Consider the following 362,127-nt stretch of genomic DNA (forward strand, 5'->3'; position numbering starts at 1 on the left):
TGTTATTAAGGCTATCCATGGCTAAATTTCACAATAATTCATCAATCTTAATTAGATCACATTTTTACTTTAATTGGTATTATCTCGCATCTGCTCTTAAACTGGGTTATCGATATCAATAAACTCAACATCCAAGCCATGTTCTTCCGCTAACCATTCACCTAACGCTTTTACACCGTATCGCTCAGTCGCGTGGTGGCCAGCAGCAAAATAATGAATGTCTTGCTCGCGTGCTGAGTAAGTAGTGCGCTCAGAAATTTCACCAGAAATAAAAGCATCAATGCCTTGAGAAGCCGCTAGCTCAATGTAGTCTTGACCACCACCAGTACACCAACCGACGGTCGTTATCATTTTGTCTTGGTTTTCTGGAGCGATATGCAGTGGTTTACGATTTAGAGCTTGATCGATTTTTTCTGCGAATTCAGTACCTGTCATTGGTGTTTTTAATCTACCAAACATAGCAACCGATTGTGGGTGCCCTTCCAAGCCACCTTCTACTTCAATATCAAGCAGTTCAGCGAGTTTGGCGTTGTTACCAAGTTCAGGGTGGATATCGAGAGGTAAGTGATAACCCAAAAGGTTAATGTCATTCTTTATCAGAGTGCGAATGCGTTTGCCCTTCATGCCACGAATTGCCTCTGACTCACCTTTCCAAAAGAAACCGTGATGAACCAACAAAGCGTCAGCCTCTAGCTCAACCGCTTTATTAATCAAAGCTTGCGAAGCTGTTACACCAGTAACGATTCGCTTCACTTCTGTCGCGCCTTCAACTTGAAGACCATTAGGACAGTAATCTTTAATCTGCTGTGGCTGCAGTTTTTCGTTAAGTAGCTTTTCTAATTGTAAGTTAATCATTTTTCTTTCCAGCTTACCTTTATAATAACGTCGTTATATCAATTTACGGGTAGAATGTCGAAAGCCCCACGATGAGTTTATGAGGAAGAGATGACAGCACTGCAACGTTTTTACCAATGGGTCATCGACTCACCGCCATTACTAGAAATCAAGCCACCGGTTTCGGATCTCAGTGCATTCTCTAGCAACCATGCCATCGACTCATCACATACTTATGAGGGTAATCCTAGATTAGGTTTCCTCTACCAATATCTATGCGAGCAAGTGATCGCTGCCTCACCGAATTACTCGATAAAGCACGACGAGATTCAGATCAATGTGGAAGGCAGAACTCTCGGTGCAATCGACTTTATTCTTAAAGAAGAGAGCAGCCAAAAGCTGGAACATTGGGAAGTGGCGATTAAGTTTTATCTGCTCCACGAACAAACATGGTTTGGACCCAACTCTCACGACCAATTGGATAAGAAACTCGACAGGATGCTCAGCCACCAACTCGAAATGTCCTCTTCTGCCGCCTTTGTTGAGCAATATCCAGAAATCGATGTCGACTCAAAACACTTACTGATGCAAGGTCGTCTATATACCAACCCTTTCTTAGAGCAAAACATACCGACAAAATGCTTGGGCTATGACATTAACCCAAGCCAAGTAAACGGCTTTTGGTGCTATCAAGATCAGGCTCATTTAATCAGTGAACCACTGTATCCACTCACCAAAGAGCAATGGGCAGCAGGGACGGATGATTTCAGCAGTCAGCCGATCACCGAGTTCGGTGATCGCTTCGTCCATGGGCAAACAAAGTCGGGGCAATTCTGGTTTGTGATGCCACAAAGTTGGCCACACGGTTAGTCATCTGAGCTAACTCAGTTACCTTTTCCCGCTTATACGTAACTAACACAAACAAAAAGGGTTGATGCTTTCACATCAACCCTTCTTCTATTTACTTAGCAACTCTAGTAATCGAGATTCGATTATAGGCCAGCGGCTGCAAATACTTGGTTAACAATCTCTTGAGCTTCTGCTTCGATTGCTTTCAGGTGCTCTTCACCCTTAAAGCTTTCACAGTAGATCTTGTAGATGTCTTCAGTGCCTGATGGACGCGCAGCAAACCAGCCGTTCTCAGTTGTCACTTTCAAGCCACCAATCGCAGCACCGTTACCTGGAGCGTGTGTTAAGCGTGCAGTAATTGCATCACCAGCCAACGTCTCAGCAGAAACCATCTCTGGAGATAGTTTCTTCAGCACGTCTTTCTGTGCACCATTTGCTACCGCTTGAATACGGTTGTACTTAGATTCACCGTGTTTAGCGGCAAGTTCTTCGTAGTATTCTTGTGGGTTATTACCTGTCACTGCTGTGATCTCAGCCGCAAGCAAGCAAAGAATCAGGCCGTCTTTATCTGTTGACCAAGGCGTACCGTCTTTACGTAGGAAAGAAGCACCTGCGCTCTCTTCGCCACCAAAACCAAACTGGCCGTTGTATAAGCCATCAACGAACCATTTGAAACCAACTGGCACTTCACAAAGTTCGCGACCTAAGTCAGAAACTACGCGATCGATTAATGCACTTGATACTAGTGTCTTACCAACAGCAACGTCTTTACCCCAACCTTCACGGTTACGGTATAGGTAATCAATACAAACCGCTAAGAAGTGGTTTGGATTCATCAAACCTTTAGGTGTCACGATACCGTGGCGATCGTAATCTGGGTCGTTACCAAATGCTAGAGCGTACTCGTCTTTAAGCGCCAGTAAGCCTGCCATTGCGTATGGAGAAGAACAGTCCATACGAACTACGCCATCTTTATCTAGAGACATGAATTGGAATGAAGGGTCAACCGCTTCACTTACCAGAGTAAGATCTAGATTGTACGCTTTACCAATTTGACGCCAGTAATCAATACCGCTGCCACCCAGTGGATCAACACCAATCTTGATGTTTGCTTTCTGGATCGCTTCCATATCCACGACGTTAACCAAATCAGCAACGTATGGCGCCACTAGGTCGACTTCTTTCACTAACTCAGACTGTTTAGCCTGTGCGATAGGAGTGCGTTTAACACCTTGCATTTGCTCAGCAATGATCACGTTCGCACGGTCTTCAATCGCTTGAGTCAATTCAGCTTCAGCTGGGCCACCGTGTGTCGGGTTGTATTTAATACCGCCGTCTTGAGGTGGGTTATGTGAAGGCGTGATAACAATGCCGTCGGCTTTTTTGTCATTCACTAGGTTGTGCGTAAGAATCGCGTGCGAGATACCAGGTGTTGGAGTAAAGCCGTTGTTTTCTTGAATAATAACTTCAACACCGTTCGCTACAAGCACTTCGATAACCGTAGAGAACGCAGGCTCAGATAGAGCGTGAGTATCTTTACCTAAGAAAAGAGGGCCAGTTGTACCTTGCTCGGCACGAACTTCAGCAACCGCTTGTGCAATTGCTAGAATGTGGTTTTCGTTAAATGTTGATTTGTCTGCTGTACCGCGGTGACCTGAAGTACCGAAAAGTACTTTATGATCTGGGTTCGTAGCATCCGGTTGCTGTAAGAAATAGTTAGCAACTAAAGCCGGGATATTATGAAGATCTTCCTGCTGAGCTTTCTGCCCAGCACGAGGGTGCATAGCCATTTTTCGACATCCTTATATATAAAATTTTAAAACAAAAAAACCTCATAATATCTTCTTATCCATGGATATTATGAGGTTTAAATCAGATTTCGTTAAATTGAACCTGTTACTTTTTCTATCAATTCTGCTTGGAAATTCATGCGGCTCATAAGCTGCTCAACCATCTGTCTTTTTCGGCTTGTATTGTTATTAGTAATAACCCAAAAAGGACTTTGTGGAATAGCTTTAGGCTTAGTCGTGTTGCCGTTTGCTAGCAACGTCGCTTCGTTATCTGCAAAGTAAACGCGCTTACGGCCTTTTACTTGAGTTGCTTCTGAAAAGCTTAAAGGGTCGATTTTATGCAGTGTTGATAACACAAGCATGAAACGATCAATGGCTTTCTTTAGTGATGCAAACTCATCTGATATTAGTAGTGAGCGCATTTCTTTAACGCCATCGAACTTCTCTGGAGTAAAGCCTACCTCTTTGCTAACAACGATACCTTTTGGCTCAACGATCTCTTCGATCGGAGCCATGCCTTGGCTATCAACCTGTAACAAGCGGCGCAGAATATCTGAAGCGCTTTCGCCAATACGTTCTGTCTGACCCGCAATAAAACGGTATAGGTCCTCATCAACCTCAATTGTTTTCATTCGCTTTTCACAATCTCAATGTTTAAACTCTGGGGGATTATAGCGAGATCCGCGCGGATACTCTACGTCAAACCCACCATGAATAAGATAAAAATGTCAGTACAGCTCAACTATAAAATTGAAGGTGAGGGTCACACCATTGTTTTGATCCATGGGTTATTCGGTAATCTGGACAACCTTGGCTTGCTCGCTAGGGATCTAAAAGCCGATCATCAGGTACTTAGTATCGATCTCCGCAACCACGGTCAATCCTTCCATAGTGACACTCATAACTATCAAGCGATGGCACAAGACGTGGCTCAACTGCTGCATGATCTTAAGTCAGAAGACGTCACTGTGATTGGTCACTCGATGGGTGGCAAAGTAGCGATGGCACTGACACAACATCTTGCGCTGCATAAATTGATTGTCTTGGATATGGCTCCGGTCGCGTACACTCAGAGTCGCCACGACAACGTATTCGCAGGCCTGCAAGCCGTGATAGAAGAAGAGCCGACTTCACGCTCAGATGCACTCAAGGTTCTCGCAAAACATATCGAGATCGATGGCGTTCGCCAGTTTTTAACCAAATCTTTGTTCAAAACAGAGCAAGGCATCATGGAATGGCGCTTCAATGTTGCTTCGTTATTGAGCAACTACCCACATATTATTGGTTGGGAACCGATCGAGAAAACCTCGGTCAAAACCTTGCTCATTAAAGGTGGGGATTCAGATTACCTCACCGCAGAACATCAAGCAGCCGTTCAGCAGCAATTTTCTAACGCAAAAGCGCATGTCATTGCCAACACAGGTCACTGGCTGCATGCTGAAAAACCAGCAGAAGTACTTAGAGCAATTAGAAAATTCATCGCTTAACTGCGCTTTTTCGTGCAGATAAATGAGAGCTGTGTAATTACTGCAGATTAACTTTATCTCACAACAGTGATATAGTGCGCCCAAGCAAAATTGGTATATAAGGTTCCCATGCTTTACGACTACATGAACATCATCGAATCTGTTGGTTTAGATCTCCTGTTTGCCGCGATTTTCTTTTTAATCGGTATGGCAATTAAGGACGTTCTCAAGCAGGGAAATGTTCCTCCATTTGGTCGTCGCATCGTATGGTTAGTACTTTTCCTTGGCTGTGCGGGTTTTATCGCCAAAGGGATAATCCAACTAAGCTGGGAAGGAACTGGGATCTAACGATTCTCTTCCGAACTTTATTACACCGACAACAGACAAAATGAAAGGTAATGATTCTATGGCAAGTGTAGGTCTCTTCTTTGGTAGCGATACAGGTAACACTGAAGCTGTTGCTAAGATGATTCAAAAGCAATTGAGCAAACAGCTCGTTCACGTTCAAGACATTGCAAAAAGCAGCAAAGAAGATATCGATAACTTCGATCTACTGCTGCTTGGTATCCCTACGTGGTACTACGGCGAAGCACAATGTGATTGGGATGACTTTTTCCCAGAGCTAGAAGCTATTGATTTCTCAACTAAGCTTGTTGCTATCTTTGGTTGTGGCGACCAAGAAGATTACGCAGAATACTTCTGTGATGCTATGGGTACTATCCGTGACATCGTTGAAGCGAAAGGCGGTACTATCCTAGGTCACACATCAACTGAAGGCTACGAATTCGAAGCATCGAAAGGTTTAGTTGAAGGCGATGACAGCCAATTCGTTGGTCTATGTATCGATGAAGACCGTCAACCTGAGCTAACTGATGAGCGCGTATCTAACTGGGTTAAACAAATCCACGAAGAGATGTGCCTAGCAGAGCTAGAAGACTAATTCTCTAGTGGTTGTTAATTGTTACAGTTAATAACCATTATGTAGATATGAAAAAACCTCCTTATAGGAGGTTTTTTGCTATTTAAAATCTATTAATTAGCACTCAGCCTCTAATGCTTCATCATCATCTCTAAATTGCGGCTTCTTTCTTACATAGAGGGTGCGTTGAATTTCTGAAACCACATTACCCTGCTTATCTTTCACGTGAATAATAAATTCGGGGAAACACTTTTCACCGAGTTGCGTCTGACGATAGATATCGTCAAGCTGCCCTTGCCTTATCTCAAAATCTGCATACAAGTCCGATTGCCCCGGCTTGATGAAGTTAATGCTCGCTTCTTTATCCCAAACATAATATCGTTCACCTAAAATTCCCATTAACATCAATGAGTAAACGGGATCGGTAAGAGAAAAGATACTGCCGCCATATTGAGTACGATTGGCGTTCTTATTCCACCAGCGTAGCTTAAGTACTGTCTTAACAACCCTAAAGTCAGTGCTAATGTGGGCTATTCGAATACCCGCTCCCCAAAAGGGAGGCCAAATATTAAGAGCAAATTTTACAATGTTGGGTTTATATATTTTTGCGAGTTGCTTATTCATAACAACATTCCATGTTCATATCAGAAACACCGTCACCTTGACTGGTCGTACCTCCACTATAAGTGAGATACTTCCAATTTACAAAACAGATTGTGATGTCAGTAAGTAACCCTTTGAAGTTCGTGGTTTATTGTTATGCCTGACTAAACTATAATGGTATTAATATTGAATTCTGTTAATTGCTGCAGATCATCAACAGGAAAGTATATGTCAGACAATAATCAAGCGCTAAAAGATGCAGGTCTTAAAGTGACCCTTCCACGGCTCAAAATTTTAGAAGTATTACAACAGCCAGACTGCCAACATATTAGTGCTGAAGATTTATATAAGAAGCTGATCGACCTAGGTGAAGAAATCGGTCTTGCAACCGTTTATCGAGTACTTAACCAATTCGATGACGCTGGCATTGTAACTCGTCACCACTTCGAAGGCGGCAAGTCTGTATTTGAACTTTCTACACAGCACCACCACGACCACCTTGTATGTTTAGATTGTGGCGAAGTGATCGAATTCTCTGATGACATCATCGAAGAAAGACAGAAAGAGATTGCTCAGCGTTACAACGTGCAACTAACAAACCACAGTTTGTACTTGTACGGCAAAAGCATTAACGGAGATTGCAAAGGCAATCCAGACGCGCATAAAGCGAAGTAGTAATACAGAACGCTGGCTTAGGCCGGCGTTTTTTATATAGGGCATCATAAAGTATCCATGAAAAGAATCCCGCTAGTTAAGGCTTTTACTTTAATTGAGATGTTGGTTGTTGTAGTGATTATTGCAGTGCTTGCTATTGTTGCCCTTCCCCGTTTTCTTAACATTCAAACCGATGGCCGTATCGCTCTGTTTGACGCTGCTCAATCTCAATTTCAAACTGCGATCACGTTTGCTCACAGTAAATGGCTGGTCAGCGGCGGCGGCAACGCTGAAATGAATGACATGCCAGGTTTTGGGGAAGACGGAGACGGCAATGCTCAATTGGACATAAATGACGTCGGCTACCCACTCGGCGTCGATAAAGGCAACCCTATGGGGCAGCCTTACAACATAGGTCAAGGTGACCAAGGGTGTGTGTCAATATGGAATGCCATTATGACAACCGACCTGACCGCTACTACAGACCCGAACCAGTCCAACAATTTTGATTTTATTACCCGCCGTCAAAACCATAGTTTTGTTGCCAAAGACGATACTCCTCAAAACAAACTCGCGCTTTGCTACTTCATCTACACTGGAGTCGATTTCGACAGCGATCCTGGTAATGCAGGTTATGTTTTCTGGTACAACTCACGCACGGGTGAAGTAACCCAACAAGACCCTAATAATCCCTAAAACTCTGGCTCTAGTGCTTAAAACGCTAGTTGGTCACTAGAAACACCTTGGTAATCAAATTTAAGACACAAAAAAACCGGCTCTAAGCCGGTTTTTTATTGGGTCGTTTTTAACAAACTAAATACTCAAGCATTAAGCTTCAGTTTTACCCCATGTGTCACGTAGACCAACCGTGCGGTTGAAGACTAGTGCATCTGCTTTAGAGTCTTTCGAATCCACACAGAAGTAACCTGTACGTTCAAACTGGTACGCTTGCTCTGCCACACCTTCTGCTAAGCTAGGTTCAACAAAACCATTTAGCGTAACAAGAGATTCAGGGTTTAGCGTTGCAGCGAAGTCATCAGCAGCGGCTGGGTTTGGCACTGTGAATAGACGATCGTACAAACGAATCTCAGCAGGCAGTGCTTTATCAGCAGATACCCAGTGGATAACGCCTTTCACTTTGCGGCCATCTGCAGGGTTCTTACCCAATGTTTCATTGTCGTAAGAACAGAAGATAGTCGTAATGTTGCCTTCTGCATCTTTTTCGATACGTTCAGCTTTGATCACGTAAGCACCACGCAGGCGAACTTCTTTACCTAGAACCAAACGCTTGTACTTTTTGTTTGCTTCTTCACGGAAGTCGTCACGTTCGATCCAAACTTCGCGTGTAAATGGAACTTCACGAGTACCCATTTCTGGCTTGTTCGGGTGGTTTGCAACCGTTAGCGTTTCTACTGTATCTGCTTCGTAGTTTTCGATAACGATCTTAACTGGATCCAGAACAGCCATTGCACGAGGTGCATTTTCGTTCAGATCATCACGGATGCAAGATTCAAGTGAACCGAACTCAATCATGTTCTCTTGCTTAGTTACACCAATACGCTTACAGAATTCACGAATCGAGCTTGAAGTAAAACCACGACGACGTAGGCCAGAAATAGTAGGCATGCGTGGGTCATCCCAACCTTGAACTAGGTTTTCAACCACAAGTTGGTTCAGCTTACGCTTAGACATCACTGTATATTCAAGATTCAGGCGGCTAAACTCGTACTGACGAGGTTGGCAGTCAATCGTGATGTTATCTAGAACCCAATCGTACAAACGACGGTTATCTTGGAATTCAAGCGTACAGATAGAGTGCGTAATACCTTCCAGCGCATCAGAGATACAGTGAGTAAAGTCGTACATTGGGTAAATGCACCACTTGTCAGCCGTTTGATGGTGGTGAGCAAAACGAACACGGTAGATAACAGGATCGCGCATAACCATGAACGAAGAGCTCATGTCGATCTTAGCACGTAGACACGCTTTACCTTCTTCAAAGCCACCGTCACGCATTTTTTCAAACAACGCTAGGTTCTCTTCAGGGCTGCGGTCACGGTATGGGCTCGCTTTACCAGGCTCTTTTAGCGTGCCACGGTACTCACGGATTTGATCAGGACTTAGCTCGTCAACATACGCTAAGCCTTTATTAATTAATTCCACAGCATAAGCGTAAAGCGTATCGAAGTAGTTTGATGAGTAACAAATATCACCAGACCATTCGAAGCCTAACCAGCTTACATCATTCTTAATTGACTCAACGTATTCAACGTCTTCTTTTTCAGGGTTTGTATCATCGAAACGAAGATTACATTGTCCCTGGTAGTCCTGAGCAATACCAAAGTTCAAGCAAATAGATTTAGCGTGACCAATGTGCAGGTAGCCATTTGGCTCCGGCGGGAAACGAGTATGCACGCTACTGTGTGTACCATCCGCTAAATCTTTATCAATAATTTGGCGAATGAAATTCGATGGACGAGCCTCAGCTTCACTCATCTATAGCACCTCTATGTATTTAGTATTGTCAGAGAAAGTTATCTTTCGTCCCCAAGAAAACGGTCGCTTATAGCGCCAGTCAAAGATAGAAAGATCATTGTTGCTAATCATCCACAATTCTTAGCCTTTGCACAATAAGAACCGTCCGTTAATTGCGATTATTTCTGCTATTCGATGAAGAATAGAACGAACCGTGTTCGCTGGTCTTAAACTGCAGGCACAAAAAAGCCTCCCATGTGGGAGGCTTTCAATTTGACACTTACTTAAGAGTAACTTTACGTCTTAACTAAGTACTTCCCTTACTGTGGAAGTTTTACATCAGATAGGTCTTCGCCTGCACCAATAGCTTTCATTTCGCCAGCTACGATTTCAGCTAGTGGGCCTAGGATAACCTGTAGGTTGTTTTCACCTAGTTTAACCACACCTTTAGCACCAAGTTTCTTAAGAACAACTTCATCTGCAACAGAGCGGTCTTTAAGAGTTAGACGTAGACGAGTGATACAAGCGTCGATTGAAGTTAGGTTGTCGTGACCACCTAGAGCTTTCAGGTATTGACGTGCAAGGTCGCCCTTTGGTGCGTCGCCAGCAGGAGCTGCAACAGCTTCGTCATCATCTTCACGACCTGGCGATTTCAAGTTGAAAGCGCGGATTGCGAAAGAGAAAGTGAAGAAGTATAGAGCACCGAAGCCAAGACCGATTAGTAGTAGTACGAATGGTTTAGTTGCTAGACCCCAGTTCAATACGAAGTCGATAAGACCAGCAGAGAAACCGAAACCGTGCAGAGTACCAAACATGTTAGCAACAACTAGAGACAGACCAGTAAATACAGCGTGCATTGCGTATAGAGCAGGAGCTAGGAATACGAACATGAATTCTAGCGGCTCTGTGATACCTGTTAGGAATGAACAGAATGCAACAGAGAACAGTGCGCCACCAACTTGACTACGTTTTTCAGCAGGAGCAGCTAGGTACATTGCAAGTGCAGCACCTGGTAGACCAAACATCATTACAGGGAAGAAACCGTTCATGAATACGCCAGCACCTTTATCACCACCGAAGAAACGGTGTAGGTCGCCAGATTTAACTGTTTCAGTCACTTCTTTCACAACAGTTGTGATTTCTGGAGTAACAGAGTTAGCGAATGTGAACGTGTGCTCTTGACCAACAACTAGTGTTTTAGCCAGTGCAGGGTCAACACAAAGTTGAGTGATACCAGCGAATGCGCCTTGACCAGCAACGATGATTTCTTGACAAGAGCCCATACCGAACCAGAAGTACGAGTTCAGTACATGGTGTAGACCTACTGGGATAAGTGCACGGTTAAGAGTACCGTAAACAAATTGACCGATAGCGCCAGACGTTGAAACTGCGTGAGCAAGTGCATCTAGACCAGATTGAACAGCAGGCCATACAACACCAAAGATTGCGCCAGCAACTAGAGCAAATAGACCAGCCATAATAGGAACTAGACGTTTGCCAGAGAAGAATGCTAGCCACTCTGGAAGACGAGTCGCGTGGAATGCATTGTAAGAGTGACCTGCGATGATACCTGCAAAGATACCGCCGAAGAATGACATATTTACACTAGCATCGATGTTTGTTGCGGTTGCTGTCAGAACAAAGTAAGCAACTGCACCAGCAAGACCTGCTGCGCCGTTACCGTCTTTAGAAAGACCAATAGCTATACCCAAACCAAACAATAATGGTAGTTGACTGAAGATTGCGTTACCAGCAGATGCCATGAATGCGATATCGAGTAAGTCTGGTTGACCCAGACGTAGCAGCAATGCCGCAATCGGAAGCGTTGCGATTGGTAGCATTAACGCCTTACCAAGCTTCTGCGCATATCCTAGAATATTCACCAGTTGTTTCCCCCTATAGGATTTTTTAGAATTCGTTTGAGAAACTTATTTTAGTCGCTCAATTTAGTCCTATTCAGTGTATTCAATTAATTTTGCTCCGCAAATTAAAACCTTACCATTTGTGATCCTAATCACCAGTTTTTACCAAATCCAGAGGTTTTTGCTAGCGAGATCATAAAACTTATTTTATCATTCAAAAAAATGAACATTTATGGATAAAATCCAAATCTAATCATTAGGCAAAAAGATGGTAACTCCGGGCTTATAGAGCACCGTGAATAATCATTGTTGATGGACCTAAATGTATAATAAAAATCAATTGTTCATATGTTTTTCAACAACTTAAATCGCTTCTCATTTTGAAGCCGTTTGCCCATAAAAGATAAATCGTTACGTAAATGATGCTCGCAAACTAAGTCCGCATTTAGGTAACGAACGAATTTAAAAGATCTCACGAAATAAGGATTAGCTGACTATGTACGCGCTAAGTAACTGTAAAATTTACACTGGTAGTGATGTTCTAACCGATCATGCTGTTGTAATCGAAAACGAACTGATCAAAAAAGTCTGTCCTATCTCTGAATTGCCAGAAGGAATCGAGCTTCGCGACCTAGACGGAGCAAACCTAAGCCCAGGTTTCATTGACCTACAACTGAATGGTTGTGGCGGTGTAATGCTTAACGATGAGATCACTGCAGAAACCATGCAGATCATGCACAAAGCAAACCTGAAATCTGGCTGTACTAGCTTCCTACCAACGCTTATCACCTCTTCAGACGAAGATATGCGTGCGGTTATTACGGCAGCTCGTGAATACCATAACCAGTACCAAAACCAATCTTTAGGTCTGCACCTTGAAGGCCCTTACCTAAACGTTGCGAAAAAAGGCATCCATAGCGTCGATCACATTCGTAAATCTGACAACGAAATGATTGAGCTTATCTGTGAGAACCGTGACCTTGTTGCAAAAGTAACATTGGCTCCAGAGCATAACGACCCTGAACACATCGAACGCCTGCACAAAGCTGGCGTTGTCGTTTCTATCGGCCACACCAACGCAACTTACGCAGAAGCGCGTCAAGGTTTCGAATCTGGTATCACGTTCGCCACTCACCTGTTCAATGCAATGACGCCGATGGTTGGTCGTGAGCCTGGCGTTGTTGGCGCGATTTACGATACTCCTGAGGTTTACGCTGGCATTATTGCCGACGGCTTCCACGTTGATTACGCAAACATCAGAATTGCGCATAAAATCAAGGGAGAAAAGTTGGTATTAGTGACGGATGCCACAGCTCCTGCAGGTGCTGACATGGAATACTTTATTTTTGTCGGTAAGAAAGTATATTACCGTGATGGTAAGTGTGTTGATGAAAACGGCACACTGGGCGGCTCAGCTCTGACTATGATTGAAGCAGTTCAGAATACAGTTGAGCACGCTGGTATCGCTTTAGACGAAGCTCTTCGCATGGCTACGCTATACCCAGCTACGGCTATCGGTGTAGAAAGCAAGCTAGGTCGAATCAAAAAAGGCATGGTTGCAAACCTAGCTGTATTTGACCGAGACTTTAACGTTAAAGCGACTGTTGTTAACGGACAATACGAGCACAATTAAGTATGAATGGCGGACAAATAGGTAACGTAGACTTAGTTAAACAACTAAACAGTGCGGCGGTATACCGACTTATAGACCAACAGGGACCTATCAGTCGTATACAAGTGGCTGATGTAAGCCAACTCGCACCGGCAAGTGTTACAAAAATTACCCGCCAACTTTTAGAGCGCGGCCTAATTAAAGAGGTTGCGCAGCAAGCGTCTACTGGCGGTAGACGCGCTATCTCCCTAACCACAGAAGTAGAGCCTTTTCATTCTGTTGCTGTGCGTTTGGGTCGAGACTACATTCAAATAAGCCTGCATGACCTTGGTGGTCGTGAATTGGCTTTCCAACAGCAAGACCTGAATTATTCAGACCAATCAGACCTTACCCAAGGCTTGGTCAATAACCTCAAAGCTTTCATTGCTGAGCATCAACCAAAGATCGATCAACTGATTGCTATTGGTGTCACGCTTCCAGGCTTGGTTAACCCAACGACCGGTGTTGTTGAGTACATGCCGAATACCGACATCGATAACCTCGCATTAAGCGACATTATTCGCGATACATTCCATGTTGCTTGTTTTGTTGGTAACGATGTTCGTGGAATGGCGCTTGCTGAGCACTACTTCGGTGCAAGTAAAGATAGCCAAGATTCTATTTTGGTCAGTGTTCACCGTGGTACAGGTGCAGGTATTATCGTTAATGGTCAGGTTTTCCTAGGTCATAACCGTAATGTGGGTGAAATTGGTCATATCCAAATTGATCCGCTAGGCGAGCAATGCCAATGTGGTAACTTCGGCTGTCTTGAAACAGTAGCGGCAAACCCAGCTATCGTTGAACGCGTGCAGAAGCTGATTAAACAAGGCTATGAGTCTTCTTTAACAGAGCTTGAGCATATTACGATTCAAGACGTTTGTGACCACGCGATTAATGGTGATGAGCTAGCCAAGCAAAGCTTAGTTCGAGTAGGAAACCAGTTAGGTAAGGCTATCGCGATGACGATTAACTTATTTAACCCTCAAAAAGTTATCATTGCTGGTGATATTACCAAGGCACAAGAGATTGTTTTTCCTGCAATTAAGCGCAATGTAGAGAATCAGTCGTTAACGACTTTCCATAGCGGCCTGCCTATTGTAGCATCACAGATCGATAAACATCCTACGATGGGAGCTTTTGCTATGATTAAGCGCGCCATGCTTAACGGCGTGTTACTGCAGAAGCTTCTCGAAGACTAGAGAAAACAATTCTGATTTTCCGCGGGCCGTGTTTGTATAAACACGGCCCGTTTTTTTAAGCTAGGGAACTACAACAACAAGTTATGGAACTTATATTAATATCCACTGCGTTTATCGCAGGATTTATTGCTTTAAAGTGTCACCTTCCCCCATTAGTTGGTTTTTTGGTTGCAGGCTTTGGGCTTTTTGCCTTTGGCTTTGAAACCAATGACACCATCATTACTTTAGCTGACCTTGGTGTCACGCTGCTTCTATTTACTATCGGCTTAAAGCTCGATATCAAAACCCTACTCTCTAAAGAGATCTGGGCTGGCGCGACAATCCACAACCTTTTGTCCACTCTGTTTTTCGCCGTCGCCCTGTTTGGCTTTAAGTTCTTAGGTATTTCATCGCTAGCTGCCATGTCGGTAGAACAGATCGTTCTGCTCGGTTTTGCTCTTTCATTCTCTAGTACTGTATTTGCGGTTAAGACTCTGCAAGAGAAAGGCGAAATGAATGCGACCTACGGAACGTTAGCGATTGGTATCTTGGTCATGCAGGATATCTTCGCCGTAGTATTCTTAACGGCTTCTACGGGCAAAATACCTGAGTGGTATGCAGTTGCTCTGTTTGCCCTACCCTTATTACGCCCACTGTTCTACAAAGTGCTCAATTGGGTTGGTCACGGTGAGATGCTGGTTCTTTCCGGCATCTTCTTCGCATTAGTCGTCGGTGCTGGTTTATTCCATTTGGTTGGTGTGAAACCAGATTTGGGGGCTCTTGTTCTAGGTATGTTACTTGCTGGTCACCCAAAAGCCTCAGAATTATCAAAGTCGCTGTTTAACCTTAAAGAACTTTTCCTTGTCTGTTTCTTCTTGAATATTGGTCTGTCAGAGCAACCAACCATTCAAGGCTTTATGCTCGCAATCTTGTTCTTGCTGATGCTGCCAGTGAAAGGTGTTCTCTACTTCTTGGTACTCAACCGCTTCAAGTTCCGTGTTCGAACGTCTCTACTTGCCTCGCTATCACTGTTTAACTATAGCGAGTTTGGCCTCATCGTTGGTGGTCTCGCCTTCAAGATGGGTTGGATGTCGGGTGATATCTTAGTTGCCGTTGCCATTGCAGTTTCACTGTCTTTTCTAATCGCTGCTCCTTTAAACCGAGCTGGTCATAAGCTTTATCAGCAGTCAGGTAAATGGCTAAAAGAGCATGCGTCAGAAAAGCTTCACCGACGTGATAAGCGAATTGACCCTGGTCGTGCCCAAGTGCTTATTCTAGGTATGGGCCGAATTGGTACCGGTGCTTATGACGAATTACGTACTCGCTATGGTAAGGTCAGCCTAGGTGTAGAAGTGCGTGAAGAAGCCGCGCACAACCACAGAAGCCAAGGCAGAAACGTGATTTCTGGCGACGCGACTGACCCAGATTTCTGGGAGCGAATTCTAGATACAGCAAACGTAAAGCTGGTGATTTTGGCAATGCCTCACCACCAAGGTAATCAAACCGCTTTAGAACAATTAAAGTCACGTAACTTTAAAGGCCAAATTGCGGCTATTGCTGAATATCCCGATCAACTCGAAACACTGAAAGAGAATGGCGTTGATGCGGCATTTAACATTTACAGCGAGGCTGGTAGTGGTTTTGCTCGCCACGTTTGCGAACAGTTAAATCCAAATATCAATAAAATCTAGTATTAGACAGTGTTCAACTAAACCTCTCAAAACTGCCTATTTTTCGCACTTTTGAGAGGTTTTTGTTTAAAAAACCAACCGCAATTAAACATCACACACCAAAAGCACATAAAAATTAGATAATTTCTAACAGAACACCCTTTATATTATTTTTTTGCTCACATCCGGTTGCTTTTTTTAGCCAGAATGGCAAATTGAATGCAGTTGATTTGGAAATTATTTAAAAGGAAGTTCTATGTGTTCAGTATTTGGCATTCTCGACATTAAAAGTGATGCCGCAGCACTTCGCCCTATTGCTTTAGAAATGTCTAAGAAGCTTCGTCACCGTGGTCCAGACTGGTCTGGTATCTATGCTGGTGAAAAAGCAATCCTTGCTCATGAACGTCTTGCTATTGTTGGCTTGAACAGTGGTGCTCAACCACTATACAGTCAAGACAAAAAGCACATTCTTGCAGTAAACGGTGAAATTTATAACCACAAAGAACTTCGTGCACGCTATGAAGATAAGTACCAGTTCCAGACTGATTCTGACTGTGAAGTTATCCTAGCGCTATACCAAGAGATGGGTGCAGACCTTCTAGAAGAGCTTAACGGTATTTTCGCATTCGTTTTATACGACGAAGAGAAAGACGAGTACCTAGTGGGCCGCGACCATATTGGTATCATCCCGCTTTACCAAGGTTACGATGAGCACGGCAACTACTACGTGGCTTCAGAGATGAAAGCATTGGTTGAAGTATGTAAGACGATCAGTGAATTCCCTCCAGGTAGCTTCTACTCTTCGAAAGATGCTGAACCTCAACGCTACTACATCCGCGATTGGAACGAGTACGCTGCGGTACAAGGCAACAGCACAAGCAAAGAAGAACTGACTGAAGCGCTAGAAGCAGCCGTTAAACGTCAACTAATGACTGACGTTCCTTACGGTGTACTTCTATCTGGTGGCCTGGATTCATCAATTACTTCAGCAGTTGCAAAACGCTTTGCGGCAATGCGTATCGAAGATGATGAGCAATCTGAAGCTTGGTGGCCACAACTGCACTCGTTCGCTGTTGGTCTTGAAGGCGCACCAGACCTTATCGCTGCTCGTGAAGTTGCGGACAAGATCGGAACTGTGCACCATGAGATGACTTACACTATTCAGGAAGGTCTAGACGCAATCCGTGACGTTATCTACCATATCGAAACTTACGATGTAACGACGATTCGTGCATCAACGCCAATGTACTTGCTGGCTCGTAAGATCAAAGCGATGGGCATCAAGATGGTACTTTCAGGTGAAGGTGCTGATGAAATCTTTGGTGGTTACCTGTACTTCCATAAAGCGCCAAACGCGAAAGAGTTCCACGAAGAGACAGTACGTAAACTGCTTGCTCTAAGCATGTTCGACTGTGCTCGTGCAAACAAATCGCTAGCGGCATGGGGTGTTGAAGGCCGTGTACCATTCTTGGATAAAGAGTTCATCGATGTCGCAATGCGTCTGAACCCTGAAGATAAGATGTGCGGTAACGGTAAGATGGAGAAACACATCCTGCGTGAGTGTTTTGAAGACTACCTACCAGATTCAATCGCATGGCGTCAAAAAGAGCAGTTCTCTGATGGTGTTGGCTACGATTGGATTGATACATTGAAAGCAACGGCTGAAGCAAAAGTAACGGATCAACAAATGGAAGCTGCTAAGTTCCGTTTCCCTTACAACACGCCAACAACCAAAGAAGGTTATGCTTACCGTGAAATCTTTGAGGAGCTATTCCCTCTAGAATCTGCGGCAGAGTGTGTACCTGGTGGTCCTTCAGTTGCTTGTTCATCAGCGAAAGCGATTGAGTGGGATGAGTCATTCAAAAACTGTGTCGACCCATCAGGCCGTGCAGTACAAGCCGTTCACAACGATGCTTACAACGCTTAGAGCGTTTTGAACAAATCCTAAAGACTAAAAAAGGCGCATTATGCGCCTTTTGTTTTAAGCCTATTTTTATTACTGCAGTTATGCGCGAGCTTGTAGTGCTTCGTTCTCAATACTGATTGGAACGACTTGGCTGATCATTTTCACCAGCATAATCGATCGAGCCTCACCGTCTTTCTGATCGAAAATAGCTTCAACCCCAGCAAATTGGCCACTTTGAATCTTAACTACCTGTCCAGATTCAAACTCAACACAACAATCTTCCACTTCGTTACTGCAGCACTTCTCAAACTCTTTAAGTTCAAACACCAAGTCTCCTTGGACCTCGTGCGGCAGTGAACCGAACTTAATAAAGTCCACAACGCCACGTGTTGAACGAACGGTCGTGAAGCTAGGACCTTGTTCATAATCGAAGCGAACAAAGATGTAAGACGGAAACAGCGGTTCTTTGACCAGCTTTTCTTTCCCTCTCACCACCTTTTTGACTTCTATTTGAGGGTAAAAGCACTCTACCCCCTGATTCTCTAAGTGCTGCTGAGCGCGTTTTTGATCACCACGCTTACAGTAAAGCAAATACCAACGTTTCATTTAACTAGCCATTTTATATTTTTAGATATTTTACCACATGCCTAAAACGGTTGAATCGCCATTAATAAAATGAATCGTTGCTAACGAAAAATAATGCGTAGCAGACCAATTTATCAACAAAAAGTTATAGGTGTCGGAGTGGTTAAGCATTGTACAGAGATCATTTAGAGATCAAAAGACTCATTGTTGTAAGCATATGTATACCCCACCTAATGAGCACACCACTCCCTTTAAACTCAAAATGATACACCAGAGCAATGCATCTAAAGATTTTTATTCAACACGACTTTAATAAAGGTTATTAACCAACCAGCTCAAATCTGGAAAATTAGTTTGCAGCACACTTAAAATGGGCAACATTAAAAGTAAAGATATTTAATATCAATACCTTAGCTAAACCAAGTTGTCGTAACCATAAAATACGTCTATTGCAGACTTTTATCCCACTGTGTATACATGAATAACGATAAAATCTTTTAATACCTAAAATTAGTAAAACTTATGCCAAGCAACCACAACATCTTTGGCCACCCTAGAGGCCTATTTCTACTTTTTAGCACAGAGCTATGGGAACGTTTCTCTTACTATGCGATGCGCGCCATCCTTGTCTTATTTTTGACTGACACTACCCTCAACGGTGGACTGGGTTGGTCAACGAAAGACGCACTCGATCTCTACGGTATTTACACCGGTTTAGTCTACATCACACCATTAATTGGTGGCTGGATTGCCGATAACTACCTAGGTCAGCGTAAATCAATTCTGATTGGCGGTGTATTAATGGCACTTGGCCAATTTACACTGGCTCTACCTAACGGCTTCATCGGTTTAGACCAAGTGAACGCTCTGTACCTTGGTTTAGCACTGCTAATCAGTGGTAACGGTATGTTTAAGCCGAACATCTCAACCATGGTTGGCGATCTGTACCAAGAAGGCGATAACCGCCGTGACGGTGCTTTCACCATTTTCTACATGGGCATCAACTTAGGTGCGCTGCTTGGTGGCTTAATTTCAGGTGCTGCTGTCGATTCATTCGGTTGGAAAGCAGGTTTCCTAGCCGCTGGTATTGGTATGGTTATTAGCTTGATCATGCAAGTGACAATGGCTCAGTCTTGGTTAGGCAACATCGGTTCTGTACCTGCTGCTGCAAGAGCGAAAGCACTGAACAAATCTAAAGAAAAAGCGCCACTGACCAAAGAAGAGTTCGACAGACTAAAAGTGATTCTTATCATGGGTCTGTTCGTGATTGTATTCTGGGCGGGCTTTGAACAAGCTGGCGGCCTAATGAACATCTACACTCAACAATATACTGACCGTATGATTGGTGGCTTTGAAGTTCCTGCTGCGTGGTTCCAATCTTTGAACCCATTCTTCATCATTACACTTGCTCCAATCATTGCTGCGTTCTGGGTGAAACTGGGTAAGCGTGAACCCAACTCTCCTGTGAAGTTTGCAATGGCATTGTTCTTCTTAGCACTGGGCTTTGTGTGCATGATGGGCGCGGTAATGGAGCAAGGCGGTGACCTAACAGTGAAAACATCAATGCTATGGCTAGTCGGCGCTTTCTTCTTCCATACCCTTGGTGAGCTTTGTCTATCTCCTATTGGCCTGTCGTTGGTCACTAAGTTAGCTCCGCTTCGCCTAGCATCATTGATGATGGGTGCATGGTTTGGCTTCAATGCGGTGGCAAACTACGTGGCAGGCCTGGTTGGTTCTCACGTTGGTGAGCTTGGTGCTATGTCAATCTTCAGTGGTATTGCTATCACAGCAACGGTGAGTGGCATATTACTGCTGCTTTGTGCTGGTAAGCTTGTGTCATGGATGCACGGCGTAGAAACCAACATGACGCTTGAAGCAGAGCCTAAAGCTAAGCAAGCAACAGAGACATCTGCGGCTTAACTCTCAAGCTGTTTCAAAACGAAATATCCTGATCAAAAAGGGCTGCTCAATGAGCAGCCCTTTTGTTATTTGTATTATGCGCCTTAATGCTAACGATAAGTCATAATCAAGGCTCAGCATCTGTTAGCGATACAGCGCCACTAACTCTGCCATCATATCGATGTGCGAATCTCTGTCGTTCAGACACATAATGTAGCTAAAGTCCGAACCACCAGCGTCAATGAAAGTCTCTTTACACTGGTCTGAAATCTCTTCCAACGTTTCCAAACAGTCAACCGAAAAGGCAGGTGCCATAATGTCGATCTTCTTGATGCCTTTACTCGGCAGTGATTCAAGTGTCTCGTCAGTGTATGGCTTCAACCACTCTTCTCGACCAAATCGCGATTGGTATGTCATTGTGATATCGTCCGCTGACAAACCTAACTCTGCCGCAAGCAGCTTTGTTGTCGCTTCACAATGCTGAGGGTAGATATCGCCTTCATCAGCCAGTCGCTTCGGAATACCGTGGAAAGAACACACTAAATGATCGGCTCTGCCATTTTTATCCCAATGACTGCGGACGCTTTCAGCCAATGCTTTGGCATAGCTTGGGTGCGCGTAGTAGTCGCGAATAAAGCGATAGCTCGGGATAACTGGCATCTGCTTAAAGGCTTTGGTTAAACCATCAGAAACCGCCGCTGTGGTTGTACCAGAGTACTGCGGATATAAAGGCAGTACGATGATGTCCTCAACGCCCTGCTCCATCAGTTGCTCAACACCAGTCTTTAGGCTTGGGTTGCCATAGGTCATACCCAGTGCAACAGGCATCTCTAGCTTCTTCTGGAGCTTTTCAGCTTGTCTTTGAGAGTACACAAGCAGTGGTGAGCCTTCATCCATCCAGACAGACTGATACAGCTTAGCAACTTTAGGCGAGCGAATCGGTAAAATCACCCCATGTAATATAGGACACCAAAGCCAACGCGTTAGGTTTACAACTCGCTTGTCGTGTAAGAATTCACTCAAAAATCGACGAACGCCAGCGGGGGTCGCCGAATCTGGAGTTCCTAAGTTCACCAGTAAAACACCCTGCTTTTTATTATTTTCCATAGATACCTGAGACCAATATGTGATTTTCTGGAAAGTAATATACTAATCTGCATAAGTTTAAGATCATTGCGCCTCAATGAAAGTCTGAATAATCACTCTTCATATGAGATACACAACATCCACTCTCAATTGCTAGCCACTGCCATCGGGTCTGAACCGTTCTGAATCATGTGCAATCAAATTATCTAGATTGGTATCGTACTAAAAATTGAAACAAAAAAAGCGACCCTTAAGGTCGCTTCCAATATATCAAATTCTAAAACTGGCTGTTAGCCAATTATGCTAGTGCTTTCTCAAGTTCTGCACTAACTTCAGCAACTTGCTTAGTACCATCAAACTTAAGGTACTGAGTGTTGCCTGCTTCAGCTTCTTTACCGTAGTAAGAGATTAGCGGAGCTGTTTGATCGTGGTATACACCTAGACGTGCACGAACTGTTTCTTCTTTGTCGTCATCACGTACCACTAGGTCTTCACCCGTTACGTCATCTTTACCTTCTTCTTTAGGCGGATTGTACACAGTGTGGTATGTACGACCAGAAGGAAGGTGAGCACGACGACCAGCCATACGCTCAACAATCACATCGTCAGCTACGTCAAATTCAACAACGTAATCAACAGCGATGCCCATTTCTTTTAGGCCATCAGCTTGTGGGATTGTGCGTGGGAAACCGTCTAGTAGGAAACCTTTCTCACAGTCATCTTGAGCGATACGCTCTTTGATAAGACCAAGGATAATTTCATCAGAAACTAGCTGACCAGCGTCGATTACTGATTTTGCTTGCTTACCAAGCTCAGTACCCGCTTTGATAGCAGCACGTAGCATGTCACCAGTTGAAATTTGAGGGATACCAAATTTGTTCATGATGAAGTTAGCTTGAGTACCTTTACCCGCGCCAGGAGCACCTAGAAGAATGATGCGCATGTTTAATCCTCTTATAAAATTATGATTTATACCGAAGCTCACTATCCCTCCATTCTTGCTCATTTTTAGGATGAACAGAAAGCGTTAAGTAACCATTGAGGCTAAGCAAAACTGTGAACAGAAGCAAAACGGTAAGTTTCGGTATAACGTTTAAAAATCATACAACTGGAGATAGTCGCTTCTTAGCCCCAGCTGATTAGGTCGAGCATTCTATCACATTAATATTCAATTTGGCTGAATTTACGACTAAAGAATGCATCGACAACATTTGTTGTGACGATAACGGTGACGTTGACCACGTTAGGTCAATTTTCAACGACGTTCATAAAAAAAGCCCGCATTTGCGAGCTTTTTATTGTAATTGTTGGCTTAACCTAAAGTCGAAAGACTAACGCTTTGTTAGTAGCTCGTTGATTGCACCCAAGAATTGTGACGGATCTTCCATTGAGCCCTTTTCAGCCAGCATCGCTTGACCAAGTAGCAACTCAACCCAACGACCAAACTCTTGCTCGTCTGCTTCGTCAGCCATCTGTTTAACCAGTGCGTGCTCAGGGTTAATCTCGAAGATGTACTTCACTTCCGGTGCCGCTTGACCCGCAGCTTCAAGAAGCTTCGCCATTTGCGTGCCCATTTCGAAGTCGTCAGTCACAACAACCGCAGGTGTTGTTGCTAGCTTGAAGGTCGTACGAACTTCTTTAACACGACCACCTAGGTAAGATTGAGTGCGCTCTACAACAGATTTGAACTCTTCTTCTGTCTCTTTTTGCTTCTCTTTCTCTTCTTCACCTTCAAACTTGCTTAGATCTAAGCCAGCCTTTGTGATCGATTGGAACTGTTTGCCGTCGAAATCGGTTAAGTAGTTCATTACGTACTCATCGATGCGATCGTACATCAGCACCACTTCAATACCTTTTGCTTTAAACTGCTCCAAGTGCGGGCTGTTTTTAGCTGCTGCGTAGCTATCTGCTGTTAGGTAGTAAATCTTATCTTGGCCTTCTTTCATACGCTCAACGTAAGATGCTAGGCTGATTGTCTGGTCTGCAGAATCAACTTCTGTAGACGCGAAACGAAGAAGACCTGCGATCTTCTCTTTGTTTGCCATGTCTTCCGCTGGGCCTTCTTTCATTACAAGGCCAAACTCTTTCCAGAATTCTAGGTACTTTTCGTTGTCATTTTTCGCCATGCGCTCAAGCATTGTAAGTACACGCTTAGTACATGCACCACGAAGAGACTGAGTAACCTTGTTATCTTGAAGGATTTCACGCGATACGTTCAGTGGTAGATCGTTTGAGTCAATCAGACCGCGTACGAAACGCATGTAAGATGGCATGAACTGCTCTGCGTCATCCATGATGAATACACGCTGTACATAAAGTTTCAAGCCGCTCTTGTGGTCACGGTTCATCATATCCCAAGGTGCTTTTGCTGGGATGTAAAGCAGGCTTGTGTAATCGTTCTTACCTTCAACCTTGTTGTGGCTCCACGTTAGTGGATCAGCAAAGTCGTGAGATACATGTTTGTAAAACTCTTGGTACTCTTCTTTCTCAATGTCTGACTTGTTACGAGTCCAAAGCGCTTGAGCTTTGTTAATCTGTTCCCAATGTTTCTCTTCGGTGTCTTTACCTTCGTCATCTTTAACCGCAGTTAAGATAGAAACAGGGATACCAATGTGATCAGAATATTTACCAATCACTTCGCGCAGACGCCATTCATTTAAGAACTCTTTACCGTCTTCACGCATATGAAGAATAATGTCAGTACCACGAGACTCTTTAGTGATGTCTTCGATTGTGTAATCGCCTTCACCTGCAGAGTGCCATTGCACGGCTTCATTGCTTGCAAGACCTGCGGCACGTGTGCGAACCGTTACCGCATCAGCAACGATGAATGCTGAGTAGAAACCAACACCAAATTGACCAATCAATTGAGAGTCTTTGCTTTGGTCTTCAGATAGCTTTGAGAAAAAGTCTGCTGTACCTGATTTAGCAATGGTACCTAAATGTTCAATAACGTTGTCGCGGCTCATACCGATACCGTTATCAGAAATGGTTAACGTGTTTGCTTCCGCGTTGAAAGAAAGTTTTACACCTAGATCTGCATCACCTTGGTAAAGGTCACCGTTCGATAGAGCTTGAAAACGAAGCTTATCAGCCGCGTCAGATGCGTTAGAGATCAGCTCACGTAGAAATATTTCTTTATTTGAATACAGTGAGTGAATCATTAGATGAAGTAGTTGTTTTACTTCAGATTGAAAGCCACGAGTCTCTTTATTTTGCGTTGCCGTTTCGCTCATTTTTACTCCAAAACATCTATACTTTATGTTGAATAATCATAGGGGCGTAACACTTGATGCCACTCTTCTGTACATTAACATGAGGATGACAAATGTAAATTCAAGGTCAAAAATCATAAAAACACTGTTTTTTTTATCTGTTTTTATTATCCTTGAGCCTGATAAATATAAAAGAACATAAAATAAGCCATGATTTGGTGAAGAATTAACGGAACTTCACCTGAGATTTGTCTATTTCGCCCCCCAAAACAATCCAAAATAGAAGAATTCAATGAGTAATATCGGCACAAAGTTTATTCTCGCACAACGGTTCGTATTCGACCCAAACAGCAATTCACTTGTCGATCAAATGAGCGACGGTGAAGTCGTACGTCTTGGTAGCAATGAAAGCCGCATTCTCTTGATGCTGTCAGAAAGGCCTAATGAAGTTATCACTCGTAATGAATTGCATGAGTATGTTTGGCGAGACCAAGGCTTTGAGGTGGATGACTCAAGCTTAACGCAAGCCGTATCGACTCTGAGAAAGATGCTCAAAGACTCGACTAAATCTCCTGAATTCGTAAAGACAGTACCGAAGCGCGGTTACCAATTTATTGCGACCGTTGAGCGCTCTGCGCCACTGTCATCAAATGATCAGCCAGTAGCCGCTGAAATTGCAGAAAATGACGTTGAACCTATCCTAACGTTTGCAACGCCTGCAGCGACTGAACAAGCAATCACTGACACATTTGAACCTGAGCCAATTACAAAAGTTCAACAAACTAAAGTGGCAGTAGAACCAGCAACCGCTCCTGTTGTTGCTCCGGCTAAAAGCACCAATAAATGGTTAACATTTTGGTTACTGCTTGCCGCTTTCATCATGCCGATTCTCGTTTTAACGTTTACTACCCCGGCGGAGTCCGAGTTCACGGTTTTGACTGAAGTGGATGGTGTAAAGGTTCAATCACCGGTTAACCACCCAGACCTCAGCAGTTGGCTGCCAGCAATAGAAAAGTGTGTATTAAGTTACAACACGAGTCACACTGGTGTGTTAAAGCCGGCTGAAGTGATCGCTACAGGAGGACAAACCAATAACCTTGCCCTCAATTACATTCACCCGCAAGATTACTCGAGCGAAAATGTAACCCTAAGAATTTACGCAAACCAGTCGGATGTAAACGACATTTGTAACGGTGGTAAGTAACATGAAATTAAAAGTATCGATTATCTTACTGGTTCTATCGGCATTTTTGAGTGGTTGGCTATATTGGAGCAGCAATGCAAAAGTAGAGCGCTTGCTCACTCAGCATGAATGGCAGTCGAGAATGGTGACGCTGATTAGCGATAACAAGCAAGCTGACTCAATCGGCCCACTTCGTAGAGTTGAACTATCATCGAATGCGAAATACCTACCAAATGGTACATATTTAAGAATGTCAGTGGTTAGACTTTACGGTAATCAAACTGAGCCTGCGAATGTCATCAACATCTCTGAAACGGGTCAGTGGGATATTAACGATAACTACTTACTGGTTTCGCCAACGGAGTTTAAAGATGTGACCTCGGCTCAGCGCCAAGACTTTTCAGAAGAACAGCTAGAGCTGATCACTCAAGTCATTAAGATGGACGCAGAGCAAAGCCGCCGCATAGATATTGTTAACCCGAAGGCACTGCTACTGACTAGCTTAAATCATGGTTCTACCGTATTGTTTTCAAACTAAGATTGGATCGCTATTTACTGTTTATGAATAGCTGAATACCATGAAACGGTAAACCAATAGAAAAAAGGGGCATGAAGCCCCTTTTTTGTTAGCCGTTGGTATCAAATTACGGATGTAGCATTTTAAGGATTAACCATGAAAACGGAACAACCTAATCTGGCGCCAGCGAAAGAGACAGCAACAAAAGCCACAATCGCGATACACTATTGCCGTCAATGCAATTGGATGCTTCGCTCTAGTTGGTTATGCCAAGAGCTACTGCATACCTTCTGCGAAGAAATTGAACAAGTGAGCTTACACCCAGACACAGGAGGCAGGTTCGAAATCTTTTGTAATGGTGTGCAGATTTGGGAAAGAAAAGCAGATGACGGTTTTCCAGAGGCGAAAGTTCTGAAGCAAAGAGTCCGAAACATCATTGCTCCAGACAGAGATCTCGGCCACGTGGACTCAAAATAAGCCCTTTTACGGCCGATCCAATGATTTAAAGCTGACCACTCACGAGAACATCACCTTCAAGGCTAATGACTTTGAAGGTATTGTTTTCATAGATGCCATAGCTCGCCGCGTGTCCCTCTCGTGGGAATGTCACCGAGCTAGGGTTAAAGATAAAGATGTCATCTTGGTATTCGGCGACAGGAATATGGGTATGACCGTGTGCAATGATATCGCCCGCCTTCAACGCTGGGCGTTTATTGGTGTTATACAAATGACCATGGGTTAGAAAGATACGCTGACCTGATTCCAATAACACCCATGAGTAATCCATCATCATTGGAAAAGACAACAGCATTTGATCCACTTCACTGTCGCAGTTACCACGAACGGCGATGATCTCTTGAGAAAACGCATTCAACTTCTCTGCAACCGCCGGTGGATTGTATCCTTCTGGAATCGGATTTCTTGGCCCATGATTCAGAATGTCACCCAATAGCACTAAATATTGCGCACCAGACGCTTGGTAGAGTTCTAATACCTTTTCTGTTGCTGGCAGCGAACCGTGTAGGTCTGAAGCAAAAAATAATTTCACACGTACTTCTCCATAAAATTTATGAGCCTATTGTACGTATCTAAATGCTACACGTCATCTCTCGCCATACCGTTGATCACGATATTATTGTAACTAACCATACCGACTATCTTGTGATCACGAACTACTGGCGCGCGACTGATACCAAAGCGTTCAAACAGGCGAGCGCAATACTTTACGTTCATCTCAGCAGACACGCTTAGCGCTGGCTTGGTCATGATTTCATAAACATTAGTTCGCTTCGGAGATCGATTTTTAGCCAACACTTTCTTTGCTATATCATTCATCAACACGATACCGTACTCGTCATCCTCGTGGCGTTTATCGACAATGATTGCTTTCACTTTGTGCTTCTTAGCCATCTCTATCGCTTCTAACACCGTAGTTAGCCCATCGATAATCACATACGTATTGGCCATGACATCGCCTACTCGGATCTTTTCACTGGTACTCATAGCTCATCCTCCACAACCTTTGTTAACGTCTCAACTTGATGCGCAACGCCGACTGCATCTTCCACATCTATCTGTACTGCAATACCCTGTCCCGATTCTTGGTCAAACTCCCCCACCTCACTAATTCTTTCAAGAATATGCCTTGCTAGATGCTCCTCAACGACAAACAGCAACACATCTTTTTGTACCTCTAGCGTTAGGCCAAAGAAGGTGGTTTTTTGGTTTAAGCCCTGCCCTCTGGCATTATTAATCACGGTTGCTCCGGTTGCGCCCGCATCACGCGCGGCATCGAGCACAATGTCGGTTTTGCTCTCTTCTACAAACGCTAGGATAAGTTTAAAGCGCATCTTTGCTCTCCTTAGAGGTGTGTAAACGGTTTAACCATTGGGTTATTTGGGCGTAGCTCATCACCGAAATGATGGGGAACAAACTCGCAAAGGCGATTAAGCCGAAACCGTCTATTACTGGATTTCGTCCCGGTACAGTTGAAGCAAGCCCTAATCCAAGAGCCGTCACTAAAGGTACAGTCACGGTAGATGTCGTAACCCCGCCTGAATCGTAGGCCAATGGAATGATCAATTTGGGGGCGTAAAAGGTTTGAATCACCACAATGACATAGCCACAAATAATGTAGTAATGGATAGGATCGCCCGCAACGATACGGTAGCTACCTAATGAGATACCGATGGCAACGCCTAATGCCACGGCGATTCTCAGTCCGTTAACACTGATACTGCCACCGGATACTTGGTTTGCCTTAATCGCTACAGCAATCAAAGAAGGCTCGGCTATCGTGGTACTAAAACCAATACAAAACGCAAACAGGTAAACCCAGTAATAATCAAACCAAGCCAATGAAAGACCAGAACTGATCTTAAACTCAGTCAAAAAGCTTGGTTCGGTGAGTTGCATTGCCATCGTCTCCCCTAGAGGGAATAACGCGAGCTCCAACCCCATCAAAAAGAGTGATAAGCCAAGAATGACGTAAAAGAAACCGATGAGCACTTTGGCAAGGTTATTGACAGGCTTACGCAGTACCACTAACTGAAAACCGAAGATGATCACCGCAATCGGAATCACATCCATCACAGTGCCTAGAAAGGTGTCGATAAATTGCTGCACACTGATCATGTCACCACCATCCCGTACACCATGACAAACATCATCGGCAGCAGTGAAGCAAAGGCGATCAATCCAAAGCCATCAATCATCGGGTTTCGTCCTTTAATCGCCGAGGCTAAACCCACCCCTAATGCGGTCACTAACGGAACGGTGATCGTCGATGTTGTGACACCGCCAGAGTCGTACGCAATCCCAATAATGTTTTCAGGGGCGAAAGCGGTGAGCACCACGACTCCAATATAACCACCGATGATCATGTACTGAATTGGCCAGCCTTTTAAGATCCGAAGTACTCCTAATAGAATGGCAATACCGACCGATAACGCCACGGTGAAGCGCAGGCCATCGGCATATTGTTCCCTTTCATCTAAAGAGTTGGGAATAACACCACCTTCAGCTGCAACTTCTGCTGCTTCAGCAGCCACTGCGGTTAACGCGGGTTCGGCAATGGTGGTACCAAAACCTAAACAGAAAGCGAAGGTCAATAACCAAAACACGCTCCCCTTGCGAGCAAAAGCTTGAGCCATCGACTCGCCGATTGGGAACAGACCCATTTCAAGGCCAAAGATAAAGAAAGTCAGCCCAAAGACCACCAACACTAAGCCAGTTAGAATAGACAAAAGATGAGGGAGTGGTTCTTGCAAAACAGCAAGCTGGAAGAAAGCAATCACCGCCACGATCGGCAAGAGATCCCTTAGGCTACCTAACATGGCTCGAAACAAAGCAAGCACTGCCGTCATCGCAACTCCTTGTGACTGAAATTGTGTCTGGTTATTAATTACTAATAATCATGGCAAATCCTTATCATTCCTTATGTGACAAATATTACGCAGTTGGTAACATATCCGAGTAAAGTGCATAAGTGTGATGACGGTACACATCCTGACTTGATGAATTTAATTTCACTCCTTTGTAAATTGGAAAAGGCGTAATTTGGGCATCACACGATTGAAACCTTATGATCGTTATAGTGATTTTTTCGTATTGATTGGCGACTAAAAACAAGCCATGTCTATAATTATGTTTAATAGGGAGATTGGTATGAAGATATTGTTAACGGGTGGTACTGGATTTATTGGCTCTGAATTGGTCAAGAGTTGGAACACTGACGACGTGACATTGCTGACGCGGAGTCCTGAAAATGCGAAGCAAAACCTAAATCACCTCAACCAGAACAACCTTCATTACATTCAATCCCTTGATGAGCTCAGTGATCTCAATGACTTTGATGTGGTGGTCAACCTCGCGGGTGAACCGATTGCCGATAAGCGTTGGAGTACAGAGCAAAAAGAGAGGATCTGTAACAGTCGCTGGCACATCACTGAAAAGCTGGTCGAACTAATTCATGCCAGTAGCAACCCGCCACACGCTTTTATTAGCGGTTCAGCCGTGGGTTACTATGGCGATCAACAGCAGCACCCGTTTGACGAGTCACTGCAAGTAGAAGATGAAAGCTTTCCTCATAAAGTCTGTGCCCACTGGGAAGAGATAGCCAAGAGAGCACAATCAGAAAGCACACGCGTGATACTACTGCGAACAGGGGTTGTACTTGGCGAGAATGGCGGCGCACTCAAGAAGATGCTATTGCCTTATAAACTCGGCGTCGGTGGTCCAATAGGTTCAGGTGAGCAGTACATGCCATGGATTCACATTCTCGATATGGTGAGAGCCATCAATCACTTGTTGTCTATCCCTCACGCTCAAGGGGAATTCAATATGTGTGCCCCTCACCCTGTGACCAACAAACTGTTCAGCAGCACGTTAGCGAAACAATTAGGCCGACCGCATTTCTTGTTCACGCCGAAATGGGCAATGTCGATTCTCATGGGGGAATCATCTTGTTTGCTATTTGACAGCATTCGCTCCAAGCCGAAGAAACTCACTGAGATGGGATTCATCTTTAGTTACTCAAGAATCGAGCCAGCACTAAAAAACTTGTTACAACATCAAGACTAATTCTTTACCCTAGAGCGATAGAGACTCTAATAAAGGATTAAGTGTGAACAAGTCGATTCTGATTACCGGTTGCTCAACAGGTATTGGCTATACATGTGCTCATGCACTTCAAAAGCGTGGTTTTCATGTCATTGCATCTTGTCGTGATCCACAAGATGTTCAACGCCTTCAAGATGAAGGCCTCACCTGTATTCAATTAGATCTTTCCAACCAAGAAAGTATTGAGCATGGCGCCAAGCTTGCTATTGATCTCGCACCTAATGGATTGTATGGATTATTCAATAACGGTGCTTACGGTCAAGCAGGGGCACTAGAAGACTTACCGACCCAAGGACTCAGAGAACAATTCGAAACTAACTTCTTTGGTTGGCATCATCTCGTCTGTCAGATCCTTCCGCACATGCGCGAGCGTGGCGAAGGTCGAATCGTACAAAACAGTTCCGTATTAGGTTTTGCAGCCATGAAGTATCGTGGTGCTTATAATGCTTCTAAATTCGCGATTGAGGGTTGGACAGATACCTTACGATTAGAACTGCATGGCAGCGGTATACAGATCTCATTACTGCAACCAGGGCCAATTGAGACTCAATTTAGAACCAATGCCTTGAAAGCGTTCAATAAATGGATCAACATTTCTGGCAGCGCCCACCAAGACGCTTACCAACAACAAAAAGATCGACTCGAAAAAGAATCATCGAATAACGCTTTTGTCCTGCCTCCAGAAAGTTGTATTGAGCCGGTATTCCATGCTCTCACCGCCGACAAACCCAAGCTAAGATACCGAGTTACGACCCCGACTAAAGTGTTCGCGGTATTGAAAAGGATTCTACCGAGTCGCTTGCTAGACCCTATTTTGAGAAAAGCTGCATAAATTACTAACTTTGAATGCAGAGTCGCAAACTTTAATGTAACGATGTAATTTTTCCGTAACAATAAGATGTCATGATTATCCTATCCCATCAGTTATTCCCAATTGATGGTTCTACTCTGGAAATCTCATGACTTTAAACCGCCTTAATTGGGTAGGTGTGGGTCTGGCGATTACGTTGTTTATTCTGTTTTGAGTATCTCACGCAACGCCTCACTGACTACCTCGATGATAACGCTATGCCTTCCATGTTGAGATAACAATTATATCAACATCGAAGCATAGCGTTTTTCTATTTTTGGTTCTTTTTATCCGAGATAACCGAGTTAGATCTTGAAGTTACCGACTAATCCCCCCATATTTGCAACGTATCCACAAAACAAACCTCAAGGAACGTAAATGCAATCTCCGCATATTGTTGAACTTAATGAGCAGAACTTTCGTCAAGTATTAGAAGGTTCGATGCAGACCCCTGTACTCATCCATTTTTGGGCACCAATGAGCCAAGAGAGCGCCCAAGTCATTCCTGAACTGCAAACTTTAACTCAGCAATACAACGGTGCCTTCACCTTAGCCCTGCTCAATTGCGAACAAGAGCAAGCTATTGCTAGCCAGTTTGGTGTTCAAGCACTGCCCACTATTGCACTGTTTGTTAATGGTCAGCCAGTCGATGGGCTCGGTGGCCCTCAAAGCATAGAAGCTATTGTCGATATGCTCAGCAAACACCTTCCTAGCCAAGATGAACTTGCTTTGCGTCAGGCTCTTGAGCAAATGCAAGCTGGCGAGCACACACAGGCACTAGCAGCGATGCAGCAACTTCCAGCAGAGCTGACGAATAAAGGTGAAGTAAAACTGGCGATCGCAGAGTGTTTGTTAGAAACGCAACAATTTGACCTTGCTGAAACTCAGCTAGCAACTATCCCTCTTGAGTACCAAGACAACTACTACAAAGGCTTAGTTGCAAAGCTTGAACTTCATAAACAAGCAGCAGACAGCCCTGAAATACAAGCATTAGAAGCAGCTCTTCAGCAAAATCCGAGCGACGCTAAAACAGCATCTGAATTAGCATTGCAATATCACCAAGTGAACCGCAGTGAAGAAGCTATGGATCTATTATGGTCTTTCCTAGCCAAAGATCTTAATGCTCTCGATGGTGACATGAAGAAAGAGTTCATGGACATCTTGAGTGCGCTTGGACAAGGTAACCCAGTTGCCAGTAAGTACCGTCGACAACTGTACTCTCTGCTTTACTAGTTAAACCTAAAAAGCCGTAGATTAAACATCGAAAATTGACAATTCAATCAATTAGTTTATCGCATAATAGAATGTAAAATGGGCCATAAAATCAATATTTTATGGCCCATTTCTCGTTTATAAATTTGCTCAGAATTTAAATATGAGCCAGTATCAATACTGAACTATCAAAAACTCAAACTTGCAAAGGATTTTGTATGCCTATTGATACCTTGATTACTATCGGCGTCTTTACTGCCGTCGCACTGTTATTTATCTTCGCTGGCGTAAAAACCGTTCCACAAGGCAACAACTGGACCGTTGAACGCTTCGGGCGATACACACACACCCTTAAACCGGGTCTTAACTTAATCATTCCATTTATTGATAAAGTTGGACAGCGCATCAGCATGATGGAGCGTGTTCTCGACATCCCAGCACAAGAAGTCATCTCCAAAGATAATGCAAATGTGGTTATCGATGCGGTTTGTTTTGTTCAAGTTATCGACGCGCCTAAGGCAGCTTATGAAGTGAATGACCTTGAACATGCGATCCGTAACTTAACCCTCACCAATATCCGTACTGTGCTTGGCTCGATGGAACTGGATGAGATGCTGAGTCAGCGTGACATGATCAATACCAAGCTACTGAACATCGTTGATGAAGCGACAAACCCTTGGGGCGTAAAAGTCACCCGTATCGAAATTAAAGACGTACAGCCACCAGCAGACCTTACTGCTGCGATGAATGCCCAGATGAAAGCCGAGCGTAATAAACGTGCTGATATCTTAGAAGCAGAAGGTGTACGACAAGCTGAGATCTTGAAAGCAGAAGGCCACAAGCAATCAGAGATCCTGAAAGCAGAAGGTGAGAAGCAAGCGGCAATATTGCAAGCAGAAGCCCGTGAGCGTGCCGCAGAAGCAGAAGCTAAAGCGACAGAAATGGTATCAACGGCAATTGCTCAAGGTGACATGCAAGCGGTCAATTACTTCATTGCACAAGGTTACACCGACGCATTGAAATCTATAGGCCAAGCTGAAAACGGCAAGATCATCATGCTACCACTCGAAGCAACTGGCCTTATGGGTTCTGTAGCGGGTATCGCGGAGATGTTTGCACATAAGAATGACAAAGGTAGTAAGGACTAACTTATGGTCGAATTACTAGAACAAGTAAACCACTGGCATTGGTTAGCGTTTGGTCTAGCATTGTTAGCGCTTGAGCTAATTGGAACCGCTGGTTACTTTTTATGGATAGGCATATCTGCCATGCTGGTCGGTGCCCTATTAGGAGCATTACCAATTGGTTGGCAGATGCAATGGCTGTCCTTTGCTAGCTTCTCTCTTATTACCACTTGGTTGTGGTGGAGAAGACAACTCTCGAATGACAAGCAATCGGATGCAGGGCGAGAGTTAAACCAAAGAGAAAAGCAATTGGTAGGTCAAACCGTTATTTTAAGTGAAGACGTAAAGAAAGGTAGCTGTCGAATTAAGTTCGGTGACTCTTCTTGGTCAGCAAAGGCCAGTCAAGATATTCCATCTGGAACCGAAATTAAGATTGTCGCTTTAGACGGAATCGTTCTAATAATAGAACCTTTATAAACAAGAGCTATATGAAGCCTGCATTTTCAATAAATGCAGGCTTTTTCTATTTTTGAACCTTAATAATATTCGAATTATCATTGCGATAGATTGAATTGAAAAAAAAATAAGTTCTTATTTCGTAAAGCTAAAAAGTTTGATTGAGCTAAAAAGGTATAAGAAAGCCAGATTTCTTACCCAATATATATATGAATAGTTAACCTTACTCTCGCTTATTTATAATTATTAAAAATGTTAAGTCCGTCCAATTTTTGAAATTTTCTTTTCCTTGTCCATACTTTCAATTATCTCAATTAGAGATAAACCTAATGGAGTTTGTATGAGACATTTTTTAATAATTCTAACGGCTATTTTCAGCTTGTCATTTGGAAGCGCTCTAGCGAGCAGTCAGTCTCCTGGTAACGGAAACATGGGGCCTATCGTTAAGTGTTCAGATGGTAACGCAGTCACTCATGTACCACTGTTGATCTGTAAACATTACGGCGGAAAGGTGCTGTGATAGGTGCTGTGATAGGTGATTAAAGTCAGGCTAGTAATGAAATTGCTGCCTGACGATTATTTAGAACTGGAATAACCTAACTGCGGCCAGATAGATTATTCAAGATAGGACATTCCGTTGAAGTATCTCCAGGGCAGTCATGTACCCAAGATTGTAGCTGCACCTTCATCTTGTTTAACTCCGCAAGCTTCAACTCTATTTCATCTAACTTCTGAGTAGCCTTCTTCTTTACTTCGTAGCTTTGTCTGTTGGGATTCATTGCCAACTCAACCAGTGACTTACACTCATCGAGAGTGAAACCAACCATTTTAGCTCTCAAAACGAACTCTAACTGTTCGATATGAATCTCGCCATATTGCCTGTAACCATTTTCTGATCGGTGCGGTGGGCTCATCATGCCTTTACTTTCGTAAAAACGAATGGATTTCGCTGTTGTACCAACACGCTTCGCTACTTCACCAATATTCACAATCTTACCTGTAAGCCTAAAATGAAAAACCGCAGTACTGCTGTTATACAATACTGCGGTTGAAAAACATAGCTAGAGACTTACGTTAGAAGCCTACTCTTGCTCTAATAGCCAAATCATAGTTTGAGATTTTTCTTCGCTGTTTAGCTTATTGAACCAATATGAAACCATTTCGATTTCTTTTGAGCCTTCTAGTGATGTTGGGGTAGCGTTTTTACGATTCTTGAATGCCCAATCAGTCACAGCAGCTTGCTCTTCTTTTGTCGCTTGACCATACCAGTAATTAACCATCTCTTGAGCTTGAGACGCTTTTGGTTCTTCAGCAACTACAGCCGCAACAGGTACCGCAACCGGAGCAACAGCGATAGCCGTATGATTATTTGCACCGTTATAAATTGTGTCGATATACGCTTTCGGCACAATGAAAGTTGTACTCATCACTGAGTTTTGTCCATCAAGTGTAAATTCTAAATTCTTTTTTCTTGCTTGCTGGATGTCAGCTTCGCTCAATGGAAATTTAATATACTGAGTCTTTGTGCAGTGTTCGCTGCAGCTCTCTCTTGGAAGTTGTCTCTCTTCAAGGTCTATCGTCTTACCAAAAAAGCTAACGGTTTCGTATTCTTTATAGCTCTGGAAATAGCTTACATCCATGGTAATGGAAGATTCTGGAGCCGAATTCTGCGTTATTTCTTTGTTGTATGTAAAGTAGAGTGACGATTTCAGGATGTCTGCCCCGACATTCGCTTTACTTTCCGCTACATAAGATTGCCCAGTCACTTGAATGTAGCCACCTTTTGGCTGTACATCTGCAACTGAGTCTACAAAATTACTTTGTGAATCGAGTGAACTACAAGCTCCCAAAAATAATGATAATACGACTACACTAACTTTATTCATTATGACTAATTCCTTATGTTCACTATGGAAAAACGCTGGCAAACAAAATTTACCAGCGTTTTGATTTTTATCTAACTGTTTAAGCTAAAGATTCTAGCTTAGAAACCGTATTCAAGACCAACGCGAGTTACGATATCTGTATCAGCGTCACCAACAGTACGACCCGCTACACGTAGGTAAGGTACGAAACCGTTATGAACAGCCATTAACTGACCAGAAATAGTGTTGCTGTCTGAGTTAGCGTCTTTCTTACCGTTTGTTTCAGACTCAAGGTTAGCTGCGTAGCCTAGTTTGAAACCGATTGGACCATTCCAGTATTGACCGATGATAGAGTAAGAATCTTGAGTTACTTTGCGGATGCTGTTATCTAGCTCTTCGCCTTTATATGCTGCAGCGAAACCGAAACCTGCTGGTAGGCTAGCTTCGAAACCAACAATGTATGCGAATGTATCATCATCGTAACCAGCTACTTCAGGAGCCTGTTCTGGGTTACCGTTTTCATCAAAAGACCAATCACCACCAGACGCGGCAACGACACGAGTACCAGATTCAACCGCACCCATTAATGTTACTTTCTCGAAGCTGTACTTAGCACTTGCGCCAACAAAGTTTGCGTCACGAGTTGCTGCACCACCACCGTTGTCGTTATCGTCACGACCAACAGAAGCTGCAAAAGAGAAACCGCCAAATTTAGCTGAATCGTAACGAACTTGGTTAGATTGACGATCGTAGTGACCGTTGATGCCGCCCCAATCGAATACAGAACCTAGACCAGGGTTAGAGAATGGCCAGTCGACGATTTCGTATAGTGGAGTAAGAACACGACCCACACGCAGGTTACCCCAAGAGCCAGAAGCACCAACGAACGTATCACGGAAACCAAGCACACCGCCTGAAACGCCGCCATGACCCCAGTCTGTGCTATCTACGTAGCCAGATTCAATCTGCATTGTGATTAATAGGTCATCAAACATCTCTTTATGAGCACGGAAGCCGATACGAGATTCATTCTCTACAGCGTAACCAGTACTAGAGTCGTTGTTGTCAGTTGTGTTGTAGTTAACTAGAGAGATAGCTGCAACACCGTATACGTCAACGTTGAAATCAGAGTTGATACCAACTTCTTTCGCCATTACGCCTGTCGATAAAAGTGCAACGGATGCACCTAGTAGAGTACGTTTGAAAATTTTGTTTTCCATGGAATAAAACTCCTAAAAATGGATATAGCTGTTTGAATATTCCCCGCCTAAAGTTGGCCGCCGTAGAGAGAAATACCTTTTCTTGTTTGAGAACCCTAAACTCTGAATTCTCTATTTCCTTTCTGGTTATACACATCATGTGCATCCATGGCATTAAGACTAACTTCGCCCTCAAAAAGATCAATGAGAACTTAATTTTCATCTAAAAAAATATGAGTTGGTGCAAATTTAATAGGTACTTAGTGATCCAGATCGATAAATAGAAAAATCCTCACCAAAACAAAATCAATACCAATAAATTCAACAACTTGAGGCAATTATCACTTTGTAAAAATAGATATGACTCGCATTTTTGATACAACTACAATGGTATTTCATTAATGTTGAGCAGCGTCACTGTCCTGATTTTAGAGTTCGTATAGGAACAAAATTCTCAACAATTAAAAAGCCCTCATTTTTATATCAGAAACAAAAAAGGCACTCCCTTGAAAGGAGTGCCTTTGAGCTTTTTTTATCTGTATTTACTTACGAAATAAGGGCTATTAGATCTTCTTCTGTTCTTATTTCGATACCTAAATCTTGTGCTTTAGTTAATTTAGAACCCGCAGCTTCACCGGCAAACAAGATGTCCGTTTTCTTCGATACGCTACCCGTCACTTTCGCACCTAATGCTTGTAACGCAGCTTTAGCTTCACTTCGACCTAATTGCGACAATGAGCCTGTTAACACAACGACTTTACCTTCTAATGGTAGCTCTTGGTCATCGGCAGCTTCTTTGATGATTGGCCAATTCACACCTAGCTCTATCAGCTGATCGACGACCGCTCTGTTTTTCTCTTGTGAGAAGAAGCTGGTGATATGGCTAGCAACGATGTCACCAATATCTGACACTTCAACTAATTGTTCATGAGTAGCTGCTTGAACCAGTTCCAACGTCTTAAAGTGTTGCGCTAAGTTCATCGCTGTCGCCTCACCGACTTCACGAATACCGAGTGAATAGAGGAAACGCGCTAACGTCGTGTCTTTAGCTTTATTCAACGCACTCACGACGTTCTGTGCCGATTTAGGCCCCATTCGGTCAAGAACAGTAATCACGCCAGCACTTAGCTTAAATAAATCAGCAGGTGTTTCGACCATTTCACGGTCCACAAGCTGCTCAATAACTTTCACGCCCAGTCCATCAACGTCTAGCGCCTTTCTAGAAACAAAGTGTTTAAGTGCTTCTTTACGCTGCGCCTGACAGACTAAACCGCCAGTACAACGCGCTACAGCTTCACCTTCTACACGCTCAACCGCAGAACTACATACTGGGCAAGCATCAGGGAAAACAATGTCTCTAGCCGTTTCAGGGCGACGATCTAGTACAACAGCCACTATTTGTGGAATAACGTCACCTGCACGGCGAATAATAACGCTGTCGCCTACCTTCACGCCTAAACGCGCAATCTCATCGGCATTGTGTAAAGTGGCATTGCTGACCGTCACGCCACCAACGAAGATAGGTTCAAGTTTAGCAACCGGCGTAATAGCGCCAGTACGGCCCACCTGAAATTCAACGTCATTGAGCAGTGTAATCTCTTCTTGAGCTGGGAACTTATAAGCAATTGCCCAACGTGGCGCTCGTGCAACAAAGCCAAGTACTTCTTGAGCCGCGATATCGTCGACTTTGATAACAACGCCATCAATCTCGTAAGCCAGAGCATCACGACGAGTCATAATATCTTGGTAATAGGCTTTCACGTCTTCGAGAGAGCTCAGTTGCTTAGTCTCGGGGCACATAGGTAAGCCCCAACCTTTAAGCTGTAAAAAGCGTTGGTAGTGACTATTTGATAGCTCAGCGCCTTGTACAACACCGACACTGTATGCGTAGAAAGCTAGCGGACGTTTCGCAGTAATACGAGAATCAAGCTGACGCAGGCTACCTGCGGCGGCATTACGTGGGTTAACAAATACTTTCTCGCCTTTCTTCAACGCCATCTCATTCAACTTATCGAAACCCGCTTTTGGCATAAACACTTCGCCACGAACTTCAATACGCTGCGGCCAGCCTTCACCTTGTAACTTAAGTGGGATAGAGCTGATCGTACGCACGTTTTCAGTGATGTTTTCACCCGTCGCACCGTCACCACGTGTCGCAGCCTGAACTAAAGTACCATTCACATAGAGTAGGCTAACGGCAAGGCCATCAAGCTTAGGTTCACAACAGAAAGTCTTGAGGTTAGCGGTTGGCGCTCTATCAGACATTCGCTTATTGAACGCATCCAAATCTTCATCAGAGAAAGCATTGTCCAGAGAAAGCATTGGGATCTCATGAGTCACTTGAGTGAAACCATCGAGAGGCTGACCACCAACACGTTGGCTCGGAGAATCTACCGTCACTAGTTCCGGGTTCTCTTCTTCGATCTTTAGCAATTGCTGCATTAATCGATCGTACTCGACATCAGGGATCTCAGGGCTATCTTCTACGTAATAACGAACGGCGTGATAATGCAGAGTTTCTCTTAACTGCTCTAAGGTAACTTGAATCGATTCTTTCATATCATTCTCTATCGTGATTGAAATATCAAAAAGGGCTCCCTTAGGAGCCCTTTTCTATAAATATAGATTATTTACAAGGCTAAACAATACGGCTAGGTATTCGATGCCGTCATAAAGTCTCTGATTTGCTTGCGGTAGTCAGATAAACGGTTTGGTGTCATTAAGTTGCGTGACTCATCCAACACGTTTCCGCCCATATCGTCGGCAATTTTCTGCGCCGCACTCAGCATCACATTGAAGTTTTGATCAGCTTGACCATAACAAGGCAACGTCATAAAGAACGAAATACCTTTAGTCGTGAAGTCAGCAGGATCATCATGTTCTAGCGTTCCTGGCTGCATCATGTTTGCAACGCTGAAAATAACCTTTGGTGTATCTGTAGATTGTGCAAAGCAGTGGTAGATAGACATCTCACCATAAGTTAAACCGTTGTTCTCCATACTGCGGAAAAGTTCAGTACCAACGAATGGGATCTCTCCAGCACAGTGAACATTAAGAACGATCACTTCTAAACCAAGTTCTTCATCTGGTTTTGCTTCTTCAACAGTCGCACTTTGCGGAGTCACGACTTCTTTCGCTACAACTGGCTCTCTTTGAGTAAGCGTTTCGTTTGGAACGACTGGCTCATCAACTGGCTCAGAAGGTTCTTCAAACGAACCGTACTGCTCTTTAAAGCCGGCATGGTTTTCTTTTTGCTCGTCAGTCAACTCAAAGCTTGGAACTTCAGGCTCAACGACCTTCTCTTCCTCAATCACTTCAGGTTCACTTTCAACCTTAATTGGGTCTTCTACGCTGAAAGAAGGAAGATCATTCAATTCGATGTCATCTTCGTAAGCTTCTTTCGCTTGTGGCGCTGTTAGCGGGTCTGAGTCGATCAGCGGATCAGTCTCAGAGGGTGAAACAGCAAAATCCGGCTCTTTACGTTCTTTTCGGATTATCTCAAAATCATCTTCTGGGGCGAATGAACGATTTGGAATAGTTTCGGCTTCATCTAAGCTGTCGTTATCAAGCTTACCGAGCGGCTTATCTCCAAACTTTGCTTTCCCTTCTTTTTTACTCGTCCATAGACCATGGAACAATAATGCGGCGATAGCTAATGCGCCAACAATAATGAGTACAAATCGCAATTCCTGCATTTTTCGCTCTCAGCTTTCTTAGTCAACTAGCTATAAACACGCTGTCACTAAGTTGGGTTAATTTGGCTAATCTCACTACTCTATCAAAAGTAGCCACTGTTTTAGAACAACTTAATACAATTAGTTCCTTACATGGTGTGATTTTCACCACGCTTTTTTTCTTAATTTCGGTCGAGTACACTAGACATGTTTGCTATTTAACCAAATTCACATGTGACCTAATTTAAATATGACTATTGAATCTGTTCCCCGCTCCGGCTTTGGCTATTTTATTTTCGGAATAAAAATCGCTTTATCACCGAGCATTCGTAAGTTTGTATTAATGCCACTTATCGCGAACGTGTTACTCGTAGGTGGTGCCTTGTTTTATATCTTCTCCAACCTAAACACTTGGATTGAAGGTTGGATTGGTGCATTGCCAAGTTTCTTGTCGTGGTTGTCATACATTTTATGGCCATTACTTGTGTTAACCGTCTTGGCCACATTCTCATATTTCTTTAGTACGCTCGCTAACTTCATTGCCGCACCGTTCAACGGTTTACTCGCGGTAAAAGTTGAAGAGTTGTTGAGCGGTAAAAAAGTTAATGACGATGGTTTACTTGATGTTCTCAAAGATACCCCACGTATATTAGCGAGAGAATGGCGCAAGCTTGTCTACATTCTGCCAAAAGCGATCGGTTTATTCCTACTTTTGTTAATTCCAGCACTAGGGCAAACCGTTGCTCCGTTTTTATGGTTCATTTTCACAGCATGGATGTTAGCGATTCAATACGCCGACTACCCGTTCGATAACCATAAAATCAAATTTGATGACATGAGAAACAATTTGAAACAAAAACAAGGCAAGAGCTACAGCTTTGGCGCGCTTGTTTCTGTGTTCACCACAATTCCAATTCTAAACCTGATCGTAATGCCCGTTGCCGTTTGCGGCGCGACGGCAATGTGGGTTGCTGAGTTTAAAGACCAAGCTCTGCGTTCTCGTCTATAATTCTCGTCTATAATTCTCGTCTATTACCCCGCCTATACTTCCTAGTTTCGCCTATCTTTTTGAAGTTCTGATTTCAATAAAGATAGGCGTGAATTCTGCTACATATCTATATGATATAACTTTTTAATCCTTTTACCTTTTTTTCAACTTGTTTAATCTAAATTCAAGCTGAATAAACATCGTAAGACACTAGACGGTAAAGTGATTGATATACTACGTTTAGTTCTGTCATTAAATGAAGGAATATCGCATGAGCAAGATCTACGAAGACAACACCCTAACGATTGGTAACACACCTCTAGTCCGCCTTAACAAAGTAAGCAAAGGTAACGTCCTAGCTAAGATCGAAGCTCGTAACCCAAGCTTCAGTGTTAAATGTCGTATCGGTTCAAACATGATCTGGGAAGCAGAAAAAGCGGGTACGCTTAAGCCAGGTATCGAGCTTGTTGAACCTACCAGTGGTAACACAGGTGTTGCACTTGCATTCGTAGCAGCAGCACGCGGTTACAAACTAACGCTAACTATGCCTGAATCAATGAGCCTAGAACGTCGTAAGCTGCTTAAAGCGCTTGGCGCAAACCTAGTGCTGACTGAAGCACCAAAAGGTATGAACGGTGCGATTGCTAAAGCAGAAGAGATTGTTGCTTCAGACCCAGACAAGTACCTACTACTTCAACAGTTCAACAACCCAGCCAACCCACAAATTCACGAGCAAACGACTGGTCCTGAAATTTGGGAAGCAACAGACGGCGAAATCGACGTGTTTGTAGCGGGTGTTGGTACGGGCGGTACTATCACAGGTACAAGTCGTTACATTAAAGGTGAAAAAGGCAAAGCGATCACTTCAGTAGCGGTTGAACCAGCAGAGTCTCCAGTGATTGCACAGGCACTTGCAGGTGAAGAAATCAAACCAGCTCCACACAAAATTCAAGGTATCGGTGCAGGTTTCATCCCTGGAAACCTAGATTTAGAGATTATTGACCGTGTTGAATCGGTAACTTCTGAAGAAGCGATCGAGATGGCTCAACGCCTAATGAAAGAAGAAGGTATTCTTGCTGGTATCTCATCTGGCGCGGCAGTAGTAGCAGCGAACAGAATCGCCGAACTACCTGAATTTGCAGGAAAAACTATCGTTACTGTACTACCAAGCTCTGGTGAGCGTTACCTAAGCACAGCCCTATTTGCTGGCATCTTTACGGAAAAAGAGAACCAACAATAATATGTGGTCAAATCAATTTTTCGTCCAAAAAAGCCCCGTTTAGGGGCTTTTTTGTTGATCCCTGCCCCACCTTTGGTAATATCGGGTCTGTTTTATTTTTCGCTTCAAAATAAAAGAAGCAATAAACAAATTCTGAAAGTCATGAGTACTCAGCAAAAGACGACCATGGCTGGATAAAAATTTATAACCAGTCTAAGTTCTAACACGAACATGGCGTACTAGCCTCTAGCGCATTTGGGCTAAAGCAGTTAAGCTAATCTGGTTACAAACTTACAAAAAATAAATTAATTGGGGTATATAAAATGTACGAGAAGCAAGTAGAAATCACAGCAGAAAACGGTCTTCACACTCGTCCAGCTGCACAGTTCGTTAAAGAAGCAAAATCTTTCGACGCTGACATCACAGTGACTTCTAACGGCAAAAGCGCTAGCGCGAAAAGCCTGTTCAAACTACAAACTTTAGGCCTAGTAAAAGGTACTAACGTTACTATTTCAGCTGAAGGTCCTCAAGCTCAGCAAGCAGTAGACCACCTAGTTGCTCTTATGGATCAACTACACTAATACGGTCTCCTTCTTTCAAAGCCATTTTGCATAGCAAAGTGGCTTTGTTCGAAATAGATAGGAATAAGCGCGACATTAGTCGACGACTTAAAGTCACACACTCTCCCGTTTACAGTTGAACAACTAAGGTAAGGCTATGATTTCAGGCATCCTAGCATCTCCTGGTATTGCTTTCGGTAAAGCACTACTACTTCAAGAAGATGAAATTGTCCTAAACACTCAATCTATCTCTGACGACCAAGTTGAAGCAGAAGTACAGCGTTTCTTTGACGCTCGTAACAAATCTTCTCAACAACTTGAAGTTGTTAAGCAAAAAGCACTTGAAACTTTTGGCGAAGAAAAAGAAGCAATCTTTGAAGGCCACATCATGCTGCTTGAAGATGAAGAGCTAGAAGAAGAGATTTTAGCACTCATCAAGAAAGACAAGATGCACGCAGACAACGCGATCCACACTGTGATCGAAGAGCAAGCTGTTGCACTAGAGTCTCTTGATGATGAGTACCTAAAAGAACGTGCAACTGATATCCGTGATATCGGTACTCGTTTCGTTAAAAATGCTCTAGGCATCAACATTGTATCTCTAGCAGATATCAATGAAGAAGTTATCCTAGTAGCTTACGACCTAACGCCATCTGAAACTGCACAAATCAACCTAGACTACGTTCTTGGTTTCGCTTGTGACATCGGCGGTCGTACATCTCATACTTCAATCATGGCACGTTCTCTTGAGCTTCCAGCTATCGTTGGTACTAACGATATCACTAAGCAAGTTAAGAACGGCGACATGCTTGTGCTAGACGCGATGAACAACAAGATCATCATCAACCCTTCTGAAGCTGAACTAGCAGAAGCTAAGAAAATCAAAGCAGATTTCGAAGCAGAAGCGGCTGAACTAGCAAAACTAAAAGATTTACACGCTGAAACTCTAGACGGTCACCGTGTAGAAGTTTGTGGCAACATCGGTACAGTAAAAGACTGTGACGGTATCCTGCGTAACGGCGGTGAAGGCGTTGGTCTGTACCGTACTGAATTCCTATTTATGGACCGTGACGCGCTTCCTACTGAAGAAGAGCAATACGTTGCTTACAAAGAAGTAGCAGAAGCAATGGAAGGCGAGTCAGTGATTATCCGTACTATGGATATCGGTGGCGACAAAGACCTACCATACATGGACCTTCCACAAGAGATGAACCCGTTCCTAGGCTGGCGTGCAGTACGTATCAGCTTGGATCGTCGTGAAATCCTACGTGACCAACTACGTGGCATCTTACGTGCATCTGCACACGGTAAACTACGTATCATGTTCCCAATGATCATTTCTGTTGAAGAGATCCGTGAACTGAAAAAAGCAATCGAAGAGTACAAAGTTGAACTTCGCGCTGAAGGCCTAGCTTTCGATGAAGAAATCGAAATCGGCGTAATGGTTGAGACTCCAGCAGCTGCTGCAATCGCACACCACCTAGCGAAAGAAGTATCTTTCTTCTCTATCGGTACTAACGACCTAACGCAATACACTCTTGCGGTAGACCGTGGTAACGAAATGATTTCTCACCTATACAACCCACTATCTCCTGCTGTTCTTACAGTAATCAAGCAAGTGATCGACGCATCACACGCTGAAGGTAAGTGGACTGGTATGTGTGGTGAGCTTGCTGGTGATGAGCGTGCAACGCTACTTCTTCTTGGTATGGGTCTAGATGAGTTCTCTATGAGCGGTATCTCTATCCCTAAAGTTAAGAAAGTAATCCGTAACTCTAACTTCGCTGAAGTTAAAGCTATGGCTGACGAAGCACTATCTCTACCAACAGCTGCTGAAATTGAAGCTTGCGTAGAAAAGTTCATCGCTGAGAAAACTCAGTAATCGCCAATCGCTTAATAACGTTAGACGGCTAAAAATAGTCGTCTAATTTGTTAGATTGGTATAGTATATTCTACAGAATAAAACTAAACGTTAGGAGCATGACACAATGGGTCTGTTTGACAAACTGAAAAAGCTTGTATCTGATGACAGCGCTGATGCTGGTGCAATCGAAATCATCGCACCTCTTTCTGGTGAAATCGTAAACATCGAAGATGTGCCAGATGTAGTTTTCGCTGAAAAAATCGTTGGTGACGGCATCGCGATCAAACCAGCTGGCGACAAAATGGTAGCTCCAGTTAACGGTACTATCGGTAAGATCTTCGAAACTAACCACGCATTCTCTATCGAGTCTGACGACGGTGTTGAGCTTTTCGTTCACTTCGGTATCGATACTGTTGAACTTAAAGGCGAAGGCTTCACTCGTGTAGCTGAAGAAGGTCAATCTGTTAAAGCTGGTGACACTATCATCACTTTCGACCTAGCGCTTCTAGAAGAGAAAGCAAAATCTACGCTTACTCCAGTTGTTATCTCTAACATGGACGAAATCAAAGAGCTGAACAAGCTTTCTGGTTCTGTAACTGTTGGCGAAACTCCAGTTCTTAAAGTAACTAAGTAATCTCGATTACTTATCTGCTTTAATTAAAACGCTACCTAAGGGTGGCGTTTTTTGTGCCTGCTATATAGTTCTAATGCCAGATTACCAGCCGCTTTGGCCTTATACCTAACAACTACAAATCCCCTTCTTCTTTGGGCCTCTCACGAACAGAGATCCCTGACATCTCGCTCGGTTCGATTCTGGGATGACGATTAAACACTATGGTTTAAGCCTGAGTGATTGTTACTCAAACCGACCTCTTCTATACAGTTAGCTATAGAGTCACCAATACCCAACTCCCGTCATTCCCTACAGTGAGGCACGAACGTGATAGGGAATCTCGCTTTCCAATCAACTACCAACACCACAACTCCCCTCTCTTCTCCAAATTTCAGGCAATAAAAAACCCAGCCGAAGCTGGGTCTGTTTAGCGCTCATCTCTCACCACGAGCTAATTTGTGGAAGCCTAACGTCAACACTATCGGTCAACGTGGCTTTTCAATCGATTAACCTAGTAGGCTAAGTGCCGAGTTCGGTGCTTGCTTCGCTTGAGCAAGAATCGAGCTTGAAGCTTGAGAAAGGATCTGAGACTTAGTCATCTGAGTCGTTTCTTTCGCGAAGTCGGTATCTTTAATACGGCTCTTAGATGCGTTAACGTTCTCGTTAATGTTGTCTAAGTTGCTGATAGCGTGGTCGAAACGGTTTTGGAAAGCACCTAGCTCAGCACGGTGACTGTCTACATACTTAAGGGCCGCATCGATTACTGCTACAGACTCTTGTGCGCCGCCAACAGATGTTACGTCGATAGTATCAACCGTTACGTCTTTAGCTGCTTGAATACCTAGCTCGCCCGCAAGACCGCCAGAGAAAGACACATCGCCGCTCACTTTGTTGTTGCCTGTGAACATTTGTAGCTTGCCGTCTTCAGTAACAGACGCTTTAACAGAATCTTGTTGACCGTTGATGTAAGTCGCTAGCTCTTCGATGTCATCACCCGCTTTTGCGCTGATGTCGATTTCTTGTGCTTGGCCGAAGTTGTCAGTGAACGACAGTTTTAGGTCGTTAGAGCCCGCTTGAACGTTCCAGTCTTTGTCTTTCGCGTTCTCAGTTTGGTAGCTCTTACCACCCATCTGAGCGTTATCAGAGCGCATGTCTTTCAGTTGAAGCATTACCGCTTCACCGTTATCCGCACCGATTTGGAATGATTTAGTACCGTGAGTACCGTTAAGCAGCTTGTTACCACCAAAAGACGTCGTTTCCGCGATACGGTTCAGTTCGTCGTTCAGTGCTGTTACTTCTTCTTGAATCGCTACACGCTCAGATTTTGAGTTTGAGCCGTTTGAAGATTGTAGAGACAAATCACGCATACGTTGCAGGATGTTAGTCGTCTCGTTCATTGCACCTTCAGCAGTTTGTGCAATTGAGATACCGTCGTTCGCGTTACGTACAGCAACATCAAGGCCACGACTTTGAACGTTCAAACGGTTCGAGATTTGTAGACCCGCAGCGTCATCTTTTGCGCTGTTGATTTTTGAGCCAGAAGCTAGACGCTCCATTGATGTTTGTTGTGCGCTGTTTGCATTGTTTAGGTAACGTTGCGCTGTCATCGCTGAAACGTTTGTATTTACATTCACTGCCATGGTGACTTCTCCAATTGATTTTCCGGTATAGCGGTTTCCGACGTCTCGGAAAACCAAGTAGTTATCTCTAAGTTACTTTTAATAACGGCGTGATTGGCGAAACCTTTAGGAAAAAAACAACAAATTTAAAGAAATAGCGGTAAAACAGAAGAAAGCGTGACTGGTCGTAAAATTATCGAAAAAAGATGAGAAAATCGCTAAAGTTGCCGGGAAGTCAGTCGAGTGAGAAATTGTATTTTTATTCGCCAAAAAGCACCGGCCAAGCTGAAATGCTTTTATAAGATTGTAGGTAATTCATTAACCTAATAACGTTAAAGCTAGATTCGGCGCTTGCTTGGCTTGAGCGAGTATCGTTGTGCTCACTTGCTGCAGTATTTGTTGCTTGAGCATTTGAGTGGTTTCTTTGGCGTAGTCGGTATCTTTGATTCGACTGTTTGATGTCGCCAAATTCTCATGAACGTTTTCAAGATTGTTAATGGCATGATCAAAGCGGTTTTGCATTGCCCCTAATTCAGAGCGATGGCTATCGACATACTTCATCGCCGTATCCAAAATAGAGACGGCGCGCTGAGCACCACCCACATCCGTTACATTGATGTCATTAACTGACTCGTAATAGCCCGCTGACATCGAAAGCTCACTGGCTAATGAACCTGAAAAAGAGATGGTACCCGCGGTATCTTCACCTGACATATAAATCTGAAGTTGTCCGTCATCATTAACAGAAGCCGATAAGAGATCCGTTTGACCATTAATGTAAGTCGCCAACTCTTCGATATCATCGCCCGCTTTCGCATTAATGGTGATCTCTTGAGGCTGACCAAAACGATCCGTAAACGACATCGTCATATCATTCTGGTTTGATTTCACTTCCCATGAATCACTGGCCATGCCATTAGCAACGTAGCTAAAGCCGCCCATGTTGATGTCATCAGTACGCATGCTTTTCAAACCAATCTGCACAGCTTCGCCCGAACTGCCGCCGATTTGAAACGAGGTGTGCCCAAAACTGCCGTTAAGGAGTTTTTTACCACCGAATGAAGTGGTTTCGGCAATTCGATTCAGCTCGTCATTTAACGCGGTGACTTCTTCTTGAATAGCGATTCGTTCCGATGAACTATTCGAGCCGTTACTCGCTTGTAGGGATAAGTCTCGCATGCGCTGCATGATATTAGTGGTTTCATTCATCGCCCCTTCTGCAGTCTGCATAATGGAGATACCGTCGTTAGCATTTCGAACAGCAACATCAATGCCACTCATCTGTGCTTCTAATCGATTTGAGATCTGTAAGCCAGCCGCATCGTCTTTTGCACTATTAATACGGCTCCCTGAAGCTAAGCGCTCCAAAGATTGGTTCAGCATGTTATTAGCGTTAGAGAGGTTTCTCTGAGCCACTAACGCCGAGACATTCGTATTGACAGTTATAGCCATAGACCTTCGCTTACAAAAAGAGGAATAAAACTCACGATTGCTCTTATATCGACCAATTCATATAAAGCTTTAATAAAAAAGGAGCCCTGAGGCTCCCTTTGTTTATTCTTTTTGAGACGACTTACTTAATCGTTAATGCACTCAACATCTCAGTTGAAGGAGCAAAGTAATACGCGCCAGTCACCGCTTTAGTAAAGCGAAGCAGTTGGTCTGTTTTGCCATCAGTTACGCCGTACATGCTCTCTAACATCGCATCGAAGTTATGACGAACGTTACAGTAAGCAATGAACAATAAGCCGTGGTCGCCCGTAGCAGTACCGTAAGGTAGACTGTGGCGAACAATCTTAAGCCCCTTGCCTTCTTCTTTGATATCCACACGGCCAACGTGAGACGCCGCAGGAACATCATCTAACTCAATTGAATCAGGTTTAGTTCGGCCAATCACTTTCTCTTGTGCCGACACATTCAAGCGATTCCAAGCTGGCAGATTGTGCACAAAACGCTGCACCATCACATAACTACCACCAGCGAATTCACCCTCAGGCACAATAGCAACTTCAGCACGTTGTGCGTCTTTCGGGTTTTCAGTGCCATCAACAAAGTCTGTCATGTCACGAGAGTCTAGGAAGCGGTAACCATAAGTTTCATCAACCACTTCAACATCAGCTGCTACTTCAGATAGCAATTTACGCAAGATAAAGAAGTGCAGATCATGTCGGTTTGAATGACAGTGAATCAGAACATCAGACAGTGTGCTCGGCGCGGTGATATCACCTTCACCCAGCACAGGGAAGTCGATCAAATCAGCGGGCGCTGCTTGCTCGAACTTATCCCAAAAAGCTTTTGAGAACGCAACCGATGCCGTTAAGTTCGCATCAGGCTGAGTTTGGTTTAGTTCGTCGATTAGAGTCGGAAGCTTTTGAATTTCTGCTAGTACATTAGCAGTATTAGCGTTCACTTTAAGTTGAACGTAAAGCGCGAAAGGCCCAGCTTCAGGCAAAATAGCACTTTGAACGTTAGGCTGCTCATTTGAAACATTAAGCATAGATTAATCCTTTCATTTTTTAGCTTCTAAGTATAATTGGGAATGGGACAAATGTTTTGATGAGAATCAGTCTTCGAGCTCAACCATTTTAAAGCAATCCCTTGCAGCATGGCTATTGGTTAGATAAAGCGCTAACCACAGCAGCAACAATAGGGTGATGCCATTTGACCAACGGAACCATCCGTTATCCAAATAGATTAAATAAATCGTATGGGAGCCCTGTGCCAAGATAGCCATCATGGTAACCCAACGTCCCCATGACACGACTTTGTTAAGGCGCTTTCTATCTGGCGATCTTAGCCCAAATAACCACATCAGCAGCAAACTAGGCACACTCAACGCGATCCCGACATAAAACATCTGATGGTCTGGGTAGATTATCTCAAGAATATCGGTTCCCGATTCTCGGCTTGCGCCTGCAACAATGAAAACGACCAAGGCTTTCGCAAGAAACAACCAACCTAGCCAGAGCAAGATTGGAGCTTTCAAAAAGCCGTGCTTGTCGTATTGTTCTATGGAGTACCGCACAAATCTCACTTTCACTTATTTTCAAACCAACACTTTAACGCAAATCATTCATACTTAACTAGCTTTGCGTTATCTTAGTAGCCAATCCGTTTTAATTGTCGAACTCAGTATGAAAAACAAAACTAATACGCCCTCTGTTGAATCTCAACAGGAAGCACTGAAGATAGCCAAAGCGACTCAAAAGCCAGCTCAAACCAAAGAACAAACTAAACTGATTGCTCAGGGTATCGAGAAAGGCATCGCACTGTACAAGAAACAGCAAAAAGAACGCAGCCGCCAAGCCGATAAAGCTAAAAAGCGCGTACAGAAAGAGAAGCAGACTCTACAAGCGAACCAAGACCAAGACCAAGACCAAGACCAAGACCAAGAACAGAATGTCGACTTGGATAATGAAACAACATCAAATCACGCCAGTAAATTGCCGTGGTTATTATTGTTCGCTAGCTGGATAGGCTTCGCGATTTATTTGATGAAATAACAGGATAAGCGTATGAAAAAGGAATTAATCGCTTTGGCTATGAGTAGCGTGTTACTCGGTTGCACGACACCGACATCAACGCCTCATAGCGAAGCTGCCAACGTGCAAATGGATTACCATGGCGTGATTAATATCGATAAATGTCAGTATAAAGGGGAAGTCACAGGCAGCGAAGGCCATTGGTACAACTACCTGTTTTACCCAAATGACACATTGATTCAAGGCGCCATGAATCAACTCAAGTCGAATACGATTGAGCTAGGCGCAGATACCGTGATATTCACACTTCCCCAAGATTTTTCCACATCCGTGACTATGCTGGGAACTGCCTATCTGTGTAAGTAAATAGAAACGTAATGGGGTAGCTCACAACTCATATTAGCGAGATGCTCCCTACTATTTCTATTCTAAAAAAAGAAAGCCAGCTTTCGCTGGCTTATGCACTAAATCCAAGGCTTGTTGCTATATCGCCTTTACGCTGGATAACCCATTGACTGTCAAATGGCCCCCAGTCGGATAACTGGTAATAGCCATCATTATGACGTCGCCCATCTTGAACAAACATAAGTTCGATACCGATCCCCGGTAACGCCTTGAGTACATCTTGAATAGTACGACGAGGCCACCCCGTTTTTTCGATGAGTTTAGGCACATTTGGCCTATCAAGGCTTTCCACTAACAATGCTAAATATAACCGCCTTGCAAAAACAGGACTCAACTCCATTGACACCTCCTATATATGTGCAGCTCAATTATTTCTTTTTTCGCTGACAACATGTTGAGGCTGATCAATAAGTCTCCAATAGTGACATTTTCTTACGCTTTTTTTTCACTCTATGAAATATTCATCACTCTATTTTGTCTGAGTTGCTGCTTCCTGATAGGATTCAACTCATAACAATGAAATAAAATCACTCAAAGGAAGAATAATGACTATCACCATGTTTGGTATCCCAAATTGCGACACCATTAAAAAAGCAAAGAAATGGCTCGAAGCTGAAGGTATCGAGTTCGAATTTCACGATTATCGCAAACAAGGCATCACAGAAGAGCTAGTAACAAGCTTCTGCTCTGAGCTAGGTTGGGAGCTTGTGCTAAACAAACGTGGTACGACTTATCGCCAACTTTCTCAAGAACAGAAAGACACCCTAACAGAAGAAAAAGCGGTGACTTTGCTAGTTGAACAACCTGCCATGATCAAGCGCCCAATCTTAAAAGTTGAAGGTAAGCTTCACATCGGATTTAAAGCCGACCAATACGCGGCTATTTTTGCTTAGATCGTTGTATTTACATAGACAGACAACTGGACGTTGATCATTGAATCAGCTTCTAAAAATTAATGACTAGACGTTTTATTTAAACAAGGAATTCAAGGATGACAGATAGCCCAACTTTGGCTCTGGCAAAAGACCTAATCAGCCGTCAATCGGTAACACCAGAAGATGCAGGCTGCCAAGACCTGATGATTGAACGCTTAAAAGCACTCGGTTTTGAAATCGAAGTGATGGTATTTGAAGATACGACCAACTTCTGGGCTCGTCGTGGTACTGAAGCGCCTCTGTTTGCTTTTGCTGGTCACACTGATGTGGTACCTGCAGGCCCAATCGAACAGTGGAACACTAAGCCATTCGAACCGACTATCGTAGACGGTTTCCTACATGGCCGTGGCGCTGCTGATATGAAAGGCTCTCTGGCTTCAATGATTGTTGCCGTCGAGCAGTTCATTGCCAAACACCCAGACCACACAGGCTCAATTGGTTTCCTGATCACTTCAGATGAGGAAGGTCCTTTCATCAACGGTACTGTACGTGTTGTTGAAGCATTAATGGCGCGCGGTGAAAACATCGATATGTGTATCGTTGGTGAACCATCGAGCACTGAGTTCGTGGGTGATGTCGTGAAGAACGGCCGTCGTGGCTCTATCACTGGCGACCTAACGATTAAAGGCACACAAGGTCATGTTGCCTACCCTCACCTAGCAAACAACCCAGTACACAGCTCTCTGCTTGCTATTAATGAGCTAGCAACAACTGAGTGGGATAAAGGTAATGATTACTTCCCGCCAACCAGTTTCCAAATTCCAAATGTGAGTGCGGGTACTGGTGCTTCAAACGTGATCCCTGGTGAGTTTAATGTTCAGTTTAACCTACGCTTTAGTACAGAGTTAAGCAACGACATCATCGTTGAGCGCATCACAACGACACTCGACAAGTATGATTTCGAATACGACCTAAGATGGACATTCAATGGCGACCCGTTCTTAACAGACGCAGGTTCACTGCTTGATGCTATTGTTGATGCAGTGGGTCACGTCAATGATGTGAAACCAGCACTGCTAACGACTGGCGGTACATCTGATGGTCGCTTTATTGCACGTATGGGCGGACAAGTGGTTGAACTAGGCCCTGTGAATGCAACGATTCACAAGGTTAACGAATGCGTGAAGGTAGCCGATTTAGAAAAGCTAACTGACATGTACGAAAGAACATTAGTGAACCTATTCGCTAAATAGTCTTTCATCAGCGATTCATAGCATCCAATTATTGAGAGACTCGTTATGACACCAGAGCAGCTTACCGGACAATCAGATTCTCATCTAGAGCCTAGCCTGATCGGCACCAAGACCTTCTTGGTCCACAGTGAGGTTAAGAATGACCTGAATAATTTGATTGAAGCTGCTCAGCTCGCTGGTTTTAAAATGGAGATTGCCAGTGGCTTTCGCGACTATGAAAGGCAATCTCTGATTTGGAACCGTAAGTTTTCTGGCGAAGCTCCGATATTAGATTCAGAAAGCCAACCTCTTGATGCTTCAAAACTGACCGAACAACAAAAGCTATCGGCTATCCTGAGATGGTCTGCGCTTCCCGGCGCGAGTCGTCATCATTGGGGTTGTGACTTCGATGTCTTTGCTCGTAACCACTTACCTGAAGGCATACATCTGCAATTAGAACCATGGGAATACCTTACTGGCCACCAGCAATCGTTTTACCAATGGCTATCAGTTCATGCTGCACAATTTGGTTTCTTCTTTCCTTACAGCCAAGATTTGGGTGGTGTGGCGATCGAACCATGGCATATCAGCCATCGCAAAGTATCGGAGTCGTGTTTATCACAGTTATCTCCGACTTTACTTGGCAAGCAACTCCAATCTAAGCCAGTATTAGGGTATGAGATTATTATGGAGCAGCTAGACGAGATCTATGCACGCTTCGTAGCGAATATCAGTCATTAGGAGCGCTTATGTTGGAGTGGCTTACAAACCCTTGGGTTATCATCATCATCGTAGTTAGCGTTGTTGTGGGTAACATCGCAGCGCTCAAACAGACAGCCAATATGGATCTGACGGGGCGTGGTAAAACTGAGCGAGATTTAGATAAGCTCAATCGCTCGGATAAACTTAACCAAGAGAAAGCTCAAAAAGAAGAATCCAAAGACAATAAAGACGCATAGCCTTTTGCTTTGGCTAATCAGCTTGATTGACCAATTTTGATTGACCAATGTAGCCTGATGACAACGAATACAATAAAAAAGAGGACACAGTGTGTCCTCTTTTTTATTTGCTTTTGCTAATCACAAGGCTGATTTAACTCAGCTTGTGACGGCTTGAATGACTACTCAGCTTTCGCTTCTTTGTCATCTTTGGTTTGGTCAGCAATATGCGCTAATACCGGAACCATAGACTTAAGCAGCTCTTCTTCTACTGGCTTACCTGATGCATCCGTTACGTTGATTGACGTACGGTTGCCAAGGTCACCAAATAGGAAGTTGTAAGTGCCTGGCGCTAAGTCGATAGGCTGTAGGCCAATTTCTTCCCAGAACTCATCATCTGGTGCTGCGTACTTCGCCTTCACCGTACCCTGAGATTGATTGCGTTCTTCAAGCTCAAAGCCCATTTCAGGCAACAAGTTAGGCAGACGCTGCCAGAATACATTGTATGGCGTACGAGCAATAATCACAGGGAAACCACTACGGTCAGCACCCATTGAAATTGGAATACGCTTCACCAACTCTTGCGCTTTCAGCGCCGCTTCAGCACGAAGGTTTTCATCGTACTTAGCCATAACTAGGTTGGTCAGGAACGCGTTGTAACGCTCTTTATTGGTTGCCGTTACTGTTTTCTCTTCAGTACCTTCACGCCAATCAATCAGATTAATCTTGAAGCCATGACGGTTGTTTGCTTGGAAGCGAGAGATAGAGTAACGACTACCAATCTCTACGTCTTCATCTTCAGAAACCCAAGTTACCCAATCGGTCTCAATCTCATTCTCTGATTGCTCACGAATACCAATACCACGTTGAGCCAGCATATCTACAGCCGTTTGCCACACGCGGTCTGCCTCTTCTGCGCGAAGAAGCCATAGTGTCACTTCACCGTTTTGACGCTCAGCACGAGCACCCGGGATCAGTTCAAGAACCTGTTGCGGTGGACGAATATCCACTTCACGACCAGTACCACCACTGAATTCACCGCTTGGGATGTCAAAATTTGGGTAGAACTGAGGCTGAGCATCTACAGGCAATTGCCATTGTGAAAACTCAGGTGTTTCTAAGTATTCGAAATCATCTTTGGCTTGGCGACGTTGAGTCGGGTTGCCAGAACATGCTGTAAGAACGAAAACAGCCAGTGACCCAATCACTAGCTGGTGAGAATACTTCATTTATACTCCTAAATGCCGAAGGTTCGCTTCGGCATCACTTCATACGTTTTAGTAAATGCACGCTTCAGTCATTGCTTGAGCAACAACAGGTTGAGCTGGCTCTGACAGTTCAGTCAGCGGTAGACGTAAGCCACCTTCAGCAATCAGACCCATTTTATGAACCGCCCATTTTACGGGAATAGGGTTAGACTCAACGAACAAATTCTTATGTAGAGGCATCAAACGCTCATTGATCGCTTCCGCTTCTTCAAACTTACCTTCTTTTGCTAGCTTGAACATGGTTGCCATATCAGCGGCTGCAACATTGTTCGTTACAGAGATCACGCCATCGCCACCACGCTTAACAAATTCTAGGCCTGTTAAGTCATCACCACTTAGTAAGATAAAGTCTTCGCCACAAAGTTCACGGTGAATTGCAATTCTGTCGAGATCACCCGTCGCATCTTTCAGTGCAACGATGTTTTCGATCTCAGCAAGACGAGCAACCGTTTCTGGCAACAAGTCTACCGCAGTACGACCTGGAACATTGTATAGAATTTGTGGAACGTCACTGACTTCAGCAATCGCTTTGTAGTGTTGGTACAAACCTTCTTGAGTCGGTTTGTTGTAGTAAGGCGTTACGCTCAGGCAACCAGCAATACCAGAACCATTCAACAAACGGCTGAATAGAACAGATTCATGAGTTGCATTTGCACCTGTACCAGCGATAACGGGAATACGACCATCAGCAAATTCAACGATCTTGTTGACGACTTTGACATGCTCTTCAATAGTGAGTGTTGAAGACTCACCTGTTGTGCCAACCGCAACCAGACCATCACTACCTGCAGCAATATGGTGCTCAACTAACTTTTTAAGGCTGTCGAAATCCACTTCACCATCTGTATTAAATGGCGTAACTAGCGCAACGATACTTCCTGAAAACATGTCTATCTCCCTTAATTTATTCTTTTTGCATGTTACTGTAAGCCAATCAATAAACACAAGACATTAAAGTGGCTTACCGGCAACATCTGCATTAAATATTGTCGTATGTTTGAGGTAAAACGACTTCTAACGGCGTTCTACCTAGAATTTGGGTAACCTGCACTCAATCTAGCGGATAGCACATCACTGGATGTCAGTAACAAGTAAGCTGTGCTCTCATCGCTCTATCTCATTTTTTAACGCGCTCGATATTCTTATCATTGGTTGCATGTTCGAAGCAAGGTCGCACATAAAAAGCCCCGCACGCACGCTTATTCCACGAGCTAACTGTGCTAACATGCATGAATCAATGGAATATAAAGAGACGTGATTTTATGACTCAACATCTAGTAATCACAGCTGTGGGCACTGATCGCCCAGGTGTATGCAACCAAGTGGTTCATTTAGTCACCCAATCAGGCTGTAACATTATTGATAGCCGTATCGCCCTGTTTGGCGAAGAATTTACGCTTATCATGCTGCTGTCTGGAAAGGCAAACAACATTACCCGCGTTGAAACCACCTTGCCCTTGCTTGGACAAGAGCACGACTTGATTACGATTATGAAGCGAACCTCAACTCATGATGTTATTGAGAACTCTTACACAGTAGAGGTGTTCGTTGAGTCAGACGATAAAATCGGACTTACTGAGCAGTTTACCCAGTTCTTCGCAGACCGAAACATCGGCCTCGATTCGTTAAGTGCACGAACCATCAATAAATCTAAGGTTCAACTCGACAACGACCAATTCCATATCTCTATTACCGCTTCTGTGCAATCAGAATGTAACTTGATGCAGCTACAAGAAGAATTCGATTCGCTGTGTCAGAGCCTATCAGTCCAAGGCTCGCTCAACTTTATCAAAAACAGTCTTTAAAAAGGAAATGTCATGAATACGCTAACGGCTGGTGTTCCAGCACCTGCTTTTTCTCTTCCAGATCAAGATGGCAATATCGTATCTCTTGGTGACTTCAAAGGTAAAAAAGTACTTTTCTATTTTTACCCTAAAGCAATGACTCCAGGTTGTATTGTGCAAGCGGAAGGCCTGCGTGATATCAAAACACAGCTTGATGACCTAAACGTGGTTGTTCTAGGTGTGAGTGTTGACCCAGTAAAACGTCTACCAAACTTCGTTGAGAAGAAATCTCTAAACTTCACCCTGCTATCTGATGAAGACCACAGCGTTGCTGAACAGTTTGGCGTTTGGGGCGAGAAAAAATTCATGGGTAAAATCTACGACGGTCTGCACCGTATTAGCTTCCTAATTGATGAAGAAGGTCAGATTGAACATGTCTTCAACAAGTTCAAGACTAAGACTCACCACGAAGTGGTTCTAGATTACTTCAATCAAGAAGCTTAAGGGCGATTTGAGTGAGTTAATGACTTAGATTCATCACTTTCTAAGGCAATAGCAACACTCATTAAGCTAATGATTAAGCTAAGAGCAAAAAGGCCGAACATCATGGATGTTCGGCCTTTTTCTATAACAAGATCAATTACTTTTGATGTTCAGGGTCATCGTCTAATGCGTGACTCGGTAAAGCATTCCAAACCGCCTTAACTAACGTTGCCAACGGGATAGCAAAGAACACGCCCCAGAATCCCCACAGTCCACCAAACACTAACACGGCAACAATAATGGCCACTGGGTGCAGGTTCACCGCTTCAGAGAAAAGAACAGGAACGAGCACGTTACCATCTAGCGCTTGGATAATACCGTAAGCGAGAAGCAACCAGTAAAACTGAGGCTCTAATCCCCACTGGAACAGGCCTACAATCGCCACAGGAACAGTCACAGCTGCCGCGCCGATATAAGGGATCAGTACCGAGAAGCCAACCGCGACAGCCAACAAGACTGAATAACGCAGATCCAGAATCGCAAAGGTTACGTAGCTGACACCACCAACAATTAAAATCTCTAAGACTTTACCGCGAATGTAGTTCGAGATTTGCTGGTTCATCTCTTCCCATACTTTGGTCGCTAAACGACGATTTCGAGGAAGTACACCGCTCGCCATTCTGATCATCTCTTCTTTGTCTTTTAACAAGAAGAAAATAAGCAGTGGTACAAGAATCAAGTAAACCGCTAAGGTCGCTAAGCTCACAAGAGAAGCAAGAGAACCTTTGACAACACTTTCACCAAAACCTAACGCTTTGTTCTTGGCGTTAGACATAATGGACTCAACGATCTGCAGGTTAGCTAATTCTGGATAGCGTTCAGGAATCGTCGCAATGAAGTTTTGCAAGCTGCCATACATGCTTGGGATATCATTAATTAGATTGCCCACTTGTTGCCAAATGGTTGGTACCAAGCCAAAGATCGCAAGTAGCATCACGCTAAAGAACATCATGATCACCAACATCACCGAAGGCGTTCTTGGAACACCGAGTCTTTGAAGTTGGGTAACAGGCCACTCAAGCAAATAAGCCAACACAATCGCAACCAAGAGTGGTGCAATTAGGTGACCAAAGAAGTAGATCGTAATAAAGCCGAAGAGAATGATGGCAACCAAACTGACAGCATGGGGATCAGAGAAACGTCGTTTATACCAACGATTGACCATTTCAAGCATCTGACTGCAATTCCTTTTTAGTGACGAGGAGATGATGGTAATTAGAGCAAACCTCAGTGATGACGTCATAGGCTTGCTTAGACAAATAAGTAACAATATCTTTCATCGAACTGTTATCAGACACATAAATTGACAATGACTGCCCTACTTCTAACTTTACACTGTGACGCTTGGCTAATAATAGCGCCATTGGACAGCGCTCTTGGCGTAAATCTAGAATATTAGGTGTCATTCTTGAGCTCGATGCTTATTATAAGGGTCGTATTGTAATCTGTTTTTGAAAACGCGCCATCATTCATTCATCCTCCTTCATGATAGCGCACGCACTTGGCAAAGGTTAAATCAGATAAAGAACCAATTTCCATTGCACTTGTCTTACTGTCAGAAGAAACGGAGTATTACTGACTAATATGTTTAAACGCGCTCGCTCAATTGCTTGCTTATGCATCGCAGCTACATTAAGCACCCCAACTATGGCGAATACCAATAGTTTGGAGCTACCAGATATCGGTACCGCTGCTGGCGGCACACTCACTATCGACCAAGAGCTTATCTATGGTGATGCCTACATGCGCATCATCAGAAGTAGCCAGCCTATCGTAAACGACCCAGTTCTAAATCTATATATTGATACTCTTGGCCATCGTCTGGTCGCGAACGCAAATGATGTAAAGACACCTTTCCAGTTCTTTATGATCCGTGACCGCAACATCAACGCCTTTGCTTTCTTTGGTGGTTATGTTGCTTTGCACTCAGGTCTATTCCTGCATGCACAATCTGAAAGTGAATTAGCTTCTGTATTAGCGCACGAAATCGCGCACGTAACCCAACGTCACTTAGCGCGTAGTATGGAAGACCAAGCGCGCCGCTCTCCAGCAACCATTGCAGCGCTAGCAGCCTCTGTATTACTGGCAATTGCAGCTCCTGAAGCCGGCATTGCAGCCCTAACGGCAACGACTGCGGGTAATATGCAAAGCCAAATCAACTACACCCGTAGTAATGAAAAAGAAGCCGACCGCTTTGGTATCAACACGCTAGCAAAAGCTGGGTTTGATGTGAATGCGATGCCACGTTTCTTTGGCCGTTTAGCTGATGAATATCGCTATGCGAGCACACCACCGCCAATGCTACTGACTCACCCATTACCAGAAGACCGAATTACCGATTCACGTGCTCGTGCTCGTAGTTACCCGCCACTGAAACTGGCTCCCTCTCTGGACTACCACCTAGCAAGAGCCCGCATTGTTGCGCGCTATGCTGGCATTAATAATGATGCTGCTCTTGATTGGTTTGAGCGTCAGCTAAAGAAAGCCCCTAAAGCTTTGGTTCCGTCATTAGAATATGGCCAAGCACTGGTTTACCTAGACTCTAAAAAATTAGACAAAGCAGAGCCCATCCTGAACAAGCTGATTAACAGCGATCCAACCAACCTGTTTTATCTAGATGCTATTTCGGATCTGCACATCGAGAAGAAGCAGCCTGAGATTGCGATTAAAGAACTTAAATCGGCACTGGTTCGTCAACCAAACAACCCGGTTCTGACCATTAACTACGCCAACGCACTGATTGAAAATGAAGATCTTCAAGAAGCGGTTCGCGTATTGCAGCGTTACACGCACGATAACCCGAATGACACCAATGGCTGGCACTTACTTTCAAAAGTAAATACGAGCCTTGGTAATAGCGACGAAGAACTGGCTGCTCGTGCAGAAATTTTGGCACTGCAAGCCAACTGGAACAAAGCGATTCAGTACTACACGCAAGCAAGCCAAATCGCAGAATTAGGAAGCCTAAAACAAGCACGCTACGACGCTCGAATTGATCAGCTAATGATTCAACGAGAGCGCTTCTTGTCGCTACAATAGAGTGTTTACTGGTAACGCTCGTTGCCAGTATAAAAAGAAAGCTCAACGTTACACAAAAAAAAGAAGTCACCTATGGTGGCTTCAGCTAAACAATTAAATCAAAAATAATAATGAGGAAGAACCATGTCTGTCGTGATTTATCATAACCCACGCTGCTCAAAGAGCCGTCAAACTCTAGAAGTGCTTCAGGAAAACGGCGTACAGCCAGAGGTAATCAAATACCTAGAGACTCCGTTAACAGTTGAACAGCTGAAAGTACTGTTCACTCAGCTTGGTTTTGACAGTGTTCGCGACATGATGCGCACCAAAGAAGCGGACTACAAAGAAGCAAACCTTGGTGATGCTTCAGTCACTGATGAAGATCTTTTCGCCGCGATGGCAACCAATCCAAAACTGTTTGAGCGCCCAGTCGTTGTCGCGAACAACAAAGCAAAAATTGGTCGTCCACCAGAGCAAGTGCTAGAGATTCTGTAATCCAATATGAGCATTAACATTCTTGTTCTTTACTACAGCCGCCACGGCAACACACAAGCTCTAGCAAGGCAGATTGCACGAGGGGTTGAGTCTATCCCAAACTGTGAAGCCATGTTAAGAACGGTGAACGACGTGTACACGGTAGAAGAGCAGCCTGATTCACGCTATCAACCAACCGATCCTATTGCCTCGTTACAAGAGCTTCGATCTTGTGATGGTTTGGCGCTAGGCAGTCCGGTTTGGTTTGGTAACATGGCCGGGCCAATGAAGCACTTTTGGGATAGCACGACATCAATGTGGATCAATGGTGATCTCATCGATAAGCCAGGTTGTGTATTTACCTCTTCTTCATCATTGCATGGTGGTCAAGAGACAACACAACAAAGCATGATGTTGCCCCTGCTTCATCACGGCATGTTAGTCGTGGGCATCCCCTACTCAGAACCGGCGCTGCACACCACTCAAACTGGTGGTACGCCTTATGGTGCAAGCAGTACTGGAGAGAGCGCTTCACTTAGCAAAGAAGAGATTGAGTTGGCGCAAAACCTAGGTAAACGCCTAGCGCGCATCGCAATAAATCAGAAGGGAATTTCTCAATGATGTATATGCCAGAGAAGGCTATGTCTCCCAAAACCAAGCTATTTCGCTACCTTGCTTTAGCGGGCAACTTGTCGCTTTTATTCTGGGTGGTGGCTTGGCAGATGACGCTTTCACCGCACCCTCATCTCAGTAATGTCACACTGGCGATTGCTTGGGCTATCCCGCTGTTATTGCCATTACCGGGCATTTTAGCAGGAAAACCTTATACGCACGCATGGGCAAATTTCGTCTTGATGCTCTATTTCCTACACGCATTAACTATCTTGTATGTAGCCGATGGTGAACGTTTATTAGCGGCTGTAGAACTGCTTCTGACGACTCTAGGTTTCGCGGGCAATATCTTATTTACTCGCTTTAGAGCCAAAGAGTTAGGCATCAAGTTGAAGCGTCTTTCTGAAGTAGAAAAGAGAGAGAAAGCTAAGTTCGAGCAATAATATTGAGCCCATGCTTTTAAACTGACCGCTTACAAACAAAAAGCCCTGCGAGATTGCTCTTGCAGGGCTTTTTTCAAGTTTTCATTTCAATCAGTCATGTCAGCTGACAATTATGAGCGAACCCACTCGTATACCAAGCTTGGCTTAGCATGTACTGGCGCAGTGATGGTTAGATCTTCTGTACTAGAATCCTCTAACGTTGCGTCAGGCGTATTCGTTAGCTCAGCATCCTCAGATATCTCGTTGCCCTTAATCACTTGTACGCCTGAGTCAGTTTCGTCACCAACGACTTCAGCAGCGTCTGTTGAATCATCACCTACAGACATTGTGTTGTCTTGAGTTTCAAATTCAGGGCTCACTTCAGGCTCAATGTAAGATTCTTCAACCTTCGCGACTTGTCGAATACTTGCTACTTCTTGCTCAAACTCTTGTTGAGTCGACAATAAGTGAATTCGGAAAGTGACTTCGTTGTTCTGAATCTTCAGAATATCTAGGCTTGCCACCGAGTTTAGACGCTTAAGTGCGTTCTCTAACTGGAAGAAGTCTTGAGCATTATTCAGGCTAATAAACTGCGTTAAAATCGATTCTGATGACTCACTCGCTACCGTCACAGCACTTTTTCCTGCGTAGTAGTTACTGATTTGGTCAACTAACTTCTTAGAAGTCGTGTCGCTGTTACCCGATAGTGAACCACTTACAGGCGATGTTGGTGCACTCGTCAATTGACTTGGCTTTTGATCGTATAGAGCCCAACGTAGGCCTGAAGATTGAGCCTTTATCACCAACACAGCATCAACAGGATAACGCTGACTCGCTTTACTGATTGGCGTAACAAAGCTACCCCACAAATCAGAAGTCGCAATACCCGTAATATCGTCAAAGTCACCCACAGGCAGCGTTAGAGGCAAGCCACGCTCTTTTGCGTTAGCTTGTAAGCTAGCTGCTAACTGTGAGTTAGAGTGTTCCCACACGATATTCTTGTCGTAGTTGTCCTCTTCCACCAGCCAAACAAGGATGTTTGAACGCGTGTCAGGCCAGTACGGTAACTGTGCTTGAGTCAATAGCGAACGGATTTGAGCACCGTTAAAACGCATACGCAATGTTGAGTGGTCATTGCTTTCACCAAAACTCATTTGAGACATGTACTGCGAACTCTTGCGCATCGCCTTTTGAATCGTCTCATTCGAAGCGACATCAGTTTGGCCGGTCGCACGTATCAATACCTGCTCCATACCTGTATTTCTTGCCACTTGTTCTGGCTGTTTGTCTTCAGCGTTAATCGCAACTTCAGCACTAAAAATATCTACTTGAGTTAAGGCATAACTCGGAGAGGCTGATAGTCCCATCAACAACAATGCTATGTAGCGCATACTGATCCTAATATTCAAATCTTGTGCCTAGATGATAAGCAACTATGGATTGAGGGGCAAGGTCGATAGCGCCCACTGTGTTTAATAACCACAAAATATCACCTGGCCATGATAAATCGCTCACTTATAAACTGAATTTCTAGGGCTTAGATGGATATAAAACATCATTAAGATAAATAAATTTGATCTATTTGGTGTGGCAATCGATTGCTAAGTGATAGAATCCCGCGAATTTTATTTTTCGCTTTTCATATAACGACCATTTTAAGGACATAACATGAAAAATGCTCTGCAAGGTGCGCAAATGCTGTTTGTAGCATTTGGTGCGCTTGTACTCGTGCCGCTACTAACAGGACTTGACCCCAACGTTGCACTCTTTGGCGCAGGTATCGGTACCCTTTTATTCCAACTTATTACACGCCGTTCAGTGCCAATCTTCTTAGCGTCTTCTTTCGCATTCATCGCGCCTATCATGTTTGGTATTCAAACATGGGGCGTTGGCGCAACCATGGGTGGCCTAATGGCGGCAGGTGTTGTGTATGTACTAATGGGCGCGTTAATTAAAGTTCGTGGCGTTGGCTTCATCCATAAACTGCTTCCACCCGTCGTTGTTGGCCCTGTGATCATGGTTATCGGTTTAGGTCTTGCACCTGTTGCAGTTAACATGGCGCTAGGTAAGACAGGCGATGGTGCGGTTCAGCTTGTTGATGCAGACGCAGCACTGTGGATCTCTTCAATTTCACTGTTAGTGACGATTGTCATCAGTGTATTCTCGAAAGGCTTCCTAAAACTGCTGCCTATCTTTGGTGGTATTGTTGCGGGTTACATCACTAGCTTGATATACGGCGCGGTAGACTTCACACCAGTGGCTCAAGCGTCTTGGTTGGCACTACCGAACTTCACTGCACCTGAGTTCAACATCAACGCTATCTTCTTCATGGTATTTGTTGCGATTGCACCTGCCGTTGAGCACGTTGGCGACATGCTTGCGATCTCTAACGTAACCGGCAAAGACTACCTTAAGAAGCCAGGCCTGCACCGCACAATCACAGGCGATGGCGTGGCAACAATCGCAGCTTCTATGCTGGGCGCGCCACCAAACACTACTTACAGTGAAGTAACAGGCGCAGTAATGCTGACGAAAGCATTCAATCCAGTAATCATGACTTGGGCTGCTGTTACTGCCATCGTTCTTGCATTAGTTGGTAAGCTAGGCGCACTACTTCAAACGATTCCGGTTCCAGTAATGGGCGGCATCATGATTCTACTGTTTGGCTCTATCGCAACCGTTGGTCTTAACACGCTAATCAAAAACAATGTTGACCTACACAAATCACGTAACCTTGTGATTGTGGGCATTACTTTAGTCTTTGGTATTGGCGGCATGGCCTTTGGTATCGGTGACTTTAGCCTACAGGGCGTAAGCTTGTGCGGTATCGTTGCGATTCTACTTAACCTAGTACTTCCAGAAGAGCTAGGTGACAACACTGTGGTAGATAAAGCTCAAATCGATTAATGAGTCGGTAAGGCTAGATTCCAAAGAATCACAACCTAACAAGATCAAAAAAGGGAGAGCATCGAATGCTCTCCCTTTTTATTAATACGGTTAATTCAGCGAGTTAAGGAACTGTTTAGAGTCACTTAAGCTGAAACCGAATTACTTAGTACCGAAGATCTTATCGCCAGCATCGCCAAGACCAGGAACAATGTAGCCCTTGTCGTTTAGCTTCTCATCGATTGCAGCCGTGTAAAGCTCAACATCTGGGTGCGCTTTTTCTAGAGCAGCGATACCTTCAGGAGCAGCAACAAGCACAAGAATCTTAAAGTGCTTACAACCTTTCTCTTTCATCAGGTCGATAGTCGCGATCATAGAACCACCTGTCGCAAGCATTGGGTCTACCACTAGAGCAATACGCTCATCGATGTTAGATGCAAGCTTGTTGAAGTATGGTACTGGCTCAAGTGTTTCTTCGTCACGGTAGATACCAACAACGCTGATACGTGCACTTGGGATGTGCTCAAGAACGCCGTCCATCATGCCTAGACCAGCACGTAGGATTGGCACTACCGTTACTTTTTTACCTTTAATTTGGTCAACTTCTACTGGACCGTTCCAACCGTTAATCGTCACACGCTCAGTTTCAAAGTCTGATGTCGCTTCGTATGTTAGAAGGCTACCCACTTCTGTCGCTAGCTCACGAAAACGCTTAGTGCTAATCTCACCTTCACGCATCAGGCCAATTTTATGTTTTACTAGCGGGTGTTTCACTTCAACAACTTTCATTTCCAACTCCGGCAATATTTAAACAAACCTGTAGATTATACACGAACTCTAGGGTTATTTCAGAATCTTTATTCTAATAAAAAAAACCGCGCAAACGTTTGCTCTTCATATTCAAGCCCTGTTAGAATAGCGCCGTTTTCACATCCAACTTAAGTTCGAGGACTATCCCGTGAGTGGTAATACTTCTTCTCTAAGCTACAAAGACGCTGGTGTTGATATCGACGCAGGTAATGCACTAGTAGACCGTATCAAAGGTGCTGTTAAACGCACTCGTCGCCCTGAAGTAATGGGCGGTATTGGTGGCTTTGGCGCCCTATGTGAACTTCCAACGAAATACAAAGAGCCGGTACTTGTTTCAGGTACTGATGGTGTTGGTACTAAACTTCGCCTTGCTTTGGATCTGAAAAAACACGACACCATTGGTATCGACCTAGTGGCAATGTGTGTGAACGACTTAATCGTTCAAGGTGGTGAACCGCTATTCTTCCTAGACTACTACGCAACAGGTAAGCTAGATGTAGATACAGCAGCAGACGTTGTTTCTGGTATTGCTGAAGGCTGTGTTCAAGCTGGCTGTGCACTAATCGGTGGTGAAACTGCTGAAATGCCAGGCATGTACGAAGGCGACGACTACGATGTAGCTGGCTTCTGTGTTGGTGTTGTAGAAAAAGCGGACATCATTGACGGCACTAAAGTAGCAGCAGGCGACGCACTTATCGCTGTTGGCTCAAGTGGTCCACACTCAAACGGTTACTCTTTAATTCGTAAAGTCCTAGAAGTTTCTGGTGCTGATAAGAGTGAAGAACTAGAAGGTCGCACTATCGGTGAGCACCTACTAGAACCAACTAAGATTTACATCAAATCGGCACTTAAGATGATTGCAGAGCATGACATTCATGCTATCTCACACATCACAGGTGGTGGTTTCTGGGAAAACATCCCACGCGTACTTCCTGAAGGTACTAAAGCAGTCATTGATGGCAAGAGCTGGGAATGGCCTGCTATCTTCAACTGGCTACAAGAGAAAGGTAACGTGGAGACATTCGAAATGTACCGCACTTTCAACTGTGGTGTAGGCCTAGTTGTTGCTCTACCTAAAGATCAAGCAGACGCTGCTGTTGAACTACTGAAAGCTGAAGGCGAAAACGCTTGGGTTATCGGTGAGATCGCAAACGCTGAAGCTGGCGAAGAGCAAGTTGAAATTAAATAAGTGATACGCTCACTTACTTAGTTAATCAATGAGGACCTAATGGTCCTCATTTTGCTATTTAGCCCGCAGAAAACCTTAGTTTATGTAGGTACATTGTAAACAATTCAGTTAATCAATCGTATGACCCACTCTATGAAAAACAATCACTCAAATAAAACCAGTCACTCTCAGAACAACATCGTTGTGTTAGTTTCAGGAAGCGGAAGTAACTTACAGGCTATTTTAGATGCCTGCGATAGCGATATGATTGATGCATCGGTTAAAGCTGTCTTCTCAAACAAAGCAGAGGCTTTTGGATTAGAACGAGCGAAAACCGCAGGTGTTGACGCTCATTCAGTTAATCCAAAAGACTTTGGTTCACGTGAAGAGTTTGACCATGAATTGATGGTTCAGATCGATGCTTACCAGCCAGATTTAATCGTACTCGCTGGCTACATGCGAATCCTGAGTTCAGAGTTTGTTCGTCACTATGCAGGGAAAATGGTCAACATCCACCCTTCTCTGTTGCCGAAATACCCAGGCCTACACACCCACCAGCGTGCCATTGATGCGCAAGACAAAGAACACGGTACTAGCGTCCACTTTGTTACCGAGGAGCTCGATGGCGGCCCTGTGATCTTGCAAGCTAAGGTGCCGGTATTTGAAGATGATGATGCTGATATGTTGGCAAGCCGAGTGCTGACTCAAGAACACTGCATTTACCCTATGGTCTGCAAGTGGTTCGCGGAAGACCGTTTATCAATGGTCAATGGACAGGCTGTGTTAGACGGTAAAGCATTAGGTAAACACGGTTACGCAGAAGAGTAATTCGTCAAACGACTCTCAGACAACAAATTGCTGAAAAACAAAAAGGCCGCTTACTGACTGGTTAGTGCAGTAAGCGGCCTTCGTTTGTTCGGGTTCAAGCAATACGATCTACAGCATTAGCTTAATGGCTCTGTCGGTGCTTGGCTCGCTACCTTTTTCGGCGCATAAGCAACATCTTCTAACGCTTGATGGTTGTTGCCAATCAGCTCACCAAAATGAAACAGTGCGTATTCGCCCGGCTTCATTCTAAACCACTGTTCATTGTCCGTAAGAGGTTGAGTTGCTACCACCGTCACCACATCATTTGGCGTAGTCTCTTCTTGGAAGTTTATCTCAACATCTTCATCAATCAGGCTCGCTTTACCAAAAGGTGCGCGCCTTGTTATCCAGTACAAATGGTTAGTACAGTAAGTCATCACGTACTCACCATCACTCAACAACATGTTGAAAACGCCTTTCTCTCGGAGCTGGTCACAACATTCCGCTACGAAGCGAAACATACCTTCCATATCTTGAGGTGGCTCAGGGAAACGCTCTTCAAGTTGTTTGAGTAGCCAACAGAAGGAGAGCTCACTGTCTGTCTCGCCAACCGGTCTGAAACGACCACTAATCAGATCGTCGTAATCCGTTAATTGACCATTGTGAGCAAAGGTCCAGTATCGCCCCCAAAGCTCACGAGTAAAAGGGTGTGTATTCTCTAGATTAACACCACCACGGTTCGCTTGACGGATATGACTGACAACGGCTTGGCTTTTAATTGGGTAGTTTTGAACCAACTCAGCAATCTTTGATTCACAGCTAGGGTTAGGATCTTTAAATGTACGAAAACCCTTTCCCTCATAGAAGGTAATACCCCAGCCATCACGATGCGGGCCAGTATTGCCTCCACGCTGCATAAGACCAGTAAAGCTAAAACAAATATCAGTTGGCACATTCGCGCTCATACCGAGCAATTCACACATGGTTTAATCTACTCCCTATTAAAACCAATGGAGCCACAAACATGGGTTCCAAATGTCTGTAAAACTATTATTCCATCTCTTTTTCAACAAGCTGAATCACAATATGAATGATCTTAATGTGAATCTCTTGGATACGATCTGCGTAACCAAAGTGTGGTACTCGGATTTCGATATCAGCACAACCCGCCATTTTGCCGCCATCTTTACCCGTCAATGCAATCGTCTTCATGCCTTTAGCTTGAGCAGCTTCAATCGCTTTTAGAATATTGGCAGAGTTACCTGAAGTCGACAGACCGAACAACACATCACCTTTACGACCCACCGCTTCTACATAGCGAGAAAACACGTGGTCGTAGCCAAAATCATTACTCACACAAGATAAGTGGCTAGGGTCTGAAATCGCAATGCCAGCGTAGCCCGGGCGATTTTCACGGTATCGGCCTGTTAGCTCTTCCGCGAAGTGCATCGCATCACAGTGTGAGCCACCGTTACCACAAGAAAGCACTTTGCCTTCTTGTTTGAATGAGTCAGCAATCAGTTTTGCAGCCGCTTCAATTTGAGCAATGTTGTGATCATCACTCAAGAACTTGTTAAGAACGTCAGCAGCTTCGTTCAATTCACTTTTGATTAGGTCTTGGTACATAAGGCTTATCTCTTATATTTTTTTTACGCAACTTAAGGTACGTGAAATGAGAGCTGAGGTTTTTTCCCTCTTTTACCTGAGTTTACCCACAAACATGAAATAGTGTCGACACTTAAGCCCAAAGATTGCCACCTTAATTAACTTGTCGTTGTAAATCCGTCCAAATATTCGCCACCAACCTCTCACAATTAGAATTTTAACTCTATTGAGATCACTTTTTACTCACCTTGGAGTTTTACAAATATTTAATATTTTGTTTACACTTGACTGGTTAGACCTCTTACCTAAAACTTAATAACAATAAGTGATCTCTGAAAAGGAAATCGATCATGAACATATTGCTCTCCCTACTCGGCATGACCGCCATCTTAGGCGTCTGTCTTTACCATAGAGTTAGTCTGGTACGTGCATTAGTTGTATTAACCGGCGCAATGGTAGCATTAACACTGCTTGGCGGCGTGGCTGTTACCGGCTGGCTTTGCTATCTATTAGCCGTTGCGATCTTTGCTGTACCGACCATTCGTCAGACACTGATCAGCCAAAAAGCACTCTCTTTATTTAAGAAAGTTCTACCGGCGATGTCTCAGACAGAAAAAGAAGCACTAGAAGCCGGCACAGTATGGTGGGAAGCAGAGCTGTTCAAAGGCAAACCTGAATGGAAGAAACTTCAGAACATTGCTGACCCGAAACTCTCTGAAGCTGAGCAAGCGTTTTTAGATGGTCCAGTAAATATCGTGTGTGAAATGGTCAATGATTACCAAGTCACTCATGAGCTTGCTGATTTGCCACCAGAAGTATGGCAATACCTGAAAGACCATAAATTCTTCGCCATGATCATCAAGAAAAAATACGGCGGCTTAGAGTTCTCAGCTTACGCTCAATCTTTGGTTCTACAGAAGCTAACAGGCGTTTCTAGTGTATTGTCATCGACGGTTGGCGTACCTAACTCATTAGGCCCTGGTGAGCTTTTACAACACTACGGTACAGAAGAACAAAGAAACCACTACCTGCCTCGCCTAGCGGAAGGTAAAGAGATCCCTTGTTTCGCACTAACTAGCCCAGAAGCTGGCTCAGACGCTGGCTCTATTCCAGATTACGGTGTGGTTTGTAAAGGCGACTGGCAAGGCGAAGAAGTACTCGGCATGCGCCTAACTTGGAACAAGCGTTACATCACTCTCGCGCCTGTCGCGACGGTATTAGGCTTAGCTTTTAAACTTCGTGACCCGGATGGCCTGCTTGGTGATCAAAAAGATCTTGGTATCACTTGTGCGCTTATCCCAACGGATTTAAAAGGCGTAGAGATTGGCAACCGCCACTTCCCACTAAACGTACCTTTCCAAAATGGCCCGACGCAAGGCGACGATATCTTCGTGCCTATCGATTTCATCATTGGCGGTCAGAAAATGGCCGGTCAAGGCTGGCGTATGCTGGTTGAGTGCCTGTCGGTTGGTCGTGGTATCACACTGCCTTCAAATTCAACTGGTGGCATCAAGTCTGCCGCGCTTGCAACTGGCGCTTACGCTCGTATCCGCCGTCAGTTCAAACAGCCTATTGGCCGCATGGAAGGGGTTGAAGAGCCACTTGCACGCCTTGCAGGTAACGCTTATGTAATGGACGCTGCAAGTAACCTAACCGTTGCGGGCATCGACCTTGGTGAAAAGCCTTCGGTTATCTCTGCAATCGTTAAGTACCACTGTACTCACCGTGGCCAGCGCAGCATCATTGATGCGATGGATATCGTCGGTGGTAAAGGCATTTGTTTAGGCCCATCGAACTTCCTAGCTCGTGGCTACCAAGGCTCGCCTATCGCGATTACGGTTGAAGGCGCAAACATCCTGACTCGTTCAATGATCATCTATGGTCAAGGTGCGATTCGCTGTCACCCTTACGTACTGAACGAAATGGAAGCGGCTTATTCTGAAAGCAGCGATGCGCTTGATAAGTTTGATTCAGCGTTAGCAGGGCACGTTAGCTTTACGATGAGCAACCTAGTCCGCAGCTTGTGGTTTGGTTTAACCGATGGTCGTGGTTCTGATGCGCCAACACCTTCAAATAAAACAGATAAACAGACACAGCGTTACTACCAACAGCTAAACCGCTACAGTGCAAACCTAGCGCTACTGTCTGATATTTCAATGGCAGTTCTAGGCGGATCACTGAAGCGTAGAGAACGTTTATCAGCAAGACTGGGTGATATCTTAAGTCAACTTTACCTCGGTTCAGCAACGTTGAAGCGCTTTGAAAGTGAAGGCAGCCACGCTGAAGATCTACCGTTAGTACATTGGGGGATGCAAGATAGCTTACGTCAGACTGAAGTGGCGATTGATGAATTCTTAGCGAACTTCCCTAACCCTGTGATTGGTCGTCTGCTTCGTGTTGTGCTAATGCCATTTGGTCGTATCCGTCGTGCTCCAAACGACAAGCTCGATAGCAAAGTTGCGCACATTCTACAAACACCAAGCGAAACACGCTCTCGTATAGGTCGCGGCCAATACCTAGAAGCGACGGAATACAACCCAGTAGGTAAGATTGAAAAAGCGCTAGAAGTGATTCTTCAAGCTGAACCTCTGTTCGACAAAGTCTGCAAAGAGACACATCAAAAACGTGCCTTCTTACGACTTGATCTTGTTGCTCAGTTGGGACTTGAGAAAGGTATCTTAACGCAAGACGAAGCAAATCTTCTGATTAGCGCTGAGGAACATAGACTGTACACGATTAACGTGGATGACTTCTCACCAGAGGAGCTTGCAGCAAAATCTCAGTACCCAGACCAATCGATTGATAACGTCGCTTAAGGCCAGAAAAAGAAACAAAAACGGGACTACTATGAGTCCCGTTTTTTTGTTCATGATTTCGTTGCCACAAATTCCAATGCTTTATCTAGCAGCTTATTCTCTCTAGACAATCTAATCATCTAAGCGAGTTACTTGGGCGCCTTGAGCTGCATCTCAGGTAACGCTTTTTTCTTCGCCTTGACCTTACGAACCACAAACCAAATCAATAAGCCCAATAGAATAGCGACCACATTACCCACCGCAATAATGATCATACTGCGCTGTCTGTCATCTTCACGTTTTTGAAGGATCATCAACTCTGTTGCGATACGCTTCTGTTCAGCAAGAGCTTCTTCTTGAAGACGTCGTGACTCTGCTAAGTCGATATCTTCAACAACGCTGTACGACTGCTCGGTAATTGGAAAAATCAGCGGGCGCTGACTTGAAGCATCAGTGGCATAAACCATCCCTGACCAATTATAAATTCCTAAATCGCCATTATAAGGCACCTCTAAAGCGACTTTCATTGCGTCGACTTCAGCTTGCCCCTGCTTGTACATCACATATTCATCAGAAGCCTTGTGCTCAACATGAACCGCTAACGAGCTCGGTGCAATCATCCCCTGTTCACCAGACACCACAATAGTATGAGGTAAACCCTCTTTTCGTGATTGAATGAAGGTGCTAGTGATCGGTGTTGGGTAAACCAAGACTTCTTGCTCTTGCGCTCGCAGGAACACGCCATTACCAGAGGTAATACGCGCTCGGTATTTACCGGGCTCGATATCAATTGGCAAAGAGACAGTGAACACACCATCTCCGGCCTTTTCATCAAGATCAGCGCCATCATCGGCAAACTCGCCCATCACAACCGGCACCGGGCGCGCTTCTCTCACCAAAGACTCTTCGTTTTCAACAAACTTAGTAAAGGTAACCTTAAGCTTCACGCGATCGAGAAAATCGCGCAGCACCAGCGGCTTGCCATCAGAAGTCAGTCGAGCGGTAAATTTGATGCGCTCTGTTTGATACAACTTATCTGGGAACTCATTAGCATCCAAAACAAGATGAGACAGCAGCTTGATATTGTTCTTAGGGGAAACTTTACCTATCGCTTGCCAAGGGCCGGGCATCGGATTGTCGATAGAGATAATGTCCATGGACGATTCTTCGTACCAACGGACATTATCAGCATTGCGCCAAGAGTAGTATTTCTTGCCATCAGGGCGAACCAAAACGACAGGTTTAGAGTTATCGGCTCGATAAATCACAAAGGTGACTTGTTCAATACTGGGATCAACTCTAAAACGGTTGTCCAATAAACTCATAACGGATTCTGTTGCTGCATGTAAGCCAAAACTTAACAGCAATAAGCAACCGGTAGCCAATACCCTTAACATACTTTCTCCCTACTGACGCCAGAGGCAGCTTCCGCTTTTCTCGACGAGATCTAAACGACTTTGATGCGCTTCTACTTCATCGGCCGTAGCTCGTAAAACCTTTAGGGATTTTCGACCACTTTCTACTCTTCGTATGCTTTCGGCTTCACCTTCCTGTTGACCAGCGTTAAATTGCAGCGAAGTTTGACCACCCGTCATCAATAAGTAGACGTCGGCTAGGATCTCCGCATCGAGCAATGCGCCGTGGAGAGTGCGGTGCGAGTTATCGATACCGTAACGGTCACATAAGATATCTAGGTTGTTTCTTTTACCTGGGAATATCTTCTTCGCCATTGCCAAGGTATCGGTAACTTTACAGTAGTCATCCGTTTTACCTATCGCTGGGTTGAGCTTCTCAAACTCATAGTCCATGAAGCCCGTATCGAAGGGCGCGTTATGAGCCACCAGCTCCGCACCTTTGATAAAGTCGAGAAACTCTTTATGAATGTCTTGGTATTCAGGCTTATCAATCAAGAATTCATCGGTAATACCGTGAACGCCAATCGCCTCTTCTTGAATCGCACGACCGGGCTTGATGTAGACGTGGAAATGACGCCCGGTCAGCCTACGGTTGATGATCTCTACTGCACCAATTTCAACGATGCGGTGACCCATATAGTGAGGGCCACCTTCTGTATTCATACCGGTGGTTTCGGTATCGAGTACAACAATGCGCTTATTTTCGTTCGAACTGTTTTTTTCGTTCGTGCTTTGTTCTGGAGTGCTACTGGTATTCATAAGGATAACTGTGTCAGACTATGCCGATAATGTGCTTGAGGTAATAGTATCAAATCATGACGAAACAAGTTGAAATTTTCACTGATGGTTCTTGTTTAGGCAACCCTGGTCCCGGCGGCTATGGCATCGTACTTCGCTACAAAAAAGTCGAGAAGACGCTAGCAGAAGGTTTCACGCTAACAACCAATAACCGTATGGAAATGCTCGCCGCTGTCGTTGCTCTCCAAGCCCTCAAAGAACCTTGCTCTGTGATTCTGACAACAGATAGCCAATACGTGCGTCAAGGCATCACACAGTGGATTCATAACTGGAAAAAGCGTGACTGGAAAACAGCCGACAAGAAACCGGTTAAAAATGCCGATCTGTGGCAAAGGCTCGATAAAGAAACCGCTCGCCATAGCGTTGATTGGCGCTGGGTAAAAGGACACGCGGGACACAGAGAAAACGAAATGTGTGATGATTTAGCGCGAAATGCAGCGGAGAATCCGACTCTAGAAGATACGGGCTATCAACCAAGCTAATCGTCTTTTTAATTAGACGCACATTTCAGAAAGCGATTTATAATTTCTTAAACTAATTGACAATTTCTCAATCGAATTGATAGATGAAAAGCCGACAACTAATCGGCTTTTTCTGTTTTTAGCGGATATGACGCTTTGGCTGAATCCATTGTACGGCGCGTATTGGTTCTAAAACTTGCCCCAACAGGCGAGAAACGTCGCTTGAGGTGCCAATGTGGTTTGATGGGTTTTAGCGGGTAAGTACGCTTACGAGCAACAATAAAGTATTGGCTTCCGGCGAAGGATGCACAACCACCTAAGCTGTTCTCCAACCACGTCCACATCGCTTGATACTTACTCATCGGAAACAGCGCGTAGGTGTCACAATGAATTACTTCATAGTTAAGTACACCTAACCAGTCTTTAATTCGACTTGGCGTGTACATACGCCCACTCCAAGGCAAGCTGTTCTTTCGCCAAGGCATCAAACTGGCAAGCCCAGTGACACTGATTGGGTTGAAGCCCGTGATAATGATATAGCCATCGTCCATCATCACTCGGTCGACTTCTCTCAATAAGCGATGCGGGTCATTGCTATAGTCTAGCTGATGACTCAGTACTACAACATCAAAGCTTTTCTCCAAAAAGGGTAAATTATAGCCATCCGCTATCACATTATGTAATGGGTTCTGGATATCTAGGTTTACTTGATGTTGAATGTTGCATGTGCAGCTAGAAATCTCACTACTGAGGCCACCGAGCTTGAGCATATGGTAACCAAATAGCTTTGGGCACCACTCATCGAGTCGAGTTTGAATAGATTCTCTCAACCAGTCCCCATTGTGCAATTGCGCCCAAGTGTAAGGACGTTCAAACTTCTTTCTGCTACGTGCTGGCTTCATCAATAATCTGTCTCACTTATTCTGTCGCACTAATAGTGACTGGAGAACCAATAATGTTACATATCAAAAGCATACCTGCATTTAACGACAATTACATCTGGCTGATTCAAAATAGCGATCGCCGTTGTGCTGTCGTCGACCCTGGTGATGCGGCTCCAGTATTAGAGTACTTGGCACACCATGAGCTAACTTTAGATGCAATCTTGATTACACACCACCACCACGATCACATTGGTGGTGTTCCAGAACTCGTTAGACAATTTCCCGGCGTGGATGTTGTCGGTCCAAGGAATGAACCTATCCCTACCTTAACTCATCCGGTCGATGATGGTGATCAATTAGAACTGTTTGGCGAAGTATTCCTCGTCCTAGGGCTCAGTGGCCATACTGCGGGTCATATTGGTTATGTGGGCGATGCCAAACTGTTTTGTGGTGATGTGTTGTTCTCTGCGGGCTGTGGCCGAATCATGGAAGGCACACCACAACAGATGTTCGATGCACTGAATAAGATCACGGCGCTTCCTCAAGAAACCGAAGTTTATTGTGCACATGAGTACACTGCAGCCAATATCGCTTTCGCATTAGCCGTAGAGCCTGATAACCAACATTTGCAGCAATATCGCGACCAAGTGAACCGACTTCGCGCTCAAAATAAGTCGACCATCCCCACAAATTTGAGACAAGAGAAGTTTGTGAACCCCTTCCTGCGCTATACCGAGCCAAGTGTAGTGAAATCAGTGTCTAATCGCACCGAGCAGACCGACCCTTTATCGGTATTCACCGCTTTACGTGCGTGGAAGAACGAATTTTAACAAATACAGACTTGTCACTCATAGGGGTGGCAAGTATTATCATCGGCCGTTAATTAAAAAGGCTGTAACATGCGAGTTAAGTACAGCTGGGCTTTGGTATTACTACTTTCTGGTTGCCAATTAACTCAGTCAGAGAATCCAGACCAAGCTTCCGAGCAAACCAACACATCTCCTACTAAAGAAGTTTCTCAAGCGAACGTTTCATCAGAAGCAACAGCCAAAGAAGATCAAAAAGTTGAAGCACCTGTCGTTACTCCACAAACACAAGAAGATGTTTGGAAACGCATTGCGATGCAACTTGAAATGGAAGTGCCAGACCAAAAGAAGGTCGACTACTACCGAACTTGGTATCTCAAGCACCCGAGTCATCTAAAAACAGTATCAAAGCGTGCTGAACCTTTCTTGTATCTGATCACGACTAAGATTGAAGAAAAAGGCTTACCACTAGAATTGGCACTACTACCCGTTGTAGAAAGCTCTTTCGATGCGTTTGCCTACTCTCATGGCAGTGCTGCTGGTCTATGGCAATTCATTTCAGGCACTGGCAAAGACTACGGGCTTGAACAGAACTTTTGGTATGACGGCCGCCGCGATGTTGCCGCCTCTACCGACGCCGCATTGGACTTCCTCTCAGATCTTAACCGACGTTTCGATGGCGACTGGAATCATGCGATTGCTGCCTATAACAGTGGTGGTGGTCGAGTAAACAGCGCAATCCGCAAGAACAAGAAGCTTGGCAAGCCAATCGACTTTTTCTCTTTGGACTTACCAAAAGAGACCAGCAGCTATGTACCTAAACTGCTTGCTCTAGCAGATGTCATTGCCAACCAAGAAAAGTATGGCATCGATATTCCGGCGATCCCGAATAAGCCAGTGCTGACTCTGGTTAACCCTGAAGAACAGCTTGATTTAGCCATTGCTGCGAACTACGCAGGCATTCCTGTCAAAGAACTTCAAGGTTACAACCCGGCTTACAACCAATGGGCAACGGCACCAGAGAAACACCAACAACTATTACTTCCTTTAGATTCAGTTGAGAAATTCAACAAAGAAGTCGCTGCCAATAAAGGCAAAGGCATGAAGTTGGTGCGTTACAAGGTTCAATCTGGTGACAGCATTAGCGTACTGGCAAGCAAATATAACACCACCAGCAAAGTGATCCGCTCTGCAAACGGTTTGAGCAACAACAATATTCGTATTGGCCAGCACTTACTTATCCCAACATCCACCAAAGACGACAAGACATACGCCCTAAGCGCCTCAAACCGCCTAGCAAGCACACAGTCGAAGAGTCGTGGTCAATATAAGCTCAGCCATACTGTAAGAAGTGGTGACAGCCTATGGACGATTGCACGCGCAAATAAGGTCTCTCATCAATCACTGGCTAAGTGGAATGGCATGGGACCACGCGACACGCTTAGAGTTGGTCAAGAACTGGTCATTTGGAAGAACGGCTCAGACGGCGCCATCATCCGTACGATCTTTTATAACGTAAGATCAGGTGACACAGTCAGCGGTATTGCATCAAAGTTCAAAGTAAAAAGTACAGATGTTGTAAAATGGAACACTTTGCAGAACAAAAAATACCTACAGCCAGGACAAAAACTGAAGCTGTATGTTGATGTAACTAAGGTAAGTGTATGAACCCGTCAAGTAACCCACTCGTCATGCTGTTGGATATATTCCGTTCGCCAACAGCTTGTTTCTTAGCGCTTTATCAACGAAGTGCTTGGGGATGGCAACCCTACGTCGTATTAATGCTCAGCCCATTTTTGTTTTGGGGTGCTTATTTTTCGAATGTAGATTTTGCATGGTTAAGTGCAGAGCTCTCGCAGCAACTGGCTCAAACGAACCCTGACCAATTGGCGTTACTTGACAGCAATACCTTACTCGCAAGTGAAATCATCAGCGACGTATTTGGCCGAACATTAACCATCGTTCTATTGGCATTCTGGTTTAACCTAGCAACCAAGCCAAGCCAACATCAGCACAGCTTTTGGCGATGGTTTGCAGCGGCATCGGTTGTTATATTCCCAGCTGTTTTAGGTGATGTAGCAAGCTACGCAAGCCTGATACTCAAGCATGGACATGTGATGAACTACGCTGCCGACTTGAACAGCTTAAATGGCTTGATCAAGTTACCGCTAACTAATGATTGGTCACAGTTTGCTAGCTCATTACCACTGCTTCTGCCATGGTACATCGTGCTAGGTTATGCTGCAGTATTAACGTGGACTGAGTTTGAACGCGGGCAAGCGCTTGTGATTTCAGGCTTACCATGGGTTGGCTACTACCTAATCTGGGCGCTCTACATTTTAATCTTTTAAGTAGAAGAGATAAGGCTAGCGAAGACTCTCTAGCCTATTGTTCCGTTAGATTTCCCAAGGTAACCACCGTGCGAATGGTTAAGTTCCAATGACTAATAGCTAATCACTATTTAGCCTTAAAGGTCACTCGCATAGGGTTATGATCAGAAGCGTCCGTAATGGGCGCTTTTGCTTTTTCTACCTCTAGCCCTCGATAGAACACATGGTCGAGCACCAGTCCTGTAATGAACTGAGTTCTGTTATCTGGCTCAAAGGCAACTTCCGTCAAACCAACCTTCTCCAACGCATCTTTCAATACAGCAAAGCGAGCTTCACTCCAGCTATTAAAGTCCCCAGCAAAAATAACCGGCCCACGATACTTTTGCAGATTGTCAGTTAAGCTCTTGAGCTGAGCCTCGTAATCTTCCGTACCAAAGGTAAAGTTCACAGCGTGGATATTAATCACAGCCAGCTCTTCGCCATTGTTTAGTTGGTAACGCGACCAAAGCGCCGATTTAGGCAGTTGAAGCCAAGGTTCTTCATGAGTATAAGCACACGCTTCAATCGGTAAATGGGTTGCTAGGTTGAGTACCCCAGCACTTTGCTCAAAGGCCTCAAACGCATTAACACGTGTGCTTCCCCACTGTCCGCTCATTACCCATTGGCGAAGTCCTTCTGTCATACTAGCTTCTTGCAGCAAGACTAAATCGCTACCTGCCGACAGCTTATTTAACTCACTCTGCCAATTATTTCGGTTTTGCTTGTAGATATTCCACACCGTAATGTCTAAGCCATCAGACACATCAATCGCTTTCGGTGCAGAGTTTTGGTAGCAACTGTAGATGTCGTTACTGGTACTTTGAGAGCAAATGATCAGGTTGGGTTTATTCGGGATCACGAAGATAAAATGAAAACTAACGACAGCAAGCGTTATCAATAACGTGATAACAATGATGGTTTTCTTAAACATACAGCACCCTACCAGAGATGAAAAAGGAGCGATAAACGCTCCTTTTAGGGTAATAGTTTTTTTATACGGCGTCTTCGTCTTCTTCGCCAGTACGAATACGTACCACACGTTCAACTTCAGTAATGAAGATCTTACCGTCACCAATTTTACCTGTTTGAGCCGTCTCAATGATGGTATCAACACATTGGTCAGCCACTTCGTCGGTCACAACGATTTCTAGTTTCACTTTAGGTAAAAAGTCGACCATGTACTCTGCGCCGCGGTATAGCTCAGTATGACCTTTTTGACGTCCAAAGCCTTTAACTTCAGATACTGTCATACCCGTAATACCCACTTCTGCAAGTGCTTCACGTACATCATCAAGTTTGAATGGCTTGATAATGGCTTCAATCTTTTTCATGTTCATCCCTTAAACTGTGCGAATGGCTCATTATCGGTTAGCTATAGTAAACATTCAATGAAAAAAGCCAGAGCTTTAAAGCTCTGGCTCGAAATTTATCATCTTGTTTAATCAGCGCTTTGAGAAGGTTTTACTTAAGGCTTGCGTAGTAAGCGGCTAGATTCGCGATGTCTTCATCACTCAGCATTGAAGCTTGAGCCTGCATTACAGCGGCCAAACCGCCGGTGCGCTGGCCATTCTTATAGGCCTTAATTGATGAAGCGATGTATTGCTCGTTTTGACCTTTAAGGTTTGGATAGCCAGGGATCACTGCGATACCGTCTGCACCATGACATGCCGCACAGATTGCTGCTTTAGCTTGACCCGCAGCAACATCAGCCGCCAGAGCGTTACCACTCAATAGTCCAAATCCAAGAACTAATCCTAGTGTAATTTTCTTCATTGCATATTCCATTAATTATTTTTATTAAAGTGACGGTGAATTGTGACATAAACTTTTTCTACTTGCTCCAAAGCGCTTCACAATCTTGACCTTCGTAGTTTTTATCTACGAATAAGCCTAAAACAGCGATCACTCGATCGCCATCCATTAATATCGGCGTTCTGCGTCTTAACCAACTGGGTACTTGGTACTCTTGAAACAACTTCTTAAGCTTCCTGCTATGACCGCGCCCAACAGGGTGTGCTGACAATCCCTCAGGGTTAAATATCACTCGCAGTGTTCCTCTCGTTGTGTTGAGACTAAAATGTTGCGCATCACAGTGGTTAGATACACCATCACTCGCCGCTGAAGTTAAGTGTAGTTCCCCTAAACCGTCAGGCAAAACTAAGCTCTCTTCCATCGAGATATCACTTTGCCAGTTCGACAAGTCTTTGGTCTCTTTTACGACATGGAGCTGATGATTAAAACGTCTAACCTCAACCTCATTCAACACCAGCTTAGGGTTGGCGTCTGCCTGAGCACATGCCACCTCATCCCATATAAGTTTGAGCTGCTTTTGGCTCGGCATCGGTTGATTACAGCGGCTCAGCCACATTCTTAATAAGCGTGCACGCAGTAAATCAGAGTACTGAGATAATACCTCAATACTTAAGCTGTGCTTCTCAGTCAAAGCTTGTTGTAAGTGAGATTCTAACAACTCATCCAACAGTAACTCTTGCTCTGCACATAGCTGAGCACTACGACTGACCGATTCTCGAAAACTAGGCCAACGCTCGGTCAGTGTCGGAGTGACTTGATGACGAATAAAATTACGGTCAAAGCGAACGTCTTGATTACTCTCATCTTCTACCCAAGTTAAAGCCATATCGCGCGCCGCCACTTCAATATCCGTTCTCGTCACCGACAGCAGTGGGCGAACGATATGAGCACCTGAAAATGGCATCACTTTCGCCATTGAAGAGAGCCCTTTCGGACCACTGCCACGCTTAAGAGCTAACAAGAAGGTCTCGACTTGGTCATCGATGTGCTGGCCTGTCACTAACACATCACCTTGTCTAATATGCTTTTTAAGGGCTTGGTATCGCGCGTCTCGAGCCAGCTTTTCAACGCTTTCTCCACGGCTAATATCTAGCGAGACTCGTTCAATGAACAAGGATACCGACAAAGCATCACACCATGTTTTGCACTGCTCTGCCCAATAATCAGCATTGTTGCTTAAGCCGTGGTGAACATGTACCGCACAGCAATCGATGTGATGGGACTTAGCGAATTGGGCAGCCAACTCCAACAACACTCGTGAATCGACACCACCACTGAAAGCGACGATCAACCGACAAGGCTTAAGCGCGCTTTGATCAAGTACAGATGTGAAGGTATCAATTAAGTGTGTCATGAGGCTAATAAACCAAGAGATCGTGTGTTAAGGGATAATGTTTTAATAATAAAAAAGGGTTGGCACTGAGTCCAACCCTTTCATCATTTGTTCGTATAGCTAGCCTTATCGCTAAGGCAAGTTATCAGCAGTAGCCGTAGCTCATTAGACGCTGGTAACGACGCTCAAGCAGCGTTTCGTTATCAAACTGCTCTAGCTCTTCTAGCTGTTTAACTAACATGTCTTTCATGTTTTGAGCGGTTTGTGCAGGGTCGCGGTGCGCGCCACCTAGAGGCTCAGGAATGATTTCGTCGATAAGCTCAAGCTCTTTAAGACGAGGAGCAATCAGGCCCATCGCTTCAGCTGCTTGTGGTGCTTTATCTGAATCGCGCCATAAGATTGAAGCACAACCTTCTGGAGAGATTACTGAGTACGTAGAGTACTGAAGCATGTTCACGTAGTCACCAACACCAATCGCTAGTGCACCACCAGAACCGCCTTCACCCACAACGTTACAGATAACAGGAACTGAAAGGCCAGCCATCACTTTTAGGTTTTTAGCGATAGCTTCAGATTGACCACGCTCTTCAGCACCAACACCTGGGTATGCGCCCGCTGTGTCGATGAAAGTAATAATAGGCATGTTGAAACGCTCAGCAGTTTCCATTAGACGTAGCGCCTTACGGTAACCTTCTGGCTTTGGCATACCAAAGTTACGGATCACTTTCTCTTTAGTCTCACGACCTTTCTGGTGACCAATAACCATAACAGGACGGCCATTTAGACGAGCCATACCACCCACAATAGCTTTGTCGTCAGCGTAAGCGCGATCGCCCGCCATCTCTTCAAACTCTGTGAATGCATGCTCCAGGTAATCTTTGGTGTAAGGACGTTGAGGGTGACGAGCAAGTTGAGCTACCTGCCATGCACCTAAGTCACTAAAGATTTTCTGTTTAAGCTCTAAGCTTTTTTTCTCTAGTTGTTCGATTTCTTTGTCTAGATCTACCGCTGTGTCACCACCGTGACGCGAAACGTCACGTAGCGCTTCGATTTTTGCTTCAAGTTCAGCGATAGGCTTTTCAAATTCTAGAAAGTTCAGGCTCATCTATGAATCCTTGTTGATTCAGCTCGGCATTCGCGAAGCTAAATTTTAGTTAAATTCGAGTTCTACTTGGCTATTTCCAAGCAGCTGTTTTAATTCGTCTAGTAATGTATCACTTGGCGTCACGCGCCATTCTGTGCCCAATGTTAACCGCGCTCTAGCGTCGGCACGCTGGTAGTATACATTGACTGGGACCGTTCCGGCTCTATAAGGTTCTAAGATTTGACTAAAGCGTTCAAAAAATTGACCGTTAATTTGGGATTGGTCGATAGATATCGACACCCCACGAGCATATTTCTCACGGGCGCTTCCTAAGTCCATGACCTCGCGCGCGGACATTTTAAGCCCGCCATTGAAATCATCAAAGCTGACCTGTCCGGAAACGACCACAATTTTGTCTTTTTCGAGCAATTCTGCGTAGCGATCGAGCGCATCCGAGAACAACATCACTTCCATTCGGCCCGAACGGTCATCAAGTGTCATCAAACCAATTCGCGTGCCGCGCTTCGTCGTCATCACTCTCGCAGCAATCACCAAGCCTGCAATTGTTAGTGATTGGTCACGACGCGTTGGCGTGGCATCTTTCAAACGACAGCTAGTGTATTTCGCTAACTCTTTGATGTAAGCGTTAACCGGGTGACCCGTTAAATACAAACCAAGCGTTTCACGTTCACCTTCAAGCCAAACCTTCTCAGGCCATTTAGGCACTTGGGTATACTTGTGTTCAACCTCTTCCGGAGCGTCGGTCAACACGCCAAACATATCAGATTGACCAAAAGACTCGGCATGATGATGTTGACTCGCCGCCTTCACCGCATCTTTCAAAGATGCCATCATTGCCGCTCGGTGAGGACCTAATCTATCTAAGGCTCCGGATAGAATCAACTTTTCGATAACACGTTTGTTGACCTTCTTCAGATCAAGGCGTGCACAGAAGTCGAATAAGTCTTTAAAGTAACCGCCTTTATTTCGCGCTTCAATGATCGCTTCAATAGGGCCTTCACCGACCCCTTTGATCGCACCGATGCCATAAACAATCGCGCCATCTTCATCCACATTGAAACGGTATAAACCTGAGTTGATATCTGGTGGTAAAAGCTTGAGCTTCATACGGAAACATTCATCAACAAGGCCGATAACCTTCTCGGTGTTATCCATATCCGCTGTCATTACCGCAGCCATAAATTCCGCTGGGTAGTGCGTTTTCAGCCATAGCGTTTGATAAGAAACCAGTGCGTATGCGGCCGAGTGAGATTTGTTAAAGCCGTAGCCCGCAAATTTCTCTACCAAGTCAAAGATCTTCATGGCCAGTTCGCCATCAACACCATTGGCTTCAGCGCCCTCTTTAAAGGTACCACGCTGCTTTGCCATCTCTTCTGGCTTTTTCTTACCCATCGCACGACGCAACATATCCGCTCCGCCAAGCGTATAACCAGCGAGGATCTGTGCGATTTGCATTACCTGTTCTTGGTACAGGATGATGCCGTACGTAGGTTCTAGTGTCTCTTTAAGCGATTCGTGCTGCCACGTTTCATCTGGGTATGAAACCGCTTCTCGGCCGTGCTTACGGTCGATAAAGTTATCTACCATGCCTGATTGCAGAGGACCCGGACGGAACAAGGCTACCAATGCGATAATATCTTCAAAACAGTCCGGTTGTAGACGTTTGATCAGGTCTTTCATACCACGCGATTCCAGCTGGAATACCGCGGTGGTTTCAGAATTTTGTAATAGGTTAAATGACGCTTGGTCATCAAGAGGAATCGACTCGATACGAACCGGCTCTTTGCCTTCTTTCTTCAGGCGAGGGTTTACAAGGCCTAACGCCCAATCGATGATGGTCAGAGTACGTAGACCCAAGAAGTCGAACTTAACCAAACCGGCGGTTTCAACGTCATTCTTATCGAATTGCGTTACTGGGAAGTTACCTTCTGCATCGGCATAGATTGGCGCAAAATCGGTGATCGTGGTGGGTGAGATAACAACACCGCCCGCGTGCTTACCGGCATTTCGCGTACAACCTTCAAGGATGCGACACTTATCGATCAGCTCACGAACTTCTTCATCGCCATCGTAAAGCTCTGGCAATGCAGGTTCAGCAAGGAATGCTTTCTCTAGCGTCATACCCGGGTCTGGCGGTACAAGCTTTGAAATTCGATCGACGAAACCAAACGGGTGACCCAGTACACGGCCTACATCGCGGATTACCGCTTTTGCCGCCATGGTACCAAAGGTGATGATCTGAGAAACGGCATCACGACCGTACATTTCAGCCACGTGATCAATAACTTGGTCACGCTTATCCATACAGAAGTCGATATCGAAATCGGGCATGGATACACGTTCTGGGTTCAAGAAACGTTCGAAAAGTAGATCGTATTCAAGTGGATCGAGATCGGTGATATCCAAGGCGTAAGCGACTAGAGAGCCGGCACCAGAACCACGGCCAGGACCTACTGGCACATCGTTGTCTTTTGACCACTGGATGAACTCCATTACGATCAAGAAGTAACCTGGGAAACCCATGTTGTTAACAACTTCGAGCTCAATCTTGAGTCGCTCATCGTATTCCGGTCTGCGCTCAGCACGCACTTTTTCATCTGGGAATAGGAACGCTAGACGTCGCTCAAGGCCTTCTTCAGATTTCTTGATCAAGAAGTCTTCAATCGCCAAACCTTCCGTTGGGAAGTTAGGCAGGAAGTACTCGCCCAGACGAACCGTTACATTACAACGCTTAGCAATCTCAACACTGTTCTCAAGTGCTTCAGGGATATCGGAGAACAACTCGCACATCTCTTCTTCGCTACGAAGATACTGTTGCGCGCTGTAATTTTTAGGACGACGAGGATCGACCATAGTGAAACCATCATGAATTGCCACGCGGATTTCATGGGCATCAAACAGGTCTTCAGTTAGGAATACTACTTCGTTGGTTGCAACAACAGGCAAGTCTTCCTGCTCAGCCAGTTCCAACGCAAAGTGCAGGTAAGACTCTTCATCCGGACGTCCGGTACGAATCAGCTCAAGGTAAAAACGATCAGGGAAGTATGTTTTGTAAAACTCAACGCTGCTTGCAACCAACTCTCGATTGCCTTTCAGCAGCGCCTTACCAATCTCACCCTCTTTTGCTCCCGATAGAAGAATCAGGCCTTCGGCATGTTCAATCAGCCACTCTTTATCAATAACAGGCTGATGTTGAACATGACCACGAAGGTAAGCTTTTGAAATCAATAATGTTAGGTTGTTATAACCTTTATTATTCGTTGCAATAACAGTGAGCTTGGTTAATTCATCGCCAAAATCCGGAGACTGCATCAAGAAGTCAGCACCAATAATAGGTTTAACCCCACACCCATGGGCAGTACCGTAAAACTTCACCAAACCACACAGGTTGGTAAAGTCGGTCAATGCTAGAGCAGGCATACCCATTTCAGCGACTTTTTTAACTAATGGTGGCACCTTGGATAGGCCATCCACCATCGAAAAGTCACTGTGTACGCGTAGGTGAACAAATTTTGGATCTGACATTATTTTTCCTGAGTTCTAGGTTTGAGCCTAGGATTACAACTGTGTGTATTCTATTTTTTTCTAATACAAGTTAGCAACTTTATTCGATGCTAAGCTCTAGTTAACGTAAAGCTCTAGTCTATGCCAAGAATACGTTTTACTGGCTTAAAGCTCTTTCGGTAATGCTCGGTTACACCATGTTTTTCAATCGCTTCGAAATGCGCTTTGGTCGGGTAACCTTTATGCTTAGCAAAACCAAACTCTGGATGCAGTTTGTCGAGTTCTTCCATCTCTTGGTCGCGAACCACTTTAGCGATAATAGACGCCGCACTGATCTCTGCTACTCGTAAATCGCCCTTTACAATAGCCAGACCGTCCATTGGAAGTTGAGGAACACGGTTACCATCGATCAGTGCCATGTCAGGCTGAACGCTCAACCCAGCGATAGCGCGCTGCATGGCGACCATGGTTGCCTGCAGGATGTTCAACTCATCAATTTCTTGTGGTGAACAACGACCAACCGACCACGCCAATGCTTTCTCTTTAATTTCAGGAAGCAGAGCAAGGCGCTTTTTCTCAGACAGTTTTTTTGAATCGTTTAAGCCTTCGATTGGGTTGTTTGGATCGAGGATAACCGCAGCAGTCACCACGTCGCCAACCAAAGGGCCACGTCCTACTTCATCCACGCCAGCAAACAGCTGGTAGCCTTGCGGGTATTCAAATGGAGGAAGCTCTTTTTTCTCTTTTACTGCCATAACTAATCTCTTAATATTCTGTAAGTAAGCGCTTTATGCTTCAACAAAAGGTCGGTCAATCAATTTCAATACTGCGTTAGCGGCTTGTTTGTCTGCGTCTTTACGGATCCAGTGATGCATCTCGGTAAAGCGTTCGATCAAGGCACTGTTATCGGCTGATAGCATTTTATCGACAGACGGGAACAAAAAGTCTGGGTGGCACTCTTCAAGAATATGCTCTTTCACGATCTCTTCACCAGCCAAAATATTCGGCAGTGACACAAACTCAGTGATCGCCAATTTCTTAACAATGTAACCCGTCAGCTTATTTACTTTGTAACCAACCACCATAGGGCGTTTAAGCAACATACATTCAAGAGCCACGGTACCTGAAGCCAAGAGCACAGAATCAGCGGCGGTAATCACGTTGGTTGCCGTATCTTCGACTAACGTGAATTCAAGCTCAGGTGCGGTCGATTGCCAGATTTCAGTAAACTGCTTTTTACGCTGTTCGTTAACGAGCGCAACAACAAAATTGATATCCGGATACTTCTGCTTGGTACGTTGGCAAGTTTCGATAAATGGTTGAGCAATCAAACCCATCTCACCACCACGACTACCCGGCAATACAGCTAACCATTGCTTGTCTTGATCTAAGCCTAACAGCTCACGTGCATCTTGTTTGCTTGGTTCTAAAGGAATAGCATCAGCTAACGTGTGACCAACAAATTCACAGGCAACGTTGTATTTATCATAAAACGCTTTCTCAAATGGCAGGAAGGCCAAAACCAAGTCGGTTGCTTTGTCGATTTTAAAGATACGTTTAGGACGCCAAGCCCACACGGAAGGGCTCACGTAATGAACCGTTTTAATGCCGGCGTTCTTAAGATCGAGTTCAAGTCTTAGGTTGAAGTCAGGCGCATCGATACCCACAAACACATCTGGCGGGTTTTGAGTGAAATACTTTACCAGCTCTGCTTTCACTTTTAATAAGCGAGGTAAACGGCCAAGTACTTCAACTAAGCCCATGACAGCCAGCTCTTCCATCTCGAAAAGAGACTCACAACCAAGCGCCTTCATTTTTGGTCCGCCAATACCCACGAATTCAGCGTTCGGGTACTGCGATTTGATTGCTTTGATAAAACCTTCGCCAAGCGTGTCACCAGAGAGTTCTCCGACAACGATACCTACGCGCAGTGGTTCATTCGAAACAAAGTCCGTGCTGTTGGTTGCTGTTTCTTGCTGTGCCATAGTTTTCCAATTCCCTTCTTGCCTAAAACAAAAAAGATCGCCTAATGATTAGCGATCTTTTTGTTATACCAATCTGATTAAGTAATTATTGTCATACTTACGCGGATTGGTACATAACCACATCGAGTATTAACGAATAATACCGCGCTCAGAGTTCTCTAGCATTTCAAGCATAGGAACTACCGAAGTAAACTCTTTTGCCATTTCCACTAAAGCCGCTTTCGCTTCTTCAAGTGTTTTACCTGAACGGTATAGCTCTTTGTACGCTTTCTGTAGTGCACGAATTTCAGGTTTCTCAAATCCGTTACGCTTCAAGCCTACTAGGTTAAGGCCGAATGGAGCCGCGTGGTTACCCTGTGCAAGCACGTACGGCAGTACATCTTGAACAACTGCAGAACAGCCACCAATGTATGCGTAAGCACCAATTGAGCAGAATGGGTGAATCGCAGAAAGTGCCATAACACCAGCGTAGTCGCCAACCGTTACATGACCGCCAAGAATAGCGTTGTTACCAATGTGTGTGTGGTTACCAACAATAACATCGTGCGCTACGTGAGCATTAACACAAAGTAAGTTGTCATCACCAATCACTGTGGTTGCTTTGTCTTGAACCGTACCACGATGGATTTGAACCGCTTCACGAATTACGTTGCGATCACCGATCACAACTGTTGTGTCTTCGCCGCCGTATTTCTTATCTTGGTTTTCTTCACCGATAACAGCGTGTGGGAAGATACGGTTTTCTTTACCAATGGTTGTGTGACCTTTGATCACAACGTGCGACATCACTTCAGTGTCGTCTCCAATGGTCACGTTACCAGCAATGTAAGTGAAAGGCCCAACCGTCACGTTAGCACCGATAGTTACATCACCTTCGATTACTGCTGCCGGGTGAATTTTCGCTGTTTCATGAATCATATTAAAACTCTCTACGAGCACATTTAAGTTCAGCTGAACATACAACTACGCCGTCAACCTTAGCAACACCATTAAACGATGCGATGCCACGACGTTCTTTTAAAAATTCAACTTCGATAACCAGTTGGTCACCAGGTACTACTGGCTTACGGAATTTTGCTTTATCAACACTTGCAAAGTAGTAAAGCTCGTTGCCAGAAGGCGCACCAAAAGATTTAAATGCTAGAAGGCCTGTTGCTTGTGCCATTGCTTCTAAGATCAACACGCCTGGGAATACAGGAAGTTGTGGGAAGTGGCCTGTGAACTGAGGTTCGTTAACAGAGACATTCTTAATCGCAGTCAGTGTTTTTTCTTTTTCAAAGCTAGTCACACGATCAACCATTAAGAATGGGTAGCGATGAGGTAATAGTTCCTGAATTTCAGTAATGTTCATCGTTGTCTGTTCAGTAGTCAAAGTCGTATTCCTATATATATTCTTTATTTAATTAGAAGGATTATAAACGAAAAAGACTCGCTGTACGCGAGCCTTTTATTAGAAATGCTGGAATTATGATTCCGCGCTCTTCTCGATAAGTTTTTCAACGGTTTTCAAACGCTTGTTCATTTCATCAATTCGATGAACACGCGTTGCTGTTTTACGCCAATCTTTATTTGGCTGTAAAGGAATACCTGAAGAGTACATGCCTTTCTCAGTGATGCTGCGCATTACCATCCCCATACCGGTGATTGTAACGCCATCAACGATTTCAATGTGACCATTAATCACACTGCCGCCACCAATAATACAGTACTTACCTATCGTCGTGCTGCCTGCGATGATAGTACCACCCGCAAGAGCAGAACCATATCCGATGTGAACATTGTGAGCAATTTGAAGTTGGTTATCTAAGATAACGTTATCTTCAATGATTGTGTCATCTAATGCACCACGGTCAATGGTAGTACACGCGCCGATTTCTACGCGGTTACCAATGCGAACAGAACCCACTTGCGGGATCTTAACCCACTCACCTTTCTCGTTCGCATAGCCAAAGCCATCAGAGCCAATAACAGTACTTGATTGGATCAGACATCCTTCACCAATCACAACTTCATGGTAAACACTTACGTTAGCCCACAGCTTAGTGCCTGCGCCAATTTTTGCATTTTTACCAATAAAGCAACCAGCACCGATGATCACATCATCACTAAGTACTACACCAGACTCAATCACAGCGTTCGCGCCAATAGACACATTTTGTCCAATGGTTGCTTCGCTAGAGATTGAAGCAGAATCAGCAATAGCCGCTGCGGGAGCAGGAGTAGTATCAAGCGCTTGAGCAACTTTAGCAAAAGCAACATAAGGGTCATTAACCACAATCACGTTAGTCTTGCACAGTTCACGCTCACTCTCTTTAACCATAATAGCGGACGCTTTACAGTCACCTAGGTGCTTGCTGTACTTCACGTTAGAAAGGAACGTAATGTTACCTTCTTGCGCTTTATCCATCGGAGCGACTGCTGAAACGGTAATTGTACCATCTCCGTGTAGCTCTCCCCCGGTAATCGTTGCCAATTCGGCTAAAGTCAGATTCTTCATAAAACTTATTTCAGTGCTTTAATTACTTTCTCAGAGATGTTGTATTCTGGCTTGCCGTATTGCAGAGCTTGAATATCAACGATCATGTCGTAGCCTTCTTTCTCTGCAACTTTCGTTACAGCATCTTGAATCACTTTGAATAGCTTCTGCTTCTCTTGTGCTTCACGACGTTGGCTTGCTTTTTCTAGTGCTTGAGCTTTGATTTTGTACTTGCTGTCTAGTTGGCCTACTTCGATACGTAGCTTTTCAACTTCGTCAGGACCTAGTAGCTCGCCATCACGCTTAAGCTTTTCAATCTTGGTTTTCGCTTCAGCTTGAATGCTCTGTAGCTCAGCCGCTTTATCTTTGAACTCTTCCTGCATTTTTTGAAGAACAACTTCACGCTGAGGTAGAGCCTGGAATACTTGTGCAGTGTTTACATAACCCACTTTTTGCGCAGCTTCAGCAGCTGTTGCAAAGAAAGAAGAGCTAAGAACTACAAGGCCTAAACCTGCTGCTTTAATCATATTTTTCAAAATATTGTCCTTTAAATATTAGAAAGTTCTACCAATGGTAAATGTGAAGAACTCTTCATCATCACCTTCGTAAACTTTAATTGGTTTCGCTAGAGAGAAAACCAGTGGGCCCATTGGTGACATCCATTGAAGAGCGGCACCATAAGATGAACGGTAATTTGTTGGGTCAGAGTAATCGTAGTAGTACTGGCTGCCACTATTTGGTGCGCCGCGGTCTACGAACTCTGTGTCCCATACACTTGCCATGTCGAAGAAAACACTGGTTCGAATCTGGCTGCGCGCTTCATCAGAAGCAAACGGCGTTGGTACAATTAACTCTAAGCTTGCTAAGGCAACCGCGTTACCACCCACTGAATCATCAGTAGCGGTATCATAGGTTGGGTTGTTACCTGTGCTGCTTCCGTAAACGGCTTTCGGGCCAGCTGAGTTAGAACCAAAGCCACGTAGGGTTGTAAAACCACCTGCGTAGTAGTTCTCGTAGAATGGGAACAAGTTATCGTTACCATCTGTTTGACCATAACCATTACCATAGCCTAATCGGCCACGCATCAATAGTGTGAACTCATGCTTTTTGGTCAGCGGGATGTAATGTTTTACATCGTACTGCATTTTGAAGTACTGAGCATCAGAGCCTGGTACCGTCATTTTAGCGAAAGCACGTTGGTGGTTACCCTCTGTTGGGAAGAAACCACGGTTCAAGTTGTTACGCGTCCAAGAGATATTGATATCGAAGTCATCAGTTAAGATGTGCTCATCACCGTATTGGTCGATACTTCTCGCAAACTGTTCAACCTGGATATAAGTCGGTACGTTACCGATCTTGTTGTGCGTATAGCCAACACCGAACTCAATGCGGTTCAGCTCATCCATAGGGAAACCCCAGGTTAAGCTCGTACCATAACTTTGGTTGGTATAGTCGACGATGCCCGCTTCAGAGGCTTCAAATTCGTTGTAGAAGATCTTACCGCCTAAGCTCACACCATCCAGGTTCCAGTATGGGTCACGGTAGTCTAAGCTCACGTTTTTTTGGTAATCGTTCATCATGGCACTTACGCCAACACGGTTACCAGAGCCCGCAAAGTTGTCTTGTTGCAGGCCAACTTGGAAACTCACACCAGATTCAGTACCGTAGCCGACACCAAAGTTGATACTGCCTGAGTTCGCTTCCTTAACGTTGTAAACCAAATCAACTTGGTCTTCACTGCCAGGAACACGCACTGTTTGTACATCAACCGTTTCAAAGAAACCTAAACGGTTAAGACGGCTCTTACCGGTATCAATGGACTTAGAGTTAAGCCAGCTGCCTTCCATTTGACGCATTTCACGACGCAGTACTTCGTCTTTCGTTGAGTTGTTACCCGTGAATCGAATATCACGAACATAGATACGGCTGCCCGCTTCTACATTGATAACCAACGACACTTCTTTGGTCTCATCGTCAAATTCAGGAATCGTGCGAACTTGTGGGTACGCGTAGCCAGATTCACCAAGAATTCGTTTTACGTTCTCTTCCAAAGACGTTACCGAAGAACCGTTGTACGTATCGCCGTCTTCGAATGGCACTAACGCTTCGAAGTCAGCCTCACGACCGATTAATTCACCACGGAAAGAGACATCTTTAACGGTGTAGGCTTCGCCTTCATCGAGGCCAAGCGTGATGTAAACACCTTTTTTGTCTGGAGAGATCGCCACCTGCGTAGAGTCAACCTTAAACTTAAGGTAACCACGGTCAAGGTAGTAAGATTTCAGCGCTTCGATATCACCGGCTAATACTTGCTTTTGGTATTTTTCATCCGCAAGGAAATTCCACCATGCAACATCAACATTCAGATTGAAACGACTAAGCAGTTCAGAGTCAGAGAAGACTTCATTACCGATAAAGTTGATTTGCTGAATCTTAGCGGATACGCCCTCAGTAAACACAAACTTAAGGTCAGAACGGTTACGTGGCAGAGGTGTCACAACCGCTTTTACTGTCGCGTTGTACTTACCAACACTGTAGTAAAAATCTTCAAGGCCTTTTTCAATGTTACTCAGCGTAGTACGGTCAAGGGCTTCACCTTCACGAACACCAGACGCATCTAGGTTCTGCTGAAGCTGTTCTTCTTTAATCGCTTTATTACCAGAGAATGAGATGCTTGCGATGGTCGGTCGTTCTTGAACTTGAACAATCAATACACCTTCATCACGAAGGACTTTAACGTCCTCAAAGTTGCCCGAAGCATACAATGCACGAATGATCTCAGACACATCGCTTTCATCCACTTCATCGCCAATACGTACTGGCATTTTCAGTAGAGCTGCACCAAGTGCAACACGCTGTAAACCTTCGATCTTGATATCTTGAACTACAAAGTTTTGTGCTCCGTTCGCAGCCACACTAGTGGCCAATAGACTTGCGAACAGAATTTGCTTAATCGCCATACTTATTCTAATTATTCCTTGCTACTACCAATGCCTGTGAGAAACCATTCACAGACGAGTAAAATCGTTAAATATTGCCAGAGCCATCAATGAGAAGAGGATTGCCCCTCCCACTCTGTATCCCATTTCCTGAACTTTCTCAGGTACCGGTTTACGAGTAACGGCCTCAATAGCGAAAAACAGCAAATGTCCGCCATCAAGCATAGGCAGCGGAACCAAATTAATAATCCCTAAGTTAACACTAATCAGAGCCAAAAAGCCCAAGAAGTAAACCAGACCATAATCGGCGGTTGTACCTGCACCTTTAGCGATTGAAATAGGGCCACTCAAGTTGTTTAAGCCAACATCACCAACGATGAGCTTCTTAAGCATTGTCAGTGTCAATCCAATGATTTGACCTGTTTTATCAAATGCTTTTCCTACAGACTCAATTACACCAAATTGTAACTCAAAGCGATAATCTTCTGGCCATTCTGCGACTTCCGGAGCAATACCTGCATAGCCGATTGTCGAACCATCAGAAAGCTCTCGACTTTTTGGTGTCATAACCAATGACTGCTCGGCACCATTTCGCAATACGACCAAGTCCAATGATGTCATTGGATTAGCACGAATTAACTCAACAACCGACTGCCACTGTTCAATAGGTTGCCCGTTAATCTCAACAATTTTATCGCCAGCTTCAAGACCTGCATCGTATGCAGCGCCATCATCAATGATTTGAGCCAGTACGGTCGATATCTCTGGAGAATACGGTCTAAAGCCCAGCGTTGTCATTGCAGATTCAGTTTCTGGGTTGAACGACCAGTCTGAAATATCCAATGTCATTTGTTGCTCAAAGCCGATGTCGTCTTGAGAAGCAACCGTCACTGTCATGGATTGATCACCAATGTGCGATATCAACCCCATATTGACTGATTCCCAATCTGCGGTTTTGATTCCTGAAATAGATTTAAGTTCCATTCCAGTTTCAATTCCGGCTTGTGCAGCAATAGATTGTGGAGTGACTTCACCAATCACGGGCTTAACCGCGGGTACGCCAATCAAAAATACTAACCAATACGCGAACACCGCAAAGATAAAGTTGAATGCAGGGCCTGCACCCACAATCGCCGTTCGTTTCCAAAGCGGCTTCTTGTCGAAAGCGTACTGCTGTTGATCTTCAGAAAGATCGTCAACACGACCATCGAGCATCTTAACGTAGCCGCCCAGTGGAATCACTGACAAGCTGTATTCAGTACCATCACGGCCCACTTTACTCCAGATTGATTTACCAAAACCAATCGAGAATTTTTCAACTTTCACACCACAACGACGAGCGACCCAGAAGTGTCCAAACTCATGAACAGCAACCAGAATGCCAAGCGCTACGATAAAAGATGCGAAGTTCCACAGAATTCCACTCATGCTAGCTGCTCTTTAATAAATTGAATGGCTATTTGACGAGACATATTATCGAGCTCGAGAAGGCTTTCCAAGCTATCTAAACCCTCAGAGTTATGTTGTTCACATACTTTGCTCATAACGTGTTCGTTAATGACAGCAATATCGGTAAACTTCACCTGATTGTTCAAGAAAGCATCGACCGCGATCTCGTTTGCTGCATTAATGGCTGTTGTCGCATGCTGACCTAAGTAGCACGCTTCAATCGCTAACCTCAAACACGGGTAACGACTGAAATCTGGTTCTAAGAAGGTAAGCTCACCCACTTTAGTAAAGTCTAAAGGCTTAACACCCGCCTCGGTACGATTAGGGTAAGACATCGTCAAAGCGATTGGCGTTGCCATATCTGGTTCGCCCATTTGAGCAAGCACAGAGCCATCCTTGTACTGAACCATCGAGTGAATCACAGACTGCGGGTGAATGATGACCTTTAACTGCTCCTGAGAAGCATTAAATAGCCATTTCGCTTCAATGTACTCTAGCCCTTTATTCATCATAGTCGCAGAATCGACAGAGATCTTAGGCCCCATAGACCAGTTAGGGTGTGCAATTGCGCGTTCAGGAGTCACTGATTCGAGTTCAGCCACATCGGTATAACGGAAAGGACCACCAGAACCAGTCAGAAGAATATGGTTAATGCCGTTTTCTTCAAGGTTACAGCGGCCTAGGTTAGTTTGTACGTTCTGCGGAAGGCATTGGAAAATAGCATTATGCTCGCTATCGACAGGAAGCAGCTCTGCACCGTATTTTTCCACGGCGTCGATAAACAACTGCCCAGACATCACCAAAGCTTCTTTGTTTGCAAGCAAGATACGCTTGCCCGCTTTAACCGCAGACATAGTAGGAAGTAAACCAGCGGCACCAACAATCGCGGCCATTACCGTGTCCACTTCCTCTAGAGAAGCAACCTGACACATGCCTTCAGTGCCTGAAAGTACTTTTACGTTAGGGTAACTCACGGACAACACTTCAGTCAGTTGAGACGCTGCATCAGAGCAAGCCATAGCAACATAGCTTGGTTGCCACTTTTCAACTAACGCCAGCATCTTTTCAACATTCGAGCCTGCAGCCAGTGCAACCACTGAATAGAGATCTGGGTTTTGCTCAACGACTTTTAGTGTACTTGCACCAATTGAGCCGGTAGCGCCAAGGATAGTTAGATTTCGCATCACATATGACCGTAGAAATGTAATAAAGGGCAGAATCACTGCCCTTTTTTATTAGAATGCTAAATAAAGCAGAGCAAAGACAGGGAATGCAGCCGTTAAGCTATCTATTCTATCTAGTATACCACCATGACCAGGAATCAGATTACTGCTGTCTTTCACCCCAGAAACACGCTTAAACATGCTTTCAACAAGGTCACCTAGAACAGAAATAACAACGGTCACAAGGGTAATAACAATCATGTGAAGTGGGCTTGTGAATTGGATATCAAACAAATCAGCAAAGATCCAAGCCACGATCACCGCAGTAATAATGCCACCGATAAGACCTTCAATCGTCTTATTAGGGCTTACCGCTGGTGCCATTTTACGCTTACCAAAACTCTTTCCTGAAAAGTATGCGCCGCTATCTGCAGCCCAAACAAGCAAGCAAACAAACATCACCAGTTTAGCACCGTGGTAAGGATCAGCATCGATACCGTTAGCACGCAGGATAACCACACTCCAGAAGAATGGCAGCAGAGTCAGCACACCAAAGGCGTGACGAAGAAGAGAAGAGTCTTTCCATGCAGGCATAGACTTAGGATAAGTCACCGCCATGCCACTCGCGATTACCCACCAAATCGAGCCAATCGTTAGAATGGCGTAGTGAGCAGTAGACAAGTTATTAAGGCTAAATGCATCAAAAGGGATAAAAGAAAAACTTGCAGCACTAACCACAACCGTTGGAATCAACGCTAAATAACGCGATTTGCTTTCCACAAACTGAGTCCACTCCCAAAAACCCAATAGCGAGATTACCGCTAGTGAAAGAATAAATGTAGGAAGTGATAACTCGAAAATACCTAGAATAACTAGGGGAGCTAAAATCAACGCCGTAATAATTCGTTGTTTCAAACCAAAAAATCCTTATTAACTGTCCATCAAAGCTTTAATTTGCTCACCGGTGCATCCAAAACGACGCTCACGGTTAACAAACCAAGTCACAGCTTCTACTAAGCTGTCTTCATTAAAGTCTGGCCAGAATTGTTCAGTGAAATACATTTCGGCGTAAGCCAACTGCCAAAGCATAAAATTACTAATGCGGCATTCGCCACTGGTACGGATAAGTAGATCAACCTCAGGAATATCTGCCATCGTCAGGTGCTGTGTAATCATAGCTTCATCAATGTCATCTACATTAATATCGCCAGACTTTACCTGTTGAGCAATAGAGGTCATTGCTTGCTGAATATCCCACTTACCGCCGTAGTTAGCTGCAATATTAATAACCATACCCGTATTGGTGCTAGTCAAAGCTTCCGCTTCTTCTATCTTCTTTTGTAGTCGATCATTGAAACGACTTTTATCACCAATAACACGAAGTTGTAGATTATTTTTATGAAGCTTTTTAACTTCACTCGACAGCACTGAAATAAACAGTTCCATCAAGATACCGACTTCTTCTTCAGGACGACGCCAGTTTTCGCTACTAAATGCAAAAAGAGTAACGGCTTTAATGCCAAGTCTGGCTGCAGAAGAGATAGTTTTACGAACGGCTTGAACACCGTTTTTATGGCCAAAGACGCGAGGCTTGCCCTGAGCTTTTGCCCAGCGACCATTACCATCCATAATGATAGCAATGTGTTTAGGAAGAGAGTCTGTGAACGCTTGAGAATTATGCATAAAAGAGTGAATCAAATTCTAATAGTCGAACAGAGTAGCATAAAAAAACGCTGCACCGTGAGTACAGCGTTTTTCCGGAAAGAAAAGAATATGGAAAATTAAACTTCCATCAACTCTTTTTCTTTAACAGCTAGAACTTCGTCTACGTTCTTAACCGCAGCGTCAGTTAGCTTTTGAATTTCGTCTTGTGCTTTACGATCTTCATCTTCAGAGATTTCTTTATCTTTAAGAAGTGCTTTTAGATCGCCATTCGCGTCACGACGGATGTTACGGATAGCAACACGGCCACCTTCAGCTTCGCCACGAACGATTTTAACTAGGTCTTTACGACGCTCTTCCGTTAGCGGTGGAAGTGGAACACGGATAACTGTACCCGCAGACATAGGGTTTAGGCCTAGGTCAGATGTCAGGATTGCTTTTTCAACTAGAGGAGTCAGTGTTTTATCAAACACTGTAATAGCTAGTGTACGTGCATCTTCAGCGATAACGTTAGCTACTTGAGTCAAAGGCGTTGGAGCACCGTAGTACTCAACAGTAAGACCAGAAAGTAGGCTCGGGTGCGCACGGCCTGTACGAATCTTTTGCAGGCTGTTTTTTAGTGCATCAACACTTTTTACCATGCGCTCTTGAGCGTCTTTTTTGATTTCGTTAATCACAATTTCACCTTGATTATGTTCTTTCTTCAAGAAAGCTTTTTATTTGGAGTGATAAGGATAAGCTTACCAAGGTACAACACCTCAGTAAGCCCGAAAAATTAGTCAGCGTCGCTGATTAATGTACCTTCAGTTTCACCCATAACCACGCGACGTAGTGCGCCTGGTTTATTCATGTTAAATACACGGATTGGCATTTTGTGATCACGTGCTAGCGTAAATGCAGCCAAGTCCATTACTTTAAGTTCTTTATCAAGAACCGTGTTGTAAGACAACGTATCATACAACTCTGCGTCTGGGTTTGCTACAGGGTCAGAAGTAAATACACCATCTACTTTTGTCGCTTTTAGAACTACGTCAGCTTCGATTTCGATACCACGTAGACATGCAGCAGAATCCGTAGTGAAGAATGGGTTACCCGTACCAGCAGAGAAGATCACAACGCGACCTTGACGTAGTTGGCTGATTGCATCTGCCCAGTTGTAGTCGTCACACACACCTTTAAGAGGGATTGCAGACATTACACGTGCGTTTACGTAAGCACGGTGAAGAGCGTCACGCATTGCAAGGCCGTTCATTACCGTTGCAAGCATACCCATGTGGTCACCAACAACGCGGTTCATGCCAGCTTCAGCAAGACCAGCACCACGGAACAAGTTACCGCCACCGATAACAACACCAACTTGAACGCCTAGTTCAACCAATTCTTTTACTTCTTGAGCCATACGATCAAGGATCGTTGGGTCAATACCAAAACCTTCTTCGCCTTGTAGCGCTTCACCGCTAAGTTTTAACAGAATACGTTGATACACTGGTTTAGGGTTCGTAGTCATGGAGTTTACCTTCCAAAGAGTTGATGATTAACAGTCATGGATAAAAACTGAAGAGCTCAGTTTGCATTCATAACAGCTAAAAGTCGGAAATAATTCATTATTCATAAAAAGACCGCAGCATTTGCCACGGTCTTTTTCAAACAATACGCTAAGGATTAACCTTTTTGTACCGCAGCAACTTCGTCAGCGAAGCTCATTTCAGCCGCTTTCTCGATGCCTTCACCAACTTCTAGACGTACGAAGTCAGATACTGAAGCGCCTTTCTCTTTCAGGATAGCGCCAACAGTTTGCTTAGGCTCCATGATGAAAGCTTGACCAGTTAGAGAGATTTCGCCCGTGAATTTCTTCATACGGCCAACAACCATTTTCTCTGCGATTTCAGCTGGTTTGCCTTCGTTCATAGCGATTTCAACTTGAACTGCTTTTTCTTTCTCAACTACGTCTGCAGGTACGTCTTCTGGGTTTAGGAACTCAGGACGTGATGCAGCAACGTGCATTGCAACGTGCTTAAGCGTTTCAGCTTCGCCTTCACCAGCAACAACAACACCGATTTTCTCGCCGTGACGGTAAGAAGCTAGTGCAACACCTTCAACGAATTGTACGCGACGGATGTTGATGTTTTCACCGATCTTAGTTACTAGTGCAATACGCGCTTCTTCAAATTTAGCTTGAAGAGCAGCGATTTCTAGACGTTCTGCTAGAGCAACTTCAGCAACTTCGTTAGCGAATGCAAGGAAACCTGCATCTTTAGCTACGAAATCAGTTTGGCAGTTAACTTCAAGAAGAGCAGCTGCGCCGTTTGCTTCTTTGATGATGATTGCGCCTTCAGCAGCAACGTTACCAGCTTTTTTAGCTGCTTTCGCTGCGCCAGATTTACGCATGTTTTCAATTGCTAGCTCGATGTCGCCTTCAGCAGCAACAAGTGCTTTTTTACATTCCATCATGCCCGCAGCTGTGCGTTCACGAAGTTCTTTAACTAGAGCTGCAGTTACAGTTGCCATTCTCTATTCCTCAGTAAATTCTAAAAAAGATAAAAAACAGGGGCCTAATTAATTGGCCCCTGATATTGACTGTATTCAGTCCGTTAAGCCACCGATTATGACCGCTTAATATGAACTAAATATGGCTCAGAGCCGCTATTATTCAGCTTCTACAAAACCGTCTTTTTCAGCAGCTACAGCAGCAACATCTTTGTTACGACCTTCTTTAACCGCGTCTGCAGCAGCGTTTAGGTAAAGCTGTACTGCACGGATTGCATCATCGTTACCTGGGATAACGAAGTCAACGCCGTCTGGGTTAGAGTTAGTATCAACTACAGCGTAAACTGGGATACCTAGGTTGTTTGCTTCTTTAACTGCGATGTGTTCGTGATCAGCATCGATTACGAATAGAGCGTCTGGAAGGCCGCCCATGTTCTTAATACCACCAAGAGATTTCTCTAGCTTCTCCATTTCACGAGTACGCATTAGAGCTTCTTTCTTAGTAAGCTTGTCGAAAGTACCGTCTTGAGCTTGCGCTTCAAGTTCTTTCAGACGCTTGATAGACTGACGAACAGTTTTGTAGTTCGTTAGCATACCGCCTAACCAGCGGTTGTTAACGTAGAACTGGTTGCTGTTGATAGCAGCTTCTTTAACAGCTTCAGATGCAGCGCGCTTAGTACCAACAAAAAGAACTTTACCTTTCTTCTCGCCAACTTTAGCAATTTCAGCTAGAGCGTCGTTGAACATTGGTACAGTTTTTTCTAGGTTGATGATATGTACTTTGTTACGAGCACCAAAGATGAATGGCTTCATTTTTGGGTTCCAGTAACGAGTTTGGTGACCGAAGTGAACACCAGCTTTAAGCATATCGCGCATTGATACAGTTGCCATTTTAAAATCCTCTATGGGGTTAGGCCTCCACATCCCCCATGAATCCGACCCCTAACAACTAACCACTTTTCAGCCGTTATCTATGTTGTTGAGGCACCCCGGAACATGTGTCGGAATGTGTGTGATTTAAAGAAATAAGTTAGTGGACACAAAGCTTGTTTCGCCAAGTGGAGAAAACAGTCCTGATGTCCGGCGCGCTTTATACCATATTTTGTCTATCTATGGCTAGAAAAAATTCTAAAAATGGCGACTGCTATACTGAACCGTGGCGGCGAATTTCCTCTGTAAAATAGTGTCCTATTCAAATCACGCTGCACCATTAAACCGAACATTATCCACTCAGATTGAGCAGTATCCACCAATATTGTACGGACATGGTAATGTTGCGCTAAAATGCTGCACTGATAGAATAGCCCCAATATGCACACTTAGGTGCTACCAAATTAAGAGATATGCAATGGCTGTAAAAATTAAAACTGCTGAAGAAATCGAAAAAATGCGCGTTGCCGGCAAACTGGCCGCTGAAATTCTAGAGATGATTGAACCTCACATCCAAGTAGGTACAACGACAGAAGAACTGAACAAAATCTGTCACGAGTACGCTCTAGAAAGAGGCGCATACTCAGCACCACTTGATTACCACGGTTTCCCTAAGTCAATCTGTACGTCTATCAACCACATCGTGTGTCACGGCATTCCAGCATCACAAGATGAGACAGGTAGCACAGGTCAATTCAAACCTGCAGTATTGAAAGATGGCGATATTCTAAACGTTGATATAACTGTGATTGTTCCTGATGATGAAAATGCAGACCTAAGCGTTCGTCCACAAGGTTACCACGGTGACACCTCTAAGATGTTCCTTGTTGGTGAGGTTTCACCGGCAAACAAGCGTCTATGTATGGTTGCTCAAGAAGCACTTTACGAAGGCATGCGCCAAGTTAAGCCAGGTGTTCAACTTGGTCAAATCGGTACTGCTATCGAGAAGTACATCAAAACAAACAACAAGAACAACCCACGCGCTAAGTTCTCTATTGTTAAAGATTACTGTGGTCACGGCATTGGTTCTGAATTCCACGAAGATCCACAAGTAGTTCACTACAAGAACAGCGATCGCACCGTGCTAAAAGCAGGCATGTGCTTCACTATCGAGCCAATGATCAACGCGGGTAAGTTTGGCTGTCGTCTTGATGACGAAGATAGCTGGACAGTATACACAGCAGACAGCAAGAACTCGGCTCAATGGGAGCACACTCTGGTTGTAACTGATACTGGTTGTGAAGTACTAACACTGCGCAGCGATGATACAATCCCACGTATCATGAAGAACGCTTAGTTCACCGAACTGAGCGCATCAGCCTTTTAAAAATATCCTCGCATTGTCGAGGATATTTTTTATCCACTCAATTTCGATTTTCCATCAGCTTCTGTTAAATTGTTTACTATTCTCATTTGCTTGCACGGATAGCAGACTATGCCTTATCAATGCCCTCTTACGTTCAATGACGAACAAATTGAAATCTGCGAATTAAAAAATCAGCTCGAGATCTTCACGCAGTATCAAAAAAATGAATTTCTGAACCACCATCCCGTCACCGATTTGGTTCTACTGCGCTCCGAATACATGGATTTACTTCTCAATCGTTTGTGGGAAAATTTCGGATTCAACAAACTGCCTCATATTTCACTTGTCGCAGTGGGTGGTTATGGTCGTGGCGAACTGCATCCTTTGTCTGACATTGATATTCTCATTGTCTCGCAAAAAACACTACCACCAGCTCTTGGTGAAAAGGTCAGTCAATTCATTACTCTACTTTGGGATTTAAAGCTCGAAGTTGGCCATGCTGTGCGAACTATTACTGAGTGTCTCGATATCGGCACCGATGATTTAACCGTCGCGACCAACCTACAAGAGTCGCGATTGTTATGTGGTAGTGAAGACACTTTCCAAGAACTAAAACTGAAGATTCATTCCGATTCATTTTGGCCAAGTGAGACGTTTTACAAAGCCAAGATTCAAGAACAGAGAGAGCGTCATGCTCGCTACCACGACACCACCTATAATTTAGAACCGGACATCAAATCGACTCCGGGAGGGCTCAGAGACATCCATACCCTGAGCTGGGTTGCGCGTCGCCACTTCGGCGCGACCTCTTTGTTAGAGATGAGCAAATACGGCTTTCTGACCGATGCTGAATATCGTGAGCTCGTTGAGTGCCAAGATTTTTTATGGCGTGTTCGCTTTGCATTGCATATTGAACTGCGCCGTTACGACAACCGTTTAACGTTCGCGCATCAAGCTCAAGTCGCTGAACATCTGGGTTATACGGGTGAAGGAAACCGTGGTGTTGAGATGATGATGAAAGAGTTCTACCGAACCCTTCGTCGTGTTGCTGAACTGAATAAGATGCTGCTTAAGCTGTTCGATCAAGCGATCATCAATGGCGGTCAAACCCAAGACGCTGAAATTCTCGATAGTGATTTCCAACGTCGAGGTTCGTTGATCGAAGCGCGCAAGCCTGCCCTATTCCAAGCAAGACCAGAAACGATTCTCGATATGTTTATCCATATTGCCAATGACTCGACTATCGAAGGGGTAAGTCCACCAACACTGCGACAACTGCGTACGGCACGCCGTCGATTGAACCGATTCCTGCATACCATTCCTGAAGCTCGTGACAAGTTCATGGATCTAGTTCGCCACCCTAATGCCCTGCACAAAGCCTTTAGCTTAATGCACAAATTGGGCGTGCTCTCTGCGTACTTACCGCAGTGGAGCCAGATCGTTGGTCAGATGCAGTTTGACCTATTCCATGTTTACACCGTGGATGAGCACAGTATCCGCCTGCTCAAGCACATCAACCGCTTTGGTCAAATCGAAAACCACGATAAGCACCCTATCTGCTGTGAAGTCTATCCTCGAGTACAGAAGAAAGAGTTGCTGATCCTTGCCGCTATCTTCCATGACATCGGCAAAGGCCGCGGCGGAGACCACTCTGAGATAGGTGCGGTTGAGGCTTACTCTTTCTGTATTGAACACGGGCTATCGAAGCCTGAAGCCAAACAAGTCGCGTGGTTGGTACAAAATCACCTATTGATGTCAGTAACGGCTCAACGTCGTGATATCTACGACCCAGATGTGATCACCGAATTCGCCAAAAAAGTGCGTGATGAAGAATCACTCGAGCTACTGGTTTGTTTAACCGTTGCCGATATCTGTGCGACTAACCCTGAGCTATGGAACAGTTGGAAACGAACCCTGTTAGCTGAGCTGTTCCACTCAACGCAGCGAGCACTGCGCCGCGGCTTGGAAAACCCTGTCGATGTCAGAGACCGTATTCGTCACAACCAACAAATGGCATCAGCACTGCTGCGTAAAGAAGGCTTCACCGCTCGTGAGATTGAAGTGTTGTGGCAACGCTTTAAGGCCGATTATTTCTTGCGTCACACACATAAACAAATCGCTTGGCACTGTGAGCACTTACTTCGCCTAGAAGACCCAAGCCAACCGTTAGTGCTGATCAGTAAGAAAGCGACGCGCGGTGGCACAGAAGTGTTCGTTTATTGTAAAGACCAAGCAGCACTGTTTGCGACCGTGGTTGCCGAACTCGACAGACGTAACTTTAACGTTCATGACGCGCAGGTCATGGTTAGCAAAGATGGTCATGTTTTGGATACCTTTATCGTACTAGACCAGCACGGCGAAGCGATTGATGAAGCAAGACACAAAGCCGTTGCTAAACATCTGACTCATGTATTGACTGATGGCCGCCCGACTAAGATTAAGACGCGTCGCACGCCACGTAACTTGCAACACTTTAAGGTCAAAACCTTAGTTGAGTTCCTACCAACCAAGAGCAAGAAACGTACCTTGATGGAGTTAAGAGCTCTTGATACGCCGGGGTTATTGGCTCAAGTCGGTGCAACCTTTGCGGAGCTAGACATCAACTTGCACGGTGCCAAAATCACCACCATAGGTGAGCGAGCAGAGGATCTGTTTATTCTGACCAGTGAAGCGGGAGGAAGGCTGTCTGAAGAACAAGAACAGGCACTAAGAGAACGATTAACCGAGCACGTTTCTGAACTCGCACCTTAGAAAGCGAATTCAGTCTAAAAACAGGTTTAATAACCAAATAAGTGTGGGCAAAGATAGAGAGCGATCTTGCCCACAACTTACAATCAATTCACAGATATCAACTATCTAGCTCGTCGTTAGGCTGCTACATTGATCAAGTCAATTACATAAAAGTATTACATTCATAACCTAGAGGTCGCTTATGTATCCAAACCTCACTGGCTTAGGTATCCACGAACCTAAACAGATTGAACGTTACTCCCTTCGCCAAGAAGCGCACAAAGATATCCTGAAGATTTACTTTCGTAAGCAGAAAGGGGAACTGTTCGCGAAAAGCGTTAAATTTAAGTACCCACGACAAGTAAAAAGTGTGCTTGTTAGCGGTGGCAATAATCAATACAAAGAAGTGACAGAGATTAACCGCAACCTCACTCTTGTGATTGATGAACTCAACAAAATCACCAAACCGACGCCAACGGCTGAGGTGGATGTGAAGCAGAAGATCCTTACCGACTTACGCCATCTAGAGAAAGTGGTATCAAGCAAGATCGCTGAGATCGAAGCTGATCTTGAAAAGCTAAAATGATCCCGCGACTAACTATTACTGTTAACTAACCAACATTAGTTATGCCGTTAAGGTTATACAGATACAAAAAGGGCTGATATCACTATCAGCCCTTTGTTTTTTATTCTATTTTCTCTATTCACTTAGACTGGAGATTGCCTAAACACGCGAGACTTACTTAGACAAGCAAGTTTGAGCATCGATTAAGTTAGTATCCCACTCAAAGGTTTCAAACAACCTTAGCCAAGTTTCATCAAGGTTGGCCTTCATCACCAACTCTTCTTTTGTGAAAGGATGGATAAAGCGAAGCTCAGAAGCGTGCAACAACAAACGATGCGAATCTAAATCATCACGGAACAGTCGATTGTGCTTACCATCACCATGTGAAGTATCACCGACAATCGGATGTCTTAGATGAGCCATGTGACGACGCAGCTGATGTTTGCGACCTGTCTTTGGCATCATCTCAACCAAGCAGTAGCGGCTCGTAGGAAAGCGTCCTGTTGAATATGGCACTTCTACTTTTGCTAGCGGTTCATAGACTGTCACTGCCTCTTGCGCTTCTTTGTCTTCTTTCGCGAACTTATCTGCGATCTTATCCAGCTCAACCTTAAGTGCATAATCGAGCGTATCGCCCTCTTCTATCCAACCACGGACAATCGCATGATAGGTTTTTTGCATCTCATGATTAGCGAACATTGGCATCACCTGTGAAGCAACCTCACTCGACAACGCAAACACCAACACACCCGATGTCGGTCTGTCTAAGCGGTGTAATGGAAATACATGCTGACCAATTTGATCGCGCAATGTCTGCATAACAAATTGCGTTTCGTGTTTATCCAACCATGAACGATGCACTAGCATGCCAGCGGGCTTATTCACCGCGACAAAGTACTCATCTTGATAAATGATCTCTAACATTACGCACATACCTCATCAATGCTCTGAATTGTCACTAGCAGTTCGACTTTGTCTGCCTCATTTTTCCACACTTCACCAAAATAAGGATGGATAGCAAAGCCTTTCGGTAGGCTCATTTGGGCATCCATCATTGCGTTGATCTTAACGATAAAGATCCACTGCAACCACTCTTCCGGTTGTAACGAATCAATCCCGAAAGGTTCAACGCTCGCCAGAGCTTCATCCGAAGGCGGAAGCGTGCTCCATAGCGAACATTGGCGCATTTGTTCTTCTAGTTGTTGAAGTAAAAGAGGTAACTTTGTGGCTGCTGTCATTTTTCACCAAGTTATTTATCTAGTGACCTTGAAATTGGGGCATAGAGTACCATCTATTTAGGAAAGAAAGTTAGGAGCTTTATTACTATGGAAACGATTAACACGCTCACTCAGTTACTAAAGAATAGCGGTTGCCAGTACGATATCTACGACCTAGGTCGCCGTATTCAGAAGATCGACAACACCTTATTCTCTGATGTTGAGCAAGGGAAACAGCCGTACCCATTTCCACTTCAGAAACAAGCTCACTTAGCGATTAGTTACTGGAACGAACACAAGCAACCTTGGATCTGGTTCCTAAAATTCAAACTGGACGAAAGAGGCCTATTACATCAAGGTGATGTCGGCAATTTCCTTAAGTTTGTTATCGAAGCGATGGGCACACGTTTGAACGGTGAGATCAGCGAAGAGCAACAACAAAAGCTGTCAAACAACCCATATACCTTCAAGCCTTCAGAAGACAAAATGGCCGTGTTCCATAGCCAAGTAAGAGCAGGTTTAGACCTTGCAACGAGCCAATACTACGAACACGCTCAACACTACTTCACAGGCGATCTAGGCTGGGACAACTGGAAAACCGTTGGCCTACAAGGCATCACTGATATGTGTGCTTGTTTAGGCAGCCAACAAAATGGTGTCGCGATTCGCAAAGCATTGAATAAGCTGCCTTCAGAACCTCTATACGCGACTCTCGGGGCGCTTGAGCATACGCAAATCAATGACAAGCTCGCTCAACGCTTACAAGAAATGGCAGAGAATGAGATTAACAGTCAAGAGCCAGATCTGTTCTTACTGTCAGCACTGGTACGTGCCCTTTCTGGCGCAGAGCAAAGCACAACCAACGCCGTAATTAACCAAGTTCTGGCTAGCCCGCGCTTAAGCCACCAAGAAGTATTGATTGGTTTGGCTGGTCGCAGCTGGCACGCACTGCAAGATCCTGCGATTGCTGAGCAGTTCTTGCTGCGTCTCGCACAAACGGGCAACCAAAACTTGTTCAATCAGTTATTTGCAGATTTAGTGATGATTCCGACACTGAGAATGGTATTTTTACCATTATTGAACTCGAACCCATCACCAGAACTCGCCAATGCACTTGTAGAATTACAACAAGCGGCTAAGTCGCAATAGATACCAGACAGAACAGCTCAGTAGCTCATAACAAAAAGCTCAAATCACGAACAGAATAGAGAGATAAAAGGAAGTATGGATTAAATGATAGATAACTTATTGGCTATTTTGATGCTGTGCTTCTTTTGCTTTCTGTTTTGGCAACAGCGCAGGCAATCCGAGCTTGCGAAAGCTGCCATTGCGAGAAAATGTAAAGAGCTCGACTTACAGCTATTAAGTGTTGCCTTTAGTGGTCATAAACTTAAGATGCGCCATGAGCTCACCACCATTTGGCGCTGGCACACCGTGTATCAATTTGAGTTTTCAGCGTTAGGTGATGACCTGTACCAAGGGAAACTGACCATGGTGGGCTTCCGTTCTATGCGGTTTGAGCTACAGCCTCATAGAATGTAACGTCGCAATACGCGGTATAACTATATTCATGATAAGGGCCAAACTGATCTTGTTTGGTCTCTTTAAATGCAAAGCCTAACTTTTCAAGTAACTTAATTGATGGGTTATGACCAACATTAACGGTCGCGACAACATTCGTTAGGTGTTCTTCAAAACAAACCAAACTAAAGAAAGGTTTTAGCACTTCACTAGCAAGGCCTTGATTCCAAAACTCCTTGTCCAGAATAAATCCCAGTTCATGCTTCCCTTCTTCAGACGAAACAAACAAATGCCCGAGGTATTCGCGGGTTTGGTTGTGGATAATGGCTCGGCAAAAACCAACGTTGTCGTTCAGTATTTCTTGAAATAGGTGTTTTGCAGAGGCAATAGAATGCGGCCCGTTCATTTCAGCACGATTGATGGGGCAGCAATTCAACTTGATAAAGTCATGTTCTAACTGCTCGGTATAAGGTACCAACAGCGTTCTTGAAGTTGCTATCGTCATAAAACACTCCTTGTGTTGACCATTAGCAGAAAAGCAGATGTCGCGTGCTTAGATAAAAGCTCCTGAATTAAAGAGAGCCCCTAGATAGAGAAAAAGCCTTAGGAAAAGAAAAGCCCCGACACCGAAGTGTCAGGGCTAGGGTCTTACTCGCAGCAGTCCGGCTACTAATTAATGCTCCATGCATCATCCATAATAGTGGCTGTAATCCTTCAGCTCTTTCCTTTACTTCGCCGTCCTAGCGGTGTCCAATCATCCTGAAAGCTAACAATCCTAGTTAGCGCACATCACTTGTTCCGTGAGCGGTGTCCTTTACATCGTCCTGATGCTAATCCAACCCTTTAATCCTAAAGGTGTCCATTGTCATTCCGTTGCAGCTAACTTCCTGTTAACTGACTGTATCCCTACAATGTCCTTACGCTCCATGCTTGATCACTCAATCCTAAGTAACCAAATCTTCATCCTGAAGATAACCAAATCCTTGGTGCTTTCCTGTTCCGTGTCAGAATCCTTCCGACAAGGTTTAATTTACGCGATTTAGGATTTCGGACAATAGATTTGCATCACATTTTGAATTCAAGAAAGTTGTTAATTATATAAAACAATTAAAATTCAACACCTTAACCATGTGCACATCAATCTCTCTAGCGATGTATTCGTGTTATCTCACAACCTTTGTAAGAGATCTCTCACAAGCCATGGGCGGTTTTATGATTCGCTATCATTCACCAGAGCGAGTAAAATGACTAAAGACTAAAAATGGAGATCAACATGCTGACAAAAGATGTTTCTGAAGAGTTGAAATCAGTGCTTGAAGGACTGCAAGCGCAAGGGAAAGAGCCGACAGTTGCTTTAGTTAAGGCTCGTATGAGCACATCCGTTCCGATGCCCGCTTTAATCACGACCATCAAGAGCTGGAAAAGCGCAAATCGTGTTCCTAAAGTTGAAGTCGCGACACAAGAAGAGCCAGCACTTGATCGTGTTAGCCAACTGGAAAAGCAAATCCTTGAGCTCACTGCTCGCGTTGCCATGCTTGAAGCTAAACTAACTGATCAATAAGGCAACTGAGCAATAAGTTGACCGATAAATAAGCTAACAGAGAAATAGAACACTATGAAGATATGGGTTGATGCGGACGCTTGTCCAAAGGTTATCCGAGAAACAATCGTACGCGCAGCTGAGCGCACAGGGGTTGAATGTACCTTTGTGGCAAACCATCTGGTTCCCGTTCCTAAACGCAATAACATTCACTCAATTCAAGTGCCAAGCGGGTTTGATATTGCTGATGATGAAATCGTAAAGCGCACTGAACCCGGCGATCTTGTGATTACATCCGATATCCCTCTGGCTGACGAAGTGATCACTAAAGGTGGGCAAGCACTCAGCTCTCGTGGTGAGCTTTACACCAAAGAGACCATTAAAGCGCGTCTGAACATTCGTGACTTTATGGATACCATGCGCTCAAGTGGCATCCAAACGGGTGGACCAAGTGCCCTTTCTCAAACCGACCGTCGTGAGTTCGCAAACCACTTAGATAGAATTCTAGCCAAACGCTAGCTGGCTCATCCGAGCTTAACCTAGTTCTATCTCTCCATAAAAAATCAAAAAACCTGCAAACAATGCAGGTTTTTTTAATATCAATTAGAAGAAGGTTTCCCCTACTCTACAACTAAGGCGTGTAGTACGTTGCAGCGCCTGGACCTACTGGTAGACCGAATACGAATACCCATAGGTAGAACAAGATGCTCCAACCAAACATGAATACCATTGAGTAAGGCAACATTGTCGCGATCAGTGTACCGATACCTAGGTTCTTCATGTAGCGAGTTGCTACGGCAAGGATAAGACCGAAGTAGCTCATCATTGGTGTAATGATGTTGGTTGTTGAATCACCGATACGGTAAGCCGCTTGAATCGTTTCAGGTGCGTAGCCTACTAGCATTAGCATTGGAACGAAGATTGGCGCTGTTACTGCCCACTGTGCAGAAGCTGAACCAATCATCAGGTTAATGAAACCACACATTAGGATGAATGCGAAGAACAACATTGGACCCGTTAGGCCGATATCCTGAAGGAATGTTGCGCCGCCTACAGCAACCACTTGACCAAAGTTCGTCCACTTAAAGAAAGCAACAAACTGTGCAGCAAAGAATACAAGAACGATGTACATGCCCATTGAAGACATCGACGTTGCCATTGCATTAATCACATCACGGTCATTCTTCATTGAACCGGTAATTTTGCCGTAAACAAAACCAGGAATAGCAAAGAATACAAAGATAAACGCGACGATACTTTTCAGGAATGGAGAGCCTGAAATCGTGCCCGCCTCTGAACGTAGAACACCGTCAGCAGGAACAACAGTCCAAGCTAAAAGCGCACTCACGATTAATACAGCGACACCCGCCAATCTAAGGCCTTTCTTCTCAATAGCAGTAAGCTTACCCATTGAGTCATTTGAAAGATCTTCAGACGCGTCTTCGACATTGTATTTACCCAGTTTAGGTTCAACAATCTTCTCTGTTACCAATGCGCCGGCAATCGAGATAAAGAAGGTCGAAATAAACATGAAGTACCAGTTTGATTCAGGGCCAACAGAGTAAGATGGATCAAGCATTTGTGCTGCTGTTTCTGTGATACCAGAAAGCAGTGGATCAACCGTACCGATAAGTAGATTTGCAGAATAACCACCAGATACACCAGCAAATGCTGCCGCTAGACCTGCTAATGGGTGACGACCCAATGAGTGGAAAAGCATTGCTGCAAGAGGGATAAGTACTACGTAACCCAGCTCTGAAGCCGTGTTAGAGATAATACCGGCAAATACCACGGTTACAGTAACCATGCGCTGAGATGCGCCCATTACCATGCCGCGCATTGCCGCAGATAATAGACCTGAGTGCTCAGCAATCGCAACACCTAGCATTGCAACAAGTACAGTACCAAGTGGCGCAAAGCCAACAAAGTTCGAAACTAGATTCGTTACGATGAGTTGTAAGCCTTCAGCATTAAGTAAGCTTACAACGTGGATCATACCATCAGCAGCACGACCACTAGCACCTTCAGGGCGAGGGTCCATGACAGACACTTCAAAGTAACCAGCAATACCTGAAGAAACTAGGATTGCGACACAGAAGATAGCAAAAAGAGTGATTGGGTGGGGTAAAAGGTTCCCCAAATATTCAACGCTGTCTAAAAAGCGTGTGAAAATAGGTTTTTTTGGTGCGTTGTTTTTTATTGAAGCAGATGAACTCATCTGTTCCCTCCTTGTGTAGTGATTCCTGTGCAATTGTGACAAAGATGTTCAAATTGCCAGCGAAGGGTACGCGACAAAAATATCAATTAGAAATTCAAAATGTTACAAAGTGTGTAACAAACGACGACTTTTAACTCTATTTTAACAATTAATTAGCAAATAAATCTATATTAAACACAAAAACTAGATTTATAATTTACAACAACGCATTCACTAGAAATATAACTCACAACATAACCCATTGATTCACTTGAAAATAAAATACATCGTACGTTAAATACACACTCGATATCCGGTTAAGTTCCTCTCGAAGGAAAAGAAAAACAGACAAATGAATGAAGTTTGACTTTCCCCTCGTTTTTACACACATGTCACATCATATTGACGGTTATTTTTGAACCGCTTTAAATCTTGGATTGGATTTACAGATCACATAGTGACGCCCTCTACGCTTAACTATCTGGCAATCAGGGTGACGGCTTTTCGCACTTTTAAGTGATTTAACAACTTTCATTATTTAGCTCCCTTACCTAATTGACCAAAACGACGAGTGAAGTTCGCAACGCGTCCCTCTTTATGTAGCACTCGTTGTTTGCCCGTATAGAAAGGATGCGACTTTGGCGACACCTCAATCGTGAAGTAAGGGCAAGTATTGCCGACTTCCCATTCGATAGTACGGTCTGTTTTTAGCGTTGAGCCGATTAAGAAGTACTCATCGACACTGGTGTCATGAAAAACCACGGGACGGTAATCTGGATGGATATTCGGTTTCATTGTATTCCCCTTAAATAACCAACTTGATATGTTATAACACTACAAGTGACAATTGTTATCAAAAGAAAAACAAGCGATTTTATGATATTTTTCCGTCTTAATCGTAATCAGAGAACACCCAACTATGTACACAATTGAACCTGTTGGCTTTATTGAGTCTCCTTATAAAGAGAAGTTCGCTGTGCCAAGGCAGCCCAGGTTGGTACCCACATCCACCTCAAGAGTCAGATTGGTTGATGCAGCAAACTGCCTTGAGTCTGTTCGTGATATAGAGCAATTTAGCCATGTTTGGTTACTATTTCTGTTCGACAAGAACCTTGAAGCAGGCTGGAAACCAACTGTGAGGCCACCTCGCCTTGGCGGGAATGAACGTATTGGTGTATTCGCGTCACGTGCCACATTCAGACCAAATGGAATTGGCATGTCTGCGGTTGAACTAAAAGGTGTGTCTCAAGAGAAAGGACAGACTTGGTTGGATCTCGGCAGCGTCGACTTAGTAGACGGTACACCGATCATCGACATCAAGCCTTATATCCCCTATTCAGATTCGATTCCGGATGCATTGGGAGGGTTTGCCGCCGATGAACCAGAAGTGCTCGACGTTAACTTTTCGCAGCAAGCGCAAAGTAAGCTCGCAAGCCATCCACAAGCGCGCCATATCATTCAGGTGATCAAAGAAGTATTAGGCCAAGATCCGCGACCTGCCTATAAAAAAGGCAAGCCTGACAACAAGGAATATGCGGTAAATTTGTTCAATCTTAACGTGAAATTCGTGGTTGAAACGCTTTTCATCAATGTAACTGACATTGAACGCTTTTGAGATCCCAAATAGGCTGATATTATATGCGGCTATATCAGATTTGCTGTGGTTACGAACGACAGCAAGTTTTCTTTTATCAATGATGAAACGGATACCATAGAATGCGTACCAGTAACTACCTTCTTTCTACTCTGAAAGAGACTCCAAACGACGCAGAAGTTATCAGCCACCAGCTGATGCTACGTGCAGGTATGATCCGTAAGCTAGCTTCAGGTTTATATACTTGGCTACCTACTGGTCTACGTGTACTGCGTAAAGTCGAAAATATCGTTCGCCAAGAGATCGATAATGCAGGTGCCGTTGAAATCTTGATGCCCGTAGTTCAACCGTTTGAGCTTTGGGAAGAGACTGGCCGTTCTGAAAAGATGGGGCCTGAGCTACTTCGTTTCACAGACCGTCACTCTCGTCCATTTGTTCTTAGCCCAACAGCTGAAGAAGTGGTAACGAGTCTAGTACGTAACGAGATCAGCTCTTACAAACAGCTACCTCTAAATCTGTACCAAATCCAGACTAAATTCCGTGATGAGCGCCGCCCTCGTTTTGGCGTAATGCGTGCACGTGAATTCTCTATGATGGATGCGTACAGCTTTGATATCGACAAAGAAGGCTTAGAAAAGTCTTACCAAGCGATGCACGATGCTTACTGTAAAGCATTCGACCGCATGGGCCTTGAATACCGCCCGGTATTAGCAGACTCTGGCGCAATCGGCGGCAGCGGCTCTCAAGAGTTCCACGTTCTTGCTGAAAGCGGCGAAGACCTAATCGCATTCTCTTCTGAATCTGATTACGCAGCGAACATCGAGAAAGCAGAAGCACTAGCTCCTACTGAAGAAGTTGCAGCGCCTACTCAAGAGATGGAATTGGTTGATACGCCAAACGCAAAAACAATCGCAGAACTTGTAGAGCAGCACGGTCTAGCAATCGAGAAGACAGTTAAGACTCTATTCGTTAAAGCATCTGATGAAGTAGAAGCAGATATTATTGCTCTAATCATCCGTGGTGACCACGAGCTTAACGAAGTGAAAGCAGAAAACCTTCCACAGGTTGCTTCTCCGCTAGAGATGGCTTCTGAAGAAGAAATCCGCGCACTTGTTGGTGCAGGTCCTGGTTCACTTGGACCTGTTGGCCTAGAGCTACCATTCATCGTTGACCGCTCTGTTGCTGTAATGAGCGACTTTGGCGCTGGTGCAAACGTAGATGGTAAGCACTACTTCGGCATCAACTGGGGTCGTGACGTTGAGCTGGCTCAAGTTGAAGACCTACGTAACGTAGTTGAAGGCGACCTAAGCCCATGTGGTCAAGGTACTATTCAGCTTAAGCGTGGTATCGAAGTTGGTCACATCTTCCAACTAGGTAATACTTACTCTAAAGCAATGAACTGTAACGTGCTTGGTCCTGATGGTAAGAGCGTAATCCTAGAAATGGGTTGTTACGGTATCGGTGTTTCACGTGTTGTTGCATCTGCTATCGAGCAAAACCACGATAAATTCGGTATCACTTGGCCAGACGCACTAGCGCCGTTCCAAGTTGCTATCGTACCAATGAACATGCACAAATCTGAGCGCGTTAAAGAAGCAGCTGAGAAGCTATACGCTGAATTAACAGCTATGGGTATCGAAGTTTTATTCGATGACCGTAAAGAGCGCCCTGGTGTTATGTTTAAAGATATCGAGCTTGTGGGTATCCCTCACACTATCGTTATCGGCGATCGCAGCATGGACGAAGGTAACTTCGAATACAAAAACCGTCGTACTGGTGATAAAGAAGCTATCGCAATGGACACGGTTATCGAGCACCTTAAGGCTCAACTAGCTTAGTAATCCGATTACTGACTAGATAAACATTGAAAGGCTGCCGTTAGGTGGCCTTTTTTGTGCCTGTCATTTCGCTTCAAACTCCCTTCTATTTATCAGTAGAGTAAATAACGTAAGTTAATCCCCTGTTCATCTTTAAATCCGTATATTGGTGTCATCAACTTTTTGGACATGCTCACCATTGGAGGTATCGATGGATATCAAAAGCTTACTGAACCAAGCACTTAAATCAGATCTCGTAAAACAAGGTACTCAGAAACTTTCACAAGGGTCTTCAAGTTTAAGTGGCCTTTCTCAAGGCAGCAATGGCAAGAGTAACAGTAAAAGTACACTCGGAGCCTTCGGTGCAGGCGCAGTTGGCGGCGGACTGTTAGGTGCGTTAATGGGCTCTAAGAAAACCAAGAAAATGGGTAAGAAAGCCGCTGGTATTGGTGGCGCAGCAGCACTCGGCGCTCTTGCTTACAAGGTCTATAACGACTACCAGTCTAAACAAGGCCAGACACCTAACGCCGAACAGGCTCAGTTTGATGAAAATGATGCAAACCACAGCGTGCTGATTCTACGATCGATGATTGCCGCGTCTAAAGCTGATGGCCATGTTGATGAAGAAGAGATGGCTAAGATAGAGCAAGCCGTCGAGAATATGGGCGCTGATTATCAACTGACTAAATTGGTCTCTGAAGAACTGCATAAGCCACTCGACCCAAGCGAAATCGCTCAACTGGCAACGTCACCTCAACAGGCGAGTGAGATCTACTTAGCCTCTTTGATTGTGGCCGACGAACAGAATTTCATGGAAAAGGCGTACCTCAAAGAGTTAGCCAAACAACTCAACCTTGCTGATGAAGTGACTTATCAACTTGAACAGCAAATATCTGGTTAAGCGGTCAATATCCGGCTAATTGGCAAGCTAGCAAGTGATACGTTGAGCATCAACAGAATGAGATATTGAGCAAGAACAAACTAACTCTGAACTTAATCAGATCCACTTTGTTTTTGCTTATCTCTATGTGTATATTGAGATCAGTTATCATTTGGTTAGGTATAAAAATGAAAGTATACGATTGTTGTGATTTGGTGCGTGAACTGTATTCTCAAATTGGCAGTGGCGACCAAGGCTATATCCCGAAAGCGATCACCTGCGCGGTAAAAACATTGAATGACCTTGCTGCAGACGAATCTCTTCCTAAAGAAGCGCGTGAGCGTGCAGCCTTTGCCGCTGCAAACCTGCTGATCTCAGATTTCGAGGACTAATATGAACCTCGCTAATTTTGAAAAAATGGATCCTGTAATGTTGATGAGCATCGTCAACATGAAGCTACGTGACGACTTCGGCGGTGATATAGATCGAGTGGTCAACTTCTACGAGATCGACAAAGCAGCATTGATCGCTAAACTTGCGTCTGCTGGTTTTGAATTCCTTCCAGAAGCCAAACAGTTTCGATAGTCATTTAAAACAAGCTTGATTTTGAAAGGCCAACCTCAGTGTTGGTCTTTTTTATTGGTGATACGTATTGGATAAACATGCAGTTAGCCAATTATAAATTATCTGTCTACATCTATACTTTTATATCTTAGAGTCAACGAGCGCTCCTTGAACCAAAGCGTGTTGTTGTATAGGCTACCTGAAATAGCATATAAAACTCATCAATCAATCTGATGATAGCGAAGGATTAACAATGAAAAGACTCGGACTTTTGGCAGTTTTCGCAGCAACACTGACTGCAGGTTGCGCTTCAAATACACAGCAAGACAACTTTCGTGAAGCCTCTTTTGAGCTGTGTAACACCGAAGTCGATATTTACTCAGTAAGCCATGATGAAAGAGTGCGTATTGTCTGCTCTGATGGCTCTAAATTCGCTCTGAAAAGCGAAGACACACTAGAAGTGATGCGTGACATCAATATCGACTACTGTGACGGCGAAGGCTTAGGAAAATTCAACGAGAGCCGCCATTATTACTCATTCAAGTGTAAGTCTGGCACCCTGCTTAGTATCAGAAAGTAGAACCAACATAAGAAAACCACAAAGGGTTGATGTGCAAACATCAGCCCTTTTTAGTACCGCCTTTCTGCATTCTCAGATAACCCAACTCCATACCGACAGATACCAAAAAGGCCCCTAACAAGGAGCCCTTCAAATCGTACTTTCAATCAAATAGCTTAAGTTCAAGGAACAGGCGCGGAGTTTTCAGCACCTTTCCCTAAAACAAAAGAGACTCAATGAGCCCCTTTAAAAGTATTTTTCAAAGTAGTCGTTTGAAATTCTAGGAGAGCACGCGGAGCTTACGGATGTAAGTGAGCATGCTCGACAACGAAGTTCAAATTACTACGAAGAAAAATTAAGCGTAAACCGGTAGACGCTTACAGATATTTAGTACTTTTGCTTTAGTCGCTTCGATAACAGACTCATCGCCCATATTATCTAGGATGTCACAGATCCAACCTGCTAGCTCTTTCGCGTCTGCTTCTGAGAAACCGCGACGAGTGATAGAAGGAGAACCGATACGGATACCTGAAGTAACGAATGGGCTACGTGGGTCGTTTGGTACTGAGTTCTTGTTTACAGTGATGTTTGCTGCACCTAGTGCTGCATCTGCTTCTTTACCTGTGATGTCTTTGTTGATTAGGTCAACTAGGAACAGGTGGTTCTCTGTAGAACCTGAAACGATGTTGTAACCACGAGCTAGGAATTCAGCAACCATTGCTTTTGCGTTAGCAACAACGCGTGCTTGGTATTCTTTGAACTCTGGCTCTAGAGCTTCTTTGAACGCTACTGCTTTACCAGCGATAACGTGCATTAGAGGACCACCTTGGCCGCCTGGGAATACTGCTGAGTTCAGCTTCTTGTAAAGATCTTCGCCTTCGTTAGAAAGGATTAGACCACCACGAGGACCCGCAAGCGTTTTGTGCGTCGTTGTAGTTACCACGTGAGCGTGTGGCACTGGGTTCGGGTAAACGCCTGCAGCGATTAGACCTGCTACGTGAGCCATATCTACGAACAGGTAAGCACCTACTTTGTCAGCGATTTCACGCATGCGCTTCCAATCACAGATTTGAGAGTAAGCAGAGAAACCACCGATGATCATCTTAGGCTTGTTCTCGATAGCCAGCTTTTCCATCTCTTCGTAATCGATTTGACCCGCTTCATCGATACCGTAAGGGATGATGTTGTAAAGCTTACCAGAGAAGTTTACTGGAGAACCGTGAGTTAGGTGACCACCGTGTGCTAGGCTCATACCTAGAACCGTATCGCCTGCATTTAGTAGTGCCATGTATACAGCGTTATTTGCTTGAGAACCTGAGTGAGGCTGTACGTTTGCGTACTCTGCACCAAATAGTTCACATGCACGTTCGATTGCTAGAGTTTCAACTTTATCTACGTACTCACAACCACCGTAGTAACGCTTGCCTGGGTAGCCTTCAGCGTATTTGTTTGTTAGCTGAGAACCTTGAGCTTCCATTACACGTGGGCTTGTGTAGTTTTCTGAAGCGATAAGTTCGATATGCTCTTCCTGACGAAGAGTTTCTTCTTGGATAGCTGCGAATAGATCCGCATCGTAATCAGCAATGTTCATGTCACGCTTAAGCATCTGTATCTCCTGACTCAGATTGTACTGAAAGTTTCAAAAAAACCACACAACGACCGAAAGCAAACGTTTCCGTCACCGTTTTGATGTGACGCATTCTACATAATTTGATCTAGGTCATAAAGAGCTAATTGCAATTTTATCATGCAGTTTTTTCATAATCACAAATAAGATTCATCATGGTTATTTGGCTTATCCAACCAAAGATGGCGCTTACTGTCAATTTTACGCTTTACACCCTGTAAAACGCAGATTACATAGGTTTACCTTAATTTTGCCCCTCAAGCTACCGAAAGCTAAGGTTTTTCTCTACTATGCACGCCTTTATTGGTTAGGTAATTATAAAAACGATGGAAAAACACTCACGTAAAGAAGATTGGGTAGCGATTCTCACTGGCACGTTTTTAGTGGCGTTAGGCGTCTTCTTTTTACAGTCAGCGAACCTGCTTACCGGGGGCACTACTGGCTTGGCTCTGCTTTTGAGTCAATTCTTGCCTGTAACCTTTGGTATTTTGTACTTTGTTGCCAATTGTCCATTCTATTTATTAGCATGGAAACGATTCGGCCGTAGCTTTGCTATTAACAGTGCGATTTCTGGTGCTTTAGTGTCTGTGTTTGCCGATCATTTATACTTAGTTATCTCGCTAGAAGTTCATAACGAGATCTATTGTGCTGTTGCCGGCGGCTTATTAATGGGCTTAGGTATGCTAATCCTATTCCGTCACCGCTCAAGTCTGGGTGGCTTCAACGTACTGTGCTTGTTTATCCAAGACCGCTACGGTATCTCGGTAGGTAAAACACAAATGGGTATTGATGCATGTATTCTGTTTGCATCGTTCTTCTTCGTGTCACCTTGGGTGATTGCCGTTTCTGTATTAGGCACCGCAGTATTGAACATCGTATTGGCAATGAACCACAAACCAACTCGCTACTCGGTGAATTACGCGTCTTAGAGTTCATTACCTGCTCTGTCGTTGCTGGCACTCGATGCTCAAACTTCTCGCAAGTAGACTCGAGGCACGATATTCCAGCCATCACTAAAACAAAAAAGGCTTTGGGGAGCACTCCAAAGCCTTTTAACAGCCGAATCCTTTAAGGGGAAGAGAATCAAGCCGATTGAAATAAAAACAAGGCTAACCTTCGATCAAAAGAATACGAGTCTCGTAAGGTTGCAAAACTTGATGATGAGACGCCACTAAACTCTCGCTCACTTGATAATTAGACAACAAGCTCTTAGCCTTTGCCATCTCAAAACGTTCAGGTAAAACGCATTCAGCCTCTTCACCATAATAGTTGTTAATACACAGCAAGGTTTGCCCTTCGTTCTGACGTGCATACGCAAAAATGGATGAGTGCTCAGGCAGTAGATCTTGATAGCTGCCGTCCGTAATCACTGGCACTTGTTTACGTAACTCAATCAATCTCTTATAAAAATAAAAAACAGAGTCTTTGTCTTCAAGCGCTTGTTCGGCGTTGATCTCAGAGTAGTTACTTGCAACATCTAGCCACGGCTGAGCTTGTGAAAATCCAGCATACGCTTCGCTACTCCATTGCATCGGCGTGCGAGAGTTATCACGAGACTTCTGCGCCAAAATCGCCATCATATCTTGATGAGCCACACCATCACGGTTCACCATGATGTCGTACATATTGGTACTCTCAACATCACGATACTGGCTAATTTCAGTATAGCTAGGGTTAGTCATGCCAATCTCTTCACCTTGATAGATATAAGGTGTGCCCTGCATCATGTGGACAGAAGCGGCGAGCATCTTGGCTGATTCAACGCGATATTGCTGATCGTTACCTAAGCGACTCACCACTCTTGGTTGGTCGTGGTTACACCAGAATAGTGCGCCCCACCCTTTGCCATTCAATCCCGTTTGCCAGTGGTTAAAGATCGATTTGAGCTGTAAGAAATCAAACGGCGCATTGGTCCACTTCTCACCATTGGTGTAATCGACCTTAAGGTGGTGGAAGTTAAACACCATCGATAGCTCACTGTTATCAACGTTTGAGTATTGCTGGCAGTGTTCCAACGTGGTTGAAGACATCTCGCCTACGGTCACGCTGCCGTACTTCTGAAATACGGCTTCGCTGATCTCTTTCAGGTATTCGTGTACACGTGGACCATCGGTATAGAAACGACGGCCATCACCGATATCATCATTAGGAAAGTCTTGCTGCTTCGAAATCAGGTTGATCACATCCAAGCGGAAACCATCAACGCCCTTTTCTGCCCAAAAGCTGATAACGTCTTTCACTTCTTCACGTACAACCGGGTTCTCCCAGTTGAGGTCAGCCTGTTCTTTGGCGAATAAGTGTAGGAAGTATTGCCCAGTCGCCTCATCTAGTTCCCACGCATTACCACCGAACTTAGACTGCCAGTTAGTTGGTGCTTGACCATCTACGGGATCTTTCCAAATATAGTAATCGCGGTAAGAGCTGTTTTTGTCGCCCAAAGCAGATTGAAACCATGCATGCTCTGTCGAGGTGTGGTTTACCACGATATCCATCACGATACGGATACCACGTTGGTGCGCTTCAGACAGCAATAAGTCGAAGTCTTCCATGGTGCCGAATTGAGGATTAATCGCGTAGTAGTCTGAGATATCGTAACCATTATCGATCATAGGAGATGCGTAAACCGGGGTTAGCCAAATCGCATCGACACTCAAATGTTTGAGGTAATCCAGTTTCGAAATGATCCCTTTGATGTCGCCAGTACCTTTACTGCCACTGTCGCAGAAGCTCTTTGGGTAGATTTGATAGATGGTTGCGGTTTTCCACCAGCTTTCATCATGTTCAGTCATCGCCATCTCTAACACTCACTTACCAGAAAATATAAAATAAAAATCACCATGTGAATCATGGTCGAATAGCCGTTATAACTAAAAGAAAAAGCTATAACTAAGAGAAAAAGCGATAACTCATTTTGGAGTCATCGCTTATTCAATGCATTACGCGTTCGCGGTTTCTAACTCACCCTTGGATTGGGCTCGCTTGTAGAAAAACAGGGTTAGCGTGATAGGCAGTACTATCGCCACCAGCATCGCGACTAGGTAAATCGACCAATATTGCGGTTGAATCGATAGGATGCCCGGCAAGCCGCCGACACCGATACCATTCGCCATCACACCCGCGCTACCACAGATTGCGGCTGCAACAGCACTACCAATCATTGCGCTCAGCATTGGGAATTTGTATTTAAGGTTAATACCGTACATCGCAGGCTCTGTTACACCTAAGTAGGCTGAGATTGCCGCAGGAACCGAGATATCTCGTTCACCTTCACGCTTACTCAAGATAATGATGCCGACTACTGCCGATGCTTGTGCAATGTTTGATAGTGCAATCAAAGGCCAAATTGGTGTCCCGCCTAAGTCTTGCATCAGTTGCAGATCCACCGCGTTGGTGGTGTGGTGAATACCCGTGATAACCAAAGGTGCGTATAGGAAACCAAAAACCACTGAACCAAGAATCGCAAAATCACCTGTCATTGCAGCTTTAGCCGCGAATGCCACACCATCGCCTAACATACGACCGAATGGGCCAATGAAAGCGTGCGCTAGAATCACAGACAAAATAATCGATACAAATGGCACAACCACTAGGTACAAGTAAGCAGGGACGATACGCTTAAGATTGGTTTCAATGAACGCCAAAGCCACACCCGCTAACATCGCTGGGATCACCTGAGCCTGATAACCGACCTTCTCAATCACGAACAGCCCAAAATCCCATACCTCAGGTACCGATTTACCTATCATGTATGCGTTCATGAGTTGTGGTGAAACTAAGGTCACACCGAGCGTGATACCCAAAATAGGGGTTCCGCCAAGCTTCTTAACCGTAGCCCAACACACGCCAACCGGTAGGAAGAAGAAAATAGCTTCGCCGATCAACCATAAGAAAGAGTGAACGGTTGCCCAGAATTGACTGATTTCAACGAGGGTTTTGCCGTCGAACATGCGAATGTCGCCAATCACATTACGGAAACCAAGAATCAAACCACCTGTAATGATGGCAGGCAGCAGTGGTACGAAAATTTCGGCTAAATGGGAGATACCACGCTCAAGGAAGTTCATGTTTTGACGAGCAGCCAGCTTCGCCTCATCTTTTGATGATGCCTCTTTACCTGTCTGTTCAATCAGAAGTGCGTACACTTCATCAACTTCAGTGCCAATCACAACTTGGAATTGGCCTGCATTAGTAAAACAGCCTTTTACTAGCTTCAGTTTTTCGAGTTCAGCTTTGTTGGCCTGCTCTGTATCGTTCAATACAAAACGCAGTCGAGTCAGACAGTGGCTGACACTCGCAATGTTTTCTTTACCACCGACTAACTCGATAAGACGCGCAACGTCTTGCTTCGCTATCTTACTCATACTACCCCACCCTGGTTTCATTCAATTACTCTTCTAAACCATGCAGCTATAACCACTTCGATTTAGATTGATGGGAACATTCCCAATCACGGTTATTATAATGCCCACATGAATGATAAATTAAAATGGGAACAGTCCCATTAATTGAAAGAGATCACACTCTAATTTTAATCTAAGCGGTTCAATTTCGCTTAATTGAGTGGATTATAGAATCGGAGATTGCGTATGATGAGAGATCTCTGAATTGCCTAAAAGCTGAGAGATCAATAGATTAGCAGCCAACTTACCTGCAGATTGGTAACCAGGATCAATGCTAAATACTCGTGGGAATAAGAAAGAGAGAAGATCATTACCACCAACGCCAGTGACAACCACATCTTCACGTTGTAGTTCTTGCAGACGCTTGATTACACCAAGAGCCAGCGTGTCACTGGCACAAACGATCGCTTGAGTCGCGGGAGTTAAAACCTCATCCACCAACTGATAAGCGCTTTCATGATGAAGTTGACCAGTACGATAGTTCGCAATTGAACCTGTATTTTCACACCACTCGAGATAAGCCTTAAGACGCAGTTCACCGGTTGATTTATCACTAGGATCAACGCCAATGAAGCCAACCTCAGAGATCCCCTGATCTGCTAAATGCGTTAACGCACTATTGATCACCTGTTGGTTATCATAGTTAATCGACGTCACGTTCTCGGTATCCAGAGCAATCACCACCGCTTTGTGTTCCCAAGCTTCGATTGCCGGAATATCGCAGTCAGTAAAACCAAATACAATAATGCCATCAACGTTACGACGCTTTAGAACTTGCAGGTGCTCATTGGCTTTATCTCTATCAAGTTGGCTTTCCATGATCACGACATCGTAATCCGCTCGATACAACTCGGCCAGCATCGTGCTAACGGCTTTGTTTTCAGAGGGAGAGTCCAAACGAGAGATAATCACGCCGATGACTTTTTGGCTGCCACCGCGCATCGATTGCGCAGACTTTGAAGGCGTGTACCCAGATTCTTGAATTACTCTTTCTACCCTTTCACGGGTTTCAGGTTTCACTTTTGGATCATTGGTCAGAACGCGTGATACGGTTGACTTACCAACACCGGACAGCTTTGCAATATCAAGAATAGTGAGTTTTTTGCTCATAAAAAGTCTAACGTTAAAGGGAAGAGAAGAAAAAGTGAGGGTAGATTCCCTCACTTAACTGTTTGTAAATACTAGCAGTTCTTACTATGACTTACTTTTGGCAATTTCGATAGACTACGCGACCAAGTTCTAGACGCGCATTGTCACCTTTCGTGCGCAAAGTGATGCTGTTAATCATCTCTGAAGTGCCATCATCTAAGATGTATTTGGTTCCTGAGCCCGCTGGAACTTGAGTCAGGCGGTATTCATTATCAGGCAAGCGTAGTACCGCTTTTTCATTATCAAGGTAAGACACATCAAACGAGACGTCAGACTCACATTGATAAGTCGCGAATTGATCATTCGATGTTGCGCTATCAGTCTCAGGGGCTGCTGATTTAGAGCACCCAACCAATGCTACTGTACATAGAGATGCTACCAACATAGCTTTCATACTTCGTTCCTCATCTTTATATAGTCAACGACACTTAGCCTATTCACAGGTTCGAACAAACCTAATGTAAGTGCCTAATGATAGGTCCATACCTTAGTGATAAATAAAACGTTTAGCCTTTTAAGAAAGCGGGTACGTCTTTAATGCTATCAAGTACCACGCTAGCCAACGCTTCACCTTTTTCAGTGATGGGTTTACCCGTTCTTACCAAGACTTTAGTACCAACACCTGCTGCTTCTGCAGCCATCATGTCTTCCGCTTTATCGCCGATCATGACCGAGTTAGCCATATCAATCTTCAGAAAGTCACGAGCAGAAATGAACATGCCTGGCTTTGGCTTACGACATTCACAATCTTGCTTGTAGTCACCAATACCGTGCTCAGCGTGGTGAGGACAGTAATAAATGCCATCGAGCTCGACACCATTATCAACAAAGTTCCAATCCATCCACTGCGTTAAAGAAAGAAAACGGTCTTCACTAAACATGCCGCGAGCAATACCAGATTGGTTGGTCACTAGCACCAATAAATAACCCATATCTTTAAACGCTTTCGCCGCTTCAAACACACCATCGATGTATTCAAAGTCATGCTCATCATGTACGTAGCCGTGATCAACGTTAATCACACCATCACGATCTAAAAAAACAGCAGGTTTAGACAAAATTTTGTTCTCTATCAACTCTCTATTAATCATTAATTATTACACGCTTTATTTGCTTCATCACTATCTATTTAGTTTTGCGTTCGTTAACGATTTGTTTCTAGCTTAGCCATACAATCGACGTTTAGCCGTCTAGACGTAAAAATATCTATTGACTTAGATCATAGAACACCATAGCATCGTCTGTAAATCGAGCGAGCTATCGACATATTATTCTGTTCTACCTGCACGGGTTTCTCTATGATTAAAGTGAATCAAGTCAATAAGGTTTTTTATCAAGGCACTAAAGAAATCAATGCCTTAATTGATATCAACCTCCACATTCCTCAAGGTCAAATCTTTGGAGTCATCGGCTCTTCAGGTGCAGGCAAAAGTACCCTAATCCGCTGTGTAAATATGTTGGAAGCCCCGACTTCGGGTGAAGTGATTGTTGATGGTATCGACCTAACAAAACTCAGCAAATCAGAGCTTAGCGAAGCGCGCCGTAACATCGGCATGATATTCCAGCACTTCAACCTGCTGTCTTCTCGTACTGTATTTAACAATGTAGCACTGCCTCTAGAACTTGCTGGTAAAGATAAAGCGATTATTGAAGCGAAAGTCAGCGAGTTACTTGAACTGGTTGGCCTTGCTGATAAGCGTGACACCTACCCGGCAAACCTAAGTGGTGGTCAAAAGCAGCGTGTGGCGATTGCTCGCGCACTGGCCTCTGACCCGAAAGTACTGCTATGTGATGAAGCCACCAGCGCATTGGATCCAGCAACAACTCAATCTATCCTTGAGCTGCTGCGTGAAATCAACCGCAAGCTGAACATCACTATCCTGCTTATTACACACGAGATGGATGTGGTTAAAAGCATTTGTCACGAAGTGGCGATCATTGGCGGCGGTGAATTGGTAGAGAAAGGTACAGTCGGTGACATCTTTGCTCATCCGAAGACAGAGCTAGCGCATCAGTTTATTCGCTCAACGTTGGATCTGACGATCCCTGAAGATTACCAAGCACGTTTGCAAGAGACTCGCGTAAACAGCAGCTACCCGCTGGTGCGTCTTGAGTTTACTGGTGCAACGGTTGATGCTCCGCTAATGACGCAAATCGCACGTAAATTCAATATCGATGTCAGCATCTTAAGTTCTGACCTTGATTACGCCGGTGGCGTGAAGTTCGGCATGATGGTCGCTGAACTGTTCGGTAATGAAGCAGATGATAATGCTGCTATCCAATTCCTACGCGACAACAATGTAAAAGTAGAGGTGCTTGGTTATGTCCTTTAGTTTCAACGAGATTGCTGACTGGATCAGCCTTAACGGTAACCTTCTATTAGGCGCAACAGGCGAAACGCTTTACATGGTTGCTGTTGCAGGCATTGTTGGCTTCGCGGTCGGTATCCCACTAGGCGTGATTCTGCATACGACTAAAAAAGGTGGCCTGTTAGAGAACACCAAAGTAAACAAGATTCTAGGTGCGATTGTGAACGTGGGTCGTTCAGTACCTTTCTTAGTTTTGATGGTTGCGATTATTCCACTGACTAAGATGCTGATTGGTACCTTCATCGGTACAACAGCAGCGATTGTTCCACTGACGATTGGCGCTATCCCATTCGTGGCTCGACTTATCGAAAGTGCACTACTTGAAGTACCAACAGGTCTAGTGGAAGCGGCCCAATCAATGGGCGCAACACCAACACAAATCATCAATAAGGTTCTGCTTCCAGAAGCACTACCGACTATCATCAACTCAGTAACGATTACGCTAGTGACTCTGGTGAGCTACTCAGCAATGGCCGGTACTGTAGGCGGAGGTGGCCTAGGTGATGTCGCGATCCGTTACGGATTCCACCGCTACGATGTGACCATCATGGCTGTGACAGTAGTGATGTTGATTGTGCTGGTACAAATTATTCAATCAATCGGTGATTCATTAGTTCGCCGTGTTGACCACAGATAAAGACTCACACATAAAGAGTAGAGTCGTCTGAACCTAATTAAATAGATTTATTAAAAGGAGATTATTATGAAATTTAACCTTAAAGGTTTACTAACTATCGCAGCAGCAGCTTCAGCGCTAGTTCTAGCAGGTTGTGGCGATAAAGAAGTGGATACTTCTAAAGTAAAAGTTGGCGTAATGGCAGGTGCAGAAGCGCAAGTTGCTGAAGTGGCAGCTAAAGTAGCGAAAGAGAAATACGGCCTAGACGTTGAACTGGTTACTTTCACGGATTACGTAACACCAAACGCAGCTCTAGATGATGGTTCTATCGACATCAACGCATTCCAACACGCACCGTACCTAGATCAGCAAGTGGCTGACCGTGGCTACAAGCTAACTATCGCTGGTAACACGTTTGTTTACCCAATTGCGGGTTACTCTAAAGAAGTGAAATCGGTAGACGAAATCCAAGACGGTGCTCGTATTGCTGTACCAAACGACCCTACAAACCTAGGTCGCTCTCTACTTCTTCTTGAGCAACAAGGTCTTCTTGAACTTCGTGAAGGCGCAGGTCTTCTAGCTACAATTCGCGACATCGTGGGTAACCCTAAGAACCTAACGATTGTTGAACTAGACGCAGCTCAACTGCCACGTTCTCTTGATGATGTTGCTCTATCTATCATCAACACAACTTACGCGAGCTCTATCAACCTGACTCCACAAAAAGATGGCGTATTCGTTGAAGACAAAGATTCTCCTTACGTAAACCTAATCGTTTCTCGTGAAGACAACCTAAACGCTGAAAACGTACAAAACTTCGTTAAAGCTTACCAAACTGAAGAAGTGTACAACGCAGCTTCTGACATCTTCCAAGGTGGCGTCGTTAAAGGTTGGTAATCAACTAAACGACAGCACTGTATAGATACCCGAAGGGGCTGACATAACGTCAGCCCCTTTTTTAATGATAAAGATTTGCTAGAAAGTAAAGCATCTCAGATTTAAGCGAAACAAAGTCGATTACTTCAGGTGATCCCAAGAGATGTTTGACACCAATCGGCAGTCATCACACTTGAAATAGAAAATATCGTGGATAGGCGCATCTAGCAGCCATTCACCACCACATTGCGGGCATTTGCGCTCTTTTTCATCTTTCAGGCTGATCCCACCGACACGGTATAAGTAGTAGTAGGTTGGAACCTTAGTCAGATACTCAATGCGCCCTCTTAGACCCCAACCGCGTTTAAACAGCACACTCTTCGTTTCACTGATCTCGGTTAGCGTTGCATGTTCCGCGCGACAACCACCACCCATTTGTACTTCATCACAGGCTTGCCATTCGGTCTGCCATTTCAACACGGCTTTATGGTCGCCATTGAAGGTAGGTGGATTGCGATACAAAGGGATTGGTAGCAAGCTATCGCCACTACGCAGCGGTGAACAGGTGTGCACGAATGTCGTGTATAACACCTGCCAGCTTGGTGTTTCATCTTCTGCCACTTCTTCTGAGTTCAGATCTCGACCGAGCAAACGCATTTTAGGCGCTAGTAGGCTCGCGTTAGACAAGCGATCAAAACACACTTTCACAAAGTCTGAGTGATTACGCGGGTGCAAGCTATCTTGCTCCGGGCACACAACGCGAACATAGAATTCACCATCGCCCATCACGATTGGGAACTCACGACCTAACACTTGTCCGTTATAACGAAGTGCATCCATTAAGCCATTAACCGCCTTGTCGACAGCGCTTACCGTTGTGTTATCAAAACACTCAAATTGAAGTTCTAGTACGTACATCTATTTATACCGCTGGTTGTAGCTTTTCTAAAAATTCTGCCAATGTCTCGGCGAGCACATCACGATTTTTGGTACCTAAGCGCTCCAAAATCACGTTACCCGTTAAGTTACAGATAGAGATAACATCCAGCTCAGCATCGGTCGCGGCAATGAAAACCGTTGGTTTTAGCTTCAAGCGACGCTGAGTTACTAGGTGACCCAAAATGTTTTCTTGTAGGCATTCGAAGTCTTCATCACTCCAAATCTGTAACAGAGTCAATTCGTTACCATCGAAAGTTGCGTTCATATCTGCGCTGAATTGTGCGCCGTAGAAAGTTTTGATGTCTTCATGCAGAGTCAACTCAATACCGGTTTCAACGTTGGTGAAATCCGCGAATTGCTCACGTGGATAGTGCTTCCACAACACGGCATCGCCACTCTTTTCTTCTACGCATGGCGATACGATGTCCACCAACTCCTCATTACGAGGTAAGCTTTGGTGTTTCTGCTTCCACGCGTCAACGTATCGCTGACTAAAAGAAAGTAGTGCGTCTTGAGCACGTTGAGTCATGAAAATCTCCTAAACACAAAATAATAAATAGAATCCGAGCCCTTTCCGCGCCGATTAAGCGATGACTTAATGACAGGGTAAGGGGGATTCAGTAAAATCGACCCCATTCTAATCGAATTTGAAACGAAAGTATGAGCAAATATTCTGACGCAAAAGAGCTAGCGGGTTTAACCCTTGGCCAAAAAACTGAGTACTCTAACCAATACGATGCAAGTTTATTGCAACCAGTGCCTCGTAGCCTTAATCGCGATGATCTTGCGCTAAACGGCGAGCTGCCTTTTGTTGGTCATGATATTTGGACGATGTACGAGCTTTCGTGGCTAAACACCAATGGTCTACCACAAGTGGCTGTCGGTGAAGTTTTCATCCCAGCAACCAGCCCAAATTTAATTGAATCAAAATCTTTCAAGCTGTACCTGAACAGCTACAACCAGACTCAATTTGAAAACTGGGATCAAGTAACCGAGCGCCTGACCCAAGATTTGTCGGCATGTGCAGGCGAAACGGTGATTGTGAATGTAAACTCAGTAACCGACTACACTAACCAACCTATCGTGACGATGGAAGGTGACTGTATCGACAACCAAGACATCCAAATCACTAGCTACGACTTTGAAGCGTCGCTGCTTGAAGGCGCTGCTGGCGAACAAGACGTTGAAGAAACACTGCACAGCCACCTATTGAAGTCGAACTGTTTGATCACCAATCAACCGGATTGGGGCAGCGTTGAGATCGCATATTCTGGTAAGCAAATTGACCGTGAAGCTCTGCTACGCTATTTAGTTTCTTTCCGTGAGCACAATGAATTCCACGAACAATGTGTTGAGCGTATCTTCACTGACATCATGAAATACTGTGCACCTTCGAAGCTAACTGTGTTCGCACGTTACACACGTCGTGGTGGTCTGGATATCAACCCATACCGTTCAACAGAGCAAGATAGACCAAGCCACAATAAGCGTATGGCTCGCCAATAATCAGGCGAGAACCACCCACACTTATTTGAACCTACCCAATCTTTAAAGGGATATTGAAATGCGTTGGTTATACGTTTTTAGCCTATTTATTTTAAGCTTAAGCACATCGGTTAATGCGTCGGTTTATTCTTCGGCGCTGCTTAATGAAGCCAATAACTTGGTTGAGATAGAGCCGAGCCAAGCAAAACAAATGGCGAACAGCTACCTAACGCTACGTATCCTTTCAGACCAAAGCGAGAAAAGCCCATCGGCTATTTCTCGCGAAGAGACAGACTCTTCGATCAGAACCCCAAACAGCAGTATTGATGCCTACAAGATATTAGCGAAAGCAGAATACAACCTTGGTAATATTCATATTGCGATTCAACATATCGACAAAGCATTTGAGCTTGCGAAAACCTATAAGCTTGAGTACCTAAAACTGGATCTTGAGATCCTAAAAGTACGCTTACTTTGGCTGAGTGACAGGAAATCAGCCAAAGCAAAAACAGAGCTGGCGAGTATCGAAGCAAACCTAGAATCGGTGAATAAAACCTTGCGTTTAACAGAAGGTATTACCTATCGTTTGATCATGCTGAAAGCTGATATTGCCTCTTATGACAATAAGGTCGATGAAGCCGAGAAGTTCTACCAAGAAGCGAAAACCTACCTCGATCAGCGTTACTCAGAAAAAGTGACTATCGACTACCACATCGCGGTCGGTGAATTTTATCTAACCCATAAAGAGTACAACCACGCACTATCTGAGTTGTTGTATGGCTACTGGAAATCCGTAGAAGGTAATCTGAGCTCACGCTTAGCAAAAGTAAACCGCCTGCTTGCTCAGCTTTTCTTTGAACGCCAAGTGTTAGATAAAGCTCTCGAGCACTTATCTCAAGCTGCTGATTTCTATGATAACTTTGAAAACTCACCTGTTTTGGCACAAGTGCTTAAAAAAATGGGTGATGTATACTTCTTTCAAGGAAAATATAACCTTGCGTTAGTGCATTTCTTCAACGTTTTGGACCATGAAAGCACCGACCGAGATATCCAACAAGTCATTGATATTCGTCTGAGTTTATCAGCTACCTACTTACGCCTTTATAACTACCCTCTTGCAGAACAATACCTAACACGCGCTCTTGAGCTGTTGGAGTACACAGATATTCCAAAACTGGAAGGCCGCGCTGCGCTGCTGTCGGCAGGGTTAGCTTATCATCTACAAGAGAGCGATGACGTAATCAAGCATGCGACACGTGCACTTGAGATTTCACGTCAGATAGAAAATATGCACCTGTCACAGCGTTCGTATTACTTACTGTCCTTAGGCTATGAACAAGCAGGTCGTCCTCAACAAGCATTAGCGAATCTCAAGCAGTACAACAGTTTAGTTTCTTTAGAGCAGCAAAAACTCAATCGTGTAGGTGAGGATGCATTCCGTCAGCAGAAAGAGTTTGCTGAACAAACTTTGCACTACGCTGGTCAAGCGCAAGAATTAGAAAGGTATAAGTTAGAGCATCGTAAATTCCAAAAGATATCCTTCGCCCTATTTCTGTTCAGCATCGTCCTATTCTTCTTTGTACTACGCAGAGGCTACCTCATCCAAACCTTAGCTAAAGAAGTGGATTCGCTGCGTACTGATCTTTTTACGCACTCACGTTCAAAGCTTCCGAACCTAAGAATGCTCAATGCTAAGCTCTCAAATTCGTTAGAGCAAACCAGCCAAACCTTCGAGCAATGGCAGCTTGGGGAGTTGATTTATGAACCATTAAACGACCGCTTACGCTTCGTTATGATTGACTTACCTTTCCTGCGCAACATGTATACGCAAAATGGTTATAAAGCGGGCTTAGAGCTCGAAGATGCTTTCGGTGATTTCTTAAAATCAAAACTGGAAGGCCCAGCTCGCGTCTATCATTTCTCAGATGCGAACTTGCTTTATATAGAGCCAAATTCAGATCGTGATTCATCACCAGAAGCGATGTTCCTAAAGATTCAATCGTGGGTAAATGACTTCGAGCCAGAACGTAATATCAACCGAACGATTCGAATGGGCATCGCTGACTACCCGTTTTTACCACGAGCTTACACCGCGATTAATGACCAAGAGCTATTAGATGTATTGTTGATGTCGACCAACCTAGCGCGTGAAATCAGCTTGAAAGAACGCACTAGCCAATGGGTATACCTCAAAGCTATCGATAACGCACCAGCGGCAAGCCTTGCAACTGGTAACATACGAGAAGCTTGTAAACATGCCATTAATCAAGGGTTAATAAAAATACAATCGTCGTACCAGAATGAGGACAACATCAAAAAAATGCTAAAAGATGACTGAATTGCGAGCGGTTAAGACTTGCAAGTCGTGACCTTATTTTTAGTTTTGTTATTATCGATGCAACGGAATTTCATCTAAATGATCGTGATCGATCTACGCGGCGCTAATTAATACATCTATGGGCATTCTTGAAAAAGACATTCAGGCGCAACTCCACCAACTGAAATTTCAGTTGGAGCAAGTTCGCTTGACGCAAAGAGACACCTCGTTCAAATTTATTAGAGAGCAAAAAGTTCTTAAGCGCATCGTCACATCTTTAAGTGATGCGTGCGTTGGTAGTAACAGTTATTTAGATGAAAACCTCATTGCCCTTAGGGAAGAGCTAGAAAAGCAAAAAGACATCAGCTCGATGATCCCTAAATTGGCAGTCATAGAAAGAATGCTCAAGCAGAAGACGTTGGCTATGGATAAACAGAACGGATATCTGGATGATAGCATTAAGCACAGTGGAGAAACGCTACAACGCATAACTGGCCTACCAGCACCGTTGAAACGTGATCTACGAAACTTACTTAGCTTCTCCGAATGCAATGGCAGTCAGAAAGTCGACCACGCCATGAAACTCCTCGGTATTTACGAGCGTGCCATTAAGATTATGGCGAATAACTCACGCACTCATTTTGCCGACGTTACGCATTCTCCAGAACAGGAACTCCTTTCCGACCTATCAAACGAATTACAACATCTGATCACTGAACTCGATTTCGAGGGTGAATCGGGTGACTTGCTTACCGATATTCGAGCGAAACTGCTACTGGGTGTTTCCACACAAAATCTGCTTGAGCTGACACTTCAGATCCTCAAACTGGTAATTGAAGGCACCAACCTAGAGCGTAAGAAGTCTGAACAATTTATCGATCAGCTAAACTCCTCGCTGGCCTCCAGTATCAAAACGGCAGACCAAAATGCCGATCAGAGCCAAAGTTACTTTGAGCACCGCCAAGGCCTTAACTCTGAGTTAAGTGAACTTGTCATTAAGAGCCAGAACTCTGTAGAGAAAGCGAAGGAAATTGATAGTTTAAAGCGAACGATTAATCCGCTACTCACTGAAATCGCCTCTCTTTCGGAAAGGCTGAACCACGCAGAGCAAAAAGAACAAGCTCTGATAGAGAGAATGAATTACGGGAAAACTCAGTTAGACTCGCTCTATGAAGTGACTCAAGACTATCGAAAGCGTTTAGAAGATCAGGCTCAGCGTATGTTGCTTGACCCGCTCACCAAGGTCTACAATCGTACCGCCTTTACCGATCGCTTAGAACTTGAATACCGCCGTTGGATTCGCGCGCAACACTCACTGCGTGTTGTACTGCTCGACATCGACAATTTCAAAGCCATCAATGATAGTTTTGGTTATACAGCGGGTGACAAAGCACTCAAAATTATCGCAAGAACCATCACCAAAGAGACCGGCGCTACCGATAGTGTGGCTCGTTTTTCTGGTGAGGAATTTATCTTGTTATTACCAGAGCAAACGGATGAATATTGCCACCAGGTAATTCAAAACATCCAGACTCAAGTCAGCCGTTTACCTTTTAAGTTCCGTGACCAACAAATCACGATTACTTTGTGTGCAGCAAGTACTCAATTCAAAGAGTCAGATACACCTGAAGAAGTACTAGAGCGACTCAATAAAACGCTAAACAAAGCCAAACAACGTGGTACTAACCAATTGGTTTGGAATTAAACTAGGCCTGATTTAATTTATTTCTTTTTTTCAAATACTTATCACATACCAATTCCCTCAATGTTTGCTAAGCTTATTATTAACATTCGCTTAACAAGCATTCTTGACAAGTCATGCTGTTTATAAGATCTTAAGCAACTCGATATTAGCCCTTAAGCAATTCCATACAATCCATAAAGCAACGCTGTCGTAACCGTTTCGTCTGGTTAACTCTTCTCACCTTTAACCAAACACTTTCAACGTTTGCTTCTCACTCTCGAGCCAGAGGGTCACTTCAAAAGTCGCCTCTGCTCTTCTCAACAAGGAGGCACTATGATCACTCATATCAGCCCTGCCGGTAGCATGGATTTACTCTCTCAACTTGAAGTTGAGCGTCTTAAAAAAACCGCATCTAGTGATCTGTACCAACTGTATCGTAACTGTACGTTAGCGGTACTGAACTCGGGTAGCCACACCGACAACTCCAAAGAATTGCTCGACAAGTATCAGTCATTTGATGTTGAAGTGGTGCGTCGTGAGCGTGGTATCAAGCTCGAACTAAGCAACCCACCAGAGCATGCCTTTGTCGACGGTGAAATCATCAAGGGTATTCAAGAACATCTATTCTCAGTGCTGCGTGACATTGTTTACGTCAACATGCACTTGGCCGATAACCAAAGGCTTAACCTCACCAACGCAACTCACATCACCAATCTTGTGTTTGGTATTTTGAGAAACGCAGGAGCACTCACACCCGGCATTGAGCCGAACCTGATCGTGTGCTGGGGTGGTCACTCAATTAATGCCACTGAATACCAATATACTCGCGAAGTCGGTAATGAACTTGGCCTACGTGAACTCAACATCTGTACGGGTTGTGGACCAGGTGCGATGGAAGGGCCAATGAAAGGTGCGGCTATTGGTCACGCTAAGCAGCGCTATACTGAACATCGTTATTTAGGGTTAACTGAACCATCAATCATTGCGGCTGAGCCGCCAAACCCGATAGTGAACGAACTGGTGATCATGCCCGATATCGAGAAACGTCTTGAAGCGTTTGTTCGTATGGCACATGGCATCATAATCTTCCCTGGAGGCCCAGGAACCGCCGAAGAACTGCTGTACATCCTAGGTATCATGATGCACCCAAACAACGCAGACCAACCGATGCCTATCGTTCTAACTGGCTCTAAAGAGAGCGAGGCTTACTTCCGTTCAATTGATAAGTTCATTGGTGAAACATTGGGTGAAGAAGCGCAAAAGCACTATGAAATTGTCATTGATGATCCAGCACGTGCTGCGAAAATTATGAAGCAAGCAATGCCAGATGTACGCTCTCACCGTAAAGAAACAGGCGATGCTTACAGCTACAACTGGTCACTGCATATTGAGCCTGAGTTCCAACTGCCATTCGACCCTACTCACGAATCTATGGCGGCACTCGATCTGCACATGGATCAGAAAACAGAGAGCCTTGCTGCGAATTTACGTAAAGCGTTCTCAGGTATTGTGGCAGGTAACGTCAAAGCCGAAGGTATTCTGGAGATTGAGAAGCATGGGCCATTCCTCATTGATGGCGACAAAGAGCTAATGACCAAGATGGACCAACTGCTGAATGACTTTGTTGAGCAACATCGAATGAAGTTACCGGGAGGGACCGACTACGTGCCTTGCTATAAAATCGCCTCACGTGATTAAGGCGTTTACGTTACCAACGTTTCAACTCACCAAGTGATACGTTACTATAAGGGGCTAGCAGCCCCTTTTTTATTGCCTATTTAGTGGAAACTTATGTCTATCCATCTTGTTATTATCGATGCCTTAAACCTCATCCGACGCGTGCACTCTGTTCAGCCGGATCCAACCGATATAGCAAGAACCATTACCACCACAATTCGCACTCTCAATAAGATTCTGAATGAATCAAAGCCCACCCACATCATCGCGGTATTTGATCACCATTTACAAGACCGTGGCTGGCGCGCAGATGTGCTTCCTGCTTATAAGCAGAATCGTAAACCGATGCCAGAACCATTGATGAAAGGCCTTGATGCTATTCAACAAGCTTGGTGGGAGTTAGGCATTGATTCACTGCTGTCTGATGGCGATGAAGCGGATGATCTCGTCGCAACACTGGCAAAGAAAGTGGCTGACCACGGAGAAACAGTCACCATCGTCTCGACGGATAAGGGCTACTGCCAACTGTTGTCACCAACGCTTCAGATCCGAGATTACTTCCAGCACCGCTGGCTAGACAAACCCTTTATCGAAGCTGAGTTTGGCGTTAAACCTGAGCAGCTTGCAGATTACTGGGGCTTAACCGGTGTGAGCTCTAGCCAAGTACCGGGGATTCCAGGTATAGGACCAAAAGCTGCAAAAGAAATCTTAACCACTTACCCGGATATCGAAGCGGCCTTTCAGGCGGAAGACTTACCGAAGAAATATCGTAAGAAGTTTGATGAACACATTGAATCAGCACGTGTGTGTAAGCAAGTCTCTGCACTCAAAACCGATATTGACCTTGGATTCAACCTGCAAGACATTCGTTACGAAGCGAAAGTTTAACTCGCTGTGACTCGACGATATTGATATAAAAAATGCTCCTTAAAGGAGCATTTTTTTCACTGACACGCTAACGTAAATATTAGTGCGGTGAGATGTTTGAAAGCGCCTGAATGTGAACCGTGATCTCTTCGCGATCATGATAAAGGTGCTTAGCCTGCATCTTAAACTTCACTTTGTTCTCAATAAGGAACACTTTTAGGTTCTCGATATCTTGCAGTACTTCATCGTAACGGCCTTTCATTGGCAGTTTAAGGTTGAACAGTGCTTCTTTCGCCCAACCTTTGATGATCCACTCACCCATAAGGTGTGCAACACGAGCTGGTTTCTCAACCATGTCACAGATAATCCAAGTTACGTTCTTACGATCTGGTTCAAACTTAAAGCCATCTACCATGTGGTGCTTAATTTGACCCGTTTCCATTAGGCTGTCTGCCATCATGCCGTTATCAACACAGTGAACGAACATCGAACGCTTAACCAATTGGTAAGTCCAACCACCTGGACACGCACCTAAGTCAACACCCCACATACCTGGAGCCAGACGCTCGTCCCACTCATCACGAGGGATGAATACGTGGAATGCTTCTTCTAGCTTCAATGTAGAACGGCTTGGTGCATCTGATGGGAATTTCAGACGAGGGATACCCATAAAGAACTGTGAGTTGTTCGATGGGTAAGAGTAACCCACAAAGCAGTGACCCGGAGCGATGAAGCATAAATGAAGCACAGGCTTCTTAGCATTATCTTTCGCTGTCATCAGACCTTTGCCACGCATCGCTTGACGCATCGGCACAGTAAACTTACGGCAGAACTTCAAAAGCTCTTTTGCTTCGTTAGTATCTGGCGTTTCGATACGGATATCACCACAACGTGGGAAACCTTCTTTCTCAGAAAGCGCCTCAAGAATTGGAGAAATACGATCATCAGTCGGCAGATCTTTGATTTCAACCGCTACCGCGATCATTTGACGAGCAAAGATCAACGATTGGAAGTCGATCTCTTTTACCAGTTTATCGGCTTCGCCTGCTTGATAACATTCAAACAATACAAAGCCTGTATTGTTCTTTAAGCGAGGAAAACCAAACACTTCCAGTTGTGTTGCCTTGTCTTGAATTTCGCCAGCACATTCTTTTTCAAAACCAGAGCGACAATAAAGTAGTACGTGTTTCACTGAGTTACCTCTTTTATATTCAAAGCAGCGAAGGAGAAGACTCCCCAACCAATGATAAATAGTAGACCACCAAACGGTGTTATAGGGCCAAACCATTTTATTCCTGTCAGTGCTAAGCCATAAAGGCTGCCACTAAAACAAAGGATGCCGATGATAAAGCAAATTGCCGCAATGAAAAAATATTTTTGTGATTTAGCACCAAGTTTCATCTGTAGCAGAGCACCACACGCCAATATTGCTAGTGTATGGATAAACTGGTACTGAACACCTGTCTCAAACACGCCTAGCAGATACTCTGGCAAGACAGCTTTTAACCCGTGAGCGGCGAAGGCACCTAGCATTACGGCTATTGCGCCAGAGATACCTGCAAAAGTGAGTAAATACTTACTTCTCATTAAGCACCTCTTTGATAAACGCCGATAGTTTCTCAACGGTTAACGCTATGTTCTGCTGTTCGGTGTAGCCAGAGCTCTTACGAGGCTTAAAGCTGTGATCGCCATCAGGAATAAACTCAACACGAATCGAATCCGACAGGTCGAAATCAGCAAACTCTTCTCGCTTACCAAAGGTATCACGTTCACCCTGCAGAATAAGACACGGCTTTGCTAACTCAGCCAAGTGCTCACCTTTGTATTTCTCTGGTTTGCCTGGCGGATGGAAAGGAAAGCCTAAACAGGCCATTGCAGCCACCTTATCAACTTCAGACAAATGGCTCGCCATACGTCCTCCCATCGACTTACCGCCAATCACAAGCTTATCGGCATCTACCTGTCCGATAATATCTTGGTAAGCTTCGAGCAGTTTAGGGGCTCGATCAGGTGGACGACGCTTACCATCTTCAGCACGTTTAATCATGTAAGGGAAGTTGAAACGAATCACTCGTATCCCTTTAAACGCCAACCCTTTTGCTACCGACTGCATGAACTCATGATCCATACCTGCGCCAGCACCATGTGCAAAGATAAAGGTGATAGGATTGTCTTCACCATCAATGATGAGGTTATTCATCGAGTAAGTCCTCTTGTTCGCTTTGCGCTTTCGCCAGCATCCAATCACGGAAAGTAGCGATACGCCCCATATCGGCTTGCTTCTCATGACAAACCACATAGAAGGCGTTCTTACTCACCAACACTTCGTCGAAAGGCGCAATCAAACGACCCGCTTCGATTTCAGGCTGCGCCAACACGTTATTACCCAGTGCAATACCCTGGCCATGAGCTGCTGCCTGCAACACCATGGTTGAGTGACTAAAGATAGGGCCGTGATTAACGTTTACCCCATCGATGCCATTTTGCTTAGCGAACTGTTTCCAATCCTTTCGAGAAGTATCATGCAATAGCGTATGACATGCTAAATCACTGAGAGATTCTAATGGTTTTACTCCTAGCAGCACGGAAGGTGAGCAAAGAGGGATCAAGTATTCTTGGTAAAGCTTATCGGCTCTAAGCCCCGACCAATTACCTCGGCCATAATAGATAGCGACGTCTACATCATCGGTTAGCGAGCCTTCATCCATATCAACGGCTTTGATTCTTACATCAATATCAGGCTCTTGCTGATTAAAGTCAGCGAGCCTTGGTACCAACCATTGAATAGCAAAACTCGGCGGTAAACTGATGGTCAATGCGCCCTTCTCACTTCGCTCCAGCACTTTGTCTGTCGCTTCTGCTAGTGATGTGAAAATATCTTTGATATCTAAGAAGTAGCTTTGACCTTCTTCAGTTAGCAGCAAAGAGCGGTTTCTTCGGCGAAACAGCTTCAAAGATAAGAATTCTTCAAGCGCTTTGATCTGATGACTGACTGCCGCTTGAGTAACAAACAACTCTTCTGCAGCACGCGTAAAACTCAAGTGTCGAGCTGCAGCTTCAAACACTCTTAGCGAGTTTAATGGGGGTAATCGACGAGACATAGTTACTCTCTAAATAAGCATTAGTTTTTTTTATCTGAAACATTATAATTTGTCCATTGCCTAGCAGCCAGAGAAATTCTATATTTCATCCCGCAGCAGCTAGCCTGAACGGCTTGATTCTCTCTAGAATCAATTGGCTTAGCTCCTGCGATGTTGTGTTTGCAAACTCGTTCTTTTCGAGTTGGGTAGAGTTCTACCAAATGTTTTGTTGCAGTTTATACTGAAACGAGGCATGTACTTCCTGTATTTATTTTGACCTGTCTGTCAAATTTGTTTACACCGCCTTATGGGCGGTGTTTTTTTATGTGCAAAGAAATGTAACAACAAGTTTATCAATAGCTGTGCTAATTAATCTTTATTATTTTTCATCGCCAATCACAGAATCAGACACCCACTCAAATAATCAACTGAACACATACAAATAGCACCATTGAGTTGCACTAAAAAGTAACAGAATACTTCAAGATACTCACACTTCTTCGGTACTTATAAACCCGTTTAGAACACACTCTTTCTATCAATCAAAAATTTCAAAGCTGAGCATGACGATAGCACGCCCAAACTCACGCCTCTGTCTGACTACTGTAAATCATTCACAATAGAAAATAAAAAAGCCGCTTACTTTTCAGTAAACGGCTTTGCAAAATGATTAACGCTTGGTCAACACACCACTATGGGCGGTAAACCTTAACGTTATGGAAGCCCTGCTCTTGTAGGTAAAGTGCCTGTAGACGGCTCATTACACCACGGTCACAGTACAGCAAGTACTCTTTCGCTTGGTCTAGGTCGCCAAACTGAGTCGAAAGCTTGAAGAATGGGATGTGTTTAATTTCAACACCCTCGATCTCTAATGGGCTTTCGTCTTCTTCTTCTGGACTACGGATATCAAGAACGATAGCGTGCTCAGCAACAGCTTGAACTTGTTCAACTTCAGGCGCTTGCTCTTGGCTCTCTTTCTCGATGTCACGGATATCCATAACACGAGCGTTCTCGATCACTTGATCCAGCACTTCAAAGTTAAACTTAGCTTCTTCTGCTTCCAGTTTGCCTTTCTTCGCTTTCACTGTTGGCTTCTTAGAAATAACACCACAGTACTCAGGCATTACCTTAGCGAAGTCTTCAGTACCGATGATACGAGAAAGGTCAATGATGTCTTCTTTATCCCAGTTGATAAGCGGACGAAGAATCAAAGTATCTGTCACGTTGTCGATGTGGCGAAGGTTAGTTAGCGTTTGGCTAGAAACCTGACCAAGTGCTTCACCCGTTACTAGAGCTTCAATACCGAAGCGCTCTGCAACCATACCACCAGCACGCATGAACATACGCTTAAGAACAACGCCCATTTGGCCGTCTTCTACGTTCTCAAGAATTTCAGCAACCACTGGTTCAAAGTCTACAGAAATGAACTTCACCTTTGCAGATGAGCCGTATTTATTCCATAGGTAGTGAGCCACTTGCTTAACGCCAATCTCGTGCGCTGGGCCACCAAGGTTAAAGAAACAGTAGTGAACCTTAGAGCCGCGTTTGATATGCAGGTAGCTTGAAACACCAGAATCAAAGCCGCCAGAGATCAAGCTCAGTAGATCTTCTTGAGTACCAAGAGGGAAGCCACCGAGGCCTTTGTGACGAGCTAGAACTTGGTTTAGCTTGTCGTTAGCCACTTCAACCTTAACGGTTACATCAGGGTTCTTAAGTCGAACTTTCGCTGACTCAACTGCTTGGTTTAGACCGCCGCCTACGTAGCGCTCAAGTTCAATAGAGGTAAAGTCATGCTTACCACGACGCTTAGCACGTACAGAGAAAGTCTTGCCTTCAATGTCAGCACGGCTGCGTTCTAGTACTTGCTCGTAAATATCGTGCAAGTCTTTGAATTCAGACTGTTGAACTTCAAGAGAGTGGTGAATACCTGGAGTGTGAGTCAGAGCCTCTAACACTTCTGCGTAGTACTGGTCACTCTCAGACGTCACTTCAATATGATCGCGACGGTTGAATACCGCAACACTTTCACAGCGACGTTGAATAACGTTACGAATGTTGCACTCTAGAATCCTTGTGAAGCGCTTACGCACCGATTCACTTTTTACAAAAATTTCCGGATGGGGCTTAACAATAAATTTCATAGTACTTTCACAACATTAATGTTCAAAATTTTGAAAACGCTCATCGCCAAGTAAATTAGAGAATTTACACAGCACTTGAAGCAAGAATAGATCATATCTAAATCTAAGGGCGCGAATTATACATGAGAAAGTGAAGCAAGGAAAAGAGTGCTTGCTGTAACACCATCATTAAACCGCTTGTTATTAACAGTAGCAGGTTTCGAAACGACATAAATGCCGCAGAGAGAACCATTGAAGACCAGCAAACAAAAAGCCCAACCTCATTATAAGGTTGGGCTTTCGATGCTATCTGCATGCTACCGCGTGAGCACGTATCGGCTATTCATTAATAACAGGTACTTCGTCACTGTAAAGCGGCTCGCCCTGCATGATGCTGATTTCAACGCGGCGGTTGAGGCTACGTTGCCATTCAGTATCGTTCGGCTCGACTGGCTCGGTATCCGCCATGCCGCGTACTCTCAAGCGTTGATGAGAGAAACCACGCACCTTTTCCATCTCTTGAGCAACAGACACTGCTCGCTGTGATGACAAGTCCCAATTAGAGCGATAAAGCTCGGAATCAAGACGTTGATTATCGGTGTGCCCTGAGATTCGAACGATACCCGGAACATCTTTCACCAACTCAGCAACCTGTCTCACCAAAGGTCGGAACTTAGGCTGTAGGAAAGCAGAACCCGATGGGAATGCACCCTTCTCACGAATTCGAATCACAATCTGCTGGCCAAGATTTTCAACTTCAATCGCGCCTTGGTCTATCTCTCGCTCCAACGCCTTCTTGATGCTTTCCATCAAGGTTTCCATCTCTTGCGATTGAGCTTCAGCTTGTTGTTGCTGTTGGTCTGACTCAGAGTTTTGATTGTCGTGAGTCGAAACCTCTGGCGACTTGCCTCCGGTCATCTTGCCTTGGTCACGCATGGTACCGCCAGCACGCTCAGATTCACCTTCATGAAACTCAAGCGTTTGTTGCGTAATATCAATCGTCTGCTGCATGATCACATCAATCGGTGTCGGCTCTGGGCGACCAGGACGGAACTCTTGTGCAATGATGCTGGTGCCTTTAGGAATATCTTTCACTTCCAAGCGGTTTTGTACACCAAACGCAAATTTCATCGAGCCAGCGATCTGTTTGAATTTCAGTACGTCCATCTCAGAGAATGAGAGCAACAGTACGAAGAAACACATCAGCAGTGACATCAAGTCAGCAAATGTCCCCATCCATTGAGGCAACCCCGGAGGAGGACATTTACATGGATTTTCTTCATCCATCTTCAACTCCTCTTACGCAGGTTCACCATCAATCGTACGCTTACCTTCGTTTAGGTAGCTCTTCAGGTAACCATCGATTACTCGTGGGTTCTGACCATCTTGAATCGCGAGTACGCCATCCATAACCAAACAACGGTTGAGTGTCTCTTGGTCACGACGCAGCGCAAGCTTGTCGGCAATTGGGAAGAACACCATGTTCGAAAGAATCGCACCATATAGAGTGGTTAAAAGTGCTACCGCCATCGCAGGACCGATCGCTTTTGGATCATCCATGTTCGAAAGCATGGCAACCAGACCAACCAAGGTACCAATCATGCCCATTGCAGGGGCAACATCACCAAATGCAGAGAACACTTTCGCGCCCTGTTCGTGACGTTCTGTGGTTAATGCGATGTCTTTTTGCAGTGCAGCGCGTACCACATCACCGTCATGGCCATCTACCAATAGGTCGATGCCCTTTTGCATGAAACTGTTGTTAATTTCCATCTCTTCCAGTGCTAAGAAACCACCTTTACGAGCCGCATCAGCCATCTCTACAACTTTCGCAATAAGATCTTCAGGCTCATCCGCTTTAAACATAAAAGCTTTGCCTGCGATTTTAGTCGCGCCAAAGAACTGTCCCATGGTGAACTTCATTAGAACAACAAAAGTTGAGCCACCAACTACGATCAAAATGGATGTCGTGTCATAGAACATCCCGAGGCTTCCACCTAGGATCATTGCCATAATTACAAAGGCAAATCCACCAATCAAACCTATTAGGGTTGCTAAATCCACTGAGCACTCCTCATGCTTTTTTGTAGCTCTATGTCGACGATAATCTTTGTATCGGCAAGACTATAAGATCTTTTAGTAAATTCTTGGCCTAAGTATCACACTTTTCGTTTTTGAATCCCAACTATTGGCTTACTTTGCTCTTATACGTAGCGCATAAACTCGATAAAGCTAAGGTTATTCAAGCAAAGTGCGTTCAAGCCCCTTAAAAACGAACTTTCTAGCAAAATTTCTTGGTTACATTTGACCATCTCAGCGGCCTAGGGTAACGTTCGTTCATCTTTCCAAACGCAGATTTATTATGGCTACTAAGAAACCTGAAAATATGAGCTTTGAAGCAGCAATCGAAGAGCTTGATGGCTTGGTTGATCAACTAGAAAATGGTGATCTAGCTTTAGATGATGCGCTGAAAAAATTCGAACGAGGCATCTCCCTCGCTCGTGCCGGTCAAAGTAAACTAAACGATGCTGAACAACGTGTTAGCATCCTACTGCAAAATGATGAAAATGCAGAGCTGAGTGACTTTAACCCACAACCTGAATAACGAATTGTATGAGATCCCCTATGATCGAGACTTTATTGTCTTATCAAGCACGTAATAACGAGCAATTGAACCTTTGGCTTGATCGCCTACCACACCAAAATCAGAATCTTATCAACGCGATGCGTTATGGATTACTTTTAGGCGGTAAACGCGCACGTCCATTTCTTGTCTACATTACAGGGGAAATGCTCGGCTGCACCGCTGAAGAACTCGACACTCCAGCATCTGCAATCGAATGTATTCATGCCTATTCTCTGATTCACGACGACCTTCCAGCAATGGACGATGATGAACTGCGTCGTGGCCATCAGACTTGTCACATCAAATACGATGAAGCAACGGCAATTTTAACTGGCGATGCACTACAAACTCTCGCGTTTACTATACTTGCGGAAGGTACATTAAGTGCTGACGGTGAAAGCAATCGCGTTCGAATGATTCAACGCCTAGCTGAAGCCTCTGGTGCACAAGGTATGTGTATTGGACAAGCACTTGATATTGAAGCTGAAAACCGCTCTGTCACGCTAGAAGAGTTAGAAGAAGTTCACCGCAATAAAACGGGCGCGTTAATGAAATGTGCGATTCGTTTAGGTGCGCTTACTGCTGGTGAAAAAGCGTTTGAAGTGATGCCTCAATTAGACAAGTACGCCGATGCCATTGGATTAGCATTCCAGGTTCAAGATGATATTTTAGATATCACTGGCGATACTGAAACTTTGGGTAAACCACAGGGTTCTGACCAAGAATTGAACAAAAGCACCTACCCTTCTTTGCTAGGTTTAGAGGGCGCTCAAGAAAAAGCGCAAACTCTGCTACAGGAAGCACTTCAAGCTTTGGCTGCAATCCCATACAATACCCAGTTACTCGAAGAGTTCGCCCGATACGTCATCGAGCGCAAGAACTAAGACAATAAGCGCGCATTACCTATGACTCTTGATATATCAAAGTACCCAACTCTTGCTTTGGCTGATAAGCCAGAGGATTTGCGTCTACTTCCAAAAGAGACGCTGACACAGCTTTGTGATGAATTACGTACCTACCTTCTTAACTCAGTGAGCCAGTCAAGTGGTCACTTAGCGTCAGGCTTAGGTACAGTAGAGCTGACTGTTGCTCTGCACTATGTGTACAACACGCCTTTTGACCAGTTGGTTTGGGATGTTGGCCACCAAGCATACCCGCACAAAATTCTTACAGGTCGTCGCGACCGCTTGTCGACTATCCGTCAAAAAGATGGACTGCACCCATTCCCATGGCGTCAAGAGAGCGAATACGACACCCTTTCTGTTGGTCACTCTTCAACGTCGATCAGTGCTGCACTTGGTATGGCTATCAGTGCGAAGAAAGAAGGCAAGAACCGTAAAGTCGTGAGTGTGATTGGTGATGGCGCGATTACAGCAGGTATGGCATTTGAAGCCATGAACCATGCGGGCGATATTCACAATGACATGCTGGTTATCCTGAACGATAACGAGATGTCGATCTCTGAAAACGTAGGTGCGCTAAACAACCACCTAGCTCAAGTTCTTTCTGGCAGTCTTTACACGTCAATTCGTGAGGGCGGCAAGAAAGTGCTATCAGGCGTTCCGCCGATTAAAGAGCTGGTTCGTCGTACAGAAGAACATCTAAAAGGCATGGTAGTCCCTGGCACCATGTTCGAAGAGTTAGGCTTTAACTACATTGGCCCAATTGATGGTCATGATGTCAATGAGCTGATTAAAACGCTTAAGAACATGAGAGACCTTAAAGGTCCTCAGTTCCTGCATATCATGACTAAGAAAGGCAAAGGCTACGAGCCAGCTGAGAAAGATCCAATCGGTTACCACGGCGTACCGAAATTCGATCCAGCACACTCAAGTCTGCCTAAGAGCACCAGCTCTAAACCAACTTTCTCTAAGATTTTTGGCGACTTCCTGTGTGATATGGCCGCGCAAGATCCTAAGCTGATGGCGATCACGCCTGCAATGCGTGAAGGCTCTGGCATGGTGCGTTTCTCGAAAGAGTACCCAGAACAATACTTCGACGTAGCGATTGCTGAGCAGCATGCTGTGACGCTAGCAACCGGTATGGCGATTGCGGGTGATAAGCCGATTGTCGCTATCTACTCGACGTTCCTACAACGTGGCTACGATCAACTGATCCACGATGTGGCTATCATGGACTTACCTGTCATGTTCGCTATTGACCGTGCTGGTCTTGTCGGCGCTGATGGTCAAACACACCAAGGTGCGTTCGACTTAAGCTTTATGCGTTGTATTCCAAACATGGTGATCATGGCGCCAAGCGACGAAAACGAATGTCGCCAAATGCTTTACACCGGCCACCAGCACACAGGTCCAAGTGCCGTTCGTTACCCTCGCGGTAATGGTATGGGCACTGAGATACAAAGTGAATTTACCGCGCTTGAGATTGGTAAAGGTCGTATCGTTCGCGAAAGCGAAAAAGCAAAAGATGGCTCGAAAGTCGCTATCTTAAGCTTCGGTACTTTCCTTGAGAGTGTACTTCAAGCCGCTGACGCCATCGATGCGACAGTTGCAGATATGCGCTTTGTGAAACCGCTCGATGAAGCTCTGATCAAACAACTTGCTGCTGACCACGATATTCTGGTAACTATCGAAGAGAATGCGATTGCAGGTGGTGCGGGCGCAGGTGTGATTGAATTCTTGATGCAAGAGAAACTGCTGATGCCAGTATTGAACCTTGGCCTGCCAGACAAGTTCATTGCTCAAGGTACGCAAGGTGAACTGCACGAAGAGCTTGGTTTGGACGCGCAAGGGATTGAGAAGTCTATCACTGACTATCTTGCCAAGTAGCTTTAATACGTAAGCTCGTAAGCTCGTAAGCTCGTAAGCTATGCAAACAAAAAAGGTTGGCCCTAGGGTCAACCTTTTTAGTATCTGCTAATTAGTTTGGTGTATCGCCAACTAAACCTTAATCCTTCAGTTAGCTCACACTAACCAACCTGCGAAATGAGCTACAGCATACAACGAAATAGCCGCCATAATACCCGCTACAATATCGTCAATCATGATACCCAAGCCGCCGTGAATTCGCGCATCTAGCCAACCAATCGGCCAAGGTTTTACCATGTCAAAGAAGCGGAAAAGCACAAAACCAGTCAGAAGCCATTTCCAGTCATCGGCAGGGATATTCAGCATAGGCACTAAGCTCATGGTGATCCAAAAGCCCGCAAACTCATCCCAAACAATAGAACCGTGGTCATGCACGCCCATATCGTCAGACGTTACTTGGCAGATCTTAATACCAATAATGCAGCTTACCACCACCACAGCTACGTAAGCAGGAAACGGTAACTGAACCAACAACAGGTACAACGGAATAGACGCGAGCGTGCCCATTGTGCCGGGAATAATAGGCGATAAGCCACTGCCAAAACCCGTTGCTAAGAAATGCCAAGGGTTTTTGAGAGAAATAAGAGAAAGTGGGTTTGTCATCAATTAACCTTAAAGTGATCGTAACCAGTTAAGTTCCAGCTTAGTGGTTCACCATTATTGTGTAATTCAAAATATTCTACAGGTCTTATCTGGCCAATGCAGGTGACTTTTGTACCTGTATGTGACAAAGCACTTTCCAACGACCCTTTATTCTCTTCCGGTACAGTAAAGCACAGTTCGTACTCTTCACCACTCGTTAGCGCATACTGCTGAGCTGATGTGATATCAGGAGCGAACTGACGTAACTCTGGAGAGATAGGCAACGTGCTTACATCAATACTCGCGCCAACTTGAGAACGCTTAAGGATATGTTTTAAATCAGCAATAACGCCATCAGAGATATCAATCGCAGATGAAGCAAGGTTCACTAGAGCCTGACCCGCTAACACTCGTGGGGCGCTCACATAATGTCTCTCTTCAAGCTCTGCAGCATAGGGCTTCACTCTGTTCTGCTCAGGGTTAAGTAACACTTCTAAGCCAGCTTTGCTGTCACCTAGATTACCTGTTACGTAAATCCAGTCGCCAACTTTCGCGCCATCTCTGCGCAGCGCTCGTCCTTCAGGAACAAAGCCCTGTACCGTCAGTGTCAGGCTTAGTGGACCTTTGGTTGTGTCGCCACCAATTAACTGAATACCAAAGTAGTCTGCGAGTTTAAAAAAGGAGTCACAGAAGGGAGCAAGCCATGCTTCATCGATTTCAGGCATGGTTAAAGCAAAAGACACCCAAGCAGGCGTCGCGCCCATTGCAGCAAGGTCACTGATATTGGAAGCCAACGCTTTGTGTGCCACCCAAGCCGGATTCGCCTCAGCTAAGAAATGGGTACCAGCCACTAAGGTGTCCGTGCTGATCGCTATCTCAACATTGCCCGGCGCTTTGACCAAAGCACAATCATCGCCAGCAGCTAGAAGAACGTCTTTACGTTGTGGTTGTCGATTTACAAAATATTTTTCAATCAGGTTAAATTCGCCAGACATCACATGCCCTATCTTTAGTCTCATAAAAATCGCCGTAATCATGGATATTACAGAAATTTAGTTACAAAAAAGGCCAGCATAAAAGCTGACCTTTAGATTCAATATACGAACGTCTTATTTCTTACGAACGTGCGGTGCAGCTTTATCAAGCACACCGTTAACAAACTTATGGCTGTCTTCTGCTGCAAATACTTTTGCAAGCTCGATAGCTTCGTTGATAACCACTTTGTATGGTACATCTTCGCGACGAGTCATCTCGTACATAGCTAAACGTAGAAGCGCTAGTTCCATCAGATCCAGATCTTGCATAGGGCGAGATACGAATGGACGAAGCTTGCTATCAAGTTCCATGTGGCTAAGAGCAACACCAGTTAGTAGGTCGCGGAAGTATGCAACGTCTGTTTCTGGCATAGCAAGAGCAGGCTCTGCAGCATGATGCTCTTCTTCATCATACTTACCACCAGATAAGAACTGTTCTTCAACGGTAGCAATATTTTCTTTAGTAATTTGCCAAGAATAAATTGCTTGTAGAGCAAATTGACGTGCGTTACGACGTGCGGCTGGTTTCACACTGGCCCCCATTAGGAATCGATTTCAGAAAGAACGTTGATCATCTCAAGTGCGCTAAGTGCTGCTTCTGCACCCTTATTACCAGCCTTGGTTCCTGCGCGTTCAATAGCTTGATCGATCGTATCAACAGTAAGAACACCAAACGCTACTGGAAGAGAATATTCCAGAGACACTTGTGCCAAACCTTTATTACATTCACTACAAACATAGTCAAAGTGAGGTGTACCGCCACGAATTACTGTACCAAGAGATACAATCGCATCGAACTTACCTGTTTTTGCAACGCGCTGCGCTACAAGTGGAAGTTCTACTGCACCAGGGCAACGAACAACAGTGATGTTGTCTTCGCTTACTTGTCCATGACGCTTTAAAGTATCGATTGCACCAGAAAGTAAACTTTCGTTAATAAAACTGTTGAAACGAGCAATAACGATAGCAATTTTTGCATTTGGCGCTGGGAAGCCACCCTCGATCACTTTCATAAGCCTTCCTTTAACTATTTTCATCAAGTGAGAATCGCCGGATTCTAGCACAAAACTGTGAGCAATATCTAATGGTAATTTAGAAGAACAGACACCGGCAATGTAAAGATGATAATGCAGCGCTGATCCCAAGCATATAGGAACAGCGAGTAACCAAGTTTGTGTGTTGAACACGTTTTGAGTCGGACTTGGCTACTTTGCTCTTTTGGCAAGATTTATCACCAAAAGGGCCACTGAAATCATCGGTAAATTATGTTGCTACAAACGGAGAAACGTCTGCTTACTAACGCATGGTTTATTCGCAAACGTACTCAACAACGTTAAGGCCAAAACCACCCAATGCGTGGTAACGCTTAGTGCTTGAAGAAAGCAGACGCATATCGTGCACACCTAGATCTTGAAGAATCTGAGAACCGACACCAACACGACGCGAGGTACCCTGCTTCTTCGCCATAGTTGGCTGCTCGTTCTTGTCTTGCGCTTCGAATGTCTTCACTTTGTGAATCAAAGAATCAGACGACTCTTCGTTGCCAAGAATAACCAACACACCGCCTTCGTCGCCAATACGCTTCATCGCTTTATCTAGCGACCAGCTGCGTTCAGTACCACGGTCTGAATGAAGCAGATCGGTGAACGTGTCATGCAGGTGAACACGTACCAAAGGAGCACCTTCAGATAGGTCGCCTTTTTGCATCGCGTAGTGGATCTGGTTATCAATTGTATCGCGGTAAGTCACCAGCTCGAAATCACCAAACTCTGTTGGTAAATGGCATTGTGCTACACGCTCAATCGTTGTTTCTGTGTTGTTGCGGTATTCAATCAAGTCAGCAATCGTGCCTAGCTTGATGTCGTGTTTTTCAGCAAACACTTCAAGGTCAGGGCGACGAGCCATAGTACCGTCGTCGTTAAGGATCTCAACGATAACCGATGCTGGCTCGCAGCCTGCAAGACGTGCTAAATCACAACCTGCTTCTGTGTGTCCTGCGCGAGTCAGAACACCGCCATCTTGCGCTGTCAGTGGGAAAATATGACCAGGTTGAACAAGATCAGCCGCTTTCGCATCTTTCGCCACTGCCGCTTGAACCGTCACTGCACGGTCTGATGCAGAGATACCCGTTGTTACGCCCTCTGCCGCTTCAATCGAAACAGTAAAATTAGTGGTGTACTGTGCGTTGTTATCTTGAACCATAGGCGCTAGACCCATGCGGTTTGAACGCTCTTTGGTTAGCGTCAGACAAATTAAACCACGGCCGTACATCGCCATGAAGTTAATCGCTTCTGGCGTCACATGTTCTGCTGCCATGATCAGATCGCCTTCATTTTCGCGATCTTCATCATCCATCAGGATAACCATTTTTCCTAGGCGAATGTCTTCAATAATTTCTTGAGGAGTACTAATTGGCATTGTTCTATATCCTTTGAAATGGTTCTGCTTCCTAGAACCGACACTATTTAAACCTGATGATATTGCTTCGCTTTACAAAGTCTCGCTTAACGCACTTTGTATCAACGGTTAGGCAAAACCATTCTGCTGTAAGAATTCCATCGTTAATCGAGATTCAGGCTCAGATTCTTGTTGCTGACCTTGCAGTAAACGCTCCATGTAACGTGCTAATACATCAACTTCTAGATTCACTTTACGACCGACATTGAATTGGTCGATGGTGGTTTCTGAAGAAGTATGAGGAACGATAGTCAGCTTGAATGCGTTCTTACGTAAATCGTTCACAGTCAGGCTAATGCCATCAACTGTTACTGAGCCTTTTTGAGCCACGTATTTTGAGATTTCTGCTGGCATTTCTACCCAGAATTCAATCGCACGGCCAACTTGGTTACGTTCAACAATCTCACCCACGCCATCAACGTGACCAGACACTATATGTCCACCGAAACGCGTGGTTGGTAACATTGCTTTCTCAAGGTTAACTTTATCGCCCGCTTGGTAATCGACAAAACCCGTTTTTTTCAGGGTCTCAAGCGAAAGATCTGCACTGTAGCTGTGGTCGTTATATTCAACAACTGTCAAACACACACCATTGGTAGCGATACTGTCGCCTAACTTAACGTCAGCCATATCAAGCTTACCAACATTAACCGTTACGGTGATGTCTTCTCCGCGGGGAGTGATTGCACTCAATGTACCTACGGCTTCTACAATTCCTGTAAACATTTTAAAACTCTTTTTGTTGTCAACGACACGTATATAGTTGGAGTAACTATTTCCACTGTGGTTTCGTTACTATCTGTTTCGAAATACGGGTTTCGCAACGATGCGAATATCCACACCAACCTGTCGAACATCTTTAATTTCTAGGTCAATAACGTCAGACATTGAAGTGAGCCCTAATGCACCCATCAAACCTCGTCCGTCACTGCCCATAAGTTTAGGTGCTAAATAAAGGATTAGCTCATCCACCAGCTGCTCTTCAATCAAGCTTTTTGCCAATGTTGCGCCCGCTTCGACCCAAATATGGTCGATATGATTGGCAGGTAATTGACGCATCAGATCGTGCAAATCGAGCTGACCTGCATCTGTGGTTGCGACTTCAATATCAGCAGATGCTTCGGCAACTCTCAACACCAATGTTGGAGTCTGGAATAACTTGAGTTCAGGACGCAGTTGGTTTTGACGATCAAGAATCACGCGAATCGGCTGACGCAGCTCATCTTCAGCGTAATGACCTTTGATACTGCTTGGCAACTCTGCCCAACGAACATTCAACGACGCGTTGTCTTCAATCACCGTCTGGCTAGTTGACAACACAGCGCCTGATTTTGCTCGGTAGTTCTGAACATCACGACGTGCTTCTGGCGATGTGATCCACTGGCTTTGGCCATTTTCCAATGCCGTTTGCCCATCAAGGCTAGCGGCCATCTTTAACTGAACGAATGGCATGCCAGTTTGCATACGCTTGATAAATGCAGGGTTCAAGTCGAGAGCGTCTTGCTCTAGCAAACCGATTTCAACCTCAATACCCGCATCGCGTAGCATTTTGATACCACGACCTGCGACTTTTGGGTTTGGGTCCTGCATGGCACAAATCACTTTGGCTACTTGAGCCTTAATCAAACCTTCAGCACAAGGCGGCGTTCGACCGTAATGAGAACAAGGCTCTAGCGTGACATAAGCCGTCGCACCTTTTGCTTTGTCGCCTGCCATTCGCATGGCATGTACTTCAGCATGAGGTTCGCCAGCTTTGGCATGAAAACCTTCACCAACGATCTGACCGTCGGTTTGTACAATGACACAACCCACATTAGGGTTTGGCGCAGTAGTGTAAATGCCGCGTTTTGCTAACTGAATAGCACGCGACATCATTTGAAAATCTAGGGGAGTAAAGTTTGACATGATTGAGGAGTTAATCCTCTAATTTAGCGATTTCTTCGCCAAACTCTCGGATGTCTTCAAAGCTGCGGTAAACAGAGGCAAAACGAATGTACGCCACTTTATCCAATTCTTTCAATTGGCCCATCACAAGATTACCAATCATCTCGCTTGGTACTTCACGCTCACCAGTTGCACGGAGTTGTGACTTAATCGTACTGATCGCAAGTTCAATCGCGTCAGCACTCACTGGGCGTTTTTCTAGGGCGCGCTGTACACCACCCACCATTTTATCTTCATTAAATGGTTCGCGGTTTCCATTCGACTTTATGACTTTAGGCATCACAAGTTCTGCCGATTCGAACGTAGTAAAACGTTCACTACATGCAAGGCATTGACGGCGACGACGAACCTGATGGCCATCGGCTACCAGTCTTGAATCGATTACTTTAGTGTCGTTCTCTGAACAAAAAGGACAATGCATATCACCTCCAAATAATTGAATATCAGTGTAACGGAATTGCCAAACGTTAGGAAAGAAAAAGGGCCAATTAAGGCCCTTTTGTGTGGTGATTCATTGATTATTGCTACTCGACCGCCATTTCAAAAATGAGCTGAGGAGTAAAATTAACGACCAGCGTTAACCGCGGACTAAATAGTTCGCTTTACCTACCCATTTGTAGCTTGTCAGCTCTTCTAAGCCCATTGGGCCGCGAGCATGCAATTTCTGAGTAGACACGGCAACTTCAGCACCTAAACCAAACTGTGCTCCATCAGTGAAACGTGTTGATGCATTCACATAAACCGCTGCAGAACCAACAGAGTTAATGAAACGCTCTGAGCTCTCTAAGCTATTGGTCATGATCGCATCTGAATGACTCGCGTTGTGTACACGCATATGGTCAATCGCTTCTGCCACATCCGCTACCACTTTCACGCCTAGCGTGTAGCTTAGCCATTCAGTGTCAAAGTCGCCTTCAACCGCATCACGTTGGTCTTCAAAACCCGCTAGCAGCGATTTTGCACTGGTATCAGCAACTAAGGTTACCTTGCCGGCTAAACGCTGTTTCAGCTTAGTTAGGAAAGCTTCAGCAACCGCTTCATGCACTAGCAGTGTATCTAACGAGTTACACGCCGATGGACGTTGAACTTTTGAGTTTTCGACCACATCGACAGATTTCTCAAGATCAGCGCTTTCATCAACGAAGATATGACTGATACCAAAGCCGCCGATGATTACTGGGATGGTGCTGTTCTCTTTACACATCTTGTGCAGACCAGCGCCGCCACGAGGAATGATCATATCCACGTAGTCGTCCAGTTTAAGCAGTTGAGAAACGAGTTCACGATCAGGCTTCTCGATGTACTGAACAGAAGCGGCTGGAAGCTCCGCTTTCTCTAATGCAGACTGGATAACCTTAACCAGTTCCATGTTCGAGAAAAACGTCTCTTTACCACCACGTAGAATGCTTGCGTTACCTGTCTTCAGACACAGAGCTGCAATATCGATGGTTACGTTCGGACGCGCTTCATAGATAACACCCACCACACCAAGTGGCACGCGGCGGCGAGACAGTGACATACCGTTTTCTAGTACTTTGCTGTCAATTTCGCTGCCAACTGGGTCATTCAGGCTAATCACGTTACGAACATCGTTAGCGATACCGGTTAAGCGCTCTTCGTTAAGAAGTAGACGATCGAGCAGTGCGTCAGTTAAACCCGCTTCACGACCCAGTTCGATGTCTTTCGCGTTCGCTTCTAAAATCGTTGTTGCGTTTGCTTCTAGCTCATCAGCGATAATCGCCAATGCTTTATTCTTTTGCGCCGTAGATGCGGTCGCTAGGTGGAAAGCAGCGTCTTTTGCTGCGATACCCATGTTAGTTAAATCCACGTTTAACTCTCCCTAAATTCTGTCTGTCTTTGGATGCAAAAAGGTGATTCACCTTATCATCACGAGCTACTCTTGGATTACAACTAGGTCGTCACGGTGAATGACTTCTGACCCATAATCGTATCCAAGGATGTCGCCAATATCTTTACTGTGCTTGCCTGCAATTTTTGCTAGGTCTTGGCTTGAATAACTGGCGATACCACGCGCAATTACTTTGCCTTTGCTGTCTGTGACTTGGGTAACTTCACCACGAGAGAATTCGCCTTTAACTCGAACAACCCCTTTCGCCAACAAGCTGCTGCCTTTGGTGTTGACTGCGTTTACTGCGCCGTCGTCAACCACGATGTCACCTGCTGAAGCAGGGCCCGCTAAAATCCAGCGTTTACGGTTTTCAAGCGCTTCCGCTAAAGGCAAGAAACGTGTGCCTTGTGGGTTATCACTCAGTGAATCAAACACCACATTTTCAGCACTGCCCGCAGCAATAATCACTTCGATGCCTGCGCGACGAGCAATGTCAGCCGCCTGCAGTTTTGTCGCCATGCCGCCAGTACCCAACGTAGTACCGCTGCCACCTGCGATCTTACGCAGCGTGTCATCAATGGTTTTCACTTCTTTGATGAGCTCAGCATTTGGATCTTTACGAGGGTCAGCCGTAAACAGGCCTTTTTGGTCTGTTAGTAGCAAAAGCTTATCAGCACCGCACAAAATACCCACTAAGGCCGACAAGTTATCATTGTCGCCCACTTTAATTTCGTTGGTTGCTACTGCGTCGTTTTCGTTTACTACCGGAATAATATCGTGCTCAACCAGTGCGTTGATCGTGTCACGTGCATTAAGAAAACGCTCGCGATCATCGAGATCAGCACGAGTCAGTAGCATCTGGCCAATCTTAAGGCCATAGATAGCAAACAAAGACTCCCAAACTTGAATCAACTGACTTTGCCCAACTGCCGCAAGCAACTGTTTGCTCGCCATTGAGTTGGGAAGTGCGGGGTAACCAAGGTGCTCACGTCCTGCTGCAATTGCACCAGACGAAACCATAACCACAGAGTGGCCTTGTTTTTTTAATTCAGCACATTGACGAACCAGCTCAACCATATGAGCGCGGTCTAATGCCAATGTTCCACCAGTTAAGACACTGGTACCCAGTTTAACAACGACAGTTTTACGCTGTGTTGTTGTCCCGCTTTGATGATTTGTTGTCATGAAGTCTTTTATGGATAAAACAAATAAGAGGTGATGTTTTAGCAATCAAAAGGGGAATTCACAAGCAGAAAAGGTGCGAAATCGCACCTTTTTGCTTTATATAGAAGAGTAACCTTTAAAATTAGACGAATTCGACAGACTCTTCGTCTAATTGGATACTGATTTCAAACTTACTTTGAAGTTCATCAACCAGTTTTTTGTGGAAGGCTTCTTGAGTTCGAGAGACCTCAGCGACCGCCTTTTTAGGTAACGGCAAAGAATCCCAGTTACCATCGATGTTGTACTTGCCGATATTGTACTTCGCCGAATATCCCTCTTCCGACTTATCCAATTCCAGCCACCAGCCCCAGAACTCGCGTTCTTCTGGTGATTTTTTATCGTTCACACACACAGACAAGCAATCAAAAATGTAATGACCATCTTCTGATTGCGGCTCCCTCAAGTAAGGCCCAATAGCCTTTAAAACGTTTAACAAGCGATAATGCGTAGGTTGTTGTGTCACTTCTGACATATTGAATCTCCATTTCAATGTTAAGAATGACGTTACTCAGACTGCAATACGTAGAAAGCACGCAGTTGGATTTTATAAATTCTCTCTGAGTATCAGGTACTTACTTTGTACACTTTTCATGCTTAACTAATTTCGGAGAAATGTCATCTAAATAATTCATCCTCAAGCCACTTTATCGCTAATTCGAGGGATTGCTCATACCCCTGTGTAATTGATTTGGTTTTGATTTTCTTCGCTTTGCCGTAATCACTGTAAATAGCAACCAGTTGATTATCCAGATGCGGTGAAACAGGGTCACCTTCCAAAGCCAATGCCAAAATAGGAACACTGGTTTTACTGTTAGCCAGCAAGCCTTGCACCTTCAATGACCAAGCCATCAGTTGCCCAGAAAGGCTATTGATATCCACCGCTCCTTTGCCAAGACGCGAAGCCAATACATCTAGATGCATTTTAGGCATCTGCTTAAGTTTGTCTGCATGAACAAAGATATCGTGAATTGGCGCGCCTAAAGAAATACACGCTTTAATCTTATGTTGCTCGAGGAAAGATAATCTCACCATCGCATTGCCACCGAAGCGGAAACCAAACAAGCCGACTTTGTGGTGATCGACCCATGGGATGTTAGGCAATTCATTCAGCACTGCTTGGTGAAGACAAGATGAGTCTTCTGTTAACGGCCAATGTGCACTGTGCCCTATTGATGGCATGTCTACCGTTAACATAGCAATGTTCTTAGGTGCTAAATAATCCCTAAACAGGCGCCACATATCGGTTTGCAAGCTATCTAGACCCGCGCTGACAATCACAACCGGTTGTGGTTTATCTGTCTTGGTTAGATGCAAGTTCGCTTTGATCTTCTTGTTTTGGTATGGAATATCAATCTGCTTGACGATCAACTTAGTGTGCTTGATCGCTTCAGAATACGCTGCGTTGGCCAACACTTGAGCCTGAGCTGCCAAGTTGTCGTTCTTGAGGTGTGGGTAACCCGCAATACTGAAGCACAACGATGCGGAAAATAGCTCTTCAGCCATCTCTTCACCATTCTTCTCATTAGAACGATTTTGATGCTGCATACCCAGCTTGGTCCATTCGTATGCCCAGTTACCACTTCGGTAACCCATGACCGTATCAAGCCACTCATCGGTTGTACGAGAGTTATCTGATGACGCGATGCGAGCCAATACCGCTTCCTGCTCTATTGGATTAACGCCTTGCCATACCCACTGAAGACGTCTTAGGTTTCGATACCATGATGAGTTTTGCTGTTCACGTTTCTCATCCAATAGCGCTTCAGAGCTTGGCATGTATTGTGTCAACATTGAGGTCTCTTTCGCTTGCTTGTGCTTTACAAACAAAGTTTCCGAAAGGTTCGAGCTCGTTTCTTCTGGTTCAGACATTGGGATACTTAATAAGAAATGGTTGTCACTAATAATATAAAAAAAAATGACCCTATAAAGGGTCATTTCTCAAAAAACTAAGTTTACGCTTATTTTGACTTGCGATTTACTGGCTCTACGTAGCTTAGGCTAGTATCCCAAGGTTGCTCAATCCATGTGTCTTGAGCGATATCAACAATGTACTCGTCTAGCAAATCAGCGCCAGATGGTTTTGCACATACAGCGATCAGTTTCGCTTTAGGGTACATTTCGCGAAGCTTACGTGCAGTGTCACCACTATCAACCAAGTCTTCAACGATTAGGAAGCCTTCGCCGTCACCTTCAGGTGCTTTAACTACTGTCATATCACGTTGGTGATCGTGGTCGTAGCTAGAAATACAAATCGTATCTACGTGACGAATACCTAGCTCACGAGCCAAGATTGCACCAGGAACCAAACCACCACGGCTTACTGCCCAGATGCCTTTCCACTGCTCTGCTGGCATTTGCTTTTCAGCAAGTTGACGGCAGTAAGTCTGCATGTTGTCCCAAGTGATAACGAATTTGTTGCTCATAGTATAAAACCTAATAATTTTGTCATGTTATTAGAGGCTATTTCAAACATAGCCTCTTCAGCGATTAAGCAGAAATCTAGACGATTAAGCGAAAATGTATTTAAGAATAAAGATAGCCGACATTACCCACACAGCAGGTGAAACGTCGCGACCTTTACCACTTAGCAGCTTAATTGCAGCGTAAGCGATGAAACCTAGTGAGATACCCTCAGCGATAGAGTACGTCAGCGGCATAAGCAGACATGTTACCACGACTGGTGCTGCTTCCGTAAGATCACGCCAATCAATGCCAACTAGGCCAGACATCATCAGAATTGCTACATAGAAAAGTGCACCTGATGTTGCGTAAGCCGGAATCATACCTGCAAGTGGCGAGAAGAAAAGAGCCAGTAGGAATAAGATACCAACAACAACAGCCGTTAGACCGGTACGGCCGCCTTCAGCAACACCCGCAACACTCTCAACATAAGAAGTAGTATTTGATGTACCTAGCAGTGCACCAATAGATGTTGCTGTAGAGTCAGCAAGCAGTGCTTTGTTCAAGCGAGGTAGTTTGCCGTCTTCTTTGATTAGGTTTGCTTTCGTTGCAACACCAACCAGAGTACCCGCTGTATCGAACAAATCGACGAACAAGAACGCGAATACCACTGAAATCATACCGATTTCAAATACAGCAGAGAAATCAAGCTGCATGAATGTAGGAGCAAGGCTTGGTGGTGTAGACATGATGCCGCCGTATTGAACGTCACCAATAACAATGCCAAGAGCTGTGATAGCTAGAATCGCAATCATTACTGCCCCTTTCACGCCACGGTGAACAAGAGCAATCGTTAGGAAGAAACCAAGTGAGCCTAGGATAGGAGCAATCGCGGTAATGTCGCCCAGTGAAACTTTAGTTGCTGGGTTAGAAACAACGATGCCTGCATTGCTAAGCGCAATAAACGCTAGGAAAAGACCGATACCTGCAGAGATACCAACACGCAGAGACATAGGGATCGAGTTGATAATCCATTCACGGATCTTAAAGATGCTTAAGAAGATGAAGATTACGCCTGATACGAAAACCGCTGCCAGAGCAACTTGCCACGTATAACCCATACCCATTACAACAGCGTAGGTAAAGAATGCGTTCAAACCCATGCCTGGAGCTTGAGCAATTGGGTAGTTAGCAACAAAGCCCATGATGAAACAGCCAATAGCAGCCGCTAAACAGGTTGCTACAAATACAGCGCCATGGTCCATACCAGCATCAGCTAGAATCATTGGGTTTACAAAAATGATGTAAGCCATTGTTAGGAAGGTTGTTAGACCTGCGATGATTTCAGTGCGCACATTGGTGCCATTTTCACTGAGTTTGAATAGCTTTTCGAACATTATCGAATCCTATAAGGGTAAAAAGTAAACGGTTGCGTAATCGATTGGCTGTGGATTATAAAGTTATCAAATAACAAATTCCAGATAGAATTAAGGCTCTAATCGATATTTATCAGAATGCCGTATGAAACAAAGCGATTAAAAATGAAGATATCATCGATAAATAACCATTAAAAACAAACAATTAACAACAATAGACTCACTAAAACTAGTTGGTTGTTTTTTCTACCATCGGTTATTTTCATTGATAATCTAGCCAGTAAATTCTGAATTCAAACTCACAATAGTTATGTATTTTTCAACAGGATCAGTAATAAGGCGCAAATTGATATTTCGGCGTTTAAAAAACAACCACGCAGAACAGCAAGGAAAGTGACAAGCGAAAGCGGTTTGGAAAAGTAGCAGGCAAAAAAAACGCCACTCAAAACTGAGTGGCGGTAGAATCTGTCAACCAAAAGGGCTGTAAAAGAATTCCAATATATAGGGGTGAACAAAACTGTTCGAGTTACATGCTTACGGTATTAGTAACCAAAGCTTGTAGGGTATGCAAAGTTGCTAGTGTAAACAGAGCTGTTAATCCAGAACATTGCAGATGGTAAACCTTTCATAACTATCACCTTAATAAATCAATAAAAAACGAATTTGATTTCTCGGTTCCTTGGAGGCGATAAAACGGACTCATCCTTTGAGCATTTACTCTTCATCTCAGAAGTTGGTTATTAATATACCCTAAAGAAAAAAGATTACAAGTATTTTTTGCTATACGTCACATTTTTTGCCATTTACGGTTATTTTGCAAACTTGTTTTTGTAATAAAATTACAGAATAGAATTAAACAAACGTTTGCCTGCTCCATTTATAAGCATCAAGGCGCTTAGCTGTGATCAGATGGACAAGATCGCTTTCAAAATTTGAGCTATTTGAGGTTTAGAACCGCTACTCGTCAAAACGCTCAAGTGGTATGCTGTTGCCATCAAAACAGACCCATATTTTAGATTTTTGTTCTAGGTTTTTCCCCATACAAAACCTAAATATATGGTTATTAAATAAAAAAGGAGTCATCCGTGTCTGAATTACATTCTGAGATCAGTAAATTATCCCCTGCCCCTATCTGGCAGTTCTTCGATAAGATTTGCTCAATCCCACACCCTTCTAAGCATGAAGAAGAGCTTGCTCAATACATTATTGCTTGGGCAACAGAGCAAGGCCTAGATGTACGTCGTGACCCAACGGGTAACGTATTCATCAAAAAGCCAGCAACGGCGGGTATGGAAAACAAAAAAGGTGTAGTGCTACAAGCTCACATCGATATGGTTCCACAAAAGAACGAAGACACAGTTCATGACTTTGCTAAAGATCCAATTCAACCATACATTGATGGTGAGTGGGTTACAGCTAAAGGCACAACGCTTGGCGCTGATAACGGCATGGGCATGGCTTCTTGCCTAGCGGTTCTTGCTTCAAACGAAATCCAGCACGGCCCTATCGAAGTTCTACTAACAGTAGATGAAGAAGCAGGCATGACTGGTGCTTTCGGTCTTGAAGCGGGTTGGTTAGAAGGCGATATCCTTCTTAACACCGATTCAGAGCAAGAAGGCGAAGTGTACATGGGTTGTGCTGGCGGTATCGACGGCGCAATGACATTTGAAATTGCTCGTAATGCGATTCCAGCTGACTTCGTAACACGTAAGCTAACGCTAAAAGGCCTAAAAGGCGGTCACTCTGGTTGTGACATCCACACAGGTCGTGCAAACGCAAACAAACTGCTTGCTCGCTTCCTAGCGGGTCACGCAAAAGAGCTAGACCTTCGCATCGTCGAATTCAAAGGTGGTAGCCTTCGTAACGCGATCCCTCGTGAAGGTTTCGTAACGGTTGCTGTTCCTGCGGCAAACCAAGAAAAACTGGCTTCACTATACAACTACTACACTGAGCTGCTTTCAACAGAGCTAGGTAAAGTAGAAGACAGCATCGTGACTTTCAATGAAGAAGCTTCTGTAGAAATGGGCGCACTTGCGTCAGCAGACCAAGCTCGCTTTATCGCGGCACTTAACGCATGTCTAAACGGCGTGATTCGTATGAGTGACGAGATTGAAGGTGTTGTGGAAACGTCTCTAAACGTAGGTGTTATCACAACAGAAGAGAACTCAATCACAGTACTTTGCCTGATCCGCTCTCTTATCGATTCAGGTCGTAGCCAAGTAGAAAGCATGCTTCACTCTGTTGCTGAACTAGCAGGCGCTAACATCGCGTTTTCTGGTGCTTACCCAGGTTGGAAACCAGACGCAGATTCAGAAATCATGCATATCTTCCGTGACATGTACGAAGGTATCTACGGTCACAAGCCAAACATCATGGTTATCCATGCTGGTCTTGAGTGTGGTCTATTCAAAGAACCTTACCCGAACATGGATATGGTTTCTTTCGGCCCAACCATCAAGTTTCCGCACTCTCCTGATGAGAAAGTGAAGATCGACACCGTTGAGCTATTCTGGAACCAAATGGTTGCATTGCTTGAAGCGATCCCAGAAAAAGCTTAATTCGATAAGCTATGTTTGTTCAGTAAATGGTGTTTTACAGTAAACACCGTTTATCTGAGACAAAATAAAACAGGTACTCAATGAGTACCTGTTTTTGTATCTAATCTTTGTAGCTACTACTTGTGACTAAATAAGCAATTAAGCGCGTGAAGCCGCGTAGCTTTCTAGCTCATCAATTGAAGTTTGTGCCACAACTTCGCCATCGATGAAGTACGTCACCATCTCGCCATCACGAACACCGATTAACGTCGCACGCTCACCAGACTGGTAAGTAATGTCCATTTGGATCGTGTTTTCATCAATCTGCTGCATTTGACCTTTTTCGATCACATCTGCACTCGTGATAGGACCCACTGGCGCTTCCGTTAGAGACGGATCAAGTTGGTGGTTGATGTCTAGGTAAGTATCAGTCTTAGTATCAAAGATGTGCGGAGCACCTGTTAGTGGGTTGCTACCAGTCCAGAACTCTAGTGAGTTGAATACTAGGTAATCGGCAGCAACTGTTAGACCGTATGCAGGTGCAAGTAGCATGTTCAAACCACCACGAGCGTAACGGTTATCAACAGCCTTGATGTTGAACTTCATTAGGTAACCCGTTACTGCGTTGCTACCAACACAGCCAGATAAAGCAACAGATACCACCGCTAGTGCTACAACTTTTGAAATTGTTTTTTTCATTTTTATCTCGATATATGAATTTGGCCGCCAAAAAATGGCGGTGGATAATACCAACGAACTGAATGACAAATATCAGCTCTAAGTTAATGTATTGTCAGAAAATTCAAAATTTTAAACACCCTTCAATTAGCCAGATAAAAAACTGAAACCAATTCAGAAGCCCCTTCATAAAAAACTTTTGTCGTCACCGTAAAGCGATTGATTCGTACTAAAAATCAACGATTGCTACATTCCGTGTTAACGAATTATCACCATGTTGAGAACAACCTAAATGGCAAGACTAAAACCTAATCAACCATTCGAATTACTTGGTTATACTGTTCAGCCAGGACAGCGAATGGAGATTGAACTGCAAGCGGCTCAGCTTTACACGCATTCTCCACTTTCGATCCCGATTGAAATTATTCACGGTCGCCAAGCAGGCCCAACACTGATGGTAAATGCGGCTATCCACGGCGATGAGCTAAACGGTGTTGAGATTGCACGACAACTGACCAATGCGATTGATCCAAAGAAACTGAAAGGGACATTAATTGTTGTGCCTATCGTTAACGTATTTGGCTTTATCCATAAATCTCGTTACCTACCAGACCGTCGTGACCTAAACCGTTGCTTCCCTGGCAGTGAGAAAGGATCGTTAACATCACGTATCGCTTACACCTTCTTTGAGAACGTGGCAAAGCACTGTGATTACATTCTGGATCTACACACGGGCGCGATTCACCGTACCAATCTGCCACAGATTCGTGCAAACCTATCGAACCCTGAGACACTGCGCATCGCAAAAGCGTTCGCAACACCCGTGATTATTGATTCTCCACTGCGCGACGGTTCACTGCGTAGCGAAGCGGAAAAACTGGGTATTCCTGTATTAACTTACGAAGGTGGTGAAGCGCTGCGTTTTGATCACCTCGCGATTCGTGCGGGTTACCTTGGCGTGCATCAAGTGATGAAAGAAATCGGCATGCTGCGCCCTAACCGTAAGAAGTTACCAGAGCCAGTATTGAGTAAATCCACCAGCTGGATCCGCGCTGAATCAGACGGTATTTTGCGTAACATGGTAAGACTTGGCGAACAGGTTGAAGCAGGACAAACCCTTGCTTACATCAGCTCTCCATTGGGTCACCAAGAAGGCCAAGTGATCACAACCAAAGGCGGTATCGTGATTGGTCAGCAAACTCTGCCTTTGGTCAACGAAGGTGATGCTGTGTTCCACATCGCTTACTTCAAGCAAGACGATGAAGAAGTAGGACAATCAGTAGAAAGCTACATTGAAGAAGTGGCAGAAGACGATTGGCTAACTGCACTGAATAACTGATCAGACAATGCTTAACAGTTTAAGAGCTCGACGTTAAAAGCGAGAAGCCAAACCGAGCTCTTAAACACAATAAAACAGAACTCCACAAACTAAAAAGCCCCAAAACACTTTTAACTCGAAAGAAAAAAGTTGTATCGGGGCTTTTTTTTCACAAATCCCTTATCTTAAAATTAAGGGATCTATAAATTAGTCATGCACTGAATTATTCAGCGTCTTGTTGCTCTTCTGCACGAGCTTTAGCGCGCGCTTCACGTGCTTGCTCAGCTTTAAGCTCTTTAGTGTGACGTAGTTCGTCACGCTCTTTACGTTGCTCTGATTTACGCTCGTTACGTTCAGCTTGGTTAGCGATGAAAGATGCTAGCTCTTTCTCTGCCCACTCTTGTGCTAGAGCTTCAGTTTCGAAACCAGACTCACGCTTAGATACTGTAGTGCTGCGAGACGTTACTTGACGAGTAATCTCTGCACACCAACCGTTGCGTTTTTCTGTAAGGCGGATATCAAATTTTTTGTTCTTAGACATGTTCTATTTTTTCCTAAGGGAGATCATTAAGGGATCGGTCAACTTTGATAACTCCATCTAAGTGAGCATCTTTTAACACCATCCCTTGGTAAGCGCGGTATTAGAGCACAAATCAATGAATATTGCTGCAAATATTTGCAGCGGATCACACTCCCATGCTGCAAATCGTTTGCGCCGGATTTCAATGGGTTCGTAACTCTCGATTCATCATCAACTTCTGTGCAATTTTATCGACAACAATGAAATGAACTATGCTCAAACAGAGATAAATGAAAGAGATACCTGCTTGCTCAGGTTTATAGACTCTACTGCCTCACCTACTCCGCCCATAATTAAAATAGCTAAGGAGTTGCTATGGATAGCTTCATCAAAAATTTACCCAAAGTTGAGCTGCACTTACATATAGAAGGCACATTAGAGCCAGAGCTGATGTTCCAACTCGCCAAGCGTAATAACCTGTCGATTCCCTTTGAGACCCCAGACCAAGTTCGAGACGCGTACCAGTTCCACAATCTTCAATCCTTTCTCGATATCTATTACCAAGGTGCAAACGTACTGATTCATGAACAAGATTTCTACGACCTGACGTGGGCTTATCTGTTGAAGTGTCAGCAAGATAATGTGGTTCATACTGAGATCTTCTTCGACCCTCAGACTCACACTGAACGCGGCATTGACTTTGAAGTCATCGTTGGCGGGATTACTCGAGCTTTGAATCAAGTGGAGCAAGAGCTTGGTATCAGCAGCCAACTGATCATGTGCTTTCTGCGTCATCTCGATGAAGACAGCGCTTTTGAAACACTCAAACAAGCCCTTCCTTATAAAGATAAGATCATTGCCGTTGGGTTAGATTCATCAGAACAGGGCAATCCACCAGAGAAGTTTAAACATGTATTCCAAGAAGCGATCAACCAAGGCTTTCTGACTGTCGCGCACGCCGGAGAAGAAGGCCCAGCACAAAATATTAGCGACGCACTGAGCTTGCTAGGCATTACCCGAATTGATCATGGCGTTCGCTGTGTAGAAGATGAGGATCTGATGGAACAGCTAATAGCAAAACGCACACCTCTAACAGTCTGCCCGCTATCGAATACCAAGCTCAAGGTGTTTGAGACCATGCAAGAGCACAACATCGTCGAGTTGCTGAGAAAAGGGCTGTGCGTCACCATCAATTCCGATGATCCGGCTTACTTCGGCGGCTATATGAATGATAACTTCCTCGCCGTCGCCAATGCTCATCCACTGACGAAAAACGAATTAGCGCAATTCAGTATTAATGCCATCGAAGCCAGTTTCATCTCGCCTCATGCCAAAGAAGATCTCATCACACAGGTACGTCAATATCTTGCTGCGAATACTTAATGAGTTATCAAGATCAAAAAGGGAAGCTCAGAGCTTCCCTTTTAGTATGAGTTGATAACCCATTGGCTTAGCCTGGGTGACCATCCACTCTTGGCGTTAAAAGCATCATGCCGAACTTCCAGATAAACAACCCGAATGCTAACGTCCATAAACCCGCGCTGATGTTCACCATCTCAAATAAATACGCAGGGAAGAAAGTCACACCTACGCTGCGAACCAAAGCCGCGATAAAAATAGCCGAGAACGCTAACGCCATACTTGGCCCTTTATAGATTGCACGACCCGTGTGCCCCATTGTCACACGCGTAATCATCGCAAGAATTAACCCACTCAAACCGCCAATCGCAAACAAGTGCAGCATGTTGTGGCTCGCGAACGGGTTGTCTAATAAACCACGTAGCAGCAAGCTTAAAGGGATGCATAGGTAAGCCGCATGCAGCGACCACACCAAGGGTTCAGATAACGTAGTCCAAGGCTTCCAGCGGATAAAGCGCACCAACTGAGTCACACCTGAAAATACCATCAACTCATTGCCGACTTGAGCAAAGGTCAATGGGAAGAAGCTCAACACAAATAAGCCCACCAAAGGTAGATTCGCTAACCATTCCAACCAAACCAGTGGTTGTGCTTTTTCAAAGTCAAAGCGACGTGCCGTGAAGAACGGAATAACTCGCCCACCCATCACTGATAACAGCAAAGTAAACCACCACAACATCGCTTGCCATACCGCAGACGACGGGAATGGAGGCATGCCCTTAATGGTTGCGTAACTAGCAAAGTTCGCCACGATAGCCAATATAAACAGCGGCACAAAGAATAGATTCTTCCAGCCTTTCGATTTAACAACTCGGAAACCAATTTCGTAAGCGGCGAAGATTAAGAACAACGCCTCAACCGATGAGATCAGCCATAACGGTGCGGGGGTCCAAAACAGAATACGAGGTGCGAGCCAAAAGCCCACAAGAATTGCCAACCGATAGTGCTTGGTTCCATTGACACCCGTCCAGGTTTGTACTGCCGTTAACACAAAACCGACCACTATCGCCATTGAGAAACCAAACAGCATCTCATGCACGTGCCACCACAGTGCGGGAACTTTTAAAATCTCAGGCTGACCGTTTTGGAACATGATGACCCAAGCGACAATCGCGATCACTGCATAGAGACTGCCTAAAAAGAAGAAAGGTCGAAAGCCTAAACGCAGGTAGGCTGGAATCGCGTCTTCTACACTTTTATCTGTGATATTTAACAAACTCGCTCCTAATTCTCAGATAAGCGGCCAAGGTATTACCTAAACCAAATTTTGTATGCATCAAATCCGATGCAATATGCAGATAACACTGCATGAAACGCGCCAATTAGATAAAACCAGTAAAAACAGCGACTCACGAGATTCACTAGCCAATAAACAAGTCAAAAAAACACAACCAAAAGAGTCATAAGGACATATAGATGTATAAATAGAAACTTACTGACTTTTGGTATCTCGCCACATATAGTAAGACTAGACTTAAATGGAACAACTCAGACAAGGAATGCGATGTATATTTTTGGTTATGGCAGTTTAATCAACTCATCTTCACGCCAGCTTACCGGTCAGACAGGGCAAGCGATCCCTGCGATTGTTCATGGCTTAATTCGCCATTGGAGCAAGATCGATGACAGCTATGTGTTATCACCTTTGATCGTCAATCTCGGCGAGGGACAAGTGAATGGTGTGTTGCTTGAGGTGGATGATATTGCACTGGCTGAGTTTGATCGCCGTGAGCGTGGTTATCACCGAATCGAGTTAAAGGCCTCTCAGATAGAAAGCCAAGATGAATTCAAACAGGATCAACCGATCTGGGTTTACATCAAAGACGAGATTGAAGCACCTTGCGAAAACAGCCCTATCGTTCAAACCTACGTCGATACTGTATTAGCAGGATGTTTAGAGGTGTCTGAAAGCTTTGCGGCGCACTTCGTTAAACACACACAAGGTTGGCATCACCCATTAGAAAATGATCGCCACCAGCCTAAATACGGCAACCTTGCTGGGGTTTCCGATCACCATCACAGTGTGATTGATGGCTTGATACTAACTGTACGCAGCTAGTTGATTTAGGTTGGTGAACACATTGACTCACCAACCTAAAGTGAGCTTAAACGACACGAATACCTGCTGGCATCGCACGTTCAGGTGTTAGCAATACACTTTCAGATTCATCTTCCGTTTCTGCACAAAGCAACATGCACTCAGAAGTGTGGCCTCTCATCTTCGCCTTCGCTAGATTGCACAAAACAACAACCTGCTTACCCATCAACTCTTCTTCTGTGTAGTAAGGGACTAGGCTGGTCACCGTTTGCAGTGTCTTGTCACCAACATCCACTTGCACTATGTAAAGCTTGTCCGCGTTTTCATGACGCACAACCTCAATGATCTTACCGACACGCATTTCTAACTTAGCAAAGTCACCATAAGAGACAGTATCCATTTCTCACTTCCTATATTGGTTTATTTTCACTCATTAAATCATTTACTAAAATTAAGTAAAATGTAAATGTTTACACTAGCATTAAGCCTAATAATTACAAGCGGTAAAGATCTCATTACTGGAAGTAAAATGAGAGTTTCGTTGCCTTACTATCATTGTCGGTGTTAAATAGATGAAGCAATGTATAGAGGTTAAAAATGGCAACAATTAAAGATGTAGCAAAGGAAGCTGGTGTTTCTGTTGCAACCGTATCTCGAGTGATCAACAAGTCTCCCAAGGCGAGTGCAAGCTCGGTAGAGTCTGTAACTAAAGCGATGTCTAAACTTGGCTATCGACCGAATGCCAATGCTCGAGCGCTGGTAAGCCAAAGCACGAACACTGTTGGTGTATTGGTCGGTGACATCTCCGATCCCTTTTTTGGCACGCTGGTTAAGGCTGTCGACAATGTCGCTCGTGAGAACGGAAAACATATCCTTGTCGGTAATGGCTCGCACGATCGTGAAGAAGAGAGACAAGCGATTGAATTGCTGATTAACAGCCGTTGTGACGCCCTGGTGATCCACTCTAAAGGCCTCACCGACGAAGAACTGATTGCCTATGCAAAAGAGGTCAAAGGCTTAGTACTGATCAACCGTTATATTGCTGAGATTGCCAACCACTGTATTTTCTTAGACAACAAAAAAGGTGCGTATCTTGCGACGGAATATCTGATCCGCCATGGCCATAAGAACATTGCCTGTATCGCCTCATCGCATAGCATTGAAGATGCCGATGAGCGTATCCAAGGTTACTTAGCGGCACTCTCAGATTACAAAATAGCGCTCTCTGACAGCTATATTGAATACTCAGCGCCGACCAGTGACGGTGGCGAATACGCCATGACTAACCTTCTGACTAAGTCACTGCCAATCACTGGCATTGTGGCGTACAACGATTACATGGCAGCTGGTGCTTTGTCTGTCCTTGATGAAAACGGTATTCAAGCGCCAGACAAAATGTCGATCATCGGTTTCGATGATGGTTTGATTGCCCGCTATGTTCATCCAAAGCTCACCACTATTCGCTACCCGATTCAGATGATGGCAGAGAAAGCGACACGACTCGCGTTGCACTTAGCCAAAGGTGAAAACACCTCAACTGAACCAATGATGTTCTCTCCAACTCTGGTACGCCGTAATTCGGTAGAGAAAGTCTAGGTTCTGGTCGACTCATCAAGCAATAAACAAAAAAAGCCCTAACAGAATCGCTTCTGTTAGGGCTTTCCTACCTTACTCAGATACTCAACAATCGCGCTTAATAAACCGCACTCTTGTTGAGCGCCACTTTTGCTCATCCCCCAAGAACAACGCGATAATTCACATCGTCCTATTCACAAACAAAAGATATTGACGTAACCGCTTTGAGCTAGAGCGTACTAGTTTGAAGAATCCCCCGAAAATTCAAACTGGTAACAGGTACTGTAGTTATATTCTTGTTCAGGCTTGAGAATACAACTGTCCTGCTTCCACTCTGGGTGGTTAGGAGAGTCAGGTAAGAACTGAGTTTCTAGCGCCAAACCAGCGTAGTCTTCATAGCTGCCACCACTTCGGTTTGGTGTGCCACCAAGCCAGTTTCCGGTGTATAGCTGCATCGCAGGTTTGGTTGAAAATACTTTTAGTGTGACGAGCGCATCCGGTGAGGTTACGGTCGCGGCGCATTGAGTGCGTTTGCAGCCATCAGCCAATAAGAAAGAGTGGTCGTAACCCTTTGCTGCTTTCTGCTGTTCATCGCCCAACAAACGCTCTGAGATCATCATAGGCTGATTGAAGTCAAAGCTGGTCGATTTCACTGATTTAAGGTTACCTAACGGAATACCCACCGAATTGGTCGGTAAGAACTGATTAGCATTGATACTGACAATGTGTGACAAACAATCGTGTCCAGCTTCAGCGCCAAGTAGATTGAAGTACGCATGATTCGTTAGGTTGACTACAGTCGGCTTGTCTGTGGTTGCAGAGTAATTAATGGACACTCGATTGTCTTCGGTGATGTCATAACGTACCGACACATTCAAATTCCCCGGGAATCCTTGGTCGCCATCAGCAGACTCTAGACTGAACACCACTGACGTTTCGGTTTGCTCGGCAATATTCCAACGGCGTTTATCAAATCCGTTCGGGCCACCATGTAAGGTATTGCCCGCTTGGTTGGTTTCCAGCTTGTAATTCTGACCATCAATTTTGAAACGACCATTAGCAATGCGGTTAGCATAACGGCCAACGGTTGTGCCCATATAGCTGGCTTGTTTATCGAAGTTCTCCATTGAGTTAACACCCAACAACACTTCTCTTTTGTTTCCCTTTACTGGCAGGATACAGCTCAACCATGTTGCACCAATATCCATGAATGTCACTTGAATGCCATGCGTATTTGATAGCGTCACTAACTGAGCGGGTTGGCCATCATAGGCTGGAGTCTGCGCCATGGATTGATGCAGGTTTTGCTCTTGTGTCATTCTAAATTCCTTCTAGTGCCAGTAAAAAGCCTCTACCTGAAGTAAAGGCTTTAGCATTTGGCCTACCATGATCTTTTTACTTGGTAAGCTCTATATTAAGTCTCGAAGCCGTTAGATTACTTCAACTAAGCCTGCTCCGTCTTTCGCTTGGCACACATAAATAGATTCTTTTAGCCCCGTCGCCGCTTGATATTTCTGTTCAACGGTTGTTTTGATTTCATCAACCAATGCAGGTGGAACCAATGCCACAATACAACCACCGAAACCACCGCCAGTCATACGCACGCCACCTTGTTCACCGATCACTTCTTTGACCATATCAACCAGCGCATCAATCTCTTTCACCGTGATTTCAAAATCATCACGCATTGATGCATGCGATTCAGCCATCAACTCGCCCATACGCTTCATATCATGAGTGCGTAGAGCTTGAGCCGCTTCAACAGTACGGTCATTTTCAGTAATCACGTGACGAGCACGTTTCGCGACCATTTCATCCAATTCAGACTCTTTCGCTTTGAATTGCTCAATGGTCACATCACGAAGTGCCGGAACACCAAAGATGCGCGCCGCTTCTTCACACTGTTCACGACGTGTGTTGTATTCGCTGTCGACTAAGCCGCGTTTCTTGTTTGAGTTAATGATAACCACAGCCATATCTTCTGGCATTGAAACCGCTTGAGTCTCTAGGCTACGACAATCCAAAAGCATCGCGTGGTTTGCGCGACCTTCTGCAGAGATCATTTGGTCCATGATGCCGCAGTTACAGCCCACAAATTCGTTTTCGGCCTGCTGACCATTTAGCGCCACTTCAGCTTGGCTGATCTCTAGGTTATAAAGCACCTTGAATGTTTGACCAATCACCACTTCCAGCGCCGCAGAAGAACTTAAACCTGCACCTTGAGGCACGTTGCCCGTTACAGAGATGTCTGCACCTGTAAATTCAAAGCCGCGACCTTTTAAGCACTTCACCACACCACGAATGTAGTTCGCCCACATCTTGTCTTGTTGGAATGTGATCTCTTGAGTTAAATCGAACTCATCGACTGCATTACCGTAGTCCACTGATACTACGCGAACAATGTTGTCGTCACGCTTAGCCGCGGCGACTACCGTTTGGTAGTTAATGGCACACGGTAGAACAAAACCATCGTTGTAGTCAGTGTGCTCGCCGATCAGGTTCACACGACCTGGTGCTTGGATAATATGAGTCGCTTGGTAACCAAGGACTTGCTCAAAAGATGCTTTCACGTTTTGGATTAGGTCAGACATAAGTAAACTCTCTGGTTAAACTCTTTGTTCAATTGGTTATGGCCCCTTTACGGCACCACTTTAATTCTTTTAGATTCCCTATATCGTTCGTCGCTCACGGTAGGGAATGACAACATCAGCGACTAAACTTTTAAGCTTCTAAGCTCTTAAACTTATGGGCTTTTCATCTGCCGTCATTCCAGAATCGAGGGACGAGATATCAGGAATCTCGCTCGTTATCTACGAAGTAGGCTATTCCTGCTCTTTATAGTGAACGTCACTCAAATCACGAAGACGTTGCGCGGCTTGTTCTGCAGTTAAATCACGCTGAGACTCAGCCAGCATTTCGTAGCCGACCATGAACTTACGAACCGAAGCACTGCGTAACAGTGGCGGGTAGAACAACGCATGCAGTTGCCAGTGATCGATGTCGGTGCCTTCTTCGAAGAACGGTGCATAGTGCCAGCCCATTGAGTAAGGGAATGAACACTGGAACAAGTTGTCGTAACGACTGGTCAGCTTCTTAATCGCAAGCGCTAAATCATCACGCTGCTCGTCAGTCAGTTCGCTCATACGGCGAATGTGTGTTTTTGGTAGCAACATGGTTTCAAATGGCCACGCCGCCCAATAAGGAACCACAGCAATCCAATGTTCAGTTTCAACCACAGTGCGAGAGCCGTCTTTCATTTCAGCTTCAACGTAATCCACTAAAAGATTCGAACCTTGTTGTTCGAAGTACTCTTTTAAGAGTTTCTCTTTGCGTTCAATCTCGTTGGGCAGAAAGCTGTTCGCCCAAATTTGACCGTGTGGGTGAGGCTGAGAACAGCCCATGGTCTCGCCTTTGTTTTCAAACGCTTGAACCCATAGGTAGTCTTTACCTAGCTCTTCAATCTGTTCATTCCATGTGTCGATAACACCGCGAATCTTGTTTACTGGTAACTCTGGCAGCGTTTTGCTGTGGTCCGGAGAAAAACAGATCACGCGGCTCAACCCGCGAACACCTTGAGTCTTGAATAGAGGGTTATCAGACTCTGGAGCGTCAGGTGAATCAGGCATCAACGCCGCGAAGTCATTACTGAATACATAAGTGCCGTCGTAATCTGGGTTTTCGTCGCCCGAGATACGCGTATTGGTTGGGCACAAGAAACACTCTTTCTCATACGCAGGAAGCTGCGCAGTCGATGGTTTTTCATCTTGGCCACTCCAAGGACGTTTTGCTCGGTGCGGTGATACTAAGATCCACTGACCCGTTAATGGGTTATAACGACGATGCGGGTGGTCTACTGGGTTAAATTCAACTTTTGACATGTTTAGATTGCTCTCAAATTTTGTGTCTTGGTCAATTCACCAAGATGAATAATTCTTCTACAAGGAGATTCCCTATCACGCTCGTGCCTCGCTGTAGGGAATGACGTGTAATCTCGTTGTGCTATTTGTGCAAAGGCCACCACTTCATAGCCTTATGCTCATCCGTCATTCCAGAATAAAGGTACGAGATATCTGGAATCTCTATTTTTTCAATAGCTTAAAAGTTCTTTAGTAACCTTGTGGGTTATTCGACTGCCAATTCCATGTATCCGCCGTCATCTCCATCACGCTACGCGTCGCCTTCCAGCCAAGCTCGCGCTCTGCTTTTTCAGTACTTGCCCAACATTCGGCAATGTCACCTGCGCGGCGTGGGCAAAGTTCATAAGGAACCGGTTTGCCCGATGCTTGTGCGAAGGCTTCAACCATCTCGAGTACACTTGAGCCTTTGCCCGTACCTAGGTTGTAAATGTGTAAGCCCGCTTTCTCGCCAACCACTTTTAGTGCTGCTACGTGGCCATCAGCCAAATCCATTACATGAATATAGTCACGAACGCCTGTGCCATCGACTGTTGGGTAATCGTTTCCAAAAACAGCCAGTTTTTCACGGCGACCGACGGCTACTTGAGCAATAAACGGCATTAAATTATTTGGGATACCTTGTGGGTCTTCACCCATAGTGCCCGATGGATGTGCGCCAACTGGATTGAAGTAACGCAGTAAAGTCACGCTCCCGTCGTTCTCCGCGTTGAACAGATCGCTCAAGCACTCTTCCACCATATATTTGCTGCGACCATAAGGGTTAGTTGTCGCGCCAGTTGGTGAAGTTTCAGTAATCGGCACTACTTCTGGATCGCCGTAAACGGTAGCCGAAGAACTAAATACGATGCTTTTCACGCCCGCTTTCTTCATGCTTCGAGCTAACACTAGTGAACCATTAACGTTGTTATCGTAGTACTCCAAAGGCTTAGCCACCGACTCCCCTACCGCTTTCAGGCCAGCAAAGTGAATCACCGCTTGGATATCGTTTTCTGAAAACACGCTATCTAGAAAAGATTGGTCACGAATGTCGCCAAGATAAAACGTTGGGCGCTTGCCAGTTAACGACTCGATTCGTTCCAGCACTAGCTCTTTGCTGTTGCAAAGGTTATCAACAATGATCGGCTCCATACCTGCCTGTATCATTTGAATGCATGTATGACTTCCGATGTAACCCATGCCGCCCGTAACCAGTACTTTCACAATCAACCTCTCTTTGTCGTCATTCGTGGGCTAACTCGAACTGACATTCAGCTCAGTAGCACCGTATGTCAGAAATAGTAGCAGCCATTTTGACTATAATTCTGTGATCAAAACCACGAAGTGTAAACGTTTACACTAACTTTCATCATTGGTACTGCTAATGACATAGAGGAAATGTATAGCTGTTAACCTCTAATTTATTGAATTTTAATAAGATAATTATAGATAGTTAGATTTGAGACATCACAGATGAGTTGAGCATTTATTTTACTAAAAGTTAATGCAATGACGTCCAGTTTGATTACAATAGGTCTGTAGAATAAAGAGGTGCATTGCTTTTTTACTAAATACCAATTTCAAAGCAGCGCAATGTTCCAATAACAGGAAGTGAGTATGGCAACGTTAAAAGATATCGCGACTGAAGCGAATGTATCATTGGCTACAGTTTCAAGGGTTCTCAATGAAGATCCAACATTAAGCGTCAAGGAAGAGACCAAAAGGCGTATCTTTGAAATTGCAGAGAAGTTGGAATACAAAACCAGCAGCTCACGAAAAACCGTTAGCAGTAAAAAACAAAACCATCACTTCCTAGCACTGTATAACTACAAGCAAGAAGCGGAAGTTAACGACCCTTACTATCTATCGATTCGCCACGGGATTGAAACCCAATGTGAAAAGATGGAAGTTAAGCTAACCAACTGTTATGAAAGTAAAATACAGATCAATTCAGCACCAATCACAGGTGTTTTGTTGGTGGGTAGAATGACACCAGAGGTTATCGAGCAAGCTAAAAAGCTGAGCGATAATATCTGTTATGTCGATTTTACCGATCACTCAGAACCTTATGACTCTGTCGATATCGACCTGGCTTTGATCAGCAAAGAGATCACCAACTTCTTTATCAACCAAGGCTATGAGCGCATCGGCTTTATTGGTGGCCAAGACGACGTCAATACCCCTGATATTCGTGAAGTCGCTTTTGCTGAATATGGTGGCCTCAAGAACGTTGTCAGTGAGCAAGACATCTACCGTGGTGACTTCTCTAGCTCATCAGGTTACAAGCTTGCAAAACAGATGCTCGCGACGGGCGACTACCCTAAAGCCATGTTTATTGCGTCAGATTCCATCGCAATTGGCGTTTTACGAGCAGTTCATGAGCACGGATTAAACATCCCTGAAGATATTGCGCTGATCAGTGTAAACGACATCCCAACAGCTAAATTTACCTTCCCATCTTTATCAACTGTTCGTATTCACTCTGAACTAATGGGAATTCAAGGCGTTAACCTGCTAATTGAGAAAGTACGCGACGGCCGAACCATCCCATTACGCGTCTATGTACCAAGCAAACTTAAGCTGCGTGACACAACAAAATAATTAAATATATCAAATGGATAAATTAAGGCTGCCTTTGTTGAAGGTGGCCTTTTTTGTGCCCATCACATACATCAATCGACACATATCCCCCTCTTTAACCTGCTGCATAAAACAGCCAATAGCATTCTTTTAAGTGGATCACACAGCACCGTAAAAAGACCATAAAAAACGTGATGAAGTTAAAGTAAAACGTTTTCACCAATTTCATTTAGTAAAACTTTTACTAATAATTACCTCAGTCCAAAAATACTCGTATTCACTACGACCCAATTACGCATAAGAACGTCGGTCAGCAAACTGCATTCAGACCGAGAGAGAGGCAACGTGAACAACTGGGAAAACTTCCTGAACTTACATGAGAACCGTATGGCACCACGTGCTTACTTCTTCTCATACGCATCAGAAAAAACCGCTAAAACATTTCAACGTGAACTAAGCAGCCACTTCCAACTACTAAGTGGTCAATGGAATTTCAGCTACTTCACTAACCCGCTCTTGGTTCCTGAAGAGTTTTACTCTCAAGAGATGAGCGATTGGGGCCACATTACGGTGCCAAATATGTGGCAGATGGAAGGCCACGGCGATCTTCAGTACACAGATGAAGGTTTCCCATTCCCAATTGATGTACCTTTCGTACCGTCAGATAACCCGACAGGCGCATACCAACGTTCGTTCTTCCTTGGCGACAGCTGGAACGAGAAACAAACCATTATTAAATTCGATGGCGTAGAGACCTACTTCGAAGTTTACGTAAATGGTGAGTACGTTGGTTTCAGCAAGGGCAGCCGCCTAACCGCTGAATTCGATATCTCTAGCCACGTAAAAGCGGGCAACAACCTACTTTCTATTCGCGTGATGCAGTGGGCAGACTCCACCTACATTGAAGACCAAGACATGTGGTGGACAGGCGGCATCTTCCGTGATGTTTACCTTGTTGGTAAAGAACAACTTCACGTTCAAGACCTAATGGTTCGTACTGATTTTGACGACGCTTACCAAAGCGCGACCCTTTCGTGCAACGTTGCTCTAGAAAACCTAGCAGCAGCGACTAACGCAACTCTTGAGTACGCATTGCTTGATGGCAGCCAAGTTATCTCCCAAGGCTCAGTAGATAACTTAACTGTTCCTAACCAACAGACTGGCGGCAATGCGAACACTCAATTCTCTATCGATGTCGTGAACCCTGTTCAATGGAATGCTGAAAACCCATACCTTTACCAACTGTTGCTGACGCTAAAAGACACAGACGGCGAAGTGCTAGAAGTGATTCCACAGCGCGTTGGTTTCCGAGACATTAAAGTTCGCGATGGTCTGTTCTACATCAACAACAAATACGTGATGCTGCATGGTGTAAACCGTCACGACAACGACCACCTGAAAGGTCGTGCTGTGGGCATGGATCGCGTTGAGAAAGACTTGGTGTTGATGAAGCAACACAACATCAACTCAGTACGTACTGCGCACTACCCGAATGACCCACGTTTCTACGAACTGTGTGACATCTACGGCCTGTTCGTGATGGGTGAAACCGATGTCGAAACTCACGGCTTTGCTAACGTTGGCGACCTAAGCCGCATCACTAACGATGCAGCATGGGAAGCGGTGTTTGTTGAACGTATCGAACGTCATATCCACGCTCAAAAGAACCACCCTTCTATCATCATGTGGTCTTTAGGTAACGAATCAGGCTACGGCTGCAATATCCGCTCTATGTACGATGCGGCAAAAGCGATTGATGACACCCGCTTGGTTCACTATGAAGAAGACCGCGATGCTGAAGTGGTCGACATCATTTCAACCATGTACTCACGTGCTCAACTGATGAATGCCTTCGGTGAATTCCCGCACGAAAAACCACGCATTATCTGTGAATACGCACACGCAATGGGTAATGGCCCAGGTGGCTTAACCGAATACCAAAACGTGTTCTACAAGCACGATGCAATTCAAGGTCACTACGTTTGGGAATGGTGTGACCACGGCATTCTAGCGCGTGATGAAGCGGGTACTGAGTTCTATAAGTACGGCGGTGACTACGGTGACTACCCGAACAACTACAACTTCTGCATGGACGGTTTGATCTACCCAGACCAAACACCGGGGCCAGGCTTAAAAGAGTACAAGCAGGTTATCGCACCAGTGAAGATCCGTGACTTCAATGCTGAAGACGGCACCTTCACAGTAGACAACAAACTTTGGTTCTCAAACATCGATGACTACACCATCACTGCGGAAATCCGTGCTGAAGGTGAAACCATTGCTGTGCAACACATCAAGATTGAAGAACTGGCAGAAAACTCGAGCCGTGAACTGACACTTAACTTGCCACAACTTGATGAGCGCGAAGTGTTTGTGAACTTTACCGTGCGCAAGGATTCTCGTACGCCTTACAGCGAAGCGAACCACGACATCGCGGTGTATCAATTCCAAGTGAAAGAGAACACAGCACAGCTAGAAGCCTTCACTAACAACAATGCGACAGCACTGAATGTGGAAGAGTCTCGTTTAGCTTACCTAATCAAAGGCCACAACTTCGCACTGAACTTCTCGAAAGTGAACGGCAAGCTGACGTCATGGTTGGTCAATGGCGAAGAGATGATTAAGTCAGAACCACGAATCAACTTCTTCAAGCCAATGATCGATAACCATAAACAAGAGCACGATGGTTACTGGGAGCCTGCACACTTGCAAATTATGCAGGAGCACTTCCGTAGCATTGACCTTGAATGCGTTAACGTTGAACAGGTAAATGGCAAGGTCGAGATCACCACCACCAGCATCATTGCTCCACCAGTATTCGATTTCGGCATGCGTTGTGAATATCGCTACCAAGTTAATGCTGAAGGCCAATTGAACGTTGAGCTAAGCGGCGAACGTTACGGTGAGTACCCTCATGTAATTCCTGTGATTGGTTTTGATATGGGCATCAACGGCGACTTCGACCAAGTCCAATATTACGGACGCGGCCCTGAAGAGAACTACCAAGACAGCAAGCAAGCCAACATGATTGATGTGTACCAATCAACCGTTGCAGACATGTTCGAGAACTACCCGTTCCCACAGAACAACGGCAACCGCCAACACGTTCGTTGGGCTGCGCTTTCAAGCCGCGCGGGTAATGGTATTGCAGTAAAACCACAGCAAGAAATCAACTTCAGCGCATGGTTCTACACCAACCAAAACCTGCACCAAGCACAACACACCATTGAGCTAGAGAAAAGCGGTTACATCACGTTAAACCTAGATCACCAAGTGATGGGCTTAGGCTCTAACTCTTGGGGCAGCGAAGTGCTCGATTCTTACCGCGTTTACATGGACGAGTTCCGCTACGGTTTAACTCTGATTCCATTCCAAGCAGGCGATTGCGATGCGCAGCACCTAATCAATCACAACTTTGGCGATGAGTTTTTTACGGTGAATGCACCAAAAGCTCAACCACAACTGAACGAGGCATAAGCGATGATCGTTTTAGAAAACTTAGAACAATTTAAAGTCGTCTACCGCGATGGTCGTAAATGGCAACGCTGTGTAGAAGCGATTGAAAACATCGGAAACATCAAAGATGGCGTGATGTATTCAATTGGTGATTCACTGGCTTACATGATTGAAGACGGTGTGGCTCGTAACACAGAAAACTTCACCGGTAATCGTCGTTACTTCGACGTGCACTACTACCTAGAAGGCCGTGAAACGGTTGAATTCGCAGCGAAATCAGAGCTAGAGCAGATCCAAGCTTATAGCGATGAAACCGACCGCGAACACCTAATGGGGAACGGTGAAACTCGTGAACTAGCTGAAGGCCAAGTGGCGATCTTTGACAACAATCAGGCTTACCGTTTCCACGGTGATAACCGAGTTCGAAAAGTGGTACTGAAAGTGACCATTGAAGACGGTTACTTCCTCAATAAATAAACAATAACGCTATCTATTCACAGTATGTATCGAGCCTTGCCGTTCAAGGCTCCAACATGCTGAACAAAGCCTCAATGCTTCCTCCCTACAAGGAAGCATTGAGAAATAACGACTATAATTACGTGATTCCTCGGAGGACACTATGTCTGAATCTGTACGCGGTAAGTTAGGCAAATTTGCCCTACTCTCCATGACATTTGCAGCGGTATTTAACGTTCGCAACATTGTAAACAACAACATCGAATTGGGATTGAGTTCAGCCCCTATCTTTTTGCTCGCGACCCTTATTTACTTCATTCCGTTCGTGTTCATCATTGCTGAATTCGTATCAGCAAATAAAAATTCTGAGTCAGGCATGTATGACTGGCTAAAAAAACCACTAGGCTCAAAAGCAGCCTACCTAGGTTCCTTCCTATACTGGTTCGTAAACCTTTTCTGGTTTGTATCCCTGCTACCAAACGTAATCGCCTATGCGTCTTACGCGATGTTGGGCTATGAATACGCCTTCTCGCCAGTCGTCACATCGGCTATCTCGATTGCTCTGTTTGCTGCAGCAACTCACATCTCAACCAAAGGCGCGAGCTGGCTAGGTAAGATTGCCGAGATCGTGGCCTACGGTGTATTCGCTCTGTTTGCAATCTACGTTATCGGTGCACTAATGGCACTGGGCGGCAACCATGAGCCAGTAGAACCAATCACGCTTGAAGCAATGACACCGACCATCAACTGGGCAACGCTAGGTATCATGTGTTGGATCTTCCAAGCAGCCGGTGGTGCAGAAACCGCAGCCGCTTACCTAAACGATGTTAAGGGCGGTCACAAGTCTTTCATCAAGGTTATCATTGGTGCAGGTATCGCAATCGGCGCAATGTACGCAGTGGGCTCTCTTCTAGTAAACGTATTCGTTGCTCGTGATGAACTGACCTACGCTGGCGGCATGGTTGAAATCTTCACAGGTATGGCGAACTACTTCGACATTTCACAATCTCTAACGGGTCGCTTCGTCGGTATTATCCTATTCGTTGCTATGTTCGGTTCGATGATGATGTGGACAGCAGCTCCAGTAAAAATTCACTTCTCTGAAATCCCTAAAGGTGTTTACGGCGAGAAGACAACAGAGCTTAACGAACACGGCGTGCCAGTACGTGCAGCTTGGTGGCAGTTCGCGTTTGTATTCGTGATGCTTGTGGTGAACGGCTTCGGCTCTGAATCTGTACAAGACATGATGAATACAGCAATCAATCTAACAGCAGGTACCGCAATGCTACCGCCAATCTTCATCATGGTGGCCTACTTTGTATTCCGCTTGAAACACGACGACACACCGCGTGATTTCCGCATGGGTACTCGAGTTCAAGGTATGGCAGTGGTATCGGTACTGATTGGTATCTTCATTGTGAGCATGACAGCATCGGCATTCCCGACAGGTGTTGACCTTGTTCAAGCCTTCTTCATCAACGTCTTCATGACAGCGGTATTCTCTGGTATTGCATGGTGGTGGATCTCTCGCTTTGAAAAGAAGCAAGCAGGTAAAGAAGCAAAGCTAGAAACCGCTAAGCAATCGTAGCACTCTGCATCCCCCCCAACTTTAAAAGCGCCTAACAAGGCGTTTTTTTTGTTTTAAATCAGACAATTAAAATCAATCCCGAGAAATAAAAACGGCGTTCCGTCAAGGTTTCAGTTCACGAAAAACACCAATTAATAGGTAATAAAACTCGAATAAAAACCAAGGTAAAATATTAACTAAATTTATTTACTCAAGGTCACATATTTGATCAATTTCGATTAACTTCCCGCCGCTTAATCTTTAATCTTCTTGCTGAAGAGACAAACTGATTCATATAAAGAAAGCGACAAAAAAGCCCCTACACGCCTTATAAATCGTCGCTCATGAAACAAGCAATCTCTTCAATGAACTTCTTAATCTTTAACTCTTTGTTTTGGTAATAAGTTTACTGAAATACCAAAGAAAAAAATCCCAAAGAAGTCCGATCGTAAATCTATAAAAACAACAATGAGCCAACCCTGACAAAACAAAGCGGGTGTTTGCCAAACCAACATAACAATAAAAGTGCGGCCTAGAGCTTCCCTCTCTAGGACCAAGTTATAACGATCATCAACGTGATTCACCGGAGAACATCATGTCCGAAAATAAACGCAGTACGATAGGCAAATTTGCCCTACTGTCTATGACCTTCGCGGCGGTATACAGCTTCAATAACATCATTAATAACAACATCGAGATCGGCCTTTCCTCAGCTCCGATGTTCTTTCTAGCAACCATCTTTTACTTTGTGCCATTTTGTTTGATCGTTGCAGAGTTTGTGTCACTGAATAAAGACTCTGAAGCGGGTGTTTACTCTTGGGTTAAAAGCTCTCTAGGCGGCCGCTGGGCGTTTATTTCAGCTTACACCTACTGGTTTGTTAACCTGTTCTTCTTCACATCTCTGCTGCCTAGAATCATCGCTTATGCGTCGTATGCGTTCTTAGGCTTTGAGTACATATTCACGCCAATGACCACCGCGATTCTGAGTACCATTTTGTTTGCGGTCGCGACTCATATCTCGAACAACGGCGCGAAATTACTGGGCCCTATCACTTCACTAACATCCTCACTGATGCTGCTGTTAACGATGTCTTACATCTTGTTATCTGGCGGTGCTTTGGTAGGCGGTATCGAGCCAGCTGACCCAATCACCATTGAAGCCATGACACCAAGCTTCAACTGGGCATTCCTTGGCGTAATCACTTGGATCTTCATGGCGGCAGGCGGTGCAGAATCGGTCGCGGTTTACGTTAATGACATCAAAGGCGGTCACAAGTCTTTCGTTAAAGTCATCATCATTGCCGGTATCTTCATCGGTGCGCTTTACTCGGTAGGATCTGTGTTAGCAAACGTGTTTGTTTCGCGTGAAGAGCTTAAATTCACAGGCGGCTCAGTTCAGGTATTTGAAGGGCTAGCAAGACACTTTGGCCTGTCTGAAATCTTGATGAACCGTTTCGTTGGTGTGGTTTCATTCACGGCGATGCTGGGCTCTCTGCTGATGTGGACGGCAACACCCGTTAAGATTTTCTTCTCTGAAATCCCTAAAGGTATCTTCGGTGAGAAAACGGTCGCTCTAAACAAACAAGGCGTTCCAGAGCGTGCGGCTTGGATTCAGTTCTTGATTGTGATTCCACTGATGTTCATTCCGACACTGGCGTCCGATACGGTTCAAGATCTGATGAGTACCATTATCAACATGACAGCTGCAGCATCGATGTTGCCACCGCTATTCATCATGATCGCGTACCTTAATTTACGTTTGAAGTTGGATCACTTACCTCGTGATTTCAGAATGGGCTCACGTATGACAGGCATTACCGTGGTCTCGATTCTGATCGGCATTTTCACTGTTGGCTTCTTTGCGTCAACCTTCCCAACAGGTGCTGACATCATGACCATCATCTTCTACAACGTGGGCGGGATTGTTATCTTCCTTGGCTACGCGTGGTGGAAGTACGGAAAATATGAAAAAAGCTTATCTCCAGAAGAGAAAAAACTAGAAGCAAAACCTGAACCGGCGAACGCTTAGTTTACCCTGCACTCTGATTTAAACTTCGGGCACTCTGACTTAAACTTCAGGCACTCACATTTGGTGAGTGCCTTTTTATTTGTCGGTACATTTCCACTAACCATCTCGATTAAATCAAAGCCATTCAAGAATCAAAACATTCGAACCAACAATCTAACCACCCATCAAACAATTCACCTCCCGAATACTTACAACCCTAGCCATACCTCTGCAAATTCAACTGAAAGTCAAAATAAAAACAAAGTAAATATTTACTAAAAATAGATCACACTTTTAAACTTAATTAATTTTAAACATCAAAATTATCATTAATATTGGTTTGCGATCGTAAGTAACCTGACCAATACGCCTTGAAGAGCACCCCATATTAGAAGTCAGAACTGCTTGCGAACCTTCATTTATAACCCCGACACAGAAGTGATTAAAATGAAAAGTAGTTTTACTAAAAACACTCTTATTACAAGCTGTATTCTTGCTGCCTTAAGTACCACTGCCCACGCGGAAGAGTCCGCAGCAAACCACAGTGATACTCAGCCTCCTCAGACAGAAACTGAAACCCTATTTAACTTTTATGGTGAGCTTGGCCTTGGTGGTCACGTGGCACTCGAAGGTGATGATAAAGGCCGCTACGCAGACGGTACTTACATTGAAGCTGGCTTGGCTATCGAGCACGGTAATTGGTTTGGTCTTGCTTATATGGAGGGCTGGACAGTACAAGCCGATGACGAAGGCAATGCTTGGGCAACGGGCCACGGCTGGGGCGGTTTTGAAGGTGGTTTCAACCGCTTTTACGCTGGCTACCGCACAGATAACAAAACAGAATTCATGATTGGTCGTATGGACTCTTCATTAGATGACGTTCAATGGTGGGGTGACCCTACGGTTGAATACGGCTACGCGATCTCAAACACGCGAGACGTGCACCTTGGTGTGAAGATTCAAAACCTAGAAGGCAAGCTTCGCTACAGCGTTTCTTTCGCGCCAGAGTCTGACTTCTCGGAAGACGATGCTCTTGTTCACTTCGGTAAATACGACAGCTTCGCAGACCAATGGAAAGATAAGAACGCCATGGTCAATGGTTACCTTCAATACGATCTGACCGACGACTTAACCCTAATGGGTGGTGGTGAAGTTCGTAACAACGATGGTGGTGAACTATTGCTATTGGGTGCTGAGTACAAAAACTTCGCCACTCGTGTTTGGCACGATACAGATAAAGGCAACCAAGAGTCTTTCGGTAGCGAGTCTGGTATTCAAACCAGTGCATGGTACGAAGCGGCACAAGGCGTTTACCTATCTGCAGCCTACAACTACGCAAACTTTGACGGTGACAATGGCGACAAAGAAATCACCTCTTACATCAATGCTGGCGTTTGGTATGAATACGGCAACGGCGCGTTTGCGACTGCTTTCGATAGCCGCTTTGGCGTAGGCAGCGACACTGAAATCGGCGACGCTCAGGTGTTCGCAATGCAATACTTCTACTGGTAATAACAGGAATTGATCATGAAACTGAATAAATCATTCGCAGCTCTCGCTATCGGTGCAGCCCTTGTCGTTACTGGTTGTGCTTCAAACTCAATCTCTGGCTCAGGCTCAGGCTCTGACACAGAGCAACTGCAAGCCAACGAGTTTAAGAACGTTATCGACCGTACTGGCTCGCCAGAATACATGCGAGATTACGACTTCGATGACCACCAACGCTTTAACCCATTCTTCGACCTAGGCGCATGGCACGGTCACCTACTGCCAGACAGTGCAGAAGGCATGGGCGGATTCCCAGGTACAGCACTGCTTACCGAAGAATATATCAACTTCATGGCTGATAACTTCGACCGCCTAAGCGTGTTCAAAGACGGCAAAAAAGTGGCTTTCACTATGGAAGCTTATAGCCTACCGGGCGCATTGGTTCAGACGCTAAAATCTGACGATGTGACCGTAGAAATGACGATGCGTTTTGCTTCAAACCGTACCTCTCTGCTAGAAACAAAAATCACTACCGACTCACCGGTTGAATTAGTGTGGGATGGTGAACTGCTAGAAAAGACGCACGCCAAAGAAGGCGTGGCACAAACCGACAAAACAATCGCTGAAACTTACCCTGAGTATGACCGTCAAATCGTCGCAACCGACGATGGCCTAAAGGTGACCTTCGGTAAGGTTCGTTCGACATGGGATCTACTGACTTCTGGTGAGTCTGAATACCAAGTTCACAAGTCGATTCCAACGAAAACCACGGTTGATGGTTTAGCGTTTACTTCAACGGCAAACATTGAAGCATCGACGACTATCTACACCACATACTCGCATGTTCTAACGGCAGAAGAAGCGCAAGCGGAACAGCCTGAAATCAAAAAGATCATGGCAAACCCTGCCGACTTCTTAGCCGCATCAGCAGAACGTTGGGAAGGCTATCTTGAGATGGGTTTAACCAACCCGAACGCGACACCAGAGCAAGAGCGTGTTGCGGTTAAAGCGATGGAAACCCTAAACGGTAACTGGCGTGGCGCTGCAGGTGCGATGGAGTTTGACTCTGTGACACCATCCGTGACGGCGCGTTGGTTCTCGGGCAACCAAACTTGGCCTTGGGACACATGGAAGCAAGCCTACGCAATGGCTCACTTCAACCCAGATGTAGCGAAAGATAACATCCGCGCGATGTTCGCTTACCAAATTCAGGCTGACGATGCCGTTCGTCCTTGGGATGAAGGTTACGTGCCCGATCTACTCGCTTACAACCTAAGTCCAGAACGTGGCGGCGATGGCGGTAACTGGAATGAACGTAATACCAAACCAAGCCTAGCAGCATGGGCAGTAATGGAAGTCTACAAAACCACCAGCGACGAAGCTTGGCTAGAAGAGATGTATCCAAAACTAGTGGCATACCATGATTGGTGGCTACGCAACCGTGACAACAACGGCAATGGCGTTCCAGAGTATGGCGCTGCTCGTGACAAAGCACACAACACACCTGAAGGTGAAATGTACTTCACCGTGGTTCGTGGCGATAAGCACGAAACAGTCGTAGGCCAAGCTGAACTGGATAAAGTGGTAGCAGAAGGCAACTACGATTACATCGAGAGCCCAGCTCAAACCGCTGCGTCTTGGGAATCAGGTCGTGATGATGCAGCAGCCTTCGGTTTCATCGATAAAGACCAGCTAGACGCGTACGTTGCTAACGGTGGCAAGCGCAGTGATTGGGATGTTGAATTCGCTCAAAACCGCGCTGAAGACGGCACTTTGCTTGGCTATTCATTGCTGCAAGAGTCCGTTGACCAAGCAAGCTACATGTACAGCGATAACAAGTACCTAGCAGAAATGGCTGACATTCTAGGTAAAGACGCAGAAGCGAAAGAGTTCCGTGAAAAAGCAGAGCACCTATCGAACTACATCAACACCTGTATGTTCGACGAAGGCACTAACTTCTTCTATGACATTCGTATTGAAGACAAGCCTTTAGCCAATGGCTGCGCAGGCAAACCGATTGTCGAGCGTGGTAAAGGCCCTGAGGGTTGGTCACCACTGTTCAACGGTGCAGCAACACAAGCTCACGCTGATGCAGTGGTCTCTGTGATGAAAGATACCTCAGAGTTCAACACCTACGTTCCACTGGGCACAGCAGCGCTTTCTAGCCCAGCATTTGGCCCAGATATTTACTGGCGTGGACGTGTATGGGTAGACCAGTTCTACTTCGGCCTAAAAGGTATGGACAGCTACGGCTACCGTGACGATGCGATTGAAATGGCAGGCGCATTCTTCGACCACGCCGATGGCTTGGTACAAGACGGTCCTATCCGTGAGAACTACAACCCGCTAAACGGTGAACAACAAGGTGCTCCAAACTTCTCTTGGAGTGCTGCCCACCTATACATGTTATACAACGATTTCTTTACTGACGCAGAGTAAGTAAAAACCTATACCTGTCTTCTGAAATTCAATGAAAATCTAACCTCATAAATTTCAGACTTTGGCACTCAGTTTCTCGCTGAGTGCCTTTTTTATATCTGAAGTAACGTAAGCGAAAAACAAGCACTTAGACCATTTGGCCTACCATGATCCTTTTACTCTGTTCGTTGTACTCAGCTAACACAGGCAAGCTTTTACTCACAAAAAGCAAAGAGTGCTCTTGCTATGAAATCCCATTCAAAAATTTCATCACCCTCACTGAAATATTGAATTCTGAAGACTTATTCGAATTTTATTTATCCTTATTAGCCTTCCGGACATTAATTTGATAGTCGTTTACTAAATAATAGCTAAACTATAGTGTCGCCTACCCCTTTTTTGAGAAAACCTAAATGCCTAATGCTGATTCCACCCTAAACAAACGTATGGGAATCGTTGCGCTCACCTGGCCAATTTTTATCGAAGTTCTTTTAAGAACCGCACTCAACACCAGTGATGTATTCATGTTATCGGGATACTCGGACAAAGCCGTGTCTGCCGTTGGTGTTATTTCTCAGATATCCTTTTTCCTGATCATTGTCTCGACCATGGTCAGCAGTGGTACGGGTATTCTAATCGCGCAATACAATGGTGCTTCCCGCACTCAAGAGAGCGCTCACGTGGGTGTAGCAAGTATCATTCTGGCCATTATTGCCGGTGTGCTACTGAGTGTGATTGCCGTTCTTGTTGCTGAATATTTTATCCCGCTTTATCAACTCGAACCTCAAGTCGAACAGTACGCGCAAGAATACCTGTTCATCAGTGGTGCTCTCACCTTCAATGTAACCATAGGTGTGGTTCTCACCACTATTTTGCGCAGTCATGGCTATTCAAAGTCACCGATGGTGATCAATATGATTGCAGGTGTCATCAACGTATTCGGTAACTACTGTGCCTTATATCAACCTTTTGGTTTGCCTGTATACGGCGTGCAAGGGGTTGCGACCGCGACCGTCATTAGCCAAGTAATCGGAATGTTGATCTTGATTGGTGTGGTCAGAAGCAAAGGGATTTATCTACCAGTGAAGCAGTTTAAATCTGTGCCGAAAGCCATCTATCAAAAAATCATGAAGATCGGCTCGATGAACGCTGGAGAAGTGCTCTCTTATAACATGGCTCAGATCAGCATTACCTTCTTTGTAGTGCAGATGGGTACGTCTTCACTGGCTGCGTTTACTTACGCACAAAACATCGCTCGCCTCTCTTTTGCGTTTGCACTGGCAATTGGTCAAGGCAGCCAAATCCAAACAGGCTATTACATTGGTAAGGGTTGGATCGACGAGATTACCAAGCGCGTGCAACGTTACTTTGTGGTTGGCTTTATCGCGTCAACCGCGATCACCTGCATGGTGTATGTGTTCCGTTTCGAAATTCTCGATCTGTTCACGCAAGATCCAGAGATCATTGCGCTAACGGCGGCACTGATTGCAGGTTCCATCATTCTTGAAGCTGGACGAGTATTTAACCTTATCTTTATCTCTTGTCTAAAGGCTGCTGGCGACATTAAATTCCCGATCAAAATGGGCATTCTCAGCATGTGGGGCATTGGGGTTGCCATGAGCTATTTGCTTGGCGTGCATTGGGGTTATGGCGTATTGGGTGCTTGGATGGCAATCGCGATGGACGAGTGGTTCCGTGGAATCATCATGGCCTATCGCTGGCGAGCTAAGAAATGGACTCGATTCTCTTTTTAGGTTGTTGTTGATACGTCGAAATTTATCTCGACCAAAAGAAAAAAGCGCTAGGGGGAGCTAGCGCTTTTAAGACCAACTAAGTCCGTTTAGCCTGGTAGATTTTTAAGCTATATCATGAGGATATAACCATTTTTTTTACTTAGGTAAATCAAAAAGCCTATTCTTTACGACTGCCTTGAGTCGTAAATTAAGTATAGTCGGGTTGTGAAAAATGGAAGGAATTATTTCATTTATTTTTGTCGCAGAGACCAAGCCCAGAGTAGAAAAACAGCTCAGATGAACTAACCTTTAATCATGATTGGAAATCTTGAGGAGGGGCTATATGGATTCAGAAACGACCACCGCCAAGCCCGCGCCTCGAAAAGAACAATCAACCTTGCTAGCTTCCCTACTCCATGAATTTAGAAGAAACAAACTGATTTTATGGTACGTGGCATTCATTGCTCCGCTCACCTTAACCATCAACCTATTTGTCCCAAATAATATGAAGTATGACATCTATAGTTATATCGATGTCTTAATTACCATTTGCTATGTCACTTTTATTATCTGGGCAACGTATTATTACTGTTATTTACTGTTTAAGAGAGAAAAAAAACCGACTATACGATTCATCAAAAAAGTGAAATCACTGCTATTTCCTATCTCGAAACCCATTCACTTTGTCTTGTTAATGCTCGCTTTGAACATCTCATTTTCGAGTTACACGTTTATCAAATCACTCATCCCGCACTTCAATCCTTACACTTTAGACCTCGCTTTTTACCACTTAGATAAGTGGTTGCACTTTGGCGTATCTCCATGGGAACTCACACACTTCTTCCTGCCAAATGCAGCTTCAACTTTGGTGATGAACTTCTTATACAACTTATGGTTTTTTCTGATGTGGGGAATGTTACTTTTTTTCATCATCTATCGAAAAGATGACCAACTTCGTAATCAGTTTATCCTGACCTTTTTGATATCTTGGTTTCTCCTAGGTAACGTCATAGCGACGCTGTTGTCGTCTGCGGGACCCGCCTACTTTCACCACTTCTATGAACAAGATCTCTATCTTAGGTTAATGGAACGTCTACAAGCGCAAGACCTCCAGTTAAAGCAAGCGAATCTATTCCCACTTTGGATGCTATCCGCGCAGGATATGCTTTGGGATAGCTATGTTACTGGCATAAGAGGCCGAGGAACGGGAATATCTGCGATGCCTAGTTTGCATGTCACTATCGCAGTGTTAATGGCAATGACAGCATTTAGGTTGAACAAAAAGCTGGGATATTTGGCGTGGGGTTATGCTTTTATTGTCCAGATCGGCTCCGTTCACTTGGCTTGGCACTATGCAATCGACGGATACTTAGGGGCGATATTAGTCGTCGCTCTTTGGCACGCTATTGGTTACTGGTTGCGAAGACGGACACCACCAATCAAAGCTCCATAAACTAGATATGTCCCACCCTTTATCACATCGGATAACGAGTTAATCTCTTCGACCCGTTACTTCTTCAACAGCCTGACTAATGGTTTTTCTCAGGTGGATACTTTTATCATCGAGTTGCTTTCCCTTGCGGTAAACAAGTTGAATGTCAAAATCAGGAACCTCTATCGGCGGGGCAACGGCTATCAGCGAGCTCTCCACATTAGGGTCAGTTCGGGCGACCAACTTAGGCACGATACACAGCAACTTCCTGCCACTTATCAGTCGTTTTACCGTCAAAAAATTACTCGATGCAATCGCCACTTTTCTCGTATAACCGAGTTCCGCTAATTTTATGTCTACGCCCGTTTTTAGAGAACCATTAGGGGAAACTAATGCATGCTCGACAGACACAAATGTCTCTAGCGACATCGGCAGTTCAACACCAAGCACTGAGCTATCAAGTAAGCAAACATGCTGCTCGGTGTAGAGTTGATCAATACCAAACAGCTTAGGCACCTCTCCAAAACTACCTATCGAGATATCCAGCTTTGCCTGTTCAAATACTTGCTGATAGTTGCTTCGATTAACATTAAAAAATGCGACTTGAGAGTTTGGTGAAGCTTCTTTGATCAAATCGAATATCATTGGGCCAAACATCTGCTCTGCGTAATCCGTCAACCCTATTTTCCAGCTCCCTTTGAAACTCTCGGTCTCAAAACGTTTAGATAACAGAACTTCAGACTGGATGGTATTCAGTAGCGCGTCCACGGTACTTGATAGTTCAATGGCTCGGTCGGTCGCCTCCATCTTGCTACCTACACGCTCAAACAAAGGGTCATCAAACAACTTTCGTAGCCTTTGTAAGCTATGGCTCATCGCAGATTGGCTGACATAACAACGCTCAGCAGCCTTACTCACGCTATTCGTTTTATACAAAGCCTGCAGTGCAATCAACAAGTTAAGGTCGACCCCTTTCCAATTAAAATCAGCCATGCTAATCAACCCATTTCATTCATAGTTATAATTAAAACAATTAATTTGAATCATAGTCTAACTCCACCTAAATTACGCTAAACATTTATCTGGAATCGATCATGCTTTCAATTTTTAAAACCTTTTTCTGGCTTGGCTGGATTAGCTTTGGTGGACCAGCAGCACACATTGGCTACTTCCGTAAAACCTTTGTTGAGAAACTGAATTGGTTGTCCGACGAAGAGTACGGGCAGATTGTCGCTCTTAGCCAATTTCTACCGGGCCCAGGTTCAAGTCAGGTTGGCTTTGCGGTTGGCTACAAGAAAGGTGGATTAACAGGTGCTATTGCTGCATTTGTCGGCTTCACCTCCCCATCTGTGATTCTGATGCTGATATTGGCGTTAGTCAGCAACCAACTATTGGAAGCACCACTTTTCAATTCAATCATTCACGGGCTTAAGTTATTAGCGGTAGTGGTTGTGGCTGATGCTACCTTTGGTATGTACAAGAACTTTTGCCAATCGAAGATAACAACCGCCTTATGTGTGATTACCGCGATTGTTCTGCTACTGATTCCAGGCATCTGGCCTCAAGTTTTAGTGCTTCTATTTGCAGCAATGGTTGGCAGTAAGTTCTTGACGTCTCAAGAGCTCAAAACGATACCTTCAACGCAAAAAATATCGGTAACGCCTCTGGTGATTTTTGTTGCTTTGCTGGTTGGTCTGCCTCTATTCAGTGCTTACTCTCAAGGTATTGAAGTGTTTGGCCTGTTCTACCAAGCAGGTAGCTTAGTATTCGGTGGCGGCCACGTGGTACTTCCGTTGCTACAAAATGGTATTGGTGACCAACTGTCTCAAGATGCCTTCCTAACAGGTTATGCAGCAGCACAGGCAGTACCAGGGCCTATGTTTACACTTGCGACTTACTTAGGTTATGTATTGATGCCATCGGCACCGATCACTGGCGCACTACTCGCAACGATTGCTGTGTTCTTACCGGGCTTCTTATTACTACTGGGTGTACTGAAGAACTGGCAGGCGATTGCAAGCAAACCTTTGGTGGCAGGCGCTCTTACTGGTGTGAATGCGGCGGTTGTCGGTTTGTTATTGGCGGCACTATATCAACCGATCTTCACAAGCGCAGTAAGCAGCGGCATAGACTTCGCTCTGATCATTGTTGGTGTGTGGTTATTGAAAACAATTAAGATGCCGATTGTAGGTTTAGTGGGTACCTTTATCGCCGCTGGTGCGATGCTTAACTATTTATAATTAAGCACTTAGATACCCAACTTTAGATACTAAACTGAGTTACAAATAATAGCCCCTGATCAGGAAACTCATCAGGGGCTATCTTATTTAGAATGACTTAACTTGATAGGGCGTTATATCGGGGTGCTGGCTTTCATTTCCCTTACCTCTGCCAACGCTCTATTTAGGTTCTCATTAGCAATTTTGTAGTAAGACGGCTTTTTATCGATCGCTTGTTGAAGATAAGGAATCGCTTCATCAGGTCGACCTTGGAGAATTAAAAAATACCCGACATTATTCAACGCTTCGGGAGCATCCATATGACGCATAAAAACGTTGATCGCCTTTTTCACATCGCCGGAAGCTAAGTAAATAAGGGCAAGGTTATTCTGAGCTTTCTCATTGTTAGGCTCAATCTCTAACGCCGAACGAGTGTATTGATACGCTTCTTTGTAGTTGCCATACATGTAATGGGAGTAGCCCATGTTCAACAAGGCTTTTACTGAGGTTTTATCGATAGTGAGCGACTTTTTAAAATACTCTTGAGCTATTTGATGCTTACCTTCAACATCCTCCAATACCCCAATTCCCATATAAGCGAGTGCTGGCGACATGCTATCCACCTTCAAGCCAGCAACTTCACTTTGGCTTAACGCTTGGTAATTTTTAGTCGTTTCACTGCTTTTCAAGCGAACTTGATCGGCATTAATCGCTTTAAAAAAATAACTTCGTCCTTCATCGGTGCGGCGCTGCTTGGTATATAGAACCCCAAGTTGCTCCAACACTTCAGTATGCGCCGGATTAAAATCTAGTGCCGCCAGATAGGCTTTTTCAGCGAGCGCGTAGTTGCCTCTCGATGAGTGAATTCGGCCAATCGTAAACAGCGTTTTATCGTGAAACTCTTGATCAGGGAAAGACAGAGATCGGATGTACTCATAAAGCGCTAGATCGATATTGTTATCTCTCAGCGCCACATCACCACGCATGATCGCTTCTTTTTCACTAACCGGAGGATCGTCACTGGTTAAGGTGTCAATGGGCTTCCCCGAATACAACTCAGCATCAAACTGATTGGTTGGCTCATCAGAAGAAGCACACCCTAAAACTAATAGCGGCAGCAAAAGTAAAACCATTCTGTTCATTAGCATCATAAACCAACTCCTGGCGCACTTAATGCGTCCATAACAATCATCATCCCAGGTCCTAGGGCAACAATAAAAAAACACGGCCAAATAAATAACAACATAGGAAACAACATTTTAGTTGGTATTTTTGCTGCAATCTCTTCCGCAGCTTGTTGGCGCTTATCTCGAAAATCTTCGGTATAGTCTCGTAACGTTTGCGCTAAGCTCCCCCCCATTCTGGAGGCATGTGAGAGCAAAGAGACGAGCCCGTCTAATTCATGAAGGCCAGTCCGTTCGACAAGTTGACTCAAAGCATCTGGCATCGTGACACCCGCCTGAATTTTGGCAAAAACCGTATCCAGCTCATCGGCAAGTTCGGGCTGTGAGATGTATAACTCATTAGCAACTCGTCCCAGCGCCGCATTAAAGCCAAGGCCTGATTCAGTACAAACCACCAAAAGGTCGAGCGCGTCAGGTACCCCATTTCTAATTTTTCTCTGTCTCTCTTTTTGCATTTTACTCAATACAAAGTTGGGTAAAAACGTGCCGACAAAGATACAAGTCACAATCAATAAGTTGTTATAACTGTCACCAATCGCCAGATAAAACACCACGAACGCACAGACAAACCCGATAAGAGCGGAAAGCACTTTGATGGAATAAAAGACTGAAAGCGCACTTTTTTCATGGTATCCAGCGTGCATGAGCTTTTCTGAATAGCTTTCGTTGTCCTTTTTGTTCCCTCGCCCAATAAATGGCGTTAACGACTCCAAGGTATTCGTAAAATCATAAGACTTCCGGCTGCCCGTTTGGCTACCTCCAGAAATCTGTTTTAACTTTTTATCCAACGGTGAACGAGCGCCAACAAAAAGAAAACCAAGAGTGAGGGTAAGTAACATCGTGGTCAGCAAAATCATCCCGTAGAGTAAGGTTTGACTGCTGATCCCGAACTCAGAGAGTGCTTGTTTCCATACTTCTAAATCAAAGAATTCCATAATTTATATCTCGATATTTATTATTTTTCTTATCCACAATGCCCCAATCGCCAACAAGATCACTCCAATACTGACCATCGATATTCCTCTAGGGTCACTGTACAAAGGCTCAATGTATTCAGGGTTTACGAATTTAAGACCGAAAAACAGGGCAAACGGAGAAAGGGTCAGTATCCAAGCAGAAAGGCGACTCTCAGCTGAGAGGGTTTTGATCTTTCTTTCGAGTTTAAAGCGGGCTCTTAATACCTCAGATACTTTTTGCAGATTCTCAGAGAGGTTCCCCCCTGTCTCTTTCTGCAACATGACGGCACTTGAGAAAGCCAACATCGAAACGGTCGGTGCTCGCTCTGTCATTTGCATGATCGCGAGCCTCAAGTCGTAGCCATAATTAAGCAGGTTATAGGTGTTCTTAAACTCAACACCGATCGGCTCAGGCATCTCTTCACCCACCTCATTGAAAGACTGAACCAATGGCTGCCCCGCTTGTAAGGCTCTTCGAATAATATCCAGAGCCTCTGGCAGCTGCTCTTCGAATCGAGCCATCCTGTATGTCACTCTATTTTGGACAAACAGATAAGCGACAACCCAAGCGAAGACGAAAGCGGCTACACAAATGAACCACACTTGATTAAACACTAAAGCCATTAAAGCCAATAAGGTTCCGCACAAAAATACGATGAACAAAAAGCGACTTAACGTAAGGTGGAGACCCGCTAATTCCAGCATACGTTTTAGGTCGGCAAAGAAAGGAATCACAATTAATTTTCGGTCGAGCGGTGATAGCTCTTTGTTGTAGTGCTCTTTTAAGAGCGACAAGCTCTCTTCATCAATATTTCTTTGTGTCTCTTTTAGACGGCGAGATAACTCTTTGTGTTTGGCTTTTTTCCCGGCTGCTGGCAATAACAAGGCTTGCGAAATAAACAACACCGCAACAAACAATAGGACCAGCGAGACAGTTACGTTATCCATAATCCGTTCCTCAGCTATGTGATTCAGTAAAGAGCTCAAAAGGCAGATCAAGACCACGCTTAACCAATTGGTCATGAGACTGAGGCACTACACCGGTTGCGGTGTAATAACCTAAAATATTGCCATGCTCATCGATGCCTTGACGCTGAAAGTGGAAGATCTCAGACATAGTGATGACCTCTCCTTCCATACCATTGATCTCTTGGATACTAACCATACGGCGCTTACCATCTTCTTGCCTTTCCATCTGAACTACTAGATGGATAGCAGAAGCAATCTGCGCTCTGAGATTTTTGGTAGAAATGTTCCAGCCCGCCATCGAAAACATGTTCTCTACACGGCTTAGTGCATCACGAGGGGTGTTGGCGTGAATGGTTGCAAGGGAACCGTCATGCCCGGTATTCATCGCAGCCAACATATCGACCGCTTCACTACCACGCACCTCCCCGACAACGATACGGTCAGGTCGCATACGTAACGTGTTTTTCACTAGCTCTCGCTGACTTATCTCACCTTTTCCTTCAAGGTTTGCCGGACGAGTTTCAAGACGAATAACGTGGGGTTGCTGGAGTTGAAGCTCTGCGGAATCTTCTATTGTGATGATTCGTTGATCTCGTGGGATGAAACCAGAAAAGATATTAAGCGTCGTGGTTTTCCCTGACCCCGTACCGCCTGAAATTAATATATTGAGCTCACCTTTAACGGCCGCTTCGACAAATTTCGCCATTTGCGGAGAGGCTGACTTATATTCCAGCAAGTTGTCCATAGTTAGGCTGTCTACCGCAAAGCGTCGTATGGATACCGATGGGCCATCTAAGGCAAGAGGTGGGATAATTGCATTTACCCGAGAGCCATCGGCCAATCGTGCATCCACCATAGGAGAAGCTTCATCAATTCGACGTCCCACTTGGCTAACAATACGGTCAATGATGTTTCTAAGATGTCGGTCATCCAAAAACGTATAAGGGGTCTTTTCTAACTTACCACCTCGCTCAACGAACACATTTTTAGGCCCATTAACCAAAATATCAGATACGGTTTTATCGGCTAGCAATGGCTCTAAAGGCCCCAAACCAAACACTTCATCTTCGATTTGTTTGATCACTCTTTTCCGGCCTTCCGCACTCAGAGCATGGCTTTGATCGTCTGCCATTAGCTGAACAATCGCTTCATGAAGGTCAACTTTAGCGCGCTCTTTATCAAGGCTTGAAAGCAGACCAAGGTCAAGTGTCTCTAAGAGCTGTTTATGAAAATAGTGCTTAATTGAAAGCTCTTGTTCTAAGACTTTTTTTGCTTCATTAACCGATTTTTCTTGTTCTTCGTTGGCATCTAGCCCTTTAAGAACAACAGAATCACTAACGGCTCCTTGAGGAAAGGCAGCAATGTTCTCGCTTTCTTGTTGCGAAAACTGTTCTACTTTTTTTTCAAACTCCGGATTTATATTTTTTCGTTTAAAGAACATAACGATCCCTCATCTATGCTTAGAACAAACAACCTATGAAAATATCTTTTTGAGCCAACTCTTCTCTTCTTGCTCTGGAGGAGAAAGGATATGAGACAAATCGATGATCGAGCGTGTAATCGAACTCTTCTTTTTTGACTCAACCAATGGTTGACCTAAATTGGCACTCTCCAATGCGACCTTAAAATCGTTAGGCATTAAATGGATATCATGCTTCCCAACGGTTTGTTCTATGTCTGATAACTTAATGGTTTGTCGTTTCTCATAACGATTCACGATGATCTCGATTGCGTCTTGTTGTAACCCGTACTCAAATTTCAGAGTTCTGACTAAACGGTTACTGTTTTTGACCGACACTAAGGTTTGTTGAGTAACGAGTAACACCTTAGTCGCAGGGGAGATAGCCGATGCGAAGATATGATCTAACCCTCGAGAGAAATCGATAACAATGTAGCGATAGAAGCGACGTAATACGGGTAATAACCTCCCAATCTTTTGGGCATGTTCATAATCATCCGCGTTATTTTCATGTTTGAAGCTTAAAACGTGTAACCCCGATGAGTGCTTGTTAACTAAGCTATTCAAAGACATCTCATCCAAATCATTTGAGCTGTCGATAGCATCCGAAATACTGTAGGCCGGGGTGATATTCAAATATTCAGGGATAACACCAAACTGAAGATCTATATCGAGTAAAAGCACTTCATCAGGATGATAACTCGCGATTTCAACAGCTGTATTTAACGCTAAGGTTGTTGCCCCCATTCCACCTTTGGTATTAATAAATAGGAACACTTCACCATAACTAGAGTTTTCGATTTTTTCCGCTGCGGTTTTCTTAAGTAACGGTAAGAGACCAGAGATAGAAATGTCATGAGATAGGAAGTCAGAAGCACCCAGTCTTAGTGCTATTTTCAATGACCCATTGTCACTCTCATCACCAAACACGACCAAAGATAAATCATACTCTTCCAACTGCAGATTATAGCTTTGCAGATCGACCATTTTCTGAGCCCAACCACCACTCGCTTCGACAAAGATAAGGTCGGGAGTATCTAGGCTTCTCACATATTCTTCGGTCATGCCTAATAATGAAAAAGAGTCGATATGAACATTTCGACAACGTTTCAATTGCTGCCTCATATGAGCATGAAAGTTTTCATTGCTATAGATAAGCCATACATTCAAGTTGGTTTTAAGGCGAATCGCATCGTCTTCATTCGGTAAAATATCAATTGCTTCGCCCATATTACCCACCCTGTATTTGTTCCGGACATCTTGTCCTAGTATTTGTATTGGCTTTGATTACACCTAAATTCTCAGCGGGTAAAATCGTCTCAAACGCAGGTGCCGCAAGAAACCCATTTGTCCCTAAAAAGCTGAGGTTGCTGATCAGCTGAATGCCATAGCCTGTCGCTCTTGCTCGTACAAACTTAATCGCACTAAAATTGGTTTCGAAATCAGAGGTAATTTCAGAGCCAGCAGCATCCAAATACGCCACCTCCAAGTTGCTATCGCTAAACCCCAGTAGTGGAATGTCTTCTACAACAATCCCCGCAATGTTATCGCGGTCTAAGACGTAACAAACGGTCGCTAGCCTTGCCGCTTTTCTCGTCGCCTCGTTAACAATCTGGAGTGAGAATACATAAGCCCCCAAAGCCAAAATCAGAAAAATCAGCAAGAAAACCAACCAAGAAACTATCGTAAACTCGATAATGGCTAAGCCGTTGTGCTTGTTGATTGGTTTCATCAGAAAACCCTCATAACAGACGACACACTTAAGGGAACAGATAAGCTTTCAGATGAAAATGGAATCGATAAAAAGTGAGGAACATAGTCGTAATTAACCGTTACTCTCACATAACTGTCTGCTGAAGGAGGAGTGACAACTACATCAGAAGTTGCAAGGCTAGAAAGTATCGCCGTACCTACAGTGTTCTTACCGTAAACCACAATATTTTGAATTTCCGCAGTAGGAGCTAATGTCCCACCCTTTGTTCCATACACCTCACTTACAGCATAACGAGCTCCGTTTTGAACCGATTTTGAGATGACATTGTAGTGAATTAGGATGTTTCCCAGTTCAAGAACCAACACCAAGAAAAACAGTAATACTGGTGTCGCAATCAACATTTCAATTGCAGCGAGGCCCTGTTGTTTTTTAAAGTTGTTATCCATAACTAAGAGCCTCCTCCATCTGGGTCTTTATACAAAACAATTTTGTAAGGACCTTCAGTTGATGACTCAGCCCCACCAGAACCGCCAGCAACACTGCAAGAATGTATGAATTCACCAAATACTGCAGGAGTACCGGAATTGTTAGTTGGCGCCTTTTGTAATAAGAAGAAGCACCCTATTTTCTGAACGGTAAAACTGGTTACTCCACCACTTTTACCTGAGCAATCGACCATAGGAATAGGAAGAATACGTCGCCATGCTGTACCACCAGACACACAACCAGAGCCCATACTTGCTATACATGCGTTGGTGTCAGCCTCATATTGGGAATAGGTATAAGAGCCATCAAAATCAATATCACCCGTTTTACTGTCTATCTTAATTTCAGAGCTGGGCTCAGTCGTTACATAATCAGATGGGTAATCTGAACTTGATAAGCCGCCACCATAATCACCAAAACGAGTATTTAAACCATCAGCTGTAGGCCCAACCGTTCCCCCAGGCTTGGTAGTAACACTATCGCCAATAGCGACAGAGTAATCATAGTAACCAGCCAAGGCTTCTTTTACCGTGCTACCTCCAGATCCAAAGTCCAGTAGGTGATAATTACCATTTCCCATTTGAGACAGTTTTTTATCGCCCACTTTTAGAGCATGAACTGTACCTACCTCATAACCAAAGACATTGGTAATTGCCTCACCGGTAGCATCATCATAACCATCTTCGTTAATATCGTTATCTGAAGTCCCGTCACCAGTACACACTCCAATGGGTACAATATTATTCACAACTTGCAGTCCTGAGCTTGGTCCTGCAACCGCTGTTGCCGATACGCTTTTTGCTAAACCAAACATCTGAATAAAGAATTCATCCATATCTAATGAGCTGACATTAACTCGAACATATACATCATCATCAGCACCAAACGTAGGGGTCCCCGCAAAGCTTTGAGGGTCGTTAGAGTATTCAACGCTAACCACTGCAGTTGAGAAATCAAATTCATGATTACCAGAAGCCCCCGCCATAGCATTCAATGTTGATGTAACTTCTGCAGATACCGCGGTTTGATCTTTACTGTTATCCAAAATAGTCGCTGCCGCTAACGCCGCTGAGTCAACCGCATTCTGTAAGCGCGTTTTATTCACTAGCATATGGTTGATATCCACGGCTAACGCTGACACAGCAAGGAAGACAAGCAACGCGATAGTCACAAATATGACAACCAATCCGCCCTGTTTTTTAGGTTTTCTTGATACTTGATACAACATAAAGTACCTCCAAACTAATTAAAGCTCTGTAAGACCTGACTATTGCTCTCTGAAAGATCTTCATCGCCTTTACCCACGTAGCTGTCGTAACCAGCCTGCATGCGCTCTCCGGTACCATCAGGTAAAACCTGCAAGTTCTCCTGAGTCGCATTTGGGTTGTATGTTTGCTCCATTTTCAACTTAGCAACCGACTGCCCCAAAGGCGCGTCATTCGCACAACCTACTAATACCAGTGCGAGAAAGACCATCATTGTTCTAATCATATCTATCTCCTTATAAATCATGACCAAATGAACCTTCGCTACCACCATCAGTTGGCGCAATATCTTTAGCGGAACTTGAATTACTCTTGCCTTCAGAATCAGAAGGCTCAGCAATGTAAGCGCTTCTACCTAACAAGTAATATTCCAGGTCATTAGGGGCAACAAAGGCATCTGTTGGCAATGTGACTTTACTTCTGTCCACTGGTTTAGCGAGTCGAGGAGTAACAAGAATGACAAGCTCTGTTTCTCCCGATACGTATTCTTGACTATTGAAAAGCTGGCCTAGGATCGGCACATCACCAATACCCGGCATTTTGTTGCTGATATCACGCACGTTCTCGCTCAGTAGCCCTGCAATACCGATGGTTTGTCCATCTGCAAGCTCAAGCGTAGAAGAGGCGCTTCGACGTGTAATTGGTGGAATAAAGTAAGTCGCGTTGGTCGAGCCGGGGTCGATAGTCAATGAACTGCTGTTCGCAATTTCACTTACATCAACCGCTAAGTTCAGGTTGATCTTTTTATCACTGAGTACGGTCGGTATAAATTTCAGCCCTACCCCGTATTCTTTGTATTCAATGGTAATCCCATCATCATCCGGAACTGGAATTGGAAATTCACCACCCGCTAGAAACTCGGCCTTAGAGCCACTCAATGCAGTTAAATTCGGCTCTGCCAATACCTTCGCGACACCATTTTGCTTGGCGACATCCAATGCAAAGGTAAATAAGGTATTACTATCGATGAAAGACCCTAGGATCCCGTAATCAGTTGAGGTAGGAATATCGAAGATTGGTGTTGCACCCAGTACACCAGCAGGAACAGATGAAGCTCCCCACGAAAAGTTGGAACCACTGGTTTGGAAGAAGTGGAAATTAGCATCGAACTTTCTCACTAAACTCCGCTGAACCTCGGCGACAGTTACCTCTAACATCACCTGTTGGGCGCCACCGATAGACATTAAGTTGATAACACCAGTTGCAGCAGCTTGCTCACTACCACTCTCTTTAGAATCATCTGCAGCCTGCCCTGCGGCGTAGGTTTCAGCAATTCTCATAGCGACATTCATCTTCTGTTGATTACTGATTTGCCCACTCAACAGCAAGCGATTCTGAGCGCTATGTACCTCGATAGTCTCGTCAGGAAGAAACTCATACAGCTTGGATTTCAGGCTATTAAGATCATGAGTCACCTCGATATTAATAGACTCAATCAACTGGCCTCGAGAATCCCAAGCCATCAAGTTGGTTGCACCTAACTTGTTACCAATCAAAAACACTTCGTTAGATTTCAAAATCACGATGTCCAAAACATCAGGGTCGCCAAGTGAAACCTTGCTCGCTTTACCTGATAACACGACATGCGTCGATTTATGATGCGGAACCGTGACTGTTTTTCCGGTTTGCAATGCAGCAAAACTTACGTTCGAAAAACAAAGCAGGCTCAAAACACACGCTAATATTATTCTCATATCTCACCTCAATCCTTGACGCGCACATTAGATGTTTCCGTACCCTTGATAATGGTCACGCTTGGTCTAGGCACGTATCGACGAACGACTTTCTTCTCAACTTCATGAGGATTTCTTAAGGTAAGCTGAATACTGCCTTTGCTCTTAGCCGTCAGAAGCTTTTCTGCATCTTTGGGGGTCACCTCAAGTGTTACCGCACGAACAATAATGGGGCTGTTTTCTTTGGTTCTGGCGGTCTGGTCTACCGCGAGCACTTTAATGTCTTTCAACACAGTTCGAGTGGCCGCAGAGTTTTTACCGTAGGAAACGGTATTGAGAATATCGACCTTGTTCCCGGGTAATAGAAACCCAGCTACACCGATAACGTCATCGACTCGAATTGTTACCGCTCGTTTATTTTCAGGAATCAAAGCCGCAAGTGTGGAGCCTTCACCAGGAACGGTGAAACGCAGCTTGTGAAGCACCTCTCCGGCATAAATGGTATTAGCGACAACCTGACCAATCAGCTCAGATTTATCCGAATAGTTGTTTTCATTGATCCAATCAACTTCCATCAACTTCGTCGTTAAATACTGCTCTTCAATTATGGTTCCAGCTTCAATTTCTTGAGAGGCCACTACAACCGGGTGACGTTCAACTTCTTCGACTTCTATCGTCGGTTGAACTTGGTTGTCCATCCATTGCTTAGCAAAAAATACAGCCGCTAAGCCGAATACTACGGACAGTAAAAACAATAGGAATACCTGACTCTTATTCATTATTTTCTTCCTCGTGTCCATCAGAGGTAAAGTAGACTTCCCATGCCATGGAAAGAATATCGAAAGTAATAACGGGCGGGAGCTGCTCAAATGAAAGGATATCTTTGCTAATACCAGCGAGATCTTTAGGTAAGCAAGGGAAAAGAGGCACTTTGTAAAGCGTGTGCATTTGAGATAAGCGCTCAAAGAAACCGCTTTGAAGTTCTAGTTCTTTCTCTGCCACAACATTCATCCACAAGGATTCATAGTCACGCAGATTAAGAGGCTTGAATTCGATTTTATAACCCAAGCGACGCAAAAATGCCGGATCACTGATCTTCTCCGGATTTAAGTTAGTAGAGAAAGCGAGGGTCAACACAAATGGCATTGTCACTTGCTGACCATTCGGCAACGAAAGATGATCGAAGTAATATTCCATTGGAACAATCCATCGATTGAGCAGGTTATCGACTGGCATTGGCTGACGCCCGAGGTCATCAATCACCAGAATTCCGTTATTCGCCATCATTTGTAACGGTGCCAACCACACTCGGCTGTTCTCTGAATGATTAACTTCAAGCATATCCATGGTTAGCTCTCCGCCCACCTGAATATTCGGTCTCTCACAATTGAGCCAACGCTTGTCGTACTGATCCTTAAGAGAAACCAATGTTTCACTGCCGTTGCGATCAAGCGGTTTATGGTGTTGCGTAGAGAAAACCTTAATAATGTTACCGAAGGCATAGACTGCATAAGGGATAAAAACTGAAGTGTGTAATGTATTAACTATGCGTGTCGCAACAAATGTTTTACCTGTACCGGCATGCCCATACAAAAGCAGAGCTCGTCCCGAGTTAATTGCCGGGCCTAGCACGGAGATCATTTTGTCTACGCCGTAAACATCACTAAGAGCCGCTTCAACATGTGGTCTGGTCACCAATTCCGCTCGCAAGTCTTGTTGTTTTACAATGTCACTGTATTGAGCAAGTGAAACGGGAACCGGGCCTAAATAAGCATCTCGAGTAAAAGCGAGATCTGCTTCTTCTATGCCCTTTTCTGATAAGGAGTAGCGAACATGACTGTGTGAAGAGGAGTCTAAAGATAAAGCTGAAGTTGGTTGAAAGACTTCAATGAATGATTTCTTTCTAAGTACCGCAAGTCCATTCTCAACAATATGGGTAACCACACACAAATGGTTAGAAAGCTCCAACACATCAGACTTAGGGTAAGCGGATAAGTGTTTAAGTAATAAGTTTTCAATCACAACTTCAGGTATACCAAGCGATTCAATGGAAGTCGGAACCAAAGGAGCTGATATTTGAGGCTTTAAATTACTCGGGGACGGTATCCCTCTAATATCCATATGTTCTCTCCAACACATCGAATTTCAATTTAAATTACGTAAAATAGCTATACATCGCTAAGCCTATAACAACTGAAGGTGCGAAAGGCATCGTCACCTTATTTGAATACCTAGAATGAACCGTTGACACAGTTTTTGTGCTGGTTGACATTCCACTAACTAACATTAGTTTCTCTTCAAAATAACCTTTTACCGTTAGAGACTCGCTGTTCGCACGGTTATAAAGTAAGTAAAACACAGCAATTATTCCCGCGGAAATGATAATATAATAAGTAATATCGAGTAGGTTACCCCATCCAACATATAGCCCTATCACCCCCAAAAATTTCACATCGCCAGCAGACATTGCTCTCAAGAAATATAAAATAAGTCCCGAAGAGAAAAAAACAGCCGCCCCAACCAAAGAAGTGCCAAGTGAACCCCAAGTTAATCCACTATTAATCGCAATAATAAAGTACAACAATACAAATAAAATCAGAACCTTATTCGGTATTCGATTTTCTTTCACATCAAATACTGATACCACAACCAATAGCACCCAAAAAACTAGAGATTCACTTATCATTCATTCATATACCTGACACAATTAATTGAAATTTACTGAACAAGGATACAGCTATACCAGAGAATATTGCCCAAGCGAGAAAAACAAGCAAAGCCGCACCGATAATGTATTCGACAATGGTTAGTCCTTTCTGCTTTTTTATTCTCTTAATATTCATAGTTTCTATGGTGCTGTCGTCGTACTAATCGCACCAACAATCGCGCTTAGTTTCGTTGATAACGCACTACCTATTCCACTAAATATAGTTGTCAATCCTAAAACGAGCATAGCAGCACCGATCACATATTCTATGACCGTCAGACCTTCTTCATCATTCATGAATTCTTTAATGTTTTTCAATAAGTTACTCATAAGAATCTCTCCTTGATTTACGTATCAGGTTTTATTTACCTGTAAACTAAATCTAGAGCCGAACCATATATTCGGTTAGGATTTTCTTGCCATTTACTTGCACTTTTTTGTCGCACTTCTAATCTATTTAAATAAACACATTCATCAATACTTCTCTTACTGCTTATTTAAGTATGATACCGGTTTAATAACTATGAATATAATTACACCTTTACTGTCAGATATAGATAGCGACTTTAATTCAATCATCATCAATAAAATAAGTCGTTACTTTCTCATAAAAAACCATAAACAGGACATATCTATAATCAGCCACTTAGATGTAAGGTTAGTATTTTTTATATTGAATAAAACGGATGAACTTCAACTACTTAAAATGGCACTATCTATTTGTGAAAACTTGAACAAGCGAATTGTTATTATTTGTACAGGTCAGATACCTAATAACGTTCGAAATCATAAGAATGTATTCTTCGTAATTGAAACAATCAGTCATCATCTGACCAGTTCATTCGAAGAACTAAAGCATAAAACCCAACACATCTTTGAAGCACATTTCGACCTCGATCGAGACATGAATAACAATAACCAAGAACCGACAAAACAGTTTACTTCTGAAGTTGTTAACTTTGTTATGGATAACATTAGCAAGGAAATAAGAGAAACAGACATAGCTGAAAAATGTCACTGCTCAGCAACCTACTTTTCTAAGAAGTTTCATCTACACTTTGGAGTAAGCTTTAGAGACTTTGTGTGCGATAAACGAATCCTGTTAGCCAAGAAGTTAATCGAAGCCGATACCGAATCAAAAATAGCTGTAATTTCTTATCAATGTGGCTACAAGGATGTGTCGTATTTTTCAAGAATTTTTAAGAAAAGGACGGGCGTAACCCCTGCAAGCTATAGACGTGCCTGCACAGATAACAGAAAACGCTAATTTTACTCCCTAAAAGAAAAAATCATGGTACATTTAACATGATTTTAACAAAAATAACCAAAAATAACTTAGCGAAAAACATGGAGTTAGACAATGATTCAGCCTAACGAGTTTAGCCAAGAACAAGCAACAGCTCTCCCTACACCCAATGACATGATTTTAAAATGGGCAGAAGAACGCCCAGATGAAGTCTATTTGAAACAGATTATTAATCGCCAATTTGTCGAATTTACTTATAAAGAAGTAGCAGACAAAGCACTGAAATTGGCGTCAGCATTAGAAGGACTCGGAGCCCAACCTGGCGATCGAGTCGCTCTCGTATCGAAAAACTGTGCAGAATGGTTCATCTGCGATCTTGCCATGATGTTAGGAGATTTTGTCAGCGTCCCAATCTTTCCTACAGCGGGTGCAGACACCATTCAGTACTGTATTGAACACAGTGAAAGTAAAATTGTGATTGCGGGTAAGCTTGACGATCCTAAAGCCACTCAAAAAGTACTTGATGACAATCCGAGCTTAGTGAGTATTTCACTGCCATACGACAGTGCAGCGAAGTGCCAACACACTTTCGAACAGCTCATTGATACACATGAACGATCAACCAAACGCCCTCAGCATCACGACGATAAGCTTATGTCACTTGTTTATACATCGGGTACATCAGGGTTACCAAAAGGCGCAATGCTCACGTACGGTGCGTTTACTTGGTCTGTTCAAAGGTTGATTGACCATATTGGGATCCAACCTGGCGATCGCCTGTTTTCTTACCTACCGCTTGCTCATATTACAGAACGCGTTTACATCTTTGGTTCTTCAGTAATGGGGGGCGTGGTTACGGCTTTCCCAGAATCTTTAGACACCTTTATTGATGATGTGAAAATGCATCGCCCTACACTGTTTATTTCAGTTCCTCGCTTATGGACTCTGTTCCAGCAGCGAATCCAAGACAAATTGCCACAGAAGAAACTGAACTTCTTATTGAAGATTCCGTTTATCAACAACATCATTAAGAAGAAGCTTGCTGATGGTTTAGGGTTAGACCAAGCTCGTGTTCTCGGCTGTGGTTCTGCACCTGTATCACCCGCTCTACTCGCATGGTATGAGAGTGTTGGCCTGCACATTACCGAGGCATGGGGCATGACAGAGTCTTTCGCCTACAGCACGCTCAACTACCCATTCAGAGCCGATAAAATTGGTACGGTTGGTAATGCAGGTCCAGGGATCGAACTCAAAATAGCTGAAGATGAAGAAATTCTAGTTCGAGGCAAAGGCTTATTCTCTGGTTACTACAAGAATGATATTGCAACCCAAGAGTCTTTTAACTCGGATGGTTGGCTTCATACCGGTGATATCGGTGATATCGATAGTGAAGGTTACCTAACGATTCGTGGGCGTAAGAAAGATACCTTTAAAACAGCTAAAGGTAAGTTTGTTGCCCCTGTACCAATCGAAAACAAACTGTTTGAGTACAGCCGCGTAGAAATGATGTGTTTGATAGGGCTTGGCCTACCAGGCCCAATCCTACTTGTGGTACCGCATGACTTCCCTAATTTCGATAGAGCTCGCTATGAGAAAACGACAAAGCGCGTTATCGAGAAAATGAACGAGCAGCTCGGTTCACATGAGAAGATCAAAGGTGTATTGATGATTAAGGAACCATGGAGCATTGAGAATGGCGTGTTAACCCCGACTCTCAAAATCAAGCGACATATCCTTGAGCAGAAATACCATGAAGTTGGTCATAACTGGCCGAAAGATAAATTGGTGGTTTGGGAAGAATAACCATGACTTCCACCTAACACTGAATAAAGAGTGCTACTAAACTGAAACTAGCACTAAGAGGGAGCTTGAGAGCTCCCTCTTTTTATATGACCCACTTTCTGTTGGCCTTTCTTCCTATTGACCGTTTTTCTACTGACAGCCTTATTGCAAGTAAACCGACCCGCAGACAACTATTACAAGGTTAACCTGATAATTACGTCTAACATCTCATCAAAACAAGGACCTAGCGCCTCTTCATCGATGGCATGACAATACACTCCTTCAAGCTGAGCAGGGTCATAATCCGCACTAAGATCAGGATCATCTAATAGCGCACTAGAATTCGCCATCCGTAGCAATAAGTCTTCACCAAACTCGCTATCAGGTCCTGTCGCTGATGTTAGAGATGAACCTAACCCTAACGTAAATACATAAATATCTTCCGTTCTGGCTTTTTCCGCAATATCTTCGACGAGATTACGCGCAACCCGATTTACACGGGTATACAAATCATTCGCTGAATGACTATCTGGATCATATTGCGCGACTGGACGCAACGCATGAGACGGATTTAGAATGTTGAACTCGGTGGCGCTTGAATCATGAGTCGTGTAGTACTGGGGCATCTCACTGATATGGTCATCAATATCATTTCCCTCATAGCCACCAGATAAAGTGGTGGCTATCGAGTCATGCCTCCAAAGCCCTCTCGGCGTACCACTGGAACCATCGCTTGATCGAATAGCGCCCGTATGTGAATCCCCGTCCTCAAAATCAAACGTGGTTGCAAAGGTGTTTGGTGCTCCATCGGTAAAGAACACGATCACTTTCAAATTTGCCGGATCAGTCACCGTTCTCAGTTCATTCAGAGCTCGATACATCCCTTCCGATGCATTGGTATATTGTGCGTTCGAGGTACTACCAAAGTTAAAGCTATCAATTTCAGATTTGATAGTGCTTCGACTGTGTCCTCGAGTCGATGTGAACCCAACAGGTACCTCTGCCCCAAACGCAAATTTCACCAACGAGATACGATCAAAACCTTCATGAAAATTCTCAACGAATGACTTAGACCTATCGATGACATCTTGAGTCACGTCGCCGATACTCCCTAACCTCAAAGATGTTGTGTTATCAATCACTAACACTAAATCTACAGGGCGGCGGATCGACTGTGCGGATACACCAGGGTTAAACGTGTCTAGCCCTATCAATGGCAAAAAGACAGTGGGCACTTGCGCTGTTGCTGAGATATCGATAGAGATATTACCAAACGAATCATTAGCGAAATTGACTGCGCCTAAGCTAGGAGTGGCTGAATAGAAGTCTGCGGGGATATTAGCTGCAAAATATTTTTGAGCAGCTGCCCGTCCAGCATCTTCGCCATTAGCGACCGCCCTTGCAGCCGCAATGCTGGCTGCATCGACCGCGGCAAATAATTTCGACTTAACAATATAAGCTCGACCAGCATCAACAGAAAGACCAACAACTAAGAGTATAAAAGGCAGCGCAATAATTGACATCAAAGCCACTAACCCACGACTGTAACGATATTTGATTGGGGTTCCCTTATCCATATCGACCTCCCTTACATATATGTTGTGTCGCTCAGAATGTATTCATCATCAAACACTCGACTAAAAATAGGCGAGTAGTCGTAAAAGACTTCAACGCTGTACACAATCTCTCCATCATCAAGTGCAACCGCTAAGTTGTTAACAACAGGAGGATCATCAGCATCCACATCCGAGCACTCTCCATCATTGGCCCAATTGCTGCAGCTCGCCCAAATAGCACTGTTTTTACTTAACCCGTGCTGGTTCCATCGATACTGACTTTTAATGTATGGAGAAGCATCTTCTTGACCGACCAACTCAGTAATGTAAATAACGCCGTCTTGCGTTAAATCCAAAGTGCCTGATGTTGTCGCTATGATGTCCATGACTTCTTGTGGGGTATCAGTGTTACTTCGCGAGATAATGTTTCCACCTTCTCGACTGATACTGATAATAACGTGGTTAGCTTGAATGAGATGTGTTATGTCGACAGCCGCCACGATCAGTAGCATAAATAAAGGCGCTATCAACGTCATTTCGATTGCTGCAAAACCTTTCTGAGCGGCTTTTTTCAATTTAAAAGGAAACATCCAGTCCCTCCCTAAAAAGCTTCGTTTTTCATCGCTGCGCTGACGGTAAATTTGAATTTTCCATCATCGAGCAAAACATACATATAGGGATTTACAGATGGCCACTCACAATCAAGATGAATAGAAATAATGTCTCCAGAACCGCCAAAGCCGGTGATTGCATTACCATAGACATCTTCAACACGTATATTCTGAACATCCATCACTTTATCGAGTAAACCGCTCGACGATTGAGAGATTTTTTCCAAGATAGCCGCTTCGCGATCACTCGATGAGTCAGGATCCAAGTCAGAACGACCTGTAATGGCATATCTTGCCCCCTCCCTTGCCGAGTGTTGCATGGTCAGTTTAACGAACCCATAAATACCAAGGTCAACAACCGTTAAAAAAAGCGCAAAAAACAGGCTCACCACAATCGTAAATTCGATAATAGCGATACCTTTTATTTTGGATTTTAGACCGCTTCGATAGCGGTTACCTTCTGAACCTCTTGAAATAAATTTCATACAGCCCCCACCCTTTCGTCTTTCTATTCATCCTATCTAGCCCAATAGAATCCTAGGAGATATAGAAAGACTCAACATTACAGATATAGAATTGATAAATGAGTTATTCAAGCAGCATTCAATTAATCAATTTCAACACTATTAATACGTAGGTGGATTCAAACTGTTTTTTGTTTAATTTAATTTAATTCAATTGCTTATATAAAATTAAAGGTTCTAATAAAACATAGTAATTTAATTTTAATTTATTAATCCCAAAAATAACTGTCTGTTTTATATCCATTAGACAAAGAAAGGAAAAAAACATTATGACGCTTTTTTTATATAAATCAGAGTTAAAGTCTCAAAAATAAGACAACGTAAATTGAAAACTAAGCATTTAGTTTAGTAGGAATGGATTTTTATAAGTACTCGATGATTAATGGGTAAAGTCAGGCTGGATTAAGCGAGTACAAATGAATATTGTGACCGAGATAGAACCAGCGAAACTAGCCTTCACGCTAATGGATACATAAGTCATGATTATAAACATTTAGTATAATCAGAAGCATCGTTATTCTCTTACTCTAACCCTATATCTTCTTTCATCCTACGACTCAGATGTTCTGCACATAAAACCTTATTCTGTTTCGCCTTAGCCTTACCTCCTTTGATCTTATTATTTTTAAACAACTTAGTCCCATAAATTTTGTCCAACGGATTAATGCTTCCATAATTACTCTCTTGTATTTGCCATCGTTCTGTCGTTATTATGAAAACAACCTGTTCGATAAGCGAACAACCATTTCTAACAAGAACTATAAGAAGACGTTATGGATAATAGACTACGCCACCTTTCCTGACTTCGTTACTTCGAAGTCGCAGCTCGCTTGAGTAGCTACAGCAAGGCAGCAGAAGAGCTCCTTGTTAGCCAAGCTGCTGTCAGCCAGAAGATTCGACAGTTAGAAGAACAGGTTGGATGTAAGCTCTTTATTCGTAAGGGGCGTGCAATGACTTTGACGCATGAAGGGCACACACTTTTTAGACATGTCTCTGATGGATTTCAAGATATTCTGCTGGGGTTAAACAAGATCCAATCAGAACCTATTCAAGGGCTACTTGTTGTTAGAAGTCCCCCCTCTTTTGCTTCTCGTTGGTTACTGCCTAGGCTGTGGAAGTTCTCGGTAAAGCACCCAGAGATCCCAATTAAGATACTAACAGGGTGTGATACACCAAATTTAAAACATGGCGAAATTGATGTGGCTATTCGACAAGGTGAAGATCTATGCGTTGAAGAAGGCTTGATTCTTGAGATGCTAATCAACGAACCGGTTTACCCTTTTTGTTCCCCTAAACTCGCAAACTCTTTGAACTTCACATCACCTGAACAACTCCTCAAATGTTGGCTGATTCAGTTTGATAGCGGTTGTTTCCCGTGGGATGAATGGTTTAGGCAAGCAAACATATCGACTCAAAGCAGCACCATTCAGTGGATGGAAGTCGGTACCTTTGATATGGGGCTAACCACGGTCATGGCGGGACATGGGGTTTGCTTGGCAACAGACAGCTTAGCTGGTGACTTCATCGAACGCGGCTTACTAGTGAAGCCCTTTGATATAGGCATGACACCTGGGGTTCAAGTCAACCTATGCTTTGATCCTAACTCCCCGAGAGAAGAGCGTATTACCGCGTTCACCAATTGGTTGCACGAAGAAGTAAACGAGCTATTGGAGAGTTAAATCTCATCTCCCACTTCTTTATATAAACTATAAACTTAACTCAACATAGAACGGTAACGTAAACCTGCCGACACCGACAAAACTATGTTGAGTTAAAGCAACGTCGAGTTAAAAGCTACGTTGCCTTGAATCACTCCCAAAATGACTTCTTCAGTTCTTTCTCGACTTGTTCCGACGTAATCCCGATATCTCTAAGTAAATAATCGGGTAGCTCAGACAGTTGCTTTCTGGTTCTACGATTTTGAAAGTACAGGCTTAATTTAGAATAGAATTTCTTAATTGATAATGATGACAAAAATGAATGGTTGGTATTTGCTGTTGCTGTGATCGTATTCATAGCCTTTCTCCTGTTGATCTTTTGCTTTGTTGTGGTCAATAATCAACCAGCAGAGCAACGTCGACAAACGATAGATACTGGCATTCAGTTAAGGAAAACTAATGTGAGAGAACGAACCCCACCATTCCAAGGGATCTACTATTTTTATACGGCAGCTGAAACAGGCAGTTTTAAGCTGGCAGCAGAAAAGCTATTTGTCACAGCCGCAGCAGTCAGCCAACAAATTCGCCAACTTGAAGAGTGGTTAGGCGCAGATCTGTTTATTCGCCAACACCGAAAAATAGTATTAACTCATGAAGGCGAAGTACTGTACCTACAAGCGAAGAAAGGCTTTGCCCATATTCAAGATGGGGTCAGACAAATAAACCAGGACCCTAATCCCACTCAGCTGTCGATCTCGACCGTTCCATCTTTTGCCCAGCATTGGTTGGTGCCAAGGATTGGGGATTTCAGAGAGAGACACCCAGATCTTTCTATGTTGATTGAACCGACCAATAAGCTGATCACCTTTGAGGATTCGAGTATCGATATCTGTATACGCTATGGGCACGGTAACTACCCAAATCTAGAGTCGCGCTGGCTAATGGATGAATTGTTATATCCTGTTTGCCATCCGCTCTATCAGGAGAAGTATGGAATATACAGTGTCGAGGACCTGCACAAAGCCGAGCTAATTGAAGACCGATGGCCAGACATGGATTGGTCAATATGGCTTAATGAAGTAGGCGTTGAAGGCGGTCACACCACGTTGCAGTTTGATGGCTCTCACTTTGTACTAGAAGGGGCACTCTCTGTTCAAGGAGTCGCTTTAGTCAAACACAGCTTGGTGTATCGATACCTGCAAGAAGGGAAGCTAGTTAGAATTGGTCATACAGCGCTAAGACCAAAATACAACTATTTTTTATGTGCGCCACCGGGATACTTTCATCGCGATAAGATTCAACGCTTCTCCAAATGGATAGAAACGCAGGTCAGTGAGTTTGGTAACAAAGGAAGGGAAATGCTCAATATCGTCGATACCGACTTCTCATTGAAATGGTCGGGAAACTCTGATGGCTAAGCTGATATACTGAGAGCAAATAAATGACGGGTAAATCTCATGACACAAGACAATAATCCACTTCACGGTATCACTCTACAGAAGCTACTGACTGAATTGGTTGAACATTACGGTTGGGAAGAGTTGAGTTACATGGTGAACATCAACTGCTTTAAAAAAGACCCAAGCATTAAATCGAGCTTAAAGTTTTTGCGTAAAACAGATTGGGCTCGTACCAAGGTAGAGCAGATTTACATCGACTTAAAGCGTTAATCTCTCCCTACTTTATCTGTCCCGTGTTGATTAAATACGGGACAACCCCTGTGTCTACTTTTTAGGGGCCATATCAATATCACATCTCGCATCTCTCGCATCTCTCGCATCTCTCGCATCTCTCGCATCTCTCGCAGTATGTTACAAGCAATAAAAAGCCCCGCAAGCTTTCACTTGCGGGGCTTTTTTAGCTAATTGAGAAAAGGGCTAATTACTTACCAGCTTCTTTTTCTGCTTTAACTTTTGCAATCACTTCGTCAGCAACGTTAGTTGGACATGGTGCGTATTGTGCGAATTCCATAGAGAATTGGCCACGACCAGAAGTGATAGTACGTAGGTGACCGATGTAGCCGAACATCTCAGAAAGAGGTACGTCAGCTTTAATACGAACACCAGTAACGCCAGCTTGTTGATCTTTGATCATGCCACGACGACGGTTAAGGTCACCGATAACATCACCAACGTGATCGTCTGGAGTGAACACGTCAACGTTCATGATTGGCTCAAGAAGTTGCGCGCCAGCTTTAGGCATAGATTGACGGAATGCGCCTTTCGCTGCGATTTCAAATGCGATAGCAGATGAATCGACTGCGTGGAAACCACCATCGAAAAGTTCAACTTCAACGTCTAGAGTTGGGAAGCCAGCTAGTACGCCGTTTTCCATCATAGATGCGAAGCCTTTCTCAACTGCAGGCCAGAATTCTTTAGGAACGTTACCGCCCACAACTACAGAGTTGAACTTGAAGCCAGAACCTGCTTCGCCTGGTTTGATACGGTAATCGATCTTACCGAATTGACCAGAACCACCAGATTGCTTCTTGTGCGTGTAGCTATCTTCAATTGCTTGAGTGATAGTTTCACGGTAAGCAACTTGAGGAGCACCTACAGTTAGGTCAACGCCGTATGTACGCTTAAGGATATCTACCTTGATGTCTAGGTGAAGTTCACCCATACCTTTCAGGATAGTTTCGCCAGTCTCTTCGTCAGTCTCAACTTGGAAAGATGGATCTTCTGCAACCATTTTACCGATAGCGATACCCATTTTCTCAGAACCGCCTTTATCTTTTGGAGATACAGCGATTGAGATTACTGGAGTTGGGAATACCATTGGCTCAAGCGTTACTTGGTGCTTAGGATCACATAGAGTGTGACCAGTTTGCACGTTCTTCATACCAACGATCGCAATGATGTCACCAGCTTGTGCGCTAGTTAGTTCGTTACGGTCATCAGCTTGCATCTCAACCATACGGCCAACACGTTCAGTCTTGCCAGTGAATGAGTTAAGAATCGTGTCACCTTTGTTCAGTTTACCAGAGTAAATACGAACGAAAGTTAGAGCACCGAAGCGGTCATCCATGATTTTGAATGCAAGCGCTTTGAAAGTCTCATCTGTAGAAACGATAGCGTGTTCGCCAGTTTCTTCACCGTTCTCATCCATTAGAGGCTGAGGGTCAACTTCAGTTGGTGCTGGTAGGTAATCTACTACAGCATCAAGGATAAGTTGCATACCTTTGTTCTTGAACGCAGAACCACAGAACGTTGGGAAGAATGCGATATCACGAGTACCTTTACGGATACAACGCTTAACGTCTTCAATAGAAGGCTCTTCACCTTCCATGTAAGCTTCCATTAGGTCATCGTCTTGCTCTACAGCAGTTTCGATTAGCTCTTCACGGTATTGCTCAACGTCATCAACCATGTCCGCTGGAACATCTTTGATTTCGTAGTTTTCAGGAAGACCAGTGTCATCCCAAACGTATGCTTTACGGCTTAGTAGGTCTACAACACCAACGAACTCGTCTTCACGGCCGATTGGTAGAACCATTACTAGAGGAGTTGCACCTAGAACGTTTTTAACTTGGTCAACAACGTTGTAGAAGTCTGCACCCATACGGTCTAGTTTGTTAACGAAGATCAGACGAGATACTTCTGATTCGTTAGCGTAGCGCCAGTTAGTTTCTGATTGAGGTTCAACACCACCAGAACCACAGAATACACCGATACCGCCATCAAGAACTTTAAGAGAACGGTATACTTCAACTGTGAAGTCAACGTGTCCAGGAGTATCGATAACGTTTAGACGGTGATCGTTCCAAAAACAGCTTACAGCTGCTGATTGGATAGTAATACCGCGCTCAGCTTCCTGTTCCATGAAGTCAGTCGTTGATTCGCCATCATGTACTTCACCAGTCTTGTGGATTTGACCAGTTAGCTTAAGGATACGCTCAGTGGTAGTTGTTTTACCCGCATCAACGTGCGCGAAAATACCAATGTTTCTGTATTTCGATAAATCTGCCATTGTCTTACTCTGTTAATAGGATATAAAATGCGCGCAGAGTATATCACAATCTGTGAAGACTGATAGCTTTGCATGCATTTGGGACTAAAAAACTTTGCCTTTTTCTAACATATAGAAAAAGGCACTCAGTAGTAACAATCTAAATAATTGTTAATTATAGTGCTAACCTAAAGCCTAATCGGCGTTAAGGTTAGGCTGAATTGCTGCTGTATAGAGTAGCTGAAGTGAGTTCAATTACAACTCATCAAAAGCATTAATTGCTTCCGATAATTTTTTCACACCGTGGATCTGCATTCCTGGAATGCCACCTTTAGGCATGTTAGCCGCCGGTACAATCGCTTTCTTAAAGCCGTGTTTAAATGCTTCATTTAAACGCTCTTGTCCGCTCGGTACAGGTCGAATCTCACCCGCTAGGCCTACTTCTCCAAATACCACCACATCTTTTGGTAATGCGCGGTCTCTGAAACTAGAAAGTAGAGCCATCACCAACGCAAGATCAGCACTGGTTTCGGTTACTTTAACACCACCGACGACATTCACAAACACATCTTGGTCAGCCATTTGTAAGCCGCCGTGTTTATGCAGCACCGCTAATAACAAAGAAAGCCTGTTTTGCTCTAGGCCGACAGCGACGCGACGTGGGTTAGCCAGCTGTGAATAATCCACCAGCGCTTGGATTTCGACAAGAAGTGGACGCGTCCCTTCCCACACCACCATGACAGAACTGCCCGAGGTTTCTTCTTCACCACGAGACAAGAAGATAGCGGATGGGTTGCTGACTTCTTTTAGCCCTTGGCCTGTCATCGCAAACACACCCAGTTCATTCACTGCACCAAAACGGTTTTTATGGCTGCGTAGCGTTCTAAAACGGCTATCGGTTCCGCCATCTAATAAAACAGAACAGTCAATAATGTGCTCAAGTACTTTTGGCCCTGCTAAGGTGCCGTCTTTAGTTACGTGTCCAACTAAGAACACAGCAACGTTATTCTGTTTTGCGTAGCGCGTTAATGCGGTTGCCGATTCACGAACCTGTGCAACACTGCCCGGAGAAGATTGAACATCCGCAACGTGCATAACTTGGATCGAGTCGATAACCATGATCTTAGGTTGTTCTTTTTCTGCAACCTGACAAATCTTATCCACGTTCGTTTCTGAGAGCATCTTTAGGTGCTCTTTTGGCAATCCAAGTCGAGACGCACGCATCGCGACTTGTTGCAGAGATTCTTCCCCGGTTACATAGAGAGTCGGTAATTGAGAAGAAAGCTGACACATGGTTTGTAATAGCAGCGTTGATTTACCGGCACCCGGGTTACCACCAATCAGGATCGCAGCACCCGGTACGACACCACCACCAAGTACGCGGTCTAGCTCTTTAAAGCCACTGCTAAAACGTGGGACTTCTTGCAGATCGATTTCTGACAGCGTTTGAACCGAAGATTCAGTTGCACCGCCCGCATAACCACTCAATCGTTCATTACGTGCGACCTGAGGTGAAGCGGCTAACCTAACTTCTGTAATCGTGTTCCAAGCACCACATGCATTGCACTGCCCCTGCCAACGTGGAAAATCGGCACCACAGTCATTACACACATAAGCTCGCTTTGCCTTCGCCATAAAACCTCAATAATTTACTCAATTACACAATGATGTTGTCAATTTGTGACTTATTTGACCGTACGAATGAAAATAAAAGTTGCAGTCATACCACTTATACTTAAAGATCGATTTAAACTAGTCGATAACATAAACGCACCGTCCATTCTAACAAGAAAAGTATGCAGCAATCTGAAATTCTATCTGTAGCAGAACGTTTAATCCCGGCTTACCACGCCGAAGATTTCGAATTCCTTCTTTCTCAAATGACAGAAGGGGAATCGCCGTCTCTGAAGCTGCTCGTTAAAATGGAACTGAATCGTATCATGGCTCCGTGTACAAAGAGCATTGATTTACGCGGGCGTATTGATAATGAGTGTCGTCAGTTCACTCTCGATGGCCGTAAGCACTGGCTCGATGATATCGCTTTAAACGCATATCAACGTGGTACGAAAAAGTTTAAAGGTTACACAGAAGGCGCATGGGAGTTAGTAATGACTCCGCGAACTCAGCCTCTGAGCGTTGTTAAAACATCTTCTCAAGGTAACCACGACATTACTAGCGCCAATAGCCCGTACGAAGCGGAAGCTATTAACCTAGGTTACGACTTAAAACGCCAAGAGAACAGACTCAAGATTAGCTCGCAGGTCGAGATCACCACATCGAAAGGGCAAAGCCTACATGGTGTAACGGTTGATATCTCCCCGTCGGGTGCAAAGTTCAAAGTACCGAGCGCCTTTCGATACAACCTCGGCGAGATCATCAGCGTTAAGTTCTCAGAGCTTATCGAAAAGTCCCAAGAAAACGATGTTAACCAAGCGGTTGAATTTCGTGTTTTGGGTATCGACGAATCTTATGAGAACAACGCGGTCAAATTTCTAAGAACCATCAAGGTAAGCGACAACAATATTGTGGCTCGCTTACTCGATGAGTCTTTAAATAGCACCAGTAAGAAAACCAGCCATGAGAATCAAGATAGGATTATTCGAACTCGTACTCGAGGAATCGAACATACCTATCTAAAGCATACTTGTAACCTACCCCTGTTTTTCAGCGGCAGCGAACTAAAGCTTGCCCTACTGACGGATAACAACCATCCATTATGGCAATATTGGCACGACGAACGAAATCAACAAGCGCTGGGTACCCTGTTCAACGAGCAACGTATGAACCTGTTGGCGAAACCAGGAGTGAAGGGAACCAGTAACGTTATCTACTCTTTTACCCATGAACACCAAAACAAGACCTTGTTCTATTCAATGATGCTGCCTGAAGCCTCTCGTGAACAAAGACAGCTGTTCTGGCACATCGGTGGCAAACGTAAAAGTTGGAAGGCGTTCAAGTTCTCGGTTTTCGAACTTTCAGACACTGAGCGACAAGCATTAGCTAAACACTCGGATACGCTGGCTCAAAGCTCAGCTCAACTGACGCATTGCGGAATCTTGCAAGAGATTGGCGATCACGAAAGTGCGGCGGACTATCTTCTGAGTGAAAAGCCACGCATTCCAAGCAGTGAATTGAACCGCTTCCGTCACCCGCGTACTGTCGTCGGCAATATTCAAAGCATCTACTTTGACTCTCAGACTCGTCGTAAAGAGCCGAGATACCAATTTAAGTCACCGTTGCAACTTACATCACAAGATGGCGCAGCGGCGAACGGACACACCTTAGATATTTCGAAGCGTGGACTGAGCATTAGCCTTGAACACCCAATGGTACTCAAGATTAATGATCCGGTATTAGTGAACTTCAATGAACTGCAGCTCTATGACAAGAACCTGCCACTGAGCACAGTGCCTTACCACGTAATTCGAGTGAGTCCGAATGGTCGCAACGTGCAGTTGGTTATTGCCGAGAACGCCAAGACAATGCGTACCATCGCTTTCCTTAATGGGCTTATCGTTCAAAACCAAAGTAAGCTGATTAAGAAGCAAGAGATACTGCCAACACATTCGCTACTCGAATCACTGCACAACATTTTGTTGAGCAAGATGGTCAGTAACCCAATATTCATTGATAAGCCAAGTTCAACGCTGCGCTGTAAGATCATTGGTGTGAATTTCCCACTGAATAAGCATCTAACGTTACTTGCTAAACTTGGTCACAACCAAAAGTTCTCACTCGAGCCAATCTTCAAGGGTCACACCAACTCACTGTTGGCTGAGCCACTAAAAAGAATTGAAGGTGCGGAGCCTAAGCATCATGACGTGTACATTGCTGCAGTGAAGTTTGGCGACAAAATCCAGTCGGTACACACCAAGTTGGTCAAAGACTTCGCCTCAGCAAAGGAACGCATCTTATTCATCAAGAAAGCGCAGCACTTAGGTGATGTGTATGTATTGCGAGTCACCACGGCACCTATCTTTAATCCGCTAACGAGTTTATTCCAGTCGGATTTAGAAGAGCTTTCACGCATCAGTATGCATCAAGCTAAGAAGCTAGAGAATGAGGTGACGGCGTTTATCGGTTATGGCGAGATAGAGGACATTACCGATGAAGTGCTGATTCGATTGGAGCTAACACGCTAGCCTCGAGTGGCGTATTAACTTAAGCATGAAAATTGAAAAAGCAGGCTGATAGCCTGCTTTTTTTGTGTCTGAGCCACTATTGCTAAATAAGATACATAGCCAATAGCACTTAGGTAGAGCCCCTAAGGTTTCGCTTGCCAGCTGATCTTCTGTTGCTTAGCCAATACACCCGACAAGATACACAGCACACCGCCTAAACCTGCGTAACGAACAGCAGTTTGAGCTTGCTGCTCTACTTTTGGTTTTGCGTGGTAGGCAATGCCTAAACCTGCAGAGCCCATCATCACCAAGTCATTGGCACCATCACCAACGGCAACGGTATTATGTAGTTCCAATTCGTACTCTTCAGCCAACTCTACCAAGATATCCGCTTTGGTCTGCGCCGAAACAACATCGCCTAAGACTTCACCCGTCAACTTACCGTTGACGATCTCAAGCGTGTTTGATTGAGCATGGTCTAGATCAAGGGTATCTTTCAGGTAGTCAGAGAAGTAAGTAAAACCGCCTGATGCAATCGCCGTTTTCCAGCCAAGCTTATTTAGAGTATTCACCAGCCCGACCAAGTCTGGCATGAATGGCAATGACTGACGCACTTGCTCTAATATCGATTCATCCGCACCTTTCAGTGCTCCTACTCGCTGGCGTAGGCTCTGTTCAAAGTCGAGCTCGCCTTGCATTGCTCGTTCTGTGATTTCAGAGACTAACTCTCCCACTCCAGCTAGCTTGGCAATCTCATCAATGCATTCAATTTGAATCGCTGTGGAATCCATATCCATCACGATCAAACCTGGCTTAGATAAGTCTGGGACCTCGCTAAGGCAAGCATAATCAAGCTTTAGCGCTTGGAGGATTTCTTCGTGTGCTGGCGTTAGATTGCCTGACATCAAAGCCACTTCATAATGCCCAACCTTCCACGTATCGAGGATGGTGTTGTAAGTGCCAGTGAAAAAGTCGATGTCATCGAAAGATTGTGGAGATAGGTACTCACCAAACACAATCCAATTGGCCTTGGATTTAGCGAGTTGAGAAGCGAAACGAGTCTCGGGGAGTCGAGTTAATAATGTCGTATGCCTTTTTATCGGCAGATATTTCTGAGCGTCCATGTGTATGATTCCTAATTAACTATGCTAAACGTTAACCTATTGCAATTTGAAAACGCAAGTCTCAATATGTCTTAATCATAACATTTGTTTATTTCAGGCTTCGTGAAACATGAATGAATCATTGTTCTCAATACGTAACGCTTTACGAATGCTAGCCCTCATTTTGTTGGCTACCATGTTCGTTGTAACGATTAAAAATACGGTCGTGATCAGTAAAGGTAACGAGAAGATCCAAGCAAAACAGTTGGAAACTCTTACCAAGCTGCTTATCTCTCAGGCATCACTTTCAGCCAGCAAGATGATCACGCAACAAGACCAAGAGCGATTGCTTGATCTGACTAACCAGCTATCTCAAGACCGACTGGTGTTCGATACCACCATCTATGATGCAGAGGGTATTCGACTGGCTTCGAGCGAAAAAGCCCTCTCGGTACGTGAGGTTCTTGGCTTAGATACGCCACTTTCAACAGCAAGTATCGGCAGACAACAATTAGTTGAACCTATTTATTCACCAGAGAAGACGATCATCGGCTTTATTCGAGTGACTTTTGAAACCGGGAAGATGACGGCGATTTCTGATCACCACTACCGTAAAAGTGATCGCTACATGATCGGTATGGTGTTGATGGGGTTTGTGAGTGGCGTGTTATTCATCATGCTGATTCGCAGAAGACCGACTAAGTCTGGTGAGAACTTACTGTTGAAGAATGTAAGCTCATAAACACACTAGGCTGACAATAAATACTAGACTCAGAATAAGTACAGCAATCCAATAAAAAGCCCCGACGCTCAGGCAGCAACGGGGCTTTTTGTTATCTGTTAACTTATCAAGCTAAGACAAATCAAGATTATTCTTGGTCACCAAGCAACACTGAGTCTAGTGCGATAACCATCATGTCGTTGAAAGTCGTTTGACGTTCATCTGATGTCGTTTGCTCACCAGTCTTGATGTGGTCAGAAACAGTACAGATCGTTAGAGCTTTTGCGCCGTATTCAGCACATACACCATAGATGCCAGCCGCTTCCATCTCTACGCCAACAATGCCGTATTTGTCCATTACTTCGAACATCTCTGGATCTGGCGTGTAGAACAGCTCAGCCGAGAACAGGTTACCGACTTTTACGCCGACACCGAGAGCTTTGGCTGCATCTTCTGCCGCGCGCACCATTTTGTAATCCGCAATCGCCGCAAAGTCATGATCTTTAAAGCGAATACGGTTCACTTTAGAGTCAGTACATGCGCCCATGCCGATCACCACATCACGCACTTTGATATCTTCGCTCACTGCACCACAACTGCCCACACGAATGATCTTCTTCACGCCAAAGTCTTTGATAAGCTCAGTCGCGTAAATAGAACAAGATGGAATACCCATACCGTGTCCCATTACCGAAACCTTACGACCTTTGTAAGTACCGGTGTAACCAAACATGTTGCGAACGTCGCACACTTGAACCACTTCTTCTAAGAAGGTTTCAGCGATGTATTTAGCACGTAGCGGATCGCCTGGCATTAAAACTACGTCAGCGAAATCACCCATTTCAGCATTAATATGTGGAGTAGCCATTGAAAATATCCTTAATCTCAAAACAAAAAAAGAAGAGAGAAGTTTCCCTCTCTCTTCGTTAACTATTATAGAAAGGTTGTACCGTGTCCCATTGGCGATGTACCAAAGTATGACGCTAAGCTTTGACCGATATCAGCAAATGTATCGCGACGGCCTAAAGAACCGGCTGGAACCTTCTGACCGTAAACAATCACAGGGATGTGCTCACGAGTATGGTCTGTACCTGGCCATGTCGGATCACAACCGTGGTCAGCAGTTAAGATAAGCACATCGTCTTCTTTCATCATATCGATGATTTCATTGATGCGACCATCGAAGTACTCAAGTGCCGCTGCGTAACCAGCAACATCACGGCGGTGGCCGTAAGCTGAGTCAAAATCAACGAAGTTAGTGAACACGATAGTGTTGTCGCCCGCTTCATTGATCGCATCTTTGGTTGCTTCAAATAGCGCAGGGATACCTGTTGCTTTGGTTTTCTGAGTGATGCCACAACCCGCGTAGATATCAGAGATCTTACCGATTGAGTGAACGTTACCGCCCTTCTCATCAACCAACTTCTGAAGAATGGTGGCTGCAGGTGGCTCAACAGAAAGGTCACGACGGTTACCAGTACGTTCGAATTGACCTTTACCTGGGCCAATGAACGGACGAGCGATAACACGACCAATGTTGTAATCTTCTAGCTCTTCACGAGCAATCTGACAAAGATCTAATAGGTTTTGCAGGCCGAATGTCTCTTCGTGACAAGCGATCTGGAAAACAGAGTCTGCAGAAGTATAGAAGATTGGCAGACCAGTCTTCATGTGCTCTTCACCTAGGTTATCTAGGATTTCCGTACCAGATGAGTGGCAGTTACCCAAGAAACCAGACAGGCCTGCACGCTCAAGGATGCGGTCAGTCAGTTCTTTTGGGAAGCTGTTCTCTTTGTCGGTGAAGTAGCCCCAGTCAAACAGTACAGGAACACCTGCGATTTCCCAGTGACCTGATGGCGTGTCTTTACCAGAAGACAGCTCAGCAGCGTGACCGTAAGCGCCAATGATCTCAGCGTCTGCATCCATACCAGGAGCAAAACGACCCGTAGACTCTTTGTGAGCCATCGCTAGACCTAGCTTAGACAGGTTTGGCAGTGCCAGTGAACCTTTACGATCTGCATTGTCTGCAAGACCTTGGTCACAATGATCTGCGATGTGGCCCATAGTGTCAGAACCTACATCACCAAATTTGTCTGCATCCGCTGTTTCACCGATACCAAATGAATCTAAAACTAAAATAAATGCTCTTTTCATTTTCTTCACCAACTTATTGCTCTTTGCACCAGAACTCTGTTTATCGGTATACGCGAGGTATACCGATACCTGTTATTTACACGTCTTCAGAACGAATCTGACGGTAAACGTCTGGCGTTGCTGTATATTCTCCGCCCACAGTGATTGCATTTTGTAATGCTATTGCAGCTTCTTGCCACTGTTGTTCGTTGCGAGCATGAATCATTGCTAATGGCTTATCTTCACTTGCTACTTCACCTAGGCGAATGAAGTGATCAAAACCGACTGCGTAATCAATGCTGTCAGTTGCTACACGACGACCGCCGCCCATACCAACCACAGCCATACCAATTGCACGAGTATCCATTGCTGATACCACACCGCTTTCTAGCGCGTACACTGGCTTAATAATGTCTGCTTTTTCTAGGTAGTTATCGTAGTTCATTACGAAATCAACTGGACCACCAAGGCCCGCTACCATTTTACCGAAGCACTCTGCTGCCTTACCGTTATCCAGTACTGCCATCAGTTTTTCGCGCGCTTCGTCTGAGTCTTTAGCTAGGTTACCGAGCACCAGCATTTCAGCACACGATGCTAGAGTGATCTCTAACAAGCGAGGGTTACGGTATTCACCCGTTAGGAACTGAACCGCTTCACGAACTTCTACTGCGTTACCCGCTGAAGAAGCCAGCACTTGGTTCATGTCCGTTAGGATTGCTGTTGTTTTAGTACCCGCACCGTTTGCTACTGCAACGATAGATTTCGCTAGCTCTTCAGATGCTTCGTAAGTCGGCATGAATGCGCCTGAACCTACTTTTACATCCATCACTAGAGAATCAAGGCCCGCAGCCAGTTTCTTAGATAGGATTGAAGCCGTGATCAGCGAGATGTTATCGACTGTTGCTGTGATATCACGAGTTGCGTAAACACGCTTGTCAGCAGGAGCTAGATCGCCTGTTTGACCGATGATAGCCACGCCAGCATCTTTCGTTACTTCACCGAACACATCGTTGGTTGGTGTAATGTTGTAACCCGGAATAGATTCCAGCTTGTCTAGCGTACCGCCAGTGTGGCCTAAACCACGACCAGAGATCATTGGAACGAAACCACCACATGCTGCCACCATAGGGCCAAGCATCAGAGAAGTTACGTCACCAACACCACCAGTAGAGTGTTTATCAACGATTGGACCATCAAAGTTCATGTGGCTCCAGTCAATCACCATACCTGAATCACGCATTGCACAAGTTAGTGCGATACGTTCTGGCATTGTCATTTCATTAAAAAAGATAGCCATTGCAAATGCTGCAATTTGGCCTTCAGAAACCGTGTTCTTAGCTACGCCTTGAATGAAGAAGTTAATTTCTTCTGTGGTCAGTACTTCGTTATCACGTTTTCTGCGAATAATTTCTTGAGGTAGATACATTAGTGCCTCCCAAACTCTAGTGAGTATGGTTTGTAGGGAAAAGAGGTAATATGGAGTGGCTTAACGCCACTCCATCAAACAGACTAAATCTTGTTACACCCGATTGGGATATTAGTATGCTGCTGGATCAGCAGTCTGGTCTGTCACTTCTAATGTATTAAGAAGGTTAGTTAGTAGGCTTGAAGCACCAAAACGGTAGTGCATGTTGTCTGCCCACTCAGCGCCTAATAGCTCATCAGCCATTGCTAGGTATAGTGCTGCATCTTCAGCAGTACGTACGCCACCAGCTGGTTTGAAACCAACTGTTTTAGCAACGCCCATGTCACGGATAACTTCAAGCATCATGCGCGCGTACTCTGGAGTCGCGTTTACTGGCACTTTACCTGTTGAAGTTTTGATGAAGTCTGCACCTGCTTCGATACAGATTTGAGAAGCTTTCTTGATTAGTGCTTCTTCTTTCAGTTCACCTGTTTCGATGATCACTTTAAGCGTGATGTCACCACAAGCTGCTTTACACTGTTTAACTAGCTCAAAGCCAACTTCTTCGTTGCCAGCAATAAGAGCACGGTATGGGAATACTACGTCAACTTCGTCTGCGCCGTACGCTACCGCTGCTTTTGTTTCTGCAACAGCAATTTCGATGTCGTCATTACCATGAGGGAAGTTAGTTACAGTCGCAATGCGTACTTCTGGAGTACCTTGCTCACGCAACGCTTTCTTAGCTGCTGGGATAAAGCGAGGGTAAATACAGATTGCAGCGGTGTTGCCTACTGCAGTCTTCGCGTCATGACAAAGCGCCACTACTTTTTCAGTAGTATCGTCGTCATTTAGCGTAGTTAGGTCCATAAGTTTAAGTGCACGTAGAGCTGCTGCTTTTAAATCGCTCATTTCTATCTCCGATCAATATATTCAAATAGTTAACTACTTCGCCCTCCATCCAGTATAGATGGATATTTTAGTAATGCTCAGTAGCCACAAATGAACGGACTTGGTTCCCTGAAGACTTGATAACTTTCGCTACCAATTGCAATCCTTGTCACCGCACAGTACCAGTTTGGTCTATGGCACAACAAATCAGTCATATTGTGTCTAACATCTATAGCGTATCGCTAATTTTTGGCTTAATCCCAGAAGAATAACGTTCGAGTTGATTTCGAGGTTACTTTCTTGCCAACAGAGACATCCTATCCCTTTAGCTTATACATTATAGGTATCCATCAATAAATTGTAGTGCTCCTTAGAACGCAAACGGTTTGTATCTCAAAAAAACATTCTAGACCCTACATCGAATCTAAGCATAAGCGCGTGCATATACTAAAAACGGCAGGCCTAAAAACAAAAAAGCCCCGCAGCAATTTCTTGCTACGGGGCGATATTATTATGGCGTCTATATATCGATTTCTAACTAATTAGAAAGACAGGAAGAAGCCAGCAATTGTTGCTGCCATCAGGTTAGATAGAGTACCAGCAATTACCGCTTTAACACCCATACGTGCGATGTCGTGGCGACGGCTTGGTGCAATACCACCTAGACCACCTAGAAGAATCGCAATTGAAGAAAGGTTTGCGAAACCACATAGTGCGAATGCGATGATAGCTTGAGTCTTCTCAGACATCACTTGACCAGTTGCTGCAACAACTTGAGCGTTTTCACCAACGTATGGTACGAAGTTTAGGTATGCAACGAATTCGTTAACAACTGTCTTCTGACCAATGAAAGAACCAGCGATAGTTGCTTCTTCCCATGGAACACCAATGATGAATGCTAGCGGTGCGAAGATCCAACCTAGAAGAAGTTCTAGAGTTAGGTTTTCCATACCGAACCAACCACCGATGCCACCTAGGATACCGTTGATTAGAGCAATTAGACCGATGAATGCTAGTAGCATTGCACCAACGTTAAGTGCTAGTTGTAGACCAACTGATGCGCCACCTGCTGCTGCGTCGATAACGTTAGCTGGTTTGTCATCGCCACCGTCCATTTCGTCAGCGATGTTGTCGTCTGGCGTATCTGTTTCAGGCTTGATGATTTTAGCGAATAGTAGACCACCTGGTGCTGCCATGAATGATGCTGCTACAAGGTACTCTAGAGGTACACCCATAGATGCGTAACCCGCTAGTACACCACCAGCTACAGAAGCCAAACCACCACACATTACTGCGAATAGTTCAGAGTTAGTCATTTTAGGAACAAATGGACGAACAACTAGAGGTGCTTCAGTTTGACCAACGAAGATGTTTGCTGCTGCAGACATAGACTCGGCGCGAGAAGTACCTAGAGCTTTCTGAAGACCACCACCAAGAACTTTGATTACAATTTGCATAACACCAATGTAGTAAAGTACAGAGATAAGTGCAGAGAAGAAAATCAGAGTTGGTAGTACTTGGAAAGCAAAGATGAAACCGATACCGTCAACTGAGAAGTTAACTAGGCTGCCGAATAGGAAACCAGTACCGTCTTTACCGTAGTCGATCACGTTTGCTACACCAGCAGAGAAACCTGCAAGTAGATCACGACCCCAAGGGATGTAAAGTACGAATGCACCAAGTGCGAATTGGATAGCGAAAGCGCCACCCACTGTTCTTAGATTAATAGCTTTGCGGTTGTCAGATAGTAGTACTGCGATTGCGATCAGTGCAACCATTCCGACTAGGCTCATAAACAGGCTCATAGTTTATGACTTCCTTATTAGTTATTTATTGGCGTGTTACAAAATGGGGCTATAAAGCGGAGGCAATTATACTCATGCGACCACTAATAAAGTAATGCCGTCCTCACACTTTCGTAGAAGATTCATGTACCATTCACACGCAAATGTGACCCAAATCACAAGCTAAGTGCAATTTACGCAAACGATAAACAAAAACCTTCGATTTTATTCACATATACCGAATGCGCGATGGCTATTTTGCCAAATTTGCGCTGCAATCGATTGCTTTGGCTCTTTTCTAAGCAAAAAAAGTTCATTTAAGATCGTAACTAAATATTTGGAATGATTAACATTTCCTTGGTTTCCATACATGGGCATGTCCGGAGCATCCGTTTCCAATACCAGACATTCAAGGGGCAATTTTGCGATGGTTGTGCGTGTTTTTTGCGCTCTTGGGTAAGTTATCGTTCCACCGACGCCAATATAGAAACCGAGCTTGATCCACGCCAAAGCTTGCTGTTCACTCCCAGAAAAACCGTGAATCACACCACCTAAGGTGAACTTATGCTGCTTTATTAGCTCGATAAGTCGGTTGTAAGACTTCCTCTCATGGATGATTAAAGGCAGGTCAAACTCCTTCGCAAGCTCCATTTGTTGGATGAAAAAGCGCTCTTGTTTCTCTCGTTCAACGTCCACAAAAAAGTCGAGCCCGCACTCACCTATCGCGACACATTGGCTGTTTTTTGAAGCGAGTAATTGGCGAAGTTCCGAAAATTGTTCGTCATTGGCCGGTTCTAAAAAGTAAGGATGGAAGCCTAATGCATAGTAAATATTGGGGTGAGATTGAGCGATTTCATCGAGCTTCCTCCAGTTACGTTGGCCGATAGAAGGGATGATTAACTTCTCGACTTGCGCTTGTTTCGCTTCTTTAAGATAGCCATCAATAGTTTGATCAGGTGTAAAACCTTGCTCAAACGCCTCAAAATCCGCGTGGCAATGAGTATCAAACAGCGGAAAGTCACTTATTTGCTGTGTCATTTTCCCTACTCTCCATTTGTTTCCCTTGAGGATCACGACGATAAGCAACACAACTGCGCTTGTTTTCAGGCGTTAGCCCAAGCTCTTCACACCACTTATCATATCTTTTAACCCAAGTTTTTATCCAACCCAACATAACTGCCTCTAACCTCAGCCTTTAAACCTCAAATAAAACGCATTAAAAAACGCCTATTGCAGAACAATAGACGTTTTTGTTTAACTCTAATAGATCGCGGAGAAATTAGTGCTCGCGCGTCGCTCGGAATTGAACTTCAGGGAAACGTTCAGAAGCTAGGTTCAAGTTCACCATAGTTGGTGCGATGTAAGACAGGTTGTCACCGCCATCTAGCGCTAGGTTAGATTGGTTCTTACGTTTGAACTCTTCCAGTTTCTTAGCGTCGTCACACTCAACCCAGCGAGCTGTTGCAACGTTAACACCTTCGTAGATAGCTTCTACGTTGTATTCCGCTTTCAAGCGCGCTACAACCACGTCGAACTGAAGTACACCAACCGCACCAACGATCAGATCGTTGTTCTGCATAGGACGGAATACTTGTACTGCGCCCTCTTCAGAAAGCTGAACTAAGCCTTTTAGAAGTTGCTTCTGCTTAAGTGGATCGCGTAGGCGAATACGACGGAATAGCTCAGGTGCGAAGTTAGGAATACCAGCGAACTTAAGGCTCTCACCTTGAGTAAAGGTATCGCCAATCTGGATTGTGCCATGGTTATGCAGACCAATAATGTCACCAGCGTATGCTTTTTCAGCACGCGCACGGTCGCCCGCCATGAAGGTTACCGCATCCGAAATACTTACGTTCTTACCAGTACGAACATGGTTCATCTTCATGCCTTGGTCGTAAGTACCTGATACGATACGCATGAATGCGATACGGTCACGGTGTTTTGGATCCATGTTTGCTTGGATCTTAAACACGAAACCAGAGAATTTCTCTTCTGTCGCTTCTACATCACGCTCATTCGCTTGGCGCGTTTGAGGTGCAGGAGCCCACTTCGTTAGACCATCAAGCATGTGGTCAACACCAAAGTTACCCAATGCAGTACCGAAGTAAACCGGCGTTAGTTCACCCGCTAGGAACAGTTCATGATCAAACTCAGGACAAGCACCGATAACAAGCTCTAGCTCTTCACGTACGCTTTCCGCAAGATCAGCACCTACTGCTTCATCTAGCTCAGGGTTATCTAGACCTTTGATGATACGAACTTCTTGGATCTCGTGGCCGTGGCCAGATTCATACAAGATCGTTTCATCACGGTGAATGTGGTAAACACCTTTAAACTCTTTACCGCAACCAATTGGCCATGAGATTGGAGCACAAGCCATACCTAGCTCGCTCTCTACTTCATCAAGCACTTCCATTGGGTCACGAACGTCACGGTCAAGTTTGTTCATAAACGTTACGATTGGCGTATCACGCAGACGTGTTACTTCCATTAGTTTACGAGTACGATCCTCGACACCTTTCGCAGCATCGATAACCATCAAACATGAATCAACCGCTGTTAGCGTACGGTACGTATCTTCCGAGAAATCTTCGTGTCCTGGAGTATCTAGTAGGTTTACTAGGCAATCATTGTATGGGAATTGCATTACCGACGTAGTTACCGAGATACCACGTTCTTTTTCCATCTCCATCCAGTCAGATTTAGCGTGCTGGTTAGAGCCACGGCCTTTTACGGTACCCGCTTTTTGAATCGCGTTTCCGAATAAAAGAACTTTTTCAGTAATCGTGGTTTTACCCGCATCCGGGTGAGAGATAATCGCAAACGTTCTACGTTTGCTCACTTCTTGTTGGAAAGACATAGTCGCCCTTTGCTGATCTAAAGCGTAAAAAGGGCAAGTAGATAATACTTGCCCTTGAATTCTGTGTGCGGATTATACAGAAAGCGTATCACTTTCTAAAGGGTCAGTTTACACCCTATTTTTTGGCTAATTTTGTGATTAGCTATCTAGTTAGCGAAAAGACGTAACATGACTAGCTAAAAGACATAAAAAGATAGCTCATAATGATGGCATCTTCGTTGCCTTGTTTAGTTGGATAGTAATTACGACGGCGATCAACTTCGTTGAAGCCTGCCTTTTCGTAAAGATTAAACGCGTTCACATTACTTTCGCGAACTTCTAGCCAAGCACTTTCCGCGTCAGCTTGCTCACACATATCAAGGAAATGTTCCGTTAACGCTTTTCCATACCCTTTGCCTTGCTGGCTTGGGTCTACCGCGATATTAAGCAATGTGACTTCGCCAACGATGTTTTGCGCGAAGAAATAGCCCACCACTTGTCCATCAACTTCAAGGACATGATGACAAGCGCCTCGGCTATCAAGATCTCGGATCATATTTTCAGACCAAGGGTGAGAATGCGCGGCCTGCTCTATCTTCCAAATGGCGTCTAGGTGTTGTTGTGAAGTCGGTAAAAATTGATTAGTCATAAGCACAAATTTGTTGCCATAAGTCGCGGCGGTGTTGGTTGTTACCGTTAATGTCAGACAGTAATGGCGATTGAAGTGTTTTAGCCTTCAGCTCTTGAGCCGACTCACAACCAGCAAACCATATCCACTCAACCGAACCTAAATCCACAGTAGACAAGTGTTGCGGTTGAAGGTGTAAAGCCTGAGATAAGTCGAGCTTGATACTTTTGAGTACTCGCTCAAACATCACGGCGAGATCTTCCTGAGGTTTTTCAGGCGAAACCAACAGTAACTTGCAATCGCTCGAGAGCGGAGTCAATTCAGATTCATAACCTGCTAAACGCTCTGGGTGACTTAGTTCCCATTGGCTAATGCCCATCTCATGTAGGTATTGCGCGTGTGTTTGTGACATATCTAGCGGTAGTAACCTTAAGTTTATTGGAGCCAAAGTTTATTGAAACCAGAAGTTTGTTAGAACTAGTTTTGTGAAAGCTGCCTCTATTGAAAGAGCGCTTATTAGAGCAGGGCTGATACTAACAAAAAATAAAGGAGCATCAAGCTCCTTTATTTAGACTAAATCAGTTTGTATCTTGTTGCGTGATAAATCAGCTTATAAGTCGTTGAACTCGGGGCTGTAAGCAATCTCACCAGCATGTCCAGCAAACGCACCGTTTACCAATTCAATCGCTTGGAAAGCACCTTCAGGCACATCCCAAACACAACTCAGGCCAAACTCGCTCGCAGCCTTGAAACCAAAGCGGCTGTAATAAGCAGGGTCACCCAACACAACGCAAGCTGGGTAACCAAAATCAACCAAAGTGGAAAACGCATCTTCAACTAGAGATTTGGCAATGCCTTGGTTGCGGAACTCTTCTTTCACAGCGAGAGGCACAAGCCCTTGCCAGTTATGATCGTCGCCATCAAGAGTGATAGGGCTAAACATCAGGTGACCAACCACCTCGCCTTCATCAGAACAAGCCACCAGCGATAGCGTTAAATGGCTATTCTCACGCAAGCTCATAACCAAGTTAGCTTCTGCATCTGTTTCAAAAACAGATTTCAATAAACGATCAATGACAAGTATATCTGCCGGTGCTTCAGTTCGAATAAGCATTCATTACCTCACTTTGTGTATCTGGGGATTGTACTCCCTTCTGCACAAAATCAGCTAATTGATTTAACAAAGTTTTCATAGGAGTCGGCAATAAGTCCAAATCTACGCTATCCATCAAGTTTTTAACTTCTAAACCGAGCTCGGTATCGCCTTCAATAGACAGTCTACGTTGGAAGAAAAGCGTATCTGGGTCTTCTTTACGCCCCGCAATCAACACAAGATCGTTAAGATTGCCGCTAAAGCTTACATCTTCAACCACCTCTTTATCAGCTACAACCAGTTGCTCATTTTTGTAGCTAATACACCAACTTAACCCCATGTCTTTTATTGAGACTTTCAGCCATTTGTCTTCTAAAAACTCAAAGTCACCGTCCTCTAAAGCTTCCTTGAATACATTCTTAAGCGCCTCCAATAAGGCTCTTTTTTGTACTGTTTTAGGCAATAACTGGACTGGAGATCGCAAAATTGATGCGGCATTTTGAACTAGTTGAGTGCGAATCTTGTTTATCACGTGACTTATCCGTAACTTTGTCAATAATATGGAATGCATCATAGATGATGTTGAGATCTCAGTTACTGTTATGTATCAAATTAACTTCTGTTTGATACTCGACCTTTAATATCCTGAAAATCACAGTTATAGTAACTCAGGTAATGAGAATTACAGCGGATCGCTGCACTCACAGGTAAATATCGATAGCCACACAAAAAGTAATAAATATTTATCGATAGTGAATATTCAAGCTCTTGGAGAATTGGTAGTACTTTGATGCCTCCCCAACAACTACAACATTGGTTTACCCAGCTAACTGCAAATAGTCCGTTCTTTTTTGCAGTACTTGATGCTCAACATAACTATTTTATGGTGAATGAGCGTTACTGCGATATTGCTGGTTTGAGTCAAACAGAGCTTGCAGGCATGAATGATCGCCAAACATTGGGCGAACAGTTCTACCAACATCTCAAGCCTTACTATGAGCGTGCATTCAGTGGCGAAACGATTGAGGCCGAAGTCACCCTCAACGAAACAGACCTCGATACCAGCCTTCATTTCAGCCTATCTCCGCTTACCAATGGCAACAAAACCGACTACATCGTCTTTCACGCCTTCGACACATCAGAAAACCAAGTACTTGTCCGTTCTTTAGAAGAATCCGAAGCCAAATTCCACAAACTATCTCAACTACTCCCTGACGGATTACTGCTCGTTGAAAGTGACTATATCTTGTCATCCAACCCAGCGGCAGCGCGCCTGCTTGGCTTTAACTCAACCACAGAGTTAATTGGCGAACAGCTGGGACGCCTATTTATCGATGAACAAACCAAAACAGTCTTCAATAATAACCTCAGCTCTATTATTTCTGAGTCTGGTTTGGTTTGCTTAACGGGTGCGCGATGCGGCTTTGAACGTAAGGTCCAGCTCAACATCGACTCCACCACCGTTCTTGGAAGCAACACTCAGCTGGTGCTTATTCAAGACGCACAAGAAACCGCAAAACAATACACACCAGCAAACAGTGAAGATGCCTACATAGATGCACTGACCAAACTCTACAATCGAGTTGGGTTTACTAAGCGTCTTGAGCAGTTCATTCACAACGATACGCCGGTGGTGATGCTCTACTTAGACATTGATAACTTTAAAAATATCAATGACTCACTTGGTCATCACATCGGTGACAAGGTGATTAAAGAGGTCGCTTCGCGTCTTAAACGCTTACTGCCTCGTAAGGCCGTGATTGGACATTTAGGCGGGGATGAGTTTGGTATTATCTTGCCAGAACCTGAACATCAGCGAACACCTGAAATGCTCGCTGAAAAGATCATTTCCCTGATCAATCAACCCTTCGATCTTCACCACTTTAGCAAGCGCTTAGCCTGCTCTATTGGTAGTGTGAGCTTTCCTCAAGATGGTACTGATGCTCGTATCTTGCTGCAAAATGCAGACACAGCAATGTATGAAGCGAAAGATCGTGGTCGTAATCGTCTGATCAAGTTCAACGAACAGATGAATAAAGAAGCGCGTATGCGACTGTGGCTTGAGATAGAGCTCCAAAAAGCACTGCAACAAAATGGACTTGAGGTTTGGTATCAACCGAAAGTGAATGCCCGTGATTTCACCATCAACGGCGCTGAAGCTCTGGTACGTTGGAAGCATCCTGTCGAAGGTTATATCAGTCCGGCCGCGTTCATTCCTGTGGCGGAACGAGCAGGGCTTATTGAACAACTTGGCCGAGTGGTAATGCGTGAAGTATTTGCTACGGTTAAGCGCTGGAAGATGCAAGGTATCCTTCCAGGTCGAGTGGCTATCAACCTTTCACCAGAACAGTTTGGTAACCCGAAACTGATTGATTACATGGAAAAGCTACTGCGTTCGACCGAGCTTGATCCAAGTGCGATTACGTTCGAGCTAACGGAAAGTGCGGTGATGAGTGATAGTGAACACACACTCCAAATGCTTAACGCCATCAAGAAACTTGGCTTTGCTCTCTCCATTGATGATTTTGGTACAGGTTACTCTTCACTGTCTTACCTTGCTCGCTTCCCAATTGATGAGCTTAAGATAGACCGTGCTTTCATCTCTGATATCGATACCCTACCAAAGCAAATCACCGTAATTGAAAACATCATCAACCTAGGTAAATCTCTCGATTTGACCGTGGTTGCTGAAGGTGTCGAAACCAGTGAGCAAGCGACTCTATTATCGAACCTCAACTGTAGTTCGATTCAAGGCTTCCACTTCTACCGTCCGCAACCAAAACAAGATGTCGAAGAGTTGTTTGCCCAAAACCGCCGTCATAAGAACTAATCAAGTACCTCATATTTAAACCAAGCCAACATGTAAAACGGTCACTCGTCAGTACCTCAAACGGAGTAAAAGCAGATTTATCCATCTAAACCTGCCTTACATCAATTCCGTCATTCACAATTCTTCATAAAATGCTCGCTTCAACTTAATTCTACTGGTAGTGAGCAAATGGAACTCTTATGCCCAGCGGGTAACTTACCTGCTTTGAAAACCGCTATTGATTGTGGTGCGGATGCTGTCTATATCGGATTCAAAGACGATACCAATGCCCGACACTTTGCAGGCCTAAACTTTGCGGGTAAAAAGCTCGATCGTGCTGTGCAGTATGTGCATGACCACAACAAGAAAATTCATGTTGCCCTAAATACGTTTGCTCACCCAAATGGCTTCGACCGTTGGACTAATGCCGTAGACAACGCCGCTGCTCTGGGTGTTGATGCGCTGATCATCGCAGACATCGCGGTGCTTGAGTACGCAGCAAATAAGTATCCAGATCTCGAACTGCACCTATCAGTGCAAGCATCTGCGACCAATGCGGCGGCTATCGACTTCTACCATAAAAACTTCAACGTTAAGCGTGTCGTACTACCGCGTGTGTTGTCGATTCATCAGGTCAAACAGCTTTCTCGTAACATCACTTCTGACGTTGACCTTGAAGTATTCGCTTTTGGTAGCTTGTGCATCATGGCAGAAGGCCGTTGCTACCTCTCTTCATACATGACAGGCGAATCACCAAATACCGTTGGTGCTTGTTCTCCCGCAAAATACGTTCGCTGGCAAGAAACAGAAACTGGCCTCGAGTCTCGCTTGAACGAAATCCTTATCGATAAGTATGAAGCAGGTGAGAACGCAGGTTACCCAACGCTGTGTAAAGGCCGCTTTGAAGCCGAGATCGATGGTGAACGTAAGCGCTATCACGCACTTGAAGAGCCCACCAGCCTCAACACGCTATCCATGTTGCCTGAGCTTTTCGCGGCAAACGTTGCCTCAGTGAAGATTGAAGGTCGCCAACGCAGCCCGGCTTATGTTGAACAAGTCACTCGCACTTGGCGCGCAGCTATCGATCGCTACTTAGCGAACCCAGAACAATACCAAGTGGAACAAGCTTGGAATGCGACACTGGCGAATGTATCTGAAGGTACACAAACCACGCTTGGCGCTTATCACCGTAAATGGCAATAGAGCCAAATGGAGAACTCAATGAAATACGCATTAGGCCCTCTACTTTATTTTTGGCCAAAACAAGACGTTGAAAGCTTCTATGAGCAAGCGAAATCAAGCTCTGCCGATATCATCTACCTAGGTGAAGCGGTGTGTTCAAAGCGTCGTGAGATGAAAGCGAAACACTGGATGGACATTGCTAAAGAGCTGTCTGCTTCAGGTAAGCAAGTTGTCCTCTCGACCATGGCATTGCTCGAAGCACCAAGCGAAGTCAACATCATGAAGAAGTACATCGATAACGGTGACTTTGCGATCGAAGCCAATGATGTGTCTGCAATTCAACTGGCCAGCGAAAGCAAAGTACCTTTCGTGGTTGGCCCGGCAGTAAACACCTACAACGCACGCACCCTGAACCTATTCTTGAAACAAGGCATGACGCGTTGGTGTATGCCGGTTGAGCTTTCTCGCGAATGGCTAAGCAACGTAATGACCCAGTGCGAAGAGCTAAATATTCGTAACAAGTTCGAAGTTGAAGTGTTTAGCCACGGCTACCTGCCGCTTGCTTACTCAGCACGCTGCTTTACCGCTCGCGCTGAAAACAAAGCTAAAGACGATTGCGAAACCTGCTGTATCAAGTACCCAACAGGGCTACAAGTAGAAAGCCAAGAAGGCCAATCAGTCTTCAACCTTAACGGTATTCAGACGCAATCAGGCTACTGCTACAACCTAGTCAATGATTTACCGAACATGCACGACCTGGTTGATGTGGTTCGTTTAAGCCCTCTCGGTATCGATACCTTCTCTGAAATCAATAACTTCAGAGCGAACGAGCAAGGTCAAAAACCGATGAAGATTGAAAGCCGCCAATGTAATGGTTACTGGCATCAGCTTGCAGGTTTAGACGTTAAGAACATCTAGTTCCTCGCATTGGACTAACCAGCAACAGATACAAAAAAGGTCTAGCGTTCGCTAGACCTTTTTAATGCGACTTAAGAAACACGGCCTATGCCGTCGCTGTTTCCATCGGTGAGGCATCGAGCTTCTTTAAGTCTTTGTAGAGCATTACCATCACCACCACACTTAGTGCGATGTTAGACAGTGGGTACGCAATCCAGATCCCCGGCACACCATACAACTTAGGCATAATGTACAAGAACGGTAGTTGGATAAGCATATTACCTATAGTCACAAACATCGCCTTGCTGCCCTTGTTCACCGCTTGATAGTAAGCAGCTGCGACTACCAAGAAGCCATCCAGCGCCAGTGCAAACATGTGAAGGCGAATACCCAACACGGTGTACTCAACCAACTGAGGTTCGTCTGAGTTAAATACTGATACAAACTCACGTGGGAACGCATTGAGAAGCAGCACGAACGCCACACCAATCAATACCGAACTCATCATCGCAATCTTAAGTAGCTTGCGGATGTTTGCTTGGTTACGCGCACCATGGTTGTAGCTCACCAATGGTTGCATGCCGTTGGCGATACCTTCAGCCGTGAGATAATAAACCGTCACGATGTAGCCCAAAATCGCGTAAGCACCGATCATCAACTGGTCGCCATATTGAGAGAACAACGCATTGTGCAACGCCACCATCATCGAACCATAAGCGTACATAAAGAAGCTTGATGTACCAATGGCGAAGATTTGTGGAATCACATCCAGCTTCAATCTCAACTCATTCCAACGTAAACGTAGGTTTGCTCGACGCGAGAAGAAGTAAGCCAAGCCGAGAGCCGTTACTACAAACTGGGCAATCGCTGTTGCTAATGCTGCACCCATCAACTCCCAGCCATAGAGAGCGATAAACAGGTAATCGAGCACGATATTAATCACCGCACCAACGATCATCAGTATCGTCGCTAAGTTCGGACTGTCATCGTTACGCAGTAGAAACGGCATCGCGATCGAACCTAGCGTGAAGACACTAGCACCAATCAGAATGTGTAAGTACTGCAGACCAAGTTCATACACTCGCCCTTCAGCGCCCTGCCAAAGCAAGAAGTTATCAGCAAACAAGAACAGCAATGCAGAGACAATAGGCGTTATCGCTAACAACAAGGTTAAGCCCGTTGCTAAGATCTGCTTAGCGCCTTGAGTATCTTTTTCACCTTGGCGAATCGAGACAAGCGCACCTGTGCCCACACCCACCAACATACCAATACCAAGAATCGAACCAATCACAGGCCACGCAACATTGATACCTGCAAGTCCATCAGCCCCCACATAGCGGCCAATGAAGATGCCATCCACCACTTGGTACAGGCCATTAACCAACATGGCCGCCACGGTAGGGATTGTGTATCGCCAAAATTGACGACTAATTGAGTTACTCATTTCTTACTCTACTTTCATTTGTGAGTCGCATATCAACAAGATATGACTCGAAAAATTAGTTAACAAGGCTAACTAAATATCTAAATTATTTACTTTAAAGCTTTATTTAATAATAGGTTTAACTGCTGAGATTCTTGCTCAGACAAACGGCTTTCCAGTATCTGTGCCATGACCTGATAGATCTTACTTTCTTCTTCCAAGCCGACTTCCGCTTTGCTGGTCAGTACGACCAACTTAGACCTCGCATCTTCGAGCGAAGCTTTACGCTCAACGAGACCTTTTCTCTCTAACCTTTGAACCATAGTAGTTGCTGAAGGCTTGGTTACTTGCATTTCAATCGCCAGATCTGTCAATCGGATCGGTTCAGGAGAGGCTTGAATGACCTTCAAATAGTCATATTCATTGAAGCTCAATTGGCAAATAGGATCTTCATTTACCTGAGTGCGCCATATCTTAGAGGCGAAGCGCTCAATCTTTTCTAAATTCTGGTTCAGCATACTCACCTAATCAAAGAATGGCATTTAGTTAGCAAGACTAACTATTTTAGTGTTGTTTAAATAAAAAGCAATCAAAACGAGATGAAGATCATAAAAAAGGAGCATAAAAAAACCGCTGACAGGCAGCGGCTTTTCGGAATCAAAATGTGTTGCTTACTTAGCGTTAGCTTCTTCTTCGGCCTCAGCCAGCTTAACTTGCGCTAAGTGCTCAGCTTTAAGTGTGGTGAAGATACGGCTTAACTCTAAGAAAGAGTAACGATGTTCTACGTATTCATACACGTTAAAAGAAACCGCTAACTTGTACAAAGAGATAGCATTCGCGTAATCACCATTCATATGGTAACGCTTAGCAAGGTAGAAGTACGTCTCTGTTAGACGCTGCGCAAGTAACGTGTTGTCACGAGTACCGGTTAAGATCGCCTTGAAAGCCTGCTCTTCAGTAATGTCATCAAGCATAATCGCGACTAATACCCAACCCCACTGCTCATCACGGCTCTCGTAACGTTTTTGCAAATCAAGCTTAGCCTGCTCTGGCGTCAGCTCATGCTGAATGATGTACAACCACAGAGCGCGAAACGGATCGCTAGGATCGTCGGCATAGTGCTTCATCATCTCTTCATTGGCTAAGTCGTAACGCTCGCCATAGTAAAGCGCGATAGAGCGGTTCCTTTCTGCGTAAGAGTTTGCAGGATCAAGCTCTAACGTAGAATCAAAAGATTCATAAGCCGCATCAAACTCCCCTACCTGCGTAAAATAAACACCCAAAAGATTGAAGATATCAGGTTGAGCAGGGTTCAATGAAAGAGATTGGTTGAAGTCGAGACGCGCGAGATCACGCAGGCCAACACTGTCGTAGTAGTTACCACGTTCAAACAGCATCTTAGCTCGAACTTCATCGTTCAAATCTGGGCGCTGTAATAACTGACTAAGACGTGCAATTTGAACTTCTTGCTGAACGCTTGGTTGCAGTGGCACAGCCATCGGTGGATAAACCCAACTTGAGGTGTTATCTGATGTTGTCGCACAACCTGTTAGTACAAGCAGTAAACACATACTCGCGGTTTGAAACCATTTCACAAATAATTACTCCTGTTATGACCGCAATAAAAAAGGGGAGCGATATGCTCCCCTTTATAACATGCTTTGTTGACGATAGGTTAGAAATCACTAAAAAGCGATATCACCATCGACACACTGAGAATTACTCAGCAGCAGGTGCTTCGCCTTCAGCTGGCGTTTCAACTGCTTCTTTCATGCTTAGACGTACACGGCCTTGACGGTCAATTTCAAGAACCTTAACAGGAACTTCTTGACCTTCAGTTAGGTAGTCAGACACTTTCTCAACGCGCTTGTCAGCGATTTGAGAGATGTGTACTAGACCATCTTTACCTGGAAGGATAGTAACGAATGCACCGAAGTCAGCTAGACGAGCAACTTTACCTTGGTAAATGCGGCCAACTTCAACTTCAGCTGTGATCTCTTCGATACGACGGATAGCTTCTTTAGCAGCTGCGCCTTCAGTAGCAGCAATCTTGATTGTGCCATCGTCTTCGATTTCGATTGTAGTACCAGTTTCTTCACAAAGAGCACGGATAACTGCGCCGCCTTTACCGATAACATCTTTGATCTTATCAGAGCTGATTTTCATTGTGTGGATACGTGGAGCGAATTCAGAGATATCTTCACGAGCACCAGAGATAGCTTCATCCATTACAGAAAGGATGTGCTTACGTGCACCTTGCGCTTGGTTAAGTGCAATTTGCATGATCTCTTTAGTGATACCTTCGATCTTGATGTCCATTTGAAGTGCAGTGATACCAGCGTTAGTACCTGCTACTTTAAAGTCCATGTCACCTAGGTGATCTTCGTCGCCAAGGATGTCAGAAAGAACAACGAAATCGTCGCCTTCTTTAACAAGACCCATTGCGATACCCGCAACAGAAGCTTTGATTGGAACACCAGCATCCATAAGAGCTAGAGATGTACCACATACAGAAGCCATTGAAGAAGAACCGTTAGATTCTGTGATTTCCGATACAACACGAACTGTGTATGGGAATTCTTCAACAGAAGGCATTACTGCTTGGATACCACGTTTAGCAAGCTTACCGTGACCAATTTCACGACGCTTAGGAGAACCAACGAAACCAGTTTCACCTACACAGTATGGAGGGAAGTTGTAGTGTAGAAGGAAGTTGTCTTTCTTCTCACCCATCAGGCTGTCGATGATTTGAGCATCACGTTGTGTGCCAAGCGTTGCAGTAACAAGTGCTTGAGTTTCACCACGAGTGAATAGAGAAGAACCGTGTGTACGTGGAAGAACACCAGTACGTACGTCTAGCGCACGAACCATGTCTTTTTCACGGCCATCGATACGTGGGTTGCCAGCGATGATGCGGCTACGTACTACGTTTTTCTCTAGAGAACCAAGCATGCCGCGGATTTCGCGCTCATCTAGGTTTTCGTCTTGTGCAATTAGAGCTTCAACAACGTCGTTCTTGATTACGCCAACTTGCTCGTAACGAGCCATTTTCTCAGTGATCTGGTACGCGTCAGATAGACGAGTTTCAGCAAGTTCAGCAACTTGAGCTTTAAGCTCAGTGTTAACTGCTGGTGCTTCCCAGTTCCAAGATGGAGTTGCAACTTCAGCAGCAAACTCGTTGATTGCTTTGATTACAACTTGTTGTTGGTCGTGACCGTAAACAACAGCTGAAAGCATTTCTTCTTCAGATAGGTTATCTGCTTCAGATTCAACCATAAGTACTGCGCCTTCTGTACCAGACACAACTAGGTCTAGTTTAGAGTTTTCAAGCTCAGTATTTGATGGGTTAAGAACAAGTTCGCCGTCGATGTGACCAACACGTGCAGCACCGATAGGACCATTGAATGGAGCACCAGAGATAGCAAGCGCAGCAGATGTTGCGATCATAGTGATCATGTCTGGGTTTACGTCAGGGTTGATAGAAACAACCGTAGCGATAACTTGAACTTCGTTTTTAAACGCACTTGGGAAAAGTGGACGAATTGGACGGTCAATCAGACGAGCTGTTAGTGTTTCGCCTTCAGATGGACGACCTTCACGCTTGAAGAAACCACCAGGGATTTTACCCGCAGCGTATGTACGCTCTTGGTAGTTTACTGTTAGTGGGAAGAAGTCTTGACCTGCAACTGCTTCTTTCTTAGCAACAACAGAAACGAATACTGAAGTATCGTCCATAGTCGCCATTACAGCAGCAGTAGCTTGACGTGCAATTACGCCCGTTTCTAGAGTAACGGTGTGGTTACCGTACTGGAACGATTTTACAACTGGTTTTTCAAACATTGTATATCCTTAGCTCTAAAGTCAGACTTTAGATTAAGTGAATAATGACTCAAGACATTACCAATCGCGACTAGTGAAAAGGGACTTAGGATGGTGACTCTTTGTATGTGTTCATACTCCGAATTAAGACCAAATCCGCCTTTGAATAGTCGCGACCTATTGGCCGACATCTGTGACTGTAATCTCTTGAGAGGTTGATTGCCAAACGCTGAAAACGCTATAGGCGGGCGTAGTATAAACTATTTTTATTAGGAGATATATTTCCTATCAGAAAAAGCCAGATGATATTCTGAGCATCCAGCCTAGCATTTTCTTACAGGCACAAAAAAAGGAGCATAAATGCTCCTTTTCTTCAAACTGTCTTTGCAGACATCGCTATTAGCGACGTAGGCCTAGACGCTTGATTAGGTCTTGGTAACGAGCAAGGTTTTTGCCTTTCAAGTAATCAAGAAGCTTACGACGGCTAGAAACCATACGTAGTAGACCACGACGGCTGTGGTGATCGTGTTTGTGCGCTTTGAAGTGACCTTGTAGGTGGTTGATAGAAGCAGTAAGTAGTGCTACTTGTACTTCTGGTGAACCTGTGTCGCCTTCAGATTGTGCGTATTCTGCAACGATTGCTGCTTTAGTTTCTGCATTCAGAGACATAATTCTCTCCTGATAAGAGTAAGTTTATATTTGTAGCAGCCAATCTCTGATTCAGCCGCTACGCGAGCCGAGGATTATAGGGAAGTTTGTCAGTTGGTGCAATAACAATCGAACCCATTAAAAACGAAAAAAGCGAACCACCTAAATTAGGCGTTCGCTTTCTATCTTATTTGCTCGCTTTTCACGACTCAGCGCTAAGATCCGATGTAAGCGCTACGCTTGTGGCTCTTCATCTCTGAAAACAACCAAACGCTTCGGTGCAACTCGGCCATCTTCAGCAATCTGAGCTACGCCGACAAACAGCTTCTCTTCGCCACTTGTCATACGAACCGTGCCTTCAGTTGGCGCACCAGCAACCTGAACTGGCATACCGTGCTGAACTAGGTCAGTCAGTTCCGCGTTCAGGTTTACTTCTGGTAAGTCTTCAACGGCAGTGTCCATTGGCATCAGCAGTGGATCAAGCAGCTCTTTCGGTGCAATTTCTTGCGCCTGTGCTTGCTCTAAGATCTCGTTTAACTGCTCCAAAGTCACCATACGCTCGTATGGGTACTTCGCGACACCTGTACGACGAAGCATGGTCACGTGAGCACCACAACCTAGCATCTCACCAAGATCGTCGGTAATTGTGCGGATGTATGTGCCTTTCGAACAATGCACTTCCATTTCAACTTCATCACCTTCAAAGCGAAGCAGTTCAATAGAGTACACAGTGATCTTACGAGACTCACGAGGAACCTCAATACCTGCACGTGCGTATTCGTACAAAGGCTTACCTTGATACTTCAATGCCGAAAACATTGATGGTATCTGATCGGTTTCACCCTTGAAGCTCGCAATGCAACGCTCAAGCTGTTCTTGAGTCACGTTAACATCACGTGTCTCTACCACTTCACCATCAGAGTCAGAGGTATTGGTACGCTCACCAAGCTTAGCGATAACAACGTAGCGCTTATCAGAATCTAGAAGAAACTGAGAGAACTTCGTCGCTTCACCAAGACAAATTGGCAGCATGCCAGTCGCAAGAGGATCCAGAGCACCGGTGTGCCCTGCCTTCTCTGCAAAGTAAATACGCTTTACTTTTTGCAGTGCATCATTAGACGAAATACCAGTCGGCTTATCTAATAGAATTACCCCGTTGATAGGGCGACCTTTACGACGGCGAGCCATTACTCTTCGCCCTTAGACTGAGTTTCGTCAGTGCGGCCAGCTTCTTCTTGCTTACGCTTGTCGTCGTTCAGAACTTCACTTACTAGGTTAGACATACGCATGCCTTCTACTAGTGTGTTGTCGTAAGTAAAACGAACTTCAGGCGTTAGACGGTGGCGAATACGCTTACCAAGAGCCATACGAACTGGCACTTCATGCTCTTTAAGAGCTTTAAGGCATGATTCCGGTGTTTGCTCACCAACACATAGGAAAGTCACGAACACTTTTGCGTAAGCAAGGTCACGAGACACTTCTACGTCTGAGATAGTTACCATACCAATACGTGAGTCACGAACTTCACGTTGTAGGATAAGCGCAAGCTCTTTTTGAAGCTGCTGAGACACACGTTGTGTGCGGCTAAATTCTTTTGACATTTTCTTTTCTCACTTAGAAAGATGGGGGGCTTGGTAATAACCAGCCCCCCATGGTGTATTCAACAACCGATTACTTATTACCTTTACTAGTAATGTTAGTAACCTTAGTCAATATGTCGAGTCGTACAGACTGATTAGTCTAGAGTACGTTTAACCTCAACGATTTCGAATACTTCGATCTGGTCACCAACGCGAACGTCGTTGTAGTTCTTAACGCCGACACCACACTCGTAACCGTTCTTAACTTCTTGAACGTCATCTTTAAAGCGACGAAGTGACTCTAGTTCACCTTCGTAGATAACAACGTTTTCACGAAGTACACGGATTGGGTTGCTACGCTTAATCGTACCTTCAGTCACGATACAACCAGCGATTGCACCAAGTTTAGGCGACTTAAATACGTCACGAACTTGTGCAAGACCAATGATCTCTTGACGGAATTCAGGAGCAAGCATACCGCCCATCGCCTGTTTAACTTCGTCAATTAGTTGGTAAATGATTGAGTAGTAACGTAGATCTAGGTTTTCGTTCTGAACCGTGTTACGCGCAGTTGCGTCAGCACGAACGTTGAAACCAAGGATGATAGCGTTAGAAGCTGCAGCAAGCGTTGCATCAGTTTCAGTAATACCACCAACACCAGAACCTACGATGTTCACTTTAACTTCGTCAGTTGACAGTTTCAGTAGAGAGTCAGCAATCGCTTCTACAGAACCTTGAACGTCAGCTTTAAGTACCACGTTAAGCTCAGCAACTTCGCCAGCCGTCATGTTCGCGAACATGTTCTCTAGTTTCGCTTTTTGTTGGCGAGCTAGTTTAACATCACGGAATTTACCTTGACGGTAGTTCGCAACTTCACGTGCTTTACGCTCATCACGTACAACAGTCGCTTCATCGCCTGACGAAGGAACACCAGAAAGACCTAGAATTTCTACAGGAATAGATGGACCTGCAGTTTCGATGTCTTTACCGTTTTCATCACGCATTGCACGAACACGGCCGTACTCTTGACCACAAAGAACGATATCGCCTTTGTTTAGAGTACCAGACTGTACTAGTACTGTTGCAACTGGACCACGACCTTTATCAAGACGAGATTCAACAACAACACCAGACGCCATGCCTTCTTTAACCGCTGTAAGTTCAAGAACTTCAGACTGAAGAAGGATTGCTTCTAGAAGACCATCGATGTTTGTACCCTGTTTTGCAGAGATGTGAACGAAGATGTTCTCACCACCCCACTCTTCAGGGATAACGTCGTATTGAGCTAGCTCATTCTTAACGTTGTCTGGGTTTGCACCCTCTTTATCGATCTTGTTCACAGCAACAATCAGAGGAACGCCTGCCGCTTTCGCGTGCTGGATTGCTTCGATTGTTTGTGGCATTACGCCATCGTCTGCTGCAACTACAAGTACAACGATATCTGTCGCTTGAGCACCACGAGCACGCATAGCTGTAAACGCCGCGTGTCCAGGAGTATCAAGGAAAGTGATCATACCGTTGTCAGTATCTACGTGGTAAGCACCAATGTGCTGCGTGATACCGCCAGCTTCGCCAGAAGCAACGTGTGCTTTACGAATGTAATCAAGTGTTGAAGTTTTACCGTGGTCAACGTGACCCATGATAGTAACAACAGGAGCACGACCTTCAGCGATAGCATCGCTATCACGGTCAGCTAGTACTGCTTCTTCAAGTTCGTTTTCTTTACGTAGGATTACCTTGTGACCCATTTCTTCAGCAACAAGTTGTGCTGTTTCTTGGTCGATCACTTGGTTGATAGTCGCCATAGCGCCCATCTTCATCATTACTTTGATAACTTCAGTTGCTTTAACTGACATTTTGCTAGCCAGTTCAGAAACAACGATAGTTTCGCCGATAGCAACGTCAGATTTAGCAACAGTTGCTGACTTATCGAAGCCTTGCTGCATTGAAGTTGGTTTAGCAAGCTTACCTTTACCGCCACGACCACGCTGGTTACGACCACCACGGTTGTTTGCAGGTTGGTTAGCAGGAGCTGCTTTCTTCTTGCGACGACGAGGTGCTTTCTCATCTTTCTTATCTGCCGCATCTTCAGCTTCACGAGCGTAAGTAGAAGTAGTCACATGGTAATCCGCAGATTTCTCTTGCTCTTTCTTCTTCTTCTCTTCTTCAGACCAACGTTCTTGGTTCTCTTCTGCTAACTTACGAGCTTCTTCAACAAGCTTAGCTGCTTCAGCTTCTGCTTTACGAGTTGCTTCTAGCTCTTGACGAGCTTTAAGTTCATCCGCTTCTTTTTTCGCTTGTGCGTTAGCGTCTGCATTTTTTGAATTCATGTCTTTTTTAGCCTTTTCAGCTTGTGCGCGTTGAGCCTTCTCTTCAGCTTCACGTTTTGCATCCGCTTCACGTGTTACTTTTTCTTCAGCTTCGCGCTGTGCTTTCTCTGCAGCATCACGTTTCGCTTGCTCTTCAGCATCGCGTTGTGCTTTCTCTTCCGCTTCACGATTAGCTACTTCCTCAGCTTCACGTTTCGCTTCATCTTCAATAGTGCTGCGCTTCACGTAAGTACGCTTTTTACGTACCTCTACTTGAACATCCTTACTCTTACCGCCTCCAGCGGCAACACTTAGCGTGCTGCGGGTCTTGCGTTGAAGAGTTAAACGAGTCGGTTCTGTTTCGCCTGAAGTATCGCCGTGCTCCTTTTTAAGGTGCGTTAGCAATGTTTGCTTCTCTGAATCAGTCACTTGATCCGACCCTGCTTTCTTCATGCCTGCATCAGCAAGTTGTTCAATTAAGCGGTCAACTGGCGTACCAATCTCTTCACTCAGTGCTTTAACTGTTAATTGTGTCATACCGCTTTCTCTCCTTGCTGAATTATTCTTCGTCGCCGAACCAACAGATGTTACGCGCAGCCATAATTAGCTCGCCTGCACGCTCTGCAGTTAGGTCTTCGATGCCTTCTAGTTCATCAACGCCTTGGTCAGCTAGGTCTTCCAGTGTCGCAACGCCTTTTGCTGCTAGCTTGTAAGCCATTTCACGCTCAAGACCTTCAAGTGCAAGTAAGTCTTCAGCAGGCTCAACACCGTCGAAAGTTTCTTCTTTCGCTAGCGCTAGAGTAGTCAGTGCGTCTTTTGCGCGGTTACGTAGTTCTTCAACGATACCTTCGTCTAGACCGTCTACTTCAAGAAGCTCGTTCACAGGAACGTATGCTACTTCTTCAAGCGTAGAGAAGCCTTCTTCAACAAGCATTTGAGCAAAGTCTTCTTCAATGTCTAGGTGCTTCATGAAGTTTTCAATAGAAGCAACTGCTTCTTCTTGGTGCTTCTTCTCAAGATCAGCAACAGTCATTACGTTCAGTTCCCAACCAGTAAGTTGAGACGCTAGACGTACGTTTTGACCGCTACGGCCAATCGCTTGTGCTAGGTTATCCGCTTCAACAGCGATATCCATAGAGTGTGCGTCTTCATCAACGATGATTGAAGCAACATCAGCAGGAGCCATTGCGTTGATTACGAATTGAGCCGGGTTATCATCCCAAAGAACGATATCAATACGCTCACCACCAAGATCGTTAGAAACAGCTTGTACACGTGCGCCACGCATACCAACACACGCACCAACTGGGTCAATACGTTTGTCGTTTGTTTTCACAGCGATTTTAGCACGAGAACCAGCGTCACGTGCAGCACCTTTAAGTTCAATTAGCTCTTCACCAATCTCAGGCACTTCAACACGGAATAGTTCAGCTAGCATTTCTGGCTTCGAACGAGTAACGAAAAGCTGGAAACCACGAGCTTCTGGTTTAACTGCGTAAAGAAGACCACGAACACGGTCACCTGGACGGAAGTTTTCACGAGGAAGTTGGTCATCACGAAGGATTACCGCTTCAGCGTTGTTACCTAGGTCTAGAATAATAGTGTCACGGTTAACTTTCTTAACTGCGCCAGTTACTAGCTCGCCTTCGTTATCGATGAACTGCTCAACGATTTGAGCGCGTTCAGCTTCACGTACTTTCTGTACGATAACTTGCTTAGCCGTTTGAGTCGTAATACGGTCAAACGTTACTGATTCGATATCATCTTCAATGAAACCGCCAAGTTCGATCTCTGGGTCATCGTACTTTGCAGCTTCAATAGAGATTTCTTTTGTTGGGAATTCAACTTCCTCAACAGCTTCCCAACGACGGAAAGTTTCGAAATCACCCGTTTTACGGTCAATTTCAACACGAACTTCAATTTCTAGTTCGCTTTTCTTTTTTGTTGCCGTTGCAAGCGCGATTTCAAGCGCTTCAAAAATACGCTCACGAGGAACTGCTTTCTCATTTGAAACAGCTTCTACTACCGCCAAAATTTCTTTGTTCATTAATCTAGCCTCTTAAGCTCTTCTCTCTAGGAGAACTAAAATTTAGGGATCAGGTTAGCTTTCGCAATATTGCTCAGGACGAATTCTTCTTCTTGTCCTTCAACCAATACTTTCACTGTCTCGCCTTCGATAGATTGGATATCACCTTTCCATTTACGACGGTTGCCGACAGCCATTTTCAAAACGATGCTTACCTCGTGACCAATAAATTGTTGGTAATGCTCTGCTTTGAACAGTGGTCTCTCTAAACCTGGTGAAGACACTTCAAGGTTATAAGCCACTGAAATTGGATCTTCAACGTCCATTACGGCACTTACTTGGTGGCTAACTTCAGCGCAATCATCTACATTGATACCGTTTGGTGAATCGATGTAAATACGTAGCGTTGAGTGCTCACCAGCACGAATAAATTCTAATCCAACTAACTCATAACCTGATGCTGCTACTGGAGCGTCAAGCATTTCAGTAAGTTGTCTTTCTAAACCAGTCATTTAACCACTCCAGAAACAAAAAAAGGGCTCAAAGCCCAATTTAAATTCCAAGCAAACATTATCTAAATACATTTACAAATGCTTAGATAACAAAAAACCCCGTATAAGCCGGGGTTTTTGTTGCTGGACCCTTATATGTTAAGTGCCATCACATTCGATATCGCACCTAACTCACAGTGAGGTTCACACTGTGCAAACTTGCTACCAATACAAGCTATATAATAGCATTGAAATTGGTTGCGGGAGCCGGATTTGAACCGACGACCTTCGGGTTATGAGCCCGACGAGCTACCAAACTGCTCCATCCCGCGTCCGACTTGAGAGCATTATACGCCCAACAAGATGTTTTACAAGTTTGTAAACATGGTGCCGAGAGAGGGACTCGAACCCTCACACCCTAAGGCACTAGCACCTCATGCTAGCGTGTCTACCAATTTCACCATCTCGGCATCAAATCTTTACAGATTATTGTGGAATTTCGTCGCCTTGCGCCGGAACTTCACTCACTGCATCATCAGCTTGTTGAATCACCTGACCTTGGGTCGGGTCAATCCATTGTGACTCAGTTTTATGTGTAGACATATTACCAAGCACTAAGCTAAGGATAAAAAATGTAGTTGCAAAAATTGCAGTCATTCGGGTAAGGAAATTTCCTGAGCCACCAGCACCAAACACAGTGTTTGAAGCGCCAGCACCGAAAGAGGCTCCCATATCTGCGCCTTTACCTTGTTGAATCAACACTAGGCCAATTACACCAAGCGCTGCCAACAGGTAAATCACAAGTAGAACTGTAAACATTTTTCCACCTATGTTCCTAATTGTTGAGCCAGCGCCGTTCAAAAAACTATTTTTAAGAACAAGGCTAGCGACCTCCTAACTGAAGGCCGAGCAATACTAGCGAATGCGACGATGGCTGACAAGGAGAATTTGCTAAAAAATAAGCCTTTACCAAGTGAATGGTCAAAAAAAGGTCAAAAGCGACACAAAACTCATTTATGTCTCTTTTGACCGTTATATCTTTTGACCGTGATATAAGTCAACCACTTCTAATCACAAGCGCTATTCGCTGCGCCAGCTAAGTAAAAGGTTAAATTAGCAGTTTGCTTTTACTGCATCTGCAATCTTAAGCGCTGATGCTTGAACAAGCTCTGCATCTTCGCCTTCAACCATGACACGCAGTAGTGGCTCGGTACCAGACTTGCGTAATAGTACACGGCCTTTCTCGCCAAGCTCTGCTTCTACTTCAACAACCGCTGCTTTTACCGCTTCGGCTTCTAGTGGGTTTGAATCTCCGCTGAAACGAACGTTTTCTAGAACTTGAGGGTACAACGTCATGCCCTGAGACAACTCATTCAGTGTCATTTCGCTATCAACAACTGAAGCCAAAACTTGCAGAGCAGCAACGATAGCATCACCCGTCGTCACTTTATCTAGTAGGATAACGTGCCCCGAATTTTCAGCGCCGATCTTCCAGCCTTTAGCAAGAAGCTGTTCCATTACGTAACGGTCACCAACAGCAGCACGTACAAACGGAATACCTAACTGCTTAAGGCCGTTTTCCATACCCAGGTTGGTCATTAGTGTACCAACAACGCCGCCTTTCAACTCACCGCGACGCAGTGCATCACGAGCAATAATGTAAGCGATTTGGTCGCCATCAACTTTGTTGCCTAGCTCGTCAACCATGATGATACGGTCACCATCACCATCAAAGCCAAGACCTAATGCCGCTTTTTCTTCAAGCACTTTTGCTTGCAGAGCACGTACATCCGTCGCACCGACTTCGTGGTTGATGTTAGTACCGTTTGGCTCAACACCAATCGCAACGACCTCAGCACCCAGTTCTTTAAATACAGCAGGCGCAATGTGGTAAGTCGCACCATGTGCACAATCGATAACGATCTTCATGCCAGCTAATGTCATTTTATGTGGGAACGTACTTTTACAGAACTCGATGTAACGGCCAGCCGCATCGTTCAAACGTACTGCTTTACCTAGCTCTGAAGAATCAACACATTCGATGTCTTTATCCAACTCTGCTTCAATTGCCAACTCGATATCGTCCGGCAGTTTTGTTCCCTCAGAAGAGAAGAACTTGATACCGTTATCGTAGTATGGGTTGTGTGATGCAGAGATAACAATACCGGCTTCAGCGCGGAAGGTTTGAGTTAGGTAAGCCACAGCAGGTGTTGGCATTGGGCCAGTAAACGTAGCCTGAAGACCAGCAGCAGCAAGGCCAGCTTCTAGCGCTGACTCAAGCATGTAACCAGAGATACGAGTATCTTTACCAATGATGACTTTCTTTGTGCCTTGCTTCGCAAGAACACGACCCGCAGCCCAGCCAAGCTTCAGAACAAAATCAGGTGTAATCGGGTACTGGCCTACTTTGCCACGCACACCATCTGTGCCGAAATAACGTCTTTTATCAGACATAGTGATTTTCCTTAATTATATTTAGTGATTGTTGTTCATCACTTCGATTATTTTCATCGCTTCCAGTGTCTCCTCGACATCATGAACGCGAATAATTTGTGCGCCTTTCATCGCGGCAATCGTCGCGCAAGTGACGCTTGCGACCATGCAGTCGGCCGGAACCTTGTCTAGCAATTTAAAGATCATCGATTTTCTCGACATCCCCGCTAAAACAGGTAAGCCTAACGAATGAAACTTTTCAAGGTGCGCTAATAGGTGGTAATTATGCTCAATGGTTTTACCAAAACCAAAACCAGGATCCAGAATCAGCTGATCTTTTGATATACCAACAGCCTCACAAGCCTCCACCCTTTCTTTTAAGAACGCTTCAACATCCATTAGGACATCATCGTAATTAGGGTTAGCTTGCATGGTTCTTGGCTGACCTTTCATGTGCATCAGGCAAACGGGCACATTAGCATCGGCGGCCGCTTCTAAAGCTCCGGGCTCTTGCAGTGCGCGCACATCATTGATCAAATCAGCCCCCGCTTCAACGGCTTGGCGCATCACTTCAGCTTTACTGGTATCAATGGAGATCCACACATCAAACTTAGCGCGAATTGCTTTAATGGCAGGAATAACGCGAGCGAGCTCTTCTTCTAAAGGAACGTCAGGCGCTCCCGGGCGAGTTGATTCACCACCAATGTCAATAATGCTAACACCAGCTTGAATCATTCGCTCTGCTTGCAGTAAAGCATTATCTAATGAATTGAATTTTCCGCCATCAGAGAAAGAGTCAGGCGTAACATTGAGGATACCCATCACATGTGGGCGGTCTAAAACGAGCGTTTTATTATGTGCTTTTAATATCATGGAAGGTGGGTCTTAAAGGTAAAAACATCTAGGGCTAGAAACAGAAAAACCCTGAGCGTACTCAGGGTTTTAATTTAAAGCTTAGCAATTAAGAATCTTTGTTTTGAGCATCATCTGTTTCAGATTTAACTTCTTCAACTTTCGACTCTTCAGCTTTTGGTTCCGCTTTAGCTTCTTCTGCCTTAGCTTCAGGTTTTGCTTCTTCCTTTGTAGGTTCAGCTTTTACCTGATCACCCCAACCAGCTGGATCACGAATCTCTTGCTTACGCTCCATCAAGTCATCAATTTGACCTGCATCGATCGTTTCGAACTTCATTAGAGCGTCTTTCATCGAATGCATGATATCCATGTTATCTTCAAGAATCTTCTTAGCTCTATCGTAGTTACGGTCGATAAGGATACGAATCTCTTCATCGATAAGCTTAGTCGTGTCATCAGAAACGTGCTTAGCTTGGCTCATGCCGCGACCTAGGAAAACTTCACCTTCTTCTTCTGCGTAAAGAAGAGGACCCAATTTCTCAGAGAAGCCCCACTGCGTAACCATCTTACGAGCAATATCAGTTGCACGTTCGATATCGTTAGACGCACCAGTTGACACTTTGTCTTTACCGTAAATAAGTTCTTCAGCAAGACGACCACCGTACAAACTAGAGATCATTGATTCTAGATGTTGGCGAGACATGCTTACGCGGTCTTGCTCAGGTAGGTACATAGTTACACCAAGCGCACGACCACGTGGAATGATTGACACCTTGTACACTGGATCGTGTTCAGGTACCAAACGACCAACAATTGCGTGACCCGCTTCGTGGTAAGCCGTTGACTCTTTCACTTCTTCAGACATAACCATTGAACGGCGCTCTGCACCCATCATAATTTTGTCTTTCGCAAGTTCAAACTCAACCATAGATACATTGCGCTTGTTACCACGAGCAGCAAATAGCGCCGCTTCGTTCACAAGGTTCGCAAGATCTGCACCAGAGAAGCCTGGAGTACCACGAGCGATCAGCGACGGTTCAACATCACCTGATAGTGGCACTTTACGCATGTGTACTTTAAGAATCTGTTCACGACCACGTACATCCGGTAGACCAACCACAACTTGACGGTCAAAACGACCAGGACGAAGTAATGCAGGGTCTAGTACGTCTGGACGGTTAGTCGCAGCGATAACGATAATACCTTCGTTACCTTCGAAACCATCCATCTCAACCAACATTTGGTTCAGTGTTTGTTCACGTTCATCGTGACCACCACCAACACCAGCGCCACGTTGACGACCTACAGCATCAATTTCATCGATAAAGATGATACAAGGTGCCGCTTTCTTCGCTTGTTCGAACATGTCACGCACACGAGATGCACCAACACCAACAAACATTTCAACGAAGTCAGAACCAGAGATAGTAAAGAACGGTACTTTCGCTTCACCGGCAATCGCTTTTGCAAGCAATGTTTTACCCGTACCAGGAGGACCAACCAACAGGATACCTGTCGGGATCTTACCACCTAGCTTTTGGAAGCGGCTTGGGTCACGAAGGTAGTCCACAAGCTCTTTCACGTCTTCTTTTGCTTCGTCACAACCAGCAACATCAGCAAACATGGTTTTGATTTGTTCTTCGCTCATCATTCGAGCTTTACTCTTACCGAAAGACATCGCGCCTTTACCGCCGCCGCCGCCTTGCATTTGACGCATGAAGAAAATCCATACACCAATCAGTAAGATCATTGGGAACCATGAGATGAAGATAGTGCCAAGCAGGCTCTGCTCTTCAGGTGGTGTACCCTGAACTTTTACGTTTTGATTAATTAAGTCATCAAGTAGCTTTTGATCATAAACAGGCATGTAAGTTACATACTTAGAACCACCACCACGACGTGTGAAAGTGATTTCGCTGTTATTGAACTGTGCGTCTTGAATCTGGCCTTGGCCAACTTCCTGTACAAACGTGGTGTAATCTACTGCTCTGCCGTTACTTTCCCCAGGGCCGAAGCTCTGGAATACCGACATCAACACTACCGCGATAACAAGCCACAGAATTAAATTTTTTGCCATGTCACTCAAGGTGTAAGCCTCTCGATAACTAATTGTAATTAAAGGTAGGGTACTACAGTTTGTAACCTGTAGCCATGTTGTTAACTCTCACTCTTGGAAGAGAATCGTTAACCTTTGTAACCAGTGGCTACGATAAACACTTCACGAGATCGAGCTCGAGAAGAGTCGGGTTTTCTAACTTTTACTGTTTTAAACATCTCGCGGACGTCCTTAACGTATTGGTCAAACCCTTCGCCTTGGAATACTTTTACAACAAAACTACCATTGGTAGCTAGAACTTGTCGACACATATCCAAAGCTAATTCAACTAAATACATAGCTCTTGGCTGATCCACAGAATTGTTGCCTGCTATATTAGGTGCCATATCTGACATCACGACATCAACCATGTTTGGTTGTATACGTTCCAACAAGGCATCTAGCACAGCTTCTTCGCGGAAATCGCCTTGTAAAAAGCTAACACCAGCAATCGGATCCATTGGTAACAAGTCACACGCAATGATTTGTCCGTTGTCTCCAACAATCTTAGCAGCATATTGAGACCAACCGCCAGGTGCTGCACCCAAATCCACAATGGTCATCCCAGGAGACAGCAATTTATCTTTCGTTTGAATCTCTTCCATTTTGAAATAAGCACGTGAACGATAGCCTTTCTTTCTTGCTTCATTTGCGTACTTGTCGTCGAAGTGTTCCTTCAACCAACGGCCTGAACTGGCCGAGTGTTTCTGTTTGCTCATTGGATACCTAAATTGGAGGAAAGTACTAATTGCTGAATAAATTATAGTCTTCAGCTTTAGATGGCGTTAAAATAGGTTTTTTCAACCCTAATAGTAAAGAAAATTGGCCGCGTAATGAACCTAAGTACCAAACAAAAGCAGCATCTAAAGGGCCTAGCTCACAGTTTAAAACCTGTTGTGCTAATGGGCGCAAATGGACTTACTGAAGCTGTTCTAGCGGAAATCGAATTAGCTCTAGACCACCACGAACTGATCAAGATTAAAGTTGCATCAGAAGACCGTGAGACTAAGCAACTGATTATCGATGCAATTGTACGTGAAACTAAAGCTGAGAAAGTACAGACTATCGGTAAAGTTCTAGTACTGTTCCGTCAGTCAGAAGCACGTAAAATCGAGATTCCACGTAAATAAGCGAGTTTGATATAAGCTAACTTCACTAATAGGAAGCCACAGCGCTTATCTTTTAGTGTAGCGTGAGAAACGAAAAAGGTCGCATTTAGCGACCTTTTTACTTATCAGAAACAAAGAAAATTCAATTAGATATATTCTACTTTGTCGATTTCGAAGTCTTTGTCACCACCAGGGGTAGAGATCATGACTTCGTCGCCTTCCATTTTACCGATAAGACCGCGAGCAATTGGCGATTTCACAGAAATGCGACCCGTTTTGATGTCTGCTTCGTCTTCTGAAACGATTTGGTAGCGGAACTCATCATCGGTATCCACATCAATCAGTGTCACTGTCGTACCAAAGATAATCTTGCCCGTATTATCCATTTGCGTTACATCGATGATCTGAGCCAGTGATAGCTTATATTCAATATCACGGATCTGAGCTTCACAAATACCCTGCTCTTCACGAGCGGCGTGGTATTCAGCATTCTCTTTCAGGTCACCTAGTTCACGTGCTTCACCAATAGCTGCTGAGATAACAGGGCGTAGCTTAAGTAGGCGATCTAATTCGTCACGTAGCTGCTGAGCGCCACGTACTGTCATTGGAACCTTTTCCATTTTTTACCTCTATGCCAAAGCTTTCTTTGGCCAACATAAATACACCCAACGTATTTATTGGGTGATAGAAACAAAACGATTTGGCTTAGTGTAAACAAACTTTATGGCTAAATCACCTTTATTCCACTTTGCGTTATAAAAGCTTTATCTAGGTCTAAATTACAGACATCACAAAAATGAATAATAACCTCCCCATCAATAAGTTGAGAATTAAATACCTAAAAAAACAAAAAACAAACAAAATAAACACAGATCACACTTTTATAAAAATCACTTTAAAACAAACACTTAATCAACAAGAGATATAATAAAACAGTGTTCATTTTTTAGTTTTATATCATTTTACTAACTGACCATGGAACTTTAGAGGTAAAAAGTAACCCATGGATTGCACTGGCATTTTTCAGACTTCTGTTCTAATCATGATTATGAAGCCTGATTAATACAGGCAATACACAAAAGGGTTCAAATCCTTGATAAAACTTCTATGGACAGTAATTAGGAAATAATAACATGAATAAGACTATGATCGCGCTTGCTGTATCTGCTGCAGCTCTTGCTACTAACGCAGTGGCAGCGGACGGTAAACAAGCTGGTGGTATCGAAGGTACATCTGTATACAGCTCAAACGGCACTTCTCTAGAAATCGGTGGCCGTGCTGAAGCTCGTCTATCGATGAAAGATGGCAAAGCTGAAGACAAAACACGTGTACGTCTTAACTTCCTAGGTAAAGTTGAAATCCAAGACGGCCTATACGGTGTTGGTTTCTACGAAGGCGAATTCACAACTGCTGAAAACGGCGGTTCTACTGATAACAACGACGGTGACATTACTAACCGTTACACGTACGCTGGTATCGGCGGTGACTTCGGTGAAGTGACTTACGGTAAAAACGACGGTGCACTAGGTGTAATCACAGACTTTACCGATATCATGTCTTACCACGGTAACTCTGCGGCAATGAAAATTGCTGTAGCAGATCGTTCTGACAACATGGTTTCATACAAAGGTCAATTCCAAGACCTAGGCGTTAAAGCAAGCTACCGTTTTGCTGACCGTTCAGAAACTGGTGGCGAATTCGTTGACAACAACGCAGACGGCTACTCTCTATCTGGTATCTACGCTATCGGCGATTCTGGCTTTAAGCTAGGTGCTGGTTACGCTGACCAAGACGAGCAAAACGAGTACATGCTAGCGGCATCTTTCCGTACTGACGCTCTATACTTTGCTGGTACATTCACAGACGGTGAGCTAGCGAAGAAGAACGGTGACTACACTGGTTACGAATTTGCAACAGCATACACGCTAGAAAAAACTGCATTCACGCTAACGTACAACAACGCAGAAACTGACGGTGAAACTTCAGCTGACAACGTTGCAATCGATGCGACTTACTACTTCAAGCCTAACTTCCGTACGTACATCTCGTACAACTTCAACCTAATTTCTGAAGGTGACAAGCTAGGTTCTGTTGGTCTTGTTAACGGTCCTGCATCTAAAGCAGACGCTGAAGACGAGCTAGCTCTAGGTCTACGTTACGACTTCTAATTCTGATTATCTAATTGATTAATTAGTTAATTGAGAATCAAAACGCCCGCTATCTAGCGGGCGTTTTTTATATCTGTATACTAAAAACATCAGCCATCCAAGAAATCTTCTATGCGCCTTCTATCCACACTACTGGTATGTAGTTTTTCCATTAGCGCTTTCTCAGTTAACGCTTTCGCTTACCCCCCTCTAGATAAACTGCCTGATGGCAGTAGCACCAGTGTAATTTTGGAATCCCTGAAAGGCGATTCAAACAAACTGAATTCCAATAGTGATGGCTTCTATCCACCCGCCAGTACTTTGAAGCTGGTGACAGCTTTGGCGGCTAAGTTGGAGTTAGGGGATGACTTTCACTACACGACCAGCATTGTTCGTTCTGGTAATGACTCTATCATTTCATTTAGTGGCGACCCAACGCTGCAACGAGAACAGCTTAAAAGCCTTTTGGCTCAATACGCTAAGTCTCAATCAAGAACCATCAAAGGCAACTTATACCTCGATAACTCGACTTTTACGGGCTATCAGCGAGCGGTGGGGTGGCCTTGGGACATTCTAGGCGTTTGTTACAGCGCGCCTTCTAGTACAATGACCTTAGACAGCAACTGCGCACAAGCCTCTATTTATACAAAAGATAATGGTGCGACACGCGTTTATATTCCCGCTCACTATCCGATAGACGTGACGACCACCGCTGCCACGGTAACTCGCTCTGGGCAGAAGGCAACACAATGCGACTTGGAGCTCATCACGACACCAGATAACGCTTACAAGCTCTCTGGTTGCTTGGTTGAGCGTAAAAAGCCACTGCCACTCAAGTTCGCGATTCAAAATCCAGAACTTTACACCTATCAAGTCGTTACATCGCTTCTCAAAGAACTGAAAATAGAAGTAAAAGGTGATGTGATTATTGGTAAAAAAGCGCAAGCAGACAAAACCACGTTAGTCGCTAGTCACAACTCAGAAAAGCTTCCTGAACTGCTCGATATCATGCTTAAGAAGTCAGATAACCTTATCGCAGATAATCTAACTAAAACGCTAGGAGCAACATTTTATGTTCAACCGGGCAGCTTCAATAACGGCACTGAAGCAATAAAACAGATACTGCTGACCAAGGCTAATATTGACCTCAGTAAAGCGCAGCTCGTCGATGGTTCAGGGTTATCCAGAAATAACCGAATGAGGTCACAGACCATGGCTCAAGTGCTTCGTTATATCTGGGAAAACGATCAACAGCTCAGCCTGATTGAGGCTATGCCTACATCTGGCACTGATGGAACGCTCAAATACCGTCAGAGCATGAGAAAAGCACCGATTCAAGGCAACATTATCGCCAAGAGTGGTTCTCTATACGGCAGTTACAACATGGCGGGATACGGATTAGATAAAGCGGGAAAACCAAACTCTCTGTTTGTACAATTTGTCCGTGATTACTTCCCTGAAGAACAAGATCCAGACAAACCAGTGGAAGCACCTATCACCCAGTTTGAGCGTGCTTTCTACAAAGATGTGGTCGAGTTCAGTCAAACACAAAGCAAATCTAAGTAATGCTTAGCTCTGTGTAAACTTCTACTCAAACAATAAAAATGGCGCTGAAGACCTTCAATCTGCAGCGCCATTTTTGTTTCTCAGATGTATTTAGCTATTTTTATAGGTGCCTATTTTTATAGGAGCTAAGCGATACCGAGGAATGAGTTAACCACAGTGAAGTAGATCCACATTCCTGAGATATCAACTATGGAAGCAAGCACTGGGCTCACTAACACCGCTGGATCAAGCTTAAATAGCCTAGCAACTATCGGCAATCCGCCACCCAGCACGGTTGATATGGTCACCTGAATAAACAGCGCTACCGCAATAGCTAACGCAATCATGTTGATATCATAACCACCTGTCGCTTGGTTTTCACTAAAGAGCAAAATACGTCCAATCATCACTACAGCAATCGCTAAAGCTAAACAAATAGCAACTCTAAACTCTTTCCATAGAACGTTAGCCCATTGGCGTTTTTTCAACTCACCTGTGGCTAAGGCTCGGATCACCAAAGTCGCTGCTTGTGTTCCGGTGTTACCACCAGCAGCAGCAATTACCGGCATGTAGATTGCCAAAAGTACCAACTGACTGAGAATGTCTTCATACTGAGCAATGATAAGCCCTGAGACGATTCCCAATAGTGCTAACGAAATAATCCAACCGATACGCTGCCTAACGTGGCTCATGACGCCAGTCGAAAGGTAACCCTGTTGAGGTTCTACCTCAGAGTAGATCAGCCCTAGTTGGTGAGCTAGATGTCGAGAGCGCTTCTCAAAGCCCTGCTCTTCTAGCTCACTAAGTAAAGTCTGAATCGTACTCAAAGAGCATTGCCCCAGCACTAGCACCGCATCTTCGAGCGGCATTCGATTCAAAAGATTAATTTGTTGTTCACGTCCGTACTGTTGAAATGCATTCGATACAGCTTGGATGTCTTGCTCTGAGTACAGAGCTTCAATAGATAAAAAAGTGTTGTTCATTACCGTCATGGCGAATCTCCCGATTGGCAAAGGTAACGACCATCAAAAAAAATAGCCTATAGCTAATACACCAAGAGCGTACAGCTAAGCGCACCAAGAGCTGAAAGCTACTGATGTGTCTACTTGTTAGAATCTAGTGTGTGGAAAAGAATGCGGGGGAAAACAAAGATACCCTACCTGAACGGCAGGACAATAGATCAATACCGAGACAGGTTATTCTTCTCCATTCAAACTAGGAGGATGGTCGGTATTGTTCATAAAAATCTCCAAAATTACTGTCAGTTCGACAGCGCGCATAGTGTAGCAATAGCCGTTCAAAAACTTCGTCAAATTCCTGTCAATAAATAGGGGTCAATAAAAAAGGCATCCGTGGATGCCTTTGGTTCAATTATTGATGTGCATTATTACTTAATAGTAATACGAGCAAACTTACGCTTACCTACTTGGTAAACGGCAGTACCTGCTTCAGGCACGAATTTGCTGTCTTCAATCTTCTCGCCTTCAAGCTTAGCCGCACCTTGCTTGATCATACGCATCGCATCAGAAGTCGAGTTTACAAGACCCGCTTCTTTTAGAACGTTCGCAATTGGCAGGCCTGCTTCGAATTCAAACTCCGGCATTTCATCAGGAACTTGGTTCTTAGCAAAACGGTTAACGAACTCTTGCTCAGCGGCTTCAGCATCTGCTTCACTGTGGAAACGAGCGATGATCTCTTTAGCAAGAAGCACTTTAACGTCACGCGGGTTCTTACCTGCATCAACGCCAGCTTTCAGTTCCGCAACTTCTTCAAGAGGACGGAAAGACAGCAGCTCGTAGTAGCTCCACATTAGATCGTCAGAGATAGACATGATCTTACCAAACATCTCGCTTGGTGCTTCGCTAATACCGATGTAGTTATGCGCAGACTTAGACATCTTCTTAACACCGTCTAGACCAACAAGTAGTGGCATCATTAGTACCGCTTGTGGTTTTTGACCTGCTGCTTTTTGCAGTTCACGACCCATTAGAAGGTTAAACTTCTGGTCAGTACCGCCAAGCTCAACGTCGCTCTCTAGTGCAACAGAGTCGTGACCTTGTAGAAGTGGGTACATGAATTCGTGGATTGCGATCGGTTGACCACCAGCGTAACGCTTTTTGAAGTCATCACGCTCAAGCATACGAGCAACAGTTTGGTTAGAAGCAAGACGAATCATGCCTTCAGCGCCAAGCTCAGATAGCCATTCAGAGTTGAAACGAATTTGCGTCTTCGCAGGATCTAGAATCTTGAATACTTGCTCTTTGTAAGTTTCAGCATTCTTCAATACGTCTTCGCGGCTTAGCGGTGGACGTGTTGAGTTTTTACCTGATGGGTCACCAACCATTGCAGTGAAATCACCGATAAGGAATGTCACTTCATGACCAAGCTCTTGGAAAGCACGAAGCTTGTTAAAGATAACCGTATGGCCTAGGTGGATATCTGGAGCTGTTGGATCGGCACCCAGCTTAATGCGTAAAGGACGACCTTCTTTTAGTTTTGCAATCAGTTCGTCTTCTGGAATCAGTTCTTCTACGCCACGTTTGATCTCGGCTAGTGCAGCTTCAATACTCGCCATTCTTGTTCACTCCCACAGATTTGGCAAAAATACATTAATTAGACATCTTACTTGAATAGCGATGTATTTTGAAACCAGTTACACTATTCCGTCGTCGATTTTCATAATATTTACAGAACGAACCGGAACATGTTGTCTATTTTTGCACGCCTTCCTATTTTGCACCGGGCTTTTATCGCATTTTTTAGTGCCATAATTTTCGTCGCGATTTTCTTACTCCCCGACGTCAACAGTTTGCGTGACGATTCGGGCGCTTTAGTTGTGGGAAAACATTACCCACTGACTATCAATGCCTCTGCACTTATTAGCTCAAGTGACGCTCCACCGACGGCAGTGCTCAATTGGGAGAAATACACCGTTCGCTCTGGCGAAAGCACCTCTGTTTTATTTGAACGTATTGGCCTCTCATACCGTCTGCTGATCACGCTACTCAATACCAATAATGATATTAAGAAGCAGCTGTCTAACCTAAGACCTGGTGATGTCTTGCAGTTCGGCTTTGATGAAAACAACGACCTTATTCAGTTAAAACGACAACTTAGTGCGTTTGAAAGCTTCAAGATCACTAAATCTGGCGATTCTTTCTCATCAAGTTTCGACAAAAAAGAAGTGGTATACCAATACAATTATGCCGAAGCCAACATCACCTCTAACTTCTGGAACGCTGGCGTCAGCGCAGGTTTAACCGCAAACCAAATTATGGAACTGGCCGGCATCTTCGGTTGGGATATCGACTTTGCGTTAGATATTCGTAAGAACGACAGCTTCAAAATCTTATACCAAGAGAAAGTGGTTGAAGGTGAAGTAGTTGGTCGCGGTAAGATCATGGCAGCCGTGTTCAAAAACCAAGGCGATTCATTTACCGCGGTATTGGATGATAAAAGCGGCAACTACTTCGATGAAAATGGTCGTGCGATGAAGAAGGCGTTCTTGCGCTCACCAATTGATTTTCGTCGCGTAACATCGAACTTTAACCCTACCAGGAGACACCCAGTAACCGGTAAGATTCGAGCTCACCGCGGTACTGACTACGCAGCCCCTGTTGGCACGCCTATCTGGGCAGCCGGTGACGGTATTGTTCAGAAGTCAGGTTACAACCAATTCAATGGTAACTACGTGTTCATCCGCCACAGCAACACCTACATCACCAAGTACCTGCACATGAAGCGACGTATGGTGAAAACCGGTCAGCGCGTAAAACAAGGCCAAACCATTGGTACTTTGGGCGGTACAGGCCGTGTGACTGGCCCGCACTTACATTATGAATTCTTGGTTAATGGCGTACATAAAAATGCGCGTACCGTGAAATTGCCTCAATCCAAGTCGTTAACTGGTAAAGCAAAAGCAACCTTTATTGCCAACTCAGAGATTCGATTAAGAAACCTTGAGCGATACGGTCAGTTACTAGCGACTAACTAGGCGTTTGTAGCTTCACTGCAAAATAGAAAAATGCAAAGAGCGCCCATCAAGGCGCTCTTTTTTATGCTCACATACCACAACTAGCTACTGTTTTTCAGGTTTGTTGTTCCGTCCAAGCATTAACAAACAAGGGGTTAATACTAAAGTCAGCACCGTGGCAAACGCCAAACCACCAGCAATAGCGGTCGCAAGCTGTGACCACCATTGTGTACTTGGCGCGCCAAACTCTATCTTTTGATTAATCAGGTCGATGTTCATCTCTAACACCATCGGCATTAAACCTAAGATAGTCGTAACCGTCGTGAGCATTACTGGCCTTAAACGCTGAACACCGGTTCTTAGAATCGCATCTCGCTTGTCCAAGCCTCTTTTGATGAGCTGATTATAAGTATCAATCAACACGATGTTGTTGTTCACGACTATGCCGGCGAGCGCTATTACCCCAATTCCCGACATCACAATGCCAAACGGACGTTGGAAGATCAGTAAGCCAACGAACACGCCAACGGTCGAAAACAATACAGCACTCAGAATCAAAAACGCTTGATAGAAGCTATTGAACTGAGTAATCAGAATCAAAGCCATTACCGCCAAAGCAACCAAGAAAGCACTTTGTAAAAAGGCTGACGAGTTTTCTTGTTCTTCGTTTTGACCACGGATGCGAAATTCCACGCTACTCGGCAGCCCTAGCTCACTCAATGCTTGTTCGATCTTTGGTAGTTCGAGAGCAAGGTTATACCCTTCTTCCATATCCGCCATGATGTTCACCACACGCTTGCCATCAAGGCGTTTAATGGTGTCTTGCTTATGGTCGGGAACGATCTGAGCGAAATTAGTAATAGGTACTAAACCTGCTGGCGTTTTCACCCTAAGCTGGTCGAAGCGCCCGATATCACGCTTATCATTAGGGTAGCGCACCAAGATATCGACCTCTTCTGAAGAGTCATCGGGCAGATAATCACCAATCTTGAGACCATTAGTCACGAATTGAACGGTATTACCCACTAAGGTCGCATCAGCTGCAAAGCGCGCAGCATCGTCGCGGCGAATATCCACCTTCCAATCGATGCCATCTTTACTCGCAGTATCGCTGATATTGGTCAGTGCTTTATTTCCATCAGCCCAACCTCTCACAATTTTTGCAGCCTGATTGAGCTGCTCTGGAGTTCTTGCCGACAGCTCAATCACTAAGTCATTTTCAACCGGAGGCCCAGCATCAGGGAACTTATATTCAATCTCAACACCAGCGTATTGATCGGTTTGTACCTTCAACTCATCAATAATCGCCTTAACGCTGCGTCGATATTGCCAGTCAACAGGCGTAATTGAGATCAAACCAATCTGGTCGTCACCACCAGTACGCGTGTAAACGGTATCGAACTCATCATGATTGAGCATCATCAGTTCAATATCACGCATGATGTCATCCTTTTCTTGGATAGACAGATCCCCATGCGAGCGAACTTTGACATTAAAGAATGGCGGATCAACTTCTGGGAAGAACTCTGCACCTAGACCCGCTTTTGAATAAGTAAAACCAACTGCAACCGCGAGCAGTGCCGCACTGAACAAAATCTTAAAGGGGTGTTTAATCGCTAAAGAAAGCGTGTGGTAGTAAGCCTTGGTTAAACCAGTAGCCTGTGAAAAGTCACCATTATGCAGTGCGACCATTCGAGCTTGGCTTTTAGACGATACGTATTGAGGTTTGCCAATCAAACCGCCCAGCACGGGCACAAACAACAACGCCATGATCAATGATGCAGTTAAAGTCGCGATCAGAGTTAGTGGTAAGAACTTCATAAATTCGCCCGTCACATCAGGCCAAAACAGTAACGGAGCAAATGCGGCTAAGGTTGTGGCAGTCGATGCGGTTATCGGCCACGCCATCCGTTTCGCTGCATCTCGGTAAGCGGCTTTGCGCCCTTCACCCTCTTGCATTCGCCTGTCTGCAAATTCGGTCACCACAATCGCACCGTCTACTAGCATCCCCACCGCCATAATCAGAGAGAACAGCACTACGATGTTGACGGTTAAGCCAAACACCGAAAGAACCAATAACCCGGTTAGGAATGAGCCTGGAATGGAAATACCCACTAACAAAGCGGTACGCACACCAAGAATCGCGATGATAACGATCACCACCAGAATAATGGCGGATAAGATATTGTTTTGCAGATCATTAAGCATGATCTTCACATCTTTAGATTCATCCCAGGTGTATTTGACCAACAGGTTATTTGGCCATTCCGCTTGCTGCTGAGCACCAGCCATTACCGCTTTGACTAGCTCAACGGTTTCGATGATGTTCTCACCTGCACGCTTCTTGATATCCAACACCACCGCAGATTTGCCATCTAAACGAGCAAAACTTTCAGGATCTCGAAACGCTCGACGAACCGTAGCGACATCGCCAAAAGTGACCACCTGCTTGCCATCCACTTTAATAGGCAACTCAAGCACGTCTTTTAAGGAGTTAAATACCGAAGGGACTTTGACAGAAAAACGTCCGTAGCCAGTATCAACAAAACCTGCGGCCACCACTCGATTGTTCAGAGCGATCAGATTATAGATATCCGCTTGATCTAAGCTGTAGCTCTCCATCAATAACGGATCGACAATGATCTCGACGATGTCAGCGCGATCGCCCGCAATATCGACTTCAAGGATTTGGCGATAGCTTTCTAATTTGTCTCCAAGCTCTCGGGCAATTTGCACTATGGTGCGCTCAGGAACGGTACCGAATAGCACAACAGACAAAACAGGTTGCTCAGAAGCCAGCGTCACCTCATTTACGGTCGGTTCGTCACTGTCTTCTGGTAGTTTTGGTTTAGCCAGATCAACCGCGTCACGCACATCGGCCATTGCTTTGGTGAGATCGACGCCAACATTAAACTCCAACACAACAGAGGCATGCCCTTCTGCTGCGGTTGCTGTCATCTCTTTTACGCCTTCAATCGACCTCAGCTCTTGCTCAATAGGTCGAACCAATAAACGTTCTGCATCCGTTGGCGAGATCCCTTGGTGCCCGACCGAAACATAGATAATTGGGATGGTAATGTCTGGGCTCGATTCCTTAGGTATCGTGATATAGGTGACGACACCGGCTACAAGGATTAACGCTAAAAGGGAGAGCATTGTTCGAGCACGAGACAAGGCTGCATCAATAATTGAATACATCGGTTATCTCCTACTCTGCGGTTACGTTAGAGAGTTCAGCGACTTGCTCAACAGCAATCACCGAATCACCATCACGCACAAACCCTTGGCCTACTGTGATGATATCGACGCGTTGACCTAGCCCCGTGAGCCACACTCCATCTTGTTCGGCCTTTACTAGCTGAATGCCTACAAACTTCACCGTTGGTGAGTCATCGACTGAAACCAAGGTTTTGACCCCTAGGTTACCCGCCTCATCCAATGCTAGCATCGCCGGTGTTATCTTTATTGCATCTCTTGTTTCTAGGTTGAGTTTAACTTCGGCACTGACACCTGCTGGTAATAGGCCTTTAGAGTTATCGATTTCTATCTCGATTGGGAAGGTATTAGTAGCAACAGAAGAGATACGAGAAACATAGCGTAAACGGCCTTCCGCTTCTTCTCGCCCTAACAAACGAACCAAAGCAGATTGATTGACTAGCAAATGTTGGATATGACGCTCACTGACATCCGCCTCAATAACCAAAGGATCGAGGTCAATCACGCCAGCAACAGGATCGCCAACACTAACGAAATCACCGAGCTCCACCATCAAATCTTGAACCACACCCGAAAAAGGCGAAGTAATCACAGTATTCTTTAAAGCCAATTCCGCATTGCGCATCATGGCTTTTGCTTCTGTTAATGAAGCCTCAGCTGTGGTGTAGGCGATTTCACCTTGCAGTCCTCTTTTCTTCAGTGACTGCGCCGCTTTGAACTCTTTCTGCTTCAAGCGATATAACGCAGATGCTCGCTCTAGTTGAATCTCTAAATCACCCTTATCTATCTGGGCAATGGCTTGTCCTGCTTTAACCATCCCCCCCTTAACAACATTCAATCTGACAATCTTACCCGCGACTTCTGCACCTAGACGAGCATGCCTATCGGGCGCCGTTCTTCCATAGAGATCAATCGTTTTAAAGGTCGGTGATGAGGTGAAGGTTTGAAAGGAAACCTTAGCCAGCGGAATTTCTGTTGCCTTTTTTTCAGGTGACTCTTCTGCTTGCCCTACGCCTAAACCAAGCCAGATCGACAACAACACGACTAGAGTCAGAGAAACCAGCCACGGCTGCTTCAATTTCTGAAAAAGTGGTGAGTTAGAAAATAGAGTGGGCATAACAAATCCTTTTGTCCGATGTCATTCAGGCGCGCTAGTTGGCTTAATAGCGTGATGTGCAACTTCCTTATGCACAAAGGTAACCTTAACAGACCAATCCTCAACGAAGTTGGACGCTATCGACAGTTTAAAAAATATGCCGTGTACTAAAAATGAGAGGAATGCTTTGAAAAGTAATAAGTTACTAAGTAAAAACAAAAACGCCGAACATAAGTTCGGCGTTTGAAATGTATCTAATACAGCTTTGAGCTCAAGCTATTTTCAACTCATGCTATACGCTGAATGATGCGCCACAACCACATGTTGTTGTAGCGTTCGGGTTGTTCACAAAGAAGCGTGCGCCTTCTAGGCCTTCAGTGTAATCAACCATGCCGCCCATTAGGTATTGTAGGCTCATTGGATCAACAACCAGCGTTACACCGCTGTTTACAATTGTAGTGTCGCCATCATTTACTTTTTCATCAAATGTGAAGCCGTATTGGAAACCGCTACAACCACCACCTGTAATGTATACACGCAGTTTTAGTTCTGGGTTTTCTTCTTCAGCAATTAGCGTTTGTACGCGGGTAGCTGCTGCATCAGAAAAAGACAATGGGATATTTACTTCGCTCACGACAACCTCTCTTACCTGTGTCAAAAACAACATGATACAAATCTAATTCGAGACCATAGTTGTTGAGTATTTTCTTATATTCCGGTGATTATCTAATACCTGACTGAAACGTTCAAGTATTCACCACAGGATCGGTCCTTTTACTGCTGTAAACTCACCAATATCTAACAATTAAAACGTGTAACCACACAAAACAACCAGATTCGGGTGATTATCTGGGCGAAAGCATTCCTAGTTGGATTAGGGATAGGTACAATGCGTGCCAATTGGTCCGACAGTCAAAAGAGGATATATCAATGACCAAATCAGCAGAGCTGTACGAAAAAGCACAGCAAACCATTCCTGGTGGCGTAAACTCTCCAGTTCGTGCATTCAATGGCGTAGGTGGTTCTCCAATCTTCGTTGAACGCGCTGATGGCCCACTTATTTTTGATGCTGATGGTAAAGCGTATATCGATTACGTTGGCTCTTGGGGTCCAATGATCCTTGGTCACAACCACGCGGTTATTCGTGACGCAGTTATTGCAGCAGCTCAACGCGGCCTTAGCTTCGGTGCTCCAACCGAAACTGAAATCAAAATGGCTGAACTGGTATCTGAGATGGTTCCATCAATGGAACAGCTACGTATGGTGAGCTCAGGTACAGAAGCAACAATGAGCGCGATTCGTCTAGCTCGTGGCTTCACTGGTCGTGACAAAATTCTTAAGTTTGAAGGCTGCTACCACGGCCACGCAGACAGCCTACTTGTAAAAGCTGGTTCTGGCGCACTGACTTTAGGTCAACCAAGCTCTCCAGGCGTACCGGCTGATTTTGCGAAACTAACGCTAACAGCAACCTTCAACAATCTAGATTCAGTACGTGAAATCTTCGCAGCAAACAAAGGCGAGATCGCTTGTATCATCGTTGAGCCAGTAGCGGGTAACATGAACTGTATCCCTCCTGTAGAAGGCTTCCACGAAGGTCTACGTGAAATCTGTGATCAAGAAGGTGCATTGCTAATCTTTGATGAAGTAATGACAGGTTTCCGCGTTGCTGAAGGTTGTGCTCAGGCTTACTACAACATCAAGCCAGACCTAACGTGTCTTGGTAAAGTGATTGGCGGCGGCATGCCTGTCGGTGCTTTCGGTGGTCGTAAAGACGTGATGCAATACATCGCACCAACTGGCCCTGTTTACCAAGCGGGTACGCTTTCAGGTAACCCTGTTGCAATGGCTGCTGGCTACGCATGTTTGAACCTTCTACGAGAAGAAGGCAACGAAAAGCGTCTAGCTTCAAAAACTAAGCAGTTGGCAAAAGGCTTCAAGCAACTTGCTGACAAGCACGGCATCCCGATGCTAGTTCATCAAGTTGGCGGTATGTTTGGTTTCTTCTTCACAGATCAAGAAACTGTGACGTGCTACGAAGATGTAACTAAGTGTGATGTAGAACGCTTCAAGCGCTTCTTCCACCTAATGTTAGATCACGGTGTTTACCTTGCACCTTCAGCATTCGAAGCAAGCTTTACTTCTCTTGCTCATGGTTCAAAAGAACTTGATGCAACACTAGAAGCTGCTGACCGCTCTCTTGCGATCATTGCTGCTGAAAGCAAATAATCGAAAGCACTTTATAAGTCGCTAACCGATTGAATTTAGGGCTGCATTAAATGCAGCCCTTTTTTATATATCGCGCTCACCAGCCACAAATATGACAGCTTATTTAGCCGTCGACTAAGGCTAAAGCTGAACCAAAAGCATTAACGTTCCCAGAAAAGGAAAACCAACAACATCAAGGTACCAAGGAACATTCTGAACCAAGGGATCTCTTTTTTTGTTTGCTGTTCTTCGTCTTGGCATTTCTTATCTTTATTACAGCATCCCATTATCAAAACTCCTCATTGCTAACTCTCTGTTTTGCAGCCATTATAAACTCAGAACGCAAATATAGAGACCATTACCGTGTCAGAAAAACTCAAAATCAATTCCAGCCACTGGGTGATCATCATTGCCCTACTCGCGGCGGCTTATGCTTGTTACTTGCTTATCGAGCCATACGTTAACTCTATCGTGATGGCCTTTATCATTTCACTATTGATGTTCCCAATCCATGAGTGGCTTGAAAAAAAGCTCCCGAATAAAGAAAACATCGTCTCTCTGCTGTCTTGTATCATACTGACCTTCATTATTGTTATCCCTTTATTGGCAGTATTCGCAGCAATTGTTCAGCAAGGTTCTCTGTTCTCTCAGAATACTTACCAATGGGTGACCCACGGTGGCATTCAGACTCTGTTTGCTCATCCGTTAGTGGTCAAAGCGCTGTCATTTGTGAATAACTACCTGCCTTTCGACAACATTGAGCCCCAAGCCATCTCACAAAAAGTCGGTGAGTTTGCGACCAGCTTTGGTTCTAAGCTAGTTGGTATCAGTGCCAAAATCTTAGGTGACGCAACCAATTTCTTGATGGATTTCTTCTTGATGCTGTTCGTTTTGTTCTTCTTATTAAGAGATCATGACAAAATCATCAGTGTGGTTCGTCATATTCTGCCGCTGTCTCGTAGCCAAGAAGACAAACTTCTAACAGAGATAGAACAAGTATCTAAATCAGCAGTAATGGGCTCATTCTTAACCGCAATCGCGCAAGGTTTTGCCGGCGGTTTAGGTATGTGGATTGCCGGTTTCCCAGGTCTATTCTGGGGTACTATGATGGGCTTTGCCTCTTTCATCCCAGTTGTGGGTACCGCATTAATCTGGATTCCAGCAGCAACCTACTTGTTCCTAACTGGTGATACCACGTGGGCGATTTTCCTAACGGTTTACTGTGTAGCGATTGTTGGTTCAATTGATAACCTTCTGCGTCCGCTGCTAATGCAAGGCAGTGCAGGCATGAATACCCTGATGATCTTCTTCTCACTATTGGGTGGTATTCAACTGTTTGGCCTAATTGGTCTTATCTACGGACCATTGATTTTTGCGATTACCATTGTCCTATTCAACATCTACGATGAAGAGTTTAAGGACTTTTTAAACCAGCAAGACAAGAGTTAACGAACTTGACGTCAACTTGATTGGCGAACCCGTATTAAACACTTCAAGCTTTGGGCGGATTATGCGAAAATCCGCCCTCATTTTTTGCTAACGATTCAACAGAGTGTCCTATGTCAGCTTATATTGCACCAAGCCAGATTGCTCAACGCCAACTCGCCTACTTTGAAGGCAAACATGTTTTAGTTGCCGGTGAGGCAGAAGACTTGTTCCCTGTTGAGTTAGCGAAGCATTGTGAATCTGTCTCTGTGTTTACTTCTAATTACAGCTACTACCGTCAATTAGAAGGCTACAACACCATCCAACGTTTTTATGGTGCGGAGTTTACCGAAGAGACCAAAGCCGACTTAGTGATGTTGTACTGGCCAAAAGCCAAAGCGGAAGCGGAATTTTTGTTGGCGATGCTATTTGCCAAGCTAGGCAAAGATACCGAGATCGTCGTGGTTGGTGAAAACCGTTCAGGCGTGAAAAGCATCGAGAAGATGTTTGCTCCTTACGGCAAAGTTGTTAAATACGATTCAGCGCGTCGTTGCTCTTTCTACTGGGGTCAATGCTTCGAGCAACCACAAGCGTTCAACCTGCAAGACTGGTTTAAGACCTACACGGTTAACATTGGTGAGCAATCACTTACGGTAAAAAGCCTTCCTGGCGTCTTCAGTCACGGTCAATTCGATGTCGGTAGCCAACTTCTGTTGGATACTCTGCCAAAACTAAAAGGCAAGGTACTGGATTTTGGCTGTGGTGCAGGCGTATTGGGCGCGGTGATGGCATCTCGTAACCCAGATATCGAGCTAGAAATGTGCGACATCAGTGCATTTGCCGTGGCATCAAGCCAAGCAACGCTAGAAGCGAATGGTTTAACGGGTAAAGTCTTCGCATCCGATGTCTATTCTGATACTGCAGAAGACTATCAGTTCATCATCAGTAACCCACCATTCCATTCAGGTTTAGACACTAGCTACAGCGCGACTGAGACCTTACTTTCTCAGGCTCCTAAGCATTTGAAGCGTTCTGGTGAGATGATTATTGTTGCGAATAGTTTCTTAAAATACATTCCAATTATTGAACAAGCGTTTGGAAAATGCGCGACTCTAAATAAGACCACTAAATTCGCGATCTATCACGCAAACAAATAACCTCTCTAGCACAGCGCAGGGTCATTATCTGCGCTGTCTGTTCATATTTTTGTCAAAACTCTATAAAAATGAGCTTTTGCACACGCTTTAAATACCACTTACTTGTCAAAGTAAAAAAACTCGTTAATTTCGTTAAATTGGAACCCGTTAATTCTATTCTCTGTACTTGTTTTCGCCCCTTTTAGCAGTACATCAAAGGAAAGTAGTACCCAATTTATGTTTAGATTCTATCGTAAGCAGAAGTTTAAGCGCCTTCAAAATACCCTAATGCTGGCATTTCTTGTCCTCAGTATTACCCCTGTGACACTTATCGCGATATTTTTCCTCCAATCGCACAGTCAGGATCTCCAGGAACAAAGCACCTCACACCTTGTTTCGGTTCGTGATACTAAGCAGCAGCAAATTGTCGATTACCTACAAGCTCAAGAATCCCAAGTGATGGGCTTTGTTCGCTCAGAATTGGCCAATGCCAGTGGCGGGCGATTTTATGGTTTGATCAATGCATTTCAACGATTGGGGTTAGATATTGACGAGGCACGCAGTAATGCACAGCAGCGCTATATTCAAGGATCTGGCGATCAAATCAAAACGTCGATCCTCCCTGAATCCAGCAGCTTTATTGGCAGCGAGCGTTATCGCCTGCTCCACAAGCGCTACCATAATGCTTACCTAGAACTGCTTAAACGCTCTGATTTTGACGATATTCTCTTAGTTGATATCAACGGTAACGTCGCTTATTCCGTCTTTAAAAATGACGATTACGGCACCAATCTGCTGACAGGAAAATACAAGGACTCCAACCTAGGTATTACCTTTCAACGACTAGCCAAAGACGTAACCGACCGACGCAAATCTAACGAAGATTACACGCCGGTTATCGTTTCTGACTTTAAAGACGAGAATGGCAAACAGACCGCATGGCTAGGCGCACCTATCGTTCAACAAGGCTACCTACACAGTTACGCGATGTTTAGGCTACCAATCAACGGCATTACTAAGTTGATTGCGGATCTCAACAAGAGTTCGAATATTCAAACGCTGCTTGTAGGTGATGATCACCTGCCGCGTAGCCTTGCTCATTCACAAGAATCTATCAACTTGAGCCTAGATGTTGTCGATAAAGCATTGGCTGGCGAAACAGCGGTTGGCACCTTCGACAACACCCTAGATCAAGCGATCATCGCGGCATATACGCCAATTGAGCTGAAATACGCAACATGGGCTCTTGTCGTAGAGCTGCCAGAGAAAGAGGCGTTTGCCCGTATTCATCAGTTAGAAAAGATCTTCGTGATCGTGATGCTAACGGCGATCATTCTGGTAGTCGTTGCATCGCACTATCTGTCTAACTTCATCACATCCCCACTGCTTAAACTGACGTGGGCTGCCGAAAAAGTATCGGCGGGTGATCTCGATGAAACCATGATCAATACCGAGCGCAAAGATGAGATAGGCCGACTCGCGGTGAGCTTCGAAAGAATGCAGCGATCTATTCGTGAAAAAATGCAGCTCATCAAAAGCCAAAACGATGAGCTTGAGGACAACCTTAAGACCATTCAAAAGCAAAACGAAGAGTTACAACTGGCAAATAAACTCAAAGATGAGTTCTTAGCGACTACTTCACATGAATTGAGAACACCACTGCATGGCATGGTGGGTATCGCTGAAGCGTTGATATCTGGAGCTAACGGCCCTATTCCTGCTAATCAGAAATATCAGTTGGATATCATCATCAATAGCGGTCAGAGATTGGCGACCTTGGTTGATGATCTGCTTGATTATCACAAGATGCGCTATGGCAGCTTAGATATTAAGAAATCAGCCGTTGATTTGTCGGCAGCCACCAGCTTGGTCCTAGAGTTGTCTCATCACCTATTGGGCAATAAGCCAATCCGTATTATTAACCAAGTCCCAAGTGATTTAGGTCTGGTTTCATCGGATCCTCAACGACTTGAGCAAGTGATGTATAACTTGGTCGGCAATGCCATCAAGTACACCTCAGAAGGTAAAATTGTTATCTCTGCCAGCGTTATCGATGACAACATTCGTGTACAAGTTGTCGATACTGGCCAAGGTATACCGGCCGAGTACCTTGAGCACATCTTTGAGCCATTGATTCAAGCAGGCCAAGATGCGAGTAACTACCGCCAAGGTGCAGGGCTTGGACTATCGATCAGCCGTCAGTTGATCGAGCTAATGGGCGGTTCACTGTACGTAAGTAGCCAACCAATGCTTGGCACTACGTTTAGCTTTACCCTGCCCCTAGCGACTCAAGGTGAGCTGGACAGTTACAACGAATCAGGTCACTACTCTCACTTCCAAGCGCCTGATTTAATTGATAACAGCCAACAAGAAAATAGTGTTATCAGTGAAAACCCAGATGGCCCGTTATTGGTTATCGCCGATGATGAGCCGGTTAACCTGCGAGTATTAGACAGCTTCTTGAAGTTAGAAGGTTATCGAGTACGTACTGCATGTGATGGCCCTGAAACCATTGAACTGATTGAGAAAGAGAAGCCAGAGCTGCTTCTACTCGACATCATGATGCCAGGAATGAGCGGCTATCAGGTTTGTGAAGCACTGCGTAAGCAATACGATCATGCTCAGTTGCCAATCATCATGCTAACGGCACTCAACCAAGCAGAAGACCGTGTTCGAGGTTTCGAAGCTGGCGCCAATGACTACTTGTCTAAACCGTTCAACAAACAAGAACTAGCGGCTCGAATTACAGCACATCTATCAGCAAGCAAAGCTGAACAGAGACGCCTTGAAAACGACCAACTGCAACTCGAGCTCAAACATAGAGCGATGGTTGAGGCTAACTTGTTAGAAACTCAAGGCCGCTTATTAGAGCAACTAGAATCGGCACCTGAAGCCATCATCTGTATTCGTGACGACCAACGTATTCGCTTTGCTAACGAAGCTGCGGCGAAGCTATTCAGACGCGGACAAGAACAACTTAAACGCTCAATGGCCGACGAGATCATTGCGCCTAAATACCTTAAGGTAGAACAAGCCCACTACTGCGGTGATATTGATATCTATATAGACGATACACGTCAGCGCATACCAAGTGACATCCTTAAGCTGCCTGAAGGCTCAGGGCTCGACACCATGTATATCTTTAATGTAGGTGGTGGTGTTAACTCAAACCGAATCAATAACCTTGAAACGGCGGTTGAGGCTCTCTCTAGTTATGCCTTTGAAGGCGACAAAGATAAGTTACAGCAGCTGAAAGAGCTTGGCGGAGAATTTACTCGTCTTGCTGACAAGGCAACCGGTGAAGGTAAAAACAAGCAAGAGTTAATGCGTGAGGTACTGGTCGATGCGATGACGAATGCCATCATCTACTGGGAATCGGTGACTGGTGAAACCAAGTTTACTTTCGCCGAGAAGAGTGGCTTGTGGCGCGTCTACTTAGACCGCAGTACGCTGCAAACTCGAACGCTAGACAAATACCTACGCGTAGAAACCCTACCGAAAACGCCTCGCTGGCGAACGGTACTGAGCTCAATCGAATTCATTCTGGAACACTGCAAAGAACAGACGCCAGAAAGAACCCATATTGAGATGCTGAGGGATAAACTTCAGAAACTACTGACCAGTTAAACCCTGAACCAACATCACGATACTTTGAATAATGGAGCCCACCTAGCGTGGGCTTTTTTGTACGCCTAATAATCACAAAAAGTAGAATCCCAACGCTTGCAACGCACTTTTTTTTACGCCTTTAAACAAGGGGGAATTCACGCTAATTACTCACAGTGCGTGCTGGTAAGCGTCAGTACTTTTCGTTCTATTCTCAATCATATCTGACCGTTATCTGACTCTTTGTTGCAGTTTGAGAAGCGAGTCACAACAGAACGGCAGATTTAATTTTCTAGGGAAATTTAACGTAAAACTGGCAAGTGACCGAGATCTACAATTATACCAACGTAGGGTAATGCATTATAATAAAAAGCCTTTAAAGTTAGTGGCCACTTACAACCTGCAAGAACCTCAAAACCAAATGCGAGTCACATCACTTTAACAATTGCGTACGAAAAACCACCAAAGCAACCTATTTTGACGTTAATGACGTGGGGTCGTGTGTTTTTAACGTTTTTGACGGGAAACGAGTTTGATTAATTCATCGATAAGGTGTTTTCTTACTCCTGCCAAAGGCCTACAGGCCACTCTTACCACTTCTCAGAATCAACGATGAATCTGGAGCAACGAAGAAGAGGTAGGCCTTTAACCAGAGTGTGTATCTACTAAACAATTTAGCGACAGATAACATTCAATCCATTAGTGAAATGAAAGCAAATAGTAAGGAACAGCTATGCTTGCCAATATAAAAAAAACAGCAATAGCAACAGCAATTATTGCAACTGCTACAACAGGTTTTGCATCAGTAGCAACCGCTGCAGAACGCAGTGAACTGACCGTTCACCCGAAAGAGTACACTACATTCGTACGTAACTTTAACCCGTACCTTGGTGCTACTAACCTACATACTACAACTGACTTCATGTATGAGCCGCTAGTAGTATTTAACGAAATGCACGGTAACACTCCAGTGTTCCGTCTAGCTGAAAACTTCAAGATGTCAGATGATCTGATGAGCGTTGTTTTCGACATTCGTAAGGGTGTTAAATGGTCTGACGGAGAAACTTTCTCTGCTGATGATGTTGTTTTTTCTTTCAACCTTGTAAAAGAGAAGCCAGAGCTTGACCAATCTGGTATCAACTCTTGGGTAACTTCTGTAGAAAAACTGAACGACAACCAAGTTAAGTTCACACTAACAGAAGCAAACTCAAACGTACCTTACGAGATTGCTAAAGTACCTGTAGTACCTAAGCACATCTGGAAAGACGTTAAAGATCCATCAACGTTTACCAATGAGAACCCGGTAGGTTCTGGTCCATTTACAGAAATCGATACGTTTACAGCGCAGCTATACATCCAGTGTGCAAACCCGAACTACTGGGATGCAGACAACCTAGATGTTGACTGTCTACGTGTTCCACAAATTGCGAACAACGACCAATTCCTAGGTAAAGTTGTAAACAGTGAAATGGACTGGACGTCTTCTTTCGTTCCAGATATCGATCGTACATACGCAGCAGCTAGCCCTAAACACCACTACTGGTACCCGCCAGCAGGTACACAGGCATTCATCGTTAACTTCAAGCACCCTGATGCTGCGAAGCATGAAGCATTGAGCAACGTTGACTTCCGTCGTGCTTTCTCTATGGCTCTTGACCGTCAAACTATCATCGACATCGCATTCTACGGTGGCGGTACTGTAAACGATTTCGCATCGGGTCTTGGCTACGCGTTTGAAGCTTGGTCTGATGAAAAAACTCATGACAAGTACAAAGGCTTCAACACTTACAACGCTGAAGGCGCGAAGAAGCTTCTTGCTGACGCTGGCTTCAAAGATGTAAACAAAGATGGTTTTGTTGACACTCCATCAGGCAAGTCTTTCGAACTAATGATTCAATCGCCAAACGGCTGGACTGACTTCAACAACACAGTTCAACTAGCGGTAGAACAGCTAAACGAAATCGGTATTAAAGCAAAAGCTCGTACACCTGACTTCTCTGTTTACAACCAAGCAATGCTTGAAGGTACATACGACGTAGCATACACAAACTACTTCCACGGTGCGGATCCATACACGTACTGGAACAGTGCTTACAACTCATCACTACAATCTGGTGATGGTATGCCTCGTTTCGCAATGCACTTCTACAAAAACGACAAGCTAGATGGTCTTCTAAACAGCTTCTACAAAACAGCTGATAAGAACGAGCAGCTAGACATTGCACACGGTATCCAGCAAATCATCGCTGCAGACCAAGTGACAATCCCTGTGATGTCTGGTGCTTACATGTACCAATACAACACAACTCGCTTCACTGGTTGGTGGAACGAAGAAAATCCAAAAGGCCGTCCAAACATTTGGGCTGGTATTCCAGAGCGTCTACTTCATGTACTGGACCTAAAACCAGTTAAATAAGTAATCGTTCAATCCTTGCGGCGTAACCTCTTACGCCGCTTATAAAAATCCCCACACTCTCAATTGAAAGTATGGCGCTAGTCGTCAGGGGATTTTTCGTTCCAAATTTCGCTAGGAGCGACCTGAATCCAGAAACAGGGAAACAATCTGGGTGAGTAAGGTGTGAGTTATGGGTTATTTTTTAAGACGTTTGTCATTTTATTTTGTCGCGCTATTAGTTGCTGCGACGTTAAACTTTATTATTCCAAGAGCAATGCCTGGTGACCCAGTTACCATGATGTTTGCGAACGCTTCTGTACAAGTTACTCCAGAGCGTATTGCTGCAATGAAAGAACTATTAGGCTTCGTTGATGGTGGCTACTTAGTTCAATACGTGGCGTACATGAAGAACATTCTTAGCTGGGAACTTGGTACATCAATTCAATTCTACCCACTTTCTGTAAACACACTGTTGGGTGGAGCATTCGGTTGGTCGCTTTTCTTAGCCGGCACCGCAGTTATTCTTTCTTTCTCGATTGGTTCAATCCTAGGTATTTTCGCAGCGTGGAAACGCGGCAGTAAGTACGATGCCTTCGTAACGCCAGGGATGCTGATTCTACAAGCCGTTCCTCAAGTTGTTATCGCGATGATTGCACTATTTACCTTTGCAATTGGCTTGAAGTGGTTCCCAACAGGGTATGCCTACACCGCTGGTACTATACCTGATTGGACAAGCTGGGCATTCATTAAAGATGTCGCTTACCACGCCTTCTTACCACTGTTCTGTGCTTCTGTTGTTCAAATTGGTGGCTTCCTAGTAAACATGCGTAACAACATGATCAACCTATTAGCCGAAGACTACATCACCATGGCGAAAGGCAAAGGCCTGAGCGAAAACCGAGTGGTATTCAACTACGCAGCTCGTAACGCGATGCTACCTAGTGTGACAGCCCTGTCAATGTCGCTAGGTATGGCAATCGGCGGTCAGTTAATTATCGAAATCATCTTTAACTACCCAGGTCTTGGCAGCGTACTTTTCAACGCAATTAACGCTCGTGACTACCAAGTACTGCAAGGTCAGCTGCTTATCATGACGCTATTCATGCTGTTCTTTAACCTAGTTGCAGACATGCTTTACGTTGTTCTTGACCCTCGTCTTCGTAAGGGTGGTAAATAATCATGAAAGACTTTTTAAAACTCATTTGGCGTAACCCGATGGCCCTAACAGGCGTCATCATCCTAAGTATTTTTATTCTTGGCGCGATTGCAGCTCCATTAATCACCAAACATGTACCAGACAAGCGTACAGGTAACCCACACGAATATCCTGGTTTCGTGGTGAAGTCTGCACAAACTAACCCTGATGGCTGGGTTGCTCAAAATCTAGCAGACGACCGTCGTACATTGATCATGTCTAAAAAGGCAGACCACGTACTAGGTACAACTCGTATGGGTCGTGACGTTTGGTCTCAAGTGGTATACGGCGCACGCGTATCTCTTGCTGTAGGTTTTGGTGCGGGTCTAACCGTATGTTTACTCGCAACTGTTATTGGTGTTTCTGCAGGTTACTTCGGTGGCCGTGTCGATGACGTTCTAACAGCCGCAATGAACATCATGCTGGTAATCCCTCAATACCCATTACTGTTCGTAGTAGCAGCCTTTATCGGTGAGGCAGGGCCACTCACCATAACCTTGGTTATCGGCTTTATGTCTTGGGCTTGGGGTGCCCGTGTTGTTCGCTCCCAAACCTTAGCACTGCGTGAAAAAGAGTTTGTAAAAGCCGCTGAAGTTTTGGGTGAATCTTCATTCCGCATCATCTTCGTAGAGATTCTGCCAAACCTTATCTCTATCGTTGGCGCAAGCTTCATCGGTTCGGTGATGTACGCAATCATGATGGAAGCAACCATCTCGTTCCTAGGTCTTGGTGACCCGAACACAATCAGCTGGGGCATCATGCTTTACAACGTTCAAACCTCTTCATCAATGCTGATTGGCGCTTGGTGGGAACTGTTGGCTCCTTGTATCGCATTGACACTACTTGTAACTGGTCTTGCTCTACTTAACTTCGCGGTCGATGAAATTGCTAACCCGCAACTGCGTTCTCACAAAGGCATGAAGCGTTGGAAGAAACTAGCAGCTCAAGACAAAGAAGAACGTGAACCAGAACTACCACCACAAAATGTACTTTGGAGCGGAGATAAATAATCATGTCTGAACCACTAATTTCTATCCGCAACTTATGCGTGGATTACATCACAGAGTCAGGCGATGTTCGTGCGTGTAACAACGTAAGTTTCGACATCGCTCCAGGTGAAGTATTCGGCCTAGCTGGTGAATCTGGCTGTGGTAAATCAACGGTAGCTTTCTCTCTTATGCGTCTTCATAAGCCGCCCGCTTACATCAGTGGTGGTGAGGTTATCTTCAACGGTGAGAACATCCTTGAATACAGTGATGACCGTATGCAGTCGTTCCGTTGGAGTGAGATGTCGATGGTATTCCAGAGCGCGATGAACGCACTCAACCCAGTACTACCGATGGAAGAGCAGTTCTGTGACGTAATCATGCGTCACACCAACATGACTCGCGAGCAAGCTAAGCAGCGTGCTGAAGGTCTACTTGAAATCGTCGATATTCACCCGAGCCGATTGAGTGACTATCCTCACCAATTCTCTGGCGGCATGCGTCAGCGCTTGGTTATTGCTATCGCGTTAGCACTGAATCCAAAGCTGATCATTATGGATGAGCCGACAACCGCACTTGATGTGGTTGTGCAACGCGAAATCCTACAAAAGATCTATGCACTAAAAGAAGAATTTGGCTTCTCAATTCTGTTCATCACCCATGACTTGTCATTGATGGTCGAGTTCTCTGACCGCATCGGCATCATGTACTCAGGTGAGCTAATCGAAGTGGCTAACTCTCAAGATATTCTAGAAAACCCTTACCACCCTTACACCAAAGGGCTGGGAAGTTCTTTCCCTCCACTGACAGGGCCAAAGACAAAGTTAGCAGGTATTCCGGGTAACCCTCTGAACCTGTTAGAGATCCCTGAAGGGTGTCGTTTCCAAGCTCGTTGTGACCGTGTACATGAAAAGTGTACCAAGGTGCCAACCAAGCTGCGTTCTATCGACCCGGGACATTTGTCTAACTGCCACCTGTACGGTGACCCAATAGTACAAAGGAAGCTATAGCTTGCGTGAATAACGAACAAGGCGGCTCGACCGCCTAAAAACAAGCAAAGCGAATAAGGATTCTGGAGACAATTATGAGCAAAGATTTCGGTCAATTATTGGTAGAAGGCAAGAATGTCGTAAAAGACTTCCCAATAAGCAGTACCACCATTCAAACCCCAATGATGCGTGCGATTAACGACGTGTCATTCAAGATGTACAAAAGCCGTGGCCTAGCAGTGGTTGGTGAGTCTGGTTCAGGCAAATCAACAACCGCAAAAATGATCGCAAAAATGTACGCACCTTCAGGCGGCACGATCGAATACAAAGGTCGTGATATCCAAGAGATCTCAAGCAGAAAAGATCTTATGCACTACCGTGAAGGCGTGCAGATGGTATGGCAAGACCCGTTTGGTTCATTGAACCCAACGCACAATATCTTCCACCACATTGCTCGACCACTGTTGATCCACAAGAAAGTATCTCCGGGCAACAAGAAAGAGCTAGAAGAACGTGTTTACGATCTTTTAGAGCAAGTGGGCCTGATCCCACCAAAAGAGACGGCGAAGAAGTACCCTCACCAACTGTCTGGCGGCCAACGTCAACGTGTCAACCTAGCCCGCAACATCGCGGTAGGTGCCGAAGTTGTACTAGCCGATGAGCCAACTTCAATGCTTGATGTATCGATTCGTGCCGGTGTTTTGAACCTGATGGAAGAGATGAAGTTCGAGAAGCAAATGTCTCTGCTTTACATCACTCACGATATCGCAACCGCTCGTTACATCGCTGAAGACCTTTCGGTGATGTACGTGGGACACATGGTGGAATGGGGCGATACCGATGACGTGATTGCTAACCCTCAGCACCCATACACCCAATTGCTTGTTTCGGCCGTTCCAGATCCTAAGAAGTCGATCCACGAGCAACTTGCAGGCAACAAAGGTGAGATTCCTCTGTGGACACCAGTATCAGCAGGCTGCCCATTTGCAGGCAGATGTACTCACGCAATGGATAAGTGCAAAGAGCAGCTACCAGGGGTTACGCAGCTCGCTGATAACCACTTTGTGCGCTGTTACCTACACGAAAGCTAAGCAATAAAACCCAAGTTAGGGTCTTCGGACCCTAACTATTTATATCCAAAACATTCAAGTACCTAGCCAATAGAAACTAGGACTGTCGGAGAATATTGATGCTGTTATTGACCAACCATATTGGCTATGAGTCCACAGGCCCGAAGCAAGCTATCCTACAAACTAAGAAAGCTCGCCTATCAAGCACTACGGCTCTACTCGTCTGTGCTGACAACCATATGACTGTCGGAAATTTTGATGTGGTTAAACAAGGCCGCGTAGCAAATTGGCATCAAGGGCAATTCTTCACTATTGATTTCAGTTCAGTCACTGAATCTGGTCGCTACTACCTACGTTTTGACAACCTGCGTTCAGAAGTATTTGAGATTGGTAGCAACCTATTAATGAACCACACGTTTTCTGATGTGCTTCATTACTTTAAGTCACAACGCTGTGGCGGTATTTTCGACAAAAAAGATCGACAAGCACAAATTCTAGGTACCGACCGATACGTCGATGTCCACGGTGGATGGTATGACGCATCAGGTGATGTCAGTAAATATTTTAGCCACCTGTCTTATGGTAACTACCTAAACCCACAACAAATTCCGATGGTCGTTTGGAACATGCTAAAAAGCGTACGCTTGACTAGCCATAACCCAGACTTCCCGAAATTCTCCATGACTCGTCTAACGGAAGAGGCTCTGTTCGGTGCCGACTTCTTAGTGCGTATGCAAGACGCTGACGGATACTTCTATATGACGGTATTCGACAAATGGAGCAAAGATATCAACCAACGCGATATCTGCGCTTATGCGACTCAAGAAGGTCATAAATCAACGGACTTACAAGCGGGCTACCGACAAGGTGCAGGTGTTGCTATCGCAGCATTAGCCGCAGCTTCTGAGCTTGAAATCTCTGGCAGCTACTCGAGCCACACATACCTTGAAATGGCGGTTAAGGGTTACTGGCATCTAAAAGAGTACAACCTCCAGTATCTAAACGATGGTGAAGAGAACATCATCGATGAGTATTGCGCCCTACTCGCAGCCAATGAGCTGTATCGCGTAACACAAGACCAGCAATACCTATCAGAAGCAAGAACTTGGGCGACTCGTTTAATCTCTCGTCAGCAATCCGATGATTCATTTGAGCACTTCTGGTCGGCAAACTCTGATGGCTCTCGTCCATACTTTCACGCAGCTGAAGCCGGTCTTCCTGTGATTGCACTATGTGAATACATCGACAATGAAACCGATGCTGAATTAAAAGAACAGGCGCGCACAGTTGTTGAACAAGCTTGTCAGTTCGAAATCAACATCACCGACAAAGTCACCAACCCATTTGGCTATCCAAGACAATACGTTAAATCTGTCGATGGTGATAAACGTGATGCCTTCTTCGTCGCTCAACAGAACGAAACCGGTTACTGGTGGCAAGGCGAGAACGCACGCCTTGGCTCACTCGCAACCATGGCTTACCTAGTTCAACCGCACATTAAAGATAGCGAACTTCAAGAGCGCTTAATCCAGCTTTCACAAAATAGCCTTGATTGGATCTTAGGCCTCAACCCATACCACATGTGCATGCTCGATGGTCATGGCCATAACAACCCAGACTACCTACCTCAGCTTGGGTTCTTCAATGCGAAAGGCGGTATCTGTAATGGCATCACAGCTGGTTTTGAAGATGAACAAGACATTGCGTTCAATCCACTAGCACAAAAAGATGACATGCTTCAAAACTGGCGCTGGGGTGAGCAATGGATCCCTCATGGTGCGTGGTTCTTATTAGCAACCGCTGCACAGTTCAACTTCTTAGCTCAGCGTAAGGAGCAATAATAATGACTCTTTACTACGTCGGTATTGATGGTGGTGGTACTTCTTGTCGTGCTCGTATTCGTGACGCTCAAGGCAAACTGATTGGTGAAGCGAAAAGTGGCAGTGGCAACATCCTTTTGGGTGTTGATGTTGCGATGAGCTCAATTATTGATGCCATCACAAAAGCGGCACAACAAGGGCAACTCAACTCAGACCATTTTTCAAATATGCATGTTGGCCTAGCGCTGGCTGGCGCTGAGCAAAAATCAGCATGGTTCGACTTCATGGCTCAACCACACCCTTTCGCAAGCATGACACTAAATACCGACGCTTATGGCGCTTGCATTGGTGCTCACAATGGCCAAGACGGCGCAATCATGATCGGTGGTACGGGTTCTTGCGGTATCTTCCTAAAAGACGGTGAGCAATATGTGGTTGGCGGTCGTGAATTTCCGATTTCAGATCAAGGCGGCGGCGCAGTCATGGGCTTACGTTTGATTCAACAAGTCTTGCTTGCAGAAGACGGTATTCGCAACAAAACCCCGCTGACTCTACATGTGATGAATCACTTTAATAATGATGTGGATGCCATTGTCGAATGGTCAAAAGGTGCTATTCCAAAGGATTACGGTCAATTCTCACCAGTTATTTTTCAACTCGCTAACGAAGGTGACGAACTGGCTATCGATATGCTCAAGCAAACCGCGGCTGATATCGAAATGTTTGTCTTAGCACTGCATCGAAAAGGCGCTGACAAGGTGTGCTTAATGGGAAGTATCGCTGAGCGTATTCTCAACTGGCTATCACCACCAGTACAACAATGGATCGTTAAACCTCAATTCGACGCTATTGAAGGCGCATTGATGTTTGCCGGAAAACCACAACACAACTTGTATCAACAGGCTTAGCAGGGAAGTTATATGAATTATCGCATCGACTTAGCTGTTCTTTCTGAACAAAAAAATAACTGCCGATTTGGCCTTACGGTACATAACTTAAGTGACCTCGACGTAAAAGATTGGTCTCTGCACTTTGCATTTGATCGTTTCATCCTTCCAGAGAGTTTATCGCAAGGAGAGCTGACTCAAGTTGGCAGCTTTTGCTCATTCACACCAAGTTCGTCAGTGTTAAAGGCCAACAACCATTACTACCTTGAATTCAGTATTCAAAGCGCACCATTCCGCTTCTATTCTGATGGCCTTAACGATGCCTTTATCCAGTCACATAATGATGGAGAAACATCGGTACTGCCTGTCGCGATATCACCCATAGTACTGGCTTCGCCATACCGTGAACGCAATCAAATACCTGAAGTTAACGCTGCTGAGATTGCATTGATTCCTCAGCCTAATCAGATCGAATTTCAGCAAGGTAGTTTCGCGCTAAATAACGACTGCAGAATTGAGGTTCAATCTCATCTTGCTGATAAGGCAGTCTCTTGGTTCCAGCAAGAGTTGCTCTCGACCTTTGAGCTGTCTCTTTCGACCGCGCTTTCAGCTGAACTTTCAAAAGACGAAAGCGGCAACATTCTATTTCGCAGCAACCCGACGTTAGATGAAGCCGAATACAAACTGACCATCACTGCACAACAGATTATTGCTGAATCAGGCAGCCAGTCGGGCTTTACACACGCTGTGGCAAGCTTGATTCAACTAGTTCAACAACTGGACGCAGAGAACTTCTCTCTACCATGTTGCAAGATAGCCGACCAACCGCGCTTTAAGTACCGCGGCATGATGTTGGACTGCGCTCGTCACTTCCACTCAGTAGAGCAAGTGAAGCGTTTAATCAATCAACTGGCGCACTACAAGTTCAACGTATTTCATTGGCACCTAACTGACGATGAAGGTTGGAGAATTGAGATAAAGAGCCTGCCACAGCTAACAGAAATTGGCGCTTGGCGTGGCCCTGATCATGCACTAGAGCCGCAATATACCCACATTGCGGAAAACTACGGCGGCTTCTACACGCAACAACAAATTCGTGAAGTCATTGAATATGCAGAGCAACGCAGCATCACGGTGATCCCAGAGATCGATATTCCGGGACACTGCCGTGCCGCAATCAAATCACTGCCTGACATGTTGGTAGAGCAAGCTGACACTACTCAATACAAAAGCATTCAGCACTACAACGACAACGTCCTAAACCCAGGTTTACCAGGCACTTACCAATTTCTAGATGCAGTTATTGAAGAAGTCGCAGAGCTGTTCCCGAGCGAATTAATTCACATGGGTGCAGACGAAGTGCCACCGGGAGTGTGGAGCAACAGCCCTGCTGCTCAAGCGTTGATGAAAGAACACCAGTACCAAGACAGCAAAGACCTACAAGGTCACCTATTCCGCTATGCCGAAAACAAGCTTAAGCAACTCGGCAAACGCATGGTCGGCTGGGAAGAAGCACAGCACGGCGACAAAGTGAGTAAAGAGACCATCATCTACTCATGGCTCAGTGAAGAAGCGGCTGTCAATTGCGCTCGCCAAGGCTTTGATGTGGTGTTGCAACCTGCACAGTTTACCTATCTCGACATGACCCAAGATTATGCACCGGAAGAACCGGGCGTAGATTGGGCTGCCGTTATCCCATTAGAACAAGCTTATACCTACGAAGCACTTGCTGAGATATCCGACACCGACCCAATTCGTAAGCGGATCCGCGGAATTCAGTGTGCTCTATGGTGTGAGATCGTCACCAACCAAAAGCGTATGGATTACATGGTATTCCCAAGAATTAGCGCTTTAGCTGAAGGATGTTGGACACATAAAAACAACCGAAACTGGCTAGATTACCTATCTCGCCTAAAGGGGCATCTGCCATTACTCGACAAACTCAATGTTGATTATCGCAACCCTTGGAAAGCTCAATAAAACAAACCAAAGCGACACTCATATCGAGTGGTTGCTGACTCAAATTAAGGTGCTCAGTTAGATACGACTCAGCATCACTATTTAAAAATTAGCTGCATAGATGCAGTTTGTTAAAAAGGAAATGACAATGAAATACGGCTATTTCGATAACGACAATCGCGAATACGTCATCACTCGCCCTGATGTACCAGCACCTTGGACAAACTACCTAGGTACTGAAAAGTTTTGTACCGTGATTTCGCACAATGCGGGCGGTTACTCGTTCTACAATTCTCCGGAATACAACCGTGTTACTAAGTTCCGTCCAAACGGCACCTTTGACCGCCCAGGACACTATGTTTACCTGCGTGATGATGAGACGGGTGATTACTGGTCTATCTCTTGGCAACCAGTGGCAAAGAGCCTAGATGAAGCGAACTACGAAGTTCGTCACGGCCTGTCATACTCAAAATTCAAATGTGAATACAGCGGCATTACCGCAACCAAGACGCTATTCGTACCTAAGGGTGAAGATGCAGAAGTTTGGGACGTTGTATTAAAGAACAACACTGACAAGCCACGTACTATCAGCACTTTCTCGTTTGTTGAGTTCTCTTTCAGCCATATTCAATCAGACAATCAAAACCATCAGATGTCTTTGTACTCTGCGGGCACGTCTTACCAAGAAGGTGTTCTGGAATACGACCTGTACTACAACACTAACGACTTTGAAGGCTTCTACTACCTAGCTTCAACTTTCTCACCAGACAGCTACGATGGCCAACGTGATAACTTCCTTGGTATGTACCGTGATGAAGCAAATCCAATTGCGGTTGAAAACGGTAAGTGTTCTAACAGCGCTCAAACTTGTTACAACCACTGTGGTTCTCTGCACAAGCAATTTACGATTCAACCCGGTGAAGAAGTTCGCTTTGCGTATGTACTCGGTATCGGTAAAGGCAACGGTGAACGCCTACGTGAGAAGTACCAAGACACAGCAAACGTAGACGCCGCTTTCCAAGGCATCAAAGATCACTGGGACGAGCGTTGCAACAAATTCCAAGTTAAGTCGCCAAACGAAGGCTTAGACACAATGATCAACACGTGGACGCTATACCAAGCGGAAACCTGTGTGGTTTGGTCACGCTTTGCATCATTCATCGAAGTTGGCGGTCGTACTGGTCTTGGTTACCGTGATACGGCTCAAGATGCTATTTCAGTACCCCATGCCAACCCACAAATGACCAAGAAACGTATTATCGACCTGCTTCGCGGCCAAGTGAAAGCGGGCTACGGTCTACACTTGTTCGATCCTGACTGGTTCGATCCAGAGAAAGCCGACGTTGAGCCATCAAAATCACCAACAGTTGTTCCAACACCGTCAGATGACGACAAGATCCACGGCATTGACGATACCTGTTCTGATGACCACCTATGGATCGTTCCGACCATTATCAAATACGTAATGGAAACCGGTGAGCACGACTTCTTTGATGAAGTGATCCCATACGCAGACGGTGGCGACGCGACAGTTTACGAACACATGAAAGCGGCACTGAACTTCTCTGCTGAATACGTGGGTCAAACGGGTATTTGTAAAGGCCTTCGTGCTGACTGGAATGACTGTTTGAACCTAGGTGGCGGTGAATCATCAATGGTTTCATTCCTACACTTCTGGGCGCTACAAGAATTCCTAGATCTTGCTAAGTTCCGTAATAACGATGCTGACGTTGCGAAATACACTGAAATGGCTGCTAACGTTCGCGAAGCATGTGAAACGCATCTTTGGGATGACGAAGGTGGCTGGTACATCCGTGGTCTGACTAAAAATGGCGACAAGATCGGTACAGCACAACAAGCTGAAGGTCGTGTGCACCTTGAGTCAAACACGCTCGCGGTTCTATCTGGTGCGGTATCTCAAGAACGCGGTGAGAAAGCGATGGACGCAGTCGATGAGAACCTATTCTCTGAATACGGCCTACACCTAAACTCTCCATCATTTGCAACACCAAACGATGATATCGGCTTCGTAACTCGCGTTTACCAAGGCGTAAAAGAGAACGGCGCAATCTTCTCTCACCCTAACCCATGGGCCTGGGTGGCAGAAGCGAAGCTAGGCCGTGGTGACCGTGCGATGAAATTCTACGACGCACTAAACCCATACAACCAAAATGACATGATTGAAACACGCTACGCAGAACCATACTCGTACGTGCAGTTCATCATGGGTAAAGACCACCAAGACCACGGCCGTGCAAACCACCCATGGTTAACAGGCACCTCTGGTTGGGCTTACTTTGCGGTAACCAACTTCATTCTAGGTGTTCGTACTGGCTTCGAAGGATTAACGGTTGATCCTTGTATCCCAACGGATTGGCCAGAGTTCGAGGTTACTCGTCAATGGCGTGGCGCGACTTACAACATCACAGTGCAAAACCCGAATGCAGTAAGCAAAGGCGTTGCCTCTATCACTATCAATGGTGAGTCAGTTGAAGGCGCAATCCCAGTACAGGCAGAAGGCAGCGTGAACGATGTTGTCGTTGTTCTAGGCTAGTCACGCAATTTAACGAACAGCTCTTGTCTCAAGTCTTTACAGGCTTGAGACAATGAGACTAAAAGGATTTTCTAATGATTAAATTTGGTACAGGTGGCTGGCGCGCTTTCATTGGTGAGGAGTTCACTAGAGAAAACGTCCGTTTGGTAGCGCAAGCACTCGCTAACATCATCAACAACGAAGATGCAGCCAAGAATGGGTTTGTGATCGGCTATGACCGTCGTTTCCTTTCCGATAAAGCCGCATGTTGGTTTGCAGAAGTACTTGCGGCGAACAACATCAAAGTAAGCTTCATCGATAAGTTTGTTCCAACACCTATCGTGATGTTCCAAGCAAAAGAGATGGGATGCACCTACTCGGCGTGTATTACCGCCTCTCACAACCCAGCCGATTACAATGGCATCAAGGTATTCATTGAAGGTGGCCGTGATGCTGATGAGATCATCACAGAGAAGATCGAACAGCAAATCGCAACACTGACCAACGAAGATATTATTCGTGTCGATTTCGAGCAAGCGTTGAATGACAAAGAGATCGAAATCATCAACCCGATGAACGCCTTTGTTGATTCCATCATTAATGCCATCGATATTGAATCGATTAAGAAAGCGAATCTACGCGTGCTGATTGACCCAATGTTTGGCGTGGCAAAAAACGCGTTACAAACAGTGCTGATCAATGGTCGCTGTGATGTTGACGTCATCAACGATGGCAAAAACCCAGACTTCGGTGGCCTAATGCCTTCTCCTAGCGCAGCAACGCTCTATCGCTTGAAGCACTTAGTTGCAGCAGAAGGCTATGACATTGGTATTGGTACTGATGGCGATGCCGACCGTTTGGGAATCATCGATGAGAAAGGTCACTTCATTCACCCTAACGAAGTACTACTCCTACTTTACTACTACTTGCTGGAATACAAAGGTTGGAAGGGCTCTGTCGTTCGTAACATCGCAACCACACATCTACTGGATAAAGTCGCGGCGGATCATGGTGAGAAGAGCTTTGAGGTTCCTGTAGGCTTTAAGCACATCAGCTCACAAATGGAGGCCGATGACTCTCTGATTGGCGGCGAAAGTTCGGGGGGTTTAACCATTCGTGGTCATATCAAAGGTAAGGATGGCGTATTTGCTTCAAGCTTACTGGTTGAGATGATCAGTGTGACAGGCAAGAAGTTGTCTGAATTACTTGATGAGATTTACTCTAAATATGGCTATGCCTACACCGCAGAAGGCGATTGTAAGTTTAAACCTTCAGAGAAAGAAGCGCTTTACACTAAGATCTACGTCGAGAAGCAACTGCCTGAATTTGAATACGAAATTGAAAAAGTAAGCTATGAAGATGGTGCCAAGGTGTACTTCAAGAATGGCGGCTGGGTGATTGCTCGCTTCTCAGGAACAGAGCCGTTACTACGAATCTTCGCAGAAATGGAAGATAAAGACACTGCAGAACGTGTTCTTCAAAAAGTGAAAGACTTCCTCTCTCTATAGGCTTATAGAGCGCAGCAGTCTTGTATGGGACTTAACAAATCACTGCCTTGTTAACCCCTATAGATGAAGAGCTTTTGCCCAGTACTTTACATTAAAGTGCTGGGCTTTTTTATGGTTCATCGAGAATTAGCGGTACTATGAATTGTACCTAATTAGAAAGCCAATACGCCTTTGGTATCCACTTTTACGTTGACCGGCATACCAACTTCAAGCGCTTCTGACGAGGTTGCCAATAGCTTTTGACCGTGAGCTTCAATAACATAACGACAGTGATCGCCCATAAATTGCTGCTCTAGTACTGAAATAGCACTGTCTTGTTCGTAACTAGCTTGGATATGCTGTGGTCTTAAAAGAAGCTCACACGCACTGCCAAATTCAATCTCCGTTTGTGGTTTAGCTTCAACCACACCCAAGCTGGTTTCAAACTCCAGCTCTGAAATACGCTGTGCATTGAGGTAACTGCCGCCGCCCAAAAAGTCTGCAACAAACTTACTCGAAGGGTGGAAGTAAAGCTCCGACGCCGAACCATACTGTTCAATCACACCATGGTTCATTACTGCCATCTTATCTGCAAACGCGAACGCCTCTTCACGACTGTGAGTCACAAAAATAGCTGTCACACCCTGCTTTTTAAAGATCTTACGAATCTGAGAGATCAACTCATGGCGAACCTGAGTATCGATGTTTGAGAAAGGTTCATCCAATAACAATAAATCTGGCTTGTATGCTAAAGAACGAGCAATCGCTACGCGCTGCTGTTGACCACCAGAAAGTTGATGTGGGTATCGGTCACCGAATTCATCTAAATGAACCAGCTCCAACATCTCTTGGACTTTCTCTTTCTTTTGCTGATCAGAGAGATCTTTAAGGCCAAAACCGACATTCTGGTTTACCGTCAGGTGCGGAAACAGGGCGTAATCTTGGAAAATCATACCGATGTTTCGTTGCTCTGGTGGCAACCAATTATCACCATCATCAATGGTTTGACAGTTCAAGCTCATGATTCCGCTACTTAATGGAAGCAGGCCTGCAACCGCCTTAAGCAAAGTTGTTTTTCCGCAGCCACTGGCACCAAGAAGACAAACAATTTCACCATGCTCAACTTCTAACGAGAGCGATTCCAAGATGGTTTGCGACTCATATTTACAAGTCAGATCTTTAATTGATAATGCACAACTCATTAGTGTTTCTGCTCCAAAGAACGGTTAACGATGATCAGAGGAATTAAACCCACCAACACCAATAATACAGCAGGCATTGCCGCCAACTCTAGGTGCTCATCTGAGGCATAGTTATAAACATAGGTCGCCAAGGTTTCGAAGTTGAAAGGACGCAGCAGCAATGCCGCATTTAGTTCTTTCATTGATTCGATAAACACCAGTAAACCTGCGATCAACGCGCCGCGTTTAATCAAAGGCAAATGGACACGACGTAACATCTGGTTGGTATTACAACCCATGGTTTTAGAAGCCATATCCAATGAAGGAGATACTTTACTCAAGCTACTTTCGATACTGCCGATCGCCACTGCAGAAAAACGCACGACCATTGCAAAGATAAGCGCAAACATGGAACCAGAGAAGATCAAACCAGGTCGTCCCCACTCCATCACTTTAGCGATGTCATTGACCAAGTGATCCATAAACAAAACAGGTACCATCACGCCAATCGCTAACACGGTGCCTGGAACGGCATAGCCCATTGAAGCAATACGCATGTAAGCCTGATTTTTCTTACCTGGGCTAACACGCTGATTAAAATTCACAATCATCGCAATGATAACGCCAATAATCGCCGCGACTACTGACACATAAAGGCTGTTAACCGCATACTCTCTGAATTCAGGCGTCCAACTTTGCGCAAAGTATTTGTAGGCATAGATCATCAACTGGCCAAGAGGGAACAAGAATGCAACACACACTAATCCCCAGCACCAGAACAGTGCCAACCATTTTTTCCAACCGGACAAGTCGTAACGAAAATCTTCGCGGCTGCTGAACTGATTCTGGAATAGCTTCTGCTTACGGCGACTGTATCGCTCTGAGCTCAACAGTAGGATCACGATAACCAGCATGATTGCCGATATTTTCGCAGCTGCCGTTAAGCTTGAGTAGCCTAGCCAAGTATCATAAACCGCAGTCGTTAAAGTATTTACCGCAAAGTAACTCACGGTACCAAAGTCACCGATGGTCTCCATAGCAACAAGCGATAAACCGACCGCCATTGATGGACGAACAAGTGGTAAGGAGATACGACGGAAGCTTTCCCAAGGCGAGCATTTTAGCAAACGAGCAGATTGTAATAAGGAGACGTTTTGCTCCATAAATGCCGCGCGGCACAGCAAATAAACATAAGGATAGAGAACGAGAGACAGAACAATAATAGCGCCGGATAAGGTTCTAATATCTGGGAACCAATACTCACCGGGTCCCCACCCAGTAAGATCTCGCAGTAGAACCTGAACAGGGCCGGCAAAGTCGAACCAATCGGTAAAGATATAGCCAACAATATAGCCTGGCATTGCTAATGGCAGGACGAGTGCCCACTGCAAAACACGCTCTCCCGGAACACGGCACATTGCCATAACCCAAGCCGACGGAATACCAAAAACTAAAGACAGGAACATGGTTCCTATGACTAAAACCACCGTATTGTAGGCATAGGTAGGCATCACTGTGGACATCAGATGAGAAAATAGCTCATCTGTTTCTCCAACAGCCGTCGTAAAAATCGCTAAGATCGGTAAGACCAGTAATACAGCAATAATGCCGCTACTGGTGTTCCATAAATAATTCTTTTCTTTCATCGCCTAACTACAACGAGGCTTAATGAAACACAAATGCATTTGCAAATACATCTCATATCCTTTTAATGGTGGGGTTATTTATACCCATATACTCTAATGACTTCAAGGTGAGATGCTAATAACTCAAGGGATCAACGGGGTGCTTTGTATCAAAAAGTGATTTTCCAATAACAAACAACCCCAAGTAGCCAAAATGGCGACTTGAGGTTGTCATTTTACTTAGGCCGAAGCCTACCGTAATAAATTATAGATCGAACTTAACTTCGTCTAATAGCTTGATTGCAGCCGCGTGGTGGTTTGCAATTTCGTCTAGAGAAATAGTATCCGCTTTGAACTCGCCCCATGAAGCAACAAGCTCAGAAGGTTTAACGTCTGCTTTCACTGGGTATTCGTAGTTCACTTCTGCGTACATGCTTTGTGCTGTGTCACCAGATAGGAATTCCATCAGCTTAACGGCATTCTCTTCATTTGGAGAGTATTTAGCCATTGCCATACCAGAGATGTTTACGTGAGTACCTGTAGTCTCTTGGTTAGGGAAGTTAATGTAAACAGAGTCAGCCCAAGCTTTTTGCTCTTTATCATTAACCATCTTACCTAGGTAGTAGCTGTTACCAAGAGCAACATCACATAGACCTTCTTTAATCGCTTTAACTTGCGCGCGGTCGTTACCTTGAGGCTTACGTGCTAGGTTTGCTTTTACGCCTTCTAGCCATTCTTTCGTTTCAGCTTCACCTTTGTGAGCAATCATCGAAGATACTAGAGAAACATTGTATGGGTGCTTACCACTACGAGTACAGATTTTGCCTTTAAATTCAGGCTTAATTAGATCTTCGTAAGTGAACTCTTCACCTAGACGACCAACACGGTCACGTGAAGAATAAACGCTACGTGTACGAGTTGTTAGAGCGAACCACTCGTTATCTGTATCTTGGTATTGAGCTGGGATGTTCTTTTCAAGTACATCGCTCTCTACAGATTGAACTAGACCTTGTTTAGTTAATTCAGATAGACGGCTGATATCTACAGTTAAGACAACGTCAGCTGGGCTGTATTCACCCTCTTGAGCTAACTTCTCTGCTAAACCTTTTTTAGCAAACTTAACGTTTACTTTAATACCAGTCTCTTTTGTGAACTCTTTGAACATTGGCTCAACAAGGAAAGGTTGACGGTAAGAGTATACGTTTACTTCTTCCGCAGCCATTGCTGTCGGGGCAATTACACCACACGCTAGAGCTGAAAGTGTTAGCAGTTTCTTCATTGTAAAATCCTTTATATCGAAATGATAATGTCTATCAGTTGCGTTATTATATTCATCATTAACATAATTACAATGACGACCAACAAAAAATCCGTCTACTCAGACCATTCAAACTCTCACTTTTGTAACAAACCATTTCAACTTTGTGTCTTGTCGTTCCCCTTAAACAATGAGCCTAACTTCAACGTTCGTGTTTATATATTGTGCAACCGTAAATACAACAAAGCCCCGCAACAAGAGTTGCGGGGCTTTCTTTGTCCAACCTAACCCATTCAGATTAGGCGACGACTGTTGATTATTTTACTGATACAAACTCAGGGTAAGCGCCGACACCACAATCGTGCATGTCCATACCTTCAAGTTCTTCATCTTCCGTTACTCGGATACCGATTGTTGCTTTAAGCACCGCCCATACTGCTAGGCTAGCACCGAATACCCATGCAAAGATGACTGCTGCACCCATTAGCTGAGCACCAAACGTTGCATCAGCGTTGCTTAGTGGCACAGCCATTAGACCGAAGAAACCACATACACCGTGTACAGAGATAGCACCTACTGGATCATCAATCTTAGCTTTGTCTAGAGCGATGATGCTGAATACAACCAATGCACCAGATACCGAACCAATCGCTACAGCAAATAGAGGTGATGGTGATAGAGGGTCTGCAGTGATTGCTACTAGGCCAGCTAACGCGCCGTTAAGAATCATTGTTAGGTCTGCTTTACCCCAAGTGGTTTTACATACTAGTAGTGCTGCAATTGCGCCTGCTGCTGCTGCTGCGTTGGTGTTAAGGAAGATTTGACTTACTGCTGTTGCGTTCTCAAAATCCGAAACCATCAGTTGAGAACCGCCGTTGAAACCGAACCAACCGAACCAAAGGATAAATGTACCTAGCGTTGCAAGTGGCATGTTTGAACCAGGAATCGGGTAGATTTCACCGTTCTTACCGTATTTACCTTTACGAGCACCGAGTAGTAGAACACCAGCTAACGCTGCTGCTGCACCAGCCATGTGTACGATACCTGAACCTGCGAAGTCACTGAAACCCGCTTCTGATAGGAAACCACCGCCCCAAGTCCAATAACCTTCAACAGGGTAAATGAACGCTGTTAGTACTACAGAGAAGATTAGGAATGACCAAAGCTTCATACGCTCAGCAACCGCACCAGATACTACAGACATTGCTGTTGCAACGAATACTACCTGGAAGAAGAAGTCTGATTCTAGAGAGTGATCTGCGCCTTCACCTTGTGTACCAATTAGAGTACCAAATGATGGCAACCAACCGCCTTCACCGTTGTCGACATACATGATGTTGTAACCAACCACTAAGAAAGCTGTACAAGCAATTGCGTACAAACAGATGTTCTTAGTTAAAATTTCTGTGGTGTTCTTTGAACGAACTAGGCCAGCTTCTAACATCGCGAAGCCTGCTGCCATCCACATTACCAACGCACCTGAAATGAGGAAGAAAAAAGTGTCTAGTGCGTAACGTAGTTCCGTTACTGTTGTTGTAAGTTCCATATTAAAGTCTCCAGTCCTTGTAATTCTTTAAAGTGCTTCAGCATCCATTTCACCAGTACGAATTCGTACGGCTTGGCTTAGGTCATACACAAAAATTTTGCCGTCGCCGATTTTTCCGGTGTGTGCCGCTTGGCTAATCGCTTCAACAACTCGGTCAACATTCTCAGCTTGGGTAGCAATCTCTAGCTTCACCTTTGGTAGGAAATCCACTTGGTACTCTGCACCACGATACAATTCAGTGTGTCCCTTCTGACGACCAAAGCCTTTCACTTCAGAAACAGTCATACCTTCAATACCCACATCAGAGAGCGCTTCGCGTACATCGTCTAATTTGAATGGCTTAACAATGGCATTTATTAATTTCATATTCGTTCCTTAAATTCTTACTTAATCCGTTAATTCTCTTATTACAATCCAAGTAGCGTGCCAAAAAGTTAAGTGCTTGATTTTAAATAAGATGAAGATAATAAGGTCGTAATAACGAAAAAGGCCGCACCAACATGGTGCAGCCTTTTCACTATCTTAATGCGCGATGCTCTTATTGCTCCAGTTTTGGGCAACGGAGCCTTCAAAGCTCTGAATGACTAACAAATAGGTCTTAGGACTAGTAACCTAAAAAATCCATCCAGCGTTCGATGAGCAGTTCGAAATCGTCGATTCCACAGCTTGCTTGGCTTTCACAGTTATAGAAGTCGAACTCACTGCCCTCTTCCATCTCTTGCTCATGCGCTAACACGTTTTCTTGAATCGTTACTTCGTCTTCATTAATCGCAAGGCTAATCTCTTTGCCAAGCAACGTCACTTCATTGCTCAAGTCCTGTCGAGATTGCTCAATCAACGCCATCACATGATCTAATTTTTGCTTATCTTTACCGATCTCTTCTTGAAGCCAACGGCCAACAATCTCATGGCCCATGCTGCATTTCACATAGTATTCACCCATTAGAGTGTTTCTAGTAAATTCAAACTCCATAACTCAACCTATACTGCATTAATACTCAAGCGATACTATTTCTGAGTATACCATTGTCTTGTCAGAAACGAGCGTATTGACGAATTTATCGTTACGATCCAACCTACACAGTCAATGAAGAGGAGGGCTCTATGCAGTTGAACGAAATGATTGCCAAACAAATTGTCGAACGAACCATGAAGATCATCCCACACTCGATTAATGTGATGGATAATAAAGGTCGCATTATTGGATCCAGTGATCCTACTCGCTTATACCAAAAACATGAAGGAGCGGTACTTGCCATCACCGAATCACGAGTCGTTAATATTGACGAAGCCACTGCCGAACACCTAAAAGGGGTTAAGCCTGGAGTTAATTTACCGATTCTATTTCAGGATAATGTCATTGGGGCGATTGGGGTTTCTGGGACACTGCAGCAAGTTCATCATTTTGGTGAGCTGGTGAAGATGACCGCTGAGCTTATTGTTGAACAAGCTGTACTTATGTCTCAAGTAGAATGGAATAAGAGGCATCGTGAAGAATTGGTATTGCAATTAATCCGAGGTAGCACGCTTAATGACATGCAACTGCAATCCATCGCACAGCGTCTGGATCTCGACCTTGCACAACCGCGGATTGCCGCCATCGTCAAGGTGTTACCGATAGGAGACACTGCGCCTTCATTGGAAAACTTACAGCAATTAGTACATTTACTTGAATATCCCGAGCGCGATAATTTAGTCGGTATCTTGTCTGTTTCACAAAACGAAGTGGTGGTACTCAAGCCTATAACCCTGATAGGGAACAGCTGGTCCAAGGATGCAGAAACCAAGCGCGTGAAATTGCTACTCAAAAGAATAAAGAAAGAAGCTAAGTTTCAAATCAAGATTGCGCTTGGGGATTACTTTACCGGACTTTCTGGTTTAGCACGCTCATATGATACCGCTGAGCTCACTATGCGCAGTGTCGGTAACCGCCCCGGAGACATGTTTTTCTATCAAGACTATCGACTGCCGGCCATTATGAGTAGCCTGTTACAAGATCCATGGATTCGTGAGCAACTGGAGCAGTCTTACCTACATCTTCAACAACAGGACAGTAAAGGGATACTGATCAAAACTTTGAAGACATATTTAAAGCAGAACTGTGATTCAGCTCTCACCTGTAACGAACTACATATCCATCGCAATACGCTACGCTATCGAACAGACAAGATAAACCAAATAACATCATTAAATATCAACAATATAGACGATCTATTTCAACTCTACATTGCAATAAATCTATTCCACTGGTCGAGCTAAAAAATGTGCAACTGCACAATTTAAAAGGACCGATTTGAGCACTTATTTGTAGAGAATGACAAAGACTTACCAACCCTATATCTTTATATTTGCCGAAAATGACACATCGTTATCTGGGAAATAGAACATGATTGAAGTTTCAACTCTTGGCGCACTTTCAGCATTGATTGTTGCTATCGCGCTCATTCTTAAAAAAGTGCCACCCACCTACGGCATGATCATCGGTGCTTTGGTTGGCGGCGTGGTTGGCGGCGTTTCTCTCACCGAAACCGTTGAGTTAATGATAGGTGGTGCCCAAGGGATCGTCACTTCAGTGATGCGAATTCTCGCCGCTGGTGTGTTGGCCGGCGTACTAATTGAATCAGGGGCGGCTACCTCGATTGCAGAATCCATCATCAAAAAAGTAGGCGAAACTCGCGCCTTACTTGCTCTTGCCATTGCGACCATGATTTTAACCGCTGTTGGCGTTTTCGTTGATGTGGCCGTTATCACGGTTTCTCCTATTGCACTGGCTATTGCTCGCCGCGCAGACCTTTCTAAAACCGCGATCCTTTTGGCGATGGTGGGCGGCGGTAAAGCAGGTAATGTCATGTCGCCTAACCCAAATGCCATTGCGGCGGCTGATGCGTTCAATGTTCCGTTAACCTCTGTGATGGCTGCAGGCGTGATTCCGGGTCTATTTGGGCTGCTTTTCGCCTACTTCTTGGCAAAGCGCCTCGTCAATAAAGGTTCAAAAGTAGCGGAAAGTGAAGTGGTCAAAGCGGATCAAAGTTCACTGCCAAGCTTTTCTTCTTCAATCGTTGCACCGTTAGTGGCTATTGCCCTACTCGCGCTGCGACCACTCGCTGATATCAATGTTGATCCTCTAATTGCATTACCCTTGGGTGGATTGCTGGGTGCACTGGCTATGGGTCGCTTCAAACAAGCCAATAGCTTTGCGGTTTCAGGCTTGTCACGTATGGCACCGGTTGCTGTAATGCTACTGGGCACAGGAACCATTGCAGGCATCATTGCTAACTCAGGACTAAAAGCTGATCTGATTGAAGTGCTGACGATGTCTGGGCTGCCTTCTTACTTACTTGCTCCGTTTTCTGGCGCACTGATGGCACTATCAACCGCATCGACAACTGCCGGAACAGTAGTGGCATCGAATGTATTTGCCAGCACCATTCTTGAGCTAGGTGTTCCAGCTCTCGCAGGCGCAGCAATGATCCACTCTGGTGCGACAGTACTTGACCATATGCCACATGGTAGCTTCTTCCATGCCACGGGTGGTGCGGTACATATGAGTATTCATGAACGTCTAAAACTCATCCCTTATGAGTCAGCGGTCGGTCTTGTTATCGCCTTCGTCTCAGTAATGATCTTCGGTGTATTTGGTCTGTTTGTTTAAGTTTAAAGGTATCAAAATGAAAATTGTAATTGCTCCTGACTCATATAAAGAAAGCCTATCAGCAATGGGCGTTGCTCAAGCGATTGAAGATGGCTTTAAACAGCTAATACCAAACGCCGAATACGTAAAATTACCAATGGCTGATGGTGGTGAAGGCACAGTACAATCTCTGGTGGATGCGACCAATGGCTCTATCATCCAACATCCAGTGATTGGTCCATTAGGTGAAATTGTCGAAGGCTTCTACGGTATGTTCGGTGACGGTAAAACTGCCATTATTGAAATGGCGGCCGCTTCCGGCCTAGATTTAGTCTCTCCAGAACAACGTAATCCACTAAAAACCACTACCTATGGTACGGGTGAGTTGATCAAAGCCGTATTAGATAAAGGTGTTGAGCATATTATTATTGGCATTGGTGGTAGTGCGACCAATGATGGTGGCTTAGGAATGGCTCAAGCGCTAGGCATTCGTATGCTAGATGCAGAGGGTCACGAGCTGGTGTTTGGTGGTGGTGAACTGTCAAAACTGACAACCATTGATCTCACCAACCTCGACCCACGCCTACAAAACGTACGCTTAGAGGTCGCTTGTGATGTCGATAATCCATTATGCGGACCAAAAGGGGCATCACAGGTATTCGGTCCGCAAAAAGGCGCAACACCAGAAATGGTTGAGCTGTTAGATGCTAACCTTGCTCATTATGCCAGTATCATGAAAAACCAGTTAGGCGTCGATGTCATTGATCTCCCTGGTGCTGGCGCGGCAGGCGGTCTAGGCGCGGCACTTGTTGGCCTGTTAAATGCGGAGCTTCGCCCTGGTATTAACATCGTAATGGACGCCGTCAATTTAGATGAAATAGTCTCAGATGCTGATCTTGTGATTACAGGAGAGGGGCGCATTGATAGCCAAACCATTCATGGCAAAACACCGATTGGTGTCGCTCGCACAGCCAAAAAACATAAACTGCCTGTCATCGGTATTGCCGGCTGTCTAGCCAGTGATTGTGGTGTGGTTCATGAGCATGGTATCGACGCGGTATTTGCGGTAGTGAACCGTTCAGTAGACTTGCCGACAGCTTTGGCTGAAGCGGCTGAAAATATTGAACTTACTGCTCGCAATGTTGCAGCAATGTATACGATTAAGCACTAATCGAGCTCTCTGTAAGCTAAAAGCAATTTTCGCTGTATGCTAAAAGCAATTAAGGCCACTATTCACAGCGGCCTTAATTATATTTACAACAAAATCAGACGTTACGCAGGCTCTTGGAAGATAACCGTGTCTGCTTTTTCCGTGTACTGACCCATTTTATGGAAGTTCAGGTAACGGTATGTATCAGCAGCGGTTGCATTAATCTTCTCAGCGTACTCTAAGTACTCTTCTTTCGTTGGGATGCGACCTAGAATCGCGCCAACAGCAGAAAGCTCAGCAGAAGCCAGATAAACGTTCGCGCCATTACCTAAGCGGTTCGGGAAGTTACGCGTTGACGTCGACATAACCGTCGAAGCATCAGCAACACGAGCTTGGTTACCCATACATAGTGAACAGCCAGGAGTTTCGATACGTACCCCAGCACGACCGAAGATGCCGTAGTAGCCTTCTTCTGTCAGTTGGTCTTTATCCATCTTCGTTGGCGGAGCCACCCATAGGCGAGTATTTAGCGAGCCGTTAAACTCTTCTAGCATCTTACCAGCGGCACGGAAGTGGCCGATGTTGGTCATACAAGAACCGATGAACACTTCTTGAATCTCTGTGCCTTGAACGTCAGATAGAAGACGAGCATCATCTGGATCGTTTGGTGCACATAGGATTGGTTGATCGATATCAGCAAGGTCAATCTCGATAACGTGCGCGTATTCCGCATCTGAATCAGCAGACAGCAACTCAGGGTTAGCTAGCCACTCTTCCATTGCTGTAATACGACGCTCAATCGTACGAACATCACCGTAACCTTCAGCGATCATCCACTTCAGCATCACGATGTTCGAGTTCAAGTACTCAGAGATAGACTCTTCAGAAAGCTTAACGGTACAACCTGCAGCAGAACGCTCAGCAGATGCATCAGAAAGCTCAAATGCTTGCTCAACAGATAAGTGCTCAACACCTTCAATTTCTAGTACACGACCAGAGAATTCGTTGATCTTACCTGCTTTCTCTACCGTTAGTAGGCCTTGCTTGATGCCGTAAAGAGGAATGGCATGTACTAGGTCACGTAGCGTGATACCCGGTTGCATTTCACCTTTAAAGCGAACCAAGATAGATTCAGGCATATCAAGAGGCATAACGCCTGTTGCTGCAGCAAATGCTACCAAGCCAGAACCCGCAGGGAATGAAATACCTAGAGGGAAACGAGTATGCGAGTCACCACCTGTACCTACAGTATCAGGAAGAAGCATACGGTTTAGCCATGAGTGGATAACGCCATCACCCGGACGAAGTGAAACACCCGCACGATTCATGATGAAATCAGGTAGCGTATGGTGAGTGTTTACATCGACTGGTTTAGGGTATGCCGATGTGTGACAGAAAGACTGCATTACAAGGTCTGCAGAGAAACCAAGACACGCCAGATCTTTAAGCTCATCACGAGTCATAGGACCGGTCGTATCTTGAGAACCCACTGTCGTCATTTTAGGTTCACAGTACTGACCAGCACGAACACCTTCAACGCCACATGCTTTACCAACCATCTTCTGAGCTAGCGTGTAGCCTTTATCAGATGCAGATGGATCGATTGGTTTAGCAAACAGATCCGTTTCAGCTAGACCTAGAGCGTCACGAGCACGACCCGTTAGACCACGACCGATGATCAGTGGAATACGGCCACCAGCACGCACTTCATCAAGAAGTACTTTGCTTAGCTCAAAGTTTGAGATCACAGAACCGTTCTTGTGAACAACACCTTCGTACGGGTAGATATCAATGATATCGCCCATGTTCATGTCTTGTACGTTCAGTTCAATGGGTAGTGCGCCTGAATCTTCCATTGTGTTGTAGAAGATTGGTGCAATTTTACCACCAAGACAAACACCGCCAGTACGCTTGTTTGGTACGAATGGGATATCTTCACCCATGAACCAAAGTACTGAGTTTGTTGCCGATTTACGTGAAGAACCTGTACCAACAACATCACCAACGTAAGCCAGTGGAATGCCATCTTTTTGCATTTCTTCAATTTGTTTGATTGGACCAACGCTACCCTGTTCATCAGGAGTAATGCCATCACGTTCCATCTTCAGCATCGCTTTCGCGTGTACTGGGATGTCAGGACGTGACCATGCATCAGGCGCTGGAGATAGGTCATCGGTGTTCGTTTCACCAGTGACTTTAAATACTTTTACTGTGATTTTTTCTGCTACTTTATCTTTCGCTGTAAACCATTCAGCATCAGCCCAAGATTGAAGTACTTGTTGTGCAGCAGCATTGCCAGCTTTCGCTTTCTCTTCTACGTCATAGAACGCATCGAACATCAGTAGAGTATGAGATAGCGCTTTAACAGCGATTGGAGCAAGCTCAGCATCGTCTAGTAGAGATACTAGAGATTCGATGTTGTAACCGCCTTGCATGGTACCAAGCAGTTCTGCAGCTTTTGCTTTGCTTACTAGTGGCGAAGCTACTTCACCTTTAGTGATAGCCGTAAGGAAGCCAGCTTTTACGTAAGCAGCTTCATCTACACCCGGTGGAATGCGATTTTCTAGTAGGTCAAGAATGATTTCTTCTTCACCTTGAGGTGGATTCTTCAGAAGTTCAACTAGGCCAGCTACCTGCTCAGCATCTAGTGGTTTTGGAACAACTCCTTCGGCAGCACGTTCTTCGACGTGTTTACGGTAGGCTTCAAGCACGACTTTTTTCCTCTCATTGCGGTTCACTTCTTACCTTCATAATTGTTAGTAAAATAAAGAAGTGAACATCCTTGGAAACTTGGCTCTCCATTGCCATTTTTGTCATTCAATTTGTATTGATGAGCGGCGTCATAGAGGCCAAACTGTGGGCGATAGAATAGCAAATTTAACGTTAAATTAAAATCTTATCATTTTGACCAACATAGCAAGTTAAGACGAAAGTCCCACTATTTTTGCCTAATTACGCAGTTAAACGGCTACTCTACGCATGATTATTTGTAGGAAGTACCGACAATCAAATAGACCGAATCATAGTTATCTTCAGTTCGGCCATAAGCCAAAATGATCGGTCCTATTGGCGAATCAACACCAGCAAAAACAGAACCTGCGGTGTACATTGGTGCTTCATCAATGGTTAAATCATTGTTCGACCAAACACCACCATGTTCTATGGATGCACCTACGTAGAACGGTGATTTAAAGAGGCCGAAGTCATTTTCAAACCACTTATAACGATAGATAAGGCTGGTGTAGGCCAAGTTCTGACCTATCATACTATTCCTTGGAATACCTGACAGGTTTAAGAAGCCACCAAGCTCTTTGGGGTCGATTGGAAAAACAGAGTTTTTACTTTCTACAATTCCGTAATCCAGCTTTGCGACTAAAGTATGCTTCTCAATACTCTTTGCTGCCATGAAATTAGCCGAAAACTCATAAACCGTATCACTCTCAGACGTTAAATCCGATTCACCAAGAGAGCTGTCATTATCAAAATCATCATGAGAAACGAGGTACTCTAAATCGACAAAGTAACCCTTGGTCGGTAAGCTGAAATTATCCAAAGTATCCAGTCGGTAACCCATGAAGCCACCAATACGCTTGTAGCCACCACTGCCCAATGAAGGTAACGAAGAAACCTCAACATCCCCATCTGTATAACGAACACCAAATGTCAGCTCCTGCCACAAGGTTGGTTGATAGCCTAATGCCAATTCACCGACATATTCACTATACGTCATAGGGAGATAATCTTTCGTTACGTCCAGTGTCGGTTCTTCAATATCATCAATATCTGCGGGTAGGTTTCTGTTCTCTTTGCTGTAAACAACCGATGCAGAAGTGAACAGTTTTTGACTCGAAAAGAAGGGCGAGTAAAGTTCCGCTTCAATTCGTTTGTCAGTACCCATCTCGACGTTAGTTCTTAGCTCTGCACCATGCTTATTAATATCGGTAAAGTTGGCTGAGACACCGATCGAGTACTGACTGGTAGTAGAGAAATCATCTTCAAGAAAGAATCGAAAGTTGAGGTAGTTTGGGCCCCAAGACTTTTCGTTCACATCGACTTGAAGTTGATCTTCACCGTCAACGTTGTCAAATTCATAAGTGACCAACTCAAATCTATCCAGTGCATAGAGATCTTTCACTTTAGATTCGATTTCACTGGTTTTCAAAACCTCACCAGAATCGAGATTTAAGCGGTTTTCGATCAACTTATCTGAATAGTGGGTGTTGTTGTTGATGACAACCCTATCGACGACAGTCTTATCGCCATGTTTCAGCTGTCTGCGTGCTTTTTGTTTGTCCTCGATATAATGCTGATAATCGGCATTTGAGAGCGATAGCTTAGAAAGTTCATCAGTATGCTGCTTAGCGGCTTCATAGCCCGCGAGGAAAGCCGATGGCATTTTATCAAAGTCAGTCGTCTCCATTTGCCCAACATCAGGACGTAGGAAAACATCATCATCCGTCAGTGTTTCAGCTTGCTCTTGAGTGCTGCGTTGGACCAGATAATTAGAGAGTTGGTCAGCTGCCGCTAGAAAATTCGTGAAGTCTTCTTTGCCTTTGTAATTGGTACTGATATCCACCGCAATGACAATGTCCGCGCCCATCGCTCTGGCAACGTCGACTGGCATATTATTGGTGACACCACCATCAACCAGCATTCGGCCATCTAATTCATAAGGGGGAAGCGCGCCGGGAACTGACATACTGGCCATCATCGCATCAACAAGGTGACCATGGTCGATGACCACTTCTTCAAGCTCAATAATGTCGGTTGCGACTGAACGGTAGGGAATAGCAAGATGGTCAAAAGAGTCGAGTGGAGATAGGTTACCTGTGGTCTCACGCAGAATACGCAACATATTCTGACCTTGAACCACACCTTTCCTAGCTTTGATTTCGCCCCAACCTAAACCGAGATCGGTGTTCAGTTGGTAACGGTCTTCATATTCTTTGTCACGCACTCGGCGATCACTACGGTTAACGCGATCACGATAGCCGCGATTCCAATCAACCGTATAAATAAAACTTTCAATCTCATCAGCACTCATCCCTGTCGCATAAAGCCCACCAACGTAAGAACCCATGCTGGTACCAGTAATGTAATCGACCGGAATTTGCATCTCTTCTAGCGCTTTAAGTACACCAATGTGAGCCGCTCCTTTGGCTCCTCCACCAGCAAGCACAACAGCAACGGTTGGTCTTTTATGAGCTTGTCCAGCTTGCTGAGATTGTTCGACCGGTGTCACAGTAGATGCAAACAGCTGAAAACTGATCACAGTACCGACAACACCTAAGCCACTCACTAACCAACGAGAAATCATTATTTTAACTGTCCTTGTCATTCTTTCTTGTTACGACTTTACCACTGAAAAAGCTTCTTTAGCCACTGTTTTGGTTGACTTTCACAGCCCTTTTTAATGTTTCCACCCTCATCCCAAAGTGGCAGTTTAACTGCACCATCACAATCAAACTCTAAAGCCCCTTCAGAAGTTCGAGTAAAGTTAGCGGTGACAATTCCTGTCGGCCAAGGCAGTAATAACTGCTCGGGTGTTCTCTGTTTGAGATAATCGGCATAAACACGTAACGCACCACTCGAACCAGTAAGCTTAGTCGGCTTATTATCATCACGTCCTAGCCAGATGGTCGTCACTTCACGGCCATCTACGCCCACGAACCAACTGTCTCGGCTGTCATTACTAGTGCCAGTTTTACCAGCTAACCCTGCCCATGCAAACTGACCTTGTAGGAAACGGCCCGTGCCTTCCGACACGCCACGTTTCATTGCATAGGTTGTAAGCCAAGCGGCTTGCTGGTCAACGCTTTGTGATACACGAGGGATCGACTGATACAGAACCTCGCCATCGTTATCAACAACTGAGCGAAGCGCAGACAAAGGTGCTATACGCCCAGAATTGGTAATGGTTTGATACATCTGCGCAACTTGGAACGGAGTCAGTGAGAACGAACCCAAAAACATCGACGGCACTGGGCGAATCTCATTTTTATCGACCCCCAGTTTTCCAATCGTATCCGAGACACTATCAATGCCTAATTGCATGCCTAAACGAACAGTAGGTACGTTGTAAGACTTAGAAAGCGCCACATACAAAGGCACATCGCCACGGAACTTACGATCGAAGTTTCTCGGGCTCCACACGCTACCTTTACTGCCTTTCAAGCTCAGTGGCGTGTCTTTCAATGTTGTCGCCAACGTGTACTTCTGAGGCTGCTCTAGGGCGGTTAAGTAAATTGCAGGCTTGACCAAAGAACCAATTGGGCGACTCGCGTTCAAGGCACGGTTAAAGCCATCGTAGCCAGTACGCTTACCACCGACCATCGCCCGGATTTCACCGGTATTTCTATCCACGGCAATAGCTGCTGCTTCCAGCTTATTACCTGCGGTTTTCGATAAATCAGGCACCTTACGAGCAATCGACTTCTCTAACTTGTCTTGAGATACCGGATCCAGAGAGGTAAAGACTCGAATCCCTTTTTTCGCCTCAAATCGATCGCCGACATACTTCTTAAGCTCAATGTTTACTTGTTGGAAATAAGCGGGCTGACGGCTAGCAATGCGTGGGTTGTCTTGAATATCCAAATCACGACTCGCCGCCTCTTCGTATTGTCGCGGAGTTAAGATGTCTTGTTGCATCAATAAGCGAAGAACCAGATCGCGTCGAGTCTTAGCACGCTCAGGATAGCGAACCGGATTGTAATACGAAGGTCCTTTGACCATGCCGACCAGCAGTGCTAGTTGATCGATTCGGAGTTCTTGAATCGGTTGCCCGAAGTACAAGCGAGATGCTAATCCAAAGCCATGAATCGCTTGCCCACCATTTTGCCCAAGATAAACCTCGTTTAAGTAGGCTTCTAAGATGCGATCTTTGCTGTAACGATGATCCAAGATAAGTGCAATATAGGCTTCGCGAACCTTGCGCCACAATGTGCGCTCGCTAGATAAGAACAGGTTTTTTGCCAATTGTTGCGTCAACGTACTGCCACCTTGTACCGTTCGCCCAGCTTTGACGTTAACGACCATTGCACGAGCGATGGCCAGTGGCGACACACCATCGTGTTGATAGAAGTTTCGGTCTTCGGTTGCCAGTAAGGCATCAACCATCACTTCTGGGAACTGATTGCGTTTTAAGAACAGGCGCTGCTCATCGTTACTTTTCTCAAGCATGCCAAGCATTTTCGGTTCAACACGCAGGTAGCCCATGTCGCCTTTCTTCTCCAGCGACTGAATGCGAGTTAATTCGTTACCATTGAAGTGCAGCATCACATGACGATCCGCTTCCGGTCCATCAACAAACTCGAACGGACGACGAATCATTTCAATCTTGGTCGAAGAAGAAGAGTATTCGCCTGGGTGACGAGGCGCGTTCACCTTACGGTAATTAAGTACATCGAGCTCATTCTTAACCTGAACCAAACTCACCGGAGTTCCCGGAGACAGGTCTAGCACTCGCGCATAAACCACGGTTGGCAAATCAAACAGCTGACCTTCAAAGCGCTGTTTGACCACAGAATCAAGATAAATACCGACGAACAACAGCAATGCCGCAAGCGCTAAGCCCGCTTTCCAAGAAATGCCCCATAGGATCTTCAACCAACCTCTTTTGCCAGATTTCTTAGCCTTAGGTTTGGTCTTTTTCGCAGCCGCTCTTGGTTTTCTTGGCTTGGCTTTGGTCGCTGGTGACTTCTTTGCTGGCGCTTTTTTAGGTGGTGCCTTTTTTGGCGTTAACATTTTGGTCATCATCGATTCAACTGTCGTTTAGTTTTAGTGGTTGCTACATGGTTAGCAGGGTCATCCGGCCAAGGATGTTTTGGGTAACGGCCCTTCATCTCTTTTTGTACTTCTTTGTACGCGCCAGCCCAAAAGCCAGCTAAATCTTGAGTAATTTGTAGTGGTCGCTGTGCTGGAGAAAGGAGCTCAAGCACTACTTTTTTACGCCCTTGCGCGATCAATGGCGAGTCTTGTTCGCCAAAGACTTCCTGCATTCGCACTGAGATCACTGGTTCAGATTGATATTGATAACGAATGGCCTTCTTGCTGCCTGTTGGCATCAGATAGTGCGTTGGCAACCATTGGTCGATTTCTTGATTCAAAGGCCAACCAAGATAAGCCGACAATGCTTGCTCAATCGAAACACTAGACAGTCCTTTTGCCGACTTAATGCCATTCAGATAGGGAGATAGCCACTCATCAAGGTGTTCAATCAAACTCGCATCGTCCATCGCTGGCCAATCATGCTCAGGCATCCAAAGCTCTGCACAGCGTACACGCTCAACCAACTGCTTAGCCGAAGCTGTCCAATTTAAGCGATCCAACCCACATCGAGCGACATAATTGAGCAGCGCTTGGCTCGCCTGATTCGCATCGGGATCAGGTAAAGCTTTGGTGCTGATAATCAACTTGCCCAGAGATACACGCTGCTCAGCAACTAAACGGCCACGTTTCTCATCCCAATCGGCGTAATCGGAACGCACAAACAGTTTTGGAAATTCAGCTTCTAACTGTGCGATATCAACCGCGGTGGCTAAGAAAATCTGACTGGCTCGCCCTGTGCTGCGCATCAAATCAATCACTACGATATAGTTATTGTTCGCCAGTGGATCATCATCACGAACCTCAGCACCGTGGCCATTCGCCAAAAGGAAAGCACTGCTGGTCGCGCTTCTCACTTGTGCAATCCGGTCTGGGAAGGCAAAACAAAGCACTAATGGTAGCAATGATTCGTCAGCTTGTGACAAATCTAAGTGATGATTGAGTTTGCTCGCGAGACTTTTCGCTCGCTGCATCACAACGCTATTTTTGGAATGTTTTCTTTGCTTAAGTCGATGCAAAGAGTGTTGAATATCCGTCACATTGCGCTCCGGCTCTTCCAGCAAAGCAGCAGCAACAATCGCGACATTCAACAGAGCAGGACTACCTTGCTGCGCTTTAACCAACATGCTGGCAATACGAGGCTCTAGACCTAAACGTTGGACCTGTTTTCCTAATGCCGTAAATTGACCATTATCGTCTAACAATTCAAGAGTCTGTAAGAGTTGCTTGGCTTGCCCGATAGAAGCTTTGGGTGGAACGTCTAACCATTGCAGTTCATCAGCACTCGCAGCGCCCCATTGCGTCAATTCAGACACCAGCGAAGACAAATCAGAATGAAGAATTTCAGGTTCTGGTATAGCTGGTTGCTGCATCAGCTGCGTTTCGCTGTACAAACGAACGCACAAGCCCTCTTCAATTCGTCCCGCACGGCCCGCTCGTTGTTCAGCTGAAGATTGCGAGATTTTCACTTGCTCAAGCTTAGTAATACCGGTTTTCAGATCGAACTTCGCCACACGTTCAAGCCCAGAATCAACCACCAATCGAATACCTTCAATCGTCAAAGAAGTCTCAGCAATATTGGTCGCTAACACCACCTTTCGACGCCCTTTCTCTGATGGCGCGATCGCTTTCTGCTGTTGAGAAAAGCTGAGTTGCCCATACAGAGGACACACATCGATATCATTGGCGAATTGTTCTAGTTGAGATTCCACCTGCTTAATCGCAGAAACGCCCGGCAAAAAGGCCAGAAGTGAGCCTGACTCTTTCTCCATCAGAGAGCGAATCACGTTAGCCATTTTAGGGGCTAGATATTCATTTGCGTTAAGAGGCTGATAACGGAAATCGACCGGAAAGGTGCGACCTTGTGATTCAACGTATTTGGCATTCGGCAGCAAAGTTTGCAGAGCTTGTTGATCTAAAGTTGCCGACATCACTACCACTTTCAGATCGTCACGCAACGCCTCTTGGATCTCTAAGCTAAACGCCAATGCGGTATCGGCGTGAATACTGCGCTCGTGAAATTCATCAAAGATCACCATATCAACCCCAGTTAATTCAGGGTCGGTTTGGATCATTCTTGTCATGATCCCTTCAGTAACAATCTCTAAGCGAGTCGCACTGCTGCTTTTAGATTCACCACGAACTCTAAAGCCAATGCTCTCTCCCACCTTTTCTCCCAATTGGCTCGCTAAGTAAGTAGCAATATTCCTTGCAGCCAAACGCCTCGGTTCAAGCATGATGATTTTGCCTTGAACGGCGTTGGTCTTAACTAACTGTAAAGGGAAGAATGTTGACTTACCCGCACCGGGAGCGGCCTTTAGAATAAGTTGAGTGTGTGTTTCTACGCCAGCGAGCAGATCTGGCATCACAGCTTCTATGGGCAGTTGTGGCAATGGGAGAACCTTGTGGTGTAATGTTGGCAACATTGTACATAAAAACCTACCTGTCTAAATAAGTAATATGCACTTCAATCCTCCATTAGAGCCAGCGACTCTTATTAAACGCTATAAACGCTTTCTCACTGACATCCAACTTCCAGACGGTAGCGAGCGCACTATCCACTGCGCTAACACTGGAGCGATGACAGGATGTGCGACTCCTGGCAATACGGTGTGGTACTCAACCTCCGATAATGCAAAGAGAAAGTACCCAAACAGCTGGGAGATCTCAGAAACAGACAAAGGTCATCGTATTTGTGTAAATACTGCGCGGGCAAACCAGCTAGCAGTGGAAGCAATTGAAAATGGGACTATAGTTGAACTCTTAGGTTATAACGCGTTACGAACCGAAGTGAAATATGGCAGTGAGAATAGTCGCATTGATATTCTGCTTGAAGATAACGAAAAGCCGCCTTGCTATATCGAAGTGAAAAGCGTCACTTTGCTCGACGAGCAAGAAACGTCAACTAAAGGGCAAGGTTTTTTCCCTGATGCGGTCACAACCAGAGGCCAAAAACATCTGCGTGAACTCACAGAAATGGTCGAATCTGGAAATAGAGCCGTACTTTTATTCACTGTTTTACATTCAGGTATTGAAAAAGTGTCTGCGGCACACCATATAGACGCCAAATATTCGTTATTACTAAAACAAGCACAAGACGCTGGAGTTCAAGTGCTTTGCTATAAAGCAGAGCTCAGCAGTACTCAAATACAACTAAAACAAGCTGTTGAATTTATCAATAGCTAGGCAAAGATGCTGAACTAATCACATTGATTGCAAGTTTGAATAAGAGTATTTGCCACCATTCGTTCTTTCTGCTATAGATACCCGCCTTAAAATTAGCTGCTTTGCAGTTGACTAGGTGTAAATAGGAGATGCTGTATGCCAGAATCTAAGAAAAAAGCGCTAGGCATCCTAGCCATCGCAGGTGTTGAACCGTACCAAGAGAAGCCAGGTGAAGAGTACATGTCACCTGAGCAAACGGAACATTTTACAAAAATTTTAGCAGCTTGGCGCAACCAGCTCAGGGAAGAAGTTGATCGTACTGTGCACCACATGCAGGACGAAGCAGCGAATTTCCCAGACCCAGTTGACCGTGCTTCTCAAGAAGAAGAATTCAGCCTAGAGTTACGTAACCGTGACCGTGAGCGTCGTCTTATCAAAAAAATTGAGAAGACATTAGACAAGATCGAAGAAGACGATTTCGGCTTCTGTGATTCTTGCGGTATCGAGATTGGCATTCGTCGCCTTGAAGCTCGTCCAACTGCTGATCTTTGTATTGACTGTAAAACACTTGCAGAGATCAAAGAAAAACAGATGCAAGGTTAATTCTTGCAGATGTAAAGAAAGGGAGCCTTGGCTCCCTTTTTTGTTTGTTATCCAAGCGAAGTATTTCACACGCTTGATAGTAAATAGCAGCTTTAAGCCTTAGTTCTATACATCAAACCTTGTTCTATAGATTGAAGCTTAGTTCTAGGCATTAAAGCTCTTGTCAAACGTCTTAAGAATCGGCTACTGCGGTACCATTTAGATTAGGTTGTTCACTCATGAATTATATCGGGCGCTTTGCACCATCACCGTCAGGTCCTCTTCATTTTGGCTCACTTGTTGCTGCTCTTGGTAGCTACTTTCAAGCGAAATCTAACCAAGGAAAATGGTTAGTTCGTATGGAAGACCTCGACCCACCAAGAGAAATGGCCGGCGCTGCAGACCTCATTCTTAAGACGCTTGAGGCTTACCATCTATTCTGGGATGGTGAAGTCGTCTATCAAAGCCAACGTCATGACTTGTATCAAGCTCAAATCGATCAATGGGTTGCTGACAATCAAGCCTACTACTGCCAATGCACCCGCAAGCAGATAAAGGCTTTGGGCGGCTTTTACAATGGTCACTGTCGAGATGTAGGCCTAATCGATTCAGGTGAACAGGCGGTGCGCTTGTGCATGGACTTTCCAGTGGAGTCCTTTGATGATGTTCGCCACGGCACCATTCAAATCCCTAAAGCACTAGCTGAAGAAGATTTTATTATTAAACGCAGAGATGGATTGTTTGCCTATAACTTGGCCGTTGTTCTTGATGACATCGACCAAGGAGTAACAGAAGTCGTAAGAGGCGCAGACCTGATAGAACCAACAGGTCGACAAATCAGTTTGTATAAGACGCTCAAGCAAAAAACAGTGAGCTACTTGCACTTACCATTGGCAACCGATGGCTTGGGGAATAAACTGTCAAAACAGAACCATGCCACCGCGATAGATCTAGACAACCCAAAACCAACGTTACTCAACGCGATGCGATTCTTAGGTTTTGATATCCCGACGGCTCTTTGTGAGGCTTCAATGGATGAGATTTTATTGTGGGGCTGCCAGCAATGGAACGTCAGTCAGTTACCTGATAGTTTACAAAAAGAGCACTGTAATTAGCTCGAAACTCACGGCAAATAGCAAAAACGACACATAAAAATGCCATAACCAACCAATGTGGTTAAGCAGACGATGTTCTCAAATGGCTCGCGCTAAGCTATTATTAGCCGCAATTAAACTCTGCACTACCACTTTGGACTAAGAGAAAAACAAAGTTGGCGATACCTACTTTGTTCTAAACTAATGAATACAAACGACAATACCCCAAGCGAACAACGCGGATTCCACGAATTAGCTCTGAATATTTATACTCGTCAAGAGCACAATATTTCACGCAAGCAGATCAGCGACAACGCACTAAAAGTGCTATATCGCCTGAATGGTGCGGGTTTTGACGCATTTCTAGTCGGTGGTGGTGTGCGCGATATCTTATTAGGCTCTCAGCCAAAAGATTTTGATATTGCGACCAACGCAACGCCAGAGCAAATCAAACACCTCTTCAGAAACTGTCGTCTTATCGGTCGCCGTTTCCGCTTGGCACATATCATGTTTGGTCGCGACATCATTGAAGTGGCAACTTTCCGTGGTCACCACCAAGAACCATCGAAGAACGTTTCTGCACAATCGAAAGAAGGCATGCTACTTCGCGATAACGTGTACGGCAGTGTTGATGAAGATGCAGAGCGTCGTGATTTCACAATCAACGCGATGTACTACAACATTGCAGACTACAGCATCCACGATTACGCGGGTGGTGTAGAAGATTTAGAAGATAAACTGATCCGCCTGATTGGCGATCCAGAAACGCGTTACCGCGAAGACCCAGTGCGTATGCTACGTGCAATGCGCTTCGCCGCTAAACTGGATTTCGACATCGAAGAAGACACGGCTGACCCGATTGAAGAGTTAGCTCACCTTCTAAGAGATATCCCAGCAGCGCGCCTTTACGAAGAGTCTCTAAAATTACTGCAATCAGGTCACGGTTTAGAAACCTACCACCTGATGCGCGAGTACAACCTGTTCCAACAGATGTTCCCAGCAGTAGCTGAGCACTTCACAGAAGATTACGACTCTCACACAGAGCAGATGCTTGATTTGGTTCTTGATTCAACCGACCTTCGCATCGAAGATGGTAAGCGAGTAAACCCAGCATTCATGTTCGCAGCGATGCTTTGGTACCCAATGAACAAGCTGGCAGACAAACTTGTCGCTGAACAGGGTATGGCACACTACGATGCGATCATGGAAGCGAGTAACATCATTCTAGATCAGCAAGTAAAGTCTATTGGTATTCCTCGTCGTCACACAGCAACCATTCGCGAAGTTTGGCAACTGCAACTTCGACTGCCTCGTCGCAACGGTAAACGCGCTGTTCGTCTAATGGAATTAAACAAATTCCGTGCAGGCTACGATTTCCTAGAAATGCGTGGTGAGATTGAAGGTGGCGAAACCAAAGAGTTAGCAAAATGGTGGGAGCGTTATCAGACTGCAGGTCGTAACATGCGTCAAGCAATGGCTAACGACGTTGCAGCACCATCAAAGTCAGGCCATCGTCGCCGTAAGACTTACCGAAACAAAAAGAGTAAGCAATCAGAATGATAACTGCTTACATTGCGGTCGGCAGCAACCTTGCCGACCCAGTTAGCCAAGCAAATTTGGCTATCGAAACGCTAAAAAGCCTACCGCGATCAACGTTTATTGCGACCTCTCAGCTATATAGTAGCACTCCAATGGGACCGCAAAATCAACCAGACTACATCAACGCGGTAGTCGCTATCCAAACCGAATTAACGCCAATTGAACTGCTTGATTGCACTCAAAAGATCGAACTAGAGCAAGGGCGCGTCCGTAAAGACGAACGTTGGGGACCAAGAACCTTGGATCTCGACATTGTGCTATACGGCAATGAGGTGATCGATTCAGAGCGCTTAATCGTTCCTCATTATGGAATGAAAGAACGAGAGTTTGTACTCTACCCGCTTGCTGAAATCGCACCAAGTTTACAACTCCCTGATGGGACTGAGCTGACAGAACTACTGAAAATAGTAGATAAGAACGGGCTCAATGTTTGGCAACAATAGCCAAGCGCATTAAGGAAAACCAATGAAAAAAGTAACCATTAACGACCTGATCAAATGCAAACGTGAAGGCCGTAAATTTGCGACTTCGACAGCTTATGATGCGAGCTTTGCTCAATTATTCGAAAGCCAAGAAATGCCAGTTCTGCTTGTCGGTGATTCACTGGGTATGGTTTTACAAGGCCATAACGATACATTACCAGTAACCGTTGAAGACATTGCTTACCATACTCGCTCAGTGCGTGCTGGTAGCCCAAATTGTCTTCTTATGGCTGACATGCCTTTCATGAGCTACGCGACGCCAGAACAAGCTTGTGAGAGCGCAGCGACTTTGATGCGTGCTGGTGCGAACATGGTAAAAATCGAAGGCGGAAGCTGGTTGGTTGATACTGTGAAGATGCTAACAGAACGTGCAGTACCAGTATGTGCACACTTAGGCTTGACGCCCCAGTCTGTGAACATTTTTGGTGGTTACAAGATTCAAGGTCGTGACGACGAGCAAGCCGACAAAATGGTTGCTGACGCGTTAGCACTGCAAAACGCAGGCGCTCAAATCGTTCTACTTGAATGTGTGCCAGCTTCATTGGCAAAACGAATTACAGAAGCTTGTGACGTACCGGTTATCGGTATCGGCGCAGGTAATGTTACCGATGGTCAGATCTTGGTTATGCATGACATGTTCGGTATTTCTGCGAACTACATGCCGAAGTTCTCTAAGAACTTCCTAGCAGAAACAGGTGATATGCGTAAGGCAGTAGCTCTATACAAAGAAGAAGTAGAGAGCGCGCGCTTCCCTGATGAAGCTCATACAATCGCTTAGGAGTAAGTATGCAAACTTTTGCTGAAATAGCGGCTCTTCGTGAGCAGATTAAACAGTTTAAGCGTGATGGACGTACGGTTGCTTTTGTACCGACAATGGGAAACCTGCATGAAGGCCACCTGACTCTGGTAAAGAAAGCTCGTGAACTGGCCGACATCGTTGTGGTAAGCATCTTTGTAAACCCAATGCAGTTTGACCGTGCAGACGACCTAAACAACTACCCTCGAACGTTAGAAGCAGATTTAAGCAAACTAACAGGTGAAGGGGTTGAGCTAGTATTTACACCAACGCCAGAGGTGATGTACCCAGATGGATTAGACAAGCAGACGTTTGTTGAGGTCCCTGGCATATCTCACATGCTTGAAGGTGCCTCTCGTCCAGGTCACTTCCGTGGTGTATCAACCATTGTCACTAAACTGTTTAATATCGTTCAGCCAGACTTTGCATGCTTCGGCGAGAAAGACTTTCAGCAACTTGCTGTTATTCGCCAGATGACCACTGATTTAGCATTAGACATTGAAGTTGTCGGCGTTGCGACCGTTCGTGAAATGGATGGTTTGGCAATGAGCTCTCGCAATAGCAACCTAACGATTGACGAGCGCCAACGAGCGCCCGTTTTAGCGCGTACTATGCGCTGGATCAGCAGCGCTATTCGTGGTGGTCGCGATGATTACGCATCAGTGATTGAAGATGCTACTGACCAGCTACGCGCTGCAGATCTTCAACCTGACGAAATCTTCATTTGTGATGCTAAAACTCTGCAAGCGATCACTTCAGAATCAACTCAAGCAGTGATTCTAATGTCGGCTTTCCTAGGTAAGACGCGTCTTATCGATAACCAAGTTCTCGATTTGGTAACGGAAACCAAAGAAGAAGTGAAAGAAGAAACGACTGAATAGTCGGCTTCTGCTCTTAACGCAAAACAAAAAAAAGGTCGATGTTATATCGACCTTTTTCTTTACCTGTTACTTAGATGAACCAAAGGTTAGCTACGTAAGCCAATACCCTTTGTCACTAGGTAGTGTGCAATGCCATACAACAGCACGATAAACATACCTAGTACGCCAAACGACGTCACGATCCCCACATCAGACACACCCAAGAAGCCATATCTGAACGCGTTAACCATGTACACGATAGGGTTCAACTTCGATACACCTTGCCAGAATTCAGGCAATAGACTGATCGAGTAGAACACACCACCAAGGTACGTCAGCGGCGTTAAGATAAAGGTTGGGATAATAGAGATATCATCAAACGTGCGTGCGAATACCGCGTTAATCAAGCCACCCAAAGCGAATACTACCGACGTTAAAAATACCGTCGCAATGATCACGCCCCAATGGTCAACTTGTAAGTCGACAAAGAACAACGACACGAAGGTTACTATGGTACCCACTAACAATCCACGAACCACACCACCCATTACGAAGCCGGCGATAATCACGTAGTTAGGAACAGGCGCTACAAGCAGCTCTTCAATGTTCTTCTGGAACTTGGCACTAAAGAACGATGAAGCAACGTTGGAATATGAGTTGGTGATCACCGACATCATGATCAGACCGGGAACAATGTATTCCATGTAGCTAAAGCCGTTCATTTCACCAATACGCGCACCAATCAGGTTACCGAAGATGATGAAGTAAAGCGTCATGGTAATCGCTGGCGGCACCAGAGTCTGCACCCAGATACGAGTAAAGCGATTGATCTCTTTGGTCAACAAACTGCAGAAAGCGGTCCAATATAGGCTGTACATATTATTTACTCCCCTCACGGACGATACTCACAAATAGCTCTTCTAGACGGTTTGCTTTGTTACGCATAGAGAGGACTTTAACCTGTTGCTCGCTCAATTGAGCAAAGATGGTATTCAAACCTAGGTTCTTGTCGATTTCGATTTCTAGCGAGCCATTGACCATCACTTGGCTATTCACGCCTTCAAGCTTAGGTTCAGTCGTGCCCTCTTCCAGATCCAGAATAAAGGTCTCAGCACTCAATTTGCCCAACAGCGCTTTCATTGTTGTGTTCTCAATCAGCTCACCGCGATTGATGATACCAATGTTGCGACACAGCATTTCTGCTTCTTCTAGGTAGTGCGTGGTCAAGATAATGGTAATGCCCTGCTTCTCATTGATCTCTTTTAGGAATTCCCACATTGAACGACGTAGTTCAATATCAACGCCTGCTGTCGGTTCATCAAGGATCAACAAATGAGGTTCATGCATCAATGCACGCGCGATCATCAAACGACGCTTCATACCACCAGACAAGTTACGCGCGCGTTCGCCACGCTTTTCCCACAGATCGAGTTGAGATAGGTACTTTTTCGCTCGCTCTTTCGCTAATGCTTTTGGCACGCCGTAATAACCCGCTTGTTGCAGCACGATCTGTTCAACGGTTTCAAACGGGTTAAAGTTAAACTCTTGAGGCACAAGGCCTAAGTTCTGCTTCGCCAATTCCAGATCGGTATCAATGTCGTAGCCGAACACTTTAACCTTGCCTGACGTTTTATTTACCAGTGAAGAGATAACACCAATGGTGGTTGATTTACCCGCACCATTGGGACCAAGTAGTGCGTAAAAGTCGCCTTTTTCTACTTGTAAACTAACGCCCTTAAGAGCCTCGAAGCCCCCAGCATAAGTTTTTCTTAATTGCTCAATTTCTAATGCATACATAGAGATAGACTGCCATTTGCTATAGATAAGATGTAGACGACCGAGCTTGAGGAAGAGAGTAATGCTTAAAACGAGCTAGCAGAAAACTAACCCAAACTTGTTAACTCGGTCATTTTGCAAACAAGTTTATCGTTGATTGACGATTAATACAAATATCGTGTGAGAGTTTCTGTCGAAAACAAATAAGCGTCTTGGCTACGTGAAGACTAAATCAACGTTCAATAAATATAAAAATGCCGCTAAGTGATTCACTTAACGGCATTAATGATCAGTCTTGACGTGAGCGTCTATAGCTTATTCATATTAGATTATTCATATCAGGTCATTCATATCAGCTTATTACTGAAAAATTAAACTGACTCAAATTGATGCTCATCTCTGTCGACATAGCTTGTTGCTGCCGTCAGGGCTTCATATCTGAATCGATAAGTGTTGGATTCAGGTACTAGGTCAATCACGTGGAACTTCTCTAGTTGTTGACGAGTATTCTCATTAGGACACAGCAGATACACCTCACACTGCGCATCCAATGCATCTTTAATCGCATTCTCTAGCGCTAGGCCAACAGTGACATCAATCATAGGTACATCTGTCAGGTCTAGAATCATCGCTTCATAGTCAGAGATACTTGAGTGCTGACGTGAAATCGCCTTTGAAACGCTGAATATCATCGGCCCTGATAGGTAGAAGAATAGCACCTTACCATTGGCACTATCGAGTAACTGACGTTCGCTATCAGTCAATGGGATATCGTCTTCATCATCACCATCACTGATCGCCTTAACTTGTCTGGCTTGCTCTCGGCTTAATCTTTCAATAATCAGAATATTCGAGATAAACACACCCAGTCCAACGGCAATAATCAAGTCAACAAACACAGTCAATAGCATCACGCCGTACATCACGCCCATGCCGGCATAGCTAACCTTGTGCGCGCGCTGGATAAAGCTCCAATCTAGGATATTGAAACCAACATACATCGCGATACCAGCCAGCACTGCCATAGGAATCGGTTCTGTTAAACCACCTGCAACCAATACCACGAGCGCAAGTACTAAAGCTCGAATAACACCTGAAAGCGGAGAACGCGCTCCCACCTGAATATTGGTTACAGTCCCCATAGTGGCACCCGCGCCAGGTAGTGCACCAAACAGGCCAGAGATCATATTGGCAATGCCTTGGCCACGAAGCTCTTTGTCTGAGTCATGCTCTTTACGAGTCAATGAATCTCCGATAACCGCGGTCAAAAGCGTATCAATACAACCTAATGTACCAAGCACCAAGGCATCGATAACCATAGTAGTAAACTGTTCAGCGCTGATCGTAGGGATAACGAGGGAAGGTAAACCAGCTGGGATTTCACCAATACGGCGAATAGAGTCGGTATCAAAAATAATGACGGACAAGAGCGTTACAGCCACTAACGCGACCAGTTGAGCAGGCACATACTTACGATACTTAGCGGGGAAGCCAAAAAGAATACCGAGTGTCAGAGCACCTAGAAATAGCTCACTCACTTTTAAGTTTGCTAGCGTATCAGGTAAAGCAGAGAGCGTGCCCATTACACCACCGGATGGAGCGGCATGCCCTAACAATGGAGACAGCTGCAAGATAATCAGAATAACGCCAATGCCCGACATGAATCCGGAGATCACGCTATATGGCATCAAAGTGACGTATTTTCCTAGCTTTAACGTACCAAGTAATATCTGGAATGCACCGGCCATCATCACGACAGTAAAGGTCATTGCCATACCCGTTTCAGGATATTTAGCAACCATACTCGTCATTACGGCAGTCATGATCACCGTCATCGGGCCGGTAGGTTCAGAAATCAAACTACTCGAACCGCCAAACAATGCTGCAAATAGGCCAACCATAATGGCGCCCCACAAGCCAGCTTCAGCTCCCGCGCCAGAAGCAACACCAAATGCCAATGCTAAAGGTAACGAGATGATGGCTGTAGTTACACCGCCAAACATATCCCCTTTGAGATTGATATCCGTAAAACGACTTCCAAACAAAACACACCTTCCTGATGATGAAATGACAAACCTTATCACTTTAGCAAATGTATCAAGTGTTCAGAAAGTGTTAATTCAATCACATTATTCATGTCTTATAACCGGATTATTGATAGTGGGCTAAGTTTATGATTTTCCGTACTAGAACACGTCAGATGAGTACATTTTGACGCAGTTTTTACGAGATTGAATTTGTAACATTGTGTATAGTTAAGCATCTTAATTGAGGGATGTAAGAAGCAAGATGCCAGAAATAAAACAGCTTTTTGAGAACAATTCCAAATGGTCTGAAGAAATTCGCTCTGAAAGACCTGAGTATTTTACAACGCTTGAAGAGGGTCAAAGCCCTGGTTTTCTATGGATAGGTTGTTCAGATAGCCGAGTTCCAGCCGAGCGCCTGACTGGCTTATATTCTGGAGAACTGTTTGTTCACCGAAACGTGGCCAACCAAGTGGTTCATACAGACCTAAACTGTCTATCTGTTGTTCAGTACGCAGTAGATGTGCTTAAAGTGAAACACATTATTGTCTGTGGTCACTACGGTTGTGGCGGTGTTAACGCGGCGATTGATAACCCTAAACTTGGTCTTATCAATAACTGGTTACTGCACATCCGTGACAATTACCTAAAATACCGCAAGCAAATCGAGGGGCTTCCTCGTGAGCAATGGGGTGACAAGTTATGCGAAATTAACGTCGCAGAACAGGTTTATAACCTAGGTAACTCAACCATTATGCAAAATGCGTGGGAGCGTGGCCAAGACGTTGAAATCCATGGTGTGGTTTATGGTATTGGCGATGGCAAGCTACAGGACCTTGGCGTACGTTGCTCAAGTAACGATACTTTAGAGAACAGTCACTTAGATGCATTAAACAAGATCTTAACGACGCCTCTTCTTAGTCAACAAAGCTAACCCATTCCGTCATATATACAAAAAGCCCGCATCAAGCGGGCTTTTTAATGACTTCTAAACCACAAGCGTAATGATTACTCTTGAGGTACTACCTTACCGATGTACGGTAGGTGACGATATTTTTGTGCGTAGTCGATACCAACACCAACAACAAACTCGTCTGGGATCTCAAAACCAATCCATTTTGTATCGACAGTCACTTCACGGCGAGAAGGCTTGTCTAATAGCGTACAAATTTCGATAGACTTAGGACCACGTAGGCTCAGAATCTCTTTTACTTTAGTCAGCGTGTTACCTGTATCGATAATATCCTCTACAAGTAGAACGTCTTTACCTTGGATATCATCATCAAGATCTTTCAAAATACGAACATCACGTGAGCTTTCCATGCCGTTGCCGTAGCTAGACGCGGTCATGAAATCAACTTGGTGAGTTAAATCGATAGCACGAGCAAGATCTGCCATAAAGACAAAAGATCCACGCAATAAGCCAACTAAAACTAGATCTTCACTACCGTTGTAGTGTTCCGTGATCTGTTTGCCTAGTTCGTTCACTCGATCCTGAACTTCTTGCTCAGAGATCATGACTTCAACTGTATGCTTCATACTGCTCTCATTCTATTTGGTGATTGCGACGAATGTTGACAGTTTCGTCAGTTGTGTCGCTCAATTTTGTGCGTAAGTCTAGCACTGCTCAAATACCCACACCACCTTATGGTTCGAATTTACTGTCAGATTCTCCACGAAATGTGCGCTGGTGCCTTATCCAATACTCGTCTCCTTTCACATCAATGCTGATCACGCTTTATGTATCAAGTTTGATGTAACTGTCTATAAAACAAGCTGAAAGGATTGACCATTCGCATATGCACCATTACACTCATCTTGGCTTAAATAATAATAAAATCATTAATATAAAAATTTCGTTGGCAAGGAAAATAAAATGGACTCAATATCTAAGAGACCTAGAACTAGGCTTTCACCTTTAAAAAGAAAACTTCAATTGATGGAAATCGCTCTTGAGGTATTCTCTCGCCGCGGCATCGGTCGTGGTGGACACGCTGATATTGCAGACATCGCTCAGGTGTCTGTCGCAACGGTATTTAACTACTTCCCAACCCGTGAAGATCTGGTTGATGAAGTACTAAATCACGTTGTACGCCAATTCTCTAACTTCCTTTCAGACAATATCGATCTGGATATTCACGCAAAACAAAACCTACATAATATTGCGACTGAAATGGTGACGTTAGTGGCTCAAGATAGCCATTGGTTAAACGTGTGGTTCGAATGGAGCGCTTCGACTCGTGATGAAGTATGGCCGCTATTCGTAACAACTAACCGCACTAACCAAATGTTAGTACAAAACATGTTTAGCAAAGCGATTGAACGCGGCGAAGTCTGTGACGATCACGACCCTAAACATCTAGCGAATCTATTCCACGGCATTTGCTACTCGCTATTCATCCAAGCGAAACGTGTAGAAACGCCAGAAGAGCTTTCAAGCTTAACGGATAGCTATTTGAACATGCTGTGCATTTATAAGTAGATTCGAGATTCGAGATTCGAGATTCGAGATTCGAGTAAATAATTTAAGGGTTGGCCTAATGGGCCAACCCTTTTTTGTAGAATGGAATGTCTCTTCGCATCCCGAAGCGCAGCGTACTCGCATCTCGGAGTGAAACGTTCCTGCTCTTTTCTTCAGACATAAAAAAACCGCTGACGAATCAGCGGCTTTTAAAAACATTAGCGAGTGGCTAAAGAAGGATTACTTCTTCTTTTTCACTGCTTTCTTATTTGGAAGGTCAGTGATTGAACCTTCGAATACTTCCGCAGCTAGACCAACAGACTCGTGTAGAGTTGGGTGAGCGTGGATAGTAAGTGCGATATCTTCTGCATCACAACCCATTTCGATTGCTAGGCCGATTTCGCCAAGAAGTTCACCACCGTTAGTACCAACAACAGCACCACCGATTACGCGATGAGTATCTTTATCGAAGATCATCTTAGTCACGCCGTCTGCACAGTCAGAAGCGATTGCACGACCAGAAGCAGCCCAAGGGAAAGTAGCAACTTCGTAGTTGATGCCTTCAGCTTTCGCTTCTTTCTCAGTCTTACCTACCCAAGCAACTTCTGGCTCAGTGTACGCAATTGATGGGATTACTTTAGGGTCGAAGTAGTGCTTCTTACCAGAGATAACTTCAGCAGCTACGTGACCTTCATGCACACCTTTGTGAGCAAGCATTGGTTGACCAACAACGTCACCGATCGCGTGGATGTGAGGAACGTTAGTACGCATTTGCTTATCAACATTGATGAAGCCACGCTCATCAACTTCGATACCCGCTTTTTCAGCGTCGATAAGTGCACCGTTTGGAACACGACCGATAGCAACAAGAACAGCATCGTAGCGCTCAGCTTCAGCTGGTGCTTTTTTGCCTTCCATTGAAACGTAGATACCGTCTTCTTTCGCTTCAACAGCAGTCACTTTAGTTTCAAGCATTAGCTTGAACTTGTTCTTAATGCGCTTAGTGAAAACTTTAACGATGTCTTTATCCGCAGCAGGGATAACTTGATCGAACATCTCTACAACTTCAACTTTAGAACCTAGAGAGTGGTAAACCGTACCCATCTCAAGACCAATGATACCGCCGCCCATGATAAGCAGTTTTTCAGGTACTTCGTTTAGTTCTAGTGCATCCGTAGAATCCCAAATACGTGGGTCTTCATGTGGGATGAAAGGAAGTTTGATTGGGCGAGAACCCGCAGCAATGATTGCGTTGTCGAAGTTAACAGTTGTTGCTTCGCCTTCGCCTTCAACAAGAATGCTGTTAGGACCAGTGAACTTACCGAAACCGTTAACAACAGTAACGTTACGCATCTTAGCCATACCGCCAAGACCGCCAGTTAGTTGATCAACTACTTTTTCTTTCCAGATACGGATCTTGTTGATGTCCGTTTGTGGCTCGCCGAATACAACGCCGTGCTCTGCCATCGCTTTAGCTTCTTCAATTACTTTAGAAACGTGAAGAAGTGCTTTTGATGGAATACAACCAACGTTTAGACATACACCACCAAGAGTGCTGTAACGTTCAACTAGTACTGTTTCTAGACCTAAATCCGCACAACGGAATGCCGCTGAGTAACCAGCAGGACCTGAACCAAGTACAACAACTTGGGCTTTAATTTCTTTGCTCATTGTGACCTCTTGTAGTCATTATCCCTAACAGGCTGAGTAGATGTTCTTAAAATTATTGGGCTTTCAAACAGGAAACATTTTACAGAGATGTTAACAGTGTGAAAGTAGCTTTAAGTTAGCCTGTGAGCTAGACAACAATTCCCTATCAGATTATGAGAAATGCAGGAAACTGTTCTCTAAAAATAGTCTTTATATAAAGAATTAAGGTGACCCGAAAGTCACCTTAATAATTACTTTCTCAATTACAGTACTAGACGACGAATGTCAGATAGTGCGCTGTTTAGGAAAGTAATGAAGCGTGCACCTTCAGCACCATCGATCACACGGTGATCGTATGATAGAGACAGTGGAAGCTGTAGACGTGGTTGGAACTCTTTACCATTCCAAACTGGCTTAATTTCAGACTTAGATACACCTAGGATACCTACTTCTGGAGCATTTACGATTGGAGTAAATGCAGTACCGCCAATACCACCAAGGCTAGAGATTGTGAAACAACCGCCTTGCATGTCTGCCGCTGTTAGCTTACCAGAACGTGCTTTCTTAGAAACAGCCATTAGCTCTTCAGATAGCTCGTAAATGCCTTTCTTGTTCACGTCTTTGAAAACAGGAACAACTAGACCGTTTGGTGTATCAACAGCGATACCCACGTTTACGTACTTCTTAAGAATGATGCTTTCGCCATCTTCAGAAAGAGAAGAGTTAAACGCTGGGAATGCTTCTAGCGCTTTAGCAACAGCTTTCATGATGAACACAAGTGGAGTGATCTTCATGCCAGTGTCTTTCTTCGCTTCGATTGCGTTCTGTTCTTTACGGAATGCTTCTAGCTCAGTGATGTCTGCGTTGTCCCATTGTGTAACGTGAGGGATCATTACCCAGTTACGGTGCAGGTTAGCACCAGAGATCTTCTTAATCTTAGAAAGCTTCTGAACTTCAGTTTCGCCGAACTTGCTGAAGTCAACTTTTGGCCATGGTAGTAGACCAAGAGCAGAACCGTCGCCGCCTTTGCCAGATGCAGCTGCACCAGACTCAAGACGCTTAAGTGCATCTTTAACGTAAGACTGAACGTCTTCTTTAAGGATACGGCTCTTACGACCAGTACCTTTAACCTTAGAAAGGTTAACGCCAAATTCACGAGCTAGACGACGAACTACTGGAGAAGCGTGCGCGTAGTCACCGTTCTCTTGGAAGTCGCCAGCCGCTGCAGGTGCTTCTGCTTTAGGAGCAGGTGCCGCCGCTGGAGCTGCTGCTTGTGCAGGTGCTGCAACAGGAGCAGGCGCTGCGCCTTCAACCGGAGTGCCGGCCACGACGAAAGTCATGATTAGAGAGCCAGTTGACACTTTGTCGCCAGCTGCAATCTTGATCTCTTTTACTGTACCAGCGAATGGTGCAGGAACTTCCATTGAAGCTTTGTCGCCTTCAACAGTAATTAGAGATTGCTCTTCTTCTACTGTATCGCCAACCGCTACCATGATTTCAGTAACTTCTACTTCGTCACCACCGATATCAGGAACGTTTACTTCTTTTTCAGCTGGAGCCGCTGCAACTGGTGCAGCCGCTGGAGCAGGAGCTGCTGCAACTGGAGCGCCAGAGCCCGCTACTTCACCTGTTTCTACAGAGAAAATCATTACTAGAGAACCAGTCGATACTGAGTCACCAGAAGCGATCTTGATTTCTTTAACGATACCAGCGAATGGTGCAGGAACTTCCATTGAAGCCTTGTCACCTTCAACAGTAAGAAGAGATTGCTCTTCTTCTACTGCGTCACCGATAGCAACCATGATTTCAGTTACTTCAACTTCATCACCGCCGATGTCAGGAACGTGAACTTCTTTAAGCTCAGCTGCCGCTGCAGGAGCAGCTGCAACTAGTGCCGCCGCTTCAACTGCTGGAGCAGCCGGTGCTGCTGCAGCACCTTCCGCAGGAGAGCCTGCCTCTTCAAAGATCATGATAAGAGAACCAGTAGAAACAGAATCGCCTTCTGCTACTTTGATTTCTTTAACGATACCCGCTTGAGACGCTGGAACTTCCATTGAAGCTTTGTCGCCTTCAACAGTGATCAGTGACTGCTCTTCTTCAACCTTGTCGCCAACGTTTACAAGAATCTCAGTTACTTCAACCTCGTCAGCACCGATGTCTGGTACATTAATTTCGATTGTCATTGTATTTACCTACCTTAATGCCAGTCTTATGCGTATTGCGGGTTAGTTTTTTCAGTGTCGATATCGAATTTAGCAATTGCTTCAACAACTACAGATTTCTCGATGTCACCACGTTTAGCCAGTTCAGTTAGAGCTGCAACTACGATGTAGCCAGCGTTCACTTCGAAGTGACGACGTAGGTTTGCACGGCTGTCAGAACGGCCGAAACCATCTGTACCAAGTACTTTGTAAGACTCAGTTGGCATGTACGCACGTACTTGCTCAGCGTAGTTCTTCATGTAGTCAGTCACTGCGATTGCAGGTTCTTGACCAAGAACAGTCGTGATGTACGGTACTTTCTCTTCCGCTTCTGGGTGAAGCATGTTGTCACGCTCTACCGCTTGGCCGTCACGAGTTAGTTCGTTGAACGACGTTACAGAGAATACGTCAGATGCTACGCCGTACTCTTCGCTTAGAATTTCAGCCGCTTTACGCGCTTCGTTCATGATAGTACCAGAGCTCATTAGTTGAACTTTGCCCTTAGCACCAGCGTGAGATTCAAGCTTGTAGATACCTTTACGGATGCCTTCTTCAGCGCCTTCTGGCATTGCTGGCATTGCGTAGTTCTCGTTCATTACTGTTAGGTAGTAGTAAACGTTCTCTTGCTCAGGACCGTACATGCGACGGATACCGTCTTGCATGATTACCGCTAGCTCATAAGCAAACGTTGGGTCGTAAGAGATACAGTTCGGGATAGTGTTCGCTTGGATGTGCGAGTGACCATCTTCGTGTTGTAGACCTTCACCGTTCAGTGTTGTACGACCTGCAGTAGCACCTAGTAGGAAGCCACGAGCTTGTTGGTCGCCTGCTAACCATGCCATGTCACCAATACGTTGGAAACCGAACATTGAGTAGTAGATGTAGAACGGGATCATCGGTAGATCGTTTGTGCTGTATGAAGTTGCAGCAGCAACCCATGAAGCCATAGAACCTAGTTCGTTGATACCTTCTTGAAGAACTTGACCAGACGTTGCTTCTTTGTAGTAAGAAACGATGCCTTTATCTTCAGGTGTGTATTCTTGACCGTGTGGGTTGTAGATACCAACCTGACGGAATAGACCTTCCATACCGAATGTACGAGCTTCATCACAGATGATAGGAACGATGTTCTTACCAATGTTCTTATCTTTAAGAAGGATGTTTAGCGTACGTACATAAGCCATAGTTGTAGAGATATCACGCTTCTGTTCACCCAGTAGAGGTGCGAATGCGTCTAGCTCAGGAACCTTGAACTCTTGAGTAAACTTAGGAAGACGTGCAGGTGTGTAACCGTGTAGAGCGTTACGACGAGCGTGCATGTATTCGTACTCAGGCGTACCTTCTTCCAGTTTCAGGTAAGGAAGTTCAGCGATCTTCTCATCTGAAAGGATGTCTTCTAGGCCTAGGCGATCACGTAGGTGTTGAACATGAGTCATGTCCATTTTCTTAACACCGTGTGCAATGTTCTTACCTTCAGCTGCATCACCCATGCCGTAACCTTTAACAGTCTTAGCTAGGATTACAGTTGGCTTACCGTTTGTCTCTTTAGCATTGTTGAATGCAGCAAACAGTTTAGAAGAATCGTGACCACCACGCTTAAGAGCGAAGATTTCGTCATCAGTCATGTCTGCAACTAGTGCAGCTGTTTCTGGGTACTTACCAAAGAAGTGCTCACGTACGTATGCGCCATCTTTAGATTTGAATGTTTGGTAGTCACCATCGATAGTTTCGTTCATTAGTTGAAGAAGCTTACCAGTAGTGTCTTTAGCTAGTAGAGAATCCCAGTTGCTACCCCAGATAACTTTAACAACGTTCCAACCTGCGCCTTTGAATAGGCCTTCAAGTTCTTGGATGATGCTACCGTTACCCATTACAGGGCCGTCTAGACGCTGTAGGTTACAGTTGATTAGGAAACATAGATTGTCTAGCTTCTCACGCGCAGCGAAAGAGATAGCACCACGTGATTCTGGCTCATCCATCTCACCGTCACCTAGGAACGCGTATACGCGTTGCGCTGAAGTTTCTTTCAGGCCACGGCCGTCAAGGTACTTAAGGAAGCGCGCTTGGTAGATAGCAGAGATAGGGCCAAGACCCATAGATACTGTCGGGAACTGCCAGAACTCAGGCATCAGTTTCGGGTGCGGGTAAGAAGGGATACCTTTACCATCAACTTCTTGACGGAAGTTATCTAGCTGTTCTTCAGTTAGACGACCTTCAACGAATGCACGAGAGTAGATACCAGGAGAGATGTGACCTTGGTAGTAAACTAGATCGCCACCGTCTGTCTCGTTTGGAGCACGGAAGAAGTGGTTGAAACATACTTCGTAGAACGCTGCTGCTGACTGGTAAGAAGCCATGTGACCACCAAGGTCTAGGTCTTTCTTAGAAGCACGCAATACGATCATGATTGCGTTCCAGCGAATAATCGAACGAATACGACGCTCAAGAGTTACGTCACCAGGGTAAGCTGGCTCTTGTGCTGCTGGAATTGTGTTGATGTAGTTTGTGTTGATGCCTGTAGCCATATCAACACCATCTAAACGCGCTTTATCTAGAACTTGTTCTAGTAAAAACTGTGCACGTTCTACACCTTCTTCACGTACTACTGACTCAAGAGCTTCTAACCAATCTTGAGTTTCCAGAGCATCAACGTCATGCTTCATGTCAGACATGGCGATCTATCCTTTTTGTTAGTTGGATTCTACTAAACACGTAAATAGCCGAAGTATTACGGCTATTTACCCTGTTGAATTCGACGTAAAGAACGTTCGCGGCGCGACTCTTCTTTGGTCAAATCCATCAATGTTTCTTCGATGTAAGCTAAATGAGAGTGTGACATTTCACGTGCCTGTTCTGGCTGTCCTGAAACGATCGCATCCACAATGTTAGCTCGATGTATACTCACTTTCTCCACAACGTCTTTACGACGATGCAACAGCTTTAAATTTTCTAAGACGTTTTGTTCGAGTAACGGAGCCAAGCTACGAACAATGTGCAATAACACCACATTGTGCGCTGCCTCTGTTAAAGCAATAAGAAAAGCCATCACCGCTGCAGATTCGGCTTCAATATCAACCTTATCTTGCGCACCGCGAATTTTTTCTTGGCATGCTTGAATTCGAGCAAAGTCTTCATCAGTTCCACGCAATGCCGCGAAGTAAGCCGAAATCCCTTCCATCGCATGACGCGATTCCAACAAGTCTAGTTGGGTTTCAGAATGGGACGACAACAAATTAAGCAAAGGATCTGAAAAGCTTTTCCAGATATTTTCGCTAACAAACGTACCTCCACCTTGACGGCGAGTAAGCAAGCGTTTTGCTTCTAAACGTTGTATCGCTTCTCGGATTGAAGGACGAGACACATCGAACTGTTTCGCCAGTTCGCGCTCAGGCGGCAGCTGCTGCCCTGGAGCCAGTGTTCCTTCCACTATCAACCTTTCTAACTCTTGTTCGATAACATCGGAGAGTTTTGGCTGACGAATCCTTTGATAAGCCATAGTTTGTTGTTCTTCTTTTTCTTCGCTGACAATTGGTAATACCAATTTTAAGTTGGGCAGAAATTAACATAATTAAAACGCCACTGTCCAGCCTAAAATTGACCTGCATCATAGAATACAGCGTGAATTAACCATGATTTAACAAATGAAAATTAAAACAGCAACCAAATTGGTCTTACCATTTACAGGGGTAATACTTTTGGGGAGTGTTCGTGCTAGAAAGTTTCAGGATAAAAATGAATTGTTTCAGAAAGATTAGCGTCACTTGTTTAAAAACCGAACCAAGCGCACATTTAGGGTGGAAATTCTGTTCATAAATTTTAATAAATGAGTGTTTGATAAGTTCGTCACACTCTCAATTTATTGATGCGCTTCTCTCCACCACTTTCTTTACATCGCAACAACAAAAATTCACAAGTCATTATGCCAGGCGTTGACTATTCAACGCCCACCAGCGGTAAGCCCATCGTCAAAAACTGAGGCTTAAGCTTTGAGATTTTTTTTAAACTTCTGCCAATCAAACACCAAGCCAGGGTCAGTTTTACGCAGAGGCGCAATGTATTGATGGCCAGTGATACGCTCACTGGTGATTTGAGGAAACGTCGATACGAGCGTTTCTGTTAATTGGCTAAGCGCTTGATACTGCTGCTCGGTATAAGCAACAAAGTCACTGCCTTCCAGTTCAATACCAATCGAATAGTCATTGCACCTTTCACGCCCTGCAAAGCTCGATTGACCCGCATGCCAAGCTCGGTCTAAGAAAGAGACGAACTGCACCACTTCCCCATCGCGACGAATCAAGCAATGCGCCGAAACGCCCATTTGGTGAATCACCTTAAAAAACGGATGTTCCTTCGGGTCGAGTTTGCCCGTAAAAAACTGTTCGATGTAAGGCCCACCAAATTGACCCGGAGGTAAACTAATGTTGTGAACCACCAGCAGAGAGATATCGTCGGCACTCGGTCGAGCATCAAAATACGGGGAAGGAACATGCCGAGCGTAGTCGTACCATCCGTTGGAGCTGATCGTCATCTTGGTCTCACTTTCTTTTCTGCTAGCACAATAAGATGTGACCTTGCCCATAGAGCAGTCGCGCTAGCCTCTTTAATTTGAAGTTAAGCAAGAGTATCATTCCATTCCCACTCCCTTTCAAGATTAGATTTGCGATGAAAAACACACATAACAGCCACCAACGCCTTGACTACTTAAAAGAGCAACTGCCTCTAGAGATCACTCGTGCAGTAGCCGAGACTATCAAAGAAGATCTAGGTGGAACGTTAGATCCAGCGGCTGATATTACGGCAAGTCTAATCCCTGCAGACGCAATCAACAGTGCAACCATTATTACCCGTGAGCACGGCGTGTTCTGTGGCAAAGCTTGGGCTGACGAAGTGTTTAAGCAACTGGGCGGTGAAGTGACTATCGAGTGGAATGTAGAAGATGGCGACAAGGTTGAACCAAACCAAACGCTTTGCACGCTAACGGGCCCAGCACGCGCGCTATTAACGGGTGAGCGTAACGCAATGAACTTCATTCAAACGCTATCTGGCTGTGCGACTACTACTGCTATCTACGCAGACAAAATCAAACACACTGAATGCCGCTTGTTAGATACTCGTAAAACGATTCCTGGCCTACGCAGCGCACTGAAATACGCGGTGGCTTGTGGTGGCGGTTTCAACCACCGTATTGGTGTGTTCGATGCTTACCTAATTAAAGAAAACCACATCATCGCTTGTGGTGGCATTGAGAAGGCTATCTCTACTGCAAAAGAGCTGAACCCAGGTAAGCCAGTGGAAGTTGAAACCGAAAGCCTAGAAGAGCTAGAGCAAGCGATCAGTGCTGGCGCAGACATCATTATGCTAGACAACTTCACCACAGACATGATGCGTGAAGCTGTGAAAATCAACGCTGGACGTGCTGCGCTAGAAAACTCTGGCAACGTGACGCTAGATACCATTGCGGAGTTCGCTGAAACAGGCGTTGATTACATCTCGGTAGGCGCGCTAACTAAGCACCTAAAAGCAATGGATTTATCAATGAGATTCAAAGCGTAATTGACTGAATAATAATTAATTTATGTAAAGGCACTGTTGATAACGGTGCCTTTTTTATTGCCTGAATTATCAGTATTTCAAGCAGTTATTTAAGCTGATCGCATAATTTTGCCGGCTATATGAAACACTGCACCAATAAATACCAAACCGCTCGCGACCACACCTGAACACCATTCCACTCCCCCATCTCAACTTCTATTCTTTCCATCAACCAGTGCCTGCACTAAAACAAACTAAAGAATGGAATTAGACAATGAATAACAAGAACAAAAGAACGAACCAGAAAGGCTTTACGCTGATTGAATTGATGATCGTGGTAGCGATTATTGGTGTGTTGTCTGCGATTGCTGTGCCTGCATATCAAAATTACGTAAAGAAATCTGAAGCAACGACTGGTCTTGCCGCAGCAAAATCTTTAGTAACGAATGTAGATATGTTTATACAAGAAAATGGTCGCTTTCCTACAAATGATACAACAGGGTTTACCGCTGTTGGAGCAAGCACTGGTATGAATGCTATTGGTACTTTATCTTTCGAAAGTATCAGCGGAGCTGACGGAACAATTAAGTTTCTATTCGATAGCACAACATCTATAAGTACGGCATACGTTTCATTAGCAAGAACAAATTCTGGTTGGAATTGCACATTCACTAAGTCTGGTAAGCTAACGGATGATGATGTCCCAAAAGCTTGTAAATAATGATGCCTAGTCTCCTTACAGCTCTTCTTCAAACAAACTTAATTAACCCAACTCAAGAGAAAGCTGTAGTAGACCATATTCAAGCTTTCGGTGTTTCAACACCGGAAGCACTGTTCTCCCTAGGGTTACTTTCCGATAGCTGTCTAGCTGAAAACCTAAGCGCAATTTTTAGTTTACCTGTTATTCAGTTATCAAATATTAATTATCAATCTCTATGTGAAGAACTTGGTTTACGTGAACTCATCACTAAGTACAATTCAATCCCAATAAATTGCTCCTCGTCAACACTAACCTTAGCGGTTTCTGACCCTACTAATTTACAGGCTGAAGACGACTTTCGATTCGCGACAGGGTTGCAGATCGAATTGGTCGTCGCCAACTACTCAGAACTAGAAGGCGCAATACGAAAGCTGTATGGCCGTTCAATTTCCGGGCAAGACTCTAAACGCAAAGAGATCACCCAAGATGAACTCGCTAATCTTGTTGAAGTGTCTGACGATGAGATAGCGTCGATAGAAGATCTCAGTCAAGACGATTCCCCTGTCAGCAGATTTATCAATCAGATACTGGTCGATGCGGTTCGTAAAGGCGCATCAGATATCCACTTCGAACCTTATGAAGAGCACTACCGAGTACGACTGCGTTGTGATGGCATCCTTGTTGAAATACAACAACCCGCTTCCCATTTAAGTCGTCGTCTATCTGCTCGTTTAAAGATCCTCGCGAAGCTTGATATCACTGAACGTCGCTTACCTCAAGACGGTCGTATTAAGTTGCGCTTGAACGACGAACTCGCGATTGATATGCGTGTATCAACTTTGCCGACCTTGTGGGGTGAAAAGATCGTACTGCGACTGCTTGATAGCAGCGCGGCCAATCTAGATATCGATAAGTTAGGTTACAGCGAAGATCAAAAAGCACTCTACCTCGATGCCCTGAAACGCCCACAAGGTATGATCTTAATGACAGGACCTACCGGCAGCGGAAAAACCGTCTCCCTTTATACTGGCCTTCGAGTGCTTAACACTACGGAACGCAACATCTCAACAGCTGAAGACCCAGTGGAAATTAACCTGTGTGGTATCAACCAGGTACAAGTAACACCTAAGATCGGCTTTGGGTTTGCTGAAGCACTGCGATCATTCTTACGACAAGATCCCGATGTTGTAATGGTGGGAGAGATCCGCGACTTGGAAACCGCAGAGATCGCGATCAAAGCCTCGCAAACTGGTCATTTAGTGCTTTCGACACTGCACACTAACTCCGCTGCAGAAACCGTAACTCGACTCGCTCATATGGGGATAGAACCCTTTAACCTCGCTTCATCATTGAGTTTGATTATCGCCCAACGACTGGCAAGACGATTGTGCAATCACTGCAAAGAAACTGACGACTCACCAGACATATTTCTGCGTCACTCGATTCCTAACAGTCAAACCATCTACAAAGCGAATCTTCAAGGGTGCAATGAGTGTAACCAAGGTTATTCGGGGCGAGTGGGTATCTATGAAGTGATGCCGTTTAGCGATCAACTGAAAAGCAGCCTGATCGACAAACCGAACGCGTTAGCCATTGAAAACTTGGCACGTCGAGAGGGCATGAGAACTCTGCAAGAGTCGGGGCTAGATAAATTGCTTGAAGGCACCACCAGCTATCAAGAACTGCAACGAGTTCTGTACATATAAACCCATGGAGCACCAATGAGTAGCAAGTCCAAACAATCACAACTAAAAAGCTATCACTGGAAAGGCATTAACAGCTCAGGCAAGAAAGTGTCTGGGCAAACCTTAGCGCTCACCGAATTGGAAGTACGAGAAAAGCTCAAAGAGCAGCATATTCAGATTAAGAAAATCAAAAAGAAAAGTATTTCAGCCGTCACTCGTTTAACTCATAGAGTCAAAGCCAAAGACATCACTATTTTGACTAGGCAGCTTGCTACCATGCTGGCTACTGGCGTGCCGATCGTACAAGCCATCAAGTTAGTGTCGGACAATCACCGAAAAGCTGAAATGAAATCAATTTTATCGCATATCTGCAAAGGTGTAGAAGCCGGAACGCCAATCTCAAAAGCGATGCGAACTGCAAGCCGCCACTTTGATGACCTCTATACTGATTTAGTCGCGACAGGCGAGCTCTCCGGTAACCTCGCCCAAGTATTCGAACGCTTAGCGACCTATAGAGAAAAGAGCGAGCAGTTAAAGTCCAAAGTCATCAAAGCACTGATCTACCCAGCCATGGTGGTCATCGTTGCACTGACCGTTTCTTATTTAATGCTGACCATGGTGATTCCAGAGTTTGAGTCGATGTTTTCCGGCTTTGGCGCCGACCTGCCTTGGTTCACCCAACAAGTACTTTACCTTTCCCATTGGATGCAGGCTTACAGTTTTTATACAGCTGTAGGCATCGGGCTTGTTGTCCTGATTATTTACCAACTGTGTCAGCGTTCCCACTCGATAAGACTGTCTGTTAGTCGGCTAGGATTACGCTTCCCTGTTCTTGGTGGCGTATTAGCCAAAGCCTCCATTGCCAAATTCAGCCGAACCTTATCGACCAGCTTTAGTTCTGGCATTCCGATTTTAATGAGCCTCAAAACCACAGCCAAAACCGCAGGCAACCTGCATTATGAGTCGGCCATCATTGAAGTTCACCGAGAAACGGCTGCAGGCATGCCGATGTATATCGCAATGCGCAATACCAACGCCTTCCCTGAAATGGTATTACAGATGGTTATGATCGGTGAAGAGTCAGGAAACCTTGATGATATGCTCAATAAAGTAGCGTCGATTTACGAGTTTGAAGTAGACAACACAGTCGACAATTTAGGCAAGATTCTAGAGCCACTGATCATCGTATTTTTAGGTACTGTTGTTGGTGGGCTTGTTGTCGCAATGTACTTACCGATCTTTAATCTTATGAGTGTGTTAGGATAGTTAAAAGCAACTAAACACCCACGAGCAGCAATCTCTGCTCACCTTGATTAAGTGGTAAAGGACACTATGGAAGTATTTCACTACTATCCTTGGCTATTCCCTGTATTAGCTTTCATTTTTAGCCTTCTTATCGGCAGCTTCCTCAACGTAGTCATACACCGTTTACCGATTATGATGGAACGCGAATGGCAACAAGAGTGCTCGGAATATTTCTCTCAATATAAAATTCCAGCGCCAGAGGGAAAGTTTAATCTCAGCATTCCTCGTTCAACCTGCCCGAAGTGCAAAACCCAATTAAGAATCGTCGATAATATTCCAGTCTTAAGCTGGTTGTTCTTAAAGGGTAAGTGCCACAGCTGTGCTAATCCAATCAGTGCTCGCTACCCTTTGGTCGAACTGCTTACCGCAATACTTTGCACAATGGTTGCTAGCCACTTTGGTTTCAGTTACTACGCCATTGCTTTGATTTTTTTCACCTTCGCACTGATTACCGCGACCTTTATCGATCTCGATACTATGTTGTTGCCTGATCAAATTACCTTGCCTTTGGTATGGTCCGGTATCGCTTTAGCACTGTTTAATATCAGCTCAGTATCGCTGCAAGATTCTGTGGTTGGCGCAATGACTGGCTACCTAGCTCTGTGGTCGGTGTATTGGTTGTTCAAACTGCTAACAGGTAAAGAAGGGATGGGTTACGGTGACTTCAAACTCCTAGCTGCACTTGGTGCATGGCTTGGTTGGCAGCACCTACCTATGATCATCCTTTTATCTTCGCTCGTAGGCCTTGTGTTTGGTTTGATTCAACTTCGCCTGAAACAGCAAGGCATAGATAAAGCCTTTCCGTTTGGCCCTTACCTTGCAATTGCGGGTTGGGTAAGCTTGATGTGGGGTAATGACATCATGGGTTGGTATTTCACTTCTGTACTAGGAATTTAACCATGGCAATCATTATCGGATTGAGCGGTGGTATCGCCAGTGGCAAAACCACGGTCGCCAACCTATTCAATGAACATTTTAATATTGATATTGTTGATGCTGATATCGTGGCACGTGAAGTGGTTGCACTGGGCAGTGACGGCTTAAAACAAATTACAGAACACTTTGGTAAATCTATCTTGCTTGACGATGGAACACTCAACCGAAGTCGACTGCGTGAGCTGATCTTCTCAGATCCTAAAGAGAAGCAGTGGCTCAATGATCTTCTTCATCCCATGATCCGTGACAAAATTGACAGTGACCTGTCTAAAGTCACATCCCCTTATGCTTTATTAGTCGCACCGCTATTGGTTGAAAACCAAATGCAAGGCATGGCCGATCGCGTTTTAATCGTTGATGTGCCTACAGAAGTGCAAATAGAACGCACAATGAGTCGTGACAATGTTTCGAAGGAACAGGTTGCCGCAATTTTAAAATCACAAGCTTCAAGAGAACAGCGCTTAGCGGTTGCAGATGACGTGATTAAAAACCATACTAAAAACCAAGAACTTTTGCCTCAAATCACAGATTTACATCAAAAGTATCTGGCAATCAGTACAGTAGATGGGTCAGAATAGAACTATGTTGAATGAAGGTTTGCTTGATGATCACCCATAAATTTGAACATCCTCTAAATGAGAAAACAAGAATCTACTTAAGAGTTGAATCGCTCTTGAGGCAGCTACACTTGTCTTCTACATTTTCCGATGCTCAACAGTATCAACTCTTTTTCCGTTCCATCTTTGATCTGATTGAAATCTTCGAACAGATCCAACTCAAGAGCGAACTCGCAAAAGATATTGAGAAGCAACGTGTAACCTACAAAAGCTGGTTGGATGTTGAAGGTGTCGATCAAGAGATGCTGACATCACTACTTAATGACATTGGTAACATCTATCGTGATCTGATGCAGGCAGAACGTTTTGGCCAATCACTTAAAGAAGACCGCTTCCTGAGTGCGATTCGCCAGCGCTTTAATCTTCCAGGTGGCTCATGCTGCTTTGATTTACCGGCACTGCATTATTGGCTGCACCTTCCTCTTGATAAGAGAATGCGAGATGCTAAAGCTTGGATGGACAGCTTACAGCCTCTGTATGAAGCGCTAACACTGTGGTTGAAGCTCACCAGAGAGACGGGTCACTTCAAAGAGCAAATCGCTCGTGCTGGCTTCTTCCAGAGCGATGCCGATGAAGCGAATATCCTTCGTCTTTCTATTCCGATGCAATACGGTGCCTACCCGATGATCTCCGGTCACAAGAACCGCTTTGCTGTTAAGTTCATGAGCTTTGAAACTGGGCAAGCCTGTACTCAAGACATCGAATTTGAATTGGCAATCTGCACCTAATTAATTTCCTTTTATAGTTTGGCTTGAGTCCTCACTCGAGCCTAAACTCACTATTATTACACCTTCAAATTAAGAATCACTATGTCGAAGAAAATCACCATCGTTAAATGCCCTCAATGTAATGCTGACGTTGAATGGGGCGAACAAAGCCCGCACCGCCCGTTTTGCAGCAAGCAATGTCAGATGATTGATTTCGGTGAATGGGCAGACGAAGAGAACAGCATCGCTGGCGCACCAGATATGTCAGATAGCGATGGTTGGTCGGAAGATCCGCACTAAGCGAGTAGCGAGTAGCGAGTAGCGAGTAGCGAGTAGCTTTTGAAGGGTTGGCGTTTAACGTCAATCCTTTTTTATTGCCTATAACACGGCGTTAGTAGAGATTCCCTACTCCTTCCTTCGTCAGTCTAGGGAATGACGGTTAAATATGAGTTTCGGTTTGTTCCGTCATCCTCCAGAGCGAGGAATGAGCTAATTGGGGATCTCTTACCTGCGAAACTCCAAATAACAGACACAAAAAAGCGGAGCCAAATGGCTCCGCTTTTATCGATAGAATGCAAAAAGAATTACTTCTTAGTAAGCTTCTCTTTAATACGAGCTGACTTACCAGAACGCTCACGTAGGTAGTACAACTTGGCACGACGTACTGCACCACGGCGTTTAACTTCGATGCTATCAACCATTGGAGAGTGAGTTTGGAACGCACGCTCTACGCCTTCACCGTTCGAGATCTTACGAACTGTGAATGCAGAGTGTAGACCACGGTTACGAATAGCGATTACAACGCCTTCGAAAGCCTGTAGACGCTCACGGTCACCTTCTTTTACCTTAACCTGAACTACAACAGTGTCACCTGGTGCGAATTTAGGAAGGTCTGATTTTAGTTGCTCTTCTTCAAGAGCCTTGATGATGTTGCTCATTTGTATAAATTCCTAGAATAAACTGATACTAAATTTAATAGGTTACTGCTTGCTTTTCGTTAAGAGCGTTGCTCTTTAATGAATTCAGCCAGTAATTGTTCCTGTTCGTCAGTCAGAGCTAGGTTTTCCAGGAGTTCTGGTCTTCTTAGCCAAGTTCGGCCCAACGATTGTTTTAATCGCCAGCGACGAATGTCCTTATGGTTTCCAGACTTGAGTACCGATGGTACATCTTTATCGTCTAGCACCTCAGGGCGCGTATAATGGGGACAATCTAGCAAACCATTTGCAAAAGAATCTTCTTCTGCTGAAGCGAAATCTCCAAGTACACCCGGAACAAACCGAGATACTGAATCAATCAGCGTCATGGCTGGCAGTTCGCCACCCGTCATCACAAAATCTCCAATCGACCATTCTTCGTCAACTTCAGATTCAATGATGCGCTCATCTACCCCTTCATAGCGACCACAAATAAGAAGTAAATTCTCGTTTGTTGCCAGCTCTTCAACACCTTTCTGGTCGAGTTTACGACCTTGAGGTGAAAGATAGATGACTTTCGTCTTTCCCGGTGCTGCTTGCTTGGCAGTTTTGATAGCGTCGCGCAAAGGCTGAACCATCATTAACATGCCAGGACCACCACCGTAAGGTCTGTCATCAACAGTGCGATGTTTATCATGAGTGAAATCACGAGGATTCCATGTCTCAATAGATAAAAGACCTTTTTTAACCGCTTGACCTGTTACTCCAAAATCAGTAACAGAACGGAACATTTCAGGAAAAAGGCTAATAATGCCAACCCACATGTGTTCTCTCGCTCTGTAATTTGGAGTTAGAATCCAGGATCCCAGTCAACTTCGATCCGGCGAGCTTCGCGATCAACTTTCTTGATCACTTGCTCTTCAAGGTACGGTACTAACCGTTCCTTTTGGCCAAAAGCATCTTTAAGATTTGCTTTGATTACTAGAACATCGTTCGAGCCAGTTTCTAATAGGTCAGTGACCTCACCAAGGTCGTAACCTTTAGTGGTAAAAACTTGCATACCGAACAATTCGCGCCAGTAGAATTCATCTTCTGACAATTCAGGTAACGAAGCAGGGTCAATAGCAATTTCAAAGTTAGTCATCAGTTGCGCGTCTTCACGAACATCTAATCCCGCTAGCTTACATACATAACCTTGGCCATGACGTTTCCAGCTCTCAACTTTGTACTCAACCCACTTACCCTTTAGGTTTAAATACCAAGGGCTGTAATCAAATATGCTTTCAGCATTGTCTGTGTAGGAGAACACTTTAAGCCAGCCACGAATACCATAGGTAGACCCAAGTTTACCCATGACAATTCTATTGTTTTGCTCGCTCATAGTTTCTTTACCCTTCATCGACATAAGCTATTTCTCTTTAAAAAAGAATTAAGCCGCTTTTTGAGCGTCTTTAACTAGCTTAGCTACACGATCAGATAGAGATGCGCCTTGACCAACCCAGTGGTTAACACGATCTAGGTCTAGACGTAGACCTTCTTCTTGACCTTGAGCAGTAGGGTTAAAGAAACCTACTTTCTCGATGAAACGGCCAGTTGCAGCGTTACGGCTATCCGCAACTACGATTTGATAAAATGGGCGCTTCTTTGCACCGTGACGTGCCAAACGAATGGTTACCATGTCGTCCTCTTTGCTTTCTTAATAAAATAATTAACCCCAAGTATAAGTAAATAGCTTGGGGTCTCGTGCCAAATTAAAGCCCCGGAATTTTACTCTTATTCCGGTGCAATGCAAGGGCTTTAGCTATTTTTTCACCAACATAGCTGCCGTACACTTTCTGTGACACGGCTAACACTATGAAAAGTAACGTAGCTAAAGCTTACATTTGTAGATTATCGACCAAACGGGTTAAAGCCACCACCCATTCCGCCCATACCTCCACCGCCGCCCATCATGCCTTGCATGTTGCGCATCATGCCTTTCATGCCACCTTTCTGCATCTTCTTCATCATCTTCTGCATTTGGGTGAACTGCTTAAGCATACGGTTTACATCTTGTACCTGTGTACCAGAACCAGCGGCAATACGCTTTTTGCGTGAGCCTTTGATTAAGTCAGGGCGTTGACGCTCTTTCATGGTCATAGAGTTGATGATCGCTTCCATCTGCTTGAACATCTTGTCATCAACTTTATCTTTAACGTTATCTGGTAGCTGAGACATGCCTGGAAGCTTATCCATCATGCCCATCATGCCGCCCATGTTTTGCATCTGACCTAGTTGTTCACGGAAGTCTTCAAGGTCAAAGCCTTTCTTCTCTTTGAACTTCTTAGCCAGTTTCTCTGCTTTCTCGGTATCAACGTTTTTCTGTAGGTCTTCAATAAGAGACAGTACGTCGCCCATACCTAAGATACGAGAAGCAACACGATCTGGGTGGAACGGTTCTAGTGCGTCAGTCTTTTCACCAACACCCAAGAATTTAATCGGCTTGCCTGTGATATGACGAACAGACAGAGCAGCACCACCACGCGCATCACCATCAACTTTCGTCAAGATAACACCGGTTAGTGGTAACGCATCACCAAAGGCTTTTGCAGTGTTCGCAGCATCTTGACCTGTCATTGCATCAACAACGAACAGTGTCTCTACTGGTTTAATTGCAGTATGAAGCTCTTTGATCTCGCCCATCATCTCTTCATCGATAGCCAAACGACCCGCAGTATCGACAAGTAGCACGTCGTAGAATTTCTTCTTCGCGTGGTCGATTGCAGCGTTTGCAATATCAAGAGGCTTTTGATCAGCTGAAGATGGGAAGAAGTCTACGCCAACATCGCTTGCTAACGTTTCAAGCTGTTTGATCGCCGCTGGACGGTAAACGTCGGCAGACACAACCAAGACTTTCTTCTTGTCACGCTCAGTTAGAAGCTTAGATAGCTTACCTACCGATGTGGTTTTACCCGCACCTTGTAGACCCGCCATTAAGATAACGGCTGGCGGCTGCGCTGCTAGGTTAAGAGCCTCGTTAGACTCACCCATCACCGCTTCAAGTTCAGCTTGAACGATCTTAATGAATTCTTGACCAGGCGTTAGAGATTTAGAAACCTCAACACCCACAGCGCCTTCTTTTACGCGCTTAACAAAATCGCGGACAACGGGCAGTGCAACGTCGGCTTCAAGTAGCGCCATACGTACTTCACGCAGCGTCTCTTTAATATTGTCTTCGGTCAGACGACCTTTACCGCTGATGTTCTTCAGCGTTTTGGATAGACGATCCGTTAAATTATCAAACATAGTTTTCTCTTCGCTCAAAACTGCGACTATTACTGTGAGTATACATTAGCGCGGATTAGAGTCATACCCGTTGTAGAGCGTTAATCATCCGTGCTTGTGATGTGAGACATTATTCACTTGGAATTGAATGAGGTTCGCCATAGCCCCAAAGAGCGATGCGAGGTATAATTCGCCAATTAGTAATCATTAAAATGGATACCATGGACAGTCTTATTGCGATCGCAGCAGCCTTTCTTTATACAATGGCGATTTCCACGATCATTCCAGGTCTCGTGCACCAAACAGGAATCCGTGTAAAAACGGTGTTTATCAGCGCATTACTTGCTCTAGCTTTCCATGCTTGGTTGCTTGGCGATTTGATTTTTAATGCCAGTGGCCAAAACCTCAGTATCTTGAACGTTGCTTCATTAATCAGTTTAATCATATCTGTGGTAATGAGCGGTGCAATGCTCAAAACCCGCTTGTGGTTCATCTTGCCTGTTGTTTATAGTTTCGCAGCGCTTAACCTCATGGCAGCAACGTTTCTTCCAAGTACCTTCATCAAACATCTAGAGAATGACCCGAAACTGCTCGTACACATCTCTTTGGCCTTGTTCTCATACGCGACGCTGACTATCGGTGCGTTATACGCCTTGCAACTCGCGTGGCTTGATCACAAGCTTAAAAAGAAAAAAGCCTTAGTGATTAACCCTAACCTACCTCCTTTAATGATGGTAGAGAGACAGCTTTTCAAGATCATTCTGATTGGTAATGGTTTATTAACGGGTACTTTGCTGACTGGCCTTATCTTCGTACAAGATATGTTTGCTCAAGGAAAGGCGCACAAAGCGGTATTGTCTTTTATCGCTTGGGTTATCTACTCCATCCTTTTATGGGGTCACTACCAAAAAGGTTGGCGTGGACAGAAAGTCACTTGGTTCGCACTTGCCGGCGCCAGCATGCTCACATTGGCCTACTTCGGTAGCCGCTTCGTTCAGGAAATCATCCTGAACTAGTCTGTAAAATAAAGGCAAGGTCTCACACACCTTGCCTTTAAAATATTGAGTCCGTTAGATTCAATTGACATCTCGACCATGTTCGGTCATAAATTAATCAAGATACACAAATAGGAAAAGAATAGTTTTGGACGACATATCAACGGGTATCTTATTTGCGCTACTCGCGTGTCTCATTGTAATTTCTGGTTATTTCTCTGGTTCCGAAACGGGCATGATGTCCTTGAACCGCTACCGTTTAAAGCACTTGGCCAATACGGGTCATAAAGGTGCCAAACGCGTAGAAAAACTTCTGAACCGCCCAGACAGATTGATTGGCCTCATTCTCATCGGCAACAATCTCGTCAACATTCTTGCATCTGCGATCGCTACTATTCTTGGTATGCGCATCTACGGGGATATCGGTGTGGCTATCGCTACTGGTACCCTGACTCTCGTGATCCTAGTATTCGCCGAGGTAACCCCAAAGACCATCGCTTCTCTATTTCCTGAACGTGTCTCTTACGCGAGTAGTATCCTTTTGATGATACTGATGAAGGTGCTATCACCATTGGTGATCTTAGTGAACTTCATTACCAACGGCTTCATTCGTATCTTAGGCGTTAAAGCCAGCCATGATGCAACCGACCACTTGAGCTCCGAAGAGCTTAGAACCGTGGTAAATGAAGCCGGTAGCTTAATCCCTCAACGTCACCAAGATATGTTGGTGTCTATTCTGGATTTAGAGCACGTCACCGTGAACGACATCATGGTGCCGCGTAATGAGATTACTGGTATCGACATCAATGACGACTGGAAATCGATCGTTCGTCAACTTACCCACTCGCCTCATGGTCGCGTAGTGCTGTACCGTGACCAAATAGATGAAGTGGTCGGCATGCTTAGGCTGCGTGAAGCTTACCGTCTGATGCTTGAAAAGAACGAATTCAATAAAGAAACCCTGTTGCGTGCCGCGGATGAGATCTACTTTATTCCTGAAGCGACACCACTCAATATTCAACTGCTTAAGTTTCAACGCAATAAGCAGCGCATCGGTTTGATTGTTGATGAGTATGGCGACATCAATGGTTTGGTTACATTAGAAGATATTCTAGAAGAGATCGTAGGTGAGTTTACCACCTCAATCACCCCAAGCTTATCTGAAGAGATTACTCCGCAAAGCGATGGCAGCTTCTTGATTGAAGGCAGTGCCAATATCCGAGATATCAACAAAGGCTTACAGTGGGCACTGCCTACCGATGGCCCAAGAACGCTGAATGGTTTGATACTGGAACACCTTGAAGATATTCCAGAGAGTCACCTGAGTGTTCAGGTTGCCAGCCACCCAATGGAAATTGTTGAGCTTGAAGAGAACCGCATCAAACTGGTTCGCGTGTTCCCACAGATCGTGAACGGCTAACTGAGTTATCACTGAATCTCTGTCTCGCCCTAAAATACGTTGACGAAAAAGGCCCGGTTCATTGAACCGGGCCTTTTAGTATCTAACTCGCCCTATCTAGGGTAGCTATCAATGACTAGTCGATCTTAAGCTCTTGCAGCATAGACTCTGGCAGTGCCAGTTCATCATTCTTGTTTACAGAGATGCCTGCAGCGATGATCGCATTCGCGATCTCTTTCGCTTCATCCAAAGAGTGCATTGCCGCGGTACCACATTGGTATTCGTTCAGCTCAGGGATCTTATTCTGGTTCTCAACTTTCAGTACGTCTTGCATCGCTGCCAACCAACCGTCAGCCACTTGTTGTTCTGTAGGCGTACCAATCAGGCTCATGTAGAAACCAGTGCGACAGCCCATCGGTGAGATATCGATGATCTCTACATCTGAACCGTTCAATTGATTACGCATGAAACCAGCATATAGGTGCTCTAGAGTATGGATACCTTTCTCAGATAGGATGTCTTTGTTTGGCGCAGTAAAACGCAGGTCAAACACAGTGATGGTATCCCCTTTTGGGGTTTGCATTGTTTTAGCAACACGAACGGCAGGTGCGTTCATGCGTGTGTGATCAACAGTGAAACTATCTAATAAAGGCATTGCTCTTCTCCATGACGGCTGGCTTTAGAAAAACCAGCTTCGATTGTCTTCTAGTTCTTTGCGGCACTGTTTCAGCTGCCATCCATAATCTTTTGCTTGCTGTTCGACTTTGCGCGCCACCTTAATTAGCGATGGCTTGCTGTTGTATGACTTACGCTTATAACCACCACGGCCTTCATGATAAGCCAGATATTGGTTATATGGGTCCCATAGTGAGATGCCCAATTGACGACGCGTCTCGCTGGTATACCAACCGATGAACATCAATGCATCATCAAAGTTGGTTCTTGAACCACCGTTATTGGTCGCCTTTTGGAAGTCTTCCCAAGCAGGATCTTGAGCTTGTGCATAACCGTAGGCACTGCTTACACGCCCCCACGGTATAAAGCCAAGAATGTAATCTTTAGGTGGGCGCGCATCATGACGATAGCTACTCTCTTGTTTCACAAAAGCCATCGCAACGTTAATCGGCGTTCCCCATTCTTCTTGCATATCCAAGGCATCTTCATACCATGAAGGGTGCTCTCGAAAGATGCTACACAAATTATCTTGCTGCTTTGGCGGTGGCGTTGCACATCCAACCAACAGGCTAGAGACAACACCAACAGTCACTACAGGTAACCATTTACTACTCACTCGAGTAGGCTGACCTAATAAGGCTTGCTTCCTTTCCACCAAAGTCTCGCTATGCTTTTAAATACGAAAAATAATCCGCTAAGAAGCTATCAAAATCTTGAGTGCTTGCTTCTTCACTTTGTTGCTGAGCAATCACAGAACGTTGAACTTCTGCTTCCATCAACTCAGCTGAATATACTTTGTATTGGTGCGCTTTGTGTTGCTGAGCGTACGTTTTACCTAACGCGCAACCCACTTTACCTAAGCCGCCCAATTTTTTGGTCTCTTCTAGCAACTGGCCAGAAATAGTTAGCTCAGGGTTATCAATCCAAGCCTCAAGCGTATCGCATGTTTCTTGGTATGCACGACCACCTTGTTCAGCGTCCATCATCTCGGCAATAGAGCGCAGATCTTTGAAGACACGCTTCGCCCAATCTTGCAGAGACAATCGCTCACCATGACAACCGATTTGCAGCTCTAGACCAACCTGACGACCTTGTAGGATCACCTTGTTCCAGTTATCGCGCCAGCATTCAAGCTCGCAGTTATCCATCTCAGCAGAGTCCGTTAGCACACTCCACGTTAGGAATAAGTCTAGGAAGCGAACCTGCTGCTCATTGATACCAATTGAGCTGAATGGGTTTACATCTAAAGAACGAACCTCAATGTACTCAACACCACCGCGTGCCAATGCTTCAGATGGTTTCTCACCACTCTTCGCCACACGCTTAGGGCGGATTGGAGCGTAAAGCTCATTTTCAATTTGCAGTACGTTGCTATTCAACTGACGGTATTCACCATCAACCTTAGTGCCAATCTCGGCAAATTCTTCTGATGGTGTGCGAATCGCTTGATTCAAACCTTCAAGGTATTGGTCTAGGCTGTTGAAACCAATCTTCAACACACTTTGCGCACTGTTCGTGTAGCCAAGGTCGCTCAGGCGCAGTGCCGTTGCTTTTGGCAGATACAGTGTCTCGCCAATCTTTTCAAAAGGCAGGTTTGTCTCTCTTCCTTTGATGAAAGAAGAACATAGCGCAGGTGAAGCACCGAAGAAGTATGGGATTAACCAACCAAAGCGGTAGTAGTTACGAATCAAACCAAAGTAAGCATCTGACTTAGATTCACAACGCGCTTCTTCAGTTTGCTCTCCAAACAGGCTATCCCAAAAGCTTTCTGGGAAAGAGAAGTTGAAGTGAACACCAGAGATAATCTGCATCAGGCTACCGTAACGACGTTTTAGGCCTTCACGATATAGGGTCTTCATCTTACCGTTATTCGAGGTGCCGTATTGCGCTAGCTGAATGTAATCTTCACTACCAACATAACAAGGCATAGAAAGCGGCCATAGTTTTTCGCCGTCTAACTTGGTTTGCGTGAAGTGATGGATATCAGATAACTGATTCAAAAGCGTCGGAACGTCGTTAGAAACAGGCGTGATAAATTCCAGTAGCGACTCAGAGAAATCGGTCGTTACCCATTCGTTCATCAACGCAGATCCCAAAGCCTCAGGGTGCGGCTCAGTAGCAAGGTGCCCATCTTCCGTGTAGCGTAATGTTTCCCTTTCAACACCACGACCAAATTGAGAGAAGGTCTTAGGGTTGGTTGCAACTTGCTTTAGTCGCGCAGCAAAATCAGTCAAAATTCAGTTCACTTATCTTATATTGTTCTGATTAGAACTATCATAAATTAGGTTGGAGGAGAAAAGTAGAGTCTCTTCCCTCCCCCTTTAATGTGTACTCTAACGAATGATTTCAAGCTCTTCTATTGGAATATCTAACTTTTCTAATTGCGGGCGAAGCGAAGTCGCGTCACCAACAACGATTATTTGATAATCATTCGGGTCAAACCATTTCTTAGATAGCTCGTTTAAGGTCTCTTTTGAAACCGTTTCAACTATCTGATTACGCTGTTGTAGGTAATCTTCATCAAGGCTCAATGCAACAATATTACTCAACAACCCCGCCTTTTGACTTGGCGTTTCGTATTTAAGTGCATCTTGTTGACCGACGGCAAGGCGCATAAATTTCACCTCTTCGTCAGTTAATCCACTTTGGCTAAACTCATTCAGCTCATTAATAAACTCTTGAATCGATGGAACCGTCGCATTCGCCCTTACCTGCGCGCTAAATACCACTGCGCCAGTTTCACGAGTACTTGCGAAGTAACCGCTTGCACCGTAAGTGTAGGCTTTGTCTTCACGTAGGTTCTGGTTGATACGGCTATTGAAGTTGCCCGCTAAGTTAAAGTTAGCTAACTGGCTCAAATACAATTCGCCCGTCGCATCAAACGGCAGGCCCTTACGAACCAAGCGAACAATGCTTTGCGGCGCACCCGGTTTATCAACTAAGTACAGGTGCTGACCAGAAAGCTCTTTAACGATCTGTGGACGCGTTAATGGTGCCGCATCGCCTTGCCACTCTTCAAAGAATTGTAGCTGTTTCCCTACCTCTTTCTTCGAGATGTCTCCCACCACAACAATATTGGCACCTTCTGGTGTGTAATGTTGCGCATAGAATTTTTTCACATCGTCTAAGGTCAATTTCGATAGAGATTCCTTAGTACCATCACTTGCACGAGCAAAAACAGTGTCACCAAACAGCACTTCACGGGTTGCTTGAGAAGCCATCCAGCTTGGCTGCTGATGCTGATACACAACGCCTTCTAGCATCTGTTTCTTAACGCGCTCAAAATCTTGCTCATCGAACTTAGGCTCGAATAGAACCTCTTGCACAATCGCTAAGGTTTGAGGCAAGTTTTTCTCTAGCGCCGAGACTGAAATATCTGTGGTGTAGCTGCCCGCACTAATGCTCACGCTGCTACCAAGTTTATCTAAGGTCGCTTGTAACTCTTCAACGGTTCGTTTAGTTGAGCCTTCTTCCATCATCGAAGCCGTTAGGTTCGCTAGGCCTTCTTGCCCTTTGCGAACATAGCGTTCGCCTGCAGGCAATTGAATTTGCAGCTGTACTGTCGGCGTTTCACTGGTCACGGTACCAATTAAGTCAGTGCCATTTGCAAAGTGCATGCGGTACAACTCAGGCATGGTCGCCTCAACACCAAAGTTCACTTCTGGCATCACACTGCGATCAAAGGTATCCGGTGCCTTTCTGAAATCCAGTTGATCTTCCGTCACCTTGCTGTATTCCGGCAACGTACGTGGTGGCGTGGTAAAGGTCGCTTCACGAACCGCCAAATCGAGCTTTTTCTTAGGAACCACACTCAAGGTAACCTTGTGCTTACCTTCGATGAAATCTTGGTATGCCTTGCTCACGCTCTCAGGCGTCACCGCTCGGATTTGATCGAGTTGTGATTCAATGCGATCAGGCTGACCATAGAAGGTTTGGTTCGACGCGAGTTGCGACACCTTACCTTTAACGCTTTGCAATGCAAAAACAGCATTCGCTTCGGCCATGCCAGTGATCTGGTCTAAACGCTCTTGCTCAACGCCCTCTTTCGAGAATTGCTCCAGGGTATCCATCAGCTCTTTATTGAGAACCGTCAAATCGCCTTTTTCACCTGAGTTGCCCATTGCATACACGTACATGGTACACGCCAACTCAGCACAATCATGGAAAGAGCCAGCGCTGACGGCCTTCTGCGTTTTTACGAGGTTTTGATATAGGTAACTGTTGGTACCTGAACCTAACACGTTAGACAATGCATTCAGTGAAGCTTGCGTCTCTTCACCGCGATACGTTGTTGGCCACCCCACCAGCACCATCGGCTGACGAATATTGTCTTCTAAGGTGATGTATTTATCTTCTGTTAGAACAGCAGGTTGCTTCTCTGCCGCCTTCACTTCAGGGCCTTGAGGAATTGAACCAAAGTACTTGTTAACCCATTCTAGCGTGTCATCAACGTCGATATCACCACCAATCGTTAACACGGCATTGTTTGGGCCGTACCAACGCAGGAAGAACGCTTTAAGATCATTCACGTCAACACGGTCAAGATCTTCAACATAGCCGATTGGTTGCCAAGAGTAAGGGTGACCTTCTGGGTATAGCGCTTCGCCCATGCGTTCCCACATTAAGCCGTAAGGACGATTTTCGTAGCTCTGCGCTCGCTCGTTCTTGACCGTGCCTCTTTGCACCTCAAATTTCTTCTGAGAAACTGCATCCAACAAGAAGCCCATTCGGTCTGATTCTAACCACAGCATTTTTTCAAGTTGGTTAGAAGGAACAGTTTCAAAGTAGTTGGTGCGGTCACGATTGGTCGTGCCGTTTAACGAACCACCCGCTTCGGTAATGATCTTAAAGTGCTGTTGGTCCCCAACGTTCTCAGAACCCTGGAACATCATGTGCTCAAAGAAGTGAGCAAAGCCCGACTTGCCTATCTCTTCACGTGCTGAACCGACGTGATAAGTTACATCAACATGCACCAACGGATCGGAATCATCAGGGGAAAGAATAACTGTCAGACCGTTTTCAAGCTGATACTTGGTGTAAGGAATCACTACTTTATCTTTAGAGGGCTTAACCTCTTCTAACAGAGTGACACCTTCAGGTAACGAGGAAAAGAAGGGCGTTGAGCTAGGTACATTGTAAGAACAGCCAGCAATGGCGATAAGAGAAAATGTACCAAGTAAAACCTTTTTCATAGGTTCTCCTTAGAAAAAACCGAAGTAGATAGCAGCAAGTAAGCTATAGCGAGCGGCTTTGCCAATCGCTATCAAAATAACGCTAGGGATGAATTTCATTCTTAGCCAACCCGCAGCGAGACACAAAGGGTCACCAATGATCGGTAACCAACTAAATAACAGTGTCCAGTAGCCATAGCGACTCAGCCAAGCCATAGCCTTATGACCATGCTTTTCAGATTGAGTTCGATTAGGCAACCACAAACCAATCCAATAGTTAGTCAGGCCGCCTAAGGTATTGCCTAATGTCGCCACTAGAATGATCGATGAGGTTGAAAACTGATCTAAGCTCAATGCAGCCACAAGGCTAGCTTCTGAACCACCGGGGAGTAACGTGGCACTCAAGAAGCCACTAATGAAGAGTACCCACAGCGCCGAGTCCGAGAACCACAGCGCGATATTTTCAAAAAGGGAGTTAAAAAATTCTAACACTGCCTATCAACTTTCTTGCATTTTAAGTAGCACCTTGCCTCTGGTGTGTCCGGTTTCAACCTGCAGGTGCGCCGACTGCGCCTCGTCTAACTGGTAGATACCTTGAATTTCTGTTTTGAGCAATCCGACACTGACCATGTAAAGCATGGTGTCCATTTGCTCAGGGTTTGGTTCAACTAGCATGCCTGATGCAGTAAAACCTAGTAGTGTGGCTTTTTCGCAGATCAGTTCTGCAGATAGAGTTGGAACGGTTACTACTCTTGCGCCATCTTTTAGGCACTTCAATGCATCAAGCGCGGTATCGCCACCGACCAAATCAATCAACACATCGACATCAGATACTCTTTCTGATGCTGGCGCAAACTTATAGTTAATCGCGTGAGCACCTAGCGTCGCAAGGTAATCAAGGTTGGCTTCGCTGCAGGTTGTGTAAACCTCTGCTTTTGCTGCCACTGCAATTTGAACCGCAAGGTGACCAACGCCGCCCGCGCCCGCCAAGATAAGCACGCGGTCGCCTTCTTTCACTTCGGCTTTGTTGAGCGCTTGTGCCGCTGTTTGACTCGCGAGTGGTAATGCAGCTGCCGCTTCTAGAGTGACAGAATCAGGAACCATACTTAATGCAGCTTCTGGAACACACACATATTGGCTGTAACCGCCACCTTGCAGTGGAAAACCAATAAAGCCAGCTACGTTATCACCAACAGTAAAGCGTTCAGCCTGTTCGCCTAGCGAGACAATTTGCCCTGAAATATCGTAGCCAGGTACCCAAGGTAGGTTATCTTTGTTTTGTGCTGCCGCCCAACCAAGGCCCGCTCGGGTTTTGACATCAATCGGATTAATGCCTGAAAAGGAAACTTTAACCACCACTTCTCCAGCCTTAGGCTCAGGGATCGCACTGGTTTGAATACTTAGGTTTTCGACGCCGCCGAATTGAGTAATCGCAATCTGTTTATTTTCCATTTCCACATTTCCTTGATTGATAAAAGCCCTAGTGAGCAAGCACCCTAATTAATAAAAAGAAAGGGATGCGAAAGCATCCCTTTGACTATAAACCATTTAATAAGGCTAAGTTAACCGCTCATTCGTAAATTGACGACCAATTAACGTAACGATACATGACCCAGCAAATCCACTAGCCCACGAGAGCTAATAGAATACCCGCCGCAACCGCACTACCAAGTACACCGGCTACGTTCGGACCCATTGCATGCATCAATAAGAAGTTCTGAGGGTTTGCCTCAAGACCAACCTTGTTCACAACACGTGCCGCCATTGGAACCGCCGATACGCCAGCTGCGCCAATCAGTGGGTTGATGTCCTCTTTCGAGAATCGGTTCAACACCTTAGCCATCAATACACCACCCGCCGTACCGATACTGAACGCGACCGCACCTAAACCTAGAATACCCAGTGTTTCTAAGTTCAAGAACGTATCCGCTTGAAGCTTAGAACCAACCCCTAGACCTAGGAAAATAGTTACAACGTTAATCAGTTCGTTTTGAGCTGTTTTTGAAAGGCGATCAACCACACCCGCTTCACGCATTAAGTTACCCAAACAGAACATACCAACTAGAGGTGTTGCTGAAGGTAGGAACAAAATCGTCATCAGTAGTACAGCAAGCGGGAAAAGAATCTTCTCGGCTTTGCTAACGTGACGAAGTTGAGCCATCTTAATTTTGCGCTCTTCAGGAGACGTTAACGCTTTCATGATTGGTGGCTGAATGATAGGAACCAAAGCCATGTAGCTATAAGCCGCTACTGCAATGGCACCTAAAAGATCCGGAGATAACTTACTCGCCAAGAAGATCGCAGTTGGGCCATCGGCACCACCAATGATCGCAATTGACGAAGCATCGGCCATCGAGAACTCCATTCCTGGAACGTAGTTCAGCAAGATCGCGCCAAATAGCGTCGCGAAGATACCAAACTGAGCCGCAGCCCCTAGCCACAACGTTTTAGGGTTCGCAATCAACGCACCGAAGTCCGTCATCGCACCAACACCCATAAAGATCAGCAGTGGGAAAATACCTGTCTCAATACCAATGTAGTAGACGTAGTAGAGCAAACCACCTGGATCAGTAAACCCAGCATTTGGAATGTTTGCTAATACAGCACCAAAACCAATAGGCAGTAGAAGTAACGGTTCAAATCCTTTACGAATTGCCAAAAACAACAGTAAGCAACCAACCAGCATCATACAGATCTGGCCGAACTCAAAGTTCGCAATCCCTGTTTCAGACCATAAGGTCATCAATCCTTCCATGGTACTCCCTTACGCTAAGCTTAGTAGTGGAGCGCCTACAGTAACTGCATCGCCTTCTTTAACATTCAATTCTTGAACGATACCACCACGAGCAGCACGAACTTCCGTTTCCATCTTCATCGCTTCTAGGATTAGTAGAACGTCGCCTTCAGAAACCTCAGTACCCGTCTGAACGTTTACTTTAAAGATGTTACCCGCCAATGGAGCTGGAACCGCTTCAGCGTCAGACGCTGCTACTGGTGCAGCCTGAGCAGGTTTTGCAGATGGCGCCACCGATGTCAGTTCACCTTGTGGGCCAACTTCAACATCGTAAACTTGACCATCAACCTTCACGCTGTAGCTTTCAATACCACCAGAAGCTTGTACAGGAGCTGCAGCAACTGGAGCCGCAACTTCTAGCGTTGGTGCAGGTTCAAATGCTTCAGGATTACGACGGTTCTTAAGGAACTTAAGACCCACTTGTGGGAAGAGCGCGTAAGTCAGTACATCATCAACCGTATCTTCAGCTAGAGAGATACCCTCTGATTTCGCTTTCTCTAACAGATCCGTCGTTAACGTATCCATTTCAGACTTAAGTAAATCAGCAGGACGACAAGTAATCGGCTCTGCACCGTCTAGAACTTTCGCTTGCAGTTCAGCATCCACTTCAGCAGGAGCTTGACCGTATTCACCTTTCAGTAGACCAGCAGTCTCTTTCGTGATGCTCTTATAGCGTTCGCCCGTTAAGACGTTAATAACCGCTTGAGTACCGACAATCTGAGAAGTTGGTGTTACTAAAGGAATGTAACCAAGCTCTTTACGTACGCGTGGGATCTCTTCTAGAACTTCATCCATGCGATCGGCGGCGCCTTGCTCTTTAAGCTGGCCTTCCATGTTAGTTAACATTCCGCCAGGAACTTGAGCGATTAAGATGCGAGAATCGACACCTTTTAGCTGACCTTCCCATTTCGCGTACTTTTTACGTACATCACGGAAGTAAGCCGCGATGGGTTCGATTTGGTCTAGTTTAAGATTCGTGTCGCGCTCTGTACCTTCTAACATCGCAACAACCGTTTCGGTTGGCGTATGACCGTAAGTACAGCTCATTGAAGAGATAGCGGTATCTAGAATGTCGATACCCGCTTCAACGGCTTTAACCGCTGTTGCAGTCGATAGACCAGTTGTCGCGTGGCTATGCAGTGCTAGAGGAACGTCACACGATGCTTTGATACGTGTAATCAGCTCTTCTGCTTCATACGGCTTTAATAAACCTGACATATCTTTGATACATAGTGAGTGACAACCTAGGTCCTCTAGGCGCTTAGCCAAATCAACCCAAGTATCTGAATTGTGGACCGGACTGGTTGTGTAAGACAACGTACCTTGAGCGTGGCCACCAACGTCGATCGTTGCTTTCACTGCTTTTTCAAAGTTACGCACGTCATTCATCGCATCAAAGATACGGAATACGTCCATGCCGTTTTTATGGGCACGTTCAACAAATTTTTCTACTACATCATCCGCGTAGTGACGGTAGCCCAATAGGTTTTGACCACGCAGTAGCATCTGCATTGGTGTGTTTGGCATCGCTTTTTTCAGCTCACGCAAACGCTCCCATGGATCCTCGCCAAGAAAACGGATACACGAATCAAACGTCGCGCCGCCCCAAGTCTCAAGTGACCAGTAACCGACTTTATCCAGTTCTGCCGCAATTGGCAGCATATCTTCGATACGCATACGAGTAGCAAATAGTGACTGGTGCGCGTCACGAAGTACCACATCTGTGATAGCTAGTGGTTTAGACATGCTCATAAACTCCTTTTTAATCCTTTAAATGCTACTTAGCAGTAGACGCACGGTATTGATGAACCGCGGCCGAAATTGCTGCCACTACCTGTGGACTAACAGCTGAAGGGTTTGATTGTGATTTTTGAATTTTTTTAGGTGCTGCGATCGGCTCTGGTACTTCTTCTGGTACCAGTTTTGACATCAACCGAACGAGGTAAACTAGAATAGTTAGGAAAATAAAGACAACGGACATCCCCGTTATCATTAGAGTCGCCGCATCTCCTAGCAGGCTTCCAATATTAGTCATGTTGCTTCCTTTCTTCGTCATCCTGACATACGTACAGGATTTCAGCGAATAGTGATCCCGACCCATGGATTATCTCGATTGGTAAAAGTTTGTCAATTTTGTTTAAGGTTCTGTTACGGATAACGCACACATAAGGTTAATTATTCGCCTATCAGATCACATAAATCTGTCAAATACGTCATTTTTAGATATTTAAACTGTGACTTAAACGGGGCTTTTCTGGGAATTGATATGAGAAAGGTGGAATAACAAAGAAGCAATCAAGAACTACTTTAAATACAACAAGTTAAACAACTAGCAAATTTAACATTGTCGCAACAAATTTGCAGCAGACATAAAAAAAGCCTCGTATAAACGAGGCTTTTTCTAATAATGTGGCGCGCTCTGGAGGATTCGAACCTCCGACCGCCTGGTTCGTAGCCAGGTACTCTATCCAGCT

The 362,127-nt window shown here is 44.7% G+C and carries 319 protein-coding genes, 2 tRNA genes and 4 pseudogenes; 136 read left to right on the forward strand and 189 right to left on the reverse strand.

The features are described from left to right. Positions 1 to 96: 96 nt before the first annotated feature. Complete coding sequence (locus tag ACED41_RS00005) at positions 97 to 855, reverse strand: Nif3-like dinuclear metal center hexameric protein (RefSeq protein WP_371724297.1); 759 nt, start codon at positions 853 to 855, stop codon at positions 97 to 99. A gap of 90 nt (positions 856 to 945) precedes the next feature. Here ACED41_RS00005 and ACED41_RS00010 point away from each other — a divergent pair, with 90 nt between their 5' ends. Beyond that, on the forward strand, positions 946 to 1,704 hold the full coding sequence (locus tag ACED41_RS00010; RefSeq protein WP_017061951.1) for a DUF1853 family protein: 759 nt from the start codon (positions 946 to 948) through the stop codon (positions 1,702 to 1,704). Between the two features lie 122 nt (positions 1,705 to 1,826). Here the strand turns inward: ACED41_RS00010 and pgm are convergent, their stop codons facing one another. Then, the gene (gene pgm, locus ACED41_RS00015; RefSeq protein WP_371724298.1) at positions 1,827 to 3,473 is read right to left on the reverse strand and encodes a phosphoglucomutase (alpha-D-glucose-1,6-bisphosphate-dependent); all 1,647 of its coding nucleotides are present in this window, start codon (positions 3,471 to 3,473) and stop codon (positions 1,827 to 1,829) included. A gap of 92 nt (positions 3,474 to 3,565) precedes the next feature. Continuing rightward, positions 3,566 to 4,105 carry a replication initiation negative regulator SeqA gene (gene seqA / locus ACED41_RS00020; protein ID WP_017061953.1) on the reverse strand — a complete coding sequence of 180 codons (540 nt, stop codon included), beginning with the start codon at positions 4,103 to 4,105 and terminating at the stop codon, positions 3,566 to 3,568. Between the two features lie 93 nt (positions 4,106 to 4,198). Here seqA and ACED41_RS00025 point away from each other — a divergent pair, with 93 nt between their 5' ends. From ACED41_RS00025 to fldA, 3 genes are all read left to right on the forward strand, one after another. Continuing rightward, the gene (locus ACED41_RS00025; protein WP_017061954.1) at positions 4,199 to 4,960 is read left to right on the forward strand and encodes an alpha/beta fold hydrolase; all 762 of its coding nucleotides are present in this window, start codon (positions 4,199 to 4,201) and stop codon (positions 4,958 to 4,960) included. Positions 4,961 to 5,068: 108 nt separating this feature from the next. Next, the gene (locus ACED41_RS00030) at positions 5,069 to 5,287 is read left to right on the forward strand and encodes a DUF2788 domain-containing protein (protein ID WP_004737900.1); all 219 of its coding nucleotides are present in this window, start codon (positions 5,069 to 5,071) and stop codon (positions 5,285 to 5,287) included. Positions 5,288 to 5,345: 58 nt separating this feature from the next. Next, positions 5,346 to 5,879, forward strand: a complete 534-nt coding sequence (gene fldA / locus ACED41_RS00035) for a flavodoxin FldA (RefSeq protein ID WP_010436745.1) — start codon at positions 5,346 to 5,348, stop codon at positions 5,877 to 5,879. Between the two features lie 96 nt (positions 5,880 to 5,975). Here fldA and ACED41_RS00040 read toward each other — a convergent pair whose 3' ends face one another. Beyond that, on the reverse strand, positions 5,976 to 6,482 hold the full coding sequence (locus tag ACED41_RS00040; protein WP_017061955.1) for a DUF4442 domain-containing protein: 507 nt from the start codon (positions 6,480 to 6,482) through the stop codon (positions 5,976 to 5,978). A 207-nt stretch (positions 6,483 to 6,689) separates the two neighbouring features. Here ACED41_RS00040 and fcrX point away from each other — a divergent pair, with 207 nt between their 5' ends. Continuing rightward, complete coding sequence (fcrX, locus tag ACED41_RS00045) at positions 6,690 to 7,136, forward strand: ferric iron uptake transcriptional regulator FcrX (protein WP_017061956.1); 447 nt, start codon at positions 6,690 to 6,692, stop codon at positions 7,134 to 7,136. A 57-nt stretch (positions 7,137 to 7,193) separates the two neighbouring features. After that, the gene (locus ACED41_RS00050) at positions 7,194 to 7,811 is read left to right on the forward strand and encodes a prepilin-type N-terminal cleavage/methylation domain-containing protein (protein WP_371724299.1); all 618 of its coding nucleotides are present in this window, start codon (positions 7,194 to 7,196) and stop codon (positions 7,809 to 7,811) included. 132 nt (positions 7,812 to 7,943) lie between these two features. Here the strand turns inward: ACED41_RS00050 and glnS are convergent, their stop codons facing one another. Together glnS and nagE are read right to left on the reverse strand one after the other, a co-directional pair. After that, positions 7,944 to 9,611: a glutamine--tRNA ligase gene (glnS, locus tag ACED41_RS00055; protein ID WP_017063407.1), complete on the reverse strand. Its 1,668-nt coding sequence runs from the start codon at positions 9,609 to 9,611 to the stop codon at positions 7,944 to 7,946. A gap of 299 nt (positions 9,612 to 9,910) precedes the next feature. Continuing rightward, positions 9,911 to 11,473 carry an N-acetylglucosamine-specific PTS transporter subunit IIBC gene (nagE, locus tag ACED41_RS00060; protein ID WP_065583827.1) on the reverse strand — a complete coding sequence of 521 codons (1,563 nt, stop codon included), beginning with the start codon at positions 11,471 to 11,473 and terminating at the stop codon, positions 9,911 to 9,913. Positions 11,474 to 11,948: 475 nt separating this feature from the next. On the opposite strand from nagE, the gene nagA reads away from it, so the two are divergent. From nagA to asnB, 4 genes are all read left to right on the forward strand, one after another. Then, positions 11,949 to 13,085 carry an N-acetylglucosamine-6-phosphate deacetylase gene (gene nagA / locus ACED41_RS00065; protein WP_371724300.1) on the forward strand — a complete coding sequence of 379 codons (1,137 nt, stop codon included), beginning with the start codon at positions 11,949 to 11,951 and terminating at the stop codon, positions 13,083 to 13,085. A 2-nt stretch (positions 13,086 to 13,087) separates the two neighbouring features. Next, a complete protein-coding gene (locus ACED41_RS00070; RefSeq protein WP_017062194.1) occupies positions 13,088 to 14,302 on the forward strand; it encodes an ROK family protein in 1,215 nt (404 codons plus the stop codon). A gap of 83 nt (positions 14,303 to 14,385) precedes the next feature. Beyond that, complete coding sequence (locus ACED41_RS00075; RefSeq protein ID WP_371724301.1) at positions 14,386 to 15,972, forward strand: cation:proton antiporter; 1,587 nt, start codon at positions 14,386 to 14,388, stop codon at positions 15,970 to 15,972. A gap of 235 nt (positions 15,973 to 16,207) precedes the next feature. Beyond that, the gene (gene asnB / locus ACED41_RS00080; protein WP_017062196.1) at positions 16,208 to 17,878 is read left to right on the forward strand and encodes an asparagine synthase B; all 1,671 of its coding nucleotides are present in this window, start codon (positions 16,208 to 16,210) and stop codon (positions 17,876 to 17,878) included. A gap of 78 nt (positions 17,879 to 17,956) precedes the next feature. On the opposite strand, the gene rfaH is transcribed toward asnB, so the two are convergent. Beyond that, positions 17,957 to 18,463 (reverse strand): transcription/translation regulatory transformer protein RfaH, encoded by a 507-nt coding sequence (gene rfaH, locus ACED41_RS00085; protein ID WP_371724302.1) that lies wholly within the window; start codon positions 18,461 to 18,463, stop codon positions 17,957 to 17,959. A gap of 501 nt (positions 18,464 to 18,964) precedes the next feature. Between rfaH and ACED41_RS00090 the strand changes: the two genes are divergently transcribed. Next, positions 18,965 to 20,362, forward strand: coding sequence for a peptide MFS transporter (locus tag ACED41_RS00090; protein WP_017062198.1), 1,398 nt, complete (start codon positions 18,965 to 18,967; stop codon positions 20,360 to 20,362). A 123-nt stretch (positions 20,363 to 20,485) separates the two neighbouring features. Here the strand turns inward: ACED41_RS00090 and hemH are convergent, their stop codons facing one another. The 3 genes from hemH to htpG form a co-directional block, all read right to left on the reverse strand. After that, positions 20,486 to 21,448 carry a ferrochelatase gene (gene hemH, locus ACED41_RS00095; protein ID WP_017063404.1) on the reverse strand — a complete coding sequence of 321 codons (963 nt, stop codon included), beginning with the start codon at positions 21,446 to 21,448 and terminating at the stop codon, positions 20,486 to 20,488. Positions 21,449 to 21,725: 277 nt separating this feature from the next. Beyond that, positions 21,726 to 22,370: an adenylate kinase gene (gene adk / locus ACED41_RS00100; RefSeq protein WP_017062200.1), complete on the reverse strand. Its 645-nt coding sequence runs from the start codon at positions 22,368 to 22,370 to the stop codon at positions 21,726 to 21,728. Between the two features lie 388 nt (positions 22,371 to 22,758). Beyond that, positions 22,759 to 24,663 carry a molecular chaperone HtpG gene (htpG, locus tag ACED41_RS00105; protein ID WP_371724303.1) on the reverse strand — a complete coding sequence of 635 codons (1,905 nt, stop codon included), beginning with the start codon at positions 24,661 to 24,663 and terminating at the stop codon, positions 22,759 to 22,761. A 271-nt stretch (positions 24,664 to 24,934) separates the two neighbouring features. Here htpG and ACED41_RS00110 point away from each other — a divergent pair, with 271 nt between their 5' ends. The 3 genes from ACED41_RS00110 to ACED41_RS00120 all read left to right on the forward strand — a co-directional run bounded on the left by ACED41_RS00110 (position 24,935) and on the right by ACED41_RS00120 (position 26,819). Next, positions 24,935 to 25,846 (forward strand): transcriptional regulator, encoded by a 912-nt coding sequence (locus tag ACED41_RS00110; RefSeq protein ID WP_017072436.1) that lies wholly within the window; start codon positions 24,935 to 24,937, stop codon positions 25,844 to 25,846. A 1-nt stretch (position 25,847) separates the two neighbouring features. Next, positions 25,848 to 26,363 carry a regulatory protein ToxS gene (locus ACED41_RS00115; RefSeq protein ID WP_017063402.1) on the forward strand — a complete coding sequence of 172 codons (516 nt, stop codon included), beginning with the start codon at positions 25,848 to 25,850 and terminating at the stop codon, positions 26,361 to 26,363. Positions 26,364 to 26,498: 135 nt separating this feature from the next. Further along, positions 26,499 to 26,819 (forward strand): SelT/SelW/SelH family protein, encoded by a 321-nt coding sequence (locus ACED41_RS00120; RefSeq protein WP_371724304.1) that lies wholly within the window; start codon positions 26,499 to 26,501, stop codon positions 26,817 to 26,819. A gap of 25 nt (positions 26,820 to 26,844) precedes the next feature. Here ACED41_RS00120 and yfcE read toward each other — a convergent pair whose 3' ends face one another. The 5 genes from yfcE to ACED41_RS00145 are packed head-to-tail and all read right to left on the reverse strand — an operon-like array spanning position 26,845 to position 29,707. Beyond that, a complete protein-coding gene (gene yfcE, locus ACED41_RS00125; RefSeq protein WP_265970450.1) occupies positions 26,845 to 27,390 on the reverse strand; it encodes a phosphodiesterase in 546 nt (181 codons plus the stop codon). A 47-nt stretch (positions 27,391 to 27,437) separates the two neighbouring features. Next, positions 27,438 to 27,845, reverse strand: a complete 408-nt coding sequence (locus ACED41_RS00130; RefSeq protein WP_076646480.1) for a CBS domain-containing protein — start codon at positions 27,843 to 27,845, stop codon at positions 27,438 to 27,440. After that, the gene (locus ACED41_RS00135) at positions 27,842 to 28,192 is read right to left on the reverse strand and encodes a P-II family nitrogen regulator (protein WP_371724305.1); all 351 of its coding nucleotides are present in this window, start codon (positions 28,190 to 28,192) and stop codon (positions 27,842 to 27,844) included. Before ACED41_RS00135 ends, ACED41_RS00130 begins: the two co-directional genes overlap by 4 nt. Further along, on the reverse strand, positions 28,182 to 28,976 hold the full coding sequence (locus ACED41_RS00140) for a DUF1538 domain-containing protein (RefSeq protein ID WP_108117863.1): 795 nt from the start codon (positions 28,974 to 28,976) through the stop codon (positions 28,182 to 28,184). Before ACED41_RS00140 ends, ACED41_RS00135 begins: the two co-directional genes overlap by 11 nt. Further along, positions 28,973 to 29,707: a DUF1538 domain-containing protein gene (locus tag ACED41_RS00145; RefSeq protein WP_017079455.1), complete on the reverse strand. Its 735-nt coding sequence runs from the start codon at positions 29,705 to 29,707 to the stop codon at positions 28,973 to 28,975. The genes ACED41_RS00140 and ACED41_RS00145 overlap by 4 nt, the downstream gene beginning before the upstream one ends. 301 nt (positions 29,708 to 30,008) lie before the next feature. Between ACED41_RS00145 and ACED41_RS00150 the strand changes: the two genes are divergently transcribed. The 6 genes from ACED41_RS00150 to ACED41_RS00175 all read left to right on the forward strand — a co-directional run bounded on the left by ACED41_RS00150 (position 30,009) and on the right by ACED41_RS00175 (position 35,124). After that, a complete protein-coding gene (locus tag ACED41_RS00150) occupies positions 30,009 to 30,923 on the forward strand; it encodes a TIGR01777 family oxidoreductase (protein WP_102393248.1) in 915 nt (304 codons plus the stop codon). Positions 30,924 to 30,966: 43 nt separating this feature from the next. Continuing rightward, on the forward strand, positions 30,967 to 31,794 hold the full coding sequence (locus tag ACED41_RS00155; protein ID WP_017061923.1) for an SDR family oxidoreductase: 828 nt from the start codon (positions 30,967 to 30,969) through the stop codon (positions 31,792 to 31,794). Between the two features lie 396 nt (positions 31,795 to 32,190). Next, positions 32,191 to 33,045 (forward strand): co-chaperone YbbN, encoded by an 855-nt coding sequence (locus ACED41_RS00160; RefSeq protein ID WP_017061924.1) that lies wholly within the window; start codon positions 32,191 to 32,193, stop codon positions 33,043 to 33,045. 197 nt (positions 33,046 to 33,242) lie between these two features. Beyond that, complete coding sequence (locus ACED41_RS00165) at positions 33,243 to 34,172, forward strand: SPFH domain-containing protein (RefSeq protein ID WP_017063395.1); 930 nt, start codon at positions 33,243 to 33,245, stop codon at positions 34,170 to 34,172. Between the two features lie 3 nt (positions 34,173 to 34,175). Beyond that, positions 34,176 to 34,625, forward strand: a complete 450-nt coding sequence (locus ACED41_RS00170) for an NfeD family protein (protein ID WP_017061926.1) — start codon at positions 34,176 to 34,178, stop codon at positions 34,623 to 34,625. A gap of 319 nt (positions 34,626 to 34,944) precedes the next feature. Beyond that, a complete protein-coding gene (locus ACED41_RS00175; protein ID WP_017061927.1) occupies positions 34,945 to 35,124 on the forward strand; it encodes a hypothetical protein in 180 nt (59 codons plus the stop codon). Positions 35,125 to 35,200: 76 nt separating this feature from the next. On the opposite strand, the gene cueR is transcribed toward ACED41_RS00175, so the two are convergent. The 5 genes from cueR to zipA all read right to left on the reverse strand — a co-directional run bounded on the left by cueR (position 35,201) and on the right by zipA (position 41,363). Beyond that, entirely contained in the window at positions 35,201 to 35,593 is a 393-nt protein-coding gene (gene cueR / locus ACED41_RS00180) for a Cu(I)-responsive transcriptional regulator (RefSeq protein WP_017061928.1), read from the reverse strand. Positions 35,594 to 35,686: 93 nt separating this feature from the next. Next, on the reverse strand, positions 35,687 to 36,490 hold the full coding sequence (locus ACED41_RS00185; protein WP_065583820.1) for a DUF2057 family protein: 804 nt from the start codon (positions 36,488 to 36,490) through the stop codon (positions 35,687 to 35,689). 98 nt (positions 36,491 to 36,588) lie between these two features. Then, positions 36,589 to 37,689 carry a porin gene (locus tag ACED41_RS00190; protein ID WP_371724306.1) on the reverse strand — a complete coding sequence of 367 codons (1,101 nt, stop codon included), beginning with the start codon at positions 37,687 to 37,689 and terminating at the stop codon, positions 36,589 to 36,591. A gap of 525 nt (positions 37,690 to 38,214) precedes the next feature. After that, positions 38,215 to 40,227 carry an NAD-dependent DNA ligase LigA gene (gene ligA, locus ACED41_RS00195; protein ID WP_371724307.1) on the reverse strand — a complete coding sequence of 671 codons (2,013 nt, stop codon included), beginning with the start codon at positions 40,225 to 40,227 and terminating at the stop codon, positions 38,215 to 38,217. Positions 40,228 to 40,319: 92 nt separating this feature from the next. Continuing rightward, positions 40,320 to 41,363, reverse strand: coding sequence for a cell division protein ZipA (gene zipA / locus ACED41_RS00200; protein WP_371724308.1), 1,044 nt, complete (start codon positions 41,361 to 41,363; stop codon positions 40,320 to 40,322). A gap of 229 nt (positions 41,364 to 41,592) precedes the next feature. Between zipA and cysZ the strand changes: the two genes are divergently transcribed. The 5 genes from cysZ (at position 41,593) to crr (ending at position 46,607) form a co-directional block, all read left to right on the forward strand. Next, the gene (gene cysZ, locus ACED41_RS00205) at positions 41,593 to 42,351 is read left to right on the forward strand and encodes a sulfate transporter CysZ (RefSeq protein WP_371724309.1); all 759 of its coding nucleotides are present in this window, start codon (positions 41,593 to 41,595) and stop codon (positions 42,349 to 42,351) included. Between the two features lie 250 nt (positions 42,352 to 42,601). Next, positions 42,602 to 43,570 (forward strand): cysteine synthase A, encoded by a 969-nt coding sequence (gene cysK, locus ACED41_RS00210; protein WP_017061934.1) that lies wholly within the window; start codon positions 42,602 to 42,604, stop codon positions 43,568 to 43,570. Between the two features lie 302 nt (positions 43,571 to 43,872). Further along, positions 43,873 to 44,130, forward strand: a complete 258-nt coding sequence (locus ACED41_RS00215; protein WP_004734263.1) for an HPr family phosphocarrier protein — start codon at positions 43,873 to 43,875, stop codon at positions 44,128 to 44,130. Positions 44,131 to 44,266: 136 nt separating this feature from the next. Further along, positions 44,267 to 45,991: a phosphoenolpyruvate-protein phosphotransferase PtsI gene (gene ptsI / locus ACED41_RS00220; RefSeq protein WP_048660880.1), complete on the forward strand. Its 1,725-nt coding sequence runs from the start codon at positions 44,267 to 44,269 to the stop codon at positions 45,989 to 45,991. 106 nt (positions 45,992 to 46,097) lie between these two features. Continuing rightward, positions 46,098 to 46,607, forward strand: a complete 510-nt coding sequence (gene crr, locus ACED41_RS00225; RefSeq protein WP_004737851.1) for a PTS glucose transporter subunit IIA — start codon at positions 46,098 to 46,100, stop codon at positions 46,605 to 46,607. A 485-nt stretch (positions 46,608 to 47,092) separates the two neighbouring features. Here crr and ACED41_RS00230 read toward each other — a convergent pair whose 3' ends face one another. From ACED41_RS00230 to ACED41_RS00245, 4 genes are all read right to left on the reverse strand, one after another. Continuing rightward, positions 47,093 to 48,226 carry a flagellin gene (locus ACED41_RS00230; RefSeq protein ID WP_102300543.1) on the reverse strand — a complete coding sequence of 378 codons (1,134 nt, stop codon included), beginning with the start codon at positions 48,224 to 48,226 and terminating at the stop codon, positions 47,093 to 47,095. A gap of 297 nt (positions 48,227 to 48,523) precedes the next feature. Further along, a complete protein-coding gene (locus ACED41_RS00235) occupies positions 48,524 to 49,657 on the reverse strand; it encodes a flagellin (protein ID WP_017063389.1) in 1,134 nt (377 codons plus the stop codon). A gap of 121 nt (positions 49,658 to 49,778) precedes the next feature. Then, positions 49,779 to 50,702: a Dyp-type peroxidase gene (locus ACED41_RS00240; protein ID WP_371724310.1), complete on the reverse strand. Its 924-nt coding sequence runs from the start codon at positions 50,700 to 50,702 to the stop codon at positions 49,779 to 49,781. A gap of 66 nt (positions 50,703 to 50,768) precedes the next feature. Continuing rightward, a complete protein-coding gene (locus tag ACED41_RS00245) occupies positions 50,769 to 51,230 on the reverse strand; it encodes a DUF2919 family protein (RefSeq protein WP_171732524.1) in 462 nt (153 codons plus the stop codon). 109 nt (positions 51,231 to 51,339) lie between these two features. On the opposite strand from ACED41_RS00245, the gene ACED41_RS00250 reads away from it, so the two are divergent. After that, positions 51,340 to 51,708 carry a DUF2956 domain-containing protein gene (locus ACED41_RS00250; protein ID WP_371724311.1) on the forward strand — a complete coding sequence of 123 codons (369 nt, stop codon included), beginning with the start codon at positions 51,340 to 51,342 and terminating at the stop codon, positions 51,706 to 51,708. A gap of 12 nt (positions 51,709 to 51,720) precedes the next feature. Further along, positions 51,721 to 52,053 carry a DUF4156 domain-containing protein gene (locus ACED41_RS00255; protein ID WP_065585044.1) on the forward strand — a complete coding sequence of 111 codons (333 nt, stop codon included), beginning with the start codon at positions 51,721 to 51,723 and terminating at the stop codon, positions 52,051 to 52,053. A 91-nt stretch (positions 52,054 to 52,144) separates the two neighbouring features. On the opposite strand, the gene ACED41_RS00260 is transcribed toward ACED41_RS00255, so the two are convergent. After that, positions 52,145 to 52,432: a helix-turn-helix domain-containing protein gene (locus ACED41_RS00260; protein WP_004734273.1), complete on the reverse strand. Its 288-nt coding sequence runs from the start codon at positions 52,430 to 52,432 to the stop codon at positions 52,145 to 52,147. Positions 52,433 to 52,637: 205 nt separating this feature from the next. Here ACED41_RS00260 and ACED41_RS00265 point away from each other — a divergent pair, with 205 nt between their 5' ends. From ACED41_RS00265 to ACED41_RS00280, 4 genes are all read left to right on the forward strand, one after another. Continuing rightward, on the forward strand, positions 52,638 to 52,985 hold the full coding sequence (locus ACED41_RS00265; RefSeq protein WP_017060699.1) for an ArsC family reductase: 348 nt from the start codon (positions 52,638 to 52,640) through the stop codon (positions 52,983 to 52,985). 98 nt (positions 52,986 to 53,083) lie between these two features. After that, positions 53,084 to 54,220 (forward strand): succinyl-diaminopimelate desuccinylase, encoded by a 1,137-nt coding sequence (dapE, locus tag ACED41_RS00270; protein ID WP_017060700.1) that lies wholly within the window; start codon positions 53,084 to 53,086, stop codon positions 54,218 to 54,220. 45 nt (positions 54,221 to 54,265) lie between these two features. Continuing rightward, a complete protein-coding gene (locus ACED41_RS00275) occupies positions 54,266 to 54,940 on the forward strand; it encodes a M15 family metallopeptidase (protein WP_017063385.1) in 675 nt (224 codons plus the stop codon). Between the two features lie 8 nt (positions 54,941 to 54,948). Further along, the gene (locus tag ACED41_RS00280) at positions 54,949 to 55,158 is read left to right on the forward strand and encodes a DUF2897 family protein (RefSeq protein ID WP_136979761.1); all 210 of its coding nucleotides are present in this window, start codon (positions 54,949 to 54,951) and stop codon (positions 55,156 to 55,158) included. Between the two features lie 161 nt (positions 55,159 to 55,319). On the opposite strand, the gene bamC is transcribed toward ACED41_RS00280, so the two are convergent. Continuing rightward, a complete protein-coding gene (bamC, locus tag ACED41_RS00285; protein WP_017060703.1) occupies positions 55,320 to 56,366 on the reverse strand; it encodes an outer membrane protein assembly factor BamC in 1,047 nt (348 codons plus the stop codon). A gap of 48 nt (positions 56,367 to 56,414) precedes the next feature. Beyond that, positions 56,415 to 57,293, reverse strand: a complete 879-nt coding sequence (gene dapA / locus ACED41_RS00290; protein ID WP_017060704.1) for a 4-hydroxy-tetrahydrodipicolinate synthase — start codon at positions 57,291 to 57,293, stop codon at positions 56,415 to 56,417. 374 nt (positions 57,294 to 57,667) lie between these two features. Between dapA and ACED41_RS00295 the strand changes: the two genes are divergently transcribed. Together ACED41_RS00295 and bcp are read left to right on the forward strand one after the other, a co-directional pair. Beyond that, on the forward strand, positions 57,668 to 58,210 hold the full coding sequence (locus ACED41_RS00295; protein ID WP_017060705.1) for a glycine cleavage system protein R: 543 nt from the start codon (positions 57,668 to 57,670) through the stop codon (positions 58,208 to 58,210). Positions 58,211 to 58,222: 12 nt separating this feature from the next. Beyond that, a complete protein-coding gene (bcp, locus tag ACED41_RS00300; RefSeq protein WP_017060706.1) occupies positions 58,223 to 58,693 on the forward strand; it encodes a thioredoxin-dependent thiol peroxidase in 471 nt (156 codons plus the stop codon). A 136-nt stretch (positions 58,694 to 58,829) separates the two neighbouring features. On the opposite strand, the gene ACED41_RS00305 is transcribed toward bcp, so the two are convergent. Beyond that, positions 58,830 to 59,906, reverse strand: a complete 1,077-nt coding sequence (locus ACED41_RS00305) for an AI-2E family transporter (RefSeq protein WP_017063383.1) — start codon at positions 59,904 to 59,906, stop codon at positions 58,830 to 58,832. Continuing rightward, positions 59,899 to 60,138, reverse strand: a complete 240-nt coding sequence (locus ACED41_RS00310) for a sulfurtransferase TusA family protein (RefSeq protein WP_017060709.1) — start codon at positions 60,136 to 60,138, stop codon at positions 59,899 to 59,901. The genes ACED41_RS00305 and ACED41_RS00310 overlap by 8 nt, the downstream gene beginning before the upstream one ends. A gap of 178 nt (positions 60,139 to 60,316) precedes the next feature. On the opposite strand from ACED41_RS00310, the gene ACED41_RS00315 reads away from it, so the two are divergent. The 4 genes from ACED41_RS00315 to ACED41_RS00330 all read left to right on the forward strand — a co-directional run bounded on the left by ACED41_RS00315 (position 60,317) and on the right by ACED41_RS00330 (position 63,279). Beyond that, on the forward strand, positions 60,317 to 61,771 hold the full coding sequence (locus ACED41_RS00315) for a M48 family metallopeptidase (protein WP_017060710.1): 1,455 nt from the start codon (positions 60,317 to 60,319) through the stop codon (positions 61,769 to 61,771). 123 nt (positions 61,772 to 61,894) lie between these two features. Further along, positions 61,895 to 62,245 carry an arsenate reductase (glutaredoxin) gene (gene arsC / locus ACED41_RS00320; RefSeq protein WP_017060711.1) on the forward strand — a complete coding sequence of 117 codons (351 nt, stop codon included), beginning with the start codon at positions 61,895 to 61,897 and terminating at the stop codon, positions 62,243 to 62,245. Between the two features lie 6 nt (positions 62,246 to 62,251). Next, a complete protein-coding gene (gene wrbA, locus ACED41_RS00325) occupies positions 62,252 to 62,845 on the forward strand; it encodes an NAD(P)H:quinone oxidoreductase (protein ID WP_017060712.1) in 594 nt (197 codons plus the stop codon). After that, positions 62,842 to 63,279 (forward strand): DUF2069 domain-containing protein, encoded by a 438-nt coding sequence (locus ACED41_RS00330; protein ID WP_371724312.1) that lies wholly within the window; start codon positions 62,842 to 62,844, stop codon positions 63,277 to 63,279. Before wrbA ends, ACED41_RS00330 begins: the two co-directional genes overlap by 4 nt. A gap of 110 nt (positions 63,280 to 63,389) precedes the next feature. Here ACED41_RS00330 and ACED41_RS00335 read toward each other — a convergent pair whose 3' ends face one another. Beyond that, on the reverse strand, positions 63,390 to 64,649 hold the full coding sequence (locus tag ACED41_RS00335; protein ID WP_371724313.1) for a DUF2066 domain-containing protein: 1,260 nt from the start codon (positions 64,647 to 64,649) through the stop codon (positions 63,390 to 63,392). A gap of 277 nt (positions 64,650 to 64,926) precedes the next feature. On the opposite strand from ACED41_RS00335, the gene ACED41_RS00340 reads away from it, so the two are divergent. Then, on the forward strand, positions 64,927 to 66,165 hold the full coding sequence (locus ACED41_RS00340) for a uracil-xanthine permease family protein (protein WP_371724314.1): 1,239 nt from the start codon (positions 64,927 to 64,929) through the stop codon (positions 66,163 to 66,165). Positions 66,166 to 66,306: 141 nt separating this feature from the next. Here ACED41_RS00340 and upp read toward each other — a convergent pair whose 3' ends face one another. Beyond that, positions 66,307 to 66,933, reverse strand: coding sequence for a uracil phosphoribosyltransferase (upp, locus tag ACED41_RS00345; RefSeq protein ID WP_017060716.1), 627 nt, complete (start codon positions 66,931 to 66,933; stop codon positions 66,307 to 66,309). 169 nt (positions 66,934 to 67,102) lie between these two features. Between upp and purM the strand changes: the two genes are divergently transcribed. Together purM and purN are read left to right on the forward strand one after the other, a co-directional pair. Continuing rightward, positions 67,103 to 68,143: a phosphoribosylformylglycinamidine cyclo-ligase gene (purM, locus tag ACED41_RS00350; protein WP_008222945.1), complete on the forward strand. Its 1,041-nt coding sequence runs from the start codon at positions 67,103 to 67,105 to the stop codon at positions 68,141 to 68,143. A 132-nt stretch (positions 68,144 to 68,275) separates the two neighbouring features. Beyond that, on the forward strand, positions 68,276 to 68,950 hold the full coding sequence (gene purN, locus ACED41_RS00355; protein WP_371724315.1) for a phosphoribosylglycinamide formyltransferase: 675 nt from the start codon (positions 68,276 to 68,278) through the stop codon (positions 68,948 to 68,950). Positions 68,951 to 69,066: 116 nt separating this feature from the next. Here purN and ACED41_RS00360 read toward each other — a convergent pair whose 3' ends face one another. Both ACED41_RS00360 and lpcA read right to left on the reverse strand, forming a co-directional pair. Next, complete coding sequence (locus ACED41_RS00360; RefSeq protein ID WP_065583986.1) at positions 69,067 to 69,912, reverse strand: class II glutamine amidotransferase; 846 nt, start codon at positions 69,910 to 69,912, stop codon at positions 69,067 to 69,069. 67 nt (positions 69,913 to 69,979) lie between these two features. Next, the gene (lpcA, locus tag ACED41_RS00365; RefSeq protein ID WP_017063379.1) at positions 69,980 to 70,555 is read right to left on the reverse strand and encodes a D-sedoheptulose 7-phosphate isomerase; all 576 of its coding nucleotides are present in this window, start codon (positions 70,553 to 70,555) and stop codon (positions 69,980 to 69,982) included. 329 nt (positions 70,556 to 70,884) lie between these two features. Between lpcA and fadE the strand changes: the two genes are divergently transcribed. Beyond that, positions 70,885 to 73,350, forward strand: a complete 2,466-nt coding sequence (fadE, locus tag ACED41_RS00370) for an acyl-CoA dehydrogenase FadE (RefSeq protein WP_029235127.1) — start codon at positions 70,885 to 70,887, stop codon at positions 73,348 to 73,350. Between the two features lie 128 nt (positions 73,351 to 73,478). On the opposite strand, the gene ACED41_RS00375 is transcribed toward fadE, so the two are convergent. Both ACED41_RS00375 and dnaQ read right to left on the reverse strand, forming a co-directional pair. Then, complete coding sequence (locus ACED41_RS00375; RefSeq protein WP_065583988.1) at positions 73,479 to 74,726, reverse strand: TIGR03503 family protein; 1,248 nt, start codon at positions 74,724 to 74,726, stop codon at positions 73,479 to 73,481. 9 nt (positions 74,727 to 74,735) lie between these two features. Then, the gene (dnaQ, locus tag ACED41_RS00380; protein WP_371724316.1) at positions 74,736 to 75,503 is read right to left on the reverse strand and encodes a DNA polymerase III subunit epsilon; all 768 of its coding nucleotides are present in this window, start codon (positions 75,501 to 75,503) and stop codon (positions 74,736 to 74,738) included. 56 nt (positions 75,504 to 75,559) lie between these two features. On the opposite strand from dnaQ, the gene rnhA reads away from it, so the two are divergent. Beyond that, the gene (gene rnhA, locus ACED41_RS00385) at positions 75,560 to 76,024 is read left to right on the forward strand and encodes a ribonuclease HI (protein ID WP_017060723.1); all 465 of its coding nucleotides are present in this window, start codon (positions 75,560 to 75,562) and stop codon (positions 76,022 to 76,024) included. 98 nt (positions 76,025 to 76,122) lie between these two features. On the opposite strand, the gene ACED41_RS00390 is transcribed toward rnhA, so the two are convergent. Beyond that, positions 76,123 to 76,905 (reverse strand): class I SAM-dependent methyltransferase, encoded by a 783-nt coding sequence (locus tag ACED41_RS00390; RefSeq protein ID WP_017060724.1) that lies wholly within the window; start codon positions 76,903 to 76,905, stop codon positions 76,123 to 76,125. A gap of 53 nt (positions 76,906 to 76,958) precedes the next feature. Here ACED41_RS00390 and gloB point away from each other — a divergent pair, with 53 nt between their 5' ends. From gloB to ACED41_RS00405, 3 genes are all read left to right on the forward strand, one after another. Next, positions 76,959 to 77,717, forward strand: a complete 759-nt coding sequence (gloB, locus tag ACED41_RS00395; protein WP_017060725.1) for a hydroxyacylglutathione hydrolase — start codon at positions 76,959 to 76,961, stop codon at positions 77,715 to 77,717. Between the two features lie 69 nt (positions 77,718 to 77,786). Next, a complete protein-coding gene (locus ACED41_RS00400) occupies positions 77,787 to 79,361 on the forward strand; it encodes a LysM peptidoglycan-binding domain-containing protein (protein ID WP_017063374.1) in 1,575 nt (524 codons plus the stop codon). Next, on the forward strand, positions 79,358 to 80,044 hold the full coding sequence (locus ACED41_RS00405) for a YIP1 family protein (protein WP_017060727.1): 687 nt from the start codon (positions 79,358 to 79,360) through the stop codon (positions 80,042 to 80,044). Before ACED41_RS00400 ends, ACED41_RS00405 begins: the two co-directional genes overlap by 4 nt. Positions 80,045 to 80,150: 106 nt before the next feature. Here ACED41_RS00405 and ACED41_RS00410 read toward each other — a convergent pair whose 3' ends face one another. The 21 genes from ACED41_RS00410 to rpsB form a co-directional block, all read right to left on the reverse strand. Beyond that, positions 80,151 to 80,993 carry an endonuclease/exonuclease/phosphatase family protein gene (locus tag ACED41_RS00410; protein ID WP_371724317.1) on the reverse strand — a complete coding sequence of 281 codons (843 nt, stop codon included), beginning with the start codon at positions 80,991 to 80,993 and terminating at the stop codon, positions 80,151 to 80,153. Between the two features lie 61 nt (positions 80,994 to 81,054). Beyond that, positions 81,055 to 81,393 carry a nitrogen regulatory protein P-II gene (glnB, locus tag ACED41_RS00415; protein ID WP_017063373.1) on the reverse strand — a complete coding sequence of 113 codons (339 nt, stop codon included), beginning with the start codon at positions 81,391 to 81,393 and terminating at the stop codon, positions 81,055 to 81,057. 130 nt (positions 81,394 to 81,523) lie between these two features. Next, on the reverse strand, positions 81,524 to 81,847 hold the full coding sequence (locus ACED41_RS00420; RefSeq protein ID WP_170791809.1) for a cytochrome c: 324 nt from the start codon (positions 81,845 to 81,847) through the stop codon (positions 81,524 to 81,526). Positions 81,848 to 81,893: 46 nt separating this feature from the next. Beyond that, positions 81,894 to 83,228, reverse strand: a complete 1,335-nt coding sequence (gene tilS / locus ACED41_RS00425; protein ID WP_017060730.1) for a tRNA lysidine(34) synthetase TilS — start codon at positions 83,226 to 83,228, stop codon at positions 81,894 to 81,896. Positions 83,229 to 83,352: 124 nt separating this feature from the next. Next, entirely contained in the window at positions 83,353 to 84,312 is a 960-nt protein-coding gene (gene accA / locus ACED41_RS00430; RefSeq protein ID WP_017060731.1) for an acetyl-CoA carboxylase carboxyl transferase subunit alpha, read from the reverse strand. Between the two features lie 45 nt (positions 84,313 to 84,357). Next, positions 84,358 to 87,837 carry a DNA polymerase III subunit alpha gene (gene dnaE, locus ACED41_RS00435; RefSeq protein WP_371724318.1) on the reverse strand — a complete coding sequence of 1,160 codons (3,480 nt, stop codon included), beginning with the start codon at positions 87,835 to 87,837 and terminating at the stop codon, positions 84,358 to 84,360. 113 nt (positions 87,838 to 87,950) lie between these two features. Next, positions 87,951 to 88,571 carry a ribonuclease HII gene (gene rnhB / locus ACED41_RS00440; RefSeq protein WP_017069379.1) on the reverse strand — a complete coding sequence of 207 codons (621 nt, stop codon included), beginning with the start codon at positions 88,569 to 88,571 and terminating at the stop codon, positions 87,951 to 87,953. A 33-nt stretch (positions 88,572 to 88,604) separates the two neighbouring features. Beyond that, the gene (gene lpxB, locus ACED41_RS00445; protein ID WP_371724319.1) at positions 88,605 to 89,801 is read right to left on the reverse strand and encodes a lipid-A-disaccharide synthase; all 1,197 of its coding nucleotides are present in this window, start codon (positions 89,799 to 89,801) and stop codon (positions 88,605 to 88,607) included. A gap of 129 nt (positions 89,802 to 89,930) precedes the next feature. Next, the gene (lpxA, locus tag ACED41_RS00450) at positions 89,931 to 90,719 is read right to left on the reverse strand and encodes an acyl-ACP--UDP-N-acetylglucosamine O-acyltransferase (RefSeq protein WP_017069381.1); all 789 of its coding nucleotides are present in this window, start codon (positions 90,717 to 90,719) and stop codon (positions 89,931 to 89,933) included. 1 nt (position 90,720) lies between these two features. Further along, positions 90,721 to 91,173, reverse strand: a complete 453-nt coding sequence (fabZ, locus tag ACED41_RS00455; protein WP_009847408.1) for a 3-hydroxyacyl-ACP dehydratase FabZ — start codon at positions 91,171 to 91,173, stop codon at positions 90,721 to 90,723. 93 nt (positions 91,174 to 91,266) lie between these two features. Continuing rightward, entirely contained in the window at positions 91,267 to 92,298 is a 1,032-nt protein-coding gene (gene lpxD, locus ACED41_RS00460; RefSeq protein ID WP_171732507.1) for a UDP-3-O-(3-hydroxymyristoyl)glucosamine N-acyltransferase, read from the reverse strand. Between the two features lie 5 nt (positions 92,299 to 92,303). Then, positions 92,304 to 92,804, reverse strand: coding sequence for an OmpH family outer membrane protein (locus tag ACED41_RS00465; RefSeq protein WP_017056311.1), 501 nt, complete (start codon positions 92,802 to 92,804; stop codon positions 92,304 to 92,306). A gap of 27 nt (positions 92,805 to 92,831) precedes the next feature. Further along, a complete protein-coding gene (gene bamA, locus ACED41_RS00470) occupies positions 92,832 to 95,237 on the reverse strand; it encodes an outer membrane protein assembly factor BamA (RefSeq protein ID WP_017060735.1) in 2,406 nt (801 codons plus the stop codon). 48 nt (positions 95,238 to 95,285) lie between these two features. Next, positions 95,286 to 96,644, reverse strand: a complete 1,359-nt coding sequence (gene rseP / locus ACED41_RS00475; RefSeq protein WP_017060736.1) for a sigma E protease regulator RseP — start codon at positions 96,642 to 96,644, stop codon at positions 95,286 to 95,288. Further along, the gene (gene ispC, locus ACED41_RS00480) at positions 96,641 to 97,849 is read right to left on the reverse strand and encodes a 1-deoxy-D-xylulose-5-phosphate reductoisomerase (protein WP_017060737.1); all 1,209 of its coding nucleotides are present in this window, start codon (positions 97,847 to 97,849) and stop codon (positions 96,641 to 96,643) included. The genes rseP and ispC overlap by 4 nt, the downstream gene beginning before the upstream one ends. A 51-nt stretch (positions 97,850 to 97,900) precedes the next feature. Further along, positions 97,901 to 98,743, reverse strand: coding sequence for a phosphatidate cytidylyltransferase (locus ACED41_RS00485; RefSeq protein ID WP_017060738.1), 843 nt, complete (start codon positions 98,741 to 98,743; stop codon positions 97,901 to 97,903). A gap of 15 nt (positions 98,744 to 98,758) precedes the next feature. Beyond that, positions 98,759 to 99,511, reverse strand: coding sequence for an isoprenyl transferase (locus ACED41_RS00490; RefSeq protein ID WP_017063364.1), 753 nt, complete (start codon positions 99,509 to 99,511; stop codon positions 98,759 to 98,761). Between the two features lie 98 nt (positions 99,512 to 99,609). Next, the gene (gene frr / locus ACED41_RS00495; protein WP_017060741.1) at positions 99,610 to 100,167 is read right to left on the reverse strand and encodes a ribosome recycling factor; all 558 of its coding nucleotides are present in this window, start codon (positions 100,165 to 100,167) and stop codon (positions 99,610 to 99,612) included. Between the two features lie 98 nt (positions 100,168 to 100,265). Then, positions 100,266 to 100,997: a UMP kinase gene (gene pyrH / locus ACED41_RS00500; RefSeq protein WP_017060742.1), complete on the reverse strand. Its 732-nt coding sequence runs from the start codon at positions 100,995 to 100,997 to the stop codon at positions 100,266 to 100,268. A gap of 155 nt (positions 100,998 to 101,152) precedes the next feature. Next, entirely contained in the window at positions 101,153 to 101,998 is an 846-nt protein-coding gene (gene tsf, locus ACED41_RS00505; RefSeq protein ID WP_010436487.1) for a translation elongation factor Ts, read from the reverse strand. Between the two features lie 138 nt (positions 101,999 to 102,136). After that, positions 102,137 to 102,868: a 30S ribosomal protein S2 gene (gene rpsB, locus ACED41_RS00510; RefSeq protein WP_009847420.1), complete on the reverse strand. Its 732-nt coding sequence runs from the start codon at positions 102,866 to 102,868 to the stop codon at positions 102,137 to 102,139. 457 nt (positions 102,869 to 103,325) lie between these two features. Here rpsB and map point away from each other — a divergent pair, with 457 nt between their 5' ends. The 3 genes from map (at position 103,326) to ACED41_RS00525 (ending at position 107,529) form a co-directional block, all read left to right on the forward strand. After that, complete coding sequence (map, locus tag ACED41_RS00515; RefSeq protein ID WP_065583997.1) at positions 103,326 to 104,204, forward strand: type I methionyl aminopeptidase; 879 nt, start codon at positions 103,326 to 103,328, stop codon at positions 104,202 to 104,204. Positions 104,205 to 104,342: 138 nt separating this feature from the next. After that, on the forward strand, positions 104,343 to 106,964 hold the full coding sequence (gene glnD / locus ACED41_RS00520; protein WP_017060744.1) for a bifunctional uridylyltransferase/uridylyl-removing protein GlnD: 2,622 nt from the start codon (positions 104,343 to 104,345) through the stop codon (positions 106,962 to 106,964). Between the two features lie 181 nt (positions 106,965 to 107,145). Then, the gene (locus tag ACED41_RS00525; RefSeq protein WP_004734354.1) at positions 107,146 to 107,529 is read left to right on the forward strand and encodes a DUF3461 family protein; all 384 of its coding nucleotides are present in this window, start codon (positions 107,146 to 107,148) and stop codon (positions 107,527 to 107,529) included. 153 nt (positions 107,530 to 107,682) lie between these two features. On the opposite strand, the gene truC is transcribed toward ACED41_RS00525, so the two are convergent. Both truC and ACED41_RS00535 read right to left on the reverse strand, forming a co-directional pair. Then, complete coding sequence (gene truC, locus ACED41_RS00530; protein ID WP_017060745.1) at positions 107,683 to 108,432, reverse strand: tRNA pseudouridine(65) synthase TruC; 750 nt, start codon at positions 108,430 to 108,432, stop codon at positions 107,683 to 107,685. Further along, a complete protein-coding gene (locus tag ACED41_RS00535) occupies positions 108,432 to 108,746 on the reverse strand; it encodes a YqcC family protein (protein WP_017063358.1) in 315 nt (104 codons plus the stop codon). The genes truC and ACED41_RS00535 overlap by 1 nt, the downstream gene beginning before the upstream one ends. 87 nt (positions 108,747 to 108,833) lie before the next feature. Here ACED41_RS00535 and ACED41_RS00540 point away from each other — a divergent pair, with 87 nt between their 5' ends. Beyond that, positions 108,834 to 109,874, forward strand: coding sequence for a DUF3549 family protein (locus ACED41_RS00540; protein WP_371724320.1), 1,041 nt, complete (start codon positions 108,834 to 108,836; stop codon positions 109,872 to 109,874). Between the two features lie 84 nt (positions 109,875 to 109,958). Next, entirely contained in the window at positions 109,959 to 110,267 is a 309-nt protein-coding gene (locus ACED41_RS00545; RefSeq protein WP_017060748.1) for a DUF3301 domain-containing protein, read from the forward strand. Here ACED41_RS00545 and ACED41_RS00550 read toward each other — a convergent pair. Further along, on the reverse strand, positions 110,233 to 110,751 hold the full coding sequence (locus tag ACED41_RS00550) for a GNAT family N-acetyltransferase (RefSeq protein ID WP_017060749.1): 519 nt from the start codon (positions 110,749 to 110,751) through the stop codon (positions 110,233 to 110,235). The two genes, ACED41_RS00545 and ACED41_RS00550, sit on opposite strands and share 35 nt — an antisense overlap. 768 nt (positions 110,752 to 111,519) lie before the next feature. On the opposite strand from ACED41_RS00550, the gene ACED41_RS00555 reads away from it, so the two are divergent. Both ACED41_RS00555 and ACED41_RS00560 read left to right on the forward strand, forming a co-directional pair. Then, positions 111,520 to 111,807, forward strand: a complete 288-nt coding sequence (locus ACED41_RS00555; RefSeq protein ID WP_017069390.1) for a hypothetical protein — start codon at positions 111,520 to 111,522, stop codon at positions 111,805 to 111,807. A 54-nt stretch (positions 111,808 to 111,861) separates the two neighbouring features. Then, on the forward strand, positions 111,862 to 112,305 hold the full coding sequence (locus ACED41_RS00560) for a YaiI/YqxD family protein (protein WP_017063355.1): 444 nt from the start codon (positions 111,862 to 111,864) through the stop codon (positions 112,303 to 112,305). Between the two features lie 112 nt (positions 112,306 to 112,417). Here the strand turns inward: ACED41_RS00560 and ACED41_RS00565 are convergent, their stop codons facing one another. The 3 genes from ACED41_RS00565 to ACED41_RS00575 form a co-directional block, all read right to left on the reverse strand. Continuing rightward, positions 112,418 to 114,004, reverse strand: coding sequence for an AbgT family transporter (locus tag ACED41_RS00565; RefSeq protein ID WP_010436458.1), 1,587 nt, complete (start codon positions 114,002 to 114,004; stop codon positions 112,418 to 112,420). 388 nt (positions 114,005 to 114,392) lie between these two features. After that, entirely contained in the window at positions 114,393 to 114,518 is a 126-nt protein-coding gene (ykgO, locus tag ACED41_RS00570; RefSeq protein WP_010436457.1) for a type B 50S ribosomal protein L36, read from the reverse strand. Continuing rightward, positions 114,518 to 114,778: a type B 50S ribosomal protein L31 gene (locus tag ACED41_RS00575; protein ID WP_136982694.1), complete on the reverse strand. Its 261-nt coding sequence runs from the start codon at positions 114,776 to 114,778 to the stop codon at positions 114,518 to 114,520. Before ACED41_RS00575 ends, ykgO begins: the two co-directional genes overlap by 1 nt. A gap of 124 nt (positions 114,779 to 114,902) precedes the next feature. Between ACED41_RS00575 and tsaA the strand changes: the two genes are divergently transcribed. From tsaA to ACED41_RS00605, 6 genes are all read left to right on the forward strand, one after another. Beyond that, positions 114,903 to 115,598, forward strand: coding sequence for a tRNA (N6-threonylcarbamoyladenosine(37)-N6)-methyltransferase TrmO (gene tsaA / locus ACED41_RS00580; RefSeq protein ID WP_017063354.1), 696 nt, complete (start codon positions 114,903 to 114,905; stop codon positions 115,596 to 115,598). 101 nt (positions 115,599 to 115,699) lie between these two features. Further along, the gene (locus ACED41_RS00585; RefSeq protein WP_010436451.1) at positions 115,700 to 117,415 is read left to right on the forward strand and encodes a proline--tRNA ligase; all 1,716 of its coding nucleotides are present in this window, start codon (positions 115,700 to 115,702) and stop codon (positions 117,413 to 117,415) included. A 190-nt stretch (positions 117,416 to 117,605) separates the two neighbouring features. After that, positions 117,606 to 118,295 (forward strand): tellurite resistance TerB family protein, encoded by a 690-nt coding sequence (locus ACED41_RS00590; RefSeq protein WP_371724321.1) that lies wholly within the window; start codon positions 117,606 to 117,608, stop codon positions 118,293 to 118,295. A gap of 167 nt (positions 118,296 to 118,462) precedes the next feature. Beyond that, positions 118,463 to 118,666, forward strand: coding sequence for a YaeP family protein (locus ACED41_RS00595; RefSeq protein ID WP_008222923.1), 204 nt, complete (start codon positions 118,463 to 118,465; stop codon positions 118,664 to 118,666). A gap of 1 nt (position 118,667) precedes the next feature. Continuing rightward, the gene (locus ACED41_RS00600; RefSeq protein ID WP_029235125.1) at positions 118,668 to 118,859 is read left to right on the forward strand and encodes a DUF4250 domain-containing protein; all 192 of its coding nucleotides are present in this window, start codon (positions 118,668 to 118,670) and stop codon (positions 118,857 to 118,859) included. A gap of 232 nt (positions 118,860 to 119,091) precedes the next feature. Next, positions 119,092 to 119,418: a hypothetical protein gene (locus ACED41_RS00605; RefSeq protein WP_017063350.1), complete on the forward strand. Its 327-nt coding sequence runs from the start codon at positions 119,092 to 119,094 to the stop codon at positions 119,416 to 119,418. A gap of 334 nt (positions 119,419 to 119,752) precedes the next feature. On the opposite strand, the gene glyA is transcribed toward ACED41_RS00605, so the two are convergent. Further along, on the reverse strand, positions 119,753 to 121,003 hold the full coding sequence (glyA, locus tag ACED41_RS00610; RefSeq protein ID WP_017072002.1) for a serine hydroxymethyltransferase: 1,251 nt from the start codon (positions 121,001 to 121,003) through the stop codon (positions 119,753 to 119,755). 347 nt (positions 121,004 to 121,350) lie between these two features. Between glyA and ACED41_RS00615 the strand changes: the two genes are divergently transcribed. Continuing rightward, on the forward strand, positions 121,351 to 121,953 hold the full coding sequence (locus ACED41_RS00615) for a YitT family protein (RefSeq protein WP_371724323.1): 603 nt from the start codon (positions 121,351 to 121,353) through the stop codon (positions 121,951 to 121,953). Between the two features lie 180 nt (positions 121,954 to 122,133). On the opposite strand, the gene treC is transcribed toward ACED41_RS00615, so the two are convergent. From treC to gmhB, 5 genes are all read right to left on the reverse strand, one after another. Beyond that, positions 122,134 to 123,819 (reverse strand): alpha,alpha-phosphotrehalase, encoded by a 1,686-nt coding sequence (gene treC, locus ACED41_RS00620; RefSeq protein WP_371724324.1) that lies wholly within the window; start codon positions 123,817 to 123,819, stop codon positions 122,134 to 122,136. 141 nt (positions 123,820 to 123,960) lie between these two features. Next, positions 123,961 to 125,385 carry a PTS trehalose transporter subunit IIBC gene (treB, locus tag ACED41_RS00625; RefSeq protein ID WP_017063347.1) on the reverse strand — a complete coding sequence of 475 codons (1,425 nt, stop codon included), beginning with the start codon at positions 125,383 to 125,385 and terminating at the stop codon, positions 123,961 to 123,963. A 204-nt stretch (positions 125,386 to 125,589) separates the two neighbouring features. Next, positions 125,590 to 126,534: a trehalose operon repressor TreR gene (treR, locus tag ACED41_RS00630; RefSeq protein ID WP_102331962.1), complete on the reverse strand. Its 945-nt coding sequence runs from the start codon at positions 126,532 to 126,534 to the stop codon at positions 125,590 to 125,592. Between the two features lie 91 nt (positions 126,535 to 126,625). Beyond that, positions 126,626 to 126,967 carry an MliC family protein gene (locus tag ACED41_RS00635; protein ID WP_017060761.1) on the reverse strand — a complete coding sequence of 114 codons (342 nt, stop codon included), beginning with the start codon at positions 126,965 to 126,967 and terminating at the stop codon, positions 126,626 to 126,628. Positions 126,968 to 127,079: 112 nt separating this feature from the next. Then, a complete protein-coding gene (gmhB, locus tag ACED41_RS00640; protein WP_017060762.1) occupies positions 127,080 to 127,664 on the reverse strand; it encodes a D-glycero-beta-D-manno-heptose 1,7-bisphosphate 7-phosphatase in 585 nt (194 codons plus the stop codon). A gap of 207 nt (positions 127,665 to 127,871) precedes the next feature. On the opposite strand from gmhB, the gene metN reads away from it, so the two are divergent. From metN to ACED41_RS00655, 3 genes are all read left to right on the forward strand, one after another. After that, positions 127,872 to 128,906 (forward strand): methionine ABC transporter ATP-binding protein MetN, encoded by a 1,035-nt coding sequence (gene metN, locus ACED41_RS00645; protein WP_017060763.1) that lies wholly within the window; start codon positions 127,872 to 127,874, stop codon positions 128,904 to 128,906. Beyond that, the gene (locus tag ACED41_RS00650) at positions 128,896 to 129,579 is read left to right on the forward strand and encodes a methionine ABC transporter permease (protein ID WP_017060764.1); all 684 of its coding nucleotides are present in this window, start codon (positions 128,896 to 128,898) and stop codon (positions 129,577 to 129,579) included. The genes metN and ACED41_RS00650 overlap by 11 nt, the downstream gene beginning before the upstream one ends. A gap of 66 nt (positions 129,580 to 129,645) precedes the next feature. Beyond that, on the forward strand, positions 129,646 to 130,455 hold the full coding sequence (locus tag ACED41_RS00655; RefSeq protein WP_371724325.1) for a MetQ/NlpA family lipoprotein: 810 nt from the start codon (positions 129,646 to 129,648) through the stop codon (positions 130,453 to 130,455). Positions 130,456 to 130,575: 120 nt separating this feature from the next. Here the strand turns inward: ACED41_RS00655 and ACED41_RS00660 are convergent, their stop codons facing one another. Beyond that, positions 130,576 to 131,352: a Zn-ribbon-containing protein gene (locus ACED41_RS00660; protein WP_371724326.1), complete on the reverse strand. Its 777-nt coding sequence runs from the start codon at positions 131,350 to 131,352 to the stop codon at positions 130,576 to 130,578. Between the two features lie 4 nt (positions 131,353 to 131,356). Further along, positions 131,357 to 131,902: a SecY-interacting protein gene (gene syd, locus ACED41_RS00665; protein ID WP_017063346.1), complete on the reverse strand. Its 546-nt coding sequence runs from the start codon at positions 131,900 to 131,902 to the stop codon at positions 131,357 to 131,359. Between the two features lie 131 nt (positions 131,903 to 132,033). Here syd and queF point away from each other — a divergent pair, with 131 nt between their 5' ends. From queF to xni, 5 genes are all read left to right on the forward strand, one after another. Continuing rightward, complete coding sequence (gene queF / locus ACED41_RS00670) at positions 132,034 to 132,879, forward strand: NADPH-dependent 7-cyano-7-deazaguanine reductase QueF (protein ID WP_017060768.1); 846 nt, start codon at positions 132,034 to 132,036, stop codon at positions 132,877 to 132,879. A gap of 58 nt (positions 132,880 to 132,937) precedes the next feature. Next, the gene (locus ACED41_RS00675; protein WP_010436402.1) at positions 132,938 to 135,196 is read left to right on the forward strand and encodes a lipopolysaccharide assembly protein LapB; all 2,259 of its coding nucleotides are present in this window, start codon (positions 132,938 to 132,940) and stop codon (positions 135,194 to 135,196) included. Positions 135,197 to 135,314: 118 nt separating this feature from the next. After that, entirely contained in the window at positions 135,315 to 136,880 is a 1,566-nt protein-coding gene (locus ACED41_RS00680; protein ID WP_371724328.1) for a diguanylate cyclase domain-containing protein, read from the forward strand. A 312-nt stretch (positions 136,881 to 137,192) separates the two neighbouring features. Beyond that, on the forward strand, positions 137,193 to 138,557 hold the full coding sequence (gene ppnN / locus ACED41_RS00685; RefSeq protein WP_017063343.1) for a nucleotide 5'-monophosphate nucleosidase PpnN: 1,365 nt from the start codon (positions 137,193 to 137,195) through the stop codon (positions 138,555 to 138,557). 93 nt (positions 138,558 to 138,650) lie between these two features. Continuing rightward, complete coding sequence (gene xni, locus ACED41_RS00690; RefSeq protein ID WP_017060772.1) at positions 138,651 to 139,424, forward strand: flap endonuclease Xni; 774 nt, start codon at positions 138,651 to 138,653, stop codon at positions 139,422 to 139,424. Between the two features lie 79 nt (positions 139,425 to 139,503). Here xni and rlmM read toward each other — a convergent pair whose 3' ends face one another. From rlmM to pomA, 7 genes are all read right to left on the reverse strand, one after another. Then, positions 139,504 to 140,595 carry a 23S rRNA (cytidine(2498)-2'-O)-methyltransferase RlmM gene (rlmM, locus tag ACED41_RS00695; RefSeq protein WP_371724329.1) on the reverse strand — a complete coding sequence of 364 codons (1,092 nt, stop codon included), beginning with the start codon at positions 140,593 to 140,595 and terminating at the stop codon, positions 139,504 to 139,506. Then, on the reverse strand, positions 140,592 to 140,990 hold the full coding sequence (locus tag ACED41_RS00700; protein WP_017069500.1) for a DUF423 domain-containing protein: 399 nt from the start codon (positions 140,988 to 140,990) through the stop codon (positions 140,592 to 140,594). Before ACED41_RS00700 ends, rlmM begins: the two co-directional genes overlap by 4 nt. Continuing rightward, positions 140,980 to 141,603: an alpha/beta fold hydrolase gene (locus ACED41_RS00705; RefSeq protein ID WP_017069501.1), complete on the reverse strand. Its 624-nt coding sequence runs from the start codon at positions 141,601 to 141,603 to the stop codon at positions 140,980 to 140,982. The genes ACED41_RS00700 and ACED41_RS00705 overlap by 11 nt, the downstream gene beginning before the upstream one ends. Next, on the reverse strand, positions 141,596 to 142,504 hold the full coding sequence (locus ACED41_RS00710; RefSeq protein WP_012604639.1) for a transcriptional regulator GcvA: 909 nt from the start codon (positions 142,502 to 142,504) through the stop codon (positions 141,596 to 141,598). The genes ACED41_RS00705 and ACED41_RS00710 overlap by 8 nt, the downstream gene beginning before the upstream one ends. A gap of 671 nt (positions 142,505 to 143,175) precedes the next feature. Beyond that, complete coding sequence (gene thiI, locus ACED41_RS00715; RefSeq protein ID WP_017060776.1) at positions 143,176 to 144,624, reverse strand: tRNA uracil 4-sulfurtransferase ThiI; 1,449 nt, start codon at positions 144,622 to 144,624, stop codon at positions 143,176 to 143,178. A gap of 318 nt (positions 144,625 to 144,942) precedes the next feature. Continuing rightward, complete coding sequence (locus ACED41_RS00720) at positions 144,943 to 145,890, reverse strand: flagellar motor protein MotB (protein ID WP_017060777.1); 948 nt, start codon at positions 145,888 to 145,890, stop codon at positions 144,943 to 144,945. Positions 145,891 to 145,902: 12 nt separating this feature from the next. After that, positions 145,903 to 146,667: a flagellar motor protein PomA gene (gene pomA / locus ACED41_RS00725; protein WP_371724330.1), complete on the reverse strand. Its 765-nt coding sequence runs from the start codon at positions 146,665 to 146,667 to the stop codon at positions 145,903 to 145,905. A gap of 298 nt (positions 146,668 to 146,965) precedes the next feature. Between pomA and xseB the strand changes: the two genes are divergently transcribed. From xseB to dxs, 3 genes are read left to right on the forward strand one after another with little or no spacing between them, the layout of a single operon-like run. Beyond that, entirely contained in the window at positions 146,966 to 147,208 is a 243-nt protein-coding gene (gene xseB / locus ACED41_RS00730) for an exodeoxyribonuclease VII small subunit (RefSeq protein ID WP_004734405.1), read from the forward strand. A gap of 20 nt (positions 147,209 to 147,228) precedes the next feature. Beyond that, positions 147,229 to 148,113, forward strand: coding sequence for a (2E,6E)-farnesyl diphosphate synthase (gene ispA / locus ACED41_RS00735; protein ID WP_371724331.1), 885 nt, complete (start codon positions 147,229 to 147,231; stop codon positions 148,111 to 148,113). Between the two features lie 21 nt (positions 148,114 to 148,134). After that, positions 148,135 to 150,018 (forward strand): 1-deoxy-D-xylulose-5-phosphate synthase, encoded by a 1,884-nt coding sequence (gene dxs / locus ACED41_RS00740; protein ID WP_371724332.1) that lies wholly within the window; start codon positions 148,135 to 148,137, stop codon positions 150,016 to 150,018. Between the two features lie 135 nt (positions 150,019 to 150,153). Here dxs and pgpA read toward each other — a convergent pair whose 3' ends face one another. From pgpA to ACED41_RS00810, 14 genes are all read right to left on the reverse strand, one after another. Further along, positions 150,154 to 150,660 carry a phosphatidylglycerophosphatase A gene (gene pgpA / locus ACED41_RS00745; RefSeq protein WP_017060782.1) on the reverse strand — a complete coding sequence of 169 codons (507 nt, stop codon included), beginning with the start codon at positions 150,658 to 150,660 and terminating at the stop codon, positions 150,154 to 150,156. Next, on the reverse strand, positions 150,660 to 151,634 hold the full coding sequence (thiL, locus tag ACED41_RS00750; protein WP_371724373.1) for a thiamine-phosphate kinase: 975 nt from the start codon (positions 151,632 to 151,634) through the stop codon (positions 150,660 to 150,662). The genes pgpA and thiL overlap by 1 nt, the downstream gene beginning before the upstream one ends. 114 nt (positions 151,635 to 151,748) lie before the next feature. Beyond that, complete coding sequence (gene nusB, locus ACED41_RS00755; RefSeq protein ID WP_004734399.1) at positions 151,749 to 152,216, reverse strand: transcription antitermination factor NusB; 468 nt, start codon at positions 152,214 to 152,216, stop codon at positions 151,749 to 151,751. Further along, positions 152,216 to 152,686 carry a 6,7-dimethyl-8-ribityllumazine synthase gene (ribE, locus tag ACED41_RS00760; RefSeq protein WP_004741508.1) on the reverse strand — a complete coding sequence of 157 codons (471 nt, stop codon included), beginning with the start codon at positions 152,684 to 152,686 and terminating at the stop codon, positions 152,216 to 152,218. The genes nusB and ribE overlap by 1 nt, the downstream gene beginning before the upstream one ends. Before the next feature lie 295 nt (positions 152,687 to 152,981). After that, positions 152,982 to 154,091, reverse strand: coding sequence for a bifunctional 3,4-dihydroxy-2-butanone-4-phosphate synthase/GTP cyclohydrolase II (gene ribBA / locus ACED41_RS00765; RefSeq protein ID WP_017060784.1), 1,110 nt, complete (start codon positions 154,089 to 154,091; stop codon positions 152,982 to 152,984). A 108-nt stretch (positions 154,092 to 154,199) separates the two neighbouring features. Then, the gene (locus ACED41_RS00770; RefSeq protein WP_010436361.1) at positions 154,200 to 154,856 is read right to left on the reverse strand and encodes a riboflavin synthase; all 657 of its coding nucleotides are present in this window, start codon (positions 154,854 to 154,856) and stop codon (positions 154,200 to 154,202) included. Between the two features lie 69 nt (positions 154,857 to 154,925). Further along, positions 154,926 to 156,005: a bifunctional diaminohydroxyphosphoribosylaminopyrimidine deaminase/5-amino-6-(5-phosphoribosylamino)uracil reductase RibD gene (ribD, locus tag ACED41_RS00775; RefSeq protein ID WP_371724333.1), complete on the reverse strand. Its 1,080-nt coding sequence runs from the start codon at positions 156,003 to 156,005 to the stop codon at positions 154,926 to 154,928. A gap of 40 nt (positions 156,006 to 156,045) precedes the next feature. Further along, on the reverse strand, positions 156,046 to 156,495 hold the full coding sequence (gene nrdR / locus ACED41_RS00780) for a transcriptional regulator NrdR (protein WP_004734394.1): 450 nt from the start codon (positions 156,493 to 156,495) through the stop codon (positions 156,046 to 156,048). Between the two features lie 156 nt (positions 156,496 to 156,651). After that, on the reverse strand, positions 156,652 to 157,902 hold the full coding sequence (locus tag ACED41_RS00785; RefSeq protein ID WP_017060786.1) for a glutamate-5-semialdehyde dehydrogenase: 1,251 nt from the start codon (positions 157,900 to 157,902) through the stop codon (positions 156,652 to 156,654). A gap of 66 nt (positions 157,903 to 157,968) precedes the next feature. Then, positions 157,969 to 159,153 carry a glutamate 5-kinase gene (proB, locus tag ACED41_RS00790; RefSeq protein WP_012604650.1) on the reverse strand — a complete coding sequence of 395 codons (1,185 nt, stop codon included), beginning with the start codon at positions 159,151 to 159,153 and terminating at the stop codon, positions 157,969 to 157,971. A gap of 76 nt (positions 159,154 to 159,229) precedes the next feature. Next, positions 159,230 to 159,619 (reverse strand): sigma factor-binding protein Crl, encoded by a 390-nt coding sequence (gene crl, locus ACED41_RS00795; protein WP_065677578.1) that lies wholly within the window; start codon positions 159,617 to 159,619, stop codon positions 159,230 to 159,232. 143 nt (positions 159,620 to 159,762) lie between these two features. Next, positions 159,763 to 161,016, reverse strand: coding sequence for an esterase FrsA (gene frsA / locus ACED41_RS00800; RefSeq protein ID WP_371724334.1), 1,254 nt, complete (start codon positions 161,014 to 161,016; stop codon positions 159,763 to 159,765). Positions 161,017 to 161,105: 89 nt separating this feature from the next. Continuing rightward, positions 161,106 to 161,570 (reverse strand): oxytetracycline resistance phosphoribosyltransferase domain-containing protein Tet(34), encoded by a 465-nt coding sequence (gene tet(34), locus ACED41_RS00805; RefSeq protein WP_009847475.1) that lies wholly within the window; start codon positions 161,568 to 161,570, stop codon positions 161,106 to 161,108. An 84-nt stretch (positions 161,571 to 161,654) separates the two neighbouring features. Further along, the gene (locus ACED41_RS00810; RefSeq protein ID WP_017060789.1) at positions 161,655 to 162,944 is read right to left on the reverse strand and encodes an NCS2 family permease; all 1,290 of its coding nucleotides are present in this window, start codon (positions 162,942 to 162,944) and stop codon (positions 161,655 to 161,657) included. Between the two features lie 1,064 nt (positions 162,945 to 164,008). Between ACED41_RS00810 and ACED41_RS00815 the strand changes: the two genes are divergently transcribed. Beyond that, entirely contained in the window at positions 164,009 to 165,481 is a 1,473-nt protein-coding gene (locus ACED41_RS00815) for an aminoacyl-histidine dipeptidase (protein WP_371724335.1), read from the forward strand. A 138-nt stretch (positions 165,482 to 165,619) separates the two neighbouring features. Here ACED41_RS00815 and ACED41_RS00820 read toward each other — a convergent pair whose 3' ends face one another. After that, on the reverse strand, positions 165,620 to 166,159 hold the full coding sequence (locus ACED41_RS00820) for a DUF3332 family protein (RefSeq protein WP_048605541.1): 540 nt from the start codon (positions 166,157 to 166,159) through the stop codon (positions 165,620 to 165,622). 271 nt (positions 166,160 to 166,430) lie between these two features. Here ACED41_RS00820 and ACED41_RS00825 point away from each other — a divergent pair, with 271 nt between their 5' ends. Next, positions 166,431 to 167,477 (forward strand): succinylglutamate desuccinylase/aspartoacylase family protein, encoded by a 1,047-nt coding sequence (locus ACED41_RS00825; protein ID WP_017060792.1) that lies wholly within the window; start codon positions 166,431 to 166,433, stop codon positions 167,475 to 167,477. Positions 167,478 to 167,679: 202 nt separating this feature from the next. Here the strand turns inward: ACED41_RS00825 and ACED41_RS00830 are convergent, their stop codons facing one another. Next, positions 167,680 to 167,997, reverse strand: coding sequence for a DUF3622 domain-containing protein (locus ACED41_RS00830; RefSeq protein WP_017069509.1), 318 nt, complete (start codon positions 167,995 to 167,997; stop codon positions 167,680 to 167,682). A gap of 354 nt (positions 167,998 to 168,351) precedes the next feature. Here ACED41_RS00830 and ACED41_RS00835 point away from each other — a divergent pair, with 354 nt between their 5' ends. Beyond that, a complete protein-coding gene (locus tag ACED41_RS00835) occupies positions 168,352 to 169,359 on the forward strand; it encodes an adenosine deaminase (protein ID WP_371724336.1) in 1,008 nt (335 codons plus the stop codon). Positions 169,360 to 169,426: 67 nt separating this feature from the next. On the opposite strand, the gene ACED41_RS00840 is transcribed toward ACED41_RS00835, so the two are convergent. Further along, a complete protein-coding gene (locus tag ACED41_RS00840; RefSeq protein WP_371724337.1) occupies positions 169,427 to 170,611 on the reverse strand; it encodes an NnrS family protein in 1,185 nt (394 codons plus the stop codon). Positions 170,612 to 170,899: 288 nt separating this feature from the next. Here ACED41_RS00840 and ACED41_RS00845 point away from each other — a divergent pair, with 288 nt between their 5' ends. After that, positions 170,900 to 171,454 (forward strand): gamma-glutamylcyclotransferase family protein, encoded by a 555-nt coding sequence (locus tag ACED41_RS00845; RefSeq protein ID WP_017060795.1) that lies wholly within the window; start codon positions 170,900 to 170,902, stop codon positions 171,452 to 171,454. A gap of 46 nt (positions 171,455 to 171,500) precedes the next feature. Here ACED41_RS00845 and ACED41_RS00850 read toward each other — a convergent pair whose 3' ends face one another. After that, positions 171,501 to 171,833: a tRNA-binding protein gene (locus ACED41_RS00850; protein WP_017060796.1), complete on the reverse strand. Its 333-nt coding sequence runs from the start codon at positions 171,831 to 171,833 to the stop codon at positions 171,501 to 171,503. 197 nt (positions 171,834 to 172,030) lie between these two features. On the opposite strand from ACED41_RS00850, the gene ACED41_RS00855 reads away from it, so the two are divergent. Further along, positions 172,031 to 173,029: a substrate-binding domain-containing protein gene (locus ACED41_RS00855; protein WP_017066816.1), complete on the forward strand. Its 999-nt coding sequence runs from the start codon at positions 172,031 to 172,033 to the stop codon at positions 173,027 to 173,029. 218 nt (positions 173,030 to 173,247) lie between these two features. Here the strand turns inward: ACED41_RS00855 and galM are convergent, their stop codons facing one another. The 4 genes from galM to galE form a co-directional block, all read right to left on the reverse strand. Next, positions 173,248 to 174,327 carry a galactose-1-epimerase gene (gene galM / locus ACED41_RS00860; RefSeq protein ID WP_017063325.1) on the reverse strand — a complete coding sequence of 360 codons (1,080 nt, stop codon included), beginning with the start codon at positions 174,325 to 174,327 and terminating at the stop codon, positions 173,248 to 173,250. A gap of 111 nt (positions 174,328 to 174,438) precedes the next feature. Beyond that, a complete protein-coding gene (gene galK / locus ACED41_RS00865) occupies positions 174,439 to 175,599 on the reverse strand; it encodes a galactokinase (RefSeq protein WP_017060799.1) in 1,161 nt (386 codons plus the stop codon). Between the two features lie 231 nt (positions 175,600 to 175,830). Beyond that, entirely contained in the window at positions 175,831 to 176,886 is a 1,056-nt protein-coding gene (locus tag ACED41_RS00870; RefSeq protein WP_017060800.1) for a UDP-glucose--hexose-1-phosphate uridylyltransferase, read from the reverse strand. A gap of 228 nt (positions 176,887 to 177,114) precedes the next feature. After that, a complete protein-coding gene (galE, locus tag ACED41_RS00875) occupies positions 177,115 to 178,125 on the reverse strand; it encodes a UDP-glucose 4-epimerase GalE (RefSeq protein WP_371724338.1) in 1,011 nt (336 codons plus the stop codon). Between the two features lie 393 nt (positions 178,126 to 178,518). On the opposite strand from galE, the gene ebgR reads away from it, so the two are divergent. The 9 genes from ebgR (at position 178,519) to ACED41_RS00920 (ending at position 194,060) form a co-directional block, all read left to right on the forward strand. After that, a complete protein-coding gene (ebgR, locus tag ACED41_RS00880; RefSeq protein ID WP_017069515.1) occupies positions 178,519 to 179,502 on the forward strand; it encodes a transcriptional regulator EbgR in 984 nt (327 codons plus the stop codon). Between the two features lie 324 nt (positions 179,503 to 179,826). Next, positions 179,827 to 182,958, forward strand: coding sequence for a beta-galactosidase subunit alpha (gene ebgA / locus ACED41_RS00885; protein WP_371724339.1), 3,132 nt, complete (start codon positions 179,827 to 179,829; stop codon positions 182,956 to 182,958). 3 nt (positions 182,959 to 182,961) lie between these two features. Further along, complete coding sequence (locus tag ACED41_RS00890) at positions 182,962 to 183,414, forward strand: beta-galactosidase subunit beta (RefSeq protein ID WP_017066026.1); 453 nt, start codon at positions 182,962 to 182,964, stop codon at positions 183,412 to 183,414. 142 nt (positions 183,415 to 183,556) lie between these two features. Further along, positions 183,557 to 184,981, forward strand: a complete 1,425-nt coding sequence (locus ACED41_RS00895; RefSeq protein ID WP_017063320.1) for an amino acid permease — start codon at positions 183,557 to 183,559, stop codon at positions 184,979 to 184,981. A 574-nt stretch (positions 184,982 to 185,555) separates the two neighbouring features. Then, positions 185,556 to 186,989, forward strand: a complete 1,434-nt coding sequence (locus tag ACED41_RS00900; RefSeq protein WP_017069519.1) for an amino acid permease — start codon at positions 185,556 to 185,558, stop codon at positions 186,987 to 186,989. Between the two features lie 426 nt (positions 186,990 to 187,415). After that, the gene (gene ygjJ / locus ACED41_RS00905; RefSeq protein ID WP_004734431.1) at positions 187,416 to 188,480 is read left to right on the forward strand and encodes a protein YgjJ; all 1,065 of its coding nucleotides are present in this window, start codon (positions 187,416 to 187,418) and stop codon (positions 188,478 to 188,480) included. A gap of 15 nt (positions 188,481 to 188,495) precedes the next feature. Continuing rightward, positions 188,496 to 190,895, forward strand: coding sequence for an alpha-glucosidase (gene ygjK / locus ACED41_RS00910; RefSeq protein WP_371724340.1), 2,400 nt, complete (start codon positions 188,496 to 188,498; stop codon positions 190,893 to 190,895). Positions 190,896 to 191,287: 392 nt separating this feature from the next. After that, entirely contained in the window at positions 191,288 to 192,628 is a 1,341-nt protein-coding gene (locus tag ACED41_RS00915; protein WP_017060807.1) for an MATE family efflux transporter, read from the forward strand. Between the two features lie 322 nt (positions 192,629 to 192,950). Beyond that, entirely contained in the window at positions 192,951 to 194,060 is a 1,110-nt protein-coding gene (locus ACED41_RS00920) for a phosphatase PAP2 family protein (RefSeq protein WP_371724341.1), read from the forward strand. 39 nt (positions 194,061 to 194,099) lie between these two features. Here ACED41_RS00920 and ACED41_RS00925 read toward each other — a convergent pair whose 3' ends face one another. Continuing rightward, the gene (locus tag ACED41_RS00925) at positions 194,100 to 195,032 is read right to left on the reverse strand and encodes a LysR family transcriptional regulator (RefSeq protein WP_371724342.1); all 933 of its coding nucleotides are present in this window, start codon (positions 195,030 to 195,032) and stop codon (positions 194,100 to 194,102) included. A 101-nt stretch (positions 195,033 to 195,133) separates the two neighbouring features. On the opposite strand from ACED41_RS00925, the gene chrA reads away from it, so the two are divergent. Beyond that, positions 195,134 to 196,279 (forward strand): chromate efflux transporter, encoded by a 1,146-nt coding sequence (chrA, locus tag ACED41_RS00930; protein WP_371724343.1) that lies wholly within the window; start codon positions 195,134 to 195,136, stop codon positions 196,277 to 196,279. 113 nt (positions 196,280 to 196,392) lie between these two features. Here chrA and ACED41_RS00935 read toward each other — a convergent pair whose 3' ends face one another. The 14 genes and pseudogenes from ACED41_RS00935 to ACED41_RS01000 form a co-directional block, all read right to left on the reverse strand. Then, positions 196,393 to 197,409 carry a tetratricopeptide repeat protein gene (locus ACED41_RS00935; RefSeq protein WP_371721136.1) on the reverse strand — a complete coding sequence of 339 codons (1,017 nt, stop codon included), beginning with the start codon at positions 197,407 to 197,409 and terminating at the stop codon, positions 196,393 to 196,395. Then, complete coding sequence (locus ACED41_RS00940) at positions 197,406 to 198,377, reverse strand: type II secretion system F family protein (protein WP_017063312.1); 972 nt, start codon at positions 198,375 to 198,377, stop codon at positions 197,406 to 197,408. The genes ACED41_RS00935 and ACED41_RS00940 overlap by 4 nt, the downstream gene beginning before the upstream one ends. Before the next feature lie 3 nt (positions 198,378 to 198,380). Then, positions 198,381 to 199,346, reverse strand: a complete 966-nt coding sequence (locus ACED41_RS00945) for a type II secretion system F family protein (RefSeq protein ID WP_017063311.1) — start codon at positions 199,344 to 199,346, stop codon at positions 198,381 to 198,383. A 10-nt stretch (positions 199,347 to 199,356) separates the two neighbouring features. Beyond that, a pseudogene (locus tag ACED41_RS00950) lies at positions 199,357 to 200,667 on the reverse strand (CpaF family protein); the annotation flags it as partial. Between the two features lie 174 nt (positions 200,668 to 200,841). Beyond that, positions 200,842 to 202,056: an AAA family ATPase gene (locus ACED41_RS00955; protein ID WP_017063309.1), complete on the reverse strand. Its 1,215-nt coding sequence runs from the start codon at positions 202,054 to 202,056 to the stop codon at positions 200,842 to 200,844. A gap of 1 nt (position 202,057) precedes the next feature. Beyond that, positions 202,058 to 202,558 (reverse strand): TadE/TadG family type IV pilus assembly protein, encoded by a 501-nt coding sequence (locus tag ACED41_RS00960; protein ID WP_017063308.1) that lies wholly within the window; start codon positions 202,556 to 202,558, stop codon positions 202,058 to 202,060. Next, complete coding sequence (locus ACED41_RS00965; protein ID WP_017063307.1) at positions 202,558 to 202,986, reverse strand: TadE/TadG family type IV pilus assembly protein; 429 nt, start codon at positions 202,984 to 202,986, stop codon at positions 202,558 to 202,560. Before ACED41_RS00965 ends, ACED41_RS00960 begins: the two co-directional genes overlap by 1 nt. 2 nt (positions 202,987 to 202,988) lie before the next feature. Then, entirely contained in the window at positions 202,989 to 204,254 is a 1,266-nt protein-coding gene (locus ACED41_RS00970) for a Tad domain-containing protein (protein ID WP_017070364.1), read from the reverse strand. Between the two features lie 14 nt (positions 204,255 to 204,268). Further along, positions 204,269 to 204,538, reverse strand: coding sequence for a hypothetical protein (locus ACED41_RS00975; protein WP_017063305.1), 270 nt, complete (start codon positions 204,536 to 204,538; stop codon positions 204,269 to 204,271). Further along, complete coding sequence (locus ACED41_RS00980) at positions 204,528 to 205,985, reverse strand: type II and III secretion system protein family protein (RefSeq protein ID WP_102331950.1); 1,458 nt, start codon at positions 205,983 to 205,985, stop codon at positions 204,528 to 204,530. Before ACED41_RS00980 ends, ACED41_RS00975 begins: the two co-directional genes overlap by 11 nt. Before the next feature lie 8 nt (positions 205,986 to 205,993). After that, positions 205,994 to 206,743 carry a Flp pilus assembly protein CpaB gene (cpaB, locus tag ACED41_RS00985; protein ID WP_102331949.1) on the reverse strand — a complete coding sequence of 250 codons (750 nt, stop codon included), beginning with the start codon at positions 206,741 to 206,743 and terminating at the stop codon, positions 205,994 to 205,996. Then, positions 206,736 to 208,085, reverse strand: coding sequence for an AAA family ATPase (locus tag ACED41_RS00990; protein WP_371724344.1), 1,350 nt, complete (start codon positions 208,083 to 208,085; stop codon positions 206,736 to 206,738). Before ACED41_RS00990 ends, cpaB begins: the two co-directional genes overlap by 8 nt. A 34-nt stretch (positions 208,086 to 208,119) precedes the next feature. Further along, the gene (locus ACED41_RS00995; protein WP_017063301.1) at positions 208,120 to 208,650 is read right to left on the reverse strand and encodes a prepilin peptidase; all 531 of its coding nucleotides are present in this window, start codon (positions 208,648 to 208,650) and stop codon (positions 208,120 to 208,122) included. Between the two features lie 162 nt (positions 208,651 to 208,812). Next, entirely contained in the window at positions 208,813 to 209,001 is a 189-nt protein-coding gene (locus tag ACED41_RS01000) for a Flp family type IVb pilin (RefSeq protein WP_017063299.1), read from the reverse strand. A 193-nt stretch (positions 209,002 to 209,194) separates the two neighbouring features. Here ACED41_RS01000 and ACED41_RS01005 point away from each other — a divergent pair, with 193 nt between their 5' ends. Continuing rightward, the gene (locus ACED41_RS01005) at positions 209,195 to 209,938 is read left to right on the forward strand and encodes a helix-turn-helix domain-containing protein (protein WP_371724345.1); all 744 of its coding nucleotides are present in this window, start codon (positions 209,195 to 209,197) and stop codon (positions 209,936 to 209,938) included. 93 nt (positions 209,939 to 210,031) lie between these two features. Continuing rightward, positions 210,032 to 211,720 (forward strand): AMP-binding protein, encoded by a 1,689-nt coding sequence (locus tag ACED41_RS01010; RefSeq protein ID WP_017068215.1) that lies wholly within the window; start codon positions 210,032 to 210,034, stop codon positions 211,718 to 211,720. A gap of 173 nt (positions 211,721 to 211,893) precedes the next feature. On the opposite strand, the gene ACED41_RS01015 is transcribed toward ACED41_RS01010, so the two are convergent. From ACED41_RS01015 to ACED41_RS01025, 3 genes are read right to left on the reverse strand one after another with little or no spacing between them, the layout of a single operon-like run. After that, positions 211,894 to 213,276, reverse strand: coding sequence for a VWA domain-containing protein (locus tag ACED41_RS01015; RefSeq protein ID WP_017063296.1), 1,383 nt, complete (start codon positions 213,274 to 213,276; stop codon positions 211,894 to 211,896). Positions 213,277 to 213,287: 11 nt separating this feature from the next. Continuing rightward, a complete protein-coding gene (locus ACED41_RS01020; RefSeq protein WP_017063295.1) occupies positions 213,288 to 213,845 on the reverse strand; it encodes a TadE/TadG family type IV pilus assembly protein in 558 nt (185 codons plus the stop codon). Between the two features lie 11 nt (positions 213,846 to 213,856). Continuing rightward, positions 213,857 to 214,351, reverse strand: a complete 495-nt coding sequence (locus tag ACED41_RS01025) for a TadE family protein (RefSeq protein ID WP_017063294.1) — start codon at positions 214,349 to 214,351, stop codon at positions 213,857 to 213,859. An 812-nt stretch (positions 214,352 to 215,163) separates the two neighbouring features. Here ACED41_RS01025 and ACED41_RS01030 point away from each other — a divergent pair. After that, positions 215,164 to 216,069, forward strand: a pseudogene (locus tag ACED41_RS01030) (LysR substrate-binding domain-containing protein). Between the two features lie 130 nt (positions 216,070 to 216,199). On the opposite strand, the gene ACED41_RS01035 reads toward ACED41_RS01030, so the two are convergent. Further along, positions 216,200 to 216,406, reverse strand: a complete 207-nt coding sequence (locus ACED41_RS01035) for a DUF1127 domain-containing protein (RefSeq protein WP_017063291.1) — start codon at positions 216,404 to 216,406, stop codon at positions 216,200 to 216,202. A gap of 103 nt (positions 216,407 to 216,509) precedes the next feature. Between ACED41_RS01035 and ACED41_RS01040 the strand changes: the two genes are divergently transcribed. Together ACED41_RS01040 and ACED41_RS01045 are read left to right on the forward strand one after the other, a co-directional pair. After that, a complete protein-coding gene (locus ACED41_RS01040) occupies positions 216,510 to 217,466 on the forward strand; it encodes a LysR substrate-binding domain-containing protein (RefSeq protein WP_371724346.1) in 957 nt (318 codons plus the stop codon). A 39-nt stretch (positions 217,467 to 217,505) separates the two neighbouring features. Further along, a complete protein-coding gene (locus ACED41_RS01045) occupies positions 217,506 to 217,718 on the forward strand; it encodes a VF530 family DNA-binding protein (RefSeq protein ID WP_012604684.1) in 213 nt (70 codons plus the stop codon). 211 nt (positions 217,719 to 217,929) lie between these two features. Here ACED41_RS01045 and fusA read toward each other — a convergent pair whose 3' ends face one another. Further along, positions 217,930 to 220,017 carry an elongation factor G gene (gene fusA, locus ACED41_RS01050; RefSeq protein ID WP_017058825.1) on the reverse strand — a complete coding sequence of 696 codons (2,088 nt, stop codon included), beginning with the start codon at positions 220,015 to 220,017 and terminating at the stop codon, positions 217,930 to 217,932. Positions 220,018 to 220,251: 234 nt separating this feature from the next. Further along, positions 220,252 to 221,631, reverse strand: coding sequence for a DNA repair protein RadA (radA, locus tag ACED41_RS01055; RefSeq protein WP_017063288.1), 1,380 nt, complete (start codon positions 221,629 to 221,631; stop codon positions 220,252 to 220,254). Positions 221,632 to 221,792: 161 nt separating this feature from the next. On the opposite strand from radA, the gene ACED41_RS01060 reads away from it, so the two are divergent. Beyond that, entirely contained in the window at positions 221,793 to 224,138 is a 2,346-nt protein-coding gene (locus tag ACED41_RS01060) for a PilZ domain-containing protein (protein ID WP_371724347.1), read from the forward strand. Between the two features lie 122 nt (positions 224,139 to 224,260). Here ACED41_RS01060 and serB read toward each other — a convergent pair whose 3' ends face one another. Next, positions 224,261 to 225,241: a phosphoserine phosphatase gene (serB, locus tag ACED41_RS01065; protein WP_017058828.1), complete on the reverse strand. Its 981-nt coding sequence runs from the start codon at positions 225,239 to 225,241 to the stop codon at positions 224,261 to 224,263. A gap of 109 nt (positions 225,242 to 225,350) precedes the next feature. On the opposite strand from serB, the gene ACED41_RS01070 reads away from it, so the two are divergent. Then, positions 225,351 to 225,962 carry a YtjB family periplasmic protein gene (locus ACED41_RS01070; RefSeq protein ID WP_076655999.1) on the forward strand — a complete coding sequence of 204 codons (612 nt, stop codon included), beginning with the start codon at positions 225,351 to 225,353 and terminating at the stop codon, positions 225,960 to 225,962. 127 nt (positions 225,963 to 226,089) lie between these two features. Here ACED41_RS01070 and deoD read toward each other — a convergent pair whose 3' ends face one another. The 11 genes from deoD to ACED41_RS01125 form a co-directional block, all read right to left on the reverse strand. After that, positions 226,090 to 226,809: a purine-nucleoside phosphorylase gene (gene deoD, locus ACED41_RS01075; protein ID WP_017063285.1), complete on the reverse strand. Its 720-nt coding sequence runs from the start codon at positions 226,807 to 226,809 to the stop codon at positions 226,090 to 226,092. Between the two features lie 65 nt (positions 226,810 to 226,874). After that, complete coding sequence (locus ACED41_RS01080) at positions 226,875 to 228,095, reverse strand: phosphopentomutase (protein ID WP_371724348.1); 1,221 nt, start codon at positions 228,093 to 228,095, stop codon at positions 226,875 to 226,877. Between the two features lie 76 nt (positions 228,096 to 228,171). After that, positions 228,172 to 229,500 (reverse strand): thymidine phosphorylase, encoded by a 1,329-nt coding sequence (gene deoA, locus ACED41_RS01085; RefSeq protein WP_371724349.1) that lies wholly within the window; start codon positions 229,498 to 229,500, stop codon positions 228,172 to 228,174. A 111-nt stretch (positions 229,501 to 229,611) separates the two neighbouring features. Beyond that, positions 229,612 to 230,388 carry a deoxyribose-phosphate aldolase gene (gene deoC, locus ACED41_RS01090; protein ID WP_010436196.1) on the reverse strand — a complete coding sequence of 259 codons (777 nt, stop codon included), beginning with the start codon at positions 230,386 to 230,388 and terminating at the stop codon, positions 229,612 to 229,614. Positions 230,389 to 230,909: 521 nt separating this feature from the next. Further along, positions 230,910 to 232,172 carry a NupC/NupG family nucleoside CNT transporter gene (locus ACED41_RS01095; protein ID WP_017058833.1) on the reverse strand — a complete coding sequence of 421 codons (1,263 nt, stop codon included), beginning with the start codon at positions 232,170 to 232,172 and terminating at the stop codon, positions 230,910 to 230,912. A gap of 204 nt (positions 232,173 to 232,376) precedes the next feature. Beyond that, complete coding sequence (locus ACED41_RS01100) at positions 232,377 to 233,189, reverse strand: TatD family hydrolase (protein WP_102319908.1); 813 nt, start codon at positions 233,187 to 233,189, stop codon at positions 232,377 to 232,379. Between the two features lie 241 nt (positions 233,190 to 233,430). Beyond that, a complete protein-coding gene (prfC, locus tag ACED41_RS01105) occupies positions 233,431 to 235,011 on the reverse strand; it encodes a peptide chain release factor 3 (RefSeq protein ID WP_017063282.1) in 1,581 nt (526 codons plus the stop codon). Between the two features lie 172 nt (positions 235,012 to 235,183). Continuing rightward, positions 235,184 to 235,639, reverse strand: a complete 456-nt coding sequence (gene rimI / locus ACED41_RS01110) for a ribosomal protein S18-alanine N-acetyltransferase (RefSeq protein ID WP_017063281.1) — start codon at positions 235,637 to 235,639, stop codon at positions 235,184 to 235,186. Continuing rightward, positions 235,632 to 236,030 carry a DNA polymerase III subunit psi gene (locus ACED41_RS01115; protein ID WP_017063280.1) on the reverse strand — a complete coding sequence of 133 codons (399 nt, stop codon included), beginning with the start codon at positions 236,028 to 236,030 and terminating at the stop codon, positions 235,632 to 235,634. The genes rimI and ACED41_RS01115 overlap by 8 nt, the downstream gene beginning before the upstream one ends. A gap of 198 nt (positions 236,031 to 236,228) precedes the next feature. After that, positions 236,229 to 236,732, reverse strand: a complete 504-nt coding sequence (locus ACED41_RS01120) for a GNAT family N-acetyltransferase (RefSeq protein ID WP_371724350.1) — start codon at positions 236,730 to 236,732, stop codon at positions 236,229 to 236,231. Continuing rightward, positions 236,716 to 237,243: an SCP2 domain-containing protein gene (locus ACED41_RS01125; RefSeq protein WP_029235120.1), complete on the reverse strand. Its 528-nt coding sequence runs from the start codon at positions 237,241 to 237,243 to the stop codon at positions 236,716 to 236,718. The genes ACED41_RS01120 and ACED41_RS01125 overlap by 17 nt, the downstream gene beginning before the upstream one ends. A 258-nt stretch (positions 237,244 to 237,501) precedes the next feature. On the opposite strand from ACED41_RS01125, the gene ACED41_RS01130 reads away from it, so the two are divergent. From ACED41_RS01130 to ACED41_RS01145, 4 genes and pseudogenes are all read left to right on the forward strand, one after another. Further along, positions 237,502 to 239,541 carry a bifunctional diguanylate cyclase/phosphodiesterase gene (locus tag ACED41_RS01130; protein WP_017059239.1) on the forward strand — a complete coding sequence of 680 codons (2,040 nt, stop codon included), beginning with the start codon at positions 237,502 to 237,504 and terminating at the stop codon, positions 239,539 to 239,541. A gap of 359 nt (positions 239,542 to 239,900) precedes the next feature. Then, a pseudogene (locus ACED41_RS01135) lies at positions 239,901 to 239,945 on the forward strand (hypothetical protein); the annotation flags it as partial. Continuing rightward, positions 239,944 to 240,723: pseudogene (locus ACED41_RS01140) on the forward strand (peptidase U32 family protein); the annotation flags it as partial. The pseudogenes ACED41_RS01135 and ACED41_RS01140, both read left to right, overlap by 2 nt. Positions 240,724 to 240,741: 18 nt before the next feature. After that, a complete protein-coding gene (locus ACED41_RS01145) occupies positions 240,742 to 241,620 on the forward strand; it encodes a U32 family peptidase (RefSeq protein ID WP_017059237.1) in 879 nt (292 codons plus the stop codon). An 85-nt stretch (positions 241,621 to 241,705) separates the two neighbouring features. Here the strand turns inward: ACED41_RS01145 and ACED41_RS01150 are convergent, their stop codons facing one another. From ACED41_RS01150 to rlmE, 17 genes are all read right to left on the reverse strand, one after another. Continuing rightward, on the reverse strand, positions 241,706 to 243,043 hold the full coding sequence (locus ACED41_RS01150; RefSeq protein WP_017065966.1) for an MATE family efflux transporter: 1,338 nt from the start codon (positions 243,041 to 243,043) through the stop codon (positions 241,706 to 241,708). 89 nt (positions 243,044 to 243,132) lie between these two features. Continuing rightward, positions 243,133 to 243,540 (reverse strand): MarR family winged helix-turn-helix transcriptional regulator, encoded by a 408-nt coding sequence (locus ACED41_RS01155; protein WP_017056675.1) that lies wholly within the window; start codon positions 243,538 to 243,540, stop codon positions 243,133 to 243,135. Between the two features lie 153 nt (positions 243,541 to 243,693). Then, a complete protein-coding gene (gene nlpI / locus ACED41_RS01160) occupies positions 243,694 to 244,617 on the reverse strand; it encodes a lipoprotein NlpI (RefSeq protein ID WP_017059235.1) in 924 nt (307 codons plus the stop codon). Between the two features lie 124 nt (positions 244,618 to 244,741). Then, the gene (gene pnp / locus ACED41_RS01165; RefSeq protein WP_017059234.1) at positions 244,742 to 246,862 is read right to left on the reverse strand and encodes a polyribonucleotide nucleotidyltransferase; all 2,121 of its coding nucleotides are present in this window, start codon (positions 246,860 to 246,862) and stop codon (positions 244,742 to 244,744) included. Positions 246,863 to 247,240: 378 nt separating this feature from the next. Next, positions 247,241 to 247,510: a 30S ribosomal protein S15 gene (gene rpsO / locus ACED41_RS01170; RefSeq protein WP_010436144.1), complete on the reverse strand. Its 270-nt coding sequence runs from the start codon at positions 247,508 to 247,510 to the stop codon at positions 247,241 to 247,243. A gap of 213 nt (positions 247,511 to 247,723) precedes the next feature. After that, a complete protein-coding gene (gene truB / locus ACED41_RS01175; protein ID WP_017059233.1) occupies positions 247,724 to 248,677 on the reverse strand; it encodes a tRNA pseudouridine(55) synthase TruB in 954 nt (317 codons plus the stop codon). Continuing rightward, positions 248,677 to 249,090 carry a 30S ribosome-binding factor RbfA gene (gene rbfA, locus ACED41_RS01180; protein WP_017065964.1) on the reverse strand — a complete coding sequence of 138 codons (414 nt, stop codon included), beginning with the start codon at positions 249,088 to 249,090 and terminating at the stop codon, positions 248,677 to 248,679. Before rbfA ends, truB begins: the two co-directional genes overlap by 1 nt. 134 nt (positions 249,091 to 249,224) lie before the next feature. Next, on the reverse strand, positions 249,225 to 251,915 hold the full coding sequence (gene infB, locus ACED41_RS01185) for a translation initiation factor IF-2 (RefSeq protein WP_017059231.1): 2,691 nt from the start codon (positions 251,913 to 251,915) through the stop codon (positions 249,225 to 249,227). A 22-nt stretch (positions 251,916 to 251,937) separates the two neighbouring features. Beyond that, entirely contained in the window at positions 251,938 to 253,425 is a 1,488-nt protein-coding gene (nusA, locus tag ACED41_RS01190; RefSeq protein ID WP_017059230.1) for a transcription termination factor NusA, read from the reverse strand. 35 nt (positions 253,426 to 253,460) lie between these two features. Then, positions 253,461 to 253,916 (reverse strand): ribosome maturation factor RimP, encoded by a 456-nt coding sequence (rimP, locus tag ACED41_RS01195; protein WP_004738265.1) that lies wholly within the window; start codon positions 253,914 to 253,916, stop codon positions 253,461 to 253,463. A gap of 234 nt (positions 253,917 to 254,150) precedes the next feature. Continuing rightward, positions 254,151 to 254,227: transfer RNA gene (locus ACED41_RS01200), tRNA-Met, on the reverse strand. 53 nt (positions 254,228 to 254,280) lie between these two features. Further along, a tRNA-Leu gene (locus ACED41_RS01205) sits at positions 254,281 to 254,365 on the reverse strand. A gap of 16 nt (positions 254,366 to 254,381) precedes the next feature. Beyond that, positions 254,382 to 254,714, reverse strand: a complete 333-nt coding sequence (gene secG, locus ACED41_RS01210; protein ID WP_017059392.1) for a preprotein translocase subunit SecG — start codon at positions 254,712 to 254,714, stop codon at positions 254,382 to 254,384. Positions 254,715 to 255,008: 294 nt separating this feature from the next. Then, positions 255,009 to 256,349: a phosphoglucosamine mutase gene (gene glmM / locus ACED41_RS01215; RefSeq protein ID WP_017059393.1), complete on the reverse strand. Its 1,341-nt coding sequence runs from the start codon at positions 256,347 to 256,349 to the stop codon at positions 255,009 to 255,011. Between the two features lie 21 nt (positions 256,350 to 256,370). Next, positions 256,371 to 257,201 carry a dihydropteroate synthase gene (folP, locus tag ACED41_RS01220; protein WP_102393175.1) on the reverse strand — a complete coding sequence of 277 codons (831 nt, stop codon included), beginning with the start codon at positions 257,199 to 257,201 and terminating at the stop codon, positions 256,371 to 256,373. An 88-nt stretch (positions 257,202 to 257,289) separates the two neighbouring features. Beyond that, complete coding sequence (gene ftsH, locus ACED41_RS01225) at positions 257,290 to 259,257, reverse strand: ATP-dependent zinc metalloprotease FtsH (RefSeq protein ID WP_017068905.1); 1,968 nt, start codon at positions 259,255 to 259,257, stop codon at positions 257,290 to 257,292. Positions 259,258 to 259,364: 107 nt separating this feature from the next. Beyond that, the gene (rlmE, locus tag ACED41_RS01230) at positions 259,365 to 259,994 is read right to left on the reverse strand and encodes a 23S rRNA (uridine(2552)-2'-O)-methyltransferase RlmE (RefSeq protein ID WP_017059396.1); all 630 of its coding nucleotides are present in this window, start codon (positions 259,992 to 259,994) and stop codon (positions 259,365 to 259,367) included. Between the two features lie 114 nt (positions 259,995 to 260,108). Here rlmE and yhbY point away from each other — a divergent pair, with 114 nt between their 5' ends. Then, a complete protein-coding gene (yhbY, locus tag ACED41_RS01235; protein WP_004738252.1) occupies positions 260,109 to 260,405 on the forward strand; it encodes a ribosome assembly RNA-binding protein YhbY in 297 nt (98 codons plus the stop codon). A gap of 125 nt (positions 260,406 to 260,530) precedes the next feature. Here the strand turns inward: yhbY and greA are convergent, their stop codons facing one another. Next, entirely contained in the window at positions 260,531 to 261,004 is a 474-nt protein-coding gene (gene greA / locus ACED41_RS01240; RefSeq protein WP_017059397.1) for a transcription elongation factor GreA, read from the reverse strand. Between the two features lie 513 nt (positions 261,005 to 261,517). On the opposite strand from greA, the gene ACED41_RS01245 reads away from it, so the two are divergent. Continuing rightward, positions 261,518 to 262,552: a porin gene (locus tag ACED41_RS01245; protein WP_371724351.1), complete on the forward strand. Its 1,035-nt coding sequence runs from the start codon at positions 261,518 to 261,520 to the stop codon at positions 262,550 to 262,552. Positions 262,553 to 262,663: 111 nt separating this feature from the next. Continuing rightward, a complete protein-coding gene (gene dacB / locus ACED41_RS01250) occupies positions 262,664 to 264,097 on the forward strand; it encodes a serine-type D-Ala-D-Ala carboxypeptidase (protein ID WP_371724352.1) in 1,434 nt (477 codons plus the stop codon). A gap of 125 nt (positions 264,098 to 264,222) precedes the next feature. Here the strand turns inward: dacB and ACED41_RS01255 are convergent, their stop codons facing one another. Then, on the reverse strand, positions 264,223 to 265,068 hold the full coding sequence (locus ACED41_RS01255; protein WP_102331940.1) for a magnesium transporter: 846 nt from the start codon (positions 265,066 to 265,068) through the stop codon (positions 264,223 to 264,225). Positions 265,069 to 265,463: 395 nt separating this feature from the next. Continuing rightward, positions 265,464 to 266,651: a tyrosine--tRNA ligase gene (gene tyrS / locus ACED41_RS01260; RefSeq protein ID WP_017059402.1), complete on the reverse strand. Its 1,188-nt coding sequence runs from the start codon at positions 266,649 to 266,651 to the stop codon at positions 265,464 to 265,466. Between the two features lie 129 nt (positions 266,652 to 266,780). Here tyrS and ACED41_RS01265 point away from each other — a divergent pair, with 129 nt between their 5' ends. Further along, complete coding sequence (locus ACED41_RS01265) at positions 266,781 to 268,070, forward strand: peptidoglycan DD-metalloendopeptidase family protein (RefSeq protein WP_065584911.1); 1,290 nt, start codon at positions 266,781 to 266,783, stop codon at positions 268,068 to 268,070. Positions 268,071 to 268,154: 84 nt separating this feature from the next. On the opposite strand, the gene ACED41_RS01270 is transcribed toward ACED41_RS01265, so the two are convergent. The 3 genes from ACED41_RS01270 to erpA all read right to left on the reverse strand — a co-directional run bounded on the left by ACED41_RS01270 (position 268,155) and on the right by erpA (position 272,995). Next, positions 268,155 to 271,247: an efflux RND transporter permease subunit gene (locus ACED41_RS01270; protein WP_017063268.1), complete on the reverse strand. Its 3,093-nt coding sequence runs from the start codon at positions 271,245 to 271,247 to the stop codon at positions 268,155 to 268,157. A gap of 10 nt (positions 271,248 to 271,257) precedes the next feature. Further along, positions 271,258 to 272,382 (reverse strand): efflux RND transporter periplasmic adaptor subunit, encoded by a 1,125-nt coding sequence (locus ACED41_RS01275; protein ID WP_017059405.1) that lies wholly within the window; start codon positions 272,380 to 272,382, stop codon positions 271,258 to 271,260. Positions 272,383 to 272,653: 271 nt separating this feature from the next. Further along, a complete protein-coding gene (gene erpA / locus ACED41_RS01280) occupies positions 272,654 to 272,995 on the reverse strand; it encodes an iron-sulfur cluster insertion protein ErpA (RefSeq protein WP_004734539.1) in 342 nt (113 codons plus the stop codon). Between the two features lie 296 nt (positions 272,996 to 273,291). On the opposite strand from erpA, the gene hemL reads away from it, so the two are divergent. The 14 genes from hemL (at position 273,292) to ACED41_RS01350 (ending at position 296,075) form a co-directional block, all read left to right on the forward strand. Continuing rightward, entirely contained in the window at positions 273,292 to 274,587 is a 1,296-nt protein-coding gene (gene hemL / locus ACED41_RS01285; RefSeq protein WP_010436060.1) for a glutamate-1-semialdehyde 2,1-aminomutase, read from the forward strand. A 342-nt stretch (positions 274,588 to 274,929) separates the two neighbouring features. Beyond that, entirely contained in the window at positions 274,930 to 276,015 is a 1,086-nt protein-coding gene (locus ACED41_RS01290) for an AI-2E family transporter (protein ID WP_371724353.1), read from the forward strand. Positions 276,016 to 276,125: 110 nt separating this feature from the next. Continuing rightward, a complete protein-coding gene (rsmC, locus tag ACED41_RS01295) occupies positions 276,126 to 277,148 on the forward strand; it encodes a 16S rRNA (guanine(1207)-N(2))-methyltransferase RsmC (protein WP_017066801.1) in 1,023 nt (340 codons plus the stop codon). Between the two features lie 216 nt (positions 277,149 to 277,364). Then, positions 277,365 to 280,754 carry a response regulator gene (locus ACED41_RS01300; RefSeq protein WP_371724354.1) on the forward strand — a complete coding sequence of 1,130 codons (3,390 nt, stop codon included), beginning with the start codon at positions 277,365 to 277,367 and terminating at the stop codon, positions 280,752 to 280,754. Positions 280,755 to 281,466: 712 nt separating this feature from the next. Beyond that, positions 281,467 to 283,149, forward strand: a complete 1,683-nt coding sequence (locus ACED41_RS01305) for an ABC transporter substrate-binding protein (RefSeq protein WP_017056650.1) — start codon at positions 281,467 to 281,469, stop codon at positions 283,147 to 283,149. A gap of 169 nt (positions 283,150 to 283,318) precedes the next feature. Beyond that, complete coding sequence (locus tag ACED41_RS01310) at positions 283,319 to 284,305, forward strand: ABC transporter permease (protein ID WP_017059409.1); 987 nt, start codon at positions 283,319 to 283,321, stop codon at positions 284,303 to 284,305. A 2-nt stretch (positions 284,306 to 284,307) separates the two neighbouring features. Continuing rightward, positions 284,308 to 285,333: an ABC transporter permease gene (locus ACED41_RS01315; protein WP_371724355.1), complete on the forward strand. Its 1,026-nt coding sequence runs from the start codon at positions 284,308 to 284,310 to the stop codon at positions 285,331 to 285,333. Between the two features lie 2 nt (positions 285,334 to 285,335). Then, positions 285,336 to 286,319: an ABC transporter ATP-binding protein gene (locus ACED41_RS01320; protein ID WP_017063265.1), complete on the forward strand. Its 984-nt coding sequence runs from the start codon at positions 285,336 to 285,338 to the stop codon at positions 286,317 to 286,319. 74 nt (positions 286,320 to 286,393) lie between these two features. Beyond that, a complete protein-coding gene (locus ACED41_RS01325) occupies positions 286,394 to 287,389 on the forward strand; it encodes an ABC transporter ATP-binding protein (protein ID WP_017059411.1) in 996 nt (331 codons plus the stop codon). A 98-nt stretch (positions 287,390 to 287,487) separates the two neighbouring features. Next, the gene (locus ACED41_RS01330; RefSeq protein ID WP_371724356.1) at positions 287,488 to 289,209 is read left to right on the forward strand and encodes a glycoside hydrolase family 9 protein; all 1,722 of its coding nucleotides are present in this window, start codon (positions 287,488 to 287,490) and stop codon (positions 289,207 to 289,209) included. 2 nt (positions 289,210 to 289,211) lie between these two features. Beyond that, positions 289,212 to 290,096 carry an N-acetylglucosamine kinase gene (locus ACED41_RS01335; protein ID WP_017066804.1) on the forward strand — a complete coding sequence of 295 codons (885 nt, stop codon included), beginning with the start codon at positions 289,212 to 289,214 and terminating at the stop codon, positions 290,094 to 290,096. A 12-nt stretch (positions 290,097 to 290,108) separates the two neighbouring features. Further along, positions 290,109 to 292,055, forward strand: coding sequence for a beta-N-acetylhexosaminidase (locus ACED41_RS01340; RefSeq protein WP_371724357.1), 1,947 nt, complete (start codon positions 290,109 to 290,111; stop codon positions 292,053 to 292,055). Between the two features lie 127 nt (positions 292,056 to 292,182). Continuing rightward, complete coding sequence (locus ACED41_RS01345; protein ID WP_102319895.1) at positions 292,183 to 294,588, forward strand: GH36-type glycosyl hydrolase domain-containing protein; 2,406 nt, start codon at positions 292,183 to 292,185, stop codon at positions 294,586 to 294,588. A 74-nt stretch (positions 294,589 to 294,662) separates the two neighbouring features. After that, positions 294,663 to 296,075, forward strand: coding sequence for a phosphoglucomutase/phosphomannomutase family protein (locus ACED41_RS01350; RefSeq protein WP_371724358.1), 1,413 nt, complete (start codon positions 294,663 to 294,665; stop codon positions 296,073 to 296,075). A gap of 152 nt (positions 296,076 to 296,227) precedes the next feature. Here the strand turns inward: ACED41_RS01350 and ACED41_RS01355 are convergent, their stop codons facing one another. From ACED41_RS01355 to ACED41_RS01380, 6 genes are all read right to left on the reverse strand, one after another. Further along, on the reverse strand, positions 296,228 to 297,256 hold the full coding sequence (locus ACED41_RS01355; RefSeq protein WP_004734523.1) for an ABC transporter ATP-binding protein: 1,029 nt from the start codon (positions 297,254 to 297,256) through the stop codon (positions 296,228 to 296,230). Further along, complete coding sequence (locus ACED41_RS01360) at positions 297,256 to 298,881, reverse strand: iron ABC transporter permease (RefSeq protein ID WP_136981631.1); 1,626 nt, start codon at positions 298,879 to 298,881, stop codon at positions 297,256 to 297,258. The genes ACED41_RS01355 and ACED41_RS01360 overlap by 1 nt, the downstream gene beginning before the upstream one ends. A 244-nt stretch (positions 298,882 to 299,125) precedes the next feature. Continuing rightward, positions 299,126 to 300,139, reverse strand: coding sequence for a Fe(3+) ABC transporter substrate-binding protein (locus ACED41_RS01365; protein ID WP_371724359.1), 1,014 nt, complete (start codon positions 300,137 to 300,139; stop codon positions 299,126 to 299,128). A 295-nt stretch (positions 300,140 to 300,434) separates the two neighbouring features. Then, complete coding sequence (locus tag ACED41_RS01370) at positions 300,435 to 301,664, reverse strand: ammonium transporter (protein ID WP_371724360.1); 1,230 nt, start codon at positions 301,662 to 301,664, stop codon at positions 300,435 to 300,437. Between the two features lie 27 nt (positions 301,665 to 301,691). After that, positions 301,692 to 302,030, reverse strand: a complete 339-nt coding sequence (gene glnK / locus ACED41_RS01375) for a P-II family nitrogen regulator (protein ID WP_004738200.1) — start codon at positions 302,028 to 302,030, stop codon at positions 301,692 to 301,694. A gap of 238 nt (positions 302,031 to 302,268) precedes the next feature. Continuing rightward, positions 302,269 to 302,637, reverse strand: a complete 369-nt coding sequence (locus ACED41_RS01380) for a YacL family protein (RefSeq protein ID WP_019824378.1) — start codon at positions 302,635 to 302,637, stop codon at positions 302,269 to 302,271. Between the two features lie 131 nt (positions 302,638 to 302,768). Between ACED41_RS01380 and ACED41_RS01385 the strand changes: the two genes are divergently transcribed. The 3 genes from ACED41_RS01385 to ACED41_RS01395 all read left to right on the forward strand — a co-directional run bounded on the left by ACED41_RS01385 (position 302,769) and on the right by ACED41_RS01395 (position 306,466). Further along, positions 302,769 to 303,923 carry a sugar diacid recognition domain-containing protein gene (locus ACED41_RS01385; protein ID WP_371724361.1) on the forward strand — a complete coding sequence of 385 codons (1,155 nt, stop codon included), beginning with the start codon at positions 302,769 to 302,771 and terminating at the stop codon, positions 303,921 to 303,923. 127 nt (positions 303,924 to 304,050) lie between these two features. After that, positions 304,051 to 305,316, forward strand: a complete 1,266-nt coding sequence (locus ACED41_RS01390; protein WP_017059423.1) for a GntP family permease — start codon at positions 304,051 to 304,053, stop codon at positions 305,314 to 305,316. 16 nt (positions 305,317 to 305,332) lie between these two features. Beyond that, positions 305,333 to 306,466, forward strand: coding sequence for a glycerate kinase (locus tag ACED41_RS01395; RefSeq protein WP_017059424.1), 1,134 nt, complete (start codon positions 305,333 to 305,335; stop codon positions 306,464 to 306,466). A 101-nt stretch (positions 306,467 to 306,567) separates the two neighbouring features. On the opposite strand, the gene acnB is transcribed toward ACED41_RS01395, so the two are convergent. From acnB to hrpB, 4 genes are all read right to left on the reverse strand, one after another. Continuing rightward, positions 306,568 to 309,156: a bifunctional aconitate hydratase 2/2-methylisocitrate dehydratase gene (acnB, locus tag ACED41_RS01400; RefSeq protein ID WP_017059425.1), complete on the reverse strand. Its 2,589-nt coding sequence runs from the start codon at positions 309,154 to 309,156 to the stop codon at positions 306,568 to 306,570. A 272-nt stretch (positions 309,157 to 309,428) separates the two neighbouring features. Continuing rightward, positions 309,429 to 311,762 (reverse strand): patatin-like phospholipase family protein, encoded by a 2,334-nt coding sequence (locus ACED41_RS01405; RefSeq protein WP_371724362.1) that lies wholly within the window; start codon positions 311,760 to 311,762, stop codon positions 309,429 to 309,431. A gap of 38 nt (positions 311,763 to 311,800) precedes the next feature. Continuing rightward, positions 311,801 to 314,200, reverse strand: a complete 2,400-nt coding sequence (gene mrcB / locus ACED41_RS01410) for a penicillin-binding protein 1B (RefSeq protein ID WP_017063253.1) — start codon at positions 314,198 to 314,200, stop codon at positions 311,801 to 311,803. Next, on the reverse strand, positions 314,197 to 316,695 hold the full coding sequence (gene hrpB, locus ACED41_RS01415) for an ATP-dependent helicase HrpB (RefSeq protein ID WP_171732439.1): 2,499 nt from the start codon (positions 316,693 to 316,695) through the stop codon (positions 314,197 to 314,199). The genes mrcB and hrpB overlap by 4 nt, the downstream gene beginning before the upstream one ends. Before the next feature lie 34 nt (positions 316,696 to 316,729). On the opposite strand from hrpB, the gene sfsA reads away from it, so the two are divergent. The 7 genes from sfsA (at position 316,730) to panC (ending at position 322,868) form a co-directional block, all read left to right on the forward strand. Continuing rightward, on the forward strand, positions 316,730 to 317,455 hold the full coding sequence (gene sfsA / locus ACED41_RS01420) for a DNA/RNA nuclease SfsA (RefSeq protein ID WP_371724363.1): 726 nt from the start codon (positions 316,730 to 316,732) through the stop codon (positions 317,453 to 317,455). A 135-nt stretch (positions 317,456 to 317,590) separates the two neighbouring features. Then, positions 317,591 to 318,037 (forward strand): RNA polymerase-binding protein DksA, encoded by a 447-nt coding sequence (gene dksA, locus ACED41_RS01425; protein ID WP_004738189.1) that lies wholly within the window; start codon positions 317,591 to 317,593, stop codon positions 318,035 to 318,037. 218 nt (positions 318,038 to 318,255) lie between these two features. Next, positions 318,256 to 319,131: a tRNA glutamyl-Q(34) synthetase GluQRS gene (gene gluQRS / locus ACED41_RS01430; RefSeq protein WP_102428503.1), complete on the forward strand. Its 876-nt coding sequence runs from the start codon at positions 318,256 to 318,258 to the stop codon at positions 319,129 to 319,131. A gap of 183 nt (positions 319,132 to 319,314) precedes the next feature. Then, positions 319,315 to 320,670 carry a polynucleotide adenylyltransferase PcnB gene (gene pcnB / locus ACED41_RS01435; RefSeq protein ID WP_371724364.1) on the forward strand — a complete coding sequence of 452 codons (1,356 nt, stop codon included), beginning with the start codon at positions 319,315 to 319,317 and terminating at the stop codon, positions 320,668 to 320,670. Continuing rightward, positions 320,667 to 321,152, forward strand: coding sequence for a 2-amino-4-hydroxy-6-hydroxymethyldihydropteridine diphosphokinase (gene folK / locus ACED41_RS01440; protein WP_004735459.1), 486 nt, complete (start codon positions 320,667 to 320,669; stop codon positions 321,150 to 321,152). The genes pcnB and folK overlap by 4 nt, the downstream gene beginning before the upstream one ends. A gap of 22 nt (positions 321,153 to 321,174) precedes the next feature. Then, complete coding sequence (gene panB / locus ACED41_RS01445; RefSeq protein WP_017059433.1) at positions 321,175 to 321,969, forward strand: 3-methyl-2-oxobutanoate hydroxymethyltransferase; 795 nt, start codon at positions 321,175 to 321,177, stop codon at positions 321,967 to 321,969. A gap of 8 nt (positions 321,970 to 321,977) precedes the next feature. Then, the gene (panC, locus tag ACED41_RS01450; RefSeq protein ID WP_017059434.1) at positions 321,978 to 322,868 is read left to right on the forward strand and encodes a pantoate--beta-alanine ligase; all 891 of its coding nucleotides are present in this window, start codon (positions 321,978 to 321,980) and stop codon (positions 322,866 to 322,868) included. A gap of 86 nt (positions 322,869 to 322,954) precedes the next feature. Here the strand turns inward: panC and ACED41_RS01455 are convergent, their stop codons facing one another. From ACED41_RS01455 to ACED41_RS01465, 3 genes are all read right to left on the reverse strand, one after another. Continuing rightward, positions 322,955 to 323,725 (reverse strand): ABC transporter permease, encoded by a 771-nt coding sequence (locus ACED41_RS01455; protein WP_371724365.1) that lies wholly within the window; start codon positions 323,723 to 323,725, stop codon positions 322,955 to 322,957. Between the two features lies 1 nt (position 323,726). Further along, complete coding sequence (locus tag ACED41_RS01460; protein ID WP_017059435.1) at positions 323,727 to 324,644, reverse strand: ABC transporter ATP-binding protein; 918 nt, start codon at positions 324,642 to 324,644, stop codon at positions 323,727 to 323,729. A gap of 350 nt (positions 324,645 to 324,994) precedes the next feature. Next, a complete protein-coding gene (locus ACED41_RS01465; RefSeq protein WP_017063247.1) occupies positions 324,995 to 326,626 on the reverse strand; it encodes a SulP family inorganic anion transporter in 1,632 nt (543 codons plus the stop codon). Between the two features lie 286 nt (positions 326,627 to 326,912). Between ACED41_RS01465 and can the strand changes: the two genes are divergently transcribed. Continuing rightward, positions 326,913 to 327,581 (forward strand): carbonate dehydratase, encoded by a 669-nt coding sequence (gene can, locus ACED41_RS01470; protein ID WP_017063246.1) that lies wholly within the window; start codon positions 326,913 to 326,915, stop codon positions 327,579 to 327,581. Positions 327,582 to 327,655: 74 nt separating this feature from the next. Here the strand turns inward: can and hpt are convergent, their stop codons facing one another. Then, positions 327,656 to 328,186, reverse strand: a complete 531-nt coding sequence (gene hpt / locus ACED41_RS01475) for a hypoxanthine phosphoribosyltransferase (RefSeq protein WP_017059438.1) — start codon at positions 328,184 to 328,186, stop codon at positions 327,656 to 327,658. A 337-nt stretch (positions 328,187 to 328,523) separates the two neighbouring features. On the opposite strand from hpt, the gene ACED41_RS01480 reads away from it, so the two are divergent. Then, positions 328,524 to 329,129, forward strand: coding sequence for a LuxR/HapR/OpaR family quorum-sensing transcriptional regulator (locus tag ACED41_RS01480; RefSeq protein WP_019824386.1), 606 nt, complete (start codon positions 328,524 to 328,526; stop codon positions 329,127 to 329,129). Between the two features lie 219 nt (positions 329,130 to 329,348). Here ACED41_RS01480 and lpdA read toward each other — a convergent pair whose 3' ends face one another. From lpdA to ampD, 5 genes are all read right to left on the reverse strand, one after another. Beyond that, positions 329,349 to 330,779 carry a dihydrolipoyl dehydrogenase gene (gene lpdA / locus ACED41_RS01485; protein ID WP_017059440.1) on the reverse strand — a complete coding sequence of 477 codons (1,431 nt, stop codon included), beginning with the start codon at positions 330,777 to 330,779 and terminating at the stop codon, positions 329,349 to 329,351. A 242-nt stretch (positions 330,780 to 331,021) separates the two neighbouring features. Then, positions 331,022 to 332,941: a pyruvate dehydrogenase complex dihydrolipoyllysine-residue acetyltransferase gene (gene aceF / locus ACED41_RS01490; RefSeq protein ID WP_371724366.1), complete on the reverse strand. Its 1,920-nt coding sequence runs from the start codon at positions 332,939 to 332,941 to the stop codon at positions 331,022 to 331,024. A gap of 26 nt (positions 332,942 to 332,967) precedes the next feature. Next, the gene (aceE, locus tag ACED41_RS01495) at positions 332,968 to 335,631 is read right to left on the reverse strand and encodes a pyruvate dehydrogenase (acetyl-transferring), homodimeric type (RefSeq protein WP_136973773.1); all 2,664 of its coding nucleotides are present in this window, start codon (positions 335,629 to 335,631) and stop codon (positions 332,968 to 332,970) included. A 62-nt stretch (positions 335,632 to 335,693) separates the two neighbouring features. Beyond that, the gene (pdhR, locus tag ACED41_RS01500) at positions 335,694 to 336,455 is read right to left on the reverse strand and encodes a pyruvate dehydrogenase complex transcriptional repressor PdhR (protein WP_065584924.1); all 762 of its coding nucleotides are present in this window, start codon (positions 336,453 to 336,455) and stop codon (positions 335,694 to 335,696) included. A gap of 483 nt (positions 336,456 to 336,938) precedes the next feature. Further along, the gene (gene ampD / locus ACED41_RS01505; protein ID WP_371724367.1) at positions 336,939 to 337,538 is read right to left on the reverse strand and encodes a 1,6-anhydro-N-acetylmuramyl-L-alanine amidase AmpD; all 600 of its coding nucleotides are present in this window, start codon (positions 337,536 to 337,538) and stop codon (positions 336,939 to 336,941) included. Positions 337,539 to 337,621: 83 nt separating this feature from the next. Between ampD and nadC the strand changes: the two genes are divergently transcribed. The 8 genes from nadC to yacG all read left to right on the forward strand — a co-directional run bounded on the left by nadC (position 337,622) and on the right by yacG (position 344,741). Next, the gene (gene nadC, locus ACED41_RS01510) at positions 337,622 to 338,512 is read left to right on the forward strand and encodes a carboxylating nicotinate-nucleotide diphosphorylase (RefSeq protein ID WP_017065901.1); all 891 of its coding nucleotides are present in this window, start codon (positions 337,622 to 337,624) and stop codon (positions 338,510 to 338,512) included. 253 nt (positions 338,513 to 338,765) lie between these two features. Continuing rightward, complete coding sequence (locus ACED41_RS01515; protein WP_371724368.1) at positions 338,766 to 339,212, forward strand: pilin; 447 nt, start codon at positions 338,766 to 338,768, stop codon at positions 339,210 to 339,212. Continuing rightward, the gene (gene pilB, locus ACED41_RS01520) at positions 339,212 to 340,897 is read left to right on the forward strand and encodes a type IV-A pilus assembly ATPase PilB (protein WP_371724369.1); all 1,686 of its coding nucleotides are present in this window, start codon (positions 339,212 to 339,214) and stop codon (positions 340,895 to 340,897) included. The genes ACED41_RS01515 and pilB overlap by 1 nt, the downstream gene beginning before the upstream one ends. A gap of 15 nt (positions 340,898 to 340,912) precedes the next feature. Beyond that, entirely contained in the window at positions 340,913 to 342,142 is a 1,230-nt protein-coding gene (locus ACED41_RS01525) for a type II secretion system F family protein (RefSeq protein WP_102428510.1), read from the forward strand. Between the two features lie 66 nt (positions 342,143 to 342,208). Next, a complete protein-coding gene (locus ACED41_RS01530; protein WP_371724370.1) occupies positions 342,209 to 343,078 on the forward strand; it encodes an A24 family peptidase in 870 nt (289 codons plus the stop codon). 2 nt (positions 343,079 to 343,080) lie between these two features. After that, positions 343,081 to 343,695, forward strand: coding sequence for a dephospho-CoA kinase (gene coaE / locus ACED41_RS01535; RefSeq protein WP_371724371.1), 615 nt, complete (start codon positions 343,081 to 343,083; stop codon positions 343,693 to 343,695). A gap of 26 nt (positions 343,696 to 343,721) precedes the next feature. Beyond that, positions 343,722 to 344,462, forward strand: coding sequence for a cell division protein ZapD (zapD, locus tag ACED41_RS01540; RefSeq protein ID WP_017063237.1), 741 nt, complete (start codon positions 343,722 to 343,724; stop codon positions 344,460 to 344,462). Between the two features lie 81 nt (positions 344,463 to 344,543). After that, positions 344,544 to 344,741 carry a DNA gyrase inhibitor YacG gene (gene yacG / locus ACED41_RS01545; RefSeq protein WP_004735515.1) on the forward strand — a complete coding sequence of 66 codons (198 nt, stop codon included), beginning with the start codon at positions 344,544 to 344,546 and terminating at the stop codon, positions 344,739 to 344,741. Between the two features lie 284 nt (positions 344,742 to 345,025). On the opposite strand, the gene rplS is transcribed toward yacG, so the two are convergent. The 5 genes from rplS to ffh all read right to left on the reverse strand — a co-directional run bounded on the left by rplS (position 345,026) and on the right by ffh (position 348,640). Further along, positions 345,026 to 345,379 (reverse strand): 50S ribosomal protein L19, encoded by a 354-nt coding sequence (rplS, locus tag ACED41_RS01550; protein WP_004735514.1) that lies wholly within the window; start codon positions 345,377 to 345,379, stop codon positions 345,026 to 345,028. 59 nt (positions 345,380 to 345,438) lie between these two features. Then, positions 345,439 to 346,179 (reverse strand): tRNA (guanosine(37)-N1)-methyltransferase TrmD, encoded by a 741-nt coding sequence (trmD, locus tag ACED41_RS01555; protein WP_102319880.1) that lies wholly within the window; start codon positions 346,177 to 346,179, stop codon positions 345,439 to 345,441. A gap of 26 nt (positions 346,180 to 346,205) precedes the next feature. Further along, positions 346,206 to 346,760 (reverse strand): ribosome maturation factor RimM, encoded by a 555-nt coding sequence (rimM, locus tag ACED41_RS01560; RefSeq protein WP_017063236.1) that lies wholly within the window; start codon positions 346,758 to 346,760, stop codon positions 346,206 to 346,208. Between the two features lie 24 nt (positions 346,761 to 346,784). Further along, positions 346,785 to 347,033 (reverse strand): 30S ribosomal protein S16, encoded by a 249-nt coding sequence (rpsP, locus tag ACED41_RS01565; protein WP_004410028.1) that lies wholly within the window; start codon positions 347,031 to 347,033, stop codon positions 346,785 to 346,787. Between the two features lie 212 nt (positions 347,034 to 347,245). Further along, positions 347,246 to 348,640 carry a signal recognition particle protein gene (ffh, locus tag ACED41_RS01570; protein ID WP_010435884.1) on the reverse strand — a complete coding sequence of 465 codons (1,395 nt, stop codon included), beginning with the start codon at positions 348,638 to 348,640 and terminating at the stop codon, positions 347,246 to 347,248. Between the two features lie 200 nt (positions 348,641 to 348,840). Here ffh and ACED41_RS01575 point away from each other — a divergent pair, with 200 nt between their 5' ends. Beyond that, positions 348,841 to 349,635: an inner membrane protein YpjD gene (locus ACED41_RS01575; protein ID WP_019825854.1), complete on the forward strand. Its 795-nt coding sequence runs from the start codon at positions 348,841 to 348,843 to the stop codon at positions 349,633 to 349,635. Between the two features lie 127 nt (positions 349,636 to 349,762). Next, positions 349,763 to 351,034 (forward strand): HlyC/CorC family transporter, encoded by a 1,272-nt coding sequence (locus ACED41_RS01580; RefSeq protein WP_017063233.1) that lies wholly within the window; start codon positions 349,763 to 349,765, stop codon positions 351,032 to 351,034. A gap of 115 nt (positions 351,035 to 351,149) precedes the next feature. Here the strand turns inward: ACED41_RS01580 and luxS are convergent, their stop codons facing one another. From luxS to ACED41_RS01625, 9 genes are all read right to left on the reverse strand, one after another. Then, complete coding sequence (gene luxS / locus ACED41_RS01585) at positions 351,150 to 351,668, reverse strand: S-ribosylhomocysteine lyase (RefSeq protein ID WP_017056597.1); 519 nt, start codon at positions 351,666 to 351,668, stop codon at positions 351,150 to 351,152. Between the two features lie 24 nt (positions 351,669 to 351,692). Then, positions 351,693 to 352,343: a hypothetical protein gene (locus ACED41_RS01590; protein WP_017629422.1), complete on the reverse strand. Its 651-nt coding sequence runs from the start codon at positions 352,341 to 352,343 to the stop codon at positions 351,693 to 351,695. A gap of 10 nt (positions 352,344 to 352,353) precedes the next feature. After that, positions 352,354 to 353,922: a glutamate--cysteine ligase gene (gene gshA / locus ACED41_RS01595; RefSeq protein ID WP_017065776.1), complete on the reverse strand. Its 1,569-nt coding sequence runs from the start codon at positions 353,920 to 353,922 to the stop codon at positions 352,354 to 352,356. Positions 353,923 to 354,021: 99 nt separating this feature from the next. Then, a complete protein-coding gene (locus ACED41_RS01600; RefSeq protein WP_017065777.1) occupies positions 354,022 to 356,880 on the reverse strand; it encodes a pitrilysin family protein in 2,859 nt (952 codons plus the stop codon). Positions 356,881 to 356,889: 9 nt separating this feature from the next. Continuing rightward, the gene (locus tag ACED41_RS01605) at positions 356,890 to 357,351 is read right to left on the reverse strand and encodes a YqaA family protein (RefSeq protein WP_017059555.1); all 462 of its coding nucleotides are present in this window, start codon (positions 357,349 to 357,351) and stop codon (positions 356,890 to 356,892) included. Positions 357,352 to 357,357: 6 nt separating this feature from the next. Next, entirely contained in the window at positions 357,358 to 358,311 is a 954-nt protein-coding gene (locus ACED41_RS01610) for an NADP-dependent oxidoreductase (protein ID WP_017065778.1), read from the reverse strand. Between the two features lie 172 nt (positions 358,312 to 358,483). Beyond that, positions 358,484 to 359,614: a sodium ion-translocating decarboxylase subunit beta gene (locus ACED41_RS01615; protein ID WP_019825842.1), complete on the reverse strand. Its 1,131-nt coding sequence runs from the start codon at positions 359,612 to 359,614 to the stop codon at positions 358,484 to 358,486. A gap of 9 nt (positions 359,615 to 359,623) precedes the next feature. Further along, positions 359,624 to 361,399: a sodium-extruding oxaloacetate decarboxylase subunit alpha gene (gene oadA, locus ACED41_RS01620; protein ID WP_371724372.1), complete on the reverse strand. Its 1,776-nt coding sequence runs from the start codon at positions 361,397 to 361,399 to the stop codon at positions 359,624 to 359,626. Positions 361,400 to 361,430: 31 nt separating this feature from the next. After that, entirely contained in the window at positions 361,431 to 361,688 is a 258-nt protein-coding gene (locus ACED41_RS01625) for an oxaloacetate decarboxylase subunit gamma (RefSeq protein ID WP_004741884.1), read from the reverse strand. Between the last annotated feature and the right edge of the window lie 439 nt (positions 361,689 to 362,127).

Origin of the sequence: Vibrio sp. 1F255 (genome assembly GCF_041439145.1) — a bacterium.
Taxonomy (GTDB): domain Bacteria; phylum Pseudomonadota; class Gammaproteobacteria; order Enterobacterales; family Vibrionaceae; genus Vibrio; species Vibrio crassostreae_C.

Excerpts from the sequence above, each read along its gene's own strand:
- ACED41_RS00005 (WP_371724297.1), bottom strand. The coding sequence starts at position 855 with ATGATTAACTTACAATTAGAAAAGCTACTTAACGAAAAACTGCAGCCA.
- ACED41_RS00010 (WP_017061951.1), top strand. The coding sequence starts at position 946 with ATGACAGCACTGCAACGTTTTTACCAATGGGTCATCGACTCACCGCCA.
- pgm (WP_371724298.1), bottom strand. The coding sequence starts at position 3,473 with ATGGCTATGCACCCTCGTGCTGGGCAGAAAGCTCAGCAGGAAGATCTT.
- seqA (WP_017061953.1), bottom strand. The coding sequence starts at position 4,105 with ATGAAAACAATTGAGGTTGATGAGGACCTATACCGTTTTATTGCGGGT.
- ACED41_RS00025 (WP_017061954.1), top strand. The coding sequence starts at position 4,199 with ATGTCAGTACAGCTCAACTATAAAATTGAAGGTGAGGGTCACACCATT.
- ACED41_RS00030 (WP_004737900.1), top strand. The coding sequence starts at position 5,069 with ATGCTTTACGACTACATGAACATCATCGAATCTGTTGGTTTAGATCTC.
- fldA (WP_010436745.1), top strand. The coding sequence starts at position 5,346 with ATGGCAAGTGTAGGTCTCTTCTTTGGTAGCGATACAGGTAACACTGAA.
- ACED41_RS00040 (WP_017061955.1), bottom strand. The coding sequence starts at position 6,482 with ATGAATAAGCAACTCGCAAAAATATATAAACCCAACATTGTAAAATTT.
- fcrX (WP_017061956.1), top strand. The coding sequence starts at position 6,690 with ATGTCAGACAATAATCAAGCGCTAAAAGATGCAGGTCTTAAAGTGACC.
- ACED41_RS00050 (WP_371724299.1), top strand. The coding sequence starts at position 7,194 with ATGAAAAGAATCCCGCTAGTTAAGGCTTTTACTTTAATTGAGATGTTG.
- glnS (WP_017063407.1), bottom strand. The coding sequence starts at position 9,611 with ATGAGTGAAGCTGAGGCTCGTCCATCGAATTTCATTCGCCAAATTATT.
- nagA (WP_371724300.1), top strand. The coding sequence starts at position 11,949 with ATGTACGCGCTAAGTAACTGTAAAATTTACACTGGTAGTGATGTTCTA.
- ACED41_RS00070 (WP_017062194.1), top strand. The coding sequence starts at position 13,088 with ATGAATGGCGGACAAATAGGTAACGTAGACTTAGTTAAACAACTAAAC.
- ACED41_RS00075 (WP_371724301.1), top strand. The coding sequence starts at position 14,386 with ATGGAACTTATATTAATATCCACTGCGTTTATCGCAGGATTTATTGCT.
- asnB (WP_017062196.1), top strand. The coding sequence starts at position 16,208 with ATGTGTTCAGTATTTGGCATTCTCGACATTAAAAGTGATGCCGCAGCA.
- rfaH (WP_371724302.1), bottom strand. The coding sequence starts at position 18,463 with ATGAAACGTTGGTATTTGCTTTACTGTAAGCGTGGTGATCAAAAACGC.
- ACED41_RS00090 (WP_017062198.1), top strand. The coding sequence starts at position 18,965 with ATGCCAAGCAACCACAACATCTTTGGCCACCCTAGAGGCCTATTTCTA.
- hemH (WP_017063404.1), bottom strand. The coding sequence starts at position 21,448 with ATGGAAAATAATAAAAAGCAGGGTGTTTTACTGGTGAACTTAGGAACT.
- adk (WP_017062200.1), bottom strand. The coding sequence starts at position 22,370 with ATGCGCATCATTCTTCTAGGTGCTCCTGGCGCGGGTAAAGGTACTCAA.
- htpG (WP_371724303.1), bottom strand. The coding sequence starts at position 24,663 with ATGAGCGAAACGGCAACGCAAAATAAAGAGACTCGTGGCTTTCAATCT.
- ACED41_RS00110 (WP_017072436.1), top strand. The coding sequence starts at position 24,935 with ATGAGTAATATCGGCACAAAGTTTATTCTCGCACAACGGTTCGTATTC.
- ACED41_RS00115 (WP_017063402.1), top strand. The coding sequence starts at position 25,848 with ATGAAATTAAAAGTATCGATTATCTTACTGGTTCTATCGGCATTTTTG.
- ACED41_RS00120 (WP_371724304.1), top strand. The coding sequence starts at position 26,499 with ATGAAAACGGAACAACCTAATCTGGCGCCAGCGAAAGAGACAGCAACA.
- ACED41_RS00130 (WP_076646480.1), bottom strand. The coding sequence starts at position 27,845 with ATGAGTACCAGTGAAAAGATCCGAGTAGGCGATGTCATGGCCAATACG.
- ACED41_RS00135 (WP_371724305.1), bottom strand. The coding sequence starts at position 28,192 with ATGCGCTTTAAACTTATCCTAGCGTTTGTAGAAGAGAGCAAAACCGAC.
- ACED41_RS00140 (WP_108117863.1), bottom strand. The coding sequence starts at position 28,976 with ATGATCAGTGTGCAGCAATTTATCGACACCTTTCTAGGCACTGTGATG.
- ACED41_RS00145 (WP_017079455.1), bottom strand. The coding sequence starts at position 29,707 with ATGACGGCAGTGCTTGCTTTGTTTCGAGCCATGTTAGGTAGCCTAAGG.
- ACED41_RS00150 (WP_102393248.1), top strand. The coding sequence starts at position 30,009 with ATGAAGATATTGTTAACGGGTGGTACTGGATTTATTGGCTCTGAATTG.
- ACED41_RS00160 (WP_017061924.1), top strand. The coding sequence starts at position 32,191 with ATGCAATCTCCGCATATTGTTGAACTTAATGAGCAGAACTTTCGTCAA.
- ACED41_RS00165 (WP_017063395.1), top strand. The coding sequence starts at position 33,243 with ATGCCTATTGATACCTTGATTACTATCGGCGTCTTTACTGCCGTCGCA.
- ACED41_RS00170 (WP_017061926.1), top strand. The coding sequence starts at position 34,176 with ATGGTCGAATTACTAGAACAAGTAAACCACTGGCATTGGTTAGCGTTT.
- ACED41_RS00175 (WP_017061927.1), top strand. The coding sequence starts at position 34,945 with ATGAGACATTTTTTAATAATTCTAACGGCTATTTTCAGCTTGTCATTT.
- ACED41_RS00185 (WP_065583820.1), bottom strand. The coding sequence starts at position 36,490 with ATGAATAAAGTTAGTGTAGTCGTATTATCATTATTTTTGGGAGCTTGT.
- ACED41_RS00190 (WP_371724306.1), bottom strand. The coding sequence starts at position 37,689 with ATGGAAAACAAAATTTTCAAACGTACTCTACTAGGTGCATCCGTTGCA.
- ligA (WP_371724307.1), bottom strand. The coding sequence starts at position 40,227 with ATGAAAGAATCGATTCAAGTTACCTTAGAGCAGTTAAGAGAAACTCTG.
- zipA (WP_371724308.1), bottom strand. The coding sequence starts at position 41,363 with ATGCAGGAATTGCGATTTGTACTCATTATTGTTGGCGCATTAGCTATC.
- cysZ (WP_371724309.1), top strand. The coding sequence starts at position 41,593 with ATGACTATTGAATCTGTTCCCCGCTCCGGCTTTGGCTATTTTATTTTC.
- cysK (WP_017061934.1), top strand. The coding sequence starts at position 42,602 with ATGAGCAAGATCTACGAAGACAACACCCTAACGATTGGTAACACACCT.
- ACED41_RS00215 (WP_004734263.1), top strand. The coding sequence starts at position 43,873 with ATGTACGAGAAGCAAGTAGAAATCACAGCAGAAAACGGTCTTCACACT.
- ptsI (WP_048660880.1), top strand. The coding sequence starts at position 44,267 with ATGATTTCAGGCATCCTAGCATCTCCTGGTATTGCTTTCGGTAAAGCA.
- crr (WP_004737851.1), top strand. The coding sequence starts at position 46,098 with ATGGGTCTGTTTGACAAACTGAAAAAGCTTGTATCTGATGACAGCGCT.
- ACED41_RS00230 (WP_102300543.1), bottom strand. The coding sequence starts at position 48,226 with ATGGCAGTGAATGTAAATACAAACGTTTCAGCGATGACAGCGCAACGT.
- ACED41_RS00235 (WP_017063389.1), bottom strand. The coding sequence starts at position 49,657 with ATGGCTATAACTGTCAATACGAATGTCTCGGCGTTAGTGGCTCAGAGA.
- ACED41_RS00240 (WP_371724310.1), bottom strand. The coding sequence starts at position 50,702 with ATGCTTAATGTTTCAAATGAGCAGCCTAACGTTCAAAGTGCTATTTTG.
- ACED41_RS00250 (WP_371724311.1), top strand. The coding sequence starts at position 51,340 with ATGAAAAACAAAACTAATACGCCCTCTGTTGAATCTCAACAGGAAGCA.
- ACED41_RS00255 (WP_065585044.1), top strand. The coding sequence starts at position 51,721 with ATGAAAAAGGAATTAATCGCTTTGGCTATGAGTAGCGTGTTACTCGGT.
- ACED41_RS00260 (WP_004734273.1), bottom strand. The coding sequence starts at position 52,432 with ATGGAGTTGAGTCCTGTTTTTGCAAGGCGGTTATATTTAGCATTGTTA.
- ACED41_RS00265 (WP_017060699.1), top strand. The coding sequence starts at position 52,638 with ATGACTATCACCATGTTTGGTATCCCAAATTGCGACACCATTAAAAAA.
- dapE (WP_017060700.1), top strand. The coding sequence starts at position 53,084 with ATGACAGATAGCCCAACTTTGGCTCTGGCAAAAGACCTAATCAGCCGT.
- ACED41_RS00275 (WP_017063385.1), top strand. The coding sequence starts at position 54,266 with ATGACACCAGAGCAGCTTACCGGACAATCAGATTCTCATCTAGAGCCT.
- ACED41_RS00280 (WP_136979761.1), top strand. The coding sequence starts at position 54,949 with ATGTTGGAGTGGCTTACAAACCCTTGGGTTATCATCATCATCGTAGTT.
- bamC (WP_017060703.1), bottom strand. The coding sequence starts at position 56,366 with ATGAAGTATTCTCACCAGCTAGTGATTGGGTCACTGGCTGTTTTCGTT.
- dapA (WP_017060704.1), bottom strand. The coding sequence starts at position 57,293 with ATGTTTTCAGGAAGTATCGTTGCGCTAGTTACGCCATTTAATACAGAT.
- ACED41_RS00295 (WP_017060705.1), top strand. The coding sequence starts at position 57,668 with ATGACTCAACATCTAGTAATCACAGCTGTGGGCACTGATCGCCCAGGT.
- bcp (WP_017060706.1), top strand. The coding sequence starts at position 58,223 with ATGAATACGCTAACGGCTGGTGTTCCAGCACCTGCTTTTTCTCTTCCA.
- ACED41_RS00305 (WP_017063383.1), bottom strand. The coding sequence starts at position 59,906 with ATGCTTGAAATGGTCAATCGTTGGTATAAACGACGTTTCTCTGATCCC.
- ACED41_RS00310 (WP_017060709.1), bottom strand. The coding sequence starts at position 60,138 with ATGACACCTAATATTCTAGATTTACGCCAAGAGCGCTGTCCAATGGCG.
- ACED41_RS00315 (WP_017060710.1), top strand. The coding sequence starts at position 60,317 with ATGTTTAAACGCGCTCGCTCAATTGCTTGCTTATGCATCGCAGCTACA.
- arsC (WP_017060711.1), top strand. The coding sequence starts at position 61,895 with ATGTCTGTCGTGATTTATCATAACCCACGCTGCTCAAAGAGCCGTCAA.
- wrbA (WP_017060712.1), top strand. The coding sequence starts at position 62,252 with ATGAGCATTAACATTCTTGTTCTTTACTACAGCCGCCACGGCAACACA.
- ACED41_RS00330 (WP_371724312.1), top strand. The coding sequence starts at position 62,842 with ATGATGTATATGCCAGAGAAGGCTATGTCTCCCAAAACCAAGCTATTT.
- ACED41_RS00335 (WP_371724313.1), bottom strand. The coding sequence starts at position 64,649 with ATGCGCTACATAGCATTGTTGTTGATGGGACTATCAGCCTCTCCGAGT.
- ACED41_RS00340 (WP_371724314.1), top strand. The coding sequence starts at position 64,927 with ATGAAAAATGCTCTGCAAGGTGCGCAAATGCTGTTTGTAGCATTTGGT.
- upp (WP_017060716.1), bottom strand. The coding sequence starts at position 66,933 with ATGAAAGTTGTTGAAGTGAAACACCCGCTAGTAAAACATAAAATTGGC.
- purN (WP_371724315.1), top strand. The coding sequence starts at position 68,276 with ATGAAAAACAATCACTCAAATAAAACCAGTCACTCTCAGAACAACATC.
- ACED41_RS00360 (WP_065583986.1), bottom strand. The coding sequence starts at position 69,912 with ATGTGTGAATTGCTCGGTATGAGCGCGAATGTGCCAACTGATATTTGT.
- lpcA (WP_017063379.1), bottom strand. The coding sequence starts at position 70,555 with ATGTACCAAGACCTAATCAAAAGTGAATTGAACGAAGCTGCTGACGTT.
- fadE (WP_029235127.1), top strand. The coding sequence starts at position 70,885 with ATGAACATATTGCTCTCCCTACTCGGCATGACCGCCATCTTAGGCGTC.
- ACED41_RS00375 (WP_065583988.1), bottom strand. The coding sequence starts at position 74,726 with ATGTTAAGGGTATTGGCTACCGGTTGCTTATTGCTGTTAAGTTTTGGC.
- dnaQ (WP_371724316.1), bottom strand. The coding sequence starts at position 75,503 with ATGAATACCAGTAGCACTCCAGAACAAAGCACGAACGAAAAAAACAGT.
- rnhA (WP_017060723.1), top strand. The coding sequence starts at position 75,560 with ATGACGAAACAAGTTGAAATTTTCACTGATGGTTCTTGTTTAGGCAAC.
- ACED41_RS00390 (WP_017060724.1), bottom strand. The coding sequence starts at position 76,905 with ATGAAGCCAGCACGTAGCAGAAAGAAGTTTGAACGTCCTTACACTTGG.
- gloB (WP_017060725.1), top strand. The coding sequence starts at position 76,959 with ATGTTACATATCAAAAGCATACCTGCATTTAACGACAATTACATCTGG.
- ACED41_RS00400 (WP_017063374.1), top strand. The coding sequence starts at position 77,787 with ATGCGAGTTAAGTACAGCTGGGCTTTGGTATTACTACTTTCTGGTTGC.
- ACED41_RS00405 (WP_017060727.1), top strand. The coding sequence starts at position 79,358 with ATGAACCCGTCAAGTAACCCACTCGTCATGCTGTTGGATATATTCCGT.
- ACED41_RS00410 (WP_371724317.1), bottom strand. The coding sequence starts at position 80,993 with ATGTTTAAGAAAACCATCATTGTTATCACGTTATTGATAACGCTTGCT.
- glnB (WP_017063373.1), bottom strand. The coding sequence starts at position 81,393 with ATGAAAAAGATTGAAGCCATTATCAAGCCATTCAAACTTGATGATGTA.
- ACED41_RS00420 (WP_170791809.1), bottom strand. The coding sequence starts at position 81,847 with ATGGAATATGCAATGAAGAAAATTACACTAGGATTAGTTCTTGGATTT.
- tilS (WP_017060730.1), bottom strand. The coding sequence starts at position 83,228 with ATGACACACTTAATTGATACCTTCACATCTGTACTTGATCAAAGCGCG.
- accA (WP_017060731.1), bottom strand. The coding sequence starts at position 84,312 with ATGAGCCTGAACTTTCTAGAATTTGAAAAGCCTATCGCTGAACTTGAA.
- dnaE (WP_371724318.1), bottom strand. The coding sequence starts at position 87,837 with ATGTCAGATCCAAAATTTGTTCACCTACGCGTACACAGTGACTTTTCG.
- rnhB (WP_017069379.1), bottom strand. The coding sequence starts at position 88,571 with ATGGCAGTAAAAGAGAAAAAAGAGCTTCCTCCATTTGAATACCCGCAA.
- lpxB (WP_371724319.1), bottom strand. The coding sequence starts at position 89,801 with ATGGCACAGCAAGAAACAGCAACCAACAGCACGGACTTTGTTTCGAAT.
- lpxA (WP_017069381.1), bottom strand. The coding sequence starts at position 90,719 with ATGATTCATGAAACAGCGAAAATTCACCCGGCAGCAGTAATCGAAGGT.
- lpxD (WP_171732507.1), bottom strand. The coding sequence starts at position 92,298 with ATGAAGAATCTGACTTTAGCCGAATTGGCAACGATTACCGGGGGAGAG.
- ACED41_RS00465 (WP_017056311.1), bottom strand. The coding sequence starts at position 92,804 with ATGATTAAAGCAGCAGGTTTAGGCCTTGTAGTTCTTAGCTCTTCTTTC.
- bamA (WP_017060735.1), bottom strand. The coding sequence starts at position 95,237 with ATGGCGATTAAGCAAATTCTGTTCGCAAGTCTATTGGCCACTAGTGTG.
- rseP (WP_017060736.1), bottom strand. The coding sequence starts at position 96,644 with ATGAGTGGAATTCTGTGGAACTTCGCATCTTTTATCGTAGCGCTTGGC.
- ispC (WP_017060737.1), bottom strand. The coding sequence starts at position 97,849 with ATGCGAAATCTAACTATCCTTGGCGCTACCGGCTCAATTGGTGCAAGT.
- ACED41_RS00490 (WP_017063364.1), bottom strand. The coding sequence starts at position 99,511 with ATGCATAATTCTCAAGCGTTCACAGACTCTCTTCCTAAACACATTGCT.
- pyrH (WP_017060742.1), bottom strand. The coding sequence starts at position 100,997 with ATGACTACGAACCCTAAACCAGTGTATCAACGTATTCTGTTAAAACTT.
- tsf (WP_010436487.1), bottom strand. The coding sequence starts at position 101,998 with ATGGCAACTGTAACTGCAGCTCTAGTTAAAGAACTTCGTGAACGCACA.
- rpsB (WP_009847420.1), bottom strand. The coding sequence starts at position 102,868 with ATGGCAACTGTATCAATGCGCGATATGCTTAAAGCTGGTGTTCACTTC.
- map (WP_065583997.1), top strand. The coding sequence starts at position 103,326 with ATGGCTGTAAAAATTAAAACTGCTGAAGAAATCGAAAAAATGCGCGTT.
- glnD (WP_017060744.1), top strand. The coding sequence starts at position 104,343 with ATGCCTTATCAATGCCCTCTTACGTTCAATGACGAACAAATTGAAATC.
- ACED41_RS00525 (WP_004734354.1), top strand. The coding sequence starts at position 107,146 with ATGTATCCAAACCTCACTGGCTTAGGTATCCACGAACCTAAACAGATT.
- truC (WP_017060745.1), bottom strand. The coding sequence starts at position 108,432 with ATGTTAGAGATCATTTATCAAGATGAGTACTTTGTCGCGGTGAATAAG.
- ACED41_RS00535 (WP_017063358.1), bottom strand. The coding sequence starts at position 108,746 with ATGACAGCAGCCACAAAGTTACCTCTTTTACTTCAACAACTAGAAGAA.
- ACED41_RS00540 (WP_371724320.1), top strand. The coding sequence starts at position 108,834 with ATGGAAACGATTAACACGCTCACTCAGTTACTAAAGAATAGCGGTTGC.
- ACED41_RS00545 (WP_017060748.1), top strand. The coding sequence starts at position 109,959 with ATGATAGATAACTTATTGGCTATTTTGATGCTGTGCTTCTTTTGCTTT.
- ACED41_RS00550 (WP_017060749.1), bottom strand. The coding sequence starts at position 110,751 with ATGACGATAGCAACTTCAAGAACGCTGTTGGTACCTTATACCGAGCAG.
- ACED41_RS00555 (WP_017069390.1), top strand. The coding sequence starts at position 111,520 with ATGCTGACAAAAGATGTTTCTGAAGAGTTGAAATCAGTGCTTGAAGGA.
- ACED41_RS00560 (WP_017063355.1), top strand. The coding sequence starts at position 111,862 with ATGAAGATATGGGTTGATGCGGACGCTTGTCCAAAGGTTATCCGAGAA.
- ACED41_RS00565 (WP_010436458.1), bottom strand. The coding sequence starts at position 114,004 with ATGAGTTCATCTGCTTCAATAAAAAACAACGCACCAAAAAAACCTATT.
- ykgO (WP_010436457.1), bottom strand. The coding sequence starts at position 114,518 with ATGAAAGTTGTTAAATCACTTAAAAGTGCGAAAAGCCGTCACCCTGAT.
- ACED41_RS00575 (WP_136982694.1), bottom strand. The coding sequence starts at position 114,778 with ATGAAACCGAATATCCATCCAGATTACCGTCCCGTGGTTTTTCATGAC.
- tsaA (WP_017063354.1), top strand. The coding sequence starts at position 114,903 with ATGTACACAATTGAACCTGTTGGCTTTATTGAGTCTCCTTATAAAGAG.
- ACED41_RS00585 (WP_010436451.1), top strand. The coding sequence starts at position 115,700 with ATGCGTACCAGTAACTACCTTCTTTCTACTCTGAAAGAGACTCCAAAC.
- ACED41_RS00590 (WP_371724321.1), top strand. The coding sequence starts at position 117,606 with ATGGATATCAAAAGCTTACTGAACCAAGCACTTAAATCAGATCTCGTA.
- ACED41_RS00595 (WP_008222923.1), top strand. The coding sequence starts at position 118,463 with ATGAAAGTATACGATTGTTGTGATTTGGTGCGTGAACTGTATTCTCAA.
- ACED41_RS00600 (WP_029235125.1), top strand. The coding sequence starts at position 118,668 with ATGAACCTCGCTAATTTTGAAAAAATGGATCCTGTAATGTTGATGAGC.
- ACED41_RS00605 (WP_017063350.1), top strand. The coding sequence starts at position 119,092 with ATGAAAAGACTCGGACTTTTGGCAGTTTTCGCAGCAACACTGACTGCA.
- glyA (WP_017072002.1), bottom strand. The coding sequence starts at position 121,003 with ATGCTTAAGCGTGACATGAACATTGCTGATTACGATGCGGATCTATTC.
- ACED41_RS00615 (WP_371724323.1), top strand. The coding sequence starts at position 121,351 with ATGGAAAAACACTCACGTAAAGAAGATTGGGTAGCGATTCTCACTGGC.
- treC (WP_371724324.1), bottom strand. The coding sequence starts at position 123,819 with ATGGCGATGACTGAACATGATGAAAGCTGGTGGAAAACCGCAACCATC.
- treB (WP_017063347.1), bottom strand. The coding sequence starts at position 125,385 with ATGAGTAAGATAGCGAAGCAAGACGTTGCGCGTCTTATCGAGTTAGTC.
- treR (WP_102331962.1), bottom strand. The coding sequence starts at position 126,534 with ATGAGCAAAAAACTCACTATTCTTGATATTGCAAAGCTGTCCGGTGTT.
- ACED41_RS00635 (WP_017060761.1), bottom strand. The coding sequence starts at position 126,967 with ATGAAAGCTATGTTGGTAGCATCTCTATGTACAGTAGCATTGGTTGGG.
- gmhB (WP_017060762.1), bottom strand. The coding sequence starts at position 127,664 with ATGATTAATAGAGAGTTGATAGAGAACAAAATTTTGTCTAAACCTGCT.
- metN (WP_017060763.1), top strand. The coding sequence starts at position 127,872 with ATGATTAAAGTGAATCAAGTCAATAAGGTTTTTTATCAAGGCACTAAA.
- ACED41_RS00650 (WP_017060764.1), top strand. The coding sequence starts at position 128,896 with ATGTCCTTTAGTTTCAACGAGATTGCTGACTGGATCAGCCTTAACGGT.
- ACED41_RS00655 (WP_371724325.1), top strand. The coding sequence starts at position 129,646 with ATGAAATTTAACCTTAAAGGTTTACTAACTATCGCAGCAGCAGCTTCA.
- ACED41_RS00660 (WP_371724326.1), bottom strand. The coding sequence starts at position 131,352 with ATGTACGTACTAGAACTTCAATTTGAGTGTTTTGATAACACAACGGTA.
- syd (WP_017063346.1), bottom strand. The coding sequence starts at position 131,902 with ATGACTCAACGTGCTCAAGACGCACTACTTTCTTTTAGTCAGCGATAC.
- queF (WP_017060768.1), top strand. The coding sequence starts at position 132,034 with ATGAGCAAATATTCTGACGCAAAAGAGCTAGCGGGTTTAACCCTTGGC.
- ACED41_RS00675 (WP_010436402.1), top strand. The coding sequence starts at position 132,938 with ATGCGTTGGTTATACGTTTTTAGCCTATTTATTTTAAGCTTAAGCACA.
- ACED41_RS00680 (WP_371724328.1), top strand. The coding sequence starts at position 135,315 with ATGGGCATTCTTGAAAAAGACATTCAGGCGCAACTCCACCAACTGAAA.
- ppnN (WP_017063343.1), top strand. The coding sequence starts at position 137,193 with ATGATCACTCATATCAGCCCTGCCGGTAGCATGGATTTACTCTCTCAA.
- xni (WP_017060772.1), top strand. The coding sequence starts at position 138,651 with ATGTCTATCCATCTTGTTATTATCGATGCCTTAAACCTCATCCGACGC.
- ACED41_RS00700 (WP_017069500.1), bottom strand. The coding sequence starts at position 140,990 with ATGAGAAGTAAGTATTTACTCACTTTTGCAGGTATCTCTGGCGCAATA.
- ACED41_RS00705 (WP_017069501.1), bottom strand. The coding sequence starts at position 141,603 with ATGAATAACCTCATCATTGATGGTGAAGACAATCCTATCACCTTTATC.
- ACED41_RS00710 (WP_012604639.1), bottom strand. The coding sequence starts at position 142,504 with ATGTCTCGTCGATTACCCCCATTAAACTCGCTAAGAGTGTTTGAAGCT.
- thiI (WP_017060776.1), bottom strand. The coding sequence starts at position 144,624 with ATGAAATTTATTGTTAAGCCCCATCCGGAAATTTTTGTAAAAAGTGAA.
- ACED41_RS00720 (WP_017060777.1), bottom strand. The coding sequence starts at position 145,890 with ATGGATGAAGAAAATCCATGTAAATGTCCTCCTCCGGGGTTGCCTCAA.
- xseB (WP_004734405.1), top strand. The coding sequence starts at position 146,966 with ATGGCTACTAAGAAACCTGAAAATATGAGCTTTGAAGCAGCAATCGAA.
- ispA (WP_371724331.1), top strand. The coding sequence starts at position 147,229 with ATGATCGAGACTTTATTGTCTTATCAAGCACGTAATAACGAGCAATTG.
- dxs (WP_371724332.1), top strand. The coding sequence starts at position 148,135 with ATGACTCTTGATATATCAAAGTACCCAACTCTTGCTTTGGCTGATAAG.
- pgpA (WP_017060782.1), bottom strand. The coding sequence starts at position 150,660 with ATGACAAACCCACTTTCTCTTATTTCTCTCAAAAACCCTTGGCATTTC.
- thiL (WP_371724373.1), bottom strand. The coding sequence starts at position 151,634 with ATGTCTGGCGAATTTAACCTGATTGAAAAATATTTTGTAAATCGACAA.
- nusB (WP_004734399.1), bottom strand. The coding sequence starts at position 152,216 with ATGGGGGCCAGTGTGAAACCAGCCGCACGTCGTAACGCACGTCAATTT.
- ribE (WP_004741508.1), bottom strand. The coding sequence starts at position 152,686 with ATGAAAGTGATCGAGGGTGGCTTCCCAGCGCCAAATGCAAAAATTGCT.
- ribBA (WP_017060784.1), bottom strand. The coding sequence starts at position 154,091 with ATGCCAATTAGTACTCCTCAAGAAATTATTGAAGACATTCGCCTAGGA.
- ACED41_RS00770 (WP_010436361.1), bottom strand. The coding sequence starts at position 154,856 with ATGTTTACAGGAATTGTAGAAGCCGTAGGTACATTGAGTGCAATCACT.
- ribD (WP_371724333.1), bottom strand. The coding sequence starts at position 156,005 with ATGATGTCGCGTGCTATTCAGTTAGCAAAACGCGGCATTTACACTACT.
- nrdR (WP_004734394.1), bottom strand. The coding sequence starts at position 156,495 with ATGCATTGTCCTTTTTGTTCAGAGAACGACACTAAAGTAATCGATTCA.
- crl (WP_065677578.1), bottom strand. The coding sequence starts at position 159,619 with ATGTCAGAAGTGACACAACAACCTACGCATTATCGCTTGTTAAACGTT.
- frsA (WP_371724334.1), bottom strand. The coding sequence starts at position 161,016 with ATGTCTGAACCAGAAGAAACGAGCTCGAACCTTTCGGAAACTTTGTTT.
- ACED41_RS00810 (WP_017060789.1), bottom strand. The coding sequence starts at position 162,944 with ATGTTCGAAAAGCTATTCAAACTCAGTGAAAATGGCACCAATGTGCGC.
- ACED41_RS00820 (WP_048605541.1), bottom strand. The coding sequence starts at position 166,159 with ATGAAAAAAACAATTTCAAAAGTTGTAGCACTAGCGGTGGTATCTGTT.
- ACED41_RS00825 (WP_017060792.1), top strand. The coding sequence starts at position 166,431 with ATGGCAAGACTAAAACCTAATCAACCATTCGAATTACTTGGTTATACT.
- ACED41_RS00830 (WP_017069509.1), bottom strand. The coding sequence starts at position 167,997 with ATGTCTAAGAACAAAAAATTTGATATCCGCCTTACAGAAAAACGCAAC.
- ACED41_RS00835 (WP_371724336.1), top strand. The coding sequence starts at position 168,352 with ATGGATAGCTTCATCAAAAATTTACCCAAAGTTGAGCTGCACTTACAT.
- ACED41_RS00845 (WP_017060795.1), top strand. The coding sequence starts at position 170,900 with ATGTATATTTTTGGTTATGGCAGTTTAATCAACTCATCTTCACGCCAG.
- ACED41_RS00850 (WP_017060796.1), bottom strand. The coding sequence starts at position 171,833 with ATGGATACTGTCTCTTATGGTGACTTTGCTAAGTTAGAAATGCGTGTC.
- ACED41_RS00855 (WP_017066816.1), top strand. The coding sequence starts at position 172,031 with ATGGCAACAATTAAAGATGTAGCAAAGGAAGCTGGTGTTTCTGTTGCA.
- galM (WP_017063325.1), bottom strand. The coding sequence starts at position 174,327 with ATGACACAAGAGCAAAACCTGCATCAATCCATGGCGCAGACTCCAGCC.
- galK (WP_017060799.1), bottom strand. The coding sequence starts at position 175,599 with ATGTCTGACCTAATCCAAAACGTGAAAGCATCTTTTGAGCAAGTCCTT.
- ACED41_RS00870 (WP_017060800.1), bottom strand. The coding sequence starts at position 176,886 with ATGTCAAAAGTTGAATTTAACCCAGTAGACCACCCGCATCGTCGTTAT.
- ebgR (WP_017069515.1), top strand. The coding sequence starts at position 178,519 with ATGGCAACGTTAAAAGATATCGCGACTGAAGCGAATGTATCATTGGCT.
- ACED41_RS00890 (WP_017066026.1), top strand. The coding sequence starts at position 182,962 with ATGATCGTTTTAGAAAACTTAGAACAATTTAAAGTCGTCTACCGCGAT.
- ACED41_RS00895 (WP_017063320.1), top strand. The coding sequence starts at position 183,557 with ATGTCTGAATCTGTACGCGGTAAGTTAGGCAAATTTGCCCTACTCTCC.
- ACED41_RS00900 (WP_017069519.1), top strand. The coding sequence starts at position 185,556 with ATGTCCGAAAATAAACGCAGTACGATAGGCAAATTTGCCCTACTGTCT.
- ygjJ (WP_004734431.1), top strand. The coding sequence starts at position 187,416 with ATGAAAAGTAGTTTTACTAAAAACACTCTTATTACAAGCTGTATTCTT.
- ygjK (WP_371724340.1), top strand. The coding sequence starts at position 188,496 with ATGAAACTGAATAAATCATTCGCAGCTCTCGCTATCGGTGCAGCCCTT.
- ACED41_RS00915 (WP_017060807.1), top strand. The coding sequence starts at position 191,288 with ATGCCTAATGCTGATTCCACCCTAAACAAACGTATGGGAATCGTTGCG.
- ACED41_RS00920 (WP_371724341.1), top strand. The coding sequence starts at position 192,951 with ATGGATTCAGAAACGACCACCGCCAAGCCCGCGCCTCGAAAAGAACAA.
- ACED41_RS00925 (WP_371724342.1), bottom strand. The coding sequence starts at position 195,032 with ATGGCTGATTTTAATTGGAAAGGGGTCGACCTTAACTTGTTGATTGCA.
- chrA (WP_371724343.1), top strand. The coding sequence starts at position 195,134 with ATGCTTTCAATTTTTAAAACCTTTTTCTGGCTTGGCTGGATTAGCTTT.
- ACED41_RS00935 (WP_371721136.1), bottom strand. The coding sequence starts at position 197,409 with ATGATGCTAATGAACAGAATGGTTTTACTTTTGCTGCCGCTATTAGTT.
- ACED41_RS00940 (WP_017063312.1), bottom strand. The coding sequence starts at position 198,377 with ATGGAATTCTTTGATTTAGAAGTATGGAAACAAGCACTCTCTGAGTTC.
- ACED41_RS00945 (WP_017063311.1), bottom strand. The coding sequence starts at position 199,346 with ATGGATAACGTAACTGTCTCGCTGGTCCTATTGTTTGTTGCGGTGTTG.
- ACED41_RS00955 (WP_017063309.1), bottom strand. The coding sequence starts at position 202,056 with ATGGGCGAAGCAATTGATATTTTACCGAATGAAGACGATGCGATTCGC.
- ACED41_RS00960 (WP_017063308.1), bottom strand. The coding sequence starts at position 202,558 with ATGAAACCAATCAACAAGCACAACGGCTTAGCCATTATCGAGTTTACG.
- ACED41_RS00965 (WP_017063307.1), bottom strand. The coding sequence starts at position 202,986 with ATGGATAACAACTTTAAAAAACAACAGGGCCTCGCTGCAATTGAAATG.
- ACED41_RS00970 (WP_017070364.1), bottom strand. The coding sequence starts at position 204,254 with ATGTTGTATCAAGTATCAAGAAAACCTAAAAAACAGGGCGGATTGGTT.
- ACED41_RS00975 (WP_017063305.1), bottom strand. The coding sequence starts at position 204,538 with ATGATTTATAAGGAGATAGATATGATTAGAACAATGATGGTCTTTCTC.
- ACED41_RS00980 (WP_102331950.1), bottom strand. The coding sequence starts at position 205,985 with ATGAGAATAATATTAGCGTGTGTTTTGAGCCTGCTTTGTTTTTCGAAC.
- cpaB (WP_102331949.1), bottom strand. The coding sequence starts at position 206,743 with ATGAATAAGAGTCAGGTATTCCTATTGTTTTTACTGTCCGTAGTATTC.
- ACED41_RS00990 (WP_371724344.1), bottom strand. The coding sequence starts at position 208,085 with ATGGATATTAGAGGGATACCGTCCCCGAGTAATTTAAAGCCTCAAATA.
- ACED41_RS00995 (WP_017063301.1), bottom strand. The coding sequence starts at position 208,650 with ATGATAAGTGAATCTCTAGTTTTTTGGGTGCTATTGGTTGTGGTATCA.
- ACED41_RS01000 (WP_017063299.1), bottom strand. The coding sequence starts at position 209,001 with ATGAGTAACTTATTGAAAAACATTAAAGAATTCATGAATGATGAAGAA.
- ACED41_RS01005 (WP_371724345.1), top strand. The coding sequence starts at position 209,195 with ATGAATATAATTACACCTTTACTGTCAGATATAGATAGCGACTTTAAT.
- ACED41_RS01010 (WP_017068215.1), top strand. The coding sequence starts at position 210,032 with ATGATTCAGCCTAACGAGTTTAGCCAAGAACAAGCAACAGCTCTCCCT.
- ACED41_RS01015 (WP_017063296.1), bottom strand. The coding sequence starts at position 213,276 with ATGGATAAGGGAACCCCAATCAAATATCGTTACAGTCGTGGGTTAGTG.
- ACED41_RS01020 (WP_017063295.1), bottom strand. The coding sequence starts at position 213,845 with ATGTTTCCTTTTAAATTGAAAAAAGCCGCTCAGAAAGGTTTTGCAGCA.
- ACED41_RS01025 (WP_017063294.1), bottom strand. The coding sequence starts at position 214,351 with ATGAAATTTATTTCAAGAGGTTCAGAAGGTAACCGCTATCGAAGCGGT.
- ACED41_RS01035 (WP_017063291.1), bottom strand. The coding sequence starts at position 216,406 with ATGAATACGATCACAGCAACAGCAAATACCAACCATTCATTTTTGTCA.
- ACED41_RS01045 (WP_012604684.1), top strand. The coding sequence starts at position 217,506 with ATGACACAAGACAATAATCCACTTCACGGTATCACTCTACAGAAGCTA.
- fusA (WP_017058825.1), bottom strand. The coding sequence starts at position 220,017 with ATGGCAGATTTATCGAAATACAGAAACATTGGTATTTTCGCGCACGTT.
- radA (WP_017063288.1), bottom strand. The coding sequence starts at position 221,631 with ATGGCGAAGGCAAAGCGAGCTTATGTGTGTAATGACTGTGGTGCCGAT.
- ACED41_RS01060 (WP_371724347.1), top strand. The coding sequence starts at position 221,793 with ATGCAGCAATCTGAAATTCTATCTGTAGCAGAACGTTTAATCCCGGCT.
- serB (WP_017058828.1), bottom strand. The coding sequence starts at position 225,241 with ATGGACGCTCAGAAATATCTGCCGATAAAAAGGCATACGACATTATTA.
- ACED41_RS01070 (WP_076655999.1), top strand. The coding sequence starts at position 225,351 with ATGAATGAATCATTGTTCTCAATACGTAACGCTTTACGAATGCTAGCC.
- deoD (WP_017063285.1), bottom strand. The coding sequence starts at position 226,809 with ATGGCTACTCCACATATTAATGCTGAAATGGGTGATTTCGCTGACGTA.
- ACED41_RS01080 (WP_371724348.1), bottom strand. The coding sequence starts at position 228,095 with ATGAAAAGAGCATTTATTTTAGTTTTAGATTCATTTGGTATCGGTGAA.
- deoA (WP_371724349.1), bottom strand. The coding sequence starts at position 229,500 with ATGTATCTACCTCAAGAAATTATTCGCAGAAAACGTGATAACGAAGTA.
- deoC (WP_010436196.1), bottom strand. The coding sequence starts at position 230,388 with ATGAGCGATTTAAAAGCAGCAGCTCTACGTGCACTTAAACTTATGGAC.
- ACED41_RS01095 (WP_017058833.1), bottom strand. The coding sequence starts at position 232,172 with ATGAGCCTGTTTATGAGCCTAGTCGGAATGGTTGCACTGATCGCAATC.
- ACED41_RS01100 (WP_102319908.1), bottom strand. The coding sequence starts at position 233,189 with ATGACACAGCAAATAAGTGACTTTCCGCTGTTTGATACTCATTGCCAC.
- prfC (WP_017063282.1), bottom strand. The coding sequence starts at position 235,011 with ATGTCTTTCCAACAAGAAGTGAGCAAACGTAGAACGTTTGCGATTATC.
- rimI (WP_017063281.1), bottom strand. The coding sequence starts at position 235,639 with ATGACTAATCAATTTTTACCGACTTCACAACAACACCTAGACGCCATT.
- ACED41_RS01115 (WP_017063280.1), bottom strand. The coding sequence starts at position 236,030 with ATGTCACAAACACACGCGCAATACCTACATGAGATGGGCATTAGCCAA.
- ACED41_RS01120 (WP_371724350.1), bottom strand. The coding sequence starts at position 236,732 with ATGCTTATTCGAACTGAAGCACCGGCAGATATACTTGTCATTGATCGT.
- ACED41_RS01130 (WP_017059239.1), top strand. The coding sequence starts at position 237,502 with ATGCCTCCCCAACAACTACAACATTGGTTTACCCAGCTAACTGCAAAT.
- ACED41_RS01145 (WP_017059237.1), top strand. The coding sequence starts at position 240,742 with ATGAAATACGCATTAGGCCCTCTACTTTATTTTTGGCCAAAACAAGAC.
- ACED41_RS01150 (WP_017065966.1), bottom strand. The coding sequence starts at position 243,043 with ATGAGTAACTCAATTAGTCGTCAATTTTGGCGATACACAATCCCTACC.
- ACED41_RS01155 (WP_017056675.1), bottom strand. The coding sequence starts at position 243,540 with ATGCTGAACCAGAATTTAGAAAAGATTGAGCGCTTCGCCTCTAAGATA.
- pnp (WP_017059234.1), bottom strand. The coding sequence starts at position 246,862 with ATGTTTGAAAAACCAGTTGTAAAATCGTTCCAGTACGGTAACCACACC.
- rpsO (WP_010436144.1), bottom strand. The coding sequence starts at position 247,510 with ATGTCTCTGAATGCAGAAACTAAAGCAGCAATCGTTGCAGAATACGCA.
- truB (WP_017059233.1), bottom strand. The coding sequence starts at position 248,677 with ATGGCTCGCCGTCGTAAAGGTCGCCCTATCAACGGGGTAATTCTATTA.
- rbfA (WP_017065964.1), bottom strand. The coding sequence starts at position 249,090 with ATGTCAAAAGAATTTAGCCGCACACAACGTGTGTCTCAGCAGCTTCAA.
- infB (WP_017059231.1), bottom strand. The coding sequence starts at position 251,915 with ATGACACAATTAACAGTTAAAGCACTGAGTGAAGAGATTGGTACGCCA.
- nusA (WP_017059230.1), bottom strand. The coding sequence starts at position 253,425 with ATGAACAAAGAAATTTTGGCGGTAGTAGAAGCTGTTTCAAATGAGAAA.
- rimP (WP_004738265.1), bottom strand. The coding sequence starts at position 253,916 with ATGACTGGTTTAGAAAGACAACTTACTGAAATGCTTGACGCTCCAGTA.
- secG (WP_017059392.1), bottom strand. The coding sequence starts at position 254,714 with ATGTTTACAGTTCTACTTGTGATTTACCTGTTGGCAGCGCTTGGTGTA.
- glmM (WP_017059393.1), bottom strand. The coding sequence starts at position 256,349 with ATGTCTGATAAAAGACGTTATTTCGGCACAGATGGTGTGCGTGGCAAA.
- folP (WP_102393175.1), bottom strand. The coding sequence starts at position 257,201 with ATGATATTAAAAGCACATAATAAAACGCTCGTTTTAGACCGCCCACAT.
- ftsH (WP_017068905.1), bottom strand. The coding sequence starts at position 259,257 with ATGGCAAAAAATTTAATTCTGTGGCTTGTTATCGCGGTAGTGTTGATG.
- rlmE (WP_017059396.1), bottom strand. The coding sequence starts at position 259,994 with ATGAGCAAACAGAAACACTCGGCCAGTTCAGGCCGTTGGTTGAAGGAA.
- yhbY (WP_004738252.1), top strand. The coding sequence starts at position 260,109 with ATGAACCTAAGTACCAAACAAAAGCAGCATCTAAAGGGCCTAGCTCAC.
- greA (WP_017059397.1), bottom strand. The coding sequence starts at position 261,004 with ATGGAAAAGGTTCCAATGACAGTACGTGGCGCTCAGCAGCTACGTGAC.
- ACED41_RS01245 (WP_371724351.1), top strand. The coding sequence starts at position 261,518 with ATGAATAAGACTATGATCGCGCTTGCTGTATCTGCTGCAGCTCTTGCT.
- dacB (WP_371724352.1), top strand. The coding sequence starts at position 262,664 with ATGCGCCTTCTATCCACACTACTGGTATGTAGTTTTTCCATTAGCGCT.
- ACED41_RS01255 (WP_102331940.1), bottom strand. The coding sequence starts at position 265,068 with ATGACGGTAATGAACAACACTTTTTTATCTATTGAAGCTCTGTACTCA.
- tyrS (WP_017059402.1), bottom strand. The coding sequence starts at position 266,651 with ATGGCGAGTATTGAAGCTGCACTAGCCGAGATCAAACGTGGCGTAGAA.
- ACED41_RS01265 (WP_065584911.1), top strand. The coding sequence starts at position 266,781 with ATGTTGTCTATTTTTGCACGCCTTCCTATTTTGCACCGGGCTTTTATC.
- ACED41_RS01270 (WP_017063268.1), bottom strand. The coding sequence starts at position 271,247 with ATGTATTCAATTATTGATGCAGCCTTGTCTCGTGCTCGAACAATGCTC.
- ACED41_RS01275 (WP_017059405.1), bottom strand. The coding sequence starts at position 272,382 with ATGCCCACTCTATTTTCTAACTCACCACTTTTTCAGAAATTGAAGCAG.
- hemL (WP_010436060.1), top strand. The coding sequence starts at position 273,292 with ATGACCAAATCAGCAGAGCTGTACGAAAAAGCACAGCAAACCATTCCT.
- rsmC (WP_017066801.1), top strand. The coding sequence starts at position 276,126 with ATGTCAGCTTATATTGCACCAAGCCAGATTGCTCAACGCCAACTCGCC.
- ACED41_RS01300 (WP_371724354.1), top strand. The coding sequence starts at position 277,365 with ATGTTTAGATTCTATCGTAAGCAGAAGTTTAAGCGCCTTCAAAATACC.
- ACED41_RS01305 (WP_017056650.1), top strand. The coding sequence starts at position 281,467 with ATGCTTGCCAATATAAAAAAAACAGCAATAGCAACAGCAATTATTGCA.
- ACED41_RS01310 (WP_017059409.1), top strand. The coding sequence starts at position 283,319 with ATGGGTTATTTTTTAAGACGTTTGTCATTTTATTTTGTCGCGCTATTA.
- ACED41_RS01315 (WP_371724355.1), top strand. The coding sequence starts at position 284,308 with ATGAAAGACTTTTTAAAACTCATTTGGCGTAACCCGATGGCCCTAACA.
- ACED41_RS01320 (WP_017063265.1), top strand. The coding sequence starts at position 285,336 with ATGTCTGAACCACTAATTTCTATCCGCAACTTATGCGTGGATTACATC.
- ACED41_RS01325 (WP_017059411.1), top strand. The coding sequence starts at position 286,394 with ATGAGCAAAGATTTCGGTCAATTATTGGTAGAAGGCAAGAATGTCGTA.
- ACED41_RS01330 (WP_371724356.1), top strand. The coding sequence starts at position 287,488 with ATGCTGTTATTGACCAACCATATTGGCTATGAGTCCACAGGCCCGAAG.
- ACED41_RS01335 (WP_017066804.1), top strand. The coding sequence starts at position 289,212 with ATGACTCTTTACTACGTCGGTATTGATGGTGGTGGTACTTCTTGTCGT.
- ACED41_RS01340 (WP_371724357.1), top strand. The coding sequence starts at position 290,109 with ATGAATTATCGCATCGACTTAGCTGTTCTTTCTGAACAAAAAAATAAC.
- ACED41_RS01345 (WP_102319895.1), top strand. The coding sequence starts at position 292,183 with ATGAAATACGGCTATTTCGATAACGACAATCGCGAATACGTCATCACT.
- ACED41_RS01350 (WP_371724358.1), top strand. The coding sequence starts at position 294,663 with ATGATTAAATTTGGTACAGGTGGCTGGCGCGCTTTCATTGGTGAGGAG.
- ACED41_RS01355 (WP_004734523.1), bottom strand. The coding sequence starts at position 297,256 with ATGAGTTGTGCATTATCAATTAAAGATCTGACTTGTAAATATGAGTCG.
- ACED41_RS01360 (WP_136981631.1), bottom strand. The coding sequence starts at position 298,881 with ATGAAAGAAAAGAATTATTTATGGAACACCAGTAGCGGCATTATTGCT.
- ACED41_RS01365 (WP_371724359.1), bottom strand. The coding sequence starts at position 300,139 with ATGAAGAAACTGCTAACACTTTCAGCTCTAGCGTGTGGTGTAATTGCC.
- ACED41_RS01370 (WP_371724360.1), bottom strand. The coding sequence starts at position 301,664 with ATGGAACTTACAACAACAGTAACGGAACTACGTTACGCACTAGACACT.
- glnK (WP_004738200.1), bottom strand. The coding sequence starts at position 302,030 with ATGAAATTAATAAATGCCATTGTTAAGCCATTCAAATTAGACGATGTA.
- ACED41_RS01380 (WP_019824378.1), bottom strand. The coding sequence starts at position 302,637 with ATGGAGTTTGAATTTACTAGAAACACTCTAATGGGTGAATACTATGTG.
- ACED41_RS01385 (WP_371724361.1), top strand. The coding sequence starts at position 302,769 with ATGCAGTTGAACGAAATGATTGCCAAACAAATTGTCGAACGAACCATG.
- ACED41_RS01390 (WP_017059423.1), top strand. The coding sequence starts at position 304,051 with ATGATTGAAGTTTCAACTCTTGGCGCACTTTCAGCATTGATTGTTGCT.
- ACED41_RS01395 (WP_017059424.1), top strand. The coding sequence starts at position 305,333 with ATGAAAATTGTAATTGCTCCTGACTCATATAAAGAAAGCCTATCAGCA.
- ACED41_RS01405 (WP_371724362.1), bottom strand. The coding sequence starts at position 311,762 with ATGATTTCTCGTTGGTTAGTGAGTGGCTTAGGTGTTGTCGGTACTGTG.
- mrcB (WP_017063253.1), bottom strand. The coding sequence starts at position 314,200 with ATGATGACCAAAATGTTAACGCCAAAAAAGGCACCACCTAAAAAAGCG.
- hrpB (WP_171732439.1), bottom strand. The coding sequence starts at position 316,695 with ATGTTGCCAACATTACACCACAAGGTTCTCCCATTGCCACAACTGCCC.
- sfsA (WP_371724363.1), top strand. The coding sequence starts at position 316,730 with ATGCACTTCAATCCTCCATTAGAGCCAGCGACTCTTATTAAACGCTAT.
- dksA (WP_004738189.1), top strand. The coding sequence starts at position 317,591 with ATGCCAGAATCTAAGAAAAAAGCGCTAGGCATCCTAGCCATCGCAGGT.
- gluQRS (WP_102428503.1), top strand. The coding sequence starts at position 318,256 with ATGAATTATATCGGGCGCTTTGCACCATCACCGTCAGGTCCTCTTCAT.
- pcnB (WP_371724364.1), top strand. The coding sequence starts at position 319,315 with ATGAATACAAACGACAATACCCCAAGCGAACAACGCGGATTCCACGAA.
- folK (WP_004735459.1), top strand. The coding sequence starts at position 320,667 with ATGATAACTGCTTACATTGCGGTCGGCAGCAACCTTGCCGACCCAGTT.
- panB (WP_017059433.1), top strand. The coding sequence starts at position 321,175 with ATGAAAAAAGTAACCATTAACGACCTGATCAAATGCAAACGTGAAGGC.
- panC (WP_017059434.1), top strand. The coding sequence starts at position 321,978 with ATGCAAACTTTTGCTGAAATAGCGGCTCTTCGTGAGCAGATTAAACAG.
- ACED41_RS01455 (WP_371724365.1), bottom strand. The coding sequence starts at position 323,725 with ATGTACAGCCTATATTGGACCGCTTTCTGCAGTTTGTTGACCAAAGAG.
- ACED41_RS01460 (WP_017059435.1), bottom strand. The coding sequence starts at position 324,644 with ATGTATGCATTAGAAATTGAGCAATTAAGAAAAACTTATGCTGGGGGC.
- ACED41_RS01465 (WP_017063247.1), bottom strand. The coding sequence starts at position 326,626 with ATGTTTGGCGGTGTAACTACAGCCATCATCTCGTTACCTTTAGCATTG.
- can (WP_017063246.1), top strand. The coding sequence starts at position 326,913 with ATGCCAGAAATAAAACAGCTTTTTGAGAACAATTCCAAATGGTCTGAA.
- hpt (WP_017059438.1), bottom strand. The coding sequence starts at position 328,186 with ATGAAGCATACAGTTGAAGTCATGATCTCTGAGCAAGAAGTTCAGGAT.
- ACED41_RS01480 (WP_019824386.1), top strand. The coding sequence starts at position 328,524 with ATGGACTCAATATCTAAGAGACCTAGAACTAGGCTTTCACCTTTAAAA.
- lpdA (WP_017059440.1), bottom strand. The coding sequence starts at position 330,779 with ATGAGCAAAGAAATTAAAGCCCAAGTTGTTGTACTTGGTTCAGGTCCT.
- aceF (WP_371724366.1), bottom strand. The coding sequence starts at position 332,941 with ATGACAATCGAAATTAATGTACCAGACATCGGTGCTGACGAGGTTGAA.
- aceE (WP_136973773.1), bottom strand. The coding sequence starts at position 335,631 with ATGTCTGACATGAAGCATGACGTTGATGCTCTGGAAACTCAAGATTGG.
- pdhR (WP_065584924.1), bottom strand. The coding sequence starts at position 336,455 with ATGGCTTATCAAAGGATTCGTCAGCCAAAACTCTCCGATGTTATCGAA.
- ampD (WP_371724367.1), bottom strand. The coding sequence starts at position 337,538 with ATGGGCAAGGTCACATCTTATTGTGCTAGCAGAAAAGAAAGTGAGACC.
- nadC (WP_017065901.1), top strand. The coding sequence starts at position 337,622 with ATGAAAAACACACATAACAGCCACCAACGCCTTGACTACTTAAAAGAG.
- ACED41_RS01515 (WP_371724368.1), top strand. The coding sequence starts at position 338,766 with ATGAATAACAAGAACAAAAGAACGAACCAGAAAGGCTTTACGCTGATT.
- pilB (WP_371724369.1), top strand. The coding sequence starts at position 339,212 with ATGATGCCTAGTCTCCTTACAGCTCTTCTTCAAACAAACTTAATTAAC.
- ACED41_RS01525 (WP_102428510.1), top strand. The coding sequence starts at position 340,913 with ATGAGTAGCAAGTCCAAACAATCACAACTAAAAAGCTATCACTGGAAA.
- ACED41_RS01530 (WP_371724370.1), top strand. The coding sequence starts at position 342,209 with ATGGAAGTATTTCACTACTATCCTTGGCTATTCCCTGTATTAGCTTTC.
- coaE (WP_371724371.1), top strand. The coding sequence starts at position 343,081 with ATGGCAATCATTATCGGATTGAGCGGTGGTATCGCCAGTGGCAAAACC.
- zapD (WP_017063237.1), top strand. The coding sequence starts at position 343,722 with ATGATCACCCATAAATTTGAACATCCTCTAAATGAGAAAACAAGAATC.
- yacG (WP_004735515.1), top strand. The coding sequence starts at position 344,544 with ATGTCGAAGAAAATCACCATCGTTAAATGCCCTCAATGTAATGCTGAC.
- rplS (WP_004735514.1), bottom strand. The coding sequence starts at position 345,379 with ATGAGCAACATCATCAAGGCTCTTGAAGAAGAGCAACTAAAATCAGAC.
- trmD (WP_102319880.1), bottom strand. The coding sequence starts at position 346,179 with ATGTGGGTTGGCATTATTAGCCTTTTTCCTGAAATGTTCCGTTCTGTT.
- rimM (WP_017063236.1), bottom strand. The coding sequence starts at position 346,760 with ATGTCGATGAAGGGTAAAGAAACTATGAGCGAGCAAAACAATAGAATT.
- rpsP (WP_004410028.1), bottom strand. The coding sequence starts at position 347,033 with ATGGTAACCATTCGTTTGGCACGTCACGGTGCAAAGAAGCGCCCATTT.
- ffh (WP_010435884.1), bottom strand. The coding sequence starts at position 348,640 with ATGTTTGATAATTTAACGGATCGTCTATCCAAAACGCTGAAGAACATC.
- ACED41_RS01575 (WP_019825854.1), top strand. The coding sequence starts at position 348,841 with ATGGACAGTCTTATTGCGATCGCAGCAGCCTTTCTTTATACAATGGCG.
- luxS (WP_017056597.1), bottom strand. The coding sequence starts at position 351,668 with ATGCCTTTATTAGATAGTTTCACTGTTGATCACACACGCATGAACGCA.
- ACED41_RS01600 (WP_017065777.1), bottom strand. The coding sequence starts at position 356,880 with ATGAAAAAGGTTTTACTTGGTACATTTTCTCTTATCGCCATTGCTGGC.
- ACED41_RS01610 (WP_017065778.1), bottom strand. The coding sequence starts at position 358,311 with ATGGAAAATAAACAGATTGCGATTACTCAATTCGGCGGCGTCGAAAAC.
- ACED41_RS01615 (WP_019825842.1), bottom strand. The coding sequence starts at position 359,614 with ATGGAAGGATTGATGACCTTATGGTCTGAAACAGGGATTGCGAACTTT.
- oadA (WP_371724372.1), bottom strand. The coding sequence starts at position 361,399 with ATGTCTAAACCACTAGCTATCACAGATGTGGTACTTCGTGACGCGCAC.
- ACED41_RS01625 (WP_004741884.1), bottom strand. The coding sequence starts at position 361,688 with ATGACTAATATTGGAAGCCTGCTAGGAGATGCGGCGACTCTAATGATA.